Raw genomic sequence first — 458,672 nt, 5'->3', positions numbered from 1 at the left:
TTCACCGGGCTGTACCTGGCGCTGGTCTACTCCTGGCTGGCGACCATCGGCGCCGAATACCTGCTGGTATCGGGGGAGGGAATCGGCAACACGCTGATTGATGGCAGTGAGCATTTCATGATGGACCTGGTGTTGTTCGGCATGGTGGCGATCGGCCTGGTGGGCTGGTGCCTCAATGCACTGGCACGGGTATTTGAGCGACGGATGCAGCGCCTGTATGGCATCGCGCCTCGTTGACTGGCACTTTCAAAAGGATCGCAACATGCTCAATAACGGCCTGACCCTGGAGCACATCAGCAAGCGCTTTGCTTCTCGCCCGGGTAGCTCGACTCACTTGCACGTGCTCGACAATATCCAGCTCAACATTGCCCCCGGCGAATTCATCAGCATCGTCGGCGCCAGTGGCTGCGGCAAATCCACGTTGCTGCGGCTGATTCTGGGCCTGGACGAGGAATACGACGGACGCATCCTGCTGGATGGCAAACCCATCGAAGGCACTGGCCTGGAGCGCGGCATCGTGTTCCAGGATCACCGGCTATTCCCTTGGCTCAACGTTGAACAGAACGTTGCGGTAGCACTGAAGAACGCCCCACTGAGCCCAAAGGCGAAGCGCGATACCGTGCGCGAACATATCGAGCTGGTCGGCCTGCAGGATTTTATCGATGCCTACCCGCATCAGATCTCCGGCGGCATGGCGCAACGCGTGGCCATCGCCCGTGGCCTGGTCAATCGCCCGCGGGTGCTGTTGCTCGATGAACCCCTCGGCGCCCTTGATGCCTTGACCCGTGTGCGGCTGCAGGGCGAGCTGCAAAACATCTGGGCCAAGGAAAAAATCACCATGATCCTGGTCACCCACGATGTGGATGAAGCGGTGTTTCTGGGCGATCGCGTGGTGGTCATGCAGCCCAACCCCGGTCGCATCCGGCGGATTCTCGACATTGATCTGCCACGCCCGCGCAACCGCAGTGACAGCCGATTTATCGCCCTGCGCGACGATGTACTGAGTGACTTTGCCGAATTGCACTGACCCCCTGCGCCGTAAACTTCAGAGTACGAAAAATGTCCGAACGCCAGCTCAGCCTTAACCTTTTTATTTACCCCAATGGCCATCACGAAGCCGCCTGGCGCCACCCGCAGTCGGTGCCGGAGTTTTCCATGGACATTGGCTATTACCAGCAACTGGCGTTGCGCGCCGAACGTGAAAAGCTCGATGCGATTTTTTTCGCCGACTCGCCATCATTGTCCGAAAGCGGCCGTGAAGGCGTGCGTATCCGTTTTGAGCCCATCACCTGGCTGGCGGCAATTGCGGCGGTTACCCAACGCATCGGTCTGATCGCCACGGCCAGTACGACCTACAGCGAACCTTACAATCTGGCCCGCTCGTTCAGTGCCCTGGATCACCTGAGCAAGGGCCGCGCCGGCTGGAATATCGTGACCACTTCCATGGCGGCCGCAGCGGCCAATTTCGGTCTCGACGAACACCCGTCGGCGCATGACCGTTACGCCCAGGCCGAAGAGTTCGTGCAAGTGGCCTCAGACCTGTGGGACAGCTGGGAGGACGATGCGCTGGTACTGGACAAGGCGGGCGGGGTCTTTGCCGACAGTGACAAGGTGCACTCGATCAACCACGTAGGCACGCACTACAAAGTCAAAGGGCCCTTCAACTCGCCGCGCTCGCCACAGGGCCGGCCGGTGCAGGTTCAGGCCGGGTCCTCCGAAGACGGCCGTGATTTCGCCTCTCGCCATGCCGAAGCGATTTTTACCGCGCACCAGACCCTGCAAAGCGCGACCGAGTTTGCCAACGATATTCGCGCCCGGGCGCAAGCGGTGGGACGCGACCCGCGCCAGCTGAAAATCCTCCCGGGGATTAGTCCGTACATCGCCAGCACCGAAGCCGAAGCCCGGCGCAAGTTCGACGAGCTCAACGAACTGGTGCTGCCCCACATCTCGTTGGGGCAACTGCGGCGCATGCTCGGTGTCGACCTGTCCGGGCATGATCTGGATGGGCCTTTCCCACGGCAGCTGATCAACTTCGACAGCCCCGAAAGTCAGTCCAGCCGCTTCAAGCTGATCATCGACATTGTCGACCGCGAGCAGCCGACGTTGCGCCAGTTGATCAACCGTCTTGCCGGTGCCCGCGGGCATTGGGTGCCTGTGGGGACACCGGTGCAGATCGCCGACCTGATCGAACAGTGGTTCCGCAGTGGCGCCGCCGATGGTTTTAACGTAATGCCGCCTGCGTTCCCCGAGGGCTTTGAGGTGTTCCTGGATGAAGTGCTGCCAATCCTGCGCCAACGCGGCCTGTTTCGAACCGAATACGCGGGCAGCACATTGCGCGAGCATTACGGCCTGAGCCGCCCGGCCTCGCGCTTTGCCCTGAAAACCGCCTGAGCAGATTGGCTGTACCTGGAGCTACGCCATCCGCTCATGCGCGGGACTGGTCACCAGGTACGCGACGGCCTCGCTGTCCAGCGGGTTGCGGTAGGAGTGAGGCTGCTCGGCGCGGAACAGGATTGAGTCGCCGGCCTGCAGCACAAAATGCTCTTCGTTGATGTTGAGCTCCAGGCTGCCCTGGGCAACGACCAAATGTTTTTGCACGCACGGGTCGTGACCCGGCGCATGGGCTTCGGCGTGGGGGCTCAGGCGCAGTTCGAAAAACGCAACCAGCGGCTCGCCTTGTTCCGGGTGCAAGGCGCGGTGGACAACGGTGCCCGCGGCGTTGATTTCACGTTTGCTGTGTTGCGCAGGCAGCAGGAGCACGCCATGACCGTCGCTCGGGACGAGCAACTCGGCGATCGACACCTTGAGGACGCTGGCGACCTTGCACAGCACCTTGATCGAAGGCTGGCTGCGGCCCGACTCTATTTGCGCAATCAGCGCCCGCCTGACACCACTGGCCTGTGCCAGCGCGTCCACTGACAGTTGGTGCTTGTCACGCAGGCGCCGCAGGTTCTGACTGATACGTTCAGCAATCGGGTCGTTGTTCTGTTGTTCGCGTTTGGGCAGGCTGAAAGGGACGCTGCCGCTGCTGTCGAGAAAGCCGGTAGGAATGTTCATGGGCACGAACCTGCGGCAAGGGTGAATGCAGGTGGAAATTCAGGGCCATGAGGATGACGGCGCATGATGATTCCTTTTCATGGGATCAGAAAAAGTCTTGAGCTTACCGCTGGTTTTTTAGATCCATAAATAATTAATTCTGACTTTTATATTCTCTAGGGGAATAACTGGCCGGGCGAAAAAAACGCTCTATCGTTATGCTCCGCGCAAGGTTGACCGCCTCAATCCTGCTGACTACTGTTGGCACCACTGGATTTCAGGACGCAACGCAGGGAGTCATCATGAGCGACATTCCGTATCGCAATCTGGGCCGCAACGGTGTGAAGATTTCGCCGATCACCCTGGGCACCATGATGTTCGGCGGGCAGACCCCGGACGACGTCGCCCGGCGCATCACGGACCGTGCCTTCGAGCAGGGCATCAACGCCATCGACACCGCGAACAACTACAACGGTGGCGCCTCGGAAGAGGTGGTCGGCCGCCTGATTGCCGAGCGTCGCCAGCGCTGGGTCCTGGCCACCAAGTTCGGCAACCCCGACCCGAGTGGCGGTGGACCGAACAACACCGGCGCCTCACGCCAGAACGTCATTCAGTCAGTCAACGCCAGCCTCAAACGTCTGAACACGGATTACATCGACCTGTTCTACCTGCACCGTGAAGATCACGTCACGCCGGTAGACGAGACACTGCGGGCCCTTGATGACTTGATTCGAGCCGGCAAGATCCGTGGCTACGGGCTGTCCAACCACCGTGGCTGGAAGCTCGCCGAGTTCAGCCGTTCTGCAGACCTGCTGGGCATCCAGCGCCCCAGCGTCAGCCAGCCGCTGTACAACCTGGCTAACCGCCAGATCGAAGTCGAGCACCTTCCGGCTGCCGAGCACTACGGCATCGGCGTCATCTCCTACAGCCCGTTGGCACGGGGCGTACTCACCGGTAAATACGACCCGAACCAGCCACCGGGCCAGGACACCCGTGCCGGTCGTAATGACCCGCGATTACAAGAAACAGAATGGCGCCCGGAGTCCCTCAACCTGGCGCGGCGCATACGCGAGCATGCCGAGCAGCGAGGCATCACCGCCGGCCAATTCGCCCTGGCCTGGGTACTCAACAACCGGCTGATCACCTCGGCCATCGCCGGCCCGCGTACCGAGGCGCAATGGGAAGACTACGTACCCGCCTTGAACTATGCATTCACTGCCCAGGATGAAGCATTCATCAATGACCTGGTCGTGACCGGACACTCCACGACACCCGGCTATAACGACCCGAGCCACCCTTTCTTCGGTCGACAATCGCGGGTGTGATCCAGGCGCTGATCATCCGCGTTACCCATGACAGGCACAAAAAAGACGTCCCCGGACGTCTTTTTTGTGTTCGGTTAGTTTGAGTTGTTCATTTAAGTTTTTGATTTTAGTCATCAACTTAAATGAGTGGCCCATGGAAAGGCTGTAGCAAGACTCAATATCATCTCTGCCGTCACTCAATATTAATAAAGTTATTGATAGGTATTCAGCCCGATTGAGCCTATGTGTGTTCTGCCTCAGGAACAGGGCAAGTACGGGATAGGGTTGGGCGGGCAATGAAGTCAGCCCCCTTTGTACGGGCCGCCCCTTGTCTTGACTGGGGGGGATATGCCGCCTAGATTTTAGTTTCCGATATGACGTTATAAATAACTACCCTATTGAATAACAAGACGTGTTCTCAGTTGGAGCAGGTTCTGGTTCAGTTTTTTTTGGCTGAGGAGTGTGATGCTTACTTGTCTTGCTCAGAGAGTAGAACGTTACGTAATGCCGCGTTACAGCGGCAGCTAATAGGCAACTAACGACTCTCGCCATCGGCGGCGAGTTGCATACGGAGCGATCATGGCGATTAAACGCAAGGTTCCCGGTGTTCGTAACTACGACGGCCCGGCAGGAGGGTGGGGCGCCCTCAAAGCCACCGCAACGGCAGTACGCGAGCAGATGGATACGCTCAAGGCCCCCCTCACGTTGATGAGAACCAACCAGCCGGACGGATTCGATTGCCCAGGGTGTGCGTGGCCAGACAAAGAACACAAGTCAACGTTTCAGTTTTGCGAAAACGGCGCGAAAGCGGTGACGTGGGAGGCGACCAACAAGCGTGTAACGCCTGAGTTTTTCGCCAACCATCCGGTGTCGACCTTGCTCCACCGAAGCGACTACGAACTGGAGGATCTCGGACGCCTCACGCACCCGCTGGTTTATGACCGGGGCACCGACACGTATAAGCCGGTGGAATGGGAAACTGCATTTGCGCGAATCGGTGAAATCCTCCGCGGGCTGAAACCTGATCAAGTTGAGTTTTACACGTCCGGCAGAGCGTCCAACGAAGCGGCTTACCTGTATCAGTTGTTTGCCCGTGAATACGGCACCAACAACTTCCCGGACTGTTCAAATATGTGCCACGAGCCGACGAGTGTCGGTCTTCCTCGCTCCATCGGGATGGGTAAAGGCTCCGTATCACTGGAGGACTTCGATGACTGTGAGCTGCTTCTTTCCATTGGGCATAACCCGGGCACCAATCACCCGCGCATGATGGGTACGCTTCACGAGCTATCCCGGCGAAAAGTGCCAATCATGGTATTCAATCCGCTGCGCGAACGCGCACTGGAGCGATTTGCCGACCCGCAAGACATGATCGAAATGGCAACCTATGGTTCGACGCGTATTGCCTCCACTTATTTGCAAGTCAAGGCAGGTGGGGATGCCGCGGCCATTAAAGGTGTGATGAAAGCACTGCTGGAGCTGGAAGCATCAGTCGGGAAAGTCATCGACTACGAATTCATTGAGCAACACACCAATGGCTTCGAGGCACTCAAAGCGGATTTGCTGGCCACTGAATGGCCGGCTATCGAATTTGCCAGCGGATTGCTCAAGGCGGACATGGAGAAAGTAGCTGCCGCCTATGCCAAGTCCAATGCCACCATCGTGACCTATGGCATGGGTGTCACCCAGCACAACGAAGGCACTGCCAACGTCCGGCTGATCTGTGACCTGCTGCTGTTGCGGGGCAACATTGGCAAGCCGGGCGCGGGTATTTGTCCGCTGCGCGGGCACTCCAATGTTCAGGGCAACAGGACGGTCGGCATCACCGAGAAACCCTCCAGCAGCTTTCTCGAAAAAATCGAGGCGGTATTGGGCTTCAAACCACCCGCAGAACACGGCCACGATGCGGTACAGGCAATGCAGGCGATGATCGCCGGTGACTCTAAAGCCCTGTTCTGTCTCGGCGGCAACTTCGCCGTGGCGCTTCCGGATCCGGCCCAGTGTTTTCCGGCCATGAACCAACTGGATTTGAGTGTTCATATCGGTACGAAGCTCAATCGCACCCATCTTCTGGTCAGCAAGGAAACGTACCTGTTCCCTTGTCTGGGGCGTACCGAGCTGGATATACAAAACGGCATGCGGCAATCGATCACGGTTGAAGATTCGATGTCGATGGTTCATGCCTCGGCAGGCAAGTTGATGCCGGCTTCCGAGTTCTTGCGCTCGGAGCCTGCCATCGTGGCGGGCATGGCTAACGCGACATTGCCTGACAGCAAAGTGCCCTGGCTGGAACTGGCGGCTGATTACGACAAAATCCGCGATCTGATCGAGAAAACCGTCCCGGGCTTCGAGGCGTTCAATGAGCGCATCCGGGTTCCGGGAGGCTTTCGGATGCCGCTTCCCGCGACGGAGCGTATCTGGATGACGCCCTCGGGCAAGGCCGAGTTCTTTGTATTCCCCGGTCTGCATGAAGACAAGGAAGTTGACGGTGAGGACGTCTTGCGGCTGATCACGCTGCGCAGTCATGACCAATACAACACGACGATCTATGCTCTGGATGATCGGTATCGCGGTGTATTTGGTCGGCGAGACGTGTTGTTCATGAACCCGGCTGATCTCGAGTCACGGGGGCTGGCTCACGGGGATTTGGTCGATATCGAAACGGTCACCCAGGGGCGCAAGATGCGCTACGAGAAAATAACGGCCATCGAGTACAAGATATCGGCGGGTTCGGTGGGCGCGTATTACCCGGAGGCTAACCAACTGGTGCCGCTGGACTATATCGACGTCGATAGCGGCACGCCGTCATACAAATCGGTCCCCGTAAAGGTCATGCGCTCGGAAGTTAACTGAGCGGCTGATCATGATCAAACAAGGGGCGTGAAGCCCCTTGTTAGCGGATGCCGTATTTCGACTCAGGCCGCTCTGCTAATCTCAACGGCTCATCCCGGCACCCTATGGCGCCATCAATCACAAAGCGTGAATCCATGACCCACGAAACCTTCGAGCCTCAATCCGTTTGCAGCCCTGTAACCAGTAGCGCGATTTTCATCGTGGCAACGCTCAACCCGGGCATCGAAGCAGTCGAGACGGTTCGTGCCTGGTGTGGCGATATCGCAGCGCTTACACGCTCTGTTGGCAAGCGTGTGCCAGCGGGTAATCTGTCATGTGTGTGCGGCTTTGGTTCCAGCGCCTGGGACACGTTGTTTGGCGCACCACGCCCGGCTTCGCTGCATCCGTTTCGAGAGTTTGGTGTGGATGGACGTCGAGCGGTAGCCACGCCAGGCGATATCCTGCTGCACATTCGAGCCGATCAGATGGATCTGTGCTTTGAACTGGCAACACAGCTGCTTTCAGCCTTGGGCGACGCTGTCACGGTGGTCGATGAAGTCCAGGGTTTCCGCTATTTCGACATGCGCAGCATCATCGGTTTTGTCGATGGCACAGAAAACCCGGCCGGTCGCAAGCTGGAGCATTTCACCCTCATCGGTGATGAAGACTCCGCATTCAGCCAAGGCAGCTATGTGCTGGTACAGAAGTACCTACACAAAATGACCGAGTGGAACGCGTTGCCTGTTGAAGCCCAGGAACGGGTCATTGGCCGTACCAAACTGGCTGATATCGAACTGGGTGAAGCGGTCAAACCCAGTTGTTCGCACAGCAGCCTGACCACCATCACCAAGGACGGCGAAGAGGTGAAGATCCTGCGCGACAACATGCCGTTTGGGCGACCAGGAGCAGGCGAGTTTGGCACCTACTTTATCGGCTATGCCCGCTCGCCCGAGCCGATTGAACAGATGCTGGAAAACATGTTCGTGGGCAAGCCGGCAGGTAACTATGACCGCTTGCTGGATTTCAGCACGGCGGTGACCGGCGGATTGTTTTTCGTGCCTTCTGCGGACCTTCTCGAAGCGCTGGCTGACCGGTAGCGTTCATGAGCTAACCGGCCACCGGTTAGCTCATGCTCTGGGGGGTGAATAACTTTTTGGCTTCTGCAAAACACTTTTCGGCGATGGCTGAACGGGGCTCGGTTTTGCGCATCACCATCCCCAGAGGCGCGAGCACGCTGGCGTCCGGCAGATTGATAAACGCCAGATTCTCGATCGGGCTCTCCAGGCCGCTGTCCAGCGGCATGATCGAGCAGCAAAAGCCTTCATGGATCGCCTGGAACAACTGGTACGTCGAATCGCTTTCGAGGATGGGTTGGGGGTCGAGACCGCGACTGCGGAAGCTCAGGTCAATGGATTTGCGATAGTGCATGCCATTGCTGATCATGCCCAAAGGCAGTTCGGCGGCGTCTTCCCAGCTCATTTCAGTGCCTTCGAAATGGAAGTGCCGCGTGTCGTACAGCAGGCCGACACGGGTCTCGCCCAGTTCGAAAAACTCCAGGTAATTAGGGTTTACGTGGTCCAGATAACACACCCCCAGATCAAGCTGGTTGGTGCCCAAGGCTTCGATGATCTTGTCCGAGCTCATGGACGTCAGGCTGAACTTGAGTTCCGGAAAGGTATGGGACAGGCCCTGAATGTAGCTGATCGGATTGAAGCCGCTGAGCGGCACCAGGCCCAGGCGCAAATTACCGACCAGTTGGCCGCGACAGGCGGCAGCTTCGGCGAACAACCCGTCATGGGCGGCGAGCAAGGTCCTGGCCCAGGCGAGCACGCGTTCACCGGCCTCTGTGAACCCTTCGAAGCGTTGGCCCCGGGTCACCAGTTCCAGGCCCAGCTCATCCTCCAGATTACGCAAACGCATCGACAAGGTCGGCTGGGTGATGTGGCAGCGCGCAGCCGCTTGGCCGAAGTGTCGGGTCTGCTCCAGCGCGATGAGGAATTTAAGCTGCTTGATATCCACTAAGGCACCTGCTGCGGGATTAATGAGAGGTAATTATTAACGCGAGTGGTCAGAAACCGTGGATTATTTTAGCGATTCTGTTCCGGCCCCTTTAACCAACGCGGCATCGAGGCCTTCGGTGCGCGCCAATGATTGCCCGGCCAGCCATTCAGGCGTATTGAAATTGCTCAGGCGCAGGTCATCGCCAGCGCAGGTCAATGCCATCAGCTCATGCTTGAGCAGCGCGCGCAGCAGGCTGCGTTCACCGTCATCCCAGGCCTGTTTCAACTGCGGCAACAACGCCGTGGGGATCAGGCTGAACATGGGCTGCCATTGCCCGGCCTGCTGGATCATCAGCGCGGCGCCGCTCGCAGGTCGCGCCTCGAGCATGGCCTTGATCAGTGCGGCATCGATATTCGGAGCATCACAGGCAAGCACCAGCAGCCAGGGATGGTGCGCAACGGCAAGTCCGGCCAGAACACCGGCCAGGGGGCCCGGGAAGTCCTTCTGTGAATCTTCGACCAATTGATCGGCATATGCGCGATAACGCGCTGCATTGCGGTTGCAGGAAATGATCAAGTCGTCGGTGAACGGACGCACGATGGCCTGTACATGGGCAATCAGCGGCTTGTCCTTCCACACCAGCAATCCTTTGTCCCGCCCGCCCATACGTGCCCCGCGCCCGCCCGCCAGCAGGAGTACCGAGCAGGGGCTGGATGCAGCTTCAGGAGAGCAGGTCGATGGCATGACGGGAACACCGTGAATAGAGAGGGGCAGACGATCGCACTCTCGCGCCTGTTCGTCCAATCATGGCTATTGAAGGGATGATCGACTCACTCGATCACCGGCCAATTGCGCCCGGAAAAATCAGTGATAGAAGCGCTCGATAATCCGGTCAACCGTAACGATTAGACAGTGGTTGTTTGGGCGCTTTAGCCTCTGGTAATCGTTTCAATAATGGCTTGCAGGAGAGTGACATGAGCGTGAAGTCGGATGCATTGTTTGTACCGCTGAATATGGCCGTGCTAACCGTCAGTGATACCCGTGAATATGCCAACGATACCTCCGGGCAACTGCTGGTCACCCGGCTGCTGGAGGCGGGTCATCGTTTGAGCGAGCGCAACTTGCTAAAGGATGACCTGTATAAAATCCGCGCGCAGGTGGCGACCTGGATCGCCGACGAGCAGATTCAGGTGGTACTGATTACCGGGGGCACAGGTTTCACCGGGCGCGACAGTACGCCTGAAGCGGTCAGTTGCTTGCTGGACAAGCAGATCGACGGTTTTGGTGAGTTGTTCCGTGCAATATCCATCCTCGATATCGGCACCTCCACGGTACAGAGCCGTGCCTTGGCCGGTCTGGCCAACGGAACGCTGGTGTGCTGCCTGCCGGGCTCGACGGGCGCTTGCCGCACGGCGTGGGAGGGTATCCTCGCCGAGCAGCTGGATGCGCGCCACAGGCCATGCAATTTTGTGCCGCACCTCAAGTCGGTGGCCTTGTGCGAGTCTCGGGGATGATCCCGTCACCGCTGATGTCAGTGGAGGAGGCCAGCGCTTCACTGTTGACCATGGCGCAGGCGCAACGCCTGCAAGACAGTGAGTCGGTAGCACTGAGCGACGCACGGCAACGGGTGCTGGCCAATGACTTGATCGCAACCCTGGATCTGCCGCCGTGGCCGAACAGTGCCATGGACGGGTACGCCTTGAACGTCGACGACTGGAAGGGCCAGCCGCTGACCGTATCGCAACAGATTTTCGCCGGGCAGACGCCTGAGGCATTGCTGCCGGGCACCTGCGCTCGAATCTTCACCGGCGCACCGGTACCCGATGGGGCCAACTGCGTCGAGATGCAGGAGAACGTCGAGCGGCTGGAGGACGGTCGGGTGCGCTTCAAGCAGGCCCTGAGCGCGGATCAGAATATCCGCCCGCAAGGCCAGGAAAACCGTGCCGGGCAGGTGTTGCTCGCTGCCGGCAAGCGACTCGGGCCTTTCGAACTGGCCGTCGCGGCGGGGCAAGGCTGCACCCATGTATCGGTGGTACGGCGTCCACGGGTGGCAGTGCTGTCCACGGGGGACGAACTGACTGAGCCGGGGACGCCGCTGAAGCCCGGCTGTATCTACAACAGCAATCGCATCCTGCTCAGCCATTGGCTGAGTGCGTTGGGTTGTGAGGTGATCGATGGCGGTATTCTTCCCGACCAGCCGCAGCATACGCGGCTCAAGCTGGAACAGTTGCAACATGCCGCCGACTTGATCCTGACCACCGGTGGCGTGTCAGCCGGAGACGCCGACTGCCTTGGCCAGGTGCTGCGCGATAGCGGCAAGCCGTTATTCTGGAAACTCGCGATCAAACCGGGAAAGCCTTTGACCGTGGGCTACTTCGGCAACGTGCCGGTCATCGGCTTGCCCGGCAATCCGGCCTCGGCGTTGGTGACGTTCGGCCTGCTGGCAAGGGCCTACCTGTTGCGCATCCAGGGTGTCGATGACGTCACGCCCTTGAGCTTCCCGATTAACGTCGGGTTTGACTGGCCGAAAGCAGGCAGCCGTCGCGAATACCTGCGGGCCAGGCTGGAGGAGGGGCGGGCGATTCTGTATCCGAACCAGAGCTCAGGCGTGCTGCTGGGAGCTTCGTGGGCGGACGGGCTGCTTGAAATTCCCGAGGGCTGCACCCTGCAGCGCGGTGACACGGCGCGGTTCATTCCTTTCTGCGACTTGTTCTGACGCGGCATGCACCGCTCTCAACTCCCGCCACCGCCCCTCTAGGCACGAGCCAGCTTGCTCCTGCCGATGGGGGCGTCATGCTGTCCAGCGGTTGACCGCCAGTTGGTCACTTTCTCTTCCCTCTACCCAGCGCTCTCCGGACGGCGTGTGTTCACGCTTCCAGAACGGTGCGCGAGTCTTCAGGTAGTCCATCAAAAAGTTGCAGGCATCGAAGGCTTCCTGACGATGTTCGCTGGCAACGCCGACAAACACGATGGGCTCACCGACCTTCAATGCCCCCACGCGGTGGACGATGGTCACCCGTTGCAACGGCCAGCGTTGATGGGCTTGATCGATGATCTGCTGCAGTGAGCGTTCGGTCATTCCCGGGTAATGTTCAAGGAACAATTCGCTGACCTGATCCCCCTGATTGAGATCGCGCACATAGCCGACAAAGGTGGCGACGGCGCCGACGCCCGGGTCTTCGGCGTGCAGGCTGCGGGTCAGCTCACCCAGATCAAACAGCTCGGTCTGAACCTGAACAGTCATCGCTCAACCTCCGGTCACTTGAGGGAAGAAGGCGATCTCGTCGAAGTCTTCTATCGGAGCATCGGGCGTACACAACTCCTGATTCAGCGCGCACATGAGGCTGGATTCACCGAGCACTTGCTGCCAAATCCCGCCTCTGGCCCTCAGCCGTTGCCTGACGTCATCCAGGGTGCGCAACGAGCCGTCCAGCGCGAGCTTTTCATCACCGATGCCAAGTTGTTCCCGGTAGCGCGCAAAGTAGTTGATAAGGATCATTGGGCGTCACCGGCTACGAAAGTCCCCGATTTCCCACCCTGTTTTTTCAGCACCTGGATCCGGTCGATGACCATCCCCCGATCCACGGCCTTGCACATGTCATAGATCGTCAAGGCGGCCACGCTCGCGGCGGTCAGGGCTTCCAGTTCGACACCGGTCTGGCCGTTGAGCCGGCAGGTGCTGACGATCCGCACGCTGTCGGGCTCGACAACGCTCAGTTCGAGGTGGATCGAGCTGAGCATCAGCGGGTGGCAGAGCGGGATCAGTTCATGGGTTTTCTTTGCAGCCATGATCCCGGCGATACGGGCGACCGCAAATACGTCGCCCTTGGGGTGCCCATTGTCCTGAATCAGCTTCAACGTGGACGGCTGCATGCGTACCCAGGCCTGTGCCTGTGCCTCACGGGTGGTGGCGGCTTTGTCCGTAACATCGACCATGTTGGCCCGGCCTGCGGCATCCAGATGCGTCAGTGTGTGTTGGAGGTCGTTCATGGAGGTCCTCGGATCAGTTCAGTACAAAGTCGATGGGTTGAAGCACGGGAGGCAGCTCTGTCGCGCCATTGGCGTGGAGAACTTCACGTTCGATCGTGCGCACGATGGCATTGGTCGGCAGGTCGTTTTCGTCGTAGCCGAACGGGTCTTCCAGTTCATCGCCAATCGCGTCCAGGCCAAAAAACGTGTAGCTCACAATCGCCGTGAAAATCGGTGTCAGCCAGCCCAATGGCTCGGCCATTGCGAAGGGCAGCAGGATGCAGAACATGTAACTGGTGCGGTGCAACAAGAGCGTGTAGGGGAAGGGCAGCGGGGTGCTTTTGATGCGCTCGCAAATCGTCTGGGTCGTGGTCAGGTTGCTTAAATGGCGGGCCATCAACTGATAGCGCCATTCATTGAGCTCCCCTGATTCGGCGAGTGTCGAGCACTGCTGGGTGACGCGGCTTAAAATGCTTTCCGGAATGTTCGGGGTGTTGGCTGACGGCAGCTTGTCCAGCCAGGGCCCGGCCACGCTTAACTCGTCTTCATGACGAAGCCTGGCGTTCAGCGCATGGGCAAATCCGCACAGGTTGCGAAGGAGATGGCTGCGCTGGCTGGCGTCCTTGATGACCTGGGTTTCCCGAATCATCGCCCGCACATCCATCACCATCGCCCCCAGCGCTTTGCGACCTTCGTACCAGCGGTCGTAGCACGCGTTATTGCGAAAACTCATGAAGATAGAGAGCGACAGGCCCAACAGCGTGAACGGCGTGGCGTTGACCTTGGAGAAGTACGCCGGATGAAGGGTTTCCACCAGCACAATCACCGAGGCCAGCAGTGTCACCAGCAGGCTACGCAGCGCGATGCGCCGGGCAACGGAGCCCTTGAGCGACGTCAATACACCGATCAGGTTGGGTTTGGCTCTGACGATCATGGGAAACAGCCTTCTGCATAGGGATAAAACCGGGGCGGTCAGCCGCCCGTCATGTTCATGAAACGGACCACTTGCACGTCATCGTTGAGCTCGAAGTTGTGCCGATACGGCTTGAGCTTCATCGACTCGATGATGGCGCTTTCCAGCCGTTTCGCATCACCCGGATAACGGCGCAGAACGGCCTTGAGGTCGACTGAATGCTCGTTGCCCAGGCACAGTAACAACCGGCCTTCAACGGTCAGGCGCACCCGGTTGCAGGTGCCGCAGAAGTTGTGGCTGTGGGGGGAGATAAAGCCCAGGCGAATATGCGGCGCCTCGGCCAGGCGCCAGTAACGCGAAGGCCCCTGGGTCGACTCCGCAGAGTCGATCAACGTGTAGCGTTCGGCGATACGCTCGCGCACTTGCGCGCTGGAGTAGAACGCCCCGGCGCGACTGTGTTCGCTGATGACACCCAATGGCATTTCTTCGATGAAGGAAATGTCCAGCCCCCGGTCGATGGCGAACGCCACAAGGTCGTTGATCTCGTGATCGTTGCGGTCTTTCATCACCACGCAGTTGAGCTTGGTGCGCTGGAAGCCCGCGGCATTCGCGGCATCGATACCGGCGATGACCTTGGCCAGGTCACCGGTGCGCGTCAGTTCGCGAAAGCGAACGGGATCAAGGCTGTCGAGGCTGATATTCAGGCGCTTGAGCCCGGCATCGAATAACGGTGCGGCCAGCTTGCCCAGCTGTGAACCATTGGTGGTCATGCACAACTCACGCAGCCCTGGCAGCATCGCGATGCGCTTGCACAGCTCAACCACGCCAGGACGAACCAGCGGCTCACCGCCAGTCAGGCGGATTTTCCGAGTGCCCAGCGTCACAAAGCTTTCAGCCAGTTGGTAAATCTCTTCCAGCGTCAGGATCTGCTGTCGCGGCAGGAACTCCATGTCTTCTGCCATGCAATACACACAGCGAAAGTCGCAGCGGTCGGTCACGGACAGTCTGAGGTAGTCGACCCGGCGAGAAAAACTGTCCATCAAAATTTGATCGGTCATTACAACCTCCGGCTCAACTAAACATCGTGGCCTTGGCGCTGGTTTTTAGGGGGACGATTTATATAAAGGGATGTAGTTGAGTCAAGACTAGAGTTGTTTTCAGGTGCCGTCTAATCACTATTAACAACCGGGTGATCGATGAAATCTATGAGGTTTAAGTCTATTGCTCTGGTCAATGTTTTTTGCGCTTATCACATTGAATTTGAAAGGTATTTTTCGTGATAGAGCATTTCGATGAGTTGGTCATTATTTGTGATTGGACAGCGTATTCATGCCCGCAATAGGCTGAAAACGTAATCCGACTTAGAACCCGTTTTAACGGGGCGGCGCGAATCATGTTTAGTGGTTTTAAATGTGTTTGCGTTTTGTCGGTGCCTGAAAAACAACCATCAATAAGGGCTTTAAGTTAGGCCGCCGCCTACGCGTGAAGTCTTAGGGAAGTGCCATGAGCGAAATTGAGCGTTATAAACCGTACAAGGGGGCGGCCGCAGGTTGGGGCGCGCTGATTGCGGTAACGAAAAACTGGTTGGGCAGTGAAAACGCGTTCAAGAACATCCGCGCAATGCTCAAGACCAACCAGAATGGCGGTTTCGACTGCCCGGGTTGTGCGTGGGGCGAGTCGCAGGAAAGCGGCATGGTCAAGTTTTGCGAGAACGGTGCCAAAGCGGTCAACTGGGAAGCCACCGGGCGCCTGGTCAACCCGGCGTTTTTCAATAAGTACACGGTGTCGTCGCTGGCGGCGCAAAGTGACTACTGGCTTGAATACCAGGGGCGTCTGACGCACCCGATGCGTTACGACGCTTCGCTGGATCGTTATGTCGAAACCAGTTGGGACGATGCCTTTGCCCTGATCGCCAAGCACCTCAAAGAACTGGAATCGCCGGATCAGGCCGAGTTCTATACCTCGGGCCGGGCCAGTAACGAAGCGGCCTATCTGTATCAGCTGTTTGTTCGTGCCTACGGCACCAACAACTTTCCCGATTGCTCGAACATGTGCCATGAAGCGAGCGGCCTGGGCATGGGCGACAGCGTCGGCGTCGGCAAGGGGACGGTGACCTTTGATGACCTGGAAGAGTCCGATGCGATTTTCGTCATCGGGCAGAATCCCGGAACCAACCACCCGCGCATGCTTGAGCCGCTGCGCGAGGCGGTGAAACGCGGCGCCCAGGTGATTTGTTTCAACCCGCTGAAAGAGCGCGGGCTGGAACGCTTCCAGCACCCGCAGCATCCACTGGAAATGCTCACCAACGGATCTGAACCCACCTCGTCGGCGTACTTTCGTCCGGCCCTGGGTGGTGACATGGCGGCTTTTCGCGGCATCGCCAAGTTCCTCCTGGAATGGGAGCGTGATGCCCTGGAAAACAACGGCGAGGCGGTATTCGACCGTGCATTCATTGCCGAACACACCGCGGGCCTCGACAGCTACCTGGCGGAGGTGGATGCCACGTCGTGGGAGCACATCGTCGAGCAGTCCGGCCTGAGCCTTGAGGACATCGAACTCGCTGCGCGGATGTACCGCCGCGCCAAGCGGGTGATCATGTGCTGGGCGATGGGTGTGACCCAGCACGCACACTCGGTGGTGACCGTGCAGGAAATCATCAATGTGCAGTTGTTGCGCGGCAATATCGGGCGGCCCGGGGCAGGGCTGTCGCCGGTGCGCGGGCACAGTAATGTGCAGGGCGACCGCACCATGGGCATCAACGAACTGGCGCCGCCGGAGTTGATCCATGCGCTGGAAGCACGCTTTGACTTCAAGGTGCCGCGTCATCATGGCCACAATACCGTGATGGCCATTGCCGCCATGGAAGAAGGGCGCTCAAAGGTCTTCATCGGCCTCGGCGGCAACTTCGCCCAAGCCACGCCAGACACCCCGCGCACCCATGATGCGTTGCGCAAGTGCGACCTGACCGTGCACATCGCCACCAAGCTCAATCGCAGCCATTTGGTGATGGGCCGTGAGGCGCTGATCCTGCCGTGCCTGGGCCGTACCGATATCGACATTCAGGAGGAAGGGCCACAAGGCGTGACCGTGGAAGACACCTTCAGCATGGTGCACATTTCCCATGGCCAACTGAAACCCAAATCGCCGCTGATGCGCTCGGAGCCGGCGATCATTGCCGGGATTGCCAACGCCACCCTGGGTAAACACCCGATTGACTGGCTGTGGACCGTCGCCGACTACAGTCGAATCCGTGACTTGATTGCCGACACCATTCCGGGCTTCGAGGACTTCAACAACAAACTGCTGCACCCGGGCGGCTTTCATTTGGGCAACGCTGCCGCGCAGCGCATCTGGGAAACCGCCAGCGGTAAAGCCCAGTTTGTCTCGAGTGTCCTGCCCGCTCACCTGGTCAGCGAAGGCGTGCGCACTCTCGACGTCAAACCGGACCTGATCCTGCAGACCATGCGCTCCCACGACCAGTACAACACCACGTTGTACGGCCTCGATGACCGTTATCGCGGGGTCTACGGCATGCGCGATGTGGTGTTCGTCAACGAACAGGACATTCGCAAGCTGGGCTACGAGCCAGGGCAAAAGGTCGACATGGTGTCGTTGTGGGGCGATGGGCGTGAGCGTCGGGTCAGCGGCTTTACCTTGATCGCTTACGACATTCCACCGGGCCAGGCCGCGGCCTATTACCCGGAAACCAACCCGCTGGTGCCACTGGAAAGCTACGGCGACCGTACCTACACACCGACGTCGAAGTTCATCGCCATTCGCCTTGAACCGGCTCCGGCCAGCAACCTGATTCAGTCCCTCGGCGCTTGAGCCGGACCGGGGCGGCCTGAGCGTCGCCCCGGTGTTCCCTGATCACTGGACATCTGTTCGTCGCGGGCCAAAAGGCTCAAGGCGGCCGGGCTTGGTGTGCACGCGCACCGAGTCACTATGAGGGTATCGTCATGTTAAATCTTGAGGCGCTCGACCTGGCACGCATTCAATTCGCGTTCACGGTCTCGTTTCACATCATCTTCCCGGCCATCACCATCGGCCTGGCCAGTTTCCTGGCCGTGCTTGAAGGCATGTGGCTGAAAACCAACAACCCGGTCTACAAGGACCTGTACCACTTCTGGTCGAAAATATTCGCCGTCAACTTCGGCATGGGTGTGGTCTCGGGCCTGGTCATGGCTTACGAGTTCGGCACCAACTGGAGCCGTTTCTCGGACTTTGCCGGGAGCATCACCGGGCCCTTGCTCACCTATGAAGTTCTGACCGCCTTCTTCCTGGAAGCAGGTTTTCTCGGGGTCATGCTGTTCGGCTGGAACCGGGTCGGACGCGGCTTGCACTTCTTCTCCACGGTGATGGTTGCCATCGGCACGTTGATCTCGACGTTCTGGATCCTGGCCTCCAACAGCTGGATGCAGACACCGCAGGGTTTCTCCATCGTTGACGGCCGGGTGATGCCGCTGGACTGGCTGGCCATCGTCTTCAACCCGTCGTTCCCGTTCCGTCTGGCGCACATGGCCATTGCGGCGTTCGTCGCCACGGCGTTCTTTGTCGGCTCCTCTGCGGCCTGGCATCTGCTGCGCAAAAACGACACGCCGGCGGTGCGCAAAATGCTGTCGATGGCGATGTGGATGGCGCTGATCGTAGCGCCGATTCAGGCAGTGGTCGGTGACGCCCATGGCCTCAATACCCTGGAACATCAACCGGCAAAAATTGCCGCGATGGAAGGGCACTGGGAAAACGTCGGTAACGAACCCTCGCCGCTGGTGCTGTTCGGCATCCCGGATATGGAGGCCGAGAAGACACACTTTGCGATCGAAGTCCCGTACCTGGGCAGCCTGATTCTGACCCACAGCCTGGATAAGCAGATCCCCGCGCTGAAAAGTTTTCCGAAGGAAGACCGCCCCAACGCGACGATCATTTTCTTCAGCTTTCGGATCATGGCCGGGCTGGGCATGTTGATGATCCTCACCGGGTTGCTGGGCTTGGCGTTGCGTCGTAATGGCGCGCTGTATCGCAATCGACTGTTCCTGCGACTGGTGTTGTTCATGGGCCCCACCGGCCTGATCGCGATGCTGGCGGGCTGGATCACCACCGAGGTTGGCCGCCAGCCCTGGGTGGTCTACGGGCTGATGCGCACCGCAGATGCGGTGTCCAATCACACCGTCGCGCAGCTCAGCATCTCCCTGGCATTGTTTGTGGTGATCTACTTCTCGGTGTTTGCCGTAGGCATCGGCTACATGATGAAACTGGTCCGCAAAGGCCCGCAACCTCATCACGACCATCCGCCCCAGGGCGGCCCTGGCCAGGAGCGTACGCCACGCCGTCCCCTGTCCGCCGTCACCGAGACGCTGGCGTCCGGCGACCACACCAACTGATCAAGGGGAATGAGCATGGGTATTCAAGGTATAGATCTGTCGTTGATCTGGGGCGTGATCATCGCCTTCGGAGTGATGATGTACGTGATCATGGATGGCTTCGACCTGGGGTTGGGCATCCTGTTTCCGCTGATCCCGGACGAACAGGAACGCGACGTGATGATGAACACCGTCGCGCCGGTCTGGGACGGTAACGAAACCTGGCTGATCCTCGGCGGTGCGGCGCTGTACGGCGCCTTTCCGCTGGCTTACTCGGTGATTCTGGAGGCGTTGTACCTGCCGCTGATTTTCATGCTGGCGGGGTTGATCTTTCGCGGTGTCGCCTTTGAGTTCCGGTTCAAGGCCAGCCCGCAAAAGCGCCACATCTGGGACATGGCCTTTATCGGGGGATCATTCCTGGCAACGTTTAGCCAGGGCGTGGTGATCGGCACATACATCTCGGGTATTCCAGTGGTCGACCGCCAGTTCGCCGGCGGCACCCTCGACTGGCTGGCGCCATTCCCGTTGTTCTGCGGCGTGGGCTTGATCGTCGCCTATGCATTGCTGGGCAGCACCTGGTTGCTGGTCAAGACCGAAGGCATGCTCGAATCGCGGATGCGTCTGTTCACCCATTACCTGGCGTTCGCCCTGATGGCAGTGGTGGCCGTGCTCTGCGTCTGGACACCCTGGCTGCACCCGGAAATCGCCCTGCGCTGGTTCGCCCATGCCCATATCGTGGTCTTCGGCGTCCTGATGCTGCTGGGCGTACTGGCGCTGATCGGCTTACTGAAGACCTTGCGCCAGCACCACTCCCACTGGCCCTTCGTCTTCACCCTGGCGCTGGTATTCCTCGGCTACATCGGCCTGGCCTTCAGCATCTGGCCAAACATCGTCCCGCCGTCCATCAGCCTGTGGGAAGCCGCCTCACCCGTTTCCAGCCAGCTGTTCATCCTGATAGGCACCTTATTCATCCTGCCGATCATCCTGATGTACACCTGCTGGAGCTACTACGTATTCCGCGGCAAAGTGAGGATTGGTGATGGCTACCATTAACGTTGAAAAAACAATGCCGTTTTACAAACAGGTGGCGCAGCTAAGCCTGCTGTTTTGCACGGCACTGGTCATGCTGGCCGCCGCCACGGCCCTGACAATGGAGTTTGCCCATGGAACGCTCTGAAGTGTCACAGACTCGAAATCAGACAGAATCTTGGTACAAGCGAGTGTTTTGGCTGATCGCTATCTGGCTTGCCAGCGTAGCTACACTCGGCATTGTGGCCAGTGGCATTCGCGGACTGATGCACATGGCCGGTATGACCAGTCATTGACGGGGCAATTCACCCAATCAACGTCCGGCGCTTAACGCAGCGCCGGAACGAGGAGCGACATATGTCAGAACGTATTGATAAAAATCATCCCGTTAAATACGTGACGAAAAGTGGTGTCACCGTAATGATCGGATTCAGTTGGAGCCCACCGCTTGATATCCCTGTAGGGGCCAGGTTAACCATGCCAGACACCGTTGCCCGCCCGGCCTACGTCGAGGGCGATCATTGGGAGAGTTATGAACAAGCGGTAAAAGGCGCGCAAGAAGCAGCCGAGCGCTGGGTGAATTCTCCGCTTCGATGAGGGGGGATGGGGTTGGCGCGGTGGGTGGTTGAACTGCTGCGCCTGGCTTTATGATCGTTATTGGGTTTGAGGTACAAAAAAAGACGTCCGGGTGACGTCTTTTTTTGTTGGGGCGGGGGCATTTGAACCAGGCTCACTTGTACCTGTATTCATTGGATTTTTCCTATAGGAACGTTAGAAGGGATACGCAGTGGTTCCTGCTGGCAAGATCAATTACTCGGCACTGAGGACTTTTGCCGAATGTGCCTGTAAGCGTCATGGTCAGTCACCGTATGCTCCTGACGACGGCATGACCCGCTTCTAGCGTGGCGCAACAGATCCCTACCGACCCGATCGTCATTTTTATTGACCCTGCGAACACCTGTCAGTATCGTCCTCCATCCCTCCTTTCCGGCTACCTCTGCCGTGAACCGCCCAGGCGTTAACTCGCGAAGCGGTCATACACGTTGCCGACACTTATACGGTCGCTATCTTCAAGCGCGCCTCATTTCCGATATCCAGTGTAAAGGATGATTCTATGATCATTCGTCAGGCGACTAATGCCGACCACCCGCAACTGCTCAACATTTGGCTGCGCTCTGTTCGCGCCACACATCACTTCCTGCAAAAGTCCGATATTGAGGCATTGCTTCCTCAGCTCCGCGATATCTACCTACCCGCTGTTGAATTATGGGTTGCGGTAAATACCGAGGACTACCCGACAGGCTTTATCGGGCTCAATGAAAACCACGTAGAGATGCTCTTCATCGAGCCAGACCTGCGAGGGACAGGTATTGGCCGTGCGCTGTTGAATCATGCCCGCAGCTCTCGCAATCAGATGAGTGTTGACGTGAATGAGCAGAACCCCGAAGCGGTAGGGTTCTATTTACATTACGGGTTTGTTCAAACAGGTCGTTCCCCGCTGGATGGCGAGGGCCGCCCCTTCCCGTTGCTACACCTGAGCCTGCCCGGCTAGGGCTTTAATCGTGAATCGCTCCTAAGCTTCGGCTTCGGAGCGATTCATAACCCATCAGGTCAGCATCCATTGATGCGGTAGCAATTGCCCAATCTCACTGGCCCGCTGCATCGGCAGCCGCGTTAGCACATCTTTCAGATACGCCTCCCTTCATCGTTACCGGCGCCGCCACGCTCATTCAGCCATGCGTTGAGGCAGACACAGGCTGCTGTGGTCGCCGTGCCGTCAGGCCAGCGCGGTAGCTGGTTCAGCCGTTGCGGCCGCACTCTTGAGCCTGTCGGCGCATATTGCGAGTGCGAGCAGGGTTGGCAGTGGCGAGCACACAGGATACGACTCGTGATGTTCAGGGGGGATACACAGCGGGAAGGTATAGGGGAAGACAGGGACGGATAGCCAGAAACAAGAAAGCCCGCACGGGGCGGGCTTCTTGGGTGTTTCGCAGACTGTCTGGGACAGGTCTGGAGAGCTATTTGGTGGGCCGGGGTCATTTGAACTAAAGGCTGGAGCGCCTGAAATCATTGGTCTTTGGTAGATGTGATTTTGTTGGGGATACATGTGGGGATACACGCTGCATGTTCCTGCCCACTGATATCGAGGTATCCCTCTAGGTAAAGCACCATCAGATGGTTGGTGGTGTATTGCCATTTGGCAGGGTAGTTACTTCTTTGTCCGACCTTCAGCCGCCAGTGAGGCGAGGGCAAGGGTGATGAATCCTTCATTCCCATCCAGAGTGTCCAGTGCCCCACGTATGTTCTGCGCCACTTCTGTAGATCCTCTTTGTTCAACCCAGTTAGACAGCTCCTCGATAGCTGCCCCCAATGCCAGTTGGTTTTCATTCATGCGCTTGAGTAATGACACAAGCAAAGGGGTGTCTTCCATGATGTTCTCCCGCCGTGTTGTCAGGTAGTCAATCTACCTCGAGCCAGTGGTATTGCATATCAGCTGTCCTCACCACCTGGTGATTGGTACTCACGTCGATCATGTTGATTCACTAAAGGTCAACAGTATGATGGAGGTCCAATTTGTAAAGGCAGCATCAGAGCACACACCCAGCCCCCCTCAAAAACGGGTGTAACCGGTGTTACGAGTGTAACGCCCTTAACCAAGTACCCGGTTTCATTGGCTTTAACGGCTGTTACACAGTTGAGCGGCATCGCGTACATCGGATGTAACGCTGCCCGTGCGTGTAACGCTAAAGTCAGCATCCAAGTGTTGTGGGCAGACGCTTTGCGCTCCAGCCTACCAAGCAATTTTCGCTGGCTCCGCCTTTCGGTGATAGGAAATCACGCTGGGGACCCTGAGAGATTTCTCGTCACACGGGGCAGGAAACCCGCGGGAATTTTTTAGCGTCAGGCCCCCCATCTTATTGAAATTTCAATCGTTGAAATTGAAAGGGTGGGCTGAAGAAAAGGGGGCTTCGTTACCGTATTGGTAAAGGTGCTGGCATGCTGCATAAATGGTAGGGCAAATGCACAGGTGAACTGTAGTTAACCTAGTTCACCTGTTAACTAAGTTGTGAACCCTCCCACTAACGTTCTTCCGCGGGTTTCCTGCCCCGTACCCGTGGAAAATACTTAGGGGCCCCAGCAGTCTTTTTAACAGGAGAACTATTCTGACTGGTGGTGACATACATAGATGTCTTAGGTTCTGATAGTTTGAATATAGGTACTTACTTAAACCTCTGCAGCGCCTGTTGCAAGTGTTTGACTTTGGTAATGACTACGACATTGCTCTCACGCTCAGACTCAACCGACAGGGTAGCACCGGACGAAGCAGTTTTATCGGGTGGGGGGAGTATTTTGGAAGTGACGAAGAAATGAAGTACCTGTACCTCTATCGCGGGAGGAGTCGTTGCTTGGGGGTGGGGGGCAGGTGTTGCTGGTGTTACGGTCGTGTAAGGTTATTAATTTGTATCACTTTTATCGAGTAAGGCCGTTGTATATTACGCTCGTATGCTGGTGTTGCTAGACTGTTGATTGTTGCGTACATGTTAGTCATGGGCTGTTAACTATCAAGCAGGGTTGTTGGATAAGCTGAGCTTATGATTTAGCAGGGGAAGTGGCCAGAAGGCCACTTGAACAGGTATGTTTATTGTAAGTCAATTGCTAGGTCGAATTTCTTTCTCTATAAGTTCAAAGTGGTAGTCGATTCGCATGGTTAACAGCTGCTTGTGCGGGGGGGTTTCTAGTCTTATTAGTTCTTTTAATTCATTTTTGACTATATCGAGCCATGGGTACTCTTCGCTAAGGCGATGAGAGTGATGATGCTCCCCCTCGTATCGTCGAGTCAAGCTTGCTAGTAGTTTGTCATTTGGGCATGAGTCAATAATTAATAATTTGGCGAACTCTGCTGTATTTACATTGTGAAGGAATGCTATTCCGGCATAATTTTCATTCTCGAAGCCATATTCATGAAGTGAGTCGTAAGCGTCTGAATCACTTTTCAAACGTTGAGTGTAGGTCTGTGATATTTCTTTCATTTTCTGGGCGCAAGCAAGCTTTGTGGCATGCTCTACTAGTTTGTAAATAGATTTAAACTCCTCAGAGTCGTGGGCTCCGAAGCCAAGTCCTCCGTATCCGAGTCCCCCATGTCCAAAAGCTTTACTGTCTGGAGAAAGCACCTTCTCTTGTAGTAGTTCTTCAAGATAATTTTTAAAGTAAGTTACGATGTTTACGCGTGAGCCTAACACTCTGTCGTCAAACTGTTTGAGTGTTAATATAGAGCCTGCTACGTGTAAAATAATACCTGGGATAGTTAATTCGTGATTAGAAAGCTGAGCTAGTATCTGGCTCTTGGCGGCGACATATTGCTCTTTAGGTAGGTCTGTCCAACTCCATAATTGTCTCCATGCAGGCGCTTGGGCGTATCCGACGATTACTGGGTGCTGGGATAGTGCATTATTTATGGCCTCAATGCTTATTAGTCCTGACTGGTATATATCTGCTAAGTAGGTTGGAGCGATTATGGGGTCGATCCATTTTACATCGGTGTACTTGTTTTTTAGCTTCTCAAAAGCTTCTACTTCTTGTGATTTGGTCGGGCTGTTATTTCTCCTTGCTATGTAGTGTAGAGAGGTGGGGAGTAAGTGCATGGTTTTTGCGTCAAGTTCTCCGCTACGATATTCATGTCCTGTTGCGATCATGTATAGCAATAGTTGTTTCATACCCTCAGGCGATTCTTGAAGGCGAGGGTCCAGGGAGTTAACTAGTCTTTCATATTCTGAAAGTACGGCCCTTAGATTGCGATAATTGTGTTTTCCAGAAGCCAAGAAAGTGCTCAGTACGGTATTTTTGTGGCTCGTGATGGTGTGCTTTATTGAGGGTGTTTTTAGGCAGGTTATGAATTTTTCTATGACTTCGTTTGGGTCGGACTTTACTTGGATGGTTTTCCCGATTAGCTTCTCTTTTTGTTTGTTGTATGTGATTTTTTGACCGTTAGGTATGTCGGATTCGTTAGCCAAAATTATAACTTTAAGGTTTTCGTGCTCTACGAATGTATTTATGAACCCCAAAACATCGCCTATGGGCATTGAGCATCTTTCGAGGTCATCGAAAATCAGAATTTCCCCCTCCAGCTTCAAAACCATCTCCTGAAGGGCAGCGCGGTTTTCAGTATTTGAGTTCACATCTGTCCCTACCAAGCCATTCAACGCTTTTGAAGCAATGGAACCAAAGAGTCGAGACGCTTTTGAATTGAGTATGGGATGCGCTTGGGCGAAAAATTGGTCAGTGATTTCAGTCGGGGAGGTGATGCCATAGAGGCTAGCGTAAAGATGAATTCGCTTACCTGGGTTTTCAGTGTGTGATGCACGATCCAGCAAATACTTCTTGATGAAATGAGTTTTTCCTGCTCCCCAGGGGCCATCTAGCATTACCGCAAATTCTGATTCAGTTTGCTTGTCAAGGTAGTAGTCTAAAAATATGGCTGCTTCGTTTTTATTCATTAGTAAATCCTACAAAATGTATTGCCTGGGATCTGGTAGAAGTCATGGATTGGTGCCTCAGGCTGAATTTTCGGTCATTAAACGCTGCCTGCCACGTAGAGGTTTTCGCCGTCAATTTACTTGTCTTTGCCTCAGAGGACACCTGTCTTGATGGGTATTATCGTTCTAGAATGAGTGAATATTGCTGAGACAATCAGAGGTTAATTTGGAAGACAAGGAAAGTTTTTTGGGCGCTGTTGCGTCGAATGCTGGTGATGACTTTCATACCCTTTGGGCCACTCGTGAAATGCTGCGTTTACTCGACGCCAAAGAGGACGTAGCAGGAATTAAGGTGGAGGGCCTGCCCCGGGATGAAATTCATGCTCAGTTGGGTGAGCATGGGCAAGCTGCTGACATTGTATTGATACGTCAAACGCCGAAAGGCTTGAGCCATAGTTATTTACAACTCAAGCATTCTGCATCGCACCCTGAAGAGAACTGGACGTGGTCGCGATTGCTCACACGTCGAGCCAAAACCAAGCCGTTGAGTAGTGTGCTCGGAAAACTCGCCGGGTTATTAAAGGCAGTAAAGTTTGAGGGCAACTTTTCCATTGTCACAAATCAACCTATCTCCGCCTCAGTAGCAATGGATATTGAGCGGTTGATAAGAAGTGACATTAAGCCAGCCGTAACGGACGTTGATTTATTCTCTAAGCTCAAAAAAGGGCTCGGACTAACTTCCCGGCAAGTTGTTACCTTCCTCAAAGCGTGGGACTTAACAGGTTTTGCATCTGCGTCTCGATTGATGATGGAAAGTGAGGTTATCCAGCGTCTTGCAAGTATGGCCGACGCTGATGCGCGCGATGACTCCAATCTGTTGCAGAAGCGTGTTGCCACATTGATGCTCCCAGAAAGCACCAATGACCCGGCGGTGACAAAGGAGCGTCTATTAGTCTGGCTGGGGGTGGGGAACCGTGAAATGTTGTTCCCCGCTGAGTGTCAGATAGAGCCTGCTCGTCCGTATGTGCGCCGTGAAGTCATTAATCTCATCGGTGAGAAACTGAAAGGCTTTCAGCAAAAACCACTGCGCCTCCATGCTGGAGGAGGATGTGGTAAAACAACTCTGATCTGTGAGCTACCGTCGGTACTTCCGGCAGGCTCAGAACTATTCACATATGACAGCTATGGTGGAGGCTTGTTTTTAACCTCTGATCAGAAACGTCACCTACCCGAGCATGCATTTACGCAACTCGGTAATGAACTAGCTGCTCGGCTCAGAACGCCAATGGTGATTCGGCGTCAAGGTAGCGTGGAGGTATTCGAAGCCTTTCGAAGCCGTGTGAAGGTGGCTGCTGGCCTGCTAAAGTTGCGGAGCGCTGATGCATTACTCGTACTTTGCTTCGATGCAGTCGACAATGCGCGGACAGGTTCTCGTCATTGGCGTGAATCATGTTTTCTTGACGTATTGAGCCAAGCCTCTGGTTGGCCTGCCAATGTTCGGATTGTTGTGAGCTGCCGTACAGCACGGCGCGACGAAGTCGGTGATAAGCGGTTCTACGACGACTTTGAAATTCCAAGTTTTGATGTCAATGAGGTTCGCCAGCTAGTTGCTTTGTGGCAGCCTGAATGGAACTTTGAGCTTGCCACTACGTTTGAGAACCTTACGGGAGGAAACCCACGTCGTCTTGTTTATGCGATTGAGGGTTTGCCTATTGATGGTGAGGCGCGAGCATTAGCGCGACTGATGCCAAAAGCGGAGGGCATTAACCCATTGTTTGAACAACGGGTTAGCGAGGCAGGTAAGCATCTGGGCAACGCAGATAAGGTCTGGCGCGTTCTTGATGCACTTTCCCGTCTTCCACGACCAGTGCCGGGACGGATTCTCTCTGCATTGGCTGAGCTTGCTCCAGCAGATATTAATGACATTGCCGCGGATGTGGGTGGTATTGTCGAACACAAGGAAGGATGGTCCTTTCATGATGAGGACTTCGAAGCATTCGTAATTGAGCGCCCTGGGAGTGGGGGGGAAGAGCTGTTAGAGCGCGCAGCCGATCTGCTCTTAGAAACCCAGCTCACTGATCGCTATGCCGCCATAAGCGTCGCAGAAGTACTTGCCGCCGCGAAACGACTCGATGCCCTTTATGCACTGGTAACCCAGGTGCAGAAGCCTTCAAACGTTTTAAACTCGCTAGAAGCGCAGTTTATCTGGTCCCGACAACTGAGCCTTGCTATACGCTGTTGCCGTGCAGCCGCTGATATTACCAATGCATGTAGTCTACTTATCGCTTCGGCTGGGGCAATTCAACGCACTAAGTTGCTGGAGGACCTGACTGTTGAGAATCTCGACCTGTCAGTACTATTTGCTGCTGAGGAAGCGAACCGCCTTGTGATGGTCGGTCAGCGTCATCGAAATAAACGCCCGAGCCTCAGGATCGAGCTTGCCCGCCAAGTAGCGCTTTCTCATCCAGAAACTGCAAAAGCTCATTTACGTTGGTGGGATGCTCACCTTAGCGAACTTCACGATTCAGATAGTTCTAAGGGCTTCAAACCCAAAGCCTGTGATATAGCGGCCGAGTATCAAGTCTATGCCGCGTTGTTAAATGAGAGTGACGCCTTAGATCGACTCCTTCTGTGGGGGCCTAAGTCAGTGTTGCACCCTGTGTTCAATATACTGGCGGGGAGGGCTGCGGGGGTTAACCCTCAGGCATTGCTAGATGTCATCGATGTACGAGCATGGCCTCCACTTGGGCTGGCGCCACTGATGGCTGCGGCATTAATTGCCGGAGCTAAAATTACTAATCCAGTTATGCGGAATGGCCTTGCGAGGCTAGCGCAAGCAACCCATGCCAGATGGCATAGCCCTATCGAGAGCGGGTTGTCTAACTCTCCATTACTTGCTTGGCAGGAAGCAACGCTCCTTATCTGCGAACGAGCCATCGTCTATGAGGATCTCAAGCCCCAGGTCACGCAGATACTAGATCGCGCAATGCCTAAGCCTGAGATGAAAGAGACATATCATTTGTATCGTCTACGTTCAGCGGGGGCGTGTCATGCGCGTGCGTATACTCTGCGCGAATTTATCTCTGGAGTTGTTGTACCCATCCCTGAGTGGTTGCCGCCGAGGCGTATTGTTCCTCCATCGACTAAACGCAGTCCAACGCTGCGTCAGGAAAAATCGCCTGAGCAGTCTTGGAATGAGACACTTGCTGAAACAGTGACAGCCTTCACAAGATATGTCGAAGCAGCCAGAGTGACGCTAGCCTCAGTTCTCGCGGATCCTGCAAGTGCATGGCCAGCGCTTGCAAAAACGCTCAGTATTTCTCGAAGCTATGACCCTTTTTTACGCCGAGACCCTGACCCCGTAACTATACTTGTGCGCAATCACCTTGTGCATGCAGGGATCGGCGGCAACAACTTGGCAAGCCTAATTCCAGAGGCGCGTGAATTGTTGCGAAACTGGTCAGCTGAAAGCATTGCTTGTGCGCAGGATTTAGCAAGTACGCTTGGGCTGCTGCCGCATACACATGACTCTGTACTAGAATTATTGACTGCAGTTGCAAGGGAGATTGAGACTGATCCGCTTCCTGCATCTGAACGCGTCAGATTGTTTAGCGTAAGTGCGCGCATTGCCCTTCCACTTGATGTCGGGCTTGCGGAGTGGCTATTTGAAAAGGCCGTTGAGGCAAGTTGCGCAGTAGACTTAGAGGCTCGTAGTGCACTTGCGGCCGCAGGTGCTATCGCTCATACGGGCCTTAATGGAAGTTTCGCCGAGCGAGCATCGTTTGCCGCTCGTCTCGGAGACGCAGCAGGTGCAGTTGCTGAATCACTTGGGATTCACTATGAGTTTGCTTGGATCGACGTAATTGGTTGGATGACTGCTGCGAACCTTCCTATGGGCTTAGCAACTGCTGCTCTTTGGCATGATCGGGGTATTACATCATTCGATCATAGTCTGCCTAAAGTGATAGCTACCGGAACAGCATTGACACTTGCCCAACGAGTCGCGCTAGCGACGCTAGCTTCAGATATTTCGGTCGAACTGAATGATACAGTTGATAGCAATTCGATGCTGCCAGCCTGGGTGATAGATTTGGCTCTGACAGAGCAACTGCGCGACGGCAAGATCGATGGATTTCTATCTTCTTTCGAAACTCTTAAAGGCTGCGCAGGTAATGATGCCTCTGAAGTGATCTCTGCGGCAAAAGTGAATCGAGACATCTTCCTCAAATGGCGAGAAAAGGAAGCTCAAGAACAGCGTTTATTAGATGAAGAGCTGGAAGTTGAGTCTGAAGGAGAGGGGCTTACAGTTCTTGGTACCGCTGATGAAATACGCGCAGCATTGAAGGAGGAAATGGATAAGCGGGGGCCTGATGTAGATAAGTTCTGTCAAGTGGCAGAGCGACTGGGCAGCTTATCCTTACGTGTCCCTTTTCTCGATATAGGGCTCGAGTTTGGTCGTCACGAAGCTGATCTAGGCGAAGCCGTACCTCAAATTTTGCAGTCCTGGTCCAACTATCCTCCTGTAACGGTTTGGATGAGAGAGCGCTTTCCCTCCTACATTGCTGGAGCGCTGCGTAATTTTTTCCTCTGGCGTGACGACACCTCAGTTATAGAGGCTGCCTTATCCGCTACTGGGCTAGATTCTTCCGCGCAAGCTGATGTCCTTCTATCAGGTATTGAACAGCTTCGAGAAAGGATTTCGGCAGACCTTCTCTATACCTTGACCGGAATGATCGCAGCCCGTACTCCGGTAGAGAGTCGCTCTGATTTATTCGACGCGTTGCTGCGTAGGATCGAGGATGGTGTATCGCATCGGCCTCGTGTTCCCCTCTCTAACATAACTCCACCCGACGATATTGCTGAGAGTATTGCACGCAGCTTGTTCGCCGCGATGGGAGATATAGATCGTCGGGTACGCTGGCGTGCGTGTCACGCAGCACTGGTGTTGTTGCGCGGGCAAGACCTTGCGTGGGAGAAGTTAATCTTATGTTTGGACAGTAGCTCGGAGCATGTCTTCGCTGGAGTTCCCTTTTATCGCTATGCAGCACTTGAACAACTAATGATGGTACTGCTACGTGCGACTGTGGAAAACGTGCAGGAAATCTCACGTTTTACCTCACTTATCCTCAGCGTAATTCGGCATGAACCGCATGTGATTGTGCGCGAACTGGGGCGCTCTGTTCTGCTAGAGATTGATAGGAGCGGATTGTGGAACCCCACATCAGCAGACCGTATATTCGTGGAGCAGCTTAATCGTAGTCAATTCAGTCCGAGTGCTGGTTCAAATCAGTATACACCGCGAATGAAAATTGAAAGAGACAGGCAACGAAAATATAGCTTTGACAGTATTGACGCTATTCCATATTGGTATCAGCCAGTTGCCCGTATGTTCGATATTCCATTGGATGTTTTTCTAGATCGTCTTGAATTATATATTCATGATAAATGGGGTTATGAAGAAACTAGTACGCACTGGGTAAATGAGCCGCGAAGGAGTCGATTGGATGCTCTACATAAACTTACATCGCGCAGGCATGGGGACCAGCCTACGGTCGAGAGATTAAGTTATCATATCGAGTGGCATTCAATGATGTGCGTCGTCGGAGAGCTTATCTGCGAGCGACCACTAGTTGAGCGGCCGCAATATGAGAACGAGTTTGAAGAGTGGCTCAGAGGTCATTTGCTGACTTTTTCGCCGCGCTGGTTAAGCGATTATCGTTCCATTCCTCCTCTTGAACCTCGCTTCTGGGGGTGTGAACCATCCGAGCTTAAATGTTTGGAGCAGCATGATGGTGAAACTAAAGGGCAGGCTTGGGGACGCTCACTTTCTACCGAAGTCTTTGATGCTGAGATTAACGCTTCTGACGATCTCGTGGTTGCGGCCAATTTTGAGTTGCGCTGGGGAGACGCCACTCACCGTGTATATATCCATTCTGCGCTAGTTTCACCTCAAACTGCACATGCTCTTGCACAAGCGCTTGCCAATACGCGTGACCATATGGATTTCGCGTTGCCTGATGAGAGATATCACGAAAATATTGATGTGCCAGATTTCCAACTGGAGGCTTGGTTGCAACCTTTCGATAGTGCTCCTTGTGGAGACAAATTCGATGAGCGCCGTGGAGCGTATTCAGGGATTCCATTAGGCTTGGTTGGAGCAGCTGATGATGGAGGATTGCTCTTCGATATAGAACGTAGTTCATGGTGCTCAGCGAAAGGCGAAGTTTTGGTAAAGGTTGCAGGTTGGGGGCACGAAGAAGGTGAGGGCGGTTATGGCTGGAGAGCAACTGCTAGTAAGGAGTTTACTACTAATCTACTCAAGAAAACTGATAGGAGTCTTATCTTCTTAGTACAAATTGCACGGCAGGTACGGAGTGATGATATAGATCGGAACAAACCAAAGTGGCTTATGTATATCTTCGATGTTGAAGGGAGATTGACATGTGTAGAGCGAGATCGTCGAAGTTACGGATCTGCTCTGGTGAGGCGTGAGGGGTTAGAGCACAGTGTTGACACACTGGGTCGCTGGATGTTGCACCAGTGCTCTGAGCTCAAGCGCCAGTGCGATATGGCTGATGAGAAAGAATGCGCCAAGCTGAGTCTTGAACTTGAAAAGCTTTGTGCTGCTTTCAAGTTGCGGCGTCACCTAGATTTAGAGCGGTAGAGTCTATCGATAGACTCGTCTTTGCTTATATTAGGAAGTCGAGTCTATCGATGTGTTAAGTATAACCAGGTACAGATAATTGAGCTGGAAATCTTCTGGGTGTTCTACATGCAGAAATGTGTTTTCACCAAGGATAGTGTGGTCGGCTGGGGAGAGGTATTTCTTGTGTGTTAATGTTGGTAAGTAAGTTCGTTGTGTAAATATTTTTTGGGGAGTGGGTTTTCTATGTGTTAAGAAGTTTGGTTTTTGCGAGCTGTGCGGAATAACTGAACCTAGGTTCTAACGTTTATTTAAGTTGGTAGGGTATTCGTTTTTGGTGTTTTTGAAAAATAAAATATACAGTTATCAAAAGTAGAACTTCGACGTAATATTGAGAGCGGTAGATGTTCATTGGCGGGGGCGGTGCTTTTTAGCAGAGGTTTAAATGCAGACTAAATCGGAAGCCCATAGGGCTTCCGACTAGAACACTAGGAGCATTTTTTCATCTGTTGTTCTATGACGCTGATCTCTGCCTTGATTGCTGCAATCGTCATTGTCTCTATTTTTGTAGTTGCCCTGTCCTTGGCTTTATGAGGTTTATTAGTCTGTTCAGATGCGATTTCCTGGCTTTTAGGGAGTCAAAATAACTGACTTTGTTTTGTGTGGCAGCGTTCATGGTTGGGCCTCTTGGGTGACCGGAACGGCCCTGCTTCAAGGCCGTTTCGGGAAAGATCAGTGCTACATAGCAAGTACGTCTTCAAAGCTATGTTGATAAGAGAGATCAGAAAGATCGGTCCAGCCCCAGGGCCCGTAGTTTTCGCCCTGCTCAGGGATTTTCAGGTTCGTCAGTGCTATTGGGTCGCGATCTATTAGGCGTCGAGCGGCCCATAGTTTGCCACCTACCTCGAGCAGAGCTATTGCAGCAGCATTCCACTTTTCTTCAAGCACAGTGTTTGCCAGATATGACGCTTGGTTTTCAATGTCTGCGCGCGTTTTCTGTGCTTCTGAGATGTGCTGATCAATAGTGACGATTTCTTGCTCCAGTGCAGTAATAATCAGCTGTTGGCGACGATGATGCTCGGAGGCTGAGGTGAGATGTTTCGCAGCTTTTTGAGCGTCGTCATTAGCTTTTTTCTCACCCTCCACATCCCCCCAAGCGACTGCTTGTGCATAAGCAGTAGCGGCTTTTGTCTCGGCTTGCCGAGCTTTTGTCATATCTTCATGTGCTTGCTGACGAACCTGCTCCAAGCGCGTGCTGATGCTGTTACGTTTTTGGTTTAGCTCTTCTTCGTCAGCTTTCCATGTAGTGATGGCTTCGATATAGCCAGCCATCAGGTTCTGGTGATTGGCCAGTGTTTCTCGGCGATGGATCTTCTTATCGAGCGTATCGATGTCCCGCTCACGGTAACCGACCTCTCTTTTTTTATCGGTGATTTCATACCGCAAGTTGCTTTCCAAACTTTGCAGCACTTCATAGTCTTCGAGTGCAGCCGCATAAGGGGCCAGTTCGCGCTCAAGTGTTTCCTTCTCGAGGATTGTTTGTTCGCGGCGGTTTTTCAGTTCTTGGATCTCGTTCATATCTTCTATCTCAATGTAATGCGATTAGGGGGTGGCTGAATGGCTGGCGAGGCCGGGAATGAGCCGGCGCTACCTCGAACAATGGGTTACCGTCAGGCAGCCCTGGCCTCGCTCTCATCCGTCCCCGGAATCGTCTTGACGATGTAGCAGCGTTGCGGTCCAAGTCCGGGAAGGCGGACGAGGCTTGAAGCCTTCCCGTCGCTTCCCGGGTCGAGCACTCCACGACGTAGCAGCTCCTTGTTCACGGCATTGATGTTCATGCCTTTGAATACTTCGGAGCGCCAAGCCTCGGGCAGCACGTAGTAGGTGTTGGTGGTATGCAGTTCGTCTCCTAGGCCATGCTCCAACGATTTGCGAAAGCCCAACCGGTCGATGGTGCGCGGACCGTGCTCATCGATCTTGGCTGCGGCAGACTCCCAGCGAGTGAAGCGGCTTTCGCCAAAGCGCTCGATAACTTGGCGCAGTCGAGCAACGATGGCGTCACCTTCATAGTTACCGGCGCCGCCGCGCTCATTCAGCCATGCGTTGAGGCAGACACGGGCTGCTGTGGTCGCAGTGCCATCTGGCCAGCCAGTGATGCCCAGTGCGGTAGCCAGCTCACCAGCTGCAGCCGCAAGACCAAAGCGCAGGGCAGCACGATGGGCTTGGCCGCTCGCTGAGGCGGGCAGGGACTTGGCAATAAACCCTTCAAGCGTGCGGCGCAGGATGATCGCCCAGCCGTGCATTTTTCCGGGTTCGCACAGCGCTGATAGAAAGGCTGTGAGTGGCGTGCCGTAGTATTTGGCCACTCGGGATTTGAGTGCGTCAGAGAGGGCGGCAGCGTCCTCGAAACCGTTGAGTGCGTCGAACATACCAAGCCCTTTACTGGCGTCTGCAGGCACCGCAAGCATGCGTACCTCCATACCGGCCTTGAGTTCTTTGTTGGCCTCGGCCATATGTTGTGCCAAGGTTTTCTCGCCGGTGGAGAGAAACAGCAAACGCCACTCTTGAACCTGTCGGCCTGCTTGGCCACGATCATTAGCGCGGGCTTTACCGGTGCCGTTGCCGAGCATGTACACGGTTTCGCCAATGATGCGCGGGTCGCACATACCTATTTCGTCGAGTACCAGAAGGCCGTCCGAGTGCGCGGCAGCGATGGACTCCAGGGCGTTATCGGTCGAGCGCCATGACCGCACCAAGCGCGGCCCGCCGTAGATCGAGGCGGCGACTTGCAGGTGGGTGGTTTTGCCGCCCGAGCTATCGCCGTACAGGTGAAAGCCACCTGATTCATGACCAAGCATGTGCAGCAGTGGTCCAGCAAACGCCACGCTGGCCACAAATGCCAAGCGATGATTACCAACGCACAAGGCGCCGATTTGCTCTTGCCATTGCTCCAAGGTGCCAGCCTCGCTGATAGGCGGCAGTTGGGCACCTGCTTCGTAGAAGTGCAGGTGCTCAGTGTGGGAGCCGACTTGCTGTTCTGGCAGTAGAAAGGCGCTGTCATGCCAGCCCAGTCGTGTGACCAAGCGTGCGCGTTGTGCGCTGTCGAAGCCTTGGAAATAACTCTGCAAGTCGTTGCGTGCATTGCGGCTGGAGCGAGTGCCAGCAAGGCGCAGGCCCATATCTACCAGCGGACCTAGAACGTCTTTTCCGAAGTCGCCGGTCATAGTGCGCGCTGGAATGTTCCAGCGTTTTTTGGCCCCGTCCGGATCGTCAAACTCGACCAGTAAACCCCAGTTATGACCTTTGGCATCACGGGTGCGTGCAAGGATTTCCAGTGGTGAGCACACAGGGCGCGACTCGCCATCTTCACCGGAGTAAAACACCCCTTCGTGAGTCAGGCGAAAGCCGCTGGGTAGAGTGTCGGTCTTGGGTTTCGAGGCACGTTTGGCCGGTTTTTTTACCTTGGGTTCTACAGTCTGGGCAGGCGCAGTACCAATTAGTTCGCCAGTGCGCTCCAGCTCGGCAATGTGGCTCGCCGTCCAGCCTTTGGCGAGTGCGTCCGCTGCATCATCGCCTTGTTCCCATGAGCCGCCCTTGGCGAAACCGGGTAGATCATTTTTGAGGGTGGGCTTGCGTTTGAAGTTTTCCAGCGCAATTACGCGAACTGACTCGGCGCCGATTGCTTCCAGCTTTTTAGCAACGGCATCCATGCAGGTTGTGCCGCTCGGGTCGTTATCGGGCCACAACACGACCTTGCGATTTTTGAGAGGGGATAGGTCGGCTTTGTGCCAGGCATTCGAGCCATTTGGCCAGCAGGTGGCCACGTAGCCTGGAAAGAGTTCGGCGGCTGCATCAGCAGCCTTTTCACCTTCGCATAGCACAACTGCGGCATCAGCCTGCAGGTTGAGCTCGTGCAGTCGCAGCAATGGGCGTGGCTCGGGCAAGCCTTGCCACCTCCATTGTGCCGATTGGTTATCGGAGCTCTGGCACCACGTTAGCGGAGCGAAGACTTTCTTGGGTTTACCGTCTTCGTCCGGGTCGAGGTCAAAGCGATAAAGCGCCATCAGGGGCTGCCCCTGAGTATCGCGATAGATCCAGACTTTGGACGGTGTGCCGTGTTGCCGATGCTTGGCGGGGCACTTGTTCATGGCCTCGGTCGGGATTGGCTGAATTGCTATCCACTCTGGTGCTGGGCTTTTAGTCGGAACTGGTTTTGATGGCGAATCGACAGTGCTCAGCCGAAGTAGATCTGCAAGCTTGTTGCAGGCCTCTACGTCCGTGCCGCCATCCAGATAGCGCACCAAATCAATCAGATCGCCGCCTTTGTCACCGGTAGCAAAATCAGCCCACGTGCCTTTGCTCAGGTTGATTTTTAGAGAGCCTGCGCGCTTGTCCGTGCGAGTGGGGTTGGGGGCTGTGTATTCCTTGCCGCCGTCTACACGCTTGCCGTTGGGCAGCCATTGAGTGAGTACGCGATCAATGTTGCGCAGAGCTGCAGCTTTGACTTGGGCAAAAGTAGGGCGGCGTGATTTACCTTTTGGGGGAGTATTCATTAGGCACCCCCAACTGAATTAGCTTGGTTCGAGGCCGCATCGGCATGCATGGCCAGCGTTCTGATCAAGCCCAGCGTGCCGCGAACATCCCAAAGCACGGAGGCGATGATGTGATTGGAAAGGCGAGGGGAGTCACCTTCAAAGTGATCTTCCAGGAGGGTCAGCACTGACGAAGCGCGATCAATGGCGCAAGTGATGGCATCAATGGGAATTCCGGCTTCGGCCTCTTTGCTGACGCAAAGCAGATCTTCAGGCAGAGCGAAATTCAGAGCGCTTTTCATTGAGCACCCCCAGCGGATTCGAGGGCGCGAGCTTTGGACATATGAGCGTTGTAGCGTGCAAGACGTGTAGCGAGGCTGGAGTTTGCGTGTAAAGCGGCGAGAGCCATTGCTCGATGAGCAGCGGCGCGATTTTTGAACGGATTGAGGGCGTGCATGTGGCGTAGCTCCTTGATTTGGGAACTGCCACGACTCGCCGTCAAACGAATTAAGGTGGCAGCTGTACGCAGGTTGACGGACCGGGAATCAAGGAAACCGGCACACCCGAAGGTGTCCTGCGCACAGCCACCATAAACAGGATGTGCGGGCACAAAAAAAGCGCCTGCAATCGTTATGGGGGCGCTTGTGCGCCTTGGATTCGTCGGGCCGTCAAACCCGGTCGCTGAATTTGCAGCGACAGCGAGAGAGTACCGCCCCATTTTGGAAAGTGCAACAGTGTGTGGATCTTGCGCATTTTTCCGACGCGGCTTAAATTGATCAGGCATGTAGATATACCTCAACGCCTCCGGATCGCTCCCGGGGGCGTTTTCATTAGTGCTTGAAAGCGCCGGGCCGGGTGAGCATGAGCCATTGCATGTGGTTCCCTTCGTGTGACCGTTGCCGCATTTGCTCAAGAGTTTCGGGGTTGCGCAGCAATCTAGGGATCAGCTCGCGAGCGTCGTTAATCTCAACGTCTGCAGGCGGTTGAATAGCCAGAAGCGTCCACTCCAAGTCCTGCCACAGAACGATCACGACATGAGCGCCAGACGAGACAGCCAGATCACGAATGGAGCACAGTCGGCGGCGCGCTTTCACAGCGTCTTTGGATGGAAGGCCCGTTTCAATTACGCCGAATAGATCCATGGCCTGGTGGTGAAGGAATATTGGCGTCATGCGGCCACCTGATCGCGTGCTTCGATACGGCCGCGTGCCCAGGCTTGAACTTCAGCAAGAACCCAAGCAACTGGCGCGCCACGTGCGGTGCTCATACTGAGCTTCACCGGCTGGGGGAAGCCGCAATCAGAACGTTGCATCAGTTTGTAGATGGTGGATCGCTTCATGCCGACGATGGTTTCGACTTCGCGCATGCGGATCAGCGTTGAGGCAGGATCAAATAGGGTGGGGGTATGTGTCGTAGTTTTGCTGGGGAGGGAGGTTACATTGATGTTCATAGGCACTGCTCTCGCTTGATTTGGACTGGCGAGAGCAATGATCTAGAGATTTAGATGGTGTGAGCAGTTCACTTCCACATTGAAATTTCGGGTTACACGACTTCATAACGATCAAGGATCGCATCCACTTGTCTGCGGGTCAGTGCTTTCTCAACTTCGGGTGGGAGCCAGTTTGGCCTTTGCTGCGATGGAAGGGCCACTTGATTCTCCAGCCAGCGATGAACCTGGGTAGTCACGTTTCGGCGCGGTAACCCTTTATTTCGAAGGTCGCGTGCGTGTTGCACAATGGCTGCGTCGCGGACTGAGATTTCTTCTTTACGATCCATGCCGCTCAGAATACCACCCTTCCGTTTTGTTGCACTTTTCATAGCTGCGGCTGCGAGCTCGGTTATGTCATTGTCGTAAACCGAAAGCAGAGATGTGATGACCTCTAGGTGTGCGACATAGTTGTCTAGTGCCTCAATGCGTTCGTAAGGACTCACTTCTGCCACAACAGCGGTTTCGAACTCCTCCCACGGCAGCTCAAGAATCTTCCAGTTAGTTGATACGGCGTCCTCTGCGGTTGCCTGCATCCAGTCGTTGAGTGATTCAATTGCTCTGATCGCACATGCGATTGCGTAGGCAGCATAAGCCTCCTCATCTGATGCTGCCTCGCAGCAAGTGAAGTGGCGAATGCCATCAGCCAGGCGTGTTACGGGTGGCGTCGATGCAAACTGGAAAATTGACTCTTCATTCCTGATCGCCTCGATACAGAGTAATTTCAAATCACCGGTTGCGTCGCTTACCACGAGCCGAGAGGTGCATTGATCGAGTATTCGGCACGCGTCCTGTATCTGCTCTCCGCAATAGGCGTAGAGGGGCAGGACAGATAGGTATTCGATCAGCTTGGCTGTGGGGTGCACGCCTGTCGTGAGATCAATGCCATCAATTAAATCCAAATGAGTCTCCGTTTTTCGAACGACTGGCATCTACCCCCTGGCCCCCGTGCGAAGAGCACAAGTCCAGCGTTGCAAACCTTGGCGAGCAGTTACCTGCAGGTCAGTAAATGCGTTTCGAGCGTTACACTACTTGAGAGCGTTACACGTAGTAGATTTTGTGTGTGTGCTGAGTGTAACGTCTAAATAGTCCTTTATTTTCAATGGCTTGATTGATGTTGTTACACGAGTAACACCCGTAACACGGCTTTTGAGAGGGGGTATGAGTTGGCAGGGTTAGGTTGCTTTACTAAAGTTCCCGTGCATCACATTGCCCAGTTCAAGTCCATCCAGATAATCGGCGTACCACTGCATCATTGATGTGCGCTGCTTCAGATAAATCGCCTTGTTATAAACGCCTGCAACGCCGTCTTTCACATGCGATAGCTGCGCCTCGACATGGTTCTCTTCAAAGCCGTGCTCGTTGAGTGTGGTACTCGCGATGTGACGAAACCCATGACCCGTCTGCCTGCCTTCATAACCGAGACGGCGTAAAGCCATCAGAAACACGGTATTGCTGCGGGGCTTGGTTCGGTCATTCCGCCCGGGGAAAAGCAGTGGGTATGCCCCGCTCAGCGTATGAAGTTCTTTCAGGGCTTCGATGGCTTGGCGTGACAGCGGGACCAAGTGCTCCCGACGCTTTTTCATGCGCTCGGCAGGGATGGTCCAAAGCTTCTTGTCGAAGTCGAACTCAGACCAAGTGGCTTCTCGTAGCTCTGATGGACGTGCCGCCATAAGGGAAAGAAGGCGTAGACCCAAACGAACATCTTTGGCGTGGGGATATGACGATATGGCTCGCAGTAGGGCAGGCAGCTCTTGGGTTGAGACGTGTGCATAGTTTTCAGCCGCACGGGTCTGTAGAAATTTGTGCAGACCTTCGAGTGGGTTATGCACAGCCCTGCCAGTAACGCGGGCCAGATCATAGATCTCTTTGCAAAATCCACGTACCCGGCTCATCTGTTCCAGAATGCCTTTTTGCTCCATTCCACGCAGAAACTCCATCCACTCAAGAGGGAGGATTTCCGTGTAGATGCGTTTGCCGAAAACAGGGAACACATGAAGCTCTAGGGCTCCGATCACCCTAGTAGCTGTTGCGTCCTCCCAGCTTTTGCGACGTGCAACAAACCACTCTTGGGCCAAAGCCTCAAAGGTGTTGTTCGCAGCTTCAAGGTCGGCAGCCTTGCGGGCCTTCTTGGTCGCTATTGGGTTCTTGCCTTCAGAGGCGTCACTTCGAAGCTCAGCTGCCTTTTTTCTGGCAAGAGAACCTCCTACCTCTGGATAACCCCCTAGCCCCAGCCAGCTCCATTTACCCGTCGGGGTCTTGTAGCGTAATTGCCAAGACTTTTGGCCGTCAGGCTTCACGCGGAAATATAGGCCACTACCATCGTGTTCTCGGTACTCCTTGGTGTCAGGTTCCAGGCCAAGCAGCGTGGTATCAGACAAAGGGCGGCGCTTGATATCGGCACGCTTCATTGCTGTGTATCCCTTTGGTTCAAAATTAGAACAAGGATACACAGGGGGATACACGGCGGGAAGGTATAGGGGGAGACAGGGATGGATAGCCAGAAACAAGAAAGCCCGCACGGGGCGGGCTTCTTGGGTGTTTCGCAGACTGTCTGAGACAGGTCTGGACAGCTATTTGGTGGAGCCGGGGGGATTTGAACCCCCGTCCGCCAGTACTCCGCTGTCGGTACTACATGCTTAGCCGTTTCTATTAAGTTAACCCTCAGCGACCCGAAGGGCAGGGTGCTTTGGGCGAGTTGTGTAAGTTTTAGCCGATTCGTCCACAACGTACTGCACGGCGATCCTGTTCTATATGACAATCACTTCAGGTTTACAGGCATCCCCTAGTGATTGCTGGACCCGAAGGTACCAGGAGGATGGCTAAGGCAGCTTACGCTGCGAGAGCTTGACCCTCGTAGGTTTCGTCATTGGCAACTATAAGTAGTTGCAACAGTGGATTTACGAGTTCTGTTACCAACTCGGCATGCACCTAGAGTTTCGCAACCGGCGTCGAATCCTAAACGGCCCCGATGCTTGCTGTGTATAACCAGCAAGCTAGACGAGTCTACGCCAATCCGACGCAGAAGGCCAACCTCAACAAAGGCTTACTGACCGCCTTTGGTGTTGTTCTGGAGTTTCTGGAGGGCCTGGGAGGTCAGTGAGGTGCAGTTTTTCTCACCTTCCTCAGTGCCTTTGGCTTTTTCGGTCTGGGCTTCTGCTATCAGTTTATTGATGTCGCTTTTCAAGTCTTCGCTCATGACTTCAGTGCTGACCTCCGTGTCCTTGATTTTTTGCAGGTTGATGTCGCACAGGCTTTCACTCGCAAACACGGGAGACGTCAACATTGCAGCAGCGATCAACAAGCCAGCAAGAGCGGTACGCTTCATGGAAAAACTCCTTGTGCAGAGATAAGGCCCTGTGTCGTCAGGTGCCGTGATATGCCCCAATGCAAGGGCGTTAAGCCTATTGAATATAGCTGCGCTCAAGGGCTTTGCTTTTATTTTGCTATCACTCTGCAGAGGTGAGCCTGTCTCGCGATGCAGGCACCACGGCATCCGGGGATGCGGCGGTGATGCTATCGCGAGGCAAGGCTGTTGCAGCGGCGGTTTAACGGGCGTGGGTCACCCGGTCTACGAGGTACACCAGGCTGTGGTAATCGATTCCGCCGTGCTGGCTCAAACCGATCTCACAGGTGCGGCTGGTGGAAATCCCTTCGCTGCAATGTTGCACGGCCTCTTTCAAGGTTCGTAGCGAGTGGGCATTCAACTCCGGCGTGGTGAAGCCTTTGTCGCCGGCAAAGCCACAGCAATGAATGCCTTCGGGGATCACGACGTCGTGGCTGCACAGGCGGGCAATGTCGATCAGTGCCTGGCTTTCACCCAGGTGCTGGGTGCTGCAGGTGACGTGAACGGCAATGCTGGCCTGTTGTGGCGTGAAGTTGAGTTTGTCCACCAGGTGGGTGCGGATGAAGCGCACCGGGTCATACAGGTCGAGGCGGGTTTCGCCGATGTCCTGCACCAGGCGCAAGGTGCACGGGCTGGTGTCGCAGTAGATCGGATCAAGCCCGCCACGGCTGGCCTGCAGCAGCGCGTCAATCAGCTCCTGACGTTTGTGCTCGGCTTGCTCGGTGTAGCCTTTGGACGCAAAAGGCTGACCGCAGCAGAGGTTGTCGAGATTGTCGGGGAATATCACCTGATAGCCGGCTTTTTCCAGCAGGCCGCGGGTTTTTGCCTGCAGCGACATTTGCTCGCCGTCCCCGGCAGCGGGGCCCATGACCCGCGACACGCAGGCCGCCAGGTACACCACCCGCGGCCGTGCATCCAGCACTTGCGGGCTGAAGCGAATCGCGCGTTCCGGCTGGGGCATGGCGTTGGTCCACAGCGGTACCCGGCCTTTACTGGCGCGGGTCAGTGCGGCGGACAGTTTCGTCAGCCGTGGAGCCCCGAGCAGCATGCGTGCGCCATTGGCCACGTGCAGGGTGAAGCGGGCCCCTTGCAGCGAGGTTGCAAAATGGCTGGCCAGCCACTCGGCGGTTTTCACGTTATCGGCACTGCGCGCACGGAGCTTTTTCACCAACTCGCCGGTGTTGATGCCTACAGGGCAACGCTGGGCGCATAACCCGGTCGCTGCGCAGGTATCGATGCCCTGGTAGGCGTAGGCTGCTTCCAGCTCACGGGTGTCGATGCCTGCACGTTTTTTCGCCTGGATATCGCGCCAGATCACAATCCGCTGGCGCGGGCTGAGGGTCAGGCCTTTGGAAGGGCACACCGGTTCGCAAAACCCGCATTCGATGCACTTATCCACAATCTCGTCGGCGGCGGGCATGGGCTTGAGGTGCTTGAGGTGGATGTGCGGGTCTTCGCTGAGCACCACGTCGGGGTTGAGAATGCCCTGCGGGTCGAGCAAGCGCTTGAGCTGCCACATCAACTGATAGGCATCGCTGCCCCATTCCAGCTCGACAAACGGCGCCATATTGCGACCGGTGCCGTGTTCGGCCTTGAGTGAACCGCCGAACTCCACGGCCACCAATTGCGCCACGTCGTCCATGAACGCTTCGTAGCGCGCCACTTCTTCAGGGTTGTTGAAGCCCTGAGTGAAGACAAAGTGCAGGTTACCCTCCAGCGCATGGCCGAATAGGATGGCTTCGTCATAGTGGTGTTTGTCGAACAGCGCGATCAGGCGGTTGACGCCGATGGCCAGTTGTTCAACCGGGAAGGTCACGTCTTCGATGATCACCGTGGTCCCGGTTTTGCGCACCGCGCCGACGGCCGGGAAGGTGTCTTTGCGGATCGCCCAGAGCTTGGCGTTTTCGGCCGGGTCTTCGGTGAAATCCACTTGTTTCTCGACCGGGAAGGCCGCGAGCGAAGCCATGATTTGCCCCAGTTGCTCGTGCAACAAGGTGCGCGAGGCGGCGCGGGACTCGATCAGCAGGGCGCAGGCATTGGCCGACAGTTGCTGTACGAAGGCCGGCATTCCGGGTTTGTCCTGGACGGAGCGCAGGCTGCGCCGGTCCAGCAGTTCAACGGCGGACACCGGCTGGCTTTTGAGCACGGTGACGGCGGTGCAGCAGGTTTCCACGTCCGGGAACACGATCAGCGCCGACGCTTTGTTCGGGTGGTCGATGACCGTGTCGTAAGTGACCGAGCTGATAAAGCCCAGTGTGCCTTCGCTGCCCACCAGCAAGTGGCTGAGAATATCCAGCGGATCGTCGAAATCCACCAGGGCGTTGAGTGACAGGCCTGTGGTGTTTTTCAGACGGTACTTGTGGCGAATTTTTGCGGCTAATTCAGAATTGGCGCGGGTTTGGCGGGCCAATGTTGCCAGCTGTTCGAGCAATGGCCCGTGGCTTTGACGAAAGGCCGTGATGTTGGCCGCGTCTTCGGTGTCGACCCGGGTGCCATCAGCCAGCACCACACGCAAGCCTGCCAGGGTGTGATAGGTGTTTTGCGCGGTGCCGCAGCACATGCCGCTGGCGTTATTGGCGACGATTCCGCCAATTTTGCAGGCGTTGATCGAGGCCGGGTCGGGGCCGATCTTGCGTCCGAACGGGGCCAGCCAGGCATTGGCCTGTGCGCCAATAACGCCGGGCTGCAAGCGTATCTGGGTACCCTGGCCGCGGATTTCTTTCGCGTTCCAGTTATCCCCCAGCACAATCAGGACCGAGTCGCTGATGGCCTGGCCGGACAAACTGGTGCCCGCAGCGCGGAAGGTCACCGGCACCTGGTCACGGCGGGCCAGCCGCAACAGCTCGACCACTTCGTCTTCGGACTCGACGCGGATCACCAGCTTGGGGATCAGCCGGTAAAAACTCGCGTCGGTGCCGAATGCCAGCGTCGAAAGAGCATCGGTAAAACGCCGGTTCTGCGGGATCAGCCGTTCAGCATCACGGACAAAGGCGGCAGGCAGGCTCATGCGTCCTCCAGGATCAGCACCACCAAGTCTTTCGGACCGTGGGCACCGTAGGCCAGCACTTGCTCGATGTCGGCGGTTTTCGACGGGCCGGATACCAGTAAAGCGTTGGTGGGCATGCCTGCGGCCCAGTTCATTTCGCGTTGTACTTGATAGAAGTTGTCGCGGATTTCACTGGCCTTGAGCAGGGCGAAATGCACGGGCGGCACCAGGCTCATCAGCCGTGGTTCTTCAGGCGTCGGCCACATGATCAGGCTGCCGGTGGCAGCAATCGCACCCAGGGTAGTCGTGAGGCTGGCAGGCGTGTCGTTGAACAACTCGTCCTTCCACTCTTCTACGCGTCGGTCGTAGGCCTTGAGTGCTGGCAGTGCAGGGTTTTGTGCCCAGTGCGCGGTAACTGTTTGCCCGTGAGGGGTCGTCGGGGCGATCAGCAGGCTTGGCAACTGTCGGTCCGTCACCAGTTGCGCGAGCAAGGCGGGCCAGTCCTGCTCGGTGCTGAGGTGGATTTCGGTATGCACGGCTTCCATCAACTTGCGCAGTTGCGGGATGCGCTGCTCCGGTGTGTAAGTCCAGGGCTCGGTCACCAGCGCTACGTCGAAATCGTCAGGGACCGGTGTGGTGCCGGTCAGGCTGTTGCGCAGTTTGTTGAGGATGTTCTGCTTGGCGCTCATCACTGGTCTCCCGACTTTTTAGCCATGTGTTCGCGGGCCATATCGTGTAGCGAACGGGCTGCGGGTTTAGGGGCACTGTGGTTTTGCGTCCACGGCCCGACATTGCTCGGGGTCAGCCCGCGCAGGCGAGTGGCGGCCTTGAGAAAGACGCGGTACAGCGTGGGTGAGCTGTTGAGCCTGGCCCACATGTTCCAGATCAAGCGCTCTTTACGTGAATACTTGCTGCCCTGGCCACGCATGATGCGAGGCGAGCTGTCCGGCGCCTTGACGTTCTCTTCGCGCAGACGGCGCAGCAGGGCGGGAATCGGGATTTTTACCGGGCACACTTCGCCACATGCACCGCACAGCGACGAGGCGCTCGGGTGATCCGGAACTTTCGCCAGGCCCACCATGTGCGGTGTGATGATCGCGCCGATCGGACCGGGGTACACCTCGCCGTAGGCATGGCCGCCGATGCGGGTGTAAACCGGGCAATGGTTCATGCAGGCACCGCAGCGAATGCAGTTCAGGGTCTGGCGCAGTTCACTGTCGGCAAAGGCCTGGCTGCGACCGTTGTCGAGCAGTACCAGGTGCACTTCTTCCGGGCCATCCAGCTCGCCGGGCTTGCGCGGGCCGGAGATCATATTGACGTAGGTGGTGATCGGCTGGCCAAGGGCCGAACGGGTCAGCAACGATACCAGCGGTACCACATCGCGCAGGTTTTCGACGACCTTCTCGATGCCGGTCACGGCAATGTGGACCGGGGGCACGGTGGTCGACATGCGACCATTGCCTTCGTTTTCGACCAGCAGCAGGGTGCCGGTTTCAGCGACGGCGAAGTTGACTCCGGACACGCCGATGTCAGCTTCAAAGAACTTCTGACGCAGGACACGACGCCCGATCTGGATCAGTTGGTCGACGTCCTTGGTGTATTCCACGCCGAGCTTTTCGTGAAACAAGTCGGCCACTTGCCCGGCGTTTTTGTGGATCGCGGGCATGATGATGTGGGACGGCTTTTCGTTGTCGAGTTGAACGATGTACTCGCCCATGTCGGACTCAAGGCATTCAATGCCCTGGGCACCGAGCACGTGGTTCATCTCCATCTCTTCGCTGACCATCGACTTGCCTTTGATGACCTGCCTGGCTGAACGCCGGCGGGCAATCGACATGACGATCTCGTTGGCTTCATCGACGGTTTCAGCCCAGTGCACCTGCACGCCGTTGCGGGTCAGGTTGGCTTCCAGCCGTTCAAGCAGTTCGGGCAGCTTGGACAGGGCGCGGGCTCGCACTGCGTTGCCCAGTGCCCGCAGATGTTCGCGCTCATGGGCATCACTGAAGGACGCGGCGCGTTTGGTCATCAGCGAATCCATAGCACTGCGAAAGTTGTTTCGCAGTTGTTTGTCGCCCAACGCTTCGTGGGCGCGCTCGCGGAAGTCTTCTTCCACGGCAACGGTGGGAATCAGTGTGCTGCTGCTCATTGTTCACCTCCGGTACGTTCCCACAGAAAGCTGGCCAGGTGCTGGCCGCGCAGGGCTTGTTTCTGTTTTTCCAGCGAGCCATTGATGTTCATCAGGCAGCCGCAGTCGGCGCTGAGCACCTGGTGCGCGCCGGTTTCAATCAGCGAGCGGGTTTTGTCAGCGACCATCGCCCCGGAAATATCGGGCATGCGTACGCTGAATGTCCCGCCAAAGCCGCAGCACTCACTTTCGTGGCTGTGGTCAATGCGCTCGACATTGCTCAATTGCGCCAACAGTTCGCGACCGTGCAGGTGGGTGTTCATTTCACGACGGGCCGAGCATGAAGTGTGCAGCGCGACTTTGACCGGTGCGCCGCTGTCCTTGAATTGCACCTTGCACACAAACAGCAGGAACTCGGTCAGTTCAAAGGTGCGCTCGGCCAGCGCGTGGACTTTTTTCAGTGTTTCGGGCTCGTCTTTGAACAGGTCTTCATAGTGTTCGCGCAGCATGCCAGCACAAGAGCCGGACGGCACGACCACAGGGTAATCTTCGGCGAACAGCGCCAGTTGGGAGCGAGCGACCTCGCGTGCCTGATCGGTATAACCCGACGTGTAGGCCGGTTGGCCGCAGCAGCTTTGACCTTGCGGGTAGTCGACTTCGATACCTTCGCGCTCGATCAGGTGAATCGCGTCCATCCCGGCTTCGGGGTAGAACAGGTCGACCACGCAAGTGCCAAACAGGTAGACCCTGCGTGGCTTTTGTTCGGGATAGCGGCGCGGTGTGGGCAGGGGCGGGGCGACGCGGGTCGCGTTAGGCACGGCGTTGTAGAAAAGCTCGCTCATCAGGCGTCTCCGGGTGGTCCCGGTTATGTGTCTGCCCCAGCGATGGCTTATCGCTTTAGCCGCAGGGGCAGACCGGGTATTGAATGGCTGGCGCCGACGTTGAGTCCGGCGCCCTTAACGTGCTGTAACCATAGCGCTATTTATTAATGCACCAGCATGCCGGTGAACCAATACGCCTGAGCCAGAGTGATCAGGCCGACGATCGTGGCGAAGAACAGACTGTGTTTCAGGGTAAAGCGGAACAGGTCGGACTCTTTGCCCACCAGGCCGGTGGCGGCACAGGCAACGGCAATGGACTGCGGGGAAATCATTTTGCCGGTCACGCCGCCGCTGGTGTTCGCGGCCACCATCAAGGTGTCGCTAACACCGATCTGGTGTGCAGTGGTGGCCTGCAGCGAGCTGAACAGTGCGTTGGACGAGGTGTCGGAACCGGTCAGGAATACGCCCAGCCAGCCGAGGAACGGCGAGAAGAACGGGAATGCCGCCCCCGTGCCTGCCAGGACCAGTGCCATGGTCGAGGACATGCCTGAGTAGTTGGTCACGAAGGCAAAGGCCAGCACCATACCGATGGACAGGATTGGCCAGCGCAGTTCAAAAAAGGTCTCTTTCAAAGTGGTCAGACCAGTCTTGATGTTGATTTTCAGAACCAGCATCGAGATGAGCGCAGAGAAGAAGATCGCTGTGCCTGTGGCTGAAATCGGGTCAAGTTTGAACACGGCCGCAATGGCGGTCGGGCTATTCACGATCGGCGCGACCTTGACCACCAGTTGATCTAAGTGCGGGATCGCAAAGTTGAACACCCAGCCGTACATCGAACCGCCCGGCGAGAACATGGCTTTGAACGGTTTCAGGGTCCAGATGGTAACCAGCACGGTCAGGATCAGGAATGGCGACCAGGCTTTGAGGATTTGCAGCAAGGAGTAAGGCGAAGCCATCAGGTTGCTTGGCTTGCCGAAACCACCGACGCTGGCGGTAACGGCTACGTCAGAGCTGACACCCGCAATCTGCGCGCCTGCGGTGCGTTTAGGCTGCCAGACTTTCAGGAACAGTGTCAGGCTGATCAGGGATGCAAGGGCCGAAGTAATATCCGGCAGCTCCGGGCCAATGTAGTTCGAGGTGAAGTACTGGGTCACGGCGAAACTCAGGCCCGCCACCAGGGCGGCTGGCCAGGTTTCGCGCACGCCACGCAGGCCGTCCATCATGAACACCAGCCAGAACGGCACGAACAGCGACAGCAGCGGCAATTGACGGCCGGCCATGGCGCCGATCTTGAACGCGTCGATCCCCGTGACCTGGCCGGCGACGATGATCGGAATGCCCAGCGCGCCAAAGGCCACGGGGGCGGTGTTGGCAATCAGGCACAACCCGGCGGCGTACAGGGGGTTGAAACCCAGGCCTACCAACAGGGCAGCGGTAATGGCGACCGGCGCACCGAAACCGGCAGCGCCTTCAAGGAACGCGCCGAAGCAGAAGCCGATCAGCAGCACTTGCAGGCGTTGGTCGTCAGTGATCGACAGTACGGAGCTGCGGATGATTTCGAACTGGCCGCTCTTAACGGTCAGTTTGTAGAGGAACACCGCGGCAACGATGATCCATGCAATCGGCCAAAGGCCGTAGGCAAATCCATAGCCCGCTGCTGCGAAGGCCATGTCGACAGGCATCTGGAAGGCGAAAATGGCCACCAGAATCGACAGGGCAAGCGTAATGCTGCCAGCGACGTGTCCTTTGAGGCGGAACACGGCCAAGGCCATAAAGAAAAACACAATCGGGATAACGGCGGCGAGTGCGGACAGACCGAGACTGCCAAGCGGATTATAGAGCTGTTGCCAGGTTTGCATATGGGGTGGCCCCTAATTGTTATTGGTCGTTGCAGCGTAGCATGTTGGTTAATTGGTAATACCAATTTACAAGCGCTGTTGGCTAGGTTAAAAGCCTTATGTGCTATGTGTCAATTTGCCGCCCCTAAATCTTTGGTCGAGTGTTCGTTGCCGGGCATCTGATTCGGTCTTGGGGAGCGCGACTGACAGGTGTGAGGGCGACGCCAATCGGCGAGAATAGAAGGCCCGGCGCATGGTCGGGATGATGGAGAGCAGTTATGGGGTTTGATCAAATTCGTCAGCGCCGTTTGTCTGACGATATTGTCGAGCGGCTTGAGGGCATGATTCTCGAGGGCACGCTGAAGTCGGGTGAACGTCTTCCGGCTGAACGTGCGCTGGCTGAACAATTCGGGGTGTCGCGGCCATCGTTGCGCGAAGCGATTCAAAAATTGTCAGCCAAAGGCTTGCTGGTCAGCCGCCAGGGCGGTGGTAACTATGTCGCCACATCACTGGGCTCGACGTTCAGTGACCCGCTGCTGCAATTGCTGGAGAGCAACCCGGAGGCACAACGCGATTTACTTGAGTTTCGCCATACCCTTGAGGCGTCATGCGCCTTTTACGCGGCATCGCGGGCAACGGAGATGGACCGGGATCGCTTGCGGGTGGCTTTTGAACAGCTTCAGGACTGTTACACCCGGGTCGATGAAGTGAGCCGGGCAGAAGAGGGCGAGGCGGATGCAAATTTCCATCTGGCCATTGCCGAGGCGAGTCATAACGCCGTGTTGCTGCACACGATTCGTGGGTTATTTGACCTGTTGAAGCGTAACGTCGTGACCAACATCGGTGGCATGTACCAGCAGCGCAGTGAAACGCGCGACATGTTGATCGGTCAGCACCGTGAGTTGTATCTGGCGATTATCGAGGGGCGGGCAGACGATGCCCGGGAGATCTCCAGTCGGCATATTCTGTATGTGCAGGAAGTGCTGGAGGAGGTGCGTCAGGAAGTACAGCGCATGGCGCGGGCCGAGCGGCGCAACGGGTTGTGAGGGCGTGCGCCTGCAGGAGCGAGCACGCTCGCCCCTGCAGAAGGCTTGAGAAGAGCTAGTCTTCCTTGCCCTTGTTGCGCACCGCACGCTGCAACTCGCGATCGGAGTCGCGCTCGCGCTCGGTATGACGCTTGTCGTATTCCTTCTTGCCTTTACCCAGGGCAATTTCGCACTTGATCAAGTGCTTGCTCCAGTAAAGGGAGAGGCAGACGCAGGCGTAACCCTTCTGCTGCACTGAAGCAAACAGCTTTTCCAGCTCGCGCTGGTTAAGCAGCAGTTTGCGGCTGCGCGTCGGGTCGGCGATAACGTGGGTGCTGGCGGTCGTCAGAGGCGCAATATGGCTGCCGAGCAACCATGCTTCACCATCTTTGAGCAGCACATAGCTGTCGACCAGCTGTGCCTTGCCTGCACGCAGACTTTTTACTTCCCAGCCGGCCAGGACCAGACCAGCCTCGAACCGATGTTCGATGAAGTAATCGTGTCGCGCTTTTTTGTTCTGCGCGATGGTCCCTGTGGGGTGTTTCTTCTGTTTAGCCATAGGGCCGGCATTATAGGCAGTTGCGCGCGTGTCGGCTACGGGCATCCTGCGTGATTGAGTGCTAAGGACTGCGTGCTTGAGCACATAGGGTGAATCCCGGACAATGCGCGCTCTTTTTTGATCGGTTGGGCGTAGTAACGATGTCGACAGACAAGGTTTCTGTCCACGGCAGTTGGGCAAGCCGTTGGGTCTTTATTCTCGCTGCGACCGGATCTGCCGTGGGTTTGGGCAGTATCTGGAAATTCCCTTACATGGTTGGCGTCTATGGTGGCGGCGCTTTTGTGTTGGTTTTTTTGGCGTGCATCGCGCTGATCGGTGTTCCTGTCATGCTGGCTGAAACCCTGATCGGGCGACGGGCGCGGCTTAGTCCGGCCAATGCCTTGAAGGTGCTGGCAGTTGAAGCGGGGCACTCGGGGCGTTGGTCGTGGGGCGCATTTGCCGGGATGATTACGGCATTGCTGATCCTGTCTTTTTACAGCGTGGTGGGCGGCTGGTCGCTGGATTACATCATCAATATGGGCAAGGGCGACTTTGAAGGTGCGACAGCCGGCCAGGTCGGTGCGTACTTCAGCGATGTCATTTCCAACCCCTGGCGCCTGACGTTCTGGCATACCGCCTTTATGTTGCTGTCCGCGTACGTGATTGCAAAAGGTGTCGTGGCAGGGCTTGAGCGCAGTCTGCGGATCATGATGCCGATTCTGTTTGTGCTGTTGCTGGTGCTGCTGGGTTACAGCATGACCACGGGGCACTTTATGGAAGGCGTGCATTTCATGTTCGACTTCAACCCGGATCGCGTACTCGACGGTTTGCTGGCAGCGATGGGCCATGCGTTCTTTTCGCTGAGTGTGGGCGTAGGCTCGATCATGATCTATGGCGCGTATATGCCCAAAAATGCGTCGATCTCAGGAACCGTGGTGGGCGTGGCGTTGATTGACACCTTTGTCTCATTGCTCGCCGGGCTGGCATTGTTTCCAATTGTGTTCGCGTCAGGGCTCAACCCGAGCGAGGGGCCGGGCCTGATGTTCGTGACCTTGCCGTTTGCCTTTGGCAACGTGGCGTTTGGTCAGTTGATGGGCGTAGTGTTCTTTGTCCTGGTGGCGGTGGCAGCCTGGAGCTCGGCCATTTCGTTGCTTGAGCCCATGGTTGCGTATCTGGTGGAGCGAACCAAAGTCAGGCGCCTGTGGGTCACCTTCTGGCTGGCTTTCAGCTGCTGGTTTGTCGGGCTGGGTACGGTGTTCTCGTTCAACATCTGGAAGCAGGCCAAGTTTTTTGTGAGCGAAGAATCGGGCTTCCATCTGTATCAGTGGGGAGCTGCGAGCGGCCTGGATTTCTTTGGTGTCGTCGATTTCTTAACCTCGCGTATCATGTTGCCGTTGGGCGGGCTGTGCTTTGTGGTCTTCGCCGGCTGGATCATGGGGCGTGGTGCGGTACGCGACGAATTGTCGATGCGCAGCCCGGTTTTGTTCGCCCTGACTCTTTTTTTGATGCGCTATGTGGCGCCACTCGGCATCCTGATTGTGTTTGCCGCCCAGCTGTGGAAATAACGCTGACATGACTACACATATTCAACGCTCCGCGCTGTTGCCTTACCCGGCACAGGCGCTCTATGACCTGGTTAACGATGTTGAGCGTTATCCGGAGTTTCTGCCGTGGTGCTCGTCTGCCGAGGTTCTGGAAAGCACCGAGGTTTTGATGCGTGCCAGTTTGGGGGTGGCCAAGGGAGGCTTGAGCCAGCACTTCGTCACCCGTAATACGCTGGTGCCCGGGCAGTCGATTGAAATGAACCTTGAAGAAGGTCCGTTCACCAAGCTGCACGGCCTTTGGGTGTTCAAGCCGCTGGGCGAGAAAGCCTGCAAAATCAGTTTGGACATGACCTTTGATTACGCGGGTGCGCTCGTCAAAGCGACCCTGGGTCCCTTGTTCAATCAGGCCGCCAATACGTTGGTGGATGCATTTTGCCAGCGCGCCAAACAGTTACATGGCTGAGCCGGTGATTGAGATTGAAGTGGTCTATGCGGCGGTCGATCGTCAGCGGCTGATGGCTCTGCTCGTGCCCGAAGGCACGACGGTGCGGGCGGCAGTGCGTATGTCTGGTATAGGGGACGAGTTCCCCGAGCTTGATCTGGCGACCTGTCCGTTGGGGATTTTTGGCAAGCAGGTGACCGAGCCTGAAGCCCGGGTGCTTAAATCGGGCGAGCGGATCGAAATTTATCGTCCGCTGTTGGCTGACCCCAAAGAGATTCGCCGCTTGCGTGCTGCTAAAGCAGCCGAGGCCAAACGATTGAATCAGTCATGAAGTACTGAATGGCAGACAACAAAAAGCCCGGCTTGCCGGGCTTTTTTGTGCCGAACACTTATTGTTCGGAAGTATCCAGAGGCTCGGGTGTCGGCACTGGAACGGCTTCGACGCCGTCGACATCCTTCTGGATTTGATCCAGCAGAGAACCAGGCTTGGCTGGAACCTCGCTCGGCTCGGCCGGCGCTTCTTCAGGGGTGACCACGTTAGTGGCACCGTCCTGACCAAGAATCGCTTCATCGCGACTCACGCCAGGCTTGAAATCACCTGACAAGCTGACGAGCTGATCGCTTTCATTGAAGAACACACTCATGCGCTCTTGTTGGCGTTCACCGCCGCCGGGCTGCAGGCTATACAGGTAATCCCAGCGATTTGGGTGGAATGTGTCGGTCAACAGGGCGTTGCCCATGATAAACCGCACTTGCCGACGGGTCATTCCCGGGCGTAACTGGTTTATCATGTCCTGTGTGACGACATTGCCCTGTTGGATGTCGATTTTGTAAACCCCGGGGAATGAACAACCGGCGAGTGCGAGCAGTCCCACAAAGGTGAAACTGGTTAGCAAGAGCTTGGTGTTTTGCATCGGTGGGCGACTTCCACTATCTTGGCTGGGACAACGTAAACGCCGATCATACCCGTATTAAGAGGAGCTGCGAAGCAGCTTCCGCGAGAAAGCTAACCATGGTTGAAAATAGCGAACTGCGTAAAGCCGGTCTTAAGGTGACTCTGCCACGAGTCAAAATTCTACAGATGCTCGATTCTGCCGAGCAGCGTCACATGAGTGCCGAGGATGTTTACAAGGCCCTTATGCAAGCTGGAGAGGACGTCGGTCTGGCCACGGTTTACCGTGTACTGACTCAGTTTGAGTCAGCCGGGCTGGTGATTCGTCATAATTTCGATGGCGGTCATGCGGTCTTCGAGTTGGCAGATGCCGACGGTGGGCACCACGACCATATGGTCAACGTGGACAGCGGTGAAGTGATCGAGTTTTTCGACGAAGACATCGAAAAACTGCAGCACGCCATTGCTGCCAAGCACGGCGTAGAGTTGGTGGATCACAACCTCGTGTTGTACGTGCGCAAGAAAGTTAAATAAGCATGTCGCGCGAATTTCGGTTCGCGAAACGATCGAAGGCGACTCAAGAGTCGCCTTCGTGCCGTCTGAATATCGGCTTTTTCTGACCGTTCGTCGTTAAGCGGCGTTCTTGGCAGTGACCACCATTTTTTTGGCGTGAGCCAGCGACTCTTTGGTGAGGTCAATGCCGCCGAGCATGCGTGCGACTTCTTCGACGCGTTCTTTTTTGCTCAGCTTCGACACGGCTGTGCGCGTGGTGTCGCTGTCACGCACCTTGTGGACAAACAAATGCTGGTGGCATTGCGCAGCTACCTGCGGCAAGTGAGTCACGGTCAGCACCTGACCCCGTTCGCCAAGGCGGCGCAACAGTTGGCCTACGATCTCGGCGGTCGGCCCGCCAATTCCCACGTCCACTTCGTCAAATACCAGAGTAGGCACGCGAGAGGTTTGTGCGGTGATGACCTGAATGGCCAAGCTTATACGTGACAGTTCACCGCCTGAAGCGACTTTTGCCAGAGCCTTGAGGGGCTGTCCGGGGTTGGCACTCACCAACAGTTCGACGTGTTCCAGGCCGTGAGGCGTCGGATCGCTGCTGTTATGGGGGCGCAGTTCGATGACAAAGCGTCCTCCCGGCATGCCCAGACGCTGAATTTCTTCTTCGACCGCACTTCCCAGGCGAGTGGCGGCATGGGTGCGCAGATTGCTGAGCTCGCGTGCGCACTCTTGGTAGTGGCGGGTGTAGCTGGCCAGCTCATTACCCAGGCGCTCGATGGATTCATCATTGGCATTAAGGGTTTCGAGTTCTTCCAGCAGTTTCTGTTGCAGGGCGGCGACGTCGGAGGGTTGTACGCGGTGTTTGCGCGCCAGGGTATAAATGGCATCGAGCCGTTCTTCGAGGTACAGCAGGCGTCCGGGATCGGCATCAAAGTGGTCGAGAAAACGATTGAGCTCACCCACGGCCTCTTCGACCTGGATTTGGGCGCTGGCCAGCAGGTCGGTGGCTTCGCTCAAGGAACCGGAGTTGTTATTGATGCTTGAAAGGCGGTTCAGGCTCACCGTGAGTGCATTGAGCACGTTGCCGGAATCGTTTTCGCTGCATTGTTCGACCACCTGGCGACAGATGGTCAGCAGGGTTTCGGCATTGGTCAGGTTTTTGTGTTCCTGCTCGAGCTCTTCCAGCTCGTTTTCGCCCAGCGCCAGGTTTTCCAGTTCTTCAAATTGATAGCTGAGCAATTGATGGCGTGCACGCTGCTCATCACCCGAGTTGGACAGGTGTTCAAATTCCTGTCGGGTCTGGCGCCAGCGTTGTGCAGCCAATTGCACCTGGCGGGCCAGATCCGTTGCCCCGGCATATTCGTCCAGCAGGCGGCGGTGGGTATCGGGCTTGAGCAGGGATTGATGTTCATGCTGACTGTGGATATCAATCAGCAGCTCGCCCAGGGCTTTCAGGTCGCCCTGGGGGCATGGCGTGCCGTTGATATAGCCGCGGGACCGGCCTTCGCTGGTGATGACACGGCGCAGAATGCACGGGCCGTCGTTTTCGAGGTCGCGCTCAGCCAGCCAGGCGCGGGCTTCAGGTATGTCTTGCAGGTCGAAGGTGGCGAGAATGTCGGCCTTTTCGGCGCCCGGACGCACCACGCCACTGTCGGCCCGGTCCCCAAGGGTCAGCCCCAATGCATCGAGCATGATCGATTTGCCGGCGCCTGTTTCACCAGTGATTACACTCATCCCGCGATCGAGTTCAAGATCGAGGTGTTCAACGATGGCGTAGTTATGTACGGACAAGTGCACCAGCATGGGGGCCGCTCCAAAACGTAATGTCTGGTTATTTATACAGTGTTTTTAATCCTGCTGACAATGGGCTGGCTTAGTTCTATTTGCTTGCGATTTCCTGTTTTTTAAGCCGTTCTGAATTTTCGCGGCGGGAAGAGATGGCTGCAAACTGGCGCCTTCGTGTTTTTGGCTCTTGAACCTGGGAATTGCGACCCCATATACGTTGGCAGAAGCGCGAGTCGAGCTCGCGGACAAAGTTTGAAAGGAGAAATCTATGGCAGACGAACAGACTATGGATACGCAGAACCAAGACGCTAATCAGGCCGCCGACGTTGCAGGTGAAGATCTGGTAGCCCGTGTGCAGGTGCTTGAAGAGCAGCTGGCAGCCGCTAATGATCAGGCTCTTCGCGTAGCTGCCGATCTGCAGAACGTCCGTCGTCGAGCTGAGCAGGATGTTGAAAAGGCACACAAGTTTGCCCTGGAGAAGTTTGCAGGCGATCTGTTGCCGGTCATCGACAGCCTGGAGCGCGGTCTTGAGCTCTCCAATCCGGATGACGAAAACATTCGTCCTATGCGCGAAGGGATCGAACTGACCCTGAAAATGTTCCAGGACACCCTGAAACGCTATCAGATGGAAGCTATCGATCCGCACGGCGAACCCTTCAATGCCGAGCATCATCAAGCCATGGCAATGCAGGAAAGCGCTGACCTGGAGCCAAACAGTGTGCTCAAGGTGTTTCAAAAAGGTTATCAGCTCAATGGTCGCTTGCTGCGCCCGGCTATGGTCGTAGTCAGCAAGGCGCCAGCGCCGGTTTCGCCAACGATTGACGAGCAGGCTTGAAATCGGCCATAAGGCCCCCATTTAGAAGTCAAGCGTTTAAGTGCTACCGCAGGTTAGTCATTACTGCTGCGGCAACAAAATTCAAATTTCGGGAGAGTTAACATGGGCAGAATTATCGGTATTGACCTCGGGACCACCAACTCGTGTGTTTCGGTTCTTGAAAACGGTAAAGCAAAAGTTATCGAAAACGCAGAAGGCGCGCGTACTACGCCGTCGATCATCGCGTACGCCAACGATGGCGAAATTCTGGTTGGCCAGTCGGCCAAGCGTCAGGCTGTGACCAATCCGCATAACACCCTGTACGCGGTGAAGCGTCTGATCGGTCGTCGTTTTGACGAAGAAGTTGTACAGAAAGACATCCAGATGGTGCCTTACAAGATCGCCAAGGCTGACAACGGCGACGCTTGGGTTGAAGTGAACGGCCAGAAAATGGCTCCGCCACAAATCTCGGCTGAAATTCTGAAGAAAATGAAGAAGACCGCCGAAGACTACCTCGGCGAGCCAGTGACTGAAGCGGTGATCACCGTTCCGGCCTACTTCAACGATAGCCAGCGCCAGGCGACCAAAGACGCCGGCCGCATCGCGGGTCTGGACGTAAAACGCATCATCAACGAACCAACCGCGGCCGCTCTGGCTTACGGTATGGACAAAGCGAAAGGCGACCACACTGTCATCGTTTATGACTTGGGTGGCGGTACTTTCGACGTATCGGTCATTGAAATTGCCGAAGTGGATGGCGAGCACCAGTTTGAAGTGCTGGCGACCAACGGTGACACGTTCCTGGGTGGTGAAGACTTTGACATTCGTCTGATCGACTACCTGGTTGACGAGTTCAAGAAAGAAAGCGGCATGAACCTGAAAGGTGACCCGCTGGCAATGCAGCGTCTGAAAGAAGCCGCTGAAAAAGCCAAGATCGAACTGTCTTCGAGTCAGTCGACCGACGTGAACCTGCCGTACATCACTGCAGATGCCACGGGTCCTAAGCACTTGAACGTGAAGATTTCCCGCGCCAAGCTGGAATCGCTGGTTGAAGACCTGGTTCAGCGTACCATCGAGCCTTGCCGTATCGCTCTGAAAGACGCCGGCATCGACGTAGGTGCAATCAACGACGTGATTCTGGTCGGTGGTCAGACTCGTATGCCGCTGGTACAGAAGCTGGTTACCGAGTTCTTCGGCAAGGAAGCACGTAAAGACGTGAACCCTGACGAAGCCGTGGCAATGGGTGCTGCTATCCAAGGCGCGGTATTGGCTGGCGATGTTAAAGACGTTCTGCTGCTGGACGTGAGCCCGCTGACTCTGGGTATCGAAACCATGGGCGGCGTGATGACTGCCCTGATCGAGAAAAACACCACGATTCCTACCAAGAAATCGCAAGTGTTCTCGACTGCTGACGACAACCAGGGCGCTGTGACCATTCACGTGCTGCAGGGTGAGCGTAAGCAGGCTGCTCAGAACAAATCGCTGGGCAAGTTCGATCTGGCTGACATCCCGCCAGCTCCACGTGGCGTGCCTCAGATCGAAGTGACCTTCGATATCGATGCCAACGGCATCCTGCACGTAAGTGCAAAAGACAAGGCGACTGGCAAGTCTCAGTCCATCGTGATCAAGGCTAACTCGGGTCTGTCCGAAGAAGAAATTGCTCAGATGGTTCGTGACGCTGAAGTCAACGCTGAGGAAGACCGCAAGTTCGAAGAGCTGGCAGCTGCGCGTAACCAGGGCGATGCACTGGTTCACTCGACGCGTAAAATGATCGCCGATGCGGGCGATAAAGTGACCGAAGACGAGAAAGTGGCGATCGAAGCTGCAGTGGTTGCTCTTGAAGCGGCCGTTAAAGGCGACGACAAGGCTGCTATCGAAGCCAAGGTTGAAGAGCTGTCCAAGGTGTCTGCTCCAGTTGCACAGAAAATGTACGCTGAGCAAGCGAACCCGGCAGACGCAGCGGCCAAGCCTGCTGATTCGGCTGAAAAGGCTGACGACGTAGTCGACGCCGAGTTCGAAGAAGTAAAAGACAACAAGTAAGACGCTTGTTTGTCGGCCGGTTGACCGTGTTTGAGCGGTGACTGGTAGGATGTCGCCGCGCGGGAGCTTGCTCCCGCGTTGGCGTGTCTGGAGTAGAGGAATTTTTACAGCATGCGACAAGGTCGAATGCTTGCGGTTTGGCCCGGATCTTTTGTTGTGCCCGGCCTGAGATAACCGCGCCTGTCGGCCACTGCATTGGCTGTTTAACAGAAACCAATATCGTTGAAAAAGACGTGAGTCAGGCCTGATTTGTAGTGGGGCTGGCGGGTTTGGCGAGGCTCGGGAGGGTTTTGCCGAACGTCCTTGAGAGTGCAAAGAATTATGGCAAAGCGCGATTATTACGAAATATTGGGTGTCGAACGTAGCTGCACTGAGGTGGAGTTAAAGAAAGCGTATCGTCGTCTGGCAATGAAGCATCATCCGGACCGTAATCCGGATGACAAGGCTTCGGAAGAGCTGTTCAAAGAGGCTAACGAGGCTTACGAGGTTCTGTCGGACTCCAGCAAGCGCTCGACCTACGATCAATATGGCCATGCTGGCGTTGATCCCTCTATGGGTGGCGGCGGTGCCGGTTTTGGCGGGCAGAACTTCTCCGATATTTTCGGCGACGTGTTCAGCGATTTCTTTGGCGGTGGCCGTGGCGGCTCCCGGGGCGGGGCTCAGCGTGGCAGCGATTTGCGCTATACGCTGGACCTGAGTCTGGAAGAGGCTGTTCGGGGTACCACGGTCAATATCCGCGTTCCGACGCTGGTTAATTGCAAGCCGTGCGACGGTTCTGGCGCCAAGAAAGGCTCTTCGCCCGTTACCTGCACAACCTGTGGCGGCATTGGTCAGGTGCGCATGCAGCAGGGATTCTTCTCTGTGCAGCAGGCATGCCCGCGTTGCCATGGGCAGGGCAAAGTCATTTCCGATCCGTGCGACAGCTGCAATGGCGCCGGTCGTGTAGAAGAATACAAGACTCTTTCCGTCAAGGTGCCGGCGGGCGTTGATACGGGCGACCGCATTCGTCTGTCGGGTGAGGGTGAGGCAGGCGTACAAGGCGGGCCGACGGGTGACCTGTACGTAGTGATTGAGGTGCGTGAGCACGATATCTTCCAGCGCGACGGCAAGCACCTGTTCTGTGAAGTGCCTATCAGCTTTGCTGATGCCTCGCTGGGCGCTGAGCTGGAAGTGCCGACCCTGGATGGTCGGGTCAAGCTGAAAGTCCCGGAAGGTACCCAGACCGGCAAGCAGTTCCGTTTGCGTGGCAAGGGTGTCGCGCCGGTGCGTGGCGGTGGTGCGGGCGATTTGATGTGCCGTGTCGTGGTCGAAACGCCAGTGAAACTGAGCCGCCGTCAGCGTGAGCTGATGGAAGAGTTCCGCTCAACCCTGGAGGGCGACAGCTCTCACTCGCCTAACGCCACTGGCTGGTTTGAAGGCGTGAAGCGATTCTTCGGCGATCTGTAAGGAGCAGGGCATGCGACGTATAGCTGTGATGGGCGCTGCAGGGCGCATGGGCAAGGCGTTGGTCGATGCGGTGCAGCAGCGTTCGCCGCTGTGCGGTCTTACGGCGGCCATCGTTCGTCCGGGCAGCTCGCTGATCGGCGCGGATGCCGGTGAGCTGGCTGCAATCGGTCGGGTAGGTGTGCCGTTGTCTGCCAGCCTCGAGGCGGTCGTCGAAGAGTTCGATGTGCTGATCGACTTCACGCTGCCAGAGGTGATGCTGAAAAACCTGGCAATGTGTCGCGCCTCGGGCAAGGCCATGGTGATTGGTACTACGGGCCTGAGTCCGGCCCAAAAGCAGTTGCTGGCCGAGGCGGGCAAGGACATTGCGATCGTGTTTGCGGCCAACTTCAGTGTTGGCGTGAATCTGTCGCTGAAGCTGCTAGACATGGCGGCCCGCGTAATGGGTGATGATGCGGACATCGAGATTATCGAAGCTCACCACCGACACAAGATCGATGCCCCTTCAGGCACGGCGCTGCGCATGGGTGAAGTCATTGCCGATGCGTTGGGGCGTGACCTGCAAAAGGTCGCGGTCTACGGTCGGGAAGGCCATACCGGCGCCCGCGACCGCGAAACGATCGGCTTCGCGACTGTTCGCGGAGGCGATGTGGTCGGGGATCATACGGTTCTGTTTGCTGCAGAGGGTGAGCGTCTTGAAATCACTCACAAGGCATCCAGCCGCATGACCTTTGCCAAGGGCGCTGTTCGAGCTGCGCTTTGGCTGGAAGGGCGTGAGCCTGGTTTGTATGACATGCAAGATGTGCTCGACCTGCGTTGAGTTGTCTCTGTAAAATCGGGCTGTTGCTACCTAGGCAGCCCGTTTTTAACCGCTAAGCGATGTTCTGTCGCATTCCTCTGCCTTTTAGGCTCTTTAGCGGTAGACCAAAAAAGCCTTTTTCTGTAAGCTACAGCTTTAGTGTGTCCACTAAAAGCGCGCAGATAATTCGATGAAGAAGCGGGGTGACGTGTCCATACGTCACTCCGCTTTTTTACAACCTGCGATCGCCCTTTCAGGCTTTATTTACGGGAGGTCTTCTTGACTAAGCAAGCCATACTCGCCCTTGCTGATGGCAGCATTTTTCGCGGCGAAGCCATTGGGGCCGACGGTCAGACCGTTGGTGAGGTGGTGTTTAACACCGCAATGACCGGCTACCAGGAAATCCTTACCGATCCTTCCTATGCTCAGCAAATCGTTACCCTGACTTACCCGCATGTTGGCAATACTGGCACTACGCCGGAAGATGCCGAGTCTGATCGTGTCTGGTCCGCAGGTTTGGTTATTCGTGATCTGCCGCTGGTTGCCAGCAACTGGCGCAACACGATGTCGCTGTCGGATTACCTGAAAGCCAACAATGTCGTCGCGATCGCAGGCATTGATACGCGCCGCCTGACCCGCATCCTGCGTGAAAAGGGTGCGCAGAATGGCTGCATCATGGCCGGTGACAACATCTCCGACGAGGCCGCCGTCGCGGCAGCACGTGGCTTCCCGGGCCTGAAAGGCATGGATCTGGCCAAAGTGGTCAGCACCGAGAAAGCCTATGAGTGGCGCTCCAGTGTCTGGAACCTGGCCACTGACAGCCATCCGACGATCGAAGCGTCTGAACTTCCGTACCATGTCGTTGCTTACGACTACGGCGTGAAGTGGAACATCCTGCGCATGCTGGTTGAGCGTGGCTGCCGCGTGACCGTTGTGCCGGCACAAACCCCGGCCAGCGATGTGCTGGCACTCAATCCGGATGGCGTGTTCCTGTCTAACGGTCCTGGCGATCCGGAGCCTTGTGACTATGCAATTACCGCCATTCAGGAAGTGCTCAAAACCGAGATCCCTGTGTTCGGTATCTGCCTGGGTCACCAGTTGCTGGCTCTGGCCTCCGGCGCCAAGACCGTAAAAATGGGTCATGGTCACCACGGTGCCAACCACCCGGTTCAGGATCTGGATACGGGTGTGGTCATGATCACCAGCCAGAACCACGGTTTTGCGGTTGATGAAGCGACCTTGCCTGCCAATGTGCGTGCGATCCACAAGTCGTTGTTCGACGGTACCCTGCAAGGTATCGAACTGACCGACAAGAGTGCTTTCAGCTTCCAGGGTCACCCTGAAGCCAGCCCGGGCCCGAACGACGTTGCACCGCTGTTCGATCGTTTCATCAATGAGATGGCCAAGCGCCGCTGATCACGTCCTTGTTGTAGCGAAGCCCTGAGGTGGCCCCGGAATCCGGTGGCCCCCTGGGTTTCAGGAACCTGATCGACGGCTTGCCGACTGACCTGCGGATTTGAGTGACAAACCCATGCCAAAACGTACAGACATTAAAAGCATCCTGATTCTCGGCGCTGGCCCGATTGTGATCGGCCAAGCGTGCGAATTCGACTACTCCGGCGCCCAGGCCTGCAAGGCTCTGCGCGAGGAGGGTTACCGCGTCATCCTGGTTAACTCCAACCCGGCCACCATCATGACCGACCCGGACATGGCTGACGCGACCTACATCGAGCCGATCAAGTGGCAAACCGTTGCCAAGATCATCGAAAAAGAGCGTCCGGACGCGCTGTTGCCAACCATGGGCGGCCAGACTGCGCTGAACTGCGCCCTGGATCTGGAGCGCGAAGGCGTTCTGGAGAAGTTCGGTGTGGAAATGATCGGTGCCAATGCCGACACCATCGACAAGGCTGAAGACCGTTCGCGTTTCGACAAGGCCATGAAGTCCATCGGTCTTGACTGCCCGCGTTCCGGCATCGCCCACAGCATGGAAGAGGCCAATGCGGTCCTCGAAAAGCTGGGCTTTCCGTGCATCATTCGTCCGTCGTTCACCATGGGCGGCACGGGTGGCGGTATTGCTTACAACCGCGAAGAGTTCGAAGAGATCTGCTCGCGTGGTCTGGATCTGTCGCCAACCAAAGAGCTGCTGATCGATGAATCGCTGATCGGCTGGAAAGAGTACGAAATGGAGGTTGTCCGCGATAAGAAGGACAACTGCATCATCGTTTGCTCGATCGAAAACTTTGATCCGATGGGCGTGCACACCGGTGACTCGATTACCGTTGCTCCGGCACAAACCCTGACGGATAAGGAATACCAGATCATGCGTAACGCCTCGTTGGCGGTACTGCGTGAAATTGGCGTCGAAACCGGCGGCTCCAACGTTCAGTTCGGCATCTGCCCGGATACTGGCCGTATGGTCGTCATCGAGATGAACCCGCGCGTTTCCCGCTCTTCGGCGCTGGCCTCGAAAGCCACTGGCTTCCCGATTGCACGTATCGCGGCAAAACTGGCGATTGGCTACACCCTCGACGAATTGCAAAACGAAATCACCGGTGGTGCTACTCCGGCGTCCTTCGAACCGTCGATTGACTACGTTGTGACCAAGCTGCCTCGCTTTGCTTTCGAGAAGTTCGCCAAGGCGGATGCGCGCTTGACCACGCAGATGAAATCCGTGGGTGAAGTCATGGCCATTGGCCGGACTTTCCAGGAATCCCTGCAAAAAGCCCTGCGCGGTCTCGAAGTGGGCGTCAGCGGTCTTGATCCAAAGCTCGACCTGAGCAACCCGGAAAGCATGGCCGTGCTCAAGCGCGAGCTGACCGTGCCGGGTGCCGAGCGCATCTGGTATGTGGCTGACGCGTTCCGCGCAGGCATGACCGTTGAAGATATCTTCGGCATGAACATGATCGATCCATGGTTCCTGGTACAGATCGAAGATCTGATCAAGGATGAAGAGAAGATCAAGACCCAGACCCTGACTTCGATTGATCGCGACGCCATGTATCGCCTAAAGCGCAAGGGTTTCTCCGATGCGCGTCTGGCCGTGCTGCTGGGTGTGAGCGAGAAGAACCTGCGCCGTCATCGTCACAAGCTTGAAGTGTTCCCGGTCTACAAGCGCGTTGATACCTGCGCGGCCGAGTTTGCCACTGACACTGCTTACATGTACTCGACCTATGAGGAAGAGTGCGAAGCCAATCCTTCGGACCGTGACAAGATCATGATCCTGGGCGGTGGCCCGAACCGTATCGGCCAAGGTATCGAGTTCGACTATTGCTGCGTTCACGCCGCTCTGGCGCTGCGTGCCGATGGTTACGAGACCATCATGGTCAACTGCAACCCGGAAACGGTTTCCACCGACTACGACACCTCGGATCGCTTGTACTTTGAATCCGTAACACTGGAAGACGTACTCGAAATCGTTCGTGTCGAGAAGCCAAAAGGCGTGATCGTCCAGTACGGCGGCCAAACCCCGCTGAAACTGGCGCGTGCCCTGGAAGAAGCTGGCGTACCGATCATCGGTACCAGCCCGGATGCCATCGACCGAGCAGAAGACCGTGAGCGCTTCCAGCACATGGTTGAGCGTTTGAACCTGCGTCAGCCGCCAAACGCTACTGTGCGCAGCGAAGACGAAGCCATTCGTGCTGCGGGCAAGATCGGTTACCCGCTTGTAGTTCGTCCTTCCTACGTGTTGGGCGGTCGGGCGATGGAAATCGTCTACGAAGAAGAAGAGCTGAAGCGCTATCTGCGTGACGCAGTGAAAGTCTCCAACGACAGCCCGGTGCTGCTGGATCACTTCCTGAACTGCGCAATCGAGATGGACGTTGATGCTGTCTGCGACGGTACTGACGTAGTGATCGGCGCGATCATGCAGCATATCGAACAAGCCGGTGTTCACTCCGGTGACTCTGCGTGCTCGCTGCCTCCTTACTCGTTGCCGCTGCACATCCAGGACGAGATGCGTGAGCAGGTCAAGAAAATGGCACTGGAGTTGGGCGTAGTAGGCCTGATGAACGTGCAACTGGCCCTGCAAGGCGAAGATATCTACGTGATCGAAGTGAACCCGCGTGCCTCGCGTACCGTTCCTTTCGTATCCAAGTGCATTGGCGTTTCCCTGGCGATGATCGCTGCGCGCGTCATGGCAGGTAAAACGCTGAAGGAAATTGGTTTCACCAAAGAAATCATTCCTAACTTCTACAGCGTAAAAGAAGCTGTTTTCCCGTTCGCCAAGTTCCCGGGCGTTGACCCGATCCTCGGCCCGGAAATGAAGTCGACCGGTGAAGTGATGGGCGTGGGTGACACGTTCGGTGAGGCATTCGCTAAAGCCCAGATGGGTGCCAGCGAAGTGCTGCCAACTGGTGGTACCGCGTTCATCAGTGTGCGCGATGATGATAAACCGTTGGTGGCGGGTGTTGCCCGTGACCTGATCAGCCTGGGCTTTGAAATTGTTTCGACGGCTGGAACTGCCAAGTTCATCGAAGCTGCCGGCCTGAAAGTGCGCCGTGTGAACAAAGTGACCGAAGGTCGCCCTCACGTTGTCGACATGATCAAGAATGACGAAGTCACCCTGATCATCAACACGACCGAAGGCCGTCAGTCGATTGCTGACTCTTACTCCATTCGCCGCAACGCCCTGCAGCACAAGATTTACTGCACCACGACCATTGCTGCTGGCGAAGCGATCTGCGAAGCGCTTAAATTCGGTCCTGAAAAAACCGTACGTCGCTTGCAGGATCTACACGCAGGATTGAAGGCATGATCAAATACCCAATGACGGTCCGGGGCGCGAAGGCCCTGGAAGAAGAGCACGCACACCTGACCAAGGTTGTCCGTCCCAAGCTGAGCCAGGATATCGGTACTGCGCGTGAGCTGGGCGACCTGAAGGAAAACGCTGAATACCATGCTGCCCGCGAGCAGCAAGGTATGGTTGAGGCGCGTATCCGTGACATCGAAGGCCGTATGCAGAATGCGGTGATTATTGATGTGACGACTATCCCTCATACCGGCAAGGTGATTTTCGGTACTACGGTTGAGATCGCCAACGTCGAGACAGACGAAAGCGTGACCTATCAGATCGTGGGAGAAGATGAGGCTGACTTCAAACTCGGAAAAATCTCCGTAGGTTCGCCGCTTGCTCGCGCCTTGATAGCCAAGGAAGAGGGTGATGTGGTCGCGGTGAAAACGCCGGGTGGCGTCATTGAGTACGAGATCGTTGAAGTACGCCACATCTGACTCAGGGTGCCCGCTTCGTGCGGGCACACTGCTTCAAGGCTGACCCGGAAGTGCCGGGTTGGCTGATGATGGCCACAGAATTGTTTCCGGTGCTGGCCCGAACAGGGCTGGCATCGTTGTTGTACGAGAGGTGTGCAGTAAGCTGCGCGTGGATTTGTTGGTTGCGGGATGTAGGCGTTGGGCGTCTCTGGCTGCCTGATGCGTTGCGCGGGCAGTTATTGCTTGTTACGTGTTTCAGGCAAGAGTGTCAGGGCGCGCCAGGCACGCCCTTGACCCTTGTCGGCATCACTTGAAACGATGGATGTTCGACAGTTGCTTGTTAACGTTGACGTTCTTGCGGTACAGAAGCGCCATTTTACCGATAACCTGTACCAATTCCGCTTTGCCGGTCTTGCACATTTCTGCAACGGCCTCCAGGCGGGATTCGCGATCCAGGATGTTGACTTTGATTTTAATCAGCTCGTGATCGCCCAATGCGCGTTCGAGTTCGGTTAAAACACCCTCAGTCAAACCATTATCAGCCACAGTCAATACTGGTTTCAGATGGTGGCCAATGGATTTGTACTGTTTCTTCTGCTCTTGAGTGAGCGGCATAATCTGACCCCTGTGTCTGATCTTGTAAAAAGCGGCGGCCAGTTTACCCGAGCGAGTCCGGGACCGCCCAGTTAATCACGACCCGTTTATTTTTTTGAGGTGGCCCGTGGCCCGTTCCAAGACTAGCCTTAACTGGCTTAAAGAGCATTTCAACGACCCATACGTCAAAATGGCGCAAAAAGATGGGTATCGTTCGCGTGCCAGCTACAAACTGCTGGAGATTCAAGAGCGGGATCGTTTGATTCGTCCCGGCATGACCGTTATTGACCTCGGGGCTGCCCCGGGTGGCTGGTCGCAGGTGACCAGCCGTCTGATCGGCGGCCAGGGGCGTCTCATCGCTTCCGATATTCTGGATATGGACAGCATCCCGGATGTGACCTTTATCAAGGGTGACTTTACCGAGGATGCGGTGCTGGCGCAGATCCTTGAAGCCGTCGGAAATACGCAAGTAGACCTTGTGATTTCAGATATGGCCCCCAATATGAGTGGGTTGGCAGCTGTAGACATGCCTCGGGCGATGTTTCTCTGCGAACTGGCACTGGATCTGGCCGGACGAGTCTTACGTCCAGGTGGTGATTTTCTGATTAAGGTTTTCCAGGGCGAAGGCTTCGATCAGTACCACAAAGACATTCGCAAGCTGTTCGATAAAGTGCAGATGCGTAAGCCGTTGTCTTCGCGAGACAGGTCCCGCGAGCAGTATTTGCTGGGGCGTGGCTTCCGAGGCATCGAAGGTTCAGCCAGTGATGAGCGTCTCTGACCAGGGCGATAGTTTTTTTTGTATCGCTTTACAGATCTGGCATAACGAATATTGTGTAGTCAAAGTTTCACAAAGGGTTACAGACGGAGCCTGCAAGAGCTGTAGGCAATGTAGTAAGTTATGCCGGTGAATATCATGCGAAGCACGCTTCAGTAGCGGGGCTTGCTTCAGAGGGTAGCTAATTGAACGATATGGCAAAGAATCTGATCCTGTGGTTGATCATCGCCGCTGTCCTGGTGACAGTGATGAACAACTTCTCCAGTCCAAACGAGCCACAAACCCTCAACTATTCCGACTTCATCCAGCAAGTTAAGGATGGCAAGGTCGAACGCGTTGCCGTGGATGGCTACGTGATTACCGGCAAACGCAGCGATGGCGATACCTTCAAGACCATTCGTCCGGCCATTCAGGACAACGGTTTGATTGGTGATCTGGTTGATAACCATGTGACCGTTGAAGGCAAATTGCCTGAGCAGCAAAGCATATGGACTCAACTGCTGGTTGCGAGCTTCCCGATTCTGGTGATTATCGCGGTCTTCATGTTCTTCATGCGTCAAATGCAGGGCGGAGCCGGCGGTAAAGGCGGCCCGATGAGCTTTGGCAAGAGCAAGGCGCGTCTTTTGTCCGAAGATCAGGTCAAGACGACCCTGGCTGATGTAGCCGGGTGCGATGAGGCCAAGGAAGAAGTCGGTGAGCTGGTTGAGTTCCTTCGTGATCCTGGCAAGTTCCAGCGCCTGGGCGGCCGGATTCCTCGCGGTGTGCTGATGGTTGGCCCTCCAGGTACGGGTAAAACCCTGATCGCCAAGGCGATTGCCGGCGAAGCCAAGGTACCGTTCTTCACGATCTCCGGTTCCGACTTTGTTGAAATGTTTGTCGGTGTCGGGGCGAGCCGTGTTCGTGACATGTTCGAACAGGCCAAGAAACACGCGCCTTGCATCATTTTCATCGATGAAATCGATGCTGTTGGTCGTCACCGTGGTGCCGGTATGGGCGGCGGTCATGATGAGCGTGAGCAAACGCTCAACCAGTTGCTGGTTGAGATGGATGGCTTTGAAATGAACGATGGCATCATCGTGATTGCTGCCACCAACCGTCCGGATGTACTCGACCCGGCGTTGCTGCGTCCAGGCCGTTTTGACCGCCAGGTTGTGGTTGGCTTGCCGGACATTCGTGGTCGCGAGCAGATCCTCAAGGTGCACATGCGCAAAGTGCCGATGGGTGACGACGTTCAGCCCGCTGTGATTGCTCGTGGTACTCCAGGCTTTTCGGGTGCGGATCTGGCTAACCTGGTCAACGAAGCTTCCTTGTTCGCCGCGCGCACCGGTAAGCGTGTTGTTGAAATGAAGGAATTCGAGCTGGCCAAAGACAAGATCATGATGGGTGCCGAGCGCAAATCGATGGTCATGTCGGATAAAGAGAAGCGCAACACGGCTTACCATGAGGCGGGTCACGCCATTGTGGGGCGCGTAGTGCCGGAACATGATCCGGTGTACAAAGTCTCTATCATTCCTCGCGGTCGAGCATTGGGTGTGACCATGTTCCTACCCGAAGAAGACCGTTACAGCTTGTCCAAGCGTGCACTGATCAGTCAGATCTGTTCGCTTTATGGTGGTCGTATTGCCGAAGAGATGACGCTGGGCTTTGATGGCGTTACCACTGGCGCGTCCAATGACATCATGCGTGCAAGTCAAATTGCGCGGAACATGGTCACCAAGTGGGGGTTGTCCGAGAAACTTGGCCCGCTTATGTACGCCGAAGATGATGAGTCCTATCTGGGGCGTGGTGGCGGCGGTCAGGGTGCAAGCGTTTCAGGCGAGACAGCCAAGCTGATCGACTCTGAAGTGCGCAGCATCATTGATCAGTGCTACGGCACGGCGAAGCAGATCCTGACCGACAATCGTGACAAGCTTGAGGCCATGGCTGACGCGTTGATGAAGTACGAAACGATCGATGCTGATCAGATCGATGACATCATGTCCGGTCGTCCGCCTCGCGAGCCTCGTGATTGGGAAGATGGCGGCTCGGGTAAACCGACAGCGCCAACGCTGGATAAGCCCGAACGTCCGGAAGCTCCTATCGGCGGCCCTGCTGCTGATCACTAAGGCTTGAAATGACCTCTGTTCACTCCTCTACCCGGTTGCCTTGCGGCAACCGGGTTCTTGATTTGGCCCATACGCATGTTATGGGTATTCTCAATGTAACCCCTGACTCCTTCTCTGATGGCGGACGTTTTGCTCCGCTGGATGCGGCTTTACGGCATGCCGAATCGATGGTTCTGGCCGGTGCGACCCTGGTTGATGTTGGCGGTGAGTCAACGCGTCCAGGGGCACCTGTGGTTTCACCGCAGGAGGAGCTCGATCGGGTTGCTCCTGTTGTTGAGCGCATCAGCCGTGAACTGGATGTCATTATTTCGGTCGATACCTCCGCGCCAACCGTCATGACTGAGGTTGCGCGCCTGGGTGCCGGGCTTATTAATGATGTGCGCTCGCTGCGCCGTGAAGGTGCTTTGCAGGCGGCTGCAGCCACGGGATTGCCAGTGTGTCTGATGCATATGCTCGGTGAGCCCGGCGATATGCAGAACAATCCGCATTACGAAGACCTGGTCGGTGAGGTATCGACGTTCCTGGCGGATCACATGGCTCGCTGTGTGGCTGCGGGAATTGCCCCTGAGCGTATAGTGCTCGACCCGGGATTCGGTTTTGCCAAGACATTGCAGCACAACCTCAGCCTGTTCAAACACATGGATGCCCTGTTTTTATTGGGGCGGCCATTGCTGGTGGGAGTGTCACGTAAAAGCATGATCGGTCAGACCTTGGGTCGGCCTGTGGATGAGCGGCTGTTTGGCAGCCTGGCTCTTGCAGCGCTGGCCATGACCAAAGGCGCGCGAATCCTGCGCGTGCATGATGTTGCTGAAACAGTTGATGTGGTACGGATGATCGCAGCGGTAGAGTCCGCCGACTAAGTAAGAATGATGGAGCGCTTATGACAAAGAAATATTTTGGCACCGACGGTATTCGTGGCCGGGTCGGCGTTTATCCGATTACCCCTGACTTTATGCTCAAGTTGGGTTGGGCAGCGGGTATGGCGTTTCGCAGCAAGGGTGCCTGCCGGATTCTGGTAGGCAAGGACACTCGCATCTCGGGTTATATGTTTGAGTCGGCCCTGGAGGCCGGCTTGTCGGCGGCAGGCGCAGATGTGCTGTTGTTGGGGCCAATGCCCACGCCGGCGATTGCCTACCTCACGCGCACCTTTCATGCGGAAGCAGGCATCGTAATCAGTGCTTCGCACAATCCCCATGACGATAACGGTATCAAGTTCTTCTCGGGAGACGGCACCAAGCTGCCTGATGATGTTGAGCTGATGATCGAGGAGTTGCTCGACGCGCCCATGACGGTTGTCGATTCTGACAAGCTCGGCAAAGTGTCGCGTATCAATGACGCGTCGGGTCGCTACATCGAGTTCTGTAAAAGCAGCGTGCCAAGCAGCACCAAGTTCAGCGGTCTCAAAATTGTTGTCGACTGTGCGCATGGTGCTACCTACAAGGTGGCTCCGAGCGTATTCAGAGAGTTGGGCGCACAGGTCACTGTGTTGTCGGCACAGCCCAACGGCTTGAACATCAATGACAATTGCGGCTCGACCCATATGGGGCAATTGCAGGCTGCTGTCCTGGCTGAGCAGGCTGATCTGGGTATCGCTTTCGATGGTGATGGCGATCGCGTGCTCATGGTCGACCACACGGGCGCCATTGTTGATGGTGACGACCTGCTGTTCATCATTGCGCGGGATATGCATGAGCGTGGCAAATTGCAGGGTGGTGTCGTCGGTACGCTGATGAGCAATCTCGGGCTTGAATTGGCTCTGGCCGACCTTGGCATTCCATTTGTGCGGGCCAATGTCGGCGATCGTTATGTCATTGCCGAGTTGCAAGAGCGCGACTGGCAGGTAGGAGGTGAGAACTCCGGGCATATCGTCTGCTTCCAGCACACCACGACCGGCGATGCGATTATCGCTGCGCTGCAAGTGCTACTGTCGTTGGGCCGTCGCGATGAAAGCCTCGCTCAAGCACGTCAGGCATTGGGCAAGTGCCCACAGGTCCTGTTGAATGTTCGCTTTGCAGGCGGGGTTAATCCCGTTGAGCACCCTGTGGTCAAAGAGGCGTGTGCACGAGTGACTGAGGCGATGCAGGGGCGTGGTCGCGTACTGTTGCGCAAGTCGGGTACCGAACCTTTGGTGCGCGTCATGGTGGAAGGTGACGACGAAAACATGGTTCGTGGCTATGCAGAAGAGCTGGCGAAGCTAGTAAGTGAAGTTTGCGCCTGAATTCGGCTTGCAAGCGCGGATTTGGTTGGGTAACATCTGCGCCCACTTTGACCGACGAGGTAAAGCATGCGTCGCACTATGGTAGCTGGTAACTGGAAGATGCACGGTACCTGCGCCAGCGTCGTTGAGCTGATCGACGGTCTGCGTACGCTGACCTTGCCAGGCAATGTCGATGTCGCAGTATTTCCACCTGAGCTGTTTATTGATCGTGTGATCAATGGCTTGCAAGGTGCATCGATTTCGGTCGGTGCTCAGAATGCTGCGATCGAGTCCAGGCAAGGTGCACTGACTGGCGAGATTTCATCGAGTCAGTTGGTGGATGCGGGTTGCAAGTTTGTGTTGGTAGGTCACTCCGAGCGCCGCCTGATTCTGGGTGAGTCGGATGAGACGCTTAACCGCAAGTTTGCAGCTGTCCAGGCTTCTGGCTTGACGCCAGTGCTGTGTATAGGGGAAACCCTGGAGCAGCGTGAAGCAGGGCAAACGCTTGAGGTGGTAGAGCGTCAGCTGAATGTCGTCATTGATGAGTTCGGTATTGAGGCTTTTGAAAATGCAGTGATTGCATATGAGCCGGTCTGGGCCATTGGTACCGGGCTGACTGCATCACCGCAGCAAGCGCAAGATGTGCATGCGGCCATTCGCACACAGCTGGCGAAAAAGAATTCTGAAGTGGCGCAAGGTGTGCGGCTTCTATACGGCGGCAGCGTGAAGGCGGCCAATGCGGTCGAACTGTTCAGCATGCCGGATATCGATGGGGGACTCATTGGCGGGGCTTCCCTGAATGCAGATGAGTTCGGTGCGATTATTCGTGCCGCAGGAAACTGAAAATGCTGGATAACGTCGTAACTGTTTTTCATCTGCTGACAGCATTGGGTGTAATTGCACTGGTTTTGCTGCAACAGGGTAAAGGGGCGGATGCTGGAGCATCTTTTGGTGCAGGTGCATCAAATACTGTGTTCGGAAGCCAAGGTTCCTCTACCTTTCTTAGTAAGTTTACTGCTATACTTGCCGCAGGTTTTTTCATAACCAGCTTGGGGTTAGGTTACTTTGCTAAAGAGAAGGCTGAACAGCTGACTCAAGTAGGTTTGCCAAATCCAGCGGTGTTGGAAGTGCCAAAGCAACAACCGGTTTCAGATGATGTTCCGGTGCTTCAAGAGCAAAAGTCGGCAACTCCTGCGACTGACGTACCTCCAGCTCAAGAGCAAAAGTAAAACGGGTTTCATGATGTAACGTAGTATTGCCGAGGTGGTGGAATTGGTAGACACGCAACCTTGAGGTGGTTGTGCCCATAGGGTGTAGGGGTTCGAGTCCCCTTCTCGGTACCAATTATCAAGAATGCCCGCAGTAGCGGGCTTTCTTGTATGTGGAAGGTTGGATTGACCCTGAAAAGGATCAACCGTATACTTCCGCTCCAGCTTTGTCGCGGGATGGAGCAGTCTGGTAGCTCGTCGGGCTCATAACCCGAAGGTCGTCGGTTCAAATCCGGCTCCCGCAACCAGTTTTAGCGGAGCCCCTTCTTAGGGGCTTTTTGTTAACTGGACACTTTATAACGCCGGTATTCAACGGCGTTTCAGGGATGGGCGCTTCGCCCATTTTTTCATTCTGCATAGCATGCACAAACATGCACTAGGGGGTTCAGGTGTCGAGCAAGCTAGAACAGTTGCAGGCCTTGTTGGCCCCGGTGGTCGTGGCCCTTGGCTATGAATGCTGGGGTATTGAATTTTCGGCTCAAGGCCGCCATTCAATGTTGCGTGTGTATATCGACAAGGAAGGCGGCGTATTGGTGGATGACTGCGCCATCGTCAGCCGCCAAATCAGCGGCGTACTGGATGTCGAAGATCCTATCGCTGTTGAATACACCCTTGAGGTTTCTTCTCCTGGCATGGAACGCCCGCTGTTCACGATCGAACAGTATGCGCAATTTGTCGGTGAGCAAGTGAAGATCAAGCTGCGCTCGCCTTTTGAAGGGCGACGCAACTTTCAGGGCCTTCTGCGCGGCGTAGAGGAGCAGGATGTTGTGGTGCAGGTTGAAGACCACGAATTCCTGTTGCCGATCGATATGATCGACAAGGCCAACATTATTCCCAGTTTTGACTGAGACGCGGATCCCGCGGATCCAATGGCTTGCGAAAGGCGAGGCGTACGATGAGCAAAGAAGTACTGCTGGTTGTTGAGTCGGTGTCCAATGAAAAGGGCGTACCGGCAAACGTTATTTTTGAAGCGCTGGAGCTGGCTCTGGCCACCGCTACTAAAAAGCGTTTTGAAGACGAAGTCGAACTGCGTGTGGAAATCAATCGCCACACCGGTAACTATGAGACTTTCCGTCGCTGGACTGTGGTCGAAGACGAAGATCTGGATGATCCAGCAATCGAGTTGGCGGTAGACCAGGCCCAGGCGAAACAGCCAGGCGCGAAGGCCGGCGATATTATCGAAGAAAAAATCGATTCTATCGAATTCGGTCGGATTGCTGCACAAACTGCCAAGCAGGTTATTGTGCAAAAAGTCCGAGAAGCTGAGCGCGCTCAAGTAGTCGATGCTTATCGTGAGCGTCTGGGCGAAATCATTTCTGGCACAGTCAAGAAAGTGACCCGTGACAATGTGATCGTTGACCTGGGTAATAACGCTGAAGCGTTGTTGGCCCGTGAAGACATCATTTCGCGTGAGACTTTCCGTGTTGGCGTACGCCTTCGCGCACTGCTGAAAGAAATTCGCACCGAGAACCGCGGTCCTCAACTGATTCTGTCGCGTACTGCGCCAGAAATGTTGATCGAGCTGTTCCGTATTGAAGTTCCAGAAATCTCCGAAGGCCTGATCGAAGTGATGGCGGCCTCCCGCGATCCTGGATCTCGCGCTAAAATAGCCGTTCGCTCCAAAGACAAACGCATCGATCCGCAAGGTGCCTGTATCGGTATGCGCGGTTCGCGTGTCCAGGCAGTGTCCGGCGAATTGGGCGGTGAGCGAGTGGATATCGTCCTTTGGGATGACAACCCGGCGCAGTTTGTGATCAACGCCATGTCGCCCGCAGAAGTGGCGGCAATTATCGTCGACGAAGATGCCCATGCAATGGACATCGCCGTTGGCGCAGACAATCTGGCCCAGGCGATTGGTCGCGGCGGTCAGAACGTACGTTTGGCCAGCCAGTTGACCGGCTGGACCTTGAACGTGATGACCGAATCGGACATCCAGGCTAAGCAGCAAGCAGAAACCGGCGACATCCTGCGCAACTTCATCGAAGAGCTGGAAGTTGATGAAGACCTGGCGCAGGTGCTGGTAGATGAAGGCTTTACTAGCCTGGAAGAGATTGCCTACGTACCGGTGGAGGAAATGCTCAACATCGATGGCTTTGACGAAGATACCGTCAACGAGCTTCGCGCTCGGGCCAAGGATCGCTTGTTGACTAAAGCCATCGCTACTGAGGAAAAGCTGGCAGACGCCCATCCGGCCGAAGACCTGCTCTCGCTTGAGGGTATGGACAAGGATTTGGCGATGGAACTGGCGGTGCGCGGCGTAATTACCCGCGAAGACCTGGCCGAGCAGTCTATTGACGACCTGCTCGACATCGACGGCATTGACGATGATCGTGCCGGCAAGTTGATCATGGCCGCCCGAGCCCATTGGTTCGAGTAATTAGGCGCGGCCTGAGGAGAGAAATGCATGACGCAAGTCACGGTGAAACAACTGGCCGATGAGGTCAAAACACCGGTTGAGCGCCTGTTGCAGCAGATGCGTGAGGCAGGTCTGCCGCACAACGCCGCCGAGCAGAATGTGACCGACAGTGAGAAGCAAGCTCTGCTGACTCACCTGAAAAGCAGCCACAAGGCTAAAGTGGAAGAACCGCGCAAGATCACTTTGCAGCGTAAAACCACCAGTACCCTGCGTGTAGCTGGCAGCAAAAGCATCAGCGTTGAAGTACGCAAGAAGAAAGTCTTCGTACAACGCAGCCCGGAAGAAATCGAAGCCGAGCGCAAGCGTGAGATGGATGAACGCCGTGCAGTAGAAAATGCCGCACGTCAGAAGGCTGAAGAAGAGTCCAAGCGTCGTGCCGAAGAAGAAGCGCGCCGCCAGCCTGCATCTACTCCGTCCGCAGCGCCAGCCGTTGCTGCACCTGCACCTGTGCAAGCAGCACCGGCTGCAGCCCCTGCACCGGCAGCAGATGCACGCAAGCGTGACGAACAGCGTCGCCCTGACAAGCCACGTGCTGACGATAGCAATCGTCGCGGCAGTGGTGACGGCGATCGCAAGAACGCACCGCATCGCGCATCGGTTAAAGAAAAAGCACCGACTCCACGTGTTGCTCCACGCACTTCCGACGAAGAAAGCGACAGCTTCCGTCGCGGCGGTCGTGGCAAGGGCAAGCTGAAGAAGCGCAACGCTCACGGTTTCCAGAGCCCAACCGGCCCTGTTGTTCGTGACGTACAGATTGGCGAGACCATCACTGTTGGCGATTTGGCTGCACAGATGTCGGTCAAGGCTGCTGAAGTCATCAAGTTCATGTTCAAGCTGGGTACTCCAGCCACCATCAACCAGGTACTTGATCAGGAAACTGCTCAACTGGTTGCTGAAGAACTGGGCCACAAAGTGACTCTGGTCAGCGACAACGCCCTGGAAGATTCCCTGGCCGAGTCCCTGAAGTTTGAAGGCGAGTCGTTCTCCCGTGCTCCGGTTGTGACCGTAATGGGCCACGTTGACCACGGTAAAACGTCCCTGCTCGACTACATCCGTCGTGCCAAGGTAGCTGCTGGCGAAGCCGGTGGTATTACTCAGCACATCGGTGCGTACCACGTTGAAACCGAACGCGGCATGGTCACTTTCCTCGATACCCCGGGTCACGCTGCGTTTACCGCAATGCGTGCACGTGGTGCCAAGGCGACTGACATCGTGATTCTGGTTGTTGCGGCAGATGACGGCGTAATGCCGCAAACCGTTGAAGCTGTTCAGCATGCCAAGGCTGCTGGCGTTCCACTGGTTGTTGCAGTGAACAAAATCGACAAGCCAGGTGCTGATCTTGATCGCATCCGCAGCGAGTTGTCCGTTCATGGCGTGACATCGGAAGAGTGGGGTGGTGATACTCCATTCGTTTCGGTTTCGGCCAAAATGGGTACCGGCGTTGACGAGTTGCTCGAAGCCGTATTGCTGCAAGCCGAAGTACTGGAACTCAAGGCCACTCCATCGGCTCCTGGCCGTGGCGTAGTTGTTGAATCCCGTCTGGACAAAGGTCGCGGCCCTGTTGCAACGGTTCTGGTTCAGGACGGTACTCTTCGCCAGGGCGACATGGTTCTGGTCGGCTCCAACTATGGCCGTATCCGCGCCATGCTCGACGAGAACGGCAAGCCTATCAAGGAAGCCGGTCCATCCATCCCGGTCGAGATTCTCGGCCTGGACGGTACGCCAGATGCTGGCGACGAGATGAGCGTGATGACTGACGAGAAGAAGGCGCGTGAAGTTGCCCTGTTCCGTCAAGGCAAGTTCCGCGAAGTGAAACTGGCGCGTGCTCACGCAGGCAAGCTGGAAAACATCTTCGAGAACATGGGCCAGGAAGAGAAGAAGACGCTTAACATCGTCCTCAAATCTGACGTCCGTGGTTCGTTGGAAGCTCTGCAGGGCGCTCTGAGCGGCCTGGGTAACGACGAAGTGCAAGTGCGCGTAGTCGGCGGCGGTGTCGGTGGTATCACCGAGAGCGATGCCAACCTGGCACTGGCCTCCAACGCTGTATTGTTCGGCTTCAACGTGCGTGCCGATGCCGGCGCTCGCAAGATTGTCGAGCAAGAAGGCCTGGACATGCGTTACTACAACGTCATCTACGACATCATCGAAGACGTCAAGAAAGCCCTTACCGGCATGCTTGGCAGCGACGTCCGGGAAAATATCCTGGGTATTGCTGAAGTCCGCGACGTGTTCCGTTCGCCCAAGTTTGGCGCGGTTGCAGGTTGCATGGTGCTGGAAGGTGTTGTTCACCGTAACCGTCCAATCCGCGTACTGCGTGAAGACATCGTTATCTACGAAGGCGAGCTGGAATCCCTGCGTCGCTTCAAAGATGACATGTCCGAAGTGCGTGCCGGCATGGAATGCGGTATCGGCGTCAAGAGCTACAACGACGTTAAAGTCGGTGACAAGATCGAAGTGTTCGAGAAGGTCCAGGTTGCTCGCAGCCTCTAAATCGCGAGCCTCAAGAGCGAGGACGGGCTACGGCATGCAAATGCTTTACGCTCGGCCTGGACTCTAAACGCAACGCCCGGTCCGGCTTCTGTCGGGCCGGGCGTTTGCCGCTTTCAGACCGCATGGGTTTCCCATGGGTGAGTAACAGGTAACAAGACATGGCAAAAGAATATAGCCGTACCCAACGTATTGGCGATCAGATGCAGCGCGAGCTGGCCCAGCTGATCCGTCGTGAAGTCAAAGACCCGCGTGTGGGTCTGGTCACCATTACAGCCGTTGAAGTCAGCCGTGACGTCGGTCATGCGAAGATCTTCATCACCGTGATGGGTCAGGATAATGCTGAAGATATCGCTCAGACCATCAAGGTGCTGAATTCGGCTGCAGGTTTCCTGCGCATGCAACTGGCGCGTGAAATGAAACTGCGCAGTGTTCCTCAGCTGCACTTCCACTACGACGAAAGTGTTGTGCGTGGTGCTCACCTGTCCGCTTTGATCGAGCGTGCAGTGGCTGAAGACAATCAGCATCCTGAAGCCACTGCTCCTGAAGACACCAAGGAGTAACCGGTGGCTCAGGTCAAGCGTATCCGTCGTAACGTCAGCGGTATCATCCTGCTCGACAAGCCTCTTGGATTTACATCCAACGCTGCCTTGCAGAAAGTCCGCTGGCTGCTCAATGCCGAGAAGGCAGGGCACACCGGTAGCCTCGATCCATTGGCGAGTGGCGTACTGCCATTATGCTTCGGTGAAGCCACCAAGTTTTCGCAATACCTGCTCGATTCCGACAAGGGTTATGAAACCTTGATGCAATTGGGCAAGACCACCACCACAGCGGACGCTGAAGGTGACGTTTTGCAGACGCGCCCAGTGACCGTTGGTCGCGCCGATATCGAAGCTGTTTTACCCAAATTTCGTGGGCAAATCAGTCAGATACCGCCGATGTACTCGGCGCTCAAGCGTGACGGCCAGCCGCTTTACAAGCTGGCTCGTGCAGGCGAAGTGGTGGAGCGTGAACCACGTTCTGTTACTATTACCCGCCTCGAATTACTGGCCAGCGAAGGCGACACTGCGCGCTTGGCCGTCGACTGCACCAAAGGCACCTATATCCGTACCCTTGTGGAAGATATCGGTGAGGCGCTGGGGTGTGGTGCATATGTTGCAGAGCTGCGTCGTACGCATGCCGGACCTTTCAGCCTGGCCCAAACGGTGACGCTGGAAGAGTTGGAGGCAGTACATGCCGAAGGCGGCAATGAAGCGGTTGATCGCTTCCTGATGCCATCGGACAGCGGTTTGCTGGACTGGCCGTTGCTGCACTTCTCGGAGCACAGCGCGTTCTACTGGCTGAATGGCCAACCGGTACGCGCTCCGGATGCTCCGAAGTTCGGAATGGTGCGGGTACAAGATCACAACGGTCGCTTTATCGGTATCGGTGAAGTGAGCGAAGACGGGCGCATCGCGCCGCGTCGACTGATTCGGTCAGAATGACCGGAACAGGCCGGATCAGGATGTAACTGTCCTGTTCCGTACTGGAACGAGGGTGGCTGTTATTAGGCACGGTCACATCTCACTTTTAAATACGAGGATTTGTCCTCGGCCTATTGGATCTGTCTTGTTCGCAAGCAGCTCCTTAATGAAAGGAAAGCCACATGGCACTGACAATCGAACATAAAGCAGAAATCGTAGCCGACTACCAGCGCGCTCCAGGTGATACAGGTTCTCCAGAAGTGCAGGTTGCACTGCTGACCTTTAACATCAACACGCTGCAAGGTCACTTCAAGGCTAACGGTAAAGATCACCACTCCCGTCGTGGTCTGATCCGTATGGTAAACCAGCGTCGCAAGCTGCTGGACTACCTGAAGGGTAAAGACATCAGCCGTTACGCAACGCTGATCGCTCGCCTGGGTCTGCGTCGCTAATAGCGATGTTGCTAGAGGCTGGTTGGCTGTTGTGCGCTTGCGGGTTTCCCGCAGGCGTACGGCAGGCTTCCAGCCTCAAGTTTTATCTGGACCAGCAGGACCTTTACGAAAGCTCGCCGTACAGGCCGTTTCCGTAAGCATCTTGAGTCGGGTCAATGCCCGACAGTGCACACGTATTTCGCAAGAAACCCGTTCCCCAAGAGCCACAAAGAGAAGGTAGGACACCGTGAACCCGGTTATCAAAAAATTCCAGTTCGGTCAGTCGACCGTCACCCTCGAGACTGGCCGTATCGCCCGTCAGGCTTCCGGCGCAGTATTGGTCACCGTTGACGACGACGTCAGCGTGTTGGTGACTGTGGTCGGTGCCAAGCAAGCCGATCCAGGCAAGGGCTTCTTCCCTCTGTCTGTTCACTACCAGGAAAAAACCTACGCCGCGGGCAAAATCCCGGGCGGTTTCTTCAAGCGTGAAGGTCGCCCTTCCGAGAAAGAAACCCTGACTTCGCGACTGATCGACCGTCCGATCCGTCCTCTGTTCCCGGAAGGCTTCATGAACGAAGTGCAGGTTGTCTGCACCGTTCTGTCCACCAGCAAGAAAACCGATCCGGACGTCGCTGCGATGATCGGTACTTCGGCTGCGCTGGCAATCTCCGGTATTCCTTTCGATGGTCCGATCGGCGCTGCCCGTGTCGCTTACCACGAAAGCACCGGCTACCTGCTGAACCCGACTTACGAACAACTGGCTGCTTCCAGCCTGGACATGGTTGTAGCGGGTACTTCGGAAGCCGTATTGATGGTTGAATCGGAAGCCAAAGAGCTGACCGAAGACCAGATGCTGGGCGCTGTACTGTTTGCCCACGACGAATTCCAGGTTGTGATCCAGGCTGTCAAAGAGCTGGCTGCCGAAGCTGCCAAACCAACGTGGGACTGGGCTCCACAGCCAGAAGCGACCGCACTGCTGGGCGCTATCCGTGCCGAGTTCGGCGAAGCGATCTCCCAGGCTTACACCATTACCATCAAGGCCGATCGCTACGCGCGTCTGGGCGAGCTGAAAGACCAGGTAGTTGCCAAGCTGTCGGGCGAAGAAGGTCAGCCGACTTCCTCTGAAGTCAAAGCTGCATTCGGCGAAATCGAATACCGCACCGTTCGCGAAAACATCGTAAACGGCAAGCCACGTATCGATGGTCGCGACACCAAAACTGTTCGTCCCCTGAACATTGAAGTCGGTGTTCTGCCGAAGACCCACGGTTCTGCTTTGTTCACCCGTGGCGAAACTCAGGCTCTGGTTGTTGCAACTCTGGGTACTGCTCGTGACGCGCAGCTGCTGGACACCCTGGAAGGCGAGAAAAAAGACCCGTTCATGCTGCACTACAACTTCCCTCCGTTCTCGGTAGGTGAGTGTGGTCGCATGGGCGGTGCCGGTCGTCGTGAAATCGGTCACGGCCGTCTGGCGCGTCGTTCGGTTCAGGCCATGCTGCCTGCTGCCGACGTGTTTCCGTACACCATCCGTGTTGTATCGGAAATCACCGAATCCAACGGTTCCAGCTCCATGGCTTCGGTCTGCGGTGCTTCCCTGGCACTGATGGACGCTGGTGTTCCGATGAAGGCACCGGTTGCCGGTATCGCCATGGGTCTGGTTAAAGAAGGCGAAAAGTTTGCCGTCCTGACCGATATCCTGGGTGACGAAGACCACCTGGGCGACATGGACTTCAAAGTAGCCGGTACCTCCAAAGGTGTTACCGCGCTGCAGATGGACATCAAGATCAAAGGCATCACCGAAGAAATCATGGAGATCGCCCTGGGCCAGGCCCTGGAAGCTCGCCTGAACATCTTGGGTCAGATGAACCAGATCATTGGCCAGTCGCGTAACGAGCTGTCGGCCAACGCTCCGACCATGATCGCGATGAAGATCGACACCGACAAAATCCGTGATGTTATCGGTAAAGGCGGCGCAACCATTCGTGCAATCTGTGAAGAAACCAAAGCTTCGATCGATATCGAAGACGACGGTTCGATCAAGATCTTCGGCGAGACCAAAGAAGCAGCAGAAGCGGCGCGTCAGCGCGTTCTGGGCATCACTGCCGAAGCCGAGATCGGCAAGATCTATGTGGGCAAGGTTGAGCGTATCGTCGACTTCGGCGCATTCGTAAACATCCTGCCGGGCAAAGACGGCCTGGTTCACATCTCCATGTTGAGCGACGCTCGCGTAGAGAAAGTGACTGACATTCTGAAAGAAGGTCAGGAAGTGGAAGTGCTGGTACTGGACGTGGACAACCGCGGCCGTATCAAACTGTCCATCAAGGACGTAGCAGCTGCCAAGGCATCGGAAGCGTAATCGCTTCAATACCCGGGTAGAAAAAAGGATCCTTCGGGATCCTTTTTTTATGCCTGCAGGAATATCGCGACCTTGGGCGAAAGGCCATGAGCTGAAAGCCGCAAGTTGCACGCAGTTTTGCCAAGTGTCATGCATTCTGCACGATCCGGCGAATCAGGAAAATTGGCAAGCTATTGATTTATAAAGATTTTATTTTGAGTTGGGTGTTGGCACAGAGCCTGCAATATTACTGGTAACCCTGCTGCCATAAGACGGCGCAGATTTTAAAGAAGACAGGAGTTACTCGTATGAAGAAGTTCGCTATCGCTGCTGCAACTGCTACCGCTCTGACCCTGACCATGGCCAATGCTGCATTTGCCGCCCAGGCTTCTACTCAAGCCCCGATGACTGTGGCTGCAGGTGAAGTAGAGAAAGCCAAGGAAGCTACTTCTGATACCTGGATCACCACCAAGGTCAAGTCTGACCTGCTGACTGAGAAAGGCATTCCGGGCAGCGACATCAAGGTCGAAACCAATAAGGGCGTAGTTTCCCTGTCGTCAGACGTAGCAATCACCGACGCGCAGAAACAACTCGCTGTCGACATCACTAAAAAGATCAAAGGTGTTCAAGCCGTTTCGGCTGATGGCCTGAAGTCTGAGTAATTACATTTTCTCGTAGAGCCGGGGGAAAGCAGGAGCAGATGATTCAAGTGAAGCATCTGCTGGCTTTCAAATAGGTTCATGCGACGGCCATATGGATATGGCCATTACAGCCCTCGACGCTTGCGTCGGGGGCTGTTCTATTCCGCCAGGCAGGTTGTCGTTATTCACTGTCCAGATGCAGGGGCGAGATCACTCGACCGTCGCTCTCGGGCTCACCCAGCGTGGCATCGACGAAGTAAACGCGTTCGTCAGCCAGTTGCCCCTTGTCTACCAGATAGTCCTTGATACTGCTGGCGCGCTCTTGTCCCAGTTGACGCAGCAAGACTTCGCTTGTTCCCCAGTAGGTGATCAAGGCGTCGCTCATTTTGCTGGCTCGTTCGGTACGACTCAGATCAGCCCACTCAGCAGGCGGCTGCTGTTTCAGGCGGGCGCGATAAATGCCTTCAAGCAAGGCGCCTTTCTCATCATCAGGAACGTTGAGTTCGGATGCCTGTGCGGGGACTTTCTCGCCGCGACGCTGAAGAATCTTGTAGTAGGTGTATTGGTATTCCCGCTCAAGTCGCTCTTGAGCAATCGGTGGCCCGTCGCTTTTTTGCGCGGCGGTGCCTTCGATCTCCAAGCGCAGTGCAGGACGCTCTTTAAGGGCGCTGGCAAGGGTTGTGAGGGACTTTTGGGCATCAGGGCTCAGCTCGCTCGAGCCTGAGGTGAATGACACCGTACCCAGGTCCTCAGCGCCTCCACCGCTAATCAGGCCACCAATGAACTTGAAGGGAGCCTGAGCAGCCCGTACCACCAGATTACGCAGGGTTTGCCAGACGATAGGCATGACGCTGAACTGAGGGTTGTTCAGGTCGCCGGTGACAGGCAGTTCAATGGATATCTTGCCGTCGGAGTCCTTGAGCAGGGCGATGGCCAGTTTCAAGGGCAAATTGACAGCATCCGGACTGTCGACTTTCTCACCCAGTTGCAATTGCTCGACCACCACTTTGTTCTCGGCCTTGAGCTGCCCATTGGTGATCAGGTAATGCAAGTCGAGGTTCAGGCGGCCTTTACGGATACGGTAGCCGGCAAACTTGCCTGAGTAGGGCGTCAGGGTGGTCAGCTCGACACGTTTGAAACTGGTCGCAATATCGAGACTGGCCATTGGATCGAATGGATTGACGCTGCCTTTGATCGTGACGGGAGCATAACGGTCGACCTTGCCTGCGATATTCACCGAGGCCGGCTTGGCCTGACGGCTGTCAATGGTGCCGATTTGCCCGTTGAGCTGCTGGACGGCCGTGGCGAAGTTGGGGGTCAGGCTGAAGTCGGCAAAGTTGGCCGAGCCGTTATTGATAACAATCCCGCCGACATGGATGCCCAGCGGTTTGTCCTGAGTGGCAGCCGGCTTGGCTGCACTGGTGCTGCCACTGTTTGCGGGTTGCGGGATCAGCAGGTCGTCCACGTTGGTGGTGCGATCATCATTGATCATGAAACGCACGTAAGGCTGGGTGAGGTTGACCCGGCTCATCGACAGGCTGTCGCCGTGTTGGTACTTGAGGTTCTCCAGAACCAGGCGTTGCCACTTGAGGAAGTCGCGATTCTTGAGGGTGTCGAGTGTGTGCAATTGATCGACCTGAACCTGGCCATCCACGGTAAAGGCTAAAGGCTCGATGTTCGTGAGGTCGACGGCCAGATCACTCCCGAGCATGCCGCTGCGCAGTTCGAGTCGCACAAACGGGTCGATGTAGGCTTGAGCGACACGCAGGTCGATGTCTTTGGTGGTGACCTTCAGCTTGGCGCTGATGGGGCTCAGGTTAACGTCACCGCTGGCAGTGAGCTTGCCTTGCTTGCCGATGCCCGTGTCGAGCTTGAGGCCGAAAGGGGACTGATTCAGGCTGTCGAAGTTTTTCAGGTCCAGGTTCAGTGGGCCGATATCCAGCGCCACAGGCGTTTTTGGTTCTTTATCCGCGAGGTGAACCCGATAATCGCGTAGCTGGACGTCCTTGAGCAGCACTTGCCAGGGTTTGCCTGGTGCCACGGGCTCAGGTTTCGGTGCTTCGACGGTTACTGGATCTGTGGAGGTGGGTGCGGTCCTGGCCGGTTGGCCGGCAAACAGCTTTTGCCAGTCGAGCTGGCCATCGCTTTCACGGGTTGCCCAGGTTTCAAGGTTTTTACTGTCGATTTTGCCGACGACGACTTTTTGCTTTGCCAGGTCAACGGTGGTGTCGCTGATGTTCAGCCGTTCAAGGCGTGCCAGAGGGCGACCGTCAGGGGCGTTGATCCTGAAAGGGGCAATACTGGCAGAGGCGTTGCTCAGGACTATTTCGGTCTCTTTGGCCAGATTCAATGTGTAGTCGGTGCTGAAGTTAAGGACGCCGTCCTCAAGGACCAGTGGTAGCGCGTCACGGACATAAGGCCACCAGACTTTCATCTTGCCATCGGTGACCTTGAGCGAGCCCTTGGAAGCAATCGGTACCAGGCTCAGAGTGCCGTTCCAGTCGATACGCCCACCCTCGGGCCCCGCTGCAACCAGCGTCATGTCGGCATTGTCATCGGGCAAGGTGCTGAGGTTCTTCAGCTCAAGATTCATCGCGTCATACAGGAACTCGATGGGCTCGCCTGGACGCTTGTCGACGAAGTGCAGATAACCGTCTGCGAGCTTGATGTTATCAATGCGCACCGGGAACGGTTTGCTGTCGGGATCGCTCGGTGTGGGTTCGCTGGCAGGGAGCTTGAACAACTGGGTCAGATTGAGTGTTCCGTCCTTGGCAAACAGCAATTCGGTCTTGGGCTTGTCCAGTTGCACCTCGGTAAGGTGCAAGGCTTTGGTCCACAGGCTGTCTACCTGCAGATTGGTGTAGAACCGCTCAAAGCCGACTTGCTCCTTGCCCGGCTCGCCAACGGTCAAGCCCCACAATGTCAGCTCCAGGCTGAAGGGGTTAAGCTCCAGCCTGTCGAGTTTGGCGGGGACAGTGGCGTAGTTGGCCAGTTGCTGGTTGATAATTCTCAAGCCAATTCCGGGCAAGATCAAAAAGCCCAGCAAACTATAAAGTGCGAGAGCAATCAGTGCGGCGCCGAGGGCGCGGATCAATCCTTTGAGCATGTGCTGGCGTCGTCTTATGCAGTCGGAGGTGCCTTTGAGTATGGCACGCGTTTCTGGTTCCGATACGAAGGCCTTATTTCCTCGAAGTCGTTCGTATCCTGCCAGGCGTTTTAAAACTGGAGAATCAGTGTTTTCAATGGCGGTTGCTGGTCCAGGGACGGAAAATCGCTGGCCGGTGTCAGAACCTGCCAGTCGCGAACCGGGCGTCCAGCCTTCTCGGCGCATCGTAGAACCTGTTCGCGCCAGTCGTCCATGCTGACTTTTGCCAGATTATTACAGCAAATCAGCACGCCATCAGGTGCCGTGGCCAGTACCGCGGGCTTGAGCAAGCTTTGGTAGTCACGCAATAGGTCAACAGTCCCGAAAGCGCTTTTGGCCCATGCCGGTGGGTCGAGCAGCACCAGGTCATACTCACGGGGTTCAAGGCGCGGATAGGCGGGCAGTTTGTGGCGGCGTTGAATGATCGGCAGGCCGGCCAACTGGCGGATAGCGGCAAAGTAATCCGACTGCACGAACTTCATCGTTTTCAACTCCGGGTTCAGCAGGCCATTTTCGCGGCCTACCGCCAGGTTGCCTTCGGCAAAGTCCAGGTTGCAGACTTCACGCGCGCCGCCCGCAGCAGCACTCAGGCCGACGCCACAGGTGTAGGCGAAGAGATTGAGTACGCTTTTGCCGGCGCTGTGTTGTTTGACCCAGCCGCGAGCGTTGCGCAGGTCAAGAAACAGCAGGGGGTCTTGACCGGCATGACGCCCGCGTACGCGGTAGTTGAGCCCCCATTCATGCCCGACCATATCGGCCAGTGCGGCGTCCTCGGCGCGGTACACGGTGTCATCCCGATCAATGCGCGAGTTGCCTTGGGAGCGGTCGTTGTAGACCAGCAGCAAATCCAGGTCCAGATGGCGATTGATCGTCTCATGCAGTTGCAAGAGATCATCGCGTTCAAGCCGTTGATGGAAGCTTTGGACCAGTAACTGTGGGCCATAACGGTCAATGGTCAGACCGCCGGCACCTTCCTGGCTACCGTGAAACAGGCGATAACAATCCGTGCCCTGAGTGTGCAGTTCGGCCAGCAGGTCGTGACGGTTATCGAGGGCGGCGCGCAGCGCCTGATTCAAGGAAGACATGCGGTGCGCCTTGGGGGATGGATAAGGCGCGGCAGTTTAACAGAATAGAAGGGGCGGGTTTGCAGCCGCTGCCTAAGGCTGCGATAAGGCCCCGCAGGGCCTTCTGAGTGTCAGGCATGCGGTGCAGTCCATTGCAGTCTGCGGCAGCGGCTGCGGTTTTTACTCGCGTTCGATTGCCAGGGCCACGCCTTGGCCACCACCTATGCACAAGGTGGCGAGGCCTTTTTTGACGTCACGCTTGAGCATTTCATGAAGCAGAGTGACGAGGATCCGGCAACCTGATGCACCGATCGGGTGGCCGATGGCAATGGCCCCGCCGTTGACATTGACCTTGCTGGCATCCCACGCCAGCTCTTTGCCGACTGACAGCGCTTGAGCGGCGAAGGCTTCGTTGGCTTCGATCAGGTCCAGTTGCTCAAGGTTCCAGCCGGCTTTGCTCAGGCAGCGCTGAGTGGCACTCACCGGCCCGATGCCCATGATGGCCGGGTCTACGCCGGCATTGGCGTAGGCGGCGATTCTGGCCAGCACCGGCAACCCCAGGGCTTTGGCCTTGGTAGCGCTCATCAGCATGACCGCTGCCGCACCGTCATTGAGTGAGGAGGCGTTACCTGCGGTGACAGAACCGTCTTTTTTGAACGCGGGTTTCAGTTTGGCGAGTGCTTCGGCGGTGGTGCCAGCTCGAGGTTGTTCGTCGGTGGCGAACGACAGTGGGTCGCCCTTGCGCTGGGGAATCAGGATCGGCGTGATCTCATCCACAAAACGCCCCGCCGAGATGGCCGCGATTGCCTTTTGTTGAGACAGGGCGGCGAAGGCGTCCTGATCTTCACGGCTGATGTTGTACTTGTCCACAAGGTTTTCGGCAGTGATGCCCATGTGGTAATCGTTGAATGCATCCCACAGACCGTCGCTGATCATGGTGTCGACGATCTGGCTGTGGCCCATACGCAGGCCGGTACGTGCGCCGGGCATGACGTAATGGGACAGGCTCATGTTTTCCTGGCCGCCGGCAATGATCACCTCGGCATCGCCGCAACGTATGGCCTGTGTGGCCAGGTGCAAGGCCTTCAGACCGGAGCCGCAGACCTTGTTCAGGGTCAGTGCAGGTACGGCGAAGGGCAGACCGGCTTTGATCGCGGCCTGGCGTGCAGGGTTCTGGCCGGCGCCGGCGGTCAAGACCTGGCCCATGATCACTTCGTCGATCTGAGCACCGTCCACTCCGGTTTGTGCCAGCAACTGGCGAATGACCGCCGCACCAAGTTCTACGGCCGGTACCTGGGCCAGCGAGCCCTGAAAGCTGCCAACAGCAGTGCGGGTAGCGGCAACAATTACGACGTCTTGCATGGCGGGAGTCCTCTTTATTATTGGAATGCAGTGCTTGGAAGCTGGCGGGCATGTTGGCATAGAAATGGCCAAATCGTGTAGCCACTGCAGGCTTGGGGCTTTATCGCAGCCTTTGGCAGCGTCTACAAAAGCCCCATTCGTCGCCGGGCTCGCTGTACCGATCCATTACGCACCGCCCAGCGCAGGATGGGCGCCGTACTGTTCACGCCGGTATGAATCAGCTGACGAGTCAGCGGGTGTTGATTAAGTCCCAATTGATCGCTGGCCCAATCTGGCAGCAGGTCAATTCCGGCTTGCATCATCAAGGCGCGGAAGGGTTTGGCGAGTCTGCTGGGGGAGGGCGCGCTCAGCAGCAAGCGAATAACTTCATGGCTGCGCTCATCACACTGTAATTGCGGGCGAATGTCCTGGAGGTAAGTCGCAACTTGCTGGCGCGTGCGCGGCACGTGGGTGGCGCCCAAACGCTCAGCAACCAAGGCTATTTCGTCGTAATAACGGTCCTGGTCAGCGTCGGACAAGTGCGGGTTGCGATAGCGCAGGTGGGCCGCGAGGAAGTTGCTGACTTCAGCCACATGTACCCAGGTCAGCAACTCGGGATCGCTGGCGGCGTAGAGCCGGCCATCGAGAGCGGTGCCTGTGACTTGCAGGTGAATGGTGCGTACTTTGTCGATCAGCCAGTTGGCGTCCTGGGTGGCGCCAAAGGTCGTGCCGGAAATGAACTGTCCGGTGCGGCGTAGCCGTCCGAGCATGTCCTGGCGAAAGTTGGAGTGATCCCACACCCCGGCCAGAGCCAGAGGGTGCAAGGCTTGCAGCATCAAGGCGCTGATGCCGCCAATCAGCATGCTGGTGAAATCACCATGTACCTGCCAACTGATGGACTCCGGGCCAAACAGGCCGGGGTCGCCTTTGGGATTTTCGAGATCGAGCTGGCCGAGTGAAAGCCCGCTCAGGCTCATGATCTGGCGTTCGATGGGGCGGCGGATGAATTCCATGCGCTCTCGGTTGTGCCAGCCAGTCGCAGGCGACTGGCCGGCTATCAATCAACCGCGATGACGGCCGCGGAAGTAGTTGATCAGGCCTTGGGTCGAAGCATCGTCGGCAGGCTCTTCCTGGAGACCGGTCAGGCGGTTGTAGACACCCTTGCCGAGCTCCTTGCCCAACTCGACACCCCATTGGTCGAAGGCGTTGATGCCCCAGATCACGCTCTGTACGAAGACCTTGTGCTCGTACAGCGCAACCAGTGCCCCGAGGCGACGCGGGCTGATGCGCTCGACCACCAGAGTGTTGCTCGGACGGTTGCCCGGAATCACCTTGTGCGGTGCGAGTTTTTGAACTTCGGCCTCGGACATGCCTTTGTCGCGCAATTCCGTTTCGGCTTCTTCAAGGGTTTTACCCAGCATCAGCGCCTGGCTCTGCGACAGACAGTTGGCGTACAGCCACTGATGGTGATCGGCCACCGGGTTGAAGCTGACGATCGGCACGATAAAGTCGGCCGGGATCATTTGCGTACCCTGATGCAGCAACTGGTGATACGCGTGCTGGCCGTTACAGCCTACGCCGCCCCAGATGACCGGGCCCGTATCGGTGGACACAGGTGTGCCGTCCTGCCGAACACTCTTGCCGTTGGACTCCATGTCCAGCTGTTGCAGGTGCTTGGTGATGTTGCGCAAGTAGTGGTCATACGGCAGGATCGCGTGGCTCTTCGCGCCCCAGAAGTTGCCGTACCAAACGCCTAGCGCGGCCATCAAGACCGGCATGTTCTGTTCGAAGGGGGCGTTCTGGAAGTGCTGATCCATGCTGTAGGCGCCGGACAGCAGTTCCTTGAAGTTGGACATGCCAATGGCCAGCGCAATCGGCAAGCCAATGGCGGACCACAGCGAGTAACGACCGCCCACCCAATCCCACATCGGGAAGATGTTTTCTTCACGAATACCGAACGCTACCGCTGCCGCGTTATTGCTCGATACGGCGATGAAGTGGCGATGCAGTTCAGCTTCCGAACCACCCTGTGCCAGATACCAGGCGCGGGAGGCCTGAGCGTTTTTCAGGGTTTCAAGGGTGTTGAAGGATTTGGACGAAACGATAAACAGCGTGGTTTCGGCACGAATCTTGTGCGAGAGCTCATGGAACTCAGTGCCATCGATGTTAGCCAGGTAATGGCAGCGAACACCTTTTTGCGCGTAGGACAACAGCGCTTCAGACACCAGCTCAGGGCCCAGGAACGAGCCGCCAATACCGATGTTGACGATGTCAGTGATAGGTTTCTCGGTGTAGCCGCGCCACAGGCCATCGTGAATCCGGCCGACCAGCTCGGTCATCTGATTCAGGACTTTATGCACCTCAGGCATGATGTCCGCGCCATTCACCGACAGTTTGTCGGCCACGGGTCGACGCAAGGCGGTGTGCAAGGCCGGGCGGCCTTCAGAGGCATTGACGATTTCGCCCGAGAACAGCGAATGGATCGCCCCTTTGAGGTCGACCTCGTTCGCCAGATCAACCAGCAGTTCACGGGTCTCGTTGGTGATCAGGTTTTTCGAGTAATCCAGAAACAACCCGCAGCTGCTCAGAGTGAACTCTTCAAAGCGTTTCGGGTTGCTGTTAAACGCATCGCGCATGCTGAAGTTTTGCATGTCGATGCGGTGGAGTTTCAACGCTTGCCAAGCGGGCAGAGCGGTAACGTCGTGAGGAGTGCGGTAGTACGCCATCGCTGCGAATATCCTTTTGCTTGAACTGCCTTTTGGACACCGGAAACATCGAAACCTCCGATTTAACATCGGGGTATTCGGTCAGTCTGTTTCTGCACGTCAGCCAGAAGCAGGGCGATTACATTAAACCCCGCGCCTGCTTCTGTCTTGCTTTTGTCTGACAACGCGTACTGAGTTTTGTCACGGCGGTGTGACGCAAGCTGAAGCGATTCAGTATCGTTGATGGAAGACGGGCGAATCAATGATCCCGGCAACCGCAGATATCAGAGCACGCTGTCGAGATTGAGGTGCACATTGTCGATCAGGCGCGTGCTGCCCAGGTAGGCGGCAACCAGAATGACCACATCACGGTCAGTGACGTGTGCCGGGAGCAATGTCCGCGCGTGGCGCACTTCCAGATAATCCGCGCGAAACCCGGTGGCTTCGATTTCAGCCACGTGCTGGCCCACCAGCGCGGGGTAATCGCGTTCGCCTGCTTCAACGGCACGGGCCATTTCGCTCAGGTGGCGATACAGCGCTGGCGCTACAGCGCGTTGCTCTTCGCTTAAATAGCCGTTGCGTGAAGACAAGGCCAGCCCATCGTCGGCACGTACTGTCGGCTCGCCAATAATCTGGATCGGCATATTCAGGTCATGCACCATGGCGCGAATGACCGCCAACTGCTGATAGTCCTTTTGTCCGAAGATGGCCAGGTCGGGCTGAACCATGTTGAACAGCTTGCTGACGACCGTGGTCACGCCATCGAAATGCCCGGGGCGGCGGCTGCCGCACAGCTCATTGCTCAGTTCAGCGGCCTTGACTCGCGTCAGGCCTGACATGCCATGGGGGTACATCTCTTCCACGGAAGGTGCGAACAACAAATGGCAGCCCGCTTGCAGGAGTTTCTCCTGATCGGCCGCAAGGGTGCGCGGGTAGGTATCGAGGTCTTCGTTGGCGCCAAATTGCAGCGGATTGACGAAAATGCTTGCGACCACAAAATCGGCTTGCTGAGCTGCCGTGGTGACCAGGGCCGTATGCCCGCTGTGTAGATTGCCCATGGTCGGGACGAGGCCGATCTGCTTGCCTTCGCTACGAGCCCGAGCGACAGCGGCGCGTAACTCGCGGACGGTTTTTACAGTGTTCATGCAGAGAATCCGTGTTCAGTGCCAGGAAAGCTGACGGCTTTGACTTCAGTCACGTACGCGCTGATTGCCGATTGAATGTCAGGTTGGCCCGCCATGAAGTTCTTCACGAACTTGGGCATGCGCCCGGTGAGTGACAGGCCGAGCATGTCATGCAGCACCAGCACCTGGCCGTCGGTATCGCTGCCGGCACCGATACCGATGACCGGGATATTCACCGCGTGGGTGATTTCCTTTGCCAATTCGCTCGGTACGCATTCAAGCAGCAGCATCGCCGCGCCCGCCTGTTCCAGGGCAATAGCGTCGGCACGCATCTGGCGGGCCTGGTTCTCGCTGCGCCCCTGGACTTTGTAACCGCCCAGGACGTTCACCGTCTGAGGGGTCAGGCCCATGTGTGCACACACCGGGATGCCGCGTTCGGTCAGCACTCGGATCGACTCGGCCAGCCAGACGGCACCTTCGACCTTGACCATGTGCGCACCTGCTTTCATCAGTTGAGCGCTGTTGTTCAGGGTTTGTTCGAGTGTGGCATTCGCCATGAAGGGCAGGTCGGCAATGATCATGGCGTCCTGGTTGCCGCGTTTGACGCATGCCACGTGATACGCCATCTCGGCGTTGGTGACTGGCAAAGTGCTGTCATGTCCTTGTAAAACCATGCCCAGGGAGTCGCCTACCAGTAACACTTCGACACCGGCCTGATTGCAGGTGTGGGCGAAGGTGGCGTCATAGCACGTCAGCATGGTGATTTTTTCACCTTTTTGCTTAAGGCTTTGCAGGGAGGTCAAGGTGATAGCTGGCATGAAAAGGATCCTCGTCAGGCAGTGTGATAACCACTGCGAGTAACGCGCGTGATTCATCGTTATAAACAGGCACACCTTATAGAGGGTGCTTGGAAAGCCTGCTTTTCACATTGCGCCGTCCAGTGAACGGCAGCGGGATGCCTATAGTCGTGACGAGGACTCTGGAAGTCAATTCCGGGTGTTACCGCACAGGTGTTACCGCGGTTATTGATTCGATTCAGCGCTGGGGTTGATCCGTTCCAGTCCGACAAATGGGCACTCAGCCAAGAGTTGCTCAAGGCTGCGGCCATCCGCGAGTTCGAGGGAGGCAGGTGCCAGTTCGGCCAGCGGGTAAAGCACGAAGGGGCGGGCATGCATGTGGTAATGCGGGACTTTGAGGCGTGGTTCGTCGATCAGTCGATCGCCGAACAGCAGGATGTCCAGGTCCAGTGTGCGTGGGCCCCAACGCTCGTGCCGTTCACGACCTTGATCACGCTCAATGGCTTGCAAGGCATCGAGCAAGTCCAGAGGCGCAAGCGTGCTGTCGATGGCCGCCACGGCATTGGTATAGCGTGGTTGGCCGGGCAGTAACGAATCACTTTGATAGAACGCCGAAACCCCGACGAATCGGGAGTCGGGCAATTGCGTCAACGCCTGGACAGCGCTACGCAATTGATCGTCTGGGTCGGCCAGATTGCTGCCCATACCGATGTAGATACGCTCCATCGCTTACTCGTCCGCGGCGCTGCTGCGTTTGCGTTTACTGCTGCTGGTGCGGCGACGCTTGCGCGGTGCAGGCCCTGCGCCGTCATCTTTGGCATTGCTCAGGTCGCGGATCATATCGCGGCGGCCACTGTCATTGGCATCCTGGTAATCCGTCCACCATTCACCCAGGCCATTGGTCTGCTCGCCAGCGGCTTCGCGCAGTAGCAAGAAGTCATAGCCTGCACGGAAACGCGGGTTGTCCAGCAGCATATCGGCGCGTTTGCCGCTGCGACGCGGTAGACGTTCCTGCATGTCCCAGATCTCGCGGATCGGCATGGTGAAGCGTTTGGGGATTGCAATCCGCTGGCACTGTTCGCTGATCAGTTCGTGGGCGGCTTCCTGCATTGCCGGAATCGGCGGCATGCCACGATCCTGCAGACGCAGGACGCGCGCCGGCAGGGCAGGCCACAGCAAGGCTGCAAACAGGAACGCCGGTGTGACCGGTTTACCCTGTTTGATCCGCAGATCGGTGTTGCGCAGTGCTTCGCTGATCAACGTGTGGGTGTACGTCGGGTTGTGTTCCAGTGCTTCGGCGCTGGCCGGGAACAGTGGATCAAACAATTCGAGATCAACCAGCATTTCGAAGGTGTCAGAAGCATTCCCCGAGAGGAACAGCTTGAGGACTTCTTCGAAGAGGCGGGCAGACGGGATCTCGCGCAACATCGGCGCCAGTTCACGAATCGGTGCGGCAGTGTGCTTTTCGATGCCGAAGTCGAGCTTGGCGGCAAAGCGCACAGCCCGCAGCATGCGCACGGGGTCTTCCTGATAGCGCTGTTGCGGATCGCCAATCAGGCGCAGCAGGCGATTGCGAATATCGTGTACGCCGTTGGCGTAATCGAGGATGCGCTCGCTGACCGGATCGTAATACAGGGCGTTGATCGTGAAGTCTCGACGCTGGGCGTCTTCTTCAAGGGTGCCATAGACGTTGTCGCGCAGAATGCGCCCGCTTTCGTTACGCGAGGACTGGTTGCTGTCTTCCTCTTCGTCGTTTTGCGGGTGATTGGCGCGGAAGGTCGCAACCTCAATGATTTCACGACCGAAATGGATGTGTACCAACTTGAAGCGCCGACCGATGATCCGCGCATTGCGGAACTCGGCACGCACTTGTTCTGGCGTCGCGCTGGTGGCGACGTCAAAGTCCTTGGGCGTGATGTTGAGCAACATGTCGCGTACGCAACCACCGACCAGATAGGCCTGGTAACCGGCGTTCTGCAGGCGCTCGACGATATTGACTGCGTACCGGCTGAACTGGGCACGTTGCAGCGAGTGTTGGCTGCTGTTGAGCACTTCAGGGGTGCTACGCAGTTGTTGCGTATGACGCTTGGGAGAACGGAATGACTGGAACAGCTTCTTCAGCATGGGATGCACTGTTTGAAGGAATGTTCGGCCAAAACGAAGAATGACCGCATGATGGGCGGGGATTCTAGCATTTAGTCAGGGGATGGTGTAGGAAGCTGAACCGCTCAGCCTGCCGAAGCTGTGCCCGGAGAGTGAAAATAGCGGTAAGAGGCAGGGTTTAGACAGGTTGAAGATTTTGCTGAAAGGCAGAAACCACAAGGGGAGCCGAAGCTCCCCCAGAAGTAGTTGCGTGCTCTATTTTTATTATTGATTGCGGGCTTCTTGTTTTTGTTAATCGCCCTGGCTACAGAGGTTTTGCCTGTGTAGCCCTCCCAATCGGGAGATAAGAGCAAACGGATTGCTTTGGTCGCTGAGTTGATGTGATCTGTGATCCAACTAGTTCAGGCTCTGCTTTAAGTGCAGTTTTTGTTGTTCTCTGCCTAGTCGTGGGGCTGGCCCCAATATCAACGCCTCTCCAAAAGAATCAGTTAGCTGCGCCTCCGCCGTGTTGTTTTTGTTATGCGTGAGCCGATACGTCTTATTTTTATTGTGTGCTGCTGTGATTCTTATTGTTCTTGTACGAATACATATAGCAGGGGGCGTGCCAACTTTTGCGAGGACCAGCAAAATAAGGGGGTTTCGAGGTTTTTGCTTTTTTGAGAGCCAAAAAAAGCCGGGTCTTCGTTACCGTAAGACCCGGCTTTTGTTACGTGTTTAGACTGAGGTAACAGTTTTTTCACATTGGGGAGTGTTACCTCCCCCTCAGTTCTCGCTGGCGACGCCGGTTTTCCTGCGTGGAATACCCAGGCGCTGGCGGCGTTCCCACAGGCATTTACGGCTAACCCCGAGTTTGCGGGCCAGTTCGGTCTCGGTCATGTGGTCCTGATGTTCCAGAACGAAATGCTGGAAGTAGTCTTCCAGTGACAGGTCTTCGCTCGGGTCCAGGCTGGTGTTACCGCTGCCGATGCTTTGCTGGGGAGCCAGACCGATGAAGTCGTCATCTTGCAGATCGCTCAGCTCGATATCGATGCCCAGCAGGTCGGCCGAGATTTCCGGGTTTTCGCACAGGATTACGGCACGCTCTACTGCGTTTTCCAGCTCGCGAACGTTACCTGGCCATGAGTAATGGCTAATTGCTCGCTCGGCGTCAGGGGCGAATTTCAAATCGGTGCGGCCTACGCGAGCACTTTGGCGAGCGAGGAACGCATGGGCAATTTCGTTGACGTCGGCGCCACGCTCACGCAAAGCGGGCAGCTTGAGTGCGATGACGTGCAGGCGGTAGTACAAGTCTTCACGGAACTGACCGACTTTGGCCAGGCTTTTGAGATCCCGGTGGGTCGCGGCGATCAGGCGCACATCCACTTTTTGCGATTGCACGGAGCCCACGCGGCGAATTTCGCCTTCTTGCAGCACCCGAAGCAGCCGCGCTTGGGCTTCAAGCGGCAATTCACCGATTTCATCGAGAAACAGCGTCCCGCCATCGGCAGCCTCGACCAGCCCGGCGCGTCCGGCGCTGGCGCCGGTAAACGCCCCTTTTTCGTGGCCGAACAGTTCGGATTCGATCAGCGATTCGGGAATCGCAGCGCAGTTCACCGAGATCATCGGTGCCTTGGCGCGTTTCGACAGGTTGTGCAGTGCGCGGGCGACCAGCTCCTTGCCGGTACCGGACTCGCCTTGAATCAGGACATTGGAGTCGGTGGGCGCGACTTTGCGGATTTTGCTGTACATGTCGAGCATCGGCGGACATGAACCGATGATGCCTATTTCGGCATTGCTGTTATCCACCCCGGGTTTATCGGCAGCAGCCGTTTTGGCAGTGCGCTCGGCGGGAACACCTTGGACGTTCTGCCGATCACGCAGGATGCGGGCGACGGCCTGCAGCATTTCGTCATGATCAAAGGGTTTGGCGATGTAATCGACAGCCCCCATTTTCATCGAGTCAACGGCTGAGCGCAGGCTGGCATAGCTGGTCATGATCAGCACCGGCTTACCTTGACCCAGCTTTATCAGCTCGGTGCCCGGGGCGCCAGGCAGGCGCAGGTCGCTGACAATCAAGTCGAACGAGGGAATGCTGAAACGCTCCTGCGCCTCCTGCACCGAGCCAGCTTCGCTGACTTGGTACTGATTACGCTCCAGTAAGCGGCGTAATGCGGAGCGGATGATGGTTTCATCTTCGACGATCAAAATATGCGGCATTGATTCGGTTCTCTCGACGGTCTCAGTTCACAGCGGACGTCGCTTCGACATGACGCGGTAATGTCACCCGGATACGGGTTCCGCGTTGGCTTTGAATGTCAGCCGGGCTGTCGATGGTGATCTGTCCATAATGCTCTTCAACGATGGAATAGACCAGTGCAAGGCCCAGACCGGTGCCTTCGCCAGGGTCCTTGGTGGTGAAAAAAGGTTCGAACAATCGGTCCATGATGTTCTTCGGAATACCTGTACCTTCGTCTTCCACAATCAGGTCGACGGTGTGTTCGCTGATTTCACTCTTGACCCTCACTGCACAACCGGCAGGGGAGGCATCACGGGCGTTGGACAGCAAGTTGATCAGCACTTGGGCCAGACGTTGAGGGTCGCCATCGACCCAGTGATCGGGATCGCAGAGGTTGTAAAACTGCACCTCGAAATTGCGCCGGTTCAAGGCCAGCAGTCCGATTGCATCCTGGGCCACTTCGGCCAGACAAACGGGCTCATCGTTGTGTTGATGACTGCCGGCATGGGCAAAGCTCATCAAGGACTGGACGATGCGAGAGATGCGTTTGGTCTGCTCAAGGATCTGACTGCTGATTTCGGTCAATTCGCTGTCGTCTTCCCGTTCTTCGCGCAGGTTCTGCGCCAGGCAGGCGATGCCGGTGACCGGGTTGCCGATTTCATGAGCCACCCCCGCCGCAAGGCGGCCGATACTGGCCAGGCGCTCGGAGTGCACCAGTTTGTCTTCGAGCATCTGCGTTTCTGTCAGGTCTTCGACCAGTAACACCAGGCCACTGTTACCTGGGGCCAAGGGTTCATCAATGGCCGCCTTGTGTAAATTCAGCCAGCGAGTCTGACCATCGAGGGCCAAATGCTGTTTGTGCAAGTGTTCGTCGGGCAGGTCGATGAAGCCTTGCAGCAGCTGGCGCCAAGGGTCGCCCAGAGTGTTCAGTCGCGAGCCCACCACCCGTTGCGCCGGGATGCCGGTCAACTCTTCCATGGCCTTGTTCCACATCAGGATTTCCTGATCCTTGGCCAGGGAACACACGCCCATGGGCAGCTCTTGCAAGGTTTGGCGGTGATAGCGGCGCAATGCATCAAGTTCGGCGGCCAGGCCTGTGAGGCGTGAGTGATAGTCTTCCAGCCGGCTTTCAATAAAGTGAATGTCTTCGGTGACGTAGTTTTCGCCGCCTGATTTGTAAGGCAGGAAGGTTTCGACCATGTCTTGCGCGACGCTGGGGCCCATCAAGCCGGAGAGGTTGGCTTCAATCCGGTCCCGCAGGCGCCGCAAGGCATATGGCCGGCGTTCATCGAAGGGAAGGTAAAGATCGCGCAAGGCTTGTTCGACTTCCTTTTGCGCGGCCTTGGCACCCAGCGGCTTGGCCAGTTGCGTGGCAAATTCTTGCGGCGAAGCCGCATGCAGTTCACGACGTTGCGGACGCCGCACGTTGTCGACGGCACAGGCTTCTGCGGCGCTGGTCTCTTCAGCGCTGGCGTTGGTGAACAGCGAAATCAGGGTGAACATCAGAACGTTGGCGGCCAGCGACGCGATGGCTGCCATGTGCCAACTGGTTTCGTCCAGCACGTAGATCATGTTCAGCCACGGGATGTAGAACCCCTGAAAATTGCCGACCAGCGGGAACAGCATGCTGATCATCCAGACACTGATCCCCGCCAACAGGCCGGCGATGAAGCCACGACGGTTGGCGGTTGGCCAGTACAGTACCGAGAGCACGCCCGGCAGGAACTGCAGTGTGGCGACAAAGGCGACGATGCCCAGGTTGGCCAGGTCCTGCTCGGCGCCCAGCAGCAGGTAGAAACCATAGCCGGCCATGATGATGGCCACGATCAGTGCACGACGTGTCCATTTCAGCCAACGGTAGATATTGCCCTCGGCAGGCGGTTGGTACAGCGGCAGAACGAGGTGGTTCAAGGCCATGCCCGACAACGCCAGGGTCGTGACAATTATCAAACCGCTGGAGGCGGAAAGACCGCCGATGTAGGCCAGTAACGCCAGGGATTTGCTGTTTGCAGCAATACCGATACCGAGGGTGAAGTACTCGGGATTGGTGGTGGCGCCGAGTTTGAGGCCCGCCCAGAGAATCAGCGGTACGGCCAGGCTCATCAACAGCAAAAACAGCGGCAAGCCCCAGCTGGCACTGACCAGCGCTCGCGGGTTGAGGTTCTCGGTGAAGGTCATGTGATACATGTGCGGCATGACAATCGCGGAGGCAAAAAACACTAGCAGCAGCGTACGCCACGGCCCTTCTTGCAGGGGCGTGTGCAGGGCGGCGAGAGCGGTCTGATTTTGCAGCAGCCATACTTCAAGTTGCTGCGGGCCATCGAACACACCGTACAGCGCATAAAGGCCGACGCCGCCAATGGCAATCAATTTGATCACTGACTCAAAGGCAATGGCAAACACCAGGCCTTCATGTTTTTCACGGGTTGCGATGTGCCGCGAGCCGAAGAAAATCGTGAACAGAGTGATCAGTGCGCAGAAGCTCAGGGCGACACGATGCTGTACCGGCTCGCGGGTCAGGATGCTGATGGAGTCTGCTACCGCCTGGATTTGCAGGGCCAGCAGCGGCAGCACGCCAATCAACATGAAAATCGTGGTGAGCGCCCCGGCCCAGGTGCTGCGAAAACGAAAGGCGAACAGGTCGGCGAGCGATGAGAGTTGATAGGTGCGGGTGATTTTCAGAATCGGGTACAGCAGCACCGGGGCAAGCAGAAAGGCTCCGGAAACGCCGAGGTAGCTGGAGAGGAACCCGTAGCCGTACTCGTAAGCGAGACCGACCGTGCCATAAAACGCCCAGGCGCTGGCGTACACGCCAAGTGACAAGGTGTAGGTCAGCGGGTGACGAATGATTGCACGCGGGATCATGCCGCGTTCACTGATCCAGGCTACGCCAAACAGCACCGTCAAATAAGCGGCGCTGATGAGGATCATCTGGGTCAGGCTAAAGCTCATCGGCATCTTTTTGGCTCTGCAGAATAAAGGTCACAACGATCAGAATCAGCCAGAGCAGATAGGGCCTGTACCAGGCGCCCGTCGCGTCGATCCACCAATCCATGATGGCGGGAGAAAACAGGTAGATCCCGACAACCAGTAACAGGACCAATCGATAGATATACATCCTGCCCTCACTTTTACAGGCCGCATGCCCAAAAACGTGCGGCGATGGTAACGGATGGCTGGCAACCTGCAAGGGCTGTCAGCGTAATTGCGCTTCGGCCAGGGTCAGCGTACGCGGGATAAGGTTAGCGTCCCAGTGCGTGATCGCCCAATCGAGGACTTCACGCGGGGTGGCATCATTCAGGCAGTCATCGGTGACCTGGCCCAATGTGCGCAGGGCACGAAGCAGTAACGGTGTGGCCTGATCGGGTGTCAGGGGTGGCGAGCGGTAGGATTTGCCGAGTTTGTGGCCATCGGGTTGCACGATCAGCGGCACATGCAGATAACGGGGTTGCGACAATCCCAGGAGCTCTTGCAGATAGAGCTGACGCGCAGTGGAGTCCAGCAAGTCGGCCCCGCGTACGATATCCGTGACTCCCTGCCAGGCATCATCCAGCACTACGGCCAATTGATAGGCGTACAGGCCGTCGCGCCGGCGAATCACAAAATCCCCCACCTCCCGGCCCAGATGCTGTCGATATTCACCCTGCACCCGGTCTTCGAAGGCATAGGTCAGCTCGGGAACGCGCAGGCGTATGGCGGCATTATCCATCGAGTGTCCCGCATTTCGGCACAGCCCCGGGTAAATGCCGTTATATCCCTCCAGTTGCTTGCGCGAACAGGTGCAGGCGTAAGCCAGGCCCAGACTGAACAGTCGATCCACCACTTCGGCGTAAGCGGCGTGCCGGTCGCTCTGGCGAACCAGCTCGCCATCCCATTCAAAACCATATTGCTCAAGGGCATGGAGAATCGCGGCCTGGGCTCCGGGCATTTCCCGCGGCGGATCGAGGTCTTCCATGCGCAGCAACCAGCGGCCGCCCACTGCACGGGCATCAAGATAAGAGGCGAGGGCGGCGACCAACGAGCCAAAATGCAAGTGGCCACTGGGCGTTGGGGCGAAGCGCCCGATGTAGGAGGGAGCAGTCATGACAAAAATCCTGTAGCCGCTGCCAAAGGCTGCGATGGGGATGGTGCGTCGCTGCGACGTAGCACCCCTGGTACGTTGAAGGCCCTTCGGGCCTTAACGCAGTCTGCGGCAGCGGCTACAGAGCCCTGCGACCAAACTGCAGAAACAAAAATGGGGCGTTCGCACGCCCCATTTGGTCAAGCCGGCGATTACTTGCCGACTTGTTTTTCCTTGATTTCAGCCAAGGTTTTGCAGTCTACGCACATGTCGGCAGTGGGACGGGCTTCGAGTCGACGAATACCGATTTCAACGCCGCAGGATTCGCACCAGCCGTATTCTTCGTCCTCGATCAGTTGCAGCGTCTTGTCGATTTTCTTGATCAGCTTGCGCTCGCGATCACGAGCACGCAGTTCCAGGCTGAATTCTTCTTCCTGGCTGGCGCGGTCGGCCGGGTCAGGAAAGTTTGCCGCTTCGTCTTTCATATGATCAACGGTGCGGTCGACTTCCTGCATCAAGTCCTGTTTCCACTTTTGCAGAATTTTGGTGAAGTGCTTGCGCATGGGCTCGCCCATGTACTCTTCGCCTTTCTTTTCAACGTAGGGTTCGAACCCGCTAAGTTGACTATTCTGTTGCTTTGCTTGTGTGGGCATGAAATGGACCGCCTCTCATTCTTCTAATCCATTGCGCAGGATTGCAACATCACCGACACCTGCCGGCCCTGCGGCTGCAAGCGGGCGAACTTACCAGATCAAATCGGGCCGCGCTACTCCCGGTTGTCTAGCTCGCTGCCAGTGGTTGTACGCAGAGCCTGTGATCCTTGAGATTAGTGGCTGATTAATAATTCTAGTCGAGCTATGACGGGCGCTTGCGCCGTTTGGTTCTACTGGACAGCCGCTTAAGACAGTAATTAGCTCTCCCTTGGGGCCTTGCTTGGGTAGAATCGGCCTTTTGCTTACCCAGGAAGGCAGGCTCATGGCTCAGTCATACAGTGCGCGCAGCCGCGCGATCGAACCGTTTCACGTGATGGCGTTGCTGGCGCGTGCCAACGAGCTCCAGGCGGCGGGGCATGATGTGATTCACCTGGAAATCGGTGAGCCGGACTTCACCACTGCTGAACCAATCATTGCTGCGGGTCAGGCGGCACTGGCGGCCGGAAAGACCCGTTATACCGCGGCACGCGGCCTGCCTGAACTGCGCGAGGCCATCTCGGGCTTTTACCGTGACCGTTACCGGTTGAACATTGACCCTTCCCGTATTCTGATCACGCCCGGCGGTTCCGGGGCTCTGCTTTTAGCCAGCAGCTTACTGGTCGATCCTGGAAAACACTGGCTACTTGCAGATCCGGGCTACCCGTGTAACAGGCATTTCTTACGCTTGGTTGAAGGTGCTGCGCAATTGGTGCCCGTAGGGCCCGATGTGCGTTACCAACTGACTGCCGAGCTGGTCGAGCGCCACTGGAACCAGGACAGCGTTGGGGCTTTGGTGGCATCTCCGGCGAATCCGACCGGTACGATCCTGACCCGCGACGAGCTGGCGACATTGTCGGCCGCGGTCAAGGCGCGCAACGGGCATTTGGTGGTGGACGAGATTTATCACGGCCTGACATACGGCTGCGACGCGGCCAGCGTGCTGGAAGTCGATGACAGTGCCTTTGTGCTCAATAGTTTCTCCAAGTATTTCGGCATGACAGGCTGGCGCCTGGGCTGGCTGGTGGCACCACCCGAAGCGGTGGCCGACCTGGAGAAACTCGCGCAGAACCTCTATATCAGCGCTCCCAGCATGGCCCAGTACGCCGCGTTAGCCTGCTTCGAGCCACAGACGCTGGCCATTCTTGAAGAGCGCCGGTCCGAATTTGGGCGCCGTCGGGATTTCCTGTTACCCGCCTTGCGTGAGCTGGGCTTCGGTATTGCGGTAGAGCCGGAAGGCGCGTTTTACCTGTATGCCGACATCAGTGCTTTTGGCGGTGATGCCTTTGAGTTTTGTCGGCATTTTCTTGAAACGGAACACATCGCCTTTACCCCGGGCCTGGATTTCGGTCGCTTTCAGTCCGGGCACCATGTGCGCTTTGCCTACACGCAAAGTTTGCCACGGTTGCAGGAGGCTGTTGAGCGAATCGCCCGCGGGCTCAAGAGCTGGAGCAACTGATGCAGTTTTTGCCTGTGCTGGAAGAAGGGCGTTTGCTGAAACGCTACAAGCGTTTTTTGGCCGACATCGAAACCGTGACAGGGGAACTGATGACAATCCACTGTCCGAACACCGGCTCAATGCTCAATTGCATGGTGGAGGGCGGGCAAGTCTGGTTCAGTCGTTCCAATGACCCTAAGCGCAAGTTGCCAGGCACTTGGGAGATCAGTGAAACCCCGCAAGGTCGATTGGCGTGCGTGAACACCGGGCGCGCCAATCGTTTGATCGAGGAAGCACTGCTGGCCGGGGTGATCACTGAATTGAATGGCTTTACCGCACTCAAGCGAGAAGTAGCGTACGGGCAGGAAAACAGTCGGATTGATTTTCGCCTGGAATACCCCGATGGCTTTGCTTTCGTGGAGGTCAAGAGCGTCACCTTGGGGTTTGATGGTTCGCGTGTGGCGGCCTTCCCGGATGCAGTGACACAGCGTGGCGCCAAACATTTGCGGGAGCTGGCGAGCCTGGCTCGGGATGGTGTGCGGGCGGTGCAGTTGTATTGCGTCAATCTCACGGAGGTCGACGCCGTGCGCCCGGCTGAAGAAATCGACCCGGGGTATGCCGCAGCCTTGCGCGAGGCAGTGGCTGCCGGGGTACAGGTGCTGGCCTATGGTGTGAGCCTGAACGCTGATGCAGTGGTGGTCGATCGTCGTTTAGAGGTCATCATCTGAGATTTCAGGCATAAACCAGACACCTTGGCTGTCTTCTCGGCAGCCAAGGGCCGTCAGTGATTGCCCGGCGCAAGGTCCGGCAACACATTCCCCGGTTTCAATCAAAAACAGCGCGCCGTGGGTAGCGCACTGGATGAGGCTGGCGCTGGCGTCGAGAAACTGGTCCGGTTGCCATTCCAGTGGGACGCCTCGATGGGGGCAGCGGTTTTGGTAGGCGTACACCCGGCCTTCCCGTCGAACCGCGAGCACACGAAGCCCTGCGTATTCGAAACCACGGCTGCTGCCTTCGGCCAGCGCTTCTGAGGGGCATAGGAACTTCATTTCAATCCTTAAATAGCGACCGCATGTGGGGAGACGGTTGTTTCAGAGCGGGTTAAGAGGTTGACGTGCAAATGCAAACAATTATCAAATGGCCGGATGCCCTGTGATGTGTTGTTTTATGGTGCGGGATTTAACCTGCCCTGCCGAGCCCTCTTTTCAAGGAACGCCCTGTATGCGCCTGAGTACCCGCCTGATAACGCTCTGTGCAGGTCTTGTGATCAGTCATGTCGGCCTGGCTGGCGAATTGCCGCAACGTTGGGTCAGTGCTGGCGGAGCGCTCTCTGAGTGGGTCACTGTCCTGGGCGCGGAGTCTAAATTGGTTGGGGTCGATACCACCAGTCAACACCCTGAATCACTTAAGGCATTGCCCAGCATCGGGTATCAGCGCCAGCTGTCTGCTGAGGGGATTCTGAGCCTGAGACCGGACATTCTGATCGGCACGCAAGAGATGGGGCCCCCCACCGTGTTGACGCAGATTCGCGGCGCGGGTGTGCCGGTTGAGGTGTTCTCTGCGAATCCGGATGTGGCAAGTCTCGAAACTACACTCACGCATTTGGGGCGTCTGCTGGGTGAAGAGGGTAAAGCCGCGCAGGTCTTCGACGATTACCGCCAGCAACTGGAACAGCACCAGCAGCGGGTCATGCGAGCACAAGCCGCGCACCCGGCGCCTGAAGTGTTGTTACTGTTGGGGCATGCTGGCGGCAAACCATTGATTGCCGGCAAGGACACGGCGGCGGACTGGCTGTTAACGCAGGCCGGTGGGCGTAACCTTGCAACCCATACGGGCTATAAGCCATTTTCGGTGGAGGCGCTGGCGGGCTTGAATCCTGAGGTCCTGGTGTTTTCGGATCGCAGCCTGACGGGGGAGGCCGCACGTGAAGCGTTGATGAAGGAAAACCCGATCCTGGCTTCCACACGCGCAGCCAAAAACGCTCGAGTATTCGAACTGGACCCTACGTTGTTGGTGGGGGGGCTGGGACCGCGTTTGCCGGCCAGTTGGAAGCGACTAACGGCTGAGTTTTACCCTTCGGTCCCGGTCAGCGAATGAGAACCAAGGTCAAACCCCGTACCTTATTTATCAGCCTGACGGCGCTGTGCCTGTTGGCGACCTGGTTATCGCTGGCGCTGGGGCCGGTGAGCCTGCCGTTATTTGACACCTTGCGGGCTGCCTTACGCTTGGTCGGCCTGCCGGTCAAAGGCGAGGGGCTGGAGCAGGCCGAGCTGATTCTGGGGCAGATTCGTTTGCCCCGGACGTTGCTGGGGTTGGCGGTCGGCGGTGTTCTGGCATTGTCGGGCGTGGCGATGCAGGGGCTTTTCCGTAACCCGCTGGCCGATCCCGGATTGGTCGGTGTGTCCAGTGGCGCGGCATTAGGGGCGGCAATCGCAATTGTCGGTGGGGCGGCATTGGGCGGTTTGCCCGATTTTCTTGGACCGTACCTGCTCTCCTTATGTGCGTTTCTGGGTGGATTGGGTGTTACGGCGCTGGTGTATCGATTGGGGCGCCGTAATGGGCAGACCCATGTTGCCGTAATGCTGCTGGCAGGGATTGCGCTGACGGCATTAGCCGGTTCGGCGGTGGGGTTATTCACGTATCTGGCCGATGACGCGACCTTGCGCACACTGACGTTCTGGAATCTGGGCAGCCTGAATGGCGCCAGCTATGCCCGACTTTGGCCACTGCTGATAGTCACGGCGGGCGTAGCGCTGTGGTTGCCTCGACGGGCGAATGCACTCAATGCGCTGCTGCTGGGTGAGTCGGAAGCCAGTCATTTGGGAATCAATGTGGAGGGCCTCAAGCGCGAGTTGGTGTTTTGCACAGCCTTGGGCGTGGGGGCCGCAGTCGCGGCTGCCGGGATGATCGGTTTCATCGGCCTGGTGGTCCCGCATCTGGTGCGATTGCTGGCGGGGCCCGACCATCGGGTGCTGCTACCCGCTTCCGTATTGGCTGGCGCGTCCTTGCTGTTATTCGCCGACCTGATCGCACGGTTGGCCCTGGCACCCGCTGAGCTGCCTATCGGCATCGTGACCGCTTTTCTGGGGGCGCCGTTCTTCCTTTATCTTCTGCTGCGAGGCCGACACTGATGCTGCGAACGGAAAACCTGCAGATTCGCCGCGATCGCAACGTCGTGCTGGCCGGGGTCAGTCTGGAGGTTCGCCCGGGCGAAGTGCTGGGTGTGCTTGGACCCAATGGTGCGGGCAAAAGTACGCTGTTGGCGGCATTGTGCGGTGAACTGGCGCCGGGCGAGGGGCAGGTCTGGCTGGATGAGCAACCATTAAGTCACTGGAAGGGGGGGCAGCGAGCGCAGCGGCTTGCTGTGCTTCCTCAAACCTCGACCCTTGATTTCGCTTTTCGGGTTGAAGAGGTAGTTGGCATGGGCCGCCTGCCACATCAAACCGGTCGTGTGCGTGATGCCGAGATCATTCACGCAGCCTTGCAAGCGGCTGATGTCGAGCATTTGAAGGGGCGCAGTTATCTGGCGCTGTCCGGTGGTGAGCGCCAGAGGGTGCATCTGGCTCGGGTACTTGCGCAATTGTGGCCGGGTCAGGACGGGCAAACGCTTCTGCTCGATGAGCCGACCTCCATGCTTGACCCTTTGCATCAGCATACGACGTTGAAGGCGATTCGTGCTTTTGCCGATTTTGGGGCTGCGGTGTTGATCATCTTGCATGACTTGAATTTGGCCGCACGGTATTGCGACCGGCTGCTGTTGCTTGAGGAGGGGCGCCCACGAGCGATAGGGTGTCCGCAAACGGTGTTGCGACCAGACCTGTTGAAAACCGTTTTTGGCCTGGATGTGTTGGTGCACCCGCATCCGGAGCTGGGTCATCCACTGATTATCGCGCGCTGAAGGGGTCTATCAGTTGCTTGCCCCACACTTTCGGACAGACAAAAAAAGACCCGGCAAGAGCCGGGTCAAATAACCGTGATTAGCCTGATGAGGAGATTTTCTGAGAGTCCGAACCAAGGGCCTTCCAGAAGATCGACTGGTCTCGCGACCAGATGGCGTAATCATAACAATTCTCATTTCCAAGTCAACAGCTGTTTTTTGCCTTTCATCGCATCCTTTGTAAATACTCGTTTCAGCCCTTGAGAGACGTCGATAAGTTATTGACCTGCTGGTTGAGTGCCTCTTTGCGCTCAGCTGGAATATCGTTCCAGTGAACATCCAGCAGGGCGCCCTCGATTGCATAGAGCAGCACTTTAGAGGCTCTGAAACCACGGGCCTTGACCGCTCTGTAAGCATCGACTGCGCCCAGGCGTTTCAAGTCCGAGGCGCTATGAATGCCAACTGCATGCAGCCATTGCGCGGATGTCTTTCCCAGATTCTTCAAGTGCTGGAGATCATCGTTCATCAGCCCTCCTTGCGACGGCGTGAGCTCAGCGTTTATTGGACGAAGCGGGTCTAACACGAGTGTAGCGCCGCATAGGAAAATCACAGTGCATTAGTCGCTTTTGGAACAAGGAGCGTAGACCAAAAGCGTTTGCCGGTTGTAAGCGCGTGCTTGAAAAAGCTTGAAGGCGAGAGGGTAGAGCGTTTTCGTTCCGTGGCCACACAGGGCCGGCAACGATGGGGGCATCGGGGTCACGTGTCGTATTTTTCGGATGCGGTAGGAGCGGGTCGTGAAACCAGAGCGGTTCCACGACCTGCTTATGCTTACAACCCGGGCAAACGCTGACGGATATCAGCGATCAGAGTGTCCAGGCTTTTGCTGTTATGCGTTTCAACACGCTTGCTGTGCAAAACCTCATCGGCCCCCAGAGCTTCACGACTGGCCTGCTGAGCCTTGACGACTTCGAGGGTGGCATCCGATGGATCAGAGCCAATGGCTTGGCGGTGAGCCAGCCAGCCTTCGATGACAGCGTCTGGCGCGGTGCAATCAAGAATCAGGCAAGGCACACCCGTGGCCTCGGCCACTTTGGCTGCAGCATCGCGTTGTTCGCGCTTGAGGTAAGTGGCATCAATTACGACGGGGAAGCCCGCACGCAGTACGGTGCCTGCCATTTCGTGCAGTTTTTTGTAGGTCGCAACGCTGGCGTCAGCATTATAAATGCCGCCCCCCAGGCTGTTATCCGCAGTCTGCTCACCAAACAATTGCTTGCGTACCACATCCGAGCGCAAGCGAATTGCGCCGAGGGATTCAACCAGTCGCATGGCTACCGAGCTTTTGCCTACAGCTGATACGCCGTGGGTGATGCTCAGGAAGCGTGAAGGAATGGTGCTATAGCTCTCTGCCAGATTGGCGTAGTTGCGGTATTGGCGCAGGGTTGCCGCGCGCTGAACGGGGCTGGCCTCGGTAGGCATGCTGAACAGGCTGACCTTGGCGCGAACCAGCGCACGGTAGGCTTTATAGAAGTTCAGCAACTCAAGCCCCTGGTAGTCACCGGTCAGCTCCAGGTACTGGCTGATAAAGCGCCGAGCCAACGACTTAAGGCCGCGGTCTTCAAGGTCCATCGCTAGAAAAGCGGTGTCGGCATAAACATCGGTGAAACGGAAAGGCTCATTGAATTCGATGCAATCGAAAATGACGACCTTGCCATCGATGATCGTGGCGTTGCCCAGGTGAATATCCCCGTGGCATTCCCGGATAAAGCCTTCAGCCTTGCGCTGTTCGAACAGTGGCTTAAGCCGGGTAAAGCTCGCCTCTGCCCAGGCTTGCAACGCTTCGAGCTGCAGCAGGTCGGCTTTGTCCGAAAGGAAAGGACGAATTTGCTCGAAGTTCTGGCGTACCGGTTCCATGACGGCTTCCGGGGTTCCCTGGTGGTGCTCTTGAGGGACTTGCGGCGCATGGGTATGGAAGTGGGCGATTTGCTGAGCCATTTCATCGATATGGGCAGTGTTCAATTCGCCATTAGCCTGCAGCGTGCTCAGCAACTGGCTTTGCGGGAACTGACGCATTTTCAGCACGTATTCGATAGCCGGGCCTTCGCCGCCCAGCACGGGAGCATCGGCAGTGCCGGTGATGGGCAGCACTTCGAGATACAGGCCCTCGGTCAGACGCTGGTTAAGACGCAGTTCTTCATTGCAGAAGTGCTCGCGACCACTGAGCTCGGTGAAATCAAGGAAGCCGAAGTTGACCGGTTTCTTTAACTTGTAAGCGTAAGGGCCGGTCAGGATGACCCAGGAGATATGCGTCTCTATCACCTGAAACCCATCGACTTCATGAGGGTAGAGGTCCGGGTTTTGCAGGGCGGCAATCAAGTTCTGGCTCACAGTTGATCCTTCAAGGTCTGGAAAATTCTTGGCCGCCATTATGGCGGCTGGCAGCGGTAGTGCAAACCGCCGGACTGCGCATGATGAACGTGAACAAAGTGCGTATAATCTTGCGCCATGACTCGTACTCGATCCCCTCGTTCCCGTTCCAAACGTCCTTCCGGCGGCTTTCGGCCCTGGCTGGGCTGGGCACTTAAGCTCAGTCTGGTCGGTCTGGTGGTGCTGGCAGGTTTTGCCGTCTACCTGGATGCCATCGTGCAGGAGAAGTTCTCCGGCAAGCGCTGGACCATTCCGGCCAAGGTCTATGCCAGGCCGCTTGAGCTGTTCGTCGGCCAAAAGCTGAGCAAGAGCGACTTCCTCACAGAGCTTGATGCCCTGGGATATCGTCGCGAAAGCGCGGTCAGTGGCCCGGGCGTGGCATCCGTCAACGGCAATACCGTTGCACTCAACACCCGCGGCTTCCAATTCTATGAAGGTGCTGAACAGGCACAGCCGGTGCGCGTGCGCTTTTCCGGCGATTATGTCGCTGAGCTGACATCGACCAACGGTTCCAAGTTGCCGGTCGTACGGCTGGAGCCATTGCTGATCGGTGGCTTGTACCCGAAAAACCTCGAAGACCGCATCCTGATCAATCTGGATCAGGCGCCGCCATTCTTGCTCGAAACACTGGTGACAGTGGAAGATCGCGATTTCTATCATCACTTTGGCGTTTCGCCCAAGTCGATCATGCGCGCCATGTGGGTCAACACCTCTTCCGGACAAATGCGTCAGGGTGGCAGTACCCTGACCCAGCAGTTGGTCAAAAACTTCTACCTGACCAATGAGCGCAGCCTGAGTCGTAAGTTGACCGAAGCAATGATGGCGTTGCTGCTGGAACTGCACTACGACAAGCGCGAAATCCTTGAGGCCTATCTCAACGAAGTGTTTGTTGGCCAGGACGGTCAACGTGCCGTCCACGGCTTTGGCCTCGCCAGTCAGTTCTTCTTTAGCCAGCCGTTGTCTGAGCTCAAGTTGCACCAGGTGGCATTGCTGGTCGGGATGGTCAAAGGCCCTTCCGCTTATAACCCTCGACGTCACCCTGAGCGTGCACTTGTGCGCCGGAACCTGGTGCTCGATTTGCTGGAACAGCAAGGTGTGGCAACGCCCGAGCAAGTGGCTGCGGCAAAGAAAATGCCTTTGGGCGTGACCAGGCGCGGGAGCCTGGCAGACAGTTCATTCCCGGTTTTTCTGGATTTGGTGAAGCGTCAGTTGCGTGAAGACTATCGTGACGAAGACTTGACCGAAGAAGGGTTGCGAATTTTCACCAGCCTCGATCCGATCCTGCAAATGAAGTCTGAGGCGGCCGTTGGAGAAACCTTCAAACGACTGGCCGGGCGCAAGGGCTCGGATGCCGTTGAAGCAGCGATGGTGGTGACCAACCCGGAAACGGGTGAGGTTCAAGCGCTTATCGGTAGTCGTTTGCCAGGTTATGCGGGTTTTAACCGTGCACTGGATGCGGTGCGGCCAATTGGTTCGTTGATCAAGCCGGCGGTGTACTTGACGGCACTTGAGCGGCCAAGCCAATACACGCTGACCAGTTGGCTGTCAGATGATCCGTTGTCGATCAAAGGTGCTGACGGCCAGGTCTGGAAGCCGCAAAACTATGATCGTCGATCCCACGGTACGGTCTTTCTGTATCAGTCGATGATGAACTCCTACAACCTCGGAACTGTAAGGTTGGGGCAGCAAGTGGGCGTTCCGAACGTACTCAAGACGTTGGCCCGCCTCGGGGTTGAGCGTGAATTTCCGGCGTTCCCGTCCATGTTGCTGGGGGCGGGTGCATTGAGCCCGATCGAAGTGGCGACGATGTATCAGACCTTGGCCAACGGTGGTTTTAATACCCCGATGCGGGGTATTCGCAGCGTACTGACGGCAGAGGGTGAGCCGCTCAAGCGCTATCCTTTCCAGATCCAGCAGCGCTTTGACCCGGGGTCGATCTATCTGATCCAGAACGCCATGCAGCATGTGATGCGTGAGGGGACGGGGCGCTCGGTCTATAACGTGTTGCCAAGAAACCTCGCATTGGCCGGTAAAACCGGTACCAGTAATGACTCGCGCGACAGTTGGTTTGCAGGTTTTAGTCAAGACTTGCTGGCAGTGGTGTGGCTGGGTCGCGATGACAACGGCAAAACCCCCTTCACCGGCGCTACCGGCGCCTTGCAGGTGTGGACCAGCTTTATGAACAAAGCCGATCCGTTGCCGCTGGATATGCCACAGCCAGACAATATTGTTCAGGCCTGGATTGATCCGCATACAGGGCAAGGATCTGATGCCAGCTGCCCGGGTGCCGTTCAGATGCCGTATATTCGCGGCAGTGAGCCCCCTGCGGGCGCCAATTGTGATGCGCAAGCACCCGCAACCGGCGAAGCCGTGATGGATTGGGTCAAGGGCTGGTTGAATTAAGCAAAGAGGGTTTGACGTGAATAAGTGGTGGATTCCGGCTGTTTCAGCCCTGGCTTTGCTCAATGGTTGCGCCAGCGTGCCTCAAGGGTCGATCCCGGTGGTCGATTCTGGTGTTCCAGTGTCGAACAATGAGCGTGTTTCGGCACAGCGTACGGCGGGGAATTACCCACAAGCCACCGCGCCGCGTGCCACACAAACGCAATCGATTACAGAGGATTCGGGCGTGGTGGTGATGATTCCGGGTGGCGGTGCAGCAGTCTCCACGCCGATCAGCAGTGAGCCTTTCACGCCCGGGCCTGTAACGCCGGGTCTGGCGGCTGCACCAATCAGTACGGGCAGCTACACGCCGAGCAGCACCTACCGCGCGCCCGCGCCTGTCACGCCAAGCGGCATTCCATCGAGCAGCGGTGGGCTGTCTGCTGACGAGCAGCTGGATGGACCTGTCCTGGCCTTGCTCACGACCGCTCAGCAGCAGCAGTCCAGTGGTGACTTGAACGGTGCTTCGTCGAGCCTTGAGCGAGCGCAGCGAGTCGCACCTCGTGAGCCCCAGGTGCTTTATCGTCTGGCGCAGGTACGCATGGCTCAGGGCGATGCCGCTCAGGCAGAACAGTTCGCCCGTCGCGGCCTGAGTTTTGCCAATGGTCGCCCGGACCTCCAAGCCAGCTTGTGGGAAGTGATTGCTCAAGCACGTGAAAAACAAGGCGACGCAGCGGGTGCGGCTGCCGCTCGTCAAAAAGCCAAGGTGAGGTTGTAATGGTAATGGATCCGCGTATCCCGGCAATTGCCGATCATTTGTTGCTGATAGAGCACGAAATGCGGATCCAGGGGCTGTGGAGTGATGCAGTCCCTGGGGCGGACGCCTTGGCCAGTACGGAACCCTTCAGTGTCGACAGGTTGGAGTTTGAAGAGTGGGTGCAGTGGATCTTCTTGCCCAAGATGAAGCTGCTCATCGAGCAGGGGCAGCCACTGCCCAGTGTTTCCGGCATCGCGGAGATGGCCGATCATGTCTTCGGTCAGCGTCGAGGCAACTGGAAACCGCTGCTCAAGCATTTCAAAGATTTTGACCTTCTGATCAGCACGTCCGCCTGATTTATTGACTGCCAGTTTGCGCTGGCAGTGATTCTCTTTATCGAAAAACCCCTGATGGCACGTTTTCTTGTGAGTTCTCATACGCTTATGTTGAATAAAGCGAACAGATGACTTGACTTGGGCGAGCCTAATGAGAAGAATCGAAAGTCCGCTGTAGAGGGACTGCCAGAAGCAGGCCCTCTCAGCAGACCATGAGGCGCATACCCGCGCCGACTTGTTACACCCGCAACGCGTTACCTCGCGCTGGGTGGGAAAACCCCGCAATACTTGGGGAGCTCCCAATACTTGCTCAGTCAGTGCTGACGTAGTCGGCGACCACCGTCGCTCATGCTCTGCTGAAAAGTAAACCTATTAAGACCCGTTCGCTTTTTTGTGGACGGTATTCTGGCGTTTTAGAGGTGAACAACGTGGAGCTTTTATCTGGCGGTGAGATGCTCGTCCGCTTCTTGCGTGACGAAGGTGTCAAATATATCTACGGGTACCCGGGTGGTGCTCTGCTGCATGTCTACGATGCACTGTTCAAAGAGCCGGACGTTACCCACATCCTGGTTCGCCACGAACAGGCTGCAACCCATATGGCTGACGGTTATGCCCGTGCCACCGGTAAAGCCGGTGTAGTACTGGTCACTTCCGGGCCGGGTGCTACCAACGCCATTACCGGTATCGCTACTGCCTACATGGACTCCATTCCGATGGTGATCATTTCTGGCCAGGTGCCTAGCACTATGGTCGGAACCGATGCGTTCCAGGAAACCGACATGATCGGTATCTCCCGGCCCATCGTTAAGCACAGCTTTATGATCAAGCATGCTTCGGAAATCCCGGAGGTCATGAAAAAGGCCTTCTACCTCGCGCAATCCGGTCGTCCGGGCCCGGTGGTGGTTGATATCCCGAAGGATATGACCAACCCGGCCGAGAAGTTCGAATACGTTTTCCCGAAAAAAGCCAAGCTGCGCTCCTACAGCCCGGCCGTTCGTGGCCATTCCGGTCAAATTCGCAAAGCGGCAGAGATGCTTCTGGCAGCCAAACGTCCTGTTCTGTACGCAGGCGGCGGCGTTATCTTGGGCGGCGGCTCTGCGCCGCTGACCGAACTGGCGAAAATGCTCAATGTGCCGGTGACCAATACGTTGATGGGCCTGGGTGCATACCCTGGCACGGATCGTCAGTTTGTCGGGATGCTGGGCATGCACGGCAGCTTTACCGCCAACATGGCCATGCATAACGCTGATGTGATTCTGGCAGTCGGTGCGCGCTTCGATGACCGTGTAATCAACGGTCCATCCAAGTTCTGTCCGAATGCCAAAATCATCCATGTTGACATCGACCCGGCCTCCATCTCCAAGACCATCAAGGCAGACGTGCCAATTGTCGGTCCTGTGGAGAGCGTGATGACCGAAATGGTCGCTATCCTCAAGGAGATTGGCGAGACACCGAATGCGGAATCTGTTGCCAGTTGGTGGAAGCAAATCGATGAGTGGCGCGGCGATCGCGGCTTGTTCCCCTATGACAAGGGCGACGGCAGCAAAATCAAGCCTCAAGCTGTAATCGAGATGCTTTGCGAAGTGACCAAGGGCGATGCATTCGTAACGTCCGATGTGGGTCAGCACCAAATGTTCGCGGCTCAGTACTACCGCTTCAACAAGCCTAATCGCTGGATCAACTCGGGTGGCCTGGGCACGATGGGCTTTGGTTTCCCGGCCGCGATGGGTGTAAAACTGAGCTTCCCTGATGCTGACGTTGCCTGCGTGACGGGCGAGGGCAGCATTCAGATGAACATTCAGGAACTGTCGACGTGTTTGCAGTATGACCTGCCGGTAAAAATCATCAGCCTGAACAACGGTGTTCTGGGGATGGTTCGCCAGTGGCAGGACATGAACTACGGCAGCCGTCACTCGCACTCCTACATGGAGTCGTTGCCTGATTTCGTCAAGCTGGCCGAGGCTTATGGGCACGTAGGCATTCGGATCACAGATCTGAAAGACCTGAAGCCCAAGATGGAAGAGGCCTTTGCCATGAAAGATCGTCTGGTCTTCCTGGATATTCAGGTTGATACCAGTGAGCACGTTTACCCGATGCAGATCAAAGATGGCTCCATGCGCGACATGTGGCTGAGCAAGACGGAGCGTACTTAATCATGCGGCACATTATTTCCTTGCTTCTTGAAAACGAACCGGGTGCCTTGTCTCGCGTTGTCGGTCTTTTTTCGCAACGTAACTACAACATCGAAAGCCTGACGGTTGCGCCAACGGAAGATCCGACCTTGTCGCGATTGACGCTGACCACGGTGGGGCACGATGAGATCATCGAGCAGATCACCAAAAACCTGAACAAGCTGATTGAAGTGGTCAAGCTGGTCGACTTGTCGGAGAGTGCTCACATTGAGCGCGAACTGATGTTGGTCAAGGTCAAGGCTACGGGGGCCCAGCGCGCAGAGATCAAACGCACCACGGATATTTTTCGCGGGCAGATCGTCGATGTCAGCGCCAGTGTGTACACCGTGCAATTGACAGGGACCAGTGACAAGCTCGACAGTTTCATCCAGTCGATTGGTACCGCATCGATTCTTGAAACGGTTCGCAGTGGCGTCACCGGGATTGCCCGTGGCGACAAAGTACTCAGCATCTAAATCTAACAATTAGTAAATGGCCGGAATGGCCTGGATATAAGGGAAAATCATGAAAGTTTATTACGACAAAGACTGCGACCTTTCGATCATCCAGGGCAAAAAAGTAGCCATTATCGGTTACGGCTCCCAGGGCCACGCACAAGCCTGCAACCTTAAAGATTCTGGCGTGGACGTTACTGTTGGTCTGCGTAAAGGTTCGGCCACTGTCGCCAAAGCTGAAGCTCATGGCCTGAAAGTGACTGATGTTGCCAGCGCTGTTGCTGCTGCCGACCTGGTCATGATCCTGACTCCGGACGAGTTCCAGTCGGCACTGTACAAAAACGAAGTTGAGCCGAACATCAAGAAGGGCGCCACCCTGGCGTTCTCCCACGGTTTCGCGATCCACTACAACCAGGTTGTTCCACGTGCTGACCTCGACGTGATCATGATCGCGCCAAAAGCACCGGGCCACACCGTGCGTTCCGAGTTCGTAAAGGGCGGCGGTATTCCTGATCTCATCGCTATCTACCAGGATGCGTCGGGCAACGCCAAAAACGTAGCACTGTCTTACGCAGCCGGCGTGGGTGGCGGTCGTACCGGCATCATCGAAACCACGTTCAAGGACGAGACTGAAACCGACCTGTTCGGCGAGCAAGCTGTTCTGTGTGGCGGTACTGTAGAGCTGGTAAAAGCCGGTTTTGAAACACTGGTTGAAGCAGGCTACGCGCCAGAAATGGCTTACTTCGAGTGCTTGCACGAGCTGAAGTTGATCGTTGACCTCATGTACGAAGGCGGTATCGCCAACATGAACTATTCGATCTCCAACAACGCTGAGTACGGTGAATACGTTACCGGCCCTGAAGTGATCAACGCCGAATCCCGTCAGGCCATGCGCAATGCATTGAAGCGCATCCAGGACGGTGAGTACGCCAAAATGTTCATCAGCGAAGGGGCTACCGGCTACCCGTCGATGACCGCCAAGCGTCGTAACAACGCCGCTCACGGTATCGAAGTCATCGGCGAGCAACTGCGCTCGATGATGCCTTGGATCGGCGCTAACAAAATCGTCGACAAAGCAAAGAACTAAGTTCATTGCGAATAGAAAAAACGCGGCCCTGGCCGCGTTTTTTCGTTTAAGCGGTCGCTTCTGGTATAAAGCAGGATCGTTTGTGGGTGAAGGTTGGCCCCAAGCTTCTATCGAAACTTTCCATATCGTTGCAAGGTAATGTCCATGAGCGAACGTCCCGAAGAGCCAAAACAGGCCTCTGACGCCGATAGCCTGCTGCCTATCGATGAGCATGTCGAAGAAGGGCATGACGCCGAAGGTCGTAAAGTCCGGCACCGTGGTATCTATCTGCTGCCGAACCTTTTCACCACCGCGAACCTGTTCGCCGGTTTTTATTCCATCATCAACTCAATGAGTGCCCAGAGTGCCTTGAGTGCGGGTGATGCTGCTGGAGCCAGCAAGTACTTTGCGTTTGCGGCCATCGCGATTTTTGTTGCGATGGTGCTGGATGGCCTTGATGGTCGTGTAGCCCGTATGACGAACACCGAAAGCGCCTTTGGCGCGGAGTATGACTCCCTCTCGGACATGGTGGCCTTTGGCGTAGCGCCTGCATTGCTGGCATTTGGCTGGGCGCTGGGTGATATGGGCAAGGTTGGCTGGATGGTGGCCTTTATCTATGTGGCTGGCGCGGCTTTGCGCCTGGCGCGTTTTAACACTCAGGTCGGAACTGCAGACAAGCGTTACTTCACTGGTCTGGCCAGCCCGGCTGCCGCGGGTGTAGTGGCTGGTATTGTCTGGGCATTCAGTGATTTCGGGATCCAGGGGTCGAAAATGTCCTTCCTGGTTGCCTTGCTGGTGGCGGCGGCTGGCATGTTGATGGTCAGTAATATCAAGTACAACAGTTTCAAAGAGCTGGACTTGAAAGGACGTGTTCCTTTTGTTGCGATCCTGGCCGTAGTTTTGGTGTTTGCGGTGGTGTTCAGCGATCCTCCACGCATTTTGCTGCTGGCGTTTCTGGTGTATGCGGCATCGGGACCGGTTCAATACTTACTGCGTCTGCGTCGCAACAAATCGTAAGAGTGATGTAATTTCTCCCGAACTCCGTAGTCTATTGGTGCATCAGTCCTCCAATGCTGCGGAGTTGTCATGCTCATCAAGCTGCCCAAAGCGTCCGATTCCAAAGAGTCGGACGTCACGCCTGAATCCTTCTATCTATCTCGTCGTGCACTGCTGGGCAGTTCGCTCGGTGGCTTGGCTGTGGGCGCACTTGCGCCGTGGGCAAATGCTGACGAAGCCGCCCGCTATGCCGATGTTGAGCCGGGTAAGGCACCGCAGTGGTTTGCAGAGAAACTTCCGCAGACCCAATGGCAGGCGGTTACTGTGCAAGGCGAGGCGATCACGCCTTTCAAAGATGCCACGCACTACAACAACTTCTACGAATTTGGTACAGGCAAGGGCGACCCGGCGCAGAACGCGGGCGGGATGAAGACGGAGCCCTGGAGCGTTGTGGTAGACGGAGAGGTCAGCAAGCCTGGGCGTTATGCGCTTGAAGATTTCATGAAGCCTTACCAGTTGGAGGAGCGGATTTACCGTCTGCGCTGCGTTGAGGCTTGGTCAATGGTCATTCCCTGGATAGGGTTTCCTTTGTCGGTACTGCTCAAGCAAGTAGAGCCTACCTCCAAGGCCAAATTCATACGTTTTGAAACATTGCAGGATCCGAAGGTGATGCCGGGGCAGCGCTCGGGTTTTGCACTGATTGACTGGCCTTATGTGGAAGGTTTGCGGCTCGATGAGGCGATGAACCCCTTGGCAATATTGGCGGTGGGGATGTATGGACGCGAGCTGCCTAATCAGAACGGCGCACCCTTGCGCCTGGTAGTGCCGTGGAAGTATGGCTTCAAAAGTGTGAAATCCATTGTGAGAATCAGCTTGGTCGAAGATCAGCCGAAAACGACATGGCAGGGCATTGCTGCTGATGAGTACGGGTTTTACGCGAATGTAAACCCTGAGGTGGACCACCCGCGCTGGACTCAAGCACGTGAGCGACGGCTGCCTAGCGGCCTGTTCAGCCCGAATATCCGTGAAACCCGGATGTTCAATGGCTACGAGGATGAGGTTGCTTCTTTATATAGCGGCCTCGATCTGCGGAAGAACTATTAATGCGATTTGCTGCCTGGCGGATTGGTGTCTTTGTCACGATTGCCGTGTGGCCTCTGTTTTGGCTTTATGAAGCCTGGAGTTTTGCTCTGGGGCCGGACCCAGGGAAGGTATTGCTCGACCGGCTTGGGCTGGGGACGCTAATCCTGTTGTTGGTCACTCTCTGTATGACGCCGCTGCAAAAGCTGACGGGTTGGCCGGGCTGGATAGTCGTTCGCCGTCAGATAGGGCTATGGTGTTTTGCTTATGTTGTACTGCATCTGTGTGCCTACCTGACATTTGTGCTGGGATTCGATTGGTCGCAGCTGGGGGTGGAATTGCGCAAGCGGCCTTACATCATTGTCGGCAGCTTGGGCTTCTTGTGTTTGTTTGTCTTGGCGCTGACCTCCAATCGCTATAGCCAGCGGCGGTTGGGAGGGCGTTGGAAGAAGCTCCATCGCTTGGCGTATGTGGTTTTGGGGTTGGGGTTGCTGCATATGCTCTGGATTGTTCGCGCTGATCTGAAAGAGTGGTCGATCTACGCAGCTGCAGGTGCGTGCCTGATGCTGCTCCGCGTTCCGGCGGTGATGCGCAGGATTACACGTCTATATAAGAAGAAAGCGGGTTCGGTCACTTAAAATGGAATTAACCCTTGACTCAAAATTTCTACGGCCTATAATTCGCCCCACTTCCGGCGCAGTCGAGACGGAAAACTCCTTGAGTTTCAATGAGTTGGATTGGTTTTCGACGGTGTCAGCTTCAAGTCATCGAAGCAGGAAATGAGGTGTTGACAGCAGCGTGTAACGCTGTAGAATTCGCCTCCCGCTAACGAGCAATCGATAGCGCAAGTGGTTGAAGTTACAAAGGAAACTTTGAAAACTTCTTAAAATAACCGCTTGACAGCAACAGAGGCTGCTGTAGAATGCGCGCCTCGGTTGAGCGAAAGCTTAACCAACCGCTCTTTAACAACTGAATCAAGCAATTCGTGTGGGTGCTTGTGGAGTCAGACTGATAGTCAAAAAGATTATCAGCATCACAAGTTACTCCGCGAGAAATCAAAGATGTAACCAACGATTGCTGAGCCAAGTTTAGGGTTTTCTCAAAACCCAAAGATGTTTGAACTGAAGAGTTTGATCATGGCTCAGATTGAACGCTGGCGGCAGGCCTAACACATGCAAGTCGAGCGGTAGAGAGGTGCTTGCACCTCTTGAGAGCGGCGGACGGGTGAGTAATACCTAGGAATCTGCCTGGTAGTGGGGGATAACGTTCGGAAACGGACGCTAATACCGCATACGTCCTACGGGAGAAAGCAGGGGACCTTCGGGCCTTGCGCTATCAGATGAGCCTAGGTCGGATTAGCTAGTTGGTGAGGTAATGGCTCACCAAGGCTACGATCCGTAACTGGTCTGAGAGGATGATCAGTCACACTGGAACTGAGACACGGTCCAGACTCCTACGGGAGGCAGCAGTGGGGAATATTGGACAATGGGCGAAAGCCTGATCCAGCCATGCCGCGTGTGTGAAGAAGGTCTTCGGATTGTAAAGCACTTTAAGTTGGGAGGAAGGGCATTAACCTAATACGTTAGTGTTTTGACGTTACCGACAGAATAAGCACCGGCTAACTCTGTGCCAGCAGCCGCGGTAATACAGAGGGTGCAAGCGTTAATCGGAATTACTGGGCGTAAAGCGCGCGTAGGTGGTTTGTTAAGTTGGATGTGAAATCCCCGGGCTCAACCTGGGAACTGCATCCAAAACTGGCAAGCTAGAGTATGGTAGAGGGTGGTGGAATTTCCTGTGTAGCGGTGAAATGCGTAGATATAGGAAGGAACACCAGTGGCGAAGGCGACCACCTGGACTGATACTGACACTGAGGTGCGAAAGCGTGGGGAGCAAACAGGATTAGATACCCTGGTAGTCCACGCCGTAAACGATGTCAACTAGCCGTTGGGAGTCTTGAACTCTTAGTGGCGCAGCTAACGCATTAAGTTGACCGCCTGGGGAGTACGGCCGCAAGGTTAAAACTCAAATGAATTGACGGGGGCCCGCACAAGCGGTGGAGCATGTGGTTTAATTCGAAGCAACGCGAAGAACCTTACCAGGCCTTGACATCCAATGAACTTTCCAGAGATGGATTGGTGCCTTCGGGAACATTGAGACAGGTGCTGCATGGCTGTCGTCAGCTCGTGTCGTGAGATGTTGGGTTAAGTCCCGTAACGAGCGCAACCCTTGTCCTTAGTTACCAGCACGTAATGGTGGGCACTCTAAGGAGACTGCCGGTGACAAACCGGAGGAAGGTGGGGATGACGTCAAGTCATCATGGCCCTTACGGCCTGGGCTACACACGTGCTACAATGGTCGGTACAAAGGGTTGCCAAGCCGCGAGGTGGAGCTAATCCCATAAAACCGATCGTAGTCCGGATCGCAGTCTGCAACTCGACTGCGTGAAGTCGGAATCGCTAGTAATCGTGAATCAGAATGTCACGGTGAATACGTTCCCGGGCCTTGTACACACCGCCCGTCACACCATGGGAGTGGGTTGCACCAGAAGTAGCTAGTCTAACCTTCGGGAGGACGGTTACCACGGTGTGATTCATGACTGGGGTGAAGTCGTAACAAGGTAGCCGTAGGGGAACCTGCGGCTGGATCACCTCCTTAATCGACGACATCAGCTGCTCCATAAGTTCCCACACGAATTGCTTGATTCATTGAAGAAGACGATAGAAGCAGCTTTAAGCTCCAAGCTGATAGCTCAGGCTAACAGTTGCAAGCTCGAAATTGGGTCTGTAGCTCAGTTGGTTAGAGCGCACCCCTGATAAGGGTGAGGTCGGCAGTTCGAATCTGCCCAGACCCACCAATTTTGTGTGGAAATAGCCTGTAGAGATATGGGGCCATAGCTCAGCTGGGAGAGCGCCTGCCTTGCACGCAGGAGGTCAACGGTTCGATCCCGTTTGGCTCCACCATTACTGCTTCTGTATCGTAAAGCTTAGAAATGAGCATTCCATCAGACGATGGTGAATGTTGATTTCTGATCTTTTGATTAGATCGTTCTTTAAAAATTTGGGTATGTGATAGAAAGATAGACTGGATAGCACTTTCACTGGTGTTTATTCAGGCTAAGGTAAAATTTGTGAGTTAAATTGCGAATTTTCGGCGAATGTCGTCTTCATAGTATAACCAGATTGCTTGGGGTTATATGGTCAAGTGAAGAAGCGCATACGGTGGATGCCTTGGCAGTCAGAGGCGATGAAAGACGTGGTAGCCTGCGAAAAGCTTCGGGGAGTCGGCAAACAGACTTTGATCCGGAGATGTCTGAATGGGGGAACCCACCTAACATAAGTTAGGTATCTTAAGCTGAATACATAGGCTTAAGAAGCGAACCAGGGGAACTGAAACATCTAAGTACCCTGAGGAAAAGAAATCAACCGAGATTCCCTTAGTAGTGGCGAGCGAACGGGGACCAGCCCTTAAGCTGTATTGATGTTAGCGGAACGCTCTGGAAAGTGCGGCCATAGTGGGTGATAGCCCTGTACGCGAAAACATCTTTACAGTGAAATCGAGTAGGACGGAGCACGAGAAACTTTGTCTGAATATGGGGGGACCATCCTCCAAGGCTAAATACTACTGACTGACCGATAGTGAACTAGTACCGTGAGGGAAAGGCGAAAAGAACCCCGGAGAGGGGAGTGAAATAGATCCTGAAACCGTATGCGTACAAGCAGTGGGAGCCCACTTTGTTGGGTGACTGCGTACCTTTTGTATAATGGGTCAGCGACTTATTTTCAGTGGCGAGCTTAACCGAATAGGGGAGGCGTAGCGAAAGCGAGTCTTAATAGGGCGTCTAGTCGCTGGGAATAGACCCGAAACCGGGCGATCTATCCATGGGCAGGTTGAAGGTTGGGTAACACTAACTGGAGGACCGAACCGACTACCGTTGAAAAGTTAGCGGATGACCTGTGGATCGGAGTGAAAGGCTAATCAAGCTCGGAGATAGCTGGTTCTCCTCGAAAGCTATTTAGGTAGCGCCTCATGTATCACTGTAGGGGGTAGAGCACTGTTTCGGCTAGGGGGTCATCCCGACTTACCAAACCGATGCAAACTCCGAATACCTACAAGTGCCGAGCATGGGAGACACACGGCGGGTGCTAACGTCCGTCGTGAAAAGGGAAACAACCCAGACCGTCAGCTAAGGTCCCAAAGTTATGGTTAAGTGGGAAACGATGTGGGAAGGCTTAGACAGCTAGGAGGTTGGCTTAGAAGCAGCCACCCTTTAAAGAAAGCGTAATAGCTCACTAGTCGAGTCGGCCTGCGCGGAAGATTTAACGGGGCTCAAACCATACACCGAAGCTACGGGTATCACTTAGGTGATGCGGTAGAGGAGCGTTCTGTAAGCCTGTGAAGGTGAGTTGAGAAGCTTGCTGGAGGTATCAGAAGTGCGAATGCTGACATGAGTAACGATAATGGGTGTGAAAAACACCCACGCCGAAAGACCAAGGTTTCCTGCGCAACGTTAATCGACGCAGGGTTAGTCGGTCCCTAAGGCGAGGCTGAAAAGCGTAGTCGATGGAAAACAGGTTAATATTCCTGTACTTCTGGTTATTGCGATGGAGGGACGGAGAAGGCTAGGCCAGCTTGGCGTTGGTTGTCCAAGTTTAAGGTGGTAGGCTGGAATCTTAGGTAAATCCGGGATTCTAAGGCCGAGAGCTGATGACGAGTGTTCTTTTAGAACACGAAGTGGTTGATGCCATGCTTCCAAGAAAAGCTTCTAAGCTTCAGGTAACCAGGAACCGTACCCCAAACCGACACAGGTGGTTGGGTAGAGAATACCAAGGCGCTTGAGAGAACTCGGGTGAAGGAACTAGGCAAAATGGCACCGTAACTTCGGGAGAAGGTGCGCCGGTGAGGGTGAAGCATTTACTGCGTAAGCCCACGCCGGTCGAAGATACCAGGCCGCTGCGACTGTTTATTAAAAACACAGCACTCTGCAAACACGAAAGTGGACGTATAGGGTGTGACGCCTGCCCGGTGCCGGAAGGTTAATTGATGGGGTTAGCTAACGCGAAGCTCTTGATCGAAGCCCCGGTAAACGGCGGCCGTAACTATAACGGTCCTAAGGTAGCGAAATTCCTTGTCGGGTAAGTTCCGACCTGCACGAATGGCGTAACGATGGCGGCGCTGTCTCCACCCGAGACTCAGTGAAATTGAAATCGCTGTGAAGATGCAGTGTATCCGCGGCTAGACGGAAAGACCCCGTGAACCTTTACTATAGCTTTGCACTGGACTTTGAATTTGCTTGTGTAGGATAGGTGGGAGGCTTTGAAGCGTGGACGCCAGTCTGCGTGGAGCCAACCTTGAAATACCACCCTGGCAACTTTGAGGTTCTAACTCAGGTCCGTTATCCGGATCGAGGACAGTGTATGGTGGGTAGTTTGACTGGGGCGGTCTCCTCCTAAAGAGTAACGGAGGAGTACGAAGGTGCGCTCAGACCGGTCGGAAATCGGTCGTAGAGTATAAAGGCAAAAGCGCGCTTGACTGCGAGACAGACACGTCGAGCAGGTACGAAAGTAGGTCTTAGTGATCCGGTGGTTCTGTATGGAAGGGCCATCGCTCAACGGATAAAAGGTACTCCGGGGATAACAGGCTGATACCGCCCAAGAGTTCATATCGACGGCGGTGTTTGGCACCTCGATGTCGGCTCATCACATCCTGGGGCTGAAGCCGGTCCCAAGGGTATGGCTGTTCGCCATTTAAAGTGGTACGCGAGCTGGGTTTAGAACGTCGTGAGACAGTTCGGTCCCTATCTGCCGTGGACGTTTGAGATTTGAGAGGGGCTGCTCCTAGTACGAGAGGACCGGAGTGGACGAACCTCTGGTGTTCCGGTTGTCACGCCAGTGGCATTGCCGGGTAGCTATGTTCGGGAAAGATAACCGCTGAAAGCATCTAAGCGGGAAACTTGCCTCAAGATGAGATCTCACTGGAACCTTGAGTTCCCTAAAGGGCCGTCGAAGACTACGACGTTGATAGGTTGGGTGTGTAAGCGCTGTGAGGCGTTGAGCTAACCAATACTAATTGCCCGTGAGGCTTGACCATATAACACCCAAGCAATTTGCTGACTCGAAAGAGCGCCAGATTGCGGTGTGTGAAGACGATACAAACCGAAAGTTTGCAATTCACAAAGCACCGACTCTATTACATACCCATTCGCTGGAGCGTGAACCGCAAGGTAAACGACCTGGCTACCGAATTTCTTGACGACCATAGAGCATTGGAACCACCTGATCCCATCCCGAACTCAGTAGTGAAACGATGCATCGCCGATGGTAGTGTGGGGTTTCCCCATGTGAGAGTAGGTCATCGTCAAGATTAAATTCCAAACCCCCTGTCTGCTCACGCAGACAGGGGGTTTGTTTTTGTGCCGAGAAAAAGGCGCGCGATGCAGGGCTGGCGATTACGGCACTGCCCGCACCTTTTTCGAAAGTAGAAAAACACCGGACAGGTTAATGATCGTCAGTTCAGGGAAAAAGGTCTCTGCAGGAGCGCGCTTGTTCGCGATGGTTTCCAATACGCTGCGTTTATCCAGCAAGCACACGCGTTCTCGCTAACGACTATCGCGAGCAAGCTCGCTCCTGCAGGTGGTTGTCCACTGGAGTCTTGGGGTGTCGGTTAACGAGTCTGGCAGGGCCGACCCGAAAGTCTTGCAAATAGACACAGTTATTTTGTAGTCCGCGCACTAGAATAGGTGCAGTCATTTTTGAGCCAGAGACTCTTTTTATGCCAGATCCGGTTGGCCCCCACGGGGTGTCAGATTTACCGCTGGACGAGTTAGTGGCCTGCCATGAGTGCGATTTGTTGATGCGTAAGCCGCATCTTGCGCATGGTGAGAAAGCCCAATGTCCGCGTTGCGGCTATGAGCTCTTTGCTCATGGACACAAGGTTGTGCAACGAAGCCTCGCGCTTGTTCTGGCTGCATTGTTGCTCTACGTGCCCGCTAACTTTTTACCCATCATGCAACTCAATTTGTTAGGGCAAACGTCGCAAGACACGGTCTGGAGTGGTGTGCTCGGTTTATTCAATACCGGCATGCAAGGTATCGCCGTAGTCGTCTTTCTGTGCAGCATGGGTATTCCGCTGCTCAAGTTGCTGTGCCAGCTTGCAGTGTTATTAAGCATTCGCTGGAACATTGGGCGCAGTTACGGCCTGTTGATTTACCGTGTTTATCACCACCTGCGGGATTGGGGCATGCTTGAGGTGTACCTGATGGGCGTCCTGGTGGCGATTGTAAAACTGGCCGACATGGCCGAGCTGAGCGTGGGGTTGGGCCTGACCTGTTTTGTCAGTCTGCTGCTGGTTCAGGTCTGGCTTGAAGTGGTCATGTCACCTCATCAGATTTGGCAGGCACTGTCCGGAGAAGATATTCATGCGGGCGATTGATGCGGGCATGTTGGTGTGTGGAGAGTGCCACCAATTGAACAAGCAGGACCCTGACGCAGACGAGCAAACCTGTACCCGTTGCGGAGCATTGGTACATGCGCGACGTCCCGACAGCCTGATGCGCACGTGGGCATTACTGCTGACAGCCGCCATTCTTTATATTCCGGCCAATCTGCTGCCAATCATGACGATCAACTCGTTAGGGCAGGGTGCTCCAAGCACCATCATGGCGGGTGTGATTGAATTGGTGCAGCACGGCATGATCCCGATTGCAGCTGTTGTGTTTATTGCGAGTATTCTGGTGCCGACCTTCAAGCTGGTCGGTATTGCCTTACTGCTGTTTTCGGTGCAGCGTCGCCAGCCACTTTCAGCACAGCAACGGATCGTCATGTACCGGTTTATTGAATTCATTGGCCGCTGGTCAATGCTGGATATTTTTGTCATCGCCATTCTGGTGGCCTTGGTGAACTTTGGACGAATAGCCAGCGTCGAGGCCAATCTTGGCGCGGTGGCCTTTGCCAGTGTGGTGGTATTGACGATGCTTGCAGCTGTAACTTTCGATCCCCGACTGATTTGGGATAACACGGAGTCGGACGACGACCATGAGTGACTTGCCTACTGCTAAAACCCGCCCGGCTTCCAATTGGTCGGCTATCTGGATTCTCCCGCTGATTGCACTGATTATCGGTGGCTGGCTGGGATGGCGTGCCTACAGCCAAACAGGGATTGATATCCAGGTGCGCTTTGAAAGTGGCGAAGGCATTGTCGCCAACAAAACCGAAGTGGTTTACAAAGGCATGCCGGTGGGGAAGGTCAAGACCTTGGCTCTGGATGAGGATGGCCCCAGCAAAGGGGTGATTGCCACCGTCGAGATGAATAAGGACGTTGAGCAATACCTCAAGACCAATACCCGCTTCTGGCTGGTCAAACCCAGTGTTTCACTGGCCGGGATCACGGGGCTTGAAACGCTGGTTTCCGGTAATTACATAGCCGTGAGCCCTTCTGATGGCGAGTCTGTGCGCAAGTTCAAGGCGCTGTCCCAAGAGCCGCCTTTGCCCGATGACAAACCCGGTTTGCACCTTACGCTCAAGGCTGAGCGCCTTGGCTCGCTGAACCGGGGCAGTCCGGTGTTCTATAAACAAATCCAGGTGGGGCAGATCAAGAGCTACGTTCTTTCGGAAGACCAGAGTACGGTCGAGATCAAAGTCTTTGTCGAACCGACGTATGCCAATCTGGTGCGCAAACACACGCGTTTCTGGAATGCCAGTGGGATCAGCATCGACGCCAATCTGTCGGGTTTGAAACTGCGCAGTGAGTCGCTGGCCAGCATCGTTGCAGGCGGTATTGCCTTCGCGACGCCGGAAAACCGTGCAGACAGCCCGCCAACCGATTCAAGCTTGCCGTTCCGTCTCTATGAGGACTTCGATGCCGCTCAGGCCGGGATCAAGGTCAAAGTCAAACTCAGTGACTTTGAAGGCCTGCAAGCGGGCCGTACACCGGTCATGTACAAGGGTATTCAAGTGGGTAGCCTCAAGGCCCTCAAAGTCGACCCGGATCTGAGCAGTGCCAGTGCCGAACTGACGCTCGACCCGTTGGCCGAGGACTACCTGGTCCAGGGCACACAATTCTGGGTGGTCAAACCGTCTATTTCGCTGGCCGGTATTACCGGTCTTGAGGCCTTGGTCAAAGGTAACTACATCGCAATCCGTCCGGGCGACAAAGGCAGTACGCCCGAGCGCGAGTTCGTTGCGCGACCAAAAGCACCGCCGTTGGACCTGCGTTCACCGGGGCTGCATATGGTGCTCTTCACTGACAACCTGGGTTCCCTGGATGTTGGCAGCCCGATTCTCTACAAGCAGGTTAAAGTTGGCTCGGTACAGAGTTACCAGTTCTCCCGCACCAGGAAACAGCTGGTCATTGGGGTGCATATCGAGAAGGAATACGAAAACCTGGTCAATGCGTCGACCCGCTTCTGGAATGCCAGCGGTATTACACTCAGCGGTGGGTTGACCGGCGGCATCCAGGTCAAAAGCGAGTCCCTGCAAAGCCTTATGGCCGGCGGCATTGCATTTGAAACGCTGGAAGAAAAAGCGCCATTGCAAAAGCGTATTCCACGCTTTCGCTTGTTCACTGACCGCGACGCAGCCATGCAGCAGGGCGTGACCGTTAACATCAAAGTGTCTCGCGCGGATGGTTTGCGCACGGGTACCCCGATTCGTTTCAAGGGACTGGATGTTGGCAAGATTGAGAGTATCGATCTGAGCGATGATCTGCAGTCGGTCATGCTTAAGGCCCGGATTACAGAAGTGCCTGAACGTATTGCACGGGTAGGCAGTCAGTTCTGGGTGGTCAAGCCTGAACTGGGCTTGATGAAAACCGCGAACCTCGAAACGCTGGTTACCGGTCAATACATTGAAGTGCAGCCCGCAGCTAAGCAGTTAGGCCCGCAGACCAATTTTGTTGCCCTCAATCAAGCGCCGGAAGCGGCGGTTTCTCAAGCAGGCTTGAGCCTGGTGTTGAGCGCTGCCCGTCGCGGCTCACTCAAGGAAGGCGTACCTGTGACCTACCGTGAGGTGACTGTGGGCAAGGTCACCGGTTATGAGCTGGGTAGCACTGCCGATCGCGTATTGGTGCATATTTTGATCGAGCCGCGTTATGCACCGTTGGTGCGCAGCGGAAGCCGCTTCTGGAACAGCAGCGGCTTTGGTGTCGACTTTGGCCTGTTCAAAGGCGCGACGATCCGTACGGAGTCTCTGGAAACCCTGGTGCAGGGCGGTATTGCTTTCGCCACGCCGGATGACGGCAGAATGGGTAATAAGGCACTCCCGGAGCAAACCTTCCCGCTGTTCGACAAGTTCGAGGACGAGTGGCTGCAGTGGGCGCCAAAGATCCAGATCGGTAAATGACGTTCGAATAATCGACCTGCGACCCACCAAAAACCGCGATCAATGATCGCGGTTTTTTTATGGGCGCAGCCTGACTTTCAATCGTGGGCGATCTTGATGACCACTTTGCCAAACGCGCCTCTGGCCAGATGTTCATACGCCTGGCGAGCCTGGTCGAATGGGTATACGTGGTCGATCACGGGACGAATGTTGTGCTCATTCAAGAATGCGTTCATGCGGTCAAACGAAGAGCGGGGAGCAACGGCAATGCCACGCAAGGTGGTTTGCCGGAAGATCAGAGGCATCAAGTTCAGTGCAGAGGTTTGCCCGGTCAGAAAGCCGATCTGTGCGATGCGGCCACCGGCCTTGGTCGCTGCAACCGATTGGTTAATGCCGTCGCCGCCTGCGACGTCCAGCAGCAGATCCACTCCTTTGCCATCCGTCAGCCTCAGCACTTCTTCGGACCATTGCGGGTGGCTGCGATAATTCACTCCCGCCACAGCTCCGAGCTTTTTCACCGCCTGCAGATTCTCATCCTGGCTTGAAGTGACAATAACCTTGGCGCCCAGCGCAGTCGCAATCTGTGCCGCAAAAACGGATACGCCACCGGTGCCCTGAACCAAAACGGTTTGTCCGGCCTCGATCTGACCAAAATCCACGAGCGCATACCAGGCGGTCAGCGCTGCAATGGGAAGGGTTGAGGCTTCTTCATCCGACATGTTGTCAGGGGCGCGTACTGCACTGTCCTCATGGATGATCATGTATTGCGCAAGACCTCCCGGTAAGGGAGAACCGAAGCAGTAATCGGGCTCGTCCGGTCCAGGCATGCCATCCAGCCAGCGGGAATAGAGATGAGAGTTGACGCGGTCGCCGATGGCGAAGCGGCTGACACCCTCGCCGGTTGCCACTACCGTGCCGGCGGCATCACTTACCGGAATCAATGGCTTGGGGACCTTATGTGGCTCATAGATGCCATCGACGATGGCTTTGTCACGGAAGTTCAGTGAGACCGCGCCCACTTTGACCAGTAACTCTCCTGGCTTGGGCACAGGGGTTTCAGTCTCTTCCTGCACCAGGTTATCCAGCCCGAAATCTTTAAGAAGCCATGCTTTCATGTTCTCTCTCCAGCCATGTTGTGAAAGTGCAGATGGAGGGAAGGGACTCCTCCTTTGCGTTGGGAGAGATTGTTCATGGATCGCACGTTCGGATAAATGGGCAGAAACCTACAGGATTGTTACTCTGTGGAGTAACAATAAACCCATTGCAATGCTTATCCAGGAGCAAGCCCATGGAGCTTCTACAGTCGATGCAGGTGTTCGCCAAGCTGGCGGAACTGGGCAGTTTCACCAAAGTTGCCGAGTCTATGCAGACTGGACGACCGCATATCACGCGTACGATTCAGGGCCTGGAAGCATCGTTGGGAGTTCGTCTGTTTCAGCGCACCACGCGCACGGTAAAACTCACGGCTGAAGGTGAGCAATTTTACGAGCGTGTGAAAGTCATTCTGGCAACGATTGCAGACACCACCGCCATGTTTCATCGCGATGGTTCCACCTTGCGCGGCAGGCTTCGAATTGATATCCCCACCGCATTTGCCCAGCGCAGCTTCATGGCCAGCCTGAGGGGCTTCAACCAGGCCTTCCCTGAGATTGAGCTGGCCCTGGGGGTGACCGACCGTACGGTTGATCTGGTTGCTGAAGGCATTGATTGTGCGCTGCGCATTGGCGAGCTCCCGGACTCCAGCCTGGTGGCGAGAGAAATAGGCACTGCGCTCATGGTGACGTGTGCATCGCCGGATTATCTACAGGCGAACGGTGCGCCTGAAACCCTGGCGGATCTGGCAGGCCATAGTTGTGTGCGCTTTCTTTCCGGGAAAAATAACAGGCCGTGGCTGTGGCATTTCTCGGTGGCGGGGGAAGATCAGCCGTATATGCCTCAGGGCGGGATCACGGTGAACGAGTCCAATGCTTATGTGGAGTGCGGCCTTGCAGGTTTCGGTCTGTTTCAGGCACCGGGCATCACCGTGGGCAAGCTTCTGGACAGTGGGCAACTGGTTGAGGTGCTCAGGGCATTTCGTCCGCAACCGCGCCCTGTGTCGGTGCTCTACCCAAGTCGAACCCACCTGGCACCTCAGGTCGATGCATTTGTGAGGTGGTTGCAGGTGCATTTTCCGGCATTACACCCGCATTGGTTCCTTCCGCGTTAAATGGTTCAGGGGAGGTGTGACGGTCATATTTCTCGCGTCATCTTCCCTGTATTTGACACCGCTCATTGATATTTCTGAAGTTCGGATAATTCCTACACGTCATTTTAAAGTTCGCAGTTATGTTCTTAAGGGTTTCGCCGCTGGCGCAGATTAAATACTCACCGTGTTGAGGGTTTATGTTTATTGCGCACTCACAGTGGCCAAACTCAAGTGGACTAAATGCTCGCAACGTCAGGGAAGACTTTTAAACGTGTGTGCTGTGAGTGCCGTTGTTATCGGCGCATATGGCGGCTCACTTTTGAATGATGGCTGCGCTGTACTTTTAAATACTTATATAGGAAAACTCTGATGAAGTTTGCAATGAAATCCGCGTTGGTTTCCATGATCTTGCTCGCGAGCACGGCGTCGGCTGTGCATGCCGCAGGCGCCGGTTCAGGTGTGATTACGTTTGAAGGGGCCATTATTGAAGCTGCGTGCTCGATCAGTCCTGAGAGTGTCGATCAGACTGTCGGGCTGGGCCAGGTTGCCAAATCGGAGCTGGAGGCAGGTGGTACGGGCAACCCTGAACCCTTCTACATCAAGCTTGTGGGCTGTGACACGAGCACGCTGAACACCGTCACCAGCACCTTCACCGGTGCCGAATCGGTAGCCGTCCCGGGAGCGTTGGGGATTGTCGGCACTGCAAGCGGTGCAGGCATCATGATGCGTGACGGCACTGGCGCTCAAATTGTATTGGGCACGGCGACTACGCCGCAACGTCTTCAGGACGGTGATAACACGTTGTCCTTTGGTGCCTACTTGCAAGGTAGCGCTGCGGGTACTGTTACCCCGGGCAAGTTCACGGCGGTTACTAACTTCTCATTGGCTTATCAATAAGTCGTTGCCCTGTCACTGCCAAGTGGCAGGGCACTTATGGGGACTCTTTAGCGTGAATGCACTGACCACTTGGGCTGTCACTTCCTCGCTTGCACTATTGCCTGTTTCGTTGACGACTGTTTTGGCGGCTGACCAAGGCAGTGGCGTTGTTATATTGGGCGGGCAAATCGTTGATACGGCGTGTGCACTGGAAACTGAAAGTGCATATCAGCTTATTGAAATGGACCCCACGCCCGTGGGTCGGCTTGTCCGTGAGGGTGAGAGTAATCCGCATCCATTCACACTGCGTTTAGTCAGGTGTTCACTCACCCGGACAAACCCCAATCAGTCCGATGAGAAGCTGCCGGACTGGCAGCATGTCAGAGTGACTTTCGATGGGGTGACCGATCGCGAAGGGCGCTCTTTTGCAGCCTTCGGTTCTTCGCAAGGAGTGGCCCTGCTCATCACCGATGCCGCTGGGCGAGAAAGCATGCCCGGTGTGCCAATGCCGCTGACACCGGTTGCCGGCAACCATCAAGTACTCCATTACACCCTCCGTCTGGTCGGCAATGACCGCCCCGTGTCTGTGGGCACTCACCGCGCTGCGGTGCGTTTCAGGCTGGAGTATTTCTGAATGCATGGGCTGTTTACTTCGCTGGACGCGCCTTCGTTCAACGCGTTGCTGCGTCGGTGTTTATTCATTGGGCTGACCTCGGTGGCCGGCAGTGCATTAGCCGCGGCAGAGATCCAGTTCAATACCGATATTCTCGATCTGAATGACCGAAGCAATATCGACCTGTCTCAATTTTCCCGCAGTGGTTTCATCCTGCCCGGCACTTACTCCATGGCCGTGGAAATCAACGCGCAAACCCTTCCAGAACAGAAAGTGGCTTTTCATCCTCCGGATGATGATCCCAAAGGCAGTGAAGCGTGCCTGTCCCCCGAGCTGGCGGCGCAATTGGGGCTCAAAGACGAGAAGGCTGCCGCGCTGGACTGGTGGCGGGGCGGTGAGTGTCTGAATATCAGCAGCCTGCCCGGCATGGAAGTCACGGGCGATTTGAGTACTTCCACGCTCTATATCTCTGTACCCCAGGCGTACTTGCAGTACACCGCTGCGAACTGGGACCCGCCTGCGCGCTGGGATGAAGGTGTCCCGGGACTGTTGCTGGATTACAACCTTACCGCACAGTCGATTCATGACAGGGACGGCTCGTCGCGTAACGATATCAGCGGCAATGGCAGTCTCGGTGCCAATCTGGGGCCCTGGCGCTTGCGGGCCGACTGGCAAGGTCGCGCCGATGATGAGACGGTGAACCGCCAGCGTTCGATGGAGTGGAGTCGCATTTATGCCTATCGCGCCTTGCCGGCATTGCAGGCGCGATTGACGCTGGGTGAGGATTATCTGTATTCCGACCTGTTCGACAGTTTTCGCTTTACCGGTGCCTCGCTCAACTCCGATGACAGCCAATTACCGCCCAACTTGCGCGGTTACGCCCCGGAGGTGGTGGGTGTGGCCAAAACCAATGCCAGAGTCATCATCAGCCAGCAGGGCCGTGTGCTGTATAGCGCTCTGGTGGCGGCCGGACCGTTTCGGATTCAGGATCTGAATGACGCGGTCAGCGGTTCGCTGGATGTTCGAATTGAGGAGCAAGACGGCTCGGTCCAGACCTTCAAGGTCGAGTCTGCCAGCGTCCCCTATCTGACGCGCCCCGGGTCGGTGCGTTACAAACTGGCTGCCGGACGTCCGTCCAGGCTTCACAACGGCAGCGCAGGCAGCGTCTTTGGCACCGGTGAATTCTCATGGGGCATCAGCAACGGTTGGTCCCTGTATGGCGGTGGCATTACCGACAACCATTACCGGGCGCTGTCCATGGGGATTGGTCGCGATCTGCTGGCCTTCGGTGCGGTGTCTTTCGATGTCACGCGGGCCCGTACCGAGCTACGGGATGAAACGCTGTCGGGCAATTCCTATCGCCTCAGTTATTCGAAAACCTTCGCCGAATTCGACAGCCAGGTCACCTTTGCCGGTTACCGCTTTTCCGAAAAAGATTTTCTGAGCATGAGCGAGTACCTGGACGCGAGTATTTCCCCGGGCCCCGTAGGCGGTAGCAAGTCGCTGTACTCGGCGACGTTCAATAAGCAGTTCAGGGACGCCGGGCTGTCCATTTATTTGAACTACAGCAACCAGTCCTATTGGGACCGGCCGGACAGCGAGCGGTGGAATCTGTCGCTGGCGCGTTACTTTGATGTGGGGTCGGTGAAGAACATGAGCCTCTCGCTGAATCTGTTCCGCAATCAGGAGCGCGACCAGTCAAACAGCAATGGGGTGTATGTGTCCCTCAGCCTGCCGTTGGGCCGCTCCGGCACGCTGACCACTGGCGCCAGTCGGGCGCAGAATAAAAACAGCTATTCCGCCCGTTTCAGCGACCGTATCGATGAGCGAAACAACTATCAGCTTGCAGCCAGTGATAACTCGGTCAGCGGTTACCTGAGCCATGTCGGTGACAGCGCGGATGTCGATGTCAGTGCCAGTGTTGAAAAAGGCAATCACCGCAGTTTCAGCCTGTCTGCCCGCGGCGGTGGCACGTTGACGTCCAGCGGCGGGGCCTTTCACCGCAGCGGCAGCATGGGCGGTACGCGCCTGATGCTGGATACCGGCGATGTTCCCGATGTACCCGTTCGCGGTCATGGCTCACCGACCCGCACGAATGCATTCGGCAAGGCGGTGATTTCGGACCTCAGCAGTTATTTGCGCACAGCCGCCAGTGTTGATCTGGAGAACTTGCCAGCCAACGTCGAGGCGACCCGCTCGGTGACGCAACTGACACTGACCGAAGGTGCTATCGGCTATCGCACGCTGGATGTGATTGCCGGCGAAAAGGCCATGGCCGTGCTGCGTTTGCCCGACGGCAGCGCTCCACCGTTTGGTGCCACGGTGAAAAATACCCGTCAGCAGGAAACCGGAATCGTTAATGACGCTGGCAGCGTGTACTTGAGCGGTATTCAGCCCGGCGACCGCATGACCGTCAGTTGGGGAGGTTCCGAGCGCTGTGGCATCAGACTGCCGGCAGCTCTGCCTGCGGACGGGCTGACGTCGACCCTGGATCTGCTTTGCCACGCAGTCAGCACGGATAACGCGCAATCCGCCCCTGCCTCAACACACATGCCTGATGATATGGAGAAAAAATCCTCATGACCCTGAATGCACGTCTTACTCCGTTGGCTTTCGCTTTTGTCGCGTTGTGCCTGGCCAACAATGCCAAGGGCGCGATTGGCCTGGACCGAACCCGCGTGATTTTTGAGGGCGGCAAGGAGGCTGTCAGCATGAACATCACCAACAACAACACCCAGTTGCCTTATCTGGCCCAAGGCTGGATTGAAGATGAGCAGGGCAAAAAGATCATCAGCCCGCTGGCGGTGCTCCCGCCGGTTCAACGCCTGGAGCCGGGCAAGAACAGCCAGGTCAAGGTGCAGGCGCTGCCCGCCGCCAAATTGCTCGCCCAGGACAGAGAGACGGTTTACTACTTCAATCTGCGGGAAATTCCTCCGCGCAGTGATAAGGCCAATACGCTGCAAATTGCGCTGCAAACGCGGATAAAACTGTTCTATCGACCGGCCTCGATCGTCCCGAGTCAGCAGGAACTCGCCAATCCTTGGCAGGAGAAACTGACGCTGACCCGTCAGGGTGATCACTATCAGGTGAACAACCCCACCCCGTACTTCATCACGCTGGTGGATGCCCGCAGTGCCCGGGACGCTAAAACCGCCGCCGACTTCGAGCCCTTGATGGTACCGCCCAAAGGCTCACTGAAACTGGGGCCGAGCGCAGCCGCGCTGGGTGCAACACCGTACCTGACCTATGTAAACGATTACGGCGGACGCCCTACGCTGGCGTTCAGTTGCAGTGGCAATGATTGCAAGGTCGACCTCAATGCCTCACCGCGCAATGAGTAGTGCGTGCTGCGGGAGAACATCATGAAAACCTGTGTTGTTAGCGCTTGCGTTTGCCTGTTTGCGCTCTTGAGCGACTCGCGGGTACATGCCGAAGAGGATCCGGTGGTGAGCCAGGACGGTGTGCTGGAGATCTCCGGCTCACTGCAGCATGCCCCTTGTGTGTTGAACATGGCCTCGGCCTATCAAACGGTTGAGCTCGGTAATGTCGCGCGCAGCCATTTGCGACAGACGGGCGACAGGGCGCCGCCGGTGGTTTTCCAATTGCGTTTTATGGATTGCCGCCGCATAGCCGGCAGCCTGCGCAATGAGCGAACCGGGACATTGGTCTGGAGCCGCTATGAACCGGTGTTGTCGGTGGCGTTTATCGCGCCAGCGGATGCGGATGACCCGCGCCTGATCAAAGTGCAAGGTGTGACCGGGATGGGGTTGCGCCTGACGGATCCGCTGGGACGCGACGCCCGTTTGGGGCAGGACGGTGAACCTTTGTTCCTGGCCCATGGCAGCGACATCCTGACCTGGCACGTCCAGCCCACCCGTACGTCCGCACCGCTGACCAATGGCCCGTTCCGGGCCGTCGTGGATTTCAGGCTCACTTATGACTGAGAACAAGAGAATGCCAACCTCTGGCTTTGGGTTGCTGGTCGCAGTGTGTTGTTTGTGGGGCCCCAGCCTGGACGCCAGCGCTGACATTAACCTGACCCTCACTGGCGAGGTCATGGCGCCTCCGTCCTGTGTCATCAACGGTGGCAACACCCTCAATGTGCCGTTTGGGGACAACCTGGTGAAGGAACGAATTGACGGCGTGAACTACCGGCTGGGTGTGCCCTACACCGTCAGTTGCAGCAATCAGCCATCGAATGCCATGCACCTGACGCTGAAAGGCACGGGGGCTACCTTCGAGCCGACAGCATTGTCGACGACCAATCGCGACCTGGGGATCAGGCTGTATATCGACGGGGTGGTCTGGCCGATCAATACAGCGGCGGCTTTCAGCTACCCGACCTTGCCCTTCATGGAGGCCGTACCAGTGCGGCGGCCACGACCGAGGCTGGACACCGGTAGCTTTTCGGCGACCGCCACACTGCTGGTCGAACTGCAATGAGCCCATTTCCTGCGGATATGAAAAAGTGAATGTTATGAAGAGCTATCTCACGCGGGGCCTGCCACTGGCCGGGGCCCTGTTGCTGGCGGTGACGCCGATGGCAGGCGCCTGGAACCTGGTCAGCAAGATCAACGCCGATGCCCGTCAGATGCCTGGAGGGCCCACCACTCAAGTAGTGGCTTCAGGCACCGCGAGCGCGTACGACAACGGTAAGCCTGACCAGTATTCAGGCCGGGTTCACTGTGGAGGCGCTGCCAGTTGTTTGTTCGGGCCGCTTTCCTACACCAAGCTAACCCCCGGTTATCCCGCTATATCACCCATGGGCTGTGTATCGTGGACCCGTGATTGCTGGGCGAATGGCGGGGTTGATACCAATGTCATGGTGAGCAACGGTATTACGTTCGATCAGGCGATCAGAGCCTGGGTGAACAAGTTCGGCACAAGCGTGACGAGAAGCTATGGTTATGCCTACACCGTACAGCCTGGATGGGTCGCTGAGGTGTGCGGGGCATGGTCCACTTACGGCAGGGGGTTTTATGGGTTGGTTCCGGGCTCGGTCTCGTGTGTCCCGGGAACGATCCCGGCCAATCAGTGTACGGTCTCCGGGGCAACCGTGATCCTGAATTACGGACCGTTGAAGCTCGGAGCAATCAATGGTGTGAAAAAAGAGACCACTCGAGCGGTAACGTGCGCGCGCAGCGCTGCGGTCCGTTACCAGGTGTCTGTAGGGAACCCGTTCGCCATTGGCAACGGCATCGACAGCCTGATTACGGTGAACGGGGTCAGGGCGGGCGAGCTGATCAACCTGCCGTCTGGTACCTCGGTTCTGAGGATTGCTTCCACGCTGACCGACAAGGGTGCGCAAACGGGACGCTTCTCAAAAACCGTGGTGTTGATCCAGAGTTTTATGTGATCGGCCTGGCTCCGGGGCAGGCCGCTTGCCCCGGAGCCAGGCCTCATGTTCGATGCCGCTCAAGCGCATCCAGCACCTGCTCCATTGCCGTGTACTGTTCGTCGACCCGCTTGGCCAGCTGTCTCCAGTTAGGCGCCAGACAACCCTGTTCAAGGTCTTCGCAACACTGGGCCAGATGCCTGGCCTTGATCATTCGTGCGCCACTTTTTACCTTGTGCGCTACTTCGCTCAAGCCTGGCAAGTCATGTCGGGTGAAGGCGTTCAATAAGGCTTCCATGTCGTCCTTCATGCAGGTGAGCAACGGCTCGATCATACGCTCCAGGGCACAGGTATCGCCCCCGGTCAGTCGCTCCAGGGCCTCGAGATTGATCAGCTTGTCCGAGCCCTCAAGTTCCAGATCGTCAGCCAGATGGACGGGGATCAGGTCTGCTGAAGCCAGTCGGGTTTGTAAATGGTGCAGGCTGATGGGCTTGAACAGGCAATCGTTCATCCCCGCCGCGAGGCAGCGTTCGACTTCGCCGGTCTGGGCGTTTGCGGTAAAACCGACGATCAGTACCGGCGGGGAACCACTGGCGGCTTCCTCGGCGCGAATGGTGCGGGTCAGTTCATAACCGTCCAGCACCGGCATCGCACAGTCGGTCATGATCATGTCAAAGCGCTGCGCCCTCCAGACCTTCAGCGCTTGCGCGCCTTCGTGGGCTTCGACCGCGGTATGCCCTAAAAAACTCAGTTGTTGGGTCAACAGCCGTCGATTGGGCGGGTAGTCATCGACCACCAGCACTTTCAGCGTACGGAGCTGGCCCGGCGATACGTTATCAGGCACGGCAGCCGGCACCGGGGAAAGCAAGGTCACGATATCAAGCCGCATGATGATGCGTGTGCCTTTGCCCAGTGTGCTGTTCAAGGTCAACGTGCCGCCCATCATTTCGCACAGCCGGCGACTGATCATCAGCCCCAGGCCTGAGCCGGCGCATGCCTTGCTGGGTATATTGACCTGAGAGAACGGGCTGAACAGGCGCTGCTGATCTTCTTCGGAAATACCGATCCCCGTGTCCTCGACCTGTACGCAAACCTGCAGGCGCTCACCATCCCTGGAACCCTTGGCACGTACGCTCAAGCGCACGTGGCCGCATTCGGTGAACTTGATGGCATTGCTCATGAGGTTCGACAGAATCTGTCTGAAGCGCACAGGGTCGATCAGCACGTCCGTATTGATCCTGGGGTCCAGCTCAAAGCTCATCAACAAGCCTTTTTGCTCCGCCATCGCCTCGAACACTCGTGCGGTGGACTCCACCAGCTTCATCAAATGAGTGCGTTGCTGGTTAAGCGGCATGCGCCCGGACTCGATCTGGGTAATGTCCAGAATGTCACCGATCAGTTCCAGCAACCCATGGGCGGCGTCCCAGGCAACGCCAATGCAGGCACTGTCGGCAATGCCTTGTTCGGCCTTTTTCATCGCCAGCTCCAGCATGCCGATCACGGCATTCATCGGCGTACGAATTTCATGGCTCATGGTGGTCAGAAAGTCGCTCTTGGCCAGGCTGGCCTGGTCGGCCTGGTTTTTGGCCTCCTGCAATTGCTCAAGCAACTGCTGGCGCTCGCTGATATCAATCCACCCGCCCGTAACCCCGACCACGCTGCCATCGCTGCCGCGGTAGGGCAGGACCCAATCGTAAATGGTCAACACGGACCCGTCCGGCAGCACCATCCGGTGATCACGTACCAGCGGCCGGCCTTCTTCCATCACCTTCATGTAAGCCACGTGATTCGCCGTATTTTGCTGCGGTGAGGCGAAGGTGGACTCCAGCAGAGTTTTGCCCAGCACCGACTCACGGGTGACCCCAAACGTGTTCAGGTAACCGGCGTTGCAAATCAACAGTCGCCCCTGGCGGTCGCGCACGTAAATAGGATGGGGCGTGCCATCGATCAATGCGCGCATGAACGCCAGTTGGTCACTGAGCGCACGCTCGGCGTTGTCTCGTTTATGAATCAACCGGCGCAGATAAGTGATCCACGCAATGGCCATTAACAGCACCAGCGCCCCGATCAGTGAAATCCGGATAATTGCCCCGCGATTGCGCACCCAGTAGCGGTTATCCAGCACCACTGCGCGGTTCCAGCGGTTGGTCAAAGCGTCCATTTCTTCGGGAGGAATACTCATCAATGCCTTGCCCAGGATGGAGTAGAGCAGTGACGACGGGGCTGCCATTGCCAACGAAAACTGGGCCGGTGTGAGGCCCACCGTGCTGCTGATTTGCAGTTGACCATTATGCTGCTGCTTGATCAGGTAACGCGCACTGATCAGCGAGTTGATAGCGCCATCGACCTCTCCCGCGGCCAGCATTGCCAGAGCTTGCGCCGAGTTCTTGGCCGCGATCAGCCGCACGCCCGGGTAATGCTCCGTCAGGTACGGGCTTACCGTATTGTCGATGACCAGTGCCACGCGTTTGCCATTGAGTTCATCGAGTGTCCGGGCGCTACCCGGCTGGCGGCGTGTGACCAGCACAAAGGGGGTTGAGAGGTAGGGTTTGGTAAAGCGGAACGTATCTTCGCGACTGCTGCTGGGGGTGAAGGCGGCGATTAGATCGGCATTCCCCTGTTTGACGGACTCGATCATTTCCGACACCGAACGGCTGCGCACCAGCTCAAACTTGAGGCCCGTACGCAGGCTGATCTTGCCGAGCAGGTCGGCGGCCAGGCCACTGAAGCCGCCATGGCTGTCAAGAAAGGTAAAAGGGAAAAAATCATCGGTGATGGCCACCTTGAGCCGCGGATGCAGGTCCAGCCAACGCTGTTCCGAAGGGGAGAACTGCAGGCGGCCACGGTTTTCAAAGTGCATTCCGCTGGCGCCCCAACGACTTGCAATGGCTGAGCGTTCAGTGGAGGGGACGGCCGCCAGCGCGGCGTTGATCAGGCGCAGCAAGCGGGGATTGGGGTGTAATACGGCAAACGAGAAGGCCGGTCCTTCAAGGGATGAAAAGCCCTTGAGGTGAACATTGTTCAGGTAATTTTTATTGATCAGGTAATGAGTGCTTATCGAGTCGCCTAAATATATGTCGGCCTGACCGAAAGCCACCGCACCAATAGCTTCCAGGGTCGAGGCATACAGCTGCAGCTCTTTCTCGGGGTACAGCGCTTTCACCACCTCGACCGGTTGATAGTGGTAAAGCATGGCGATCTTCTGCCGGCCGGGTGTGTCATTGCTGAGGGCGGGGTCGCCAGTGCGCGTGACCAGCACCGAGGTGTCGTCGGCATAGGCAGTCGAAAAGGCCAGCTGAGGGTCTTTCATTTCATAAGCATTGGCCGTGCCCAGTACGTCGATTTCTTTAGTTTTCAGTGCAGCGATTGCCTCAGCACGTGAATCGTAGCAACGCACCTTGATCTCGACGTTCAGCAGTTGGCTGAGCAGCCCCGCATAATCGGCGGTCAAACCTTCGAAGTAATCACTGCCCGCCGAGATATCAAAAGGCGCGTAATCGGGTGCAGACGTTCCAAGAACAAGTGCTCGTTTATTCTTCAACCATTGCCGGTCACCCTCATCCAGCGTGAGTGAAGGCTCGCTCGTCTTTGAGCGAGCCAACAATTGCAGGTTGGCCGGATCGGCATAACTGAATGACGTCAGCCACACTAACAGCAGCCCGAGAGAGTGGAGGGGGCGAAACACCCTATTCATTCGATTAGATTGTTGCGTTTGGCAAACTCAGCAAGATAGACGACGGACTTGATATTGAGCTTGGTTAATATGCGGGTTTTATAAGTGCTGACGGTTTTTTCACTCAATAACATGGCTTCCGAAATTTTTTTGTTGGAATAGCCTGAGACTAAATAGTGCAGGGTGCGCAACTCTCGATCAGACAGCGTGTTGATTAATTGTTGATCGCTTTTGTCCTGGCTTTTATGAAAAGGCAGGTTGACGTCCAGATTACTTAGATAAAGTCGACCGCTCATCACCATCTGAATGGCTTTGGTCAGCGCTTCGACATCTTCGGTCTTTTCTATAAAACCAATGGCACCGGCCCTTATGCATCGATCGGCATAAAAGTCCGACCCTTTGGACGTCAGCACCAACACTTTTATGGGCAGCCCCAGGGTGTGCAGCCGCTTCAATACTTCAAGCCCGTCCAGCTTGGGCATCGACAAGTCGAGAATGATCAGGTGGGGCACATGTGAACGTGCCAGGTCCAGCGCCGAGGCACCGTTATCGGTTTCTGCAGCGATCTGGAAGTTGGATTTCTCCAGTACAAATCTGACAATGGATCGGATAAAGGGATGGTCATCTACAATTAAGGCCTTACGCATGATTACTCCTACAACTTAAAGAGGGCGTTTGTAGGTCATCGGCTTTAACTATCACGCAGACGTGAGTGCAAAGCCTTTTTATGGGAGTGACATAAAGGGTGAATATACCTTTTATACAAGGGGGTTCATAAAGAACGGTTGGCATTAAAGAAAGTTGGGTGTCAGTGCCGTCGTGCTGTATGAACCGTCCTGTGCAGTACTCAAGTCGTGCGGGCAATCAAAAGCGCCACATGTAAGTCACGAGTGTTGCACTTGGCAGTACTTGCTAAGTGGTATCGCTTTAATGCCTTTGTGTGAGTGAATCCCGCAAGAGGCGGTTGTTATACGGATAGGAAGTGTGGCGCTCTTTATTTCTAAGGTGGGTAGGAATTTTCCGAAATTATAGAAATACTTACAAAAGCACTCGCTGCTCGGGAGGGGCCGTCAGGTACAGGCGCAGGGCGCGACGTGTGTTGCGTGGTTGACTTCGCGGGGCCTCAACAAAAAAGGCCGCGATCACTGATCGCAGCCTTTGGGGTGTAGCCGGCTGTTGCTTAGACTTCGTCCAGTTCCAGCAACTGAGTCGCGGCCTGGGCATCAGGCTTTACTTCGTCGTGGCGACGGATGTACTTCCAGTCGTCTTCATCGATATAAATCCCGTTGGGTCCGCTGCCCCCTTCAAGGTCGATGGCCACATGGGCACAGACTTGCGGTTTCACACTGGCCAGAATCGGCACAAAGCCCAACTGCAGGCTGGTTTCCAGCAAGGCAGTCTGGTTTTTCTCGTCAATGTCCGCGGCTTCATCCAGGTAGTACGGTAAACGGATACGCCCGGCCTGCTCGCGATCCATCAAGTGCAGCAACAAGTACATGTTGGTCAGCGCCTTGATGGTCATGGTCGTGCCGTTGGAAGCTGCACCGTCAATGTCGGTATGAATCACCGGCTGGCCGTTGACCTTGGTGATCTCGAACGCCAGTTCGAACAGATCCTTAAGCCCCAGCTGGTTGTGGTTGGCTGCTACCAGACGTGCCAGATACTCCTTGGCTTCTTCGTTCTTGTTGTCCTGTTCGGCACTCTGGCTGAGGTCGAACACCGACAGCGTCTCGCCTTCTTCGTACTGTCCGGCGCTGTGGATAATCTGATCGATATGCTTGAGCGCCTCCTTGTTTGGTGCCAGCACAATACGGAAGCTTTGCAGGTTGGAGACCTGGCGCTTGTTGATCTCGCGGTTGAATAGCGCCAGCTGATGCTCCAGGCTGTCGTAGTCACTGCGGATATTGCGCAGCGTGCGCGCGATATCGGTCACGGCTGCACGACGTGCCTTGCCCAGGGTCAACGCTTCTTCGGTGCGGTGCGCGTAGGCGTTGATCAGCAACTGCAAGCGCCGCTCCATGTCGTCTTCGCTGTCGAACTTGGCCACACCCTTCAAGCGCACTTGCGCGTACAGGGCTTCGATCTGGCCGTCGCAGCGTAGCAACCCTTGCCAGCTGTCCTGATAATCGTTGAGCAAGGGCAGCAGGTTATCCATCGAATCGTCCACCGGGTCCATGAACGGTGTGCCGAACGGCAGGTCGGCCGGCAGCAATTGACGGCGACGCAAGCTGTCATCCAGCGTGCGCTGCTTGGCTTCCATGTCCCCGATTTGCCGGCCGACCAATTGCAATTTGGCCGACAGCTGCTGGACGCGCTCGGTGAAGGCATCGCTGGAACGTTTCAATTCATCTTGCGCGGCTTCTGCCTGGGCCAGTTGCTCCAGTTTTTCGCCTTCTTCGGCGCTCAAAGTCTGGCTGCGGCGGAAGTCTTCCAGGGCCTTTTGCGCATCCAGCACCTGCTGGTACAGCAACTCGGCTTCGGTCTTGCTCGCGGCGCGGTCCGAGGTCACGGCCTGCTGGGTTTTCAGCTGCTTGAGTTCTTTTTCCAGGCGATCCTTCTGGTCGCGCAGGGCTGCCCGGTCCGCCAGCGCCTGCAGGGCCGGTGGCTCAATATGGCTAAGGTCGATGGACAGGCCCGGCGCCTCGAAACGCTCGCCTTTAAACCCGTCGAGGATCATTTCCAGGGATTTGACCCAGGCATTGCTGTCGTCCAGCGCAATCCCGTGCTCACCCAGCGGCAGACTGAACAGGGCGCTGTTGAACAGGCGCATCAGGCGCTCGACATCCTGTTGCGAAAACTCTTCGCGCAGGCGGGCGTAGCTGTTGTTGTCGGCATGGTCCAGTTGCTGGCGGACTGATTTCAGGCGTTTTTCCAGATCACGCAGGCGTTCGTCCAGGTCCTCGGCGCTGAACTGCCGCGACTGCGCAAGCGCGCCGGCCAGTTCGTCGTGCGCGTCCTTGGCCGCCAGCAATTGCTGCTCGAGCACCTTCACATCATCGACCAGGGCGAAGCGATGCTTGAGGACCGAGAGCTCACCCAGCCAGCGCTGGATACCGGTGATTTCCCGCTCCAGGCGCATCAGCTCCTGGGTGCTGCTGCGTTGATCGTTTTGCAGCGCATCCTGCTCGTTGCGGTAGTGCTCGGACTGGATCAGCAGCTCTTCCTTGCGCGCGCCGGCGTAGTCCTGCCACGTGCCCAGCAACGAGTCGAGCAATGGTGACAGGCGATGCAGCTTGCCGCGCAACAGATCACGCTGGCGCACGCCGGTGGCGAGCGTTTCAACCAGTGGCCCGGCACCGACCAGCGCGTTGTAGTCCTGCTCCATGCGGCGGACATCGCGGAAGGCTTCTTCACAGGCTGCGATGTAGTCGACGCTGCCCGAGCGCAGGCTGTGTTCGAAGGCATCGAGAAACAGCTGCTTGAGCTTGGCTGCCGTGATTTCCCGCATGTGCAGCAGGTTGATGAACAGTGCGCGGAAGGTTTTCAGGCTCTGTTCACTGGTGGAACGCAGCGGGATCAGCGTCAGATCCAGCGGGATCGAGGTATGACCGCCCACCAGCAAACGCCGCAATTCATCCGGCTTGAGCTCGTAAGCTTTCAGGCCGTGGCGTTCCAGGTTGTTGAACAGCTCCTTCTGGCGCAGGCAGGTGTCGTCTTTCTGGTAGTGCGCCAGGTCGAGCTTGCCGGCGTAGGCGAAAAACTGGTGGCCGAAGCCGCCGCCGGGGCCACGTCCAACCACACCGATCACGTGCGGACCGTGGGGCAGCGACACCTCGACCAGGATGTAGCTGGTGTCGGATGCGAAGTAAAAACGCCGTGACTGTTCGAGGCTGTACTTGCCGAAGCTCATGTCGGACATGCGCGCGAGAATCGGAAACTGCAACGCGTTGATCGAAGCCGATTTGCCGAGGTTATTCGCCCCGTACACCGACAATGGGTGTTCCAGCGGAAATAATCCCAGGCTGTAACCGGCGGTGTTCAGCAGGGCAAAGCGGCGTATCCCGTAGCGTTCCTGGCTCATGCATCAATCTCCTGTTGCTCTGCGGCAATGGCGCGGGCCAGGGCGGCGTCTTCGTCTTCTTCCTCGGCGTCATCGTCGATCAATACCGGTGTCGGCAACGGCAGGATGCTGTGCAGGCTGGCGGCCAGGTCGCGGTCTTGCTGGACCGACAGGCAGACATCCAGGAAGCGGTGCATAGGCGGCAGAAAACGGTACAGACCGGTTTCTTCGCTGGCAAACCCGAGCTGGGTCATGCGGCGCATGATCTTTTCTTCCAGCTCGTCCTGGGTGGTGACTTCCGCCTGGACAAACAGGTCGCGGTATTTTTCCAGCAGAGCCGGCAACTCATCGCGTCCCAGGCTACCGCCATCGAGTACGGCGATCGGGTCGCGGCCCTGGTCGGCCAGATGCTCAACGATGATAAATGTGAACAGCGCCAGGCGTTGCGCGGTCTTGTTGACCTGAGCCGTGGCGGTGTCCGGCACGAAGTAATAGAAACCCCGGGTATCACACACCAGTTCAAAGCCGAGGGCTTTGAACAGCGCCCGGTAGGCATCCTGGAAGTTCGACAGTTGGGCGTACAGCTCTGGATCGCGGCGGCTGACGTGATAGCCCTTGAACAACTCACGAAATATCGGGGCCAGCTGGGACAGTTCAGAAAGATCAAGATGCATGGAGAGGGCTCGCAGAAGTCTCGGTCGCGTCTTCGCTGTGCGAAAGCAGAGCGAAAGAGCGCAGGCTGACCAGATGTTCGTGGGTGTGGTAATCGCGGCGTTCAAGACGCTCGCGCACGAAGCGTTTCTCGCGCGACAGTCGGGAGAACCAATACAGTAATTCGTCGGTGTCGCCGTCCGGCTCCTGGATCAGCAGCCAGTTCATTAAGTCCGGGAGGGGCAGGGCATGGCTGCAGCGATCGAGCATTTCCTTGACCGTGCGCGGCGCTTTCGGGGCCTCGCCTTTTTGGGTTTTGTGGGCCTTGGGGAAGCGCGCCGGCTTGGGTTCGAACCGGGCCAGGGCATACACATAAGCTTCCACCTGGCTGGCGCTACCCAAAAAGGTACTTTGCGGGCGGGTGAACATCGGCATCGAGGCTTGCGGTATTGCGTCCAGACCTTTGCGTCGGATCGCCGCCAGGGCCAGGGCCGCGCCACGGGTTACGGCATTGTGCCGGCGGGCTTCTTCCCGCAACGGCAGCAACAGCTCACGGGCATGACGCAAGGTCAGTTGGGCACTGGTCTGCATTTCGAGGATACGCGCGTGGGTACGCAGCAACATGTCGTCGTCCACCAGATGGCCGAGCCGTTGCTGTTCGCTGAGCATGCGCAGCAGCACATTTTCAACCTTGCGAACGCCTTGTTCGAAAGCACCGTCGGCGTTCACCAGTTGGATCATCGGCTCGACGTATTCGTCCCAGGTCGCGAGTACTTCGGCGTAACGCTGGCGCAAAGGGATCTGGCGGTCACTGGTTTTGGCCCGTTCGGCCACGGCGACCAGCGCCTGTTCGTCATTGGCGAGTTTTTTCAGCACATCGCGCACGCGCATGTCGAGCAAACGCAGCTGGCGTGCCAGGTCGTTGCCGTCACGAATATCGAATGCATCCTGGATATAACCCGCCAGACGCTCCAGGTGGCGCAAATAGGCTTCGATTTCCAGGCACAGCCCGAGGCGGTGCTCGCGCCTTAAATACGCCAGAAAGTCGTGGATTTGGGCATTGAGTTCGAAGCGGTTGGGGCTTTTCGCAACCGGCACCAGAATGTCCAGCCTGATCCAGGTGTCGAGCACGCTGGTGATGTCTTGTGGTGTGCTGTCCAGCTGATGAGCGGCTAATTGCAGGCGCAGCTCGCTGAGGCTCAAGGTGCCCTGGTCGAAGTGTTCACACAAAGGCTCAAGAAGTGCCCAGTGCTCGGCGAGGGCACGTAAAACGCGCTTGGGTTCGATCATGGGAGGGCCGGTCGATTGGCAATGAAAGGTCGCGATTGTACTGCAACGTGCCGTCGAGTCATTACTTGGCGATCAGAGGCCGGATACGTCGAGCAACCGTTTAACCATCAACTGCGGGCGAGAAAGGCAGAAGGGCGGTAGAATCGCGGTTCTCTTTGTTATCCACAGATGGCCGACCCTTGTTGAACGAGTCCCGCCGCCGCGCTTACTTGACTGCCATGCAGGTGGTCAACTGGTTACCGCGCACCGAGTTGCCATTTGCTGCGCCTTCGCGGCCCGAGCTGCTGGTGCTCCCAGAACCGCCCGCTGAGCCTGTGATTACGCGGCCTGTGGTCAAGGCGATGGTTGCGCCGAGTGCACCTGCCGAGCGACCAAAAATCGAAGTGCCCCGACCGTCGGTCACGCCGCGACCTGCGAGCAAGCCTGCCGTCGTGGCCGAGGCAGCACCCGCCGTGGCGAAAGTGGTCCAGTTGCCACCCCCGCGCTTTGCCTTGCAGTTGCTGCGCGCCGGACGTTGCCTGGTGCTGGTGGAGTTACCCACAGGCGGTGCTTTCCAGAGCCGCGATCCGGCTTATTTGCTGTTAAAGGACATGCTGCGTGCAGCAGGCCTGCCGGACAGTCCGCAAATCATCGGCGAACCGGTGCGTTGGCCATTGCTCAGGCGTGGCAATGTCGATCAAGGCCCTGACGCCGCGTGTGAGTTTGTGCAGGGCTTTGTCATGGCGCGCCTTGAAGAGGCCGAATGTGCCTGTCTGTGGCTGATAGGGCTGCCGGCTGTGCGCTTTGCCGGTGAAGCGAATGCTGAAGCCTTCAATCGCGAACTAGAAATCGAAGGGCTGGGCTGCGCTTGGGCGTTGCCGGGCCTGGAACTCTTAATGGATGAGCCACAACGCAAAGCGGATGTGTGGCAAGCCATGCGCCGGCTGATGGCGCGCTGGAAACAAAACGATGAGTGACGCTGTAACCTTCCGCCCGATGATCGAGGCGGACCTTGATGCGGTCTTGAAAGTTGAATACGCCGCTTTCAGCCATCCGTGGACGCGCGGCATTTTTCTCGACGGGCTGGGCAAATACCACATCTGGCTGATGTTCGAAGGTGAGCAGCAAGTGGGGCATGGCGTGGTGCAAATCATCCTTGATGAAGCCCATTTGCTGAACATCACGGTCAAACCGGAAAGCCAGGGCCGTGGCCTGGGTCTCAAGTTGCTTGAGCACCTGATGTCGATTGCCTACCAGCACAACGCCCGCGAGTGCTTCCTCGAGCTGCGTGACAGCAACACGGCCGCGTTCAAGTTGTACGAGCGCTATGGCTTCAACGAAATTGGCCGTCGTCGCGATTACTACCCGGCGGTCGGCGGACGTGAAGATGCTGTGGTCATGGCCTGTACGCTGGTAGATTAACTCCAGAAGTATTACCCCCCTGCATGAGCACCCTCGCTCCTGCAGGAGGAGCGCAGGTTATTCAGGCTTGCGTCCTACCGGATCAATATCTGCCAGTTCTGCTTCATCCAGTCCGTCACCGCCGCCGATTTGATCCTCATTCACCACGCTCAGGTCCCAGTCCGCAGGGACGTTACGGCCTTCGGCGGCTTCTTCGGCATCCCGGGCACCGTCTTCAGGGATCAGCATCTCGGGATCGAGATCGTCAGCATTCGAATCTCGCCCCGGCATGGCAGCACCGCTCAAACCCGCATTGCGTGCACGATGGCCTGCGACATGCCGCTCGTGCTCTTCGTCGGTGAACAGATCACTGATGGGCTCGTGTGTTTCATCATCATCAAAGTCCAGCGGTTCCAGGGAGCCCATACGATCTTCGGTATCGTCGATGTCGGCAGGTTGTTGTACTCCATACGGACGACGTGAATCAGCCATGGTAATTCCTCATACTGTGGGGCCTTAATACGGTGGACTGTAGACCCCCCTGAAGATTCCGCCTGTCCGAGTACCGGTTTTGGCATTGGCCCGCGTGACCCCGACCGTCGGTCGGTTGTCACAGTTGCGCATCAACTCTTTGAGGCTAAACCGCATGAACGAACTACAAGATCTGATTGATAACAACGAGCGCTGGGCCGATGCGATCAAGCAGGAAGATCCCGATTTCTTCGCCAAGCTGGCTCGCCAGCAAACGCCGGAATACCTATGGATTGGTTGTTCGGATGCGCGAGTACCGGCCAACGAGATTGTCGGCATGCTGCCCGGGGATCTTTTCGTTCACCGCAATGTGGCCAATGTGGTGCTGCACACCGACCTCAACTGCCTGTCGGTGATCCAGTACGCAGTCGATGTATTGAAGGTCAAACATATTCTGGTCACCGGACACTACGGCTGCGGTGGTGTACGCGCGTCCATGAAAGACCAGCAACTGGGCCTGATTGATGGCTGGCTGCGTTCCATCCGTGATCTGTATTACGAAAATCGAGAACTGCTGGCGCAACTGCCGACCGAAGAAGAGCGTGTAGACCGTCTGTGTGAGCTCAACGTGATCCAGCAAGTGGCCAACGTCGGGCATACCAATATTGTGCAGAATGCCTGGCATCGCGGGCAGAAGCTGTCGGTGCACGGCTGCATTTACGGGATCAAGGACGGCCGCTGGAAAAGCCTGAACACCACCATCAGCGGCCTGGATCAACTGCCACCGCAATACCGCTTGCGGCCCGTTTAAGGTCTCTGCAGGAGCGGGCTTGCTCGCGACGGGATCACTGCGGATATTCAGAAACACCGCGTTGATTGCATCGCAAGCCAGCCCGCCCCTACAGGCTTGCTGTTATCGGCTTATGGCATTACCGGGGCCGTATAAGCGAGCGTTGTGCCTAGCGCCCACAGCAAGAACAGCACCAGCGGCGCGTGTACCAGCAGTTGTACAAACGAGAAGCCGATCAAGTCCCGCGCCTTCAACCCCAGCACGCCCAGCAGCGGCAGCATGTAGAACGGGTTGATCAGGTTCGGCAAGGCCTCTGCCGCGTTGTAGATCTGCACTGCCCACCCCAGGTGGTATTCCAGATCATTGGCCACTTGCATCACATAGGGCGCCTCAATGATCCATTTGCCGCCGCCTGACGGAATAAAGAACCCCAGCACCGCCGAATACACGCCCATCAGTAACGCATAGGTGTCATGGGAGGCAATCTGCACAAAAAACGTCGAGATGTGATGGGCCAGGGTTTGGGCGTCCGAGTCTTTGACCTGAGTCATCAGTGCTGCAATCGAGCCGTAGAGCGGGAACTGGATCATCACCCCGGTGGTAGTCGGTACGGCACGGGCCACGGCATCGAGAAAGCTGCGGGGGCGCCAGTGCAGCAGTGCGCCGAGCATCAGGAACAGGAAGTTATAGGTGTTGAGTCCCGAAATCGCGTTGATGGCCGGTTTGGTCGAGAACTCGTGGAACAACCAGCCAGCCGCCAGCAGCACCAGCAGAATGGTCAGAACCGGGCTGTATTCGAGCCACTCACCAGGCCGTGTGCGCTCAGGCAGTTTGGGGGTGCTGAAGCTCGGGTCGACACCACAGGCAGCGGCGTCACGTGCCGAGTCCGGGCCAGGCGCGGTCGCGTAGGCCACGATCAGCGAGACCACCACCAGCGCCCCGAGCAAGACGCCGGACTGCCACAGGAAGATAGTTTCAGTAAACGGGATGACCCCGGTGATCGCCAGGATCGAAGGCGGCAAGCTGGCCGGGTTGGCCTGTAACTGTGCGGCCGATGAAGACAACCCCAGAGCCCACACTGCGCCCAGCCCCAGATACGCTGCGGCACCGGCGGCGCGGTAGTCCATGCGCAGGTTGGTGCGACGGGCCAATGCCCGTACCAGCAACCCGCCAAACACCAGCGATAGCCCCCAGTTGAGCAATGAAGCAACCATTGAAATCAGCGCAACCCAGCACACCGCCTGGCGACCGTTTTTCGGGACTTTCGCCAGTTTATCGATCAGTTTCACTGCCGGCGGTGAACTGGCGACCACGTAGCCGCCAATCACGACAAAGGCCATCTGCATGGTGAAGGGGATCAGACTCCAGAACCCATCACCAAAGGCCATGGCGGCCTCTGTAGGTTTGGCACCCATTGCCATCGTGGCCAGTGCCACCGTGATCACCGCAACAGCGGCGAACACCCAGGAGTCAGGGAACCAGCGCTCGGCCCAGTTAGAGCAGCGCAGGGCAAAGCGGGCATAACGGCTGGATTCGATCTCAGCGGCCATGGGGCATACCTCAGTTTTCTTATGGTTATGGTGTCGTCTGCACATGACGATTGGAGCAAGGCCAGCGCGGCGACAGCTGGACACCTTAAATCAATCCACAAGGTTTTCCGACGGGTTTTGAGCGATGACCGAGAGCAAGTGCCGGGCGCGGAATAAAAATCCCTCGGGTTGGCCGAAAAACAGTCAGCGAAGGGGTAAACTCGGGCCTTTCCAAAAGGAGTTTTTATGAGTCCCTACCAGCCAGGCATTCTTGCCCAACCCGTGCCAAGTCAGGCGCGCTATATGTTTTTTGCCCTTAAGTCAGTAGAAGCACTGCCGGCTGCACTCGACACGCTGTCGCAGTGGGTGGATGGCAAAAGCGTGGTGGCAGGTCTGGGTTCGCCGCTGGTACTGGCCTTGGGTGCGAAAGTTCCGGGGCTGCGGGTGTTTCCGGCCCTTAACGCAATGGTGGAGAACCCGTCGACCCAGCATGCGCTGTGGTTATGGTTATTGGGCGATGATCGGGGTGAATTACTCCATCGCAGTCAGGCCATCGAAACGGCGCTGGCGCCTGCCTTGCACCTGCTGCAAGTGACCGAAGGTTTCCGCTACGGTTCAGACCGTGACCTGACCGGCTATGAAGACGGCACCGAAAACCCGGTGGATGAAGCCGCCGTCGATGCGGCCATCGTGGCTGACGCCGGAGCGGGTCTGGCCGGCGGCAGCTTTGTCGCAATCCAGCAGTGGCAGCACGACTTGAACGGTTTTGCTGCGCTGCCGTCCGAAGAGCAGGACAACATCATTGGTCGACGCAAAAGCGACAACGAAGAGCTCGACGACGCCCCTCTCTCGGCTCACGTCAAACGTACCGCCCAGGAGAGCTTCTCGCCAGAAGCCTTTATCGTCCGGCGCTCCATGCCCTGGACTGAAAACGGCAAGTCGGGGCTGATGTTCGTATCCTTCAGTCGCAACCTGAATGCCTTCGAAGTCCAGCTGCGTCGCATGAGCGGCCTGGAAGACGGTATACCCGATGCGCTGTACCGCTTTAGCCGTCCGCTCAATGGCGGTTACTACTGGTGCCCACCTCTCAAGGACGGGCGTCTGGATTTCAGCGCAGTTATGCCGGCTTAAGTCTCGCCAACGCCAAAGCTGCCAGCCGCCCGGGCTGGCAGCGTCAGACAGCTGACAACGCTTGCTGCTTGTCTCAGGCAGCGACGTGTATGACCTACAGACTCTCCCCCTGCGCTACCGAGCTTTTTCTTGGGGAGCGAGCATATTTTTACTATTTTGCCTCGTTGCGAGAGTGGCGCACCATCCTGCGAAACCAATAACAACTGACCGCTCCAGCGGTCGGCATGGGAGTAGCGTGTGTTCGATCTCAACTACTGGCAGCAGCGGGCTGCCCGCCAGACATTCATCGAGAATGCCTTGATCGGAGGCCAGCAGGTTGCGTGTACTTCGGGGGCGACCTTCGAGGCAATCAACCCGGCCACCAACCAACTGCTGGCACGTGTTGCCGCTTGCGGTGAGGACGAAGTGAACCTTGCGGTGCGCTCGGCTCGTCGAGCGTTCGAGGAGGGACCGTGGGCGCGTATGGCCCCGGTGGAGCGCAAGAAAATCCTGATCAGGCTCTCCGAGCTGCTCATGGCCAACCGTGAAGAACTGGCGCTGCTCGACTCGCTGAACATGGGGAAGCCAGTCATGGATGCGTACAACATTGATGTGCCTGGTGCGGCCAATGTGTTTGCTTGGTATGGAGAAGCTCTGGACAAAATCTACGATCAGGTCGCACCTACCGCGCGCAATGCCCTTGCAACCATTACTCGCGAGCCCCTGGGGGTAGTGGCTGCTGTGGTGCCGTGGAATTTCCCGCTGGATATGGCTGCCTGGAAGCTCGCCCCGGCATTAGCCGCTGGTAACAGCGTGGTACTCAAACCCGCTGAGCAATCACCATTCTCTGCCTTGCGCCTGGGGCAGTTGGCGCTGGAAGCGGGTATTCCGGAAGGGGTGTTAAATGTCGTTCCGGGTCTGGGCGAAAGCGCTGGCAAGGCATTGGGTCTGCATCCCGATGTGGACTGCCTTGTGTTCACCGGTTCGACCCAGGTAGGCAAGTACTTCATGCAGTACTCGGCACAATCCAACCTCAAGCAGGTCTGGCTGGAATGTGGTGGCAAGAGCCCGAACCTGGTATTTGAAGATTGCCAGGACCTGGACCTGGCAGCGGAGAAAGCCGCATTTGGTATTTTCTTCAACCAGGGTGAGGTCTGTTCTGCTAACTCCCGGCTCTATGTGCAACGTTCCATCCACGATGAGTTCATCGAGCGTCTGATCACCAAAGCTCGAGCCTGGATGCCCGGTGACCCGCTGAACCCTGCCAGTACCGCGGGGGCGATTGTCGACAGTGAGCAGACCACGCGCATCATGCGTGCGATCGGGCAGGCCTGTGGGCAGGGGGCGAAGCTGTTGGCAGGCGGTGAGCAACTGCGCATTAATGATTCCTCCAACTTCATCCAACCGACGATCTTCACTGACGTGGACAGCAACTCCAGTCTGGCTCGTGATGAAATCTTCGGCCCAGTGCTGGCGATCAGTGTCTTCGACCACGAAGAGGAGGCGGTGAAGCTTGCCAACGACAGCATCTATGGCCTGGCGGCATCAGTGTGGAGTGATGACTTGAATCGCGCTCATCGTGTGGCCCGTGCATTGAAAGCCGGTACTGTCTCGGTCAACACCATGGATGCACTGGATGTCGCCATTCCTTTCGGTGGCGGCAAACAGTCCGGTTTCGGGCGAGACCTTTCCTTGCACTCGTTCGACAAGTACACACAACTGAAAACCACCTGGTTTCAGCTTCGTTAGGGCTGCGCGCCCCGCCTGCCACGTCTTAAGACGTGGCAGGCAAAAAAACTATCAGCATGCACTCTCCGGGGTAGCGTGCCGTTCCTGCTTTCGGGGCAGTTGACGGGGGAAGTCAGCGCCTTTGGCCGACTCACCCTAACGGGTGATTTCGGTGGCTTTACGGGCGTGGGAACATCATTACAACCCCGGCACAAGTAACCTGGTGTCGCTCCCAACCGTTCTTCCGGCGAGTCTTTGAAGTGGAAAACAATCGGCTTGTTTCTGCGCAATGGTTCGAACAGATGGCCAAGGTGACCGAGAGTATTGGTCAACCGGGATTCGCCGCAACGCTGTTCGAAACCCTGGGTTGTATTTGTCCCATTCAAGCGACGACGTTGTACTTGTACCCACACGGCGGTATGCCCAGTGCGCTTTTCGAACTGGATGGTCCCTGGCTGCCGCAAGGCAACGTGCGCCAGTACCTGTCCGGGTTCTATCTGCTCGACCCGTTTTACGATGCCTGTGTAGAGGGCGTCAGCTCGGGTTGCTACGACCTGAGCGAGATCGCTCCCGACCATTTCGAACTCAGTGAGTATTACCAGTCGTTTTATCGGCATTCGCACCTGCAAGATGAGTTGAACTACATCCTGCAGTCATCCCCTGGACTGAGCCTGGCTGTCTCACTGGCGTTCACGGAAAAACTGGATGCAGCCACAACGCAGCAGTTCAAGTGCATAGCACCCTGGGTGCTGGCCTTGCTGGGCAAGCATTTTGTCAGTCTGGATGCGCGGGGCGCCCGCTTTGAAAATCTGCTGGAGCAGCGTATCCACTCGGCACTGAACAACTTCGGTTCGTCGCTTCTGACCGAACGCGAATGCCGGATCGCCCAGCTAATCCTGCGTGGCCATTCGACCCGCTCCCTGGCCGCACGCCTTGGAGTGTCGGAAGACACCATCAAATCCCACCGTAAAAACATCTACTGCAAGCTTGATATTGGCACGCAATCGGAGCTGTTTTCCCTGTTCATCGATTCGTTGGCCGAGGCCCAGGGCGTGCTTAGCAAAGACCCCTTAGAAAGCTATATGAGCAAGATCCGCTGACCGGATCTGCTACCTCTCGTATGACTACCAATAAGAGAAAAAAGCCATGAATGCACCATTCGAACCTAAACGGCAGACTCAGGATTATCAAAAATCCGACGCGGCTCACCATATCCATGCGTTTCTGGATCAAAAGGCGCTCAATGCCGAAGGACCTCGAGTGATGGTCCGCGGTGAAGGGCTTTATCTCTGGGATAACGACGGCAAGCGTTACCTGGATGGTATGTCTGGTCTGTGGTGCACCCAGCTCGGTTATGGTCGTAAGGATTTGACCGCAGCGGCTGCCGCGCAGATGAACCAGTTGCCTTACTACAACATGTTTTTCCACACCACCCACCCGGCAGTGATCGAGCTGTCTGAACTACTGTTTAGCCTCTTGCCGGGCCATTACAGCCACGTCATTTACACAAACTCGGGCTCCGAAGCGAACGAAGTGCTGATCCGTACTGTTCGGCGTTACTGGCAGGTCGTCGGCAAACCACAGAAAAAGATCATGATTGGCCGCTGGAACGGCTACCACGGATCGACGCTGGCGGCCACGGCGCTGGGAGGGATGAAGTTCATGCACGAGATGGGCGGCCTGATTCCGGACGTGGCGCACATCGACGAGCCTTACTGGTACTCCCAGGGCGGCGAGCTGACTCCGGCCGAGTTCGGTCGTCGTTGTGCCCTGCAACTGGAAGAGAAAATTCTTGAGTTGGGTGCTGAAAACGTCGCCGGCTTTATCGCCGAGCCCTTCCAGGGCGCAGGCGGTATGATCTTTCCGCCGGAAAGCTACTGGCCGGAAATTCAGCGCATTTGCCGGCAATATGATGTGCTGCTGTGTGCCGATGAAGTGATCGGTGGGTTTGGTCGTACGGGCGATTGGTTCGCCCACCAGTACTTCGGTTTCGAGCCGGACACTCTGTCGATAGCCAAGGGCCTGACCTCAGGCTACGTGCCGATGGGTGGCCTGGTTCTGGGCAAACGCATTGCCGATGCGTTGGTTGAGCAAGGTGGCGTCTTCGCCCATGGCCTTACCTATTCTGGGCACCCGGTCGCTGCTGCAGTGGCGATTGCCAATCTGAAAGCGCTGCGTGATGAAGGTATCGTCCGGCAGGTGAAAGAAGATACCGGACCCTACTTGCAGCAGATCCTCCGGGAGGTGTTCGCCAACCACCCGATGATCGGCGAGATTCAGGGCGCAGGCATGGTCGCCGCCTTGCAGTTCACCGAGGACAAGGCCACGCGCAAAAGCTTTGCCAACGAAAACGATCTGACCTGGCAGTGCCGCACTTTTGGTTTTGAAGAGGGCGTGATCATTCGTTCGACTCTGGGCCGTATGATCATGGCGCCGGCCCTGGTGGCAACGCGCGGCGAACTGGACGAACTGGTTGAAAAGACCCGCATCGCAGTAGACCGCACTGCACGGATCGCAGGAAAACTCTGAAGTGATTTGTGAGCACCCCATGTTTGGGGTGGTGATCGATAGCGTCACATTGCCCTGCGTGCATATCGATTGAACAAGGGCTGCCGGACATAGGGCAGCCCGCTCCTTCAACTGATGATCCCCTTACGGTATCAACTCATCGGATACCGCGGCGTCCTGCACTCAAATTTCCAGGAGTCAGCAATGAATACAATAACAAGCGTGGCCGATACTCCTTCCCATCATTCCCCATCGAAAGCTACTTCGCCTGGCAAGTTCAGACAAAACTTAAGTCTTACCTCTCTGGTTCTTTTCGGACTGGCATACATGGTCCCGCTGGCGGTGTTCACCACCTATGGGCTGGTGACCCAGATGACCAGAGGCCATTTACCTACCGCCTACCTGCTGACTCTTGCCGCCATGTTGCTGACGGCTTATAGCTATGGACGGATGGTGCAGGCGCATCCATATTCGGGATCTGTGTACTCTTATACGCGCAAGGCCTTTGGAACCTACTTTGGCTTTATAGCGGGCTGGACCTTGTTGCTGGACTATATATTCCTGCCGCTGCTTAGTTATTTGTTGATCGGTATCTACATGTCCGAATACTTCCCAGCGATTCCCGCTGCGGTGTGGGTGGTCGGGTCCATTGCTCTGGTGACCTTTCTCAACCTGGTCGGCATCGAATCAATCACCCGGGTAAACTTGATACTCGTTGTTGTCCAACTGGTCTTCATCGTTGTATTCGTTGCGCTGTCGATCCACAACCTGGGTGAGCAGTCAGAGCCGATTTCGCTGTTGAAACCCTTCTACCATGAAGGTTTCAGCGTTCCGTTGGTCATGACTGGGGCTGCGGTACTTTGCTTGTCCTTTCTTGGCTTCGACGCCGTGTCGACCATGGCCGAGGAAACACCCAATCCGCGGCGCCAGATCCCGATTGCCATCATGGTAGTCAGCCTGATCGGTGGTCTGCTGTTTCTCGTCGTTTCGTATTTCGCCCAAATGGTATATCCGGAATGGAGCACTTTTGCTGATCCGGACTCGGCATCGCTGGACGTGATGCGTCGGGTAGGCGGGGCACTGCTGGGGAATGTCTTTACCGCCACCTATGTGGCCGGTTGCTTTGCCTCGGCGATGGTTTCCCAAGCCAGTGTCTCTCGCGTGCTGTTCGCCATGGGACGGGATGGCGCATTGCCCCGTGTGTTTGGCCGGTTAGTGTCTAAGAAGCGAGTGCCAGCCACCGCGATCATGCTGGTCAGCATGGTCTCGCTGATTGCACTGTTCATCACCTTGGATACTGTTGCCAACATGATCAGCTTCGGTGCGCTCTTCGCGTTCTCGGCGGTGAACCTGGCGGTCATCAAGCATTACCTGGTAAATCAGAAGCTGTGTGGCGCCCGGAACTACCTGCTATACGGCGGGGTTCCAGCCTTGGGCTTCCTGAGCACCATCTGGTTGTGGACAAGCTTGTCCAGCATGTCGTTCATGATCGGTTTGGTCTGGATGGGGCTAGGGTTCATTTGTTTGCTGGGGGTTACCCGGGTGTTTCGCTTGAAGCTCCCTGAGCTGCAGATGGCAGAGTGATCAATCCTATGAAACGCCGTAGGGTTTTGCGCAGGGGCTCGGGCCACTGAGGTGGCCGCCTGATTTTTTGGATTCAGGACACGACTGTTTTTCATTTCGAGTGTTTCAGCGTAAACAAGCCAGCTTCCACAGGACTTTGCAGCCGCCTCCAATGTCGAGGCGGGTTGCAATACTTGTTGTCGCTGGTTTTCCTGTGAAGGGGATAGAGACCTGGACACATGCAAGTCGAAGGTGACTTGTCCAAACCAATGCGAGACGTTTGATCTTTCGATTGAGTCGGAAAGGGGGGCGCACGCAGCCAGTGATGGCTTCCACGGTGCTGCCTTGCCTGTGCTTGCGAAATGCTGAGCCAGGCCCCCTCCCACAGGAATGACAAGCTTTGCGTAAGCATTCATCGGATGGGATGGCCAACCGGAGACTTCAGGTATGTGTCGATTCAGGTGCTTCAGAACAAGTGCCAGCGTTCTCAACGTGGTGTCTTCTGAGCGGCGCGGAGACGGGGGTGTTCCTGGAAGGAGAGTACCGGAGTATCTGGGCCAAGGGCTTTTGGCGGAGTGAGCTGTTTCTTAGGTTGATTTCTCACGCACAAGAAAAAACCCCATTAAGGGGTTTTCTCTACATGGACGCTGGTGAGTAATGGAGCAGAAGGTTCACTTCAGTTCTGGCATCCGTCTCGATACTGGAACGATGCATGGGGGCTTCCCGGGTATCGCGCTCAGAAGGTCGTGTCACACGCCGTGATCCAGTTTCCCGGTAGACCACCGACGCTTATAGGCGCTATCGCAGCTGGCCAGCCAGTAATACAGCGGTGAAGTCACTAGCAAACCCACCAGCCAGGACAGATCGGCTCCATTGATATGCGCCGAAACCGGTCCCACGTACAGCGGCGTATTCATGAACGGTATTTGCACGGTAATGCCGATGGCATAGGCCATCAGCGCCTGAGGGTTATAGCGGCCATAAATCCCGCCATCGACCCGGAAGATCGAGTTGATGTCGTACTTGCCTTTGTGGATTGCATAGAAATCGATCAGGTTGATCGCGGTCCAGGGTACCAGTACGACGAGCAGTACCAGCACCATGTCGACAAAATGTCCGATGAAATCGGCCGAGGCGCCGACCGCTGCAATACAGCAACCTATCAAGACGACGACGGAGATAACTGCTCGGCTTTTGGCGGTCGGAATCCAGCGATGGGCGAAGGTCTGGATCAGGGTGATTAGCGACAATACTGCGCCATAAAGATTAAGTGCGTTGTGGCTGATGACACTGAGCAGAAACAGTACCAGCATCAAGGGGCCAATAGAGCCCGTGGCGAGTTTTACTGCGTCCATGGTGTCCATGCCCACGGGGGTTGCCAGGACTGCCACGGCACCGAATACGAACGACAGGCTTGAGCCCAGCACCGAGCCCAGATAAGTGGTCCAGAAGGTCGCAGCCACTGGCACATTGGCTGGCAGGTAACGCGAGTAGTCCGAGACATAGGGCGCGAAGGCGATTTGCCAGAGTGCAGCGAGCGATACCGTAGCCAGCCAGCCGGAAATATTGAAGCTACCGCGGGTGAGGAAATCGGTGGTCTGAACGTGAGTCAGAATGTAGCCGAAGCCCAGTACGATGCCAGCGCCCAGTACCCATGTGCCTATGCGATTGAGCACATGGATGAAGCGGTAGCCGATGATACCGATGATGCCCGAACCGAGGGCGCCTATGACGATACCGACCGGCACGGGCACGCTGTCGATCACGCCATGTAGTGATTTTCCGGCCAGTACGATATTGGAGGCAAAGAATCCGATGTACATCACCCCGGCGATCAGTACCACTAACAGCGCTCCGCGCGAGCCAAACTGGGCGCGACTCTGGATCATCTGTGGAATGCCCATCTGCGGGCCTTGGGCCGAGTGCAGGGCCATTAATACTCCGCCGATAAGGTGCCCGACCAGAATGGCGACAATGCCCCACACCAGATTCAACTGAAACAGTTGCACTCCCAAGGCGCCGGTGACGATGGGGAGCGGCGCGATGTTGCCACCGAACCAGAGAGTGAACAGGTCCTTGACCTTTCCGTGGCGATCTTCCGGGGGCACGTATCCAATTGTGTGTTTTTCGATAAGCGGGGTAGAGGATGTTGCAGTGGTGGCCATGACGAACTCCAAGGCAAGGATGAGTACGTGGACGTACTTCGGTAAGCGCTGCTGGGGCGACGCTTTTCTTGTTGGAGCGATCATGTGCAATGGCCAAGGGCAGGTAAATTATTAAGTTTGTTGCTTCAGACCTTAAAAAATATATGCCCGTGTTTTTTCTGCCTCCGGTATGTTCAGCCTGATCGCGAGCCTGCGTTTACCCGCGCAAACCGTCGAATCAGTAGCACCTTTGCGGTGCACAAATACCACTCATTTATGTCTTGCTGATTTTGAGGTGCAAGCTGATTTTCTGGAGGCCCGCATGGCCGCTTACAACCTGCGACAGCTTAAATATTTTGTCACTACTGCAGAGTGCGGAAGTGTCGCTGAAGCTTCTCGCAAGCTTTATATCGCCCAGCCGTCGGTGTCGACAGCAATCAAGCACCTTGAAGAAAGCTTTGGCGTGCAGTTGTTTATCCGGCACCACGCACAGGGTGTATCACTGACACCGAGCGGCTCGCGTTTTTACCGAAAAGCGCTTGAACTGCTGCGGGTTGCTCACGAGTTTGAGCAGAATGCGCTCGCTGACAACGATGTGGTATCGGGGCAGATCGATATAGGCTGTTTTGAAACGGTAGCACCGCTCTACCTGCCGCGTTTGATCGCAGGGTTCAGAGAGCGCTGGCCGGGTGTGGAGATACGTATACGGGACGGGGAACAGCAGGAGTTGGTCCAGGCACTGACCGCCGGCAGCATAGATTTGGCAATGCTGTTCGAGCATGACCTGGACAGCACGATCGAGACTGTTCCGCTAATGCCGCCGCAGCAGCCATACGCCTTGCTGCCGGCGGACCACCGCTTCGCGCAACAGGCAAAGGTCTCGCTGAACGACCTGGTACTCGAGCCGATGATATTGCTGGACGTCGTACCCAGCCGGACCTATTTCGTCAGCGTTTTTGAAGAGCTCGGCCTGACGCCGCACATCGTGTTCAGTTCACCCTCCATTGAGATGGTCAGGGGAATGGTAGGGCGCGGCTTTGGATTTTCCATCCTGGTCACCAAACCCTATTCTGAATTCACTTATGACGGGCAAAAAGTCGTGTGTGTTCCGCTTGCCGAAACCGTTACCGGCTCGGGTTTGTCCGCGGCATGGCTGCGCCGGTCGCAACTGACCAAGCCGGTGCAGTTGTTCGTTGATCATTGCAGGGATGAACTGGCCCGACTGCATGCCTAGCTCGGGCCATCGCGTATCAGCTACTGATCGATAACAACATCCGTTGCAGCATTTCATCGCAGCCTGTGAGTTGTTCCAGGCTGACAAACTCATCAGGCTTATGCCCTTGATCCATGCTGCCCGGCCCGCAAACCACCGTTGGGATACCTGCCGCGTTAAACAATCCGCCCTCTGTGCCGAACGCCACCGTACCGAACGCCCGGGAACCCGAGAATATGGCGATCAGCTCGGCAGCTTCGCTGTGAGCATCGGTGGCCAAACCGGGATACGCCGACAACTCACTGAAGTGGATAGCGCTCTGATCGCTGGCGGCGCGCATGCGGGGTAGCACCCGCTGCTCGGCGTAAATTTTCAGCTCTTGCACAACGGCGCTTGGGTCCTGCGAGGGCAGCGCACGGATTTCAAAATCAAAGCGGCAATCGGCGGGGACTATATTCAAGGCCTTGCCACCGGAGATGACGCCGGTTTGCACTGTGCTAAACGGCGGATCGAAACGGGCGTCATGCTGTTCCGGTGCTTTGAGTCTGTTGCCAATCTGACCGAGTTCGCCAATCAATTCTGCTGCGTATTCGATGGCATTCACCCCGCTGGGGGCGTATGCGGAATGGCACGCTTCACCGTGAACCTCGCAGCGCATAGCCAGTTTGCTTTTATGACCAAGCACCGGTTTGAGCTCAGTTGGCTCGCCAATGATGCAGAGCATCGGTTTGACAGGGCGCTGTTCAAGCGCTTTCAGCAGTGAGCGAACCCCAAGGCAGCCAACTTCTTCATCGTAGGAAAGCGCGATATGAACGGGTAGCCGAAGAGGGGCCTTGACCAGAGCCGGGACCAAGGCGAGTACGCAGGCGATGTAGCCTTTCATGTCCGCGGTGCCACGGCCATACAACTTGCCGTCCAGCTCAGTGAGCTGGAACGGTTCAAAGGTCCACGGCTGACCATCAACCGGTACCACGTCGGTGTGACCTGACAGCACGATACCCGGCCGGTCCGCCGGGCCGATGGTTGCAAACAGATTGGCCTTGTTGCGGGCGTCGTTATAGACCAGTTCACACGGCACATCGAAGCGTGCGAGGTAGTCGCGGACGAATTCGATGAGGTGCAGATTTGATTCGCGGCTTGTGGTGTCAAACGCTACCAATGTTTTCAGCAAATTGAGACTGTTGCTCATCGGTCGTCTCCGGCGACACCGTAGCCAGGGGATTTGTCAGGAGCCAGGGCGCGGTCGATGTAATCCTGTACCTGTGGACGATAGGCATCCCATAACTTTTCCAGCTCGGCGACTGGATCATGATCTGCCCAATCCACCCGCAGATTGATGATCGGCCAGGTCAGCTCGCCAACCACCACCATCGCCGCTGAGTGCACTGGCCCGGCTTCGCCTCCTGCCGCGATGGCCGTTTTCATCGCCGCCAACAAGCGGTCGGCCAGTTGGCCCTCGCCGTGTTCGAATGCCTCGACCATGGCTTCGATCACCGAACGGTTCGCCAGCATGTTACCGGCGGCCACGCACTGTTCGCCCGACACGGCATTGTGGTTGCCCAGTGTTTGCGAGCCGCTGAAGTGAGCTGTTCGGCCGAGATGGTCAATCGCCGTAATCTGTCGATATTGGCTATAGCCATTACGGGTTAGGGCTTTGTCCAGTGCCTCGGCAGGCATAAGACCTTGCTCCATGAGGGCAAGGACTTCGGGGCCAAGCGACGGCAGGGTGATGTTTTGTGTTGAAACTGCACCAACACCTGGCAGTAGCCAGGGGCAGCGTGCACCAACGGCGATACTGGACGAACTGATGGCAATACCCAGTTGGCCTGTTTCGGTACAACGACCGACGATTGAAAACGTCATGATGTGTCCTCCTGTTTATTCTGGAATGACAGCAATCACGTCGATTTCCATTAACCACTCCGGCTGCCCCAACCCTGAAATGACCAGCCCGGTGGAAATAGGGAACACGCCCTTGAGCCATTTCCCGACTTCCTGATACACAGGTTCCCGGTAGCGAGGGTCGATCAGATAGGTTGTGGTCTTGACGATGTGGCTCAGGTCGCTGCCTGCTTCCTCAAGCAGTTGCTTAACGTTTTTCATCGCCTGCTCGGCCTGCGCACGAGGGTCGCCTAGCCCCACGAGGTTGCCTTCAAAATCGGTGCCTATCTGACCGCGGACATAGACGGTATTGCCGGCCCGAACTGCTTGGCACAAGTCATTGTCCAGATTCTGGTTAGGGTAGGTTTCTTTGGTGTTGAACATGCGAATGCGGGTATGGGTTGGCTTGGACATCTGAAGCTCCTGGGGAAGAAAGGCAGAATCCGGCCCGGCGGTTCAACCGCCGATGCGGATTTTGAGCATCAAGCGCTTACGGTTGTTTTAGTGATGGCCGATGTGACAGATGCGGTTTTGCCGTCTTCTGCCTGGCGTTGAGCGAAATCTCGGTAAGCGAGGTAGCTACGCTGTTTAACAATGTGATCGGCAATGTGTTTCGCGTCGTGCCAAACACCCCAGATAAACGCGGAGCCACGACGCGATAGCCATGGCAAGCCAACGAAATAGATCCCCGGTTCACTGGATACGCCGCGCTGGTGCTGAGGCTTACCGGTTTCGGTGAAAGCGTTGACCTTCAGCCAGCTATAATCCACTGCATAACCGGTGGCCCAAATGATCGTAGTGACGCCAGCCTGGGCCAAATCAAGTTGCAAAATCGGATTGGTCAGGCAGTCCGGATCAGGGGGCAGGATGCGGGCCTCTGGTTCTGGTGGCAGGTCCAGGCCATTGCGAGCGATGTAGGCATCGGCTGCATCGAGCAGTGCCAGATAGTTCTCATCACCGCGAGCAATGTTGTCGGCAAGATTAGCTTGGAAATTCACCACGCCGTTGTTGAAGGATTGGGTCAGACCGACCAGCGTCATGCCCTGATTGGCCAGTTTGCGAAAGTCCACCGTATGACCGCCACGGGCACCGCTCACGGCAATCGTCACATGCTCCTTGCCTGGCTGGACACCCTCGGCATCCCACTCGCCGAGTACTCCTAGCCACCAGCAAAAATCGCGGTTGCGATAAGCCCGTGGAGGACGGTCATGTGCACCCACAGACAGATAAACCTGCTTTCCGGCACGCTGCAGCTCATCGGCAATCTGTACGCCAGACGATCCCGCTCCTACTACCAGTACAGCGCCTTCGGCCAATTGTTGCGGATTGCGGTACTCGGCTGAGTGGATCTGCGTGATGCCTTCATATTCCGCGGCTATCGGTGGGATTACCGGGCGCTGGAATGGTCCGGTGGCAACTACTACTTGTGTGGCTTCGATTACGCCATCAGAAGTTTCAATGGTAAAGCCTGGGCGGTTGGTATTACGCACTACCTGCTGCACCTCTATGCCGGTGCGGATAGGGGCGTTGAACTGCTTGGCATAGGCTTCGAAATAATCGGCAACCTGCTCTTTCGGTGCAAATGCGTCGGAGTCCAGATCTTTGAATTCCAGACCAGGAAAGCGATCGTGCCAGGCCGGGCCGTTGGCAACCAGCGAATCCCATCGTCCCGTACGCCAGGCCTCTGCAATGCGGCTGCGTTCCAGCACAAGGTGAGGCACGCCTTGTTTACTCAGGTGTTCACTCATGGCAACGCCAGCCTGACCGGCACCAATCACAAGTGTATCTATTATTATTTTATCAATGGTCATCTCTACACCCTTTAAAGCAGTTGTATTCAGGTCGGACATGGCTTGCCATCTCTTAGGGCAAGACTAGGGATCACCCTTGTATTGGTAAAATATTATTAAGCTGGTAATTGACGATAAATAACGGAGGTAGACCCTTTAAATCGCGCTCGCATCGTGGATCTGGATGAGGTGTAAAGAGGCGTTTTTTGGGCGGGTATCGGTGATACAGGAGGCATGTCCCGCATAGCCGATATGCGGAACCGAATCGTCAAATAGGGCTTACACTACGATCAACGCCTGGACGGGTTACTCAGCGGTACCACACGTCAAGGAGGCATCAATGTCAGGTACTCCCCTTTATCGCGGCATCATCCCGCCTTACATACTCAAGCACCTGATGGCCAACGGCAGCGCGCCACAACGTGCGAAAGCAGAGGTGACATTGCGTCATCTCAACAGCTTGCGGGGTAACCCGGGTCCGCCCAGATCCTCGACTGAACAGGCAGCTGTTGCCAGCGTCGGAGCAAAGGGCCAACTGCGGCGCAGCGTATATGATGCTCAAAACAGCACGCAGCTCCCTGGCAAGCGAGTGCGGGTGCAGGGACAGGCAGCAAGCGGTGATCTGGCCGTCGACGAGGCTTATGATGCACTTGGCGCGACCCATGATTTTTTCTGGCGTGTCTACGGCCGGGACTCCATCGACAACAGCGGCTTCGAACTGATCGGCACGGTGCACTACGACAAGGACTACCAGAACGCCTTCTGGAATGGCGAGCAAATGGTCTTTGGCGATGGTGACGGCGAGATCTTCGAGCGATTCACCCGCTCGCTGGACGTGGTTGCTCACGAGTTGACCCATGGTGTGGTCGAAAGTGAGGCGGGGCTGGTTTATGCACACCAGTCAGGCGCTTTGAACGAATCGATATCGGATGTATTTGGCGTACTCACCCAGCAGTACGTCAAGCAACAGGCCGCCGGGCAGGCTGACTGGCTGGTGGGCGCTGACTTGTTGACCGATAAGGTCAAGGGCGTTGCCCTGCGTTCGATGAAAAATCCCGGCACGGCTTATGATGACCCGGTGTTGGGCAAGGACCCACAACCGGCGCACATGACCGATTACATCCAGACTCAGGATGACAACGGTGGTGTGCATTTGAATTCCGGTATTCCCAATCGGGCGTTTTATCTGGCGTCAGTGGCCATCGGCGGATTTGCCTGGGAGCGTGCGGGGCAGGTCTGGTACGACACGCTGTGCGACAAACGACTGAGTAACGTTGCCGAGTTCAGTGATTTTGCCGCCTTGACTCTGACCAATGCGAAAAGCCGCTTTGGCTCCGAACCACAGGTAGTCGAAGCGATTGCCAAGGCCTGGCAACAGGTAGGCGTTCAACCGAGGCAGTGAACCCCATGAAAGAACTTCCTGAATTGGGCGATAACACAGTCGTACGCCTTTCTCGCCAGGGCGGGGTCGCCGCCATGCCGGGGCTGACCCGTCCGCGAGAAATAGAGTTTGCTCAATGCGACCCCCGACAGCGCACGCAGATCTGCTTGCTACTGTCGGACTGCATGCCCCTGGCTGCGGACACCAACAACGCCGGGCGCGGTGACGAGCGTTTTTATCAGATCGAATTGAATTACCGCATCGAGGACCGGGAAGAAAAACAGATTCTCAAAGTCCCTGAGCACAGCGCACCGAGTGAGTTGGTCCGGCTTTGGGACAAGGGAGAGGTGCCTTGATTTCTTGAGCTGCGCAGGCAGGGGTATTTCGGGGAATACGCCATTTGGCGTCTTGCAGACACAAGAAAGCCCGCACTAGGCGGGCTTCTTGTATTGTTTATGGACTTCAGAAGAAGTCTGTAAACAAGTGTTTGGTGGCTACACAGGGACTTGAACCCCGGACCCCAGCATTATGAATGCTATGCTCTAACCAACTGAGCTATGTAGCCAATGGCGCGCATTATTCCCGCGTAAGGGACATGTGTCAAGCAAATATCTTAAAGTTTTCTCTGTTCTATCAAACGCTTAAGGTTTTTCAGCCATTGCATGGCATTGTTACGCTCAAAAATGGCACATTGACCTACCTGCAGTGTGCATTCATCTGTTGTTCGGAAACTCTCATGGCCCTCAGTAACGCTCAAACAAATACAACCGCGTCTCCCGATGTCCCTCAATCCAGCCCGCTTGTCATGCGTATTATCGGCGCCGTGGCGCTGGCGCATTTGATCAATGACTTGATCCAGGCGGTACTGCCGTCGATCTACCCGATGCTCAAGGCCAAATATGACCTGACCTTCACTCAGATCGGCCTGATTACCCTGACGTTTCAACTCACCGCTTCGCTGTTGCAACCATGGGTGGGGTATTACACCGATCGTCATCCCAACCCGTTGTTGCTTCCGGCAGGGATGGTTTGCACCCTGGTGGGGATTCTGATGCTGTCTCAGGTGGGCAGCTTCCCGCTGATTTTGCTTGCCGCAGGGCTGGTAGGAATCGGGTCTTCAACGTTTCACCCGGAAGCTTCCCGGGTGGCAAGGCTTGCTTCGGGCGGGCGTTACGGCCTGGCGCAGTCAACCTTCCAGGTGGGCGGCAATGCGGGGTCGGCTTTTGGACCGTTGCTGGCAGCGGCGATCATCATTCCTTTTGGTCAGGGCAATGTGGCCTGGTTCGGACTGTTTGCGCTGTTCGCAGTAGGGCTGCTTTACGTCATCAGCCGCTGGTATCGCAACCACTTGAACCTGTTCAAGCTCAAGGCCGGGCAGAAAGCGACCCATGGCCTTTCACGCCAGCGGGTGCTGAGTGCGCTGGTGGTGCTGGGTTTACTGGTGTTTTCAAAGTATTTCTACATGGCGAGCCTGACCAGTTATTACACCTTCTTCCTGATTGAGAAGTTCGATGTCTCAATCGAGACTTCACAGCTGTATCTGTTCCTGTTCCTGGGCGCTGTCGCAGCCGGCACGTTTTTCGGCGGACCGATTGGCGATCGTATAGGCCGCAAGGCGGTGATCTGGTTCTCGATTCTGGGCGTGGCGCCGTTTACCTTGCTGCTGCCTTATGTCGATCTGTTCTGGACCAGTGTGCTCAGTGTCATTATCGGCTTCATCCTGGCCTCGGCGTTCTCGGCGATTGTGGTCTACGCCCAGGAATTGGTGCCGGGTAATGTGGGGATGATCGCCGGGATCTTCTTCGGGCTGATGTTCGGCTTCGGCGGGATTGGCGCGGCCTTGCTCGGCCACTTGGCGGATATTCATGGCATTGAATATGTGTACAGCCTGTGCTCGTACCTGCCGCTGTTCGGTGTGCTGGCCATCTTGTTGCCGCGTACGAAAAAAATATAAACCGGGTGCAAGGCAATCCCTGGCCTTAAGCACGTTCCTTCAACCATGGACTTCCTTTTACCGGTGTCTGTGGTTGGAGGCCCCTCTCATCCGGCCATCGGCCTTACGAACAGGTTTCGATCCTGAGCTTTTCACGGGCACGTGAGAGCCGTGAGCGCACCGTGCCGATGGGGACTTCGAGGGCGCAGGCGGTATCGCGATAGTTGCCGTCGGTTTCCAGTGACGCGTACACCGTCTTGCGCATTTCTGCTGGCAGTTGGTTGATGGCAATGAGGGTGCGTTCAAGCCGTTGATTGATTTCGAACTGTCCCCCCGGATCAGTACCGAAGTCTTGTCCGTGGGACAGCAGTTCATCGAACTCGCAGTGCACCGGCTTTGCGTACACGCGGCGAAAGTGACTGCGGATCAGGTTTTGAGCAATGCCGCACATCCAGGTACTGAGACTTGCCTGGCCGCTGAAGCGATCTCTGTTGCGCCAGGCTTCAAGGCAGGTCAACTGCAAAATATCGTCCGCATCCTCGGGGTTAAGAACCCGCTTGTGAATAAACATCCTCAGTTTTTTCTGGAGTTCGGTGGACAGCTCGAGGAGGTGTTTGCGAGAGGCCAGCGAGGTTTTTATTGAAGTGTGGTCAGTGCGATCCATTACTTGTCCTCAGGTATGCGCTATCGAAAGGGTTCGATGAGGACGTCCTAAGCATCGCCTGTGCCAATCCAGATTCTTTTATATCTTATTGATTTATATGCAAATTATTTTTTTGCTGGCGGTAGGGTGTGCCAGTGTTTGCATAACGGTGGCTGTGCTTGCGCCAACTTTTTCAAGCTGTCATGCATTGAACTGCCCGGGAACTGTTTGCCTGTGACTGACCACACAGGTCAGCGAAACATCCTTGAGCGGTAGCCCCATGAAAGTTGACGTGAGAAACGATGCTGCGCAGGCACTGGGCCGATCAGGCTCCTCATCCGTTGTGCCTGTACCGACGCAGCAAGCATCGCAGCAAAATGCCGTCGAAGAAGTCGGCATGCTGTTCAGTCAACAGGTTGAAGGCAGCAACAAAGCCCTGTCTCAGCGAACACGTCGAGCGTCGGCTACAGATGTGCGGGTGCAGAAAATCCAGCGCATCAGGCAGATGGCCGAGCTGTATGAGCATCTGGGGCATCCCGCCCAGATCAGCCTTGGGCAGTTGTCCAGATGTGTCCGCCAGGAGCTCCTGTCAAAGCCCGATGTCGAGCGTTTGCTGGCATTGACCGGCGGTGATCCGACACGGACCCACGTGGTATTGCAGCATGTGATTGCCCTGGCCCAGGCCGAGGGCCGTGAGCATGAAGCCGGTCTGGCGCTGGATTTACAGGTGCAGGTTCACACGCACTATGCCCTGCAGATCCAGGCCGGTCTCAACACCGTCCAGGCGTTGAAACAGGCGAGGGGCGATCCCGCCCAACGCCAGGCAGTCCGCGAGGCGTACTACGCCAATGTGCTGGGTGAGCAATCGGTGGCGAACATTTTGCAGGCATTGCTCGACGTATTCGCGGAAGATGACCTCGTTGCCGGGGTGCGCATGATGTGCCGGGCCCTGGCTGATGACATGGCCGCCCAGCGGCCATCGCAGCCGACCAACAGGCTGCACACGTTATTGCTCGGGCTACAGGGATGCCGTCAGCTAAGCAGTGTGCTGAACAGTTGCCGCCTGTTCATTCAGTGCTCGTTGTCCTGGCAACCGCAGGCCGGGCACACGGCCGTCAGCCTGCTGCAGCGTTTGCTCGGCTACGCGCACTCAGGCATTGACCGGAATGAAGTCCAGTGCCTGGGCCGGGAGCTGGGCGGGGATCACCCAAACCGCCAATTGAGTGCACTGAACCGAATTCATTCAGTGCTTCAAAGCCTTCCGCTTGCGCTGTGGCACGATGACTCGCGACGTCAGGACACCTTGCAGGTGTTCTTGTTATTGATGGGACAGCGCACTCATGACGAAGGCCGGGTCGGGCCAGCGGGCGGCCGGGCCCGAGATACGCAATGACAGGCGTGCAATGGTTCAATAAAGCCCTTTCAAGCATGGCCAAAGGCGGTGAAATGCTGGGCGCCGGAATTGTTCTGGGGATGGTTTTCATCTTTATTGTTCCGCTGCCGACCTGGCTGATCGATGTGCTCATCGCGATCAATATCTGTATTTCCTGCTTGCTGATTGTCCTGGCGTTTTACCTGCCTACCCCCTTGGCGTTTTCTTCTTTCCCTTCACTCTTGCTATTGACCACCCTGTTTCGTCTGGCGCTGTCGATTGCGACAACGCGCCTGATTTTGTTGGAGCAGGACGCAGGCCACATCGTCGAGGCTTTCGGAAACTTTGTCGTAGGGGGGAATCTAGCGGTCGGGCTGGTGATGTTTCTGATCATCACGATCGTCAACTTCCTGGTGATCACCAAGGGCTCGGAGCGCGTGGCCGAGGTTTCGGCACGTTTCAGCCTGGACGCGATGCCGGGCAAGCAAATGTCCATCGACAGTGATTTGCGTGCCGGATTGATCGACGGCAATCAGGCGCGTCACAAGCGCGACCAACTGTCCCGGGAAAGCCAGCTGTTCGGTGCAATGGATGGCGCCATGAAATTCGTCAAGGGTGATGCCATTGCCGGCCTGGTCATCGTGGTGATCAACCTGTTGGGCGGTTTCTCCACGGGCATGCTGCAGCATGGAATGAGTGCAGCGGATGCCATCGAGTTGTATGCGGTCCTGACCATTGGTGATGGCCTGATCGCGCAGATCCCGGCCCTGCTGGTGTCGTTGACCTCGGGAATGATCATTACCCGTGTGGCGCCTGATGATCAATGTGCGCGCAGCAGCATCGGCAACCAGATTGCGCAGCAGATCACCCGAGAACCCAAAAGCTGGATGATTGCTGCAGTGGGTATGGGGGGGGTTTCGGTATTGCCGGGCATGCCGACGCTGGTGTTTGGGGTGATCGGGCTGGGGAGCTTCTTACTGGGGTTTTTCCTGTGGTGGCAGCGCAAGCCCGAAGTGCCGGTCACTTGCGATATGCCGCAGGTCGCCGCCGAAGACAATGGCCAGGACGACTTGAGAAGTTTCGACCCTTCACGCGCCTATGTGCTGCAGTTTTCGGACGCCCAACAGCATCAGGCCCGCACCGCTCAACTGATTCACGCGATTCGCCAGGCACGTAACCGCATTGTCACGGCAGTCGGCATTACGCTGCCCCCCTTTGAAATCGAGTACAACGCCACGCTGGCTGCGGATGAATTCCGCTTTTGTGTGCACGAAGCTCCGCTGCTCAAGGCAACCTTTGGCGATCGGGTCGCCGTCCTGCGGGGCAGCTTGTCGAACGAGCCCACGGATGCGCTCAACGGCAGTGAGCAACGTGATGAACAGGACTGGCTATGGCTGCAGCCGGATGATCCGCTGCCTGCCAGTGAGGAGGTTGAAACCTACAGTGCCCACTGCCTGATCCTTGAGCGCATGCGCCGGGCGATGATGATCAGCGGGCCGCAGTTTTTAGGCATTCAGGAGAGCAAATCGATTCTCTCCTGGCTGGAGCAGAGTCAACCGGAACTGGTTCAGGAACTGCAGCGGATTATGCCGCTTTCGCGTTTTGCGGCCGTGTTGCAGCGTTTGGCCGGGGAGGGCGTACCGCTGCGTGCCGTACGCTTGATTGTCGAGGCGCTGACAGAGCACGGGCAGCATGAGCGTGAAGTTTCGGCGCTGGTGGACTACGCGCGCATCGCCCTGAAGTCGCAAATTTACCACCTGTACAGCGAACCGGACGGGCTGCATGCCTGGCTGCTTTCGCCGCAGACAGAAAACATCTTTCGTGAGGCGTTGCGTCAAACCCAGACTGGCGTGTTCTTTGCCTTGGACAGTGATCACAGCACGCTGCTTGTGGCGTTGCTCAAGGACGCGTTTGCACCGCGCTTGTCCGAAAAACGGGTGTTGCTGGTTGCACACGATTTGCGCAGCCCGCTGCGTACGCTATTGATCGACGAGTTCAACCATGTGCCGGTTTTGTCATTTGCCGAGTTGCTGGGCTCGGCGAAGGTGAAAGTGCTTGGCCGCTTTGATCTGGACCACGAAAGTTTGATTCATGAGGCTGCCTTTTGAACGTTCAGGCCGGCAACTTCGTGATGGTTGAATTGCGTGTCCTCAGCGGTTTGCATCAGGGGGCGGCATTGCCTCTGGTGGGAGAGCGCTGGGGGATCGGCGCTCATGAAGACGCCGATCTGGCGTTATACGATCCGGGTATTGAACCCCGTCATGCCGAATTGCAATGCATCGAGGGCAAGTGGCGGGTACAGGCCCTGGAAGGACTCGTACAGGACGACGCTGGGAATGCCGCCGCGCAGATTGCAGACCTGCTACCCGGCGCTGAATTTGCCATAAGCGGTATACGGCTATGCGTGATCAACGCTGACTGTCCCTGGCCGGAGGCGCCGGTCGATACGCCTTCTGCGCGAGCAGCGGTGGCGGTCGATGATCTGAGCACGGTCGACAGACCGCGATGGAAAAAACCACTGATGGGCGTATTGACGGTGCTGGCCCTGGCGTTCACCGGCCTGGCCTGCTGGCCGGTGAGTGAGGCCCCTGCAACCCTGGAGTCCCCGGTAATCGATGGCAAATCCCGGCTGGAGACCTCCCATGAGGTACAGCAGCAATTACTCAGAATGCTGAGTGAACGTGAATTGGCCAGCGTCATCAGGCTGGAGCTGGCCAATCATCAAGTGACGCTGAGGGGGGACGTCTTGAGAGTGCAATTACCACTGGTTTCACGGATGCTCGATCGCTTTCAGACGCAATTCGACACGCCGGTAAAGGTCATCAACAGGGTGCAGGAAATCAGCCCGGACCTGCCATTCAAAATCGTTCAGATCATCGGCGGTAAAAAAGCCCATGTGGTCCTTGCAGGCGGTCGTCGCATGTTTTTCGGTGATGAAGTGGAGGGGCTGCGTCTGACCTTTATCGATAATCACCGGCTGTTGTTTGAAGGCAAGCGGCATTATGAGGTGCGCTGGTGAGTATCGAGCAGCGGCTGGAGGTCTGGCATCGGCGGCAGTCGGCAGTGTTGGCCGGCTATTCGCCGGTGGTGTTGTACGGACGAGTGCAGCGGGTCAGCGGCACGTTGTTGCAATGCCGCTTGGCTCAGGCGCGGATCGGCGACCTGTACGAGGTCGAGACGTCAGATCAGGCATGGATACTGGCCGAAATCATCGGTTTTGATCAGCAGGACGCCATGCTCAGTGCGCTGGGCAACCTGCAAGGTATTCGCGCGGGAGCGGCCGTCAAACGCCTGGGCGGGGCGCACCGGCTTCGCGTGGGCAACGATTTATTGGGGCAGGTGCTTGACGGGTTCGGCCGGTCGCTTCACGACAGTGGAGCGGGCGCCTTTGCCAGATTGTCGAGTGACGCGGGGCATGCCGTGATGTGCGACGGGCCTTTACCGACCGACCGACCGCGTATAAGCCGTGCATTGTCCACCGGGATACGGGCTATCGATGGCGTGATGACGCTGGGTGAAGGGCAGCGTATGGGGCTGTTTGCGGGAGCGGGGTGCGGCAAGACCACCTTGCTGGCGGAGATTGCCCGGAACGTCGAGTGCGATGTCATTGTCTTTGGCCTGATCGGTGAACGTGGTCGTGAGCTGCGGGAATTTCTCGACCATGAACTGGATGAAACGCTGCGTTCAAAAGCGGTTCTGGTGTGTGCGACGGCTGACCGTTCAAGTATGGAGCGCGCGCGTGCAGCCTTCACCGCGACGGCATTGGCCGAAGGCTTTCGAGACAAGGGGCAGCGGGTTTTATTGCTGATCGATTCCCTGACGCGTTTTGCCCGGGCCCAGCGTGAAATTGGCCTGGCCGCTGGCGAGCCGCTGGGGCGCGGCGGCTTGCCCCCGTCGGTCTATAGCCTGTTACCACGCTTGGTGGAACGCGCAGGGCTGACTTGCAACGGCGTCATCACGGCGATTTATAGCGTGCTGATCGAGCAGGACACCATGAACGATCCGGTGGCGGATGAGGTTCGATCCTTGCTGGACGGGCATATCGTGCTTTCGCGAGCGCTGGCGGAGCGCGGACATTTTCCGGCGATTGATGTGCTGGGCAGTTTGTCCCGGGTGATGAGCAATGTGGCAGAGCCGGGGCATGTTCTGAGCGGGGCGTCCTTGAGGCGGTTGCTGTCGGCCCATCAGCAGATCGAACTGATGCTCAAGTTGGGGGAGTACCAGGCGGGCAATGATGCCCTGACCGATAGGGCGGTCGAAAGTCGTCAGAGCGTTGAGGTTTTTCTGCGACAGGATTTGCGTGACCCCAGCCCTTTCTCGGCAACCCTTGATCAACTGAGGGCGCTGACCGCTTATGTGCCCTTTTGAGTGTGAGGCTTTACAGCAACTGCGCCTGTACCGCGCCCAAAAGGCTGAACGTGCGGTGCAGGCTGCGCGCAGGGCGCAACGGGCAGTGGAGAGTGAGGTCGAGCAGGCTCGCATAGCGGTCGAGCAAGCCCGTCAGCATGAAGAACAGAGCCGAACGGCCCTGCTGGATGAACACCAGGGGCAGGTACTGTCACCCCGTGCCCTTATGCGCTGGAACGAAGCAGAGCGCACGTTGACCGCCGCAACAGCCCGGGAAGCCGAGCAACTGCAGGGGCTGATCGAGCAACGGCGCGAGCAAGGCGCACAACTTGAGCGCGCTCGCGAACGGGCCGCGGAGTGCTTGCGTCAGGTAGAAAAAATTCGCGTGCTGGCGGAGAAGTCCCTGTGACCTTGCCTCCAGAGCGGATCCCGCCCCGTGTGCCATCGCGTGATGCTTACTGCGCGCCCTGGCCTGCTGTGGTTAACCCAGGAGCATCTGTCTCGGACCGCACGCTGTTTATCAACCTGCTGCGTGGCGGTGAAAGCAATGCGCCGGCTACGGGCTTGAGTGTCGTGCCCGGTGGCGATGCGCAACTGATCAAGGCCTTGTCCGAGCCGCTGTTATCCCGCGCAGGAGGAAGCGGCCCTTGGCCCCTGCAGTTTGTCATTGACCTGGTGCGTCGCGGTCGGATCAAGGTCAGTGCAGGGTATGAGCGCGGAGTCTGGAATATCGCCCTGCAGCCCGAGCTAGCCTGCACGGGGCGCTGGCTCACGACTCAGCAGTCATGCTGTCAGGAGCGTCTGGCGCGCAGGCTGGGGCAACCCGTGCGGGTGTCATTACAGCGGGGGGGCGCTCAATGACTCCCTGCGCCATCACCTTCCCGCGCCTGGATCGCCAGGCGGTCGCGGCTTATCGGCGACTGGGGCGTGGCCTGCGCTTGGAGTTTCAGGTTGGCGACGAACCGGGCGAGCTACTGCTTGAGCCGGGGCGGGGGCCAACGTCAGGAGGGGTGGCGCTTTCTTTGGAAAGCCGGTGTGCGGTCATAACGTTGAGTCATGCGGACGCCATTCTCAGCCTGTTTGGCGAGTGCCCGGTGACCCTGGCCGACTCGGGAAACGATCCGGAGTCGTGGTTCTGGACGCTTTTTCAGCAGTGCATGAGCCCGCAATTAATGAGCCTGTTTGGTTATCTGCAACCGTTGGCAGACGTTCGGCAAGGCACCTTTGAATGCCGGATTAGCGTGGTGCGGGGGGCGTCGCGCTGTGTAGGCCGAATGGTCATGTCTGCCGAGGGGTTGCTGGCGCTGTATGACGCGGGGCCGTGGCAACCGCTCAAGGTCCCGCTGCCTGGCCCGTTTCCGGTATCGATTCCGCTGGTGCTTGGCTATGTGCAGTTGGGTATCGGGCAGTTGCGTGCGGTTCACGCGGGCGACGTTCTGTTGCCGGAGCGCCTGCAGTTCAACGGCGAAGGGCTGGGTTCGTTAAACGTGGGGCGGCTCAGGCTGGACGTGCGTATTGATGATGAAGACAGGCTCAGGCGCCTGAGGGTTTGTTCTGTTGAGGAAGTGGCTATGGATGATGTTCTTTTCGCCAGCTCCGATGCCGGGGCGCTGGATGAGTCGCTGCGTGCGCTTGAACCTGACGAGCCGTTCGAGCAATTGTCAGTGGCACTCAGTGTGCGTTGCGGAACCCTCAACTTGAGTTTGGGCGAGCTCAGGCAATTGGCGCCGGGCGTTGTGCTGAATGTCGAGGGTTACGGCGCGGGCATGGCCGGGCTTTATTATGGAGATCGGCCTATCGGTCAGGGTCAACTGGTGGAGGTCGATGGTTGCCTCGGCTTGCAACTGTCCCGCATCACTTTCTCGCGATGACCGTTCAGGGGGTTGATCCCCTTTTACTGGCATTGTTTCTCGGCGGTTTATCGTTGATGCCGATGTTGCTGGTGGTGTGTACGGCATTCTTGAAAATCTGCATCGTCCTGATGATTACCCGTAACGCCATTGGTGTGCAGCAAGTGCCTCCAAGCATTGCGCTGTATGGCATCGCACTGGCCGCGACATTGTTTGTGATGGCCCCGGTGGGTTATGAAATCTCTGAAAACCTCAAGCAGTCGCCGATCGACCTCAGTAGCGTGCAGGCCTTGCAAGACAGCGGCCTGCAGGCCTTGCAACCCTTGCGGGCCTTTATGCTGCGCAATACGGCACCTGATGTACTGACCCACCTGCTGGATAACACTGCGCGCCTGTGGCCTGCGCACATGGCGCAACACGTTGATCGCGATGATCTGATCCTGCTGGTGCCGGCCTTTGTGTTGTCACAGTTGCAGGCGGGTTTCGAGATCGGGTTTCTGATCTATATCCCGTTCATTGTCATTGACCTGATTGTGTCGAATCTGCTGCTGGCCCTCGGGATGCAAATGGTGTCGCCCATGACAATCTCATTGCCCCTCAAGTTGCTGCTGTTTGTACTGGTGTCGGGGTGGACGCGTCTGCTCGACAGTCTTTTCCTGTCTTACGTGTGAGGCCCCTATGGAGCCTATTCTGCTGTTTAAACAGGGCATGCTGCTGGTGGTGGTGCTGTCTGCGCCACCGCTGATCGTGGCGGTGGTTGTCGGTGTACTGACCTCACTGGTCCAGGCATTGATGCAGATTCAGGATCAGACTTTACCCTTCGGTATCAAGCTGGTGGCAGTGGGGATCACGCTGGCGTTAACCGGGCACTGGGTCGGGGTTGAGTTGATGCAATTGACCCAACTGACCTTCGACATGGCTGCGCGTTCTGCGCTCTAAAGGGGGGCCGGACATGACGTTACCTGCTTCGTACCTTGAGTTCCTGCCCAGTATTGCCATTGCGATGGCTCGCCTTTATCCGTGCTTTTACCTGATCCCGGCTTTTTGTTTCCAGCATGTGCGCGGGATGCCCCGTCACGTCATCGTCTTTTCATTGGCGTTGATGCCCGCGCCAGGCATTTATCACAGCCTTTCGGGGCTTGAATTGAGCGGGTTGGCATTGTGCGGGCTGATCCTTAAAGAAGCAGTTTTGGGTGTGCTTCTGGGGGTATTGCTGTCCATGCCTTTCTGGCTGTTCGAGTCCGTCGGTGCCTTGCTGGACAATCAGCGCGGGGCGTTGATTGGCGGGCAACTCAATCCCTCGCTGGGGTCGGATGCGACGCCGATCGGGCATTTGTTCCAGCAACTGAGTGTGTTTTTGCTGATCGTTACCCTCGGCCTGGGCAGCCTGACTCAAGTGATCTGGGACAGTTACCTGATATGGCCGCCCACGGTCTGGTTGCCGACTCTGGCGAGCGGAGGGTATGCGCTGTTCATCGAGCTGCTGGGCGATACCTTTACTCACATGGTGCTTTACGCCGCGCCGTTCATTGCATTGTTGCTGATGGTGGAATTCGCGATTGCCTTGTTGAGCCTCTATAGCCCCCAGCTACAGGTATTCGTGTTGTCGATGCCGGCCAAAAGCCTGGCCGGGCTGTGCTTCCTGTTGCTTTACCTGCCGCAGCTGGAGGACTTGATAGTCGGGCGTCTCGGGGGGCTGGTGGATCTGAAGCATTCTCTCGCGCAGTTCTTCAAGGCCCCGGCGCCATGAGCGATAGCGGTGAAAAAAAGTTTGCGGCGAGCCCTAAAAAGCTGCGGGACCAGCGCAGCAAAGGGCAGGTGGCGCAGAGCCAGGACGTTGGTAAGTTGCTGGTGCTGACGTTGTTGAGCGAAATGGCTCTGGCCTCGGCCCAGGGCAGCCTGCAGCGTCTTCAGCAATTGTTGATGTTGCCCGTGACACTGATGGGCCAACCTTTCGCGCGAGCCTTTCAAGAGGTCGCTGTTGAGGCGGGACAGGTGTTGCTGAGTTTTACGTTGTTGATGACCTGTGGCGCGATTGCGATGAAGTTGCTTGGCAGTTGGTTGCAGTTTGGTTTCCTGCTTGCCCCGCAAACCCTCACGCCGGACTTCAATCGGCTCAATCCGATCAACCAGGTCCGGCAGATGTTTTCGGGCCAGTCATTGATGAACATGCTCATGGGGCTGATCAAGGCTCTGCTGATAGGCTGGATGTTGTACCGGGTGATCAGCCCGTCCCTGGGGGGATTGGTGGGATGGGTCCACGGCAGTTTGCCGGGATACATCGACGCATTGACAGCTCTGTTCCAGCACTTGTTACGAACGTGCCTGGCCCTGCTGTTCGTAATTGCCCTGATCGACCTGGCGTTGCAACGGTATTTCTTTGCCAGACGCATGCGCATGTCATATGTCGATGTGATCAAGGAGTACAAGGACATCGAAGGTGATCCACACGTCAAAATGATGCGCCGGGGGCTCGCTCAAGAACAGGCTCAAGAGGCCTCATCGGCCCGGCAACCGCCGCTGGAGGAAGCGGACATGCTGCTGATCAACCCCACACATATCGCCGTCGCACTGTATTACCGCCCACCCCAGACGCCCTTGCCGGTGTTGCTCGATAAAGCTGAAGGTGCTCAAGCGCGTCAAATGATTATCAGGGCCAAGGCCGCCGACGTGCCCGTCATCCAGTGTGTATGGCTGGCTCGCACCTTGTATCGTGAGCAGGCCGGTCATTGCATTGGTCGCGACACCTTGCAGGCGGTGGCCATGATTTATCGCACACTGCGCGAGCTGGACGATGACGCGCGGCGTGAAACCCTGACACTGCCGGAACTGGACATGCGTTGATCGACAGTGATGGAACCGAGTGAAGGATTGAAAACACTCAAAAACCATCAGTCGATCAGTCGAGAGTGTCATGCCCGTCGAGCCCCTGGATTCCATTGTTGCCGGATCGAACTGTTTGCTTGTGTCGGCGGCTGACACGTTTGGCAAAGGCGCGGTCCAGCAGAAACCGGCCTCTCGCAGAATCTGGAAAGTGTGCTCCGATCTTTTTCAGCTGGGTCGTTGCATCAAGGCGTTGCCGGAGCTGACCCAGTACCGGGATTACCGGTCCTTTTCAATGGCGTTTTGCGCCGAGCTGCACCATGGAAAGGTCTCTGTAAAAGGCTCGCCGGCCGGTCAGGACATAGCCCGCCATCTCAACCGATTGCCCACCCATTATAGAAAGGACCCGGGTTTGCCGGGCAAGGGGCAGGGGTTGCGTCTGCTGGATGACAAGCACACTGTGTTTTATGTGCAGCCCACACCTGCGGCCGCAGCGGTGTTCAAGAGCAGCCGGCCCCAGGTCCCTGCGCAGACCAATCCTGGGCGCTCTCATTTCGGGCAGGTCAGCGGTATCTACACCACACAGGAAGGTGGACAGTTTCGCCTGGTGGACCAGCAGCTTTTCCGTTTTGAACCGAAAACTCTCTCGTGGCTGGCCGACAAAGACACGCAGGCTTACGGGCGTATTGGTCTGACCCGTGAAGGGGCGCTGATGAAAGTGTCGCTGGGTGTCAGCGACATGAGTGTTGAAGGTGACACCGAGGTAAGGCTTGCACCTGTCATAGACGGAGGCACTCTTCAACTCCGGCACTCTGTGCAAGGCTGCAGCCGGTGGCTTGCACCCGTCAGTGAATCAGGCGAAACCTTGCAGATCGCGCATATCGGTTTGACCGGGGATATCCTTTACGCCTCGACTCCGGAAGGCGAGTTACTGCGCGGGGACTTGTGCACGGCCGATCACGGCTGCTTGAAAATGGTCCATGTGGGGATAGACGAACTTGAAGGCTGGCATCGGGGAGCGGTGAGCTTCAAGGGCTTCATGCATGACGATGATGGACAACTCAATGCCTTGCTGCTTGATCCGCACAAGCAACTCCACAGCACTGTGCTCACGGATAAACGACCTTTGCTGCCGGGCTGGAATCTCAGTGATGTGATGCTCAAGGTGATTGAAAAAGGGCTGCCGGAACCCGGGTTACAGGCACTGGCCGGTGCGATTGAACTGGGGCAGCGCGGCAAGGTTGCACTGGAGGGGCGCAGACTGTGGTCGTGGGACCCATCAGGGCAACGTTGGGACCCGAGTGATCAGGTCGATGTCGAGCATCTCGGGCGTGGCCTCGATGGTCGTGCTTATGTGTTGCAAGCAGGGCAGTTGAAGGCTCTGGCCACCCATAAAAGTCGTGAACCGCTGTACATGGGGGCCAGTTATGACTTGGCGCCCCTGAACCCGGCGCGTACCACCATTAGCCTCGATGAGGTCATGGCGGGTGACGCGCAGCGCACCATCAGCGGTTTCGCGGTGGAAAATGGCAGGCGCTTCGTGAGCCTTGGCAGTGATAATCGGCTGCACACCCATATTGATGGCGTTGATACGCCCCTCGAGTTCAAGAACCCGAAAGCCATACAGGCATTGGCGCTGGATCATCACGCCCATTTATATGCCCACTCCCGGGCGGGTGAATTGCTGCGGCTTGATAAAGCGGATTGGCAAGGCGCTGCCTCGTCAGAGGTTGCCTGGGTGCATATGGCGCTGCCAGACAATGAACGCTTGAAATCGCTGCACATGGGCGCGGGCAAACACCTGGTTGCCAGTTGGGGGGAGAACAGCCCGCAACTGAACCTCTGGAACGAGCGTTACAGGCAATTGCAGGACTCGACTGCAGGTGCTCTGCAATGGGTGCCGTTGACTTCAGCCTCCAGCCCCCGCGAGCCCTCTTTGAAAACGACCTTAAGCAGCGGAGAAATAAAAGGCAGCCTCTGGGGAGTGCCCTGGGTCTTGACCTCAGGTTTTCTCGGCCATAAAACCGAAGGCATCGACCCTGACAGAGGCCTGCTGGAGGGACTCGGAGCGCATTTCAAACCTTTGGAGGGCTTGAGGAATATGGGGCTCGATATTCAGCATCGCTTCAAGGGGCGTGCAGGGCTTGAAGGGCTTTACGCTGCTGACAGGGCTTTGCGCGGGCAGCTTGATCGGCTGGCGAGCAGTCAGCCACCGGCCCTGGACATACGGTCGCGGCTTGAGTCCTTGAGCGACAGTCACGCAATACAGAAGGTGGTGAGCGATCTTGAACGTGCGCTTGCGTTGCTTGAAGCAAACAGCTTTTCACTGGCGTCCAGACTGGGCGATCTGCACGGTCTGAAGGTCGTTCCCGAGATGAATCAGGTTGCCAGCAGCCCGCGGCAGTCAGCATCTAGCCTTTACCGGATGCGCCAGGCGTTCGACAACGTGTGGCCTTCGACGTCCAACATGACGGCTGCCTTGCTGCGCAGTTATGACGCGCAGGGGCTTGTCCTTTCCAAGTGGAACCCGGGTGACTCTCGCGATTTGAAAAACCCGACGGCGCTGATTGAGAGCGACCTGATTCATCATGCGCAGGTCCTTGCGCAACTGAGTCAGCTCGTGACCCTACTGGAAGGAGGCGACTCCGAAAAATCGGCGGTTGCCGAGGCGTTGGGCGTAATCATGCAGCGTTACCATGACCATCCGGTGCATAAAAAGACCTGTCAAAACATCAACGGTTTTGAACAGGCCGAGACCCTTTACCACAACTTCAAATTATTGGCCAAAGACCTGGGTACGCCGGGCTCGGCCCTGAATTTTCATATGGCGCGCATGTTGGGCCTGGAGCGGGAGCTGGGGGTCAAAGAAGTGTTGATGCAACACCTCCAGCAATCCGGCAGTGGTCAGTCCATCACACCGAGCCGCGAAAAATGCATGGGATTCGGCTTGCTGATGTATGGCATTCCCAGGGCCCCTTTTCTTGATTTCACGGTCGGCATTTCGAAGGCAAAGGCTAACGCGGTGACGATCAGCCGAACCGACAGTGGGGCCAATATTGAGATCAGGACGAACACGGTTTTGGGGGGCAAGGCCGCCGTGGGCGTTGGTAAATTACTCTCGCCGCTGGAGGGGAGCCTCGGGGGTGGAGTCCGGGTCGGAGCAGAGGCTGCCGTTGCTGTTGCACGTGATACAAGCGCCAGCGTCAACTTTTCAGTGAAAGAAGCCGATTTCCCGAAAATGATGGAAATTCTCCTGGGGAGGGTGGAGATGTCTACGACCTGCTGGATCTCGGGGTGCAACATACGTCGGGCAGCAGTTCGAAAACCAGTGTGGACTCAGGTCTCTCTGTGCTCGTGCAAGGTCGTGGTCACTTTAAGGTTCTGGAAGGTACCGGGGGGCTGGAAAGTCTCATGCGGATGGCTGCCGGTGCGGGCGCGAACCTCAACCTGGCTCATTGGGACAGCAGCCGTGCTGTGACTCAAGGGTTGACCCAGATGACTCGGAGCAAGGGCGGCGACTTTCAACTGTTCAATAAGGGCGGTATTACTCTGGGTGCTGCGCCGTTCAATACCCTGACGGGCAGCGATGTCGGAGCGAACGGTGCTTACATTGGCGGGGTGACGGCTCCCGATATTTCGTTCACGGTCAGTTTTGACCGGACGATAACGCACGCTTTCAGCTTTACCTTCAAACAACAGACAGTGATTGAACAGGCGACGATCAATGAGCTGACTCAGACATGGGCACGATCCTCAACTCCGTTCAAACAAGGTTTACGGGCTCTCCCGCAGATGGAGGACGGTATAGGCGAACAACTGAACAGACTTCAGCGCCTGTTCGATAGCTTGCCGGTGCCTGCGGGGCATACCGAAGAGCAGCATGCACTCAAGCAGCAATTGCAGGATCTGCTCCAGCAGCATCGCTTGTCCCAAGAGGGCCGACGTGCGCTGACGGCCATTGAAAGTACAGTGTCCTATGTGGGCTTGAAGGGTGACGGGCAATACGCCTGGATGGACGATGCCGCACCGGCGAACAAAGCGGCTATTGTCAGGTTGTTCAAGGCGCAGCCGCTGCTGGCGCTCATGCTCAAAGACCTGGCTGGCAGCAAGGGGCTCTCGGTGAGTATCGGGCTGGAGGTCAAGCCGGATGTGCTGCGCATGATCGAAACCCGCGTTGCCGACGCCCGGGATGCCCAGCATGAGGTGGAGCGGGCATTGAAGAATAAAGATAACCTGCGGATCAAAACCCTGAGTGTGAATTACAAGGCCAGCCGCACCCACAGCATGGGATTACCCTTGCCCGTGCTCAGTTTCTCAAGCACAGCCTCACTCGGTCATGCACACAAAATGCTGAACACGGCCTTTGTCTACGGGGCGGACCCTGATGTACCCCTGTCCATGACTGACAGCAGTGTATTAACTGCCTCCGAACCTGCGGAGCTGAATCCCGAATGGCGGGACCAGAAAGTGCGGGACTACCGCAGGCCGGAATTCTGACGGGCTGATAAAACTCGCGACTTCCGGCCTGTCAGGTATTCAGTCGGGCCTGCACAGCAGCAAGCGGGTATCACTGACCTGCTGAATAAACCCTGTCACCCATTGGCAAAAAATCTCTTCCGTCATAAACGCCACAGGGCATTGCGCGCATAAGCGCAGCTCATCATTCTCATCGAGCGCCAGCCAGCAACCGAGCAGTTTGTCGGGTTGAAAGTTGAGTTTGAGTAACTCGCGGTATCGATCAGGGGCATGCAGCGCCCCCCCAATGGCGCAGTGCAGGAGTGCATGGCTGTTGTGGGGTGAAAACTCGATGACACACATCTCCTGGTTCTGGCTATTGAACAGGGCGCACACGCCATTGTCCGGTTGCAAGTCGGTTTTAAGGTGCTGGCCCAAGGCCGCGAACAGTTGCTGTGATACGGATGAGTCGTTATTCATGTGCCCCGTCTCGGTGGATAGTCAGATTCGAACGGCGGGCTAGCGCTGCAGTGACAGAACCTGGTGGTCAGGCGGGCTGTCGTGGGTGTCCGTTTCGATGCGCATATGGGGCGGCCACCAGATCACCAGTGCTTCGGCACTGGATTGCGGGCGAGCACATGAGTCACCGCGGCAATGGGGTGTTGTACAGCCTTGAAGAAGCACGACGAGACCAGCAGTCATGACCGCAGACGTCAGTCGGATCATGGGGTGATACTCCGTGCAGGCCCAAGCAGTGACGGGCGTGGAGCCCCCACGGGCTCGTGGTTTTCGCGGGGGCGGGAAGCAATGAAAACCTCGGCTTTTTCTCCTGGTGCCAGCCACGCCCTGGGCCAGACACTCACGGCAAGGGTTTGCTCACTGTTGCACTCGCTTTCATCAATACGAACCCGGTCTTTGCTTTGGTTATGCAGGACGAGCACGGCCACGCTGAAGTGCTGGCCCTCGTACCATTGGCTGGTCACCGGATCAACACTCAGCGAGTCCGGCACTTTGCATAATGCGCCTGTCGGGATGGGGATCGGCACGGCCGTGAAGTGCTTGGGAACCTGGCCAGTCACCAGGTGAGCCAGGGCAGAGGCTACATCGTTGCGTTTGATGACGGGCGACTGGGCATGGCGGCGCGCCAGCGGCATGAGCGCATGTTCCAGAGACGCCTGGTCTACTGGCGGCAGGTAGCGGGAAGGATTGATCTGATCACCCACCAGCCGGGGGGTCAAAATGAACAACCGCTCGCGACGGTTTTCAGCGCGGTTTGAGGATGAAAAAAGCAGCTTGCCCAAGAAGGGAATATCGCCCAGTAGCGGTACTTTGTTAAGACGGCTGACGTCTTCGGCTACGTGAAAACCGCCAATCACCAGCGACTGTTTCTCGGCAATAACGGCCTGGGTACTGATTTTTCCTTTTCTGACATCGGGGGTCGGCGTGCCCGCGTTATCCGCAGTGGCAAAATTGCCGTCCTCGATGTCGATGATCAAGTGAACCTGGTTCGCACCGTTGGTCGTGATCACGCGTGGTATGGCTTGAAGGCTGGTGCCCGCCGTTACGGGCAGGATATTGGCAACCCCATCGCCCACGGCCTGAATATATTGCGTGCGATTGAAATCGATGACGGCGGGCTGATTCTCCAGCGTCATGATTGACGGATTGGACACCATTGTCGCCAGTCCGCGGTCTTCCAGTGCCCTGATGTCAGCCGTGAACCGGTCAAGGTTTCTGATGAAAAGACGCGAAGACGTGCCGGATGTAAGGGTGTTGATATCTGCCTGGAAACGGCTGCTGTTCAATCCCCATTTCATGCCCAGCTCCTTGAGCTGAGTGCGATCGATATCGAGAATGATCGCGTCGATTTCTACCAGGTTACGGGCCACATCAAGCTTGGCTATTAGCGTTTGATACAGCGCATGACGCTGCGGTGAGTCGTAAATCAGCACGCTGTTATTGCGTACATCGGCTTCCACCCGAATGCGGCTTCCGCCTGCGGGCGCGAAGGCACCCAGCACGGGGCTGAGATCTGTCAGAGCGGTGGGCAAACTGTTTGAACGCGGGCTGTTCAAGGATTGGGGGGCGGGCTCAGAACCGGACGACTTTGATGAAGGAGGGGCGAGCAGGCCACGCAACAGGTTGGCGATACCGGGAACCGTCAGCGTTGTGCCGCGGTAATCGATATGACGATCGGCTGCGTTGGCAAACTGCAACGGGAACGTCAACACGCTCTGTTTGTCGATGGGCTCGGGGCGTTTGCGACTGAACTGTTTAATGTGCTCGATATAGCGTTTTGGACCCGAAACCAGTACCACGCCGATATCGGGCAGCTCGCCCCAGCCGAAGCGCTCGTCCAGCAGACCGATGTTCAGCAGGGCCTGCTTCAAATCAGCAATGGCATCATCAGCGACTTCAAGTCGTGCTGACGTTTGTTCGTTGATTGAGCTGATGTATAGCGTGTTGCTGTAGACGAACCACTGGAAGCGGTGTTCCAGCGCCAATCTGTCCAGCAAGTCCAGAAGTGTTTCGGAGCGGATCTTGCCGTTCACCGTCCCCTCCAGCAGCCCGTCAATTTGCAGCTGGAGGCCGACGGTGTGCGCGAAGTCATGGAGAAAATCGCCTACTGCGCGATGTGTGGCTTCATGGGCATAGGGAGTTCTTTTCCAATCCTCGGGAGCGGCGGCCATGACCTGCGGTATCAGCAACAGGGCAAGTAGCAGCGCGATAATGTGCCAGGAAAATTTGAAACGTGTCATGGGCATGCAGAAGTCTCTGTGCATCTGTCAGGGGGCCGTGCGTGAAGTGAGTGCCGGACAAGCAACGTTCGGCGAGCATTGATCGCCAGGCACTGCACTGGTTGAGCAGCGCACCGAGGTGCGTGAACAGCCTGTCGCAGCGGTCACAGGTCATCCACTGAACCAGCCAGAGCTGGCCGGTCATCGGGTCTTGGGCAAGCGCACCTTGCCAGGGCGGAAGACGGTTCTCGCCCGCGTGAAGCCATGTCTCCAGCAACGCGTATTCGGGGCTCCGATGAATCAGCTGTACGCGCAGCATCACACCGCCCTTGGGACGTTGGCGGGAGATCGCTTGATCATTGTGATGCAGGGCAAGGCAGCGTTTACCGGTACCAAGCCAGTCCAGTCCAGGATGACGGCTCGCACTTCATTGCACGGCATCAATAATGGCTTTGGTCAGGCTGTGCTTGAATTTGGTTTGTTCGGTGATCGAAAAGCTGGCACTGGCCATTTTTCGAGAGGCATCAAGAAAATGGATCATGTCCTCGAGGGTGCCCTGATTATTTTGGGTAATCTCATCCATGTTTTTTTGGGCCAGGCCATAGCGGTAGTCAATTCGGCGCTGGATGCTCTCGAACGAAGCCATAGTTATTCCACCAGAGTAATGTTGATTACTCTGTGGCGGGCAGTGCCTGAACGGTTCCATGAGTGCTGACGGGTAACTGCAAGGCTTCAAGGGCCGTGGGCCAGTCAATGCGCAGGTCGCCCTGGGCGGTGACCAGTACCAACATCCGGGGGGCCAGACGCTCATCACTTTGCAGTTGCCAGAGAGCGTCGTTCCGGCGGCTCAACCATCTCTGGACATCCGCAGCCGCTTGCGGATGGCAACGCAGCGTTGCGCTTACAGGCGGGCAGTGAGCGCGAAGCAACTGTGCAAGCAAGGCTGCAATCTGTGCGTCTGGCGGCACGTCATTGAGCAATAGCTGCAAGGCTTGATTGACCAGCGATGTAGCGCACGACTCCAAGGCTTCGCAGATGCACGCATGTTCCATTTGCCAGCGACTCAATTGGGCGTTTGCCTGTTGCCAAAATTCGCACCGGGCCTGCTCAAGCTGCGCCTCGGATATTTTTTGGGTTGTGCTGAGCAGTTCGTCTGCCCGGGCTCGGGCGTGGGCCAGTACCTCATGGGCCTGCCCACAATCGATGAGGTCTTGCCGGGTAATCAAGGTGAGCGGCAATCCGGGAGCGCCCGGTCGCAGTTCAATCTTGCGTCGAGAGAGCATGATCTTGAGCCTTTGTGTGAACTGTCGTCAGGTCCTGCGAGGGAAGGTTGGCGCGCCAGACGACAGCCTGCCAAAGCGCCTGTAGCTTGATCGGGCTAATGGTGAGTGAAAGGGGCGGGCTTTGCTCGAGCGCTTTCACGCGTGGGCAGTCAAAGCCCAGCCGTATGCGCTGCCATATTGGCGGTTCAACCCAGGCCTGCAACAGTTGCAATGCATCGTCGGTTTGTCTCAGCCATGCGTGGGGTTGCAGCGCTTTGGCAAGCCGCAGGCACCAACGTTGTTGCTCGGTATTCAAACGGCTTGGGAGCAGGGGACGGCACGTGTGGTTGACCAGCGCCAGGATAAAATCCCGCTGAGCCGGCTGAGCAAGGGCGATATGAAGTACGACAGGATTTGGCTTGCAGGGCAGGCAGGGGGGGATGGCGAAGGCCTTGCCCAGATCAACGTGAGGGTGGAGCAACAGGGTTTGAGCCTGCTCGACAGACAAACCGGGGAACGCGCAGGAGAGCCAGTCAGGATGTGCATGGCGCCAGCCATCCGCCCACCACCGGGCCCAGTTCAAGGCGTCTCTCATGGCGTATGACGCCCGTTTTTTGCCACGCGCCTGTCACGCAGGGATATGAGCTTTTTCAGCCCGAAAAACAGGCCGGTCAGGATCAGCGGCAGTCCCAGCAGACTGCCGATAAAGGTTTTTTTCCATGCGTCGAGGTTCTGCACGGGCACCAGGAACGGGCCGAAGTAAGCCAGTTGCCGGGCGTCTTTGTAAGCGGTGGAGGTGACGAACACCGTGGTGATTTTTTGCGGATCATCCAGAGCAGAAACCATGCCCGGAAGGCTGCCGGCAACCATACGCCGCACGCGAGGCTGGACACTGTCAGGGTCAAGCCGTGCGTCATGCTTGATGAACACCGAGGCCGATGCCGGTTGTACCGGCTCTCCCGGTGCGACTCGTTCAGGCAGTACTACGTGCACCCGGGCAATGATGACACCGTCAATTTTGGACAGCGTGGCTTCGAGCTCTTGTGAGAGCGCATAGATATAACGAGCGCGCTCCTCCAGCGGAGTGGAAATGAGTCCTTCCTTGCGAAAGATATCGCCCAGGGATGAGCGGGGTGTTCTGGGCAGTCCGGCGGCTGTCAGTGCATGCACGGCCCGGCTGATATCCTGCGCATTGACGTGTATTGAGACACCGTTCTTGGTGGGGATTTTTTGTGCCGGGATCTGTGTGTCGGCAAGTGCCGCCATGACTTCATTCGCTTGTGGTTCGGAGAGTTGACGGTGAAGCTCTATGCGCTCGCCGCAACCTGTGATGAACAATAGGCACAGGCAAAGCACGCATCTGAACAGGCCCTGCAGCATGCGGCTACCTAAGAAAGAGTGGTCAGTTTTTCGATTGCTTGCGACGTTTTGCTGACGATCTTGGCGGTCAGGACTGTTTCGAGATGAAATGCCGACATCGCGCGGGTCGATTTGATCATGTCCATCGGGTCGGTACTCTTGCTCACGTCTTGCAGGCGCCTGGCGGCCAGATTCGACAGTTCCTGCAGAAACTCGGAACGCTGGCTCAGTGAAGGGGAGACAGAGTGCCCTGGGTACAGAGGCAAGCCTGTTTCAGGCCCGGGCATGCCCAGGGAGGCGTTGAACCAGTTGATGTCGGTGGTCTCCGGGCCTTGGCCTGGCGACGAAGACGTCATGGACGGAGTCACGGGCAGTCGGGGATGGAGATTGACGTTCATATAACACCTCAAGCAACGGCGGTCAGAGCGGCGCGTTGAAACGTAGACAGGGACAAAGTCGTTAGCCCGGTCTTCGGCTGAAGGCCCCACCGCCAGGGTGGGGCACTGTCCAGCGGTCAGTAGCGTATTTCTTTGGCAGAACTGCTAACGGTGTTGGAGGCTTTGTTTGCAGAGTCAACGAAGCCGGACAGAATGGCGTTGTTCGTATCGGTGCGCATTTTGCTTTGAGCGGCTTTGGACTGCATCTCGGTCATTCTGGCCGCCAGCTCGTCCTGTTCTTTAAGCGCCTTCAAGCTCGCCTGTTCGGACTTGTTATTAGGCGGCGGAGTGAGAGGCTTTATAGGCAAGATATTGTTAAGGATATTTAGAAGCATCATGAATCTCCGGTTTTTCGGGGGGCATCAGTACGTGATCTGATTGTTTTTATAGGGCTGTATTGGCATGGACTCAGCCAGTGAGGCTTTGGTACGTGAAGCGGCAGTATCGACGGCGTTGTTTATTGCGCCTTTTGCGAGACTGCCAAGGGTGTCGACAACCGTGTTGACTATTGGCAAGACAATAGGTGCCAATAACGAAAGTGCACCAATCATGGAAATACCTCCAACGCAGAATAAAGAATCTTGGATTAACCGGCCGGTTCAGTGTCTGTGTGGTACACCTTGATCAGTCAGTTCCAGCAGGTATGTGTTATGAAATTTCCAATTGTTTCATTCGGTGGTAGAGCGTTCGCCTAGCAATGCCGAGCTCAAGTACCACCGCTTCTATACTGTGAAGGTTTCGCCGTAAAGAGTCTTCGATAAGCAGTTTTTCTATTTGTTGTAAGCGCGTTTTTAATTTGACCTCCTGCTCTTCCCCTGTGGCGGTATATGCCGAAATAGGCGTCAATCCCAATACCAGTCGTTTTGCAACAGCACGTAACTCCCGGATATTGCCTGGCCAATCATGGCAAATAAGTTGTTGAAGTAAGGCGGTACTTGGAAGAGGGGGCGACGAGTTGAAATAATGGGCCTCTCGTTGAACGAGACTCATGAACAGGGGAATGATCTGCTCACGCCGCTCGCGCAAGGGTGGCAGGTGCAGGCTGACCACATTCAGCCGAAAGTAGAGGTCGCGCCTGAACTTGCCCTAGGCCACCATTTCCGGGAGCGAAGATTGAGCGGACGCGATGACCCGCATGTCTACGGGGATGAACCGGGTCGATCCAAGGCGTTCTACCCCCCGTGTCTCCAGTACCCGCAACAGCTTGGCTTGCAGGGTCAAGGGCATGCTGTCGATCTCGTCGAGATACAGGGTGCCCCTGTGAGAAGCCTCAATGAAGCCTGCCCGGGTTTGCACCGCACCGGTAAATGCCCCGTGGGTGACACCAAACAGTTGGCTTTCCGCCAGGCTTTCAGGGATGGCTGCGCAGTTTATGGCAATGTAATGACCGGGGCGGCCTGACAATAAATGGACTTTTTCTGCCAGTGTATCCTTGCCTGTACCCGTCTCGCCGTGTAGCAACATATCGACTTTTAGTCTTGCTGTGCTCTTGACGGCTGTATCGAGCTCTGGGTCTTCAAATTGATAGGGTTCGTAAGTGCCATCATGTTGACGGGAAGACGCCATTGTTCTTGCTCCAACATTGTGTTCTCTCTAAATGGTTATATGCGCCACACATGACTTCAGAGATGAGAGAGGCATAGAGGTACTCTCTATGGGACGCCGCCAAAGGCAGCGTATTATTTCGGGGACGACGGTGTGGACGGCTTAAGTAGACAGGAAGTTACAGTGTTTGTCATGGGGGGTAACTTTGTGCTGGGCGGGTTGGCTAGGATTTTAGATGTTTATATATTTATGTCTGTGGCGGATTTATTTCAAATGTCGGGGGCTATCTTTTTTTGATGTAGGTACGGTCTTAAGTCTTAAGTGGTTTTGAGTAAAGTGCAGGTGTATGCCCCTATGACAAAGACTTTTTTGTTTTTGATACGTCTTCACGTCACCGGAAGAGCACATTATTTTTTACAAAGTGCTCCGGGGGGGGTACCAGCAGTCGATGGCCGGCATCCATTCAGGGCCGCTCACCAAGGCTTATGCGATGAGGGGGGCACATGCGCAGGATTATGGTGAGGGCACCCTTGTCCTGCGCATGACATCATTTGACGGTGGTAGCCATTTTCTTTGCTTCGTTTTCTGTGATGAAACCAAAGGTCAGAAGGGTGTTTTCAACGGTACTCAAATGTTGCAGGCAGAGTTGCCAAGGCGCCGAGACGGCGTCTGCCAGTTCGTTGCTGGATACCGTAATAAGGACTGGTTTTTCGCTCTCCTTGGCAATAGACGCGCAACCTGAAGCTACGTTCGCCAAACGCTGGTGCAATGAGGCGGGTGCTGGTCCTTCTTCCTTGCGCAAGGCATCGGCGAATGCCTCACCGAACAGCAGGGAGCTGGCATACAAGCGTACGGCGTGGCGCTCGTAACGACTGGCAATGTCTTTGACCTCACGTGATACGAAGCGTCCGCGCAAGGTCCAGCGCGCAGTGTTGCGTGCCATGCTGATACCGTTTTCCAGGGCAATCAGGCTGTCGTGAGCCCGCGAGAACACTTGCACCGCATTTTGTGCCTTGGGGGCATTTTGTTCTTCCAGCGCCTGCAGGCTTTTGCCAAACCCGCTGGCGAGCTTTTCCAGCAGGTCTTTGGCAGAGCTATCAATAATGCCAATGGGATTGGGGGTCAGCAGTACCTGGCTGAACACTAACCCGACTGACGCGCCCACCACCACATCGAGCATTCGCACCACACCGGCGCTTTCAGGTCCTACAGCCAGCATCAGCACTGCTGAAACACCGGCCTGGATCGGTACCACGGGCGCCAGGCCATAGAGCGCGGCGATAGAGATTGCAAAGAATGTGGCAAAGCCAATGCGCAACAGGGGATAGGCATCCGGGAGCCACAAGGCGGCTTCACCCACGATGATCCCGGTGGCCACGCCCAGCATCAGGCCAATGGCCTGCTTGCCATGACTTGGCAGGCCAGGGGCGAGGCACACCACGGCGCTGATCGCAGCAAATACAGGGTGTGGGTGACCAAAAAGATACTTGGCGAGCACCCAGGCCAATGTGGCAGCGATGGCTGAGGCCAAGGCGTCACGCCATGCAGTGGACCAACGAAAGGACAGTCGCTCAATCAGTGGCAAGGTGAAGCGATTGATGAACAGCTTGCTGAGCATTGAAACTCCCGGTCAGTCAGCCTGATGGCATTGATACTTACCATAGACCGTTTGTCCGGGTGAGCGTTTAGCTTTTTGGTGGACCCACTAATTGTTTTTGTCGGTGATTATATGGAAGGCTCTGGCTCCGGATTCACCGGGCGGGTGCTTCAGGATGGTATTGATGGCAGGCAAAAAAAAACCGCGCCTGGGCGCGGTTTTTATACGTGTGGTGTCTTACACGTTGAAGCGGAAGTGCAGGACATCGCCGTCTTTAACGATGTATTCCTTGCCTTCCAGACGCCATTTACCGGCAGTTTTAGCGCCCGCTTCACCGTTGTACTGGATGAAGTCGTCGTAGGCGATGACTTCGGCCCGGATGAAGCCTTTTTCGAAGTCAGTGTGAATCACGGCAGCAGCCTGAGGTGCAGTAGCACCGACTTTGACTGTCCATGCGCGGACTTCTTTTACGCCTGCAGTGAAGTAGGTCTGCAGGTTGAGCATTTGGTAGCCGGCGCGGATCACGCGGTTCAGGCCTGGTTCTTCAAGGCCCAGGGCCTCAAGGAACATGTCCTTCTCTTCGCCTTCTTCCAGTTCGGCAATTTCAGCCTCGATCTTGTTGCAGACCGGAACGACCATTGCGCCTTCTTCTTCGGCAATGGCCATGACCACGTCGAGGAACGGGTTGTTCTCGAAGCCGTCTTCAGCCACGTTGGCGATGTACATGACAGGCTTGGTGGTCAGCAGGTGGAAGCCACGAACAATGGCTTTCTCATCAGCGGACATGCTCTTGATCAGGCTGCGAGCCGGCTTGCCTTCAGTGAAGTGGGCAATCAGCTGCTCCAGCAGGGCTTTCTGAGCCACTGCATCTTTGTCGCCGCCCTTGGCGTTGCGCGCCACTTTCTGCAGTTGCTTTTCGCAGCTGTCGAGGTCAGCGAAGATCAGCTCAAGGTCGATGATCTCGATGTCGCGCTTAGGGTCGACGCTGTTGGAAACGTGAATCACGTTTTCATCTTCAAAGCAGCGAACGACGTGAGCGATAGCATCGGTCTCACGGATGTTGGCCAAAAACTTGTTGCCCAGACCTTCGCCTTTCGATGCACCTGCTACCAGGCCGGCAATATCGACGAACTCCATGGTGGTTGGCAATACGCGTTCGGGCTTAACGATGGCAGCCAGTGCATCCAGGCGTGGGTCGGGCATCGGCACGATACCGGTATTCGGTTCGATCGTGCAGAAGGGGAAGTTCTCAGCCGCAATACCGGATTTGGTCAGGGCGTTGAACAGGGTGGACTTGCCGACGTTAGGCAGGCCGACGATGCCGCAATTGAATCCCATGGTGTTTCCCCTCGGATAAAGAGTCAGGCCTTCTGGCTGTGCAGGTTTTTCATCGCACGGTTCCATTCCCCGGCGAGGATATCCGGCAGCACGCCGAGGGCAAAATCGATGCTGGCATCCAGTTTTTCCTGTTCGGCGCGTGGCGCACGACCCAGAACAAAGTTGGATACCATGCTGGCGACGCCCGGGTGGCCAATGCCAAGCCGCAGACGGTGAAAGGTGTTCTGGTTCCCCAGCTGAGCGATGATGTCGCGCAGCCCGTTATGACCTCCATGCCCGCCGCCTTGCTTGAGCTTGGCAACACCGGGAGGGAGATCGAGTTCGTCGTGGGCCACCAATATGGCTTCAGGTGCAATCCGGTAGAAACCGGCAAGCGCCGCAACGGCCTGGCCGCTTCGGTTCATATAGGTGGTGGGAATCAGCAAACGAACATCCTGACCCTGGTGACTGAAACGCCCGGTCAGGCCAAAGAATTTGCGCTCGGCGACGAGGTTGACCCCGTTTGCCGATGCGAGACGCTCAACAAAAAGGGCCCCTGCGTTATGCCGGGTCTGTTCGTATTCGGTGCCTGGATTTCCCAGGCCAACGATCAGTTGTATGGCGGTCACGACAAGGGCCCTTCTATGGAGTTGTGGATAACATCGCCACTAACGCTTAGCGGCGAAAACTGACGAAAAAGCGGGTTTACCGTTGAGTAAACTTCGCGATCTTGTCCGCTTTACTCGCTGCGCGTTAGCTCGCGATGTTTCTCATAACCCCGACGTGCAGAGTAATGAATTACTCTGCAGCGCCTTCTGCTTCTGGAGCAACACGTGGAGCGTGAACGTTGGCTACAGCCAGGTCGTTACCGTGTGCCAGAGCTACGAACTCAACGCCTTTAGGAGCGGTGATGTCCGACAGGTGAATGATCGAGCCGACTTCAGCGTTAGCCAGGTCAACTTCGATGAATTCAGGCAGGTCTTTTGGCAGGCAGGAAACTTCGATTTCTGCAACAACGTGCGAGATCTCGCCGCCTTTCTTGATCGGAGCAGCTTCACCGATGAAGTGAACTGGAACGATTGCAGTCAGCTTTTGACCAGCAACAACGCGTACGAAGTCAGCGTGCATCACGTGGCCTTTGGCCGGGTGACGCTGCAGAGCTTTGATGATTACGTTTTGCTTGGTGCCGCCAACGGTCAGTTCGATAACGTGGCTGTAAGCAGCTTCGTTTTCGAGCAGTTTGGCTACTTCTTTGGCCATCAGGCTGATGGATTCAGGGGCTTTCTCGCCACCGTAAACTACAGCTGGAACCAGGCTTGCGAGACGACGCAGGCGGCGGCTCGCACCTTTCCCCAGGTCGGAACGCACTTCAGCATTCAGGGTAAAATCGTTCATGTTGTATCTCCAAAATAACCACATCCGGCCTAGCGTTTGCGACCAGCGCTATGGACGGTATGGGCAAAAAAGCCCCGCCCCAACAGGCTGCTGGGGCGGGGCGCTTTTCGTCATCGGGATGTCAGATAAAGGCAGGGCCCTTATCGGAACATCGCGCTGATCGATTCTTCGTTGCTGATGCGGCGAACCGCTTCAGCCACAACCGGTGCGATATCCAGTTGACGGATACGCGAACAGGCTTGTGCGGCAGCGGACAGCGGAATGGTGTTAGTCACCACCAGCTCATCCAGCATGGAATTTTCGATATTCTCAATTGCCCGACCCGACAGCACAGGGTGTGTGCAGTAGGCGAACACTTTGGAAGCACCATGCTCTTTCAAGGCTTTAGCCGCGTGGCACAGAGTGCCGGCGGTATCGACCATGTCATCAACCAGGATACAGGTACGCCCTTCGACATCACCGATGATATGCATCACTTCCGAGTGATTGGCTTTCTCGCGGCGCTTGTCGATGATACCCAGATCAACGCCCAAGGACTTGGCAACGGCACGTGCACGCACGACGCCACCGATATCCGGGGACACGATCATAAGGTTTTCAAAGCGTTGATCTTCGATGTCATCCACCAATACAGGGGAGCCATAGATGTTATCTACAGGAATATCGAAGAAGCCCTGGATCTGGTCAGCATGCAAATCAACCGTGAGAACACGATCGATGCCGACTACGGTAAGCATGTCAGCAACAACTTTTGCGCTGATAGCCACACGTGCGGAACGCGGACGGCGATCCTGACGGGCATAACCAAAGTAGGGAATAACAGCAGTAATACGAGTCGCTGAGGAGCGGCGGAAGGCATCAGCCATCACGACGAGTTCCATCAGGTTATCGTTGGTCGGAGCACAAGTCGGCTGAATGATGAAAACGTCTTTACCGCGGACATTTTCATTAATCTCAGCGGTAATCTCGCCGTCGGAAAACTTGCCGACAGAAATGTCACCGAGTGGGATATGCAGCTGACGTACGACACGCCGAGCCAGATCGGGGTTAGCGTTCCCCGTAAAGACCATCATCTTGGACACGCGCAGTACCTGAAGGCTGAGGGTAACCTGGATGAGTATAAGAAATGGCAGGGGCGGCTGGATTCGAACCAACGCATGGCAGGATCAAAACCTGCTGCCTTACCGCTTGGCGACGCCCCTGTATCTATTGCTACGAGTACCGTGTACCCGTTTCCTTTGACAGTTCTTGCAGCTTGCGATGCAACATCGAGACGTTGCTTCCTTTTGCTACAAACCCTGTAAGGGTGTCTGTCAGAAGGTGCAGCACTTTATCAGCATCTGCTTCGTTTGGGAAGGCCCCAAATATACAACTTCCAGTTCCAGTCAACTTTGCTTCGGTATATTTACCTAACAAATTCAAAGCGTTACGTACTTCTGGATAACGCTCCTTAACTACTGCTTCGCAGTCGTTTCGGCTGTTTCCCTTGGGAACGGGGCGCACTTTAATGGGCAAAGAGTCACGTGTCAACAACGGATCTGAAAATATTTCTGCAGTACTTACAGATACTTGCGGTACAAGGACCAGATACCAGGGTTCTTCGGGCTCTGCCGGTGTCAGGATTTCGCCCACGCCTTCGGCGAAAGCCGCGTGTCCACGGACGAAGACGGGAACGTCGGCCCCCAGTTGCAAGCCCAGTGCCGCCAACTGATCATCACTCCAGTTCAGTTGCCAGAGATGGTTGAGTGCCAGCAGTGTGGTGGCGGCATTCGAGCTGCCGCCACCGATTCCGCCGCCCATGGGCAGGATTTTTTTGATCCGGATGTCGATGCCAAGCGGGCAGCCCGATTGTTGCTGAAGTTGCCTGGCAGCTTTCACGATCAGGTTCTGCTCGTGAGGAACGCCGGGGAATTCGGTATGCAGGCAAATGACTCCGTCTTCACGCACGGCAAAGGTTATTTCATCGCCGTAATCGAGAAATTGAAACAGGGTTTGCAGCTCATGATAGCCGTCCTCTCGACGGCCAAGGATGTGCAGCATCAAGTTCAGTTTCGCCGGAGAGGGCAGTGTCAGTGGATTTTTTGACGGCGTGTGTTGCATGTCATTGTCCCAGCAGGCGAGGTTGCCAGTCTTTTACAACCAGTGTGACGTCAAGGTCGGTGCCGTGAAGCTTGACCCGCTGTGGCAGCCAGAAGCCGTTTTGTTCGACGTAGCTCAGATATTCAATTTTCCAGCCATCCTGTTCCAGGTTGGCCAGGCGGCTATCGGCATTCAATGTCACGCGGCTTTTGCTGCCGGGGGCAGGCAGTCCGCGTACCCACCAGACCAAGTGTGACACTGGCAGGCTCCAGCCCAATTGTTCGCCGAGCAACTCTTCGGGCGTAGTGGCTTCGTAACGGCCCTGATTGGCGACTTCGAGACTGACATTTCCCGGGCGACCGAGCAGTCGGGCAGCGCCCCGACCCAGCGGGCCGGACAGGCGAATATCGTAATAATCCTGGCGTTGCAACCAGAACAGCGTGGCGCTGCCGGAGTCTTTAGGGGCGCGAATCCCGACTTTACCGTTGATTTGCCAGCCGTCGAGTTGGGTCAATTGCTGTTTGTGGGTTGACCACAGTGCCTGACTGCCGTGGCCTTCAATCGATTCGCGGGCGCCAAAACCAGCACAGCCAGCGAGCACGGCGATCAGGCTGATAACAATAAGGTGTCGCAGGTGACGATAAAACATCATTTAAAGAGTCTCGGATCCGGTCAGGCGCAAAACGGTTTTACGCAGGAGAGGGCTGTCGGGGTTTTCTTTAAGAAACCTGGCCCAGATTTTCTTGGCTTCACGCTGGTTGCCTTTGGCCCATAGGACCTCGCCCAGGTGCGCGGCGACCTCCTGGTCCGGGAAGCGTTCCAGGGCCTGACGCAGCAGGCGCTCGGCTTCATCCAGATTGCCAAGGTGGAAATTCACCCAGCCCAGACTGTCGAGAATGGCCGGGTCTTCCGGGTTTAGCTCATAGGCTTGCTGGATCAGCACTTTTGCTTCGGCGTAGCGGTTCGTGCGATCAGAAAGCGTATAACCCAGCGCGTTCAAGGCCATGGCATTGTCGGGTTCGCGCTGGATGATGGCGCGCAAATCCTGTTCCATTTGCTTGAGGTCGTTACGTTTCTCGGCGAGCATGGCCCGCGAATAGAGCAGGCTCAGTTCGTCAGGGTAGAGCTTCAGTGCTTGCTGCAGGACGCTCCAAGCCGGCTCGGTCTGGTTATTTGCCGAGAGTGTTTCTGCTTCTATCAAATACAACTGAATAGCGTAATCAGGTTGAGCGTCGCGTGCGGCTGCCAGTTTTTTTGACGCTTCGGCGCTGCGACCATGGCTGATCAGAATGTCGGCCTGGCGCAATTGGGCGGGCAGGTAGTCATTACCCGGGCCTACCAGTGCGTACTGGTTCAATGCACCTTGCGGATCATTTCGCTCTTCGGCAATACGACCGAGATTCAGGTGGGCCGCGTCAACATGGCTGTCGCGATCGATCAGCTCTTGCAGATAGCCTTCGGCCTCGTCCCAGTCCTTGCTTTCAAGCGTGACCAGTGCCAGAGAGAAGCGCAGTTCATCGTCTTCAGGGTATTGCTGTACCAAACTGGCGAACTGAACTTTGGCATCGGCTATGCGATTTTGCTCGATCAGGGTCCGGGCATAGGTCAGCCCCAGGCGCTTGTCATCGGGATATTGGCGAATGCTCTTTTGCAGCAAAGGCAGGGCCTCGTCGCCCCGATTGAGCGTTTGCAGCAGTCGGGCCCGCAGGAGTACAGGCGCCACCTCGCCATCTTGTGGCGGGTTTTTCTCCAGTAGTTTCAATGCGCCTTCGGCGTCACCGTCCTGCTGCATCAGCAAGGCCTTGCCGAAGATCAGTTGGCCGTTGTCCGGGTTTTTCGCCAGCAGGCGGTCAAAGCTTTGTTGCAGTCCGGCTCGGGCTTCGGCATCTGTTTCGGATGCCGACAGGGCGAGGAAGTCGAAGTGGGTATCGCCTTTGGCTTGCAGGACTTTTTCCATATAGGTCATGGATTCGTCGTAGCGACCATTGCGTGCCAACTGGATTGCCGCGGCGCGCTGGGCTTCAAGATCACTCGGCGCGTTTTTGGCCCAGATCAGCGAAGTATCCAGTGCCGCCTGGTCGGCGCCCAGGTACTCGGCAATACGCAGGGCTCGTTCGGCGATACCCGGATCCTGGGTGTTGATCGCCTGGGTCACGTAATTGTCCAGAGCAATGTCCAGGCGATTACGTTGGCCGGCCAGCTCGGCACTCAGCAGGCTGAACAGCGTTTCTTCGCTGAACGAGCCATAGACCGTTGGCTTTTCCGGTGCTGGAGTGACCTCTTCGACCGGTGACGAGTCATCCGCAGACGTGGGAGGCAAGGCTTGGCAACCACTGAGGAGCGCAAGGACGAGGAGCAACGCGGAGGATTTATTCATATAGGAGAAGGGCGACTTACCTGCGGTCGGAGCATCATGACACATGCGGTGGCGCAGACCCTAGCAGGTGCGACCATCGATATTCGAGTCTGATGAGATTGGATAAGAGGGGTTCGACAGACATTAACTATAGAGACAATAGTCAGCAATGGTTGTTCTCACTCTAGCGAAGTAGGACAATTGTCGGCTTCTCGTCATCATCAGCGATCTTGAATGGCCTTCCTCGCACTCGGTATCAACCACAAGACTGCTTCAGTAGACGTCCGCGAGCGCGTGGCTTTTACTCCCGAACAGTTGGTTGAAGCCTTGCAACAGCTCTGCCGACTGACTGACAGCCGCGAAGCTGCGATTCTGTCTACCTGCAATCGCAGCGAGCTTTATATCGAGCAGGAACAGCTTTCGGCTGACTGCGTGCTGCAATGGCTGGCCGATTATCACAGTTTGAGTCTCGATGAACTGCGTGCCTGCGCGTACATCCATGAGGATGATGCTGCCGTTCGTCACATGATGCGCGTGGCTTCCGGGCTGGATTCACTGGTGCTGGGCGAACCGCAAATTCTTGGCCAGATGAAGTCGGCCTATGCGGTGGCGCGTGAAGCCGGCACCGTTGGACCTTTGCTGGGGCGCTTGTTTCAAGCCACCTTCAATTCGGCCAAACAGGTGCGCACCGACACGGCCATTGGCGAAAACCCGGTTTCGGTAGCGTTTGCGGCGGTGAGCCTGGCCAAACAGATTTTCAGTGACTTGCAACGAAGCCAGGCATTGCTGATTGGCGCCGGCGAGACGATTACCCTGGTTGCCCGTCATTTGCATGAGCTTGGGGTCAAGCGCATCGTTGTCGCTAACCGTACGCTGGAACGCGCAAGCAGCCTGGCCGAACAGTTCGGGGCTCATGCGGTATTACTGTCGGACATTCCTCAAGAGCTGGTTCACAGCGATATCGTGATCAGCTCCACTGCCAGCCAGTTACCGATCCTCGGTAAAGGCGCGGTTGAAAGCGCATTAAAGCTGCGCAAGCACAAACCCATTTTCATGGTCGACATCGCTGTTCCGCGGGATATCGAGCCAGAAGTCGGCGAGTTGGACGACGTTTACCTTTATACCGTCGATGACTTGCACGAGGTCGTTGCTGAAAACCTCAAGAGCCGCCAGGGCGCTGCGCAAGCGGCTGAAGAACTGGTGAGCATTGGCGCAGACGACTTCATGGTGCGTTTGCGGGAGTTGGCGGCTGTCGATGTGCTTAAGGCCTATCGTCAACAAAGCGAACGGTTACGCGATGACGAGCTGCAAAAGGCCCTGCGGATGCTGAACAACGGCAGTAACCCTCAGGATGTGCTGGTACAGCTGGCACGTGGCCTGACCAATAAATTGCTGCACGCACCCAGCGTGCAACTGAAAAAGCTTTCCGCCGAAGGCCGCCTCGATGCGCTGGCCATGGCCCAAGAACTTTTTGCCCTCGGTGAGGGCTCATCGGATAGCTCTGCGGATAAAAAATAGTAATGAAAGCGTCACTGCTTAATAAGCTGGACATCCTCCAGGACCGTTTTGAAGAACTGACCGCGCTGCTTGGCGATGGCGAAGTTATTTCAGATCAAACCAAATTCCGCGCCTATTCCAAGGAGTACGCGGAAGTTGAGCCTATTGTTGCCGGTTATGGCGCCTGGCTTAAAGTGCAGGCTGATCTTGAAGGTGCTCAGGCGCTGCTCAAGGATAACGACCCTGACATGCGCGAGATGGCCGTTGAGGAAGTCCGCGAAGCCAAAGAGCGGCTGATTGATCTGGAAAAAGACCTGCAGCGCATGCTCTTGCCCAAGGATCCGAATGATGGGCGCAACGTCTTCCTTGAAATTCGCGCCGGCACCGGCGGTGATGAAGCCGCCATTTTTGCTGGCGATTTGTTTCGCATGTATTCGCGCTACGCTGAACGTCGTGGCTGGAAGCTGGAGATTCTTTCGGAAAACGGCGGGGAGCATGGTGGCTATAAAGAAGTCATTGCTCGCGTCGAAGGCGAGAACGTCTACGGCAAGCTGAAGTTTGAGTCTGGTGTTCACCGTGTACAGCGTGTGCCGGCGACTGAGTCACAAGGCCGGATTCACACCTCTGCCTGCACCGTGGCCGTATTGCCTGAACCGGATGAGCAAGAGGCGATCGAGATCAACCCGGCTGATTTGCGGGTCGATACCTACCGTTCTTCGGGGGCCGGGGGGCAGCACGTCAACAAGACCGACTCGGCGATCCGTATTACTCACTTGCCTTCGGGCATCGTGGTCGAGTGTCAGGAAGAGCGTTCCCAGCACAAGAACCGGGCGCGGGCGATGTCCTGGCTTTCAGCTAAATTGAATGACCAGCAAACCAGTGCCGCAGCCAATGCGATCGCCAGTGAACGCAAGTCGCTGGTGGGCTCCGGGGACCGCTCCGAACGCATCCGGACCTACAATTTTGCGCAAGGGCGAGTTACCGACCATCGAATCAACCTGACGATCTATTCTCTGGATGACGTGCTTGCCGGCGGTGTCGAGTCCGTTATCGAGCCGTTGCTGGCGGAGTTTCAGGCTGATCAACTGACAGCCCTGGGTGAGTAAATGACTATTATTGCCAGTTTGTTACGTGCCGCCGACCTGCCTGATTCACCGACAGCCCGCCTGGATGCGGAGCTGCTACTGGCAGCTGCCTTGGGCAAGTCGCGCAGTTATTTGCACACATGGCCTGAAAAAATTGTCAGCAGCGAAGCGGCGCTGACTTTTGCGCAGTACCTGCAGCGGCGTCGTGCCGGAGAGCCGGTGGCCTACATCTTGGGACAACAAGGGTTCTGGAATCTGGACCTGGAAGTGGCGCCCCATACGTTGATTCCGCGTCCTGATACCGAGTTGCTGGTCGAAACTGCGCTGGCCCTGCTACCTGCCACACCTGCCGCCGTGCTGGACCTGGGCACTGGCAGCGGGGCGATCGCTTTGGCGCTGGCCAGTGAACGGCCGTCCTGGAAGGTAACGGCTGTCGACCGTGTGCTTGAAGCCGTAGCCCTGGCAGAACGCAATCGCCAGCGTTTGCAGCTCGAGAATGTCACCGTGCTGACCAGTCACTGGTTCAGTGCGTTGGCCGATCACCGTTATGATCTGATCATCAGCAATCCGCCCTACATTGCCGCCGGAGATGTTCATCTGGCTGAAGGCGATGTGCGTTTTGAGCCCGAAAGCGCGCTGGTTGCAGGTGTCGATGGCCTCGACGACATTCGCCACATCATCGCCGCCGCCCCGCAGCATCTCAATGCTGGGGGTTGGCTGATGCTTGAGCATGGCTACGATCAAGCGGCAGAGGTGCGTGCGCTGTTGCTCGGCGCAGGCTTCGACACAGTTGAGAGCCGCAAGGATCTGGGCGCCCACGAGCGCATCACATTGGGCCGCCTGCCATGCTGACCGACGAGGAACTGTTGCGCTACAGCCGACAAATTCTGTTGCAGCAGGTTGATGTCGACGGTCAGTTGAAGTTGAAAAACAGCCGTGTGCTGATTGTCGGTTTGGGTGGGCTGGGCTCGCCAGTGGCGTTATACCTCGCGGCTGCCGGTGTCGGTGAGCTGCATGTGGCGGATTTCGACACGGTCGACCTGACCAACCTGCAACGTCAAATTGTTCACGACACGGGCAGTGTGGGGGAGAGCAAGGTTGATTCAGCCTTGCGCCGTCTGGGGGCCATTAACCCCGAAATCAAACTGGTCGCCCATCGCTCGGCACTGGATACCGATTCGTTGGCCGATGCGGTAGCGGCGGTCGATCTGGTGCTCGATTGCTGTGACAACTTTGGCACTCGCGAAGCGGTGAACAAGGCGTGTGTCGCGGCTCGCAAACCGCTGGTCAGCGGCGCAGCCATCCGTCTGGAAGGGCAGTTGTCGGTATTCGACTCGCGCCAGCCGACAAGCCCTTGCTACCACTGCTTGTACGGGCGCGGTAGCGACGAAGACCTGACCTGCAGCGAAGCCGGTGTGCTTGGCCCCTTGGTAGGGTTGGTCGGCAGCTTGCAAGCGCTCGAAGCCCTCAAGATCCTGGCCGGCTTTGGTGAACCGCTGGTCGGTCGACTTTTGTTGGTGGATGCGATGACCACACGTTTTCGCGAGTTGCGGGTCAAGCGCGACCCTGCATGCCGGGTGTGCGGTTCTGGTCATGAGTGAAGCGCCGATTGGTGTATTTGACTCGGGCGTCGGCGGACTGTCGGTGCTCAAGGAGATTCGCCAGTTATTGCCTGCTGAATCCCTGTTGTATGTGGCGGACTGCGGGCATATTCCCTACGGTGAAAAAAGCCCTGAGTTTATTCGTCAGCGTTGTGCGGTCATTGCCGAGTTTCTCCGGTCCCGGGGCGCTAAAGCCCTGGTGCTGGCCTGTAATACCGCGACCGTAGCCGGTGTTGCGGACCTGCGTCAGCATTACCCGGATTGGCCGATTGTCGGGATGGAACCCGCAGTTAAACCGGCAGCTGCGGCGACACGCAGTGGCGTGGTCGGTGTGCTGGCAACCACCGGCACCTTGCAGAGCGCCAAGTTTGCAGCCTTGCTCGATCGATTTGCCAGTGATGTACGGGTTATCACTCAACCATGTCCGGGCCTGGTGGAGCTGATTGAAACCGGTGACTTGCACAGTGAAGCCTTGCGAGCGCTCTTGCGCAGCTACATCGAACCTCTCCTGGCGGCTGGCTGCGACACCATCATTCTTGGCTGCACCCATTACCCCTTTCTCAAGCCTCTGCTCAGCCAGATGCTCCCGCCTGCGATCAGCCTGATCGATACCGGGGCTGCGGTGGCCCGTCAGCTTCAGCGTTTGCTGAGCGAGCGTGGTTTGCTGGCAGATGGGCCGGCCCGCGAGACGCAATTCTGGACCAGTGCTGCCCCTGAAAGGCTGTGTAAAATCCTACCTGTTCTGTGGAATAAATCTGGCAGTGTGCAAAGCTTCAATAGGTAACGGTGTAGGATCTTTACCAGGATTGAACTTTACGTCTGTGTTCAGATTCATAACGCTTGCCTGTTGAGGCAGACAACAAACGACCTATGCATACGAAAACAGGATGTTCTTATGAAGCATTTTTTAGGCTTGACTGTGCTTGCAGCGGCTGTTCTGGGGTACAGCTTCACGGCACAAGCGGCTGGTATTGAGTTTGGCGTCGGGCACACCAGCGAATCGAGCATGACCTACCGTCTCGGTTTGAAATCCAACTGGGATAAAAGCTGGCTACAAAGTGATGTAGGCCGCCTGACTGGATATTGGGACGGGGCTTACACCTATTGGGATGGCGACACGGCGTCGAGCAGCAATAGCCTTTCGTTTTCCCCGGTTTTTGTTTACGAGTTTGCCGGAGAAAAGGTTAAGCCCTATGTGGAAGCCGGGATCGGTGTAGCGTTGTTCTCCAGCACCACAGTCGAAGACAGCAAGCTGGGGACGGCTTTCCAGTTTGAAGACCGGATCGGTCTGGGGCTGCGCTTCGCAGGTGGGCATGAAATCGGTATTCGTGCGACTCACTACTCCAACGCGGGCATTTCCGGCACCAACGACGGGATCGAAAGCTACGCCCTGCATTACACCATGCCGTTGTAATCAGCAGGCTTCAGGCCTGTAGCCGTGGTCGCAATAGCGGCCGCGGCAATCAACGATAGGCGGTTGTTATGCCTTTGCGTTCATTGAGGCATTCGACGTCGCCCATTTCGAATTCGCGGCAAATCAGGGGGCGATTTTCATAGATGGTGCACATCATGGTGTTGCGATCCAGTGCCGCACACCAGCCATCATCCAGCCGTAGCATGACCTCGCCGCCCCAGTCGTCGTTGTCGATAAAGCGCTCGGGCACACCGGTGTCGGTGATCAGCATCACTTCCAATTGGCAGCAGCAGGCGGCACATGTCGAACAGGTGACGGCGGGCTCGGTAATTTCAGTCAGGGGGATGTTGGTCATAGGCGCGCAGTGTAAGGCAGAGCCGGTCTCAGGTGTGAATGCGCTGATGAACGCCAGGCGTAGTAGCCGCTGCCACAGCAGTGCCCAACATGCACACCGCAATGACAAGATGCACCTCTGCTCGCGTTCGGTTTATCCGCAGTAGATGGGCCAATAACGCAGCGCTGGCTAACAGTAGCCATAGGCTATTGCCGCCCAGCACACAGGCAAGCCAGCCGAGCTGGCCAGGTTTTTAAGCATTAAAACGACCCAGCAACGGCTGTGGCATTGCCGCCGGTTTCGAGCATTTTTCGCACGCTGGGCAGCGCGCCGCTGGGGAATATGTAGCGCTGGATAAAATCCTCGCTGCTTCTGGCTCGCTCGTAACGTTGGCCACGAATGATGATGGCTTGCAGCAGCATCAATCCCTGCGGCTTGAGCAGGTGCCGGCATTCAGAATCACCGTGTCCTGCGCGCCCCAGTTTTGTGCGATGCGCATGCCAATTCCGCTGCTGGCACCTGTCAGCCAGATTCTGCGTGAATCAGCCATGGCCGACCTCTAACATTTGACGTGAAGGCAGGTGTTTGAACGCACTCAGGGCGCGGTCCCGGCTTTGGCTCAGGTTGACCATCGGGGCCGGGTAATCCACCCCGCCAAACAGGCCGCCAACCAGGGCCGGGTTGTGGACTTCTTTTTTATTCAAGTCCGACAGCTCGGGCAGCCAGTGTTTGATAAATAGCCCTTCAGGGTCGAAGCGTGTGGACTGAGTTAACGGATTGAAAATCCTGAAGTACGGCACTGAGTCGGTGCCAGTGGATGAGCTCCACTGCCAGCCGCCGTTGTTGGCAGCCAGGTCGCCGTCGATCAAGTGCTGCATAAAAAAGCGCTCACCTTCGCGCCAGTCGATCAGCAGGTTTTTGGTGAGAAACATGGCCACGACCATGCGTAGTCGGTTGTGCATCCAGCCGGTGGCCAAGAGCTGGCGTATGGCTGCGTCGATAATCGGGAATCCGGTGCGACCTTGTTTCCACGCGGCCAACTCGTTGGGTGCATCGCGCCACGGCAAATATTCGGTTTCAGGGCGAAACGCGCGATGGCGTGACACCCGTGGGTAACCCACCAAAATATGTTTGTAGAACTCGCGCCATAACAGTTCTGATATCCAGGTGAAAACACCCGGGCTGCCGCTTTCAAATTCGCCGTTATTACTGCGCAGTGCAGCATGCAGGCATTGGCGCGGTGAAATGACTCCGGCTGCCAGGTAGGTAGAGAGTTGGCTGGTGCCGGGCTTGGCGGGTAAGTCCCGTTCGTCCTGGTAATAATGAATTTGCTCGTCGGTAAATGTTGCCAGACGGCGTTGGGCTTCATCCTCTCCCGCAGGCCAGAGCGCCTGCAATGTGTCGCTCGGTGTAGCAAAGCCTTCAACTGATTCTGGAATGAAATCGTGCTCAATCGGCAAGGGCGTTTGCCCAGCAGGCGCGGTCACTAACGCTGGCATCGCCATGTGCAAGCGGTTGTAGCAAATCCTGCGGAATTGGCTGAATACCTGAAAGTACGAACCCGATTGCGTCAGGATGCTGCCCGGTTGAAACAGCAGTTGATCCAGATAGCGGTGAAACTCAATTCCTTGAGCTTCAAGTGTCTGGGCCACAGCGTCATCGCGACGGGTTTCGTTGATGCCGTATTCCTGGTTGGCGTGTACCGCATGAATGTCGAACTGCTGGCACAGCTCACTGAGCACAGAGGGTGCCTGTTCCCAGGTCGGCGCGGTCCGAATCAGCAGCGGGATGTTGAGCTGTTTCAGGCTGTCGCTGAGGGTACGCAGGTTACGTAGCCAAAAGTCGACCTTGCAGGGGGCGTCGTCGTGGCTCAACCATTGTTGAGGGCTTATCAGGAACACGGCGATCACAGGCCCCCGCTCGGCGGCGGCACTCAAGGCAGTATTGTCGTGTTGGCGTAAATCGCTGCGCAGCCAGAGAAGTTGCATGGCCTATTCCTTGGAAACCTGTGAGTACTAGAGAAGTCCAAGCCGATTGAGGCGCTGATGGGCCTCAATCGGATCGTTGGCCAGGCACAACCCCGCGATTTTTATCGTGCTGACGGACAACACGTCGAAATGGATGCGGACCGCCGGCCCGGTGATCACGATGGGGCAATCAACCCCGCTTAACAGTTTTGGTAATTGCTGGGTGTTCAGCGCCTTGCTGGAATAGAGCACCACTGCGCGAGATTCCAGACGCTCGACAGCCCACCCCAATTCGCCGGCGGGCAACGGCGCGTCGAAAACCTCGACCGGGCAATGGCTGCTGCTGATCAACAAGGCGGTTAGCCACACTTGCGGTTCGAATGGCAGATCCGAGTGGTTGATCAGCAACACCGGCTCACCCTTAAGCGAGCGGTTGTTGTGATAAATGCGGGCCCCCAACTTGCTGCGCAACCAGGAGTTGAAAAACACCCGCTCCACTTGCGCGCCGAAGTGGCCTTGCCAGCGCTGCTCCAGTTCACTCAGCAGCGGGATCAACAATTGCTCGCACAACGGGCGGGCGGGGTAGAGCGACATGACCTGGTTGAAACTGTCGTCCAGTTTGCGTTCGGCCAGTTCACTGATTGCCTGGTTCATCGCCTGGCGCCATACCTGCCAGTCGCTGTCGAGCGTTTCGTCTTTCGGAAGAGGCGTATCTAACAGGGGCTTGATTTGGCTAACGGACACCCCTCGGTTCATCCACAGCAGAATTTGTTGAATACGTTGAATATGTTCAAACGAAAAAAGCCGGTGACCTTTGCTCGTGCGATGCGGCACGATCAAGCCGTAACGGCGCTCCCAGGCGCGTAAGGTCACGGAGTTAACCCCGGTGATACGGGCCACTTCGCGGATCGGCAGCCAGCCTTCAACTAATACATGGCTGTAGTCGCTGTCCGGGCTGTTGGACATGATCAGGTCATCGTTCATGGTCAGATCGCATTTCGCAGGCTGAGGTTTTCGGGGTGCGGTTGCAGGTAAACCTGTCGCGAGATGTAGGCATCCGGGTGCAGGCGGAAGTGATGCTTAAGCAACGTCAGCGGCACTACCAACGGCACGATGCCGTGCAGGTACTGATTGATCAGTCGCTGCATTTCCTGTTTGTCTTCAGGGCTGATGGATTGTTTGAGGTGCCCGCTCAGGTGCTGAAGCACGTTGGTGTGAGTACGCCGGGTGGCGCATTTCTTCAGTGCGGCCATCAATTCGCTGAAGTACTGCGGTGCGATGGTCAGAGGGTCCTGTTTACCGAGACTGCCCAATAGGGTACCGAGCGTACGGTACTGCTCGGGGTGGTTGGCCATCAGTTGATATTTATAGCGAGCGTGAAATTCGGTCAGTGAACGTCGGGTAATGCCCTGTTGGAGTAGCGCCTGCCAGGCGCTGTAGGCATAAACGCGGGTCATGAAGTTTTCGCGTAAAACCGGATCGTTCAGACGGCCGTCTTCTTCCACGGGCAAATCGGGGTGAGCGTCGCAGAAGGCTTGCGCGAAAATCCCCCGCCCGCTCAATTCGGCAGGGCGCCCGCCGTCTTGATACACCTTGACCCGTGCCAGGCCGCAAGAGGGAGATTTCTGCATGAAGATGTAGCCAGAAATATCCATATGGGCGGCCGCCATTTCCACGCCGTAATCGTGCAAGGGCTGAGTCACGTTCAGCGTGCTGTCGACACTGCCTACCGCTTGAGGCGCCGCAGGGGCGCCAATCAGGCGAATGGGCTGGCGGGGAATACCAAGGCCGATGGCGACTTCTGGGCATAGCGGCACAAAATCGAAATGTTCACTGAGGGCTTCGCTGCACAGGCGTGATTCCTTGTGCCCGCCGTTGAAGCGAACTTCAGCGCCCAGCAAACAAGCGCTGATGGCAATTTTCGGTTTTGGCTGGGCAGGTGCGGTGCAGGCCATAAGACAAACCTCCAAGAATTACTTGTACATCTTTTTTGTGATGTACAGTCTTGGTTCATCATAGGCTTTGAGTTGTACAAGTCAAATATCTTGTACAGGTATTTGGAGGAGGGTTATTTCCAGCCCATTATCCAGATCGTCGGCTCTTGAAGCTTCTGCCAGGGCAAGCGCTGGCTTCCCTGGGTGAGCACCGCTTGTAATTCGATGTCGAGAACCGTACCGGCGTCATCGCAGAACAGCTCAGTGACCAGAAAGTGTTTTTCACGGTGCTCGGGCTGAGCTGCTGTCCATTTCGACAGCAGCAGTTTGCGTGGATTGATGCGGTTCATTCCTGATGCTCAATGAGTCGCCGTGCGGCCTCGTAGCCGCTGAGCCAGGCACCTTCGACACGTCCCGACAGGCACCAGTCGCCACATGCATACAAGCCCAGGTCGGCATCGGCCAGCACCCCCCACTCATGGGCGGCAGCCGGCCGGGCGTAGAGCCAGCGATGTGCGAGGCTAAACACGGGCGCGGGGGTGGGGAAGTGCATCAGTTCGGCAAACGCACCATGCAGTTGCTCAATCACGGCTTCCTTGCTCAGGTCCAGGTTCTGCTTGCTCCAGGCACTGGTAGCATGCAAAACCCACGTGTCGGGCTGGTTATCCCGTCCAGGCTTGCTGCAGTTGCGGGCCAGCCAGTCCAGTGGGCTGCCCTGTACAAAGCAGCCTTCCATAGGGGTATCGAGCGCTGACTCAAAGGCCAGGGCTACCGCCCAGGTTGGCTCCATGGTCACGCCCGCTGCCGTACTTGCCAGTTTAGGGGCGCTGGCGAGCAGCGCGGTGGCCTGAGGGGCCGGGGTGGCGATGATGACGTGGCTGAAAGGGCCGTGTTCGCCGCCTTCGGCATCCAGCAAGTACCAATGCTGTTCACCGTGTATCAGGTCAGTAATCCTGCAGGAAAAGCTTACCGTCAGATGGCCTAGCAGGCCGCGAGTGATCGTACTCATGCCCGGGCTGCCGACCCAGCGGGTTTGTTCGTCAGGCGAGGGTGTCAGTTGCCCGTCCTTGTAGTTGTACAGGTGGGGTTCCCATTCGACGACCCAGCCATTGCGTTGCCATTGTTGAACTTCATCCACAAAGCGCCGGTCACGCGCGGTGAAGTACTGGGCCCCCAGGTCCAGTATTCCAGCATCGCTGCGTTTGCTCGACATGCGTCCGCCGCTGCCACGGCTTTTGTCGAATATATGTACGGCATGCCCCGCCTTGTGCAACGCATTTGCGGCTGACAGCCCGGCGATGCCGGACCCGATAATCGCGATAGGTAAAGTCATAATGGCCTCAATCCCTGTTTGCACAGCCTGCGCCGTCGGCAAAACCTGTACAATTTAATTTATTAGTATAAGTTTTAATGCGCCTTGTGAATCAGCCTGACCTATTCTTTAAGAGACACGACGGGTCGCTGAACGATGGCTTTCTCTAAAAATAGACCAGTGCTTCTGATAAAACTCCCTACGAGGATCGACTCATGCACATATTGCTGACCGGCGGTACGGGCCTGATAGGCCGCCAACTTTGTCATCACTGGCTGGCTCAAGGCCATCGTCTCAGCGTGTGGAGCCGACGCCCTGCCCAAGTGAGCGAATTATGCGGCGTGGGTGTAAGAGGTATAGCCACTCTTGAAGAGCTTGGGCAGGAACCGCTTGATGCAGTGGTCAACCTGGCCGGTGCGCCGATTGCTAACCGGCCCTGGACGCGCAAACGCAAGGCGTTGCTGTGGAGCAGTCGGATTACGCTCACGGAAACCCTGGTGGCCTGGCTCGACAGTCGTGAGCAAAAACCGTCAGTGTTGATTTCCGGTTCAGCAGTGGGCTGGTATGGCGATGGAGGGGAGCGCGAGTTGACTGAAGAGTCACCTCCGGTCAGCGAGGACTTCGCCAGCCATTTGTGTATTGCCTGGGAAGAAACCGCACAGCGTGCAGAAGCGTTAGGCATTCGAGTGGTCTTGGTGCGCACCGGGCTGGTGCTGGCGGCTGAGGGGGGCTTTTTGTCGCGCCTGCTGCTGCCTTTCAAGATGGCGCTGGGCGGGCCTATCGGCAATGGCCGGCAATGGATGTCGTGGGTTCACATCAAGGATCAAATCGCCCTGATTGATTTTCTTCTGCATGAGAATGCTGCCAGTGGTCCTTATAATGCTTGTTCGCCGCACCCGGTACGTAATGCAGAATTTGCCAAAACCCTGGGGAGCGTGTTGCATCGGCCGGCATTTATCCCGATGCCGGCCTTCGCCTTGCGTGTAGGTCTGGGCGAGTTGTCACTGTTGCTGCTGGGTGGTCAGCGGGCGACGCCAGCAAAATTGCTGGAAGCCGGTTTCACTTTTCAGTTCACCGATTTGCGTGCGGCGCTCAATGATGTAGCCGCTCGCCTCTGAAATAGGATGTTGCATGACCGACCACGCGCTGTTGCTGGTTAACCTGGGTTCGCCGGCGTCAACTTCGGTAGCGGATGTACGCAGCTACCTGAATCAGTTTTTGATGGATCCGTATGTCATCGACCTGCCGTGGCCAGTACGACGCTTGTTGGTGTCGTTGATTTTGATCAAGCGTCCTGAACAGTCGGCTCACGCGTACGCCTCGATCTGGTGGGATGAAGGCTCGCCGCTGGTGGTACTCAGCCGCCGCCTGCAGCAAGCCATGACCCGGGAGTGGACCAAGGGGCCGGTGGAACTGGCGATGCGCTATGGCGAGCCGTCGATCGAAACCGTGCTGGTGCGCCTGGCGGCTCAGGGGATTGAAAAAGTGACGCTGGCGCCGCTTTATCCGCAATTTGCCGACAGTACTGTGACCACGGTGATTGAAGAGGCCAAGCGGGTGGTCAAAGCCCACAAACTGTCGATTCAGTTCTCGATTGTGCAGCCGTTCTACGATCAGCCTGAATACATTGATGCGCTGGTGGCGAGCGCTCAGCCCCATCTTGAGCAAGATTATGATCACTTGCTGCTGAGTTTTCATGGCCTGCCCGAGCGGCATTTACACAAGCTGGACCCGACAGGTAATCATTGCTTCAAAAACGCTGATTGCTGCCAGAAGGCTTCGCCGGCGGTACTGGCTACCTGTTATCGGGCGCAATGTCTGCGCACTGCCCAGGCATTTGCCGAGCGCATGAGGTTGCCTGACGGTAAGTGGTCGGTGGCGTTTCAGTCTCGATTGGGACGGGCCAAGTGGATTGAACCCTACACCGAAGCGCGCCTTGATGAGCTGGCAAAACAAGGCGTGAAAAAGATCATGGTGATGTGCCCGGCCTTTGTCGCCGATTGCATCGAAACCCTGGAGGAGATTGGTGATCGCGGACGCGAACAGTTCCGTAAGGCGGGGGGAGAGGAGTTGGTGTTGGTGCCGTGTCTCAACGACCACCCGCAATGGGCTGCAGCGTTGAACACGTTGTGTGAGCGGGCGCCTTTGGCGCTGTAAAGACGAACAACAGTAGTTGCTGTCGCAGGCTGCGATCGACTCCGAAGGAGTCGCAGGATTTTTCGATCACTGAAGGCCTTCGGCCCTATCGCAGCCTGCGAAAGCGGCTACACAAGAGGCGGCAGGCCGGTTTAGATAACCGGCGTGTCGCCTTTCTTTTTCTTCCAGCTGTCATTGCCCGGCAAGATCAGGTTCAGCGCGATAGCCACGATGGCGCACAGTGCGATGCCTTTGAGACCGAAGTCTTCCGGGCCCATACCGGTACCGATCAGCACACCGCCAATCCCGAAGACCAGCGTTACTGAAACGATCACCAGGTTGCGTGCTTCGCTCAGGTCGATTTGATGACGGATCAGGGTATTCATCCCCACCGCCGCAATCGAACCGAACAGCAGGCACAGGATCCCGCCCATTACCGGCACCGGAATACTCTGCAACAGCGCACCGAACTTACCGACAAAGGCCAGGCTGATGGCGAATATCGCTGCCCAGGTCATGATTTTCGGGTTGTAGTTCTTGGTCAACATCACCGCGCCGGTCACTTCGGCATAGGTGGTGTTGGGCGGTCCGCCGAGCAGGCCGGCTGCGGTGGTTGCGATCCCGTCACCGAACAGGGTGCGATGCAGGCCTGGTTTTTTCAGGTAATCACGACCGGTCACGCTGCCCACGGCAATCACGCCACCGATATGTTCAATGGCCGGAGCCAGGGCTACGGGGACGATAAACAGAATCGCCTGCCAGTTGAACTCGGGTGCAGTGAAGTGCGGGAGGGCAAACCAGGGTGCCGCGGCGATCTTGGCCGTGTCGACCACGCCGAAGTAGAACGCCATGCCAAAGCCCACCAACACACCGGCAATGATTGGCACCAGGCGGAAAATACCTTTGCCGAACACGGCCACGATCAGGGTGGTCAGCAGAGCTGGCATCGAGATCATCATGGCGGTCTGGTAGTGGATCAGTTCGCTGCCATCCTCGGCTCGTCCCATGGCCATGTGCGCTGCAATGGGAGCCATCGCCAGGCCGATTGAAATAATCACCGGCCCAATCACCACAGGGGGTAACAAGCGATCGATAAACCCTGTGCCTTTAAGCTTCACGGCAAAGCCGAGGAAGGTATACACGAAGCCGGCAGCCATCACGCCGCCCATGGTCGCAGCCAGGCCGAATTGGCCCTTGGCGAGAATGATCGGCGTGATAAAGGCAAAACTCGAAGCCAGAAAGACCGGCACCTGGCGCCGGGTTACGATCTGGAACAACAGAGTCCCGAGACCCGCTGTGAACAGCGCAACGTTGGGATCGAGGCCAGTAATCAAAGGCATCAAAACCAACGCGCCGAAGGCCACGAATAGCATCTGCGCGCCAGAGATGATCTGGCGCCAGAGCGGGTCGTTGAACTCGTCCTGCATGTTATGCGTCCTTTTGTTTGGTGCCGAAGATCTTGTCGCCGGCATCGCCCAGGCCCGGAATGATGTAGCCGTGTTCGTCCAGGCGTTCATCGATGGAAGCGGTATAGATGGTCACATCCGGGTGCGCGGCTTCAACCGCGGCAATCCCTTCAGGAGCGGCAACCAGCACCATGGCGCGAATTTCTTTGCAGCCGGCTTTTTTCAGCAGGTCAATGGTTGCAACCATGGAGGAACCGGTCGCCAGCATCGGGTCGATGATCATCGCCAGACGCTCGTCGATTTCCGGAACCAGTTTTTCCAGGTAGGTGTGCGCCTGCAGTGTTTCTTCGTTGCGGGCAACGCCCACCGCGCTGACTTTGGCGCCGGGGATCAAGCTCAGAACACCTTCAAGCATGCCGATACCGGCGCGCAGGATAGGGACAACGGTAATTTTTTTACCGGCGATTTTTTCAACCTTTACAGTGCCGCTCCAGCCTTCAATTTCGTAGGTTTCGAGGGTCAGGTCTTTAGTGGCTTCGTAGGTCAGCAGCGCGCCGACTTCTTGAGCGAGCTCACGGAAGTTCTTCGTGCTAATGTCGGCACGGCGCATCAGGCCGAGTTTATGGCGGATCAGCGGATGGCGGATCTCAAGAGTGGGCATAGGGAAAGACTCCGGGGGCATGCAAAAAAAACGGCCTAGATTAATCTAATCCGGGGGGATGTCCTACAGGCATTACTGCACGTTAGTCCATAAATGCTTGATCTGAGCCATGCGGGTGCGTACCTTTGCCCGCTTTTCTTGAGCAACCCCCCCTGGAGAGCGTCATGTCTGCTGATCTCGAGCATATCCGTCAAATCATGCGAGAGGCTGACTGCCTGTACACCGAAGCTGAAGTCGAGGCGGCCATTGCCCGCGTAGGCGCGCAAATCACGGCGGAAATGGCCGAGACCAATCCAGTGGTATTTTGTGTGATGAATGGCGGCCTGATTTTTTCCGGCAAGCTACTCACGCATCTGAAATTTCCGCTAGAAGCCTCATACTTGCACGCCACGCGCTATCGTAATGAAACCACCGGTGGCGACTTGTTCTGGAAGGCCAAGCCCGAAGTCTCGTTTATTGATCGTCACGTACTGATCATTGATGACATCCTCGATGAAGGTCATACCCTTAGCGCGATCGTTGAGTTCTGCAAGCACGCCGGTGCCCGTCAGGTACACACTGCGGTGTTGATCGACAAGGATCACGACCGCAAGGCGCGTCCTGGTCTGAAAGCCGACTATGCCGGCCTGCCATGTATTGACCGCTACATCTTCGGTTATGGCATGGACTACAAGGGCTACTGGCGCAATGCTGCAGGTATTTATGCCGTCAAAGGCATGTAAACAATGAGTCGAAGCCTTCTTTAAAGAGGGCTTCAGTTCGGCCTCCGGTTTCAGAGCAGCCGTCTGACGACCCACTTCGAGTGAGCTGACATGCTGGCTATTTTCCTTCAGACGCTCACGATCACTGCCCCCGTATTTGCCATGCTGTTTCTGGGTGTGCTGCTGAAACGCGTGGGCTGGATCAATGACAGCTTTATCCATACGGCTTCGTCCCTGGTGTTCAACGTCACCATGCCGGCGCTGCTGTTTCTGGGTATTTACCACGCCGATCTCAGGGCGGCTCTGCAACCCGACGTGCTGGGTTATTTCACCCTCGCGACGCTGCTGAGCTTTGTACTGGCCTGGGGTTGGGCGATGTGGCGCTGCCCGCGGGAAGACCGCGGTATCTATGTCCAGGGCGCCTTTCGCGGCAACAATGGGGTCATCGGCCTGGCCCTGGCGGCCAGCATGTATGGCGACTACGGGATTTCGCTGGGGGCGGTGCTCGCGGGCCTCGTGATCTTGCTCTACAACACCTTGTCGACCATTGTGCTCGCGGTTTACAGCCCGGTGATCAAGTCTGACCCGTGGAGCATCTGCAAAAGCGTCTTTAAAAACCCGTTGATCATCAGTGTGCTGGTAGCTGCGCCCTGTGCGGCATTCAAGATCGGTCTGCCCGCGTGGTTACTGGCTTCCGGCCAATACCTGGCGGCGATGACCTTGCCGCTGGCGCTGATTTGCATAGGCGGTACGTTGTCACTGGTCGCTTTGCGCAAAAGCGGCAAGATGGCCGTGAGTGCCAGTCTGGTGAAAATGGTCAGTCTGCCGCTGCTGATGACGCTCGGTGCTTGGCTGTACGGCTTTCGCGGAGCGGAGTTGGGGGTGCTGTTCCTGTACTTCGCCAGCCCCACGGCAGCTGCCAGTTTTGTGATGGCCAGAGCCGCCAACGGCAACCATGAGTTGGCCGCAGCGATCATCGTGATTACCACTTTGATGGCGGCGATTACCACCAATATCGGGATTTTTGTGCTGCAGTGGGGCGGCTGGATTTAGCGTTGCGTGCTGTCATGCCTGAGGCACGCAAAGGCATCAGTTACAGCTTCGATCAGTGGGCTCAGTGCTGTCGTCGCCATGCACGCAAGGTGCTGAACAGCAGGAAAGCCAGCAGCGCTGGCAGGATAAAAAACAGCATCCAGTGTTCGAGCTTGCCAGCCAAAGGCATGCCGGTTGTGAAGGACATCACGTGCAGTCCGTAGGCCAGGTACAGGCCCAAAAACATCAGGCCTTCGGCGCGGGTCACGCGATAGTCGCTGTAGAACACCGGCAGACACAGTACGGCTACGCCCAGCATCACCGGCAAGTCAAAGACCAGGGCATTGGGTGATACGGACAAGGGGGCTGGAGACACCAGGGCGGTCAGCCCGAGCACGCCCAGCAGGTTGAAGACGTTAGTGCCGATCACGTTGCCGACGGCAATTTCGCGCTGGCCGCGAAAGGCGGCGATCAGGGAGGTTGCCAGTGGCGGGAGCGAGGTGCTGACGGCAACGATGGTCAGGCCGATGATGCGCTCTGACAGCCCGAGGTCAGACGCTATGTCCAGAGCGGCATCCAGCAGCAGGTGCCCGGCAAGGCCCAGCATCACCAATGCGCAAAGCATCAGCAGGACGTTGCGCTGCCACGTGGCATGGCGCAGGTCGTGGTTGGCGTGATGATGCCCGCTGTGTCGTGACTGGCGCAGCAACAGGCCGAGGTAGACCAGCAGCCCGCCCAGCAAGACGAGGCCATCCAGGCGGTCGAGCTGCTTGTTCAGTGCCAGGGCAAAGACCAGTCCGCTGGCGATGATCATCAGGGGGATGTCCAGGCGCACCAGTTGGCGGGACACGCGCAGGGGAATGATCAGCGCCGAAAGCCCGAGTATGACCAGCACATTGAAGATATTGCTGCCGATGACACTGCCGACGGCAATGTCAGGGGTGTCATTGAGTGCTGCCTGCAGGCTGACCGTGACTTGTGGCGCGCTGCTGCCCAGGGCGACGATCGTCAAACCGATCAATAGCGGGCGAACATTCATCCTGGCGGCCATGTGCACGGCGCATCGCACCAGCAGTCCTGCGCCGGCAATCAGCAGCGCCAGGCCGCAAAGCAGTTGCAGCAGGTTCCAGGGTGATAGCGTGCTTAAGCCCAAGATGTCGGCAACTCCCTCGATTAGTCACTCAAGCCCTGAACCCGGACTTTGGCTGTACCACTGCGCAGCATACTCAACTGCTGGGCGGCCTTGCGCGAAACATCAATAATTCGGCCGCGGGTGTAGGGGCCGCGGTCATTAACGCGGACCACAACGGATTTTTTGTTGCTGAGATTGGTCACCAGTAGCCGGGTACCGAACGGCAGACGTGGGTGAGCAGCGGTGAGTGCATTCTGGTTGAAAGGTTCGCCGCTGGCAGTACGTTTGCCATGGTGACGAGCGCCGTAATAAGAGGCAGTGCCGGTTTTGTCATAGCCGCGAGGGTCTACGTCATGACTGGCACAGCCGGTGAGCAAGCTGAGCAGGGCGCACACGCCGAGTAGCCGCTTCATGGGGGAGTCCTTTAGTTGCGTGTAAGTTGAAACCCTGTAACCGCTGCCCCGGGCAGCGGCTACACGTGTTGCGTTTAGCCTTCGAGCTTGCTTTTCAGCAGCTCGTTGACTTGTTGCGGGTTCGCTTTGCCTTTGGATGCTTTCATCGCCTGGCCGACAAAGAAGCCGAACATCTTGCCGCGCTTGGCTTCGTCTGCTGCGCGGTATTGCTCGACTTGCTCAGCGTTGGCAGCCAGCACTTCATCCAGCACCTTTTCGATGGCGCCGCTGTCGGTCACTTGCTTGAGGCCGCGGGTTTCGATGACGGCGTCTGCGCTGCCTTCGCCATTGGCCATGGCTTCAAACACGACCTTGGCAATTTTGCCGGAGATGGTGTTGTCCTTGATGCGCAGCAGCATGCCGCCCAGCAGTTCGGCGCTGACCGGCGACTGGTCGATATCCAGGCCTTGTTTGTTGAGCAGGCTGCCCAGTTCAACCATGACCCAGTTGGCGGCCAGTTTGGCGTCGCCGCTGATGCTGACCACTTTTTCGAAATAATCCGCTTGCTCACGGCTCGAGGCCAGCACGCTGGCGTCATAGGCGGACAGGCCGAACTGCGACTGGAAGCGCTCGCGCTTTTGCGGTGGCAGTTCCGGCAGGGTGGCGCGCACGTCATTGATGAACGAGTCTTCGATCACCACTGGCAGCAGGTCCGGATCAGGGAAGTAGCGGTAGTCGTTCGCTTCTTCCTTGCTGCGCATGGCGCGTGTTTCGTCTTTGTTCGGGTCATACAGGCGGGTCTGCTGAATGACCTTGCCGCCGTCTTCGATCAGTTCGATCTGACGCTGTACTTCACTGTTGATCGCCTTCTCGATGAAGCGGAACGAGTTGACGTTCTTGATCTCGCAGCGGGTACCGAACTCGGCCTGGCCGACCGGGCGGATCGACACGTTGCAGTCGCAACGCAGCGAGCCTTCGGCCATGTTGCCGTCACAGATGCCCAGATAGCGCACCAGCGCGTGCATTGCCTTGACGTAGGCTACCGCCTCCTTGGCGCTGCGCATGTCGGGCTCGGACACGATTTCGAGCAGCGGAGTACCAGCACGGTTCAAGTCGATACCTGTGGCACCGCTGAAGTCTTCGTGCAGACTTTTGCCGGCGTCTTCTTCCAGGTGCGCACGGGTGATGCCGACACGTTTGACGGTGCCGTCTTCAAGCGTGATGTCCAGGTGGCCCTTGCCGACGATCGGCAGTTCCATCTGGCTGATCTGGTAGCCCTTAGGCAGGTCCGGGTAGAAGTAGTTCTTGCGGGCGAACACGTTGTGCTGGACGATTTCAGCGTCAACGGCCAGACCGAACATGACGGCCATGCGCACGGCTTCTTCATTGAGCACCGGCAGAACGCCAGGCATGCCCAGGTCAACCAGGCTGGCCTGGGTGTTCGGTTCAGAGCCGAATGTGGTGGCGCTGCCCGAGAAAATCTTTGATTGGGTGGCGAGCTGGGAGTGAATTTCCAGCCCGATCACAACTTCCCATTGCATGTGTTTCTCCTCAGAAGCCGGCAGGTGAGCGCAAATGCCAGTCGGTATTGAGCTGGTATTGATGCGCGACGTTGAGCAAGCGACCTTCCTGGAAGTACGGCGCAAGCAACTGCACGCCCACCGGCAAGCCATCGACAAAACCGGCAGGCATCGACAGGCCTGGCAGGCCCGCGAGGTTGGCGGTAATGGTGTACACGTCTTCCAGATACGCAGAAACCGGGTCGCTGTTTTTAGCGCCGAGTTTCCAAGCCGGGTTAGGCGTGGTTGGGCCGAGGATGATGTCGACTTCATTAAAGGCAGTCATGAAGTCGTTTTTGATCAGGCGACGGATTTTTTGCGCCTGCAGGTAGTAAGCATCGTAGTAGCCTGCCGAGAGGGCATAGGCACCGACCAGGATCCGGCGCTGTACTTCCGGGCCAAAGCCTTCGGCGCGCGAGCGCTTGTACAGGTCGGTGAGGTCTTTCGGGTCATCGCAGCGATGACCGAAGCGTACACCGTCAAAACGCGACAGGTTGGAAGAGGCCTCGGCTGGTGCGATCACGTAGTACGCGGGAATCGCGTGCTGCATATTCGGCAGACTGATGGGCTTGATCACGGCACCGAGCTTTTCGAGCTCTTTGATGCTGTTGTGAATCAGCTCGGCGATACGCGGGTCGAGACCTTCGCTGAAGTACTCCTTTGGCACGCCAATGCGCAGGCCTTGCAGCGAACCATTGAGGTTGGCGCTGTAGTCCGGCACGGGTTCGTCAATGCTGGTGGAGTCTTGAGGATCGAAGCCGGCCATGCCTTGCAGCAGGATGGCGCAGTCTTCGGCGGTGCGTGCCAACGGGCCGCCCTGATCGAGACTGGAGGCGTAGGCAATCATGCCCCAGCGCGAAACACGACCGTACGTCGGCTTGAGACCGGTAAGGTTGGTCAGCGCGGCCGGTTGGCGGATCGAGCCGCCAGTATCGGTGCCGGTTGCCGCAGGCAGCAGGCGGGCAGCAACGGCTGCAGCCGAACCGCCGGATGAACCGCCCGGTACGTGCTCTAGGTTCCACGGGTTTTTGACCGCACCGTAGTAACTCGACTCGTTGGCCGAGCCCATGGCGAACTCGTCCATGTTGGTCTTGCCCAGGCTTACCGCGCCTGCAGCCGCCAGTTTGGAGACCACGGTGGCGTCGTATGGGGCCTTGAAGTTGTCGAGCATCTTCGAGCCGCAGCTGGTGCGCACGCCCAGCGTGCAGAACAGGTCCTTGTGACCGATCGGCGCGCCCAGCAGGGCGCCGCTTTCACCATTGGCGCGACGTGCGTCGGCGGCCTTGGCCTGCTCGAGGGCGAGGTCTTCGGTAAGGGTGATGAAGCTGTTGATCTGAGGATCAAGCCGGGCGATACGCGCCAGCAAGGCCTTGGTCAGCTCTTCGGAGGAAAACTTTTTTTCGGCGAGTCCGCGAGCGATCTCGGCCAGAGTCAATTGATGCATGCAGGCTCTTTCCCTTTACTCGATGACTTTCGGAACCAGATAGAGGCCGTTCTCGACCGCTGGAGCGATGGACTGATAAGCCTCGCGATGATTGCTTTCAGTCACGACGTCTGCGCGCAGGCGCTGGCTGGCCTCCAGAGGGTGGGCCAGAGGTTCGATGCCGGAGGTGTCGACGGCCTGCATTTGGTCAATCAGCCCCAGAATGCTATTAAGGGCTTCGGTAGTGCGCGGAAGATCAGCATCATTGAGACCCAGGCGGGCTAAATGAGCGATTTTTTCCACGTCGGAGCGTTCAAGCGCCATGGGATTCTCCAGTGGAAAACAGGACGGATGCTATCCGTGTGTTAGATTGTCGGAACACTACCGCATTTCTACGGTCATATGGCCGCGATTGTGGGGGTTGGTGCTCTGAAAAGCTGCTAATTTAACATATTGGCGCCTTGCCCAAAATCCCTGTCGTTGTTAGAGTTTGCCGCACTTTTTTACCCACGCGTTGCCTAGGGTCCCTTTCCCATGTTCAAGAAACTGCGTGGCATGTTTTCCAGCGATCTTTCCATCGACCTGGGCACTGCCAACACCCTTATTTACGTGCGTGAGCGCGGTATTGTCCTGAATGAGCCTTCGGTTGTGGCTATTCGGACGCACGGTAACCAGAAAAGTGTCGTTGCCGTTGGCACCGAGGCAAAGCGCATGCTGGGCCGTACACCGGGCAACATTGCAGCCATTCGTCCGATGAAGGACGGTGTGATCGCCGACTTCAGCGTTTGCGAAAAAATGCTTCAGTACTTTATTAACAAAGTGCACGAAAACAGCTTTCTGCAGCCAAGCCCTCGGGTGCTGATATGCGTACCTTGCAAATCGACCCAGGTAGAGCGCCGCGCCATTCGTGAGTCGGCCCTCGGTGCTGGTGCCCGTGAAGTGTTCCTGATCGAAGAGCCGATGGCTGCAGCCATCGGTGCCGGCTTGCCGGTCGAGGAAGCACGGGGCTCGATGGTTGTCGATATCGGTGGCGGTACCACTGAAATCGCGCTGATCTCCCTGAATGGTGTGGTTTACGCCGAGTCCGTACGGGTTGGCGGCGACCGCTTCGACGAAGCGATCATCACCTATGTACGCCGCAACTACGGCAGCCTGATCGGTGAGTCGACGGCCGAGCGCATCAAGCAGGAAATCGGTACTGCTTACCCGGGCGGCGAAGTACGTGAAGTCGACGTCCGCGGCCGTAACCTTGCCGAAGGCGTTCCTCGAGCGTTCACCCTGAACTCCAATGAAGTGCTGGAAGCTCTGCAAGAGTCGCTGGCAACCATCGTTCAGGCAGTGAAAAGCGCACTGGAGCAGTCTCCGCCAGAGTTGGCGTCGGACATCGCCGAGCGTGGTCTGGTCCTGACCGGTGGTGGCGCCTTGCTGCGTGACCTCGACAAGCTGCTGGCCCAGGAAACCGGCTTGCCGGTGATCGTTGCCGAAGACCCGCTGACCTGCGTGGCGCGTGGCGGTGGTCGTGCGCTGGAAATGATGGATAAACATACGATGGACCTGCTTTCCAGCGAATAAGATCGCTTGGTGCACTTCCTATGGTTATCACCAAAAGGTAGCACTTTGCAGTGCTGCCTTTTGGCGTTTATCTTCTGTCAATCTTCATCCAGGCCGCCTGAAGCCGTATGAATAAATTGAACACTTGCCCTGGAGGAGCGGCCTATTAAACCGCTCTTCACCAAAGGCCCCTCATTGGGCGTGCGCTTGTTAGTGCTGGTCGTGCTGTCGGTTGCGCTGATGGTCGTCGATGCCCGTTTCACGTTGCTCAAGCCCGTGCGCAGCCAAATGTCACTGGTACTGATGCAGTCCTACTGGATCACCGATCTGCCGCAACGCTTGTGGCAAGGCGTGGCCAGTCAGTTCGGCAGCCGCACTGAATTGGTCGCTGAAAACGAAAAACTCCAGACGGAAAACCTTCTGCTTCAAGGTCGCCTGCAAAAACTGGCGGCGCTGACCGAGCAGAACGTTCGTCTGCGCGAGTTGCTGAACTCTTCTGCGCTGGTCAGCGAAAAAGTTGAAGTGGCCGAACTGATCGGCATGGACCCCAATCCCTTCACCCATCGCATCATCATCAACAAGGGTGAGCGTGACGGTGTCGTGCTCGGTCAACCGGTTCTCGATGCGCGCGGGTTGATGGGGCAGGTCGTCGAATTGATGCCTTACACCTCTCGTGTTCTGTTGCTCACCGATACCACTCACAGCATTCCGGTGCAGGTGAATCGCAATGGCTTGCGGGCCATCGCCAGTGGTACGGGCAATCCCGAGCGTCTGGAGTTGCGCCACGTGGCGGACACGGCGGACGTCAAAGAGGGCGACCTGCTGGTCAGTTCGGGCCTCGGTCAGCGTTTCCCGGCCGGTTATCCTGTGGCAACGGTCAAGGAAGTGATTCACGACTCGGGGCAGCCATTTGCAATAGTCCGTGCCGTCCCGACTGCGGCCTTGAATCGCAGCCGCTATTTACTGCTGGTATTCAGTGACAGCCGGACGCCGGAAGAGCGCGCCAATGATGCGGCCCAGGCGCAAGAAGCCGAGCAAGGCGCTGAAGTCGTTCCAGGCGCACCCGCGGCAGCAGCCGTGCAGCCAGCACCTGTCACTGCGCCACCAGCGCCTGCGCCGGTGTCCCCGCCAGCCTCGGCAGCGACGAACGCCACTCCCGTGAAAACACCTGCTCCAGTGCCAGCCCCTGCAACTGCCAATCCGCCAGCCGCTGTGCCGGCTACTATTCAGGAGAGGCAATAATGACGAGTACCCGTTCGCGTAACGGCTGGATCATCTGGCTGACCTTTGCTGTCGGCCTGTTGCTCAGTATTTCGCCGATGCCGCAGTTCATGGAGATCCTGCGCCCTCTCTGGCTGGCCCTGTTGCTGGCTTTTTGGGTGTTATACATGCCGCACAAGGTGGGCATGGTTACCGCGTTTTGCCTCGGGCTGGCCGAAGACGTTCTCTACGGCACGTTGCTGGGGCAGAATGCGCTCATCCTGACGCTCATCACGTTCCTGATCCTGTCATTGCAGCAGCGTATCCGGATGTTCCCCATGTGGCAGCAAAGTCTGGTCATTCTGGTTGTATTCGGGCTGGCTCAACTGGTTCAGTTATGGCTCAGTGCCTTGACCGGGAATCGGCAGCCAACCCTGGCGCTGGTATTGCCGGCGCTGGTCAGTGCCTTGCTTTGGCCTTGGGTCAGTTACGGGCTTCGCGGGTTGTGCCGACGCTTCAAAATCAATTAACGGGATCGCGAGCCATTTCCTGGTTTCCGCACTTCGACAGGGAGATGTCTTGATGACCTTGCTTTATCTGGCTTCCGGCTCACCGCGCCGACGCGAGTTACTCACTCAAATCGGCGTGCCGTTCAGCACGGTAAGTGCTGCCATTGATGAAACCCCTCTCCCCAATGAGTCTCCTGTGGCCTATGTCGAGCGTCTGGCGCGCGAAAAGGCCCGGGCTGGCCGTGAGCAATTGCTGATGTCGCCGCCCGTTAGTGCCTTCTGCGTGCTCGGGGCCGACACGGCCGTGGTGCTCAACGAGCGAATTCTCGGCAAACCGATTGATGAGGCCGATGCGTCGGCCATGCTCATGGCTTTGTCCGGGCGTGAGCATGAGGTTTTGACGGCGATCGCGATTCTTGACGAGGGCCGCTGCGAAACCCGCGTGGTACGCAGCTATGTCAGATTTCGAAACATCAGCAAACAAGAAGCCAGCCTGTACTGGGCCAGCGGTGAACCCCAGGATAAAGCTGGCGGCTATGCTGTCCAGGGGTTGGCGGCGGTGTTTGTATCAGGCCTCAATGGCAGTTATTCGGCCGTTGTAGGGTTGCCCGTGTGCGAAACCGCAGAACTCCTTGGGCGTTTCGGCATACCCTGTTGGCAAAACCTTACCGTGCGCTGAATACCGCACCTACGTGACGTGGCACTAATGTGATGACGCCTGAACGAGACCCAGCCATGAGTGAAGAGATCCTGATCAACATCACGCCGATGGAATCGCGCGTGGCGGTGGTAGAGAACGGTGTTCTGCAAGAGGTGCATGTCGAGCGTACCCAGCGCCGTGGCATTGTTGGCAATATTTACAAAGGCAAGATCGTCCGGGTTTTGCCCGGCATGCAGGCCGCATTTGTCGATATTGGCCTGGATCGCGCTGCCTTTATCCACGCATCCGAGATTTCCCTGCGTGAAGGTCAGGCTGTCGAAAGCATCAGCGCGCTGGTGCATGAAGGCCAGAGCCTTGTGGTGCAGGTCACCAAGGACCCGATCGCGTCCAAGGGCGCACGCCTGACCACCCAGCTGTCGATTCCTTCGCGTTATCTGGTGTACATGCCGCGTACCGCGCATGTGGGCATTTCGCTGAAAATCGAAGACGAGGCCGAGCGTGAGCGCCTGAAGCAGGTGGTCAGTGATTGCGTTGCCCAGGAAGGCATTAAAGAAGCCGGTGGTTTTATATTGCGGACGGCGGCCGAAGGAGCCGGGGCGGATGAAATCCTGATGGACATTCGTTACTTGCGTCGCTTGTGGGAGCAGATCGGTACACAGATCAAAACCGTTGGTGCGCCAAGTGTGATTTATGAAGACTTGGGGCTGGCTTTGCGCACATTGCGTGATCTGGTCGGCCCTAAAATCGAGAAAATCCGCATCGACTCGCGTGAAACATTCCAGAAGACCACTCAATTTGTGGCCGAACTGATGCCTGAAATCGCTGACCGTCTGGAACATTACCCGGGTGAGCGGCCCATTTTTGACCTGTACGGGGTCGAAGATGAAATCCAGAAAGCCCTGGATCGCAAGGTTCCGCTCAAGTCCGGTGGTTACCTGGTGGTCGATCCGGCAGAAGCCATGACCACGATCGATGTCAACACCGGCGCGTTCGTGGGTCATCGCAATCTTGAAGAGACCATTTTCAAGACCAACCTCGAGGCCGCCACCGCCATCGCCCGGCAACTGCGCCTGCGCAACCTGGGCGGGATCATCATTATCGACTTCATCGACATGGAAGATGAAGAGCATCAGCGCCAGGTCTTGCGCACCCTCGAAAAACAGCTCGAACGTGACCATGCCAAGACCAACATCATCGGGATTACCGAGTTGGGCCTGGTACAAATGACCCGCAAGCGTACCCGTGAGAGTCTGGAGCAAGTGCTGTGCGAACCCTGTGTGTGTTGTCAGGGACGGGGCAAGTTGAAAACCCCGGAAACCATCTGCTATGAAATATTCCGTGAAATCCTCCGCGAGGCCCGCGCTTATCAGGCGGTGGGTTACCGGGTTCTGGCCAACCAGAAAGTGGTCGACCGTTTGCTGGACGAAGAGTCGGGCAATGTCGCGGAGCTGGAAGGATTTATCGGGCGTACCATTCGGTTCCAGGTTGAAACCATGTATTCCCAGGAACAATACGACGTGGTGCTGCTCTGAAGTATCGAGCGTTCTGCAGTGTTGCACAGGAGCTGGATTTGGCTCCCTCGATCATGAATGAAGAGGCCGACTGACATGGAGCGTCTGACCCGCTTTTTTGCCGCGCTGACTCGTTGGGGACTGGGTCTGTGCGCCCTGGTTTTGGTGTTGACAGCGTTGTACGTCAGCCTGGGGCGCGAACTGACCCCGCTTGTGGCTGAATACCGTGCAGAAGTGCAGACCAAGGCCCGGGAAGCCCTGGGCATGCCGATGACCATCGGCAGCCTGGAGGGTCGCTGGAGCGGGATGTCACCGGTGTTGCTGGCGCACGATGTGATGGTGGGCGAGGGCAACACGGCCCTGCGCCTTGACGAAGTGCAGTTGGTGCCTGATGTGTGGGCAAGCTTGTTGAATCGCGATATTCGCATTGCTCATGTGCAGCTCAATGGTGTGCAACTGAGCCTGCGCCAGGACCAGGAGGGGCACTGGACGCTCGAAGGCTTGCCGATGCAAGACGATAAACCGCTCGATCCCGAGCAACTGCTGAATCAACTGCAGCGTGTTGCGCGCCTCTCCGTGCTCGACAGTCAGATCACCCTTGAACCTTTCAAGCAAGCGCCGTTGACCCTGACGTATGTTGGGCTGACGCTCGACGTGGGGCCTTCTCATCAACGTCTCGATGCACGTTTGACCCTCCCCGATGGCCAGCCCATGGCGATGAGCCTGAAAACCCAGGTCCAGGCCAGCCGCTGGCGGGATGGCGCAGCCCAGGCGTATGTCAGCCTGCCGCAAAGTGACTGGGCCAAATGGCTTCCGGAGACCCTGATCAAGCCGTGGACAGTGTCTGAGCTAAAAGCGGGCGGTGAAATCTGGTTCAACTGGAGCAAAGGCACTGTGCAGAGTGCCGTGGCCCGTCTGAATGCGCCCAAAGTACGGGGCGCTTATGCCGAACGAAAACCCGAAGCGGTCGAAAACCTGGCGTTGCGCGCCTGGGTGGAGCGTGGTGAACAAGGCTTCAAGGTCGTACTTGACTCCCTGGCGATGAACTTCGGTGAGACCCGCTGGGAAACACGGATGCAGCTGCAGCAATTCGCCGCGACCGACAAGGAGCCTGCGCGTTGGCATCTGCAGGCCGATCGCCTCGACCTGACCCCGATCACACCGCTGCTTGACTCGCTGGCGCCGTTGTCCGATGGCGTGGCAAGGGTGGTCGATCAACTGAAAGTCACGGGGACCTTGCGCAATGTGCTGGTCGATTACCGGCCAGACGCGAAGGACGATCAGCGGCTCAGCTTTGCGGCCAATTTGCAGCAGGTGGGGTTCAATGCAAGCCACGGAGCGCCCGCAGCCCGCAATGTCAGTGGCTTGATCAGCGGTGATCTGGGCAAAGGCGAGTTGCGGCTCGACAGCAAGGATTTCTCGCTGCATCTGGACCCGATCTTTGCCAAGGCCTGGCAGTATCAGCAAGCCAATGCCTTGCTCACCTGGACCCTGGACAAAGACAGTTTCACCCTGGTTGCCCCTTACATAAAAGTACTGGGTGATGAAGGCAAGATTGCCGCCGATTTTCTGATCCGCCTCTATTTTGATTCCGCCCAGGAAGACTACATGGACCTGCGGGTGGGGCTGACCGATGGCGACGGTCGCTACACCACCAAATATTTGCCTGAAATGTTGAGCCCTGCACTGACGGAATGGCTGAGCACCGCGATCATCAAGGGTGATGTTGAAGAAGGTTTTTTCCAGTACCAAGGCTCATTGAGCCACGACGTTACGCCCGAGGCGCGTTCGATCAGCCTGTTCTTCAAGGTTCATGTCGCCGAGCTGGCGTTCCAGCCGGGTTGGCCTCATGTGCGTAACGTTTCGGGTGATGTGTTTATCGAGGACAGCGGTATAAGAATCATGGCCAGTAAAGGCCAGCTTCTCGACACTCAGGTGCGTAACGTTGCGGTGAATATCCCCCATGTACCGAATGGCAAAGTGAGTCATCTGTTTCTGGACGGCAACTTTGACGGGAAGCTCGGTGACGGTCTGAAAATCCTCCAGGAAGCACCGATCGGTACTGCGTCCACATTCGCTGGCTGGCAAGGAGAAGGCTCACTCAAGGGGCGGGTCGACCTGGATATCCCGCTTGGCAAAGGCGCAGAGCCGAAGATCGGAGTCGACTTCAGCACCGACAAGGCGCGTTTGAAAATCAGCGAGCCTGAACTTGAACTGACGCAACTCAAGGGCGACTTTCGTTTTGACAGCACCAAAGGGTTGAGTGGCAAGGCTATCAGCGCCCGAGCGTTTGATCGTCCCGTCACGGCGCAGATCTTTGCCGACGGCAAGCCCGGAAAAATCAGTACCCGTATGGTGGCCAACGGTCATGTCGGGGTTAAAAGACTGACTGACTGGCTCAAGTTCAACCAGCCGATACCGGTAACGGGTGACTTGCCTTATCAATTGCAACTAACGCTGGACGGGGCTGACAGCCAATTGCGGGTCAGTTCTGACCTCAAGGGGGCGGTGATCGACTTGCCCGCGCCTTTTGGTCTGGCGGCCAACCAAAGCCGCAACAGCGTATTTCGCATGACGCTTCAGGGCGCCGAACGTCGTTACTGGTTTGATTATGGTGACTTGGCCAACCTTACGTTTGCTGCACCCAACGGCAAGTTCGAGGAGGGACGTGGCGAACTGCTGCTGGGTGAAGGCGAGCCGTTACTGCCTGCCAGGAAGGGCTTGCGGATTCGCGGCACGATGTCCGAGCTGGATGTTGCCCCGTGGCAAGCGCTGGTTGAGCGTTATGCTGGCAACGATCCGGGCAGCAGCGCCAAGCAATTGCTCAGCAGCGCAGACTTCAGGGTGGGCAAGTTGATTGCATTTGGGACTCAGCTGGATAAGGTGCATTTGGTGATGAAGCGCAATGCGGCGTCCTTCGCACTGCAAATTGACAGCCAGCAAGCCGTAGGGGCCGTGACCCTGCCGGATGCCAAAAACGCCCCGATCGTGGTCACCATGCAAAGCATTCGCCTGCCAGCGCCTGACCCCAAGGCCGTGGCGGACGAGAATGCGCCTGATCCGCTGGCGTCGGTTGATCCTCGCAAGATTCCTGCGCTGGACATCATTGTTCGCCAGCTCTATCAGGGCCCGGATCTGCTGGGAGCCTGGTCGCTCAAAGTGCGCCCGACCAGTCGCGGCATCAGCCTCAACAGTCTTAATCTGGGGCTCAAGGGCTTGCTGCTGGAGGGGGCCGGAGGCTGGGAAGGTGTCGCGGGCAACAGCCGAAGCTGGTACCAGGGACGTCTTGGCGGAGGCAATCTGGCCAATGTGCTTAAAAACTGGGGCTTTGCACCCAGCGTGACCAGTGAAAACTTTCACCTGGACGTCGACGGTAACTGGCCTGGTTCGCCCGCCTGGATCGGTCTCAAGCGCTTTTCCGGTACGCTGGATGCCACCTTGCGCAAAGGTCAGTTCGTTGAAGTCGATGGCAGTGCCCAGGTCTTGCGTATTTTTGGTTTGCTGAACTTCAACTCGATTGGTCGGCGCCTGCGTCTGGACTTCTCGGACTTGTTTGGCAAAGGCCTCAGTTATGACCGGGTCAAGGGTGTGCTCAATGCCAGCAGCGGTGTGTATCGCACCGGTAAGCCGATTGTAATGACCGGGCCGTCTACCAACCTGGAACTCAACGGTACGTTGAACATGCTCACTGACCAGGTAAATGCCAAACTGTTGGTGACCTTGCCGGTCACCAATAACCTGCCGATTGCGGCATTGCTGGTGGGCGCGCCTGCAGTGGGTGGCGCACTGTTTTTGCTGAACAAGCTGATTGGTGATCAGGTCTCACGTTTTGCCAGCGTGCAATACAGCATTCAAGGCCCATGGACCAATCCGAAGATCACCTTCGACAAGCCTTTCGAAAAAAAATAAGCCCGGTCTTTTGAGGAGTGCGTCATGTCTCTCGCAGTGATTCAAATGGTCAGCCAGAGCGATGTGCTGGCCAACCTGAGGCAGGCGCGGCGCTTGCTTGAAGAGGCTGCGCAGGGCGGCGCACAGCTGGCCGTGCTGCCTGAAAACTTCGCTGCCATGGGACGGCGTGATATCGCCGATATAGGCCGGGCCGAAGCATTGGGCGAAGGTCCGATCCTGCCGTGGTTGAAACAGACAGCCCGCGACCTCAAGTTATGGATAGTCGCGGGCACATTACCGCTGCCGCCGGTTGATCAGCCCATGGCCAGGGCCAACGCCTGTTCTTTGCTGGTCAACGCCGACGGGGAATGCGTTGCCCGTTATGACAAGCTGCACTTGTTCGACGTGGATGTGGCCGATAATCGTGGCCGTTACCGGGAATCGGATGACTATGCTCAAGGTGAGCAGGTGGTGGTCGCTGATACACCAGTCGGCAAGCTGGGCCTGACCGTATGCTATGACCTGCGCTTCCCTGAGCTGTACAGTGAGTTGCGGGCCGCCGGAGCCGAGTTGATTACCGCACCTTCGGCGTTTACAGCCGTGACCGGGGCGGCGCATTGGGAGGTGCTGATCCGTGCACGTGCCATCGAAACCCAGTGTTACCTGTTGGCTGCAGCCCAGGGCGGTGTTCATCCGGGGCCGCGCGAAACCTGGGGCCACGCCGCTATCATCGACCCTTGGGGCCGGATACTGGCCGGGCAGGCACAAGGCGAGGGTGTGTTGCTGGCCGAGCGTGACGCAGTTGAACAGGCGGCCATCAGAGCTCGCATGCCGGTGGTAAGTCATCGGCGCTTTTTTTCGCAGGGCGCGCAGCGACCTGCAACGCAGGACTAATTTTCAGGCCCGTGGGTTCAGCACTCAAAGATGCTGAGGCAGGGGCCAAGACGGAGTGAATATGAGCGAGTTGTTGACCTCAGTCAGCGAACACCTGTTGGCACCGGGTGGTGTCACCCTCGAAAGCCTGCAATCAGTATTGGGCGATCTGGCCGGCCCCGGGATCGATGCCGCCGATTTGTACTTTCAGGGCCAGATTTCTGAATCCTGGGCACTGGAAGATGGCATCGTCAAAGAAGGCAGCTTCAACCTCGATCAGGGTGTGGGTGTACGTGCCCAATCCGGCGAGAAAACCGGTTTCGCCTACAGCAATGCCATCACGTTAGATGCGCTGGGCCTGGCAGCCCGTGCGGCCCGCTCGATCTCCCGTGCCGGGCAACACGGCACGGTCCAGGCGTTCACCACCCAGGACGTGGCCCAGTTGTATGCGCCGGATAACCCTCTGGAAGTGATCAGCCGCGCGGAAAAAGTAGAGCTGCTCAAGCGCGTAGATGCTGCAACCCGTGCACTCGACCCGCGCATCCAGCAGGTCACCGTGAGCATGGCCGGCGTTTGGGAGCGGATTCTGGTGGCCTCCACCGACGGCGGCCTGGCGGCGGATGTTCGGCCGTTGGTGCGTTTCAACGTCAGTGTGATCGTTGAGCAGAATGGTCGTCGCGAGCGCGGCGGACATGGCGGAGGCGGGCGTACCGACTACCGTTATTTCCTCGCCGAAGACCGTGCCATGGGCTATGCCCGTGAGGCGCTGCGTCAGGCGCTGGTCAACCTGGAAGCGGTGCCGGCTCCGGCGGGTACCATGCCCGTGGTGCTGGGCTCGGGCTGGTCCGGTGTGTTATTGCACGAAGCGGTGGGTCACGGCCTGGAGGGCGACTTCAACCGCAAGGGCAGTTCGGCCTACAGCGGTCGCATGGGCGAAATGGTTGCTTCCAAACTCTGCACCATCGTCGATGACGGCACGCTGGCCGGTCGCCGAGGCTCGTTGAGTGTGGATGATGAAGGCACGCCAACCGAGTGCACCACTCTGATCGAGAACGGTGTGCTCAAGGGCTATATGCAAGACAAGCTCAACGCACGGCTGATGGGCGTGGCCCGTACCGGTAATGGTCGTCGCGAGTCGTATGCGCACCTGCCGATGCCGCGCATGACCAACACTTACATGCTCGGCGGCCAAAGTGATCCGGCAGAAATCATCGCGTCGGTGAAAAAAGGCATCTACTGCGCCAATCTGGGTGGTGGGCAGGTCGACATCACCAGCGGCAAGTTTGTGTTTTCCACCAGCGAGGCCTACCTGATCGAGGACGGCAAAATCACGCGTCCAGTCAAGGGTGCGACCCTGATTGGCAACGGGCCGGAGGCGATGAGCAAGGTGTCGATGGTCGGTAACGACCTGGCCCTGGACAGCGGCGTGGGCACATGTGGCAAGGATGGGCAGTCGGTACCGGTGGGTGTCGGTCAGCCAACGCTGAAGATAGATGCAATTACTGTAGGCGGTACGGGCGGGTGATGAGGGTCGGACGGGATGCGAGGCATCCCGTCCATGCACGAGATTTAACGCAGACCGCGTTGAGTCTCGTCCAGCCCTCGGATGTACTTGAACAATTTGCGGCTTGAAGCCGGTGCCTTGTTGTGTGCCAGCTCGTGTTTTGCCTGACGCACGATCGAACGCAATTGCTGGCGATCGGCTTCAGGGAACTCGGCGACAAACTTTTCCAGTACATCGTCATCGCCTTCGATCAGGCGGTCACGCCAGCGTTCGAGGCCGTGGAAACGTTCGTTGTATTGGCGAGAAGAGGCATCCACTTGTTCGAGCAAAGCAAGAATTTCGTCAAGCGGTTGATCGCGCATCAGCTTGCCGATGAACATCATATGGCGCTTGCGCGCAATATTGGCCGTGTGTTTTGGAGCATCTGCCAGCGCCCGGCGCAGTGCGTCGGTCAAAGGCATTTTGTTCAGCAAGTCAGGCTTGAGTGTCGTGAGACGCTCGCCCAGATCAACCAGAGCATGCAGCTCGCGTTTGACCTGCGATTTGCTTTTTTCGCCGTCGAAGGCGTCGTCGTAAGAATCAACCATGGTGGCAGTCCGCAAAGAAACGCCGCCATGATAACCAGTCGGGGGCCGCTTGTCCGGCCCGGTCGCTCGGCGGCCCTGCCGAAAACAGAATTTGAGTGGAGAAAACCATGAGTGCAGTAGAAAGCGTCGGCCCGCAGGCCCTGCCGGCACTGCAGGAGCAGGTCGAGCAAATCATCGCCGAAGCCAGGCGCCAGGGCGCCAGCGCTTGTGAAGTGGCGGTGTCGCTGGAGCAGGGGTTGTCGACTTCGGTGCGTCAGCGAGAAGTTGAGACCGTGGAATTCAACCGCGATCAAGGTTTTGGCATCACCCTCTATGTGGGCCAGCGCAAAGGCTCGGCCAGCACGTCAGCCACGGGGCCCGATGCGATCCGTGAAACCGTTGCTGCGGCGCTGGCGATTGCCAGGCACACCTCGGAAGACGAAAGCTCGGGTCTGGCTGATCCGGACCTGATGGCTCGTGATCTGAAAGATTTTGATGTTTTCCACACGTGGGACATTACCCCGGAGCAGGCCATTGAACAGGCGCTGGCCTGTGAGGCCGCTGCATTTGATGCAGATAGCCGGATCAAAAATGCCGACGGCACCACGCTCAGTACTCACCAGGGTTGCCGTGTATATGGCAACAGCAATGGATTTATCGGCGGTTCGGCGTCGACTCGCCACAGTCTGAGCTGCGTGATGATCGCTGAAGACAGCGGGCAAATGCAGCGCGATTACTGGTATGACGTGAACTGCCAGGGTGAGCTGCTGATGGATGCCGCCACCATCGGCCGGCGTGCGGCGGAGCGCGCTGCCCGCCGTTTGGGAGCCCGTCCGGTACCTACGTGTGAAGTGCCGGTGCTGTTCTCGGCGGAGTTGGCCGGCGGTCTGTTCGGCAGCTTCCTGGGGGCTATCTCGGGCGGCAACCTGTACCGCAAGTCGTCCTTCCTGCTGGATTCCATGGGCCAGCAGATTTTCCCGCAATGGCTGACGCTGGACGAGCGCCCGCACTTGATGCGCGCCCTGGGCAGCTCGTCGTTCGATAACGATGGCCTGGCAACCTACGCCAAGCCGTTCATCAAGGACGGCGAGCTGGTGTCTTATATCCTCAGCACCTACTCCGGCCGCAAGCTGGGCATGCCAAGCACCGCTAACGCGGGCGGTGTGCACAACCTGTTCGTGACCCACGGCGACGAAGACCAGGCGGCACTTATTCGCCGCATGGATCGCGGGCTGTTTGTCACTGAGCTGATGGGCAGCGGCCTGAACATGGTCACTGGCGATTATTCGCGTGGTGCTGCCGGCTTCTGGGTCGAGAATGGCGAGATCCAGTTCGCGGTTCAGGAAGTGACGATCGCTGGCAACATGCGTGACATGTTCAAACAGATCGTCGCGGTCGGGAATGACCTTGAACTGCGCAGCAATATCCGCACGGGTTCGGTGTTGATCGAGCGGATGACGGTCGCAGGCAGCTGACACCCCTGCGCGGTAATCGAGGCGTATCACCTGAAGGGTGATACGCCTTTTTTTGTGGCTGGCAAACGTCCGAAGGGGGGAGTTAGGAGGGTAGCCTTTAGCAGGCTTGTGTTGATAACGAATATCGCCTAATAATGAGACTCATTATCGAGCGAGCTTATGTCATGAGTTCTGTCTTGCATGAAGACCCGTATCTGGAAAGCTGGCGCTGGATGAGTCGCCAGATCCGTTGCGCGATGGTTCCGGACGAGCCGCGCCTGATTGCGCATTACCTGGCTGAAGGCGGCTACCTTGCCTGCTATACGGCGACTTCTCCCTGGACGATAGCCGTAACGTCCTTTCGGCTGTTGCTCGACACTGCAACGGATATTGCACTGCCCTGGCAATGGCGCAACGCGTGCCTGGATCATGCCTGGCGTCCGTTGCGTGACATCGAAACCCAAGCGCTCTGTGGCTGCCGACTTAAACGCTGGCAAAGCTTCGCCTGGCAGTTGGCAACATGCGAACTCGATCCTTCGATTTGTTTAACAGAACCGGTGCAAGGATTTCCTGATGAGTAACACTCGTATCGAACGTGACAGCATGGGCGAATTGCATGTGCCTGAAGCAGCGCTGTATGGCGCTCAAACCCAGCGTGCAGTGATCAACTTCCCGATCAGCCATCAACGCATGCCTGGTCAATTCATTCGCGCGCTGATCCTGGCCAAGGCAGCTGCTGCCAGGGCCAACGTGGAACTGGGACAAATCAGCGAGGCGCAGGGCCAGGCCATTGAAGAGGCTACGCAGATTCTGCTGGCCGGCGACTTCATGGAACACTTCCCGGTGGATATTTTCCAGACCGGTTCCGGCACCAGTTCCAACATGAACGCTAATGAAGTGATTGCCACCCTGGCCACGCGTGTACTGGGTGAGCTGGTCAATCCCAACGATCATGTCAATTGCGGGCAAAGCAGTAACGACATCATCCCGACCACTATTCATGTGAGTGCAGCCTTGGGCTTGCATGAACAATTATTGCCGGCCTTGACGCACCTGGTGCAGGTGATCGAGCACAAGGCCGGGCAGGTGCACGTCTACGTCAAGACTGGCCGCACCCACTTGATGGACGCTATGCCCGTGCGCATGAGCCAGGTCCTCAACGGCTGGGCGCAGCAACTCAAGGCCAACATCGGGCATTTGCAGGACTTGCAGCCTGCGCTGCAATCGCTGGCCCAGGGTGGCACGGCGGTGGGCACCGGTATCAATGCACACCCGCAGTTTGCCGGGTTGTTCAGCCAGCAGCTCAGCACCTTGACCGGGGTCATCTTCACGCCTGGCAAAGACCTGTTTGCCTTGATTGGTTCACAGGACACCGCGGTGTCGGTCTCGGGGCAGCTCAAGGCCACGGCCGTGTCGTTGATGAAGATCGCCAACGACCTGCGCTGGATGAACTCCGGCCCGTTGGCAGGTCTGGGCGAAATCGAGCTCGAGGCCTTGCAGCCGGGCTCTTCCATCATGCCGGGCAAGGTCAATCCGGTGATTCCTGAAGCCACGGCGATGGTTGCAGCGCAGGTTATCGGTAATGACGCGGTCATTACCGTGGCCGGCCAGTCGGGCAACTTCGAGTTGAACGTGATGCTGCCGGTCATCGCCCAGAATCTGCTAAGCAGCATTGAGTTGCTGGCCAACGCCAGCCGTCTGCTGGCCGACAAAGCCATCAGCAGCTTCAAGGTCAACGAGGGAAAGCTCAAGGAGGCGTTGTCGCGCAATCCGATTCTGGTGACTGCGCTGAATCCGATCATTGGCTATCAAAAAGCCGCTGAAATTGCCAAGGCTGCCTATCAGCAAGGGCGCCCGGTGATTGATGTGGCCCAGGAATACACCGACCTGCCACGCAGCCAGCTTGAGGTTCTGCTGGATCCCGAGAAGCTGACAGCCGGCGGTATTTAACGCATCGACACTGCTTTGGAGGCGCACATGGAACACTGGAAACGCACGATCGAAAGAGCCAATCGCTGTTTCGCCGAGGGCGAGCTGGTTGATGCGCGAGAACATTACTTGCAGGCGCTTGCTTTGGCGCAGGTGCTGTTCGAACGCTGGAGTGATGCCGATGAAGCCGTCGCCGCGTGTGTGATTTCCCATCACAACCTGGCGGATCTGCACTTGCGCTTGAATCAGCCGGAGGAGAGTGTCGAGTACTTGTGTGCGATTCATCAGCGTTTGTTGCAGACCCTTCAGAACCCCCGACTGGCGCCGGCATTGCGTGAAGCAGCACTGCGCCAGAGCAGCAAAACCTATGTTGAATTGTTGAATTTCATCAGCGAGCACGGCGAATACCCGCGCACCAGTCTTTTGCTCAAACGCAACGTGGCACAGTCCTGCCACGAATTCTCAACGGTCAGTGGCCATCACCCGGGAGTCCATTGAAATGACTTACACCTTGCCAGTCTTGCCTTATGCCTATGACGCGCTTGAGCCGCATATCGATGCGCAGACCATGGAAATTCACTACACCAAGCATCATCAGACCTATATCAATAACCTCAATGCCGCTGTCGAAGGCACCGAGTGGGCGCAATGGCCTGTCGAGAAACTGGTCGCCAGTGTTCATCAGCTGCCCGAGCAACTGCGTGCCGCCGTGATCAATCAAGGTGGCGGGCATGCCAACCATTCGCTGTTTTGGGAGGTCATGAGCCCTGCGGGCGGAGGGCAGCCTGAAGGCGTATTGGCCAGGGCCATCGATGAGCAACTGGGTGGGCTGGAATCGTTCAAGGAGAACTTCACCAAGGCGGCCTTGACCCGTTTTGGCAGCGGCTGGGCATGGTTGTGCGTGACTCCGCAAAAAAAACTGGTGATCGAAAGCAGTGGCAACCAGGACAGTCCTCTGATGAACGGTAATACACCGATTCTGGGGTTGGATGTGTGGGAGCATGCCTACTATCTGCGCTATCAAAATCGTCGCCCCGAATACATCAATGCGTTCTACAGTGTGATCAATTGGCCAGAAGTGGCGCGTCGTTATCAGGCTGCGATGGCCTGAGCCAAGCCTACTCAAAAGGATTCAGGCGGATTATGGGCACGCAAATATTAGCGGTCGGCGGTGTACGGATGTTTCGTTATGCCCTGGGCTCGCTCTTGCTGTTGGCGGGCACGGCCTTGTTGGTTGCAAAGGGGCTGGTCTGGCTGGATCTTGAGCCGCGGATGTTGCGCGCGCTTCAGGGCGGTGCGCTCTGTGCGCTGGGAACGGCACTCGGGGCGGTACCGGTGCTGGTGATACGCAAAATGCCGATGGCTGTCAGCGATACGTTGCTGGGCTTCGGCGCGGGCGTCATGCTGGCTGCCACCGCCTTTTCGTTGATCGTTCCAGGCATTGCAGCCGCTGAAAATCTGGGGCTGTCATCCTGGGCCTCAAGCGGGCTGGTCAGTGCGGGTATCCAGCTGGGGGCGTTTTTTCTGTTCCTGGTGGATCTCAAGGTGTCCGGGGCCGGACCGCAAGGGTTGAGCAGTCGCCCGGGCGAACCTGTTATTGCCCCGCGTATCTGGTTGTTCGTGATTGCCATTGTGGCGCACAACATTCCGGAAGGTATGGCAGTCGGGGTTTCGGCGGGTGGCGGCATGCCTGATGCCGATAGCCTGGCCATGGGGATTGCGCTTCAGGATGTTCCGGAAGGGCTGGTGATCGCGTTGGTTCTGGCGGGCGCAGGGATGTCGCGGGTGAGGGCCTTCCTGGTGGGCGCGGCGTCAGGTCTGGTTGAGCCTGTGTTTGCGGTGCTGTGCGCATGGCTGGTAAACCTTGCCCAGGTGCTGTTGCCCTTGGGCCTGGCCCTGGCGGCAGGTGCTATGTTGCTGGTGGTGACTCAGGAGGTCATCCCTGAGTCGCGTCGCAACGGGCACGAAAAGCTGGCCAGTCTGGGGTTGTGTGTCGGGTTCTGTCTGATGATGGTGATGGACACTGCATTGGGGTAGGGGAAAGCCGGCTATATGATCTGAACCTGCACGGGCAATCGGACGACGTTCGATTGCTCGAGCAGATTTCAAAATCACTGCGATTCAGCCACTGCACGGGATCATCGCGAGCAAGCTCGCTCCTGCAGAGATCGTTTCAGTGATTACTCGCCTTCATCGAAGTAGTTGTTGATCAATGTCACCAGCGCTTCCAGCGCTTCCTGCTCTTGCTCACCTTCAGTCTTGAGATGAATGGTAGTCCCTTTGCCAGCAGCGAGCATCATCATTGCCATGATGCTCTTACCGTCGACCATGGATTCCGGCGAGCGGCCTGCCTGGATCTGGCAGGGGTATTTCCCGGCGATGCCCACGAACTTGGCGGATGCACGAGCATGCAAGCCCAGTTTGTTGATGATTTCTATTTCCAGAGCAGGCATCGCGGGTTAAATCCTTTCAAGTAAGGTCGCGGTGGCGAACCTGGACGTTCTTCAGAGTTTTTTGCAGGCACTTGCCGAGTCGTTCGGTCAGGTAGACAGAGCGGTGATGACCGCCCGTGCAGCCGATGCCAATGGTGACATAGGCGCGGTTGCTGGCGGCAAAACGCGGCAGCCACTTGAGCAGATAGCTGGAGATGTCCTGGAACATCTCTTCGACATCCGGTTGGGCTGCCAGGTAGTCGACGACGGGCTGGTCCAGCCCGGATTGTTCTCGCAGTTCGGGTTTCCAATACGGGTTGGGCAGGCACCGCACATCAAACACCAGGTCGGCGTCCACCGGCATCCCGCGCTTGAAGCCGAACGACTCCACCAAAAAGGCAGTACCGGCTTCTGGTTTGTTCAGCAGGCGCAACTTGATCGTGTCGCGCAACTGATACAGGTTGAGGTTGGTGGTGTTGATGGTGAGATCAGCAAGGTCGACAATCGGCCCCAGCAGTTGCGTCTCGTCGCGGATCGCTTCGGCCAAAGAGCGGCTGGCACTGCTCAGCGGGTGACGTCTGCGGGTTTCCGAGAACCGCTTGAACAAGGTTTCTTCGTCGGCATCCAGATACAGCACATCGCACTGGATATGCCGACTGCGCACCTCTTCAAGCAATTGCGGAAAACGCGATAAATGGCTCGGCAGGTTTCGCGCATCAATCGATACGGCCACCAGCGGCTGTGCCAGCTCGGTGTGAATCAGCGCACGCTCCGCCAGCTCCGGCAACAAGCCGGCAGGCAAGTTGTCGATGCAATAGAAACCGTTGTCTTCAAGGACGGCGAGGGCAGTGCTTTTACCGGAGCCGGAGCGTCCGCTGACAATAACTAAGCGCATGATTAATGACCGTTCTGTACGTCCAGAACAACCTGATACAGCGCTTCGTTGCTGGATGCGGCGCGCAGCTTCTCGCGCACGTCTTTACGATCGAGCATGCTGGCGATCTGCCGGAGCAGTTCCAGATGTGCATCGGTTGCCGCTTCAGGTACCAGCAAAACGAAGAGCAGGTCGACCGGCGCGCCATCGATGGCGTCGAAATCTATAGGGGCGTCGAGGTGCAGCAAGGCGCTGACTGGCGACTTGCAGCCCTTGAGGCGGCAATGGGGGATTGCAATTCCGTTACCAAAACCGGTGGAGCCGAGTTTTTCACGGGCAATAAGGCTCTCGAAAACATCCTGCATTTCGAGATCAGGCACTTCGCGACTGATCAGGTTGGCAATTTGTTCGAGTGCGCGCTTTTTACTGCCGCCCGGCGCGTTCACGAGGGAACGGCCGGGGGTCAGGATATTTTCAAGTCGAATCATGGGTAGGGAGTATTAACGACCGGTCGCGCCCTGGAGCAGGCTTTGGGTCTTTTCCTTATGCTTTTTCAGTTGGCGATCAAGCTTGTCAGTGAGCAGGTCAATTGCCGCATACATGTCGTCATGCTCGGCATTGGCAACGACTTCCCCTCCATGGATATGCAGAGTGGCTTCGATTTTCTGTTTCAGTTTTTCGACCGCCATCGTCACCTGTACGTTGGTAATCTTGTCGAAGTGGCGTTCCAGTCGGTCGAGTTTTTCGCCGATGTAAGCGCGCAGCGGTTCGGTGACTTCCAGTTGGTGTCCACTGATGTTGACTTGCATACAGTTTCTCCTTTTGATGCCATTGCATAAAGTGGCAGGCTGAGCAGCCTGCCACTGAAACGCTGTAACCCGTGGCTTACATCAAACGCTTGCGTTCGCTCGAAGGCGCGATTCCCAGGGATTCGCGATACTTGGCGACGGTGCGACGGGCGACCTGAATACCTTGTGCCTCCAGTAAACCAGCGATCTTGCTGTCACTCAACGGCTTTTTCTGATTTTCAGCGGCAACCAGTTTTTTGATGATGGCACGGATCGCGGTGGACGAGCATTCGCCGCCTTCGGAAGTGCTGACATGGCTGGAGAAAAAGTACTTCAACTCATAAATACCGCGCGGGGTATGCATGAATTTTTGTGTGGTAACCCGAGAGATCGTGGATTCGTGCATGCCTACGGCTTCGGCAATGTCATGCAGCACCAAAGGCTTCATGGCCTCGTCGCCGTACTCCAGGAAGCCGCGCTGATGTTCGACGATTTGGGTCGCCACTTTCATCAGGGTTTCGTTGCGGCTCTGCAGGCTTTTGATGAACCAGCGTGCTTCCTGTAGTTGATTGCGCATAAACGTGTTGTCGGCACTGGTGTCGGCACGGCGGACGAAACCGGCATATTGCGGGTTGACGCGCAAGCGTGGCACGGACTCCTGGTTGAGCTCCACCAGCCAGCGTTCGTTATCTTTGCGCACGATAACGTCAGGTACCACGTACTCGGCTTCGCTGGACTCGATTTGTGAGCCCGGGCGCGGATTAAGGCTTTGTACCAGCTCGATGACCTGGCGCAGCTCGTCTTCCTTGAGCTTCATGCGACGCATCAACTGGCTGTAGTCGCGAGCGCCGAGCAGGTCGATGTAGTCGGTGACCAGGCGCTTGGCTTCGTTCAGCCAAGGTGTTTTGGCAGGCAGCTGACGCAATTGCAGCAGCAGGCATTCGCCTAGGCTGCGTGCACCGATACCGGCGGGTTCGAATTGCTGGATGCGGTGCAGGACAGCTTCGATTTCATCGAGCTCGATGTCCAGCTCCGGGTCGAACGCTTCGAGGATTTCTTCGAGTGTTTCGTCGAGATAGCCCTGGTTGTTGATGCAGTCGATGAGCGTCACACCGATCAGTCGGTCAGTGTCGGACATCGGTACAAGGTTCAATTGCCACAGCAAGTGGCTCTGCAGGCTTTCACCGGCAGAGGTGCGGGTGGTGAAGTCCCACTCGTCATCGTCATTGCTTGGCAGGCTGCTGGCGCTGGTCTGATAAACGTCTTCCCAGGCGGTGTCGACAGGCAGCTCGTTGGGAATGCGGTCATTCCATTCGCCTTCCTCGAGGTTGTCCACGGTAGGGGCGGATTCCTGGTAGGAAGGCTCCTGAATATCGTTGTTGGGTTTTTGCTCGATGTTGTCGGCCATAGGGTCCGAATTGTCGAAGTCTTCGCCTTCTTCCTGGCGTTCGAGCATCGGATTGGATTCCAGGGCCTCCTGGATTTCCTGTTGCAGGTCCAGGGTCGACAATTGGAGCAGGCGTATGGCTTGTTGCAGCTGAGGTGTCATTGTCAGCTGCTGGCCCATTCTCAGGACTAGCGATGGTTTCATGGCAGGGGCTTTACACCTTATTCGCCGGCGCACATGGCGCCATCCACTACAAGGGCGCGGAAGCGCCAAACATAAGCAAATTATATGCCTGAAACCGCTGTGTTTGCCTAGGGGCGTTCTTAATTAGTTTCCGTTGCCCCGGGAAACGGCTGAGCGCTTGTGGAATAAAACGTCGTTGGATGTTTTATTTGTCAGCGCTCCAGGAGTTTCCACCATTCCTGCGATTACAGGCGGAACTCGTGACCGAGGTAAACTTCTCTCACCAATTCGTTGGCAAGAATCGTTTCAGCATCACCTTCAGCGATCAATTGACCGTCGTTGACGATATACGCAGTTTCGCAGATGTCGAGGGTTTCACGGACGTTGTGATCGGTGATCAGCACGCCAATACCCTTGGCCTTCAGATGATGGATGATTTGCTTGATGTCACCTACGGAAATGGGGTCAACGCCTGCAAAGGGTTCATCGAGCAGGATGAACTTGGGGGCAGTGGCCAGTGCGCGGGCAATTTCGACCCGGCGGCGTTCGCCCCCAGACAGGCTCATGCCCAGGTTTTCGCGGATGTGGTTGATGTGGAATTCCTGCAGCAGGCTTTCCAGTTCCTGGCGACGACCTGCCTTGTCCAGCTCCTTGCGCGTTTCGAGGATTGCCATGATGTTGTCGGCAACCGACAGCTTGCGAAAGATCGAAGCTTCCTGCGGCAAGTAACCGATACCGGCACGTGCGCGACCGTGCATGGGTTGATGGCTGACGTCGAGGTCGTCGATCAGCACGCGACCCTGATCGGCCTGGACCAGGCCGACAATCATGTAGAAACACGTGGTCTTGCCCGCACCGTTAGGACCGAGCAAGCCGACGATTTGCCCGCTGTCGATCGACAGGCTGACATCTCGTACCACCTGGCGGCTCTTGTAGCTTTTAGCCAAATGCTGGGCTTTCAGAGTTGCCATTACTGGGCCTTCTGTTGGTCGGTTTTTTTCTTCGGCTGGATCACCATGTCGATGCGCGGACGTGGAGCGGTGACGCTGCTGCCATTGGCGCGACCGGCATTGGCGACCTGTTTCACCGTGTCGTAGACGATTTTCTCGCCTTCGGTGGTGTTGCCGTCGTTAATGACCTTGGCCCTGTCGATCAGCACGATGCGGTTTTGCGGCGCATGGTACTGAATGGTCACGGCATACGCCTGAACCGGTTTGGGATCAGATTCTTTTTGCAGCTGCTCGAAGTAGGCAAGATTGCCCACCGACGTCACTACGTCAATTTCTCCCGCCGCGTTGCGGGTGATAGTGACGGTGTTGCCGGTGATTTTCATCGAGCCCTGAGTGATGATCACATCACCCTTGTAGGTAGCGACGCCTTGTTTGTCATCCAGCTGTGCTTCATTGGCCTGGATGCGGATAGGCTGTTCGTTATCGTTCGGCAGAGCCCAGGCGCTCGCGCTTCCCAGTGCTGCGCTCAGGCTGAGCAATAAAGGGAGGGTTTTAACGAGACTCATACTGTCCTCTTACGTTGGACAGCAGGTCCATCCTGCCGTCTTTCAAATATGCTTTCATTCCCTTGCCAGTTGTAACGCCGCCAGCGCCGTCGATTCTAACGGCTTGCTGGGTCTGCGCATATTGCTTCTGGGGGAATACAGTCATGCGGCTACTGGTAATAACCGTTGTGCGTTTTTTTTCGTCGGTCCGGGCGATGCGTACCGAGTCAATCAACTCAACCTCGCTGCCGTCCGGGTTGACTTCGCCGCGTTCGCTCTGGACGTGCCACGGGTACGCTGTACCGCGATACATCTGCAGGTCGGGCTTGGTCAGTAAAGAGACCTCTGAAGCCTTTACGTGTTCAACCTTGTCGGCGGTCATTTCGTACTGCAGTTTACCGTCCGGCAGGTACTGAAGGCTGCGGGCGTTCAGGGCGTAATAATCGATGGCAGATTCATCGACAGCCACTACAGGGGTGTCGAGAAAGCGTCCGGGGCTGATATTCCAATAGCCAACGGCTGCGAACAGCGCAGCAATGACTGCGAATAACAGGATGTTACGAATCTTTTTGCTCAGCATAGGAAGCTCTATAGGTAGGCGGCGTTGGCTGCGTCCAGGCGGCCTTGGGCGCGCAGGATCAGCTCGCAGAATTCGCGGGCGGCACCTTCACCGCCACGCGCCAGGGTCACGCCATGAGCATGTTCGCGAACGAAGCTGGCCGCATTGGCAACGGCCATTCCCAGACCGACACGACGGATAACCGGCAGGTCAGGCAAATCATCGCCCAGATAGGCGACCTGTTCATAGTTTAGGTTGAGTTGGCCGAGAAGCTCGTTCAATACGACCAATTTATCTTCCCGGCCCTGATACAGGTACGGGATGCCCAGATTCTGTGCGCGGCGTTCAACCACAGGGGTTTTACGGCCGCTGATAATCGCGGTTTGAACCCCGGCGGCCATCAGCATCTTTATGCCTTGGCCATCGAAGGTGCTGAAGGTTTTGAATTCGCTGCCATCTTCAAGGAAATAGAGACGCCCGTCGGTCAAGACGCCGTCAACGTCGAAAATGGCAAGCTTGATGCCTTTGCCGCGCTGGAGCAGGTCGAGGGTCATCACATGACTCCTGCGCGAAGTAAATCGTGCATGTTCAAGGCGCCGACCGGTCGCTCTTCCTTGTCGATAACCACCAGTGCGCTGATTTTATGGTCTTCCATGATCTTCAAGGCTTCAGCTGCCAGCATGTCGGCCCTGGCGGTTTTGCCGTGGGGTGTCATGACCGAGTCAATGGTTGCGTTGCGGATATCGATCTGACGGTCCAGTGTGCGGCGCAGGTCACCGTCGGTGAAGATTCCGGCCAGGCGGCCATCTTCATCAATGACGACGGTCATGCCGAGGCCCTTGTGGGTCATTTCCATCAACGCGTCTTTAAGTAATGTGCCACGTACTACCTGGGGGAGTTCTTCGCCACTGTGCATGACATTCTCGACTTTCAGCAGCAAGCGTCGGCCGAGAGCGCCGCCCGGGTGCGAGAAAGCGAAGTCTTCGGCAGTAAAGCCCCGGGCTTCAAGCAATGCAATCGCCAGGGCATCACCCAGTACCAATGCTGCGGTGGTCGAAGAGGTGGGGGCCAGGTTCAGCGGGCAAGCCTCTTGGGCCACGCGGGCATCGAGTTTGACATCGGCAGCCTTGGCCAGGGGTGAGTCCGGGTTGCCGGTCATGCAGATCAGCGGGATGCCCAAGCGTTTGATCAGGGGCAGCAGGGTGACGATTTCGGTGGTCGAGCCGGAGTTCGACAACGCGAGAATGATGTCACCGCGCGCAATCATGCCCATGTCGCCATGACTGGCTTCAGCGGGATGGACGAAAAAAGCCGTGGTGCCGGTGCTGGCCAGAGTGGCGGCAATTTTGCGTCCGATATGCCCGGATTTGCCCATGCCTACAACGACTACCCGGCCCTTGCTTGCCAAAATCATCTCGCAGGCGCGTACGAAATCAGCGTCGATATGAGGCAGCAAACCTTTTACGGCTTCCAGCTCGAGGCGGATGGTACGTTGGGCTGATTGAATCAGGTCGCTGGATTGGCTCATGTTCGAAGTCAGGTAGCCTGAGAAAAGGCAAAGATTATAGCGGTAATGTTGAATTCCCTCACGCTTGATCGCAGTGCTTTATTGCCTGTGCCTGCAAACGGGGGGCTTATGCCTGTTAATTCGTACTTATTTCGCTGTCTGGTATCTGTACGGGCACTCCTTCGGCCTTGGGCGGTCAGTATCAGCAGTGATATAGTTCGCCGCCAGTTCAGCCCGCTCAGGGAACGCATGCCTCCTGACAAGGGGTTTGGTGTCCGGGTGAGAGGCAGAGGCTGCATCGCAAGGAGTTTAGATGAGCGCCGATAACGCCTACGCGGTTGAGCTGAAGGGAGTGTCCTTCAAGCGCGGCACGCGCAGCATCTTCAATAATGTCGATATTCGAATTCCACGTGGCAAAGTCACGGGAATCATGGGGCCGTCCGGCTGCGGTAAAACCACACTATTGCGTCTGATGGGAATGCAACTGCGTCCCAGTAGCGGTGAAGTCTGGGTGAACGGTCAGAACCTGCCGGCCCTGTCACGCAGTGATCTTTTCGATGCCCGCAAACATATGGGCGTGTTGTTTCAGAGCGGAGCCCTGTTCACCGATCTCGACGTGTTCGAGAACGTGGCTTTTCCGCTGCGGGTTCACACCCAGCTGCCGGAAGAAATGATCCGTGACATCGTGCTGCTCAAGCTGCAAGCGGTCGGGCTGCGCGGTGCAATCGACCTGATGCCGGATGAGCTGTCCGGTGGCATGAAGCGTCGGGTAGCTTTGGCGCGAGCGATTGCGCTGGATCCGAAAATACTGATGTATGACGAGCCTTTCGTGGGGCAGGACCCTATCGCAATGGGTGTGCTGGTGCGACTGATTCGCCTGCTGAACGACGCCCTGGGAATTACCAGTATTGTGGTTTCACACGATTTGGCCGAAACAGCGAGTATTGCCGACTACTTATATGTTGTCGGAGATGGTCAGGTATTGGGGCAGGGCACGCCAGAAGAGCTGATGAATGCCGATAATCCGCGTATTCGTCAGTTCATGAACGGCGATCCGGATGGCCCGGTTCCGTTTCATTTTCCGGCGTCGGACTACCGAACCGATCTTCTGGGGAAGCGCTGATGCGCAAGCATTCAATAATGGACCGTATCGGGTTGTTCGGGCGGGCCGGGATCGACATTCTCGCCGTACTGGGCCGTTCGAGCATTTTCCTGTTTCACGCCCTGCTGGGGCGGGGAGGCATTGGGGGCGGGTTCGGGCTGTTGCTCAAACAGCTGCACTCCGTAGGTGTCATGTCGCTGGTGATTATCGTCGTGTCCGGCATCTTCATTGGCATGGTGCTGGCGCTGCAGGGGTTCAGCATCCTGTCCAGTTATGGTTCCGAGCAGGCAGTCGGGCAAATGGTTGCCCTGACGCTTTTACGTGAACTCGGGCCCGTAGTGACTGCGCTGCTGTTTGCCGGTCGGGCCGGTTCTGCATTGACTGCAGAAATCGGCAACATGAAGTCGACCGAGCAGCTGTCCAGCCTGGAAATGATTGGTGTTGACCCGCTCAAGTACATCGTCGCGCCACGGTTGTGGGCAGGGTTCATTTCCTTGCCGCTGCTGGCGATGATTTTCAGCGTGGTCGGGATCTGGGGCGGCTCATGGGTGGCGGTGGACTGGCTCGGTGTCTACGACGGTTCGTACTGGGCCAACATGCAAAACAGCGTGACCTTCAGTGGTGACGTATTGAACGGGATCATCAAAAGCATCGTATTTGCTTTTGTGGTGACCTGGATTGCCGTGTTCCAAGGTTATGACTGTGAACCCACTTCCGAGGGGATCAGCCGTGCCACTACCAAGACCGTGGTGTATGCCTCATTGGCAGTCCTCGGGCTGGACTTTATTTTGACCGCCTTGATGTTTGGAGATTTCTGATGCAAAACCGCACCATGGAAATCGGTGTCGGCCTGTTCCTGCTGGCTGGCATCCTGGCTTTGCTGTTGCTCGCCCTGCGAGTCAGCGGATTGTCCCCGGCTACCAGCACCGACACGTACAAGCTGTACGCCTATTTCGACAATATTGCCGGTCTGACCGTTCGCGCCAAGGTCACGATGGCCGGTGTGACGATCGGCAAGGTCACGGCAATTGACCTGGACCGTGACAACTTCACTGCCCGTGTCACCTTGCAGCTGGAAAAACGCGTGGATAACCTGCCGACCGATTCGACAGCGTCTATCCTCACGGCGGGCCTGTTGGGCGAGAAGTACATCGGTATCAGCGTGGGCGGAGAGGACGATTTGCTCAAGAATGGTGGCACCATTCACGACACTCAATCGTCGCTGGTCCTTGAAGACCTGATCGGCAAGTTCCTGCTTAATACTGTTAGCAAAGACGCCAAATAAGGAGTGTTCAGATGATTTCTCTCTTGCGCCGTGGTCTGTTGGTGATTCTGGCTGCAACCCTGCCTCTGGCGGCCAATGCTGCGCCAGGGCAGTCTGCCCATGACATCGTTTCAGACACAACGACCCGATTGCTGGCCGACCTGGCTGCCAATAAAGAGCAGTACAAGCAGAGCCCAAGCCAGTTCTACGATGCCTTGAACACTATCGTCGGTCCCGTGGTGGACGTTGACGGCATTTCAAAAAGCATCATGACCGTCAAATATTCGCGCAATGCCTCACCTGCGCAGATGCAGCGTTTTCAAGAGAACTTCAAGCGCAGCCTGATGCAGTTCTATGGCAATGCCTTGCTTGAATTCAATAACAAGGGCATCACTGTGTCGCCGGCCAAAGATGAAAGTGGCGATCGCACCAGTGTCGACATGCAGGTCACAGGTAATGGCGGCGCTATTTACCCGCTCTCCTACACCTTGAACAAGGTTAACGGCGAGTGGAAAGTGCGTAACGTGATTATCAATGGCATCAATATCGGCAAACTGTTCCGTGACCAGTTCGCCGATGCCATGCAGCGCAATGGCAACAACCTGGATAAAACCATCGACAACTGGGCAGGTGAAGTCGCCAAGGCCAAGCAAGTGACCGATGAAGCAGCTCCCAAGGCTGCCAACCAATGAGTGAAGCGGCTGTAACACTGGCTGGCGAGAGCGAGTTGCGCCTGAGTGGCGTGATTGATTATCAGACGGGCCCACGCTTGCGCGCTGAGGGCCAGGCCCTGATCAAGAAAGCCCTGGCCAAAGCCCTGGTGGTGGATTGCTCGGCGGTCGAAAAATCCAGCAGCGTCGGTTTGTCGCTGTTGTTGTGTTACATCCGTGATGCACAAGCCCTGAACAAGCCGTTGAGCATTCGAGCCATGCCCGAAGACCTGCGTGAAATCGCGCAGGTGTCGGGCTTGACTGAATTGCTGGCAGATCATTAATAGCCATCTATGGAAGGCCCCCCGTCAGAGTCCTGTTATGCGGGGTTCGCAGGCGCGGGGCTTTTTTGTATGATGGCCGACCCGCGCGCGTTGGCGCCGATTGAGGTTGAGCATGCAGGCCGTAGAAGTGAAGAGCTTTCTTGAGGGAAAGTTGCCTGGAACCCAGGTAGAAGTTGAGGGCGAAGGCTGCAACTTTCAGCTGAACGTGATTAGTGACGAACTGGTGGCCTTGAGCCCGGTCAAGCGTCAACAAAGCATCTATGCCCATTTGAACCCCTGGATCGCTGATGGCAGCATCCATGCGGTCACTATGAAATTCTTCAGCAGCGCGGCCTGGGCCGAGCGCACCTGAGCCCCCTGAGCCCATTGGCGTCGAGATTGTTATGGATAAATTGATTATTACCGGCGGTGTTCGTCTTGATGGCGAAATCCGTATTTCCGGGGCGAAGAACTCGGCCTTGCCGATTCTGGCTGCAACCCTGCTGTGCGATGGCGCAGTGACCGTAGCCAACCTGCCGCACCTGCACGACATCACGACGATGATCGAGCTGTTCGGTCGCATGGGTATTGAACCCGTGATCGATGAAAAACTCAGCGTTGAGATCGATCCGCGCACTATCAAGACTCTGATCGCACCCTACGAGCTGGTTAAGACCATGCGTGCGTCGATCCTGGTACTGGGTCCGATGGTTGCGCGCTTCGGCTACGCTGAAGTTGCACTGCCAGGCGGTTGCGCCATTGGTTCGCGCCCGGTTGACCTGCACATCCGTGGCCTTGAAGCCATGGGTGCGGTGATCGACGTGGAAGGCGGCTACATCAAGGCCAAGGCGCCGGAAGGCGGTTTGCGCGGTGCCAGCTTCTTCTTCGATACCGTCAGCGTAACCGGTACTGAAAACATCATGATGGCCGCGGCCCTGGCCAAAGGCCGCAGCGTGCTGCAAAACGCAGCGCGTGAACCTGAAGTCGTCGACCTGGCCAACTTCCTGAACGCCATGGGCGCCAACGTCAGCGGCGCGGGTACAGATACCATCACCATTGAAGGTGTTGAGCGTCTGCACCCGGCGCTTTACCGTGTGATGCCTGACCGTATCGAAACCGGCACCTACCTGGTGGCAGCTGCCGTGACCGGCGGCCGTGTGAAGGTCAAGGACACTGACCCGACGATTCTCGAAGCCGTACTTGAGAAGCTCAAGGAAGCAGGCGCCGAGATCACCACCGGCGAAGACTGGATCGAACTGGACATGCACGGCAAGCGTCCCAAGGCCGTGAACGTGCGTACGGCTCCGTACCCGGCGTTCCCGACGGACATGCAGGCGCAGTTCATCTCGCTTAACGCCATTGCCGAAGGCACCGGTGCCGTGATCGAGACCATCTTTGAAAACCGCTTCATGCACGTGTATGAATTGCACCGCATGGGCGCCAAGATCCAGGTCGAAGGCAATACTGCCATCGTGACCGGTACCGAAACACTCAAGGGTGCGCCAGTGATGGCAACCGACCTGCGTGCTTCGGCCAGCCTGGTGATTTCGGCGCTGGTTGCTGAAGGCGACACCCTGATCGATCGCATTTACCACATAGACCGTGGTTACGAATGCATCGAAGAAAAACTGCAAATGCTGGGTGCAAAAATTCGCCGCGTTCCGGGCTAGTTTTTGCAGTCTGGCTGTATGGGCACAGGGATCGTGTCCAGCCGCCAGGTGACGTAATGGCTTGCAAGCTTTACCTTACCTGGCCTCGAATCGTTCAAGTCGAGCCTGATTATCAGGCTCGATGTTTGTCCGGCGCCGATTGCGTCCGGGCATAAGTACCCTGATAAGGACTTACGTTTCCCATGCTGACCATTGCACTGTCCAAGGGCCGTATCCTTGACGATACTTTGCCGCTTCTGGCTGAAGCGGGCATTGTGCCGACAGAGAATCCGGACAAAAGCCGCAAGCTGATTATTCCGACCACCCAGCCTGACGTACGCCTGCTGATCGTGCGTGCCACTGACGTGCCGACCTATGTCGAGCATGGTGCGGCAGACCTCGGTGTGGCGGGTAAAGACGTGCTGATGGAATACGGTGGCCAGGGCCTTTACGAGCCTCTGGATCTCCAGATTGCCCAGTGCAAACTGATGACTGCCGGCGCTATCGGTGCCGTCGAGCCTAAAGGCCGTCTGCGAGTGGCTACCAAGTTCGTCAACGTTGCCAAGCGTTACTACGCCGAGCAAGGTCGTCAGGTCGATATCATCAAGCTGTATGGCTCGATGGAGCTGGCCCCGCTGATCGGCCTGGCCGACAAAATCATCGACGTCGTCGACACTGGCAACACCTTGCGTGCCAATGGCCTGGAACCTCAGGACTTCATTGCCGCCATCAGCTCCCGTCTGGTGGTTAACAAGGCTTCGATGAAAATGCAGCACGCCCGTATTCAAGCTCTGATCGACACCCTGCGCAAAGCAGTGGAGTCGCGACACCGCGGCTGACTCACCTGCGCGACCCCGGGTCGCGCCCATCTATCCGTGTAATAGCCAGAAATCTCAGGTACCCGCGCGGATGGCTTGGTAGTCTTGCGGTGCCTGATCTGTGCAATATCAAGCTGTATAAATTCTAAGCATTCGCCAATTACCGAGGCCCTCGCTATGACCGCTCCCACTGCAATTCGCCGACTCAACGCTGCTGACCCGGACTTCGCGCAGCATCTGGATCATTTGCTGAGCTGGGAAAGTGTGTCTGACGACTCGGTCAACCAGCGCGTGCTGGACATCATCAAGGCAGTACGCGAGCGTGGGGACGCAGCTTTGGTGGAGTTCACCCAGCGTTTTGACGGGCTGGCAGTGACGTCCATGGCCGACCTGATCCTGCCGCGCGAGCGTCTGGAGCTGGCACTGACCCGCATCACCGTACCTCAGCGTGAAGCTCTGGAAAAAGCCGCACAGCGCGTACGCAGCTATCACGAAAAACAGAAACAGGATTCCTGGAGCTACACCGAGGCCGATGGCACGGTGTTGGGCCAAAAAGTCACCCCGCTGGATCGTGCGGGGCTATATGTGCCAGGCGGCAAGGCGTCGTACCCGTCTTCGGTGTTGATGAACGCGATTCCGGCCAAGGTCGCAGGCGTCCCTGAAGTGGTCATGGTGGTGCCGACCCCGCGGGGCGAACTCAACGAGCTGGTGCTGGCGGCGGCCTGCATTGCCGGTGTTGACCGGGTGTTCACCATTGGCGGCGCACAGGCTGTCGCCGCCCTGGCCTATGGCACCGAAAGCGTACCCAAGGTCGACAAGGTCGTGGGGCCGGGCAATATTTATGTGGCCACTGCCAAGCGCCATGTATTTGGCCAGGTTGGCATCGACATGATCGCCGGACCTTCGGAAATTCTGGTGGTCTGCGATGGCCTGACCGATCCGGACTGGATCGCCATGGACTTGTTCTCTCAGGCCGAGCACGACGAAGACGCGCAAGCGATTCTGGTCAGCCCGGATGCCGAGTTCCTCGACAAGGTAGAAGCCAGCATTGCCAGGCTGCTGCCCACCATGGAGCGGGCTGACATCATCAATACCTCGATCAATGGCCGTGGCGCGTTGATTCTGGTGAATGACATGCAGCAGGCGATCGACGTCGCCAACCGTATCGCACCCGAGCACCTGGAGTTGTCCGTGGCCGACCCGCAAGCCTGGTTGCCGCAGATCCGCCATGCCGGTGCGATCTTCATGGGCCGTCACACCAGCGAGGCGTTGGGTGATTATTGCGCGGGCCCGAACCACGTCCTGCCGACTTCGGGCACCGCACGATTCTCCTCACCGCTGGGGGTGTACGACTTCCAGAAGCGCTCCTCGATCATTTTCTGCTCGGAGCAGGGCGCCTCCGACCTGGGTAAAACGGCTTCGATTCTTGCGCGTGGCGAATCCCTGACCGGCCACGCCCGCAGTGCCGAGTACCGGATCATCGCCGACACCGAACAGGGGCAATAAGCATGAGTAAATTCTGGAGTCCTTTCGTTAAGCAACTGGTGCCTTACGTGCCGGGTGAACAACCGAAGCTGGCGAAGCTGGTGAAGCTCAATACCAACGAAAACCCTTATGGGCCTTCGCCTAAAGCGCTGTCAGCGATGCAGGCCGAGCTTAACGACAACCTGCGTTTGTACCCGGACCCGAACAGCGACCTGCTCAAGCAGGCGGTGGCTGAGTATTACGGGGTGCAGACCAATCAGGTGTTTCTGGGCAATGGCTCTGACGAAGTGCTGGCCCATGTTTTCAATGGTCTGTTCCAGCACGACAAGCCGCTGCTGTTTCCGGACATCAGCTACAGCTTCTATCCGGTTTACTGCGGCTTGTATGGCATAGCGTTCGATGCCGTGCCGCTGGACGAACAGTTTCAGATCCAGCCTGGCGATTACGCCAAAGCCAACGGCGGGATCATCTTCCCCAACCCCAATGCGCCGACCGGTTGCCTGCTGGCACTGGACGCCATTGAGCGCATGCTCAAGGCCAGCCCGGATTCCGTGGTAGTGGTGGATGAAGCCTATATCGACTTTGGCGGTGAAACGGCCATCAGTCTGGTAGATCGCTACCCGAACCTGCTGGTTACCCAAACCCTGTCCAAATCGCGCTCGCTGGCCGGTTTGCGTGTCGGGTTGGCGGTGGGCCATCCTGACCTGATCGAAGCGCTTGAGCGAATCAAGAACAGCTTCAACTCCTATCCGCTGGATCGTTTGGCGATTGCAGGTGCGGCCGCTGCTTTTGAAGACCGTGAATACTTCGAACGTACCTGCAAGGCGGTGATCGACAGTCGCGAGCAGGTGGTAGGGCAGTTGCAGGGATTGGGGTTTGAGGTGCTGCCCTCGGCGGCCAACTTCATCTTCGCCCGTCACCCCGAGCATGATGCGGCGGCGCTGGCGGCAAAGCTGCGTGATCAGGGGGTGATCGTGCGTCACTTCAAGCAACTGCGCATCGACCAGTTCCTGCGCATCACCATCGGCACGCCGGAGCAGAATGCGGCGTTGATTGATGGGTTGTCCGGCCTTTAATCGCGGCCGGGAACCGTTGAAGGCTGCGACTTTTCAGGTCGAAAGATCGCAGCCTTCGGCAGTACCGGCGAGTGGGTGCTTCAGTCTTCTTTCTGCGGTGGTTGCTCTTGCGGCGGCCGCAGGCCGATTTCAGCTGTGAGCTTGGTTTCCTTGCCGTTACGCATGACCAGGATCGACACTTCGTCCGAAGGTTTGATGCGTGCCACCTGATTCATCGAGCGACGCCCGTCGCTGGCCGGTACGCCATCAATACTCAGGATCACATCGCCCAACTGCAGGCCGGCTTTTTGTGCCGGGCCGTCACGGAAAATCCCCGCTACCACAATGCCCGGGCGTCCGCTCAGGCCAAACGACTCGGCCAGATCCGGGGTCAGCGGCTGTACTTCAATCCCCAGCCAGCCTCGAATCACTTGCCCGTGCTCGATAATCGACTTCATGACTTCCATGGCCAGGTTGATCGGGATCGCAAACCCAATACCTTGTGAGCCGCCTGACTTGGAAAAGATGGCCGTATTGATGCCGGTCAGGTTGCCATTGGCATCCACCAGAGCACCCCCCGAGTTTCCAGGGTTGATCGCGGCATCGGTCTGGATGAAGTCTTCGTAGTTGTTCAGGCCCAACTGGTTGCGCCCGGTCGCACTGATGATGCCCATGGTCGTGGTTTGGCCCACGCCGAACGGGTTACCGATCGCTAGGGCAACGTCGCCGATGCGCAGGGTATCCGAGCGCCCAATGGTGATGGCGGGCAGCTTTTTCAGGTCGATCTTGAGCACGGCCAGATCGGTTTCGGGATCGCTGCCGATGACTCTCGCCAGGGTTTCACGACCGTCCTTGAGCGCAACGACAATCTGGTCGGCACCCATGGTCACGTGGTTATTGGTCAGCAGGTAGCCCTCGGGGCTCATGATCACTGCGGAACCCAGGCTGGACTCCATACGCTTTTGCTTGGGAGCGTTGTTGCCGAAGTAATGCCGGAACTGCGGGTCTTCAAACAGCGGCTTGGCGTTTTTGTTCACCACCTTGGTGGTGTACAGGTTTGCCACTGCCGGCGCGGCGCGGGTGACAGCGTCAGCGTAGGTCACCGGCCCTTGTTGCATGAAGCTGGTTTTCGGGGCTTGTTGCAGATTAACGTCCAGGCTCGGTAGCCCGACCCATTGCGGATAACGCTGAATAATCAGCATGGCGATCAGTACGCCAGCCAGCAATGGCCAGCCAAAAAAACGCAAAGCCTTAAACATTGAACTCTATCCTGAAGGTTGCAGAGCCATCCTTACGGCCCATAATGGCGGCCATTATACGAGGGCCGACAGGCTCTGAACGCTATATTTAGGAGTCTTTTATGGCTGTGGCCCTGAGCACGCTGGTAGAAGAAGCAAATCGTTACCTGAACTGCGCTGCAATCAGCGATTACTGCCCCAATGGCTTGCAGGTCGAAGGACGGCCTCAGGTGTTGCGTATCGTCAGCGGTGTGACCGCCAGCCAGGCATTGCTCGATGCCGCGGTGGAGGTCAACGCGGATTTGATCCTGGTGCACCACGGCTATTTCTGGAAGGGCGAAGATCCTTGCATCACCGGGATGAAGCAGCGCCGCCTGAAAACCTTGCTCAAGCACGATATCAGCTTGCTGGCTTATCACTTGCCGCTCGACTTGCACCCGGACGTGGGTAACAACGTGCAGTTGGCAAAGCAATTGGACATCACCGTCGAAGGCCCGTTGGACCCGAGTAACGCCAAAGTGGTGGGGTTGGTCGGTTCATTGGCTGAACCGGTCACCGCCCGTGATTTTTCCCGGCGGGTACAGGAAGCGCTGGGGCGTGAGCCTTTGTTGATTGAAGGCAGTGCGATGATTCGTCGTGTGGGCTGGTGCACGGGCGGGGGGCAGGGCTATATCGATCAGGCTGTACTGGCGGGGGTCGACCTGTACCTGAGCGGTGAAGCCTCGGAGCAGACCTTCCACAGCGCCCGGGAAAACGACATCAGCTTTATCGCCGCGGGGCACCACGCCACTGAGCGTTTCGGCGTGCAGGCATTGGGCGATTACCTGGCCCGTCGCTTCGCCCTCGAACATCTGTTCATCGACTGTCCGAACCCGATTTAAATCGATGCACAGTAGCCGCTGCCGCTGGCTGCGATAAGGTCCGCAGGACCTTAAACACAGGGTCGCTGCGCAACCCGTCGCAGTCTGCGGCAGCGGCTACAGGCGTGGGGTCCTCCCAAACTCTGCGATCTATTCTTAGACCGTTTCGATCTAGTTGGTGGCATCTATATAAGAGACCGCTGTGCTAGGATTCTCCGCTCGAACACGGCCCGCAGGCCGTTCATAAGATAGCTTTCGTGAGTAGCCATGGTCGACAAACTGACGCACCTGAAACAGCTGGAGGCGGAAAGCATCCACATCATCCGCGAGGTGGCCGCCGAGTTCGATAACCCGGTGATGCTGTACTCGATCGGTAAAGACTCCGCCGTCATGCTGCACCTTGCACGCAAGGCTTTTTTCCCGGGCAAGCTGCCGTTTCCGGTCATGCATGTCGATACCCAGTGGAAATTCCAGGAGATGTACAGCTTTCGCGACAAGATGGTTGCCGAGCTGGGCCTGGACCTGATCACTCACGTCAACCCGGATGGCGTGGCGCAAGGGATCAACCCGTTCACCCACGGCAGTGCCAAACACACCGACATCATGAAGACCGAGGGCCTCAAGCAGGCTCTGGACAAATACGGTTTTGATGCCGCCTTCGGTGGTGCCCGTCGCGATGAAGAGAAATCCCGTGCCAAAGAGCGCGTGTACTCGTTCCGCGACAGCAAGCACCGCTGGGACCCGAAAAACCAGCGCCCAGAATTGTGGAACGTGTACAACGGCAACGTGAACAAGGGCGAATCGATCCGCGTGTTCCCGCTGTCGAACTGGACCGAGCTCGATATCTGGCAATACATCTACCTTGAAGGTATCCCGATTGTGCCGCTGTACTTCGCAGCCGAGCGTGATGTCATCGAGAAGAACGGCGCGCTGATCATGATCGACGACGAGCGTATCCTTGAGCACCTGTCTGACGAAGACAAGGCTCGAATCGTCAAGAAAAAGGTCCGCTTCCGCACTCTTGGTTGCTACCCGCTGACTGGCGCGGTGGAGTCTGAGGCTGAAACCCTGACAGACATCATCCAGGAAATGCTCCTGACGCGAACTTCCGAGCGCCAGGGCCGAGTCATCGATCACGATGGCGCAGGCTCGATGGAAGATAAAAAACGTCAGGGTTATTTCTAAGGGGTTGTCATGTCGCACCAATCTGATTTGATCAGCGAGGACATCCTCGCTTACCTGGGCCAGCACGAGCGCAAGGAAATGTTGCGCTTCCTGACCTGCGGCAACGTCGACGACGGCAAGAGCACCCTGATCGGGCGCCTGCTGCACGACTCCAAGATGATCTACGAAGACCATCTGGAAGCCATTACCCGCGACTCGAAAAAGAGCGGCACCACGGGCGATGATATCGACCTGGCGTTGCTGGTGGACGGTCTGCAAGCCGAGCGCGAGCAGGGCATCACCATTGACGTGGCGTACCGCTACTTCTCGACGGCCAAGCGCAAGTTCATCATTGCCGATACCCCGGGCCATGAGCAGTACACCCGTAACATGGCCACCGGTGCTTCGACCTGTGACCTGGCGATCATTTTGGTCGACGCCCGTTACGGTGTGCAGACCCAGACCCGTCGTCACAGCTTTATTGCGTCGTTGCTGGGCATCAAGCACATCGTTGTGGCCATCAACAAGATGGACCTCAAGGGCTTTGACGAAGGTGTATTCGAGTCGATCAAGGCCGACTACCTGCAGTTCGCCGAAGGCCTGGAGATGAAACCGACCAGCCTGCACTTTGTGCCGATGTCTGCCCTAAAGGGCGACAACGTGGTGAACAAGAGCGAGCGTTCGCCGTGGTACACCGGTCAGTCGCTGATGGAAATTCTCGAAACCGTAGAAGTGGCAGCCGATCGCAACCTGACCGATCTGCGTTTCCCGGTGCAGTACGTGAACCGTCCTAACCTGAACTTCCGTGGTTTTGCCGGTACGTTGGCCAGCGGCATTGTGCACAAGGGCGATGAAATCGTTGTGCTGCCGTCGGGCAAGAGCAGCCGCGTCAAGTCCATCGTCACGTTTGAAGGCGAGCTGGAACATGCAGGTCCAGGTCAGGCCGTTACGCTGACCATGGAAGACGAAATCGACATCTCCCGTGGCGACCTGTTGGTGCATGCCGACAACCTGCCGCTGGTGACTGACAACTTCGAAGCCATGCTGGTATGGATGGCTGAAGAGCCGATGCTGCCGGGTAAGAAGTACGACATCAAGCGTGCGACCAGCTACGTACCGGGCTCGATTGCCAGCATCGTCAACAAAGTCGATGTGAACACTCTGGAGGAAGGACCGGCGAGCGCCTTGCAGCTGAACGAGATCGGCAAGGTCAAGATCAGCCTCGACGCGCCGATTGCCCTGGACGGTTACACCAGCAACCGCACCACCGGTTCGTTCATTATTATCGACCGCCTGACCAATGGCACCGTGGGCGCCGGCATGATCGTCGCTCAAGCTTTGAGCCATGGCAGCGCGACACATCATGGTAAGCTGGCCCACGTGGCCACTGAAGAGCGTGCCCAGCGCTTTGGCCAGCAACCGGCGACCGTGCTGTTCAGCGGCCTGTCGGGTGCAGGTAAAAGCACCCTGGCGTACGCGGTCGAGCGCAAGCTGTTTGACATGGGCCGTGCGGTGTTCGTCCTCGATGGCCAGAACCTGCGCCACGACCTGAATAAAGGTTTGCCGCAGGACCGTGCCGGTCGCACCGAGAACTGGCGTCGTGCCGCGCACGTGGCGCGTCAGTTCAACGAAGCCGGCCTGCTGACCCTGGCCGCGTTCGTGGCTCCGGATGCAGAAGGCCGCCAGCAGGCCAAGGCGTTGATCGGCAGTGACCGCCTGTTGACGGTCTATGTGCAGGCCTCGCCGGCCGTATGTGCCGAGCGTGATCCGCAAGGTCTGTACGCGGCGGGTGGCGACAACATCCCGGGCGAGTCCTTCCCTTATGACGTACCGTTGAATGCCGACCTGGTGGTTGACACTCAATCGTTGTCACTGGAAGACAGCGTGAAGTTGGTGCTGGACCTGTTGCGCCAGCGCGGCGCGATCTAGCCGCACTGAAAAAAAAGCCCGCCCCCGGGAAATCGGTGGCGGGCTTTTTGTTACAGGTCACGGCACTTTGCAGACGCGCTTGCTCGCAATGCCCCCGGTGAGTCTGAGACACCAAGGTGATTCTCGCGCGGGCAAGCGCGCTCCTGCAGAGGTTTGGTCAACGCGGCGGGTATTTGCGATGCAACTCACCCAGCAGCCGGTCCTTGTCTTCCCACAACTGGTTGATCCACCCTTGAAATGCCAGCCGGTATTCAGGGTCTTGATCGTAGTTCTTGCCGATAAACTCAGCCGGTATGTTCAACTCCTCAAACACCACCACCACGTCGCGCACGTTGCCACACAACAAATCCCAATAACCCGGACGCCCGCCCGGATAGTGGATGGTCACGTTGACGATCGATTGCAGCTGCTCACCCATGGCGTCCAGCACAAAAGCAATGCCACCGGCCTTGGGCTTGAGCAGGTAACGGAACGGCGAGTTCTGCTGCGCATGCTTGGCTTCGGTGAAGCGCGTGCCTTCAACGAAGTTGAAGATGCCCACGGACTGGTCTTTGAACTTGGCACAGGTTTTACGGGTGGTGGCCAGGTCTGCGCCTTTTTTCTCCGGGTGTTTGGCCAGGTATGCCTTGGAGTAGCGCTTCATGAACGGAAAGCCCAGGGCCCACCAGGCAAGGCCAATCACGGGCACCCAGATCAGTTCCTGTTTGAGGAAAAACTTCAGCGGCCGGATGCGTTTATTGAGCACGTATTGCAGCACCATGATGTCGACCCAGCTCTGGTGGTTGCTGGTGATCAGGTACGAGTGTTCGTAGTCGAGGCCTTCCAGACCCTTGATGTGCCAACGGGTCTTGCGCAGTAAATCCATCCAGCGCGAGTTATTGCTGATCCAGGCTTCATGGATATGGCGCATCAGCCAGTCGGTTGCCCGCTGTGCCGCGGGAAACGGCAGGCACAGTTTGAACAGGGCGACCACGAACAGCGGTGTACAACACACGATGGTGTTGATCGCCAGCAGCAGTGAAGCAATCACACCGCGTAGCGGCGCAGGCAGAAAGTCCAGCATTTACACATCCATAGGTCGGTTATCGGCTTGAATCGCCGTGAGGGCGATGGTGTAGACGATGTCGTCCACTTGCGCGCCGCGTGGCAGATCGTTCACCGGTTTGCGCAAGCCTTGCAGCATGGGGCCAAGGCTGACGCAATCAGCGCTGCGCTGTACAGCTTTGTGGGTGGTGTTGCCGGTATTCAGGTCGGGGAATACAAACACCGTGGCCCGGCCAGCCACCTGGCTGTTAGGCGCCAGTTGTCTGGCAATGACCTCATTGGCGGCGGCGTCATATTGCAGCGGGCCATCAATCAACAATCCCCGTTGCGCTTCATGGGCCAGCAATGTGGCTTCGCGGACCTTCTCGACTTCTTCACCGCTGGCCGACTCATCGCTGGAGTAGCTGATCATCGCCACGCGCGGGGTGATCCCGACGGCGGCAGCCGAGTCAGCGCTCTGCAGGGCGATTTCGGCCAGTTCCGCGGCAGACGGGTGCGGGTTCATCACGCAGTCGCCGTAGACCAGTACCTGTTCCGGGAACAGCATGAAAAATACCGATGACACCAGCGTGCAACCCGGTGCGGTCTTGATCAGTTGCAGGGCAGGGCGGATGGTGTTGGCCGTCGAATGGATGACGCCCGAAACCAGGCCGTCGACCTCGTCCAGCGCCAGCATCATGGTGCCGATCACAACGGTGTCTTCGAGCTGTTGTTCGGCCATCGGAGCATTGATGCTTTTGGTCTTGCGCAACGCCACCATCGGTTCGACGTAGCGTGCGCGAATCTGGTCCGGGTCGAGGATCTCCAGCCCTTCAGGCAGTTCAAAGCCGTGAGCCTTGGCCACCGCCTGAACCTCTTCGGGTTTGGCCAGCAGCACGCAACGCGCGATGCCGCGTGCCTGGCAGATAGCCGCGGCCTGCACGGTCAACGGCTCGCTGCCTTCGGGCAGGACGATGCGCTTGTTGGCTTGCTGAGCGCGCTGGATCAGCTGATAGCGGAATACTGCAGGGGTCAGGCGCATTTCCCTAGGCGTGCCGCAGCGCTGGTGCAACCATTGGGCGTCGAGGTGGCTGGCAACAAAGTCGGTGATGATTTGCGCGCGTTCGCGGTCATCGATCGGGATCTCTTTGTTCAAGCTGTTCAAGCGATTGGCGGTGTCGTAAGAACCAGTGCTGACCGACAGCACGGGCAGCCCGGCTTGCAATGCACCTCGGCAAAGCTCCATGAGGCGCGGGTCGGGCTGGGTGTCGCTGGTCAGCAGCAAGCCTGCCAGCGGTACGCCGTTCATGGCCGCGAGGCTCACGGCCAGAATGATGTCATCGCGGTCGCCGGGGGTGACGACCAGTACGCCCGGCTTGAGCAATTGCAGGGTGTTCAAGACGGTTCGGGCGCACAAAATGATCTTCGACATGCGCCGCGTTTCGTAGTCCCCGGCATTCAGTACCTGAGCGCCGAGCAAGTCAGCTACGTCGCGGGTGCGCGGTGCGTTGAGTTCAGGTTGATACGGAATGCAGCCCAGCAGTTTGAAGTCACCGCTGCGCAGCAGCGGCGAATGCTCTTTCAGGCGCGCCGAGAAGACGTCCATGCTTTCGTCGGTCTGCACCTTGTTCAGGATCACACCCAGCACTTTCGGGTCTTTGGGGCCGCCAAACAGCTGGGCTTGCAATTCGACGCGGCCGGAGAGTTCGGTGAGCACTTCGTTTTCAGGCGCCGAGACCAGAATCACTTCGGCATCCAGGCTCTTTGCCAGGTGCAGGTTGACCCGGGCGGCATAGCTGGCGGTGCGGGTCGGGACCATGCCTTCGACGATCAGCACGTCTTTGCCGATGGCCGCTTCCTGATAGAGGCTGATGATCTCTTCGAGCAGTTCATCCAGCTGGCCGTCACCGAGCATGCGTTCAACATGCGCCAGTCCCAGCGGCTTGGGCGGCTTGAGACCATGGGTGCGGGCGATCAGTTCGGTCGAGCGCTCAGGCCCGAGATCTCCCGGGTGCGGTTGGGCAATCGGTTTGAAAAAACCGACTTTCAAACCCGCGCGCTCCAGTGTACGCACCAGGCCAAGGCTAATAGAGGTCAGGCCCACACCGAAATCAGTGGGGGCGATAAAGAAAGTTTGCATGCGGGCTTCCTGACGTGAGCAGTGCAAGGGCAACACCTGATGAACGGGGCGTATGCCAAGAATCAATTGCCAAGATTAGCGCTATCCGCCTCTTGAGCACACCAGCCACACACAAAGGGCTGGCCTATTTTTAATTGGCGTTGCTGGGGGTCAAGGACCCAGGCCCGGGATTGCCAGGGCGGCTGGTGACGGTGGTGCTGAGTATGGCCGCAAGACAGCACGGCTACCCAATGACCCTCGTCATCTTGACGCCATCCAATGATTGTTGAAGTTTTCAAAGTGATCCGTTGGTCTTGGTTCTGTTTGGTTGTGTTCGCTTTCAGGCGATTGCTTGGTTAAACTTGCGCACTCATTATTTTTTTGCAAAAGGTCTCGCCCCATGACGATCGCCGCCAATAAGGCTGTCTCCATCGACTATACCCTGACCAACGACGCTGGTGAGGTCATCGACAGCTCTGCCGGCGGCGCACCGCTGGTTTACCTGCAAGGCGCAGGTAACATCATCCCGGGTCTGGAAAAGGCACTGGATGGCAAGGCCGTTGGTGATGAACTGAATGTTACCGTTGAGCCAGAAGACGCTTACGGCGAATACTCTGCCGAGCTGGTCAGCACCTTGAACCGCAGCATGTTCGAAGGCGTTGACGTACTGGAAGTCGGCATGCAGTTCCACGCTTCGGCGCCGGACGGCCAAATGCAGATCGTGACCATCCGTGATCTGGACGGTGACGACGTAACCGTTGATGGCAACCACCCGTTGGCCGGTCAGCGCCTGAACTTCAAAGTGAAGGTTGTGGCTGTTCGTGACGCGAGCGAAGAAGAAGTTGCTCACGGTCACGTCCACGGTGAAGGCGGTCATCAGCACTGATCACTGCTGCTACGCTCACATTCGAGCTAGCCAGAAGAGGGCGCCTACGGGCGCCTTTTTTCATCCTTGACGATTGTCTGAGCGATTGTTTGAACACTGTCCCGGAATCTTGGAGTCCGTCATGAGCGCTTTTCACGAACTGGTATTAGACGCACTGGATGGCACGCCGCTGCCATTGGAAACCCTCAAGGACAGAGTGGTATTGGTGGTCAACGTCGCCTCAAAATGTGGTTTGACCCCTCAATACGCTGCGCTGGAAAACCTGTATCAGCAGTATAAAGGCCAGGGTTTCAGTGTGTTGGGAGTGCCGTGTAATCAATTCGCCGGACAAGAACCGGGCTCCGAAGAAGAAATCCAGGCGTTTTGCAGCCTGAATTACGGTGTCAGTTTTCCGTTGAGCAGCAAGCTGGACGTCAACGGCGCTGACCGTCATCAGCTCTATCGTTTGCTGGCGGGAGAGGGGGCCGAATTTCCGGGGGATATCACCTGGAACTTCGAGAAATTTCTGGTGGCTCAGGACGGTCGAGTGCTGGCGCGCTTTTCACCTCGCACGGCACCGGACGAGGCCTTGGTAATTCAGGCGATTGAAAAGGCTCTGTTCTAGGACTTTTTGATTGTGACGGGAGCCGGAACGGCTACGAGCCCGGTTTCGCTGTCGCACGCGCGCAACAGCTGACCTTCGAACTGTTCGATGATGTCGGGCCAGCCGTGTCGGCTGGCATGCCGGCGGGCATTGAGGCGTATGGTTCGCAAGGTTTCGGGCTCTTCAAGCAACCAGCAGGCGGCTTCGATCCAGGCATGTTCATCGCCGGGCATGGCCAGCACGCCGTTGTAGCCATGCCGGATATGCAGACCGGCAGCGGCTTCGTCATACGCCACGACACCCAGCCCGGCGGCCAGGGCTTCGAGCACCACATTGCCGAACGTCTCGGTAAGGCTCGGGAACAAAAATACGTCGCCACAGGCGTAGTGCAAGGCCAAAGCCTCGCCGGACTGTACCCCGCAAAAAATCGCTTCCGGCAACGAGGCTTCCAGTGACACCCGTTTTGGTCCGTCGCCCACCACAATCAACTTGAAACGTCGTTGCGGATAACGCGCTTGCAGTGCGTCGAGGCAGTGTTTGAGTGCCCCCAGATTTTTTTCCGGAGCCAGTCGTCCCACGTGCAGCAGGGCGATATCGTTTTCTCTGAGACCCCAGCTCTGGCGCAAGGCATTCTGGCGTTTGGACGGGCTGAACAACTGGCTGTCGACACCGCGCGCCAACAACTCCAGCCGTTCAAAATGCCTGCGCTCCAGTTCAAGGTGCTGGCTGGCACTGGGTACCAGCGTCAGGGTTGAGCGGTTATGAAACCAGCGCAAGTAATGCATCAGGGCCCGGGTAAACAGGCCCAGACCGTATTGGCTGAAATATTGCTGGAAGTTGGTGTGAAAGCCGCTGATCACGGCGATGCCCAAACGTCGGGCGACGCGCAGGGCGCACAAGCCCAGTGGGCCTTCGGTGGCGATGTAAATGACATCCGGACGCTGTTGTTGCCAGCGCTTCAACAATCGTTGTGTCGAAGTGACGCCCCATTGCAGGCCAGGATAACCCGGCAATGGCCAGCCTCGGCACAGCATCAGTTCGTGATTGCTGCGTTGGTTGCTGTCGCCAGCCTGGCGTGGGCGTACCAGTTCTACTTGATGATTGCGTGCACGCAGACCCTCATACAGCCGGCCAAGGGTGTTGGCCACACCATTGATTTCGGGAGGGAAGGTTTCGGTAATCAGGGAGATATGCAGTGCTGTCGTCATGGCATCAGTTTCGGCTGATGACATGACGACGGTGTGTCACGGCGATGATGGATTTGTGAAGTGCTCAGCCGCGGCTGGACGCGCTTAGCGCCTCATCACCCCGTTCGCGCACCCAGAATAACGTCGCTCCGGCCACTGCCGCCGGCATCATCAGCAGATTGACCACCGGAATCAACAGCACCAGATACACAATCCCGCCGAAGCTCAGGCTCTGCCAGCGTTTTTCGCGCAGCCAGGCGAGCATCTCGTTCCAGCCCAGCTTGTGGTTATCCGCCGGGTAGTCGATGTACTGAATGGCCATCATCCAGATCCCGAAGAACAACCACAAAGGCGCTGCAATCAGATTGAGCACGGGAATGAACGACAGGATCATCAAGGCAATGGCCCGCGGCAGAAAGTAGCCCAGTTTGCGCATTTCGCGGGCCAGGGTACGCGGCACCATGGCAACCAGCTCACCCCAACTGAAGGGCGGGGAGTTATCGATCCCGCGTACCACGGCTTCGACCTTCTCCGAGAGAAAACCGTTGAATGGCGCAGCAATGATGTTGGCCAGCATGGTGAAGGTAAAAAACACCATCAACACGACCAGTACTACAAACAATGGCCACAGCAAGTAGTTGAGAAAACTGAGCCAGCTGGGCAATGAAGGCATCAAGGTATCAACCCAAAGACTGAACTGATGACCGGCAAAATAGATCAACCCGACGAACAGCACCAGGTTGATCAATAGCGGCAGCAGCACGAACAGTCGAAGGCCGGGGCTGAGTACCAGCTTGAAGCCTTCACGCAGGTATTGGGGGCCTGAAAGAACGGGGGCGGGCATAAGGTGCTCCGAGCAGATGGAAAACCGGCCGACCTTAACGGCTTTGCCTGAAGGGCGAAAGCCTTGGGTCGGGTTCGACAATAACTGTTACAAAGGCGTCTGTGGAGCGCATCAGGTCACATAGAGACCTGCTATGAGCTGGATTGTTAAACGGTATTTCCTTAATCTCTGCCACCTCGATACGCTGCACCCACACATTTTTCAGGACCGGCGCGTTTCAGGTACACCCTGAAAGCCTTTGCGGTTCCTTTTTATTCCCGCCGCTAAAGCGGCGTTCCGACCCTGCTTCACTGCGGGCTGTCATAGGAGTGAGTCATGTCTGAAGTACGTCATTCGCGTGTGATTATTTTGGGCTCAGGCCCTGCCGGTTACAGCGCTGCTGTCTATGCGGCCCGCGCCAACCTCAAACCACTGCTGATCACGGGCATGCAGGCGGGCGGTCAATTGACCACCACCACCGAAGTCGACAACTGGCCGGGCGATGTCCACGGTTTGACCGGTCCGGTTTTGATGGAGCGCATGCGTGAACATGCCGAGCGCTTTGAAACTGAGATCGTGTTTGATCACATCAACGCTGTTGATCTGAAAAACAAACCGTTCAGCCTGACCGGCGACAGCGGCACTTACACCTGCGATGCACTGATCATTGCAACCGGCGCCAGCGCCCGTTACCTGGGCCTGCCGTCTGAAGAAACTTTCATGGGCAAAGGCGTTTCTGCTTGCGCCACGTGTGACGGCTTCTTCTACCGCAACAAGCCTGTGGCTGTGGTCGGTGGCGGTAACACTGCTGTGGAAGAGGCGCTGTACCTGGCCAACATCGCCAGCAAAGTGACCCTGGTTCATCGCCGCGAAACGTTCCGCGCCGAAAAGATCCTGATCGACAAGCTGCATGCCCGCGTTGCTGAAGGCAAGATCGAGCTCAAGCTGAACGCGACCCTGGACGAAGTGTTGGGTGACAACATGGGCGTGACCGGTGCCCGCCTGAAAAACAACGACGGCAGCTTTGACGAGCTGAAAGTGGACGGTGTGTTTATTGCCATCGGCCACACCCCGAACACTTCGTTGTTTGAAGGCCAGCTGGAATTGAAAGACGGCTATATGGTTGTGCAGGGTGGCCGTGAAGGCAACGCTACCGCTACCAGCATTGAAGGCGTGTTTGCGGCTGGCGACGTGGCTGACCACGTTTACCGCCAGGCCATTACTTCGGCTGGCGCTGGCTGCATGGCGGCACTGGACACCGAGCGCTACCTGGACGGCCTGCAGAACGCCGCGTTCTGATGATCCTGGGTGCATGAAAAAACCGGCCTCGGCCGGTTTTTTTGTGCGTGCTCGTGCGCTGAAACAGCGGGAGGGTGTCAGGCCTTGCGTACCAGCGGACGGGCAGGGAATTCAACGCCAGCCAGGCCGCGAGCCATCAGCGCACGAATGTTGCCGTGATCGGTGCCTTCCGGCGTCGCCAGTACCGAGCGATAGTGCTCGCCAAAGGCCAGCAGTGCTTCCTGATCGCTAAACCCTTCCAGCAGGGCCAGGCCGAGGGTTTTGCACGAGCCTTCATTTTGCCCGGCGGCATTTTCCACGCCGCCATTGTTGAACGCCTGGGGCTGGTAGTCGTAATGCGCGGCAATAAACGCCAGGGTGTCGGCAAACAGATGTTCGCCCCGGTTAAGGCTGGCGCGCAGGGTATTTAAATCAGTCATGCTTTTTTCCTGAGACAAACGCCGCGGATTGTTCGGCGCTGGCTTCTTTCTGGTAGAGGGATTTCCATTCGGCGTACGGCATGCCGTAAACCACTTCGCGGGCATCATCGAGGCTGAGGTCGATCTGCCGCTCGTCAGCCGCGGCCTTGTACCACTTGGACAGGCAATTGCGGCAGAAACCCGAGAGGTTCATCAGGTCAATGTTCTGCACGTCTTTGCGGCTGTCCAGGTGTGCGACAAGCCGGCGGAAGGCGGCAGCTTCGAGTTCAAGGCGTTCTTGGGGCGTCATAGGGGGCACCGGGATTGAGAAAGTGGCAGCTTAGCGGCTCGCCGCGAGCGTAATCGATACGGATTCAGCAAAGCGCAGGGCGTGGGGTTTGTCGACTTCGACCTCGGCATACAGCACGGCAGTATTGGCCATCACCAGATCCAGCAATTCCTGGGTCATGCGTTCGAGCAGAGCGAAACGGTTGTCTTCGACATGCTGGATCACGGCCTTGGTGATGGTGCGGTAATTCAGCGCGTGATCAATATCGTTATCGCGCACGGCATCCTGGGCGGCATAAAGGATGGTGAGGTTGATCAACACATCCTGCTTGTTGAGGATCTCTTCTTCATTGATCCCGATATAGGTGCGCAGGCACAGGTCCTTGACGCGAATGCGGGCCATTCCTGGTTGAAGTTGTGACATTACGGCTTGCTCCGTCCAATCAATTGCAAGAATTCCATACGGGTGCTTGGCTCGCGAAATGCGCCCAGCATGACCGAAGTGTTCATGGTCGAATTCTGTTTTTCTACACCGCGCATCATCATGCACATGTGCTTGGCTTCAATGACGACCGCCACGCCAGCCGCCTGGGTGATGTTCTGAATGGCGTCGGCGATTTCCCGAGTGAGGTTTTCCTGGATTTGCAGGCGTCGGGCGAACATGTCGACCAGACGGGCAATTTTAGACAGGCCCAGCACTTTGCCGGTCGGGATATACGCCACGTGCGCCTTGCCGATAAACGGTAGCAGGTGGTGTTCGCACAGGGAGTACAGCTCGATATCGGCGACGATCACCATTTCATCGTTGTCTGATGAGAACAGGGCGCCATTTACAATCTCTTCCACGCTTTGCTCATAGCCACGACACAGATACTGCATGGCTTTGGCCGCACGCTTTGGGGTGTCGAGCAAGCCTTCGCGGTCGGGGTTTTCACCGAGACCCACAAGGATCTCGCGATAGTGCTCAGGCAGTGATGCGCTCATGAAAATACTTCCTCGCGGGGCGGCTCATTTGAGGTGCCGGCCGCCATTGACGGTCAGGGTCGTGCCGGTGACATAGGGGTTATCCAGCAAATAACGCAGGCTTTGGTAGATCACCTCGGCTCCGGGCTCGATGCCCAGTGCGGATTTTGCCAGCGCTTTGGTGCGGTACGCTGCATCGTCATCAGGATTGAACAGCACCAGCGCCGGGGCGATGCCGTTGACTTTGATGCGTGGCGCCAGTTTAGCTGCGAATGACAAGGTCAGGCTGTCGAGTCCGGCTTTGGTGGCGCAATAAGCAATGTGCTTGCTGCTGCCCTTGCGTGTGACATCGTCGCTGATGTGCACGATATCGGCAGGTGTTGAGCGTTCCAGCAGTTCGCTGCAGTGAAGATTGATCAAGTAGGGCGCCAGCATGTGGACGTTGAACATGTGACTGAACGCATTGATTTCGGTGTCGGTACATTCCGCCAGCCACGCCGATGCATTGTGAACAATGGCTCTCAGGCAGTCGGTATGGCTTTTGAGCCGCTCGATAAAATCGAGGATACCGTCCGGGGTCGAAAAGTCGGCGAGTAATGTTGTCGCACCCAGATCACGCAGGGCTTGCACGCCCGGCTTCTCGCTGCGGTAACTGATGATTACCCGAAAACCTTCAGCCAGCAGTTGCTGCGCGCAATGCAAGCCAATGCGCTGTCCGGCGCCAGTGATCAGGATCGGGGCAGAAGTAGAAGGCATGACAGGCTCGGTCTAAAGAAACAGCGGGGTAGTGGCGTAATGACAAAACTATACCAGCGTCTGTTGCGCAACGGCCATGCCTGGGCCAAAGCGTCTCTGGGTAACCTGATTGACGAAGGGAGGCGCGTTGTATGTATCTCAAGGCGGTGTAGCGACATAATGCGTAGAATGCGTTTACCTACATTTGGTCGATGGCTTTCATATGCCCATGATTATTGATATTGAACCCGTTGCGCTGACCGCCGATTCATCTGCGCCGGGAGATCTTTATCCGATTCGTGAAGTAGCCCGCCTCACAGGTGTCAATCCGGTGACATTGCGTGCCTGGGAGCGGCGATATGGATTGATACAGCCAACACGCACCGAAAGTGGGCATCGTTTGTATTCCATGACGGATATCGAGACAGTCCGTCGTGTGCTTGGCTGGATCGAGCGCGGGGTCACAGTCAGTAAAGTGGGTGACTTGTTAACGCGTGAGCCCCGATCCAGAACCCTGGAGGCAGGGATCGAAACTGACGAATACAGCGAATGGCATTTGAGTATCCGAGCCGCTCTCAGTGCTTTCGATGAGGCGGAACTTGAACGTCTGTATGGGCAGATTTTCTCGATCTACCCGGTCGACATCGTATTCCAGGCCATATTTCTGCCGCTGTGGCAGCAGTTGCTCAGAGAACAGGACGAATTCGGTCGCACCAGCGAGTGGTTGCTCCTGGACGGGTTCTTGCGCGGGCGGGTCCAGCACCGCTTGCAGTTGCAGGCCGCGGGTGCCCGGCAACGTGTAGTGTTGGTAGCGCTGCCTGAGCTGTGTCATGAGCTGGAGTTGCTGGTCGCCGGTTTGCTCCTGACCCGAACCGATCGAGTGGTCAGGGTTTTGGCTGTGGGGCAGCCATTGGGCGAGCTCTCACTGATTTGCGAGAAGCTGAAACCTCAGGCCGTGGTGCTGTTTGCCAATCGTGCGCTGAGCACGGCGCATGTTCGGCGGCTGCAGCGGCTGGCAAATACCCTGAACTGTTCATTATTGCTGGCGGGTGAGGCAGCCAATGTTGCCCAGGAAGCGTTGGCGGGCACATCCATTGGCTGTTTGGGCAGTGACGCCGTGCTGATGAATCAACGTCTGGACGCTGATCTCAAGGGGTGAGGGCGCTGGCGTGCAGGTCGGGATGTACCAGGCGATGCCGGTGCAGAATGAACTGGCGCAATCGTTCGGTTTCGTCGTGGTCCCGTTGGCTCAGGCGATAGGCGTACAGACCCAGTTCGGTCTTGCGCTCCAGGGTGCCACGCAGGGCAATCCGCTCTTGGCCCCCGGGGCAGAACCACTGCGAAAACTGGCGAGGCGGGCGAGCCTCGTTACGCACTTCAACCAGAAGCCCCTTGAACGACATTTCGGTGACCCATAAATGCCCGGGCTTACCACGAATGTTTTCCAGCGGTACCGGTTCTGGCAGCGTCATGCGCCATGGCCGGGCCTTGGGTCCGTCTTCGAAGATGCTGGGCGCTCCTAACTCCAGATGCTGGGCATGGAATTCGTCTTCGACCAGACGCAGCGGAAAACTCATTTGCTGATTGGCAATATGAGCGTGGATTGTGACGTGCTCATGGGCTGCCAATCGAGTCAGCAAGTCGCGTATTTGAGAGACCCCGTTAACCACCAGGCTTGACGATGCTTCCCCTGTATTCGACAGAGGGCTTTGGTGCATCGACTGGATGAAATCCAGCTCTTCCTGGGTCAAAAGAGCATCGTGAGACATATGGGGCTCGAAAAGTCGGTCTGTAGTCGTAGGTACAGACCGCTATTTTTACGTTTTGTTATAACCGCTCGTCGCCTTCAGTGCTTCCAGCTCTGCCTGTACCGCGCTGAGTTGGGCTTCTAACTGGGCCACCCGCATCTCGGCTTTTACCTGGGGGGTGACATCCTTTTGCACGCCAATAAAGTAAGTCAGTTGATCGCTTTCGTTGAATACCGGGGTGATCGACAACTCATTCCAGAAGTGCGAACCATCCTTGCGGTAGTTGCGCAGTACCTGGCGGACCGGTTGTCTACTGGCGATGGCTTTGCGGATGAGCGCCAGCGCCGGCTGATCACGATCGCCTGACTGCAGGAAGCGGCAGTCCTGATAAAGAATGTCGTCGCGACTGTAGCCGGTGAGTGCTTCAAAAGCAGCGTTCACATAAATAAGGATGTTGTCTTCGCCTTCCTGTTCGGCGATCACAATGCCGTCCTGGGTCGCGTCTATCATGCGTTGCAGCAAACGGGCATTGATCATCGATAGTCGCTCCTGACTGGCGGGCAAAAAGGCCTATTTTAGGGCATGGTTGCGAGCCGTCCAGTTGCCATCCCCGAAGCGGTGCCTCACCTGTTAACATCCAGACCTTTTAGACAGCTACAGGATCAGATTGATGAAAGTCGCCATTCTTTCCGGCTCGGTGTACGGCACCGCTGAAGAAGTCGCTCGTCATGCCAGGCAACTGCTTGCCGAGGCAGGGTTTGAGGTCATGCTCAATCCGCGTGCAACCCTGGACGAGGTTCTGGCGTTTGCGCCAGAAGCCATTTTGGCCGTGACCTCCACCACTGGCATGGGCGAGCTGCCGGACAATCTGATCCCGCTCTACAGCGCCCTGCGTGACCAGTTACCGGCTGCCTTGCGTGGTTTGCCGGGTGCGGTGATGGGGCTGGGCGATTCGAGTTATGGCGATACCTTCTGCGGCGGCGGCGAGCAAATGCGCGAGTTGTTCGCCGAGCTGGGAGTGAATGAAGTGCTGCCCATGCTCCGTCTGGACTCCAGCGAGAGCGTTACCCCTGAAAGTGATGCCGAGCCTTGGCTGGCTGACTTGATCAAAGCACTGAGCCAGTAACCGGGCGTTCACGCAGCAGCTCAAGCCAGGCTTGAGCTGCCCGCGACAAATACGCCCCGTCTCGCCAGATAAACGCGATATCCCAGCGTAAATAGTCGGGTGCAACCAGCTTTAACCGCACGACACCGGGACGTACCAGGCCGCGTGCAACCACGCTGGGCAACAGGACAGCCCCTTGTCCGGCAGCCACCAGCGCCACCAGAAAATCCGCCTGGCCACTCCGGCCGCCTTCTTTGGGTGTAAAGCCAACCTGCTGACAGGCTTGCAGCAAGCGGTCGTTGAGCACAAAGCTGCGTTGATAGAGTAAAAAAGGGGTGTCGGCCAATTGCTCCAGCCGCACGCTGCCGTCCTCTGCCAAGGGATGGTCAGCGGGCAGCAAAGCGTCAAGCGGCTCATCGCAAAACGGCTGGTATGCGAAGGCCGGGTTTTTGGGGGTCAGACTGCCGCCCAATTCCAGTTCGCCACTCAGCACCGCTTGTTCAATATTCAAACTGCCTCCCTCAAGTAACTGCACCTGAATATTCGGGTAGCGCCGCCGGTATTCTGCAAACAACCTGGCGAACAGGGCATCACTGCCCAGCAGTGGCAACCCCAGCTTCAGCTCGCCACGCGCCAAATGGCTCAAATCATCGAGTTCGCTCAGTAACTCCCTGTGCAAACGCAGCATGCTTTCAGCACGTAGCAGCACCACATTGCCTGCCGCCGTCAGGCGTACATGAGAACCCAGTCGATCGAACAAAGGCGTGGCGAGGCTGTGCTCAAGCTGAGCGACCTTTTTGCTTACCGCTGACTGACTGATATGCAGGGTGTGCGCCGCCTGAGTGAAACCACCCTGACGTGCGACCTCGACAAATGTTCGTAGCTGTTTGAATTCCATGACCTAGATTCCACTTTGGAATGGCTGTCAGTCTAACAATTCGTTTTCGGGATGGAAGGGGGTTCTTTAAACTGAAGCCCAGTCTGGAATGGAAACAACATGAAACGCTTTGATGTAAAACGCTTGGGGCGGATGGTCAGCGAATTGGCCGTACTGCTCGCCATCTACTTCATAGGGTGCCAGATCGCGAGCGGCTGGCATTTACCCATACCCGGTGGTGTGGTCGGCATGGCGCTGCTGTTACTGGGTTTTGCCCTGGGTTGGATCAAGCCCGCGACCCTGCAACTGGGGGCTGGCGTATTGATGGCTGAAATGCTGCTGTTCTTTATTCCGGCGTTGATGAGTTTGCTCGACTACGGCGTACTTGTGCGCGATGAAGGCTGGCGCATCCTGCTGGTGATCGGGGTCAGCACCTTGCTGGTCATGGTCGTCACCGCATTTACCGTGGAGGCTGTGTGCCGTTGGAGGATGCGCCATGAAGTTTGAGGTGATGCCGATGTTCTGGCTGATGTTCACCCTGCTTACGTATAGCCTGAGCCGCTGGCTGTATGGCCGCACCGGACGCTATTTGCTATCACCTCTGATATTGGTTCCGGCCTTGTTGCTCGCCGTCGCGGTGCCATTGCATACCGCGTATTCCGAATACGCGAGCAACACCCATTGGCTCATGCTGGTACTGGGGCCGGTGACAGTTGCCTTTGCGGTACCTATCTGGCAACAGCGCCAGCTGTTGGCCCGGCACTGGGGGGCCTTGTTGCTGGGGATGCTGGCGGGCAGCGCAGTCTCCATTGGCAGCTCATTCTGGCTGGCCAGGGCATTGGCGCTCGACACCTCATTGACGATGTCACTGGTGCCCCGTTCCATCACCACACCGTTTGCCATGCCTCTTGCCCAGGACTTGGGCGGGGTGCCAGAACTCACCGCCGTATTTGTGATGTTCACCGGTGTATTTGGTGCGCTGCTGGGCGGGCTCCTGCTCAAGTGGTTGCCACTGCGCAGCAGTCTGGCCCGCGGTGCGCTGTTCGGTATAGGAGCCCACGGCGCAGGTGTTAGCCGTGCCCGAGAGGTGGGTAGCGAAGAAGGCTCGGTAGCGGGCCTAGTGATGGTACTGACCGGTATTCTCAACCTGTTTGCCGCACCGTTGCTGACAAGCGTCTTTTAAACCGCGGCCGCGTTGCGGACTTTGGGTGTCCTTGGCGCCGCCAGGTGTGTTGTAGCGTCTCGTAAACGCAAGGCTCGCCAATAACGGGCATAAAAAAGGCCGCTGTAGAACAGCGGCCAAAGAAGACGTTCATCAAGGAGCTACAAATCAACGTCAGGGTAAATCGGGGGGCGACTGGCCGCTTAAGGCCATGCACTTAAAGAGAGTAGCAGAGCAACTGCGTTGCTCTGGAGATGCATCCAGAATAAGAGCTTGGGCGCGTCGGAGTAAGCCTGCTTTGCGACAATCTCTGTTACGTTTTCGGCAACAGTCTGATAGGGCCGAGGCTGTCTCTGGTGTAGGCGTTCAGGGACGGATGTCACGCGATAATCTTGTACCGCGCACGAGGCGGGAACACGGGGTGTAATGCGCACTCACCAGGTTGCTCACTGCAGACTTGATCACAGCATGAGGCTTTGATAGGCAGGGAGCAGTAACAGGAGTAGCGCAATGATTGATCCGAAAGACCTCCCCTCAAGTCCACGCATCATCACGTCGAATGACATCACTTCATACACCAAGCGCGTACGAGCCTTCTTGAACGAGCAGCTCAAGCCATCGGGGATGTTATGTGACGATGTGTACGTCAACACGGTTCACGCGGTGGTAGACCCCAAGCTTACCTTTACTCAATCATTGGTCGATATTGGTACCGACAGCATTGAACGCGGGATGGCACCGACCTATAACCAAAGCCTTTCAGGCGTGTATGCCAAGCCGTGGACGTTCGAAGACACTCACCGGATCCACACGCTGTCTTTGTATGACGTCGAAAAAATGATCCAGCGCTTGCTGGACGAATCCAGGTACAAGTGGGATCTATGATCCTGCAGGTTGTCAGTCTGGCTGATAACCCATGCGCCAGCTGATGGCCTGGCTCGCGGCCAATAACCGTTTGGCTGCGGGCCCGTTTTCGTCCGCATGAAACAGCGAGGTGGGGCCGACCACGGTCAGCACCCCGGCCACTTGCCCGGTGGCGCTGAACACGGGGGCGGACAGTGCATCCACGCCCGGCATCAACAAACCGTGTACGAAATGCAAGCCGCGCTGGCGAATTTGCTCGCGTAATGCGGCGTAATCCTCGGGTTTTGCCAAAGGATGAATCTGATCGTGTGCCAGCTCCTGCTCGCGCAACTCTGCGGTTTCGCGGTCGGGTAGAAAGGCGTTGAACACCAGTCCGGTGGATGAACTCAGGAGCGGTAGCACCGAACCCAGTTGAGTGACCACTGTAATCGCCCGTACTGCCGGTTCGATGTGCACCACGGTTGCGCCCTGATTTCCCCATACCGCTAAAAAGCAGGTTTCGTTCAGGTCATCGCGCAATTCTGCCAAGGGCAAGGCGGCGACTTTGAGGACGTCCATGCTGCTCAGTGCGGCCAAACCCACACGCAATGCCTCGCGACCCAGGCCGTAATGGTTGGTGGCGATATTTTGTTCAGCAAAACCACTGGCAATCAGCGCCTGTAAATAGCGGTGCACCTTGCTGGCAGGCATTTGCACGTGCTCGGCCAACCGCGAGAGCGAGGTCGAGGGTGATAACTCGGCCAACGCTTTGAGGATGTCCGTACCGACCTCGGCGGAACGCACTTTTTGCTTGCCGGTGCTGTCGTTGCTGCTGCGGGGCTTTTCCATGGAGGCTCTGGGATCTCGGGACGAATGGGCGTCTTTATAGCTTGACGCTTAATACCAATCAAATTACGTTATGCGTAATTGAATTACGATAAAAATAATGCAGCGACGCGCAGGCTGATTCAGGGCATGGCGCTGTCATCTGCCTTCTCCACTCTGGAGGCTCCATGAACCTCGACTCGCCTTTGCCAACTCCCGTCTATCAATCCGGATTTGGCAACGAATTCAGCAGTGAAGCATTACCGGGCGCTTTGCCAGTCGGCCAGAACTCCCCGCAAAAAGTGCCTTATGGCCTGTACGCCGAATTGTTTTCCGGCACGGCCTTCACCATGGCGCGCAGCGAAGCCCGCCGTACCTGGATGTACCGCATCCAGCCGTCGGCCAAGCATCCGGCATTTATCAAGCTGGAGCGGCAACTGGCCGGTGGCCCGTTAGGCCCGGTCACGCCCAACCGTTTGCGTTGGAACCCGTTGTCCATTCCTGATGAGCCCACGGATTTCATCGACGGGTTGATCGGTATGGTCGCCAACAGCGGGGCGCAAAAACCTTCTGGCATCAGCATTTACAACTACTGCGCCAACATCTCCATGCAGCGGGTCTTTTTCAATGCCGATGGCGAGTTGTTGCTCGTACCCGAGCAGGGCCGTTTGCGCATTTGCACCGAGCTGGGTGTGCTGGAGCTGGAACCTTTGGAAATCGCCGTGATCCCGCGCGGCCTCAAGTTTCGTGTCGAATTGCTGGATGCGCAGGCTCGAGGCTACGTTGCCGAAAATCACGGTGCTGTGCTGCGTTTACCGGATCTGGGACCGATTGGCAGCAATGGGCTGGCCAATCCGCGTGATTTTTTGAGCCCGGTGGCCCACTACGAGGACGACCGGAGCACCACGGTGCTGGTGCAAAAGTTTCTGGGTGAGCTCTGGGGTTGCGAGCTGGATCACTCGCCCTTGAACGTCGTGGCGTGGCACGGTAATAACGTGCCTTACAAATATGACCTGCGACGTTTCAACACGATCGGCACCGTCAGCTTCGACCACCCCGATCCATCGATCTTTACCGTACTGACCTCGCCGACCAGCGTGCCGGGGTTGGCTAACCTGGACTTCGTCATTTTCCCGCCGCGCTGGATGGTGGCAGAAAAAACCTTCAGACCACCGTGGTTCCATCGCAACTTGATGAACGAATACATGGGGCTGATCCAGGGCAGTTACGACGCCAAGGCCGAAGGCTTCTTGCCGGGGGGGGCATCGCTGCACAGTTGCATGAGCGCCCATGGCCCGGACGGTGAAACCTGCACCAAAGCCATTGCAGCTGAGCTGCAACCGAGCAAAATCGATAACACGATGGCCTTTATGTTTGAAACCAGCCAAGTGTTGCGTCCTAGTCGGTTTGCCCTCGAGTGCCCGCAATTGCAATCCAGTTACGACGCTTGCTGGGCTTCGCTGCCCGCAACCTTCACCCCGAATCGGAGATAAGCCATGACCCTGTCCACTCTCACCCAAAGCTGGATTGTCTCGGCTAACGGCCACCGCGATTTTCCTTTGCAAAACCTGCCGATGGGTATCTTCAGCCTGAACGGCTCGGCTCCACGCAGCGGTGTTGCGATCGGCGAACACATCTTCGACCTAGAGGCGGGCTTGGCGGCCGGCTTGTTTGAAGGGCAGGCCAAAGTGGCGGTAGAGGCCACTATGGGCGGCGTGCTGAATGCGTTTTTCGCCTTGGGCCGCAGTGCCCGTGTGGCTTTGCGTGAGCGTTTGCTCGAGTTGTTGAGTGAAGGCAGCACTTTGCGCGGCAAGATCGAAGCCCAAGGTGCCAGGCTGCTGCCGCTGGCGGCGGATTGCGAGCTACAGGTACCGGCAAAAATCGGCGACTACACCGACTTTTACGTCGGTATCGAGCACGCTAAAAACGTTGGCAAACTGTTTCGCCCTGATAATCCGTTGCTGGCCAACTACAAATACGTGCCGATTGGCTACCACGGCCGCGCCTCGACCATTCGCGCGTCCGGCGCGGACGTGCGCCGTCCCAAGGGGCAGACCTTGCCGGCGGGCCAGACCGAGCCCGCCTTCGGCCCATGCGCACGCCTGGACTACGAGCTGGAACTGGGGATCTGGATCGGCCAGGGCAACGAGATGGGCGACCCGATCCCGGTCAGTGAAGCGGGCGACCACATTGCCGGTTACTGCCTGCTCAACGATTGGTCGGCCCGGGATATTCAGGCATGGGAATACCAACCGCTTGGTCCGTTTCTGTCCAAAAGCTTTATTACCAGCATCTCGCCGTGGGTGGTGACTGCCGAAGCGCTGGAACCATTCCGTCGTGCTCAGCCGGCCCGTCCTGAAGGTGATCCGCAACCGTTGGCGTACTTGCTCGATCCCCAGGATCAGGCCAAAGGGGCGCTGGACATCGAGCTTGAAGTACTGCTGCTCACCGAATCAATGCGTGAACAAAACCTGCCGGCCCATCGACTTGGCCTGAGCAATACCCTGAACATGTACTGGACAGCTGCGCAACTGGTGGCGCATCACAGCGTCAATGGCTGCCAATTACAGTCTGGCGACCTGTTCGGCTCGGGCACCTTGTCCGGCCCGGATCGTTCGCAACTGGGCAGCCTGCTGGAGATTACCGAGGGCGGCAAACTACCGGTCGAGCTGGCGTCGGGCGAGGTTCGCAAATTCCTCGAAGACGGCGACGAAGTCATCCTGCGTGCACGTTGCATCCGTGAAGGCTATTCCTCCATCGGATTTGGCGAGTGCCGGGGCAAGGTCATCGCGGCGCGCTAAAAGGAACGGATCATGGATCTCTTCACCTACTACCGCTCAACATCGTCGTATCGGGTGCGTATTGCGTTGGCACTCAAGGGCCTGGATTACCGGGCGCTGGCGATCAACCTGATTGCCGCCGAGGGCGGCGAACACCGCCAGCCGGCGTATCTGGCGATCAACCCGCAAGGCCGCGTGCCGGCCTTGCGCACCGATGACGGTGAGGTGTTAACGCAATCACCGGCCATTATCGAATACCTCGAAGAGTGTTATCCGCAATCGCCGCTGCTGTCCAAAGACCTCACCACCCGGGCTCATGAACGGGCAGTGGCGGCTTTGATAGCCTGTGATATCCACCCGTTGCACAACGTCAGTGTGCTCAACCGGCTGCGGCAACTCGGGCAGGATGAAGAGCAGGTGGTGCAATGGATCAATCACTGGGTCAGCCAAGGATTGACGGCTGTTGAGCAATTGATTGGTGACAGCGGTTACTGCTTTGGTGCCGAGCCGGGGCTGGCGGATGTTTACCTGATTCCGCAGGCATACGCTGCGGAGCGTTTCAAAGTGTCGCTGGCGTCATACCCGCGCATTGGCCGGGTGCTGGCACTGGCGCAAAATCACCCGGCCTTCATTAAGGCTCATCCGGCGCAGCAGCCCGATACACCGCCTCCGGCAAGTGCCTAGCGCGGGGCATTCGGGTATCACCACCCCGTCGTTCGTCAGCGCTGACGAACGACGGGGTGGTCTCTTCCAAAAGCCATGCTGCCTGGTTCGCGCAGGTGGTTGAACCGATATGTCTTTAATCGCACATATACCTCGATCTTATGCTTGCGCACTTCAACGGATTTTCGGACGCGACCTATACTGGCGTTACCCGTAACTGTTCGAGGGCCAGGTCATTATGTTTGCTCTCATGCAAAGCGCTCATATCGAGTCGCTTCACCTCAGCGTCGACCCTGTTACCGGGCTCAAGGCGGTGATTGCTGTTCATAGCAGTCGTCTTGGTCCGGCATTGGGCGGTTGCCGCTACCTGGCCTATCCCAATGATGAAAGCGCGCTGAACGATGCCGTCCGCCTGGCGCAAGACATGAGCTACAAGGCTGCATTGGCCGGGCTGGCGTTTGGCGGTGGGCAGGCGGTGATTGTGCGTGCGGCGCACGTGGAGAGCAGAGCGGCATTGTTTGAAGCCTTTGGCCGTTGCGTCGAGCAACTCGCGGGCCGCTATATCACGGCCATTGACAGCGGCACCTCGACAGCCGACATGGACTGCATTGCTCAGCACACTCAACACGTCACCAGCACCACGGATGCGGGGGATCCTTCGCCCCATGCGGCAATGGGGGTCTTTGCCGGAATCCGCAGTTCAGCGTCATGGCGTTTGGGCAGTGATAACCTCGAGGGGTTGCGTGTCGCGGTTCAGGGGCTGGGCAAGGTCGGGTATGCATTGGCCGAGCAGCTGCATGCGGCAGGCGCAGAGTTGCTGGTCAGCGACACTGATCCGGGCAAGGTTCGCCTGGCGATGGAACAACTGGGTGCTCACCCGGTGGCCTGTGAGGCGTTGCTCAGCACGCCTTGCGACATTCTGGCGCCCTGCGGGTTAGGCGGCGTGCTTAACTGGCACAGCGTGGCGCAATTGCGCTGCGCCGCCGTGGCCGGGTGTGCGAATAATCAGCTGACCAACCTGCAAGTGGCCGATCAACTCGAGCGCCGTGGAATTTTGTATGCGCCCGACTATGTGATCAATTCAGGCGGACTGATTTACCTGGCCCTGACCCATGAAGGGGCTCAGCCCGAGGCAATCAATTTGCAGTTGCGACGCATCAGCCAGCGTCTGGCCGGGATCTATGCTCACGCACAGGCCGAAAAACGCTCCCCGGCAAGGGTGTCGGATGAGCTGGCGCAGAGTCTGCTGTATCCGGCAGCAGAAGGGACGGGTTAAGGGGAACCCACCTTCTGCGGGATATTTACTCGCTCTCGACCAGCAACTCGGACAGGGCGTCCGGCTGGCTCTTGAAGGCCTTGGCAAAGACATCGCGATTTTTCGCCATGTAGATACCGGCTTCTTCTACTTGCTGCTCGCTCAGGGACGGCACAGCCTTTTGCAACACTTCAGCCAGCAGTTCGGCCAGCTCCAGCATTTTGTCATGACGGTCAGCTTCGGCTTTATCCATGAACAAACGCTCCAGATCTCGGCTGCTGCGGTATACCACTTCGACGGCCATTTACCACCTCATATGCCTTCACGATAAATTGTCTTGCGATTACTGTATTTATATACAGCTAAAAGGATAAGCCAATCGCCGGGATTTGAATAGCGGCTTTTTTACTCTAGCTGCAATTGACGGCCCGCAGCGCGTACTCAACGTGTCTAATCCCTGTCGGCCATCATCTTATCTGCTGCTACTGGCCTTTTTTCTGCATGCAGAAAGCGTCATGTGCAACGCGGATGATCCGTTTGAGTCGATTCAAGGAGCTGCATCGTGAAAGTTAACAAAGCTGAAAAGCTACGTGGTCAGGTTCATGAACTGGCAGAGTCGATGGGGAATCTGTTTGTCGAAACCTTCCATTACCTGGCGTTGTTCGCCATTGGCGCCGTGACGGCGTGGGCGGCGGTGATGGAATTTCTGCAGATGGTGGAGAAGGGCAACATCTCTATCGATGACATCCTGCTGCTGTTTATCTACCTCGAACTGGGCGCCATGGTCGGGATTTATTTCAAGACCAACCACATGCCCGTACGTTTTCTGATTTATGTGGCGATCACAGCGCTGACCCGTTTGCTGATTTCCAACGTATCGCATCACAATCCGCCAGACATGGGGGTTGTGTATCTGACCGGGGCGATCCTGTTGCTGGCGGTGGCCATCCTGGTGGTGCGCTATGCATCTTCACAGTTCCCCTCGGTGAAGATCGAGAACCCGCACCGCAAGACCGGTGCCGGCTCCGGCGAGCATCCTGAAGTGGAGAAGGGCGAGCTGTAACCCGTAAGAGTCGTACAAGAAAGGGCGGGCTTACCGAAGTAAGCCCGCCCTTTTTTAGTGCGTCCTGAACGCTGGATCAGCTATTGAGCTCGAGTTCTTTTTCTTTCTCCAGAAACTCTTCTTCCAGTAGCGCGTCAGCGCTCTGCTTGGCTTCGTGCTCTTCAAACCCTTCCGGGGCGAGGGTCACGGAGCGTTTGCCACGAAGCTTGCCGAACAAGTGCTCCAGTGCGTGTTCCAGTTTGGTAGTTGCACCCTCGACGGCTTGAGTCAGTGAGTCAGCATCGTGGGATACGGAAATCGGTTGGTGACCTTTAGGTCGTGCCTCCATTTTGCAGCGCTTGTCTTTAGGACCGGACTTGCCGCCATTTTCATCACTCAGATGGACCTCGACGCGGGTCAGGTCCTCCAGATGGCGTTCGAGCGTAACTTCGACAGTGGCTTTAACCCATCCCTGGAGACGTTCGTCACTGTCGATATGTTTATCGGAAAAGACGTTAATTTGCATAATTCTTCCCTTATATAAGCGTGCTCGTGTGAGGTCTGACGGCCTCGTGTGTTCAAAGGTTCATCGTCAGCGCTCAGTTACAGTGTTTGGGCCGATGAACAAATATTTCAAGCACTATTTTTACGAACGATCGCGCGCAATGACCGGTGTCAGCCTTTGGCAGGAAGAACAGCCAGCAGGTGCGGGCTTTGGCGGGTTTATATCAAAATGCGACTGATGACTGGACGTACAGGGTCCGGGGGGGCGCCGGCGTATTGCCTTAGCCAGGTAGATCATGCGCTAGAGAACAAGAATTGTTCGCGCTGTAGGGGTGGGTGATTGCATAGCGTGTCTGCAGCCCGTCATGTCGCTTTGCTTATGAGAATATTTATCATTAGTATCGCCTTCCTTTTTGACCTCCTTCCCGACGCCCATGACCCCACCAGAACCCGAGGACAACACTGGCCGTGAAATGCGCCATGGACGTGCGCATTTCCTGCAGGTGTTTTTATCCCAGCGTCCACAAATGGAAGCGCTGGTGAGTCGCCGCGTGGGATGCCGGGCAACAGCTGCTGACCTGGTGCAGGATCTGTTTCTGCGTTTTTGGCGACGTCCTCTGGTGCAGGTTGAAGAGTTGGGCACGTATTTGCTGCGCTGTGCGGGGAATATCGCGATCGACCATTTGCGCAGCGAAGGCTCACGCGGGCGGGTCAACCAGTACTGGCAACCTGAGCCGGATGCCCTGGGCAGTGAGCCCCAGGCGGCACTGGAGGCTGGTAATGATTTGCGTCAGGTCGAGGCCGCCTTGCGTCGTTTGCCCGAACGCACACGGCATATTTTTTTGCTTAACCGGATTCACGGGCGTACTTATGCCGATATCGCCAACGTCATGGGCGTGTCCCAAAGTGCGGTTGAAAAACATATGATGCGTGCCCTCGAGGCCTGCAAGGCCAGTCTGCGTGAACCGCCATCAGGGGCTGCGCCGTGATCACTCGTTCAAATATCCAGGTCACCCCTGAACAGGAACGTGCTGCGCTGGCCTGGCTCAGCGTGTTGCACGATCAGCCCGACAGTGGCGATCAGGCTACCTTCAGCCGTTGGCTACAGGCCGATCCTGCGCATGCCGAGGCCTACGCTCAGGCGCAGGTCGTATGGGAGTTGAGTGAAGTGGCGGGCAGCACGCTGGCTGACGAAGAAGCGCTGGCGATGCGGCGCTACTTGTCGGCAATGGATGTTCCCCGCGACCGCCGCCTCAAGCGCTGGTCCGGCGGGTTGGCGGTTGCCGCCAGCCTGTTGTTGATGCTTGGGGTGTTCGGCGGCTGGCAACCGGCACGCTGGGTGGATGATCTCGGTGCCGATTATGTCAGTGCGCCGGGGCAAGTCCGCACTGTGACCTTGGCTGACCAGTCGCAGGTGACCCTCGACGCCGACAGTGCTATTGCCGTGGACTTCAGCGGCAGCGAACGGTATGTCCAGTTGCGCCGTGGCGTGGCTTTCTTTCAGGTGTCCCACACCGGTAAACCCTTTGTGGTCGTGGCCCGTGAGGGTGAAGCGCGGGTCCTGGGAACGGAATTCGAAGTGCGCCTGCAACCGCAGGGCGCTCAGGTTACGGTCTTGTCGGGGCGGGTCGGGGTGAAGGCGGGTAAGGGCGCGCCGCAGCAGATTCTCACTGCCGATCAGCAAGTGGCCTATGACGCTGGCGCGACCGATACCGTGCATCAGGTCGACAGCCGGGCACGATCGGCCTGGCGCGAAGGTTGGCTGACGTACTCCAGGACGCCGCTGGCCGAGGTCGTGGCAGACCTCAAACGGTATTACCCAGGGCAGATTGTGCTGCTCAATAGCCAACTGAGCGCGCGGCGCATCAGCGGCAGCTTCCCCAGCCAGGACCCGCAAGCGGTACTCGATTCCTTGCAAGGTGTGCTCGGGTTTGAGCAGCACCATGTGTTGGGGCGGCTGATCGTGTTGCGTTGAGTGCTCTCTGAAATTATTTTTCACGGCGTAGTGAGGTAAACCTCGGGCTGATCCGTGTAGTGCTTGAAAATGCGAAAAATTCGCATTCCCTAACGGGTCGACACACAGGTCATGAGTATGAAGTCCAGGGTAACGTCAGTGGCAGGCGGTTCGGTAAAGCAATGGCTAGGGGCTTCTGCGCTGGTGATGGCGGGGCTGGCGTTAACACCGGTGGGTGTGGCGATGGCGACCGAGGCGTCGCAACAGCAGACAGGCACCCTGTTTGATTTTGACCTGCCTGCCGAACCCTTGCCCCGGGCCTTGAATGACTTCAGCCGCTTGACCGGCCTCAGCGTGGTCTATACCGACGAAGCGCCTTACGGCTTGCAAGCGCCGGCCATCAAGGGCCGCATGCATGCCGAACAGGCCTTGCAGCAGATGCTTGCGCAGTCGGGTTTCAATGCTCGTCGTACCGATCCCCGCACCTTTGCCCTGGAGCCTCAATCCACCGCAGGCGCGCTGAACCTCGGCGCCACCAGCATTACTTCGATGGCACCCGCCGACACCGGCTATCAGCCGCCAGCCACCACTTCGGTGATGCGCGGTACTGGCTCGTCGATGGAAACGCCGCAGACCATCAACGTGGTCGCCGCCCAGGTGATTCGCGATCAGGCCCCCCGTAATCTGGATGATGCGCTTAACAACGTCAGTGGTATCACCCAGGGCAACACGCTGGGCAGCACGCAGGATTCGGTGATGAAGCGCGGTTTTGGCGACAACCGTGACGGCTCGATCATGCGCGATGGCATGCCGCTGGTGCAGGGCCGGGCACTGGGGGCTGCGACCGAACGCGTCGAAGTCCTCAAGGGACCGGCCTCGTTGCTGTACGGCATCCAGGACCCGGGCGGGGTGGTCAATGTGGTCAGCAAAAAACCACAGCTGGAGCAATACAACGCGCTGACCGTGCGCGGCTCCACTTATGGTTCCGGGAAAAACGGCAGTGGCGCCAGCCTGGACAGCACGGGCCCGCTGGGGGATTCGGGGCTGGCTTACCGGATGATCATTGACCATGAAGACGAAGACTACTGGCGCAATTTCGGCACCCATCGCGAGACGCTGATTGCACCGTCGCTGGCCTGGTATGGCGACAACACTCAAGTGTTGCTGGCCTACGAACACCGCGAATTTCTATCACCCTTTGACCGAGGCACCGCAATCAATCCGGCGACCAATCACCCGCTGGATATCCCGGCCACGCGGCGCCTCGATGAACCGTTCAATAACATGGAAGGGCGTTCGGACCTGTACCGCCTGGAAGTCGATCACGACCTCAACGACGACTGGAAAGCCCACTTCGGTTACAGCTGGAACCGCGAAACCTACGATGCCAGCCAGGTGCGTGTTACCGCAGTCAATCCGGCCACGGGCACACTGACCCGAAAAATGGACGGCACCCAAGGCGCCATTTCCACTGACCGGTTCACCACCGTCAGTCTGCAAGGCAAGGTGAACGCTGCGGGCATGCAGCATGAACTGGTATTTGGCGTGGATGACGAGTACCGCAAAATCCACCGTGCCGAGTTGATCCGCCAGAATAGCCAGTCCATCTTCGATTACGAAAACCCCGAGTATGGCCAGGAAGTTGCCGGCACCACGGTCAGCGCCAGTGACAGCAATCAAACCGACTTGCTGCGCAGCGACTCGTTATTCATGCAGGATTCCATTCACCTCAACGACCAGTGGATTCTGGTGGCGGGCGCCCGCTTCCAGAAGTACGACCAACTGGCTGGCAAAGGCATACCGTTCACCGCCAACACCGACACCCATGGCGTCAAGTGGGTCCCGCGTGCCGGTCTGGTGTACCGCTACACCGACGAGTTGTCGTTCTATGGCAGCTACACCGAATCGTTCAAGCCCAACTCCACCATCGCCCCGTTGAGCGGTGGCGTGGTGCTGGACTCATCCATCGCGCCCGAGCAGGCCAAGTCCTGGGAACTGGGCGCGAAACTGGATATTCCGGGGCGCATTACCGGCACTGTGGCCCTGTTCGATATCAAAAAACGCAATGTCCTGGTGTCATCGACGGTGGATGATGAAACGGTGTATTCGGCGGCGGGCGAGGTCCGGTCACGGGGCCTCGAACTGGATGTCAGCGGTCAGTTGAGCGATCAGTGGAGCGTGATCGGCAGCTATGCCTATACCGATGCTGAAGTGACCAAAGACACGACCTACCAAGGCATGCGCTTGCAGAACGTGGCGAAAAACAGCGGTTCGCTGTCGGCGGTCTATGACTTCGGCAATATCGTGGGGGGCGACACGTTACGGGTGGGGGCGGGCGCACGTTACGTGGGCGAACGGGCCGGTGATGCGCTGAACGATTTCGATCTGCCGGCCTACACCGTGGCCGATGCGTTCGCCACCTACGACACCCGGATCGAAGGGCAGAAGGTAACGTTTCAGTTCAACGTCAAAAACCTCTTCGACCGGACTTACTACACCTCGGCCGCGAGCCGCATGTTCGTTTCCATCGGCGACTCGCGCCAGATGACGTTCTCCAGCACGTTGGCGTTTTAAGCGCATTACCTGAACGCCGTCCGGTATTCACCCGGCGTGCCGCCCAGGTGTTGCTTGAAGCGGTTGGCGAAGTGGCTGGCGCTGGCGAAACCGCACGCCAGCGCCACATCGCCCAGGGCCAGGGATGAGTTGCGCAACAGGTCGCGGGCCCGGGCCAGGCGCCGTGCCAGCAGGTATTGATGAGGCGGCACGCCGAAGCTTTCGCGAAACATGCGGGCAAAGTGGTAGGGCGACAACGCACATTGCGCGGCTAATTGGCCGATGCTCAAGGGCTCACCCAGGTGGTGTTCAATGGTCTCCACCAGTTGCCGGCGTTGATGGGCTGCCAATCCGCCCTTGAGTTGCAGCCCTTCGCGGCGTCCAATTTGGCTCAGCAATGCATGATCGAGCAGGGCACTGGCCAGGCTGCTGGTAAGCAGGCGTTCGCCGGGCTCATTCCAGTTCATCCGGATCAATTGATGAAAGCGCCGGGTTTGCTCCGGGTCATCAAGAAACGTGCTCTCGCGCAATTGCAGGGTGCGCGGTTCGCGGTCGAGCAGGGTGATGCATCCCAAAGCGAATTGTTCTGCACTGACGTACACATGGGCCAGGCGGATTTCACCGTTGATGACCCACTCTGACTGGTGCCCGGCGGGCAATACGCAGAGCTTGCCCGGTGCGCCCTTGCTGCCGGGATTGCTGCGGCGAAAGGTCTCGGTGCCGCCAGCGATATAACACGACAGCGTGTGGTGCGTCGGTGCCTGGTATTCACGGGCGTCGTGGTGATTGCTCCACAGGGCTGCGGCCATGCCGTCACCCAGCTCGGCGCTATGCTCCAGCCGCGAATTGGGCGAGCTGTTGAGGGCTTGAAAAACTTGCAGGGTATCGAGTGCGGACATGGTCTGTTCTCCAACACGTTGCATCCTACTCCGTCGCGTCCGGGCTGCCAGCCCCGGTCCAACAAAAGCGCAAGAATGTGCAAGTGCGCCCACGGGCACAGCCGCACACTGAAGGCCATCTTCAGGAGCGTGCCATGAACCTATTCCTATATTTATTGACGGTGCTGATCTGGGGCACCACGTGGATCGCTCTCAAGTTGCAATTGGGGGTGGTGGCGATTCCAGTGTCCATTGTTTATCGCTTTGGTCTGGCGGCGCTGGTGCTGTTTGCCTTGCTGTTGCTCAGCCGCAAACTGCAGGTGATGAACAAGCGCGGTCACTTGATATGCCTAGCGCAGGGACTGTGCCTGTTTTGTGTCAATTTCATGTGCTTCCTGACCGCCAGCCAGTGGGTGCCGACCGGCTTGATCGCGGTGGTGTTTTCGACAGCCACGTTGTGGAATGCGCTGAACGCACGGATTTTCTTCAAGCAGAAAATTGCGCGCAATGTGGTGGCCGGTGGCGCTTTGGGCTTGCTCGGCTTGGGCCTGTTGTTCTGGCCGGAATTGAGCGGACACACCGCCAGCCCCGAAACCCTGCTGGGACTCGGCCTGGCCCTGATTGGCACGATGTGTTTTTCGGCGGGCAACATGCTCTCGAGCCTGCAACAGAAGGCCGGGCTCAAACCGTTGACTACCAACGCCTGGGGCATGCTCTATGGCGCAAGCATGCTGGCGTTGTACTGCGGGTTAAGCGGGATTCCGTTCAATATGGAATGGAATGCCCGGTATGTCGGCTCGTTGCTGTACTTGGTGATTCCGGGTTCGGTGATCGGGTTTACCGCGTACCTGACTCTGGTCGGGCGCATGGGGCCGGAGCGCGCTGCTTACTGCACCGTGCTGTTCCCCTTGGTGGCGCTTAACGTGTCGGCCTACGCCGAAGGCTACCAGTGGAGCCCTCCGGCTTTGGCGGGGCTGGTTCTGGTGATGCTCGGCAACGTATTGGTGTTTCGCAAACCCAAACCGTTACCGATGACCGCCAAGCTTGCCTGAAGGTACGGCTGCTACGGCTGCTGCGCAGCCGGACGCGGCCTCGCTCGGCTCGACCGCTGCTACAGAATGTATGGACGAGGCCATATCACGGCAAGGCGTTGTTGTAGCAGCGGCTACAGGTTTAGCCTTTGAAGACTTGCGGGTTGACCAGGTCCTGCGGGCGTTCACCCAGCAGCGCGCTGCGCAGGTTGTCCAGGGCGCGGTTGGCCATGGCTTCGCGGGTTTCGTGGGTGGCCGAACCAATGTGCGGCAAGGTGACGGCGTTTTTGAGCTGGAACAGTGGCGATTCAGCCAGGGGTTCCTTCTCGTACACGTCCAGCCCGGCGCCGCGAATCGTGCCGTTTTGCAGGGCTTCGATCAGCGCAGGTTCGTCGACTACCGGCCCGCGGGAAATATTCACCAGAATCGCGCTCGACTTCATCAGGCCCAGTTCGCGCTGGCTGATCAGGTGTCTGGTTTTCTCGCTCAAGGGCACCACCAGGCACACGAAGTCTGCTTCGGCCAGTAACTGGTCAAGGCTGCGGAACTGCGCCCCCAGGCTTTGCTCAAGTTCGGCTTTACGGCTGTTGCCGCTGTAGAGGATCGGCATGTTGAAACCCAGATGGCCCCGGCGGGCGATCGCCGCGCCGATGTTGCCCATGCCGACAATACCCAGGGTCTTGCCGTACACATCGCTGCCAAACAAAGCGGGCGGGACGCTGGCTTGCCACTGGCCGGCCTTGGTCCAGGCATCCAGCTCAGCCACCCGGCGTGCGCTGCTCATGATCAGTGCAAAACCCAGGTCGGCGGTGCTTTCGGTGAGCACGTCCGGGGTGTTGGTGAGCATGATTCCGCGCTCGTTGAAGTAGTCGACATCGTAGTTGTCGTAACCCACCGATACGCTGGATACCACTTGCAGTTGCCGGGCATTTTCCAGTTGCTTGCGCCCCAGTTTGCGACCGACACCGATCAAGCCATGGGCGTGCGGCAAGGCTTCCTCAAACTGGGCGTTGATATCGCCCAGCTTGGGATTGGGAGCAATCACATTGAATTCCTGCTGCAAGCGCTCGATCATTTCGGGGGTGACACGGCTGAAGGCAAGTACGGTTTTCTTTGCGCTAGAAAGGCTCATCTGAACAAGACTCGTCGGCTGTCGGGAATGTAAGCACGCTAACATTCTCCGCCGTCGTTCGCCAATGTCCGGCGGGCCACTACCGCTATCCAGTCATCAGCTGTAGGCCGTCAATTCCTTCTGGTGCGCCGTCAGAATGTCCGGCAGGGAACTGCGCAGGTATTCGACCCAGGTTTTGATTTTCGCATCCAGGTACTGGCGCGACGGGTAGATGGCGTACAGGTTCAATTCCTGCGAGCGGTACTTGGGCATCATCCGTACCAGCGTGCCGTTACGCAGGCCTTCGATTGCCGCATACAACGGCAGGATGCCGACACCCATGCCGCTGGTAATCGCGGTTTTCATCGCGTCAGCCGAGTTGACCAGAAACGGCGATGAATTGATCAAGACCATTTCCTGACCTTCCGGCCCCTCGAACACCCATTTATCCAGGGCAATGACCGGGCTGACCAGGCGCAGGCACGAATGGTTGAGCAGGTCACCGGGCCTGTCCGCGTTGCCATTGGCTTTCACGTAGTCGGGGGAGGCGCACACGACGCTGTACGTGATGCCCAGCCGCTGAGACACAAACCCGGAGTCCGGCAGCTCGCTGGCCAATACGATGGAGACGTCGTAACCCTCGTTGAGCAGGTCGGGCACGCGGTTGGCAAGCGTCAGGTCGAAGGTCACGTCCGGGTGTGTCTTGCGGTAGCGAGCGATGGCGTCGATGACAAAATGCTGACCGATGCCGGTCATGGTGTGCACTTTCAATTGGCCTGCCGGACGTGAGTGCGCGTCACTGGCTTCGGCTTCTGCCTCTTCGACGTAGGCCAGAATCTGCTCGCAGCGCAGCAAATAGCGTTTGCCGGCTTCGGTCAGGGCGATGCGTCGGGTCGTACGGTTGAGCAAGCGGGTTTGCAGGTGGGCCTCAAGGTTGGAGACCGCGCGCGAGACGTTAGCCGTGGTGGTGTCCAGCATGGCTGCGGCAGCCGTGAAACTTCCGGCCTCGGCCACGCTGGTGAAGGCGCGCATATTTTGCAAAGTGTCCATGGAGTGCTCTCAAGGGGCGATATGGGGGACGACAACAAAACAAACAGTGCAGCAACAAATTGTGACACGAAGTTTCAAGGTTTGCAGGCCGGTGGGCATTCGACCAACGGATTATCCCAAGAACGGTAATAAAGATTCACAGTTATGCCAGCTTATCGTTGCGCCTGCCAAGCCATAGACTTCTATTCCTCAAGCCTCCTCCCTCCATGACGGAATTTGCAGCAGTGTCGCGTCGCATCAGCAGAGAGCTTAAAGCCCTCAGTGTCCTGGCTTTATCGTTAGCATTAAATGGCTGTATCGGTTTTGGTGGCATCGCCCCTGAAGGCAAGATGCTGGCTGCCAATACGTTGGCCACCGACGAGGCGATTCAAAGCGCCGCGCAAGACGCAAACTGGCCCAAGGCCCAATGGTGGCACGCTTATGGCGACCCACAATTGGATGCCTGGATCAATATGGCCGTTCAGGGCAGCCCAAGCATGGCCATGGCCGCGGCGCGTGTCCGTCAGGCCAAGGCCATGGCCGGTATTGCCGAGTCGGCCGAATCGCTGCAGATCAATGGCGAGTCGACCCTCAAGCGCCATAACTGGCCATCCGATCAATTCTATGGCCCCGGCGCGCTGGACAACTCCACCACCTGGGACAACAACGCCGCCCTGGGCTTCAGCTTTGCCCTCGACCTGTGGGGTCGTGAAAGCAACACCACGGAGCAGGCGGTGGACATGGCACACATGAGTGCCGCCGAGGCACGTCAGGCGCAGCTTGAATTGCAAAACAACGTGATTCGCGCCTACATCCAGTTGTCGCTGCACTATGCCCAGCTCGACATCATCGAATCGACCCTGCACCAGCAGGAGCAGATTCTCGATCTGGCGCAAAAACGTCTGGATGGCGGCATTGGTACTCACTTTGAGGTCAGTCAGGCGCAAGCACCGCTGCCCGAAATTCATCGTCAGATCGACGCTCAGGAAGAAGAAATCGCCCTGACCCGTAACCAGTTGGCTGCGCTGGCCGGTAAAGGCCCGGGCGAGGGTGCGCGTCTCAAGCGCCCGACCCTGACGCTGAGTACGGCGCTCAAGCTGCCGTCGACCTTGCCTGCCGAATTGCTGGGACAACGTCCGGACGTGGTGGCCAGCCGCTGGGAAGTCGCCGCACAGGCACGTGGCATCGATGTGGCACATGCAGGCTTCTACCCCAACGTCGACCTGGTGGGCAGTATCGGTTTCATGGCCACCGGTGGCGGGGCGCTGGAGTTCCTGACCGGCAAGAAGCTCAATTACAACGTCGGCCCGGCGATCTCGCTGCCGATTTTTGATGGCGGTCGATTGCGCTCACAGCTTGGGGCAGCCTCGGGTGGTTATGACATGGCGGTGGCCAAGTACAACCAGACGCTGATCACGGCGCTTAAAGGGATCTCCGATCAGTTGATCAAGCGCGAGTCGATGGAAAAACAGCAGGAGTTCGCCGCCGAGTCGGTGGCCGCCGCGCAAAAAACCTACGACATCGCGATGGTCGCTTTCCAGCGCGGCTTGACCGACTACCTCAACGTGCTCAATGCACAGACCCTGTTGTTTCGTCAGCAACAAGTCCAGCAACAGGTGCAGGCCGCTCGCCTGAGTGCTCACGCCGAACTGGTCACCGCCCTGGGCGGCGGCTTGGGCGCCGGCAACGACGTGCCCAAGGACGACCGCTACGTCCCGGACAAACCCCCGGCAATCATGGCGCTGTTTGATCATTGAAACGCGCCAGTCCGTCTGACTGCTTAAACCCCTGATGGCTAACGTTGAGAGCCTGTAGATGAACCATTTGCCCGCCCCGGTACGCTGGCTGTATTCCCTGGAATGGCGCCGAGGCTTTTTTGACTGGGCACGCAGCGATGGCGTGACCTGGGTGCATATTTTCAAAGTGTTGATCGCGGCCTTTTTGACGCTGTGGCTGGCCATGCGTCTTGAATTGCCGCAACCCCGCACCGCGATGATCACGGTATTTATCGTGATGCAGCCGCAAAGCGGCCAAGTGTTTGCCAAAAGTTTTTACCGGTTTTTGGGCACATTGACCGGATCGGCAGTGACGGTTGCGTTGATCGCGCTGTTCGCGCAAAACACGGTGCTGTTTCTCGGTGCGATGGCTATCTGGGTCGGTATTTGCTCGGCCGGTGCCGCACGCTGCCGCAACTTTCGTGCTTATGGTTTTGTCCTGGCGGGGTATACCGCGGCAATGGTTGGCCTGCCGGCACTGGCACATCCCGACGGCGCGTTCATGGCTGCGGTGTGGCGCGTGCTGGAAATCTCGCTGGGCATTCTGTGCTCAACCCTGATCAGTGCAGCCATTTTGCCCAAGACCGCTGGCGCAGCCATGCACAACGCGCTCTATCAGCGCTTTGGCGTATTCGCCGGGTTTGTTGCCGAAGGCTTGCGTGGGCAGTCATCTCAAGCGGCCTATGAGGCCAGTAACGTGCGCTTTATTGGCGAGAGTGTCGGCCTTGAAGGCATGCGCAGCGTAACGGTCTTCGAAGACCCGCACATGCGCCGTCGCAGCGGCCGTCTGAGCCGTCTCAACAGCGAGTTCATGGCCATCACCACACGCTTTAACGCCTTGCACCAATTGCTCGCACGTTTGCGCAGCCGGGGCGTGGAGCAAGTGGTGTCGGCCATCGAGCCGGAGCTGGAGCTGTTGGCCCGGTTGCTCGACACCTACACGGGCCGCTCCTTGACCGACAAGGACGCCGCGGTGCTGGCCGAACAGTTGGCCGGGTTCAAAGCCGCCTTGCCCGAGCAGGTACGTACGCTGCGGGTGAAGTTCCTCGAAACGCAACCCAGTGCATCGGACTTTCTCGACTTCAACACCGCCTATGAACTGCTGTATCGCTTTGTCGACGATTTGCACAGTTACGCGTTGACCCACGCCTCGCTGGCCGACCACACCCATGAGCGCGAGCGCTGGGACCAACCCTTTATCTCGCAGACCAACTGGTGGTCGGCGGCGGCTTCAGGGCTGCGGGCGTCGTTCATTCTGGCAGTGCTCGGCACCTACTGGGTGATGACCGCCTGGCCCAGTGGCGCCACCATGACCCTGATTGCCGCCGCAACCGTGGGCCTTTCGGCGGCGACCCCGAATCCCAAGCGCATGGCGTTTCAGATGGCCTGCGGTACCTTTATCGGGGCACTGGTGGGCTTTGTCGAAATGTTCTTCGTGCTGCCCCATATCGACGGCTTCGCCTTGCTCTGCCTGGTACTGACGCCGGTCATCATGCTCGGATCGTTTCTCACCTCGCGGGCCAACTACGCCGGTGTCGGCCTGGGTTTGCTGATCTTTTTCAGCACCGGCTCGGTTCCTGACAACCTGACGATCTATAACCCGTACCAGTTCATCAATGACTACATCGCGATGGTCATGGGCATGCTGGTCTGTGCCGCGGCCGGTGCAATCATCCTGCCGCCCAACAGCCGCTGGTTATGGAGCCGTCTGGAGCAGGATTTACGTGAGCAAGTGGTGTACGCCATCAGCGGTAAATTGCGCGGCCTGAGTTCCAGCCTTGAGAGCCGCACCCGCGACCTGATGCACCAGGCGTATGGCCTGGCAGCCGGGCAGCCCAAGGTACAGCGTGAATTGCTGCGCTGGATGTTTGTGGTCCTGGAAGTCGGGCACGCGATTATCGAGTTGCGTAAAGAACAGGCGCTCTTGCCGGTTCACCCGGCATATGCCGAGGCGCAGCCGTGGCGCCAGGCGATTCGGGTGATGGGGCGTGCGCTGGTGCGCCTGTTCATCGCCCCCAGCGAAAGCAATCTGGAGCGCGCCCTGATCGCCGTGGATCACGCGATTACCCGGGTACAAGCCACAGACGAACCCTTCGCCCGCAACTTCGACACCTCGGCCCTGGTCCGGGTGCAAAGCTACCTTCACTTTATTCGTACCTCACTGCTCGACCCGCAATCGCCGCTGGCCGCCTACGCCCAGCCGCAAGGACTTGAACATGCCTCGTGAAATCGCCTTCCACGGCGTCTACATGCCCACCATGACCCTGATGTTTTTTATTGCGGCGGGGTTGGCATGGGGCTTTGACCGGTTGTTTTCCGGCTACGACCTGTACCGCTTCTTCTGGCATCCGGCGCTGCTGCGCCTGAGCCTGTTTGCTTGTCTTTTTGGCGCCATGGCGCTCACTGTTTACCATTGAGACCGACCCGATGAAAAAGTTCTTCAGCCTGCTTGCCACCTTGCTGGTTTTGGCCCTTGCGATATGGATCGGCCGGACCCTCTGGGAACATTACATGAACACTCCGTGGACCCGAGATGGTCGCGTACGGGCCGACATCATCAACGTCGCCGCGGACGTTAACGGCTACGTGGTCAACGTCCCGGTCAAAGACAACCAGTTGGTCAAAAAGGGTGAGGTCCTGCTGGAAATCGACCCGGAGCACTACGAAATCGTGGTCAAGCAGGCGCAATCGCTGGTGGCCTCACGCAAGGCCACTTGGGAGATGCGCAAGGTCAACGCTCATCGCCGGGCGGACATGGACAACCTGGTGATCTCCCGCGAGAACCGGGACGATGCGAGCAATATCGCGGACTCGGCGCTGGCTGATTACCAGCATGCGCTGGCCCAATTGGACGCGGCCAAACTTGACCTTAAACGCACCAAGGTGCTGGCCACCGTTGACGGTTATGTGACCAACCTGAATGTGCATCGGGGCGACTATGCGCGGGTGGGTGACCCGAAAATGGCCGTGATCGATATGAACTCGTTCTGGGTGTATGGCTTCTTCGAAGAAACCAAACTGCCGCACATTCGCGTGGGCGACAAAGCCGATCTGCAAATGATGAGTGGAGAGGTACTCAAGGGCCACGTGGAAAGCATCTCACGGGGCATTTATGACCGCGACAACCCCGAGAGCCGTGAGCTGGTGGCTGACGTCAACCCAACATTCAACTGGGTTCGCCTGGCCCAGCGGGTGCCGGTGCGCATCCACATCGATGAAATCCCCGAAGGCTTCCTGCTGGCGGCCGGTACCACCTGTACCGTGATCGTGGAGCAGGATCAGGTGGACGCGCATCCGTCACACTGATCGAGGATTCAGTTCGCGCAAAAGGTCTCATGCAAATGCCGCCACAGCACATCGCCGGCGGCATTTTGCTCGAATACAACGGTTGCGCGCCGATCCGTGCGGTTGCCGTTGTGTTCTTCTTGCAGCTCGCGATAGCTGACCACTGCGCCGCCTGCATGCAAGGCAATCCCCCTGAACTCGCTGAGGGTAATGACCAGCCCGGGACGCGCTCCGCGCAGTTGCTCGAACAGGCTTTCCACCCCGTTGAGATCCAGCGCCTTGCCGTTGGGGGCAATCATCGTGAACTGCTCCGAGAAGCGTGCCAGCAGTGTTGGAAGCACGCCGGGCTCCAGCCCGGAAAACCAACCTTCAATCTCGACGTGAGTTTCTTTTACAAGGTCGAAGTAGCGCGAATAATCAGTCATCACATTCTCTTGGGTCAGGGCACCAGCATGGCCAGCACGCGTGGAGTATCGAGGCGCAAAACGGGAATCAGCGGCACCAGCGTCAACACACTGCCGATGGCAAAGCATAGGGCAAAGGCGTGAGACGTCGAGGTGATCGTGCTCAAGGCGCTGAACAGCGCCATCATCAGTGCCGGGCCGATCAGGAAGCTCAACTGCCGGTTGAGGTTCCACAGTGCGCTGGCGTGGCTCATGTGTTCGCCAGGGACATCAATGAATGCGGTGTTTTGTGCCGTGCTGCTGCACAGGCTGCCGCCAAATCCCATGAGGGCATACAGCGCCACGGGCAGGAATGCAGGGCCGCCCTCAATGTGCATCAACAAGGCGATGCCCAGCGCTTGAGCGCTCATACCCAGCAGCAGCAACGGCTTGGGGCCAAGGCGATTGAATTGCCAGCGGCTCAAGGTGATGCCCAGCGCCGAGGCCAGCGCCCAGGGCAGCATCAGCGCGCCGGTTTGTGCCGGGCTGTAACCCAGTTGGTGCAGGTACAAAATACTCACCAGTTGCGTGCCGATAAAAATTCCCGGAATGAACAGATAAGTCATCATAGCCACCCGCAGCAGCGGGCTTTTAAGCAAGTGCGCCATGTGCCGTGCACCGCTCGCGACGCTGCCGGGATCGAGAGACACGGGAGCGGCCGATCGAACGTCGGATTTGATCCAGCACTGCGCCAACAGCAGGGCAAGCAGGGCCAGAGGTAAATTGGCGTAAAACACCCAGCGCCACGACAATGCTTCAACCACCCAGCCTCCCAGCACCGGGGACAGAGCGGGCACCAGCAGCGCCACAAGCAAAATCACCGAGGTCAGGCGGGCCCGTTCATGAGGCTGAAATTGTCGATACACCATCGCCTGTCCCACGGGTATCAACAAACCGCCGCCCAGGCCTTGCAGCAGCCGCCAGCCAATCAGCGCTTCAACTGAAGCGGCCTGAGCCACGCACCACGAGGCGACGGTGAACAGCAGCAACGAGATGAGCATCAGGCGTTTTTCGCCCAGCACCGCAGCCAGCCACACGCTGGGCACAATGATCAGGGTCAGGCCGAGCATGTAGGCATTGCCGATCCACGCCAGTTGTGTGACGGATGCCTGAAGTTCTTGCCCGATCTGCGGGTAGGCAATCGAGACGGCAAACATGTTCACCAGATCCAGCGCAAAGCCCAGCAAATACACCAGCGCGATTTTGTTGCGATAGGCCATGGCGGGCTCCTTGATCAGAAGCCGAACAGTAGGCGGCTTTTGTCGTTGGAGGAACGGCCCGGGCGCTGCTAGATTGTCAAAATTATTTTGACAATCGACGGGAATCAGCATGGTTAGCCTTGATCGTTTCGACACTTTCAAAGCCGTGGTCGAAGCCGGCTCCCTCACGGCTGCAGCGGATTTACTGGGGCAAACCAGGGCCGTGGTCAGTTTCACCATCAAACGGCTGGAGGCAGAGCTGGGTGTAACGTTGCTCACGCGAAACACCCGGCGGCTGGCGCTGACCGAGGCGGGGGAGCGCTTTTATCTGCGCTGCTTGAGCATGCTGGAGGCCGCACAACTGGCTATCGACGAAGCGCGCAGCGAACACACTGAACTCAAGGGCACGCTGAGGATCACTACGACCGTGGAGTATGCGCTGGCTAAAGTGGTGCCTGCGCTGGAGCTGTTCCGCACCTTGCACCCCGAGCTCAACGTGCACCTGTCGACCTCGTCGACCCACGCGGATTTGATCTCCGAGCGTTTTGACGTGGCCCTGCGGCTGGGCCGTATTCTGGATTCCAGCCATCGAGCCGTACAGCTGAGCACGTTTGAAATTTTGCCTGTGGCTTCGCCAGCGTTCGTGAAGAGCCAGCCAGCCATCGACAGTGTGCAGGCCCTGGAGCAAACACCGTGGCTGGAGCATGGCCGGGTTGGGGAGTTGAGCGTGACCGGGGTGAGCAGCGGAGCGGTTCAGTCCTATCAACCTGACCCGGGCAAGGCGCGGATCAAGGCGGATAATTCATCGGTACTGCGCGCCTTTGCGTTAACCGGGCAGGGCGTGGCGATCTTGCCTGACTGGTTGGTTGAGGACGATTTACAGGCCGGCCGACTGGTTCGCCTGTTGCCTGGCTGGCACTTCACTCGCCAGGGGGTCTACGCGCTGTACCCCGACACCCGGCACCTGCCGCTCAAGGTACGGGTGTTTATTGATTTCATGAAAAGCCAGGGGTGATTAAACGCTTCAAAGGGTAGTGTTCAAGCCGAACCGCTTCATCAATACCTTTTGCAGCAGTGTCCGCGGCAACAACGCAGCCAGCAGCGGCAGGGCACGGCTGCCATTGCCGTAGCGCAACACCGCCGGTGGCCGGCTTTTCTGGCTGGCTTTGAACACGGCATCGGCGAATTTGCCCACCGGCGTCGGGTTGTCTTGCGAGGCGCTGGCCCGAGCCCGGATCCCGTCACGCATGGGCCACCAGGGGGAGTTCTGCGCAATCAGCACTTCTGCCTGGGCGCTGGCATTTTTTGCGAAATGCGTGTCGATGGCGCCCGGTTGCACTTCCATGAGCCGGACTGCAAACGGTGCCAACTCCATGCGCATGGCTTCGCTCAAGGCATGCACGGCCGCTTTCGATGCGCAGTAAGCCCCAGCGAACGGCGTCACCAGCACGCCGGAAACACTGCCGATATTGATCACAAGCCCTTGGTTGCAGCGCAACGCTGAAAACAGCGCCCGGGTAACCCCGACCACTGAAAAAACATTGGTTTCGAACTGCTGCTGCAGGCCCGCAACACCGCTATCGAGCACCGGCCCCATGGCGCCATACCCGGCGTTGTTGATCAGTACATCGAGGCCCTTGCCATTGGCGGTCAGAAGTTCAGCCAGTTGCGTCAAGGCTGCGGGATCATTGACATCCAGTTGCACGGCGTTAAAACCCGCCGCTGCCAACTCCGCCACATCATCTGGCTTGCGGGCACTGGCCCAGACATCGTGGCCGTGTGCCTTGAAGGTATCGGCCAAGGCTCGGCCAATGCCGCTGGAGCAACCCGTGATCAAAACACGAGACATCGAAATATCCTTGAGCGCGGTCGAGCAGCGCATTAGTTGGAGAAGCTGCCTTGCAGGCGTTCTGCTTTGAATTCGAGGGTTTGCGGACGATAACCGGCGCGCAAGGGTGGCATCGGCAAGCAATCTTTCCAGGCTGCCCCGGCTTGCAGCTCGCCCGGGCCGCGGTAGCGTGGAGCGGTGTAGAGGTTTTCAGCGAGGTTGACGGTATCACCGGGAGCATAGGCCGCGATGTGCCAGCTCAGTTCGGTCAACGGCACATCATTACTGTTGCGCAGGGTGAGACTCAGTGGGCGGTCGGCCGGACATTCGTTGGGCGCAAACACCAGGCGCAGTTCGAGGCGTGCCAGTTGCTGGGCTTCACGGTGATCCAGCCAGGCGACAGACGCCGCTACGATGGCCAGCCCCAGAAGTGCCGCCATCGAGACCGGCAACGCCTTGGACGGGTAGCGCAAGAGCAGCACCAGCCAGGTGATGATCAGTAAAATGCCGATAAACATGACGTACATCTCGCCGAGTGAGTGTCAGGCAAGCATGAGCCGGGAAACTCGCGGCATCAAGGCGCGAAGTCAAAGGCTGTGTTTCGCGCCAGACTTTTAGGGGCCTGTGGCCTCGCGCTGCAAGCAGGCAAGGCTCAGGGTTTGAATCGCGAGGTGCTTGGATACCGCTTCTCACTGAGTCGCGGTTTGCCGGGCCAGGACGGCTACACAAGGACGGGCATTATTCGGGGGCGTGGTCACGCAAAAAAACCAACAGCTCCGGCTTCGACTGTTCGGCGCTGAAGCGATAGCCCTGGTCGTCGAATTGCTTGAGGTGATCCGGGTTATTGATGCGTTCCTTGATCACGAACCGGCTCATCATGCCGCGGGCTTTCTTGGCATAGAAACTGATGATTTTGTGCTGACCGTTTTTCAGGTCCTTGAATTCGGTATTGATAATGCGCGCGTTCAAGGCCGATTTTTTCACCGCCGAGAAGTACTCATTGGACGCCAGGTTGAGCAGCACGTCATCGCCTTGCCCGGCCAGCGCTTCGTTGAGCCATTCGCTGATGCGCGTATCCCAGAAGGCATACAGGTCCTTGCCTCGGGCGTTGGCCAGTTTGGTGCCCATCTCCAGGCGATACGGCATCATCAAGTCCAGCGGGCGCAGCAGGCCGTACAACCCGGAGAGCATGCGCAGGTGGGTTTGCGCGTAGTCAAAATCGGCTTCGCTGAAGTCCACGGCGTTCAGGCCGGTGTACACATCGCCCTTGAATGCCAGCAGCGCCTGCTTGGCGTTGGCCGGGGTGAAGGCAGGGGTCCAGCTGCCGAAGCGGGCGGCATTCAGGCCTGAGAGCTTGTCGGACAGGTGCATCAGCTCGCCAATCTGTTGCGGGCTCAACTCGCGCAACTGCTCGATCAGTTCCTGGGAGTGGTCCAGATAGTCCGGCAGGGTAAAACGCGCAGTGGCCGGCGGCGTTTCGTAATCGAGGGTTTTAGCGGGTGAAATCACCGTCAGCATGAGGTCGTCTCCTTTAAGCGTCGGGGGATTCTAGGGGGTTGGACGTTTTGACTCCACCTATCACGGCGATAGCTTGCCGATTACCGGCGTTTGCAGGCGCGGCGGCTACAGGTAATCGGTATAAGCCGCGTTATAGTGCTGCCAGTTTTTAAAAGGAGATGAATCCGTGCGCATTGCTCTTTTCCTGTCGGCCTGGCTGGTGTGCCTGGGAGCGCTGGCGGTGCCCAATGAACCGGCGACGCTGGATCGCAGCACCTGGCCCGAATCGCTCACCAGCCCGGCTTTATTCGATGTGGCCTCGCGCGCCGAAATCCTCACCTTTTCCCGGGCCTTGCTGTCCAGCGAAATCCTGGACGAAAACGCCCTCAAGCAACGCCTGGGGCTGAAAACCATCAATCTGGAGGCCATCGAGGCTGTGCGCAAACGGATGTGGCAGCGGCTGTTGGCCAACTACAAACTTGCCCAGCAAAGTTGCGATCAGGATGCGTCATTTTGTTATTACATCAACGACCTGGACAGCTTGCGAAAGCAGGCCGGCAAGTTCGAAATCACCGATGATTCGTTTTACGCCGCCTGGGCGCAGCCGAGCCGTATGTTTCATCAGCGTTATCTGGATGAGCAATTGCGTCTGGCAGCATTGTTCCCGCAAATCAGCAGCGAAATCGGGTTCTTCAGCGAGCAGGAGTTCAGTGGCGAAGGCATGAATGACCGGCTGTTCATGCTGACCTTCGACAGCGGCCCAAGCGCCTTGCCGGGCACAACCGACTGGCTGACCGATTACCTGCGCACGCAATCCATGAGCGCGACCTTTTTTGTACTGGGCAGTGCCTTGCAAACCCGGCTCGACCAGGGCAACCCGCAGGCGGTACAGGCGCTGTACAAGGGGCAATGCGTGGGGGTGCAAGGATGGGAATATCGTTCGCACAGCCATTGGCAAGACTGGCAGGACTCGATTTTGCGCAGCTCGGCGCTCGTCAGGCAGGTATTGGCGCAGCGTTATGTACCGTTGTTTCGCCCGCCTTACGGGCAGCGACGGGCAGACAGCGGGGCGTTTTTCCAGGCGCAGGGGCTGCGGGTGGCGCTGTGGGACATTGACTCTCAGGACATGGCTGCCAGCCTGACTGCCGAGCAGTCGGCACACCGTGTATTGAGCCTGATGCTGTTGTGGCGTCATGGGGTGATTGCGTTTCACGACACACAGGTAAAAGTGCGCAGCGCGTTGCCCTGGTTGTTAAAGGCGACCGCGCAAAGCGGGTTGGGCTGGGAGGAGTGCGCAGCGTTCAGGTAGTGACTCGGGCAACGGCTGAAAACGGCGCTGAAGGGCTCAAGAACGTGCTGTTTTGTATCAGGTAGACACCTGACTCTAGCTCTGATCCGGGTATCCGCCAAGGCTATTCGTCAGTCAGAGAAATAAAGTGCCAAAGCGTTAAAAAAACTTTTTTTTGTCACGTGTTTTGGAGTATTACGAAGACAGACGGCCGAAACCTGCACCACAGGTGGCGTCTTCCAGGACCCATCGGGCGGGGCATTCATCTGATATGGATAGATGGATTCGGCAGTCACTTCGAGGCGCAGCACTGTTGAGGTATTGCGTCGAATGGCTCCCACAAAGGTGACCGAGTATGGATGATCACGGACGCACTCCTTCTTCCAACCAGCCAATCCTTTATGTACTCGATACCAATGTTCTGATTCACGATCCAAACGCATTGCTTAACTTCGAGGAACACCACGTCACCATCCCGATGACCGTTCTCGAAGAGCTCGACAAACTGAAAGCCGGCAAGCTACTGGTGGCAGCCGAGTGCCGCCAGGCCATCCGTCTGATTGACCAGACCCTGGGCGTGGCATCGCCGGAAGACGTTGAAAAAGGCGTACCGATCCAGCGCGGAAAAAGTGGACCGAAGGGCTTTCTGTCGATTTTGATGAACCGGCGCAGAGAACCCAACGCGCTGCTTCCTGAAACCCTCAACGACAACATCATCATCAACCAGCTGATTGATTTGCATGCCCGTGAGCCCGGTTTGCATGTGGTGCTGGTGACCAAAGACATCAATATGCGGCTCAAGGCCCGGGCCTGCGGGATCGAGTCTGAGGATTACAGTACCGACCAGTTGGTTGACGACGTGTCGATGCTGTCACGCGGCTATCACACCATGACCGGCTCATTCTGGGACCGGGTCAACAAGGTTGAAACCCGTCAGGGTCATGGCCGCACCTGGCACCAGGTGCAAATGAACGAAAACTTGCCGGCTGTGCACATCAATGAATTCATCATCGATGAGCAGGGTTTTGTCGGCTGGATCAAAGAGGTGCGCAAGGATCACCTGCTGATCCTCGACATGCACCAGGAACCGCTGCTGCACCAGGAGGCCTGGGGCTTGAAGCCACGGGACATTTACCAGGGGCTGGCGTTGTTTGCCTTGCTCGATCCGGATATCCATCTGGTCAACCTGTCGGGTGCGGCGGGTTCAGGTAAAACCATCCTGGCGCTGGCGGCGGCCATTGAGCAAACCATGGTCAGCAAGCGTTACCGGCGGATTATCTGTACCCGCAGCGTGCAAGGGCTGGATCAGGAGATCGGCTTCCTGCCGGGCACCGAGGCCGAGAAGATGGAACCTTGGCTCGGCGCCATTACCGATAACCTTGAAGCCCTGCACATGGATGATGAAAACACGCATGGCAGCGTCGATTACATCCTGAGCAAGGTGCCCTTGCAGTTCAAATCCCTGAACTACATCCGGGGGCGCAGTTTCCAGCAGAGCCTGATTCTGATCGACGAATGCCAAAACCTTACGCCGCACCAGATGAAAACCATCATCACCCGCGCCGGCGCAGGTTCCAAAGTGGTGTGCCTGGGCAACCTGGCGCAAATCGATACACCGTACCTGTCGGCTACCAGTTCGGGGCTGACCTACCTGACGGAGCGCTTCAAGGATTTCCCGAACGGCGTTCACATTGCCCTGCAAGGGGTACCTCGTTCGATTCTGGCCGAGTACGCCGAATCGCATCTCTGATATCCATTGTTTAACTCGGAATCGGGCGGCCAGGAGCCGCCCGATTGCGTTCCGGTCATAAACGTTCGCGCTGAGGTAAGCTCGCTGGCAGTAGACGCTGTATTTGCATGCATCTGGTTCAAGGCAGCAGTGTTCGCTTGGGAAAGGTCATCCCAGGGTGACGAATGACAGGAGGTTTGGGTGTTACTGCGCAATATCGATTTGAATCTGCTGGTGGTGCTGGATGCGCTGCTCATGGAAAAGCACGTGACTCGCACCGGTATACGTTTGCATTTGAGTCAGCCAGCGATCAGTCATTCGCTGAATAAACTCAGGGTGTTGCTGGATGACCCGCTGCTGATCCGGCAGGGCAAGGGGGTGGTGCTGAGTGCGCGGGCACAAAGTCTCCAGGCTCCACTCAAGACCATCCTCGGGCAGATCGAAACGCTGCTCGGTCATTCCATGAGCTTTGTGCCTGCGGACTCACAACGCACTTTCCGCGTGGCGATGTCCGATTACGGGGCTGCGATCGTGCTGCCAAAATTGTTGGTGCAGTTGCGGGCGCAGGCACCGGACATCTCGCTGGTAGTCATCCAGGACAGCCGTCTCGGCATGCTGGAGCAGATCGAACACGGCAAGATCGACTTGGCGCTTGGGGTGTTTTCCGCGTTGCCGGCGGAGGTAGGCTGCGATGTACTGTTTGAAGAAACCTTTACCTGCCTGCTCAATCGCCAGTCGCTTCCAGACAATGAAGTGCTTGATCTGGACACCTACCTGACGCGTCCGCATTTGCTGGTGTCCACGGATGGCAACACCCAGGGCGAAATCGACAACGTATTGCGCACTCGCGGCTTACAGCGTCGGGTGGCGGTCAACGTGCCTCATTGGGGCGCAGCCCCGGGGATGATTGCCGGCACCGACCTGATCCTGACCGTGGCCACCCGTACCCTGGACAATCTGCCGTTGGGCGACACGCTGATTGCACGAGCGCCGCCGATGGCGGTGGCACCGTTCAACTATGTACAGGTTTGGCATCAGCGCTTTAATGACGATCCGGCCCACCGTTGGCTACGTGAGCGGGTCAGGCAAGTCAGCGCGGCTGCTGCCTGACGCTGTGGCCTCAGCCGCGTGAGGCGATGATAAAGCCGGCCAGCACCACGCTGACGCCGAGGATTTTTTGCAGGCTGGGGGGATGCCGAGGCAAACCCAGCAAGCCGAAGTAATCCATGAGCAGCGAAATCATCAGTTGGCCCACCACCACCGCCATGATGAAGTTGAGCGCGCCCAGGCGCGGTACCACCATCAGCGCGACGGTGATGTAAAACACCCCGGCGACACCGCCTAGCCAGATCCACCACGGCCCGGCGCTGAGTGCCACGAGGTTGGGGCGAGGCACTTTGACGATCAGCATCAGCAGTGCAATCGCCAGCCCGCTGACCAGTAGCGAGATGACGGTTGCCCAAAAGGGATGGCCCAGTATCACGCCCAGCCGGGCATTACTGCCTGCTTGAAGGGGCACCGCGAAGCCTGCAAGCAGGCTCAGAGCAATAGCAATCAACAGCGACATAAGCACGTCTCCAATGTTTTCAGACGTTGTACGGCGAAGTCCGTGGGGCGGCCAATTCGATGTTCTGATGCCGGGTATTCGTCAGGTCGATGGTCAGGTTTAACGCGCGTGGGCAAAAAAGACGCCTCGGGTTTACAATCGATGTTCCTGTCTGGAGTAACCCTGTGCTGACTCATTTAGATTCTCAAGGCCGCGCCAATATGGTCGATGTCACCGACAAAGCGGTGACCTCTCGTGAAGCAACGGCCCAAGCCGTGGTGCGGATGCGCCCTGAAACCCTGGACATGATCGTCAGCGGCGGCCATCCCAAAGGGGATGTATTTGCCGTGGCACGGATTGCCGGGATTCAAGCGGCCAAGAAAACCTCCGACCTGATTCCGCTGTGCCACCCGCTGATGCTCACCAGCGTCAAGCTGGAACTCAGCGCCCAGGGCACCGATGCGGTGTTGATCGTGGCGCGCTGCAAACTGGCCGGGCAAACCGGGGTAGAGATGGAAGCCCTGACCGCCGCGAGTGTGGCGGCGCTGACGATCTATGACATGTGCAAGGCGGTAGACCGCGGCATGGCCATTGAAAGCGTCCGTGTGCTGGAAAAGTCCGGCGGTAAAAGCGGGCACTTCCAGGCGGACCTCCCATGAACCTGAACGTCATGTTCTTCGCACGTTACAGAGAAGCGTTGGGCCTGGATGTGCTGTCGGTGAGCGGCGAGTTTGCGACGGTTCAGCACCTGCGCGAGTCCCTGATGGCTCGGGGCGGGGAGTGGGGCGTATTGGCCGAACCCCAGCTCATGTGTGCCCGCAATGAAGCGCTGTGCAAGCTCGATGAGCCACTGCAGGATGGCGATGAAGTGGCCTTTTTTCCAACCGTGACAGGAGGCTGAAGATGGCGATTCGTGTGCAAACGGGGGCCTTTGACCCGGGAGCTGAAGTCAACGCCATGCAGGCCGCCAACGCGGGTGTCGGAGCAGTGGTGAGTTTTGTCGGCTATGTCCGTGATTTCAATGACGGGCACGATGTGGCGGGCATGTACCTGGAGCATTACCCGGGGATGACCGAAAAGGCACTGGCCGGGATCGCCGCTGAGGCTGAGCAGCGCTGGCCGTTACTCAAGCTGGAAGTCATACACCGTGTAGGGACACTGGAGCCGGGCGAGCCGATTGTGTTTGTCGGCGTGGCCAGCGCTCACCGCCAGGCGGCCTTTGAGGCCTGCGAATTTGTCATGGACTACCTGAAGACCCGGGCCCCTTTCTGGAAGAAAGAACACACCGCCGATGGCCCGCGCTGGGTTGACGGTCGATCCAGTGATCACGCGGCCGCCGATCGCTGGAAGTAGCGTCATTTGAGTCGCTCAACGTAGCCGTGTGTTAGACGGCTACGCTTTTCTCCCGCTGATCACGCGGTCTCAGTCGGGTCCTTCGGCTTGCGCACAGCCCGGACAACAGGTCGCAGCAGTTCTGTCGGCGGGGTTTCGCAGCTGATTTTGCGGCCCAGCAGGGTTTCGATCGATGGCAGCTGGTACGAATCGTCTTCACCGGCAAAGCTGATGGAGACGCCGCTCGCGCCGGCACGCCCCGTACGGCCGATACGGTGTACGTAGTCGTCCGGGACTTCCGGTAGGGTGAAGTTGATCACGTGGCTGATGCCGTCGATGTGAATCCCTCGACCTGCCACATCGGTCGCTACCAGCACCCGAACCTTGCCTTCGCGGAAGCCTTCGAGGGTTTTGATCCGCTTGTGTTGCGGCACATCGCCTGACAGCTGGGCGGCGTTGATGCCATCACGCACCAGGCGTTCTTCGATGCGACGCACTTCATCTTTGCGGTTGGCGAACACGATCACGCGCTCCCAGCCGTTATCGTTCACCAGGTTGAACAGCAATTTGTATTTGTCAGCCCCGGCAACGGCGTAGACGTGTTGCTCCACCAGCTCGTTGGCCACGTTCTGCGCTTCGATTTCGACGATGGCCGGGTCAGTGGTCCACTGTTTAGCCAGGTTCATCACGTCTTCGGTGAAGGTCGCAGAGAACAGCAGCGTCTGGCGTTCGGCCTTGGGCGGTGTCTGGCGAATGATCTGACGCACTTGCGGGATGAAACCCATGTCGAGCATGCGGTCGGCTTCGTCGAGCACCATCACTTCGACCATGTCCAGATGCACTTCACCGCGCTGGTTGAAGTCCAGCAGGCGCCCCGGCGTGGCCACCAGGATGTCGCAATGGCGGGCTTCAAGTTGTTTGAGCTGCTTGTCGAAGTCCATGCCGCCCACAAACGTCATCACGTTCAGGTCGGTGTACTTGGTCAGGTCGGCAGCATCTTTGGCGATTTGCACCACCAGTTCACGGGTCGGCGCGATGATCAGAGCGCGCGGTTCACCCATGTAGCGTTCTTTGGGCGGCGGGGTCTGGGTCAGCTGGCTGATGATCGAGATCAGGAAGGCGGCAGTCTTGCCGGTACCGGTCTGAGCTCGGCCAATGGCGTCGCGGCCGCTCAGGGTATAGCCCAATACTTGCGCCTGGATCGGCGTGCAGTACGGGAATCCGAGGTCTTGAATGGCGTGCATCAGCTCGGGGGTGAGCTTGAAATCATGAAAGCGGGTTTTGCCTTCTTGCGGCTCGACGGTGAAATCTTCGAGCTTCCACGGGATGACCGGCGGTTTTGGTGCCGTATCGCGTCGTGGTTTTGGCGCTTTGGGTTTTTCGATATGCACGTGTTCGGGAGCTGGCTGGGCGTCGGGCGTGATCACCGGTGCTTGCACAGGAGCGGAGCGGCCAGGCTGTTGCGCGTCGGTACGCGGGCTGGGTGGGCTCGAAGGTGTAATGGAAGCTGGCGCGAGTGGCTCAGCCTCGCTTTTGCCGAATATTTTTTTGAGTGCTTTGAGCACGGTCATCTCATCAGTTGGTTAAGGAGTGTACGCCGGGCAGTGTAATGCATGTCGCAGGCTCGGCGTAGGGAACGACAGGATGTTTCGGTATTAACCCAGGCGCTTCGTCAGCCAGGCACCGATGTCCTGGATTTCTTCAGGTAACACTTCATGGCTCATTGGGTATTCCTGCCATGCCACAGCCACGCCCAAGCGTTTCAAATGCTCATAGGCGGTGCGTCCCATCGCGTTCTGAACCACGTCATCGTACTGACCGTGCAGGCAGAGGGCGGGGATTCGCTGCTGGCTCGCAGACAACTGCAGTTCATTGCTGAAGGTGGGGGCGTAGGTGGAGAGGGCGATTACGCCTCCCAGAGGGCCTTGCCATTTCAGATAGGCGGCGTGCAGGACCACTGCGCCCCCTTGTGAAAATCCCGCCAGAAAAATCCGGTTGCCGTCGATACCGCTCTGGCGCTGGGCTTCGATCAATTCGATGACGAGGTCTGCCGATTCGTTCAGCTGTTCTTCGCAGATCGAGCGCGCCGGACTCATGGCCTTGATGTCGTACCAGCTTGGCATGGCATATCCGCCATTGATCGTCACCGCGCGGGTCGGAGCTTGGGGCAAGACAAAACGCGTGGTCAGCAAGGATTCCTGCAGCGCTTCAGCCACCGGCAGAAAGTCATAACGGTCGGCACCCAAGCCGTGAAGCCAGATAACACAGGCATCTACAGTCTTTTGGGGTTCGAGAATCAAAGGCTTGGTCATGGCTGCTCCATCGTTGTGCGTGCTCGCGGATCGGGTGCGCGGCATAGGTGCGGGGTCGATTGAAAAGTACGAAGGGTGTCGGGTATTCGAATGTACGGGTTCCGTAAATACAGGCTGAAACACTTAAGTCGCCAGAGTGGTACGCGCCTTGCTTTGTGCTCAGGGTGGTGAGTTCGACCCCCTTCGGCGGTAACACTAACAGGCAACTGCCGGAGGGGGGATAGCAAAAAGCCTGAGAGGTGAAGTTAGACAAGGAATTCAACTGCTCAAGTGAGCGCTTCAGTTTGACGGTACGTGCGATACATCCATCGCTCAAGGCTTATGCCGCTTGACCCAATAAAAAGCCAACACGGGTCAACAGTGCCTCACAAGGGGGCGGCGGGTCTTGTTAAAACACAACAGAAGCAACACTGGAGGTTTGAATGAAGCAGTTGAAATCCACCTTGGCCCTGGCCACCGCAGCGATTGTATTGAGCATCAGTGGTTTTGCTCATGCAGGTGCGACGCTGGATGGTGTTAAAAAGAAGGGCTTTGTGCAGTGTGGTGTCAGTGATGGTTTGCCGGGCTTTTCGGTGCCGGATGCTTCTGGAAAGATTCTGGGGATTGATGCTGACATCTGCCGCGCGGTGGCTGCCGCGGTATTTGGCGATGCGACCAAGGTCAAATTCAGCCAGTTGAACGCCAAAGAGCGTTTCACCGCGCTGCAGTCGGGCGAAGTTGACGTGTTGTCGCGCAACACCACCTGGACCAGTTCACGTGATGCCGGAATGGGAATGGTATTTGCGGGCGTGACTTATTACGACGGCGTTGGCTTTTTGGTCAACAACAAGCTGGGCGTGAAAAGTGCCAAGGAACTGGACGGGGCCACCATCTGCATTCAGGCCGGTACCACCACTGAACTTAACGTGTCGGATTACTTCCGGGCGAATAATCTCAAATACACCCCCATTACGTTCGACACCTCCGATGAAAGCGCCAAATCACTGGAAAGCGGTCGCTGCGACGTGCTGACCTCCGACAAATCGCAGCTCTATGCACAGCGCAGCAAGCTGGCGAACCCGGGCGACTATGTCGTGTTGCCGGAAACCATTTCCAAAGAGCCTTTGGGCCCTGTTGTACGCAAAGGCGATGAGGACTGGTTCAGTATCGTCAAGTGGACCTTGTTCGCCATGCTCAATGCAGAAGAGGCAGGCATCACCTCCAAAAACGTCGTTGCTGAAGCCCAATCCACCAAAAATCCGGACGTCGCCCGCTTGCTGGGTGCTGACGGAGAGTACGGCAAAGACCTGAAACTGCCCAAAGACTGGGTGGTTCAGATCGTCAGCCAAGTGGGTAACTACGGCGAAGTGTTCGAGAAAAACCTGGGCAAAAGCTCCCCTCTGGCCATCGACCGCGGGCTGAACGCCCTGTGGAACAACGGCGGCATCCAGTACGCACCACCTGTGCGCTGATGGACCTTTCACCTGGCAGGTAAGGGCGTGTTTTCGATTCGCGAGCAGGCCCTTGCTGCCGGGTGATGTTCTGATCCATTTTTTCAGGGGCACATCATGCAGACTAAAGTCGGCGCACCCAAGCCGGGGCTCAGCCTTGGCGACCCACGTGTGCGCGCGTGGTTATTTCAGATCATCACCGTTGCGCTGGTGGTCTCGTTGGGCTGGTACTTGTTTCACAATACCCAGACCAACCTTGAGCACCGCGGGATCACCTCCGGTTTCAGCTTTCTGGAGCGCAGTGCCGGGTTCGGTATTGCGCAGCATTTGATTGATTACACCGAGTCCGACAGTTATGCCCGGGTATTTCTGATCGGCTTGCTCAACACCTTGCTGGTGTCGGGGATCGGAGTGGTTCTGGCGACGATTCTGGGCTTTATCATTGGTGTCGCGCGGTTATCCCCGAACTGGATAATCAGCAAGCTGGCGACGATTTACGTCGAGGTATTTCGCAATATTCCCCCCTTGCTGCAAATCCTGTTCTGGTACTTCGCGGTCTTCCTGACCATGCCGGGGCCGCGTAACAGTCACAACTTCGCTGACACCTTCTATATGAGCAGCCGGGGTCTGAACATGCCGGCCGCCATTGGCACCGATGCCTTTTGGCCATTTGTGGCGAGTGTATTGCTGGCGATTGCGGCAGTGCTGGTCATGGTGCGCTGGGCCAATAAGCGTTTTGAGGAGACCGGCGTTCCATTCCACAAATTCTGGGTTGGTTTGGGATTGCTGCTGGTGATTCCGAGCCTGTGCAGCGTGGTGTCTGGTGCACCGGTGCAGTGGGAAATGCCTGAGCTCAAGGGCTTCAACTTTGTGGGGGGCTGGGTACTGATTCCGGAACTGCTGGCGCTGACCATTGCCTTGACGGTCTACACGGCAGCGTTCATTGCCGAAATCGTTCGTTCGGGCATCAAGTCGGTCAGCCACGGCCAGACTGAAGCCGCACATTCGCTGGGCATGCGCCCGGGACCAACGTTGCGCAAGGTCATCATTCCCCAGGCGTTGCGGGTGATCATTCCGCCACTGACCAGCCAATACCTGAACCTGGTGAAAAACTCTTCGCTGGCAGCTGGCATTGGCTACCCGGAGATGGTTTCTCTGTTTGCCGGCACGGTCCTTAACCAGACCGGCCAGGCCATAGAGGTCATCGCCATCACCATGAGTGTGTACCTGGCAATCAGTATCAGCATTTCGTTGCTGATGAATTGGTACAACACGCGTATTGCGCTGATCGAGCGATGAGGACGGGACGATGACAACTCATGTTTTCAAACCCGACATGCCGCCGCCGGGCAACCGCATCGGCATCGTAGCCTGGGCACGGACCCATCTGTTTTCCAGTTGGCTCAATACCTTGCTCACCCTGTTTGCCTTTTACCTGATCTGGTTGATCGTGCCGCCGCTGTTGAACTGGACGCTTCTGGATGCCAACTGGGTCGGCACTACCCGCTCCGACTGCACAAAGGAAGGTGCCTGCTGGGTGTTCATTCAGCAGCGATTCGGTCAGTTCATGTATGGCTACTACCCCCATGAGCTGCGCTGGAGGGTGGACCTGACGGTATGGCTGGCGGTGCTGGGGGCCGCGCCGCTGTTCGTTTCGCGCTTCAGGCACAAGGTAGTGTACGGGCTGAGCTTTCTGGTGGTGTACCCGATCTTGGCCTACAGCCTCTTGCACGGCGGTTATGGGGGGCTGAGCACCGTAGCCACCAGTCAGTGGGGAGGCTTGATGCTGACCCTGGTGATCGCGACGGTGGGCATCGCGGGGGCTTTGCCGCTCGGCATTCTGCTGGCATTGGGCCGCCGTTCGGAGATGCCGGCGGTGCGCGTGGTGTGCGTGACATTTATCGAGTTCTGGCGCGGCGTGCCGCTGATCACCGTGCTCTTCATGTCGTCGGTGATGTTGCCGTTGTTCCTGCCTGAAGGCATGAACTTCGACAAACTGCTGCGGGCCTTGATCGGGGTCATTTTGTTCCAGTCGGCGTATGTCGCAGAAGTGGTGCGCGGTGGCTTGCAGGCCATTCCCAAGGGCCAGTATGAAGCGGCGGCGGCAATGGGCCTTGGTTACTGGCGCAGCATGGGGCTGGTGATTCTGCCGCAAGCCTTGAAGCTGGTGATTCCCGGCATCGTCAACACGTTTATTGCCCTGTTCAAGGACACCAGTCTGGTGATCATCATTGGCCTCTTCGACCTGCTCAATAGCGTCAAGCAAGCGGCTGCCGATCCCGCGTGGCTGGGGATGGCGACTGAGGGCTATGTGTTTGCGGCGTTGGTGTTCTGGATTTTCTGTTTTGGCATGTCCCGCTACTCCATGCATCTGGAGCACAAGCTGGACACTGGTCACAAGCGTTAGGAGTGCGACATGAGTGAAGCAATCAAGAAAGCCGCGGACCCTGAAGGCATTATCCAGATGCTGGGCGTCAACAAGTGGTATGGCCAGTTTCATGTACTCAAGGACATCAACCTGAATGTGCAGCCAGGTGAACGCATCGTATTGTGCGGCCCTTCAGGCTCGGGCAAGTCGACCACCATTCGTTGCCTGAACCGTCTCGAGGAGCACCAGCAAGGTCGCATCGTGGTCGACGGCGTGGAGCTGACCAATGACATCAAGCAGATCGAAACGGTACGCCGTGAAGTCGGCATGGTGTTTCAGCACTTCAATCTGTTCCCGCACCTGACCATTTTGCAAAACTGCACGCTGGCACCGATGTGGGTGCGCAAAATGCCCAGGCGTCAGGCGGAGGAGATCGCTATGTCTTACCTGGAGCGGGTCCGTATTCCGGAGCAGGCTCACAAGTTTCCTGGGCAATTGTCGGGTGGCCAGCAGCAGCGCGTGGCGATTGCCCGGGCGCTGTGCATGAAACCCAAGATCATGCTGTTCGATGAACCTACGTCTGCGCTCGACCCGGAGATGGTCAAGGAGGTGCTCGACACCATGATTGGCCTGGCTGAAGACGGCATGACCATGTTGTGCGTGACCCACGAAATGGGCTTTGCCCGTACCGTGGCCAACCGGGTGATTTTCATGGACAAGGGCGAAATCGTTGAGCAGGCGGCCCCGAATGATTTCTTCGATCATCCGCAGAACGAACGAACTCAACTGTTCCTTAATCAGATCCTGCATTGATTCAGTGCTGGCAACTGCTGTGACGACAGGCGCGGCAGTTGCTGCACAGTTCGCCCTTGTTTCAATTCTCTCCCAGGCGCTGCTGTTCTTTTTGCAGCAGCAGCGCATTGATGTCGTCGCACGCATTGATCACTTGCAGCTCCTGGGCCAGCTCAGGGTGGCGGTCCAGCAAGCGCATCAGCACGAACAAGGGCTTGGGTGGCTCTACCTCGGCCCGTTCGTAACGGCTAAAGGCATTGTGGCCGCCGCCGGACAATAGCTGTACCGCACTTTTTTGAGTGAAGTGCAGCTTGCGCCGGATCCGCTTCATCTCGTCTGCCATGACCCGTTTGGCATCCTCGATCAGTTCATCTCCCGCCCGGGCATACCGCTCTGCGCTGGGGGCGTCGAATTCGATCTCTGCGCACGCCGTGCATTCGTGGCCTGCCAGGCTGTGCACCATGCGGGTCAATTGTTTGAAACTCACACTCAGGCTGCGCCCCTTGAAGGCTTGCATGGCGCCGGGAGCACCGCAGGTATAGCAATCATGTCTGCTCATCAGTTTTTTCCTTGAAAGCGATGACCGGGGGCCCTCCGCCAGGGCGATAGGTCACTTTGATGTAAATAAACAAACCGTAGACCTGAGCGTAATAGACGTCCTGCCATACCTTGTGATCTGCATGGGTCGACATCGACTTGTGCAACGCCCTGCGCTCGAGCGAAGCAATGACCCGCTGCATTTGCGCGAGGGTTAGCCCCAGGGTTCGTCCACCATCCAGTGCGCTTTTGGTAAAGGCCACAGCGCCGAGCCGGAGGACGTCGGACTGGATGCACTGGAGGTTGTAATGAGGTGTTTTCTTTTCCATAAGAGGCTGCCTCGAAGCGTAAAAACTACCCTTAAAGGGTTTAATGTTCAATGGTTAATCCGGTTTTTTTAGAGCTTTCTAATCTCTAGTTGATTGCACCTCCATGTGGGTCTGACTAGGATGTAAGAAAATTCATCCAATGATTGGACGAAAGACCAAACCCAATGACAGACGCATCACCACTGGTAAAACGCTCCCTTGTCGATCAAGCCCTTGAGCAGTTGCGTGCGCGGATCAATAACGGCACCTGGGCGGTGGGTCAGCGACTCCCTACCGAACCTGAATTGGCGGCGCAATTGAACATCAGCCGCAACACTGTGCGAGAAGCCATGCGGGTCCTGGCGTTTGCCGGCTTGATCGAAATTCGCCAGGGCGATGGCAGTTATCTGCGAGGGCGTGTTGATCCCATGGATACCGTGCGCGTCTTGTCGTCCTGCTCAATTGCGCAGATACGCGAGACGCGACGCATTCTTGAGGTTGAAGCTGTCGGGTTGGCGGCCAAGCGTCGGACCGACGAGGATTTGCAGCTGTTGCGCCAGGCACTCGAGGCCAGCGCCGAGCACTATCACGGCGAGCTCGATACTTTCATCCGCTGCGACCTGCTGTTTCATCAGTGTCTGATCGATGCCGCGCACAATCCTGCATTAAGCGAGTTGTATCGCTATACCTCGAATCTTGTTTCCAGTCAGTTACGCCAAACGCTGGATATTCACCCGCGACGCCAGTCAGTGTTTGATCTGCATGGCGCGTTGCTGGATGCCGTTGAGCAACAAGACTCACAGCAGGCCATGGCGCTCTGCCGGACGTTGATCAATGAACCTTGAACAGGAGAAAACCATGTCCCGGCCACCGTCACCTCCAAACGACAGTCTCGAACCCGTTCGTCATCTGGATGATCTGGAAGAGCTGCTGATCGACGCTGAGGCCGACGATGAACCGGTACCGCTGCAGGCTCCAGCGGTGGTCCGCCCATGGTTGTTGCTGCTGGGGCTGGTGCTGGTGGCGCTGAACTTGCGTCCGGCACTGTCGAGCATGGCGCCGCTGCTCAGCGAGGTTTCCGAAAGCCTGGGACTGTCGGCCGCGCAAGCGGGTTTGCTGACTACGCTTCCCGTGCTTTGCCTGGGGCTGTTTGCGCCTTTGGCTCCGTTGCTGGCTCGGCGCTTTGGGACCGAGCGTGTGGTATTGGGGATTTTGCTGGTGCTGGGCGGCGGTATTGTGTTGCGCAGTTGCCTGGGCGAAACGGGGCTGTTTGCCGGGAGCATTCTGGCCGGTGCCAGTATTGGGGTGATCGGGGTGTTGTTGCCGGGCATCATCAAGCGCGACTTTGCGGGGCATGCGGGGACGATGACCGGGGTGTACACCATGGCATTGTGCCTGGGTGCGGCGCTGGCTGCCGGGGCAACGGTGCCGCTGAGCGATTACTTTTCCAACAGTTGGGCTATTGGCCTGGGAGTCTGGGCGCTGCCCGCAGTGGTTGCTGCGATATTCTGGCTGCCGCAAACGAGCAAGCGACAAGGTGCACATCACGTGGCCTATCGGGTTCGCGGCCTGTTGCGGGATCCTCTGGCCTGGCAAGTGACGCTCTATATGGGCCTGCAATCTTCCTTGTCCTATATCGTTTTTGGCTGGCTGCCTTCTATTTTGATTGGTCGGGGACTGACGCCGACTCAGGCCGGGCTGGTGATGTCGGGCTCGGTTATCGTGCAACTGGTGACGGCGCTGAGTGCGCCGTGGCTGGCAACCCGTGGCAAGGATCAGCGGCTGGCCATCGTGCTGGTGATGAGCATGACCCTGGCCGGCCTCTTCGGGTGTCTGTATGCGCCGCTGGATGGCCTGTGGGGCTGGGCGATTGTACTGGGGCTGGGGCAGGGCGGAACCTTCAGCCTTGCGTTGACCCTGATCGTGCTGCGCTCACGGGACGCCCATGTGGCAGCCAATTTGTCGGGCATGGCTCAAGGCATTGGTTACACGGTGGCCTCTATGGGGCCATTTGCTGTCGGTCTGGTTCACGAGATAACCGGAGGCTGGGAGGCCCTTGGCTGGATTTTTGCGGTAGTCGGTGCGGGCGCAATGGTCGCCGGGCTGGGGGCCGGGCGGGCACGTTATGTCAATGTGCGCAGTGAGAAAATCTGAAGTCCGTAGTGTTTCGCGGCATTGCAGATTATTGTGCTCACATCCCTGACATGCCCGGACACTGCGATGAACCAAGAGCACCATGCGCTGATCACCCGCTTCTATGAGGCCTTTCAACGGCTTGATGCTGAAGCGATGAGTGCGTGTTACACCGATGATGTGCTGTTCAGTGATCCTGTGTTCGGTGAGCTGCGCGGCCAGAACGCTACCGATATGTGGCGCATGCTGACCTCGCGGGCCAAGGATTTCACCCTGACATTCGATCAAGTGCAGGCCGATGCGCTACGCGGCAGTGCGCATTGGGTCGCAACCTATGAGTTTGGCCAGACCGGAGCGATTGTGATCAACGATATTCAGGCCCGCTTTGTGTTTCGCGACGGCAAAATCTGCGAGCACCACGATCACTTCGACCTTTGGCGCTGGTCGCGTCAGGCATTGGGTGCCAAGGGGCTGTTGCTGGGCTGGACGCCGCTGGTGAAAAACGCCATCAGGGCCCAAGCGCACAAGGGGCTCAAGGCCTTTCAGGCGAGTCGCTGAGGACTGCGGGTGGTCACGCTGGCAAAACCCTGGTTTGTCTATTTGGTAAGAGCGGCCAATGGCTCGCTTTACTGTGGCATCAGCGATGATCCCGTGCGCCGTTTTGCCAAGCATCAAAGTGGCAAAGGTGCGCGGTTTTTTGCCTCGAGCCCGGCTGTGGCTCTGGTGTATGTCGAATCCTGGCCGGACAAAGGCGAAGCCTTGCGACAGGAACGCCTGATCAAGAAGCTCAAGAAAAGCGCTAAAGAGTGTTTGGTGCAAAGCCAGTCGGCCGTTACTTCAGCGCTGCCAGAATGGCCTCCGGGTTGAAGTCCCTGATCAGGGTGCCATTCACATCCAGTATGGGAATTCCGCGTCCACCCAACGCTTCGTAAGCCTGTCGGGCTGCGGGGTCCTTTTCGATATCAAACTCTTTGAACGGGATGCCTTTCTGGTCCAGAAAACGTCGTGTGGCCTTGCAGTAACCGCACCACTCGGTGGAATACAGCACCACCCGGGCATTGGCCCTGGTGTGTTCGGGCACGGCCTCTGACGGGTTTAGCAGCCGTTCGATCTTGCCCCAGTTCTGGAACACCACGACCACCACCAGAATAAACAGGACCTTCTTCAGGACGCCCCTGAGCATCACTTGTTGCGCTTTAGCTGGTCGAGCAATTGCGTCGGCAGGCCTTTGATCACCAGCGTGCCGGCTTCTTCGTCGAACTCTATCTTGGAACCCAGCAAGTGCGCTTCGAAGCTGATAGACAAGCCCTCAGCGCGGCCTGTGAAGCGGCGGAACTGGTTGAGGGTGCGTTTGTCGGCCGGAATCTCGGGCGACAGGCCGTAGTCCTTGTTGCGGATATGGTCGTAGAACGCTTTTGGGCGCTCTTCGTCGATCAGTTCGGACAACTCCTCAAGCCCCATGGGCTCGCCGATTTTCGCCTGGCTGCTGGCGTAATCGACCAGCGTTTTGGTCTTTTCGCGAGCGGACTCTTCGGGCAGGTCTTCGCTTTCAACGAAATCGCTGAAGGCCTTGAGCAGGGTGCGGGTTTCACCCGGGCCGTCGACACCTTCCTGGCAGCCGATGAAGTCGCGGAAGTATTCCGAGACCTTCTTGCCGTTCTTGCCTTTGATAAACGAAATGTACTGTTTGGACTGCTTGTTGTTTTGCCACTCGGACACATTGATCCGGGCAGCCAGGTGCAATTGCCCGAGGTCCAGATGCCGCGAGGGAGTTACGTCGAGTTCAGCGTTCACGGCGACGCCGTCGCTGTGGTGCAGCAGGGCGATGGCGAGGTAGTCAGTCATGCCTTGCTGATAATGCGCGAACAGTACGTGGCCACCTACGGACAGGTTGGACTCCTCCATCAGCTTTTGCAGATGCTCAACGGCGACGCGGCTGAAAGCGGTGAAGTCCTTGCCTCCCTCGAAGTATTCCTTGAGCCAGCCGCTGAAGGGATGGGCGCCGGATTCTGCATGGAAAAAGCCCCAGGCTTTACCTTGCTTTGCGTTATAGCTTTCGTTGAGGTCAGCGAGCATGTTCTCGATGGCCATCGATTCGGCCAGTTCAGAGTCACGGGCGTGGAGAACTGCGGGCGTACCGTCGGGTTTTTTCTCAATCAAATGGACGATGCAATGACGGATCGGCATGGGCTTCTCGGCGAGTAATGAGAGGGCTGGGAGCGCAGGCCCCAAAAAGTGATAAGTGTACCGCACCTGAGCCTTGGGTCAGCCCTTGCGCCGGGGTTTAGGGGGGATGAGAGGGGTTCGGACAGTTTTTTTCGGGTTTTAGGGCTATAAAGCTGACCAAATGGCTAGGTAGAGGCGGATATTTAGCCGTCTCTGTGCTAGTTTTGCCCGGTCTTGCGCTCTGTAACGGCGTAAAGCGTGCATTCAGCATGTGTCAGGTCGAACCAAACCCCGTTTTCGCTATCTACATTCGCGATTCGTCGTGAAAGCTGACGGGTGTGCCAGACCCTTGAAATCTGGCTCGATGGCTGACATTGCACTCTGCAAACCAAATGAATTTGATAGGGAAGGAACATCTCAATGGCTATTACTAAAGACCAACTGATCGCCGATATCGCTGAAGCCATCGACGCGCCAAAAACTACCGCGCGTAACGCACTGGACCAACTGGCCCAGATCGTTGCTGATCAATTGGAAAATGGCGGCGAAATCACTCTGCCAGGTATTGGCAAACTGAAAGTAACCGAGCGTCCTGCCCGTACTGGCCGTAACCCTTCGACTGGCGCTGCCATCGAAATCGCTGCCAAAAAAGTTATCAAGCTCGTTGTGGCCAAAGGCCTGACTGACGCTGTTAACAAGTAAGCATTAAAAAAGCCGCGCCCGGACGTGTCCGGGCGCGGCTTTTTTATGCGCGCAATACCTGCAGGAGCGAGCTTGCGTGCTCCTGCAGGGTTACGTGCAGCTTACTTCCAGTTCTTTTCCCGCCACATTTGCTGTTGCTCTTTGTCATGGAAGGTCCAGGCCACGAAGCGGCTTTGCTTATTGCCCTGGGACATGTCCACCACTTGGCTTTCGCGAGCACCGGCCTTTTTAAGGGCGGTCTGGATGGCTGGCAAGTTGGAAGCCTTGGACACCAGGACACTGAACCACAGTATCTGACGACCCACCTGGATGCTTTCGCGGATCAGTTGCGTGACAAAGCGCTGCTCGCCACCTTCACACCACAATTCGGCCGCTTGGCCACCAAAGTTCAGAACCGGCAGTTTGCGCTTGGGATCGGCCTTGCCCAGGGCGCGCCATTTACGCTCGCTGCCGCGTGTCGCTTCGTCCAGCGATGCGTGGAACGGCGGGTTGCACATGGTCAGGTCGAAGCGCTCGCTGCTTTCCAGCAGGTCCAGCAGGATTTTCTGCGGATTGGGTTGCAGGCGCAGGCTGATGGCTTTGTTCAGGCTGTTGGACTGCACAATCGCCTTGGCCGCTTTAACGGCCGTCGGGTCGACTTCGGTGCCCAGGAACTGCCAGCGGTATTCGCTGTGGCCGATCAGCGGGTAGACGCAGTTGGCGCCCATACCGATGTCGAGCACGCGAACGTTTTGCCCGCGAGGGATTTCGCCATCGTTGATGCTGGCCAGCAGGTCAGCCAGAAAGTGCACGTAGTCAGCGCGACCCGGTACCGGAGGGCACAGGTAGTCGGCCGGGATGTCCCAGTGGGCAATGCCGTAGAACGCCTTGAGCAGGGCGCGGTTGAATACGCGCACGGCAGTCGGGTTGGCGAAGTCGATGCTCTCTTTGCCGTACGGGTTGATGATCACGAACTCGGCCAGTTCCGGACATACCGAAATCAACTGAGGGAAGTCGTAGCGGCCCTGATGGCGGTTGCGCGGGTGCAGGCTGGGCTTGACCCGCGGCTCGACCGGTTTGGCATCGCTGGCAGGCTTTGGCTTGTGGCGTGTGGCTTTGGAAGTGCGTGGGGTAGTCATGTTCAATTCATTCCACAAAAGCAATCGCGGGCAAGGCCCAAAACCCCTGCAGGAGCGCGCTTGCTCGCGATGATCTCAATAACGCGGCATAAGTACGCGTTATCGTTTTAGACCATCGCAAGCAAGCTTGCTCCTACAGAAGGGCAGTAGGCCTTGCCCGCGATCAGGTGCGCAGCGTTATTACAGGCTGGAAATCCGCGCGTGCTGTTCTGCCAACTTGCTCAAGGCCTGTTCGGCTTCGGCCAGTTTGGCTCGTTCTTTTTCGATCACTTCGGCCGGAGCCTTGTCAACGAACGCGGCATTCGACAATTTGCCGCCCACTCGCGCGACTTCGCCATGCAGACGCTGAATTTCCTTGTCCAGGCGTGCCAACTCGGCATCTTTGTCGATCAGGCCGGCCATTGGCACCAGCACTTCCATCTCGCCTACCAGAGCGGTAGCGGACAGCGGTGCTTCGGCGCCGTCTTGCAGTACGGTGATCGATTCGAGTTTAGCCAGCTTTTTCAGCAAGGCATCATTCTCGGTCAGACGGCGTTGATCTTCGCTGCTGACGTTTTTCAGGTACAGCTGCAATGGCTTGCCCGGACCGATGTTCATTTCGCCACGGATGTTGCGTGTGCCGAGCATCAGGCCCTTGAGCCATTCGATATCGTCTTCGGCGGCCTGGTCGATGCGGGCTTCGTTCGCTACCGGCCATGGCTGCAGCATGATGGTCTTGCCTTCAACGCCGGCTAGCGGCGCAAGGCGCTGCCAGATTTCTTCGGTGATGAACGGCATGAACGGGTGCGCCAGGCGCAAGGCCACTTCCAGTACGCGTACCAGGGTGCGACGGGTGCCGCGCTGACGCTCGACCGGTGCGTTTTCGTCCCAAAGCACAGGCTTGGACAGTTCCAGGTACCAGTCGCAATACTGGTTCCAGATGAACTCGTACAAGGCCTGGGCGGCCAGGTCGAAACGGAACTGGTCGAGATGACGCGTGACTTCGGCTTCGGTGCGTTGCAGCTGGGAGATGATCCATCGGTCGGCCAGCGACAGTTCGTAGGCTTCGCCGTTCTGGCCGCAGTCTTCGCCCTTGTCCAGCACGTAACGTGCGGCGTTCCAGATCTTGTTGCAGAAGTTGCGATAACCTTCAACGCGACCCATGTCGAACTTGATGTCGCGACCGGTGGACGCCAGCGAGCAGAAGGTGAAACGCAGGGCGTCGGTGCCGTAGCTGGCGATGCCGTCCGCGAATTCATCGCGGGTCTGCTTCTCGATCTTCTTCAGCAGTTTTGGCTGCATCAGGCCGGTGGTACGTTTGGCCACCAGGTCTTCGAGTTCGATACCGTCGATGATATCCAGCGGGTCCAGGACGTTGCCCTTGGACTTGGACATCTTCTGGCCCTGGCCGTCTCGCACCAGGCCGTGTACGTACACGGTCTTGAACGGTACTTGCGGGGTGCCGTCTTCATTTTTCACCAAATGCATGGTGAGCATGATCATCCGGGCAACCCAGAAGAAAATGATGTCGAAGCCGGTGACCAGTACATCGGTGGAGTGGAAGGTCTTCAGTGCGTCGGTTTTTTCCGGCCAGCCCAGGGTGGAGAACGTCCACAGACCCGAACTGAACCAGGTGTCGAGCACGTCGTTGTCCTGCTGCAGCGCAACCTCAGGGCCCAGGTTGTTCTTGGCCCGGACTTCGGCTTCGTCGCGGCCTACATAGACCTTGCCCGACTCGTCATACCAGGCCGGAATCCGGTGGCCCCACCACAGCTGACGGCTGATGCACCAATCCTGGATGTCACGCATCCATGAGAAGTACATGTTTTCGTATTGTTTTGGTACGAACGCGATGCGGCCGTCTTCAACGGCGGCAATGGCAGGTTCAGCCAGAGGCTTGGTCGATACATACCACTGGTCTGTCAGCCACGGTTCGATAATCGTGCCCGAGCGGTCGCCTTTCGGTACTTTCAGTGCGTGATCGTCGACACTTACCAGCAGGCCCAGGGCATCGAAGTCGGCCACGATCTGCTTGCGGGCTTCGAAGCGATCCAGGCCGGCGTATTTGGCCGGCAGGCTGCCGTCGACGCTTTCGTTCAGCGTGCCATCGAGGTTGAAAACCTGGGCGGCAGGCAACACGGCGGCATTTTTGTCGAAGATGTTCAGCAGCGGCAGGTTGTGGCGCTTGCCGACTTCGTAGTCGTTGAAATCGTGGGCCGGAGTGATTTTCACACAACCGGTACCGAATTCCGGATCGCAGTAATCGTCAGCGATGATCGGGATGCGGCGGCCAACCAGTGGCAGCTCGACGAACTTGCCGATCAGGGCCTTGTAGCGCTCGTCTTCCGGGTTCACGGCAACAGCGGCGTCACCGAGCATGGTTTCCGGACGCGTGGTGGCAACCACCAGGTAATCCAGGCCTTCAGCGGTTTTCGCGCCATCAGCCAGCGGGTAGCGCAGGTTCCACAGCGAACCTTTCTCGTCGTGGTTTTCCACTTCAAGGTCGGAGATGGCCGTGTGCAGTTTGGTGTCCCAGTTGACCAGGCGCTTGCCGCGGTAGATCAGGCCGTCTTCATGCAGGCGCACGAAGGCCTCTTTAACTGCGTCGGACAGGCCGTCATCCATGGTGAAGCGCTCGCGGCTCCAGTCCACAGACGAGCCAAGGCGACGGATCTGACGGCTGATGTTGCCGCCCGACTGGTCTTTCCACTCCCAGATCTTGTCGAGGAACTTCTCGCGGCCCAGGTCGTGGCGGTTCAGACCTTGTGCTTCGATCTGACGCTCAACCAGCATTTGGGTGGCGATACCCGCGTGGTCGGTACCCGGCTGCCACAGGGTGTTGCGACCCTGCATGCGGCGGAAACGGATCAGGGCGTCCATGATCGCGTTATTGAAACCGTGGCCCATGTGCAGGCTGCCGGTGACATTCGGCGGCGGGATCATGATGGTGTACGGGTCGCCCGCGCCTTGCGGGGCAAAATAATTCTCTTCTTCCCAGGTTTTGTACCAGGAAGTTTCAATGGCGTGCGGCTGGTAGGTCTTATCCATGCGCGGCGGGACCCTATTGGCATTAATTCAGGAAAGCCGGCAAGTATAGCGGGGCGTGAGGGATAGGGCGAGTTGTGGTGAGGCGCAGGGCTAATTCGTAGAGGCTGCAGGCACGAAGACAGGTGCGACGACAAAGCAGAGATCGCAATGTGCCGGATAAATCGAAGGCGCAGGATTTACGATCGCTGCGCAATCGGACGCAGCCTTCGGCAGCGGCTACATGAAGGGGGTCAGCTTAGATGCTGGCTGAGCAGGCGTTCCATGTGCGCGTCGAGGCGACGCTTGATTTCGGTTTCGATGTGCGGAGCGAAATCGTTGATCACGTCTTGCATGATGGCTTGTGCCGCTGTGCGCAATTCTTTATCCAGGTGCACCAACAGGGCGTCCGGAGCTTTTTCGGCCTTGGGAACCGGTGCGGCGGCGGGCGGGGGGTGGGTTCTTCGCCAATCATTTCGGACAGCAACGGGATCTGCGTGCTTTCGTGGCTGACCATGTCGGTCAGCAATGGCGGTTGCAGGCCATCATCACCGAGCAGCTTGCGAATGGATTCGAGGTCATTGAGCAAGTGGGCGGCTTTTTGCTGGGAGTTGGGAGTGTCCATCGTGTGCTCAGAGTCGTTGTAGCTTGTGGTCTTGCAAAGGATAGCCCTGTTCACGGTAGAAACGGAAACTCTCCCGTGCGGCCAGTCGAACGGAGGGTTCTTCGACGACCACTTCGGCCACTCGGGCAAAGCGTTTGAAGGCGTCCGGGACTTTAAGGTCCAGGTTGATCAGTAAATCCTGATGGCTGGCGGGTACCTCTCCCAGCCCCATGACAATCACATCATCGGGTTGATCTTCGGCGTTGCTGTGGGGCACGAAGCTTTCGCCCTTGAATCGCCATAGGCGCTCGTCGAGGTCCTGGCGCTGTGCAGCGTCGCTGCAGTGCAGGTACACCCGGTGTCCGAGGCGCCAGGCTTTTTCGGTGAGTTTGCAGGCGAAATCCAGGCGTGCCGACGGATCGGCGCTGGGAAGAATATAAAAGTCGATCTTGGTTTTTTCGGAGGTCATTGCGATTCCTGAATCGAGACTGCGCCACCGGCAGGCGGCGCAGCCTTCGATTGTCAGCTTCAAGCGTTGGCGCGATCCAGCAGGTATTGAGTCAACAGCGGCACGGGGCGGCCACTGGCGCCTTTGTCCTTGCCGCCGCTGACCCAGGCGGTACCGGCGATGTCCAGGTGAGCCCAGTGATAGGCCTTGGCAAAGCGCGACAGGAAGCAGCCGGCGGTGATGGCGCCTGCTTTAGGGCCGCCGATGTTGCCCATGTCGGCAAACGGGCTGTCCAGTTGCTCCTGGTACTCGTCGAACAGTGGCAACTGCCAGGCGCGGTCGTCAGCTTGCTTGCCCGCTTCCAGCAATTGTTCGATCAGGTCGTCGTTGTTGCCCATCAGGCCCGAGGTGTGAGCGCCCAGGGCGACCATGCAGGCACCGGTCAGGGTGGCGATGTCGATCACGGCCTGAGGCTTGAAGCGCTCGGCGTAAGTCAGTGCATCGCACAGCACCAGGCGGCCTTCGGCGTCGGTGTTGAGGATTTCCACGGTCTGGCCGCTCATGGTGGTCACGATATCGCCAGGGCGTGCAGCGCCACCGCTCGGCATGTTTTCGGCGCAGGCAAGAATACAGACCAGATTGATCGGCAGTTTCAGCTCAAGCACGGCGCGCAATGTGCCGAACACGCTGGCAGCACCGCCCATGTCGTACTTCATTTCATCCATGCCGGCGCCTGGTTTCAGGCTGATGCCGCCGGTGTCGAAAGTGATGCCCTTACCGACTAGGACGAAAGGCTTCTCGGATTTCTTGCCGCCCGAGTAGTTCATTACGATAAGGCGTGGTGGCTGGTCGCTGCCCTGGCCCACGGCGTAGAAAGCGCCCATGCCCAGATCCTTGATCTTCTTCTCGTCAAGAATCTCGACTTTCAGGCCTTTGTATTCCTTGCCCATGTCCTTGGCTTGCTCGGCCAGGAAGCTTGGGTGGCAGATGTTGGGTGGCAGATTGCCCAGGTCGCGGGTGAAGGCCATGCCTGCGGCAATTGCCTGGGCGTGGGTCACTGCGCGCTGAACCTCGGCCTGTGCAGGCTTGATGGTCAGCAGGGTGATTTTTTTCAGGGCGCGGGGTTCGGCTTTTTGGCTCTTGAAACGGTCGAACGTGTATTCACCGTCGATCAGGGTCTCTGCCAGCAGGCGGCTCTTGCCGTAGCTGTCGCGCCCCTTGACCACGACTTCGTCGAGGGCAAACACGGCGTCAGCACCGCCTAGGCCTTTAATGACACCCAGGGCTGCGCTGATGATTTTGCGGAACGGACGGTCGCCCAGTTCGGCATCTTTACCGGTGCCGAGCAGCAGCACGCGTTCAGCCTTGAGGTTTGGCAGGCTGTGCAGCAGCAGGGTTTGACCGGTCTTGCCGGTCAGGTCGCCGCGTTTGAGTACAGCGCTGAGTGCGCCGCCGCTGAGTTCGTCGATGGTTTTGGCGGTGTGCCCGAGTTTTAGGTCTTCACCGATGGCGACCACCAGAGTGGCCGTTTTCAACGTTTCTGGGCTAACGCTTTTTACAACCAGTTCCATGTCCGGGTCCCTGAATCAAATGGTCAATGTGCGGACAAACAAGGTGTTTGCCTGCTTGAAGAGATGAAGCGCTTCACCTGTAATCCAGGTGAGCGTCAAGGCGGGCAGTTTGAACCCCGTCGACCAAGGCTGACAACCCTGGACTGCTGCTTAAAAAAGCCGGGTGAGCAAGCGCAGTGACAGGCGCGGCCATTCGCAGGATAATGCCCCATCTTTTCAAACGGCTCAGCTCATCACCATGAGCCTGAACCGACTCGTTACGTTGCTTGTTTGGCCGCCTTAGCCTGACGACCCTGGAGTGTCTGGTTTGATCGTCTTCCGTTATCTGTCCCGCGAAGTCCTGCTTACATTGAGCGCTGTCAGCGCTGTGCTGCTGGTCATCATCATGAGCGGTCGCTTTATCAAATACCTGGCCCAGGCTGCTTCGGGCGCCCTGGATCCAGGCTCGCTGTTCCTGATCATGGGCTTTCGCCTGCCTGGCTTCCTGCAGCTCATCCTGCCGCTGGGGCTGTTTCTGGGCATTCTTCTGGCTTACGGGCGTTTGTATCTCGAAAGTGAGATGACCGTGCTGTCGGCCACGGGGATGAGCCAGCAGCGCTTGCTGGGCATGACCATGGTGCCAGCGACGTTTGTGGCGTTGCTCGTGGCCTGGCTAAGCCTGAGCCTGGCACCGCAGGGCGCCAATCAGTTTCAGCTGTTGCTCAACAAGCAGGATGCACTGACCGAGTTCGACACTCTGGTGCCGGGTCGCTTTCAGGCCTTGAGCGATGGTTCGCGGGTGACTTACACCGAAGAGCTGACCAACGACCGGACCAACCTGGGCGGGGTGTTCATTTCTGAAAAGCGCCTGGCCCAGGATGCCAAGGATCGCGGTATTTCAGTGCTGGTGGCCGAGAAGGGCCGTCAGGAAGTTCGCCCGGACGGCAGCCGCTGGTTGATTCTGGACAACGGCTACCGCTATGACGGTAATCCGGGCCAGGCCAACTATCGCGCCATCCAGTACGAAACCTACGGTGTCTTGCTACCCAAGCCGGATGTCAGCGACGAAGTCACGGACCGCGATGCGATCCCGACACTGGACCTGATCGGCAACCCTGCGCCACGCGCAGTAGCCGAGCTGCAATGGCGGATCTCCTTGCCGCTGCTGGTATTTATCGTGACCTTGATCGCCGTACCGCTGTCCCGGGTCAACCCGCGCCAGGGGCGCTTCCTCAAGTTGTTACCGGCCATTCTGCTTTATATGGGTTACCTGACCATCTTGATTTCTGCCCGCGGTGCGCTTGAGAAGGGCAAGCTTTCGCCTGCGCTGGGCTTGTGGTGGGTGCATGCCCTGTTCCTGCTTATCGGTCTGGGATTGTTGTACTGGGAGCCGCTGCGCTTGAAGCTGGCCAGCCGCCGTAGCGTGAAGGAGATGGCTCGTGGGTAAGCTCGATCGCTACATTGGTAGCAGCGTGTTGTTGGCGATCCTGGCGGTACTGGGGATTATTCTTGGGCTGGCGACGTTGTTTGCCTTCATCGACGAGATGAGCAGCATCAGCGACAGTTATACCGTGATGGACGTGTTCAGCTTTGTATTGCTGACCGCTCCACGGCGCATGTATGAAATGTTGCCGATGGCAGCATTGATTGGCTGTCTGATAGGCCTCGGTACGCTGGCAAGCAACAGCGAGCTGACCATCATGCGTGCGGCGGGCGTGTCCATCGGTCGTATTGTGTGGGCTGTCATGAAGCCGATGCTGGTGCTGATGCTGGCCGGCTTGCTGATTGGCGAGTACGTGGCGCCGGCGACTGAAACCATCGCCCAGGCCAATCGTGCCCTGGCCCAGGGCGGCGGTGATGCGCAGAGCTCCAAACATGGCCTGTGGCATCGTCAGGGCGAGGAGTTCATTCACATTAACGCGGTTCAGCCAAGCGGGCTGCTGTATGGCGTGACCCGTTATCGCTTTGATAAAGAGCGCCATATGTTGTCGTCCAGCTTCGCTAAAAAGGCGCAGTTCGACGAGGATCACTGGCAGTTGAGCGACGTCAGTACGACGGTTTTCCATGATCGCAGTACCGAGGTGATCAAGGTCCCCGAAGAGCGCTGGGATGTGGCTCTCAGCCCTCAGTTGCTCAATACCGTGGTCATGGCACCTGACTCACTGTCGATCACGGGCTTGTGGAGCTACATCCATTACCTGAAAGATCAGGGGCTCAACAATGGCCGCTACTGGCTGGCTTTTTGGGTCAAGGTTTTGCAACCGCTTGTGACAGCTGCGCTGGTGTTGATGGCCATTTCGTTCATCTTCGGCCCCTTGCGTTCGGTAACCCTGGGGCAGCGTGTGTTCACCGGGGTATTGGTGGGTTTCACCTTCCGTATCGCTCAGGACTTGCTGGGGCCGTCCAGCCTGGTGTTCGGTTTCTCGCCATTGTTTGCAGTGCTGGTGCCCGCGGGTGTTTGTGCCCTGGCCGGTTTCTGGTTATTGCGCCGGGCCGGTTGATGAGCCATTTTTTGCGTTAATCCAAAGCCTCTATCTCGCGATAGGGGCTTTTTTGTCGGTGGCTATTGGCCTGTGAACGTGACGCTTGGCGCGAGGATCAGGTACAATTCCCGGCTATTTTTCGGCGGGCAGTCTGCCTGCGACTTTTTTTGAGTGTTGACCCGTGAGTGATTTGAGTCATATCCGCAATTTCTCCATCATCGCCCACATTGACCATGGCAAGTCGACGCTGGCCGATCGTTTCATTCAGATGTGCGGTGGCTTGACTGCCCGCGAAATGGAAGCCCAGGTTCTGGACTCCATGGACCTCGAGCGTGAGCGCGGGATCACCATCAAGGCCCACAGCGTGACCTTGTACTACAAGGCCAATGATGGCATTACCTATCAGCTGAACTTCATTGATACCCCGGGGCACGTGGACTTCACCTACGAAGTCAGCCGTTCCCTGGCGGCCTGTGAAGGCGCATTGCTGGTTGTCGATGCGGGGCAGGGCGTAGAAGCCCAGTCCGTAGCCAACTGCTACACCGCTATCGAGCAGGGTCTTGAGGTGATGCCGGTCTTGAACAAGATCGACCTGCCGCAGGCTGATCCTGATCGTGTGAAAGAAGAAATCGAGAAAATCATTGGCATCGATGCCACTGACGCCGTGACCTGCAGCGCCAAGACCGGCCTGGGTGTTGACGAGGTGCTTGAGCGCCTGGTGCACACCATTCCTGCTCCGACCGGTAATATCGAAGATCCCCTGCAGGCGTTGATCATCGACTCCTGGTTCGATAACTACCTGGGCGTTGTGTCCCTGGTTCGCGTGCGCCACGGCCGCGTGAAAAAGGGCGACAAGATTCTGGTCAAGTCCACCGGCAAAATGCATCTGGTAGACAGCGTGGGGGTGTTCAACCCCAAGCATACGGCTACCGCTGATCTGAAAGCCGGTGAAGTAGGCTTCATCATTGCCGGTATCAAGGACATTCACGGCGCGCCAGTGGGCGATACCCTGACCTTGAGCTCGACCCCGGACGTTGATGTATTGCCCGGCTTCAAGCGTATTCAGCCTCAGGTATACGCCGGTCTGTTCCCTGTCAGCTCCGACGATTTCGAAGACTTCCGTGATGCGCTGCAAAAGCTCACGCTGAACGACTCGTCGCTGCAGTACACCCCGGAAAGCTCCGATGCATTGGGCTTTGGCTTCCGTTGCGGCTTCCTCGGCATGCTGCACATGGAAATCATCCAGGAGCGCCTGGAGCGCGAGTATGACCTGGACCTGATCACCACCGCGCCGACGGTGATTTTCGAATTGCTGCTCAAGACCGGTGAAACGATTTACGTCGACAACCCGTCCAAGCTGCCAGACCTGTCAGTGATTGAAGACATGCGCGAGCCAATCGTGCGTGCCAACATTCTTGTGCCTCAAGAGCACCTGGGCAACGTCATTACCCTGTGTATTGAAAAGCGCGGTGTTCAGCACGACATGCTGTTCCTCGGCACCCAGGTCCAGGTGACCTACGACTTGCCGATGAACGAAGTGGTCCTGGACTTCTTTGACCGTCTCAAGTCCACCAGCCGCGGCTATGCTTCGCTCGACTATCATTTCGATCGCTACCAGTCGGCTAATCTGGTGAAGCTCGATGTGTTGATCAACGGCGAGAAAGTCGATGCCCTGGCATTGATCGTTCACCGTGACAACGCCCACTACAAAGGGCGTGCGCTAACCGAAAAAATGAAAGAACTGATCCCGCGCCAGATGTTTGATGTTGCAATTCAGGCCGCCATCGGCGGACAGATTGTGGCGCGAACCACTGTCAAGGCGCTCAGAAAAAACGTACTGGCCAAATGCTACGGTGGTGACGTTAGCCGTAAGCGCAAGCTGTTGGAAAAGCAGAAAGCCGGTAAAAAACGCATGAAGCAAGTGGGTAACGTGGAAATTCCACAAGAAGCCTTCCTTGCAGTGCTCAGGTTGGATAGCTAGGTCCTATGTCACTAAATTTCCCGCTGTTGCTGGTCATTGCTGTTGCCGTGTGCGGTTTGCTGGCGCTGCTCGATTTGGTCTTCCTGGCACCTCGCCGGCGCAAGGCTATTGCCAACTATCAGGCCAATGTTGCACCGGTTGATAGACAGGTAATCGAAAAGCTCAACAAGGAACCGTTGCTGGTTGAATACGGCAAGTCGTTCTTCCCGGTGTTGTTCATCGTGCTGGTGCTGCGTTCGTTTCTGGTTGAGCCGTTCCAGATTCCGTCCGGCTCGATGAAACCGACCCTGGATGTAGGCGATTTCATTTTGGTGAACAAGTTTTCTTACGGGATCCGCTTGCCGGTGATCGACAAGAAAATCATCGAAGTGGGTGATCCGAAGCGGGGCGATGTGATGGTTTTTCGCTACCCGAGCGATCCGGCAGTCAACTACATCAAGCGTGTAGTGGGGCTGCCGGGCGACAAGATTCGTTACACCAGTGACAAGCATTTGTACGTCAATGATCAACTGGTTGCCGAGCAAATGGTGTCCACAGAACCCGGCACCCTGGGCAGCGCGCAGTTGTATAAAGAGAAACTGGGCGAAATAGAGCACATGATCCGCAAGGAAATGAGCCGCTATCGCGCTCCGCCTGACAAGGAGTGGACGGTTCCGGCCGGCCATTACTTCATGATGGGTGACAACCGCGACAATTCGAACGACAGCCGTTACTGGGATGATCCGAACATTCCCAAGGACGAACTGGGCATGGTTCCCGACAAGAATATCGTCGGCAAGGCCTTCGCCGTTTGGATGAGCTGGCCGGAACCCAAGACCAGCAACCTGCCGAACTTCTCGCGGGTGGGTCTGATCAAGTAGCCAAGACGGCGCTGTTAATAACAGCGCCGAATGCTTTTCAGGCGTCCGGATAATTCGGCGCCTGAGGGTTCTTACGACCGCCGTACCGCGACAGGTGCGCCGGTCAACTGTATTCAGGATGTGGATTTGAACAAAGCGTTAAGTGTGACGGCGGCGAACAGCCTGTTCCCTGTCCATTTGCTATGCGATAAACGAGCATCACTGATCCCTAATATCGGTCCGGTGGTGACATTCGGCCACGAACTCAGCGTGGGTAAATCGTGAGTTTTTCTTTAAATCGTTTAGAGCGTCAGCTCGGCTATACCTTCAAAGACCAGGAATTGATGATTCTGGCCCTGACACACCGCAGTTTCGCGGGGCGCAATAACGAGCGTCTTGAGTTCCTGGGTGATGCCATTCTCAATTTTGTGGCCGGTGAAGCGTTGTTTGATCGCTTCCCGCTAGCCCGTGAAGGCCAGTTGTCGCGCTTGCGTGCCCGTCTGGTCAAGGGTGAAACCCTGGCGGTACTGGCGCGTGGCTTCGAGCTTGGCGAGTACCTGCGTCTGGGTTCTGGCGAGCTGAAGAGCGGTGGTTTTCGCCGTGAGTCGATTTTGGCGGATGCCCTTGAGGCCCTGATCGGCGCCATTTACCTGGATGCCGGCATGGAAACCGCCCGCGACCGCGTATTGGCCTGGCTTGCCAGTGAGTTCGAGACCCTGACGCTGGTCGATACCAATAAAGATCCCAAGACCCGCCTGCAGGAGTTCTTGCAGTCGCGTGCCTGCGATTTACCACGTTACGAAGTGGTCGATATCCAGGGCGAACCGCATTGCCGCACCTTCTTCGTTGAGTGCGAAATTGCTTTATTGAATGAAAAAAGCCGGGGACAGGGCGTGAGCCGTCGCATTGCCGAACAGGTAGCGGCCGCCGCAGCACTGATTGCCCTTGGCGTGGAGAATGGCCATGACTGATTCAACTGCAACACGCTGTGGCTATGTCGCCATTGTTGGTCGACCAAACGTGGGTAAATCCACACTGCTGAACCACATTCTGGGTCAAAAGCTGGCGATCACCTCGCGCAAGCCGCAGACCACGCGCCACAACATGCTGGGCATCAAGACCGAAGGCACCGTACAGGCGGTCTACGTTGATACCCCGGGCATGCACAAAGGCGGCGAAAAGGCCCTGAACCGCTACATGAACAAAACCGCTTCGGCCGCGTTGAAAGACGTCGATGTGGTGATTTTCGTGGTGGACCGTACCAAGTGGACCGACGAAGACCAAATGGTTCTCGAGCGCGTACAGTACGTGACCGGCCCGCTGATCGTCGCGCTGAACAAGACGGACCGTATCGAAGACAAGGCCGAGTTGATGCCGCACCTGAGCTGGCTTCAGGAGCAATTGCCCAACGCCCAGATCATTCCGATCTCGGCCCAGCACGGGCATAACCTTGAAGCCCTTGAACGTGTGATCGCCGACCATCTGCCGGAAAACGAGCACTTCTTCCCGGAAGATCAGATCACCGACCGCAGCAGCCGCTTCCTGGCCGCTGAACTGGTACGCGAAAAAATCATGCGCCAGATGGGCGCAGAGCTGCCGTACCAGATCACTGTCGAGATTGAAGAGTTCAAGCAGCAGGGCAAGACCTTGCACATCCATGCATTGATTCTGGTTGAGCGTGACGGCCAGAAAAAAATCATCATTGGTGACAAGGGCGAGCGAATCAAGCGTATCGGCACCGAGGCGCGCAAGGACATGGAGCTGCTGTTCGACTCCAAAATCATGCTCAACCTGTGGGTCAAGGTCAAAGGCGGTTGGTCCGATGATGAGCGCGCCCTGCGTTCTTTGGGCTACGGCGACCTGTAACAGGCTGTCCTCACCTTGGCTCTCTCCCGGAGGGCCGGGGCTACTGGAAAATTACCGCGCCCTGAAAGTGCTGTTTTGAATCCATGACCGACCCGCTATTACGGGTCGATGAGTCTCTGAATACACCCTCCCCAGGGTCTCTTCCTTCGGGAGAGACCCTGGGGAGGGTGTATTCAGTTTCCAGAGAGTCGGTATTCCATGTCCAGCAGTGCACCCGTCCCGCAACTTGCCTACGTCCTGCACAGTCGCCCCTATCGCGAAACCAGCGCTTTGGTCGATTTCATTACACCGCAAGGGCGTTTGCGAGCGGTGCTGCGCAGTGCGCGCGGCAAGGCGGGCTCTTTGGCGCGCCCCTTTGTTCCGCTTGAAGTCGAGTTTCGCGGACGGGGCGAGTTGAAAAATGTGGGCCGCATGGAAAGCGCAGGTATTTCAACCTGGTTGAATGGCGAAGCGTTGTTCAGCGGTCTCTATCTCAATGAGTTGCTGATTCGGCTGCTGCCTGCTGAAGATCCCCATCCGGCCGTGTTCGAACATTACGCGGCGACCTTGTTGGCTCTGGCGGAAGGGCGGGCGCTGGAACCCCTGCTGCGGGCTTTTGAATGGCGTCTGTTGGATGACCTGGGCTACGGCTTTTCGCTGACAGTCGATATCCATGGAGAGCCGGTGGCGAGCGATGGCTTGTACCGCTTGCAGGTGGATGCCGGGCTGGAGCGGGTCTGGCTGTTACAGCCGGGTTTGTTTCAAGGGGTTGAGTTGCAGGCAATGGCCGAAGCTGACTGGGCGGTTGCGGGTGCTCTATCCGCCGCCAAGCGTTTGATGCGCCAGGCTTTGGCGGTTCATTTGGCGGGGCGTCCGCTGGCCAGTCGTGAGTTGTTTCGCAAGCCCTGAATAGACCGGTATGCTGTGCACCGAATCTTCAGCTCTTCAGGAGAGCCCACGTGACCCAAAGCAATCGCATTCTTCTCGGCGTGAATATCGACCACGTAGCCACGCTGCGTCAGGCTCGCGGCACGCGTTACCCTGATCCGGTCAAGGCCGCGCTGGACGCTGAAGAGGCGGGCGCCGACGGTATCACCGTGCATCTGCGCGAAGATCGGCGTCATATTCAAGAGCGTGACGTGCTGTTGCTCAAGGATGTGTTGCAAACGCGCATGAACTTCGAGATGGGCGTAACGGAAGAGATGATGGCATTTGCCGAGCGCATTCGTCCGGCTCACATCTGCCTGGTCCCCGAAACCCGCCAGGAATTGACCACCGAAGGCGGCCTGGATGTCGCGGGGCAAGAAGCCCGAATCAAGGCGGCAGTCGATCGGCTGGCAAAAATAGGGTGTGAGGTGTCGCTCTTTATCGATGCCGATGAGCGGCAGATTGCCGCGTCCAAACGTGTCGGAGCGCCAGCGATCGAGCTGCATACCGGGCGTTACGCCGATGCGCAAACCCCGACCGACGTAGCCGAAGAGTTAAAGCGTGTGGCGGATGGCGTGGCGTTTGGTCTGGCCCAGGGCCTGATCGTGAATGCCGGGCATGGCTTGCACTACCACAACGTGGAGGCGGTCGCGGCCATCAAGGGCATTAACGAGTTGAATATCGGTCATGCGCTGGTGGCGCACGCGTTGTTCGTGGGTTTCAAATCGGCAGTGGCCGAGATGAAAGCACTGATTCTGGCTGCGGCGTAGGAGCTGCCGCAGGCTGCGATCTTTTACTCTTTAAAGGTCGCAGCCTTCTTCCTGGGCAGCGTCTGCAGCGGGGGAGGGCCAGCTTAAAGCTGCGGCTCTTCTTTAGGCTTGGTCTTGTCGATGCCGGGGATATGCAGCTTCTCTTTGGCAACCTGATCGCCTTCCAGCTGCGGCTGTGTGGCCCACGTCAGGATGTCGTAGTAGCGACGGATGTTAGCCACGAAGTGCACAGGCTCTCCGCCCCGGGCATAGCCATAGCGGGTTTTGCTGTACCACTGCTTCTGCGCAAGGCGAGGCAGCATTTTTTTCACGTCCAGCCACTTGTTGGGGTTCAGGCCTTCTTTTTTGGCCAGTTTGCGTGCGTCATCCAGATGAGCGCCACCTACGTTGTACGCGGCCAGTGCAAACCACGTGCGATCAGGCTCCGGAATATCGTCATCAAGTTGGCTTTTGATCAGTGCCAGGTACTTGGCGCCACCAAAAATGCTTTGCTTGGGGTCCAGTCGATTGGACACGCCCATTGCTTGCGCAGTGTTTTGAGTCAGCATCATTAGCCCGCGAACACCCGTTTTGGACGTTACGGCAGCCTGCCACAAGGACTCCTGGTAACCCATGGCTGCCAGCAGGCGCCAGTCGAGCTGTTCCTTTTTGGCGGCGTCCTTGAAGAATTTTTCATACTTGGGCAGGCGCTGCTGCAGGTGCTGGGCGAACGTATAGGCACCCACGTAACCCAGTACATCCACGTGCCCGTAATAACGATCCTTGAGTCTTTGCAGCGTGCCGTTCTTCTCGACCTTATCCAGGTACGCGTTGATTTCGTTCAGGAGACTGTTGTCTTCGCCCGCCATCACTGCCCAGCGCTGGTTGCGGGAATCTCCGAGGTCGAAGGCCACGCGAACATTGGGGAAGTACACCTGGTTCATGGCTACTTCGTTGGAGTCGACCAGCGTCAGGTCGATCTGGCCTTCATCCACCATGCGCAGCAAGTCGACGACTTCGACTTCATCGGATTCGTCGTAATTGATACCTGGATACTGCTTTTTGAGTTCGGCCAGTTGCTCGGCATGGGAGCTGCCTTTAAGTACGGTAATGCGTTTGCCCACCAGGTTCGCCGCCGATGTCGGGCGTGACTGGCCGTTGCGATAGATAATCTGGGGCGTTACTTCGAGATAGGGGTGGGAGAACCTGGCTTGTTGCAGGCGTTTCTCGCTGCTGACCAGACCGGCAGCAGCTAAAACCGGGCCGTCGGGTTGGCCCAGTTGCGTGAAGATGTCATCCAGATTGTCGGCGGTCTCGATTTTCAGCTCTACGCCAAGATCGTCGGCAAAGCGTTTTACCAGCTCGTATTCAAAGCCGGTTTCGCCATTGCGATCTTCGAAGTAGGTGGCCGGACTGTTCCGGGTGATCACCCGCAGTACACCATCCTCCTTTACTCGCTCCAGTGTGCTTGGTTTTTCAACGCAGGCACCGAGCATCAGGAAGAGTCCGGTTGCGAGGAGCCATTTGGCGCAACGCTGGCGGAATGCAGATAGAGAAAACATTCGCGCAGTATACGCAAAGCGAAGCGGGTGCCATATCTCGACAATGTGTGGTCATTCTGATAACAGACCGGAAAACAGCCGGAACCCTTATGAAATGGGGGGGTGACGGGGTTTTAAAGACGATAAATGACCATCCTTTGCGTGTCTGATAGCCATAAAGAATAAGGCTTTGGTCGTTTAGTGGCGTTTGGGGTGTTTCAGGTGTGCCGTTTCGGGTGCCGTGGCGAGCTGTTTAGGCTAGAATGCCGGGCCTCAAAGCACACCCCTTCCGAGGCTGTCCCGAAGATGTTGATCCTGCGCGGCGCTCCTGCCCTTTCTGCCTTTCGCCACAGCAAACTCCTTGCACAACTGAGCCTCAAGGTTCCGTCTGTCACCGGTTTGTATGCTGAATTCGCCCACTTTGCCGATGTCACCGGTGAGCTGACCAGCGATGAACAGCAGGTACTGGCTCGTCTCCTGAAGTACGGCCCTAGCGTGCCGGTCCAAGAGCCGAGCGGCCGACTGTTTTTGGTGTTGCCGCGGTTTGGCACCATTTCTCCCTGGTCGAGCAAGGCCAGCGACATTGCCCGCAACTGTGGCCTGGCTAAAATCCAGCGCCTGGAGCGTGGCATTGCTTTCTACGTGGCTGGCCAGTTCAGCGACGCAGAGGCCGAACTGATTGCCGCTGCATTGCACGACCGTATGACGCAACTCGTGCTGGGCAACCTGGAGCAGGCTGCCGGCCTGTTCAGCCATGCCACGCCGAAGCCGCTGACGGCTATTGATGTGCTGGGCGGCGGTCGTGCTGCGCTGGAAAAGGCCAATGTCGAACTGGGCCTGGCCCTGGCTGAAGACGAAATCGATTATCTGGTCAATGCCTTCAACGGTTTGGGTCGCAACCCGCACGACATCGAACTGATGATGTTTGCCCAGGCCAACTCCGAGCACTGCCGCCACAAGATCTTCAACGCCAGTTGGGATATTGATGGCCAGAGCCAGGAAAAAAGCCTGTTTGGCATGATCAAGAACACCTACGTCATGCACAGCGAAGGCGTGTTGTCTGCTTATAAAGACAACGCCTCTGTCATCGTGGGCAGCGTTGCCGGGCGTTTCTTCCCGGACCCGGAGACCCGCCAGTACGGCGCGGTGCAGGAGCCGGTGCACATCCTGATGAAGGTTGAAACCCACAACCACCCGACGGCCATCGCCCCGTTCCCGGGTGCTGCGACCGGTTCCGGTGGCGAGATCCGTGACGAAGGCGCTACCGGTCGTGGCGCGAAGCCAAAGGCCGGCCTGACCGGTTTCACCGTATCCAACCTGCAAATCCCTGGCTTTGAACAGCCGTGGGAAGTGCCTTACGGCAAGCCTGAGCGCATCGTCAATGCGCTGGACATCATGATCGAAGGCCCGCTGGGCGGGGCTGCATTCAACAACGAATTCGGTCGTCCGGCCCTGACCGGTTACTTCCGTACGTTCGAGCAGTCCATCACCACCCCGCGTGGCGAAGAAGTGCGCGGCTACCACAAGCCGATCATGCTGGCTGGCGGCATGGGCAACATCCGCGCCGAACACGTGCAGAAGGCAGAAATCACCGTTGGCTCCAAGCTGATCGTGCTGGGTGGCCCGGCGATGTTGATCGGTCTTGGTGGGGGTGCAGCGTCCTCCATGGCGACAGGCGCCAGCTCGGCTGACCTGGACTTCGCTTCGGTACAGCGCGAAAACCCTGAAATGGAGCGTCGCTGCCAGGAAGTGATCGACCGTTGCTGGCAGCTGGGTGACAAGAACCCGATCAGCTTCATCCATGACGTGGGTGCGGGTGGTCTGTCCAACGCTTTCCCTGAGCTGGTCAACGATGGCGAGCGTGGCGGTCGTTTTGAGCTGCGTAACATTCCAAACGACGAGCCGGGCATGGCCCCGCACGAAATCTGGAGCAACGAATCCCAGGAGCGGTACGTTCTGGCGGTTGGCGTTGAGGACTTCGCGCGCTTCCAGGCGATCTGCGAACGTGAACGTTGCCCGTTTGCCGTGGTGGGTGAAGCCACTGCCGAACCGCAACTGACCGTGACCGACAGCCACTTCGGCAACAACCCGGTGGACATGCCACTGGAAGTGTTGCTGGGCAAGGCACCTCGCATGCACCGTTCGGCAGTACGTGAAGCCGAACTGGGCGATGAGTTCGATCCATCCACGCTGAACATCGGTGAATGTGTCGAGCGTGTGCTGCATCACCCGGCCGTCGCCAGCAAAAGTTTCCTGATCACCATCGGCGACCGCACCATTACTGGTCTGGTTGCGCGTGATCAAATGGTTGGCCCGTGGCAAGTGCCCGTGGCTGACGTGGCCGTAACCGCCACCAGCTTCGATGTGTACACCGGCGAAGCCATGGCCATGGGCGAGCGCACTCCGCTGGCACTGCTGGATGCTCCGGCGTCGGGCCGCATGGCAATCGGCGAGACCCTGACCAACATCGCGGCTTCGCGTATCGGCAAAATCAGCGACATCAAACTGTCTGCCAACTGGATGTCCGCAGCGGGTCACCCCGGCGAAGACGCCCGTCTGTACGACACCGTCAAGGCGGTCGGCATGGAGTTGTGCCCGGAACTGGGCATTACCATTCCGGTGGGCAAAGACTCGATGTCGATGCAAACCCGCTGGAATGAAGACGGCACTGACAAAACTGTGACCTCGCCGCTGTCGCTGGTGGTCACCGGCTTTGCTCCGGTGCTCGACGTACGTCAGACCATGACCCCGATGTTGCGCATGGACAAAGGCCTGACCGATCTGATCCTGATCGATCTGGGTCGTGGCCAGAACCGCATGGGCGCTTCGATCCTGGCCCAGACCTACGGCAAGTTGGGCAAACAGGCCCCGGACGTGGATGACGCTGAAGACCTCAAGGCCTTCTTCGCGGTGATTCAGGGCTTGAATGCTGACGGCCATCTGCTGGCGTACCACGACCGTTCCGACGGTGGTCTGCTGACCAGCGTGATGGAAATGGCCTTCGCCGGTCATTGTGGTCTGAACCTGACCCTGGATTGCCTGGCTGACAATGTGAGCCAGATCCCGGCCGTCCTGTTCAACGAAGAACTGGGTGCGGTGATTCAGGTGCGTCAGGACGCAACCGCCGACGTGCTCGCACAGTTCAGCGCTGCTGGCCTGGGTGAATGTGTCGACGTGATCGGCCAGCCGCTGAACAACAGCGAAGTCACCATCACTTTCAACGGTGAAAAAGTCTTTGTCGGCCAGCGCGGTGAGTTGCAGCGTCAGTGGGCTGAAACCAGCTTCCAGATCCAGCGCATGCGTGACAATGCCGATTGCGCGCAGCAAGAGTTCGATGCGCTGCTGGAAGAAGACAATCCAGGCCTGAGCGTGCAACTGAGCTTTGACGTCAACGCCAATATCAGTGCGCCCTACATCAAGAAAGGCATTCGTCCTCAAGTGGCCGTTCTGCGTGAGCAGGGCGTCAACGGTCAGGTTGAAATGGCGGCGGCGTTCGACCGTGCCGGTTTCAACGCGGTCGACGTTCACATGAGCGACATCCTGGCGGGCCGTGTCGACCTGAACGAATTCAAGGGCATGGTCGCGTGCGGTGGCTTCTCTTACGGCGACGTATTGGGTGCCGGTGAAGGCTGGGCCAAATCGGCACTGTTCAACACCCGTGCACGTGATGCATTCCAGGGCTTCTTCGAGCGTACCGACAGCTTCACCCTCGGGGTGTGCAACGGTTGCCAGATGATGTCCAACCTGAGTGAACTGGTACCGGGCAGCGAGTTCTGGCCGCACTTTGTGCGTAACCGTTCCGAGCAGTTCGAAGCCCGTGTGGCAATGGTACAAGTGCAGGAGTCGAATTCGATCTTCCTGCAGGGCATGGCCGGTTCGCGCATGCCTATCGCCATCGCTCACGGCGAAGGCCATGCAGAGTTCGCCAGCGAAGAAGCGTTGCTGCAAGCGGATCTGTCGGGCTGCGTAGCACTGCGCTTTGTCGACAACCACGGCAAGGTCACGGAAAGCTACCCGGCCAACCCGAACGGCTCGCCGCGCGGGATTACCGGTCTTACCAGCCTTGACGGTCGTGTGACGATCATGATGCCGCACCCGGAACGTGTATTCCGTGCCGTGCAGAACTCATGGCGTCCTGAAGAGTGGAACGAAGATGCACCTTGGTTGCGCATGTTCCGTAACGCGCGTGCCTGGGTGAACTAAGACGATGTACAAGCTCAGCTTTTTCGTACCGCCGAGCCATGTCGAAGGGGTCAAGGATGCTGTATTCGCCGCCGGTGGCGGACGTATCGGCAACTACGACCACTGCGCCTGGCAAACATTGGGCCAGGGTCAGTTTCGCGCGTTGGACGGCAGTCAGCCGTTTATCGGGCAAACCGGCCAGGTCGAATTCGTCGGTGAATGGAAAGTTGAGCTGGTCGTCGCAGATGATCTGATCCAGGCCGTGGTGGCTGCGCTCAAGCTCAGCCACCCGTATGAAACACCTGCCTATGAAGTCTGGCGTCTGGCTGATCTCTAGCTTGAGGCCTGATCAAAAAAGCCCGCTGTACCGGTAACGGTCAGCGGGCTTTTTTGTGTGAGAAGGGCGTGCTCAGGGGCGAATTTCTATCATCGTGCCGTCTTTGGTCAGGTTCCAGACTTCGCGCATTTCGTAGTTTTTCATGGCAATGCAGCCGTCGGTCCAGTCCAGGGTATGGAATAGCTCTTCAGGGTTCTCTTCGGTGTCAGGTGTACCGTGGATCATGATCATCGACCCCGGGCTGAAACCTTCACGTCTGGCTTGTGCGGCATCGCTGATATTGGGATAGGAGATATGCATCGCCAGATTGAATTTTTCACTTCTCTTGCGCCAGTCAATCCAGTAAAGCCCTTCAGGTGTGCGTTTGTCGCCCTCGCGAATTTTCGGGCCCTTGGGCTGCTTGCCCAATGAAATACGGTAAGTCTTGATCGGCTTGCCATCGCGGATCAGTTGCAGTTTGCGGGCAGACTTGAGCACCAGAATCTTTTCCACAGGCTGCCCAAGGCTGCTTTTCGGCAAAGGCCTGGTTGGCGTGAGTACCTGGTTTTTATCGACCTGTTTCCCGTTGATCGTAACGATAACGTCGGCGTGGCAAGTAAGGGTGAAGGACAGGCAAAGGGCGGCGAGCAACCAGCGCATTGGAGGGGCATTCCTGAGGGTACGAATCAAATATCATTATTGTTGGGGTGGTTCAGGCCGCTCAATGGCGGCACGGCTTCGTTGCGCACCGGATAGGTATTGGCTGTCCGGTCAGCGAAAAAGCATTCTAAGGTACGACTCACCGTGCGAAAAGCCAGCTCTGACCAAGGGATGTCCGCTTCTTCAAAGAGCTGTACCTCAAGGCTCTCTTCGCCTGCGGCAAAGTCCAGGCTTTGCAGTTCGGCACGGTAGAAAATATGCACCTGATTGATATGCGGTACATCGATCAGGGTGTAAAGGCTCAGGCACTGTAATTGCGCGCAGGCCTCTTCAAGTGTTTCGCGTCGCGCGGCCTGTTCGACCGTTTCTCCGTTTTCCATGAAGCCCGCAGGCAGTGTCCAGTACCCTTTGCGCGGCTCGATGGCGCGTCGGCACAGCAATACTTGTGTGCCCCAGGTCGGCAGGCATCCGGCAACAATATTGGGATTTTGATAATGGATGGTGTGGCAGTGGTCGCACACGTAACGCAGGCGTGAGTCGCCTTGCGGAATATGCTGGCTGACAGAATGGCCACATTGATTGCAAAATTTCATGCTGAAGTCCCTGGTCTGGCGCCTATCTTGGGGGGTGAGACGGTCTTGCGGCAAGTGCTGCGACAGTGCGGGGCTTGGGTGACTCAGGCAATTTGGTGCATGATGCTCGTTAAGTGACGGATCGGGATGACCTATGCTGGACGAGCTACTTGGCCGTGTGAGCCGCTACACCCCGCATACGCTGGAAACAGACCGCAGCTTCCCCGAAGCAGCGGTGCTGCTACCGGTGACGCGCAGTGCCCAACCCGAGTTGATTTTGACCCTGCGAGCCAGCGGGTTGTCCACTCACGGCGGCGAAGTGGCTTTTCCGGGTGGCCGGCGCGACCCTGAAGATCCGGATCTGGTCTTTACGGCCCTGCGCGAAGCTGAAGAAGAAATCGGTCTTCCACCAGGCCTGGTCGAAGTGATCGGGCCGCTTAGTCCGTTGATTTCGCTGCACGGTATCCGCGTTACACCCTACGTGGGGCTGGTGCCGGACTACGTTGAGTATTTGGCCAACGATGCCGAGATCGCTGCCGTGTTCAGCGTACCGCTGGAGTTCTTCCGCCAGGATCCACGAGAGCACACACACCGCATCGATTATCAGGGGCGCAGTTGGTATGTACCCAGCTACCGTTTTGGCGTGTACAAAATCTGGGGTCTGACAGCCATCATGATCGTTGAGCTCATGAACCTGCTTTATGATGACGTCAATATCAGCCTGCATACACCACCTGAGCGTTCCACTCCCATATAGAGCCATCAGCAGATGGCCGTGGCCCTGAGGACATTTCCATGAAGTACCGCTTGGGCGACTCGCTCGTCGACACACATCCCGAAAGCTGGACTGCCCCAAACGCCACCCTGATCGGCAAGGTACGGCTGGAGGAGGGGGCCAGTGTCTGGTTCAACGCTGTACTGCGTGGCGACAACGAACTGATCCTGATCGGCAAGCACAGTAACGTTCAGGACGGAGCGGTGATGCACACCGATATGGGCTACCCGCTGACACTGGGGACCGGGGTGACCATTGGCCATAACGCCATGCTGCACGGTTGCACGGTGGGCGATTACAGCTTGATCGGGATCAACGCGGTGATCCTCAATGGCGCCAGAATCGGCAAGCACTGCATCATTGGCGCCAACTCGCTGATCGGTGAAGGCAAGGAAATTCCTGATGGCTCCCTGGTCATGGGGTCGCCGGGCAAAGTCGTGCGTGATTTGACCGATGAGCAGAAAAAGCTGCTTGAGGCCAGCGCGGCGCACTATGTCAAGAACGGTCAGCGTTATGCCCGTGAACTGTCGGAGCAGGAAGAATGATCACCCCGGAGCGCCCCGTGGCTTCGCCCTGCGTCAATATCTGTGCGCTGGATGACGATGACCTGTGCACCGGGTGCCAGCGTACAGTCGCAGAAATCACTCGCTGGAGCCGAATGACCAACCCCGAGCGTCGCGAAGTGCTGGCGTTGTGTCATGAACGGGCAAAGTCCGGTGGGATGCTGTGGATGCCGGGCGGTACATCGCACGCCTGATAGCCGTGGCTGCCATTGGGGGAGGGGGGCTGCGCAGCGGCTCCGGCCTTTCGAAGTGCAACCGGCCCAGCGGCTACACAGTTTTGACTGACTCAAGTACCCTGTGCGCCTTATTTAGAGGTGTCGCGCGCTCCCATGCTGTATCTGATCGCTTATATCGCCAGCGTTGTGCTGATTAACTTCGCGTTTTCGACAGCGCCCCATCTGGACATTATCTGGTCGGCCTGGGGCGGACTGGTGTTTGTCCTGCGCGACATGGTGCAGACCCGTTTCGGGCATGGTGCCCTGTTGGCCATGCTGGTGGCGCTGGTGCTGTCGTACATCACCTCCGATCCCTCGATTGCTCTCGCCAGTGCCACGGCTTTTGCCGTGTCCGAATGCATTGACTGGCTCGTCTTCAGCATCACCAAGCGGCCGTTGCATGACCGGTTGTGGATCAGCTCTGCACTGAGCATTCCTATTGATACCTTCATCTTCTTTGGCATGATCGACGCCTTTACCACGGGCGTGATCGTCACCGCCATGGCCTCGAAATTTGCCGGTGTGACCTGTGTATGGCTGGCGATGGCCTGGCGTTTGCGCAAAGCGACTGCGCACTAAGCAGTAAGGTCGTACGCTTCAGATCATGTAAAATCCCGGCCTTTCTTCCCAGCAGGCGCTGGCTTGGCAAGCGCCTTCGATGATTTGTTTCCTTGAGGACCTGAAATGACCCGTATCGGAACTCCACTGTCGCCGACCGCGACCCGCGTATTGCTGTGTGGCTGCGGCGAGCTGGGTAAAGAAGTTGTCATCGAGCTGCAACGCTTGGGCGTTGAAGTGATTGCTGTCGATCGCTACGCCAACGCGCCAGCGATGCAGGTTGCGCACCGCAGTCACGTAATCAACATGCTCGACGGCGCCGCGTTACGCGCAGTGATCGAGGCCGAGAAACCGGATTTCATCGTGCCGGAAATCGAAGCCATCGCGACGGCGACGCTGGTTGAGTTGGAGGCTGAAGGCTTCACGGTCATTCCTACCGCACGAGCGACCTCGCTGACCATGAACCGTGAAGGTATTCGTCGCCTGGCGGCTGAAGAGCTGGATCTGCCAACGTCGCCGTATCACTTTGCCGATACGTTCGAGGATTACAGCCGGGCAGTGCTGGACCTCGGCTTCCCGTGCGTGGTCAAGCCGGTGATGAGTTCCTCGGGCAAGGGACAGAGCCTGCTGCGCAGCGCCGAGGACGTCCAAAAAGCCTGGGACTACGCCCAGGAAGGCGGACGTGCGGGCAAGGGCCGAGTCATCATCGAAGGCTTTATCGACTTTGATTATGAAATCACCTTGCTCACCGTACGACATGTGGGTGGCACCACGTTCTGTGCTCCGGTCGGTCATCGTCAGGAGAAGGGCGATTATCAAGAGTCCTGGCAGCCACAAGCCATGAGCCCGAAAGCCTTGGCTGAGTCGGAGCGCGTTGCCAGGGCCGTTACCGAAGCCTTGGGTGGTCGCGGCCTGTTTGGTGTCGAGCTGTTCATCAAGGGCGACGAGGTATGGTTCAGCGAAGTTTCACCCCGCCCGCACGACACCGGGCTGGTCACACTGATCTCGCAGGACCTGTCGCAGTTCGCGCTGCATGCCCGGGCGATTCTGGGTTTGCCGATTCCGTTGATTCGCCAGTTCGGTCCATCGGCTTCGGCGGTGATCCTGGTGGAAGGGCAGTCCACTCAAACCGCCTTTTCCAACCTGGGTGCGGCCTTGAGCGAGCCAGACACGGCGTTGCGCCTGTTCGGCAAGCCTGAAGTCAACGGTCAGCGCCGCATGGGCGTTGCCCTGGCGCGGGATGAGTCGATTGAAGCGGCGCGGGCCAAAGCGACCCGTGCTGCCAAAGCGGTAGTTGTAGAGCTGTAACGAAACATCGACTGGATGATTTATCTGCTGGAGCGGGCTTGCTCGCGATGCATCGTGCGACGCGGTTTTCAGTCAGGCCGCGTTGATACAATCGCGAGCAAGCTCGTTCCTGCAGCTCTTCTGCCCTCAAACGACCTTGTTCAGGTCTGCCTCTCTTGTTTCCTTCAGGCACAGAACAGCGATCAGGCTGAGTATGGCTGCGCCTGACACATAGCCGCCCACCCAGCTCAAGCCCCCCATGCTCACCAGTTTTTGTGCGAAGAACGGCGCGGCGGATGCGCCGACGATGCCACCCAGGTTGTACGCGGCCGATGCTCCGCTGTAACGGACCCGGGTCGGGAACAGTTCAGGCAGCAGGGCGCCCATCGGGGCAAAGGTCACGCCCATCAGGAACAGCTCGATGCACAAGAACAGCGCCACCCCCCAGGTCGAACCCTGAGTGAGCAAAGGCTCCATCAAAAAGCCGGACAACACTGCCAGCACGCCGCCGACAATCAGTACCGGTTTGCGCCCGTAGCGGTCGCTGGCCCAGGCCGACAATGGGGTCGCGGCAGCCATGAACAGCACGGCAAAGCACAGCAGGCCGAGGAAGGTTTCGCGGGTGTAACCGAGTGTCGAGACACCATAACTCAGCGAGAACACGGTTGAGATATAGAAGAGCGCATAGCACACCACCATTGAAGCGGCGCCCAGCAGCATAGGAGCCCAGTATTGGCTGAAGAGCTCAACGATCGGCATTTTCACGCGTTCATGCTGGGCGATGGCTTTGGCGAACACCGGAGTTTCTTCCAGCTTCAGGCGCACATACAGGCCGACCATCACCAGTGCTGCGCTGAGCAGAAACGGAATCCGCCAGCCCCAGGAGCGGAACTGTTCGTCGGTCAGGCTCATGGCCAGGATCAGGAACAAGCCGTTGGCGGCGAGAAAGCCGATGGAAGGGCCCAGTTGCGGGAACATGCCGTACCAGGCGCGCTTGCCTTTGGGGGCATTCTCGGTGGCCAGCAGTGCAGCGCCTCCCCATTCCCCTCCGAGGCCCAGCCCTTGGCCGAAGCGCAGGACGCAAAGCAGGATCGGCGCCCAGGCACCAATGGTGGCGTAACCCGGCAGCACACCGATCAGGGTGGTACACACGCCCATCAGCAATAGCGAAGCGACCAGGGTGGATTTGCGTCCGACCCGGTCACCAAAGTGGCCGAATAGGAACGAGCCCAGCGGACGAGCAAGGAAAGCGATACCGAAGGTCAGGAATGCCGACAGCATTTGCGCGGTTCCGGAGGTCTGCGGGAAAAACACGGGGCCGATGACCAGTGCTGCGGCAGTGGCATACACATAGAAGTCGTAGAACTCGATCGCCGTGCCAATAAAACTGGCCGTCGCCACGCGGGTTGCGGAGTTGACCGGTTTGTCGGGCGAAGCTTCGCTGTAAGTGGTGCTGGTGGTCATGCGCATATCCCTGACAGTTATGAGCCCTTTGGCCTTCATCCGCTTTTGCTGCGGACGTGGCAGAGCAGTTTTTATGGTCGTTTGCCCTGGCGGATAAGGGCGGGTGCAAGCGCAGTTCGGGATGGGAACGGACGCAGGTGTTGCGTAACGCAACATGCCGGCAACGCGGGGTGCGGGTAGCACGCGTGTCGGCAAGGCTTGGGTAAGCGAGGATGATTATAGGGAGGCCGGTTCGAATCGAACAAGGCCTGGAGCGCTGATTAAACCGCGGGCTTGACGCTGTTGTGCCAGATAAGCACGCGGCTGACGCGGTTGTCCTCGGTCTCGAGGATTTCCAGGCGGTAGGCGCCGATTTTCAGGCAAACGGTGGTTTCCGGAATGGTTTCCAGTGCTTCGGTGACAAGTCCGTTGAGTGTTTTCGGGCCGTCGCAGGGCAGGTGCCAGCCCAGGCTTTTGTTCAGGTCGCGGATAGAGGCTGCACCATCGATCACAAAGCGCCCGTCAGGCAGAGGGTCAATGAGCGGGTTGTCGATATTCTGTTCGTTCTCGAACTCGCTGACGATTTCTTCGAGGATGTCTTCGAGTGTCACGATCCCGAGCACTTCGCCGTATTCGTCGACCACCACGCCCATGCGGCGCTGCTGCTTGTGGAAGTTCAGCAGTTGCAATTGCAGCGGGGTGCTTTCCGGGACGAAGTAAGGTTCGTGGCAGACCGCCAGTATGGCTTCCTTGGTCAGGCTTGCATCCGCCAGCAGGTGCTGGACATGTCGGGTGTTGAGGATGGCTTCGACCTGGTTGATGTCATTGTGAAACACCGGCAGGCGCGTGCGCTCGGTATGACGAAGCTGCTCGGTCAGGGCCTCGATCGAGTCATCCAGGTTGATGCCTTCAACTTCATTGCGCGGGATGAGGATGTCATTGACCGTGATGTTGTCCAGCGCATGGATGCCTGAGAGCAGGTGCGGGCGACTGTTGGGCTGCTGGTCATCCGACAGGGTGTCGTCATGGCCAGGCTGTAGGGCTTCAACACGTTGAGCCACGCCGATGCGCTGGCGCAAGAAAAAGCCGGCAAGCATCCCGGCAGCGGCGATCAATATTGCCAGTACTGCGAGTAACGGCCCGGGGGGCAAGCTATCCATAATCATCGCCCGTCAGATATGCAGAATGTATTCGCGAACCAGCTTGCTGCCAAAGTAGGCCAGCATCAGCAGGCAGAACCCGGCAAACGTCCAGCGGATAGCTTTGTGCCCGCGCCAGCCCAGATGGTGGCGCCCTAGCAACAGCACGCTGAATACGATCCATGCCAGGCAGGCCAGCAGGGTTTTGTGCACCAGATGCTGGGCAAACAGGTTGCCCAGGAACAACCAGCCCGAGATCAGCGACAGCGAGAGCAGGGACCATCCGGTCCACAGGAAGCCGAACAGCAGGCTTTCCATGGTTTGCAGGGGCGGAAAGTTCTTGATCAGGCCTTTCGGGTGTTTGTGTTTGAGCTGGTAGTTTTGCAGCGACAGTAGCAAGGCCTGGAACATCGCGATGGTGAACATCCCATAGGCCAGGATCGACAACAGAATGTGCGCGAGGATACCAGGCTCTTCATTGATGACCTGAACCGTGCCGGGTGGTGCAAATTCTGACAGCAGCACGGTGATCATTCCCAGCGGGTATAGAAGCAGCAGCAGGTTCTCGACCGGGATCCGGGCGCAGGCGACCAGTGTCACTGCGATAACCGCCACGGCAATCAGGCTGGCTGCGCTGAAAAAGTCCAGTTCGAGACCGGCTGGCGTCATCAGATGGGTAAAGAGGCTGGTCGCATGGGTGAGCACGGCAAGAATGCCAAGCGTCACCAACAGGCGCTTGTTCGCCTTTGCGCCCTGGCGCAGGCAAGTGCCTTGATAGAAGGTCGCAGCGGCATAGATACAGGCGGCGGCGAGGCTGGGTAGCAAGCTGGGTGACAAGGGGAGCATAAATCCTGTTAGGCAAGCCCGAAAGGACTGAGTTTGGCATACAACCGCCCGTGCACGAAAGACCACATAAGCCAACGGCAAGGTGTCCGCCGCGGCCAGTCTTCGCTATAATCCGCGACCTGCCCACGCCGCAGGCTCGCCGAGCATCAGTTTTACACGGGCTGGGCCGCAATAACCCCGGTCTACTTTGGGCCTGAAAGGATCGCGCATGTTTGAAAATTTAACCGACCGTCTCTCGCAGACGCTGCGCCATGTTACCGGCAAGGCCAAGCTGACCGAGGACAATATCAAAGACACCCTGCGTGAAGTGCGCATGGCGTTGCTGGAAGCCGACGTGGCTTTGCCAGTGGTCAAAGACTTCGTCGCCGCGGTCAAAGAGCGCGCTGTGGGCACGGAAGTGTCGCGCAGCCTGACGCCGGGCCAGGCATTCGTGAAGATTGTCCAGGCTGAGCTCGAAAGCCTGATGGGCGCCGCCAACGAGGACCTGGTCCTCAATGTCACGCCGCCAGCCGTTGTTTTGATGGCCGGTCTGCAGGGTGCGGGTAAAACCACCACCGCTGGCAAGCTGGCGCGTTTCCTTAAAGAACGCAAAAAGAAATCCGTGATGGTGGTTTCGGTCGACGTTTATCGTCCGGCCGCGATCAAGCAGCTGGAAACCCTGGCGGGCGAAGTGGGCGCTACGTTCTTCCCGTCCGATATCAGCCAGAAGCCAGTTACCATCGCGATGGCAGCCATCAATGAAGCCAAGCTGAAGTTCATTGACGTGGTGATTGTCGATACCGCGGGTCGTCTGCACATCGACGCTGACATGATGACCGAGATCCAGGAGCTGCACGCGGCGGTCAAGCCTGCAGAAACCCTGTTCGTGGTTGACGCCATGACCGGTCAGGATGCCGCCAACACGGCCAAGGCCTTTGGCGATGCGCTCCCGCTGACGGGGGTGATCCTGACCAAGGTCGACGGTGATGCCCGTGGTGGCGCAGCATTGTCCGTGCGCTCGATTACCGGCAAGCCGATCAAGTTTATCGGTATGGGTGAGAAGAGCGACGCGCTCGAACCCTTCCACCCGGATCGTATTGCATCGCGCATTCTGGGCATGGGTGACGTACTCAGCCTTATTGAGCAGGCCGAACAGACCCTCGATAAGGACAAGGCCGACAAACTGGCCAAAAAGCTCAAGAAAGGCAAAGGCTTCGATCTCGAAGACTTCCGTGATCAGCTGCAACAGATGAAGAACATGGGCGGCCTTGGCGGCCTCATGGACAAGCTGCCGAACATGGGCGGCGTCAATCTGGCGCAAATGGGCAATGCCCAGGGCGCGGCCGAGAAGCAATTCAAGCAAATGGAAGCCATCATCAACTCCATGACTCCGGCCGAGCGCCGTGACCCTGAGCTGATCAGCGGTTCGCGCAAGCGCCGGATTGCCATGGGTTCCGGCACTCAGGTGCAGGACATCGGTCGCTTGATCAAGCAGCACAAGCAGATGCAGAAGATGATGAAGAAGTTCTCCGCCAAGGGCGGAATGGCGAAAATGATGCGTGGCATGGGCTCGATGATGCCCGGCGGCGGCATGCCGAAAATGTAAATTACCTGCGCAAGCGCATGCGTTTGCGCAACTCGCAGCAATGCGAGACACCCGGCAAACCCGCGCTGTGCGGGAGCTGACCTGCCGTCATTCGTGGCGGCCTTATAGCAAATCTTCATGGCACGTCGATAGGCGCCAGAAAAAGACATTTGCAAAAGTCCGGATATTCCTTAGAATATGCGGCCTTTCGGGCACCTATGCCCGCTGTGCATTTAGATTTGCAGCACCGACTACAGGAACGATGTTCACATGCTAACAATCCGTCTTGCCCTTGGCGGCTCCAAAAAGCGCCCGTTTTACCACTTGACCGTTACCGACAGCCGTAACCCACGTGACGGTTCCCACAAGGAACAAATTGGCTTCTTCAACCCGGTTGCCCGTGGTCAGGAAGTTCGTTTCTCCGTGAAAGAAGACCGCCTTGCCTACTGGGTAGGTGTTGGTGCACAAATGTCTGAGCGTGTTGCTCAGCTTGTGAAAGAAAACGCTAAGGCTGCGGCCTGAGCAATATGAGCGTGACGCCTGAAACTGCTGATGATTTGATCGTTATCGGCAAAATCTACTCGATTCACGGCGTGCGCGGCGAAGTGAAGGTTTATTCCTTTACGGATCCAATTGATAACCTGTTGGACTACAAAAAACTGACGCTTCGGCGCGGTAATGATGTACGACAGGCAGAGCTGGTCAGTGGCCGTTCACACAACGGCAAGTTTCTGGTTGTGAAGCTCAAGGGTCTCGATGACCGTGATGAAGCTGGTCTTCTTCGCGAATTCGAAATCTGCGTGCCGCGTAACCTGTTTCCTGAACTGACCGACGGCGAGTACTACTGGTACCAGCTGCAGGGTCTGAAAGTGATCAACCTCGAAGGGCAATTGCTCGGCAAGGTTGTTGATCTGATGGAAACTGGCTCGAACGATGTCATGGAAGTCAAACCTTGCCCAGGTAGCCTGGATGATCGTGATCGCTTGTTGCCCTATACAGAGCAATGCGTGTTGAACGTCGACCTGGTAGCCGGCGAGATGAAGGTGGATTGGGATGCGGACTTCTAAGCGTGGCTAATTTGCGCGTAGAAGTGATCAGTTTGTTTCCCGAAATGTTTTCCGCCATCAGCGACTACGGCATCACCAGTCGCGCGGTGAAACAAGGGCTCTTGCAGCTCACCTGTTGGAATCCGCGAGACTACACAACGGACCGACATCACACTGTGGACGATCGCCCATTTGGCGGTGGTCCGGGCATGGTGATGAAGATCAAGCCTCTGGAAGATGCACTGGTTCAGGCCAGACAAGCAGCCGGAGAGGCGGCGAAGGTTATTTACCTGTCGCCCCAAGGCCGTCAACTGAATCAGTCGGCGGTACGCGAACTGGCGAATGAGGAAGCATTAATCCTCATTGCAGGTCGTTATGAAGGCATTGACGAGCGTTTTATTGACGCTTATGTCGATGAAGAGTGGTCGATTGGTGACTATGTACTCTCCGGTGGCGAGCTACCGGCGATGGTTCTGATTGATGCGGTTACACGACTGCTGCCCGGAGCTTTAGGGCATGCGGACTCCGCCGAGGAAGATTCCTTTACGGATGGTCTGCTGGATTGCCCGCACTACACCCGACCGGAGGTGTATGCGGATCAGCGTGTTCCCGACGTATTGCTTAGTGGCAATCATGCACACATCCGGCGTTGGCGTTTACAGCAGTCCCTTGGGCGGACCTTTGAACGACGCGCCGATCTTCTGGAAAGCCGCTCGCTTTCTGGAGAAGAGAAGAAGCTGCTTGAGGAATACATCCGCGAGCGGGACGATAGTTAACAACGTATCGATGGTAGATCAGACGATCTACCTTAGGAGCACAGCATGACTAACAAAATCATCCTTGCACTCGAAGCAGAGCAGATGACCAAAGAGATCCCTCCTTTTGCCCCGGGCGACACCATTGTCGTTCAGGTGAAAGTGAAGGAAGGCGATCGTTCGCGTCTGCAAGCTTTCGAAGGTGTAGTGATTGCCAAGCGTAACCGTGGTGTGAACAGTGCTTTCACTGTTCGTAAAATCTCCAACGGTGTTGGCGTAGAGCGTACTTTCCAGACCTACAGCCCGCAAATCGACAGCATGGCTGTTAAGCGTCGCGGTGACGTTCGTAAAGCCAAGCTGTACTACCTGCGTGACCTGTCCGGTAAAGCAGCTCGCATCAAGGAAAAACTGGCTTAAGTCCAGCTTCCCGATGCAGAAAAAAGCAGCCTTCGGGCTGCTTTTTTGTTGTCTGCGATTTATCAGACCTTTGTCCAGTTGTAGGTAGTAAAAGCATGACTCCGCGTGAGCAAGAGATCCAACGTCGTACCGAATTATCAGTTACCCGCATCACCAAAGCCGTGTTCCCCTCGACGACCAATCATCACAACACACTGTTTGGCGGCACCGCCCTGGCCTGGATGGACGAAGTGTCGTTCATCGCTGCAACGCGCTTTTGCCGTTTGCCATTGGTGACCGTGTCCACCGATCGTATCGACTTCAACCATCCGATTGCGGCAGGTTCCATCGTTGAGCTGGTGGGCCGGGTGGTCAAAGTCGGCAACACCAGCCTCAAGGTTGAAGTCGAAGTCTATGTCGAAAGCATGAGCTGCGACGGTCGCGAGTTGGCGATCCAAGGCTTGTTCAGCTTTGTCGCCATCGACGAAGACAAACGCCCGGTGCCTGTATTGCCAGGGTACGCACAGTAAGCAGCACTCGCTCAGGACTCCTGGCTGATCAGGGCCAGCAACGTCCATCCCGGTCCCGGTTTCAGGTCGCGTTCCGGGGTTACCACGTACACCCAACCACTGCTGTCGCGAGCGAACAGCAGTGTGGCTCGCGGTCCATGCAGGGCTTGATAGTCCTCCCAGGTAAAATTCTCGGTCAGCTGTGTGCTGTAGAGCTCGGCGCCTTGATTCAGGGCGTTGGCCAGCTGGCTGTAGGTCAGGGCGCGGTCGCCAAGGGCTTGTCCGCGATGCTCATGGCTTGCGCGATGTTTGTCAGTACGCTGGCTTTCTTGTCCGCTGACCAGGGCGTACAGGCGCTGATGGCCGAACTCATGACGAAAGCGCATCGCAGCCAGTGCATTCAACTCACCAGAAGGCGAAAGTGCGAGCAAATGCCCAAGGCCGACGAGATCCAGATGGGCCTCGGCATGCTGTGAAGCGGGATTTCCGAAGTATGTCGGCAAATTTTCCATGCGGGCTGCGCGAATGTTTTCCCAGTTGGAGTCGGTCAGCAATACCCGGCTGCCCAGGTGCTGCAAAGCTTTGCCTACGACACGGGCGGGACCGTTGGCGCCCACGATCAAAAAGCCGCTGGGGGCGGGCTCGGCGACCTTGAGCAGACGTGCAAGAGGGCGGGCCGTGGCGCTTTGCAGGACGACCGTGCCGATAATGACCGCAAACGCCAGCGGTACCAGCAGCAATGCCCCTTCATGGCCGGCCTGGTCGAGGCGAATCGCGAAAATTGCCGAAACAGCTGCCGCGACAATTCCACGAGGTGCAATCCAGGCCAGCAGTGCGCGTTCGCGCCAATTGAGCTTTGAGCCGAAGGTCGACAGCAGTACGTTCAGCGGACGGGCAATGAACTGGATGATCAGCAACAAAACCAGTACGACGGGCCCCAGTGCGATCATGGCATTGAGGTCAAGGCGGGCGGCCAGCAGAATAAACAGGCCTGAAATCAGCAGTACGCTGAGGTTTTCCTTGAAGTGCAGGATATGCCGCACATCCACGCCTTTCATATTGGCCATCCACATGCCCATCAGCGTGACGGCGAGCAAGCCGGACTCATGCATTATCTGATTGGAGGCAATGAAGATCCCCAGCACGGCAGCCAGTGTTGCCAGGCTGTGCAAATACTCCGGCAGCCATTGCCTGCGCAGAATGTGTCCCAGTACCCAGCCACCAACAAGCCCGAACAGGCTACCGCACAGAATCACCCCGCCAAAGGTCAGCAGGCTGTGGCTCAGGCCGTCTCCCGCAGCGCGGGAAATGATGAAGCTGTAAACCACGACGGCGAGCAGGGCGCCAATCGGGTCAATGACGATGCCTTCCCAGCGCAGGATGTTGGCAATCGATGCTTTGGGTCGCACGACGCGCAGCATTGGCACAATGACGGTTGGTCCGGTGACCAGTGTCAGGGTGCCGAACAGCAGGGCCAGCAGCCAGTCAAAACCCAGCAGCCAATGAGTGGCCAGTGTGATGACTGCCCAGGTCGACAGGGCGCCGACGGTCACCAGCCGATGCACCACGCTGCCGATTTCGCGCCATTCGGACACGTGCAGGGTCAGGCTGCCTTCAAACAGGATCAGTGCCACTGCCAGCGAAACCAGTGGCATCAGCAGCGGCCCCAGCAGTTCTTGTGGGTCTAGCCAGCCCAGGACGGGGCCGACAACAATGCCCGTCAGCAACAAAAACAGGATGGCCGGTAATTTAAGGCGCCAGGCCAGCCACTGGCAGCCCAGGGCTGCGATGCCGATGCCACCAAAAGCCAGCAGAATCTGTTGTTCATTCATGAGAGGATCCAGTGAGAGGTATGTGGTTGATGCTTTTGGTTTAAAGGGATGGCCAGCCATGAAAGACTAGCGCCCACTTTCGCAGTTCACTGTTTATTTATGCGCGGCCTCTGGTCTGCGCTTTTCGAGCGCCAATGCCTGCTATCGACAATCCCCTTATCGACCGTTTTCTGGATGCCTTGTGGCTTGAAAAAGGTCTGTCCGACAATACCCGCGATGCTTATCGCAGCGATCTGGCGCTCTTCAATGGCTGGTTGCAGGAGCGCGGTATCGAATTGCTCAATGCCGGGCGGGAGTTGATCCTCGATCACTTGGGCTGGCGTCTTGAACAAGGTTACAAGCCGCGTTCGACCGCACGCTTCTTGTCCGGAGTGCGGGGGTTTTACCGCTACCTGTTGCGTGAAAAGCTGATTGCAGTCGACCCTACGTTGCAGGTTGATATGCCGCAGTTGGGCAGGCCATTACCCAAGTCATTGTCTGAGGCTGACGTTGAAGCATTGCTGGCTGCCCCCGATCTGAGCGACGCCATCGGCCAGCGTGACCGGGCGATGCTCGAAGTGCTGTACGCCTGTGGTCTGCGGGTGACGGAACTGATCAGCCTGACGCTGGAACAGGTCAATCTGCGCCAGGGTGTATTGCGCGTGATGGGCAAGGGCAGCAAGGAGCGTTTGGTGCCCATGGGCGAGGAGGCAATTGTCTGGGTCGAGCGGTACATGCGCGATGCCCGTTATGAGCTGCTCGCTGGTCGGCCCAGCGATGTTCTGTTTCCCAGTCAGCGTGGCGAGCAAATGACCCGTCAGACTTTCTGGCACCGCATCAAGCATCAGGCCAAAGTCGCCGGGATCGACAAGTCGCTGTCCCCGCACACTCTGCGGCATGCCTTCGCGACGCATTTGTTGAACCATGGCGCCGATTTGCGCGTGGTGCAGATGTTGCTGGGGCACAGTGATCTCTCCACAACCCAGATCTACACCCATGTGGCGCGTGCCCGCTTGCAAGACCTGCATGCCCGCCATCACCCCCGTGGCTAGCGCGTGCTTGCGTCGGTCAGAGTCGGCCACGCAAGTCATCTGTGGTAGGCTTTGCCGGTTCAGAAAACGAGCCGCCCAACCCTTTTCGGATAGGGGTATTCAGGTTTGGCCGTTTTGTCCGCCTTCAGGAGTTCTCATGCGCGTGACCCAGATTTTCGCCGCCGCAGCCATTGCGTTGGTCAGTACTTTTTCCTTTGCCGATACCGGCGCCGAGCAAGCGATTCGCAAGAGCCTTGAGACACTGCAACTGGATGTTCCTGTCGAGAGCATCAGTGCCAGTCCAATGGCCGGCCTGTATGAAGTCAAGCTCAAGGGCAGCCGTGTGCTGTATGCCAGCGCAGATGGTCAGTTCATCGTGCAGGGCTACATGTTTCAGCTCAAGGATGGCAAACCGGTCAACCTGACCGAGAAAGCCGAGCGCGTGGGCGTGGCTAAATTGATCAACGGTATTCCGGTGGCAGAAACCGTCGTTTACCCTGCAATTGGCGACACCAAGTCGCACATCACTGTCTTTACCGACACAACATGCCCGTATTGCCATAAATTGCATGCCGAAATCCCGGAACTGAACAAAATGGGGATCGAAGTGCGCTATGTTGCATTCCCGCGCCAGGGCCTTGGCTCGCAGGGTGATCAGCAATTGCAGGCAGTCTGGTGCTCAAAAGACAAAAGAAGCGCCATGGACAAGATGACGGATGGTAAAACGGTCGAGGCGCCAAAATGCGCCAACCCGGTTTCCAGGCAGTTCGCCCTTGGCCAATCCATTGGGGTCAATGGTACGCCGGCCATCGTTTTGGCCGATGGCCAGGTGATTCCGGGTTATCAGCCTGCTGCGCAGGTTGGCAAGCTGGCCCTCGGTGTTAAATAATTCTGCATCGTCACGGCACGCCCGTTGACGATCATGGCCAGGCAGATCGCGTGCCTGGCTATTAATTGAGAACCGTGGCAATCCACGGTTGTTTTTCACGGCCGGCCCATGAGTCGGCCGTTTTATGGGGAGTTCAGCGTGAATCCGGTCAAAGTAGGTATCTGTGGGCTCGGGACCGTCGGTGGCGGCACCTTCAACGTACTAAAGCGTAACGCCGAGGAAATTGCCCGCCGTGCCGGGCGTGGCATCCAGGTTGCGCAAATTGCCATGCGTACGCCGAACCCTCAGTGCGACATTGCCGGTACCCCCATTACCAACGATGTATTCGCTGTTGCGACCAACCCTGAAATCGACATCGTCATCGAGCTTATCGGTGGTTACACCATCGCCCGCGACCTGGTGCTCACCGCCATCGAAAACGGCAAGCACGTGGTCACCGCCAACAAGGCGCTGATTGCCGTACATGGCAACGAAATTTTCGCCAAGGCCCAGGAAAAGGGCGTGATTGTGGCGTTCGAAGCTGCGGTTGCAGGCGGTATTCCGGTGATCAAGGCGATCCGTGAAGGCCTGTCGGCCAATCGAATCAATTGGGTTGCAGGCATCATCAACGGCACCGGCAATTTCATCCTCACTGAAATGCGCGAAAAGGGTCGTACCTTTGAAGACGTTCTGGCCGAAGCCCAGGCCCTGGGTTATGCCGAAGCCGATCCTACCTTTGACGTTGAAGGCATCGATGCTGCGCATAAACTGACGATCCTGGCGTCGATTGCATTCGGTATCCCGTTGCAATTCGACAAGGCCTATACCGAAGGCATCACCAAGCTGACAACGGCTGACGTGAACTACGCAGAAGCGCTGGGCTATCGCATCAAACACCTGGGCGTTGCACGCAGCACCGCCAGTGGCATCGAGTTGCGGGTTCACCCGACACTGATTCCCGCAGATCGCCTGATTGCCAACGTGAACGGTGTGATGAACGCCGTCATGGTCAATGGTGACGCTGCTGGCTCGACATTGTTCTATGGCGCTGGCGCGGGCATGGAGCCAACGGCGTCGTCGGTGGTGGCTGACCTGGTCGACGTGGTACGTGCGATGACGTCAGACCCTGAAAACCGCGTTCCGCACTTGGCATTCCAGCCTGATTCGCTGTCCGACCATCCGATCCTGCCAATCGATGCATGCGAAAGTGCCTACTACTTGCGCATTCAAGCCAAGGATCATCCGGGCGTATTGGCACAAGTGGCCAGTATCTTGTCCGAGCGTGGCATCAACATTGAATCGATCATGCAGAAAGAAGTTGAAGAGCATGACGGCCTGGTGCCAATGATTTTGCTGACTCATCGTGTGCTTGAGCAGCACATGAACGATGCCATTACTGCGCTGGAAGCGCTGCAAGGCGTCGTGGGTCCGGTCGTTCGCATCCGCGTTGAACATCTAAATTAATTTCACGGCCAGTCACGTGCCACTGCCCCAGGCGCGTGGCTGGCCGCTCAAACCGAAGGTTTGCCCCAATGCGTTATATCAGCACCCGTGGCCAGGCACCGGCCCTGAATTTTGAAGACGTCCTGCTGGCCGGTCTGGCCAGTGACGGCGGTCTGTATGTACCGGAAAACCTGCCGCGCTTCACCCAGGAAGAAATCGCTTCCTGGGCTGGCCTGCCGTATCACGAACTGGCTTTTCGGGTCATGCGCCCGTTTGTCACCGGCAGCATCCCGGACGCGGATTTCAAAAAGATCCTTGAAGAAACCTATGGCGCGTTTTCTCACGCCGCCGTGGCGCCGCTGCGTCAACTGAACGGCAACGAGTGGGTGCTTGAGCTGTTCCATGGCCCGACCCTGGCGTTCAAGGATTTTGCCCTGCAGTTGCTCGGCCGCTTGCTCGACTACGTGCTGGAAAAACGTGGCGAGCGCGTGGTTATTGTCGGCGCTACTTCTGGCGACACCGGCTCTGCGGCGATTGAAGGTTGCAAGCATTGTGAAAATGTCGACATTTTCATCCTGCACCCCAACAATCGGGTTTCGGAAGTCCAGCGTCGGCAGATGACCACGCTGTTTGGCGATAACATCCATAACATCGCCATTGAAGGCAACTTCGATGACTGTCAGGAAATGGTCAAGGCCAGCTTCGCTGATCAAGGCTTCCTCAAGGGGACTCGCCTGGTTGCCGTGAACTCGATCAACTGGGCCCGAATCATGGCCCAGATCGTTTACTACTTCCATGCCTCTCTGCAACTGGGCGGCCCGCATCGCTCGGTATCGTTCTCGGTGCCTACCGGTAACTTCGGCGATATTTTTGCCGGTTACCTGGCCCGTAACATGGGCTTGCCGATCAACCAGCTGATCGTTGCCACCAACCGCAACGATATTCTGCATCGCTTCATGAGCGGCAACCAGTACGCCAAGGACACGCTGCACGCGACGCTGTCGCCGTCGATGGACATCATGGTGTCCTCGAACTTCGAGCGCTTGCTGTTCGATTTGCATGGCCGTAATGGCGCGGCGGTTGCCGGGCTTATGGACACCTTCAAGAAAACCGGCAACTTCAGCGTCGAAGAAGATCGCTGGACCGAAGCGCGACGTCTGTTTGACTCGCTGGCGGTCGATGATGCGCAAACCTGCGAAACCATTGCCGAGGTGTTTGCCGAAACCGGCGAAGTACTGGATCCGCACACTGCCATTGGGGTCAAGGCCGCTCGCGAGTGCCGTCGCAGCCTGGACATTCCGATGGTTATTCTGGGCACGGCACACCCGGTCAAGTTCCCGGATGCAGTTGAAAAGGCAGGGGTAGGAAAAGCTCTGGAACTGCCGGCTCACCTTTCTGACTTGTTTGAAAGAGAGGAGCGCTACACCGTTTTGGCCAATGACCTGAAAGCGGTACAGGCCTTTGTCAGTCAGCATGGGAATCGCGGCAAGGCACTTTAACGGTATACGTCTTACGCACTTTGAAGCCCGTCATCTGACGGGCTTTTTTTTGGGTGCATGGCAAACTTGCGCTGTTTTCGCCTTCGTATTTTGGCGAGTAGCCAGTCAAGGATGCTGCCATGTTTCACCGCGTGCTTAAATCATGGGTGCTCACATTGCTCCCGCTTGGACTGCTGTTTTTCATGCAACTGTCCACTGCTGCACAAGGACTGCCGTTCAGTCTGTCACCCAACTTTACCCACTTTAAACCGCTGCGACTGAACAGCACTGAAAAACAATGGCTGTCAGAGCATGGCAAGTTACGGGTCGGTATCGCCACTACGGATTACGAGCCCGTCGATATCACCCACGACCGCAATCGTTATCAAGGTATCAGCGCTGATTACCTGAGTATTGTCCGTGACAAACTGGGCGTGTCGATTGAAGTTCTGGGGTATAAAAAACGCGATCAAGCCGTCTCGGAACTGCTCTCGGGCAAAATTGACATTCTGGCCAGCGCCAGTAGTTTTGAAAGCGGTGTCGAGGGACTTGTGTCATCGACGGCCTATATGACGGATCGCTCGGTTATTGTTGGTCGCGGCAGCGATACCGATGCTGCGCACACCTGGGGCGGTAAAAAGATTGGCTTTGTCGATGGCTACATCGATATCCATACGGCCCATGCCTTTTATCCCGATAGCGAGATCATCATTACGCCTACGTTGCACAGCGCCATGGAAGCGCTGATTGAAGGTGATATTGATGCGTTTATTGGCAATGAGGTCATCATCCAGTCGTTCAAGAGTGTTCGACCTTATTCAGGTTTGCGCATTATTGGTGACAGTGCATTACCTGATTCCGGATTTTCCTTCGCCACACGACGCGCCGATCCCATGCTTGGCGCTTTGATCGAGAAGGCATTGGGCAGCCTTGATAACGCTGTCTCACACAGGGTGCTTGCGCGCTGGACTTCCGGGCTGGAAGGAAGTATTGCCCACCAGCACCTCAACTTGTTGCCTCGCGAGCGGGAATGGATCAAGCGTAATCCGGTGGTCACCGTGGCGGGTCAGCAATTTCCGTTATATGCCTTCAAGAATGGTAATGGCCGCTGGGAGGGATTGAGCGTCGATATTCTGAAGCGCATTTCACGCATGACCGGATTGCAGTTTGTCCACAAAGAGGCGTTTTCAACGGAGCATACCCTGGACATGCTCCAGAGCGGCGAAGCTCAAATGAATGCAACCCTGTCGATCAACCATGAGCGCAAGGCCTTCTTGAATTTCACCTACTCGTACGGTGGATCTCCCTGGGTCTTTGTTGTGCGCAGCCATGACTCCCGGCTCGGTTCTCTCGATCAACTGGCGGGAATGGTGCTGGTACTTCCGGCCAGGCATGCCCTTGAAGAGCTGATCAGGCGTGAGTATCCGGCAATTGAATTACGCCAGGTCGATACCTATGCCCAGGCCCGCCGAATGGTCGAGCAAGGGGAGGCGGATGCAACCATCCAGAGTGAGACGCAGGCTTATCTGTACCCACCCGGGCGTCTTAAGGTGGGGCGAAGTGTCGATGGACGGTGGGTCTCTGACAATTTTTCGGTGCATGCTCAATATCCAGAGTTGCTCGGCATCATGAACCACGCTCTGGAAGCCATGCCCATCAACGAAATTCGAACGCTCAGAGCCAAATGGTTGGGCGCTGTCGGCCAGGCGCCGCTGATCGAAAGCAGTTCGTATCAGCCCGTTTGGTTGTCCTGGGGGATAGTGCTTCTGACTGCCGCCGGGCTAATGCTGTTTCTGTGCAATCGACGACTAAAAAAGCAGGTGCATGCCGGGCGTGAAACCGAGCAGGCGTTGTATGAGCAACTGGCGTTTCAGCGCCGTTTTCTGGATGGTATTCCCAGTCCGATCTTTGTGTGTGACCTTCAGGGTGCTGTAATCACGTGTAATCAAAGTTATGAAGAGCGCATGTCTATAAAGCTTGAACACATTCGCGGGCAAAACAGTATTGGAATGAATATTTTTCCGCAGAAACTGGCTGAGCAACTTCACTGTGAAATCATGCAAATGATCCACAGCCGACAACCCTACTATCAAAAACGCATGATCGAAATCAAATCCGGCCCCATGGAAATCTACCAGTGGACAGTGCCATTTTATTCCGCTTCCGGGCGACTGGAAGGATTGGTGGGGGGCTGGTTTGATATATCGGAAGTTCGCAAATGGGGGCCTCGTGCAGCGTGGTAAGTGTCGGTTGGCCATCGGTCGATAGAAAAGAGCTACACCAACTTAGGAGTTTTCTGATGTCGCGTGAAGCTAGAGCCTTCTAGAGTAGATCCATCTGGTGAAAGCCTGCCGATCTCCCAAGGGCCCGTGATGCGACCTCTGAAAGTTTTGATTCTTGAAGACAACCCTTTCCAGTTAATGGTGTTGCATCAAATGTTGAATACGTTTCGCATATTTGATGTGTTGGTCGCTGAAAATCTTGATTCTGCACGACGTTCATTGGCTCAGCGTGGAGCCATCGATGTCGCTATCTGTGATCTTTATGTAGAAGGTCTGACGGGACTAGACCTGATTCGCGAGTTAGCCGCAAGGCGAGAAGCGTCGGCGTTGATCATCTTGAGTTGTGCAGCACCTCATATCGTGGAAAAAGCGGTAAGGACAGCCCGCAGTGAAGGTCTGAGGGTATTGGGCTGCCTGGCAAAGCCCGTGACGGTAAACGGCTTGGGGCAATTACTGGATGCCTATCGAAGCATTGGTGCGTATGCCAGCGATGGGGGGGCGAATTGAAGGGACGCTTAAAGGAACCTTTAGCGGCACGTTTGAGTCTGATTTTTCATCAGCAGGATCAAGCTTATTGCTCCGATGCTTGTAGCCTGTTGATAGGGTCTTCATGACCTTGTTGAATCCCGAGCTGCCTCCCCACAGCCCGGGATTTTTTTATTCCATGACATTGTCAATGTGCGTCGGTGGGGGCGGGCAGCAAGGGGCGGGGATGGTCAACCGACGACTCGGGCGCAAGCCACTGTGCCCTGGACTTGATGATCACCTCACGGCCTTGATGCGCCAGTATGTCGTTGACTCTGCCAATGACCCGTCGACCTTCCGGTGTGTCCGAACACCCGACGTAAAGGGACTGGAGAGCCGGGGCGCCCAGTACCGGGTAAAAAATCATGCTGTCGGGAGACAGTCCTTGTTGCCTGGCTTTTACCTGAATCTCGGGCCAATACCCCAACAGCGCCTGCAAGCGATCCGCTTGCTGCATGCGCAACAGGCTGCTCATCGGGTTCCCCCCGTAATGGATAAAAATCTGATGTGCAGGGCTCTGTGGCAGTTGACGGTCAATGACCTCGCCGTAGCTGCGTTTTGCGATAACACCCAACTTCAAAGCATGGCTGTTCAGTAAGGCTGACAGGTCTACTTTGCCGTCGGTCACAAAGGGGGCGATCTGTAATTGATTCTGACGTTGAATCGCCAGTCCATTTCCCTGCAAGGCAATAACGGGCGTGGAGTAAACGACCCAGCGGGCACGGGCTGGATTCCAGATCAGGGTCGGGTCGCAGGTCAGTGAGGGGGCATGAAGCATCTGAAGGGCCCGTGCCCGGTTCACCCGCATCACGACATGCTGGTACTGCGGCATGTTTGCCATCAGCACGGGCATCAGTTGATCAATTACCCCTTGACCCTTTTGCGGGCCGTCCACCACGACCAATGGCGGCAGATCGCGTAATAGCCAAATGAGCTTTTCGGCGCCCAGGACACCCGGTGCCGCGATCAACAATGCCGATGAAATCAGCCCGGTCAGAATGCTTCGCCGCCTTGTGCGATGAATCATGGTACCAGTCCTTTGGGTATCCACTGGAGATGGCTCTAGATAGCGCCTGCCAGCTTGAGGGTTGCTATGGCGGCGGTGTCGTAACCCAGTTCGCCCAACACTTCAGCGTTATGAGCGCCCAACTCGGGCCCCACCCAGTCAGCCGAGCCGGGAGTGTCTGAAAGCTTCGGGACGATGCCTGGCATCTTGAAGTCTTTGCCATCCGGCAACCGGGCTTGCAGAAACATTTCTCGCGCCAGGAATTGCGGGTCACTGAACATGTCTTCGGCCGAGAAGATGCGGCTGGCAGGCACCTGCGCAACGCCCAGTTGTTCCAGCACGGTCTCAAGCGGCAGTGAAGCCACCCAGCGGTCAATCACACCATACAGCTCGTCACGGCGGGTGTCGCGGCCATCATTGCTGGCCAGTACCGGGTCGTTGGCCAGATCTTCACGCCCGATAACCTGCATGAAACGCTTGAAGATCGCGTCACCATTGGCGCCGATTTGCACGTGCTTTCCATCCAGGCTGGTATGAATCGACGAAGGGGTAATGCCGGGCATGATGTTGCCTGTGCGCTCACGAATAAAACCGAACACATCGAACTCCGGCACCATGCTTTCCATCATGGCAAAAATGGCTTCGTACAACGCTACGTCCACGACTTGTCCCTGACCGCCATTGACTTCACGGTGACGCAGCGCCATCAGCGCGCCAATCACCCCCCACAGTGCGGCAATCGAGTCGCCGATCGAGATGCCGGTGCGCACTGGCGGACGATCTTCAAAACCGGTGATGTAGCGCAGCCCGCCCATGGACTCACCCACGGCACCAAACCCCGGCTGGTCTTTCATCGGGCCGGTCTGGCCAAAGCCGGACAGCCGCACCATCACCAGTTTCGGGTTCAAGGCGTGCAGCACATCCCAGCCCAGGCCGAGTTTTTCCAGAACGCCGGGGCGGAAGTTTTCGATCAGGATATCGGCCTCTGCCAATAACGCCTTGAGGATACTCAGCCCGTCAGGGTGCTTGAGGTTCAGGGTCAGGGACTTCTTGTTGCGCGCCTGGACGAACCACCACAGGGAGGTGCCTTCGTACAGCTTGCGCCATTTGCGCAACGGGTCACCGCCATCCGGGGACTCGACTTTGATCACTTGCGCACCGAATTCGGCGCAGATCCGCGATGCAAACGGACCCGCGATCAGAGTGCCCAGTTCGACGACTTTGAGGCCCGATAGGGGTTTGGCTGCGAGCGGCATGATTTGTCCTTGTCCAGAGCAGGCGGGTACAGCCTTTTAACATAGGTCGCAGCCGGCAAGAAGCCAGGGTCAAGGATTCGTTGAAGAGCGGCCGGATCGGTTAGACTTACCGCCTTTCTCCGTATCAAGAAGCCCGTTCATGGCCCAGCCGTCCACGACCTACAAGTTTGAACTCAACCTTACCGACCTCGATCGCGGGGTGTATGAAAGCGTCAAGCAGACCATCGCCCGTCACCCTTCAGAAACTGAAGAGCGTATGACCGTGCGTCTTCTGGCCTATGCCTTCTGGTACAACGAGCAGCTGTCTTTTGGTCGCGGCCTGTCAGATGTAGACGAACCGGCACTCTGGGAAAAAAGCCTGGATGACCGTGTTCTGCACTGGATCGAAGTCGGCCAGCCCGATGCCGAGCGTCTGACCTGGTGCTCGCGTCGTACCGAACGCACCAGCTTGCTGGCCTATGGCAGCTTGCGCGTGTGGGAAGGCAAGGTCATCCCGGCGATCAAAAACCTGAAAAACGTCAATATTGCTGCCGTTCCGCAAGAGATTCTCGAAGTCCTCGCCAAAGACATGCCCCGAGTGATCAAGTGGGACGTGATGATCAGCGAAGGCACGATTTTCGTCACTGATGACCGTGGCCAGCACGAAGTTCAATTGCAGTGGCTGCAAGGCGAACGCGGTTAAAACCCGCGCTGAACACGTTCATCTTAAATACGACCCAGAGACTCCCCGTCAGCTTATGCGCATCGAACCTCGTCCACTGCCTGAAATCCTGCCTTTCCTGGGCGAAATGCCGACCCTGCTGACACGCCTTTACGCAGCGCGTGGCGTCCAGTCGCAAGCGGAGCTGGACAAGAGTCTGGCGCGGCTGATTCCGTATCAGCAGCTCAAGGGGATCGATGCCGCGGTGGATCTACTGGTGGTGGCGCTTGAGCAGCGCCAGCGCATCCTGATCGTCGGTGACTTCGACGCGGATGGGGCAACGGCCAGTACCGTCGGGATGCTCGGTCTGCGTCTGCTGGGGGCGGCTCATGTCGATTACCTGGTGCCGAACCGATTTGAGTACGGCTACGGCCTGACCCCGGAAATCGTCGAGGTCGCGCTGACCCGTACCCCGCAACTGCTGATTACGGTCGACAACGGTATCTCCAGTATTGAAGGGGTGGCGGCGGCCAAAAAAGCGGGTTTGAGTGTTCTGGTCACCGACCACCACTTGCCCGGCAGCGAGCTGCCGGCGGCCGATGCCATCGTCAATCCGAACCAGCCCGGCTGCGAGTTTCCAAGCAAGGCATTGGCGGGCGTAGGGGTGATTTTTTATGTCCTGATCGCGTTGCGGGCCCGCTTGAACAGCCTGGGCTGGTATCAAAACAGCAAGGCACCGAATATTGCCGAGTTGCTGGACCTGGTGGCATTGGGCAGCGTGGCGGACGTGGTGCCGCTCGATGCCAACAACCGGATCCTGGTGCATCAGGGCCTGGAGCGCATTCGTGCCGGGCGTGCGCGCCCCGGGCTCAAGGCCATTCTCGAAGTGGCCAAGCGAGACCACACGCGCATTACTTCGACCGATCTGGGGTTTATTCTCGGCCCGCGCCTTAACGCCGCCGGGCGTCTGGATGACATGAGCCTGGGCATTGAATGCCTGCTCACCGATGACGCCAACGCTGCGCGCGACATGGCGGTGCAGCTCGATGAGATGAACCAGGACCGTAAATCCATCGAGCAAGGCATGCAGCGTGAGGCGCTGGCCCAGCTCAAGGACCTGACGGTCGATAACCTGCCGTTTGGTTTGTGCCTGTTCGACCCGCAATGGCACCAGGGGGTGATCGGCATTCTGGCTTCACGCCTCAAAGAGCGTTACTTCCGGCCGACGTTCGCGTTTGCTGATGCCGGTGACGGCATGCTCAAAGGCTCAGGGCGCTCGGTGCCGGGCTTTCATATTCGTGATGCGCTCAGCGTGGTGGCGGCACAGCACCCGGAGTTGATCAGCAAGTACGGCGGCCATGCAATGGCGGCGGGCCTGACCTTGCCCGAGGCAAATTTCCCTCTGTTCAGTCAGGCGTTCGATGCCGAAGTCCGGCGTCAGTTGCGTGAAGACGACCTGACGGGGCGCATGTTGTCCGATGGCAGCCTGGCGGTGGAGGAGTTTCATCTCGAACTGGCCCGGGCACTGCGTAACGCCGGGCCTTGGGGGCAGCACTTTCCCGAACCGTTGTTTCATGGCGTATTCCAGTTGGTCGAGCAACGGATCGTTGGCGAGCGGCATTTGAAAGTCGTGCTCAAAACCGAGTGTGGCAGCGTGAAACTCGATGGCATCGCATTCGGGATTGACCGGGATGTATGGCCGAATCCGACCATTCGCTGGGTCGAACTGGCGTACAAACTCGACCTCAACGAGTTTCGTGGTAATGAAACCGTGCAACTGATGATCGCTCATATCGAGCCGCGATAACGCCTTGGCCTTGCGTGCCCGGTAGATACGCTGCTGCGCAGTAGGCCGCGGCCTCGTTCTACTCGTCCGCTGCTACAGATTACGCGCTACATCATCTCTGTAACCGCTGGCGCAGGTAGCGACAAGGGCCGCATGGCCTTAGCTTTCCATTCAACTAGCAGGTTGCTGTGCAACCCGTCACATCCTGTGGCGGCGCCCACAGGGTTTTCCCACCTCGTCCAGTGTTGTCGACTAGGCTCTTAGAACTGGCCTGGAGCCTACCCACTGGAATTAGAGGTGACCCATGAGTCTGTTGCTTGAACCCTATACCCTGCGAAAACTGACCCTTCTTAATCGCATCGCGGTCTCGCCGATGTGCCAGTACTCCAGCGTTGATGGCCTGGCCAATGACTGGCATTTGGTTCATCTGGGCAGTCGCGCAGTGGGCGGCGCAGGGCTGATCTTCACGGAGGCTACTGCAGTCGTACCTGAAGGACGGATCACCGCCCAAGACCTCGGATTGTGGAGTGACGAGCAGATTGAGCCCCTGCAGCGCATCACCCGCTTCATCACGGCCCAGGGCGCCGTGGCAGGCATTCAGCTGGCCCATGCCGGACGCAAGGCCAGTACTTATCGGCCCTGGCTGGGCAAGCACGGCAGCGTCACGGTTGAAGAGGGCGGCTGGGTGCCGGTCGGGCCTTCTCCCATCGCCTTCGACCCTAACCACACGGCGCCGGTGCAACTGGACGAAGCCCAGATCAACGGGGTTATTCAAGCGTTTGTTGCCGCTGCCAAGCGGGCCTTGAAAGCAGGCTTCTCGGTGGTTGAAGTCCATGCGGCCCACGGCTACTTGCTGCACCAGTTTCTTTCGCCCTTGAGCAATCAACGGCGCGACCAGTATGGTGGCTCCTTCGAGAACCGTGTGCGGTTGGTGTTGCAAGTTACCGAGGCTGTACGCGAAGTGTGGCCAAAAGAGCTTCCGGTTTTTGTGCGACTATCAGCCACGGATTGGGTTGAGGATGGCTGGAACCCTGACGAAACCGTGGAACTGGCGCGACGGCTCAAGGCGCTGGGGGTTGATCTGATCGATGTGTCCTCGGGGGGCACGGCAGCCAATGCCGAGATCCCGGTCGGGCCGGGTTACCAAACACGGTTTGCCGAGCGTGTACGCAAAGAGGCGGGTATCGCCACAGGTACCGTGGGCATGATCACCGAGGCAGCCCAGGCCGAGCATATTCTGCGCACCGGCCAGGCAAATTTGATCCTGTTGGCGCGCGAGCTGTTGCGTGATCCGTATTGGCCGTTGCACGCTGATGATGATTTGGGCGGCAAGAAGGCGATCTGGCCTGCACAATATCAGCGTGCAACTCACCGCGACCAACCCATCCATGAGTCGGATTTGCGGGAATGAATTGAAGGCAGTACGTGTTTTTGACCCGCCATTCAGGCGGGTTTCCTTTCTGAACCTGATTTCTGGAGGCAGCTTATGAATACCCGTGGATTGCTCGATCAGTTACTCAAGTCCGGCCAACAAATGTTGCAGGATAAAAAGGGCACGCAAGGCTCCGCCTCCGGTGCTGATAAAGGTGGTCTGGGTGGCCTGCTGGGTGGTTCCGGCGGGTTGGGTGGTTTGCTGTCGGGGGCGGGTGGCGGGGCTTTGGCTGCCAGTGCGCTGGGAATGTTGCTGGGCAACAAGAGTGCCCGTAAATATGGCGGTCAGGCCCTGACCTACGGCGGGTTGGCGGCGCTTGGCGTGCTGGCCTACAAAGCCTATGGCAATTGGCAAGCGAATCAGGGCAAGGCACCGCAAACTGAGCCGCAGACCATTGATCGTGTTGCGCCGCAACAAGTCGAGCAGCATGGTCAGGCGATTATCAAGGCGCTGGTGGCAGCGGCCAAGGCCGATGGTCATGTGGACGAGCGGGAGCGTCAGTTGATCGACGGTGAACTCAGCAAACTCAATGGCGACCCTGCCTTGCAGCAATGGCTGAGGACAGAACTGAACAAACCGCTGGACCCGGCGGAAGTGGCAAGTGCGGCCAGTACCCCTGAGATCGCAGCTGAAATGTATATCGCCAGCCTGATCCTGGTGGACGAAGAACACTTTATGGAACGGGCATACCTGGATGAGTTGGCCAAACAGCTGAAGCTGGATCCTGGTCTCAAGGCCGAGCTTGAATCACAGGTCAAACAAGCAGCGCTATGACCTCATGATCGTCCTGTGGAAGCGGGTGATTCCGGCTTTCACAGGATTCGTGGCAGCAATTCGCCTCTGCGGCATAATCGGCTTTAACTATGCTCTGATTTTGCTGTAATTCTTTTCACTAATTACTGTGAGAGCGGTCGCAACGACACTGCGTATCCTCACAGCCCCTCCGATATACTGCCCCTCATTTGAATGGCTCCGAGGATCGACTGTGAAGAACTGGACGTTGCGCCAACGCATATTGGCAAGCTTTGCGGTAATCATCGCCATTATGTTGCTGATGGTGGTAGTGGCCTACTCGCGTTTGCTCTCGATCGAGAGCAGCGAAGAGGCCGTGCGAAATGATTCGATTCCCGGCGTCCATTACAGTTCGATGATGCGCAGTGCCTGGGTTGACAGCTATGTATTGACCCTGCAATTGGTGGGTTCCAGCAACCGGCGTGAGCTGACCAGCGAGGATCGCCAGTTGTATGCCAGTTATGAAGAGCGTTTGAAACAAGAGCTGGAGAATTATCGCAGTACTATCTACGAGCAGGATGATCGCAGCTCTTTTGAGGACTTCGAGCGTCTTCATAAAGAATATGACCAGGTACTGGCGAAGGTGCTTGAGCTTTATCAGAACAAAGAATTCGACCAGGCCAGTGATATGGTTGCCGAGCAATTGGCCGTGACCTGGATGGCAGGGCGCAAGCAACTCAATAATGTGATCGATGCCAATCGCCAGTCGGCTGTGCAAGCGACGAATGCCATTGCTGATTCGGTGCTTGCGGCCAAGGTCAGCATGCTGGTTTCGCTGGTCCTTGCCGTGATTGCGGCGGGGCTGTGTGGCTTGTTGTTGCTGCGGGCGATCATGTCACCGATGCAGCGTATTGTTTCAATCCTCGAGGTCATGCGCTCCGGTGATCTGAGCCGGCGCTTGAACCTGGAACGCAAAGACGAATTTGGCGCCGTTGAAACCGGCTTCAACGACATGATGACGGAGCTGACTTCTCTGGTGTCTCAGGCCCAGCGCTCTTCGGTGCAGGTCACGACATCGGTGACTGAAATTGCAGCCACGTCCAAACAGCAACAAGCCACCGCGACAGAGACTGCAGCCACCACCACTGAAATCGGTGCAACCTCCCGCGAGATTGCTGCCACGTCCCGTGATCTGGTGCGCACCATGACTGAGGTGACCTCGGCGGCCGATCAGGCTTCGATATTGGCCGGCTCCGGTCAGCAAGGTCTGGCCCGAATGGAAGAAACCATGCATTCGGTGATGGGGGCCGCCGACCTGGTGAACGCCAAACTGGCGATTCTCAATGAAAAGGCCAGCAACATTAATCAGGTGGTGGTAACCATCGTTAAAGTCGCCGACCAGACCAACCTGCTGTCGCTGAATGCTGCCATTGAAGCGGAAAAAGCCGGTGAGTACGGCCGCGGTTTTGCGGTCGTTGCCACTGAGGTGCGGCGCCTGGCCGACCAGACAGCCGTGGCTACCTATGATATCGAGCAGATGGTGCGTGAAATCCAGTCGGCGGTTTCCGCTGGCGTGATGGGCATGGACAAGTACTCTGAAGAAGTCCGTCGCGGCATGTCCGAGGTGCAGCAAGTGGGCGAGCAGCTGTCGCAGATTATCCATCAGGTGCAGGCCTTGGCCCCGCGCGTGCTGATGGTCAATGAAGGCATGCAGGCTCAGGCCACGGGCGCTGAGCAGATTAATCATGCGCTGGTGCAGTTGGGCGATGCCAGCAGTCAGACCGTCGAGTCCTTGCGCCAGGCCAGCTTTGCAATCGACGAACTCAGTCAGGTTGCAGTTGGGCTGCGCAGCGGCGTTTCGCGCTTCAAAGTCTGATGAGCACACCTTTAGCAAAGCATCCGGGCGCGGCGCTGTCGAAACACCGTCTGTTTCTGGTGTTTTATATCGGCGATGAGCGTTTTGCATTGCCTGCCACCGATGTGGTTGAGATTTTGCCGCGCCTGCCGCTCAAGCCGATCGCGCAGGCTCCCGTGTGGGTGGCCGGTGTATTCGAGCACCGCGGGCAAATCGTACCGGTGATTGATATCAGTGCCATGGCCTTCGGCAATCCGGCCGTTGCCCGGACCAGCACCCGATTGGTGCTGGTCAACTACGGTGAGCGGTTGCTCGGGCTGATACTCGAGCAGGCAAGCGATACCGTGCGTTGTGATCCGGCCGATTTCCAGCCGCATGGTGTCGACAACCGCGATGCGCCTTATCTGGGGCCGGTCCGAAAAGACGAGAAGGGGCTGCTGCAGTGGGTTGAGGTCGTCGACCTGCTGAGTCCTGCTGTGCGTGCCTTGCTCTTCCCCTTGGGCCCTGACGCTGTATCTGAGCAGGAGCCTGCATGAGTGCCGATCAACGTTTCTTCGATTACCTGAAACAGCGTATCGGTCTGGATGTGGCCTCGGTCGGCCCGGCCATCATCGAACGCGCGGTGCGCCAGCGATGCACTGCGCTGCACATGGCCACGCACGAAGACTATTGGCAGCGTCTGCTTAGCTCACAGGATGAGCAGCAGGCCCTGATCGAATCGGTGATCGTGCCGGAAACCTGGTTTTTTCGTTATCCGGAATCCTTTGTGACACTGGGGCGACTGGCCCGGGAGCGACTGGCTGAAATGGCCAGCCAGCGTACGCTGCGTATTCTGAGCCTGCCATGCTCGACCGGTGAAGAGCCTTATTCGATTGCCATGGCGTTGTTCGATGCCGGTCTGGCGGCTCATCACTTCAAGGTTGATGCGCTGGATATCAGTCCGCTCTCGGTGCAGCGTGCGCAGGGTGCACTGTATGGAAAAAACTCTTTTCGCGGCCAGGAAACCGGTTTTCGCGAGCGTTACTTCACCCTTGAGCATGACGGCTACCAGTTGGCGAGCCAGGTATGCGAGCAGGTCAGCTTTCACACGGGCAATTTGCTGGATCCCACGCTAGTGTCCAGCCACGTCCCTTATGACATTGTGTTTTGTCGCAATCTGCTGATTTATTTCGATCTTAAAACCCAGCAGCAAGCACTGGCGGTGCTGAAGTGTTTGACCCGCGAAGACGGTGTGCTGTTTATCGGTCCGGCAGAGGGTAGCCTGCTCGTCAGGTTGGGCATGCGTTCGATGGGCGCACCGCAGTCATTTGCCTTTTGCCACAATCGCGAGCCGGTGTCTGCACCTCCAGCGGTGCTGGCTGAACCCAGACCGTTGATACGTCCGGCACCTGTGACTGCCCGGCCTTTCGCGCCTCGCCCGAAGACCCAGGTGTGGGCGAGCGCACCGTCGGCTATCGCTCAACCTGTCGCGTTGCTTGAACAAATTGCCGTCCTTGCCAATCAGGGCAAGAGTCGTGAAGCCCGTGCGCTCTGCGAACAGTGTCTGCAGCAGCATGGCCCACACGCACAGGCTTTTTACTGGTTGGGCCTGCTAAGTGATGTCGAAGGGCAGACGGCCCAGGCCCAGGAGTTTTATCGCAAGGCTCTGTACCTGGAACCCCAGCATTCAGAAGCGCTGGCGCATCTGGCTGCGTTATTGGCCTCCCGGGGCGATATTGCCGGCGCCCAGCGTTTGCAGGCGCGTGCAGCCCGTAACGGGCGCTCCGTTCACAGCGAGCGTAAACAATGAGCGGTTTAACAGCCCAGAGCTTGATCCATACCGAAGCACAAGCCATTGACGATTGCTGGAACCGAATCGGTATCTATGGCGACAAGTCCTGTCCATTACTGGCGCAACATATCCATTGTCGCAATTGCGCTGTGTATTCGGCTGCTGCGACACGTTTGCTGGACCGTTATTCATTTGAGCAAGAGCATCACGCGTTCTACGCCCCGGAGAGCCTGGCGCAAAAAGTCGCGACGCGTTCGCTGATGATCTTTCGTCTTGGGGGGGAATGGCTGGGCTTGGTGACGGGTTGTCTGGATGAAGTCTCGCCGACACAGTCGATCCATTCGCTGCCTCACCAGCGCTCGCGGGCCTTGCTGGGTGTGGCCAATGTACGAGGCGCACTGGTGCCGTGCTTGTCTCTGGTGGAATTGTTGGGGCTGGACCCTACGGTGACCGTGACCAGTGCCCGACGGGTGATGCCGCGCATGCTGATTGTGGCGGCCCATGGCGGTCCGGTGGTGCTGCCGGTAGATGAAGTGGACGGCATCCATGCCATAGAAGAGCGTACGTTGAGCACGGCCTCGAACTCCGGCGAGCATGTCAGTGGCAAGTACACCCGGGGTGTACTGCAGTGGAAAGACCGCAGCTTGCGCTGGCTGGACGAAGAGCAGCTGCTGAGTGCCATTACCCGGAGCCTGACATGACCCCCGAGCAAATGCGTGATGCCTCGTTACTGGAGCTGTTCAGTCTTGAGGCTGAAGCACAAACCCAGGTCTTGAATGCCGGCTTGTTGGCACTGGAACGAAATCCGACTCAGGCAGACCAGCTGGAAGCCTGTATGCGTGCAGCGCATTCGCTCAAGGGCGCTGCGCGGATTGTGGGGGTCGAGGCCGGAGTCAGCGTCTCTCATGTGATGGAAGACTGCCTGGTCTGCGCCCAGGAAGGACGCTTGTACCTGCAGCACGAGCATATTGATGCCTTGCTGCAAGGCACGGATTTATTGATGCGCATTGCCACCCCGGGGAGTGCCAATGTGGGGCCGGCCGACATTGAAGCCTATGTGGCGCTGATGGAGCGGCTGTTGGATCCTTCAACCAGCAGTACACGGGTTGCATCGCCCGCATTTGATGTCTCTCATTTATTGATGACGTCAGAGCCGGCGGCACCTGTAATTGACCCCGAGCCTGTGCAGAGGATCGAGCCCGAAGTGATTTCGGAGCCTGCTCGTCGGACTCCGCGCCGGACTGAAGGCGGTGAGCGGGTATTGCGGGTGACAGCGGAGCGTCTCAACAGCCTGCTCGATCTGTCCAGTAAATCGCTGGTGGAGACCCAGCGTCTCAAACCTTACCTGGCGGCCTTGCAACGTCTTAAGCGGATGCAAAGTAGCGGCCTGCGTGCGCTGGACACTCTAAGCGAGCAACTCAAGCACGCGGGGCTGGGCCATGAAACGCAAGAGGCATTGGCCGATGCGCGGAGGATAATGGCCGAGTCGCAGCATTTGCTCAGCGAGCAGACCGCTGAGCTGGATGAGTTTGGCTGGCACGCGGGTCAGCGTGCGCAGTTGCTTTACGACACCGCGCTGGCTTGTCGCATGCGGCCGTTTGCCGACGTGCTGGTGGGGCAGGAGCGCATGGTGCGCGATTTGGGGAGGACCTTGGGCAAGCAGATCCGCCTGGAAATTGAAGGTGAAAAAACCCAGGTCGATCGCGATGTGCTGGAAAAGCTTGAAGCACCACTGACTCACTTGCTGCGCAATGCGGTTGATCACGGTATCGAATCCCCTGAGCAGCGGCTGCTGGCGGGCAAGCCCGGCGAAGGGGTGATTCGCTTGCATGTCTCGCATCAAGCGGGCTTGCTGGTTCTGGAACTGAGCGATGATGGCGCGGGTGTTGACCTTGAGCGCTTGCGTCAGATCATTGTCGAGCGTCAGTTGTCGACGGCAGCGACGGCGGCGCAGTTGAGTGAAGAAGAGCTGTTGAGCTTTCTGTTTTTACCCGGTTTCAGCCTGCGCGATACCGTGACTGAGCTCTCCGGGCGGGGCGTCGGGCTGGACGCCGTGCAGCACATGGTACGTTTGCTGCGCGGGGCCATTGTGCTGGAGCAGACCTCTGGTCGGGGTAGTCGCTTCCATCTGGAAGTACCGCTGACATTGTCGGTGGTGCGCAGTCTGGTGGTTGAAGTCGCAGACGAAGCCTACGCGTTCCCACTGGCGCATATCGAACGCATGTGCGACTTGCGCCCTGAAGAAATTGTGCAGCTCGAAGGGCGTCAGCACTTCTGGCACGAAGGGCGGCACGTGGGGCTGGTTGCGGCAAGCCAGTTGCTGCAGCGCCCTCCAAGTCAGAGCGAAGATGAAACCCTCAAAGTGGTGGTTATCCGCGAACGTGATGCGGTGTATGGGGTGGCGGTGGAGCGCTTTATAGGCGAACGCACGCTGGTGGTACTGCCCCTCGATCCCCGATTGGGCAAGGTGCAGGACATTTCAGCAGGTGCCTTGCTCGATGATGGGGCTGCGGTGCTGATTGTTGACGTGGAAGACATGCTGCGATCCGTCGACAAATTGCTGAATACCGGACGCCTGGAGCGTATCGACCGGCGTAATCGGCACACGGCAGAGCTGGCCCGAAAACGTATTCTGGTGGTGGATGATTCGCTGACCGTGCGTGAGTTGCAGCGCAAGCTCTTGATCAACCGGGGTTATGAAGTCGCGGTGGCGGTTGACGGTATGGACGGTTGGAACGTCTTGCGCGCCGAGCATTTCGATTTGTTGATCACGGACATCGATATGCCACGCATGGACGGTATTGAACTGGTAACGCTGTTACGTCGTGATAACCGATTGCAATCGATGCCTGTGATGGTGGTGTCTTATAAGGATCGGGAAGAAGACCGTCGGCGCGGCCTCGATGCCGGAGCCGACTACTATTTAGCGAAAGCCAGTTTCCATGATGATGCCCTGCTTGATGCGGTGGTTGAGCTCATCGGAGGAGCGCAATCATGAAAATCGCGATCGTCAACGATATGCCCATGGCGGTTGAAGCCTTGCGTCGGGCGCTCGCCTTTGAGCCTGCCCATGAAGTGGTCTGGGTTGCCAGCAATGGCGAAGAGGCGGTTCGGCAATGCGCCGAACTGACACCGGACCTGATTTTGATGGACTTGATCATGCCCGTCATGGATGGCGTCGAAGCCACGCGCCGGATCATGGCCGAAAGCCCGTGTGCCATCGTGATTGTCACGGTTGATCGCGAGCAAAACGTCCATCGCGTATTTGAAGCCATGGGCTTCGGTGCGCTGGATGTGGTCGATACCCCCGCGCTGGGTGCCGGCAATGCCAGGGAGGCGGCTGCCCCGCTATTGCGCAAGATTCTCAACATTGGGTGGTTGATGGGGCAGGGGGACAAGCGGGTTCAGTCGGTGATGGGGTCGCCACGTCTGCAGGGGTTAAGAAAAAGGTTGGTGGTTATCGGTTCTTCGGCGGGCGGTCCGGCCGCTCTCGAAGTATTGCTCAAGGGATTGCCCCGTGAGTTCAGCGCGGCCATTGTGTTGGTTCAGCACGTCGACCAGGTGTTTGCTGCCGGCATGGCTGAATGGTTAAGCAGCTCGTGCGGGCTGAATGTGCGTTTGGCGCGGGACGGTGAAACCCCGCAGGCCGGAACGGTGCTCCTGGCCGGTACCAACCATCACATCCGCTTATTGAAAAACGGCACGCTGGCTTACACCGCCGAGCCTGTGGACGAGATTTATCGACCTTCAATAGATGTGTTTTTTGAGAGCGTTGCCAGGTACTGGAATGGCGATGCGGTGGGGGTATTGTTGACCGGCATGGGCCGTGACGGGGCTCAAGGCCTCAAACTCATGCGCCAGCAAGGTTTTCTGACTATCGCTCAGGATCAGTTCAGCAGCTCGGTATTTGGCATGCCCAAAGCGGCAGCCGCTATTGATGCAGCGGTTGAAATCCGCCCCTTGGACAAGATCGCGCCACGCTTGCTGGAGGTATTCGTCAAATGATGAATAAGCCCCCGCAGAACTGGCTTGAAGGCAGTAATTCAGGTGAACGCGCATGAACAAGTTGCAGTTGGACGACGTTAAAACTGACGAAAACGCCGCCATGGTGTTGCTGGTAGATGATCAGGCCATGATCGGTGAAGCCGTGCGTCGCGGGTTGGCGCTTGAGCAGAACATCGATTTTCATTTTTGTGCCGATCCCCACGAAGCAATTGCCCAGGCTATTCGGATCAAGCCGACGGTGATCCTGCAAGACCTGGTCATGCCGGGGCTTGACGGCCTGACGTTGGTGCGTGAATACCGCAATCACCCGGCTACCCACGATATTCCTATCATCGTGCTCTCCACCAAAGAGGATCCGTTGATCAAAAGTGCGGCCTTTTCGGCAGGTGCCAACGATTATCTGGTGAAGCTGCCGGATAACATCGAGCTGGTGGCACGCATCCGCTATCACTCGCGTTCATACATGACGCTGTTGCAGCGTGACGCGGCATACCGCGCGTTGCGTGTCAGCCAGCAGCAGTTGCTGGACACCAATCTGGTGCTGCAACGGCTGATGAACTCCGACGGCCTGACTGGTCTCTCCAACCGTCGTCACTTCGATGAGTACCTGGAGCTGGAATGGCGGCGTGCCATACGTGAGCAAACCCAGCTGTCGCTGCTGATGATCGATGTCGATTATTTCAAGTCATACAACGACAGCTTTGGTCATCTCGACGGAGACGAGGCGCTGCGCAAGGTGGCAGCGGCCATTCGCGATGCCTGTAGCCGGCCTTCAGATTTGCCGGCCCGTTACGGGGGTGAAGAGTTTGCCATTGTCCTGCCCAATACTTCCCAGGGGGGAGCCCGGCTGGTGGCAGAAAAACTTCGCCAGGCTGTCGAGGTCCTGAAAATCCCCCACATCTCACCGACTGCCGGAAACCGCCTGACCATCAGCATCGGCCTGGCCACCCTGGTCCCGCAACAAAGCAGTAATTGTCGCGAATTGATCCTGGCGGCCGACAAGGGGCTGTACCTGGCCAAAAACAACGGGCGCAACCAGGTGGGAGTTGAGTAACGCGGCTACGAATGCCCTCTGCAGCCGCTGCCGCAGGCTGCGAAAAAGGCCGAAGGACCTTCAAAGCAGGGCACTTCAGCGCAGCCTTCGGCAGCGGCTACAGAATCACCTCTGATCCTGGGTGCATGCACACCGGGCTTTAGCGCCGGACGCGGCATTGCTCTGCTCGTCAGCGGCTACGAATGGCGTTTGTGCGATAGGGGGACTGGTTCTTGGTAGCAGCGGTCGAGTGAAGCGAGGCCGCGTCCGATTGCGCCGCGAGGGTAAATCCTGAGCCTCCAAGGTACCTGATACCGCCTCGTATCGGATCCGCGGCCACAGAAAAAAAACAGCCCGAAACCGCCTCATAACCCCGCCGGACGGGCTGCTGATACGTTGTGTTTACGGTATACTCCCCGGCTTTGTAAAAATCGCCTACGAGTGCTGCCAGCCATGGAAATCAACCCGATCCTTAATAGCATCAAGGACCTGTCAGAGCGCTCCGAAACCATTCGGGGGTATCTTTGACTACGATCAAAAGCATGAGCGTCTGACTGAAGTCAATCGCGAGCTTGAAGATCCGAGTGTCTGGAACAACCCTTCCTATGCCCAGGAGCTGGGGCGCGAGCGCTCCCTGCTGGCGCAGATCGTCGAAACCCTGGATGAGATGCACACAGGCCTGGCCGATGCCAAGGACCTGCTGCTGATGTCTGCCGAGGAAGAAGACCAGGCTGCCGTGGATGACGTGGCGGCTGAAGTCGAGCGTCTGCGCGAAGCCCTTGAAAAACTCGAGTTCCGCCGCATGTTCAGCGGTGAGATGGACGCCAACAACGCTTACCTGGACATTCAGGCAGGCTCCGGCGGTACCGAAGCGCAAGACTGGGCCAATATCCTGTTGCGGATGTATTTGCGCTGGGCCGACAAGCGCGGCTTCGATGCCACCATCATGGAACTGTCTGCCGGTGAAGTGGCCGGGATCAAAGGCGCGACCGTGCACATCAAAGGCGAATACGCATTTGGCTGGTTACGCACCGAGATTGGCGTCCATCGTCTGGTACGTAAAAGCCCTTACGATTCGGGCAACCGTCGTCATACTTCGTTCTCGGCAGTCTTCGTTTCGCCAGAGATCGACGACAACATCGAGATCGACATCAACCCGTCAGACCTGCGGATCGATACCTATCGTTCCTCCGGTGCGGGTGGTCAGCACGTAAACACCACCGACTCGGCCGTGCGTATCACTCACGTACCGACCAACACCGTGGTGAGCTGCCAGAACGAACGTTCGCAGCACGCGAACAAAGACACCGCGATGAAAATGCTGCGGGCGCGTCTTTACGAGCAGGAAGTGCAGAAGCGCAATGCTGCCTCCCAGGCCCTGGAAGACACCAAGTCGGACATCGGCTGGGGACACCAGATCCGCTCGTACGTACTCGACGCTTCGCGTATCAAGGATTTGCGTACCAACATCGAGCGCAGCGATTGCGACAAAGTGCTCGACGGCGATATCGACGAATACCTGGTAGCCAGCCTGAAGCAAGGGCTGTAAGTCGTGTAACAACCGTAAAGTGCGCAGCTGACGCGATGCCTCAAGGGCGCGCCAAAGCCCGCTTCCCCCTGCCGCAAGGCGGGGGCAACGAACCTGTGATGGAATTTTTTAAGACATGAGCGACCAACAACCCGACCCGCAAGACCTGCAACAGGAAGAAAACGCCCTGATCGCACTGCGCAAGGAAAAACTTGCAGCCGAGCGCGCCAAGGGTAATGCCTTCCCGAATGATTTCCGTCGCGATAACTACTGCGCGGATCTGCAGAAGCAGTATGCCGACAAGACCAAGGAAGAGCTGGCTGAAGCCGCAATTCCGGTCAAGGTTGCGGGTCGCATCATGCTTAACCGTGGCTCGTTCATGGTGATTCAGGACATGACCGGTCGCATCCAGGTCTACGTCAACCGCAAAACCCTGCCGGAAGAAACCCTGGCTGCCGTGAAAACCTGGGACCTGGGCGACATCATTGCCGCCGAAGGCACCCTGGCCCGTTCCGGCAAAGGCGACCTGTACGTTGAAATGACCAACGTGCGACTGCTGACCAAATCCCTGCGTCCGCTACCGGACAAGCACCACGGCCTGACCGACACCGAGCAGCGCTATCGCCAGCGTTACGTTGACCTGATCGTTAACGAAGAAGTGCGCCACACTTTCCGTGTGCGTTCGCAAGTGATCGCCCACATCCGCAACTTCCTGATGCAGCGCGACTTCCTGGAAGTTGAAACACCGATGCTGCAAACCATTCCGGGCGGTGCTGCGGCCAAGCCGTTTGAAACTCACCACAATGCGCTGGACATGGAAATGTTCTTGCGTATCGCACCTGAGTTGTACCTCAAGCGTCTGGTGGTCGGTGGTTTCGAAAAGGTGTTCGAGATCAACCGCAACTTCCGTAACGAAGGCGTTTCGACTCGTCACAACCCAGAATTCACCATGCTTGAGTTCTACCAGGCGTACGCCGACTACGAAGACAACATGGACCTGACCGAGGAGCTGTTCCGTGAACTGGCTCAGTTGGTTCTGGGGTCTACCGACGTGCCGTACGGCGACAAGGTATTCCACTTTGGCGAACCGTTCGTGCGTCTGTCGGTGTTTGACTCGATCCTCAAGTACAACCCGGAACTGACCGCTGCCGATCTGCAGGACATCGACAAGGCTCGTGCCATCGCCAAGAAAGCCGGCGCCAAGGTGCTGGGCTTCGAAGGTCTGGGCAAGCTGCAGGTGATGATTTTTGAAGAACTGGTCGAGCACAAGCTGGAACAGCCGCACTTCATTACCGAGTACCCGTTCGAAGTATCGCCACTGGCCCGTCGTAACGACGAGAACCCTAACGTCACCGACCGCTTCGAGCTGTTCATCGGTGGTCGTGAGATCGCCAATGCCTACTCCGAGCTCAATGATGCCGAAGATCAGGCCGAGCGTTTCATGGCTCAGGTTGCCGATAAGGATGCGGGCGATGATGAAGCCATGCACTACGACGCTGACTTCGTCCGTGCACTGGAATACGGCATGCCGCCGACTGCCGGTGAAGGTATCGGTATCGATCGCCTGGTGATGTTGCTGACCGACTCACCGTCGATTCGCGATGTGATCCTGTTCCCGCACATGCGCCCTGAAGCGTAACGATGCGAAATAAAAAGCCGCCATTCCAGGCGGCTTTTTATTGTCTGGTACATGCTGTTTTTGGGTGGCTGCCGCCGAAGGCTGCGATCGGGCTTGAAACAGGCTCTTTATGCAATCTCCGGCAGCGACGACAAAGTGTTCATCGTAGTTCTAAACAAAGGAGTGTTTCGTGAACCGGTCCAGAGCTCAGGAGGGGGCGGCAGGTGTCGCCGCGGCGGTGGCTGAAAGTGTTCAGTATCAGGGGCGCAAGGCCAGTCGGCATGGCAGCGAACAGCGCCGCCAGCAGATTCTCGATGCGGCGATGCGTATCGTGGTGCGGGACGGGATACGCGGTGTCCGTCACCGTGCAGTGGCGGCCGAAGCCGCGGTGCCGTTGTCGGCAACCACCTATTACTTCAAAGACATCGATGACCTGCTCAATGACACGTTTGCCCAGTACGTCGAACGCAGCGCCGCGTTCATGGCCAAGTTATGGCTCAATACCGAGGGCAAGCTGCGAGAGCTGGTGGCCTATGGTGATGGCAGTGCTGGATCGCGCGGACTGCTGGCCGATGAAATCGCGCATATGGCCGCGGACTATGTGCAACATCAGTTGCTCACGCGCCGTGAACACCTGATGGCTGAGCAGGCTTTCCATCAGGCGGCGCTGCATAATCCGCGGCTGGCTGTATTAGTCCGTTCCCATGAGCAAATTTTATGGCAGGGTGCGTGTCAGATATTTCAGGTGCTGGGTTCCAAACAACCGCAGCAGGATGCCAATGTCTTGACGGCGATAATCGGTCGGATGGAATATCAGGGCTTACTTAATGGCGCGCAATCGGTGGCGGATGACGACCGGCTGGGTATTCTTACGCGCTACATGCACTTGGTGCTGGCCGCTCTATAAGAAGGATGCAGGCATGAAAGCTTGGCGCGTAATGATCATGGCTCTGGCCATGTTGCTGTTGAACGGCTGCCTGGTGACATTCACTGAGCCCTTGCCGGAGACCCAGGCTGCCCCGAAAGGCTTGCTGGGTACCTGGAGCAGCAAGGATGCCTGGGGCGAAGCCCAAAATCTGATCATCCGCTCGGATGGAAAAAACCGCTACACCGCCGTGAGCTACCCTAAGGCCAAGCCCAAAGAACGTGAAGCCCATCCATTTACCGTGACCCGTCACGGCATCCGCTGGTATGCGTCGGCGCAAGTTCCTGCCAGCAAGGGCGGCAATTATGTGTTGGCCGGTTTTGAACTGACCGATAAAAACGAGCTGGTGATCTACGAGCTGGACCTCGAACAAATCAAGCAAGCCATCGCCCAGTCGAACTTGAGCGGTGACGTGGTTGAAACCGGTGATGGCAGCACAGTGGTGGTCAACAGCCCGGCGACCGGGGTTTTTGCCTATCTGGATGACCCGGCCAACTCCGATGTATTTGTTGAAGTTGCCCGCTATCAGCGCGTGACCCAGTAGCACTGCTTTTCACGCCTATTCAAGGAGCACCGGGTGGACGATTACCAACGCACGATCCGCATGTTGTCAGACCGTATCGTGCAGGCCCAGACACCGATCCGCGTGCTGGATGCGGTGAAATGGGATGACAGCATCCGGCAGGGCTTTCTCAAGGCCAAGGGCAAGGAAATGCCTGCGGTTACACGTGATTACTATCTGGGGCGTCCGCTGGCCTTTGATTCGGGTGCGGTGAAGCTGGAGTTCCAGAACATCGAGCGTGATATCACGCGTCAACTGGGCCAGTTCAACCCGGTCGGGCAGATCATGCGCCGCATGTGCAAAGAATACCGGATGGTGGTGCGCATGCTGGAAGCGCGTGGCACCGAAGATTTCGGGCTGATCTCCCAGGAACTGTATGGTGCGGCATCGGATGCCTTCCATGCGGGTGATCCGACGCTGGCCGATCTGGGGCTGATGATGTCCGATTACCTGGACAATATCGACGGGCGTGGCGATCTCAAGGACGAAGCCAAGACCCTGACCGCCAAAGATGCGGTCAGCTTGCTGCAAAGCCGCTTGAACAAGGTATTTGGCGAGGCCGAAGAAACCATCAGGGTGTTCGAGTCGGACGGTATTGTCGCGGACGCGGCAGCGGGTGCCGACTACATCAAGATCCGCACCGATGCCATGTTCAACCATCGAGACGTGCGGGCGCTGGAAGTCCACGAGGGGCTGGTACACGTGGGCACGACGCTCAACGGGCAAAATCAGCCGATCTGTACCTTCCTGTCCAAGGGGCCGCCATCGTCGACCGTCACCCAGGAAGGCCTGGCGATTTTGATGGAGATCATCACCTTCGCGTCCTATCCGAGCCGCCTGCGCAAGTTGACCAATCGCACCCGTGCCATCCACATGGTGGAAGAGGGCGCGGATTTTATGCAGGTGTATGAGTTTTTCCGTGAGCAGGGCTTCGAGATGCCGGAAAGCTATGGCAACGCGAGCCGGGTTTTTCGTGGATCGGTGCCCAATGGCTTGCCGTTTACCAAAGACTTGTCCTATCTCAAGGGCTTCATCATGGTTTACAACTATATTCAGCTGGCCGTGCGCAAAGGCAAGCTGGAACAAGTGCCGTTGCTGTTCTGTGGCAAAACTACGCTGGAAGACATGCGTACCCTGCGCCAGCTGGTTGATGAAGGACTGGTTGTCGCGCCCAAATACCTGCCCGAGCAGTTCCGTGACATGAATGCCCTGGCCGCCTGGATGTGCTTCTCCAACTTCCTCAATCATTTGAGCCTGGACCGGATCGAAGCGGACTACTCGAACATTTTGTAAACATGCCCAGCCCTGTAGCCGCTGCTGCAGACGGTGACGAGTAGCGCAGTGACCCTCTCTGAATCCTGCGGACCTTTCGCTGTCAGCAGCGGCTACCTAACTGTTTCAGGTACCTCATTCGATGAAAATCCTGGCTGCACTCTGTCTGCTGCTGGCCCTTGGCGGATGCAGTTCGTTGCTGTTCTATCCCGAGAAAGGCCAGCCAATCACGCCGACGGCGGCGGGGCTGGAGTACCGTGATGTCGCATTGACGGCTGCCGACGGTACGCGCTTGCACGGCTGGTGGCTGCCGGCCAAAAAAGGCGTGCCGCTCAAAGGCACGGTGCTGCATCTGCATGGCAACGGTGGCAACCTGGCTTACCACTTGGGGGCGACTGCCTGGCTGCCTGAACAGGGGTACCAAGTGCTGATGTTCGATTACCGGGGCTATGGACTGTCGCAGGGCTCCCCGAGCCTGCCGGGCGTTTATCTGGATATTGCCGCTGCCTTTGACTGGTTGCAGGATCAACCGCAGGTCCAGGGCCTGCCGCTGATTGTGCTGGGGCAAAGTCTGGGAGGAGCCGTGGGGGTTCATTACTTGAGCGAACACCCGGCGCAAAAGGCGCGGCTCAAAGCCATGGTGCTCGACGGCGTTCCGGCAAGCTATCGCGAGGTGGGGCAATTTGCCTTGAGCACGTCCTGGCTGACCTGGCCGTTGCAGGTACCGTTGTCCTGGCTGGTACCCGATGCCGACAGTGCGGTTAATGCGATGCCCGGTATGGCCGATGTGCCGATGCTGGTGTTCCACAGCCTGGACGACCCGATTGTGCCGCTGTCCAATGGCATCCGCCTGTACCAGGCAGCGCCGCCGCCCAAAGTGCTGCAACTGACGCGCGGTGGGCACGTCCAGACATTTGCCGACCCTGTCTGGCGCCAGGTGATGCTGCGTTACCTGGATGACCCGGAACATTTCAACGGCGTGCGACGCCTGGGCGAGATCGCCAACTACCCTGACGGCCCGAATGTCACGACCCACTTTAATCCTGATGTTGAACCCGAGAACCGACCATGAGTGAAGAACGTAACGCCATCCCGCTGATCATCACGGGCATTTGTACCATCCTCGGCACCGTGGGTTGCCTGTGGTATTACGGCTACCTGCACTTTGCCAAGCCCGAAGATGCGCTGTTGCTTAACGATTTCACCATGCTCAAGACCATTCCCGGCGAGGATTACAAGGTTTCGCTGAAACCTGCCAACGAAGTGGCCCAGTGCATTGATGGCATCGTCGTGCTGTTCGACACCGAGCAAAAAGGCCTGACCGGTGTACTGGTGAACAACAAAAAACAAGCAGTACGTTGCATGGGCCAGGAAACACCGAAGCTGGAACAGTAACGCCTGCTGGATCCTGTCAGCGCGAGGCTGTCGCGGCAAAGGATATTCACGCTCAAGCAAAAAGCCCCGCCTGATCACTCAGGCGGGGCTTTTTAGTTAACGCTTATCGGCTTACTGCATCGATGAGCGCGGTGCTACAGGTTGGTTGTCGTTGGAGATGGTCACCTCAACGCGACGGTTTTGGGCGCGGCCCGAGTCGGTGGCGTTGCTGGCAACCGGGTATTCCTTGCCATAACCCTGAACCACGATACGGGTAGGGTCGACGCCTTTGCGAACCAGTGCATTACGCACTGATGCCGCACGACGCTCAGACAGCGTCTGGTTGAATGAAGCTGAGCCGACGCTGTCGGTGTAACCCTCAACGATCACCTTGCGGTCAGGGTTCTGGACCAGGTAATCAGCCAGGGTGTTGATGTTGCGCATGCCGTTGGGTTGCAGGTCGGAGCGGCCGAACTGGAACAGCACATCGCCGAATGTTACCAGTGTGCCGCGTTCGGTCTGCTTGGCGTTCATGCCTTGCAGTTGCTTGATCTGGGCGTCGCGTGCATCGAGCAATGCCTGGGCACGGGACGCTGCCGAGTTCTTCAGATTGGCTTCAGCAGTGCGCAAAGCAATGGTTTGCTTGGCCACTTCAACACGCTGGTTGGTCAGATAAGCTAACTGATCAACTTTGGATTCATCTTCTTTATTCAGGTAAGCCTTTTCAGCTTTATCCAGCCATTCACTGGCGTCCTTGGTTTCCAGTGCAGCCACCTTGGTGGCTTCCGGGTTGCTCTGCAGAGCCGAGAAATTGGTCTTGGCATTTTCCAGGTTAGGGTTCGGCGTCGATGAGCAAGCCGCCAGGCCAACGCTCAGAGCCAACAGGGCAGGGATCAGTACTTGGTTGCGCATAATATGTGTCCTTTCTATCGATTAGGAATGCGGTGTCGCCAGAAGCGGTCAGAAGGGGGAGCGTTTATTTCACGCTACGCATGCCTTCCTGACGCAATTCCTGTACGGCTTTCTGCGCATCCTCAACAGCCTTTTGGGCCTTGGCAGCCTGGGCTTTGCGTTCTGCCAAACGGGCGTCCCACTCGGCTTGCTCGGACAGACGACGGGCTTCGTCGTACTTTTTGTCGTGCATGGCCAGTTCCGCTTGTTTCAGCTTGTCTTGAGCCGACTTCATTTCAACAGGGGCGAATTCAGTGCCGCCAGCGCTCACGGCGTTATTCACTGCCGATTGAGTAACCGCGTACTGCTCCGAAGGTGGGTTGCCAGCACAGCCGGCCAAAACGAAGCTGGTACCGAGTGCCAGCGCAGCCAGTTTTAGCCCGCGCAGGCGAGGTGAGGTGGTTTTGACAGTACGGGTCATCATGGTTTTCAACTCCATTAGGTAACTCCTGAAATACAGCAAATTCCATCACGACCGTGGCATCAGTCAGGTTTGCCTGAGACGTCACGCCAAAGCGTTACTGCAGGCTCCAGCAGTGATGGTTATTGGGTGTGACCCGAGCGTTTTTTGAATAGTTCAAAAATAAAGATGGCAGATTGCCTAGGCGCAGACGTGACCGATCAGTCAGTCGATTGCCCTGCGGACAAGGCAGGGCGTAGCGTGAGGAAATCGCGTGCTGGCACCAGCCATTGGATTATTCATAGGCCGGAAGTGGTGCAATTCACTGCTTGGGCTTATCGTCCTGGGCCGTCAAATCATGTAAATACTGACGGGAAAGGGCCAGGAAACGGGGTGTTTGTCCGACGTCTTCGTACAGAGGATTGCCTTCTTCATCCGTTGTAACCACCTGCGTACCCTTGATGTAAGGGAAGCTCGCTTCAAGCTCTTCAAGGGCCGACCCTATCAGTTCGCCGAGCAGCTCCTCGGGGTGCCGCTTGGGGTACATCTCGGACAACGCCGCGAGCCGGGCTGCGGTTTCCACATCCAGGCGAACCACATAGCCGGTGTCGAGCAAACGGCCTTTGGCAGTTTGTTCCCAGTGTTGCGCGAGCTCACGTATTTTCATGTTTATCTCGCTGGACGCCGCCAGAACAGGCGTCGGTGGGTCGCAGGATTCGGTACGAACTGCGCGTGTTTTACCTGTTTGAGCGTAGACGGTTCCACCCGGGGCGAGCGCAGTTTCTGTGTTCCCTTGTCAGGCGCAGGGGTTGCAACGCATGCTTGGGGCACGAGCCATCCCCAAACGACTGGAGGAAACGCTAATGACCGATATTGATGCACGCTTGCGCGATGATGTTCACCTGCTGGGTGAGCTGTTGGGTAATACCATTCGTGACCAATACGGCGAAGCCTTTCTCGCCAAGATCGAGCGTATCCGCCAAGGGGCCAAAGACGACCGGCGGGGGACAACGGGCGAGGAATTGAGCGCGATTCTGGATGCGCTCAGCGATGATGAAGTGTTGCCGGTGGCACGGGCTTTCAACCAGTTTTTGAACCTGGCCAATATCGCCGAGCAGTATCAATTGATTCACCGGCGTGATGACCAGCAGCCGGAGCCCTTTGAAGCGCTGGTATTGCCCACGCTGCTGACGCGGCTGCTGGCCGAAGGGCACGACGCCGAATCGCTGGCGCGACAAATCAGCCGTCTCGATATTGAACTGGTGTTGACTGCGCACCCCACTGAAGTGACCCGCCGTACATTGATTCAAAAGTACGATGCGATCGCCGAGCAACTGGCTGCGCAGGACCACCGTGACCTGACCCTAGCCGAAAAATCCCAAATTGAACAACGCCTGCAGCGGTTGATCGCTGAAGCGTGGCACACCGAAGAAATCCGCCGCACACGCCCCACACCGGTGGATGAAGCCAAATGGGGATTTGCCGTCATTGAGCATTCGCTCTGGCAGGCAGTACCGCACATGTTGCGCAAGGCCGATCAGGCGCTGCACGCTGCCACAGGTTTGCATTTGCCGCTCGAGGCCGCCCCCATTCGCTTTGCATCCTGGATGGGCGGCGACCGCGACGGCAACCCGAATGTGACGGCCCCTGTCACCCGTGAAGTCCTGCTTCTGGCGCGCTGGATGGCCGCCGATTTATACCTGCGTGATATCGATAAACTGGCCGCTGACTTGTCGATGCAGCAGGCCACACCGGCGTTGCTTGCGGTGGCGGGGGAGCATTCTGAGCCGTATCGTGCCGTGCTCAAGCAATTGCGTGAGCGTCTGCGAGCGACTCGCAACTGGGCGCATAGTGCCTTGAACAGTCCCCGGGCGGCGCCCGACGACGTACTGCAGGACAATCGCGACCTGCTGGCGCCATTGCAGCTGTGCTATGAGTCATTGCATGCCTGCGGCATGGGGGTGATTGCCGAGGGGCCGTTGCTGGATTGCTTGCGCCGGGCGGTGACCTTCGGGCTGTTCCTGGTGCGGCTGGACGTGCGTCAGGACGCGGCGCGGCATACCTCGGCCATGACTGAGATCACCGATTATCTGGGACTGGGTCGCTATGAGGAGTGGGACGAAGAGGCGAGGCTGACCTTTCTCACCCGTGAACTGGCCAACCGCCGACCCTTGTTGCCGGGCTACTTCAAACCGGCTGCCGACACTGCCGAAGTTCTGGCCACCTGCCGTGAAGTAGCGGCTGCGCCGGGGGCGTCGCTGGGCTCGTATGTGATCTCCATGGCGGGTGCAGCCTCGGATGTGCTGGCGGTGCAGTTGCTGCTTAAAGAGGCCGGGCTTGAGCGTCCAATGCGCGTAGTCCCGCTGTTTGAAACCCTGGCTGACCTCGATCAGGCGGGGCCGGTGATCGAACGCTTGCTGCTGTTGCCGGGGTACCGAGCACGCTTGCATGGCCCGCAGGAGGTCATGATCGGCTACTCCGATTCCGCCAAGGATGCGGGCACGACGGCAGCGGCCTGGGCCCAGTACCGGGCCCAGGAAACCCTGGTCAATATCTGCCGTGAGCAAGAGGTCGAACTGTTGTTGTTCCACGGCCGTGGTGGCACGGTCGGCCGCGGCGGTGGCCCGGCCCACGCGGCGATCCTGTCGCAGCCTCCGGGATCGGTAGCAGGGCGCTTCCGCACGACGGAACAGGGCGAGATGATTCGCTTCAAATTTGGCCTACCGGATATCGCCGAGCAAAACCTCAACCTGTATCTGGCTGCCGTACTCGAAGCCACCTTGTTGCCACCGCCTTTGCCTGAGCCGGGCTGGCGGGTGCTGATGGACGAACTGGCTGATGACGGGGTCAAGGCTTACCGTGCGGTAGTGCGTGATAACCCACAATTCGTGGAGTATTTCCGTCAGTCCACACCGGAGCAGGAACTGGGCCGCTTGCCGCTGGGCAGCCGCCCGGCCAAACGCCGGGCGGGCGGGATTGAAAGCCTGCGGGCGATCCCGTGGATTTTTGGCTGGACCCAGACTCGCCTGATGCTGCCTGCCTGGCTTGGCTGGGAAACGGCGTTGAACAACGCACTGGAGCGAGGGGAAGGCCAGATGCTGGCGCAGATGCGTGAACAGTGGCCGTTTTTCCGTACCCGAATCGACATGCTGGAGATGGTGCTGGCCAAGGCCGACGTCGACATCGCCAGACTCTACGATGAGCGTTTGGTGGCTCCCGAACTGCTGCCACTGGGCGTGCATCTGCGCGACTTATTGTCGCAGGCGTGTGCGGTGGTGCTGGGCTTGACCGGGCAGTCGCAACTGATGGCGCACAGCCCCGATACCCTGGAGTTCATCCGGTTGCGCAATACTTACCTTGATCCTCTTCATCTATTGCAAGCGGAGCTCCTGGCGCGTTCCCGGCGCCAGCAAGCGACTCAGGACAGCCCTCTGGAACAAGCGTTGCTGGTGACTGTGGCCGGGATTGCGGCAGGCCTGCGCAACACTGGCTAAGGCATAAGACGGGCAATCGGTCGCGCCAGGGGGCCAGGAGAAGGTGCAGATTTCATGCCGACCTCTGTGCGGGCGCGACACATTTCAGTACGGTAGGGACCTGTGACACCCGGCCGCACAGGCCGGTTTACAGGTGATTATTCAGACTTTTGCCGGCTTGTGTGGGGTCGGCGGGCTGTGTATCTTGATCAGCCCTTGGCCGTTTGGGCGGCCATAATCCGATTTTGAGATTGGCCCAAAGAGGCGAGTCTGTTGTCATTTAAATAAAAAATTTGAGGAGCACATCGATGCGCGTAATTCTGCTGGGAGCTCCCGGGGCCGGTAAAGGTACTCAGGCAAAGTTCATCACTGAAAAATTTGGCATCCCGCAAATCTCCACAGGCGACATGTTGCGCGCAGCCGTCAAGGCCGGCACCGAGCTGGGCCTGATCGCCAAGAGCGTCATGGACAGCGGTGGCCTGGTATCCGATGACCTGATCATCAACCTGGTCAAAGAACGCATCAGCCAGGACGACTGCAAGAACGGTTTCCTGTTCGACGGTTTCCCGCGCACCATTCCACAGGCTGAAGCCCTGGTAAAAGCCGGTGTCGAGCTGGATCACGTGATTGAAATCGCGGTTGATGATGAAGAAATCGTTCAGCGCATTGCCGGCCGTCGTGTACACGAAGCCTCCGGCCGTGTTTACCACACCGTCTACAACCCGCCAAAGGCTGAAGGTAAAGACGATGTGACCGGCGACGCCCTGGTACAGCGCAAGGACGACACCGAAGAAACCGTTCGTCATCGCCTGTCGGTTTACCATTCGCAAACCAAGCCTCTGGTTGCCTTCTACCAAAACCTGGCAGAGACCCAAGGCAAGCCGAAGTACAGCCACATCGCGGGCGTTGGCTCGGTTGAAGCGATTACCGGCAAGGTCCTTGAAGCACTGAGCTGATAAGTCGGTTTTGCTCTGTTACAACAGCCCGCTTGCGGGCTGTTGTTGTTTATACTGCTGCACTTTTTCCACTTTTGATTCTGACGGGAACACTGATGAGCACCTTGCTGGCCCTGGATACCGCGACTGAAGCTTGCTCTGTTGCCCTGCTGCATGACGGCAAGGTCACGAGCCACTACGAGGTAATCCCGCGCCTGCACGCGCAAAAGCTGTTGCCAATGATCAAGGATCTGCTGGCCGAGGCGGGTGTCGAGTTGTCGGCTGTCGAGGCCATTGCCTTCGGTCGCGGGCCAGGCGCCTTTACCGGTGTGCGGATTGCCATCGGTGTGGTGCAAGGCCTGGCCTTTGCACTGGACCGCCCGGTGCTGCCGATTTCGAACCTGGCTGTGCTGGCCCAGCGCGCCCATCGCGAGCATGGGGCCACTCAGGTGGCCTCAGCCATCGATGCACGCATGGACGAAGTGTATTGGGGCTGCTACCGCGAACAGGCGGGCGAGATGTGCCTGGTGGGGGCGAGGCTGTCTTGGCGCCCGAGGCGGCAGGTTTGCCCGACGGTGCCAGCGGTGACTGGTTCGGTGCTGGCACCGGCTGGGGCTACGCAGAGCGCTTGAGTGTGAAACCGTATGCGCAAGACGCCGGCATGTTGCCCCATGCCGAAGATTTGCTGACCCTGGCGCGCTTTGCCTGGGCACGCGGCGAAGCTATTGCGGCGGATCTGGCACAGCCGGTGTACCTGCGGGACAAGGTCGCCACACCCAAAGCCCGCCCTTGATTGGACGCAGCCTTCTGCAGCGGCTACGAAACTTGTGCTGGGGTCAGGCGTAAATTTCGGTGAATTACCGGGTTACCTTCGCCAGCGGCTACACTTGCTTTTATCGCCCACGAGCCTGCAGTCATGCGTATAGACGGCTTTTCCTCACAGTCCTACCCCATCAAGCGCAAGCCGCGTAAAGACTCGGCGCTGATCGATGACTCGGTGGAGGACAATGACCTTGTGTTCGAGCAGGCTCCCGGCTCTGCCACGGCACGCACGTCGCCAGAACGCATCAGCCCGTTGCCGGTTCGTCAGCAAGACATGATCTTCCAGCGTGCCATGAACAGAAACGTGGCCAACGCGCTGACCAGCTACCTCACGACTGCGGGTTTCGTCGATTGGGACGTAGAGGTGTTGAGCCTGGACCTGTACATTTGAGCCATGACTGATTCACCTCTCCCTTATTACCTGGGTTGTCCGTCCTGGAGTGAAAACGCCTGGCGCGAGGGCTTGTACCCGCAGAACGCACGGACCACCGAGTTTCTCGGGCTCTATGCGCAAGTGTTCAACGCCGTCGAGGGCAATACCACGTTCTATGCCCGACCCGCAGCGAGCACGGTTGAGCGTTGGGCACAGAGCATGCCCGAGCATTTCAGGTTTACCGCCAAGTTTGCCCGCGATATCAGCCATGGCGGTGATTTACGCGAGCAGGCCCAGGCCGCAGAAGACTTTGTGCAGCTGTTGCAGCCCCTGGGAGCGCGTGTCGCCCCTCTGTGGCTGCAACTCCCGGCAAGCTTCGGGCCTCAGCGCCTGGCCGAGCTGGTGAGCTTCATAGACACGCTGCAGCGACCGTTGGCGGTCGAAGTCCGCCACCCCGACTTCTTCGCCAAGGGGGATGCCGAACGGTTGCTCAATCGTGTGTTGATGGATCGCGGGGTCGAGCGCATTTGCCTCGATCCACGGGCCTTGTTCAGCTGCACGTCAACCGACCCGGCGGTGCTCCACGCGCAATCGAAAAAACCGAAGGTTCCGCCGCGTCCGGCCGCCTTCACCGCATTTCCGCAAGTGCGCTTTATTGGCCGGCCCGAGCTGGAAGCCAATGACACCTATTTGCGGCCCTGGATCGAAAAAGTCGCGGGCTGGATCGAAGAGGGGCGCACGCCCTACGTGTTTTTGCACACACCCGACAACCATCGGGCACCCGAACTGGCGCGGCGTTTTCATCAGCAGTTGAGTGAGCGGTTGCCGGGCCTGCCCGTTTTGCCCGAGCTATATCAGGCCCAGACCACCGAGCAATTGGGGCTGCTTTAAGCGGCGAGACGCAGGTTATTGACGATCAGCGGCCTTGCCCAGTTCAGGTCGAAGTCCATTGCCCGTTGCTGTTCGACCAGCGCCAGTGCGTCGAAGGGCACGGCGGGCTTGTCGAGCAACTCCAGTTCAAATTCAGCAATCGGCAGATGCAGCGCCCGGGGTTCCGATGCCGGACCTGGCTCCGGTGGCGGGTGCCCTTGTGCCATTACCAGCGGGCGCACCCAACTGGTGTTGTAGTCCTGCAGCTGTTGTTGCTCGGCAATGATTTCAGGCGGGAAGGGCTGGGCTGGCGGCGGCAGCAAGTCTGTTTCAAATTCGGCAATGGGCAGAAACAACGCTTCAGGCGGGCGCAGTTCGGTGTCCAGAATCTCGCAATGACGTTGGGTGGTGAGGGTGCTTAGCAGCTGATGGCCACCTTGTGGTTCCACCGTCTCATCGTCTGTCGATAGTTCGGCGTGCAGATGCGCGAACGTTTCATTCCCGGGCTGCTCGGTCAATGCCCGGGCGTACAAGTCTCGCCACAGGTGATTAACGCTGCCCGTGACTTGCGAATTGTGCCGGCCAAAGTCGCCAATCGGCGCAATAAAGCCCAGGGATGTGGAATGAATGTCTGACATAGCTCTCGGTTGGCGCCCAGCTCTGGCAAAATGCCGGATATTTCATTTATCGGCAGCCTTTGCCGATCATTAAATTTTTGAGCGTGTTTTAGATGATTGAGCAAGCAGCAGGCTGTCGTATCAAGGTCGAGGCGTTGGACGAGGCTTACCAGGCCTTGGCCGAGCAATGGGCTGAGCGCCTGGGCTTGCCTCTGGACGTGGCAGACGCCGAGTTCGCATTGCAGGTGTCTGCCCAGGGTGTGCAGTTGCAACAGTTGGGCCCGGATGCACCTGGCCCGGTGCGAGTGGATTTTGTCGAGGGTGGCGCGGCTCACCGGCGCTTGTATGGTGGCGGCAGCGGGCAAATGATTGCCAAGGCTGTTGGCATTCAACAAGGCGTGCGCCCGCGGGTACTGGACGCAACAGCAGGGCTGGGCAAGGACGCGTTTGTGCTGGCGAGCCTGGGCTGCGAGATGAGCCTGGTCGAGCGTCAGCCGTTGATCGCCGCATTGCTGGAAGACGGCCTGGCCCGTGGCCTGAATGATCCGCACGTGGCGCCTATTGTGTTGCGCATGCACTTGCTTAAAGGCAATTCGATCGAGGTGATGCGTCATTGGGAAGGCGAGCCGCCACAGGTGATCTACCTTGACCCGATGTTCCCGCATCGTGAGAAAACTGCCCTGGTGAAGAAGGAAATGCGCGTGTTCCGGCCCCTGGTGGGCGATGACAATGACGCGCCGGCCTTGCTTGAAGCTGCGCTGGCGCTGGCCACCCACCGCGTGGTGGTCAAACGTCCGCGCAAGGCCCCGTGTATTGCAGGGCCCAAGCCGAGCCACGGGCTCGAAGGCAAGTCGAGCCGTTACGACATTTACCCGAAGAAAGCCTTGAAGCCCTAGGCCTGCGCCAACCGGCAGGCGCGAGCAAGTTCGCGCCTACGCAGGCTATGGGCGATACGCCCGCATAAAGACCTGCACCACTTCCTGTACATGGGCTTCGCTGTCTTCACTGTTCAGCCGTTCGCCACAGCCATACAGCAGACGAAAATTAGGCGCGCCCTTGAGCATGCAAAAGAAGTGTTCGGCTGCGTAGTGCGGATCTTCAATCTGCAGGGCGCTGCTCAGATCAATCTTTCTCAGCAGTTGCTCCATCTCCCGCACCACCCGCTCGGGTCCCGCTTCAAAGAAAATCTGCGAAAGCTTAGGGTCCTGACTGCCAAAAGCCACCATCAGCCGATGCAGGTTCAGTGATTCTTCGCTGTTGATGAGTGCATGAAAGCCCCGGGCGATTCTCAGTAAAACGTCTTCGATGGGCTGGTCCGCCGGCAGTGAAAACAGCAGCCCGGGCAGTTGGCTTTCACAGGTGGCCATCACCGCCGACGAAAACAGTGCTTCCTTGTCGTTGAAGTGGCTGTAGACCGTCAGTTTTGACACGCCCGCCAATCCTGCAACCGCATCCATGCTGGTGTTGGCGTAGCCCTTGCTCAAAAACAGGGTTTTGGCGGCATCAAGTATCGCCTGGCGTTTTGCCATGTCTTTGGGGCGACCGGGAGCATTGGGGATTAAAGGTTGATCAGACATTTCCGTTTATTACTGGACTGGTGAGTTTAGTATTAATAACATGCCGGCCAGTATAAATATTCCAAGCCTCATTAGCGAAAGGTCGTCACCATGTTGCGCCATGCCTTGCCCCGCGCTGTGCCTGTCTGTCTGGCTTTACTGTTGTCTGCATGCGGGCATGAAGAGCCCGTCCACACCAGCATCAGTCCGGCGATGGTGGTGCAGCCACAGCCTTCGGCACTGGCGAGCCAAAGCTATCCCGGTGAAGTGCGGGCGCGTTTCGACCCGCAACTGGCGTTTCGTATTGGCGGCAAAGTTACCCGGCGTCTGGTCGACGAGGGGGAGCGGGTCAAGGCCAATCAACCTCTGGCCGAGCTGGACCCACAAGACGTGCGCCTGCAACTGGACGCAATCCGCGCCCAGGTTGCCGCAGGGCAGGCCAACCTGACCCTGGTGCGGACTGAGCGTGACCGTTACAAAATCCTGCTTGATCGGCAGATGGTCAGCCGTTCGCAGTTCGATAATGCTGAAAATCTCTACCGGGCAGGCGAGGCCAAGTTAAAGCAGCTCAAGGCCGAACAGGATGTGGCAAGCAATCAGGCAAGCTATGCGGTATTGCGCGCCCCTCAGGATGGCGTGATAGCCCAGCGTCAGGTGGACGTTGGGCAAGTCGTGTCCGCAGGGCAAACCGTGTTCACCCTGGCGGCTGATGGTGAGCGTGAGGTGTTGATCAGTCTGCCGGAGCACTCGTTCAGCCGCTTCAGGATTGGCCTGCCGGTATCAGTCGAGCTGTGGTCGCAGCCTGATCAGCGCTTCAGCGGACGGATTCGTGAGCTGTCGCCTTCTGCCGATCCAAAGTCGCGGACGTTCGCTGCTCGAATCGCCTTCACCGCAGGTAAAGTGCCTGCCGAGCTGGGTCAAAGTGCCCGGGTGTTTATCCAGAACGACGCAGCCAGCGCCTTGACCGTGCCGCTGTCGGCCTTGGGTGCGGAAAACGGTGCGCCCTATGTCTGGCGCGTCAGCGCTGGCAACACGCTTGAGCAAGTGCCGGTACGGATTGGCCCTTTTGGCGAGAAAAGCGTGCCGGTGCTGGAAGGTCTCAAGGCTGATGACTGGATCGTTGCGGCGGGCGTTCATGTACTGCATGCGGGGCAGGAGGTGCGACCGGTCGACCGTTCCAACCGCACGATCAACGTTGCGGCGAAGGAGTGATCCCGATGGGTTTTAACCTTTCTGCCTGGGCGTTGCGCAATCGCCAGATCGTACTGTTCCTGATGCTGTTGCTGGCGATTGTCGGCGGGCTTTCCTATACCAAGCTGGGGCAAAGCGAAGATCCACCGTTCACCTTCAAGGCCATGGTGATCCGAACCTTGTGGCCGGGTGCCACGGCTGAGGAAGTCTCGCGCCAGGTCACTGAGCGCATCGAGAAAAAGCTGATGGAGACGGGCGAATACGAACGCATCGTGTCCTATTCGCGTCCGGGTGAGTCGATGGTGACCTTCATGGCCCGTGACTCGATGCACTCCGGGGAGGTGCCGGAACTGTGGTATCAGGTGCGCAAAAAAATCAGCGACATTCGGCATACATTGCCCGCGGGGGTCCAAGGACCGTTTTTCAACGACGAGTTCGGCACCACCTTTGGCAATATCTACAGCCTGAGTGGTGAGGGCTACGACTACGCAGTGCTCAAAGACTACGCTGACCGCATCCAGATCCAGCTGCAGCGGGTCAAGGATGTCGGCAAGGTCGAACTGCTGGGCCTGCAAGACGAAAAAGTCTGGATCGAACTGTCCAATCTCAAGCTCGCGACCCTGGGATTGCCGCTGGAAGCGGTTCAGAAAGCGCTGGAAGAACAGAACGCGGTCTCTACCGCAGGTTTCTTTGAAACCCCGACCGAGCGTGTGCAGTTGCGGGTCAGCGGCCACTTCAAAACGGTCGAAGAAATTGAAAACTTTCCGATTCGAGTAGACGAGCGCACGTTCCGTATCCGCGATGTGGCGGATGTGCGTCGCGGCTTTAATGATCCCCCCGAGCCGCGCATGCGCTTTATGGGCCAGGACGCCATTGGCCTGGCGGTGGCCATGAAAGACGGCGGCGACATTCTGGTGTTGGGCAAGGCACTGGAAGGCGAGTTTGCCCGCCTGCAAAAGAACCTCCCGGCCGGCATGCAATTAAGCAAGGTGTCGGATCAGCCCGCCGCGGTGAAAACCAGCGTCGGTGAGTTTGTGACGGTGTTGGTAGAGGCGCTGGTGATTGTACTGCTGGTGAGTTTTTTCTCGCTTGGGGTACGTACCGGCATGGTGGTGGCATTGACCATTCCGCTGGTGCTGGCGATGACCTTTGCCGCCATGCATTACCTGGGGATCGGCCTGCACAAAATCTCGCTGGGCGCGCTGGTACTGGCGTTAGGCTTGTTGGTGGACGATGCCATCATCGCCGTGGAAATGATGGCGATCAAAATGGAGCAGGGCTACGACCGGCTCAAGGCCGCGAGCTTTGCCTGGACCAGCACCGCATTCCCGATGCTCACCGGTACCTTGATCACGGCGGCGGGCTTTCTGCCGATTGCCATGGCCCAGTCGAGCACGGGTGAGTACACCCGCTCCATATTTCAGGTGGTCACCATTGCCTTGCTGGCGTCGTGGGTCGCAGCGGTGCTGTTTGTGCCGTATCTGGGGGCCTTGCTGTTGCCTGATCTGGCGAAAAAACATGCTGCCCGGCACGGTACGGCGTCGGGTGTTCCTGACCCGTACGCCACACCGTTCTATCAGCGAGTACGGCGACTGGTGGAATGGTGCGTGCGCCGGCGTAAAACCGTGATTGCGCTGACGGTGCTGCTGTTCTTGGGATCGGTGGTGCTGTTCAAGTTTGTCCCGCAACAGTTCTTCCCGGCATCGAGCCGTCTGGAGTTGATGGTCGATTTGAAATTGGCGGAAGGCGCTTCGCTGAGCAACACCACTGAGCAGGTCAAACGGCTTGAGGGGTTGCTCAAGGATCATCCGGGTATCGTCAATTATGTGGCCTATGCCGGAACCGGCTCACCGCGTTATTACTTGCCGCTGGACCAGCAATTGCCGGCCGCCAGCTTTGCCCAGTTTGTGGTGCTGGCCAAGACCATCGAGGATCGCGAAAATCTGCGCACCTGGCTGATTGAAACCCTTAACCAGCAATTTCCGACGATTCGTTCACGGGTGACACGCCTGGAAAACGGTCCGCCCGTAGGCTATCCGGTGCAGTTCCGGGTCACCGGCGAGCACATCGACGAAGTACGGGCGCTGGCCCGCAAGGTGGCAGCCAAGGTACGGGAAAACCCTCACGTGGTGAACGTGCACCTTGACTGGGAAGAGCCGAGCAAAGTGGTGTACCTCAACATCGATCAGGACCGTGCGCGGGCCTTGGGTGTGAGCACGGCGAACCTTTCGCGCTTTCTGCAGGGCACCTTGCTGGGGTCCACGGTCAGCCAGTATCGCGAAGACAACGAACTGATTGAAATCCTGTTGCGTGGCACGCCGCGTGAGCGCACCGAACTGGCACGGCTGCCGAGTCTTGCGGTGCCGACCGATCATGGTCAAAGCGTAGCCCTGTCGCAGATTGCGACACTGGAATATGGCTTTGAAGAAGGCATCATCTGGCACCGCGATCGCCTGCCCAACGTGACGGTGCGCGCCGATATTTATGGCAAGGACCAACCGGCCACTCTGGTGCAACAGATTCTGCCGACACTCGAAGGGGTGCGGGCCGAATTGCCCGAAGGTTATCTGCTGGATGTGGGGGGGACCGTAGAGGACTCAGCGCGTGGGCAAGACTCGGTCAAGGCCGGAGTGCCGCTGTTTATCGTGGTGGTACTGACTCTGTTGATGGTGCAGTTGCGCAGTTTCTCGCGCATGGCGATGGTGTTTTTGACCGCACCGCTGGGCTTGATCGGTGTCACGCTGTTCTTGCTGGTGTTCGGTCAACCCTTTGGCTTTGTGGCCATGCTGGGCACCATTGCCTTGTCCGGGATGATCATGCGCAACTCGGTGATCCTGGTGGATCAGATCGAGCAGGACAAAGCGGCAGGGCTGGCCCCCTGGCAGGCAATTATCGAGGCGACCGTTCGACGCTTCCGCCCGATCGTGCTGACCGCGCTGGCGGCGGTGCTGGCGATGATCCCGCTGTCACGCAGTGTGTTTTTCGGGCCGATGGCCGTCGCCATCATGGGCGGGTTGATTGTGGCGACCGCTCTGACCCTGCTGTTCTTGCCGGCGCTGTACGCGGCGTGGTTCAAGGTGAAGAAGGTTTAATCACCCGGGTTCAGTTTCCTCTCCTGGCGGGAGGGGAAACTGAATGCTGCCCGGGATTACATTACCGAACCTGGTCGACTCGTATCTGCAGGGGGCGCAGGTACTTTGCATCGAGATCAACTGTGTTGCGCTCGGTGGTCACAAACAGCAATTTCCCGTCCTGTTCGATCCGTGCACTCACTGCGTAGGTGTGCCCGGGCTTTACCTCGGCAGGGTCATAGGTCAGGTGAAACGGCAACGGCACCTGCCCCTTGATTTGCCCGCTTTGCTTGGCCAGGGTCACAGCCGGAGCATCAGCCAGCGACACATCCTGCAAACTCACTTCCAGCGTAGCGGTAGGGGGCAGGGCGATCCGCTGCAGGTAAAACACTTCGCCGTCGAGGGTCGCTTGCGGGGTGGAGGTCATCGCACTGCAGGCTCCGAGCAGAGTGGTCAGGCTGAGTAGAAGGACTTTTTTCATAGAAGACTCCGTAAGGCTCGCATCAAAGCAATGCGATGAGTGGATCGGCACGTCCGCCAGATACATCCGGCGGACGTGCGTACTGAGTTAGGGTGTTTTCTCCAGCGAGAGCGGGGTTTGGTCTGCCGCGTCTTCACTGCGGTGCAGGGCCACCTGACGGATCGACAAACGAATCTCGGCCGGCAGCACGCGTTTGGCCACACCTTCGGCCAGCTCGCCCAGCACTTCGTTGTAGCTCAACTTGCCGTTGGCATCCCGGCGCAACACGCCTTGTTCAAGCAGCGTCTGGATAAAGTGGCGGAACAGGCTCTTGTCGAAGAACTCAGGCGCATTGAGCCCATGCAGGATCGACAGGCGCTGGGCCATCATGGTGCACAGGTCTTCCAGCTCTTCGGCGCTTAACGTGTCCTGCCCGCTGTTGAGCAGCAACGAAGTGGCCATGTAGAAGCGTTGCAGGGTTTGCGCGATGCTCTTCGACAGCAGCGTCAGCAATACAAAGTGCCGCGAGCTGGGTGCCGGGCGCAGGTACACCTCATTCTCGACGCGCAACAAACCTTGTTCGACAAAGGCCTCAAGCCATTGGTCGACCACGCCGTCCAGCTCCTCCTGTGACCAGCGGATGAACAGTTCCGATTGCAGGTAAGGGTAGAGCGCGTGGGTGTAGCGCAGGATTTGTTCGCGGGTCATGCGCGAGGCGCTCTGGAAGAAGCTGGCCAGCAATGCAGGTAACGCAAAAATGTGCAGTACGTTATTGCGGTAATAGGTCATCAAAACGGCGTTCTGTTCATCCAGATACAGGATCTTGCCCAGCGCATCACTTTGCTCGGAGAGCAGGTCCATGCCCTTCACGTACTCGATCAGTGCTCGCCCGTCGCCTTCCGGCAAGGTGGTATGGGGCGAGTAAGGCACACGGCGTAACAAGGCCAGATACAGATCCAGCACGCGGGCCATGGCCCGATCGTCCAGAGCCAGCTTGCTGGTCGACAACAGCGCCAGCGCGACCAGATTGACCGGGTTGATCGCAGCCGCTTCGTTCAGGTGCTGGGCAACTTTCTCAGCCAGGCGATTGGTTGTGGCGGTCAGCCACTCGGGACGGTACAGCGGAGCCAGTGGCTGCTGACGCCAGTCGGGCTGTTCCTGGTCGAGGAATTCGGCGAGTTTGATCGGCTCTCCAAAGTTCACTGCGACCTGGCCAAAGCGCTGCTTGAGTGCACCGATGACTTTGAAAATATCGAAAATGGATTCTTTTTTCTTGTTCGCTCCGCGCAGCTCGCCGAGGTAGGTGCGCCCTTCGAGTACACGCTCATAACCGATGTAGACCGGCACAAAGACGATGGGCATGCGCGATGAGCGCAAGAAGCTGCGCAAGGTGATGGCCAGCATCCCGGTTTTGGGTTGCAACATGCGCCCGGTGCGCGAGCGGCCGCCTTCGACGAAGTACTCCACCGGGAAGCCTTTGCTGAACAGGGTATGCATGTACTCATTGAACACCGAGGTGTACAGCGGGTTGCCCTTGAAGGTACGGCGCATGAAAAAGGCGCCGCCGCGACGCAGCAGGCGGCCTATGAGCGGCATGTTGAGGTTGATCCCCGCAGCGACGTGCGGTGGCGTCAGGCCATTGCGAAACAGCAGGTAGGACAGCAGCAGGTAATCGATATGGCTGCGGTGGCAGGGGACGTAGATGATCTCGTGACCCTGGGCAACGTTTTGTACGCCTTCGACATGGTTGACCTTGACCCCGTCGTAAATCTTGTTCCAGAACCAGCTCAACACCACTTCAAAAAAACGGATGGCAGTGTAGGTGTAGTCCGAGGCAATTTCATTGGCATAGCGCAGCGCCTGAGCCTTGGCTTTTTCGGGCGAGATGTTCTCGCGCTCGGCTTCATCGAGGATCGCCTGGCGAACTGCGGGCTCCTTGACCAGCCCTTTGACCAGGTTACGACGGTGCGAGAGGTCGGGGCCGATGACAGCTGTTTTCAGGTTGCGGAAGTGCACCCGCAAAATACGCTGAGCCATGCGCACGGTGCGTTCGTGGCCTTTGTTGTGATCAAGCAGCTCGCGTAAATGGATCGGGGCCGAAAACTGCACCCGGGTCTTGCGTCCCAGAATCAAAATGCGCAGCAAGCGACGCAAACGCCCGGTGACCGCCCAGCTGTCGGCAAACAACAACTTCCAGGGGCTGGATTCGCTGTCGGGAGACTGCCCCCAAAATACGCTGACCGGGATGATCTGTGCATCTTCACCCGGGTTGCTGGCCAGCCGGTCTACCAGTCGGGTCAAGGTCGGCGGTGCGCCGCGCTTGTCCTGACGGCCAAGCCAGTCGGGTTCGGGAGTCAGGTAGAAAAAGGCGGCAGGTTCGATCATGTCCCCTACCGATACCGGAAGCACGGGGCGGGGCAGGCCGACCTTGGTGCACTCGGCGTCAATCACGGCCAGTTCGGTCATGGAGGGCGATTGCAGGACGTAGAACACAGGTCGGCTTCGATCCAGGTTCAGGCTCAAGGACGATTGATTGATCGTCTCAGAGCGCACCCACAGGTACAGCAAGCGACGCAGGGCGCCAAACACAAGGCGACGAAATGGGGAGCGGGTCATACGGCTTCTGCGTTAGTGGATTAAAACGAGTGTTTACTCGAGCCCGTAGTGTGCAGTATCTCCGGAAAATCGGCAAAAAAGCGGCGAACTAATATTGATTGAGTGTTTTTGGGGCTGACTTATACTCGGGGACTCTTTCGCCAGACTATGTAAGACATGTTCTGAAACGTCAGGTTAGAGCGAAAGACCTTAAAGGGCCAATAAGCGAGCCCGTTCAATAATAAAAAGGGGGAAATGATTCATGACAACGCGCGTAACAGGCAGTGTGAAGTGGTTCAACGACGCCAAAGGCTACGGTTTCATTCAGTGTGAAGAAGGCAGGGATGTGTTTGTGCATTACCGCGCCATTCGCGGTGAAGGTCATCGCACCCTGGCTGAAGGCCAGCAGGTTGAATACACCCAGGTCACGGGTGACAAGGGGTTGCAGGCCGAGGATGTCGTGGGGCTGTAAATACAGACCATGTAGCCGCTGCCACAGGCTGCGAAGGGTTGCGCAGCGAACCCTGCCTTTCTTGAAAGTGAAGGAGGGCCCTTATCGCAGCTTGCGGCAGCGGCTACATGCCTTGCATCAGGCGCCGGTTTTCCAGGTGATTTCTTCCTGACCGTCTTCGCTGATGCGAATCCAGCGGTCGGCATCGGCCTCGCCTTGCTCTTCTTCCCACGTACCCGGTGCGCAACGCACTTCGACGTTCAGCGCTTTGAAGGCGGCCTGAGCGCAGGCGATGTCGTCGTCCCAAGGTGTTTTGTCGCTGTCCAGAAACAGGCTGTTCCATTTGCCGACGGCATTTGGCATCCAGGTCACAGGTACATCGCCAGCGGTGCATTTCCACACCTGGCCCTTCTTCACCCAAGGGGTGCAGGTGCCCAAGGCTTCGCTAAGCCATGTAACGACGTGTTCATGACCCGCCTTGGCTTCTTTCAGGTAAATCTCGATATCGGGTTGGCGCATGGATGTCCTCACTGCGGGTCTGAAAAATCCATTCGCGGATTAATCGGGCCAAAGGTGTGAGCCTTTGGCCGTAAAGTTGATTATTGAAGAACGAAGTAATCGTAGCGCATCGAAACGCTGACCACTAAAGGCTCAGGGTGCTCGATGACCTGCGCCCGACGCTCGGCACTGGCGCGCCAGCCGTGGGGCGTCATGGCCAGCAGGTTGGCGCGATCCTGGGGTTCGCTCAAGTGCAGTTTGAACTCCAGTATTTCGCTGTGTTGCAACTGCATGCCTTCCGGCACCAGCGCCAGATGCTTGTCGTCGGCGTAATCGCGAACTTCGTCGTACAGCCGCTCGCGCAATTCCATCAAGTGGCCCCGTGTCGGCCCAACGCGCATCAAGCCGCCGCCGGGGCTGAGCAAGCGTTTGGCTTCGAGCCAGTCGAGCGGGCTGAATACGCTGGCCAGGAACTGGCAGCTGGCATCGGCCAATGGCACGCGAGCCATGCTGGCGATCAACCAGGTCAACTGCGGATTGCGCTTGCAGGCGCGCTTGACCGCCTCGCGGGAGATATCCAGGGCATAACCGTCAGCCGAGGGCAGGGCTTCGGCGATTTGTGCGGTGTAGTAACCCTCGCCGCAACCGATGTCGAGCCAGCGTTGCGGGGCGCGCTCTGCAGCCAGCTCTGCCAGGCGCCTGGCCACCGGCGCGTAATGACCGGCATTGAGAAAGTCGCGGCGAGCCTCGACCATGGCCTGGTTATCGCCAGGGTCGCGGCTGTTTTTATGCTGCACCGGCAACAGGTTCAGATAACCCTGGCGGGCGCGGTCAAAACGATGCCCGGCCGGGCATGCCACGCCGTTGTCGACAGCGCTGAGCGGCTCGGAACAGATAGGACAGGCGAGCATCAGGCGAGCAACTTGATCAGGGTTTGGTAGTAGATTTCGGTCAGTACATCGAGATCGCTGGCCAGTACCCGCTCGTTGACCTGGTGAATGGTCGCATTGACCGGCCCCAGCTCGACCACTTGAGTCCCCAGGGTTGCGATAAAGCGCCCGTCTGAGGTGCCGCCGCTGGTGGAGGCCTTGGTTTCGCGACCTGTGACCTGCTTGATGCTCGACGATACGGCGTCCAGCAGAGCGCCCGGCTCGGTCAGAAACGGCAGACCGGACAACGCCCACTCGATGTGCCAGTCGAGGCCGTGCTTGTCGAGGATGTCAGCCACGCGCTGTTGCAGGCCTTCAACAGTGGATTCGGTGGAGAACCGGAAGTTGAACACGGCCACCAGATCACCGGGGATCACGTTGGTCGCGCCGGTACCCGAGTTGAGGTTGGAAATCTGGAAGCTGGTCGGCGGGAAGAAGGCGTTGCCGTTGTCCCAATGCTCGGCGGCCAGTTCACTCAGGGCCGGAGCCGCCAGGTGGATCGGGTTTTTGGCCAGATGCGGGTAGGCCACGTGCCCTTGCACACCACGAACGGTGAGTTTGGCGCCGAGGGAGCCGCGACGGCCGTTTTTCACCACGTCGCCGACCAGCGTCGTGCTCGACGGCTCGCCGACAATGCACCAGTCCAGCCGCTCGTTGCGGGCTGCAAAACGCTCGACCACGGCCTTGGTGCCATGATGGGCCGGGCCTTCTTCATCGCTGGTGATCAGAAATGCGACCGAACCCTTATGGTCCGGGTAATCACTGACAAAGCGCTCAGCCGCGACCAGCATCGCCGCCAGGCTGCCTTTCATATCAGCGGCACCACGGCCGCAGAGCATGCCGTGCTCATCGATCAGCGCGTCGAACGGGTCGTTCTGCCAGGCCTGGACCGGGCCGGTAGGCACCACGTCCGTGTGGCCGGCAAAGCACAGCACCGGACCGTCGTGTTTGCCGTGAGTGGCCCAGAAGTTGTCCACGTCTTCGATGCGCATCGGCTCAAGCTTGAAGCCGGCATCGCCCAGGCGCTGCATCATCAGCTTCTGGCAATCGGCGTCGATTGGCGTCACGGAAGGGCGACGGATCAGATCACAGGCAAGTTGCAGGGTCGGCGAGAGGTCGGCGTGGGCCGTCATGGTGTGAACTCCGAAGCGGGTCATGTGCGGGGCGGGCAGGCACAAAAGGGCGGATATCTTAAAGCAAAACGGCGGCCAGAGGCCGCCGTTTAGTGGTTGCAGTCAATTTATGCAGCCGGTTGCGGTTCAGTGGCTTCGACCGGCTTGGGTAACGAAGACATGAAAGCCATGATCAACGCTGCCAGATACGGCAACGATTGCACCAGCAGCATGACTACCCAGAAACGCATGTCGTTGCTCGGCAAACCCTGGACAAAGAAGATTCCGAGCGCTGCGCCCCAGAGCAGCAGCATGATGAACACTTCTTCTCGGGCTTCCGAAAGGGCGACCCAAAAACCGTGATTGTCGGCGTTTTTAGGGGTGCGGAAGAACGGAATGCTGGAGGTGAAGAATCCGTAAAGCACCGCTTTGGCGATGGTGTGAGACAACGCGAGGCCAGCCAGTGCCGCTGCAAACGCGTCCTTGAGGTCAACCCCGACGGCGCGACGGTACAGGAAGATGATCTTGCCGACCTTGAACACAAACAGCGCCAGGGGCGGGATGGCGAAAATCAGCAACGGCGGATCAACCCGGGTTGGCACAATGATCATCGCTGCCGACCACAGCAGGGCACCCACGGTGAAGAAGATATTCATGCCGTCGGCCACCCATGGCAGCCAGCCTGCGAGGAAGTGATAACGCTGACCACGGGTCAAGTGAGTATCTTTGCCGCGCAGCAAGCTGGAGGTGTGCCGCTTGATGATCTGGATCGCACCATAGGCCCAGCGGAAGCGCTGCTTTTTGAAGTCGATAAAGGTGTCGGGCATCAGTCCTTTGCCGTAGCTATTGTGGGAATAAGCTGCGGAGTAGCCTTTTTCGAACACGCGCAGGCCCAGCTCGGCATCTTCACAGATGCACCAGTCTGCCCAGCCAAGCTCTTCAAGCACCGAACGCCGGGTCATGGTCATCGTGCCGTGCTGAATGATCGCGTCGCGGTCGTTGCGGGTCACCATGCCAATATGGAAAAAGCCTTTGTATTCTGAGTAGCAGAGCTTCTTAAAGGTGCTCTCGCTTTGGTCGCGGTAGTCCTGGGGCGATTGCACGATGGCGATTTTTGGATCGGCGAAGTGCGGCACCATGTGCTTGAGCCAGTTGGGATCAACGCAGTAATCAGAATCGATGACGGCAATCACTTCGGCATCCGGCGCGGTGTGCGGGATCAGGTAATTCAAAGCCCCGCCCTTGAAGCCTGCCAGCGGCGCGACGTGGAAGAACTTGAAGCGTGGGCCGAGGGTGGCGCAGTAGTCGCGCACCGGCTCCCAGACGGCCGGATCCTTGGTGTTGTTGTCGATCAGCAACACCTCAAAGTCCGGGTAATCGAGGTTGGCGAGGGCATTGAGGGTCTGTTTGACCATCTCGGGCGGCTCGTTGTAGCAAGGCACATGAATGGACACTTTCGGTCGGTAGGCATCATCGCTCTCTACCGGCAGGAACTCACGGCGTCGCTTGCGAATCCACACCGCTTCAGCGAGTTCGTGTGCTTCGGTGAGCAGCACAATAAACACCCCGAGTGCGCCCAGTCCGAGCAAGAAGCCCACGGTCAGACTGAACCACGTGCTGTACTGCTGGCTGTAGTCGTAACCGATCCACACCAGCACCGAACCACACAGGAAGGCGGTGAAGGTCAAGAATGTACGGCCGCGCTGGCGCAGCGCCGAACCATCGATCAGCAGCAGGGCTAGCGACAACAAGGCCAGCACCACAGAGCCGATCGCCAGTACGCGCCATTGGGGAATCGCGACGACCGGGCCTTCGAAGTTGAACTTTTGCTGGCGCGCAGCGTTGTAAACGCCCCAATAGGCGCCCACAGAACCTTCGTCACTGGCTTTCCACGGCTGGTCGAACGCCTCGATCACAAAGTAGTTATAGCCACGGCGGTTCAGGGTATTGACCAGCGTGCGCAGGTAGACCGCCTGATCGGCCGGCGTGGCATCGGCGCCACCGCGCATGCGACCGTTGCTCGGCCAGCCAACCTCCGAGAGCAGCAGCGGTTTTTTCGGGAATATTTTTTTCAGGTCACGGGCGCGATCGAGTACAAACTCGCCAGCCTGGTCCATGGGGATAAATTCCCAATAGGGCAGGATGTGCGCGGCAATCAGGTCAACGTGGCTGGCCAGTTGCGGGTATTTTTCCCATATGTGCCATTGCTCGGAGGTAGTCACCGGCACCTTGACCGCAGCCCGGACACGATCCAGCAGCACGATCAGCTCTTCAGGGGTGATTTCTTCACGGAACAGGGCTTCGTTGCCCACCACGACCCGCACGATGCTGCGCGAGTTATTGGCCAGTTCGATGGCTTTTTGAATTTCGCGCTCATTGCGTTCCTGGTCCGGGCTGATCCAGATCCCCAGGGTGACCCGCAGACCGAACTCTTCCGCCAGCTTGGGGATATCACCGAGCGTGCCGTCGACCGAATAGGTCCGAATGTTGTCCGTCAGTTTGCTCAGAATTTCCAGATCACGACGCATTTCGTCGTCGGACGGAAACTGATCTTTCTGCGGGTACTGACCTTGCTGGAAGGGCGAGTACGAAAAGCCGGAGATTTGATCGGGCCAGTCAGGCGCCGAGACCGGGCGATTGATGAGCGCCCAGAATCCGGTAAAGAGTGCGGCGATGGCCAGTACCACCACCAGGTTGAGTCCAAATTTACGCGATGACATAACTATTTCGGGTTCCAAAGGGAGTGGAACGAAGGTCGGTCGGCAGTTGCCAGACGGCGCGCATCCTACACTGCGATCTGACGTACCGTACAGCGGAGGGGAGGCGCCGGATGCGTGTGCCCCGCTCGCTGATGTTCTTGTTTGTTTCTTGGGAGGCTTGTCAGGCTGCTCAATAGAGTATTAAAGCAGGCTTGGTCGCATGAACCGCAGGAAAGATACTAAACGACACGTCACGCCTCTATAATGCGCGCCGGTTTTTGGGGTGTTGGTCATGAGTACAGAAGATCCACGGTTTGCCGGCGTAGCCCGGTTATATGGCTTGGAAGGCCTGGAACGGCTGCGTGCCGCGCACGTCGCTATCGTCGGCGTGGGCGGTGTGGGGTCGTGGGCGGCAGAAGCCATTGCCCGCTGCGGTGTGGGCGAGATTTCGTTGTTTGACCTCGACGATGTCTGCGTCAGCAACAGCAATCGCCAGCTGCACGCCTTGAGTACGACCATTGGTCGGGACAAGGTAGCGGTGATGGCTGAGCGTCTGCGCCAGATCAATCCGGACTGTGTTGTCCACGAAGTGGCTGATTTCGTCACCCGTGAAACCATGGCCGAGTACATCACCCCGAACATAGATTGTGTGATCGACTGCATTGACAGCGTCAATGCCAAGGCTGCACTGATCGCCTGGTGCAAGCGCCGCAAGATTCAGATCATCACCACGGGCGGCGCGGGCGGGCAAATCGATCCGACGCTGATTCAGGTCTGCGATCTGAACCGCACTTTCAACGATCCATTGGCCTCGAAGGTGCGTTCGACCCTGCGTCGCGACTACGGGTTTTCACGCACCGTGACACGTCATTACAGCGTGCCGTGCGTGTTCTCCACTGAGCAACTGCGCTACCCCAAGCCGGATGGCAGTATTTGCCTGCAGAAAAGCTTTGTTGGCGATGGCGTGAAGCTGGACTGCGCCAGCGGGTTTGGCGCGGTGATGATGGTGACGGCCACCTTTGGCATGGTCGCGGCCACCAAGGCGGTGGACAAGATCGTGGCTGGCGTGCGGCGGCCTTCGGAGCGGGTTAAACCAAAACACAACCCTCTCCCGGGAGAGGGTTGAGGGGGTTAGGCGAGCGCCAATTCCCGCATCCGCTGCAGCACGGCATTCAGCCCGTTGCTGCGCGAGGGTGAAAGTTGGCGGCTGAGGCCCAGTTGGTTGAACCAGTCGGGCACGTCGACCTGCTGCAGTTGTTCGGTGCTCAAGCCATTGACCCGTGCCAGCAGCAATGCGATCAAGCCCCGGATCAATCGCGCATCGCTGCTGGCAGCGAATTGCCAGTGACCATCCTTTAGCTCACCCACCAACCACACCTGACTCTCACAACCCTGCACGCGAGTGGCTTCGGTTTTGTCGGCGTCGCTCAACTCGGGCAGGCGTTGTCCCCATTGCATCAGCAGCCGGGCACGTTGCTCCCAACCAGAGCAGTGTTCAAAGCTTTCGAGTGCGGCCTGGGCTTCCTGGGGCAAGGTCATTGCAGCAACTCCAGTGCCTGATCAAGCGCATCGAAGAAACGCTCCAGATCTTCAGAATCGTTGTACAGCGCCAGCGATACGCGGATCGCGCCTGCGAGGCCAAAACCTTTGAGCAGTGGCATTGCGCAGTGGTGCCCGGCGCGTACGGCAATCCCTTGTTCGGTCAGCAGGTGCGCCAGATCGGCGTTATGCACGCCCTCGACCACAAAGCTGACCAGCGCCAGCTGTGGCGAGCCCAGCAGGCGAACGCCCTGGCGTTGTTTTAACCCGTCGACCAGATACCCGTGCAGTGCGGCTTCGTGAGCTTCAATTGCGGCCTGATCAAGGGTTGCCAGATAACTGAGGGTCGCCCCCAGTCCGATAACGCTGGCTATCGGCGGAGTACCGGCCTCGAAGCCCAGCGGAGCAGGGCGAAAGGTTGCGTGGTGGTAATCAGCGTCCTGCACCATTTCACCACCGAACTGCCAATGCTGCAGGCGGGCCAGAGCTGGATGGCGGCCAAACAGCACGCCAAGCCCGTCGGGGCCATACAGCTTGTGGCTGGAGAATACGTAAAAGTCGCAACCCAGCGCCTGTACGTCATGGCGCCCGTGCACGATGCCCTGGGCACCGTCGACGACCGTCAGCGCGTTCTGCGCCTTGGCCAGGGCCAGCAGGGCAGGCAGCGGCTGCCATACGCCGAGGACGTTGGACAGTTGGCTGACGGCCAGCAAGCGGGTGCGAGGAGTGATCAGCTGTGCCGCTGCGTCGAGATCGATCACGCCGTCGGCATCCAGGGGCAGTACCACCAGCGTCAAGCCTTTACGCAGGGCCAGTTGTTGCCACGGCAGGAGGTTGGCGTGGTGTTCTAGGGCGCTGATGACAATCTCGTCGCCCACTTTGAATTGGTGTTCCAGCCCATAGGCCAGAAGGTTCAGTGCCGAGGTGGCACCGTGGGTGAAGATAATCTGCCCGCTGTCGCCGGCATTGATCCAGTGCTTCACTTTATGGCGGGTGTTTTCAAACGCCTGGGTCGCATGAGCGCCCGGCAAATGTTGGGCTCGGTGCACATTGGCGGCGCCGCTGGCGTAGTAGTGCGTCAGTGCGTCGAGCAGGGCTTGGGGTTTTTGCGTGGTTGCAGCGTTGTCCAGATAAGTCTGGTCCTGACGTTGCAAGGCAGCGATGGCAGGGAAGTCAGCGCGCCAGGGAGAAGGCAGAAGCATGGGGTCCGGGCTCTGATGACGGGACCAGAAGCTGGTCCCGGCAGTGGCAGATAAACGCTTAGTTGTGAGCGTGCAGTGCTTCGTTCAATTCGATGGCCGACTTGTGGGTTTTGCATTCCACAGCGCCGGTTTCCGAGTTGCGACGGAACAGCAAGTCGGGTTGTCCGGCCAGGTCACGGGCTTTGACAACTTTGACCAACTGGTTGTTTTCGTCCAGCAGGGCCACTTTGGTACCGGCCGTTACATACAGGCCGGACTCAACGGTATTGCGATCGCCCAGCGGGATACCAATGCCGGCGTTGGCGCCGATCAGGCAGCCTTCGCCGACCTTGATCACGATGTTGCCGCCGCCCGACAGGGTGCCCATGGTCGAGCAACCGCCGCCCAGGTCGGAACCCTTGCCCACGAATACGCCCGCGGATACGCGGCCTTCGATCATGCCCGGACCTTCGGTGCCGGCGTTGAAGTTGACGAAACCTTCGTGCATGACGGTGGTGCCTTCGCCGATGTAGGCGCCCAGGCGAATACGTGCGCTGTCAGCGATGCGTACACCGGCCGGAACCACGTAGTCGGTCATTTTCGGGAACTTGTCGACCGAGAACACTTCCAGCAGTTCGCCACGCAGGCGGGCTTCGAGTTGACGCTCGGCCAGCTCGCCCAGATCGATGGCGCCCTGGCTGGTCCAGGCCACGTTAGGCAACAGCGGGAATACACCGGCAAGGCTCAGGCCGTGAGGCTTGACCAGGCGATGGGACAGCAGGTGCAGCTTGAGGTAAGCCTCGGGTGTCGAGGTCAGGGCGGCATCTTCAGCCAGCAACGTGGCGACCAGCGGCTTGTGGCTTTCGGCAAGACGCGTCAGCAGCGCAGCTTGAGTGGCGTCAAAGGCTTTTGCGATTTCAGCCATTTGTGCCGCTTGTGCGGTAGTGAAGGTGATTGCCTGATTGCCGCCGGTGTAGCCCAGGATAGGCGCAATGGCTTCGATCAGCTCGGCCGACGGGTTGATCAACGGTTGGGCGTAAAACACTTCCAGCCATGCACCTTGACGGTTCTGGGTGCCGACACCGAAGGCTGCGCTGAACAGGGTAGTAGACATGCAATTACCTCTTACAAAAATAAATGGGCGAGCTTCAGCTCTCGGGCTTAAAGAAGGGCCGCCGCATAAAGATCTGGCTTGAAGCCAATCAGGGTTTTGTCACCGAGATCCAGCACGGGGCGCTTGATCATCGAGGGTTGGGCGAGCATCAGTTCAATGGCTTTCGCCTGGTCGAGATCGGCTTTGCGTTCGTCGTCGAGTTTGCGAAAGGTTGTTCCGGCCCGATTGAGCACCACTTGCCAACCGTGCTCATTGCACCATTGGGTCAGATGATCGCGATCAATGCCACTGGTCTTGTAGTCATGGAAATCATGGCGCACTGCATGTTCATCGAGCCAGGTGCGAGCTTTTTTCATGGTGTCGCAGGCTTTGATGCCGAAAAGGTGCAACGTCTTGCTCGAATCGGTCACTGAATTGCCCCTCCTTTGGATATGCGTTGAACAGTCGATCGCGGATTATGCCATGAGCAGCGCGTCAGGGCGTGGCTAGCTGCAAGCTTGGCATGCTCTTGTGACATGTCGTCGCACTGCTACTTTTGTTCAGGCTCGACTTATGCGCTTAAAGGTTATTATGCAGTCCATGAAAAACTGTAACTGCTTATGTTTATTTTAAAGTTGATTGTTCAGGAATCCCGCTTATATGCAAACCGCTTATACCGTCCTTATCATGCTGATGCTGGTGGGCGTCTCACGCTTGTTAGGGCGCTTGATTCCTTTGCCTTTGCCTTTGGTACAGATTGCAGCTGGCGCACTGCTGGCCTGGCCGACCCTGGGTCTGCACGTTGCACTGGACCCTGAGCTGTTCCTGTTTCTGTTCTTGCCGCCGCTGTTGTTTTCGGATGGCTGGCGCATGCCCAAACGAGAGTTCTGGCGCTTGCGCGGGCCAATTTTGACCCTGGCGGTAGGGCTGGTGCTGTTTACCGTGGTGGGGGCCGGCTACTTCATTCATTGGCTCTTGCCGTCCATCCCTCTGCCGGTGGCGTTCGCGCTGGCTGCGGTTTTATCTCCGACCGATGCCGTGGCGGTGTCGGCCATTTCGCAAAATCGCCTGCCGGCCCCGTTGATGCATATGCTTCAGGGCGAAGCCTTGATGAACGACGCGTCGGGTCTGGTGACCTTCAAGTTCGCACTGGCGGCAGCGGTGACCGGAGTCTTCTCGTTGGCCAACGCCAGCCTGACGTTTGTACTGGTGGCATGCGGCGGGCTGGCGATCGGGGTGGCGCTGAGCTGGCTGGTGGGGCGCATGCGTGCCTGGATGATCGGCCGCGGCTGGGATGACCCGGCCACCCATGTGGTGTTCATGTTGCTGTTGCCATTCGCCGCTTATGTACTGGCTGAACGCCTGGGTGCATCGGGCATTTTGTCTGCGGTGGCAGCGGGCATGATGCAGAGCTGGCTTGATCTGTTGCCGCGCCAGACCAGTACCCGTTTGCTTAACCGCAGTGTGTGGGGATTGTTGGAGTTTGCCTTCAACGGTCTTATTTTCTTGCTGTTGGGCTTACAGCTGCCAAACATCATCAAAGCGGTGGTCAGTCATGAAACTACGTTGTGGCTCACCTTGATGTATCGCTGCCTGGATGTGGTGGTGATCTTCCTGGTGTTGCTGGCGCTGCGTTTTATCTGGGTGCAAAGCATCTGGCGGCTGTCCGGGCTGCTGCGCCGCTGGCGCGGCAAGGGTGCGCTGACGATGGTGCCGACCGCACGCTCCTGCTGGTTGTTGACGGTTGGTGGAGTACGCGGGGCCGTGACTCTGGCCGGTGTGATGTCGGTGCCGTTGCTGATCAGCAAGGGCGTGGATTTTCCGGAGCGGGATTTGCTGATCTTCATTGCCGCGGGTGTGATTCTGTTGTCGCTGGTATCGGCCTGTATTGCGTTGCCGTTACTGTTGCGCGGCATTACAAAGAGCCCGGACGATGCTATGCGCAACGAGGTCCGCGAAGCCTGGCGGCGCACGGCCGAGGCTGCGATCCATGCATTGGAAGTTGAAGACGTGACCGAGCCGCAAGTTGCCCAGGATGCAGCGCAATCGGCATTGGCGGCAGAGATGAAGGCGCGGATCATGTCCGAATACCGGCATCAGCTGGATGTTTTCAACGGCTCGGCCGAAGCACAAGCGCTGGCGTCGCAGATGAACCACCTGGAAAACCGCCTGCGCCTCAAGGCACTGCGGGCCCAGCGACTGGAACTGTACAGCCTGCGTCGGCATCACGAGATCGGCGATGAAGTGCTGAGCGAGATTCTGCGCGACCTGGATTTAAGCGAGGCAAACCTGGGAGCGGGTAAATAGCAGCGCCCCCTGTGTTCTGCTACTGCGGATGCTGGGTGATTCTGTAACCGCTGCCGAAGGCTGCGCAGGGGGCGCGCAGCGAACTTGCGGCAGCGGTTGCCTGATGAGGCGGCGTTTAGCGGCGACGCTGAATAAAGTCGCGAATCCGTTCGGCGGCTTCAACGCATTCTTCCAGTGGCGCTACCAGAGCCATGCGCACGCGTCCGGCCCCGGGGTTGAAACCATCGACCTCGCGGGACAGGTAGGAACCCGGCACTACGGTGACGTGCTCTTCGACAAACAGGTCGCGACAGAAGGCAGCATCATCTCCTTCAACCCTTGGCCACAGATAAAAACCGCCATCCGGGCGTTGAACGTCGAGTACCGGTGCCAGAATCGCCAGCACTGCATCGAACTTCTCGCGGTACAGGTCGCGGTTTTCACGTACGTGCGCTTCGTCGCTCCAGGCTGCAATGCTCGCCAGCTGGGTTTGAACCGGCATGGCGCAACCGTGATAGGTGCGGTACAGCAGGAAGGCCTTGAGGATCTCGGCATCACCCGCCACGAAACCCGAACGCAGGCCTGGCAAGTTTGAACGCTTGGAGAGGCTGTGGAACACCACGCAGCGCTTGAAGTCCTGGCGCCCCAGGGCAACGCAGGCGCTCAGCAGGCCGACCGGCGGCGTTTGCTCATCGAAATACAGCTCGCTGTAGCATTCGTCGGCGGCAATTACGAAGTCGTGTTCGTCAGCCAGTGCGATCAGCTTTTTCAGGGTGTCGAGCGGGATCAGGGCGCCTGTCGGGTTGCCAGGTGAGCAGAGGAACAGGATCTGGCAGCGCTTCCAGGTCTCGGCCGAAACCGCATCGAAGTCCGGGTTGAAGCCGTGTTCTGCCAGGCATGGCAAGTAATGCGGCTTGGCCCCGGCAAGGAAGGCCGCACCTTCGTAGATCTGATAAAACGGGTTCGGGCTGATCACCAGCGCGTCTTCGCCTCGATTGACTACGGTTTGGGTGAAGGCGAACAGGGCTTCACGGGTACCGTTGACCGGCAAAATCGAACGTGCCGGGTCCAGCCAGCCCTTGGGGACGTCAAAACGGCGTTCGGCCCAGCCGGCAATGGCTTCGCGCAAGCCTGCAATGCCAAGAGTGGTCGGATAGACCGCCATCTGGTCGAGGTTGTCGGCCAGGGCCTTGGCCACGAACGCCGGGGAGCGGTGCTTGGGTTCGCCGATCGACAGCGCAATCGGACGCTTGCCGGCGTTGGGCTGTACGCTGCCAAGCAGGGCGCGCAGTTTTTCGAACGGATAAGGCTGTAGCTGTTTTAGAGCGTTATTCATCGGGTGCGGGTCTCACTCGGCGGCGGTTAGATGCTCAGGCGCCAGGGTTCGGTGGTTGAGTCTTGGTGGACGGTCAGATGCTCGACGATGGCTTCCTGCAAGCGCATGCACAGTTGAGGGTCAGACAGCGGCTGGTTGTTTGCGTCGGTTATGAAGAATACGTCTTCTACGCGCTCGCCCAGTGTTGCGATCTTGGCATTTTGCAGCGACAGATCGAACTCCAGGAAAATCATTCCGATGCGCGCCAGCAGGCCCGGGCGGTCAGGGGCGCTGAGCTCGAGGACGGTGACTGGGCGCTGGGCATCGTTGTGAATTGTCACTTGGGGGGCGAAGGCAAAATGCTTGAGCTGGCGTGGTACCCGGCGCTGGATGATGTTCGGGTAATCATCCGGATTGCGCAGGGCTTCGGTCAGGCCTTTACGGATCTTCTCGATGCGCACAGGGTTATTGCCGATCGAATCGCCGTCGTTGTCGAGCACGATGTAGGTATCGAGGGTGAACTGGCTGCTGGACGTGATGATGCGGGCATCATGAATGTTCAGGTTGAGCTGGTCCATGGCGGCCACGGTCACGGCGAAAAAGTCGTGTTGGTCAGGCGCATAAATGAAGATCTGGGTGCCGCCCTCGAATTCGCGCTGGGTGGTTTCCTTGATCAATACCAGCGGGCCACCCTCTACAGGCTGCTGCAGGATGGCATCGGTGTGCCAGGCCACGTCGCCGGCGGTATGACGCAGGAAGTAGTCGTCACCCAGTTGCGACCAAAGTTGTTCGACGTCATCCGGGTCGTTGCCGCCGCGCACCAGGATATCCAGCGCTGCGCTTTGGGTCTGGCGGATTTGTTCTTCGCGATCCACCGGGTTTTCCAGGCCGCGGCGCAGGGCGCGCTTGGTCTCGGTGTAGAGCTGGCGCAACAGGCTGGCACGCCATGAATTCCACAGTGTCGGGTTGGTGGCGTTGATATCGGCGACCGTCAGCACATAAAGATAATCGAGACGGGTCTCATCGACCACGGTCTGGGCGAAGTCATGGATGACTTGCGGGTCCGACAGATCCTTGCGCTGGGCAGTCGTCGACATGACCAGGTGGTTTTGTACCAGCCAGACAATCAGGCGGGTATCCCACTGCGGCAGATGATGGCGAATGCAGAAGGCTTCGGCATCGATTGCGCCAATCTCTGAGTGGTCGCCGTGGCGCCCCTTGCCGATGTCGTGGTACAGCCCGGCGAGATAGATCAGCTCAGGTTTTGGCAGCTTGGCCATCAGCTTGGTGGCCAGCGGGAATTTCTCGGATGTCTGGGTGTATTGCAGCTTTCGCAGGTGCTTGATCAGGTTCAGTGTGTGTGCATCGACGGTATAAATATGAAACAGATCGTGCTGCATTTGCCCGACGATAAAGCCGAATTCAGGCAGGTAGCGGCCAAGGATGCCGTAACGGTTCATTCGGCGCAGGTTGCGATGAATGCCGATCTTGCATTTGAACAGCTCGATAAACAGGCTGGTATTGCGAATGTCGTTACGGAAGTCGTCGTCGATCAGGTAGCGATGTTCGCGCAGCAAGCGAATGGTGTCGGCGCGCACGCCCTTGATTTCGGGGTGCTGGGCCATCAGCAGGAAGATCTCGAGCATGGCAAACGGGGTGCGCTTGAACACATGATCGCTGGTGGCCTCGATATAGCCATCGTGCAGCTGAAAGCGTGAATTCAGCGGTACGGGTGGCGCCTCGTCCTCCGGCGCCAGAATGACTTCTTCGAAGTGCTGGATGATCAGGTCGCTGAGCTGAGCAATGCTCATGACCACCCGGTAGTACTGCTGCATGAAGTTTTCGATGGTCTGTTTGGTGTCTTCGCCGGTAAAGCCGAGCAGTTCGGCAATGCTGCGTTGATGGTCAAACAGCAGGCGATCCTCAGCGCGCCCGGCAAGCATGTGCAGGGCGTAGCGGACCTTCCACAGGAACTCTTGCGAGGACGCGAGCAGGGCGTGCTCGCTTTCGACCAGGAAGCCTTCGCCCGCCAGTGCGCGCAGATTCAGCGTGCCGTACTGGCGACGGGCTACCCACAAGATGGTCTGGATGTCGCGTAAGCCGCCGGGCGAACCCTTGACGTTGGGTTCCAGGTTGTACTCGGTGTCGTTGTACTTGTGGTGGCGGGCTTTTTGTTCGGCGCGCTTGGCCAGGAAGAAGTCCTTGCTGGGCCACATGTGTGCCGTGCTGGTGACGTCCAGCATGCGTTGGCGCAAGCGCTCCGGGCCGGCAACTGTACGGCTTTCCATCAGGTTGGTGATGATGGTCAGATCGGCGCGGGCTTGCTCGGCGCATTCATCCACCGAGCGCACGCTTTGACCCACTTCCAGGCCAATGTCCCAGAGCAGCGTCAGGAAACGTTCGATGGAGTCGCGGAATAGCTCGTGATCGGCCTTGTCCAGCAGGATCAGCAGGTCGATATCAGAGTAGGGGTGCAATTCGCCCCGGCCATAGCCACCGACAGCAACCAGGGCGATATCGGCCTGGTTGCACCAGTTGAACTGGTCCCACGCCTGTTGCAGGATGTTGTCGACAAACCAGGCGCGGTCTTCAATCAGGCGGCGAATATCGCGACCAGCGCGAAAGCGCTGGTCGAGCACCTCGCGCGCCTGGCGGATCACCTTTTTGAAAGCGGCAATGGGACTTGCCTTTAATGCCAGTTCGGCCTGGAACTGGCCGCGGTCAAAAAGTTCGGGATCCACCTGCGGCATCGATTGGCTTTCCTTGGGGCGATTGCTTTTGTTTATAGAAAATATCTATAGAGGGATCAGGCCGACATGCGCGCGATGGTGTCATCGCTGCGCAGGGTGAATATCTCGTAGCCGGTCTCGGTCACCAATAGGGTGTGCTCCCACTGAGCGGACAGTTTGCGGTCCTTGGTAATGGCGGTCCAGCCATCGCCCAGTACCTTGGTGTCGGCCTTGCCCTGATTGATCATCGGCTCGATGGTGAAGGTCATGCCCGCTTTCAGCTCCATACCGGTGCCCGCGCGGCCGTAGTGCAGGATCTGCGGCTCTTCATGGAATACCTTGCCGATGCCGTGTCCGCAGAACTCGCGAACTACCGAAAAACCGTTCTTTTCGGCGTGCTTCTGGATCACTTCGCCGATATCGCCCAGGCGGCAGCCTGGCTTGACCAGTTCGATGGCCTTGTACATGCATTCCTGGGTCACTTTCGACAGGCGCTCGGCCCATACCGGTACTGTGCCCACATGGAACATGCGGCTGGTGTCACCGTGGTAGCCATCCTTGATGACCGTGACATCGATGTTCAGGGTGTCGCCGTCGCGCAGCGGCTTGTCACACGGGATGCCGTGGCAAACCACGTGGTTGATCGAGGTGCAGATCGACTTCGGAAAACCTTTGTAGTTGAGCGGGGCAGGAATGGCTTGCTGCACATTGACGATGTAGTCGTGACAGATGCGGTCCAGTGCCTCGGTGGTAACGCCAGGCTTGACGTGTTCGGCGATCATTTCCAGGACTTCGGCGGCCAGTTTGCCGGCGATACGCATTTTTGCGATGTCCTCGGGCGTTTTGAGGGTGACGGTCATTCGGGCTCTCTTCGCGCGGTAGCGCTCATCATCAGGGTTGCGGGTGCGAGGCAAGGCTCTGGCCTGCGCACCGCCATAAAAATGCGATTCTAACAGACGGTCGGCCTGAATCATGAGCCTCTCGCCATCGCTTCTCTTAATAGAATGGGGCATTCTGGCCCTATTCCAAGCCTTGCGCAAAAGGGCATGGAATAAACACAGAATCTGTGTTTCGTTTTTAGCGCATCTTGTGGTATAAAATGCGCCGCTTTCCGGGTATAGCCCGCTGAGCTCAAACCCACACACGTGTCGACACGATGACCTGGGTGCCTTCAGCTCGAAGCTGCTGGTTGGTCATTGGGATACGTGGAGGCCTAACCCGACTTATTAAGGAACTATCATGTCCCAAGTCAACATGCGCGATATGCTGAAGGCCGGTGTGCACTTCGGTCACCAAACCCGTTACTGGAACCCGAAGATGGGTAAATACATCTTTGGCGCGCGTAACAAGATTCACATCATCAACCTTGAAAAAACCCTGCCAATGTTCAACGAAGCTCTGACTTTCGTAGAGCGTCTGGCCCAGGGCAAAAACAAGATCCTGTTCGTTGGCACCAAGCGTTCGGCTGGCAAGATCGTTGCTGAAGAAGCAGCACGTTGCGGTTCGCCGTACGTGGATCACCGCTGGTTGGGCGGCATGCTCACCAACTTCAAAACCATCCGTGCTTCCATCAAGCGTCTGCGTGACCTTGAAGTGCAGGCAGAAGACGGTACTTTCGCCAAGCTGACCAAGAAAGAGGCGCTGATGCGCACTCGCGACCTGGAAAAGCTGGATCGTAGCCTGGGTGGTATCAAGGACATGGGCGGTCTGCCAGACGCTCTGTTCGTTATCGACGTTGACCACGAGCGTATCGCGATCACCGAAGCTAACAAGTTGGGCATCCCGGTAATCGGCGTTGTCGATACCAACAGCAGCCCAGAAGGTGTTGACTACATCATCCCGGGTAACGATGACGCAATCCGCGCTATCCAGCTGTACATGGGTGCGATGGCTGATGCTGTGATCAAAGGCCGTAACCATGTTGCTGGCGGCACCGACGTTTTCGTCGAAGAAGCTCCAGCTGCAGCGGTAGTTGAAGGCTGAGTAATTAACGCCTAGCGTTTACTCAGTACGCAAAAAGGGGGCTTGGCCCCCTTTTTGCCACCTCGAAATCCATTTGTTGGCCCTGTACTTGCTGTTGCTGTATCCAGTCGCGGTTTGCAGGTGCAATCGAGGTGGGCTTCACACGAATTGAACGCCCGTTCGCTCGGGTGGAATGGTTGAAAACCTATCCAAGAGGAATTTTGAAATGGCAGAGATTACTGCAGCGTTGGTTAAAGAACTGCGTGAGCGTACCGGCGAAGGCATGATGGATTGCAAGAAAGCCTTGACCAAGGCTGGCGGCGACATCGAAAAAGCCATTGATGACATGCGTGCTTCGGGCGCCATCAAGGCTGCCAAAAAAGCAGGCAACGTTGCTGCTGAAGGCGCTATCGCAGTTAAGGTTTCGGAAGATGGCAAAGCTGCCGTCATCCTTGAAGTCAACTCGCAAACCGACTTCCTGGCTCTGCAAGATGACTTCAAAAACTTCGTAAACGACAGCGTTGAAAAAGCGTTCGCAGACAAACTGACCGACGCAGCTCCGCTGATCGCCGCTCAAGAGCCTGCTCGTGAAGCGCTGGTTGCCAAAGTTGGCGAGAACGTGAACATTCGCCGTCTGGTGCGTGTTGAAGGTGACGTTGTAAACGCTTACCTGCACGGCAACAAAATCGGTGTTGTTGTTTCGCTGAACGGCGGTGACGCCGAGCTGGCCAAAGACATCGCCATGCACGTAGCGGCAAGCAACCCAGAGTTCCTGCTGCCTAGCGAAGTTTCCGCTGAAGCTATCGAGCGCGAAAAAGCCGTGTTCATCAGCCTCAACGAAGACAAGATCAAAGGCAAGCCTGCTGAAATCGTAGAGAAAATGGTTGCTGGTCGTATCAGCAAGTTCCTCGCCGAAGCCAGCCTGGTTGAACAAGCTTTCGTTAAGAACCCGGAAGTTAAAGTCGGCGACCTGGCCAAGAAAGCCGGCGCTGAAATCGTTTCCTTCACCTACTTCAAAGTAGGCGACGGCATCGAGAAGCCAGTTGATGACTTCGCTGCAGAAGTTGCTGCTCAAGTGGCTGCAAGCCAGAAGTAAGACGGTTTACAACTGTCGACCCGAAGAGGCTGCCCGCTCACGCGCGCAGCCTCTTTTCAAATGGGAGGGGCTTTTACCTTTCCCGCGGAACCGGATGGCAAAATCGTGTTCCGATGGTGCTGCTGTGCAGTGCCAGCTAGAGTAAGCGCGGTTGAAAATGACCTCGCACAGATTATTTATAAAACGCGGCAGGAGAGATTCGCAATGGCTCAGCAGGGCAGTGGTTATCAAGCTCGCTATAAACGCATTCTACTCAAGCTAAGCGGCGAAGCCCTGATGGGCTCTGAAGAGTTCGGGATCGACCCGAAGGTCCTTGATCGCATGGCACTGGAAGTTGGCCAGTTGGTCGGTATCGGCGTTCAGGTAGGGTTGGTGATCGGCGGGGGCAACCTGTTCCGTGGCGCAGCGTTGAGCGCGGCAGGGATGGATCGTGTCACCGGCGACCATATGGGGATGCTGGCAACCGTGATGAACGCCCTGGCCATGCGCGACGCGCTGGAACGTGCGAATATCTCTGCCATCGTTATGTCGGCGATTTCCATGGTGGGTGTGACCGATCATTACGATCGTCGCAAGGCCATGCGTCACTTGAATGCCAAGGACGTGGTGATCTTCGCAGCAGGCACTGGTAATCCATTCTTCACTACGGACTCTGCCGCCTGTTTGCGTGCCATTGAAATCGATGCTGATGTGGTGCTTAAGGCGACCAAGGTAGACGGCGTATATACCGCTGATCCATTCAAAGACCCGCATGCCGAGAAGTTCGATCATCTGACTTACGATGAAGTACTGGATCGCAAACTGGGCGTAATGGACCTGACGGCTATTTGCTTGTGCCGTGACCATAAAATGCCATTGCGTGTATTTAATATGAACAAGCCGGGCGCCCTGCTTAATATTGTCCATGGCGGCGCTGAAGGCACTCTGATCGAGGAAGGTCAACAATGATCAACGAAATCAAAAAAGACGCTCAAGAGCGCATGAAAAAGTCGCTGGAGTCTCTGGCCCATGCATTTGGCCAGATTCGTACCGGCAAGGCTCACCCGAGCATTCTGGGGAGCGTGATGGTGCCTTACTACGGCGCCGACACCCCGATCAGCCAGGTTGCCAACGTGACCGTCAAGGACTCCCGCACGCTGCAAGTCGTGGCGTTCGAGCGCAACATGCTCGCGGCCGTCGACAAGGCCATCCAGAGTGCCGGCCTGAACCTCAATCCGACCAACCTGGGCGAATTGCTGCTGATCTCCATGCCGGCCCTGACTGAAGAAACCCGTAAGGTGTTCGCCAAGCAGGCACGTGACGCTGCAGAAGACTGCCGGATTGCCGTGCGCAACATCCGTCGCGACGCATTGAGCCAGTTGAAAGACCTGGTCAAAGAAAAGGAAATCAGCGAAGACGAAGAACGTCGTGCGGCTGATGATGTTCAGAAGCTGACCGACAAGGCTGTGGCTGAAATCGAAGTTGCCACCAAGCAGAAAGAAGCGGACCTGATGGCCGTATAAGGGTCAGGGCGTTTTATGGAAAAGACCAAGCAGGCTGAGCCAACATCGGTACCGCGCCACGTCGCGATCATCATGGACGGTAATAATCGCTGGGCGAAAAAACGCTTTATGCCAGGTGTTGCAGGGCATAAGGCGGGTGTGGATGCGGTTCGTGCCGTGATTGAAGTGTGCGCCAAGGCCAAGGTCGAGGTGCTCACCTTGTTCGCGTTTTCCAGTGAGAACTGGCAGCGTCCCGAGGCCGAAGTCAGTGCCTTGATGGACTTGTTCTTCGTGGCCTTGCGTCGTGAGACCAAGCGTCTCGATGACAACAACATCAGCCTGCGGATCATTGGTGACCGCTCGCGCTTTCATCCCGACTTGCAAAAGGCGATGCGCGAAGCGGAGGCCATGACGGCCGGGCCTGGCCGTTTCGTGCTGCAGATCGCCGCTAACTACGGCGGCCAGTGGGATATAGCTCAAGCGGCCCAGCGTCTGGCGCGAGAGGTGCAGGCTGGACATTTGCAGCCTGAAGACATCACGCCTGATCTGCTGCAAACCTGTCTGGTGACGGGGGACCTGCCTTTACCTGATCTGTGTATTCGCACAGGTGGCGAGCATCGCATCAGCAATTTCTTGCTGTGGCAGCTGGCCTACTCCGAATTGTACTTCTCCGACCTGTTCTGGCCGGACTTCAAACACGAAGCCATGCGTAATGCATTGGCTGATTTCGCTTCTCGCCAGCGCCGTTTCGGTAAAACGAGCGAGCAGGTTGAGGCTGGAGCCCGGGTTTAATGCTTAAACAAAGAATCATCACGGCACTTATATTGCTGCCAATTGCCTTATGCGGTTTTTTCCTGCTTGAGGGTGGAGGCTTTGCGCTGTTTATCGGCCTGGTCGTCACCCTTGGTGCCTGGGAGTGGGCGCGTCTGGCGGGTTTTGATGCTCAGCCGGCCCGTGTGCTTTTTGCGGCGCTGGTGGCCTTGGCGCTGTTTGTCATGTATCTGGTGCCTGGTCTGGCGCCTTGGGTGTTGGGCGCTGCCGTAGTCTGGTGGGCGGTCGCTACTTTTCTGGTGCTGACCTTTCCGCGGTCGGCCGTACACTGGTCAAATGCTGCAGCCAGGCTGGTGATAGGCCTGTTGATCCTGCTGCCGGCCTGGCAAGGACTGGTATTGATCAAGTCCATGCCTTTGGGCAACTGGCTGATCATGGCCGTGATGGTTCTGGTGTGGGGCGCAGATATCGGTGCTTATTTTTCAGGACGCAAATTTGGCAAGCGCAAGCTCGCGCCCAAGGTCAGCCCCGGCAAGAGCTGGGAAGGTGTGTTTGGCGGGTTGCTGCTAAGCCTGCTGATCACCGCTGTCGTTGGCGTGGTGCGTGGCTGGAGTGCTTCTGAAATGTTCGCAGCGCTGGTGGGCGCTGCCGTTGTCGTTTTGATTTCGGTGGTGGGTGACCTCACAGAAAGCATGTTCAAGCGCCAGTCCGGTATCAAAGACAGCAGTAACCTGCTGCCCGGGCATGGTGGTGTGCTGGATCGCATCGACAGTTTGACTGCAGCGATTCCGGTATTTGCCGTGTTGCTGTGGATGGCAGCATCATGAGCCGACCACAGCAGATTACCGTTCTGGGGGCTACGGGCTCGATAGGCCTGAGCACCCTGGATGTTATAGCGCGTCACCCTGACCGCTATCAGGTGTTTGGTTTGAGTGGTTACAGCCGCATCGCTGAGTTGCTGGCACTGTGCGTGCTGCACAGGCCGCGGGTCGCGGTAGTGCCGGATGAGCGTGCTGCGCGCCAGTTGCAGGCGGGCTTGCGCGCTGCCGGGCTCAGCACCGAAGTGCTGGTGGGCGAGGAGGGCTTGTGCCAGATCTCGTCGTCCTCTGAAGTCGACGCGGTCATGGCGGCCATCGTCGGTGCGGCAGGCTTGCGGCCAACGCTGGCCGCGGTGAGTGCTGGCAAGAAAATCCTGCTGGCCAATAAAGAAGCGCTGGTGATGACGGGGGCACTGTTTATGCAGGCCGTTCGTCGCAGCGGTTCGGTCCTGCTGCCCATCGACAGTGAGCACAACGCGATCTTCCAGTGCTTGCCGCAGGATTTCGCTCGCGGCCTGGCGCCGGTGGGTGTTCGTCGTATTTTGCTGACGGCTTCGGGCGGACCCTTTCGCGAAACCCCGCTGGCAGAGCTTGAAAACGTTACGCCGGACCAGGCGTGCGCTCATCCCAACTGGTCGATGGGGCGCAAGATATCCGTAGACTCGGCCAGCATGATGAACAAAGGGCTGGAGATGATTGAAGCCTGCTGGCTGTTCGATGCTCGGCCGGATCAGGTTGAAGTGGTCATTCATCCGCAAAGCGTGATTCACTCTCTGGTCGATTATATCGATGGCTCGGTGCTGGCCCAGCTCGGAAATCCGGATATGCGGACGCCGATCTCAAATGCCCTGGCCTGGCCTGAGCGTATTGACTCGGGTGTCGCGCCACTGGATCTGTTTGCTGTTGCCCGTCTGGACTTTCAGCGCCCTGATGAGCAGCGCTTCCCGTGCCTGCGCTTGGCTCGTGAGGCCGCCATGGCAGGTAACAGCGCCCCGGCGATGCTGAATGCGGCCAATGAAGTGGCGGTGGCCGCTTTTCTCGAGGGTCGTATCCGTTATCCGCAGATCGCTTGTGTGATTGAAGATGTCCTCAATACCGAGCCTGTGACTGCGGTCGATGAACTGGAGGCGGTGTTTGCCGCTGATGCCCGGGCAAGAGTCCTGGCTGAACAGTGGTTGAGTCGTAACGGCTGATAAGTGATGCTTGCCGAAACCGGACAGGACCGCGGAGAAAGTAGATGAGTGCGCTCTATATGATTGTTGGCACCCTGGTCGCATTGGGTGTGCTGGTCACTTTTCATGAATTCGGCCACTTTTGGGTGGCGCGCCGTTGCGGCGTCAAGGTTCTGCGCTTCTCCGTGGGCTTTGGCACACCTTTGCTGCGCTGGCATGATCGTAAGGGCACCGAGTTTGTAATCGCTGCCATTCCGTTGGGCGGCTACGTAAAAATGCTGGATGAGCGCGAAGGTGAGGTGCCGGCCCACCAGCTCGATCAATCGTTCAACCGCAAAACGGTTGGTCAGCGCATTGCTATTGTCGCGGCGGGACCTATTGCCAACTTCATGCTGGCGATGGTGTTTTTCTGGGTGCTGGCAATGATGGGCAGCCAGCAGGTGCGGCCTGTCATCGGTGCAGTCGAAAGCGGTAGCCTGGCAGCGCAAGCGGGGCTGGTTGCAGGGCAGGAAATCGTTGCCATTGATGGTGAGGCAACGACGGGCTGGTCAGGCGTCAACCTGCAACTGGTTCGCCGTCTGGGTGAAACGGGTTCTATCCAGGTGTTGGTGCGTGAGCCGGGCTCTAGCTCCGAGGCCTCGCATCAGTTGGTATTGAAAGACTGGCTGAAAGGCGCCGATGAGCCGGACCCGATCACTTCCCTGGGGATTCGTCCGTGGCGGCCGGAGCTGCCTGCCGTTCTGGCAGAGTTCGATTCAAAGGGGCCGGCTCAGGCAGCAGGGCTCAAGTCGGGTGACAAGCTGTTGGCAATGAACGATCAACCGATCGGAGACTGGCAGCAGGTTGTGGACTGGGTTCGTGTGCGCCCGGGCGCGCGTGTTGTACTGCGCGTCGAGCGCGAGGGTGCGGTTGTCGATATTCCTGTCACGCTGGCTGTTCGGGGTGAGGGCAAGGCGGCAACAGGCTATTTGGGTGCCGGCGTCAAAGGTGTCGACTGGCCACCAGCGATGGTTCGCGAAGTGAGTTTTGGCCCGATTGCGGCAATCGGCGAAGGGGCCAGACGCACTTGGACGATGAGTGTACTGACCCTCGACTCACTCAAGAAAATGTTGTTCGGCGAGCTCTCGGTAAAAAACTTGAGTGGACCGATAACCATTGCTAAAGTGGCGGGCGCTTCTGCCCAGTCGGGTGTTGCGGATTTCCTGAATTTTCTGGCTTATCTGAGCATAAGCCTGGGGGTTCTGAACTTGTTGCCCATACCAGTACTGGATGGGGGGCATTTGTTGTTTTATCTGATTGAGTGGGTGCGTGGTCGCCCCTTGTCGGACCGGGTACAGGGTTGGGGAATGCAGATTGGTATCAGTTTGGTGGTCGGGGTGATGTTACTTGCCCTGGTCAACGATCTGGGTCGTCTGTAGACGCTTCGCTGAATTGCGAATCTGCCGCATTTTGCGGCAGTTTGTTTATTGCCAGTTGGAATAAGAAAGGACTTCATGAAACGTCTGCTGCTAACTGCGGTTCTCGCCGTACTGATGATCGCCGAAGTTCACGCCGAGTCCTTCACTATCTCTGATATCCGTGTCAACGGGCTCCAGCGGGTTTCCGCCGGCAGCGTGTTTGGTGCGTTACCGCTGAACGTGGGTGAGGTAGCGGATGACCGCCGTTTGGTGGAGTCCACTCGAGCGTTGTTCAAAACCGGGTTCTTTCAGGATATCCAACTGGGTCGTGATGGCGATGTGCTCGTCATTACGGTTGTCGAGCGTCCTTCCGTCTCCAGCATCACCATTGACGGTAACAAGGCAATCTCCACTGATGACCTGATGAAAGGTCTGAAACAGTCGGGCCTGGCTGAAGGTGAAATCTTCCAGCGCGCGACTTTGGAGGGTGTGCGCAACGAACTGCAACGCCAGTATGTTGCCCAGGGCCGCTACTCGGCGACGGTCGATACCGAAGTGGTATCCGAGCCCCGCAACCGCGTTGCGTTGAAGGTGAATATCAATGAAGGCACCGTGGCCGCCATCCAGCACATCAATGTGGTGGGCAACACGGTCTTTCCTGAAGACGACCTGGTCGACCTGTTCGAGCTGAAAACCACCAACTGGTTGTCGTTCTTCAAGAACGACGACAAGTATGCGCGTGAAAAACTGTCGGGTGACCTTGAGCGTCTGCGCTCCTATTACCTCGATCGCGGCTATATCAACATGGATATAGCCTCGACCCAGGTATCGATCACCCCTGACAAGAAAAACGTCTACATCACGGTGAACGTGAACGAAGGCGAAAAATTCAATGTCGGCGAAGTGAAACTGAGCGGTGACCTCAAGGTTCCGGAAGACCAGATCAAATCGCTATTGCTGGTTCAGCCAGGTCAAGTGTTCTCGCGCAAGCTGATGACCACCACCTCTGAATTGATTACCCGCCGCCTGGGCAACGAAGGCTATACCTTCGCCAACGTCAACGGTGTACCTCAGCCAAACCCTGAAGATCACACCGTGGCCATCACGTTTGTGGTCGATCCGGGCAAGCGTGCTTACGTGAACCGCATCAACTATCGCGGCAACACCAAGTCGGAAGACGAAGTGCTGCGTCGCGAAATGCGCCAGATGGAAGGTGGCTGGGCGTCGACTTACCTGATTGACCAGTCCAAGGTGCGCCTTGAACGTCTGGGCTTCTTCAAGGAAGTCAACGTAGAGACGCCAGCGGTGCCGGGTACTGATGATCAGGTTGACGTTAACTACGCTGTTGAAGAGCAAGCGTCGGGTTCGATCACCGCAAGCGTCGGTTTTGCCCAGAGCGCCGGTCTTATTCTGGGTGGTTCGATTACTCAGAACAACTTCCTGGGTACCGGTAACAAGGTCAGCATCGGCTTGACCCGCAGTGAATACCAGAGCCGCTACAACTTCAGCTATGTTGACCCGTACTGGACCGCCGATGGCGTGAGCCTGGGTTACAACGCGTTCTACCGTACCACTGACTACGATGACCTTGATGTCGACGTGGCAAGCTATGCGGTTGACAGTCTGGGTGCCGGCATCAGCATGGGCTACCCGATCAGTGATACCTCGCGCCTGACCTACGGCCTGACCGTGCAGCAGGACGAAATCAAGACCGGGACCTACACCGTTGACGAGATCTTTGATTTCGTTAACCAGGAAGGCGACAAGTACCTGAACTTCAAGGCGTCGGTCGGCTGGTCCGAGTCAACGCTGAACAAAGGCGTGTTGCCGACCCGTGGCAGCTCGCAAAGTCTGGTGCTTGAGACGACGATCCCGGGCAGTGACCTGCAGTTCTACAAACTGGATTATCGTGCACAGCTGTTCCAGCCGTTGACCGACACCTACACCATGCGTCTACACACAGAACTGGGCTATGGTGATGGTTACGGTTCGACTTCGGGCCTGCCGTTCTACGAGAACTATTATGCCGGTGGTTTCAACTCGGTACGTGGCTTCAAGGACAGCTCCCTGGGTCCGCGCAGCACGCCAAGTTCGGGCAAATACCCGGGTACCGTTGCTGACCCTGATCAAGATCCGCTGCCATTTGGTGGTAACGTTCAGATCCAGGGTGGTGTTGAAGTCCTGTTCCCGATGCCGTTCGTAAAAGACCAGCGTTCCCTGCGTACTTCCGTGTTCTGGGATGTGGGTAACGTGTTCGACACCAACTGCAAAGGTGAAACCAAAGATTGCGATATCAGTTTCAGCAACATGGCCAGCTCTGTCGGTGTTGGCGTGACATGGGTGACTGCGCTTGGCCCGTTGAGTTTCAGCCTGGCCATGCCGGTCAAGAAACCGGACGATGCTGATACCCAAGTGTTCCAATTCTCCCTCGGCCAGACTTTCTAAAAGCCTGACTTAAGATACAGACAACGGATTTTTTAGGAGTGCATCGTGCGTAAGTTGACTCAATTGGTTCTCCTGGCTACGGTTTTGGTAGCGACTCCGGCTTTCGCCGAGATGAAAATTGCAGTGCTGAACTATCAAATGGCGCTGCTTGAATCTGATGCAGCCAAGCGCTACGCAGTGGATGCCGAGAAGAAATTCGGTCCTCAACTGACCAAGCTGAAAAGCCTGGAAAGCAGTGCAAAAGGCATTCAGGACCGTCTGGTCAAGGGTGGCGATAAAATGCAGCAGGGCGAGCGCGAGCGTCTGGAGCTTGAATTCAAGCAAAAGGCCCGCGACTTCCAGTTCCAGTCCAAGGAACTGAACGAAGCCAAAGCCGTTGCTGACCGTGAAATGCTGAAACAGCTGAAGCCGAAACTGGACAGCGCTGTTGAAGCAGTCATCAAGAAAGGCGCCTTTGACCTGGTGTTCGAGCGTGGTGCTGTGATTGATGTCAAGCCTCAGTACGACATCACTCGCCAGGTTATCGAGCGCATGAATCAGCTGAAGTAATTATGACTGCGACTATTAAACTCGGCCAATTGGCCGAGTTCCTTGGGGCCACATTGCGTGGCTCTGCGGAGAGAGAAATCACTGGGCTAGCCACTTTACAAGAGGCTGGCCCAGCTCAGTTGAGCTTTCTGGCGAACCCTCAATACCGAAAATTCCTCGTCGACTGCCATGCAGGGGCTGTATTGCTCAAGCCGGCTGATGCTGAGGACTATGTCGGTGATGCGCTGGTGGTGCCTGATCCCTATCTGGCTTATGCGCGCATTTCCCATTTGTTCGATCCCAAGCCCAAAGCTGCAGCTGGCGTGCATCCAACAGCGGTGATTGCTGCTGACGCCCTGGTTGACCCCATGGCGAGCATCGGTGCGTTTGCGGTGATCGAAAGCGGTGCTCGAGTCGCAGCCGGCGTTACAGTTGGTCCCCACTGCTTTATCGGGGCGCGTTGCGAGATCGGTGAGGGTGGCTGGTTGGCGCCGCGTGTGACGCTTTATCACGATGTTCGCATCGGCAAGCGGGTGGTGATTCAGTCGGGCGCAGTGCTCGGCGGTGAAGGCTTTGGCTTTGCCAACGAAAAAGGTATCTGGCAAAAGATCGCGCAGATCGGTGGCGTGACCATCGGTGATGATGTCGAAATTGGCGTCAATACCGCCATCGACCGCGGTGCTTTGGCCGATACGATGATCGGCAATGGCGTCAAACTGGATAATCAGATCCAGATTGCCCATAACGTGCAGGTAGGTGACCATACAGCGATGGCGGCCTGTGTCGGGATTTCCGGCAGTACCAAAATCGGCAAGCACTGCATGTTGGCCGGGGGGGTGGGATTGGTGGGTCACATCGAAATTTGTGACAACGTTTTCCTGACCGGTATGACCATGGTCACTCACTCGATAACCGAGCCGGGTGCTTATTCTTCCGGTACTGCGATGCAGCCGGCAGCCGAGTGGCGCAAAAGTGCAGCGCGTATTCGCCAGCTGGACGATATCGCAAGGCGGTTGAAACATTTGGAAAAGCACGTTGGGAAGTGACCCCTGACGTTAAAGCTTCTTCAAAAGGCTAATGCAATTTCCATATCAAGAGTGCACAGCCACTGGTTTGCTTCCTTGATTTGCTAGAGGAGCGCGCCTTAGTCGCGCGCGCCCAATCTTTATTACAGGCTTCCCCACGAAATGATGGACATCAACGAGATTCGCGAATATCTGCCCCACCGTTACCCGTTCCTGCTGGTGGACCGAGTGGTGGATCTGGATGTCGAGAACAAGCGCATTCGTGCCTACAAGAATGTCAGCATCAACGAACCTTTCTTCAATGGTCACTTCCCGGCGCATCCGATCATGCCTGGCGTACTGATCATTGAGGCAATGGCTCAGGCAGCTGGCATTCTCGGTTTCAAGATGCTGGACGTAAAACCGGCTGACGGCACCCTCTATTATTTCGTCGGTTCCGACAAATTGCGTTTCCGTCAGCCTGTGTTGCCGGGTGATCAGTTGATCCTTGAAGCCAAGTTCCTGAGCTGCAAGCGTTCTATCTGGAAATTCGAGTGCCAGGCTTCGGTTGATGGCAAACCTGTATGCTCGGCAGAAATTATCTGTGCGGAACGCAAGCTATGAGTTTGATTGACCCTCGCGCAATCATCGATCCGACGGCCATTTTGGCCGACGACGTCGAGGTCGGCCCTTGGTCGATCATCGGCGCTGGTGTGGAAATCGGCGAGGGGACAGTGATTGGGCCGCATGTGATTCTCAAGGGCCCGACCAGGATCGGTAAGCACAATCGCATCTACCAGTTTTCCTCGGTAGGCGAGGACACGCCTGATCTCAAGTACAAAGGCGAAGAAACTCGCCTGGTGATCGGTGATCACAACGTTATTCGCGAAGGCGTCACCATCCATCGCGGGACGATCCAGGATCGTGCCGAAACGACACTGGGTGATCACAATCTGGTCATGGCCTATGCCCATATCGGGCATGACAGTGTCATTGGCAACCATTGCATTCTGGTTAACAACGCTGCGTTGGCGGGCCATGTGCATATGGGGGACTGGGCGATCCTGTCCGGTTTCACGCTGGTTCATCAGTTTTGCCATATTGGTGCCCACAGCTTTTCGGGCATGGGGACGGCCATCGGCAAGGACGTTCCGGCGTTTGTGACCGTGTTCGGCAGTCCTGCCCAGGCCCGCAGCATGAACTTCGAAGGCATGCGCCGACGTGGATTCAGTGAAGATGCGATTCATGCACTGCGTCGGGCCTATAAAGTGGTTTACCGCCAGGGGCTGACAGTCGAACAGGCACTTGCCGAGCTGGCCGAGCCCGCAGCGCAATTTCCGGAAGTCGCAACGTTCGTTGAGTCTATTAAGTCTTCCACCCGCGGCATTACGCGCTAGTCATGGCTAGATTGCGTATTGCGCTGGTGGCTGGAGAAGCTTCAGGCGACATTCTGGGTTCGGGGTTGATGCGTGCGCTCAAGGCTCGACATTCGGATATCGAGTTTATCGGTGTAGGCGGTCCGTTGATGGAAGCTGAGGGCATGCGCTCCAGCTTCCCGATGGAGCGTTTGTCGGTCATGGGACTGGTCGAGGTGCTCGGTCGTTTGCGTGAGCTGCTCAAGCGTCGCAAGCAGTTGGTGAAAAGCCTGATCGAGCAGAAACCCGATGTGTTTATCGGGATCGATGCCCCTGACTTCACCCTCAATATTGAACTTCAATTGCGTCGTGCAGGGATCAAGACCGTGCACTACGTCAGCCCGTCCGTGTGGGCGTGGCGTCAGAAGCGTGTGCTGAAAATTCGCGAAGGCTGCGATTTGATGCTGACGTTGTTCCCCTTCGAGGCCAGGTTTTACGAAGAGAAGGGCGTGCCTGTACGTTTCGTGGGTCACTCGCTGGCCGATGCGATTCCACTTGAGGCTGACAGGGACGCGGCACGTTCCGAACTGGGGCTGCCTGCAGGGCCATTGGTCGCCCTGATGCCTGGCAGTCGTGGCGGAGAAGTTGGCAAGCTCGGTGGGCTGTTTCTCGATGCGGCGCAAAAAATACGTGATGCACGGCCAGATGTCCGCTTTGTATTGCCGTGTGCCAGTGCGGCGCGTCGTGCACAGATCGAGCAACTGCTCGCAGGTCGTGATTTGCCGCTGACCTTGCTTGATGGTCGCTCGCATCTGGCTTTGGCTGCCTGTAATGCGGTGTTGATTGCGTCCGGAACTGCGACCCTCGAGGCGCTGTTGTACAAGCGCCCGATGGTGGTGGCTTATCGCTTGGCGCCACTCACGTACTGGATTCTCAAGCGTCTGGTCAAAAGCCCTTACGTGTCGTTGCCCAACTTGCTTGCCCAGCGGCTGTTGGTGCCTGAACTCTTGCAGGATGCCGCTACGCCCGAGGCGCTGGCTCAAACGCTGCTGCCTTTGCTGGACGGTGGCGAGGAGCAGACCCGGGGCTTTGATGAGATCCATCGCACATTGCGTCTCGACGCCTCGAATCAGGCGGCCGATGCAGTGCTGGGCCTGATCGCAAAATCCTGATGAGTAAAGTGACTATGCAAATCGGTTTGGACTTCAACCTGGTCGAAGACCTGGTTGCCGGCGTGGATGAAGTCGGGCGGGGCCCTTTGTGCGGCGCTGTGGTGACGGCTGCAGTCATTCTTGATCCCAATCGACCGATTGCCGGCCTGAATGACTCGAAAAAACTCACCGAGGCTCGTCGTGAACGGCTGTATGACGAGATTTGCGAAAAAGCCTTGAGTTGGTGCATTGCCCGGGCGGAAGTCGAAGAGATCGATGAGCTGAATATCCTGCATGCCACCATGCTGGCCATGCAGCGCGCTGTCGAAGGGTTGAGCATCACTCCGAAACTGGCCATGATCGATGGTAATCGTTGCCCCAAACTGTCAATGCCAGCTGAAGCTGTTGTCAAAGGTGACAGTAAGGTGCCAGCGATTGCTGCAGCATCGATTCTGGCCAAAGTCAGTCGTGACCGTGAAATGGCCGCGTTCGAGGAGCAATACCCAGGCTACGGGATTGGCGGCCACAAGGGCTACCCGACTCCCGTACACCTCGAAGCGCTTGATCGCCTGGGGCCAACACCGATTCACCGGCGTTCATTTGGTCCGGTTCGTCGCGCGTACGAAGCGCGCGAAGCACTCGTCGAGGTTTAGCCGCGAGGCTGATGTTTTTGCCAAGGCCCGGTACAATCCGGGCCTTGTTGTTTCTCAAAGCTTATAGACAGGATCACCATGCCGGCTTCATTCGTTCATCTGCGCCTGCACACTGAATACTCCCTGGTCGATGGCCTGGTGCGGATCAAACCGCTGATCAAAACCCTGGCAGGCATGAACATGCCTGCCGTCGCGGTGACCGATCAGAACAACATGTGTTCTCTGGTCAAATTCTACAAAGCAGCCATGGGCGGCGGGATCAAGCCGATTTGTGGTGCTGATCTGTGGTTGTCGAACAAGGATCCGGAAAACGCGGTCAGTCGCATCAGTCTGCTGGCGATGAACGGTGCGGGTTACCGTAACCTGACCGAGCTGATTTCCCGTGGTTTTATCGACGGGCAGCGCAATGGGCAGGTGATCATTGAGCGCGAATGGGTGGCTGAGGCTGCTGAAGGTTTGATCATGCTCTCGGCAGCCAAGGAGGGTGAAATCGGTGTTGCGCTGATAAGCGGTAACACCGAAGAGGCTGAAACCCTGGCTCGCGAGTGGATGACGGTATTCCCGGATCGCTTTTATCTGGAGGTTCAGCGTACCAAGCGTCCCAATGATGAAGAGCATTTGCACGCTGCGGTCGCACTGGCTGAAAAAGTCGGTGCGCCTCTGGTGGCGACCAATGATGTGCGCTTCCTTCGCCAGCAGGATTTCGAAGCTCACGAGACCCGTGTTTGCATTGGTGAGGGCCGTGCGCTTGATGACCCGCGTCGCTCCAAGAACTACAGTGACCAGCAGTACCTGAAAAGCGCCGAAGAAATGGCCGAACTGTTCAGTGACTTGCCTGAGGCGCTGGAAAACTCGGTTGAAATTGCCAAGCGCTGCAATATTGACGTCAAGCTGGGCACTCACTTTTTGCCCAACTTCCCGATTCCCGATGGCATGACCATCGATGAGTATTTCCGCAAGGTGTCCTTTGACGGTCTGGAAGAGCGCCTGAGCGTTCTCCTGCCCAGAGACACCACCGAGGACTACGACTCCAAGCGTCAGGTGTATGTAGACCGGCTGAATTTCGAGCTGGATATCATTATCCAGATGGGCTTCCCCGGTTACTTCCTGATCGTGATGGACTTTATCCAGTGGGCCAAGAGTAACGGCGTGCCAGTTGGCCCGGGTCGAGGGTCGGGTGCCGGGTCGCTGGTGGCGTATGTTCAGAAGATTACTGACCTTGATCCACTGGAATACGATCTCCTTTTCGAACGTTTCCTTAACCCTGAACGGGTATCGATGCCCGACTTCGACGTCGACTTCTGCATGGATGGTCGTGACCGGGTTATTGAGTACGTGGCCGAAAAGTATGGCCGCAATGCGGTCAGCCAGATCATCACCTTCGGTTCGATGGCCGCCAAAGCGGTAATCCGCGACGTAGCGCGGGTGCAGGGCAAGTCCTATGGCCTGGCTGATCGTCTGTCGAAGATGATTCCTTTTGAAGTCGGCATGACCCTGGAAAAAGCCTACGAGCAGGAAGAAATCCTGCGCGACTTCATTAAGGTCGATGAAGAAGCGGCCGAAATCTGGGAAATGGCGCGCAAGCTTGAAGGCGTGGTGCGTAACGTCGGCAAGCACGCCGGTGGTGTGGTTATCGCTCCCACCAAGCTGACAGACTTTTCACCGATCTACTGCGATGAAGAGGGCGGTGGCCTTGTCACCCAGTTCGACAAGGATGATGTTGAGTCGGCGGGGCTGGTGAAGTTCGACTTCCTCGGCTTGCGTACGCTGACCATTATCGATTGGGCGCTCAAGACCATCAATCGCGAACGGGCCAAGGTGGATGAGCCGCCGCTGGACATCGCGTTCATTCCTCTCGACGACAAGCCGACTTATCAGCTGCTGCAAAAAGCCGAAACCACGGCGGTGTTCCAGCTTGAATCCCGGGGTATGAAAGAGCTGATCAAAAAGCTCAAGCCCGACTGTCTGGAAGACTTGATTGCACTGGTGGCCCTGTTCCGTCCGGGCCCACTGCAGTCAGGCATGGTTGATGACTTTATCAACCGCAAGCACGGGCGTGCCGAATTGGCATACCCGCACTCCGACTACCAGTACGAAGGTCTCAAGCCTGTTCTGGCACCGACATACGGCATCATCCTGTACCAGGAACAGGTGATGCAGATCGCGCAGGTGATGGCCGGTTACACCCTCGGCGGCGCTGACATGCTGCGACGTGCCATGGGCAAGAAAAAACCCGAGGAGATGGCCAAGCAGCGCGGTGGTTTCATTGAGGGGTGTGCGAACAACAACATTGATGCCGACCTGGCGGGTAACATTTTTGACCTGGTGGAAAAATTCGCCGGTTATGGTTTTAACAAATCTCACTCCGCTGCTTACGGCCTGGTGTCGTACCAGACCGCGTGGCTGAAGACGCATTACCCTGCGCCGTTCATGGCCGCGGTACTCTCGGCAGATATGCACAACACCGACAAGGTCGTGACCTTGATCGAAGAAGTGCGCACGATGAAGTTGCGCCTTGATGCGCCCGACGTGAACGCCTCGGAGTACAAGTTCACGGTAAACGATGAAGGCCGGATCATTTATGGTCTGGGTGCCATCAAGGGTGTGGGGGAGGGTCCGGTCGAGGCAATCACCGAAGCGCGCCAGGACGGTCCTTTCAAGGATCTGTTCGACTTCTGTGCCCGGGTAGACCTCAAGCGAATCAACAAGCGCACGCTCGACGGTTTGATTCGCAGTGGCGCACTGGACCGTCTGGGCCCTTGTTTTCATGATGAGCCCAAAGCCTACCAGGCCAGTATCGATCAGAACCGTGCGATCCTGCTGGCCGCGATGGAAGAGGCGATCAAGGCCGCAGAGCAGACAGCCCGTACCCATGACAGCGGTCATGCCGACCTCTTTGGTGGCCTGTTCGTCGAAGAAGACTCCGACGTTTATGGCAACCATCGCAAAGCCAAGGAACTGACACTCAAGGAACGCCTGAAAGGCGAAAAAGACACCTTGGGCCTATACTTGACCGGTCATCCGATCGACGAATACGAAGGTGAAATTCGCCGTTTCGCCCGTCAGCGCATCATCGACCTGAAGCCGGCCCGGGACACCCAGACCGTTGCCGGCATGATCATCGCCCTGCGCGTGATGAAGAACAAGAAAGGCGACAAGATGGGTTTCATCACCCTTGACGATCGTTCGGGGCGGATTGAAGCTTCGTTGTTTGCTGAAGCCTTCCATTCGGCGCAATCCTTGTTACAGACAGATGCAATGGTGGTGGTCGAGGGCGAGGTCAGTAATGACGACTTTTCCGGCGGCCTGCGCCTGCGGGTCAAACGCGTGATGAGCATGGAAGAAGCGCGTACGAGCCTGGCCGAGAGTTTGCGTTTGAAAGTGGTTCATTCCGCGCTTAAAGGTGATCAATTGCGCGTATTGGGCGACTTGTTCAAGCAGCATCGCGGAGCCTGCCCGATCACGATGGAGTACACCGGAGAAGGAGCAAGGGCTACGTTGCAGTTTGGCGAGACCTGGCGAGTTGATCCGGCAGACAGCTTGATTCAAGCCTTGCGTGACCAGTTTGGGCGAGACAACGTCTTCCTCCAATACCGTTGACGGTCAGGGGCGAAAGACGCGTCCTGACCTCGACCTGAATTTTTAATCTCGACCTGAGCGCGCCTGTCCCTTAAGGTAGGCGCGATACAGATCAACCGGCTGCCCCAGTTTGGTTAGAAATGCCAGTAAATGCTGGATTTTAAACCTTCTGGCATGCTTTGCCGCCGACCCAAGACGGATGCTTATGAACCCGAATTTTCTTGATTTCGAACAGCCGATTGCTGACCTGCAAGCCAAAATCGAAGAGTTGCGCTTGGTTGGTAATGACAATTCGCTGAACATCAGCGATGAAATCTCTCGTCTGCAAGACAAAAGCAAAACGCTGACTGAAGATATTTTCGGCAAGTTGACCAGCTGGCAGATTGCCCGTCTGGCCCGTCACCCACGCCGTCCATATACCCTCGACTACATCGATCACATCTTTACCGAGTTCGATGAGCTGCATGGCGACCGCCACTTCTCTGATGATGCCGCGATTGTTGGCGGTATTGCACGTCTGGACGATCAGCCAGTGATGGTGATTGGTCATCAGAAGGGGCGTGAAGTCCGCGAGAAGGTACGCCGTAACTTCGGCATGCCACGTCCTGAAGGCTACCGTAAGGCTTGCCGTCTGATGGAAATGGCTGAGCGCTTCAAAATGCCGATCCTGACCTTTATCGACACTCCGGGCGCTTACCCGGGTATCGATGCCGAAGAACGCAACCAGAGCGAAGCCATTGCCTGGAACCTGCGTGTCATGTCGCGTTTGAAAACACCGATTATCGCCACTGTTATCGGTGAAGGCGGCTCCGGCGGTGCACTGGCCATCGGCGTGTGTGATCAGCTGAACATGCTGCAGTACTCGACTTACGCGGTCATTTCGCCCGAAGGTTGTGCTTCCATTCTGTGGAAGACTGCCGACAAGGCGCCGGACGCTGCTGAAGCGATGGGTATTACCGCTGAGCGCCTGAAAGGCCTGGGTATTGTCGATAAAGTGATCGGCGAACCGTTGGGTGGCGCGCACCGTGACCCGGCAGCAGCCTCCGCGACCATCCGCGGCGACCTGATTGCACAGCTGGACATGCTGAAGAAACTTGATCACGAAGCGTTGCTCAAGCGTCGTTATGACCGCCTGATGAGTTACGGTCTCTGATTAAGACAAGTCCTTGCCCCAGCCCTCTCCTCGACGGAGAGGCGACCGGTTTGCGGAGATGTTGAGTCCGCGTGCGGTCGGGCTCCTCTCTGCGAGGGGGGCCGGGGAGGGGCTTTTGATGCTGCCGGGATTTTTCCGCAGGGCGGTGTGATGTCCAGTCTATCGACAGTACTTCTAGAAGCCTTGATGCCCTGGCGCAACGCCAAGGCCTGGCTCGTTGCGTTCTCCGGCGGCCTCGATTCGACGGTCTTGCTGCACCTTCTCGCTCAATTGCGTCAAACCCACTCATTGCCCCCCTTGACCGCTGTCCATGTTCATCATGGTCTCCAGGCGGAAGCTGATGCGTGGCCGAGTCATTGCCAGGTGTTGTGTGACGCGCTGAACGTGCCTTTGCAGGTGGTGCGCGTGCAGGTGCAGGTTGGCGCAAGCCTTGAGCGTGCTGCGCGGGATGCGCGCTATCAGGCCTTTACAGCGGCAACAGGCGCGCAGGCCGTACTGCTTACCGGACAACATCGCGATGATCAGGCTGAAACCCTGCTTTTTCGTTTGTTGCGTGGCGCCGGGGTGAGCGGGCTGGCTGCCATGCCGCGTCAGCGTCCTCTGGGCGGAGGGCACTTGTTCAGGCCTTTGCTGGATGTGTCCCGGGCGCAGCTGGAGGCCTACGCTCACGAGCACAATTTAAGCTGGATTGAAGATCCATCGAATACCCATACACGCTTCTCGCGCAATTACTTGCGCCACGAGGTCGTTCCGCTCCTGACCCGACGCTGGCCGCAGGCTGCTGCCAGCATTGCTCGCAGCGCAGCCCATTGTGCCGAGGCTCAAGGGTTGCTCGAGGAGTTGGCCCGGCAGGATCTGCGCCACGCAGGCGGCGCCAGCGAGTTTAGCTGGCTGGAACTGCCCTCTCTGGCGTTCGCGCCCCTCGTAAGTCTCTCGCCGGCACGTCAACGCAATGCCTTGCGTCACTGGCTGACGGCGTTCGGCCAATTGCCTGATACCGATCATTGGGCTGGGTGGGACGCCTTACGCGATGCCCGCGATGATGCTCAGCCCGTATGGGGGCTCGCCGACGGAGAGTTGCATCGGGCCGGCGGGCGGATCTGGTGGTTGTCGGGCAACTGGTTGCGTGCGCCGGATGCGCCCTTGTGCTGGAATCAGCCCGATCTGCCGCTGACGCTGCCGGATAACGGGCAGTTGCGTCTTGTGGGAGATATTCCGCATGGCCCTTTGCAGGTGGGCTATCGTCAGGGAGGAGAGGTCATGGAATTGGCGGGGCGCGGTCATCGCGACCTGAAACGCTTGCTGAACGAGCGGGGCGTGCCGTTGTTTGCCCGTGGCAGATTGCCGCTTCTTTATCGTAATGAGCAGTTATTGGCGGTGGCAAACCTCGAAAGACTGGACTCCGGCCCCTGTGGGCGCTGGCAATTACAATGGATGCCAACTTCGAGCGATCAAGGTTTGAGCTGAAAGGGGCTTTCCGGTAGACTACGCTCCCTTCTTGATACAACTTCTGTAGATTCACCAGAATTGCAGCAGTTGCCGATTACCAAGCAGTCTTTGCTGGGCGATTTTAAAAAAATGTGTAGCTTGCATCGTACCGATGGTTTCCATCGGTCTGTTTCAACGCAGCAGTTTTTCGAAAGGTGCACTGTGACTAATGCTGGTGATTGGGGGCTTCGGCCTTCCTTCGCTTTCCCCGGCGGCTCTGACCGCTTTAACGCAGACTTCTAGGGTTTTTCATGACGCGCTACATCTTCGTCACGGGCGGTGTTGTTTCTTCATTGGGGAAAGGCATTGCCTCGGCTTCATTGGCAGCCATCCTGGAGGCGCGGGGACTTAAGGTCACCATGCTGAAGCTGGACCCCTACATCAACGTTGATCCGGGCACCATGAGCCCGTTCCAGCACGGTGAAGTGTTCGTCACTCATGACGGCGCCGAGACCGACCTGGACTTGGGTCACTACGAGCGGTTTATCCGCACGACCATGACCCAGAACAACAACTTCACCACGGGCCGTGTCTACGAACACGTCCTGCGCAAGGAGCGCCGTGGTGATTACCTGGGTGCAACCATCCAGGTGATTCCGCACATCACCGACGAAATCAAACGTCGAATCATCAAGGGCGCCGGCGATGCCGACGTAGCGATGGTTGAGATTGGCGGTACTGTGGGTGACATTGAGTCCCAACCGTTCCTCGAGGCTATCCGTCAGTTGCGCATCGAAGTGGGCGCCAAGCGCGCCATGCTGATGCACCTGACGCTGGTTCCGTACATCGCCACTGCTGGCGAAACGAAAACCAAACCAACGCAACACTCGGTTAAAGAATTGCGCTCCATCGGCTTGCAGCCAGACGTCCTGATCTGCCGCTCCGACCATCACGTCGATGTGTCTTCGCGTCGCAAGATCGCGTTGTTCACCAACGTTGAAGAGCGTGCGGTGATTTCGCTGGAAGACGCCGACACCATCTACAAGATTCCGGGCATGCTGCACGCTCAGGGCCTGGATGATTTCGTCGTCGAGCGTTTCGGCCTGCAGTGCAACAGCGCTGACCTGTCCGAGTGGGACAAGGTGGTTGATGCCAAGCTCAATCCAGAGCATGAAGTCACCATCGCCATGGTCGGCAAGTACATGGAACTGCTGGACGCGTACAAGTCGCTGATCGAAGCGATGAGCCACGCCGGTATTTCCAACCGTACCAAGGTCAACCTGCGTTATATCGATTCCGAAGACATCGAAAACAAAGGCACTGAACTGCTTGAAGGCGTTGATGCCATTCTGGTGCCGGGCGGCTTCGGTCTGCGTGGCGTTGAAGGCAAGATCACTGCCGTTCAATATGCTCGCGAGAACAAGGTGCCTTACCTGGGCATCTGCCTGGGCATGCAGGTGGCGGTCATCGAGTTCGCACGTAACGTGCTGGGCTGGAAAGATGCCAACTCCACTGAGTTCGATCGCAGCAGCGGTCACCCGGTTGTGGGTCTGATCACCGAGTGGGAAGACGCGACCGGTGCAGTTGAAACCCGTACCGAAACGTCGGATCTGGGTGGCACCATGCGTCTGGGTGCTCAGGATTGCCAGCTCGAAGCCGGTTCCCTGGTTCATGATTGCTATGCCAAGGACGTGATTGTTGAACGTCACCGTCATCGCTATGAAGTGAACAACAACCTGCTGCCGCAGTTGACTGAAGCTGGCCTGAAAGTGACCGGTCGTTCCGGTGACGGCGCGCTGGTAGAAGTGGTTGAGGCTCCGGATCATCCTTGGTTTGTTGCTTGCCAGTTCCACCCGGAGTTCACCTCCACGCCACGTGATGGTCATCCTTTGTTCACAGGTTTCGTCAAGGCTGCCCTGGCGCAACACGAGAAGAAGGCATAAGCAGAAGCCAACCGCTCATCTGTCAGCGCTTGCCGTGGCTCCGGCCTCGTAGAGGGCATGTAGATGTGCAAGGCATCTGGCAGGCTTCTGTAATGACGTCCACGACCTGCCCTGGCAGTCGTGGACGTCGAAGTCTGCGACATTTTCCAGTTGCCGGCTTTTCTGGCCTGGACGAGTTGGTTAAGAGTTTTCCTGCAATAGAAACCGCGTAACCCTCGTTTCTCCGGTAAAGTACCGCACGATTTCTCGGGCCTTAGGGTCCGGGCCTTATCGTTCGCAAGGCTGCCCGCTGTTTGCGCCTTGCTCTCGATAACAAAATTTCCCTCAGCTGCGTCGTTTTCGTCAACTTTGGAGTGTTTACAACAATGGCAAAAATCGTCGACATCAAAGGTCGTGAAGTCCTCGACTCCCGTGGCAATCCCACTGTGGAAGCGGATGTGCTTCTCGACAACGGCATCATCGGCAGTGCTTGCGCGCCTTCCGGTGCTTCCACGGGTTCCCGCGAAGCACTGGAGCTGCGTGATGGCGACAAGAGCCGTTACCTGGGCAAGGGCGTTTTGAAAGCCGTTGCCAATATCAACGGCCCGATTCGCGATTTGTTGCTGGGTAAAGACCCGGTTGACCAGAAGGCGCTGGACCTCGCGATGATCGCGCTGGACGGTACCGAGAATAAAGGTTCCCTGGGTGCCAACGCGATTCTCGCGGTGTCCCTGGCTGCTGCCAAGGCTGCTGCACAGGATCAGGACCTGCCGCTGTATGCGCACATTGCCAACCTGAACGGCACGCCGGGTGTCTACTCGATGCCGGTTCCGATGATGAACATCATCAACGGTGGCGAGCACGCAGATAACAACGTCGACATTCAGGAGTTCATGGTTCAGCCGGTAGGCGCCAAGACTTTCTCCGACGCACTGCGCATGGGCACTGAAATCTTCCATCACCTCAAGGCTGTGCTCAAGGCTCGTGGCCTGAACACTGCAGTGGGTGACGAAGGCGGTTTTGCACCGAACCTGGCGTCCAACGAAGATGCACTCAAGGTGATCTCCGAAGCAATCGCCAACGCCGGTTACACCCTGGGCACCGACGTGACCCTGGCGCTTGACTGTGCGGCCAGCGAATTCTACGAAGACGGCAAGTACAACCTGTCGGGCGAAGGCCAGATCTTCGACTCCGAAGGCTTTGCCGAGTACCTGAAAGGTTTGTCCCAGCGCTACCCGATCATTTCCATTGAAGATGGCCTGGATGAGTCTGATTGGGATGGCTGGAAAATCCTGACCGACAAGATCGGTGAGAAGGTTCAGTTGGTCGGTGACGATTTGTTCGTGACCAACACCAAGATCCTGAAAGAAGGCATCGATAAAAAGATCGCCAACTCGATCCTGATCAAGTTCAACCAGATTGGTACCCTGACCGAAACACTGGAAGCGATCCAGATGGCCAAGGCTGCGGGTTACACGGCTGTAATCTCTCACCGTTCCGGTGAAACCGAAGACTCCACGATTGCCGATCTGGCAGTGGGTACCTCGGCCGGCCAGATCAAGACCGGCTCGCTGTGCCGTTCTGACCGTGTGTCCAAGTACAACCAATTGCTGCGTATCGAAGAGCAACTGGGTTCCAAAGCCAAGTACAACGGCCGTAGCGAGTTCCGCGGCTAAGTACTGCTTGGTTAAAAGACAGCAGGTCATGTCAGAATGATTCGCCGCCGCGAGTCTTTTGGCATTAATCTGATGCCTCGGTACAAGCATGGACCTCATGGGCTGTTGATGTTTTAGTGTGGCTGCGACGATAGCCCGCAACGAAACATCAACAGGCCCTTGGTTTTGTCCCGCAGGTTGTTTACGTTTGTCGGCATGGCTGTCTTTTCACTGGATACCTGATATTCGATGCGCAGTCCCAATTGGTTGTTCCTTATCTTGCTCTTGCTGCTGGCTGGCCTACAGTATCGCCTGTGGGTGGGGAATGGCAGTTTGGCGCAGATTACCGATCTGACTCAGCAAATCGCCGATCAGCGAGCTGAAAACAAGGTTTTGCTTGAGCGTAACCGGGTGATGGATGCGGAAGTGCTTGAGTTGAAAAAAGGCATGGAGACCGTTGAAGAACGTGCTCGCCATGAGTTGGGTATGGTCAAGGAGGGTGAAACCCTCTACCAGTTGGCCCAATGAGTCATTTCTCTACGGCCTTTTGGGCCGTGATTCCTGCCGCGGGTGTGGGTGCCCGTATGGCCGCAGACCGTCCCAAACAGTATTTGCAATTGGGCGGGCGCAGTATTCTCGAACACAGTCTTGGCTGTTTTCTCGATCACCCAGGCCTCAAGGGGCTAGTGGTCAGTATCGCTTCCGATGATCCCTTCTGGCCATCCTTGCAGTGTGCAACTGATCCGCGCATCGCCCGGGTTGACGGTGGGCGTGAGCGTGCAGATTCGGTGCTCAATGCCTTGTTGCACCTGCATGCCCAAGGCGCCAGCGATGAAGACTGGGTGCTGGTGCACGATGCGGCCCGGCCTAATTTGTCGCGTGAGGATCTGGATAAACTGCTCAGTGAGTTGGCTGACGACCCGGTAGGGGGATTGTTGGCGGTACCGGCGCGAGACACCCTGAAACGCATGGGTAAAAATGGCCGTGTTGCGGAGACCATTGATCGCAGTCTCATCTGGCAGGCCTATACACCGCAGATGTTCCGTCTGGGGGCATTGCATCGTGCCCTGGCGGATAGCCTGGTGGCGGATGCAGTCATTACGGACGAGTCGTCGGCGATGGAGTGGTCTGGTCAGGCACCGCGTCTGATTGAAGGCCGTTCAGACAATATCAAGGTCACCCGTCCTGAAGACCTTGAGTGGCTGCGTATGCGCTGGGCTAATCGCTGAGCAAGCGACGCCATACACACCTGTAGCCGCTGCCGAAGGCGGCGAGCCCTCCGGCCCTTATCGCAGTCTGCGGCAGGGGCTATGAAGAGGCATACTCCTCCCGCTTGGCCAATCCTTCCTTCAGATAATCCACCAGCTTTCTGACTTTTGGTGACAGGTGCCGTTGTTGTGGATACAGGGCCCAGACTGCGGTGTTCGGCGGCTGGTGGGCATCGAGCAACGACACCAGCGCTCCGCTCTTCAGATGTTCCAGTACGTAATAGTCCGGGAGCTGACACAAGCCAACCCCCAGCAGGGCCGCATCCAGTACGGCCTGCCCGCTGTTGCAGCGCCAATTGCCTTGTACCCGTTGTGAAAACTCTCGCCCATCCAGCTGTAATTGCCACAGATCCGAACTACCAATCAGGCAGTTATGACGGCTCAACTCCGACAAGCTATGGGGGCGGCCATACCGCTCCAGATAAGACGGTGATGCGCACAAGTACATGCGCCGGGGTGCCAGGCGAGTAGCCACCAGTCTCGAGTCTTGCAGTCGGCCCAGACGAATCGCCAGGTCAAGGCTCTCGTGCACCAGATCCAGTGGACGGTTGCTCAGTTCTATGTCGACCCGCAATTGCGGGTAAAGCCCCATAAAGCGCGTGACCAGCGGCACGATAAAACGCTCGCCGTAAGCCACTGCACAGGTCATGCGCAACATGCCTTTCGGCTCGCTGGCCAGGTCTCCGACCGCGCGCAGGGCTTCTTCACGTCCGTCTTGCAGGCGCTGGCAATGCTGGAGAAAGGTTTGTCCGGCTTCGGTCAGTGTCACCCGGCGCGTGCTGCGATAGAACAAGCGGGTTTGCAGGCGTTCTTCGAGTCGGGCGACCTGGCGGCTGATATGCGACGACGAAACACCCAGGCGCTCTGCTGCCGCAGTGAACTGGCTGCATTCGGCCACCGCCACGAACTCATCAATACCTTCCCAGCGGTTTTCATTCACGCTTGATTGTCCCTGTGTAGCAATAATGTTTTGCTTTTGGCTGGATTATTAATCAATCAGCGTTGATTTACACTCGACGCCTTGTTTTTACTTTGCTGGAGACGACCGATGATCAAGTCCCGTGCTGCCGTAGCCTTCGAGGCCAAAAAGCCGCTGGAAATCGTAGAAGTTGACGTTGCCATGCCCAAAGCGGGCGAAGTGCTGTTGCGGGTTGTTGCGTCTGGCGTTTGTCACACCGATGCCTACACCTTGTCGGGCGCTGATCCTGAAGGCATCTTCCCGTCGATCCTGGGGCACGAAGGGGGGGCAGTGGTTGAGGCGATCGGGGAGGGCGTGACCTCGGTTGCTGTCGGTGATCATGTGATTCCGCTGTATACCCCTGAGTGCGGCAAGTGCAAGTTCTGCCTGTCTGGTAAAACCAACCTCTGCCAGGCCATCCGTGCCACACAAGGTAAAGGCCTGATGCCGGACGGCACCACGCGCTTCTCCTATAAAGGGCAGCCGATTTTCCATTACATGGGCACCTCGACCTTTTCTGAGTACACCGTGCTGCCGGAAATTTCAGTGGCCAAAATCCAGAAAGACGCGCCGCTGGAAAAGGTCTGCCTGCTGGGTTGTGGCGTTACCACGGGCATCGGTGCGGTGCTCAATACCGCCAAGGTCAAGCCGGGCGATACCGTGGCCATTTTCGGCCTGGGTGGCATTGGTCTGTCGGCCGTGATTGGTGCTGTGAAGGCCAAGGCGGCGCGGATCATTGCCATCGATATCAACCCGGCCAAATTTGAAATTGCCCGGCAGTTGGGTGCCACCGATTGCGTGAACCCGAAAGACTTTGATCGTCCGATCCAGGAAGTCATCGTTGACATGACTGACGGTGGCGTCGACTTCTCCTTTGAATGCATCGGCAATGTGCAGTTGATGCGTGCGGCGCTGGAGTGCTGCCACAAGGGCTGGGGCGAGTCCGTGATCATCGGCGTGGCCGGAGCTGGCCAGGAAATTTCGACGCGTCCGTTCCAACTGGTCACCGGCCGTGTCTGGCGTGGTTCGGCGTTTGGTGGCGTGCGCGGGCGCAGCGAACTGCCGAGCTATGTCGACATGGCGCAATCCGGTGAGATTCCTCTGGATACCTTCATCACTCATACCATGGGCCTGGAAGATATCAATAAGGCATTCGACCTGATGCACGAAGGCAAAAGCATTCGTACGGTTATTCATTTCTAAACAACAGCGACAAGCCTCGGGTGCATGAACCCTGCATGTGCCTGAGGCCTGTCGCCGGGAGTTTGCCCCATGACATTGGAAAACATCTCCTGCCAGAAAAGTTTTGGCGGCTGGCACAAGCGTTACAAGCACCGTTCTGACGTGCAGGGCTGCGACATGGTGTTTGCGGTGTATTTGCCTCCGCAAGCCGAACTGGGCGGCAAGTTACCGGTTTTGTATTGGCTGTCCGGTTTGACCTGCACCGATGAAAACTTCATGCACAAGGCCGGTGCGATGAAGATGGCTGCGGAACTGGGATTGATTATTGTGGCGCCGGACACCAGCCCCCGGGGTGAAGGCGTGCCGGACGATCCGGATGCGTCGTGGGACTTTGGGTTGGGGGCGGGGTTTTATTTGAACGCGACCCAGCAGCCCTGGGCCCAGCATTATCGGATGCATGATTATGTGGTGCAGGAACTGCCAGCGTTAGTCGAAGCACATTTTCCGGCGTCGCAAAAACGCGGTATCAGCGGCCACTCCATGGGCGGTCACGGCGCGTTGGTCTGTGCATTGCGCAATCCAGGGCGTTATCAGTCGGTATCGGCTTTTGCGCCGATCAGCAATCCCATGGATTGCCCGTGGGGGCAAAAGGCCTTTTCGCATTATTTGGGCGAAGAGCGCTCACGCTGGCGCGAGTGGGATGCCTGCGTATTGATTGGCGAGGCCCATGAAAAGCTGCCGTTATTGGTGGATCAGGGCGACCGGGATGACTTCCTGGCTGTCCAGCTCAAGCCGGAGGCCTTGCAGCAAGCAGCCAGGCTGGCGGATCATCCGCTGACCCTGCGTTTGCAGCCGGGTTATGACCATAGCTACTTTTTTATTGCCAGCTTCATTGACGATCACTTGCGCCATCATGCCAGTGCACTCGCTGACTGAAGGGGCAGCGGCGTGTTCTCGGTTCTCAATGACGCGCTAACAGGCCCTAATGTTGGACAAAGTAGGTAGAATCACGCCCTGACTTAATCGGGGCGTTTTTATATGCGTATTGGCCACGGCTATGATGTGCACTGTTTTGCTGAAGGCGATTTTATAACCTTGGGCGGCGTGCGGATCTCCCACAAATTCGGGCTGTTGGCCCATTCTGATGGCGACGTGCTGTTGCACGCGCTCAGCGATGCCTTGCTGGGGGCTGCGGCCCTTGGCGACATCGGCAAGCATTTTCCGGACACCGATCCGACCTTCAAGGGCGCTGACAGCCGCGTCCTGCTGCGTCATGTCGTGGGTCTGATCCATGCCAAGGGCTGGAAGGTCGGCAATGTCGACAACACCATTATTGCCCAGGCGCCGAAAATGGCGCCGCATATTGAAACGATGCGCGCATTGATTGCGGCGGATCTCGAGGTTGATTTGGATCAGGTAAACGTTAAGGCCACCACCACCGAAAAGCTTGGCTTCGTGGGTCGTGAGGAAGGCATCGCAGTGCATTCGATTGCGTTGTTGGTTCGCGCATGAATGAGTTTGATTTGCTCGGCCCGCGGGCGTATGGCGAAGCATTGGGTAACGCTGTTCTTAAGGCGACGGCCGAAGACTTTCAAGTCGACGAAGTGCTTGATATTCCTTTGTCCGGTGACGGCGAGCATCTGTGGTTATGGGTTGAAAAGCGCGGCCTGAACACTGAAGAGGCCGCACGGCGTCTTGCCAAAGCGGCTGGCGTACCCCTGCGTACTGTCAGTTATGCCGGCCTCAAGGACCGTCAGGCGCTGACGCGCCAATGGTTCAGCATACAGTTGCCCGGCAAGGCCGACCCTGACTTGTCGAGTGCTGAAAACGACACGCTGAAGATCCTCAAGGCTTCGCGACACAAGCGAAAGCTGCAGCGTGGCGCCCATGCCGCCAACGGTTTTACCTTGAGACTCACGCAACTGGCCGCAGACAAGGACGCGCTGCAGCAACGGCTTGAACTGATTGCCGGGCAGGGCGTACCGAACTACTTCGGTACCCAGCGTTTTGGCTGGGAAGGTGGAAACCTGGGCGAGGCCCGCGACTATGCGGCGCGCAAGGCGTTGCCTGAGCAGCGTAATGTCCGCTCACGCTTGTTATCCACGGCGCGCAGTTATCTGTTCAACCAGGTGCTGGCGGCACGGGTCGCCGATGGAAGCTGGCAACGGGCACAGGTAGGCGATTTACTGGCCTTCACCGACAGCCGCAGTTTTTTCCCGGCCGGCGAAGCGGAGTGCAGCGATCCGCGACTGGCCATCCTCGATCTTCACCCGACCGGCCCACTGTGGGGCGAAGGCGAGTCACCCACTGCGGGAGCGACCCGGGTGCTGGAGCAATCCATCGCCGAGCGCGAAGCCGATCTGCGTGACTGGCTGGTTCGCGCAGGCATGAGCCATGAACGACGTATCCTGCGGCTGCCCATTGGGCGGTTGACGTGGCATTATCCTGAACCAGACACCCTACAACTGGAATTTGTACTGCCGGCCGGATGCTTCGCGACTGTCCTGGTGCGAGAGCTTGTTGATCTGGTGCCTTTGGGTCAAACGGACAGCCTATGCGTATTCTGATTTCAAACGATGACGGAGTCACCGCCCCGGGGCTTGCCGCGCTGTATGGCGCGCTGGCCGATTATTGCGAGTGCGTGGTCATTGCACCCGAGCAGGACAAAAGTGGTGCGAGCAGCTCGCTGACGCTGGATCGTCCACTGCATCCGCACACGTTGGGCAATGGGTTTATCAGCATTAACGGTACCCCGACCGATTGTGTGCACTTGGGGCTGAACGGCCTGCTTGAGCAGCAACCGGACATGGTGGTCTCCGGGATTAACCTGGGGGCCAACCTGGGCGACGATGTGCTGTATTCGGGGACGGTGGCTGCGGCGCTGGAAGGCCGTTTCCTTGATCTGCCGTCGTTTGCCTTTTCGCTGGTATCACGCCAGGAAGACAACTTGCCGACCGCTGCGTATTTCGCCCGCAAGCTGATTGAGGCCCACCCTTTGCTGGACTTGCCGCCGCGCACGGTCCTCAACGTGAATATTCCGAACCTGCCACTGGAGCACATCCGGGGTATCCAGCTCACCCGTTTGGGGCATCGGGCACGTGCCGCGGCGCCGGTCAGGGTGGTTGATCCACGAGGCAAGGCCGGTTACTGGATTGCGGCTGCCGGAGATGCCGAAGACGGCGGCCCGGGGACTGACTTTCACGCGGTGATGCAGGGCTATGTCTCCATTACGCCGCTGCAACTGGATCGTACTTTCGGCGATGCTTTCAAGAGTATCGATGGTTGGCTGGAGGGCTTGGGCTAATGGGGCGTGAGCAGGATGGTCTGATGCATCGTGGCATTGGTATGACCTCGGAGCGGACCCGCGAGCGGCTGATTCAGCGCTTGCGTGAAGAGGGCATCGTTAACCAGAGCGTACTTGAAATCGTTCGTCGCACACCGCGTCATTTGTTCGTTGACGAGGCGCTGGCGCACCGTGCCTACGAAGACACGGCGCTGCCGATTGGCAATAACCAGACCATTTCCCAGCCTTATATGGTGGCGCGCATGAGCGAGTTGCTGCTTGAGGATGGGCCGTTGGACAAGGTCATGGAAATCGGTACCGGCTCGGGTTACCAGACGGCCGTGCTTTCGCAGTTGGTTGAACGGGTTTTTTCGGTCGAGCGCATCAAGGTATTGCAGGACCGTGCCAAAGAGCGGTTGCTTGAACTCAACCTGCGCAACGTCGTGTTTCGCTGGGGCGATGGCTGGGAAGGCTGGCCCGCGTTGGCGCCGTACAACGGCATCATCGTGACAGCGGTAGCGACCGATGTGCCGCAGGCATTGCTGGACCAACTGGCTCCCGGTGGGCGACTGGTGATTCCGGTAGGCTCGGGCGAGGTTCAGCAGTTGATGCTGATCGTACGCGAAGAGCACGGTTTTGCTCGACGGGTTATCGGCAATGTACGCTTTGTTCCGCTACTGAACGGGCCGTTGGCCTGAGTCTTTGTCCAGGACAGGTGAATTATAAAGCGGGGGATGGGTCTTACAGCCCATGAGCTTGACCCTGTCCTGTATTTGTTGATTTTTTATGCAGTACGTTTATCAAGCGGCTTTGCCGTCTGCAAAGTCTTGCAGCCAGTTATACTTGCGCCTGTCGGCGGCCGGTACTGGCCTTCTAATATTTAGCCACCATCAAAGGGAGCGGCGGGTGAGTCTCACAGTCATTGCGCAGCGTATGGGTACCAAAAGCTATCAGAGACTGGTGGTCGGTCTAGTCCTCAGTGCCACACTGGCTTTGTTGGCGGCGTGCTCCAGCACTCCCAAGAATGGCGTCAGTGTTGTTGACCGCAACGGGGTCGCCCAGCGTCCGACGGTGACAACCGGACAATATGTGGTGCGCCGCGGCGACACGTTGTTCTCGATTGCCTTTCGTTATGGCTGGGACTGGAAAGCACTCGCGGCGCGTAACAATATTGCGCCCCCATTCACCATTGTTCCCGGGCAAACGATCCGCTTCGACGGTCGCGCAGGTTCCCGGCCGTCAGCGGTCGCGAGCAGCACCGTCGTCTCGCCTTCGGCAGGCAGCAAAACCACGGTCATCAAACGTACGGGGGCGATTGCAACCAGGCCGGCGCCGGTTGCAGCCCTTCCGGCAGGCCCTGCACCCAAGGGTTGGGGATGGCCTTCTAATGGCATTTTGATCGGTAAATTTTCTTCAAACGGTAGTTTGAATAAAGGTATTGATATCGCCGGAGATTTGGGACAGCCTGTTTTAGCTGCGTCTGATGGCTCAGTTGTGTACGCCGGCAGTGGATTGAGGGGCTACGGCGAACTGATCATCATTAAACACAGCGATACCTACGTCAGTGCTTACGGTCATAACCGTAGGCTTTTGGTTCGGGAGGGGCAGCAGGTCAAGGTCGGACAGACAATTGCCGAAATGGGGTCAACTGGTACAGACCGGGTGAAACTTCACTTTGAGATTCGCCGCCAAGGTAAACCTGTAGATCCGCTGCAATTCCTTCCACGCCGTTGATCGGTTACCAGCCTGTTCCTGATGTAGTTAAGGAACAGGCTCCAGCGTTGCCAAGGATAGAGGCGATGCTTGAGCTTGAGGTCGAACTCACCAAAGGACTATAACAATGGCTCTTAGCAAAGAAGCGCCGGGGTTTGACATCGACGATGAGGTGCTCCTTATGAGCTCCGCTATCGACAGCGACTTGATGTCAGAAGACGATGATTCAACCCCTACAGCCCGCACCAAGTCCAAAAAAGCATCTGTTTTAAAACAGCACAAGTACATTGATTACACGCGGGCGCTCGATGCGACGCAGTTGTACCTCAATGAAATTGGCTTTTCCCCGTTGCTCTCCCCCGCAGAAGAAGTTCATTTTGCCCGCTTGTCTCAAAGCGGTGATCCGGCCGGGCGCAAACGCATGATTGAGAGCAATTTGCGACTGGTGGTGAAAATCGCCCGTCGTTATGTCAATCGTGGTCTGTCGTTGCTGGACCTGATCGAAGAGGGCAACCTGGGATTGATTCGGGCAGTTGAAAAGTTCGATCCCGAACGCGGATTTCGCTTCTCGACATACGCCACCTGGTGGATTCGCCAAACGATTGAACGGGCGATCATGAATCAAACCCGTACCATTCGTTTACCGATCCATGTCGTCAAAGAACTCAACGTCTACCTTCGAGCTGCGCGTGAACTCACGCAAAAGCTTGATCACGAACCCTCTCCCGAAGAAATCGCCAATCTGCTCGAAAAACCCGTTGCCGAGGTCAAGCGCATGCTTGGGCTTAACGAGCGGGTGTCGTCGGTAGATGTTTCTTTGGGCCCAGATTCGGACAAGACACTGCTTGATACCCTGACCGATGATCGTCCTACAGACCCTTGTGAGCTGCTTCAGGACGATGATTTGTCGCAAAGTATTGATCAGTGGTTGTCTGAACTTACAGACAAGCAGCGCGAGGTGGTCATTCGCCGCTTCGGGTTGCGCGGTCATGAAAGCAGTACGCTTGAAGATGTTGGGCTGGAGATTGGCCTTACGCGTGAGCGTGTGCGGCAAATTCAAGTTGAGGGGCTCAAGCGCCTGCGCGAGATCCTTGAACGAAACGGTTTGTCGAGTGAGTCGCTGTTCCAGTAATAAGCGATTTTCTGACTAATAAACCCCGAGGTGTTCGGGGTTTTTTTATGGCTGCGGATTCCGAATAAAACCCTCTGTTCTCGGGTTTTCCGAATGTATTTGGATCGGCTTGCGGGTGGTGCTCTCCTTTTGAAATGGGATGTCACGCAAGCTGCAGAACTTTGTCTGCGTGCTGTTGTAAGCCTTTGCTTACCTTTTATGTAAGCCAAGAGCGTAATTAGGCTTGTTAAATGACTTTTTCTTACTTGGTTTCTTTTATAACTTTATGATTTAAAAAGGATTTATGGTTTGTTTTGAAGTTGCCATGTAATAAGAATCTATAACTGATGTGCTTGCGGCAATTTTATAAGACTCTAATATCTTAAGTGTGTCGACGGATCGATGCGGCGCTCAAGGAGGAGCGTGAACAGGACATCGCAGGATGCGATTCATCAGGATGATGAAAAGGAAAAAAGGGACTAGGGAAAAATGTGGGCGGGTCAAACCGCCCCTTTTTTTTGCCTGGCAGAAAGTCGGGCAACAGGCAGTCGATCTTTACAGTGTTATATACGGATTTCTAAAACAAAACGCCCGAGTCATCGACTTCGGGCGTTTTGCGTCGTGCGACCTGTTGGGGGGATTCAGCGGCGTAGAGTATTCAGATGCCTGGTACGGCGCTTCACACGACAGGGTAATCGATGTATCCCACCGGACCTTTTGCATAGAAGGTTTCAGGATGCGCTTCATTGAGAGGCACATTGGCCTTCAGGCGTGCCGGAAGGTCAGGGTTGGCGATGAAGGGCACACCGAACGCTACGGCATCGGCCTTGCCAGCCGCGAGCCAGGCATTGGCGCTGTCTTTGGTGAAGCTTTCATTGACGATGTACGGACCGCCAAAGGCTGCCTTGAGCTCAGGACCGATACTGTCCGGACCTTCTTTTTCGCGGGAGCAGATAAATGCAATACCGCGTTTGCCCAGCTCACGCGCCACGTAGCCAAAGGTTTCTGCCAGGTTCTCATCACCCATGTCATGCAGGTCAGAGCGAGGCGAGAGGTGAACACCGACGCGTCCGGCCCCCCATACCTCGATGGCCGCGTCAGTCACTTCAAGTATCAGGCGAGCGCGGTTTTCCAGGGAGCCGCCGTATTGATCGGTACGTTGGTTGGTGCTGCTTTGCAGGAACTGGTCAAGTAGATAACCATTGGCGCCATGGATTTCTACCCCGTCAAAACCGGCGGCTTTGGCGTTTTCGGCACCTGTACGGTAAGCCTCGACAATGTCTTCGATTTCGGCGGTTTCCAGAGCGCGAGGTGTCGGGAAGTCGACCTTCGGCCGCACCAGGCTTACGTGACCTTTGGCTGCAATGGCGCTGGGGGCAACAGGCGCGTCACCGTTCAGGTACATCGGATGGGAGATCCGTCCTACGTGCCACAACTGCAACACGATACGCCCACCGGCGCCATGCACGGCCTTGGTGATATTGCTCCAGCCGCGCACTTGGTCGTCAGACCAGATGCCGGGAGTGTCAGGGTAGCCCACACCCATCGGTGTTACTGATGTGGCTTCACTGAGGATCAGGCCAGCAGACGCACGCTGCACGTAGTACTCAGCCATCAGAGGGTTGGGCACCCGGCCTTCACCGGCGCGGCAGCGGGTAAGGGGCGCCATGATGATACGGTTTGGCAACTCAAGGTCGCCCAGTTTGATTGGATCGAAAATAGTGGTCATGAATGCAGCCCTCTGATGAGTCAGTGTGTGGCGGTGGCCAGTTCGGGATTGCTGCTCTGGCGAAATGTGATCAAGGTGACGAGCAGCGCCAGCACTGCCAGCGCAGCGGCGGCCAGCGGCACGCTGGTGAGGCCGAAACCGTGAGCAATGACGCTGCCACCGACCCAGGCACCCAACGCGTTACCGATGTTAAAGGCGCCGATATTCAGCGTGGACACCAGATTGGGGGCAGCCTTGCCGAAGGTCACTACGTTGACTTGCAGCGCTGGAACGGCGGCAAAAGAGGCGGTGGCCCAAAGGAACAGGGTGATCTCGGTGGGAATCACGGCAACGCTGGTCCAGGTCAATACGGTGGAAATAACCGCCATCGAAATGAATACGCCGATCAATGTCGCTGCCAGGCGTTTGTCGGCCAGCTTGCCGCCGATGATGTTACCGACGGTCAGACCCAGACCGATCAGGAGCAGCGTCCAGGTCACGCCGCGTGGCGATACGCCGGTGACATCACCGAGCAAGGGCGCAACGTACGTAAACAGGGTGAACATCGAAGCCGAAAACAGTGCTGTCATGCTCAGCGACAGCCAAATGCCGGCGCCCCTGAGGGCTGCCATCTCGGCACGCATGTCGAGTTTTTCCTCATCACGCT

At 57.4% G+C, this 458,672-nt stretch carries 414 protein-coding genes, 6 tRNA genes, 3 rRNA genes, 1 other RNA gene and 10 pseudogenes (2 of these 434 only partly in view); 259 read left to right on the top strand and 175 right to left on the bottom strand.

Annotation, left to right across the window (positions count from 1 at the left end; all coding sequences use genetic code 11):
• The 3 genes in view from DQN55_RS19115 to DQN55_RS19105 are tightly spaced (at most 32 nt apart) and all read left to right on the top strand, a layout consistent with a single transcriptional unit that may run on beyond the window.
• On the top strand, positions 1–237 hold the 3' end of the coding sequence (locus DQN55_RS19115) for an ABC transporter permease (protein ID WP_048383546.1). It extends 549 nt beyond the left edge of the window; the window shows 237 of its 786 coding nt (coding positions 550–786); its start codon lies off the left edge, out of view; it ends in the stop codon at positions 235–237.
• A 25-nt stretch (positions 238–262) separates the two neighbouring features.
• Positions 263–1,027, top strand: a complete 765-nt coding sequence (locus tag DQN55_RS19110; RefSeq protein WP_048383769.1) for an ABC transporter ATP-binding protein — start codon at positions 263–265, stop codon at positions 1,025–1,027.
• 32 nt (positions 1,028–1,059) lie between these two features.
• Positions 1,060–2,391, top strand: a complete 1,332-nt coding sequence (locus DQN55_RS19105; protein ID WP_048383548.1) for an LLM class flavin-dependent oxidoreductase — start codon at positions 1,060–1,062, stop codon at positions 2,389–2,391.
• Positions 2,392–2,412: 21 nt separating this feature from the next.
• Here DQN55_RS19105 and DQN55_RS19100 read toward each other — a convergent pair whose 3' ends face one another.
• Positions 2,413–3,057, bottom strand: a complete 645-nt coding sequence (locus DQN55_RS19100; RefSeq protein ID WP_048383550.1) for a helix-turn-helix domain-containing protein — start codon at positions 3,055–3,057, stop codon at positions 2,413–2,415.
• Positions 3,058–3,338: 281 nt separating this feature from the next.
• Between DQN55_RS19100 and DQN55_RS19095 the strand changes: the two genes are divergently transcribed.
• The 3 genes from DQN55_RS19095 (at position 3,339) to DQN55_RS19085 (ending at position 8,269) form a co-directional block, all read left to right on the top strand.
• Positions 3,339–4,361: an aldo/keto reductase gene (locus tag DQN55_RS19095; RefSeq protein WP_082150779.1), complete on the top strand. Its 1,023-nt coding sequence runs from the start codon at positions 3,339–3,341 to the stop codon at positions 4,359–4,361.
• Between the two features lie 558 nt (positions 4,362–4,919).
• On the top strand, positions 4,920–7,193 hold the full coding sequence (locus DQN55_RS19090) for an FdhF/YdeP family oxidoreductase (protein WP_048383552.1): 2,274 nt from the start codon (positions 4,920–4,922) through the stop codon (positions 7,191–7,193).
• A gap of 134 nt (positions 7,194–7,327) precedes the next feature.
• Positions 7,328–8,269, top strand: a complete 942-nt coding sequence (locus DQN55_RS19085; protein WP_048383554.1) for a Dyp-type peroxidase — start codon at positions 7,328–7,330, stop codon at positions 8,267–8,269.
• Between the two features lie 25 nt (positions 8,270–8,294).
• Here the strand turns inward: DQN55_RS19085 and DQN55_RS19080 are convergent, their stop codons facing one another.
• The gene (locus DQN55_RS19080; protein ID WP_048383556.1) at positions 8,295–9,191 is read right to left on the bottom strand and encodes a LysR family transcriptional regulator; all 897 of its coding nucleotides are present in this window, start codon (positions 9,189–9,191) and stop codon (positions 8,295–8,297) included.
• A 63-nt stretch (positions 9,192–9,254) separates the two neighbouring features.
• Positions 9,255–9,917 carry a molybdenum cofactor guanylyltransferase MobA gene (mobA, locus tag DQN55_RS19075; RefSeq protein WP_048383558.1) on the bottom strand — a complete coding sequence of 221 codons (663 nt, stop codon included), beginning with the start codon at positions 9,915–9,917 and terminating at the stop codon, positions 9,255–9,257.
• A 230-nt stretch (positions 9,918–10,147) separates the two neighbouring features.
• Here mobA and moaB point away from each other — a divergent pair, with 230 nt between their 5' ends.
• Together moaB and DQN55_RS19065 are read left to right on the top strand one after the other, a co-directional pair.
• Positions 10,148–10,687: a molybdenum cofactor biosynthesis protein B gene (gene moaB / locus DQN55_RS19070; RefSeq protein ID WP_048383560.1), complete on the top strand. Its 540-nt coding sequence runs from the start codon at positions 10,148–10,150 to the stop codon at positions 10,685–10,687.
• On the top strand, positions 10,684–11,889 hold the full coding sequence (locus DQN55_RS19065; protein WP_048383562.1) for a molybdopterin molybdotransferase MoeA: 1,206 nt from the start codon (positions 10,684–10,686) through the stop codon (positions 11,887–11,889). Before moaB ends, DQN55_RS19065 begins: the two co-directional genes overlap by 4 nt.
• Before the next feature lie 75 nt (positions 11,890–11,964).
• On the opposite strand, the gene moaE (DQN55_RS19060) is transcribed toward DQN55_RS19065, so the two are convergent.
• The 5 genes from moaE (DQN55_RS19060) to moaA are packed head-to-tail and all read right to left on the bottom strand — an operon-like array spanning position 11,965 to position 15,113.
• The gene (gene moaE / locus DQN55_RS19060; protein ID WP_048383563.1) at positions 11,965–12,417 is read right to left on the bottom strand and encodes a molybdopterin synthase catalytic subunit MoaE; all 453 of its coding nucleotides are present in this window, start codon (positions 12,415–12,417) and stop codon (positions 11,965–11,967) included.
• A gap of 3 nt (positions 12,418–12,420) precedes the next feature.
• Entirely contained in the window at positions 12,421–12,672 is a 252-nt protein-coding gene (gene moaD / locus DQN55_RS19055) for a molybdopterin converting factor subunit 1 (RefSeq protein ID WP_048383565.1), read from the bottom strand.
• The gene (moaC, locus tag DQN55_RS19050; RefSeq protein WP_048383567.1) at positions 12,669–13,163 is read right to left on the bottom strand and encodes a cyclic pyranopterin monophosphate synthase MoaC; all 495 of its coding nucleotides are present in this window, start codon (positions 13,161–13,163) and stop codon (positions 12,669–12,671) included. Before moaC (DQN55_RS19050) ends, moaD begins: the two co-directional genes overlap by 4 nt.
• 13 nt (positions 13,164–13,176) lie before the next feature.
• The gene (locus DQN55_RS19045) at positions 13,177–14,076 is read right to left on the bottom strand and encodes a bestrophin family protein (protein ID WP_048383569.1); all 900 of its coding nucleotides are present in this window, start codon (positions 14,074–14,076) and stop codon (positions 13,177–13,179) included.
• 38 nt (positions 14,077–14,114) lie between these two features.
• Positions 14,115–15,113 (bottom strand): GTP 3',8-cyclase MoaA, encoded by a 999-nt coding sequence (gene moaA / locus DQN55_RS19040; protein WP_048383571.1) that lies wholly within the window; start codon positions 15,111–15,113, stop codon positions 14,115–14,117.
• 445 nt (positions 15,114–15,558) lie between these two features.
• Between moaA and DQN55_RS19035 the strand changes: the two genes are divergently transcribed.
• From DQN55_RS19035 to DQN55_RS19010, 7 genes are all read left to right on the top strand, one after another.
• Positions 15,559–17,883 carry an FdhF/YdeP family oxidoreductase gene (locus DQN55_RS19035; protein WP_048383574.1) on the top strand — a complete coding sequence of 775 codons (2,325 nt, stop codon included), beginning with the start codon at positions 15,559–15,561 and terminating at the stop codon, positions 17,881–17,883.
• Positions 17,884–18,014: 131 nt separating this feature from the next.
• Positions 18,015–19,436: a cytochrome ubiquinol oxidase subunit I gene (locus DQN55_RS19030; protein WP_048383576.1), complete on the top strand. Its 1,422-nt coding sequence runs from the start codon at positions 18,015–18,017 to the stop codon at positions 19,434–19,436.
• A gap of 15 nt (positions 19,437–19,451) precedes the next feature.
• Positions 19,452–20,468: a cytochrome d ubiquinol oxidase subunit II gene (gene cydB, locus DQN55_RS19025; RefSeq protein ID WP_048383771.1), complete on the top strand. Its 1,017-nt coding sequence runs from the start codon at positions 19,452–19,454 to the stop codon at positions 20,466–20,468.
• Entirely contained in the window at positions 20,455–20,592 is a 138-nt protein-coding gene (locus tag DQN55_RS22310; RefSeq protein WP_162837545.1) for a hypothetical protein, read from the top strand. Before cydB ends, DQN55_RS22310 begins: the two co-directional genes overlap by 14 nt.
• Positions 20,579–20,740, top strand: a complete 162-nt coding sequence (locus tag DQN55_RS19020) for a DUF2474 domain-containing protein (RefSeq protein WP_074702990.1) — start codon at positions 20,579–20,581, stop codon at positions 20,738–20,740. The genes DQN55_RS22310 and DQN55_RS19020 overlap by 14 nt, the downstream gene beginning before the upstream one ends.
• 61 nt (positions 20,741–20,801) lie before the next feature.
• Positions 20,802–21,041, top strand: coding sequence for a hypothetical protein (locus DQN55_RS19015; RefSeq protein ID WP_048383578.1), 240 nt, complete (start codon positions 20,802–20,804; stop codon positions 21,039–21,041).
• A 517-nt stretch (positions 21,042–21,558) separates the two neighbouring features.
• On the top strand, positions 21,559–21,996 hold the full coding sequence (locus DQN55_RS19010; protein ID WP_048383580.1) for an acetyltransferase: 438 nt from the start codon (positions 21,559–21,561) through the stop codon (positions 21,994–21,996).
• A gap of 54 nt (positions 21,997–22,050) precedes the next feature.
• Here the strand turns inward: DQN55_RS19010 and DQN55_RS19005 are convergent.
• The 3 genes and pseudogenes from DQN55_RS19005 to DQN55_RS18995 form a co-directional block, all read right to left on the bottom strand.
• Positions 22,051–22,140, bottom strand: a pseudogene (locus DQN55_RS19005) (transposase domain-containing protein); the annotation flags it as partial.
• A 513-nt stretch (positions 22,141–22,653) separates the two neighbouring features.
• Positions 22,654–22,875, bottom strand: a complete 222-nt coding sequence (locus DQN55_RS19000; RefSeq protein WP_048383582.1) for a hypothetical protein — start codon at positions 22,873–22,875, stop codon at positions 22,654–22,656.
• 1,219 nt (positions 22,876–24,094) lie between these two features.
• The gene (locus DQN55_RS18995; protein WP_048383584.1) at positions 24,095–25,939 is read right to left on the bottom strand and encodes a P-loop NTPase fold protein; all 1,845 of its coding nucleotides are present in this window, start codon (positions 25,937–25,939) and stop codon (positions 24,095–24,097) included.
• 205 nt (positions 25,940–26,144) lie between these two features.
• On the opposite strand from DQN55_RS18995, the gene DQN55_RS18990 reads away from it, so the two are divergent.
• A complete protein-coding gene (locus DQN55_RS18990; RefSeq protein ID WP_126514219.1) occupies positions 26,145–32,582 on the top strand; it encodes a BTB/POZ domain-containing protein in 6,438 nt (2,145 codons plus the stop codon).
• A 717-nt stretch (positions 32,583–33,299) separates the two neighbouring features.
• On the opposite strand, the gene DQN55_RS18980 is transcribed toward DQN55_RS18990, so the two are convergent.
• The 14 genes from DQN55_RS18980 to DQN55_RS18915 all read right to left on the bottom strand — a co-directional run bounded on the left by DQN55_RS18980 (position 33,300) and on the right by DQN55_RS18915 (position 49,716).
• Positions 33,300–34,139: a coiled-coil domain-containing protein gene (locus tag DQN55_RS18980; protein WP_048383588.1), complete on the bottom strand. Its 840-nt coding sequence runs from the start codon at positions 34,137–34,139 to the stop codon at positions 33,300–33,302.
• 92 nt (positions 34,140–34,231) lie between these two features.
• Positions 34,232–37,114: a DUF927 domain-containing protein gene (locus tag DQN55_RS18975; protein WP_048383590.1), complete on the bottom strand. Its 2,883-nt coding sequence runs from the start codon at positions 37,112–37,114 to the stop codon at positions 34,232–34,234.
• Entirely contained in the window at positions 37,114–37,395 is a 282-nt protein-coding gene (locus DQN55_RS18970; protein WP_048383593.1) for a hypothetical protein, read from the bottom strand. Before DQN55_RS18970 ends, DQN55_RS18975 begins: the two co-directional genes overlap by 1 nt.
• Positions 37,396–37,923: 528 nt before the next feature.
• Complete coding sequence (locus DQN55_RS18965; RefSeq protein ID WP_048383594.1) at positions 37,924–38,265, bottom strand: hypothetical protein; 342 nt, start codon at positions 38,263–38,265, stop codon at positions 37,924–37,926.
• A complete protein-coding gene (locus DQN55_RS18960; protein WP_048383596.1) occupies positions 38,262–38,543 on the bottom strand; it encodes a helix-turn-helix transcriptional regulator in 282 nt (93 codons plus the stop codon). The genes DQN55_RS18965 and DQN55_RS18960 overlap by 4 nt, the downstream gene beginning before the upstream one ends.
• 92 nt (positions 38,544–38,635) lie before the next feature.
• Complete coding sequence (locus tag DQN55_RS22505; RefSeq protein ID WP_231995618.1) at positions 38,636–39,481, bottom strand: hypothetical protein; 846 nt, start codon at positions 39,479–39,481, stop codon at positions 38,636–38,638.
• Positions 39,482–39,754: 273 nt separating this feature from the next.
• Positions 39,755–40,990, bottom strand: coding sequence for a tyrosine-type recombinase/integrase (locus tag DQN55_RS18950; RefSeq protein ID WP_048383597.1), 1,236 nt, complete (start codon positions 40,988–40,990; stop codon positions 39,755–39,757).
• Between the two features lie 167 nt (positions 40,991–41,157).
• Positions 41,158–41,549: a transfer-messenger RNA gene (ssrA, locus tag DQN55_RS18945) on the bottom strand.
• Between the two features lie 76 nt (positions 41,550–41,625).
• Positions 41,626–41,907, bottom strand: coding sequence for a hypothetical protein (locus tag DQN55_RS18940; protein WP_048383599.1), 282 nt, complete (start codon positions 41,905–41,907; stop codon positions 41,626–41,628).
• Positions 41,908–42,127: 220 nt separating this feature from the next.
• Positions 42,128–44,932 carry an FAD-binding and (Fe-S)-binding domain-containing protein gene (locus DQN55_RS18935; RefSeq protein ID WP_048383600.1) on the bottom strand — a complete coding sequence of 935 codons (2,805 nt, stop codon included), beginning with the start codon at positions 44,930–44,932 and terminating at the stop codon, positions 42,128–42,130.
• Complete coding sequence (locus DQN55_RS18930; RefSeq protein WP_048383602.1) at positions 44,929–45,600, bottom strand: LutC/YkgG family protein; 672 nt, start codon at positions 45,598–45,600, stop codon at positions 44,929–44,931. Before DQN55_RS18930 ends, DQN55_RS18935 begins: the two co-directional genes overlap by 4 nt.
• Positions 45,600–47,057, bottom strand: a complete 1,458-nt coding sequence (locus tag DQN55_RS18925) for a LutB/LldF family L-lactate oxidation iron-sulfur protein (RefSeq protein ID WP_048383604.1) — start codon at positions 47,055–47,057, stop codon at positions 45,600–45,602. Before DQN55_RS18925 ends, DQN55_RS18930 begins: the two co-directional genes overlap by 1 nt.
• Complete coding sequence (locus DQN55_RS18920; RefSeq protein WP_048383606.1) at positions 47,054–47,878, bottom strand: (Fe-S)-binding protein; 825 nt, start codon at positions 47,876–47,878, stop codon at positions 47,054–47,056. Before DQN55_RS18920 ends, DQN55_RS18925 begins: the two co-directional genes overlap by 4 nt.
• Before the next feature lie 143 nt (positions 47,879–48,021).
• Positions 48,022–49,716, bottom strand: a complete 1,695-nt coding sequence (locus DQN55_RS18915; protein WP_048383608.1) for a lactate permease LctP family transporter — start codon at positions 49,714–49,716, stop codon at positions 48,022–48,024.
• A 257-nt stretch (positions 49,717–49,973) separates the two neighbouring features.
• Here DQN55_RS18915 and DQN55_RS18910 point away from each other — a divergent pair, with 257 nt between their 5' ends.
• On the top strand, positions 49,974–50,741 hold the full coding sequence (locus tag DQN55_RS18910) for a GntR family transcriptional regulator (RefSeq protein WP_048383610.1): 768 nt from the start codon (positions 49,974–49,976) through the stop codon (positions 50,739–50,741).
• A gap of 55 nt (positions 50,742–50,796) precedes the next feature.
• On the opposite strand, the gene smpB is transcribed toward DQN55_RS18910, so the two are convergent.
• Positions 50,797–51,279 carry an SsrA-binding protein SmpB gene (gene smpB / locus DQN55_RS18905; protein ID WP_048383611.1) on the bottom strand — a complete coding sequence of 161 codons (483 nt, stop codon included), beginning with the start codon at positions 51,277–51,279 and terminating at the stop codon, positions 50,797–50,799.
• Positions 51,280–51,419: 140 nt separating this feature from the next.
• On the opposite strand from smpB, the gene DQN55_RS18900 reads away from it, so the two are divergent.
• From DQN55_RS18900 to DQN55_RS18890, 3 genes are read left to right on the top strand one after another with little or no spacing between them, the layout of a single operon-like run.
• The gene (locus DQN55_RS18900; RefSeq protein WP_048383613.1) at positions 51,420–52,823 is read left to right on the top strand and encodes a sodium-dependent transporter; all 1,404 of its coding nucleotides are present in this window, start codon (positions 51,420–51,422) and stop codon (positions 52,821–52,823) included.
• A gap of 7 nt (positions 52,824–52,830) precedes the next feature.
• Positions 52,831–53,265 carry a type II toxin-antitoxin system RatA family toxin gene (locus tag DQN55_RS18895; protein ID WP_048383615.1) on the top strand — a complete coding sequence of 145 codons (435 nt, stop codon included), beginning with the start codon at positions 52,831–52,833 and terminating at the stop codon, positions 53,263–53,265.
• Positions 53,258–53,575 carry an RnfH family protein gene (locus DQN55_RS18890; protein ID WP_048383617.1) on the top strand — a complete coding sequence of 106 codons (318 nt, stop codon included), beginning with the start codon at positions 53,258–53,260 and terminating at the stop codon, positions 53,573–53,575. Before DQN55_RS18895 ends, DQN55_RS18890 begins: the two co-directional genes overlap by 8 nt.
• A gap of 58 nt (positions 53,576–53,633) precedes the next feature.
• Here the strand turns inward: DQN55_RS18890 and DQN55_RS18885 are convergent, their stop codons facing one another.
• Complete coding sequence (locus tag DQN55_RS18885; RefSeq protein ID WP_048383619.1) at positions 53,634–54,158, bottom strand: outer membrane protein assembly factor BamE; 525 nt, start codon at positions 54,156–54,158, stop codon at positions 53,634–53,636.
• Positions 54,159–54,256: 98 nt separating this feature from the next.
• Between DQN55_RS18885 and fur the strand changes: the two genes are divergently transcribed.
• Positions 54,257–54,670: a ferric iron uptake transcriptional regulator gene (gene fur / locus DQN55_RS18880; RefSeq protein ID WP_048362124.1), complete on the top strand. Its 414-nt coding sequence runs from the start codon at positions 54,257–54,259 to the stop codon at positions 54,668–54,670.
• 96 nt (positions 54,671–54,766) lie between these two features.
• On the opposite strand, the gene recN is transcribed toward fur, so the two are convergent.
• Positions 54,767–56,446: a DNA repair protein RecN gene (recN, locus tag DQN55_RS18875; RefSeq protein ID WP_048383621.1), complete on the bottom strand. Its 1,680-nt coding sequence runs from the start codon at positions 56,444–56,446 to the stop codon at positions 54,767–54,769.
• Between the two features lie 250 nt (positions 56,447–56,696).
• Between recN and grpE the strand changes: the two genes are divergently transcribed.
• From grpE to greA, 7 genes are all read left to right on the top strand, one after another.
• Entirely contained in the window at positions 56,697–57,263 is a 567-nt protein-coding gene (gene grpE, locus DQN55_RS18870; RefSeq protein ID WP_048383623.1) for a nucleotide exchange factor GrpE, read from the top strand.
• Between the two features lie 102 nt (positions 57,264–57,365).
• Positions 57,366–59,282 (top strand): molecular chaperone DnaK, encoded by a 1,917-nt coding sequence (gene dnaK / locus DQN55_RS18865; protein WP_048383625.1) that lies wholly within the window; start codon positions 57,366–57,368, stop codon positions 59,280–59,282.
• A gap of 321 nt (positions 59,283–59,603) precedes the next feature.
• Positions 59,604–60,728, top strand: coding sequence for a molecular chaperone DnaJ (gene dnaJ / locus DQN55_RS18860; protein ID WP_048383627.1), 1,125 nt, complete (start codon positions 59,604–59,606; stop codon positions 60,726–60,728).
• Between the two features lie 10 nt (positions 60,729–60,738).
• Positions 60,739–61,545, top strand: coding sequence for a 4-hydroxy-tetrahydrodipicolinate reductase (dapB, locus tag DQN55_RS18855; protein WP_048383638.1), 807 nt, complete (start codon positions 60,739–60,741; stop codon positions 61,543–61,545).
• A gap of 258 nt (positions 61,546–61,803) precedes the next feature.
• The gene (carA, locus tag DQN55_RS18850) at positions 61,804–62,940 is read left to right on the top strand and encodes a glutamine-hydrolyzing carbamoyl-phosphate synthase small subunit (RefSeq protein ID WP_048383640.1); all 1,137 of its coding nucleotides are present in this window, start codon (positions 61,804–61,806) and stop codon (positions 62,938–62,940) included.
• A gap of 115 nt (positions 62,941–63,055) precedes the next feature.
• The gene (gene carB, locus DQN55_RS18845; protein ID WP_048383642.1) at positions 63,056–66,277 is read left to right on the top strand and encodes a carbamoyl-phosphate synthase large subunit; all 3,222 of its coding nucleotides are present in this window, start codon (positions 63,056–63,058) and stop codon (positions 66,275–66,277) included.
• Complete coding sequence (greA, locus tag DQN55_RS18840; RefSeq protein ID WP_048383653.1) at positions 66,274–66,750, top strand: transcription elongation factor GreA; 477 nt, start codon at positions 66,274–66,276, stop codon at positions 66,748–66,750. Before carB ends, greA begins: the two co-directional genes overlap by 4 nt.
• 285 nt (positions 66,751–67,035) lie before the next feature.
• On the opposite strand, the gene yhbY is transcribed toward greA, so the two are convergent.
• A complete protein-coding gene (gene yhbY / locus DQN55_RS18835; RefSeq protein ID WP_048383662.1) occupies positions 67,036–67,344 on the bottom strand; it encodes a ribosome assembly RNA-binding protein YhbY in 309 nt (102 codons plus the stop codon).
• A 106-nt stretch (positions 67,345–67,450) separates the two neighbouring features.
• Between yhbY and rlmE the strand changes: the two genes are divergently transcribed.
• From rlmE to DQN55_RS18755, 16 genes are all read left to right on the top strand, one after another.
• On the top strand, positions 67,451–68,101 hold the full coding sequence (gene rlmE, locus DQN55_RS18830; RefSeq protein ID WP_048383672.1) for a 23S rRNA (uridine(2552)-2'-O)-methyltransferase RlmE: 651 nt from the start codon (positions 67,451–67,453) through the stop codon (positions 68,099–68,101).
• Positions 68,102–68,292: 191 nt separating this feature from the next.
• Positions 68,293–70,203 (top strand): ATP-dependent zinc metalloprotease FtsH, encoded by a 1,911-nt coding sequence (ftsH, locus tag DQN55_RS18825; RefSeq protein ID WP_048383682.1) that lies wholly within the window; start codon positions 68,293–68,295, stop codon positions 70,201–70,203.
• A gap of 8 nt (positions 70,204–70,211) precedes the next feature.
• Positions 70,212–71,063 carry a dihydropteroate synthase gene (folP, locus tag DQN55_RS18820; RefSeq protein ID WP_048383684.1) on the top strand — a complete coding sequence of 284 codons (852 nt, stop codon included), beginning with the start codon at positions 70,212–70,214 and terminating at the stop codon, positions 71,061–71,063.
• A gap of 20 nt (positions 71,064–71,083) precedes the next feature.
• Positions 71,084–72,421 carry a phosphoglucosamine mutase gene (gene glmM, locus DQN55_RS18815; RefSeq protein ID WP_048383686.1) on the top strand — a complete coding sequence of 446 codons (1,338 nt, stop codon included), beginning with the start codon at positions 71,084–71,086 and terminating at the stop codon, positions 72,419–72,421.
• 66 nt (positions 72,422–72,487) lie between these two features.
• Positions 72,488–73,243, top strand: a complete 756-nt coding sequence (gene tpiA / locus DQN55_RS18810) for a triose-phosphate isomerase (RefSeq protein ID WP_048383688.1) — start codon at positions 72,488–72,490, stop codon at positions 73,241–73,243.
• Between the two features lie 2 nt (positions 73,244–73,245).
• Entirely contained in the window at positions 73,246–73,629 is a 384-nt protein-coding gene (gene secG, locus DQN55_RS18805; protein ID WP_048383690.1) for a preprotein translocase subunit SecG, read from the top strand.
• 28 nt (positions 73,630–73,657) lie between these two features.
• Positions 73,658–73,743, top strand: a tRNA-Leu gene (locus DQN55_RS18800).
• A gap of 96 nt (positions 73,744–73,839) precedes the next feature.
• Positions 73,840–73,916 (top strand) — tRNA-Met (locus DQN55_RS18795).
• 141 nt (positions 73,917–74,057) lie between these two features.
• Entirely contained in the window at positions 74,058–74,516 is a 459-nt protein-coding gene (gene rimP, locus DQN55_RS18790; protein WP_048383693.1) for a ribosome maturation factor RimP, read from the top strand.
• 47 nt (positions 74,517–74,563) lie between these two features.
• Positions 74,564–76,045, top strand: coding sequence for a transcription termination factor NusA (nusA, locus tag DQN55_RS18785; protein WP_048383696.1), 1,482 nt, complete (start codon positions 74,564–74,566; stop codon positions 76,043–76,045).
• Between the two features lie 27 nt (positions 76,046–76,072).
• Positions 76,073–78,574 carry a translation initiation factor IF-2 gene (gene infB, locus DQN55_RS18780; RefSeq protein ID WP_048383698.1) on the top strand — a complete coding sequence of 834 codons (2,502 nt, stop codon included), beginning with the start codon at positions 76,073–76,075 and terminating at the stop codon, positions 78,572–78,574.
• Positions 78,575–78,732: 158 nt separating this feature from the next.
• Complete coding sequence (gene rbfA / locus DQN55_RS18775; RefSeq protein WP_048383699.1) at positions 78,733–79,134, top strand: 30S ribosome-binding factor RbfA; 402 nt, start codon at positions 78,733–78,735, stop codon at positions 79,132–79,134.
• Positions 79,135–79,137: 3 nt separating this feature from the next.
• Positions 79,138–80,055 carry a tRNA pseudouridine(55) synthase TruB gene (truB, locus tag DQN55_RS18770; RefSeq protein ID WP_048383701.1) on the top strand — a complete coding sequence of 306 codons (918 nt, stop codon included), beginning with the start codon at positions 79,138–79,140 and terminating at the stop codon, positions 80,053–80,055.
• Positions 80,056–80,216: 161 nt separating this feature from the next.
• Positions 80,217–80,486 (top strand): 30S ribosomal protein S15, encoded by a 270-nt coding sequence (gene rpsO / locus DQN55_RS18765; RefSeq protein ID WP_048383704.1) that lies wholly within the window; start codon positions 80,217–80,219, stop codon positions 80,484–80,486.
• Positions 80,487–80,712: 226 nt separating this feature from the next.
• Entirely contained in the window at positions 80,713–82,818 is a 2,106-nt protein-coding gene (pnp, locus tag DQN55_RS18760) for a polyribonucleotide nucleotidyltransferase (RefSeq protein ID WP_048383708.1), read from the top strand.
• 287 nt (positions 82,819–83,105) lie between these two features.
• Positions 83,106–83,459: a BON domain-containing protein gene (locus DQN55_RS18755; RefSeq protein WP_048383710.1), complete on the top strand. Its 354-nt coding sequence runs from the start codon at positions 83,106–83,108 to the stop codon at positions 83,457–83,459.
• 160 nt (positions 83,460–83,619) lie between these two features.
• Here the strand turns inward: DQN55_RS18755 and DQN55_RS18750 are convergent, their stop codons facing one another.
• The 14 genes from DQN55_RS18750 to dksA form a co-directional block, all read right to left on the bottom strand.
• A complete protein-coding gene (locus DQN55_RS18750) occupies positions 83,620–86,544 on the bottom strand; it encodes a DUF748 domain-containing protein (RefSeq protein ID WP_048383713.1) in 2,925 nt (974 codons plus the stop codon).
• Between the two features lie 110 nt (positions 86,545–86,654).
• Complete coding sequence (locus DQN55_RS18745) at positions 86,655–87,668, bottom strand: class I SAM-dependent rRNA methyltransferase (RefSeq protein WP_048383715.1); 1,014 nt, start codon at positions 87,666–87,668, stop codon at positions 86,655–86,657.
• A gap of 159 nt (positions 87,669–87,827) precedes the next feature.
• On the bottom strand, positions 87,828–89,009 hold the full coding sequence (locus DQN55_RS18740; RefSeq protein ID WP_048383717.1) for an acetyl-CoA C-acetyltransferase: 1,182 nt from the start codon (positions 89,007–89,009) through the stop codon (positions 87,828–87,830).
• Between the two features lie 122 nt (positions 89,010–89,131).
• Complete coding sequence (locus tag DQN55_RS18735; protein WP_048383719.1) at positions 89,132–90,001, bottom strand: oxygenase MpaB family protein; 870 nt, start codon at positions 89,999–90,001, stop codon at positions 89,132–89,134.
• 48 nt (positions 90,002–90,049) lie between these two features.
• Positions 90,050–91,714: a glucose-6-phosphate isomerase gene (pgi, locus tag DQN55_RS18730; protein ID WP_048383721.1), complete on the bottom strand. Its 1,665-nt coding sequence runs from the start codon at positions 91,712–91,714 to the stop codon at positions 90,050–90,052.
• Between the two features lie 263 nt (positions 91,715–91,977).
• Positions 91,978–92,838, bottom strand: coding sequence for a pantoate--beta-alanine ligase (gene panC / locus DQN55_RS18725; RefSeq protein WP_048383723.1), 861 nt, complete (start codon positions 92,836–92,838; stop codon positions 91,978–91,980).
• On the bottom strand, positions 92,835–93,635 hold the full coding sequence (panB, locus tag DQN55_RS18720; RefSeq protein ID WP_048383725.1) for a 3-methyl-2-oxobutanoate hydroxymethyltransferase: 801 nt from the start codon (positions 93,633–93,635) through the stop codon (positions 92,835–92,837). Before panB ends, panC begins: the two co-directional genes overlap by 4 nt.
• 204 nt (positions 93,636–93,839) lie before the next feature.
• Positions 93,840–94,340 carry a 2-amino-4-hydroxy-6-hydroxymethyldihydropteridine diphosphokinase gene (gene folK, locus DQN55_RS18715; RefSeq protein WP_048383727.1) on the bottom strand — a complete coding sequence of 167 codons (501 nt, stop codon included), beginning with the start codon at positions 94,338–94,340 and terminating at the stop codon, positions 93,840–93,842.
• Between the two features lie 3 nt (positions 94,341–94,343).
• A complete protein-coding gene (locus DQN55_RS18710) occupies positions 94,344–95,738 on the bottom strand; it encodes a polynucleotide adenylyltransferase PcnB (protein WP_048383728.1) in 1,395 nt (464 codons plus the stop codon).
• 741 nt (positions 95,739–96,479) lie between these two features.
• The gene (locus tag DQN55_RS18700; RefSeq protein WP_048383731.1) at positions 96,480–97,913 is read right to left on the bottom strand and encodes a sigma-54-dependent transcriptional regulator; all 1,434 of its coding nucleotides are present in this window, start codon (positions 97,911–97,913) and stop codon (positions 96,480–96,482) included.
• A gap of 22 nt (positions 97,914–97,935) precedes the next feature.
• Entirely contained in the window at positions 97,936–100,890 is a 2,955-nt protein-coding gene (locus DQN55_RS18695) for a sensor histidine kinase (protein ID WP_162199361.1), read from the bottom strand.
• The gene (locus tag DQN55_RS18690; protein WP_003176118.1) at positions 100,874–101,050 is read right to left on the bottom strand and encodes a hypothetical protein; all 177 of its coding nucleotides are present in this window, start codon (positions 101,048–101,050) and stop codon (positions 100,874–100,876) included. The genes DQN55_RS18695 and DQN55_RS18690 overlap by 17 nt, the downstream gene beginning before the upstream one ends.
• 78 nt (positions 101,051–101,128) lie before the next feature.
• On the bottom strand, positions 101,129–102,016 hold the full coding sequence (gene gluQRS, locus DQN55_RS18685) for a tRNA glutamyl-Q(34) synthetase GluQRS (RefSeq protein ID WP_048383735.1): 888 nt from the start codon (positions 102,014–102,016) through the stop codon (positions 101,129–101,131).
• A 188-nt stretch (positions 102,017–102,204) separates the two neighbouring features.
• Complete coding sequence (gene dksA / locus DQN55_RS18680; protein WP_003439669.1) at positions 102,205–102,645, bottom strand: RNA polymerase-binding protein DksA; 441 nt, start codon at positions 102,643–102,645, stop codon at positions 102,205–102,207.
• Positions 102,646–102,967: 322 nt separating this feature from the next.
• Here dksA and DQN55_RS18675 point away from each other — a divergent pair, with 322 nt between their 5' ends.
• Positions 102,968–104,140: a pyridoxal phosphate-dependent aminotransferase gene (locus tag DQN55_RS18675; protein ID WP_048383737.1), complete on the top strand. Its 1,173-nt coding sequence runs from the start codon at positions 102,968–102,970 to the stop codon at positions 104,138–104,140.
• On the top strand, positions 104,140–104,847 hold the full coding sequence (gene sfsA / locus DQN55_RS18670; RefSeq protein ID WP_048383739.1) for a DNA/RNA nuclease SfsA: 708 nt from the start codon (positions 104,140–104,142) through the stop codon (positions 104,845–104,847). Before DQN55_RS18675 ends, sfsA begins: the two co-directional genes overlap by 1 nt.
• Here sfsA and DQN55_RS18665 read toward each other — a convergent pair.
• Positions 104,830–105,168 (bottom strand): Rieske (2Fe-2S) protein, encoded by a 339-nt coding sequence (locus DQN55_RS18665; protein WP_048383741.1) that lies wholly within the window; start codon positions 105,166–105,168, stop codon positions 104,830–104,832. The genes sfsA and DQN55_RS18665 overlap by 18 nt on opposite strands.
• Before the next feature lie 172 nt (positions 105,169–105,340).
• On the opposite strand from DQN55_RS18665, the gene DQN55_RS18660 reads away from it, so the two are divergent.
• The 3 genes and pseudogenes from DQN55_RS18660 to DQN55_RS18650 form a co-directional block, all read left to right on the top strand.
• A complete protein-coding gene (locus DQN55_RS18660; protein ID WP_048383742.1) occupies positions 105,341–106,216 on the top strand; it encodes a heme/hemin ABC transporter substrate-binding protein in 876 nt (291 codons plus the stop codon).
• A 50-nt stretch (positions 106,217–106,266) separates the two neighbouring features.
• Positions 106,267–107,250, top strand: coding sequence for a FecCD family ABC transporter permease (locus DQN55_RS18655; RefSeq protein ID WP_172601066.1), 984 nt, complete (start codon positions 106,267–106,269; stop codon positions 107,248–107,250).
• A gap of 47 nt (positions 107,251–107,297) precedes the next feature.
• Positions 107,298–108,017: pseudogene (locus tag DQN55_RS18650) on the top strand (heme ABC transporter ATP-binding protein); the annotation flags it as partial.
• A 232-nt stretch (positions 108,018–108,249) separates the two neighbouring features.
• Here the strand turns inward: DQN55_RS18650 and DQN55_RS18645 are convergent.
• A complete protein-coding gene (locus DQN55_RS18645) occupies positions 108,250–108,522 on the bottom strand; it encodes a TfoX/Sxy family protein (RefSeq protein ID WP_048383747.1) in 273 nt (90 codons plus the stop codon).
• 302 nt (positions 108,523–108,824) lie between these two features.
• Complete coding sequence (locus DQN55_RS18640; RefSeq protein ID WP_048383749.1) at positions 108,825–110,381, bottom strand: bifunctional aminoglycoside phosphotransferase/ATP-binding protein; 1,557 nt, start codon at positions 110,379–110,381, stop codon at positions 108,825–108,827.
• Positions 110,382–110,498: 117 nt separating this feature from the next.
• Between DQN55_RS18640 and mrcB the strand changes: the two genes are divergently transcribed.
• The 17 genes from mrcB to DQN55_RS18550 all read left to right on the top strand — a co-directional run bounded on the left by mrcB (position 110,499) and on the right by DQN55_RS18550 (position 129,993).
• Positions 110,499–112,823 carry a penicillin-binding protein 1B gene (gene mrcB / locus DQN55_RS18635; RefSeq protein ID WP_048383751.1) on the top strand — a complete coding sequence of 775 codons (2,325 nt, stop codon included), beginning with the start codon at positions 110,499–110,501 and terminating at the stop codon, positions 112,821–112,823.
• A 16-nt stretch (positions 112,824–112,839) separates the two neighbouring features.
• Complete coding sequence (locus DQN55_RS18630) at positions 112,840–113,577, top strand: tetratricopeptide repeat protein (protein WP_048383753.1); 738 nt, start codon at positions 112,840–112,842, stop codon at positions 113,575–113,577.
• Between the two features lie 5 nt (positions 113,578–113,582).
• Positions 113,583–113,912, top strand: coding sequence for a YqcC family protein (locus DQN55_RS18625; RefSeq protein ID WP_048383773.1), 330 nt, complete (start codon positions 113,583–113,585; stop codon positions 113,910–113,912).
• Between the two features lie 407 nt (positions 113,913–114,319).
• On the top strand, positions 114,320–116,044 hold the full coding sequence (locus DQN55_RS18620; RefSeq protein ID WP_048383774.1) for an acetolactate synthase 3 large subunit: 1,725 nt from the start codon (positions 114,320–114,322) through the stop codon (positions 116,042–116,044).
• A 2-nt stretch (positions 116,045–116,046) separates the two neighbouring features.
• Positions 116,047–116,538: an acetolactate synthase small subunit gene (ilvN, locus tag DQN55_RS18615; protein ID WP_018609360.1), complete on the top strand. Its 492-nt coding sequence runs from the start codon at positions 116,047–116,049 to the stop codon at positions 116,536–116,538.
• Between the two features lie 49 nt (positions 116,539–116,587).
• On the top strand, positions 116,588–117,604 hold the full coding sequence (gene ilvC, locus DQN55_RS18610; RefSeq protein WP_048383755.1) for a ketol-acid reductoisomerase: 1,017 nt from the start codon (positions 116,588–116,590) through the stop codon (positions 117,602–117,604).
• Between the two features lie 144 nt (positions 117,605–117,748).
• Complete coding sequence (gene pssA / locus DQN55_RS18605) at positions 117,749–118,600, top strand: CDP-diacylglycerol--serine O-phosphatidyltransferase (RefSeq protein ID WP_048383757.1); 852 nt, start codon at positions 117,749–117,751, stop codon at positions 118,598–118,600.
• Positions 118,601–118,669: 69 nt separating this feature from the next.
• On the top strand, positions 118,670–119,683 hold the full coding sequence (gene msrP, locus DQN55_RS18600) for a protein-methionine-sulfoxide reductase catalytic subunit MsrP (protein ID WP_048383759.1): 1,014 nt from the start codon (positions 118,670–118,672) through the stop codon (positions 119,681–119,683).
• Positions 119,683–120,297: a protein-methionine-sulfoxide reductase heme-binding subunit MsrQ gene (msrQ, locus tag DQN55_RS18595; protein ID WP_048383762.1), complete on the top strand. Its 615-nt coding sequence runs from the start codon at positions 119,683–119,685 to the stop codon at positions 120,295–120,297. The genes msrP and msrQ overlap by 1 nt, the downstream gene beginning before the upstream one ends.
• 480 nt (positions 120,298–120,777) lie before the next feature.
• Positions 120,778–122,314: ribosomal RNA gene (locus DQN55_RS18585) — 16S ribosomal RNA — on the top strand.
• 122 nt (positions 122,315–122,436) lie between these two features.
• Positions 122,437–122,513 (top strand) — tRNA-Ile (locus DQN55_RS18580).
• A 30-nt stretch (positions 122,514–122,543) separates the two neighbouring features.
• Positions 122,544–122,619, top strand: a tRNA-Ala gene (locus DQN55_RS18575).
• Between the two features lie 235 nt (positions 122,620–122,854).
• Positions 122,855–125,746, top strand: a 23S ribosomal RNA gene (locus DQN55_RS18570).
• Between the two features lie 157 nt (positions 125,747–125,903).
• Positions 125,904–126,019 (top strand): 5S ribosomal RNA (gene rrf / locus DQN55_RS18565).
• Together the 16S, 23S and 5S rRNA genes with 2 tRNA genes alongside form the textbook arrangement of a ribosomal RNA operon.
• Positions 126,020–126,427: 408 nt before the next feature.
• A complete protein-coding gene (locus tag DQN55_RS18560) occupies positions 126,428–127,087 on the top strand; it encodes a paraquat-inducible protein A (RefSeq protein ID WP_048378470.1) in 660 nt (219 codons plus the stop codon).
• Entirely contained in the window at positions 127,074–127,697 is a 624-nt protein-coding gene (locus DQN55_RS18555; protein WP_048378471.1) for a paraquat-inducible protein A, read from the top strand. The genes DQN55_RS18560 and DQN55_RS18555 overlap by 14 nt, the downstream gene beginning before the upstream one ends.
• Positions 127,690–129,993: a PqiB family protein gene (locus tag DQN55_RS18550; protein ID WP_048378472.1), complete on the top strand. Its 2,304-nt coding sequence runs from the start codon at positions 127,690–127,692 to the stop codon at positions 129,991–129,993. Before DQN55_RS18555 ends, DQN55_RS18550 begins: the two co-directional genes overlap by 8 nt.
• Positions 129,994–130,070: 77 nt before the next feature.
• Here the strand turns inward: DQN55_RS18550 and DQN55_RS18545 are convergent, their stop codons facing one another.
• Positions 130,071–131,087 (bottom strand): zinc-dependent alcohol dehydrogenase family protein, encoded by a 1,017-nt coding sequence (locus tag DQN55_RS18545; RefSeq protein WP_048378473.1) that lies wholly within the window; start codon positions 131,085–131,087, stop codon positions 130,071–130,073.
• A 191-nt stretch (positions 131,088–131,278) separates the two neighbouring features.
• Here DQN55_RS18545 and DQN55_RS18540 point away from each other — a divergent pair, with 191 nt between their 5' ends.
• From DQN55_RS18540 to DQN55_RS18505, 8 genes are all read left to right on the top strand, one after another.
• Entirely contained in the window at positions 131,279–132,178 is a 900-nt protein-coding gene (locus tag DQN55_RS18540) for a LysR family transcriptional regulator (RefSeq protein WP_048379525.1), read from the top strand.
• A 348-nt stretch (positions 132,179–132,526) separates the two neighbouring features.
• Positions 132,527–133,054: a fimbrial protein gene (locus DQN55_RS18535; RefSeq protein ID WP_048378474.1), complete on the top strand. Its 528-nt coding sequence runs from the start codon at positions 132,527–132,529 to the stop codon at positions 133,052–133,054.
• A gap of 52 nt (positions 133,055–133,106) precedes the next feature.
• Entirely contained in the window at positions 133,107–133,667 is a 561-nt protein-coding gene (locus tag DQN55_RS18530) for a fimbrial protein (RefSeq protein ID WP_157314780.1), read from the top strand.
• Positions 133,668–136,229, top strand: coding sequence for an outer membrane usher protein (locus tag DQN55_RS18525; RefSeq protein WP_082150720.1), 2,562 nt, complete (start codon positions 133,668–133,670; stop codon positions 136,227–136,229).
• Complete coding sequence (locus tag DQN55_RS18520) at positions 136,226–136,987, top strand: fimbria/pilus periplasmic chaperone (protein WP_048378475.1); 762 nt, start codon at positions 136,226–136,228, stop codon at positions 136,985–136,987. The genes DQN55_RS18525 and DQN55_RS18520 overlap by 4 nt, the downstream gene beginning before the upstream one ends.
• 21 nt (positions 136,988–137,008) lie before the next feature.
• Entirely contained in the window at positions 137,009–137,590 is a 582-nt protein-coding gene (locus DQN55_RS18515) for a fimbrial protein (RefSeq protein ID WP_048379530.1), read from the top strand.
• The gene (locus DQN55_RS18510; RefSeq protein ID WP_048378476.1) at positions 137,583–138,089 is read left to right on the top strand and encodes a fimbrial protein; all 507 of its coding nucleotides are present in this window, start codon (positions 137,583–137,585) and stop codon (positions 138,087–138,089) included. Before DQN55_RS18515 ends, DQN55_RS18510 begins: the two co-directional genes overlap by 8 nt.
• A 34-nt stretch (positions 138,090–138,123) precedes the next feature.
• A complete protein-coding gene (locus DQN55_RS18505) occupies positions 138,124–139,002 on the top strand; it encodes a hypothetical protein (protein WP_048378477.1) in 879 nt (292 codons plus the stop codon).
• Between the two features lie 43 nt (positions 139,003–139,045).
• Here the strand turns inward: DQN55_RS18505 and DQN55_RS18500 are convergent, their stop codons facing one another.
• From DQN55_RS18500 to mksB, 5 genes are all read right to left on the bottom strand, one after another.
• The gene (locus DQN55_RS18500; protein WP_048378478.1) at positions 139,046–142,675 is read right to left on the bottom strand and encodes a transporter substrate-binding domain-containing protein; all 3,630 of its coding nucleotides are present in this window, start codon (positions 142,673–142,675) and stop codon (positions 139,046–139,048) included.
• Positions 142,672–143,301 (bottom strand): response regulator transcription factor, encoded by a 630-nt coding sequence (locus DQN55_RS18495; protein WP_048378479.1) that lies wholly within the window; start codon positions 143,299–143,301, stop codon positions 142,672–142,674. The genes DQN55_RS18500 and DQN55_RS18495 overlap by 4 nt, the downstream gene beginning before the upstream one ends.
• Positions 143,302–143,834: 533 nt before the next feature.
• Entirely contained in the window at positions 143,835–146,675 is a 2,841-nt protein-coding gene (gene mksF / locus DQN55_RS18490) for an Mks condensin complex protein MksF (RefSeq protein ID WP_048378480.1), read from the bottom strand.
• Positions 146,672–147,328, bottom strand: a complete 657-nt coding sequence (mksE, locus tag DQN55_RS18485) for an Mks condensin complex protein MksE (protein ID WP_048378481.1) — start codon at positions 147,326–147,328, stop codon at positions 146,672–146,674. The genes mksF and mksE overlap by 4 nt, the downstream gene beginning before the upstream one ends.
• Complete coding sequence (mksB, locus tag DQN55_RS18480) at positions 147,318–148,595, bottom strand: Mks condensin complex protein MksB (RefSeq protein ID WP_048378482.1); 1,278 nt, start codon at positions 148,593–148,595, stop codon at positions 147,318–147,320. Before mksB ends, mksE begins: the two co-directional genes overlap by 11 nt.
• A gap of 179 nt (positions 148,596–148,774) precedes the next feature.
• Between mksB and DQN55_RS18475 the strand changes: the two genes are divergently transcribed.
• A complete protein-coding gene (locus tag DQN55_RS18475) occupies positions 148,775–149,551 on the top strand; it encodes an SPOR domain-containing protein (RefSeq protein ID WP_048378483.1) in 777 nt (258 codons plus the stop codon).
• A complete protein-coding gene (gene rimI / locus DQN55_RS18470) occupies positions 149,544–149,996 on the top strand; it encodes a ribosomal protein S18-alanine N-acetyltransferase (protein ID WP_048378484.1) in 453 nt (150 codons plus the stop codon). Before DQN55_RS18475 ends, rimI begins: the two co-directional genes overlap by 8 nt.
• A gap of 57 nt (positions 149,997–150,053) precedes the next feature.
• On the opposite strand, the gene DQN55_RS18465 is transcribed toward rimI, so the two are convergent.
• The gene (locus tag DQN55_RS18465; protein WP_048378485.1) at positions 150,054–150,467 is read right to left on the bottom strand and encodes a hypothetical protein; all 414 of its coding nucleotides are present in this window, start codon (positions 150,465–150,467) and stop codon (positions 150,054–150,056) included.
• A 154-nt stretch (positions 150,468–150,621) separates the two neighbouring features.
• On the opposite strand from DQN55_RS18465, the gene can reads away from it, so the two are divergent.
• Positions 150,622–151,257, top strand: a complete 636-nt coding sequence (can, locus tag DQN55_RS18460) for a carbonate dehydratase (protein ID WP_048378486.1) — start codon at positions 150,622–150,624, stop codon at positions 151,255–151,257.
• A 110-nt stretch (positions 151,258–151,367) separates the two neighbouring features.
• Here can and DQN55_RS18455 read toward each other — a convergent pair whose 3' ends face one another.
• Positions 151,368–152,786 (bottom strand): short-chain fatty acid transporter, encoded by a 1,419-nt coding sequence (locus DQN55_RS18455; protein ID WP_048378487.1) that lies wholly within the window; start codon positions 152,784–152,786, stop codon positions 151,368–151,370.
• 225 nt (positions 152,787–153,011) lie between these two features.
• Here DQN55_RS18455 and DQN55_RS18450 point away from each other — a divergent pair, with 225 nt between their 5' ends.
• The 5 genes from DQN55_RS18450 to DQN55_RS18430 all read left to right on the top strand — a co-directional run bounded on the left by DQN55_RS18450 (position 153,012) and on the right by DQN55_RS18430 (position 159,695).
• Positions 153,012–153,896 carry a Dyp-type peroxidase gene (locus tag DQN55_RS18450; RefSeq protein WP_048378488.1) on the top strand — a complete coding sequence of 295 codons (885 nt, stop codon included), beginning with the start codon at positions 153,012–153,014 and terminating at the stop codon, positions 153,894–153,896.
• Positions 153,897–154,133: 237 nt separating this feature from the next.
• Positions 154,134–155,624: an aldehyde dehydrogenase gene (locus tag DQN55_RS18445; protein WP_048378489.1), complete on the top strand. Its 1,491-nt coding sequence runs from the start codon at positions 154,134–154,136 to the stop codon at positions 155,622–155,624.
• Positions 155,625–155,905: 281 nt separating this feature from the next.
• A complete protein-coding gene (locus DQN55_RS18440) occupies positions 155,906–156,703 on the top strand; it encodes a helix-turn-helix transcriptional regulator (RefSeq protein ID WP_048379532.1) in 798 nt (265 codons plus the stop codon).
• 46 nt (positions 156,704–156,749) lie between these two features.
• Positions 156,750–158,132 carry an aspartate aminotransferase family protein gene (locus tag DQN55_RS18435; protein WP_048378490.1) on the top strand — a complete coding sequence of 461 codons (1,383 nt, stop codon included), beginning with the start codon at positions 156,750–156,752 and terminating at the stop codon, positions 158,130–158,132.
• 183 nt (positions 158,133–158,315) lie between these two features.
• Positions 158,316–159,695, top strand: coding sequence for an APC family permease (locus tag DQN55_RS18430; RefSeq protein ID WP_048378491.1), 1,380 nt, complete (start codon positions 158,316–158,318; stop codon positions 159,693–159,695).
• Positions 159,696–160,423: 728 nt separating this feature from the next.
• Here the strand turns inward: DQN55_RS18430 and DQN55_RS18420 are convergent.
• Positions 160,424–161,839: a purine-cytosine permease family protein gene (locus tag DQN55_RS18420; RefSeq protein ID WP_048378493.1), complete on the bottom strand. Its 1,416-nt coding sequence runs from the start codon at positions 161,837–161,839 to the stop codon at positions 160,424–160,426.
• Positions 161,840–162,140: 301 nt separating this feature from the next.
• Between DQN55_RS18420 and DQN55_RS18415 the strand changes: the two genes are divergently transcribed.
• Complete coding sequence (locus DQN55_RS18415; RefSeq protein ID WP_048378494.1) at positions 162,141–163,052, top strand: LysR family transcriptional regulator; 912 nt, start codon at positions 162,141–162,143, stop codon at positions 163,050–163,052.
• A gap of 16 nt (positions 163,053–163,068) precedes the next feature.
• Here DQN55_RS18415 and argE read toward each other — a convergent pair whose 3' ends face one another.
• From argE to DQN55_RS18395, 4 genes are all read right to left on the bottom strand, one after another.
• Positions 163,069–164,220 (bottom strand): acetylornithine deacetylase, encoded by a 1,152-nt coding sequence (gene argE / locus DQN55_RS18410; protein WP_048378495.1) that lies wholly within the window; start codon positions 164,218–164,220, stop codon positions 163,069–163,071.
• The gene (locus tag DQN55_RS18405) at positions 164,217–164,894 is read right to left on the bottom strand and encodes a DUF1028 domain-containing protein (protein WP_048378496.1); all 678 of its coding nucleotides are present in this window, start codon (positions 164,892–164,894) and stop codon (positions 164,217–164,219) included. The genes argE and DQN55_RS18405 overlap by 4 nt, the downstream gene beginning before the upstream one ends.
• 15 nt (positions 164,895–164,909) lie before the next feature.
• Positions 164,910–165,326 carry a RidA family protein gene (locus DQN55_RS18400; RefSeq protein ID WP_048378497.1) on the bottom strand — a complete coding sequence of 139 codons (417 nt, stop codon included), beginning with the start codon at positions 165,324–165,326 and terminating at the stop codon, positions 164,910–164,912.
• A gap of 68 nt (positions 165,327–165,394) precedes the next feature.
• Positions 165,395–166,762 carry a flavin-containing monooxygenase gene (locus DQN55_RS18395; RefSeq protein ID WP_088500006.1) on the bottom strand — a complete coding sequence of 456 codons (1,368 nt, stop codon included), beginning with the start codon at positions 166,760–166,762 and terminating at the stop codon, positions 165,395–165,397.
• A gap of 280 nt (positions 166,763–167,042) precedes the next feature.
• Here DQN55_RS18395 and DQN55_RS18390 point away from each other — a divergent pair, with 280 nt between their 5' ends.
• Complete coding sequence (locus tag DQN55_RS18390) at positions 167,043–168,104, top strand: M4 family metallopeptidase (RefSeq protein ID WP_048378499.1); 1,062 nt, start codon at positions 167,043–167,045, stop codon at positions 168,102–168,104.
• A 5-nt stretch (positions 168,105–168,109) separates the two neighbouring features.
• Positions 168,110–168,439, top strand: coding sequence for a protealysin inhibitor emfourin (locus DQN55_RS18385; RefSeq protein WP_048378500.1), 330 nt, complete (start codon positions 168,110–168,112; stop codon positions 168,437–168,439).
• A 132-nt stretch (positions 168,440–168,571) separates the two neighbouring features.
• Here DQN55_RS18385 and DQN55_RS18380 read toward each other — a convergent pair.
• A tRNA-Met gene (locus DQN55_RS18380) sits at positions 168,572–168,648 on the bottom strand.
• A 171-nt stretch (positions 168,649–168,819) separates the two neighbouring features.
• On the opposite strand from DQN55_RS18380, the gene DQN55_RS18375 reads away from it, so the two are divergent.
• Positions 168,820–170,037, top strand: coding sequence for an MFS transporter (locus DQN55_RS18375; protein ID WP_048378501.1), 1,218 nt, complete (start codon positions 168,820–168,822; stop codon positions 170,035–170,037).
• A gap of 103 nt (positions 170,038–170,140) precedes the next feature.
• Here the strand turns inward: DQN55_RS18375 and DQN55_RS18370 are convergent, their stop codons facing one another.
• Positions 170,141–170,587, bottom strand: a complete 447-nt coding sequence (locus DQN55_RS18370; protein ID WP_408634600.1) for an RNA polymerase sigma factor — start codon at positions 170,585–170,587, stop codon at positions 170,141–170,143.
• Positions 170,588–170,939: 352 nt separating this feature from the next.
• On the opposite strand from DQN55_RS18370, the gene DQN55_RS18365 reads away from it, so the two are divergent.
• The 13 genes and pseudogenes from DQN55_RS18365 (at position 170,940) to DQN55_RS22500 (ending at position 185,548) form a co-directional block, all read left to right on the top strand.
• Positions 170,940–172,052 carry a TyeA family type III secretion system gatekeeper subunit gene (locus DQN55_RS18365; protein WP_048378503.1) on the top strand — a complete coding sequence of 371 codons (1,113 nt, stop codon included), beginning with the start codon at positions 170,940–170,942 and terminating at the stop codon, positions 172,050–172,052.
• On the top strand, positions 172,049–174,139 hold the full coding sequence (sctV, locus tag DQN55_RS18360; RefSeq protein WP_048378504.1) for a type III secretion system export apparatus subunit SctV: 2,091 nt from the start codon (positions 172,049–172,051) through the stop codon (positions 174,137–174,139). The genes DQN55_RS18365 and sctV overlap by 4 nt, the downstream gene beginning before the upstream one ends.
• Positions 174,136–175,050, top strand: a complete 915-nt coding sequence (locus DQN55_RS18355; RefSeq protein WP_328587159.1) for an FHA domain-containing protein — start codon at positions 174,136–174,138, stop codon at positions 175,048–175,050. The genes sctV and DQN55_RS18355 overlap by 4 nt, the downstream gene beginning before the upstream one ends.
• The gene (locus DQN55_RS18350) at positions 175,047–176,399 is read left to right on the top strand and encodes a FliI/YscN family ATPase (RefSeq protein ID WP_269460143.1); all 1,353 of its coding nucleotides are present in this window, start codon (positions 175,047–175,049) and stop codon (positions 176,397–176,399) included. The genes DQN55_RS18355 and DQN55_RS18350 overlap by 4 nt, the downstream gene beginning before the upstream one ends.
• The gene (locus DQN55_RS18345; protein WP_048378506.1) at positions 176,386–176,787 is read left to right on the top strand and encodes a hypothetical protein; all 402 of its coding nucleotides are present in this window, start codon (positions 176,386–176,388) and stop codon (positions 176,785–176,787) included. The genes DQN55_RS18350 and DQN55_RS18345 overlap by 14 nt, the downstream gene beginning before the upstream one ends.
• On the top strand, positions 176,784–177,239 hold the full coding sequence (locus DQN55_RS18340; RefSeq protein WP_053070888.1) for a type III secretion system HrpP C-terminal domain-containing protein: 456 nt from the start codon (positions 176,784–176,786) through the stop codon (positions 177,237–177,239). The genes DQN55_RS18345 and DQN55_RS18340 overlap by 4 nt, the downstream gene beginning before the upstream one ends.
• Entirely contained in the window at positions 177,236–178,249 is a 1,014-nt protein-coding gene (locus tag DQN55_RS18335) for a FliM/FliN family flagellar motor switch protein (RefSeq protein ID WP_048378507.1), read from the top strand. The genes DQN55_RS18340 and DQN55_RS18335 overlap by 4 nt, the downstream gene beginning before the upstream one ends.
• Positions 178,246–178,899, top strand: a complete 654-nt coding sequence (gene sctR, locus DQN55_RS18330) for a type III secretion system export apparatus subunit SctR (protein ID WP_048378508.1) — start codon at positions 178,246–178,248, stop codon at positions 178,897–178,899. The genes DQN55_RS18335 and sctR overlap by 4 nt, the downstream gene beginning before the upstream one ends.
• 7 nt (positions 178,900–178,906) lie before the next feature.
• Complete coding sequence (sctS, locus tag DQN55_RS18325; protein WP_048352628.1) at positions 178,907–179,167, top strand: type III secretion system export apparatus subunit SctS; 261 nt, start codon at positions 178,907–178,909, stop codon at positions 179,165–179,167.
• Positions 179,168–179,180: 13 nt separating this feature from the next.
• Positions 179,181–179,978 (top strand): type III secretion system export apparatus subunit SctT, encoded by a 798-nt coding sequence (sctT, locus tag DQN55_RS18320; protein ID WP_048378509.1) that lies wholly within the window; start codon positions 179,181–179,183, stop codon positions 179,976–179,978.
• Positions 179,975–181,072 carry a type III secretion system export apparatus subunit SctU gene (sctU, locus tag DQN55_RS18315; protein ID WP_048378510.1) on the top strand — a complete coding sequence of 366 codons (1,098 nt, stop codon included), beginning with the start codon at positions 179,975–179,977 and terminating at the stop codon, positions 181,070–181,072. Before sctT ends, sctU begins: the two co-directional genes overlap by 4 nt.
• Before the next feature lie 70 nt (positions 181,073–181,142).
• A pseudogene (locus DQN55_RS18310) lies at positions 181,143–184,244 on the top strand (AvrE-family type 3 secretion system effector); the annotation flags it as partial.
• Between the two features lie 101 nt (positions 184,245–184,345).
• A complete protein-coding gene (locus DQN55_RS22500) occupies positions 184,346–185,548 on the top strand; it encodes an AvrE-family type 3 secretion system effector (protein WP_331851769.1) in 1,203 nt (400 codons plus the stop codon).
• 39 nt (positions 185,549–185,587) lie between these two features.
• Here DQN55_RS22500 and DQN55_RS18305 read toward each other — a convergent pair whose 3' ends face one another.
• From DQN55_RS18305 to DQN55_RS18210, 20 genes and pseudogenes are all read right to left on the bottom strand, one after another.
• A complete protein-coding gene (locus DQN55_RS18305; protein WP_048378511.1) occupies positions 185,588–185,986 on the bottom strand; it encodes a type III secretion system chaperone in 399 nt (132 codons plus the stop codon).
• A 39-nt stretch (positions 185,987–186,025) separates the two neighbouring features.
• The gene (gene hrpT, locus DQN55_RS18300; protein WP_048378512.1) at positions 186,026–186,232 is read right to left on the bottom strand and encodes an HrpT family type III secretion system protein; all 207 of its coding nucleotides are present in this window, start codon (positions 186,230–186,232) and stop codon (positions 186,026–186,028) included.
• Positions 186,229–188,271 (bottom strand): type III secretion system outer membrane ring subunit SctC, encoded by a 2,043-nt coding sequence (sctC, locus tag DQN55_RS18295; RefSeq protein WP_048378513.1) that lies wholly within the window; start codon positions 188,269–188,271, stop codon positions 186,229–186,231. The genes hrpT and sctC overlap by 4 nt, the downstream gene beginning before the upstream one ends.
• A gap of 400 nt (positions 188,272–188,671) precedes the next feature.
• Positions 188,672–188,890, bottom strand: coding sequence for a type III secretion protein HrpF (locus tag DQN55_RS18290; protein ID WP_048378514.1), 219 nt, complete (start codon positions 188,888–188,890; stop codon positions 188,672–188,674).
• A gap of 25 nt (positions 188,891–188,915) precedes the next feature.
• On the bottom strand, positions 188,916–189,527 hold the full coding sequence (sctL, locus tag DQN55_RS18285) for a type III secretion system stator protein SctL (protein WP_048378515.1): 612 nt from the start codon (positions 189,525–189,527) through the stop codon (positions 188,916–188,918).
• Positions 189,505–190,101 carry a hypothetical protein gene (locus DQN55_RS18280; protein WP_048378516.1) on the bottom strand — a complete coding sequence of 199 codons (597 nt, stop codon included), beginning with the start codon at positions 190,099–190,101 and terminating at the stop codon, positions 189,505–189,507. Before DQN55_RS18280 ends, sctL begins: the two co-directional genes overlap by 23 nt.
• On the bottom strand, positions 190,098–190,886 hold the full coding sequence (gene sctJ / locus DQN55_RS18275) for a type III secretion system inner membrane ring lipoprotein SctJ (RefSeq protein WP_048378517.1): 789 nt from the start codon (positions 190,884–190,886) through the stop codon (positions 190,098–190,100). The genes DQN55_RS18280 and sctJ overlap by 4 nt, the downstream gene beginning before the upstream one ends.
• An 8-nt stretch (positions 190,887–190,894) precedes the next feature.
• Positions 190,895–191,263 carry a type III secretion system inner rod subunit SctI gene (gene sctI, locus DQN55_RS18270; RefSeq protein WP_048378518.1) on the bottom strand — a complete coding sequence of 123 codons (369 nt, stop codon included), beginning with the start codon at positions 191,261–191,263 and terminating at the stop codon, positions 190,895–190,897.
• A 116-nt stretch (positions 191,264–191,379) separates the two neighbouring features.
• Positions 191,380–191,640, bottom strand: coding sequence for a type III secretion system major pilin HrpA (locus DQN55_RS18265; protein ID WP_082150722.1), 261 nt, complete (start codon positions 191,638–191,640; stop codon positions 191,380–191,382).
• 24 nt (positions 191,641–191,664) lie between these two features.
• Entirely contained in the window at positions 191,665–191,853 is a 189-nt protein-coding gene (locus DQN55_RS18260) for a hypothetical protein (protein ID WP_048378520.1), read from the bottom strand.
• A 97-nt stretch (positions 191,854–191,950) separates the two neighbouring features.
• Positions 191,951–192,868 (bottom strand): annotated as a pseudogene (locus DQN55_RS18255) (sigma 54-interacting transcriptional regulator).
• Positions 192,869–193,394: 526 nt separating this feature from the next.
• Complete coding sequence (locus DQN55_RS18250) at positions 193,395–194,465, bottom strand: FUSC family protein (RefSeq protein ID WP_048378521.1); 1,071 nt, start codon at positions 194,463–194,465, stop codon at positions 193,395–193,397.
• A 216-nt stretch (positions 194,466–194,681) separates the two neighbouring features.
• Positions 194,682–195,782, bottom strand: a complete 1,101-nt coding sequence (ychF, locus tag DQN55_RS18245; RefSeq protein ID WP_048378522.1) for a redox-regulated ATPase YchF — start codon at positions 195,780–195,782, stop codon at positions 194,682–194,684.
• A 23-nt stretch (positions 195,783–195,805) separates the two neighbouring features.
• Positions 195,806–196,390 (bottom strand): aminoacyl-tRNA hydrolase, encoded by a 585-nt coding sequence (gene pth / locus DQN55_RS18240; RefSeq protein ID WP_048378523.1) that lies wholly within the window; start codon positions 196,388–196,390, stop codon positions 195,806–195,808.
• Positions 196,391–196,559: 169 nt separating this feature from the next.
• Positions 196,560–197,156, bottom strand: coding sequence for a 50S ribosomal protein L25/general stress protein Ctc (locus DQN55_RS18235; RefSeq protein ID WP_048378524.1), 597 nt, complete (start codon positions 197,154–197,156; stop codon positions 196,560–196,562).
• 140 nt (positions 197,157–197,296) lie between these two features.
• Positions 197,297–198,238: a ribose-phosphate pyrophosphokinase gene (locus tag DQN55_RS18230; RefSeq protein WP_019825119.1), complete on the bottom strand. Its 942-nt coding sequence runs from the start codon at positions 198,236–198,238 to the stop codon at positions 197,297–197,299.
• A 45-nt stretch (positions 198,239–198,283) separates the two neighbouring features.
• Positions 198,284–198,358, bottom strand: a tRNA-Gln gene (locus DQN55_RS18225).
• A gap of 10 nt (positions 198,359–198,368) precedes the next feature.
• Positions 198,369–199,256, bottom strand: a complete 888-nt coding sequence (gene ispE, locus DQN55_RS18220; RefSeq protein WP_048378525.1) for a 4-(cytidine 5'-diphospho)-2-C-methyl-D-erythritol kinase — start codon at positions 199,254–199,256, stop codon at positions 198,369–198,371.
• Position 199,257: 1 nt separating this feature from the next.
• Entirely contained in the window at positions 199,258–199,884 is a 627-nt protein-coding gene (lolB, locus tag DQN55_RS18215; RefSeq protein WP_048379540.1) for a lipoprotein insertase outer membrane protein LolB, read from the bottom strand.
• Positions 199,885–199,887: 3 nt separating this feature from the next.
• The gene (locus DQN55_RS18210; protein ID WP_048378526.1) at positions 199,888–201,612 is read right to left on the bottom strand and encodes a tetratricopeptide repeat protein; all 1,725 of its coding nucleotides are present in this window, start codon (positions 201,610–201,612) and stop codon (positions 199,888–199,890) included.
• A 213-nt stretch (positions 201,613–201,825) separates the two neighbouring features.
• On the opposite strand from DQN55_RS18210, the gene hemA reads away from it, so the two are divergent.
• From hemA to DQN55_RS18180, 6 genes are all read left to right on the top strand, one after another.
• A complete protein-coding gene (gene hemA / locus DQN55_RS18205; RefSeq protein WP_048378527.1) occupies positions 201,826–203,109 on the top strand; it encodes a glutamyl-tRNA reductase in 1,284 nt (427 codons plus the stop codon).
• Positions 203,110–203,111: 2 nt separating this feature from the next.
• On the top strand, positions 203,112–204,194 hold the full coding sequence (gene prfA, locus DQN55_RS18200; RefSeq protein ID WP_048378528.1) for a peptide chain release factor 1: 1,083 nt from the start codon (positions 203,112–203,114) through the stop codon (positions 204,192–204,194).
• Complete coding sequence (gene prmC / locus DQN55_RS18195; protein WP_048378529.1) at positions 204,195–205,025, top strand: peptide chain release factor N(5)-glutamine methyltransferase; 831 nt, start codon at positions 204,195–204,197, stop codon at positions 205,023–205,025.
• Positions 205,019–205,774 (top strand): molybdopterin-synthase adenylyltransferase MoeB, encoded by a 756-nt coding sequence (locus DQN55_RS18190; RefSeq protein ID WP_048378530.1) that lies wholly within the window; start codon positions 205,019–205,021, stop codon positions 205,772–205,774. Before prmC ends, DQN55_RS18190 begins: the two co-directional genes overlap by 7 nt.
• Complete coding sequence (gene murI, locus DQN55_RS18185) at positions 205,767–206,558, top strand: glutamate racemase (RefSeq protein ID WP_048378531.1); 792 nt, start codon at positions 205,767–205,769, stop codon at positions 206,556–206,558. The genes DQN55_RS18190 and murI overlap by 8 nt, the downstream gene beginning before the upstream one ends.
• Before the next feature lie 111 nt (positions 206,559–206,669).
• Positions 206,670–207,188, top strand: coding sequence for an acyloxyacyl hydrolase (locus DQN55_RS18180; RefSeq protein WP_048378532.1), 519 nt, complete (start codon positions 206,670–206,672; stop codon positions 207,186–207,188).
• 49 nt (positions 207,189–207,237) lie between these two features.
• On the opposite strand, the gene DQN55_RS18175 is transcribed toward DQN55_RS18180, so the two are convergent.
• The 9 genes and pseudogenes from DQN55_RS18175 to DQN55_RS18140 form a co-directional block, all read right to left on the bottom strand.
• Complete coding sequence (locus tag DQN55_RS18175) at positions 207,238–207,543, bottom strand: YkgJ family cysteine cluster protein (protein ID WP_048378533.1); 306 nt, start codon at positions 207,541–207,543, stop codon at positions 207,238–207,240.
• 28 nt (positions 207,544–207,571) lie between these two features.
• Positions 207,572–207,745, bottom strand: a complete 174-nt coding sequence (locus tag DQN55_RS18170; RefSeq protein WP_082150723.1) for a hypothetical protein — start codon at positions 207,743–207,745, stop codon at positions 207,572–207,574.
• Positions 207,746–207,821: 76 nt separating this feature from the next.
• Positions 207,822–207,977: pseudogene (locus DQN55_RS18165) on the bottom strand (class I SAM-dependent methyltransferase); the annotation flags it as partial.
• A complete protein-coding gene (locus DQN55_RS22560; protein ID WP_268876090.1) occupies positions 207,944–208,072 on the bottom strand; it encodes a hypothetical protein in 129 nt (42 codons plus the stop codon). The pseudogene DQN55_RS18165 and the gene DQN55_RS22560, both read right to left, overlap by 34 nt.
• The gene (gene phrB, locus DQN55_RS18160; protein WP_048378534.1) at positions 208,065–209,510 is read right to left on the bottom strand and encodes a deoxyribodipyrimidine photo-lyase; all 1,446 of its coding nucleotides are present in this window, start codon (positions 209,508–209,510) and stop codon (positions 208,065–208,067) included. The genes DQN55_RS22560 and phrB overlap by 8 nt, the downstream gene beginning before the upstream one ends.
• Positions 209,511–209,537: 27 nt before the next feature.
• Entirely contained in the window at positions 209,538–210,473 is a 936-nt protein-coding gene (locus DQN55_RS18155; RefSeq protein WP_048378535.1) for a MerR family transcriptional regulator, read from the bottom strand.
• Between the two features lie 2 nt (positions 210,474–210,475).
• The gene (locus DQN55_RS18150; RefSeq protein ID WP_048378536.1) at positions 210,476–211,444 is read right to left on the bottom strand and encodes a DUF523 and DUF1722 domain-containing protein; all 969 of its coding nucleotides are present in this window, start codon (positions 211,442–211,444) and stop codon (positions 210,476–210,478) included.
• A gap of 113 nt (positions 211,445–211,557) precedes the next feature.
• Positions 211,558–211,773 carry a TIGR02450 family Trp-rich protein gene (locus DQN55_RS18145; protein WP_048378537.1) on the bottom strand — a complete coding sequence of 72 codons (216 nt, stop codon included), beginning with the start codon at positions 211,771–211,773 and terminating at the stop codon, positions 211,558–211,560.
• Positions 211,770–212,756 (bottom strand): NAD(P)/FAD-dependent oxidoreductase, encoded by a 987-nt coding sequence (locus DQN55_RS18140; RefSeq protein WP_048378538.1) that lies wholly within the window; start codon positions 212,754–212,756, stop codon positions 211,770–211,772. The genes DQN55_RS18145 and DQN55_RS18140 overlap by 4 nt, the downstream gene beginning before the upstream one ends.
• A gap of 194 nt (positions 212,757–212,950) precedes the next feature.
• Between DQN55_RS18140 and DQN55_RS18135 the strand changes: the two genes are divergently transcribed.
• Together DQN55_RS18135 and hemH are read left to right on the top strand one after the other, a co-directional pair.
• The gene (locus DQN55_RS18135; protein ID WP_048378539.1) at positions 212,951–213,853 is read left to right on the top strand and encodes a TIGR01777 family oxidoreductase; all 903 of its coding nucleotides are present in this window, start codon (positions 212,951–212,953) and stop codon (positions 213,851–213,853) included.
• 13 nt (positions 213,854–213,866) lie between these two features.
• On the top strand, positions 213,867–214,892 hold the full coding sequence (gene hemH / locus DQN55_RS18130; protein ID WP_048378540.1) for a ferrochelatase: 1,026 nt from the start codon (positions 213,867–213,869) through the stop codon (positions 214,890–214,892).
• 131 nt (positions 214,893–215,023) lie between these two features.
• On the opposite strand, the gene DQN55_RS18125 is transcribed toward hemH, so the two are convergent.
• Together DQN55_RS18125 and upp are read right to left on the bottom strand one after the other, a co-directional pair.
• The gene (locus tag DQN55_RS18125; RefSeq protein WP_048378541.1) at positions 215,024–216,298 is read right to left on the bottom strand and encodes a uracil-xanthine permease family protein; all 1,275 of its coding nucleotides are present in this window, start codon (positions 216,296–216,298) and stop codon (positions 215,024–215,026) included.
• Position 216,299: 1 nt separating this feature from the next.
• Positions 216,300–216,938 (bottom strand): uracil phosphoribosyltransferase, encoded by a 639-nt coding sequence (upp, locus tag DQN55_RS18120; RefSeq protein WP_048378542.1) that lies wholly within the window; start codon positions 216,936–216,938, stop codon positions 216,300–216,302.
• Positions 216,939–217,102: 164 nt separating this feature from the next.
• Here upp and DQN55_RS18115 point away from each other — a divergent pair, with 164 nt between their 5' ends.
• A complete protein-coding gene (locus tag DQN55_RS18115; protein ID WP_048378543.1) occupies positions 217,103–217,660 on the top strand; it encodes a hypoxanthine-guanine phosphoribosyltransferase in 558 nt (185 codons plus the stop codon).
• Positions 217,661–217,750: 90 nt separating this feature from the next.
• Positions 217,751–218,692 carry an AEC family transporter gene (locus DQN55_RS18110; RefSeq protein WP_048378544.1) on the top strand — a complete coding sequence of 314 codons (942 nt, stop codon included), beginning with the start codon at positions 217,751–217,753 and terminating at the stop codon, positions 218,690–218,692.
• 61 nt (positions 218,693–218,753) lie between these two features.
• On the opposite strand, the gene DQN55_RS18105 is transcribed toward DQN55_RS18110, so the two are convergent.
• The 5 genes from DQN55_RS18105 to gatC all read right to left on the bottom strand — a co-directional run bounded on the left by DQN55_RS18105 (position 218,754) and on the right by gatC (position 223,501).
• A complete protein-coding gene (locus DQN55_RS18105; RefSeq protein ID WP_048379542.1) occupies positions 218,754–219,794 on the bottom strand; it encodes a calcium/sodium antiporter in 1,041 nt (346 codons plus the stop codon).
• Between the two features lie 50 nt (positions 219,795–219,844).
• Positions 219,845–220,216, bottom strand: a complete 372-nt coding sequence (locus DQN55_RS18100) for a septal ring lytic transglycosylase RlpA family protein (RefSeq protein ID WP_048378545.1) — start codon at positions 220,214–220,216, stop codon at positions 219,845–219,847.
• A 74-nt stretch (positions 220,217–220,290) separates the two neighbouring features.
• Positions 220,291–221,736, bottom strand: coding sequence for an Asp-tRNA(Asn)/Glu-tRNA(Gln) amidotransferase subunit GatB (gene gatB / locus DQN55_RS18095; protein ID WP_048378546.1), 1,446 nt, complete (start codon positions 221,734–221,736; stop codon positions 220,291–220,293).
• A gap of 10 nt (positions 221,737–221,746) precedes the next feature.
• Entirely contained in the window at positions 221,747–223,198 is a 1,452-nt protein-coding gene (gene gatA, locus DQN55_RS18090; RefSeq protein WP_048378547.1) for an Asp-tRNA(Asn)/Glu-tRNA(Gln) amidotransferase subunit GatA, read from the bottom strand.
• Positions 223,199–223,213: 15 nt separating this feature from the next.
• On the bottom strand, positions 223,214–223,501 hold the full coding sequence (gene gatC, locus DQN55_RS18085) for an Asp-tRNA(Asn)/Glu-tRNA(Gln) amidotransferase subunit GatC (RefSeq protein ID WP_048378548.1): 288 nt from the start codon (positions 223,499–223,501) through the stop codon (positions 223,214–223,216).
• Positions 223,502–223,711: 210 nt separating this feature from the next.
• On the opposite strand from gatC, the gene mreB reads away from it, so the two are divergent.
• The 8 genes from mreB (at position 223,712) to tldD (ending at position 234,895) form a co-directional block, all read left to right on the top strand.
• Positions 223,712–224,749 carry a rod shape-determining protein MreB gene (gene mreB / locus DQN55_RS18080; protein ID WP_002555108.1) on the top strand — a complete coding sequence of 346 codons (1,038 nt, stop codon included), beginning with the start codon at positions 223,712–223,714 and terminating at the stop codon, positions 224,747–224,749.
• Between the two features lie 174 nt (positions 224,750–224,923).
• Positions 224,924–225,970, top strand: a complete 1,047-nt coding sequence (gene mreC / locus DQN55_RS18075; protein ID WP_048378549.1) for a rod shape-determining protein MreC — start codon at positions 224,924–224,926, stop codon at positions 225,968–225,970.
• Positions 225,970–226,458 carry a rod shape-determining protein MreD gene (gene mreD, locus DQN55_RS18070; protein WP_048378550.1) on the top strand — a complete coding sequence of 163 codons (489 nt, stop codon included), beginning with the start codon at positions 225,970–225,972 and terminating at the stop codon, positions 226,456–226,458. Before mreC ends, mreD begins: the two co-directional genes overlap by 1 nt.
• A 52-nt stretch (positions 226,459–226,510) precedes the next feature.
• The gene (locus DQN55_RS18065; RefSeq protein WP_048378551.1) at positions 226,511–227,116 is read left to right on the top strand and encodes a Maf family protein; all 606 of its coding nucleotides are present in this window, start codon (positions 226,511–226,513) and stop codon (positions 227,114–227,116) included.
• 56 nt (positions 227,117–227,172) lie between these two features.
• Positions 227,173–228,630: a ribonuclease G gene (gene rng / locus DQN55_RS18060; RefSeq protein WP_048378552.1), complete on the top strand. Its 1,458-nt coding sequence runs from the start codon at positions 227,173–227,175 to the stop codon at positions 228,628–228,630.
• Between the two features lie 75 nt (positions 228,631–228,705).
• Complete coding sequence (locus tag DQN55_RS18055) at positions 228,706–232,518, top strand: YhdP family protein (RefSeq protein ID WP_048378553.1); 3,813 nt, start codon at positions 228,706–228,708, stop codon at positions 232,516–232,518.
• Positions 232,519–232,542: 24 nt separating this feature from the next.
• Positions 232,543–233,391 (top strand): carbon-nitrogen hydrolase family protein, encoded by an 849-nt coding sequence (locus DQN55_RS18050; protein WP_048378554.1) that lies wholly within the window; start codon positions 232,543–232,545, stop codon positions 233,389–233,391.
• 61 nt (positions 233,392–233,452) lie between these two features.
• Entirely contained in the window at positions 233,453–234,895 is a 1,443-nt protein-coding gene (gene tldD, locus DQN55_RS18045; protein WP_048378555.1) for a metalloprotease TldD, read from the top strand.
• A gap of 44 nt (positions 234,896–234,939) precedes the next feature.
• Here tldD and yjgA read toward each other — a convergent pair whose 3' ends face one another.
• A complete protein-coding gene (gene yjgA / locus DQN55_RS18040; RefSeq protein ID WP_048378556.1) occupies positions 234,940–235,461 on the bottom strand; it encodes a ribosome biogenesis factor YjgA in 522 nt (173 codons plus the stop codon).
• 107 nt (positions 235,462–235,568) lie between these two features.
• Between yjgA and pmbA the strand changes: the two genes are divergently transcribed.
• The 6 genes from pmbA to DQN55_RS18010 all read left to right on the top strand — a co-directional run bounded on the left by pmbA (position 235,569) and on the right by DQN55_RS18010 (position 240,860).
• Positions 235,569–236,915: a metalloprotease PmbA gene (pmbA, locus tag DQN55_RS18035; protein WP_048378557.1), complete on the top strand. Its 1,347-nt coding sequence runs from the start codon at positions 235,569–235,571 to the stop codon at positions 236,913–236,915.
• A 164-nt stretch (positions 236,916–237,079) separates the two neighbouring features.
• The gene (locus tag DQN55_RS18030; RefSeq protein ID WP_048378558.1) at positions 237,080–237,475 is read left to right on the top strand and encodes a hypothetical protein; all 396 of its coding nucleotides are present in this window, start codon (positions 237,080–237,082) and stop codon (positions 237,473–237,475) included.
• A complete protein-coding gene (locus tag DQN55_RS18025) occupies positions 237,468–238,844 on the top strand; it encodes a class II fumarate hydratase (RefSeq protein ID WP_048378559.1) in 1,377 nt (458 codons plus the stop codon). Before DQN55_RS18030 ends, DQN55_RS18025 begins: the two co-directional genes overlap by 8 nt.
• Before the next feature lie 27 nt (positions 238,845–238,871).
• Positions 238,872–239,321: a hypothetical protein gene (locus DQN55_RS18020; protein WP_048378560.1), complete on the top strand. Its 450-nt coding sequence runs from the start codon at positions 238,872–238,874 to the stop codon at positions 239,319–239,321.
• Between the two features lies 1 nt (position 239,322).
• Positions 239,323–239,934, top strand: a complete 612-nt coding sequence (locus tag DQN55_RS18015) for a superoxide dismutase (RefSeq protein WP_048378561.1) — start codon at positions 239,323–239,325, stop codon at positions 239,932–239,934.
• A 32-nt stretch (positions 239,935–239,966) separates the two neighbouring features.
• On the top strand, positions 239,967–240,860 hold the full coding sequence (locus tag DQN55_RS18010; RefSeq protein WP_048378562.1) for a ZIP family metal transporter: 894 nt from the start codon (positions 239,967–239,969) through the stop codon (positions 240,858–240,860).
• Between the two features lie 143 nt (positions 240,861–241,003).
• On the opposite strand, the gene DQN55_RS18005 is transcribed toward DQN55_RS18010, so the two are convergent.
• The 10 genes from DQN55_RS18005 to DQN55_RS17960 all read right to left on the bottom strand — a co-directional run bounded on the left by DQN55_RS18005 (position 241,004) and on the right by DQN55_RS17960 (position 248,069).
• Positions 241,004–241,276, bottom strand: coding sequence for an HPr family phosphocarrier protein (locus tag DQN55_RS18005; protein ID WP_048378563.1), 273 nt, complete (start codon positions 241,274–241,276; stop codon positions 241,004–241,006).
• 16 nt (positions 241,277–241,292) lie between these two features.
• Positions 241,293–242,150 (bottom strand): RNase adapter RapZ, encoded by an 858-nt coding sequence (rapZ, locus tag DQN55_RS18000; protein WP_048378564.1) that lies wholly within the window; start codon positions 242,148–242,150, stop codon positions 241,293–241,295.
• A 2-nt stretch (positions 242,151–242,152) separates the two neighbouring features.
• Positions 242,153–242,617, bottom strand: coding sequence for a PTS IIA-like nitrogen regulatory protein PtsN (ptsN, locus tag DQN55_RS17995; RefSeq protein ID WP_048378565.1), 465 nt, complete (start codon positions 242,615–242,617; stop codon positions 242,153–242,155).
• 12 nt (positions 242,618–242,629) lie between these two features.
• Positions 242,630–242,938: a ribosome hibernation-promoting factor, HPF/YfiA family gene (hpf, locus tag DQN55_RS17990; RefSeq protein WP_016781796.1), complete on the bottom strand. Its 309-nt coding sequence runs from the start codon at positions 242,936–242,938 to the stop codon at positions 242,630–242,632.
• A gap of 76 nt (positions 242,939–243,014) precedes the next feature.
• Complete coding sequence (locus DQN55_RS17985; RefSeq protein ID WP_048378566.1) at positions 243,015–244,508, bottom strand: RNA polymerase factor sigma-54; 1,494 nt, start codon at positions 244,506–244,508, stop codon at positions 243,015–243,017.
• Between the two features lie 224 nt (positions 244,509–244,732).
• Complete coding sequence (lptB, locus tag DQN55_RS17980; RefSeq protein ID WP_048378567.1) at positions 244,733–245,458, bottom strand: LPS export ABC transporter ATP-binding protein; 726 nt, start codon at positions 245,456–245,458, stop codon at positions 244,733–244,735.
• Positions 245,458–246,003, bottom strand: coding sequence for a lipopolysaccharide transport periplasmic protein LptA (lptA, locus tag DQN55_RS17975; protein ID WP_048378568.1), 546 nt, complete (start codon positions 246,001–246,003; stop codon positions 245,458–245,460). The genes lptB and lptA overlap by 1 nt, the downstream gene beginning before the upstream one ends.
• Complete coding sequence (gene lptC, locus DQN55_RS17970) at positions 245,990–246,562, bottom strand: LPS export ABC transporter periplasmic protein LptC (protein WP_048378569.1); 573 nt, start codon at positions 246,560–246,562, stop codon at positions 245,990–245,992. Before lptC ends, lptA begins: the two co-directional genes overlap by 14 nt.
• A gap of 8 nt (positions 246,563–246,570) precedes the next feature.
• On the bottom strand, positions 246,571–247,095 hold the full coding sequence (locus DQN55_RS17965; protein ID WP_048378570.1) for a KdsC family phosphatase: 525 nt from the start codon (positions 247,093–247,095) through the stop codon (positions 246,571–246,573).
• Positions 247,095–248,069 carry a KpsF/GutQ family sugar-phosphate isomerase gene (locus DQN55_RS17960; RefSeq protein ID WP_048378571.1) on the bottom strand — a complete coding sequence of 325 codons (975 nt, stop codon included), beginning with the start codon at positions 248,067–248,069 and terminating at the stop codon, positions 247,095–247,097. Before DQN55_RS17960 ends, DQN55_RS17965 begins: the two co-directional genes overlap by 1 nt.
• A 292-nt stretch (positions 248,070–248,361) precedes the next feature.
• Here DQN55_RS17960 and DQN55_RS17955 point away from each other — a divergent pair, with 292 nt between their 5' ends.
• From DQN55_RS17955 to hisC, 10 genes are all read left to right on the top strand, one after another.
• Positions 248,362–249,171 (top strand): ATP-binding cassette domain-containing protein, encoded by an 810-nt coding sequence (locus DQN55_RS17955; RefSeq protein ID WP_048378572.1) that lies wholly within the window; start codon positions 248,362–248,364, stop codon positions 249,169–249,171.
• Positions 249,171–249,968: a lipid asymmetry maintenance ABC transporter permease subunit MlaE gene (gene mlaE / locus DQN55_RS17950; RefSeq protein ID WP_048378573.1), complete on the top strand. Its 798-nt coding sequence runs from the start codon at positions 249,171–249,173 to the stop codon at positions 249,966–249,968. Before DQN55_RS17955 ends, mlaE begins: the two co-directional genes overlap by 1 nt.
• Complete coding sequence (mlaD, locus tag DQN55_RS17945) at positions 249,968–250,435, top strand: outer membrane lipid asymmetry maintenance protein MlaD (protein WP_048378574.1); 468 nt, start codon at positions 249,968–249,970, stop codon at positions 250,433–250,435. Before mlaE ends, mlaD begins: the two co-directional genes overlap by 1 nt.
• 11 nt (positions 250,436–250,446) lie before the next feature.
• Positions 250,447–251,106: an MlaC/ttg2D family ABC transporter substrate-binding protein gene (locus DQN55_RS17940; RefSeq protein WP_048378575.1), complete on the top strand. Its 660-nt coding sequence runs from the start codon at positions 250,447–250,449 to the stop codon at positions 251,104–251,106.
• Positions 251,103–251,408 (top strand): STAS domain-containing protein, encoded by a 306-nt coding sequence (locus DQN55_RS17935; RefSeq protein ID WP_048378576.1) that lies wholly within the window; start codon positions 251,103–251,105, stop codon positions 251,406–251,408. Before DQN55_RS17940 ends, DQN55_RS17935 begins: the two co-directional genes overlap by 4 nt.
• A gap of 112 nt (positions 251,409–251,520) precedes the next feature.
• On the top strand, positions 251,521–251,760 hold the full coding sequence (locus tag DQN55_RS17930) for a BolA family protein (RefSeq protein WP_003439919.1): 240 nt from the start codon (positions 251,521–251,523) through the stop codon (positions 251,758–251,760).
• Positions 251,761–251,791: 31 nt separating this feature from the next.
• Positions 251,792–253,057: a UDP-N-acetylglucosamine 1-carboxyvinyltransferase gene (murA, locus tag DQN55_RS17925; RefSeq protein ID WP_048378577.1), complete on the top strand. Its 1,266-nt coding sequence runs from the start codon at positions 251,792–251,794 to the stop codon at positions 253,055–253,057.
• A gap of 182 nt (positions 253,058–253,239) precedes the next feature.
• Positions 253,240–253,875, top strand: a complete 636-nt coding sequence (gene hisG / locus DQN55_RS17920) for an ATP phosphoribosyltransferase (RefSeq protein WP_048378578.1) — start codon at positions 253,240–253,242, stop codon at positions 253,873–253,875.
• Positions 253,876–254,031: 156 nt separating this feature from the next.
• Positions 254,032–255,360, top strand: a complete 1,329-nt coding sequence (hisD, locus tag DQN55_RS17915) for a histidinol dehydrogenase (RefSeq protein ID WP_048378579.1) — start codon at positions 254,032–254,034, stop codon at positions 255,358–255,360.
• A gap of 2 nt (positions 255,361–255,362) precedes the next feature.
• Entirely contained in the window at positions 255,363–256,415 is a 1,053-nt protein-coding gene (hisC, locus tag DQN55_RS17910; protein ID WP_048378580.1) for a histidinol-phosphate transaminase, read from the top strand.
• A gap of 80 nt (positions 256,416–256,495) precedes the next feature.
• Here the strand turns inward: hisC and algW are convergent, their stop codons facing one another.
• Complete coding sequence (gene algW / locus DQN55_RS17905) at positions 256,496–257,653, bottom strand: Do family serine endopeptidase AlgW (RefSeq protein ID WP_048378581.1); 1,158 nt, start codon at positions 257,651–257,653, stop codon at positions 256,496–256,498.
• A 101-nt stretch (positions 257,654–257,754) separates the two neighbouring features.
• Between algW and DQN55_RS17900 the strand changes: the two genes are divergently transcribed.
• The 3 genes from DQN55_RS17900 (at position 257,755) to cysN (ending at position 261,585) form a co-directional block, all read left to right on the top strand.
• Entirely contained in the window at positions 257,755–258,513 is a 759-nt protein-coding gene (locus tag DQN55_RS17900) for a Nif3-like dinuclear metal center hexameric protein (protein ID WP_048378582.1), read from the top strand.
• 246 nt (positions 258,514–258,759) lie between these two features.
• Complete coding sequence (cysD, locus tag DQN55_RS17895; RefSeq protein WP_048378583.1) at positions 258,760–259,677, top strand: sulfate adenylyltransferase subunit CysD; 918 nt, start codon at positions 258,760–258,762, stop codon at positions 259,675–259,677.
• Between the two features lie 9 nt (positions 259,678–259,686).
• Positions 259,687–261,585, top strand: a complete 1,899-nt coding sequence (gene cysN / locus DQN55_RS17890; RefSeq protein ID WP_048378584.1) for a sulfate adenylyltransferase subunit CysN — start codon at positions 259,687–259,689, stop codon at positions 261,583–261,585.
• Positions 261,586–261,742: 157 nt separating this feature from the next.
• Here the strand turns inward: cysN and DQN55_RS17885 are convergent, their stop codons facing one another.
• The 3 genes and pseudogenes from DQN55_RS17885 to DQN55_RS17875 form a co-directional block, all read right to left on the bottom strand.
• A complete protein-coding gene (locus DQN55_RS17885) occupies positions 261,743–262,648 on the bottom strand; it encodes an acyltransferase (protein ID WP_048378585.1) in 906 nt (301 codons plus the stop codon).
• A complete protein-coding gene (pta, locus tag DQN55_RS17880; protein WP_048378586.1) occupies positions 262,649–264,748 on the bottom strand; it encodes a phosphate acetyltransferase in 2,100 nt (699 codons plus the stop codon).
• A 62-nt stretch (positions 264,749–264,810) separates the two neighbouring features.
• Positions 264,811–265,159: pseudogene (locus tag DQN55_RS17875) on the bottom strand (DUF3565 domain-containing protein).
• On the opposite strand from DQN55_RS17875, the gene DQN55_RS17870 reads away from it, so the two are divergent.
• Together DQN55_RS17870 and DQN55_RS17865 are read left to right on the top strand one after the other, a co-directional pair.
• Positions 265,128–265,613, top strand: a complete 486-nt coding sequence (locus DQN55_RS17870; protein WP_048378587.1) for an FKBP-type peptidyl-prolyl cis-trans isomerase — start codon at positions 265,128–265,130, stop codon at positions 265,611–265,613. The pseudogene DQN55_RS17875 and the gene DQN55_RS17870 overlap by 32 nt on opposite strands.
• A gap of 121 nt (positions 265,614–265,734) precedes the next feature.
• Entirely contained in the window at positions 265,735–266,217 is a 483-nt protein-coding gene (locus DQN55_RS17865; protein WP_048378588.1) for a glutathione peroxidase, read from the top strand.
• On the opposite strand, the gene DQN55_RS17860 is transcribed toward DQN55_RS17865, so the two are convergent.
• Positions 266,214–267,428: a glycosyltransferase family 4 protein gene (locus DQN55_RS17860; RefSeq protein WP_048378589.1), complete on the bottom strand. Its 1,215-nt coding sequence runs from the start codon at positions 267,426–267,428 to the stop codon at positions 266,214–266,216. The two genes, DQN55_RS17865 and DQN55_RS17860, sit on opposite strands and share 4 nt — an antisense overlap.
• Before the next feature lie 40 nt (positions 267,429–267,468).
• Entirely contained in the window at positions 267,469–268,227 is a 759-nt protein-coding gene (gene cysZ, locus DQN55_RS17855) for a sulfate transporter CysZ (protein ID WP_048378590.1), read from the bottom strand.
• Between the two features lie 315 nt (positions 268,228–268,542).
• On the opposite strand from cysZ, the gene trxB reads away from it, so the two are divergent.
• Positions 268,543–269,505, top strand: coding sequence for a thioredoxin-disulfide reductase (trxB, locus tag DQN55_RS17845; protein ID WP_048378591.1), 963 nt, complete (start codon positions 268,543–268,545; stop codon positions 269,503–269,505).
• Positions 269,506–269,582: 77 nt separating this feature from the next.
• Here trxB and DQN55_RS17840 read toward each other — a convergent pair whose 3' ends face one another.
• From DQN55_RS17840 to folM, 5 genes are read right to left on the bottom strand one after another with little or no spacing between them, the layout of a single operon-like run.
• Positions 269,583–269,924: a HopJ type III effector protein gene (locus tag DQN55_RS17840; protein ID WP_048378592.1), complete on the bottom strand. Its 342-nt coding sequence runs from the start codon at positions 269,922–269,924 to the stop codon at positions 269,583–269,585.
• Entirely contained in the window at positions 269,917–270,213 is a 297-nt protein-coding gene (locus tag DQN55_RS17835; protein WP_048378593.1) for a DUF1244 domain-containing protein, read from the bottom strand. The genes DQN55_RS17840 and DQN55_RS17835 overlap by 8 nt, the downstream gene beginning before the upstream one ends.
• A 30-nt stretch (positions 270,214–270,243) precedes the next feature.
• A complete protein-coding gene (folX, locus tag DQN55_RS17830) occupies positions 270,244–270,615 on the bottom strand; it encodes a dihydroneopterin triphosphate 2'-epimerase (RefSeq protein ID WP_048378594.1) in 372 nt (123 codons plus the stop codon).
• Positions 270,615–271,175, bottom strand: a complete 561-nt coding sequence (gene folE / locus DQN55_RS17825; RefSeq protein ID WP_048378595.1) for a GTP cyclohydrolase I FolE — start codon at positions 271,173–271,175, stop codon at positions 270,615–270,617. Before folE ends, folX begins: the two co-directional genes overlap by 1 nt.
• 24 nt (positions 271,176–271,199) lie before the next feature.
• Positions 271,200–271,910 (bottom strand): dihydromonapterin reductase, encoded by a 711-nt coding sequence (gene folM, locus DQN55_RS17820; RefSeq protein ID WP_048378596.1) that lies wholly within the window; start codon positions 271,908–271,910, stop codon positions 271,200–271,202.
• A 202-nt stretch (positions 271,911–272,112) separates the two neighbouring features.
• Here folM and DQN55_RS17815 point away from each other — a divergent pair, with 202 nt between their 5' ends.
• Entirely contained in the window at positions 272,113–273,048 is a 936-nt protein-coding gene (locus DQN55_RS17815) for a MerR family transcriptional regulator (RefSeq protein WP_048378597.1), read from the top strand.
• On the opposite strand, the gene DQN55_RS17810 is transcribed toward DQN55_RS17815, so the two are convergent.
• Together DQN55_RS17810 and DQN55_RS17805 are read right to left on the bottom strand one after the other, a co-directional pair.
• Complete coding sequence (locus DQN55_RS17810) at positions 273,038–273,658, bottom strand: hypothetical protein (protein WP_048378598.1); 621 nt, start codon at positions 273,656–273,658, stop codon at positions 273,038–273,040. The genes DQN55_RS17815 and DQN55_RS17810 overlap by 11 nt on opposite strands.
• A 48-nt stretch (positions 273,659–273,706) precedes the next feature.
• Positions 273,707–274,174 (bottom strand): PAS domain-containing protein, encoded by a 468-nt coding sequence (locus DQN55_RS17805; RefSeq protein ID WP_048378599.1) that lies wholly within the window; start codon positions 274,172–274,174, stop codon positions 273,707–273,709.
• Positions 274,175–274,307: 133 nt separating this feature from the next.
• Here DQN55_RS17805 and DQN55_RS17800 point away from each other — a divergent pair, with 133 nt between their 5' ends.
• Positions 274,308–274,763 carry a flavodoxin gene (locus DQN55_RS17800; RefSeq protein ID WP_048378600.1) on the top strand — a complete coding sequence of 152 codons (456 nt, stop codon included), beginning with the start codon at positions 274,308–274,310 and terminating at the stop codon, positions 274,761–274,763.
• On the opposite strand, the gene DQN55_RS17795 is transcribed toward DQN55_RS17800, so the two are convergent.
• On the bottom strand, positions 274,744–275,640 hold the full coding sequence (locus tag DQN55_RS17795) for a LysR family transcriptional regulator (protein WP_048378601.1): 897 nt from the start codon (positions 275,638–275,640) through the stop codon (positions 274,744–274,746). The two genes, DQN55_RS17800 and DQN55_RS17795, sit on opposite strands and share 20 nt — an antisense overlap.
• Before the next feature lie 99 nt (positions 275,641–275,739).
• Here DQN55_RS17795 and DQN55_RS17790 point away from each other — a divergent pair, with 99 nt between their 5' ends.
• From DQN55_RS17790 to DQN55_RS17780, 3 genes are all read left to right on the top strand, one after another.
• A complete protein-coding gene (locus DQN55_RS17790; protein WP_048378602.1) occupies positions 275,740–276,126 on the top strand; it encodes a CidA/LrgA family protein in 387 nt (128 codons plus the stop codon).
• Positions 276,116–276,802 (top strand): LrgB family protein, encoded by a 687-nt coding sequence (locus DQN55_RS17785; protein WP_048378603.1) that lies wholly within the window; start codon positions 276,116–276,118, stop codon positions 276,800–276,802. Before DQN55_RS17790 ends, DQN55_RS17785 begins: the two co-directional genes overlap by 11 nt.
• A 489-nt stretch (positions 276,803–277,291) precedes the next feature.
• The gene (locus tag DQN55_RS17780; protein WP_053070890.1) at positions 277,292–277,666 is read left to right on the top strand and encodes a hypothetical protein; all 375 of its coding nucleotides are present in this window, start codon (positions 277,292–277,294) and stop codon (positions 277,664–277,666) included.
• 12 nt (positions 277,667–277,678) lie between these two features.
• On the opposite strand, the gene DQN55_RS17775 is transcribed toward DQN55_RS17780, so the two are convergent.
• Positions 277,679–278,473 (bottom strand): IclR family transcriptional regulator, encoded by a 795-nt coding sequence (locus tag DQN55_RS17775; protein ID WP_048378604.1) that lies wholly within the window; start codon positions 278,471–278,473, stop codon positions 277,679–277,681.
• 164 nt (positions 278,474–278,637) lie between these two features.
• On the opposite strand from DQN55_RS17775, the gene hmgA reads away from it, so the two are divergent.
• From hmgA to DQN55_RS17755, 4 genes are all read left to right on the top strand, one after another.
• Positions 278,638–279,942 (top strand): homogentisate 1,2-dioxygenase, encoded by a 1,305-nt coding sequence (hmgA, locus tag DQN55_RS17770; RefSeq protein ID WP_048378605.1) that lies wholly within the window; start codon positions 278,638–278,640, stop codon positions 279,940–279,942.
• Positions 279,943–279,945: 3 nt separating this feature from the next.
• On the top strand, positions 279,946–281,250 hold the full coding sequence (gene fahA / locus DQN55_RS17765) for a fumarylacetoacetase (protein ID WP_048378607.1): 1,305 nt from the start codon (positions 279,946–279,948) through the stop codon (positions 281,248–281,250).
• Positions 281,251–281,262: 12 nt separating this feature from the next.
• Positions 281,263–281,913 carry a maleylacetoacetate isomerase gene (gene maiA / locus DQN55_RS17760; protein ID WP_048378609.1) on the top strand — a complete coding sequence of 217 codons (651 nt, stop codon included), beginning with the start codon at positions 281,263–281,265 and terminating at the stop codon, positions 281,911–281,913.
• 217 nt (positions 281,914–282,130) lie between these two features.
• Positions 282,131–283,168, top strand: coding sequence for a Leu/Phe/Val dehydrogenase (locus DQN55_RS17755; protein ID WP_048378611.1), 1,038 nt, complete (start codon positions 282,131–282,133; stop codon positions 283,166–283,168).
• 25 nt (positions 283,169–283,193) lie between these two features.
• Here DQN55_RS17755 and DQN55_RS17750 read toward each other — a convergent pair whose 3' ends face one another.
• Entirely contained in the window at positions 283,194–283,451 is a 258-nt protein-coding gene (locus DQN55_RS17750; protein WP_003439988.1) for a YebG family protein, read from the bottom strand.
• 258 nt (positions 283,452–283,709) lie between these two features.
• Here DQN55_RS17750 and DQN55_RS17745 point away from each other — a divergent pair, with 258 nt between their 5' ends.
• Positions 283,710–284,210 carry a phosphate-starvation-inducible protein PsiE gene (locus tag DQN55_RS17745; protein WP_048378613.1) on the top strand — a complete coding sequence of 167 codons (501 nt, stop codon included), beginning with the start codon at positions 283,710–283,712 and terminating at the stop codon, positions 284,208–284,210.
• A 76-nt stretch (positions 284,211–284,286) separates the two neighbouring features.
• On the opposite strand, the gene DQN55_RS17740 is transcribed toward DQN55_RS17745, so the two are convergent.
• On the bottom strand, positions 284,287–284,715 hold the full coding sequence (locus DQN55_RS17740) for an HPF/RaiA family ribosome-associated protein (protein WP_048378615.1): 429 nt from the start codon (positions 284,713–284,715) through the stop codon (positions 284,287–284,289).
• A gap of 412 nt (positions 284,716–285,127) precedes the next feature.
• Between DQN55_RS17740 and DQN55_RS17735 the strand changes: the two genes are divergently transcribed.
• The 3 genes from DQN55_RS17735 (at position 285,128) to DQN55_RS17725 (ending at position 289,221) form a co-directional block, all read left to right on the top strand.
• Entirely contained in the window at positions 285,128–285,682 is a 555-nt protein-coding gene (locus DQN55_RS17735; RefSeq protein WP_048378617.1) for an RNA polymerase sigma factor, read from the top strand.
• Positions 285,679–286,668 (top strand): FecR family protein, encoded by a 990-nt coding sequence (locus DQN55_RS17730; RefSeq protein ID WP_048378619.1) that lies wholly within the window; start codon positions 285,679–285,681, stop codon positions 286,666–286,668. Before DQN55_RS17735 ends, DQN55_RS17730 begins: the two co-directional genes overlap by 4 nt.
• 117 nt (positions 286,669–286,785) lie before the next feature.
• On the top strand, positions 286,786–289,221 hold the full coding sequence (locus tag DQN55_RS17725) for a TonB-dependent siderophore receptor (protein ID WP_048378621.1): 2,436 nt from the start codon (positions 286,786–286,788) through the stop codon (positions 289,219–289,221).
• A 5-nt stretch (positions 289,222–289,226) separates the two neighbouring features.
• Here DQN55_RS17725 and DQN55_RS17720 read toward each other — a convergent pair whose 3' ends face one another.
• Positions 289,227–290,099, bottom strand: a complete 873-nt coding sequence (locus DQN55_RS17720; RefSeq protein ID WP_048378623.1) for an AraC family transcriptional regulator — start codon at positions 290,097–290,099, stop codon at positions 289,227–289,229.
• Between the two features lie 134 nt (positions 290,100–290,233).
• On the opposite strand from DQN55_RS17720, the gene DQN55_RS17715 reads away from it, so the two are divergent.
• Entirely contained in the window at positions 290,234–291,130 is an 897-nt protein-coding gene (locus DQN55_RS17715) for a DMT family transporter (protein WP_048378625.1), read from the top strand.
• Positions 291,131–291,251: 121 nt separating this feature from the next.
• On the opposite strand, the gene DQN55_RS17710 is transcribed toward DQN55_RS17715, so the two are convergent.
• Positions 291,252–292,241 (bottom strand): 2-hydroxyacid dehydrogenase, encoded by a 990-nt coding sequence (locus tag DQN55_RS17710; RefSeq protein WP_048378626.1) that lies wholly within the window; start codon positions 292,239–292,241, stop codon positions 291,252–291,254.
• Positions 292,242–292,337: 96 nt separating this feature from the next.
• Positions 292,338–293,270, bottom strand: coding sequence for a LysR family transcriptional regulator (locus DQN55_RS17705; protein ID WP_048378629.1), 933 nt, complete (start codon positions 293,268–293,270; stop codon positions 292,338–292,340).
• A gap of 224 nt (positions 293,271–293,494) precedes the next feature.
• Here DQN55_RS17705 and DQN55_RS17700 point away from each other — a divergent pair, with 224 nt between their 5' ends.
• Genes DQN55_RS17700 through DQN55_RS17685 form a run of 4 tightly spaced genes read left to right on the top strand, consistent with a single transcriptional unit; the run spans position 293,495 to position 298,330 of the window.
• The gene (locus tag DQN55_RS17700) at positions 293,495–295,006 is read left to right on the top strand and encodes an efflux transporter outer membrane subunit (protein WP_048378631.1); all 1,512 of its coding nucleotides are present in this window, start codon (positions 293,495–293,497) and stop codon (positions 295,004–295,006) included.
• A 58-nt stretch (positions 295,007–295,064) separates the two neighbouring features.
• Positions 295,065–297,251, top strand: coding sequence for an FUSC family protein (locus tag DQN55_RS17695; RefSeq protein WP_048378633.1), 2,187 nt, complete (start codon positions 295,065–295,067; stop codon positions 297,249–297,251).
• Positions 297,241–297,441, top strand: coding sequence for a DUF1656 domain-containing protein (locus DQN55_RS17690; RefSeq protein WP_048378635.1), 201 nt, complete (start codon positions 297,241–297,243; stop codon positions 297,439–297,441). Before DQN55_RS17695 ends, DQN55_RS17690 begins: the two co-directional genes overlap by 11 nt.
• Positions 297,442–297,451: 10 nt before the next feature.
• Positions 297,452–298,330: an efflux RND transporter periplasmic adaptor subunit gene (locus tag DQN55_RS17685; RefSeq protein WP_048378637.1), complete on the top strand. Its 879-nt coding sequence runs from the start codon at positions 297,452–297,454 to the stop codon at positions 298,328–298,330.
• A gap of 8 nt (positions 298,331–298,338) precedes the next feature.
• On the opposite strand, the gene DQN55_RS17680 is transcribed toward DQN55_RS17685, so the two are convergent.
• Together DQN55_RS17680 and DQN55_RS17675 are read right to left on the bottom strand one after the other, a co-directional pair.
• Positions 298,339–298,734: a hypothetical protein gene (locus DQN55_RS17680; protein ID WP_048378639.1), complete on the bottom strand. Its 396-nt coding sequence runs from the start codon at positions 298,732–298,734 to the stop codon at positions 298,339–298,341.
• A gap of 14 nt (positions 298,735–298,748) precedes the next feature.
• Positions 298,749–299,972, bottom strand: a complete 1,224-nt coding sequence (locus DQN55_RS17675; protein ID WP_048378641.1) for an MFS transporter — start codon at positions 299,970–299,972, stop codon at positions 298,749–298,751.
• Positions 299,973–300,081: 109 nt separating this feature from the next.
• On the opposite strand from DQN55_RS17675, the gene DQN55_RS17670 reads away from it, so the two are divergent.
• Positions 300,082–300,966 (top strand): LysR family transcriptional regulator, encoded by an 885-nt coding sequence (locus tag DQN55_RS17670; protein ID WP_048378643.1) that lies wholly within the window; start codon positions 300,082–300,084, stop codon positions 300,964–300,966.
• Positions 300,967–300,975: 9 nt separating this feature from the next.
• Here the strand turns inward: DQN55_RS17670 and DQN55_RS17665 are convergent, their stop codons facing one another.
• The 3 genes from DQN55_RS17665 to yaaA form a co-directional block, all read right to left on the bottom strand.
• Positions 300,976–301,800, bottom strand: coding sequence for an SDR family oxidoreductase (locus DQN55_RS17665; RefSeq protein WP_048378645.1), 825 nt, complete (start codon positions 301,798–301,800; stop codon positions 300,976–300,978).
• A gap of 32 nt (positions 301,801–301,832) precedes the next feature.
• On the bottom strand, positions 301,833–302,297 hold the full coding sequence (locus tag DQN55_RS17660; protein ID WP_048378647.1) for a multidrug transporter: 465 nt from the start codon (positions 302,295–302,297) through the stop codon (positions 301,833–301,835).
• Positions 302,298–302,517: 220 nt separating this feature from the next.
• Positions 302,518–303,297 (bottom strand): peroxide stress protein YaaA, encoded by a 780-nt coding sequence (gene yaaA / locus DQN55_RS17655; RefSeq protein ID WP_048378649.1) that lies wholly within the window; start codon positions 303,295–303,297, stop codon positions 302,518–302,520.
• Positions 303,298–303,463: 166 nt separating this feature from the next.
• Between yaaA and DQN55_RS17650 the strand changes: the two genes are divergently transcribed.
• The 3 genes from DQN55_RS17650 to DQN55_RS17640 all read left to right on the top strand — a co-directional run bounded on the left by DQN55_RS17650 (position 303,464) and on the right by DQN55_RS17640 (position 307,403).
• Positions 303,464–304,585, top strand: coding sequence for a polysaccharide deacetylase family protein (locus DQN55_RS17650; protein ID WP_048378650.1), 1,122 nt, complete (start codon positions 303,464–303,466; stop codon positions 304,583–304,585).
• Between the two features lie 334 nt (positions 304,586–304,919).
• Entirely contained in the window at positions 304,920–306,314 is a 1,395-nt protein-coding gene (locus DQN55_RS17645; protein ID WP_048378652.1) for a PhoH family protein, read from the top strand.
• A gap of 180 nt (positions 306,315–306,494) precedes the next feature.
• The gene (locus DQN55_RS17640; RefSeq protein ID WP_048378655.1) at positions 306,495–307,403 is read left to right on the top strand and encodes a LysR substrate-binding domain-containing protein; all 909 of its coding nucleotides are present in this window, start codon (positions 306,495–306,497) and stop codon (positions 307,401–307,403) included.
• 10 nt (positions 307,404–307,413) lie between these two features.
• Here the strand turns inward: DQN55_RS17640 and DQN55_RS17635 are convergent, their stop codons facing one another.
• Positions 307,414–307,860 carry a DMT family transporter gene (locus DQN55_RS17635; RefSeq protein ID WP_048378657.1) on the bottom strand — a complete coding sequence of 149 codons (447 nt, stop codon included), beginning with the start codon at positions 307,858–307,860 and terminating at the stop codon, positions 307,414–307,416.
• Between the two features lie 164 nt (positions 307,861–308,024).
• On the opposite strand from DQN55_RS17635, the gene moaC (DQN55_RS17630) reads away from it, so the two are divergent.
• The 3 genes from moaC (DQN55_RS17630) to moaE (DQN55_RS17620) are packed head-to-tail and all read left to right on the top strand — an operon-like array spanning position 308,025 to position 309,192.
• Complete coding sequence (gene moaC, locus DQN55_RS17630; protein ID WP_048378659.1) at positions 308,025–308,498, top strand: cyclic pyranopterin monophosphate synthase MoaC; 474 nt, start codon at positions 308,025–308,027, stop codon at positions 308,496–308,498.
• On the top strand, positions 308,495–308,740 hold the full coding sequence (locus tag DQN55_RS17625) for a MoaD/ThiS family protein (protein ID WP_048378661.1): 246 nt from the start codon (positions 308,495–308,497) through the stop codon (positions 308,738–308,740). Before moaC (DQN55_RS17630) ends, DQN55_RS17625 begins: the two co-directional genes overlap by 4 nt.
• A gap of 2 nt (positions 308,741–308,742) precedes the next feature.
• A complete protein-coding gene (gene moaE, locus DQN55_RS17620) occupies positions 308,743–309,192 on the top strand; it encodes a molybdopterin synthase catalytic subunit MoaE (protein ID WP_048378663.1) in 450 nt (149 codons plus the stop codon).
• Between the two features lie 59 nt (positions 309,193–309,251).
• On the opposite strand, the gene rhlB is transcribed toward moaE (DQN55_RS17620), so the two are convergent.
• Together rhlB and DQN55_RS17610 are read right to left on the bottom strand one after the other, a co-directional pair.
• Positions 309,252–310,742 (bottom strand): ATP-dependent RNA helicase RhlB, encoded by a 1,491-nt coding sequence (rhlB, locus tag DQN55_RS17615; RefSeq protein WP_048378665.1) that lies wholly within the window; start codon positions 310,740–310,742, stop codon positions 309,252–309,254.
• 84 nt (positions 310,743–310,826) lie between these two features.
• Positions 310,827–311,483 (bottom strand): alpha/beta hydrolase, encoded by a 657-nt coding sequence (locus DQN55_RS17610; RefSeq protein WP_048378667.1) that lies wholly within the window; start codon positions 311,481–311,483, stop codon positions 310,827–310,829.
• A 422-nt stretch (positions 311,484–311,905) separates the two neighbouring features.
• Between DQN55_RS17610 and DQN55_RS17600 the strand changes: the two genes are divergently transcribed.
• From DQN55_RS17600 to DQN55_RS17585, 4 genes are all read left to right on the top strand, one after another.
• Complete coding sequence (locus DQN55_RS17600) at positions 311,906–312,934, top strand: amino acid ABC transporter substrate-binding protein (protein WP_048378669.1); 1,029 nt, start codon at positions 311,906–311,908, stop codon at positions 312,932–312,934.
• 96 nt (positions 312,935–313,030) lie between these two features.
• Entirely contained in the window at positions 313,031–314,212 is a 1,182-nt protein-coding gene (locus DQN55_RS17595) for an amino acid ABC transporter permease (RefSeq protein ID WP_048378671.1), read from the top strand.
• A 10-nt stretch (positions 314,213–314,222) separates the two neighbouring features.
• Positions 314,223–315,320 (top strand): amino acid ABC transporter permease, encoded by a 1,098-nt coding sequence (locus DQN55_RS17590; RefSeq protein WP_048378673.1) that lies wholly within the window; start codon positions 314,223–314,225, stop codon positions 315,318–315,320.
• A 9-nt stretch (positions 315,321–315,329) separates the two neighbouring features.
• Entirely contained in the window at positions 315,330–316,094 is a 765-nt protein-coding gene (locus DQN55_RS17585) for an amino acid ABC transporter ATP-binding protein (protein ID WP_048378675.1), read from the top strand.
• 61 nt (positions 316,095–316,155) lie between these two features.
• Here DQN55_RS17585 and DQN55_RS17580 read toward each other — a convergent pair whose 3' ends face one another.
• Both DQN55_RS17580 and DQN55_RS17575 read right to left on the bottom strand, forming a co-directional pair.
• The gene (locus DQN55_RS17580; RefSeq protein WP_048378676.1) at positions 316,156–316,632 is read right to left on the bottom strand and encodes a type II toxin-antitoxin system MqsA family antitoxin; all 477 of its coding nucleotides are present in this window, start codon (positions 316,630–316,632) and stop codon (positions 316,156–316,158) included.
• A complete protein-coding gene (locus DQN55_RS17575) occupies positions 316,619–316,939 on the bottom strand; it encodes a type II toxin-antitoxin system MqsR family toxin (protein WP_048378679.1) in 321 nt (106 codons plus the stop codon). The genes DQN55_RS17580 and DQN55_RS17575 overlap by 14 nt, the downstream gene beginning before the upstream one ends.
• 164 nt (positions 316,940–317,103) lie before the next feature.
• Between DQN55_RS17575 and DQN55_RS17570 the strand changes: the two genes are divergently transcribed.
• The 4 genes from DQN55_RS17570 to DQN55_RS17555 all read left to right on the top strand — a co-directional run bounded on the left by DQN55_RS17570 (position 317,104) and on the right by DQN55_RS17555 (position 319,918).
• Entirely contained in the window at positions 317,104–317,763 is a 660-nt protein-coding gene (locus tag DQN55_RS17570) for a FadR/GntR family transcriptional regulator (protein ID WP_048378681.1), read from the top strand.
• Positions 317,753–319,072 (top strand): MFS transporter, encoded by a 1,320-nt coding sequence (locus tag DQN55_RS17565; RefSeq protein WP_048378683.1) that lies wholly within the window; start codon positions 317,753–317,755, stop codon positions 319,070–319,072. The genes DQN55_RS17570 and DQN55_RS17565 overlap by 11 nt, the downstream gene beginning before the upstream one ends.
• Positions 319,073–319,138: 66 nt before the next feature.
• Positions 319,139–319,609: a nuclear transport factor 2 family protein gene (locus DQN55_RS17560; protein WP_048378685.1), complete on the top strand. Its 471-nt coding sequence runs from the start codon at positions 319,139–319,141 to the stop codon at positions 319,607–319,609.
• A 9-nt stretch (positions 319,610–319,618) separates the two neighbouring features.
• The gene (locus DQN55_RS17555) at positions 319,619–319,918 is read left to right on the top strand and encodes a GIY-YIG nuclease family protein (RefSeq protein WP_231995611.1); all 300 of its coding nucleotides are present in this window, start codon (positions 319,619–319,621) and stop codon (positions 319,916–319,918) included.
• On the opposite strand, the gene DQN55_RS17550 is transcribed toward DQN55_RS17555, so the two are convergent.
• The gene (locus DQN55_RS17550; RefSeq protein ID WP_048378689.1) at positions 319,884–320,234 is read right to left on the bottom strand and encodes a glutaredoxin family protein; all 351 of its coding nucleotides are present in this window, start codon (positions 320,232–320,234) and stop codon (positions 319,884–319,886) included. The genes DQN55_RS17555 and DQN55_RS17550 overlap by 35 nt on opposite strands.
• The gene (yejK, locus tag DQN55_RS17545) at positions 320,234–321,238 is read right to left on the bottom strand and encodes a nucleoid-associated protein YejK (protein ID WP_048378691.1); all 1,005 of its coding nucleotides are present in this window, start codon (positions 321,236–321,238) and stop codon (positions 320,234–320,236) included. The genes DQN55_RS17550 and yejK overlap by 1 nt, the downstream gene beginning before the upstream one ends.
• 399 nt (positions 321,239–321,637) lie before the next feature.
• Between yejK and DQN55_RS17540 the strand changes: the two genes are divergently transcribed.
• Complete coding sequence (locus DQN55_RS17540) at positions 321,638–321,919, top strand: HU family DNA-binding protein (RefSeq protein ID WP_003440137.1); 282 nt, start codon at positions 321,638–321,640, stop codon at positions 321,917–321,919.
• Between the two features lie 101 nt (positions 321,920–322,020).
• Here the strand turns inward: DQN55_RS17540 and rlmF are convergent, their stop codons facing one another.
• The 5 genes and pseudogenes from rlmF to DQN55_RS17515 form a co-directional block, all read right to left on the bottom strand.
• Complete coding sequence (gene rlmF / locus DQN55_RS17535) at positions 322,021–323,037, bottom strand: 23S rRNA (adenine(1618)-N(6))-methyltransferase RlmF (RefSeq protein ID WP_048378693.1); 1,017 nt, start codon at positions 323,035–323,037, stop codon at positions 322,021–322,023.
• A 180-nt stretch (positions 323,038–323,217) separates the two neighbouring features.
• Positions 323,218–326,064, bottom strand: a complete 2,847-nt coding sequence (locus tag DQN55_RS17530) for a valine--tRNA ligase (protein WP_048378696.1) — start codon at positions 326,062–326,064, stop codon at positions 323,218–323,220.
• A 230-nt stretch (positions 326,065–326,294) separates the two neighbouring features.
• A pseudogene (locus tag DQN55_RS17525) lies at positions 326,295–326,665 on the bottom strand (DNA polymerase III subunit chi).
• Positions 326,666–326,672: 7 nt separating this feature from the next.
• Entirely contained in the window at positions 326,673–327,113 is a 441-nt protein-coding gene (locus DQN55_RS17520; protein WP_048378699.1) for a DNA polymerase III subunit chi, read from the bottom strand.
• Between the two features lie 59 nt (positions 327,114–327,172).
• Complete coding sequence (locus tag DQN55_RS17515) at positions 327,173–328,663, bottom strand: leucyl aminopeptidase (protein WP_048378701.1); 1,491 nt, start codon at positions 328,661–328,663, stop codon at positions 327,173–327,175.
• Between the two features lie 307 nt (positions 328,664–328,970).
• Here DQN55_RS17515 and lptF point away from each other — a divergent pair, with 307 nt between their 5' ends.
• The 8 genes from lptF (at position 328,971) to pdxJ (ending at position 337,487) form a co-directional block, all read left to right on the top strand.
• Positions 328,971–330,089, top strand: coding sequence for an LPS export ABC transporter permease LptF (lptF, locus tag DQN55_RS17510; protein WP_048378703.1), 1,119 nt, complete (start codon positions 328,971–328,973; stop codon positions 330,087–330,089).
• Entirely contained in the window at positions 330,082–331,143 is a 1,062-nt protein-coding gene (gene lptG, locus DQN55_RS17505; RefSeq protein ID WP_048378704.1) for an LPS export ABC transporter permease LptG, read from the top strand. The genes lptF and lptG overlap by 8 nt, the downstream gene beginning before the upstream one ends.
• A gap of 163 nt (positions 331,144–331,306) precedes the next feature.
• The gene (lepA, locus tag DQN55_RS17500) at positions 331,307–333,106 is read left to right on the top strand and encodes a translation elongation factor 4 (protein WP_048378707.1); all 1,800 of its coding nucleotides are present in this window, start codon (positions 331,307–331,309) and stop codon (positions 333,104–333,106) included.
• Positions 333,107–333,111: 5 nt separating this feature from the next.
• Positions 333,112–333,966 carry a signal peptidase I gene (gene lepB, locus DQN55_RS17495; RefSeq protein WP_048378709.1) on the top strand — a complete coding sequence of 285 codons (855 nt, stop codon included), beginning with the start codon at positions 333,112–333,114 and terminating at the stop codon, positions 333,964–333,966.
• A gap of 260 nt (positions 333,967–334,226) precedes the next feature.
• Positions 334,227–334,916 carry a ribonuclease III gene (rnc, locus tag DQN55_RS17490; protein ID WP_048378711.1) on the top strand — a complete coding sequence of 230 codons (690 nt, stop codon included), beginning with the start codon at positions 334,227–334,229 and terminating at the stop codon, positions 334,914–334,916.
• Positions 334,909–335,811 carry a GTPase Era gene (era, locus tag DQN55_RS17485; protein ID WP_048378713.1) on the top strand — a complete coding sequence of 301 codons (903 nt, stop codon included), beginning with the start codon at positions 334,909–334,911 and terminating at the stop codon, positions 335,809–335,811. Before rnc ends, era begins: the two co-directional genes overlap by 8 nt.
• 198 nt (positions 335,812–336,009) lie before the next feature.
• Positions 336,010–336,699, top strand: a complete 690-nt coding sequence (recO, locus tag DQN55_RS17480) for a DNA repair protein RecO (protein ID WP_048378715.1) — start codon at positions 336,010–336,012, stop codon at positions 336,697–336,699.
• Between the two features lie 50 nt (positions 336,700–336,749).
• Positions 336,750–337,487: a pyridoxine 5'-phosphate synthase gene (gene pdxJ / locus DQN55_RS17475; RefSeq protein WP_048378717.1), complete on the top strand. Its 738-nt coding sequence runs from the start codon at positions 336,750–336,752 to the stop codon at positions 337,485–337,487.
• A gap of 83 nt (positions 337,488–337,570) precedes the next feature.
• On the opposite strand, the gene mltF is transcribed toward pdxJ, so the two are convergent.
• Positions 337,571–339,028, bottom strand: coding sequence for a membrane-bound lytic murein transglycosylase MltF (gene mltF, locus DQN55_RS17470; RefSeq protein ID WP_048378719.1), 1,458 nt, complete (start codon positions 339,026–339,028; stop codon positions 337,571–337,573).
• A gap of 285 nt (positions 339,029–339,313) precedes the next feature.
• Between mltF and purL the strand changes: the two genes are divergently transcribed.
• Together purL and DQN55_RS17460 are read left to right on the top strand one after the other, a co-directional pair.
• The gene (gene purL / locus DQN55_RS17465; RefSeq protein ID WP_048378721.1) at positions 339,314–343,210 is read left to right on the top strand and encodes a phosphoribosylformylglycinamidine synthase; all 3,897 of its coding nucleotides are present in this window, start codon (positions 339,314–339,316) and stop codon (positions 343,208–343,210) included.
• Between the two features lie 4 nt (positions 343,211–343,214).
• Positions 343,215–343,526 carry a YqfO family protein gene (locus DQN55_RS17460; RefSeq protein ID WP_048378723.1) on the top strand — a complete coding sequence of 104 codons (312 nt, stop codon included), beginning with the start codon at positions 343,215–343,217 and terminating at the stop codon, positions 343,524–343,526.
• A gap of 72 nt (positions 343,527–343,598) precedes the next feature.
• On the opposite strand, the gene DQN55_RS17455 is transcribed toward DQN55_RS17460, so the two are convergent.
• The gene (locus tag DQN55_RS17455; RefSeq protein ID WP_048378725.1) at positions 343,599–344,165 is read right to left on the bottom strand and encodes a L,D-transpeptidase family protein; all 567 of its coding nucleotides are present in this window, start codon (positions 344,163–344,165) and stop codon (positions 343,599–343,601) included.
• A 26-nt stretch (positions 344,166–344,191) separates the two neighbouring features.
• Positions 344,192–344,758, bottom strand: coding sequence for an NUDIX hydrolase (locus tag DQN55_RS17450; RefSeq protein ID WP_048378727.1), 567 nt, complete (start codon positions 344,756–344,758; stop codon positions 344,192–344,194).
• A 133-nt stretch (positions 344,759–344,891) separates the two neighbouring features.
• Between DQN55_RS17450 and DQN55_RS17445 the strand changes: the two genes are divergently transcribed.
• The 5 genes from DQN55_RS17445 (at position 344,892) to purT (ending at position 348,156) form a co-directional block, all read left to right on the top strand.
• Positions 344,892–345,494 (top strand): CoA pyrophosphatase, encoded by a 603-nt coding sequence (locus tag DQN55_RS17445; RefSeq protein ID WP_048378729.1) that lies wholly within the window; start codon positions 344,892–344,894, stop codon positions 345,492–345,494.
• A gap of 38 nt (positions 345,495–345,532) precedes the next feature.
• The gene (locus tag DQN55_RS17440) at positions 345,533–346,057 is read left to right on the top strand and encodes a gamma carbonic anhydrase family protein (protein WP_048378731.1); all 525 of its coding nucleotides are present in this window, start codon (positions 345,533–345,535) and stop codon (positions 346,055–346,057) included.
• The gene (locus DQN55_RS17435; RefSeq protein WP_048378733.1) at positions 346,054–346,269 is read left to right on the top strand and encodes a DUF1289 domain-containing protein; all 216 of its coding nucleotides are present in this window, start codon (positions 346,054–346,056) and stop codon (positions 346,267–346,269) included. The genes DQN55_RS17440 and DQN55_RS17435 overlap by 4 nt, the downstream gene beginning before the upstream one ends.
• A gap of 135 nt (positions 346,270–346,404) precedes the next feature.
• A complete protein-coding gene (locus DQN55_RS17430; RefSeq protein WP_048378735.1) occupies positions 346,405–346,869 on the top strand; it encodes a VUT family protein in 465 nt (154 codons plus the stop codon).
• Between the two features lie 105 nt (positions 346,870–346,974).
• Positions 346,975–348,156 carry a formate-dependent phosphoribosylglycinamide formyltransferase gene (gene purT / locus DQN55_RS17425; RefSeq protein WP_048378738.1) on the top strand — a complete coding sequence of 394 codons (1,182 nt, stop codon included), beginning with the start codon at positions 346,975–346,977 and terminating at the stop codon, positions 348,154–348,156.
• Between the two features lie 126 nt (positions 348,157–348,282).
• Here purT and DQN55_RS17420 read toward each other — a convergent pair whose 3' ends face one another.
• The 3 genes and pseudogenes from DQN55_RS17420 to DQN55_RS17410 all read right to left on the bottom strand — a co-directional run bounded on the left by DQN55_RS17420 (position 348,283) and on the right by DQN55_RS17410 (position 351,563).
• Positions 348,283–349,599, bottom strand: a complete 1,317-nt coding sequence (locus DQN55_RS17420; protein WP_048378740.1) for an MFS transporter — start codon at positions 349,597–349,599, stop codon at positions 348,283–348,285.
• A gap of 260 nt (positions 349,600–349,859) precedes the next feature.
• A pseudogene (locus tag DQN55_RS17415) lies at positions 349,860–350,555 on the bottom strand (transporter associated domain-containing protein); the annotation flags it as partial.
• Positions 350,556–350,750: 195 nt separating this feature from the next.
• On the bottom strand, positions 350,751–351,563 hold the full coding sequence (locus DQN55_RS17410; RefSeq protein WP_048378744.1) for a cytochrome C assembly family protein: 813 nt from the start codon (positions 351,561–351,563) through the stop codon (positions 350,751–350,753).
• A gap of 208 nt (positions 351,564–351,771) precedes the next feature.
• Between DQN55_RS17410 and ffh the strand changes: the two genes are divergently transcribed.
• From ffh to DQN55_RS17380, 6 genes are all read left to right on the top strand, one after another.
• The gene (ffh, locus tag DQN55_RS17405) at positions 351,772–353,148 is read left to right on the top strand and encodes a signal recognition particle protein (protein WP_048378746.1); all 1,377 of its coding nucleotides are present in this window, start codon (positions 351,772–351,774) and stop codon (positions 353,146–353,148) included.
• A gap of 249 nt (positions 353,149–353,397) precedes the next feature.
• Complete coding sequence (rpsP, locus tag DQN55_RS17400; RefSeq protein WP_048378748.1) at positions 353,398–353,649, top strand: 30S ribosomal protein S16; 252 nt, start codon at positions 353,398–353,400, stop codon at positions 353,647–353,649.
• Positions 353,650–353,654: 5 nt separating this feature from the next.
• The gene (rimM, locus tag DQN55_RS17395; protein WP_048378749.1) at positions 353,655–354,194 is read left to right on the top strand and encodes a ribosome maturation factor RimM; all 540 of its coding nucleotides are present in this window, start codon (positions 353,655–353,657) and stop codon (positions 354,192–354,194) included.
• A 44-nt stretch (positions 354,195–354,238) separates the two neighbouring features.
• On the top strand, positions 354,239–354,949 hold the full coding sequence (trmD, locus tag DQN55_RS17390) for a tRNA (guanosine(37)-N1)-methyltransferase TrmD (protein WP_231995698.1): 711 nt from the start codon (positions 354,239–354,241) through the stop codon (positions 354,947–354,949).
• Between the two features lie 45 nt (positions 354,950–354,994).
• A complete protein-coding gene (rplS, locus tag DQN55_RS17385; RefSeq protein ID WP_003440273.1) occupies positions 354,995–355,345 on the top strand; it encodes a 50S ribosomal protein L19 in 351 nt (116 codons plus the stop codon).
• 95 nt (positions 355,346–355,440) lie between these two features.
• A complete protein-coding gene (locus DQN55_RS17380) occupies positions 355,441–355,854 on the top strand; it encodes an acyl-CoA thioesterase (RefSeq protein WP_048378753.1) in 414 nt (137 codons plus the stop codon).
• Positions 355,855–355,865: 11 nt separating this feature from the next.
• Here the strand turns inward: DQN55_RS17380 and DQN55_RS17375 are convergent, their stop codons facing one another.
• Positions 355,866–357,665, bottom strand: a complete 1,800-nt coding sequence (locus DQN55_RS17375) for a cation:proton antiporter (RefSeq protein WP_048378755.1) — start codon at positions 357,663–357,665, stop codon at positions 355,866–355,868.
• Between the two features lie 134 nt (positions 357,666–357,799).
• Between DQN55_RS17375 and xerD the strand changes: the two genes are divergently transcribed.
• The 6 genes from xerD to DQN55_RS17345 all read left to right on the top strand — a co-directional run bounded on the left by xerD (position 357,800) and on the right by DQN55_RS17345 (position 365,253).
• On the top strand, positions 357,800–358,696 hold the full coding sequence (xerD, locus tag DQN55_RS17370) for a site-specific tyrosine recombinase XerD (RefSeq protein ID WP_048378757.1): 897 nt from the start codon (positions 357,800–357,802) through the stop codon (positions 358,694–358,696).
• Positions 358,697–358,832: 136 nt separating this feature from the next.
• Complete coding sequence (locus tag DQN55_RS17365) at positions 358,833–359,564, top strand: DsbC family protein (protein WP_048378759.1); 732 nt, start codon at positions 358,833–358,835, stop codon at positions 359,562–359,564.
• 138 nt (positions 359,565–359,702) lie between these two features.
• Complete coding sequence (locus DQN55_RS17360) at positions 359,703–361,007, top strand: homoserine dehydrogenase (protein ID WP_048379546.1); 1,305 nt, start codon at positions 359,703–359,705, stop codon at positions 361,005–361,007.
• A gap of 68 nt (positions 361,008–361,075) precedes the next feature.
• Complete coding sequence (thrC, locus tag DQN55_RS17355; protein ID WP_048378761.1) at positions 361,076–362,485, top strand: threonine synthase; 1,410 nt, start codon at positions 361,076–361,078, stop codon at positions 362,483–362,485.
• A 119-nt stretch (positions 362,486–362,604) separates the two neighbouring features.
• Positions 362,605–364,707 (top strand): transporter substrate-binding domain-containing protein, encoded by a 2,103-nt coding sequence (locus tag DQN55_RS17350; RefSeq protein WP_053070891.1) that lies wholly within the window; start codon positions 362,605–362,607, stop codon positions 364,705–364,707.
• 129 nt (positions 364,708–364,836) lie between these two features.
• Positions 364,837–365,253, top strand: a complete 417-nt coding sequence (locus tag DQN55_RS17345) for a response regulator (RefSeq protein ID WP_172601065.1) — start codon at positions 364,837–364,839, stop codon at positions 365,251–365,253.
• A gap of 166 nt (positions 365,254–365,419) precedes the next feature.
• Here DQN55_RS17345 and DQN55_RS17340 read toward each other — a convergent pair whose 3' ends face one another.
• Both DQN55_RS17340 and DQN55_RS17335 read right to left on the bottom strand, forming a co-directional pair.
• Positions 365,420–366,298, bottom strand: coding sequence for a TIGR02285 family protein (locus tag DQN55_RS17340; RefSeq protein WP_048378763.1), 879 nt, complete (start codon positions 366,296–366,298; stop codon positions 365,420–365,422).
• A 35-nt stretch (positions 366,299–366,333) separates the two neighbouring features.
• Entirely contained in the window at positions 366,334–367,533 is a 1,200-nt protein-coding gene (locus DQN55_RS17335; protein ID WP_048378765.1) for a CaiB/BaiF CoA transferase family protein, read from the bottom strand.
• A gap of 139 nt (positions 367,534–367,672) precedes the next feature.
• Here DQN55_RS17335 and DQN55_RS17330 point away from each other — a divergent pair, with 139 nt between their 5' ends.
• From DQN55_RS17330 to DQN55_RS17245, 18 genes are all read left to right on the top strand, one after another.
• Positions 367,673–368,215, top strand: a complete 543-nt coding sequence (locus DQN55_RS17330) for a YaeQ family protein (protein WP_048378767.1) — start codon at positions 367,673–367,675, stop codon at positions 368,213–368,215.
• Between the two features lie 55 nt (positions 368,216–368,270).
• Positions 368,271–369,980, top strand: coding sequence for a single-stranded-DNA-specific exonuclease RecJ (gene recJ, locus DQN55_RS17325; RefSeq protein ID WP_048378768.1), 1,710 nt, complete (start codon positions 368,271–368,273; stop codon positions 369,978–369,980).
• Positions 369,981–370,263: 283 nt separating this feature from the next.
• Entirely contained in the window at positions 370,264–371,370 is a 1,107-nt protein-coding gene (locus DQN55_RS17320; RefSeq protein WP_048378770.1) for an NADH:flavin oxidoreductase/NADH oxidase, read from the top strand.
• Positions 371,371–371,445: 75 nt separating this feature from the next.
• A complete protein-coding gene (locus tag DQN55_RS17315; protein ID WP_048378772.1) occupies positions 371,446–372,165 on the top strand; it encodes a tellurite resistance TerB family protein in 720 nt (239 codons plus the stop codon).
• 211 nt (positions 372,166–372,376) lie between these two features.
• The gene (locus DQN55_RS17310; RefSeq protein WP_048378774.1) at positions 372,377–373,999 is read left to right on the top strand and encodes a methyl-accepting chemotaxis protein; all 1,623 of its coding nucleotides are present in this window, start codon (positions 372,377–372,379) and stop codon (positions 373,997–373,999) included.
• Entirely contained in the window at positions 373,999–374,514 is a 516-nt protein-coding gene (locus DQN55_RS17305; RefSeq protein ID WP_048378777.1) for a chemotaxis protein CheW, read from the top strand. Before DQN55_RS17310 ends, DQN55_RS17305 begins: the two co-directional genes overlap by 1 nt.
• Complete coding sequence (locus DQN55_RS17300; RefSeq protein ID WP_048378778.1) at positions 374,511–375,767, top strand: CheR family methyltransferase; 1,257 nt, start codon at positions 374,511–374,513, stop codon at positions 375,765–375,767. Before DQN55_RS17305 ends, DQN55_RS17300 begins: the two co-directional genes overlap by 4 nt.
• A complete protein-coding gene (locus DQN55_RS17295) occupies positions 375,764–376,450 on the top strand; it encodes a chemotaxis protein CheW (protein ID WP_048378780.1) in 687 nt (228 codons plus the stop codon). Before DQN55_RS17300 ends, DQN55_RS17295 begins: the two co-directional genes overlap by 4 nt.
• A complete protein-coding gene (locus DQN55_RS17290; RefSeq protein WP_048378782.1) occupies positions 376,447–378,747 on the top strand; it encodes a hybrid sensor histidine kinase/response regulator in 2,301 nt (766 codons plus the stop codon). Before DQN55_RS17295 ends, DQN55_RS17290 begins: the two co-directional genes overlap by 4 nt.
• A complete protein-coding gene (gene cheB, locus DQN55_RS17285) occupies positions 378,744–379,754 on the top strand; it encodes a chemotaxis response regulator protein-glutamate methylesterase (protein ID WP_048378784.1) in 1,011 nt (336 codons plus the stop codon). Before DQN55_RS17290 ends, cheB begins: the two co-directional genes overlap by 4 nt.
• A gap of 52 nt (positions 379,755–379,806) precedes the next feature.
• Positions 379,807–380,808, top strand: coding sequence for a response regulator (locus tag DQN55_RS17280; protein ID WP_048378786.1), 1,002 nt, complete (start codon positions 379,807–379,809; stop codon positions 380,806–380,808).
• A gap of 432 nt (positions 380,809–381,240) precedes the next feature.
• Positions 381,241–382,336 (top strand): peptide chain release factor 2 gene (prfB, locus tag DQN55_RS17275; RefSeq protein WP_111724335.1). Its coding sequence is split into 2 segments (ribosomal slippage): positions 381,241–381,312 and positions 381,314–382,336, totalling 1,095 coding nucleotides; the frame shifts between segments, so codons are not numbered across the junction.
• 115 nt (positions 382,337–382,451) lie between these two features.
• A complete protein-coding gene (lysS, locus tag DQN55_RS17270; protein WP_048378791.1) occupies positions 382,452–383,954 on the top strand; it encodes a lysine--tRNA ligase in 1,503 nt (500 codons plus the stop codon).
• A 169-nt stretch (positions 383,955–384,123) separates the two neighbouring features.
• Positions 384,124–384,840 (top strand): TetR/AcrR family transcriptional regulator, encoded by a 717-nt coding sequence (locus tag DQN55_RS17265; protein WP_048378793.1) that lies wholly within the window; start codon positions 384,124–384,126, stop codon positions 384,838–384,840.
• A 13-nt stretch (positions 384,841–384,853) separates the two neighbouring features.
• Positions 384,854–385,402 carry a hypothetical protein gene (locus tag DQN55_RS17260; protein ID WP_048378795.1) on the top strand — a complete coding sequence of 183 codons (549 nt, stop codon included), beginning with the start codon at positions 384,854–384,856 and terminating at the stop codon, positions 385,400–385,402.
• A 60-nt stretch (positions 385,403–385,462) separates the two neighbouring features.
• Positions 385,463–386,713: a flavohemoglobin expression-modulating QEGLA motif protein gene (locus tag DQN55_RS17255; protein WP_172601064.1), complete on the top strand. Its 1,251-nt coding sequence runs from the start codon at positions 385,463–385,465 to the stop codon at positions 386,711–386,713.
• Between the two features lie 121 nt (positions 386,714–386,834).
• Positions 386,835–387,764, top strand: coding sequence for an alpha/beta hydrolase (locus DQN55_RS17250; protein ID WP_048378799.1), 930 nt, complete (start codon positions 386,835–386,837; stop codon positions 387,762–387,764).
• Positions 387,761–388,087 carry a hypothetical protein gene (locus tag DQN55_RS17245; protein WP_048378801.1) on the top strand — a complete coding sequence of 109 codons (327 nt, stop codon included), beginning with the start codon at positions 387,761–387,763 and terminating at the stop codon, positions 388,085–388,087. Before DQN55_RS17250 ends, DQN55_RS17245 begins: the two co-directional genes overlap by 4 nt.
• A 111-nt stretch (positions 388,088–388,198) precedes the next feature.
• On the opposite strand, the gene DQN55_RS17240 is transcribed toward DQN55_RS17245, so the two are convergent.
• From DQN55_RS17240 to DQN55_RS17230, 3 genes are all read right to left on the bottom strand, one after another.
• Entirely contained in the window at positions 388,199–388,978 is a 780-nt protein-coding gene (locus tag DQN55_RS17240; protein ID WP_048378803.1) for a lipotoxin F family OmpA-related protein LptF, read from the bottom strand.
• Between the two features lie 64 nt (positions 388,979–389,042).
• The gene (locus tag DQN55_RS17235) at positions 389,043–389,456 is read right to left on the bottom strand and encodes a DUF4398 domain-containing protein (protein WP_048378805.1); all 414 of its coding nucleotides are present in this window, start codon (positions 389,454–389,456) and stop codon (positions 389,043–389,045) included.
• A gap of 283 nt (positions 389,457–389,739) precedes the next feature.
• The gene (locus tag DQN55_RS17230; RefSeq protein WP_048378807.1) at positions 389,740–390,084 is read right to left on the bottom strand and encodes a hypothetical protein; all 345 of its coding nucleotides are present in this window, start codon (positions 390,082–390,084) and stop codon (positions 389,740–389,742) included.
• 196 nt (positions 390,085–390,280) lie between these two features.
• Between DQN55_RS17230 and ppc the strand changes: the two genes are divergently transcribed.
• From ppc to DQN55_RS17205, 5 genes and pseudogenes are all read left to right on the top strand, one after another.
• Positions 390,281–392,911 (top strand): phosphoenolpyruvate carboxylase, encoded by a 2,631-nt coding sequence (gene ppc, locus DQN55_RS17225; RefSeq protein ID WP_048378809.1) that lies wholly within the window; start codon positions 390,281–390,283, stop codon positions 392,909–392,911.
• A gap of 287 nt (positions 392,912–393,198) precedes the next feature.
• Positions 393,199–393,846: an adenylate kinase gene (adk, locus tag DQN55_RS17220; RefSeq protein ID WP_048378811.1), complete on the top strand. Its 648-nt coding sequence runs from the start codon at positions 393,199–393,201 to the stop codon at positions 393,844–393,846.
• Positions 393,847–393,941: 95 nt separating this feature from the next.
• Positions 393,942–394,618: pseudogene (gene tsaB / locus DQN55_RS17215) on the top strand (tRNA (adenosine(37)-N6)-threonylcarbamoyltransferase complex dimerization subunit type 1 TsaB).
• Between the two features lie 123 nt (positions 394,619–394,741).
• Complete coding sequence (locus tag DQN55_RS17210; protein ID WP_048378816.1) at positions 394,742–395,038, top strand: hypothetical protein; 297 nt, start codon at positions 394,742–394,744, stop codon at positions 395,036–395,038.
• 3 nt (positions 395,039–395,041) lie between these two features.
• A complete protein-coding gene (locus DQN55_RS17205; RefSeq protein ID WP_048378817.1) occupies positions 395,042–395,911 on the top strand; it encodes a DUF72 domain-containing protein in 870 nt (289 codons plus the stop codon).
• Here the strand turns inward: DQN55_RS17205 and DQN55_RS17200 are convergent.
• Positions 395,908–396,528 carry a hypothetical protein gene (locus DQN55_RS17200; RefSeq protein WP_048378820.1) on the bottom strand — a complete coding sequence of 207 codons (621 nt, stop codon included), beginning with the start codon at positions 396,526–396,528 and terminating at the stop codon, positions 395,908–395,910. The genes DQN55_RS17205 and DQN55_RS17200 overlap by 4 nt on opposite strands.
• A 92-nt stretch (positions 396,529–396,620) precedes the next feature.
• Between DQN55_RS17200 and DQN55_RS17195 the strand changes: the two genes are divergently transcribed.
• Entirely contained in the window at positions 396,621–397,403 is a 783-nt protein-coding gene (locus DQN55_RS17195) for a class I SAM-dependent methyltransferase (protein WP_048378822.1), read from the top strand.
• A 45-nt stretch (positions 397,404–397,448) separates the two neighbouring features.
• On the opposite strand, the gene DQN55_RS17190 is transcribed toward DQN55_RS17195, so the two are convergent.
• Complete coding sequence (locus DQN55_RS17190) at positions 397,449–398,084, bottom strand: TetR/AcrR family transcriptional regulator (RefSeq protein WP_048378824.1); 636 nt, start codon at positions 398,082–398,084, stop codon at positions 397,449–397,451.
• Between the two features lie 90 nt (positions 398,085–398,174).
• On the opposite strand from DQN55_RS17190, the gene DQN55_RS17185 reads away from it, so the two are divergent.
• A complete protein-coding gene (locus DQN55_RS17185; RefSeq protein ID WP_048378829.1) occupies positions 398,175–399,275 on the top strand; it encodes an efflux RND transporter periplasmic adaptor subunit in 1,101 nt (366 codons plus the stop codon).
• 5 nt (positions 399,276–399,280) lie between these two features.
• On the top strand, positions 399,281–402,346 hold the full coding sequence (locus tag DQN55_RS17180) for an efflux RND transporter permease subunit (RefSeq protein WP_048378830.1): 3,066 nt from the start codon (positions 399,281–399,283) through the stop codon (positions 402,344–402,346).
• A 61-nt stretch (positions 402,347–402,407) separates the two neighbouring features.
• Here the strand turns inward: DQN55_RS17180 and DQN55_RS17175 are convergent, their stop codons facing one another.
• Positions 402,408–402,806 carry a YbaY family lipoprotein gene (locus DQN55_RS17175; RefSeq protein WP_048378832.1) on the bottom strand — a complete coding sequence of 133 codons (399 nt, stop codon included), beginning with the start codon at positions 402,804–402,806 and terminating at the stop codon, positions 402,408–402,410.
• A gap of 87 nt (positions 402,807–402,893) precedes the next feature.
• On the bottom strand, positions 402,894–405,401 hold the full coding sequence (gene plsB, locus DQN55_RS17170) for a glycerol-3-phosphate 1-O-acyltransferase PlsB (protein WP_048378834.1): 2,508 nt from the start codon (positions 405,399–405,401) through the stop codon (positions 402,894–402,896).
• Positions 405,402–405,642: 241 nt separating this feature from the next.
• Here plsB and DQN55_RS17165 point away from each other — a divergent pair, with 241 nt between their 5' ends.
• Positions 405,643–405,852, top strand: coding sequence for a cold-shock protein (locus DQN55_RS17165; RefSeq protein ID WP_048378837.1), 210 nt, complete (start codon positions 405,643–405,645; stop codon positions 405,850–405,852).
• A gap of 117 nt (positions 405,853–405,969) precedes the next feature.
• Here the strand turns inward: DQN55_RS17165 and DQN55_RS17160 are convergent, their stop codons facing one another.
• The 4 genes from DQN55_RS17160 to DQN55_RS17145 all read right to left on the bottom strand — a co-directional run bounded on the left by DQN55_RS17160 (position 405,970) and on the right by DQN55_RS17145 (position 411,090).
• On the bottom strand, positions 405,970–406,350 hold the full coding sequence (locus DQN55_RS17160) for a hypothetical protein (protein ID WP_048378839.1): 381 nt from the start codon (positions 406,348–406,350) through the stop codon (positions 405,970–405,972).
• A gap of 80 nt (positions 406,351–406,430) precedes the next feature.
• Entirely contained in the window at positions 406,431–407,240 is an 810-nt protein-coding gene (locus DQN55_RS17155) for a putative RNA methyltransferase (RefSeq protein WP_048378841.1), read from the bottom strand.
• The gene (gene dapE, locus DQN55_RS17150) at positions 407,240–408,391 is read right to left on the bottom strand and encodes a succinyl-diaminopimelate desuccinylase (RefSeq protein WP_048378843.1); all 1,152 of its coding nucleotides are present in this window, start codon (positions 408,389–408,391) and stop codon (positions 407,240–407,242) included. Before dapE ends, DQN55_RS17155 begins: the two co-directional genes overlap by 1 nt.
• Before the next feature lie 107 nt (positions 408,392–408,498).
• Positions 408,499–411,090 carry a glycosyltransferase gene (locus tag DQN55_RS17145; protein ID WP_048378846.1) on the bottom strand — a complete coding sequence of 864 codons (2,592 nt, stop codon included), beginning with the start codon at positions 411,088–411,090 and terminating at the stop codon, positions 408,499–408,501.
• 271 nt (positions 411,091–411,361) lie between these two features.
• Here DQN55_RS17145 and tcdA point away from each other — a divergent pair, with 271 nt between their 5' ends.
• Positions 411,362–412,195: a tRNA cyclic N6-threonylcarbamoyladenosine(37) synthase TcdA gene (gene tcdA, locus DQN55_RS17140; protein ID WP_048378848.1), complete on the top strand. Its 834-nt coding sequence runs from the start codon at positions 411,362–411,364 to the stop codon at positions 412,193–412,195.
• Positions 412,196–412,200: 5 nt separating this feature from the next.
• Here the strand turns inward: tcdA and DQN55_RS17135 are convergent, their stop codons facing one another.
• From DQN55_RS17135 to DQN55_RS17120, 4 genes are read right to left on the bottom strand one after another with little or no spacing between them, the layout of a single operon-like run.
• Positions 412,201–412,608: a SufE family protein gene (locus DQN55_RS17135; protein WP_048378850.1), complete on the bottom strand. Its 408-nt coding sequence runs from the start codon at positions 412,606–412,608 to the stop codon at positions 412,201–412,203.
• Complete coding sequence (locus tag DQN55_RS17130; RefSeq protein ID WP_048378852.1) at positions 412,605–413,810, bottom strand: cysteine desulfurase; 1,206 nt, start codon at positions 413,808–413,810, stop codon at positions 412,605–412,607. Before DQN55_RS17130 ends, DQN55_RS17135 begins: the two co-directional genes overlap by 4 nt.
• Positions 413,811–413,868: 58 nt before the next feature.
• Positions 413,869–414,903: a 2,3,4,5-tetrahydropyridine-2,6-dicarboxylate N-succinyltransferase gene (dapD, locus tag DQN55_RS17125; protein WP_048378854.1), complete on the bottom strand. Its 1,035-nt coding sequence runs from the start codon at positions 414,901–414,903 to the stop codon at positions 413,869–413,871.
• Between the two features lie 47 nt (positions 414,904–414,950).
• Positions 414,951–415,259 (bottom strand): arsenate reductase, encoded by a 309-nt coding sequence (locus DQN55_RS17120; RefSeq protein WP_231995697.1) that lies wholly within the window; start codon positions 415,257–415,259, stop codon positions 414,951–414,953.
• A gap of 283 nt (positions 415,260–415,542) precedes the next feature.
• Here DQN55_RS17120 and DQN55_RS17115 point away from each other — a divergent pair, with 283 nt between their 5' ends.
• Positions 415,543–417,189, top strand: coding sequence for a Na+/H+ antiporter (locus DQN55_RS17115; protein WP_048378858.1), 1,647 nt, complete (start codon positions 415,543–415,545; stop codon positions 417,187–417,189).
• Positions 417,190–417,304: 115 nt separating this feature from the next.
• On the opposite strand, the gene dapC is transcribed toward DQN55_RS17115, so the two are convergent.
• From dapC to map, 3 genes are read right to left on the bottom strand one after another with little or no spacing between them, the layout of a single operon-like run.
• The gene (gene dapC / locus DQN55_RS17110; RefSeq protein WP_048378860.1) at positions 417,305–418,504 is read right to left on the bottom strand and encodes a succinyldiaminopimelate transaminase; all 1,200 of its coding nucleotides are present in this window, start codon (positions 418,502–418,504) and stop codon (positions 417,305–417,307) included.
• A 26-nt stretch (positions 418,505–418,530) separates the two neighbouring features.
• Positions 418,531–421,233, bottom strand: coding sequence for a [protein-PII] uridylyltransferase (locus DQN55_RS17105; protein ID WP_048378862.1), 2,703 nt, complete (start codon positions 421,231–421,233; stop codon positions 418,531–418,533).
• Between the two features lie 56 nt (positions 421,234–421,289).
• A complete protein-coding gene (map, locus tag DQN55_RS17100) occupies positions 421,290–422,072 on the bottom strand; it encodes a type I methionyl aminopeptidase (RefSeq protein ID WP_048379552.1) in 783 nt (260 codons plus the stop codon).
• Between the two features lie 379 nt (positions 422,073–422,451).
• On the opposite strand from map, the gene rpsB reads away from it, so the two are divergent.
• The 22 genes and pseudogenes from rpsB to ispD all read left to right on the top strand — a co-directional run bounded on the left by rpsB (position 422,452) and on the right by ispD (position 448,011).
• Positions 422,452–423,195, top strand: a complete 744-nt coding sequence (rpsB, locus tag DQN55_RS17095; protein WP_048378864.1) for a 30S ribosomal protein S2 — start codon at positions 422,452–422,454, stop codon at positions 423,193–423,195.
• A gap of 205 nt (positions 423,196–423,400) precedes the next feature.
• Positions 423,401–424,270: a translation elongation factor Ts gene (tsf, locus tag DQN55_RS17090; RefSeq protein ID WP_048378866.1), complete on the top strand. Its 870-nt coding sequence runs from the start codon at positions 423,401–423,403 to the stop codon at positions 424,268–424,270.
• A 204-nt stretch (positions 424,271–424,474) separates the two neighbouring features.
• Positions 424,475–425,218, top strand: a complete 744-nt coding sequence (gene pyrH, locus DQN55_RS17085) for a UMP kinase (protein ID WP_003440426.1) — start codon at positions 424,475–424,477, stop codon at positions 425,216–425,218.
• Positions 425,215–425,772 carry a ribosome recycling factor gene (gene frr / locus DQN55_RS17080; protein ID WP_048378868.1) on the top strand — a complete coding sequence of 186 codons (558 nt, stop codon included), beginning with the start codon at positions 425,215–425,217 and terminating at the stop codon, positions 425,770–425,772. Before pyrH ends, frr begins: the two co-directional genes overlap by 4 nt.
• A 15-nt stretch (positions 425,773–425,787) precedes the next feature.
• Complete coding sequence (gene uppS, locus DQN55_RS17075) at positions 425,788–426,543, top strand: polyprenyl diphosphate synthase (protein ID WP_048378870.1); 756 nt, start codon at positions 425,788–425,790, stop codon at positions 426,541–426,543.
• Complete coding sequence (locus DQN55_RS17070) at positions 426,543–427,349, top strand: phosphatidate cytidylyltransferase (RefSeq protein WP_048378871.1); 807 nt, start codon at positions 426,543–426,545, stop codon at positions 427,347–427,349. The genes uppS and DQN55_RS17070 overlap by 1 nt, the downstream gene beginning before the upstream one ends.
• A complete protein-coding gene (gene ispC / locus DQN55_RS17065; protein ID WP_048378873.1) occupies positions 427,346–428,533 on the top strand; it encodes a 1-deoxy-D-xylulose-5-phosphate reductoisomerase in 1,188 nt (395 codons plus the stop codon). The genes DQN55_RS17070 and ispC overlap by 4 nt, the downstream gene beginning before the upstream one ends.
• Before the next feature lie 44 nt (positions 428,534–428,577).
• Positions 428,578–429,930 carry an RIP metalloprotease RseP gene (rseP, locus tag DQN55_RS17060; protein WP_048378875.1) on the top strand — a complete coding sequence of 451 codons (1,353 nt, stop codon included), beginning with the start codon at positions 428,578–428,580 and terminating at the stop codon, positions 429,928–429,930.
• A gap of 75 nt (positions 429,931–430,005) precedes the next feature.
• Entirely contained in the window at positions 430,006–432,354 is a 2,349-nt protein-coding gene (bamA, locus tag DQN55_RS17055) for an outer membrane protein assembly factor BamA (protein WP_048378877.1), read from the top strand.
• Positions 432,355–432,399: 45 nt separating this feature from the next.
• Positions 432,400–432,903, top strand: coding sequence for an OmpH/Skp family outer membrane protein (locus tag DQN55_RS17050; protein WP_048378879.1), 504 nt, complete (start codon positions 432,400–432,402; stop codon positions 432,901–432,903).
• 2 nt (positions 432,904–432,905) lie between these two features.
• A pseudogene (gene lpxD / locus DQN55_RS17045) lies at positions 432,906–433,960 on the top strand (UDP-3-O-(3-hydroxymyristoyl)glucosamine N-acyltransferase).
• A 109-nt stretch (positions 433,961–434,069) separates the two neighbouring features.
• Entirely contained in the window at positions 434,070–434,510 is a 441-nt protein-coding gene (gene fabZ, locus DQN55_RS17040) for a 3-hydroxyacyl-ACP dehydratase FabZ (protein WP_019411583.1), read from the top strand.
• Positions 434,507–435,283 carry an acyl-ACP--UDP-N-acetylglucosamine O-acyltransferase gene (lpxA, locus tag DQN55_RS17035; RefSeq protein ID WP_048378882.1) on the top strand — a complete coding sequence of 259 codons (777 nt, stop codon included), beginning with the start codon at positions 434,507–434,509 and terminating at the stop codon, positions 435,281–435,283. Before fabZ ends, lpxA begins: the two co-directional genes overlap by 4 nt.
• Positions 435,284–435,285: 2 nt before the next feature.
• Positions 435,286–436,413: a lipid-A-disaccharide synthase gene (gene lpxB / locus DQN55_RS17030; RefSeq protein WP_048378886.1), complete on the top strand. Its 1,128-nt coding sequence runs from the start codon at positions 435,286–435,288 to the stop codon at positions 436,411–436,413.
• 14 nt (positions 436,414–436,427) lie between these two features.
• Positions 436,428–437,045, top strand: a complete 618-nt coding sequence (gene rnhB / locus DQN55_RS17025) for a ribonuclease HII (protein ID WP_048378888.1) — start codon at positions 436,428–436,430, stop codon at positions 437,043–437,045.
• A 78-nt stretch (positions 437,046–437,123) separates the two neighbouring features.
• Positions 437,124–440,645: a DNA polymerase III subunit alpha gene (dnaE, locus tag DQN55_RS17020; RefSeq protein ID WP_048378890.1), complete on the top strand. Its 3,522-nt coding sequence runs from the start codon at positions 437,124–437,126 to the stop codon at positions 440,643–440,645.
• Between the two features lie 184 nt (positions 440,646–440,829).
• On the top strand, positions 440,830–441,777 hold the full coding sequence (locus tag DQN55_RS17015) for an acetyl-CoA carboxylase carboxyltransferase subunit alpha (RefSeq protein WP_048378892.1): 948 nt from the start codon (positions 440,830–440,832) through the stop codon (positions 441,775–441,777).
• 150 nt (positions 441,778–441,927) lie between these two features.
• The gene (tilS, locus tag DQN55_RS17010; RefSeq protein ID WP_048378894.1) at positions 441,928–443,244 is read left to right on the top strand and encodes a tRNA lysidine(34) synthetase TilS; all 1,317 of its coding nucleotides are present in this window, start codon (positions 441,928–441,930) and stop codon (positions 443,242–443,244) included.
• A 272-nt stretch (positions 443,245–443,516) separates the two neighbouring features.
• On the top strand, positions 443,517–445,148 hold the full coding sequence (locus DQN55_RS17005; protein ID WP_048378895.1) for a CTP synthase: 1,632 nt from the start codon (positions 443,517–443,519) through the stop codon (positions 445,146–445,148).
• A gap of 365 nt (positions 445,149–445,513) precedes the next feature.
• Entirely contained in the window at positions 445,514–446,803 is a 1,290-nt protein-coding gene (gene eno / locus DQN55_RS17000) for a phosphopyruvate hydratase (RefSeq protein WP_048378897.1), read from the top strand.
• Between the two features lie 228 nt (positions 446,804–447,031).
• Positions 447,032–447,310, top strand: a complete 279-nt coding sequence (gene ftsB, locus DQN55_RS16995; protein WP_048378898.1) for a cell division protein FtsB — start codon at positions 447,032–447,034, stop codon at positions 447,308–447,310.
• Positions 447,307–448,011 (top strand): 2-C-methyl-D-erythritol 4-phosphate cytidylyltransferase, encoded by a 705-nt coding sequence (ispD, locus tag DQN55_RS16990; protein WP_048378900.1) that lies wholly within the window; start codon positions 447,307–447,309, stop codon positions 448,009–448,011. The genes ftsB and ispD overlap by 4 nt, the downstream gene beginning before the upstream one ends.
• A 79-nt stretch (positions 448,012–448,090) precedes the next feature.
• Here the strand turns inward: ispD and DQN55_RS16985 are convergent, their stop codons facing one another.
• A complete protein-coding gene (locus DQN55_RS16985) occupies positions 448,091–448,990 on the bottom strand; it encodes a LysR substrate-binding domain-containing protein (protein WP_048378901.1) in 900 nt (299 codons plus the stop codon).
• Positions 448,991–449,098: 108 nt separating this feature from the next.
• Here DQN55_RS16985 and DQN55_RS16980 point away from each other — a divergent pair, with 108 nt between their 5' ends.
• From DQN55_RS16980 to rpoS, 8 genes are all read left to right on the top strand, one after another.
• Complete coding sequence (locus tag DQN55_RS16980) at positions 449,099–450,211, top strand: S-(hydroxymethyl)glutathione dehydrogenase/class III alcohol dehydrogenase (RefSeq protein WP_048378902.1); 1,113 nt, start codon at positions 449,099–449,101, stop codon at positions 450,209–450,211.
• 69 nt (positions 450,212–450,280) lie between these two features.
• Positions 450,281–451,126 carry an S-formylglutathione hydrolase gene (gene fghA / locus DQN55_RS16975; RefSeq protein ID WP_048378903.1) on the top strand — a complete coding sequence of 282 codons (846 nt, stop codon included), beginning with the start codon at positions 450,281–450,283 and terminating at the stop codon, positions 451,124–451,126.
• 102 nt (positions 451,127–451,228) lie between these two features.
• On the top strand, positions 451,229–451,702 hold the full coding sequence (gene ispF, locus DQN55_RS16970) for a 2-C-methyl-D-erythritol 2,4-cyclodiphosphate synthase (RefSeq protein ID WP_048359885.1): 474 nt from the start codon (positions 451,229–451,231) through the stop codon (positions 451,700–451,702).
• Complete coding sequence (gene truD / locus DQN55_RS16965) at positions 451,699–452,757, top strand: tRNA pseudouridine(13) synthase TruD (RefSeq protein WP_048378904.1); 1,059 nt, start codon at positions 451,699–451,701, stop codon at positions 452,755–452,757. Before ispF ends, truD begins: the two co-directional genes overlap by 4 nt.
• The gene (surE, locus tag DQN55_RS16960) at positions 452,745–453,494 is read left to right on the top strand and encodes a 5'/3'-nucleotidase SurE (RefSeq protein ID WP_048378905.1); all 750 of its coding nucleotides are present in this window, start codon (positions 452,745–452,747) and stop codon (positions 453,492–453,494) included. The genes truD and surE overlap by 13 nt, the downstream gene beginning before the upstream one ends.
• Positions 453,495–453,535: 41 nt before the next feature.
• Positions 453,536–454,171: a protein-L-isoaspartate(D-aspartate) O-methyltransferase gene (locus DQN55_RS16955; protein WP_162837530.1), complete on the top strand. Its 636-nt coding sequence runs from the start codon at positions 453,536–453,538 to the stop codon at positions 454,169–454,171.
• 208 nt (positions 454,172–454,379) lie between these two features.
• Positions 454,380–455,207, top strand: a complete 828-nt coding sequence (locus tag DQN55_RS16950) for a peptidoglycan DD-metalloendopeptidase family protein (RefSeq protein ID WP_048378909.1) — start codon at positions 454,380–454,382, stop codon at positions 455,205–455,207.
• 187 nt (positions 455,208–455,394) lie between these two features.
• Positions 455,395–456,318 (top strand): RNA polymerase sigma factor RpoS, encoded by a 924-nt coding sequence (rpoS, locus tag DQN55_RS16945; protein WP_408634599.1) that lies wholly within the window; start codon positions 455,395–455,397, stop codon positions 456,316–456,318.
• Positions 456,319–456,976: 658 nt separating this feature from the next.
• Here the strand turns inward: rpoS and DQN55_RS16940 are convergent.
• Together DQN55_RS16940 and DQN55_RS16935 are read right to left on the bottom strand one after the other, a co-directional pair.
• Positions 456,977–458,026, bottom strand: a complete 1,050-nt coding sequence (locus tag DQN55_RS16940) for an alkene reductase (protein WP_048378913.1) — start codon at positions 458,024–458,026, stop codon at positions 456,977–456,979.
• A 20-nt stretch (positions 458,027–458,046) separates the two neighbouring features.
• Positions 458,047–458,672 carry the 3' portion of an MFS transporter gene (locus tag DQN55_RS16935; RefSeq protein ID WP_048378915.1) on the bottom strand. 541 nt of this gene lie beyond the right edge of the window, so only the last 626 of its 1,167 coding nucleotides appear in the window; its start codon lies off the right edge, out of view; its stop codon occupies positions 458,047–458,049.

Source organism: Pseudomonas taetrolens, from assembly GCF_900475285.1.
GTDB classification, from domain to species: domain Bacteria; phylum Pseudomonadota; class Gammaproteobacteria; order Pseudomonadales; family Pseudomonadaceae; genus Aquipseudomonas; species Aquipseudomonas taetrolens.
This window is presented reverse-complemented; position numbering and strand designations above follow the sequence as displayed.

Bases quoted from the DNA above. Each gene is read 5' to 3' on its own strand.
- DQN55_RS19110 (WP_048383769.1), top strand. From the start codon at position 263: ATGCTCAATAACGGCCTGACCCTGGAGCACATCAGCAAGCGCTTTGCT.
- DQN55_RS19105 (WP_048383548.1), top strand. From the start codon at position 1,060: ATGTCCGAACGCCAGCTCAGCCTTAACCTTTTTATTTACCCCAATGGC.
- DQN55_RS19100 (WP_048383550.1), bottom strand. From the start codon at position 3,057: ATGAACATTCCTACCGGCTTTCTCGACAGCAGCGGCAGCGTCCCTTTC.
- DQN55_RS19095 (WP_082150779.1), top strand. From the start codon at position 3,339: ATGAGCGACATTCCGTATCGCAATCTGGGCCGCAACGGTGTGAAGATT.
- DQN55_RS19090 (WP_048383552.1), top strand. From the start codon at position 4,920: ATGGCGATTAAACGCAAGGTTCCCGGTGTTCGTAACTACGACGGCCCG.
- DQN55_RS19085 (WP_048383554.1), top strand. From the start codon at position 7,328: ATGACCCACGAAACCTTCGAGCCTCAATCCGTTTGCAGCCCTGTAACC.
- mobA (WP_048383558.1), bottom strand. From the start codon at position 9,917: ATGCCATCGACCTGCTCTCCTGAAGCTGCATCCAGCCCCTGCTCGGTA.
- moaB (WP_048383560.1), top strand. From the start codon at position 10,148: ATGAGCGTGAAGTCGGATGCATTGTTTGTACCGCTGAATATGGCCGTG.
- DQN55_RS19065 (WP_048383562.1), top strand. From the start codon at position 10,684: ATGATCCCGTCACCGCTGATGTCAGTGGAGGAGGCCAGCGCTTCACTG.
- moaE (WP_048383563.1), bottom strand. From the start codon at position 12,417: ATGACTGTTCAGGTTCAGACCGAGCTGTTTGATCTGGGTGAGCTGACC.
- moaD (WP_048383565.1), bottom strand. From the start codon at position 12,672: ATGATCCTTATCAACTACTTTGCGCGCTACCGGGAACAACTTGGCATC.
- moaC (WP_048383567.1), bottom strand. From the start codon at position 13,163: ATGAACGACCTCCAACACACACTGACGCATCTGGATGCCGCAGGCCGG.
- DQN55_RS19045 (WP_048383569.1), bottom strand. From the start codon at position 14,076: ATGATCGTCAGAGCCAAACCCAACCTGATCGGTGTATTGACGTCGCTC.
- moaA (WP_048383571.1), bottom strand. From the start codon at position 15,113: ATGACCGATCAAATTTTGATGGACAGTTTTTCTCGCCGGGTCGACTAC.
- DQN55_RS19035 (WP_048383574.1), top strand. From the start codon at position 15,559: ATGAGCGAAATTGAGCGTTATAAACCGTACAAGGGGGCGGCCGCAGGT.
- DQN55_RS19030 (WP_048383576.1), top strand. From the start codon at position 18,015: ATGTTAAATCTTGAGGCGCTCGACCTGGCACGCATTCAATTCGCGTTC.
- cydB (WP_048383771.1), top strand. From the start codon at position 19,452: ATGGGTATTCAAGGTATAGATCTGTCGTTGATCTGGGGCGTGATCATC.
- DQN55_RS22310 (WP_162837545.1), top strand. From the start codon at position 20,455: ATGGCTACCATTAACGTTGAAAAAACAATGCCGTTTTACAAACAGGTG.
- DQN55_RS19020 (WP_074702990.1), top strand. From the start codon at position 20,579: ATGGAACGCTCTGAAGTGTCACAGACTCGAAATCAGACAGAATCTTGG.
- DQN55_RS19015 (WP_048383578.1), top strand. From the start codon at position 20,802: ATGTCAGAACGTATTGATAAAAATCATCCCGTTAAATACGTGACGAAA.
- DQN55_RS19010 (WP_048383580.1), top strand. From the start codon at position 21,559: ATGATCATTCGTCAGGCGACTAATGCCGACCACCCGCAACTGCTCAAC.
- DQN55_RS19000 (WP_048383582.1), bottom strand. From the start codon at position 22,875: ATGGAAGACACCCCTTTGCTTGTGTCATTACTCAAGCGCATGAATGAA.
- DQN55_RS18995 (WP_048383584.1), bottom strand. From the start codon at position 25,939: ATGAATAAAAACGAAGCAGCCATATTTTTAGACTACTACCTTGACAAG.
- DQN55_RS18980 (WP_048383588.1), bottom strand. From the start codon at position 34,139: ATGAACGAGATCCAAGAACTGAAAAACCGCCGCGAACAAACAATCCTC.
- DQN55_RS18975 (WP_048383590.1), bottom strand. From the start codon at position 37,114: ATGAATACTCCCCCAAAAGGTAAATCACGCCGCCCTACTTTTGCCCAA.
- DQN55_RS18970 (WP_048383593.1), bottom strand. From the start codon at position 37,395: ATGAAAAGCGCTCTGAATTTCGCTCTGCCTGAAGATCTGCTTTGCGTC.
- DQN55_RS18965 (WP_048383594.1), bottom strand. From the start codon at position 38,265: ATGACGCCAATATTCCTTCACCACCAGGCCATGGATCTATTCGGCGTA.
- DQN55_RS18960 (WP_048383596.1), bottom strand. From the start codon at position 38,543: ATGAACATCAATGTAACCTCCCTCCCCAGCAAAACTACGACACATACC.
- DQN55_RS18950 (WP_048383597.1), bottom strand. From the start codon at position 40,990: ATGAAGCGTGCCGATATCAAGCGCCGCCCTTTGTCTGATACCACGCTG.
- DQN55_RS18940 (WP_048383599.1), bottom strand. From the start codon at position 41,907: ATGAAGCGTACCGCTCTTGCTGGCTTGTTGATCGCTGCTGCAATGTTG.
- DQN55_RS18935 (WP_048383600.1), bottom strand. From the start codon at position 44,932: ATGAGCCTGCCTGCCGCCTTTGTCCGTGATGCTGAACGGCTGATCCCG.
- DQN55_RS18930 (WP_048383602.1), bottom strand. From the start codon at position 45,600: ATGAGCGCCAAGCAGAACATCCTCAACAAACTGCGCAACAGCCTGACC.
- DQN55_RS18925 (WP_048383604.1), bottom strand. From the start codon at position 47,057: ATGAGCAGCAGCACACTGATTCCCACCGTTGCCGTGGAAGAAGACTTC.
- DQN55_RS18920 (WP_048383606.1), bottom strand. From the start codon at position 47,878: ATGAGCGAGCTTTTCTACAACGCCGTGCCTAACGCGACCCGCGTCGCC.
- DQN55_RS18915 (WP_048383608.1), bottom strand. From the start codon at position 49,716: ATGCAAACCTGGCAACAGCTCTATAATCCGCTTGGCAGTCTCGGTCTG.
- DQN55_RS18910 (WP_048383610.1), top strand. From the start codon at position 49,974: ATGGGGTTTGATCAAATTCGTCAGCGCCGTTTGTCTGACGATATTGTC.
- smpB (WP_048383611.1), bottom strand. From the start codon at position 51,279: ATGGCTAAACAGAAGAAACACCCCACAGGGACCATCGCGCAGAACAAA.
- DQN55_RS18900 (WP_048383613.1), top strand. From the start codon at position 51,420: ATGTCGACAGACAAGGTTTCTGTCCACGGCAGTTGGGCAAGCCGTTGG.
- DQN55_RS18895 (WP_048383615.1), top strand. From the start codon at position 52,831: ATGACTACACATATTCAACGCTCCGCGCTGTTGCCTTACCCGGCACAG.
- DQN55_RS18890 (WP_048383617.1), top strand. From the start codon at position 53,258: ATGGCTGAGCCGGTGATTGAGATTGAAGTGGTCTATGCGGCGGTCGAT.
- DQN55_RS18885 (WP_048383619.1), bottom strand. From the start codon at position 54,158: ATGCAAAACACCAAGCTCTTGCTAACCAGTTTCACCTTTGTGGGACTG.
- fur (WP_048362124.1), top strand. From the start codon at position 54,257: ATGGTTGAAAATAGCGAACTGCGTAAAGCCGGTCTTAAGGTGACTCTG.
- recN (WP_048383621.1), bottom strand. From the start codon at position 56,446: ATGCTGGTGCACTTGTCCGTACATAACTACGCCATCGTTGAACACCTC.
- grpE (WP_048383623.1), top strand. From the start codon at position 56,697: ATGGCAGACGAACAGACTATGGATACGCAGAACCAAGACGCTAATCAG.
- dnaK (WP_048383625.1), top strand. From the start codon at position 57,366: ATGGGCAGAATTATCGGTATTGACCTCGGGACCACCAACTCGTGTGTT.
- dnaJ (WP_048383627.1), top strand. From the start codon at position 59,604: ATGGCAAAGCGCGATTATTACGAAATATTGGGTGTCGAACGTAGCTGC.
- dapB (WP_048383638.1), top strand. From the start codon at position 60,739: ATGCGACGTATAGCTGTGATGGGCGCTGCAGGGCGCATGGGCAAGGCG.
- carB (WP_048383642.1), top strand. From the start codon at position 63,056: ATGCCAAAACGTACAGACATTAAAAGCATCCTGATTCTCGGCGCTGGC.
- greA (WP_048383653.1), top strand. From the start codon at position 66,274: ATGATCAAATACCCAATGACGGTCCGGGGCGCGAAGGCCCTGGAAGAA.
- yhbY (WP_048383662.1), bottom strand. From the start codon at position 67,344: ATGCCGCTCACTCAAGAGCAGAAGAAACAGTACAAATCCATTGGCCAC.
- ftsH (WP_048383682.1), top strand. From the start codon at position 68,293: ATGGCAAAGAATCTGATCCTGTGGTTGATCATCGCCGCTGTCCTGGTG.
- folP (WP_048383684.1), top strand. From the start codon at position 70,212: ATGACCTCTGTTCACTCCTCTACCCGGTTGCCTTGCGGCAACCGGGTT.
- glmM (WP_048383686.1), top strand. From the start codon at position 71,084: ATGACAAAGAAATATTTTGGCACCGACGGTATTCGTGGCCGGGTCGGC.
- tpiA (WP_048383688.1), top strand. From the start codon at position 72,488: ATGCGTCGCACTATGGTAGCTGGTAACTGGAAGATGCACGGTACCTGC.
- secG (WP_048383690.1), top strand. From the start codon at position 73,246: ATGCTGGATAACGTCGTAACTGTTTTTCATCTGCTGACAGCATTGGGT.
- nusA (WP_048383696.1), top strand. From the start codon at position 74,564: ATGAGCAAAGAAGTACTGCTGGTTGTTGAGTCGGTGTCCAATGAAAAG.
- infB (WP_048383698.1), top strand. From the start codon at position 76,073: ATGACGCAAGTCACGGTGAAACAACTGGCCGATGAGGTCAAAACACCG.
- rbfA (WP_048383699.1), top strand. From the start codon at position 78,733: ATGGCAAAAGAATATAGCCGTACCCAACGTATTGGCGATCAGATGCAG.
- rpsO (WP_048383704.1), top strand. From the start codon at position 80,217: ATGGCACTGACAATCGAACATAAAGCAGAAATCGTAGCCGACTACCAG.
- DQN55_RS18755 (WP_048383710.1), top strand. From the start codon at position 83,106: ATGAAGAAGTTCGCTATCGCTGCTGCAACTGCTACCGCTCTGACCCTG.
- DQN55_RS18750 (WP_048383713.1), bottom strand. From the start codon at position 86,544: ATGCTCAAAGGATTGATCCGCGCCCTCGGCGCCGCACTGATTGCTCTC.
- DQN55_RS18745 (WP_048383715.1), bottom strand. From the start codon at position 87,668: ATGTCTTCCTTGAATCAGGCGCTGCGCGCCGCCCTCGATAACCGTCAC.
- DQN55_RS18740 (WP_048383717.1), bottom strand. From the start codon at position 89,009: ATGCAAGACGTCGTAATTGTTGCCGCTACCCGCACTGCTGTTGGCAGC.
- DQN55_RS18735 (WP_048383719.1), bottom strand. From the start codon at position 90,001: ATGGAATTCATCCGCCGCCCCATCGAACGCCAGATCATGAGCCTGAGC.
- pgi (WP_048383721.1), bottom strand. From the start codon at position 91,714: ATGGCGTACTACCGCACTCCTCACGACGTTACCGCTCTGCCCGCTTGG.
- panC (WP_048383723.1), bottom strand. From the start codon at position 92,838: ATGAACACTGTAAAAACCGTCCGCGAGTTACGCGCCGCTGTCGCTCGG.
- panB (WP_048383725.1), bottom strand. From the start codon at position 93,635: ATGCCAGCTATCACCTTGACCTCCCTGCAAAGCCTTAAGCAAAAAGGT.
- folK (WP_048383727.1), bottom strand. From the start codon at position 94,340: ATGGAGCGTATCTACATCGGTATGGGCAGCAATCTGGCCGACCCAGAC.
- DQN55_RS18710 (WP_048383728.1), bottom strand. From the start codon at position 95,738: ATGCTGAAGAAGCTGTTCCAGTCATTCCGTTCTCCCAAGCGTCATACG.
- DQN55_RS18700 (WP_048383731.1), bottom strand. From the start codon at position 97,913: ATGCCGCATATTTTGATCGTCGAAGATGAAACCATCATCCGCTCCGCA.
- DQN55_RS18695 (WP_162199361.1), bottom strand. From the start codon at position 100,890: ATGCCGATGAGCTTTAGCCTGACCCAGATGATCCTCATCAGCGCCGCT.
- DQN55_RS18690 (WP_003176118.1), bottom strand. From the start codon at position 101,050: ATGTATATCTATCGATTGGTCCTGTTACTGGTTGTCGGGATCTACCTG.
- gluQRS (WP_048383735.1), bottom strand. From the start codon at position 102,016: ATGACTGCTCCCTCCTACATCGGGCGCTTCGCCCCAACGCCCAGTGGC.
- dksA (WP_003439669.1), bottom strand. From the start codon at position 102,645: ATGCCCACACAAGCAAAGCAACAGAATAGTCAACTTAGCGGGTTCGAA.
- DQN55_RS18675 (WP_048383737.1), top strand. From the start codon at position 102,968: ATGGCTCAGTCATACAGTGCGCGCAGCCGCGCGATCGAACCGTTTCAC.
- sfsA (WP_048383739.1), top strand. From the start codon at position 104,140: ATGCAGTTTTTGCCTGTGCTGGAAGAAGGGCGTTTGCTGAAACGCTAC.
- DQN55_RS18665 (WP_048383741.1), bottom strand. From the start codon at position 105,168: ATGAAGTTCCTATGCCCCTCAGAAGCGCTGGCCGAAGGCAGCAGCCGT.
- DQN55_RS18660 (WP_048383742.1), top strand. From the start codon at position 105,341: ATGCGCCTGAGTACCCGCCTGATAACGCTCTGTGCAGGTCTTGTGATC.
- DQN55_RS18645 (WP_048383747.1), bottom strand. From the start codon at position 108,522: ATGAACGATGATCTCCAGCACTTGAAGAATCTGGGAAAGACATCCGCG.
- mrcB (WP_048383751.1), top strand. From the start codon at position 110,499: ATGACTCGTACTCGATCCCCTCGTTCCCGTTCCAAACGTCCTTCCGGC.
- DQN55_RS18625 (WP_048383773.1), top strand. From the start codon at position 113,583: ATGGATCCGCGTATCCCGGCAATTGCCGATCATTTGTTGCTGATAGAG.
- ilvN (WP_018609360.1), top strand. From the start codon at position 116,047: ATGCGGCACATTATTTCCTTGCTTCTTGAAAACGAACCGGGTGCCTTG.
- ilvC (WP_048383755.1), top strand. From the start codon at position 116,588: ATGAAAGTTTATTACGACAAAGACTGCGACCTTTCGATCATCCAGGGC.
- pssA (WP_048383757.1), top strand. From the start codon at position 117,749: ATGAGCGAACGTCCCGAAGAGCCAAAACAGGCCTCTGACGCCGATAGC.
- msrP (WP_048383759.1), top strand. From the start codon at position 118,670: ATGCTCATCAAGCTGCCCAAAGCGTCCGATTCCAAAGAGTCGGACGTC.
- msrQ (WP_048383762.1), top strand. From the start codon at position 119,683: ATGCGATTTGCTGCCTGGCGGATTGGTGTCTTTGTCACGATTGCCGTG.
- DQN55_RS18560 (WP_048378470.1), top strand. From the start codon at position 126,428: ATGCCAGATCCGGTTGGCCCCCACGGGGTGTCAGATTTACCGCTGGAC.
- DQN55_RS18555 (WP_048378471.1), top strand. From the start codon at position 127,074: ATGCGGGCGATTGATGCGGGCATGTTGGTGTGTGGAGAGTGCCACCAA.
- DQN55_RS18550 (WP_048378472.1), top strand. From the start codon at position 127,690: ATGAGTGACTTGCCTACTGCTAAAACCCGCCCGGCTTCCAATTGGTCG.
- DQN55_RS18545 (WP_048378473.1), bottom strand. From the start codon at position 131,087: ATGAAAGCATGGCTTCTTAAAGATTTCGGGCTGGATAACCTGGTGCAG.
- DQN55_RS18540 (WP_048379525.1), top strand. From the start codon at position 131,279: ATGCAGGTGTTCGCCAAGCTGGCGGAACTGGGCAGTTTCACCAAAGTT.
- DQN55_RS18535 (WP_048378474.1), top strand. From the start codon at position 132,527: ATGAAGTTTGCAATGAAATCCGCGTTGGTTTCCATGATCTTGCTCGCG.
- DQN55_RS18525 (WP_082150720.1), top strand. From the start codon at position 133,668: ATGCATGGGCTGTTTACTTCGCTGGACGCGCCTTCGTTCAACGCGTTG.
- DQN55_RS18520 (WP_048378475.1), top strand. From the start codon at position 136,226: ATGACCCTGAATGCACGTCTTACTCCGTTGGCTTTCGCTTTTGTCGCG.
- DQN55_RS18515 (WP_048379530.1), top strand. From the start codon at position 137,009: ATGAAAACCTGTGTTGTTAGCGCTTGCGTTTGCCTGTTTGCGCTCTTG.
- DQN55_RS18510 (WP_048378476.1), top strand. From the start codon at position 137,583: ATGACTGAGAACAAGAGAATGCCAACCTCTGGCTTTGGGTTGCTGGTC.
- DQN55_RS18505 (WP_048378477.1), top strand. From the start codon at position 138,124: ATGAAGAGCTATCTCACGCGGGGCCTGCCACTGGCCGGGGCCCTGTTG.
- DQN55_RS18500 (WP_048378478.1), bottom strand. From the start codon at position 142,675: ATGAATAGGGTGTTTCGCCCCCTCCACTCTCTCGGGCTGCTGTTAGTG.
- DQN55_RS18495 (WP_048378479.1), bottom strand. From the start codon at position 143,301: ATGCGTAAGGCCTTAATTGTAGATGACCATCCCTTTATCCGATCCATT.
- mksF (WP_048378480.1), bottom strand. From the start codon at position 146,675: ATGAGCCAGGAACGCTACGGGATACGCCGCTTTGCCCTGCTGAACACC.
- mksE (WP_048378481.1), bottom strand. From the start codon at position 147,328: ATGCATCTTGATCTTTCTGAACTGTCCCAGCTGGCCCCGATATTTCGT.
- mksB (WP_048378482.1), bottom strand. From the start codon at position 148,595: ATGATCGAACCCAAGCGCGTTTTACGTGCCCTCGCCGAGCACTGGGCA.
- rimI (WP_048378484.1), top strand. From the start codon at position 149,544: ATGAGTGACGCTGTAACCTTCCGCCCGATGATCGAGGCGGACCTTGAT.
- DQN55_RS18465 (WP_048378485.1), bottom strand. From the start codon at position 150,467: ATGGCTGATTCACGTCGTCCGTATGGAGTACAACAACCTGCCGACATC.
- can (WP_048378486.1), top strand. From the start codon at position 150,622: ATGAACGAACTACAAGATCTGATTGATAACAACGAGCGCTGGGCCGAT.
- DQN55_RS18455 (WP_048378487.1), bottom strand. From the start codon at position 152,786: ATGGCCGCTGAGATCGAATCCAGCCGTTATGCCCGCTTTGCCCTGCGC.
- DQN55_RS18450 (WP_048378488.1), top strand. From the start codon at position 153,012: ATGAGTCCCTACCAGCCAGGCATTCTTGCCCAACCCGTGCCAAGTCAG.
- DQN55_RS18440 (WP_048379532.1), top strand. From the start codon at position 155,906: ATGGCCAAGGTGACCGAGAGTATTGGTCAACCGGGATTCGCCGCAACG.
- DQN55_RS18435 (WP_048378490.1), top strand. From the start codon at position 156,750: ATGAATGCACCATTCGAACCTAAACGGCAGACTCAGGATTATCAAAAA.
- DQN55_RS18430 (WP_048378491.1), top strand. From the start codon at position 158,316: ATGAATACAATAACAAGCGTGGCCGATACTCCTTCCCATCATTCCCCA.
- DQN55_RS18420 (WP_048378493.1), bottom strand. From the start codon at position 161,839: ATGGCCACCACTGCAACATCCTCTACCCCGCTTATCGAAAAACACACA.
- DQN55_RS18415 (WP_048378494.1), top strand. From the start codon at position 162,141: ATGGCCGCTTACAACCTGCGACAGCTTAAATATTTTGTCACTACTGCA.
- argE (WP_048378495.1), bottom strand. From the start codon at position 164,220: ATGAGCAACAGTCTCAATTTGCTGAAAACATTGGTAGCGTTTGACACC.
- DQN55_RS18405 (WP_048378496.1), bottom strand. From the start codon at position 164,894: ATGACGTTTTCAATCGTCGGTCGTTGTACCGAAACAGGCCAACTGGGT.
- DQN55_RS18400 (WP_048378497.1), bottom strand. From the start codon at position 165,326: ATGTCCAAGCCAACCCATACCCGCATTCGCATGTTCAACACCAAAGAA.
- DQN55_RS18395 (WP_088500006.1), bottom strand. From the start codon at position 166,762: ATGTCCGACCTGAATACAACTGCTTTAAAGGGTGTAGAGATGACCATT.
- DQN55_RS18390 (WP_048378499.1), top strand. From the start codon at position 167,043: ATGTCAGGTACTCCCCTTTATCGCGGCATCATCCCGCCTTACATACTC.
- DQN55_RS18385 (WP_048378500.1), top strand. From the start codon at position 168,110: ATGAAAGAACTTCCTGAATTGGGCGATAACACAGTCGTACGCCTTTCT.
- DQN55_RS18375 (WP_048378501.1), top strand. From the start codon at position 168,820: ATGGCCCTCAGTAACGCTCAAACAAATACAACCGCGTCTCCCGATGTC.
- DQN55_RS18370 (WP_408634600.1), bottom strand. From the start codon at position 170,587: ATGTTTATTCACAAGCGGGTTCTTAACCCCGAGGATGCGGACGATATT.
- DQN55_RS18365 (WP_048378503.1), top strand. From the start codon at position 170,940: ATGAAAGTTGACGTGAGAAACGATGCTGCGCAGGCACTGGGCCGATCA.
- sctV (WP_048378504.1), top strand. From the start codon at position 172,049: ATGACAGGCGTGCAATGGTTCAATAAAGCCCTTTCAAGCATGGCCAAA.
- DQN55_RS18345 (WP_048378506.1), top strand. From the start codon at position 176,386: ATGTGCCCTTTTGAGTGTGAGGCTTTACAGCAACTGCGCCTGTACCGC.
- DQN55_RS18335 (WP_048378507.1), top strand. From the start codon at position 177,236: ATGACTCCCTGCGCCATCACCTTCCCGCGCCTGGATCGCCAGGCGGTC.
- sctR (WP_048378508.1), top strand. From the start codon at position 178,246: ATGACCGTTCAGGGGGTTGATCCCCTTTTACTGGCATTGTTTCTCGGC.
- sctS (WP_048352628.1), top strand. From the start codon at position 178,907: ATGGAGCCTATTCTGCTGTTTAAACAGGGCATGCTGCTGGTGGTGGTG.
- sctT (WP_048378509.1), top strand. From the start codon at position 179,181: ATGACGTTACCTGCTTCGTACCTTGAGTTCCTGCCCAGTATTGCCATT.
- sctU (WP_048378510.1), top strand. From the start codon at position 179,975: ATGAGCGATAGCGGTGAAAAAAAGTTTGCGGCGAGCCCTAAAAAGCTG.
- DQN55_RS18305 (WP_048378511.1), bottom strand. From the start codon at position 185,986: ATGAATAACGACTCATCCGTATCACAGCAACTGTTCGCGGCCTTGGGC.
- hrpT (WP_048378512.1), bottom strand. From the start codon at position 186,232: ATGATCCGACTGACGTCTGCGGTCATGACTGCTGGTCTCGTCGTGCTT.
- sctC (WP_048378513.1), bottom strand. From the start codon at position 188,271: ATGCCCATGACACGTTTCAAATTTTCCTGGCACATTATCGCGCTGCTA.
- DQN55_RS18290 (WP_048378514.1), bottom strand. From the start codon at position 188,890: ATGGCTTCGTTCGAGAGCATCCAGCGCCGAATTGACTACCGCTATGGC.
- sctL (WP_048378515.1), bottom strand. From the start codon at position 189,527: ATGCTCTCTCGACGCAAGATTGAACTGCGACCGGGCGCTCCCGGATTG.
- DQN55_RS18280 (WP_048378516.1), bottom strand. From the start codon at position 190,101: ATGAGAGACGCCTTGAACTGGGCCCGGTGGTGGGCGGATGGCTGGCGC.
- sctJ (WP_048378517.1), bottom strand. From the start codon at position 190,886: ATGCTGCAGGGCCTGTTCAGATGCGTGCTTTGCCTGTGCCTATTGTTC.
- sctI (WP_048378518.1), bottom strand. From the start codon at position 191,263: ATGAACGTCAATCTCCATCCCCGACTGCCCGTGACTCCGTCCATGACG.
- DQN55_RS18265 (WP_082150722.1), bottom strand. From the start codon at position 191,640: ATGATGCTTCTAAATATCCTTAACAATATCTTGCCTATAAAGCCTCTC.
- DQN55_RS18260 (WP_048378520.1), bottom strand. From the start codon at position 191,853: ATGATTGGTGCACTTTCGTTATTGGCACCTATTGTCTTGCCAATAGTC.
- DQN55_RS18250 (WP_048378521.1), bottom strand. From the start codon at position 194,465: ATGCTCAGCAAGCTGTTCATCAATCGCTTCACCTTGCCACTGATTGAG.
- ychF (WP_048378522.1), bottom strand. From the start codon at position 195,782: ATGGGATTCAATTGCGGCATCGTCGGCCTGCCTAACGTCGGCAAGTCC.
- DQN55_RS18235 (WP_048378524.1), bottom strand. From the start codon at position 197,156: ATGAACGATTTTACCCTGAATGCTGAAGTGCGTTCCGACCTGGGGAAA.
- ispE (WP_048378525.1), bottom strand. From the start codon at position 199,256: ATGCAACACACGCCGTCAAAAAATCCACTGACACTGCCCTCTCCGGCG.
- lolB (WP_048379540.1), bottom strand. From the start codon at position 199,884: ATGTTTTATCGTCACCTGCGACACCTTATTGTTATCAGCCTGATCGCC.
- DQN55_RS18210 (WP_048378526.1), bottom strand. From the start codon at position 201,612: ATGAATAAATCCTCCGCGTTGCTCCTCGTCCTTGCGCTCCTCAGTGGT.
- hemA (WP_048378527.1), top strand. From the start codon at position 201,826: ATGGCCTTCCTCGCACTCGGTATCAACCACAAGACTGCTTCAGTAGAC.
- prfA (WP_048378528.1), top strand. From the start codon at position 203,112: ATGAAAGCGTCACTGCTTAATAAGCTGGACATCCTCCAGGACCGTTTT.
- prmC (WP_048378529.1), top strand. From the start codon at position 204,195: ATGACTATTATTGCCAGTTTGTTACGTGCCGCCGACCTGCCTGATTCA.
- DQN55_RS18190 (WP_048378530.1), top strand. From the start codon at position 205,019: ATGCTGACCGACGAGGAACTGTTGCGCTACAGCCGACAAATTCTGTTG.
- murI (WP_048378531.1), top strand. From the start codon at position 205,767: ATGAGTGAAGCGCCGATTGGTGTATTTGACTCGGGCGTCGGCGGACTG.
- DQN55_RS18180 (WP_048378532.1), top strand. From the start codon at position 206,670: ATGAAGCATTTTTTAGGCTTGACTGTGCTTGCAGCGGCTGTTCTGGGG.
- DQN55_RS18175 (WP_048378533.1), bottom strand. From the start codon at position 207,543: ATGACCAACATCCCCCTGACTGAAATTACCGAGCCCGCCGTCACCTGT.
- DQN55_RS22560 (WP_268876090.1), bottom strand. From the start codon at position 208,072: ATGGCTGATTCACGCAGAATCTGGCTGACAGGTGCCAGCAGCGGAATT.
- phrB (WP_048378534.1), bottom strand. From the start codon at position 209,510: ATGCAACTTCTCTGGCTGCGCAGCGATTTACGCCAACACGACAATACT.
- DQN55_RS18155 (WP_048378535.1), bottom strand. From the start codon at position 210,473: ATGAACGATGACCTGATCATGTCCAACAGCCCGGACAGCGACTACAGC.
- DQN55_RS18150 (WP_048378536.1), bottom strand. From the start codon at position 211,444: ATGGCCTGCACCGCACCTGCCCAGCCAAAACCGAAAATTGCCATCAGC.
- DQN55_RS18145 (WP_048378537.1), bottom strand. From the start codon at position 211,773: ATGAACCGCATCAATCCACGCAAACTGCTGCTGTCGAAATGGACAGCA.
- DQN55_RS18140 (WP_048378538.1), bottom strand. From the start codon at position 212,756: ATGACTTTACCTATCGCGATTATCGGGTCCGGCATCGCCGGGCTGTCA.
- DQN55_RS18135 (WP_048378539.1), top strand. From the start codon at position 212,951: ATGCACATATTGCTGACCGGCGGTACGGGCCTGATAGGCCGCCAACTT.
- hemH (WP_048378540.1), top strand. From the start codon at position 213,867: ATGACCGACCACGCGCTGTTGCTGGTTAACCTGGGTTCGCCGGCGTCA.
- DQN55_RS18125 (WP_048378541.1), bottom strand. From the start codon at position 216,298: ATGCAGGACGAGTTCAACGACCCGCTCTGGCGCCAGATCATCTCTGGC.
- upp (WP_048378542.1), bottom strand. From the start codon at position 216,938: ATGCCCACTCTTGAGATCCGCCATCCGCTGATCCGCCATAAACTCGGC.
- DQN55_RS18115 (WP_048378543.1), top strand. From the start codon at position 217,103: ATGTCTGCTGATCTCGAGCATATCCGTCAAATCATGCGAGAGGCTGAC.
- DQN55_RS18110 (WP_048378544.1), top strand. From the start codon at position 217,751: ATGCTGGCTATTTTCCTTCAGACGCTCACGATCACTGCCCCCGTATTT.
- DQN55_RS18100 (WP_048378545.1), bottom strand. From the start codon at position 220,216: ATGAAGCGGCTACTCGGCGTGTGCGCCCTGCTCAGCTTGCTCACCGGC.
- gatB (WP_048378546.1), bottom strand. From the start codon at position 221,736: ATGCAATGGGAAGTTGTGATCGGGCTGGAAATTCACTCCCAGCTCGCC.
- gatA (WP_048378547.1), bottom strand. From the start codon at position 223,198: ATGCATCAATTGACTCTGGCCGAGATCGCTCGCGGACTCGCCGAAAAA.
- gatC (WP_048378548.1), bottom strand. From the start codon at position 223,501: ATGGCGCTTGAACGCTCCGACGTGGAAAAAATCGCTCATTTAGCCCGC.
- mreB (WP_002555108.1), top strand. From the start codon at position 223,712: ATGTTCAAGAAACTGCGTGGCATGTTTTCCAGCGATCTTTCCATCGAC.
- mreD (WP_048378550.1), top strand. From the start codon at position 225,970: ATGACGAGTACCCGTTCGCGTAACGGCTGGATCATCTGGCTGACCTTT.
- DQN55_RS18065 (WP_048378551.1), top strand. From the start codon at position 226,511: ATGACCTTGCTTTATCTGGCTTCCGGCTCACCGCGCCGACGCGAGTTA.
- rng (WP_048378552.1), top strand. From the start codon at position 227,173: ATGAGTGAAGAGATCCTGATCAACATCACGCCGATGGAATCGCGCGTG.
- DQN55_RS18055 (WP_048378553.1), top strand. From the start codon at position 228,706: ATGGAGCGTCTGACCCGCTTTTTTGCCGCGCTGACTCGTTGGGGACTG.
- DQN55_RS18050 (WP_048378554.1), top strand. From the start codon at position 232,543: ATGTCTCTCGCAGTGATTCAAATGGTCAGCCAGAGCGATGTGCTGGCC.
- tldD (WP_048378555.1), top strand. From the start codon at position 233,453: ATGAGCGAGTTGTTGACCTCAGTCAGCGAACACCTGTTGGCACCGGGT.
- yjgA (WP_048378556.1), bottom strand. From the start codon at position 235,461: ATGGTTGATTCTTACGACGACGCCTTCGACGGCGAAAAAAGCAAATCG.
- pmbA (WP_048378557.1), top strand. From the start codon at position 235,569: ATGAGTGCAGTAGAAAGCGTCGGCCCGCAGGCCCTGCCGGCACTGCAG.
- DQN55_RS18030 (WP_048378558.1), top strand. From the start codon at position 237,080: ATGAGTTCTGTCTTGCATGAAGACCCGTATCTGGAAAGCTGGCGCTGG.
- DQN55_RS18025 (WP_048378559.1), top strand. From the start codon at position 237,468: ATGAGTAACACTCGTATCGAACGTGACAGCATGGGCGAATTGCATGTG.
- DQN55_RS18020 (WP_048378560.1), top strand. From the start codon at position 238,872: ATGGAACACTGGAAACGCACGATCGAAAGAGCCAATCGCTGTTTCGCC.
- DQN55_RS18015 (WP_048378561.1), top strand. From the start codon at position 239,323: ATGACTTACACCTTGCCAGTCTTGCCTTATGCCTATGACGCGCTTGAG.
- DQN55_RS18010 (WP_048378562.1), top strand. From the start codon at position 239,967: ATGGGCACGCAAATATTAGCGGTCGGCGGTGTACGGATGTTTCGTTAT.
- DQN55_RS18005 (WP_048378563.1), bottom strand. From the start codon at position 241,276: ATGCCTGCTCTGGAAATAGAAATCATCAACAAACTGGGCTTGCATGCT.
- rapZ (WP_048378564.1), bottom strand. From the start codon at position 242,150: ATGCGCTTAGTTATTGTCAGCGGACGCTCCGGCTCCGGTAAAAGCACT.
- ptsN (WP_048378565.1), bottom strand. From the start codon at position 242,617: ATGATTCGACTTGAAAATATCCTGACCCCCGGCCGTTCCCTCGTGAAC.
- hpf (WP_016781796.1), bottom strand. From the start codon at position 242,938: ATGCAAGTCAACATCAGTGGACACCAACTGGAAGTCACCGAACCGCTG.
- DQN55_RS17985 (WP_048378566.1), bottom strand. From the start codon at position 244,508: ATGAAACCATCGCTAGTCCTGAGAATGGGCCAGCAGCTGACAATGACA.
- lptB (WP_048378567.1), bottom strand. From the start codon at position 245,458: ATGGCAACTCTGAAAGCCCAGCATTTGGCTAAAAGCTACAAGAGCCGC.
- lptA (WP_048378568.1), bottom strand. From the start codon at position 246,003: ATGAGTCTCGTTAAAACCCTCCCTTTATTGCTCAGCCTGAGCGCAGCA.
- lptC (WP_048378569.1), bottom strand. From the start codon at position 246,562: ATGCTGAGCAAAAAGATTCGTAACATCCTGTTATTCGCAGTCATTGCT.
- DQN55_RS17965 (WP_048378570.1), bottom strand. From the start codon at position 247,095: ATGACCCTCGACCTGCTCCAGCGCGGCAAAGGCATCAAGCTTGCCATT.
- DQN55_RS17960 (WP_048378571.1), bottom strand. From the start codon at position 248,069: ATGAGCCAATCCAGCGACCTGATTCAATCAGCCCAACGTACCATCCGC.
- DQN55_RS17955 (WP_048378572.1), top strand. From the start codon at position 248,362: ATGAGCGCCGATAACGCCTACGCGGTTGAGCTGAAGGGAGTGTCCTTC.
- mlaE (WP_048378573.1), top strand. From the start codon at position 249,171: ATGCGCAAGCATTCAATAATGGACCGTATCGGGTTGTTCGGGCGGGCC.
- mlaD (WP_048378574.1), top strand. From the start codon at position 249,968: ATGCAAAACCGCACCATGGAAATCGGTGTCGGCCTGTTCCTGCTGGCT.
- DQN55_RS17940 (WP_048378575.1), top strand. From the start codon at position 250,447: ATGATTTCTCTCTTGCGCCGTGGTCTGTTGGTGATTCTGGCTGCAACC.
- DQN55_RS17935 (WP_048378576.1), top strand. From the start codon at position 251,103: ATGAGTGAAGCGGCTGTAACACTGGCTGGCGAGAGCGAGTTGCGCCTG.
- DQN55_RS17930 (WP_003439919.1), top strand. From the start codon at position 251,521: ATGCAGGCCGTAGAAGTGAAGAGCTTTCTTGAGGGAAAGTTGCCTGGA.
- murA (WP_048378577.1), top strand. From the start codon at position 251,792: ATGGATAAATTGATTATTACCGGCGGTGTTCGTCTTGATGGCGAAATC.
- hisG (WP_048378578.1), top strand. From the start codon at position 253,240: ATGCTGACCATTGCACTGTCCAAGGGCCGTATCCTTGACGATACTTTG.
- hisD (WP_048378579.1), top strand. From the start codon at position 254,032: ATGACCGCTCCCACTGCAATTCGCCGACTCAACGCTGCTGACCCGGAC.
- hisC (WP_048378580.1), top strand. From the start codon at position 255,363: ATGAGTAAATTCTGGAGTCCTTTCGTTAAGCAACTGGTGCCTTACGTG.
- algW (WP_048378581.1), bottom strand. From the start codon at position 257,653: ATGTTTAAGGCTTTGCGTTTTTTTGGCTGGCCATTGCTGGCTGGCGTA.
- DQN55_RS17900 (WP_048378582.1), top strand. From the start codon at position 257,755: ATGGCTGTGGCCCTGAGCACGCTGGTAGAAGAAGCAAATCGTTACCTG.
- cysD (WP_048378583.1), top strand. From the start codon at position 258,760: ATGGTCGACAAACTGACGCACCTGAAACAGCTGGAGGCGGAAAGCATC.
- cysN (WP_048378584.1), top strand. From the start codon at position 259,687: ATGTCGCACCAATCTGATTTGATCAGCGAGGACATCCTCGCTTACCTG.
- DQN55_RS17885 (WP_048378585.1), bottom strand. From the start codon at position 262,648: ATGCTGGACTTTCTGCCTGCGCCGCTACGCGGTGTGATTGCTTCACTG.
- pta (WP_048378586.1), bottom strand. From the start codon at position 264,748: ATGCAAACTTTCTTTATCGCCCCCACTGATTTCGGTGTGGGCCTGACC.
- DQN55_RS17870 (WP_048378587.1), top strand. From the start codon at position 265,128: ATGACGATCGCCGCCAATAAGGCTGTCTCCATCGACTATACCCTGACC.
- DQN55_RS17865 (WP_048378588.1), top strand. From the start codon at position 265,735: ATGAGCGCTTTTCACGAACTGGTATTAGACGCACTGGATGGCACGCCG.
- DQN55_RS17860 (WP_048378589.1), bottom strand. From the start codon at position 267,428: ATGTCATCAGCCGAAACTGATGCCATGACGACAGCACTGCATATCTCC.
- cysZ (WP_048378590.1), bottom strand. From the start codon at position 268,227: ATGCCCGCCCCCGTTCTTTCAGGCCCCCAATACCTGCGTGAAGGCTTC.
- trxB (WP_048378591.1), top strand. From the start codon at position 268,543: ATGTCTGAAGTACGTCATTCGCGTGTGATTATTTTGGGCTCAGGCCCT.
- DQN55_RS17840 (WP_048378592.1), bottom strand. From the start codon at position 269,924: ATGACTGATTTAAATACCCTGCGCGCCAGCCTTAACCGGGGCGAACAT.
- DQN55_RS17835 (WP_048378593.1), bottom strand. From the start codon at position 270,213: ATGACGCCCCAAGAACGCCTTGAACTCGAAGCTGCCGCCTTCCGCCGG.
- folX (WP_048378594.1), bottom strand. From the start codon at position 270,615: ATGTCACAACTTCAACCAGGAATGGCCCGCATTCGCGTCAAGGACCTG.
- folE (WP_048378595.1), bottom strand. From the start codon at position 271,175: ATGAGCGCATCACTGCCTGAGCACTATCGCGAGATCCTTGTGGGTCTC.
- folM (WP_048378596.1), bottom strand. From the start codon at position 271,910: ATGCCTTCTACTTCTGCCCCGATCCTGATCACTGGCGCCGGACAGCGC.
- DQN55_RS17815 (WP_048378597.1), top strand. From the start codon at position 272,113: ATGCCCATGATTATTGATATTGAACCCGTTGCGCTGACCGCCGATTCA.
- DQN55_RS17810 (WP_048378598.1), bottom strand. From the start codon at position 273,658: ATGTCTCACGATGCTCTTTTGACCCAGGAAGAGCTGGATTTCATCCAG.
- DQN55_RS17805 (WP_048378599.1), bottom strand. From the start codon at position 274,174: ATGATCAATGCCCGTTTGCTGCAACGCATGATAGACGCGACCCAGGAC.
- DQN55_RS17800 (WP_048378600.1), top strand. From the start codon at position 274,308: ATGAAAGTCGCCATTCTTTCCGGCTCGGTGTACGGCACCGCTGAAGAA.
- DQN55_RS17795 (WP_048378601.1), bottom strand. From the start codon at position 275,640: ATGGAATTCAAACAGCTACGAACATTTGTCGAGGTCGCACGTCAGGGT.
- DQN55_RS17790 (WP_048378602.1), top strand. From the start codon at position 275,740: ATGAAACGCTTTGATGTAAAACGCTTGGGGCGGATGGTCAGCGAATTG.
- DQN55_RS17785 (WP_048378603.1), top strand. From the start codon at position 276,116: ATGAAGTTTGAGGTGATGCCGATGTTCTGGCTGATGTTCACCCTGCTT.
- DQN55_RS17780 (WP_053070890.1), top strand. From the start codon at position 277,292: ATGATTGATCCGAAAGACCTCCCCTCAAGTCCACGCATCATCACGTCG.
- DQN55_RS17775 (WP_048378604.1), bottom strand. From the start codon at position 278,473: ATGGAAAAGCCCCGCAGCAGCAACGACAGCACCGGCAAGCAAAAAGTG.
- hmgA (WP_048378605.1), top strand. From the start codon at position 278,638: ATGAACCTCGACTCGCCTTTGCCAACTCCCGTCTATCAATCCGGATTT.
- fahA (WP_048378607.1), top strand. From the start codon at position 279,946: ATGACCCTGTCCACTCTCACCCAAAGCTGGATTGTCTCGGCTAACGGC.
- maiA (WP_048378609.1), top strand. From the start codon at position 281,263: ATGGATCTCTTCACCTACTACCGCTCAACATCGTCGTATCGGGTGCGT.
- DQN55_RS17755 (WP_048378611.1), top strand. From the start codon at position 282,131: ATGTTTGCTCTCATGCAAAGCGCTCATATCGAGTCGCTTCACCTCAGC.
- DQN55_RS17750 (WP_003439988.1), bottom strand. From the start codon at position 283,451: ATGGCCGTCGAAGTGGTATACCGCAGCAGCCGAGATCTGGAGCGTTTG.
- DQN55_RS17740 (WP_048378615.1), bottom strand. From the start codon at position 284,715: ATGCAAATTAACGTCTTTTCCGATAAACATATCGACAGTGACGAACGT.
- DQN55_RS17735 (WP_048378617.1), top strand. From the start codon at position 285,128: ATGACCCCACCAGAACCCGAGGACAACACTGGCCGTGAAATGCGCCAT.
- DQN55_RS17725 (WP_048378621.1), top strand. From the start codon at position 286,786: ATGAAGTCCAGGGTAACGTCAGTGGCAGGCGGTTCGGTAAAGCAATGG.
- DQN55_RS17720 (WP_048378623.1), bottom strand. From the start codon at position 290,099: ATGTCCGCACTCGATACCCTGCAAGTTTTTCAAGCCCTCAACAGCTCG.
- DQN55_RS17715 (WP_048378625.1), top strand. From the start codon at position 290,234: ATGAACCTATTCCTATATTTATTGACGGTGCTGATCTGGGGCACCACG.
- DQN55_RS17710 (WP_048378626.1), bottom strand. From the start codon at position 292,241: ATGAGCCTTTCTAGCGCAAAGAAAACCGTACTTGCCTTCAGCCGTGTC.
- DQN55_RS17705 (WP_048378629.1), bottom strand. From the start codon at position 293,270: ATGGACACTTTGCAAAATATGCGCGCCTTCACCAGCGTGGCCGAGGCC.
- DQN55_RS17695 (WP_048378633.1), top strand. From the start codon at position 295,065: ATGAACCATTTGCCCGCCCCGGTACGCTGGCTGTATTCCCTGGAATGG.
- DQN55_RS17690 (WP_048378635.1), top strand. From the start codon at position 297,241: ATGCCTCGTGAAATCGCCTTCCACGGCGTCTACATGCCCACCATGACC.
- DQN55_RS17685 (WP_048378637.1), top strand. From the start codon at position 297,452: ATGAAAAAGTTCTTCAGCCTGCTTGCCACCTTGCTGGTTTTGGCCCTT.
- DQN55_RS17680 (WP_048378639.1), bottom strand. From the start codon at position 298,734: ATGACTGATTATTCGCGCTACTTCGACCTTGTAAAAGAAACTCACGTC.
- DQN55_RS17675 (WP_048378641.1), bottom strand. From the start codon at position 299,972: ATGGCCTATCGCAACAAAATCGCGCTGGTGTATTTGCTGGGCTTTGCG.
- DQN55_RS17670 (WP_048378643.1), top strand. From the start codon at position 300,082: ATGGTTAGCCTTGATCGTTTCGACACTTTCAAAGCCGTGGTCGAAGCC.
- DQN55_RS17665 (WP_048378645.1), bottom strand. From the start codon at position 301,800: ATGTCTCGTGTTTTGATCACGGGTTGCTCCAGCGGCATTGGCCGAGCC.
- DQN55_RS17660 (WP_048378647.1), bottom strand. From the start codon at position 302,297: ATGTTTATCGGCATTTTACTGATCATCACCTGGCTGGTGCTGCTCTTG.
- yaaA (WP_048378649.1), bottom strand. From the start codon at position 303,297: ATGCTGACGGTGATTTCACCCGCTAAAACCCTCGATTACGAAACGCCG.
- DQN55_RS17645 (WP_048378652.1), top strand. From the start codon at position 304,920: ATGGATGATCACGGACGCACTCCTTCTTCCAACCAGCCAATCCTTTAT.
- DQN55_RS17635 (WP_048378657.1), bottom strand. From the start codon at position 307,860: ATGTCGCTGTTGATTGCTATTGCTCTGAGCCTGCTTGCAGGCTTCGCG.
- DQN55_RS17625 (WP_048378661.1), top strand. From the start codon at position 308,495: ATGAACCTGAACGTCATGTTCTTCGCACGTTACAGAGAAGCGTTGGGC.
- moaE (WP_048378663.1), top strand. From the start codon at position 308,743: ATGGCGATTCGTGTGCAAACGGGGGCCTTTGACCCGGGAGCTGAAGTC.
- rhlB (WP_048378665.1), bottom strand. From the start codon at position 310,742: ATGACCGTGCTCAAAGCACTCAAAAAAATATTCGGCAAAAGCGAGGCT.
- DQN55_RS17610 (WP_048378667.1), bottom strand. From the start codon at position 311,483: ATGACCAAGCCTTTGATTCTCGAACCCCAAAAGACTGTAGATGCCTGT.
- DQN55_RS17600 (WP_048378669.1), top strand. From the start codon at position 311,906: ATGAAGCAGTTGAAATCCACCTTGGCCCTGGCCACCGCAGCGATTGTA.
- DQN55_RS17595 (WP_048378671.1), top strand. From the start codon at position 313,031: ATGCAGACTAAAGTCGGCGCACCCAAGCCGGGGCTCAGCCTTGGCGAC.
- DQN55_RS17590 (WP_048378673.1), top strand. From the start codon at position 314,223: ATGACAACTCATGTTTTCAAACCCGACATGCCGCCGCCGGGCAACCGC.
- DQN55_RS17585 (WP_048378675.1), top strand. From the start codon at position 315,330: ATGAGTGAAGCAATCAAGAAAGCCGCGGACCCTGAAGGCATTATCCAG.
- DQN55_RS17580 (WP_048378676.1), bottom strand. From the start codon at position 316,632: ATGAGCAGACATGATTGCTATACCTGCGGTGCTCCCGGCGCCATGCAA.
- DQN55_RS17575 (WP_048378679.1), bottom strand. From the start codon at position 316,939: ATGGAAAAGAAAACACCTCATTACAACCTCCAGTGCATCCAGTCCGAC.
- DQN55_RS17570 (WP_048378681.1), top strand. From the start codon at position 317,104: ATGACAGACGCATCACCACTGGTAAAACGCTCCCTTGTCGATCAAGCC.
- DQN55_RS17565 (WP_048378683.1), top strand. From the start codon at position 317,753: ATGAACCTTGAACAGGAGAAAACCATGTCCCGGCCACCGTCACCTCCA.
- DQN55_RS17560 (WP_048378685.1), top strand. From the start codon at position 319,139: ATGAACCAAGAGCACCATGCGCTGATCACCCGCTTCTATGAGGCCTTT.
- DQN55_RS17550 (WP_048378689.1), bottom strand. From the start codon at position 320,234: ATGCTCAGGGGCGTCCTGAAGAAGGTCCTGTTTATTCTGGTGGTGGTC.
- yejK (WP_048378691.1), bottom strand. From the start codon at position 321,238: ATGCCGATCCGTCATTGCATCGTCCATTTGATTGAGAAAAAACCCGAC.
- DQN55_RS17540 (WP_003440137.1), top strand. From the start codon at position 321,638: ATGGCTATTACTAAAGACCAACTGATCGCCGATATCGCTGAAGCCATC.
- rlmF (WP_048378693.1), bottom strand. From the start codon at position 323,037: ATGACTACCCCACGCACTTCCAAAGCCACACGCCACAAGCCAAAGCCT.
- DQN55_RS17530 (WP_048378696.1), bottom strand. From the start codon at position 326,064: ATGGATAAGACCTACCAGCCGCACGCCATTGAAACTTCCTGGTACAAA.
- DQN55_RS17520 (WP_048378699.1), bottom strand. From the start codon at position 327,113: ATGACCTCCGAAAAAACCAAGATCGACTTTTATATTCTTCCCAGCGCC.
- DQN55_RS17515 (WP_048378701.1), bottom strand. From the start codon at position 328,663: ATGGAACTGGTTGTAAAAAGCGTTAGCCCAGAAACGTTGAAAACGGCC.
- lepB (WP_048378709.1), top strand. From the start codon at position 333,112: ATGTCACTAAATTTCCCGCTGTTGCTGGTCATTGCTGTTGCCGTGTGC.
- era (WP_048378713.1), top strand. From the start codon at position 334,909: ATGACTGATTCAACTGCAACACGCTGTGGCTATGTCGCCATTGTTGGT.
- recO (WP_048378715.1), top strand. From the start codon at position 336,010: ATGTCCAGCAGTGCACCCGTCCCGCAACTTGCCTACGTCCTGCACAGT.
- mltF (WP_048378719.1), bottom strand. From the start codon at position 339,028: ATGTTTTCTCTATCTGCATTCCGCCAGCGTTGCGCCAAATGGCTCCTC.
- purL (WP_048378721.1), top strand. From the start codon at position 339,314: ATGTTGATCCTGCGCGGCGCTCCTGCCCTTTCTGCCTTTCGCCACAGC.
- DQN55_RS17460 (WP_048378723.1), top strand. From the start codon at position 343,215: ATGTACAAGCTCAGCTTTTTCGTACCGCCGAGCCATGTCGAAGGGGTC.
- DQN55_RS17455 (WP_048378725.1), bottom strand. From the start codon at position 344,165: ATGCGCTGGTTGCTCGCCGCCCTTTGCCTGTCCTTCACCCTTACTTGC.
- DQN55_RS17450 (WP_048378727.1), bottom strand. From the start codon at position 344,758: ATGAAATTTTGCAATCAATGTGGCCATTCTGTCAGCCAGCATATTCCG.
- DQN55_RS17445 (WP_048378729.1), top strand. From the start codon at position 344,892: ATGCTGGACGAGCTACTTGGCCGTGTGAGCCGCTACACCCCGCATACG.
- DQN55_RS17440 (WP_048378731.1), top strand. From the start codon at position 345,533: ATGAAGTACCGCTTGGGCGACTCGCTCGTCGACACACATCCCGAAAGC.
- DQN55_RS17435 (WP_048378733.1), top strand. From the start codon at position 346,054: ATGATCACCCCGGAGCGCCCCGTGGCTTCGCCCTGCGTCAATATCTGT.
- DQN55_RS17430 (WP_048378735.1), top strand. From the start codon at position 346,405: ATGCTGTATCTGATCGCTTATATCGCCAGCGTTGTGCTGATTAACTTC.
- purT (WP_048378738.1), top strand. From the start codon at position 346,975: ATGACCCGTATCGGAACTCCACTGTCGCCGACCGCGACCCGCGTATTG.
- DQN55_RS17420 (WP_048378740.1), bottom strand. From the start codon at position 349,599: ATGACCACCAGCACCACTTACAGCGAAGCTTCGCCCGACAAACCGGTC.
- DQN55_RS17410 (WP_048378744.1), bottom strand. From the start codon at position 351,563: ATGCTCCCCTTGTCACCCAGCTTGCTACCCAGCCTCGCCGCCGCCTGT.
- ffh (WP_048378746.1), top strand. From the start codon at position 351,772: ATGTTTGAAAATTTAACCGACCGTCTCTCGCAGACGCTGCGCCATGTT.
- rpsP (WP_048378748.1), top strand. From the start codon at position 353,398: ATGCTAACAATCCGTCTTGCCCTTGGCGGCTCCAAAAAGCGCCCGTTT.
- rimM (WP_048378749.1), top strand. From the start codon at position 353,655: ATGAGCGTGACGCCTGAAACTGCTGATGATTTGATCGTTATCGGCAAA.
- trmD (WP_231995698.1), top strand. From the start codon at position 354,239: ATGTTTTCCGCCATCAGCGACTACGGCATCACCAGTCGCGCGGTGAAA.
- rplS (WP_003440273.1), top strand. From the start codon at position 354,995: ATGACTAACAAAATCATCCTTGCACTCGAAGCAGAGCAGATGACCAAA.
- DQN55_RS17380 (WP_048378753.1), top strand. From the start codon at position 355,441: ATGACTCCGCGTGAGCAAGAGATCCAACGTCGTACCGAATTATCAGTT.
- DQN55_RS17375 (WP_048378755.1), bottom strand. From the start codon at position 357,665: ATGAATGAACAACAGATTCTGCTGGCTTTTGGTGGCATCGGCATCGCA.
- xerD (WP_048378757.1), top strand. From the start codon at position 357,800: ATGCCTGCTATCGACAATCCCCTTATCGACCGTTTTCTGGATGCCTTG.
- DQN55_RS17365 (WP_048378759.1), top strand. From the start codon at position 358,833: ATGCGCGTGACCCAGATTTTCGCCGCCGCAGCCATTGCGTTGGTCAGT.
- thrC (WP_048378761.1), top strand. From the start codon at position 361,076: ATGCGTTATATCAGCACCCGTGGCCAGGCACCGGCCCTGAATTTTGAA.
- DQN55_RS17350 (WP_053070891.1), top strand. From the start codon at position 362,605: ATGTTTCACCGCGTGCTTAAATCATGGGTGCTCACATTGCTCCCGCTT.
- DQN55_RS17345 (WP_172601065.1), top strand. From the start codon at position 364,837: ATGCGACCTCTGAAAGTTTTGATTCTTGAAGACAACCCTTTCCAGTTA.
- DQN55_RS17340 (WP_048378763.1), bottom strand. From the start codon at position 366,298: ATGATTCATCGCACAAGGCGGCGAAGCATTCTGACCGGGCTGATTTCA.
- DQN55_RS17335 (WP_048378765.1), bottom strand. From the start codon at position 367,533: ATGCCGCTCGCAGCCAAACCCCTATCGGGCCTCAAAGTCGTCGAACTG.
- DQN55_RS17330 (WP_048378767.1), top strand. From the start codon at position 367,673: ATGGCCCAGCCGTCCACGACCTACAAGTTTGAACTCAACCTTACCGAC.
- recJ (WP_048378768.1), top strand. From the start codon at position 368,271: ATGCGCATCGAACCTCGTCCACTGCCTGAAATCCTGCCTTTCCTGGGC.
- DQN55_RS17320 (WP_048378770.1), top strand. From the start codon at position 370,264: ATGAGTCTGTTGCTTGAACCCTATACCCTGCGAAAACTGACCCTTCTT.
- DQN55_RS17315 (WP_048378772.1), top strand. From the start codon at position 371,446: ATGAATACCCGTGGATTGCTCGATCAGTTACTCAAGTCCGGCCAACAA.
- DQN55_RS17305 (WP_048378777.1), top strand. From the start codon at position 373,999: ATGAGCACACCTTTAGCAAAGCATCCGGGCGCGGCGCTGTCGAAACAC.
- DQN55_RS17300 (WP_048378778.1), top strand. From the start codon at position 374,511: ATGAGTGCCGATCAACGTTTCTTCGATTACCTGAAACAGCGTATCGGT.
- DQN55_RS17295 (WP_048378780.1), top strand. From the start codon at position 375,764: ATGAGCGGTTTAACAGCCCAGAGCTTGATCCATACCGAAGCACAAGCC.
- DQN55_RS17290 (WP_048378782.1), top strand. From the start codon at position 376,447: ATGACCCCCGAGCAAATGCGTGATGCCTCGTTACTGGAGCTGTTCAGT.
- cheB (WP_048378784.1), top strand. From the start codon at position 378,744: ATGAAAATCGCGATCGTCAACGATATGCCCATGGCGGTTGAAGCCTTG.
- DQN55_RS17280 (WP_048378786.1), top strand. From the start codon at position 379,807: ATGAACAAGTTGCAGTTGGACGACGTTAAAACTGACGAAAACGCCGCC.
- lysS (WP_048378791.1), top strand. From the start codon at position 382,452: ATGAGCGACCAACAACCCGACCCGCAAGACCTGCAACAGGAAGAAAAC.
- DQN55_RS17260 (WP_048378795.1), top strand. From the start codon at position 384,854: ATGAAAGCTTGGCGCGTAATGATCATGGCTCTGGCCATGTTGCTGTTG.
- DQN55_RS17255 (WP_172601064.1), top strand. From the start codon at position 385,463: ATGTTGTCAGACCGTATCGTGCAGGCCCAGACACCGATCCGCGTGCTG.
- DQN55_RS17250 (WP_048378799.1), top strand. From the start codon at position 386,835: ATGAAAATCCTGGCTGCACTCTGTCTGCTGCTGGCCCTTGGCGGATGC.
- DQN55_RS17245 (WP_048378801.1), top strand. From the start codon at position 387,761: ATGAGTGAAGAACGTAACGCCATCCCGCTGATCATCACGGGCATTTGT.
- DQN55_RS17240 (WP_048378803.1), bottom strand. From the start codon at position 388,978: ATGCGCAACCAAGTACTGATCCCTGCCCTGTTGGCTCTGAGCGTTGGC.
- DQN55_RS17235 (WP_048378805.1), bottom strand. From the start codon at position 389,456: ATGGAGTTGAAAACCATGATGACCCGTACTGTCAAAACCACCTCACCT.
- DQN55_RS17230 (WP_048378807.1), bottom strand. From the start codon at position 390,084: ATGAAAATACGTGAGCTCGCGCAACACTGGGAACAAACTGCCAAAGGC.
- ppc (WP_048378809.1), top strand. From the start codon at position 390,281: ATGACCGATATTGATGCACGCTTGCGCGATGATGTTCACCTGCTGGGT.
- adk (WP_048378811.1), top strand. From the start codon at position 393,199: ATGCGCGTAATTCTGCTGGGAGCTCCCGGGGCCGGTAAAGGTACTCAG.
- DQN55_RS17210 (WP_048378816.1), top strand. From the start codon at position 394,742: ATGCGTATAGACGGCTTTTCCTCACAGTCCTACCCCATCAAGCGCAAG.
- DQN55_RS17205 (WP_048378817.1), top strand. From the start codon at position 395,042: ATGACTGATTCACCTCTCCCTTATTACCTGGGTTGTCCGTCCTGGAGT.
- DQN55_RS17200 (WP_048378820.1), bottom strand. From the start codon at position 396,528: ATGTCAGACATTCATTCCACATCCCTGGGCTTTATTGCGCCGATTGGC.
- DQN55_RS17195 (WP_048378822.1), top strand. From the start codon at position 396,621: ATGATTGAGCAAGCAGCAGGCTGTCGTATCAAGGTCGAGGCGTTGGAC.
- DQN55_RS17190 (WP_048378824.1), bottom strand. From the start codon at position 398,084: ATGTCTGATCAACCTTTAATCCCCAATGCTCCCGGTCGCCCCAAAGAC.
- DQN55_RS17185 (WP_048378829.1), top strand. From the start codon at position 398,175: ATGTTGCGCCATGCCTTGCCCCGCGCTGTGCCTGTCTGTCTGGCTTTA.
- DQN55_RS17180 (WP_048378830.1), top strand. From the start codon at position 399,281: ATGGGTTTTAACCTTTCTGCCTGGGCGTTGCGCAATCGCCAGATCGTA.
- DQN55_RS17175 (WP_048378832.1), bottom strand. From the start codon at position 402,806: ATGAAAAAAGTCCTTCTACTCAGCCTGACCACTCTGCTCGGAGCCTGC.
- plsB (WP_048378834.1), bottom strand. From the start codon at position 405,401: ATGACCCGCTCCCCATTTCGTCGCCTTGTGTTTGGCGCCCTGCGTCGC.
- DQN55_RS17165 (WP_048378837.1), top strand. From the start codon at position 405,643: ATGACAACGCGCGTAACAGGCAGTGTGAAGTGGTTCAACGACGCCAAA.
- DQN55_RS17160 (WP_048378839.1), bottom strand. From the start codon at position 406,350: ATGCGCCAACCCGATATCGAGATTTACCTGAAAGAAGCCAAGGCGGGT.
- DQN55_RS17155 (WP_048378841.1), bottom strand. From the start codon at position 407,240: ATGCTCGCCTGTCCTATCTGTTCCGAGCCGCTCAGCGCTGTCGACAAC.
- dapE (WP_048378843.1), bottom strand. From the start codon at position 408,391: ATGACGGCCCACGCCGACCTCTCGCCGACCCTGCAACTTGCCTGTGAT.
- DQN55_RS17145 (WP_048378846.1), bottom strand. From the start codon at position 411,090: ATGTCATCGCGTAAATTTGGACTCAACCTGGTGGTGGTACTGGCCATC.
- tcdA (WP_048378848.1), top strand. From the start codon at position 411,362: ATGAGTACAGAAGATCCACGGTTTGCCGGCGTAGCCCGGTTATATGGC.
- DQN55_RS17135 (WP_048378850.1), bottom strand. From the start codon at position 412,608: ATGACCTTGCCCCAGGAAGCCCAGGCCGCACTCGAAAGCTTTGAACAC.
- DQN55_RS17130 (WP_048378852.1), bottom strand. From the start codon at position 413,810: ATGCTTCTGCCTTCTCCCTGGCGCGCTGACTTCCCTGCCATCGCTGCC.
- dapD (WP_048378854.1), bottom strand. From the start codon at position 414,903: ATGTCTACTACCCTGTTCAGCGCAGCCTTCGGTGTCGGCACCCAGAAC.
- DQN55_RS17120 (WP_231995697.1), bottom strand. From the start codon at position 415,259: ATGAAAAAAGCTCGCACCTGGCTCGATGAACATGCAGTGCGCCATGAT.
- DQN55_RS17115 (WP_048378858.1), top strand. From the start codon at position 415,543: ATGCAAACCGCTTATACCGTCCTTATCATGCTGATGCTGGTGGGCGTC.
- dapC (WP_048378860.1), bottom strand. From the start codon at position 418,504: ATGAATAACGCTCTAAAACAGCTACAGCCTTATCCGTTCGAAAAACTG.
- DQN55_RS17105 (WP_048378862.1), bottom strand. From the start codon at position 421,233: ATGCCGCAGGTGGATCCCGAACTTTTTGACCGCGGCCAGTTCCAGGCC.
- map (WP_048379552.1), bottom strand. From the start codon at position 422,072: ATGACCGTCACCCTCAAAACGCCCGAGGACATCGCAAAAATGCGTATC.
- rpsB (WP_048378864.1), top strand. From the start codon at position 422,452: ATGTCCCAAGTCAACATGCGCGATATGCTGAAGGCCGGTGTGCACTTC.
- tsf (WP_048378866.1), top strand. From the start codon at position 423,401: ATGGCAGAGATTACTGCAGCGTTGGTTAAAGAACTGCGTGAGCGTACC.
- pyrH (WP_003440426.1), top strand. From the start codon at position 424,475: ATGGCTCAGCAGGGCAGTGGTTATCAAGCTCGCTATAAACGCATTCTA.
- frr (WP_048378868.1), top strand. From the start codon at position 425,215: ATGATCAACGAAATCAAAAAAGACGCTCAAGAGCGCATGAAAAAGTCG.
- uppS (WP_048378870.1), top strand. From the start codon at position 425,788: ATGGAAAAGACCAAGCAGGCTGAGCCAACATCGGTACCGCGCCACGTC.
- DQN55_RS17070 (WP_048378871.1), top strand. From the start codon at position 426,543: ATGCTTAAACAAAGAATCATCACGGCACTTATATTGCTGCCAATTGCC.
- ispC (WP_048378873.1), top strand. From the start codon at position 427,346: ATGAGCCGACCACAGCAGATTACCGTTCTGGGGGCTACGGGCTCGATA.
- rseP (WP_048378875.1), top strand. From the start codon at position 428,578: ATGAGTGCGCTCTATATGATTGTTGGCACCCTGGTCGCATTGGGTGTG.
- bamA (WP_048378877.1), top strand. From the start codon at position 430,006: ATGAAACGTCTGCTGCTAACTGCGGTTCTCGCCGTACTGATGATCGCC.
- fabZ (WP_019411583.1), top strand. From the start codon at position 434,070: ATGATGGACATCAACGAGATTCGCGAATATCTGCCCCACCGTTACCCG.
- lpxA (WP_048378882.1), top strand. From the start codon at position 434,507: ATGAGTTTGATTGACCCTCGCGCAATCATCGATCCGACGGCCATTTTG.
- lpxB (WP_048378886.1), top strand. From the start codon at position 435,286: ATGGCTAGATTGCGTATTGCGCTGGTGGCTGGAGAAGCTTCAGGCGAC.
- rnhB (WP_048378888.1), top strand. From the start codon at position 436,428: ATGCAAATCGGTTTGGACTTCAACCTGGTCGAAGACCTGGTTGCCGGC.
- dnaE (WP_048378890.1), top strand. From the start codon at position 437,124: ATGCCGGCTTCATTCGTTCATCTGCGCCTGCACACTGAATACTCCCTG.
- DQN55_RS17015 (WP_048378892.1), top strand. From the start codon at position 440,830: ATGAACCCGAATTTTCTTGATTTCGAACAGCCGATTGCTGACCTGCAA.
- tilS (WP_048378894.1), top strand. From the start codon at position 441,928: ATGTCCAGTCTATCGACAGTACTTCTAGAAGCCTTGATGCCCTGGCGC.
- DQN55_RS17005 (WP_048378895.1), top strand. From the start codon at position 443,517: ATGACGCGCTACATCTTCGTCACGGGCGGTGTTGTTTCTTCATTGGGG.
- eno (WP_048378897.1), top strand. From the start codon at position 445,514: ATGGCAAAAATCGTCGACATCAAAGGTCGTGAAGTCCTCGACTCCCGT.
- ftsB (WP_048378898.1), top strand. From the start codon at position 447,032: ATGCGCAGTCCCAATTGGTTGTTCCTTATCTTGCTCTTGCTGCTGGCT.
- ispD (WP_048378900.1), top strand. From the start codon at position 447,307: ATGAGTCATTTCTCTACGGCCTTTTGGGCCGTGATTCCTGCCGCGGGT.
- DQN55_RS16980 (WP_048378902.1), top strand. From the start codon at position 449,099: ATGATCAAGTCCCGTGCTGCCGTAGCCTTCGAGGCCAAAAAGCCGCTG.
- fghA (WP_048378903.1), top strand. From the start codon at position 450,281: ATGACATTGGAAAACATCTCCTGCCAGAAAAGTTTTGGCGGCTGGCAC.
- ispF (WP_048359885.1), top strand. From the start codon at position 451,229: ATGCGTATTGGCCACGGCTATGATGTGCACTGTTTTGCTGAAGGCGAT.
- truD (WP_048378904.1), top strand. From the start codon at position 451,699: ATGAATGAGTTTGATTTGCTCGGCCCGCGGGCGTATGGCGAAGCATTG.
- surE (WP_048378905.1), top strand. From the start codon at position 452,745: ATGCGTATTCTGATTTCAAACGATGACGGAGTCACCGCCCCGGGGCTT.
- DQN55_RS16955 (WP_162837530.1), top strand. From the start codon at position 453,536: ATGACCTCGGAGCGGACCCGCGAGCGGCTGATTCAGCGCTTGCGTGAA.
- rpoS (WP_408634599.1), top strand. From the start codon at position 455,395: ATGTCAGAAGACGATGATTCAACCCCTACAGCCCGCACCAAGTCCAAA.
- DQN55_RS16940 (WP_048378913.1), bottom strand. From the start codon at position 458,026: ATGACCACTATTTTCGATCCAATCAAACTGGGCGACCTTGAGTTGCCA.